We start from the raw sequence: 454263 nt of genomic DNA, 5'->3' as shown, positions 1-454263 counted from the left end.
GGACCTTCTCCATGCCGTCCTTGCTCCAGTCGCTGTCGTAGTACGGGAAGGCGAGCGTCTGGATGATGCCGGCGGGGGTGTTGATGTAGCGGTTGCCGAGGTCGCTCTCGACGTTCTTGAGCTGGGCGGCGGGGACGTCGTCGACGAGGTCGAGGTTGCCGGCCATCAGGTCGGTGTAGGCGGTGTTGTTGTCGGTGTAGACCTTGAGGTCCACGCCGCCGTTCTCGGCAGCGTCGTCGCCCGGGTACTCCGCCCACTTGCGCAGGGACATCTGGGAGCCCTTGGTGTACGAGTCGATCGTGTACGGGCCGTTGCCGATCGGCTTGGCCACCCAGGCGTCGTGGTCGTCGAAGAACGCCTGCGGCAGCGGGGCGAAGGCGGGGTAGCCGAGGGTGTCGGGGAAGGTCGAGAACTTCTGGTTGAGCTTGATGGTGAAGTGCGTGTCGTCGACGACCTTCAGACCGGAGAGGGTGTCGGCCGTCTGCTTGCTGCCGTCCTCCGGGTGCGCCTTGTCGTAGCCGTCGATGTACCCGAAGAAGTACGCGTTCTTCTGGTTGTTCTTCAAACTGGCGCCGTAGTTCCAGGCGTCCACGAAGGACTTGGCGGTGACCTTCTCGCCGTTGCTGAAGGTCCAGCCGTCCTTGACGGTGACGGTGAAGTTCTGCGAGTCCGTCGTCTCGATCTTCTCGGCGAGCATGTCCTTGGCCTCGCCGGTCTTCGGGTCGTACTTCTTCAGACTCCGGAAGATCATGTCGAGGACCTTGCCGCCCTGCACCTCGTTGGTGTTGGCCGGCTCCAGCGGGTTCTGCGGGTCGCCCCACGAGGAGCTGAACACCGCGCCGGTGTCACCGCCGCCGCCGTCGCTGTCCCCACCTCCGCAGGCCGTCGCCGCGAGCGCTACCGCCGCAGCGCATGCGGCCCATTTGGCGTGCGTGGCTCCACGCATGGAGTGCCTCCTCGATCTGTGCGCCGTGCACTGCGCCGTGCCGGCATGTACCGCCGGTGCGGGGACGCTGTCCGTTACGGGCCAATATCATCCGCAAATGGATCATTCGCACGCCGGATCCACCCGTCCGGGTGCGCGCAGGGCCCCAACAGGCCGTCAGCCCCTCACCAGGGGCGCTTCACAGGTCTGGACCTCTGAGGGTGTCGGTCATATCAACTTGTTATTTCCGCAGGCCACCGGGGGTGAAGGCGCCATTGACGGGCCCGGAGCGGCGCTGATAGACACCGGGAAACCGTTCGTGTGCGATGGATGACGCGAGGTCAGGTTCTATGAAGCGACATGATCAGCACGGTTCCCCCCACAGAGTTCGCGCCCGCGCCCTCGCCGCCCTCCTCACGCTGACGGCCGCCCTCGTGGCACCGCTCGGCCCGGCGCCCCGGCAGGCCGCCGCGGCGGAGGGCGAGAAGGTCCTCACCGTCGCGGTCGCCCAGAGCGTCGACTCGCTCAGCCCGTTCCTGGCGTCCCGGCTGGTGAGCACCAGCATCCACCGGCTGATGTACGAGTACCTGACCAACTACGACCCGGGCGACGCCCACACGATCCCGGGGCTCGCCACCAAGTGGACGCCGTCCGCCGACAAGCTCACCTGGACCTACACGATCCGCTCCGACTCCAAGTGGTCGGACGGACAGCAGGCCACCGCCGAGGACGCGGCCTGGACCTTCAACAAGATGATGACCGACGAGGGCGCCGCCACCGCGAACGGCAGCTTCGTCGGCAACTTCGAGACGGTGACCGCTCCCAGCCCCACCCAGCTGGTCATAAAGCTGAAGAAGCCACAGGCCACGATGGCCGCCCTCGACGTCCCGATCGTGCCCAAGCACGTGTGGGAGAAGGTCGACGACTTCTCGAAGTTCAACAACGACAAGAGCTTCCCCATCGTCGGCAACGGCCCGTTCGTCCTCACCGACTACAAGGCCGACAGCTACGTCCGCCTCAAGGCCAACAAGAACTTCTGGCGCGGGGCCCCCAAGTTCGACGAGCTGGTCTTCCGCTACTACAAGGACCAGGACGCCGCCGTCGCCGCCCTGCGCAAGGGCGAGGTCTCCTTCGTCGCCGGCTCGCCCTCCCTGACACCCGCTCAGGCCGCGTCCCTCAAGGGCGTGAAGAACATCCACGTCAACGACGCCCCCGGCCGCCGCTTCTACGCCCTCGCCACCAACCCGGGCGCTCAGGCCGCCAACGGCGACAAGTTCGGCGACGGAGACCCCTCGCTCCTCGACGAGCAGGTGCGGCACGCCCTGTTCATGGCCGTCGACCGTACAACCCTCATCGACAAGGTCTTCCAGGGCCACGCGGTCGAGGGCGAGGGCTACATCCCGCCGCGCTTCTCGTCGTACTTCTGGAAACCGTCGGCGAGCCAGGAACTCGCCTACGACCCCACGAAGGCCGCCGGGCTCCTCGACCAGGCCGGCTACAAGAAGAACGGCGACGGCAAACGGGTCGGCAAGGACGGCAAGCCGATCACCTACCGCATCTTGTGCCACGCCACCGACCCCAACGACAAGGCCGTCGGCCAGTACCTCCAGGAGTGGTGGGGCGACCTCGGCATCGGCGTGACGCTCGACTGCCTGGACAACGTCAGTGACCCGTGGCTGGCCGGCACCTACGACCTCGCCTTCGACGGCTGGTCCGTCAACCCCGACCCCGACTTCGTCCTGTCGATCCACACCTGCGGATCCCTGCCGGCCACGCCCAAGGACGTGGGCGCGACCGACAACTTCATCTGCGACAAGACGTACGACGACCTGTACGCGCGCCAGCTCGCCGAGTACGACCCGGCCAAACGGGCGGACATCGTCAAGCAGATGGAGTCGCGCCTGTACGACCTCGGGTACATGAACGTCATGGCGTACCCGAACGCGGTCGAGGCCTACCGCACGGACCAGATCAAGTCGATCACCACCATGCCCAAGAAGGCGGGCAACATCTACGGCCAGGACGGCTACTGGAGTTGGTGGTCGGCGGTGCCGGCCGCTGACAACAGCTCGTCCGACGACTCCAGTTCGACGGGGGTCATCGCGGGCACGGTCGGAGGGATCGTGGTCGTCGCGGGTGCCGCCGTCTTCTTCGTGATGCGCCGCCGGGCCAGTGCAGAGGACCGCGAATAACCGATGACCGCTGACGCACCATCCGCGTCGGTCGCGGAGCCCGACGGGGCGGCCCTCGCCGCCCCGTCGGACCGCGGCCCGCGCCATCACCGGACCGCCTATCTGCGGTACGGGGCAGGCAAGTTGGGCGGCGCCGCCGTCTCCCTGCTCGCCGTCCTCGTCACCAGCTTCTTCCTCTTCCGGCTCATCCCCGGCGACCCGGTCAAGACCATGACGGGCGGCCGCCAGGTGTCCGCCGAGCAACTGGCCGCCTATCGCAGGGAGTTCGGGCTCGACCTGCCGCTGTGGCAGCAGTTCACGGACTATTGCGGCAAGGCGCTCACCGGCGACCTCGGCACCTCGTACCAGTTCCGGGCGCCCGTCATCGACAAGATCACCGAGGCGCTGCCGAACACCCTGCTGCTCACCGGCACCGCCTTCGTCCTGTACACCGTGCTCGGCGTCTACCTCGGCACCCGCTCCGCCTGGCGGCACGGCGGGCTCGGCGATCGCCTCAACACCGGTCTGGCGCTGACCCTTTACTCGATCCCGTCGTTCTGGCTGGGCCTGCTGCTCATCATCGTGTTCGGGGTGGGCATCGGTCCGATCCCCGGGATGTTCCCCACCGGTGGCATGGAGTCGGGGGGTGAGACCGGCTTCGCGTACGTCCTCGATGTCGCCCACCATCTCGTCCTGCCGGTGGTGACCCTGGTCGCGGTGGAGTACGGCCAGACGCTCCTCGTCACCCGCTCGGCGCTGCTCGACGAGATGGGCGGCGACTATCTGACGACCGCCCGCGCCAAGGGCCTCAGGGACGACCTGGTCCGGCGCCGGCACGCCGTGCCGAACGCGATGCTGCCGACGATGACGCTGATCTTCGTCAACCTGGGCCGGACCGTCGCCGGGGTGATCCTCGTCGAGACCGTCTTCTCCTGGCCGGGGCTCGGCGGGCTCTTCTACCAGGCGCTGAGCGTGCCCGATCTCCCGCTGGTCCAGGGGCTGTTCTTCGTCTTCGCGGCGGCGGTGATCGTGATGAACACGCTGGCCGATCTGCTCTATCCGTTCCTCGATCCAAGGGTGGGCCGATGACTGCCGAGGCCACTCCTCCCCCGGCCGTGCAAGCGCCGGCCAGTCCACGGCAGCTCGCCCGGCAGCGGCGTCGCGACTCCGTCGTCCGGTTCTGGAAGCGGTACCGCACCCACCGCGCCGGCCTCCTGGGCCTGACCCTGCTCGCCCTCTTCGCGCTGGTCGCGCTGACCGCGCCGCTGACGGTCGGCTCGGACGTCGCGAGCGTGACGGACGCGCCGGGCCGGCCGATGGAGAGCCCGAGCGGTGAATTCCCGCTGGGCACCGACCGGTTCGGGCGCGATCTGCTGGGCCTGCTCATCTGGGGCGCGCGGGTCTCGCTGCTCGTCGGGCTGCTCGCGGCCCTGATCTCCGTGGGGATCGGCGCCGTGGTCGGCGTCACCGCCGGGCACTTCCGTGGGGCGTACGCGACCGTGATGATGCGGGTCACCGACTGGTTCCTGGTGATGCCGACGCTGGTGCTGGCCATCGCCCTGGCCACCGTGATGTCCCGCTCTCTTGGCACGGTCGTGCTGGCGATCGGCGTGACGTCCTGGCCGACCACGGCCCGGCTGGTGCGGGCGCAGACACTGGCGGTGGAGTCACGGCCGTACATCGAGCGTGCGAAGGCGCTCGGGGGCGGGCACTGGCACGTCATGTCGCGGCATGTGCTGCCCAACGTGATGCCGTTGGTGCTCGCGCAGGCCACCCTGATCATCTCCTCCTCCATCCTCGCCGAGGCGACCCTCGCCTTCCTCGGGCTCGGCGATCCGACGGTCGTGTCCTGGGGCGGGCTGCTCCAGGAGGCGCGCGAGGCGGGCGCGGTCAGCTCCGGCGACTGGTGGTATCTGGTGCCGCCGGGCATCGCGATCGCCCTGGTCGCGCTGGCGTTCACGCTGTGCGGGCGTGCGGTGGAGTCCGTTCTCAACCCCAGGCTGGGGGTGGCCCGTTGACGCTCCTTGAGGTCCGGGACCTCAATGTGACCTACGCGGGCGGGGCGGCCGCCGTACGCGGTGTCGACCTGTCGCTGGCGGCCGGCCAGAAGCTCGGTATCGCGGGCGAGTCGGGCTGCGGCAAGTCGACGCTGGCGCTGGCGCTGCTGCGGCTGCTACCGGCCGGGACCCGTGTCAGCGGGCAGATCCTGCTGGACGGCGAAGACGTCCTGACCATGAAATGGGGCCAGGTGCGGGCGGTCCGCTGGGCGGGCGCCTCGATCGTCTTCCAGGGCGCGATGCACTCCCTCAACGCCGTCCACCGCATCGGCGACCAGATCGCCGAGCCGATCCTGTTGCATCGCCGGGCGACGGCGGCCGGGGCCCGCAAGCGCACCGGCGAGCTTCTGGAGCAGGTCGGGCTGCCGGCGGCGCGGGCTGCGGCGTACCCGCATGAACTGTCCGGCGGGCAGCGGCAGCGCGCGATGATCGCCATGGCGCTGGCCTGCGACCCCCGGCTGATCATCGCCGACGAACCGACCACCGCGCTCGACGTGATGATCCAGGCGCAGATCCTCCGGCTCATCGAACAGCTCGTCAGCGAGCAGGACTTGAGCCTCATCATGATCAGCCACGACTTGGCTGTGCTGGCCGACACGTGTGATCGGCTCGCGGTGATGTACGCGGGGCGGGTGGTGGAGGAGGGTCCCGCACGACAGGTCTACGAGGATGCGCTGCACCCGTATGCGAAGGCTCTGTCGTCGGCGTTCCCGAGTATCGGCGACCCGGCGTCTCGGTTCGCCCCGCAGGGGCTTGCGGGGGATCCGCCTGATCCGTCTGCGCTGCCTTCGGGGTGCGCGTTTCATCCTCGTTGTGGGGTGGCGTTGACGGAGTGCGAGATGGAGGACCAGGCGTTGCGAGACGCTGATGCTGGGGCTGAGCGGCGGGCGGCCTGTGTGCATGTGACGGCGGTTCCGGTGGATCGTTCGCTGCGGGCCGGTGGGGGCTGATCGCGCCCCGCGGCGGAGCCGCAAATGTACACAGCCCCGCGCCCCTTGACCCTGTATTCGCCAGGCCCGCTTAGGAGCACCGCATGACTACAGCACCTACTGCCGTGCAGGCCCCCCTCCTCAGCGCCCAGGGCCTGCACGTCACCTTTCCCGGACGGCACGGGGACGCTCCCGCCCGGGCCGTCGACGGGGTCGAACTCGACATCCGGGCCGGGGAGATCGTGGCGCTCGTCGGCGAATCAGGTTGCGGGAAGACGACGTTGGCCCGTTCGCTGCTCGGGCTGGTGGCGCCGACCGCCGGGCGCGTCAGCTTCGGGGGGAAGCCGCTGGAGTACTCCTCGCGGGCTCTGAAGGCCTATCGCAGGCGCGTGCAGCTGGTGCTGCAGGATCCGTCCGGGTCCCTCAATCCCCGGCACACGGTGTACGACGCGGTGGCCGAGGGGCTGCGTATCCACGGGGCCGGCGGGGACGAGCGGGCGGCGGTCGCCGAGGCGCTCTCGCGGGCCGGGCTGCGGCCGCCCGAGCGCTTCTTCCTGCGGTATCCGCACGAGTTGTCCGGGGGCCAGCGGCAGCGTGTCGTCATCGCGGGTGCGCTCGTCCTGGGGCCCGAACTCATCGTCGCCGACGAGCCGGTGGCCTCGCTGGACGCGTCGGTGCGCGGCGAGATCCTCGCCCTCCTGCTGCGGCTGCGCGCCGAACTGGGGCTGTCCGCCCTCGTGGTGACCCACGATCTCGGCCTGGCGTGGAACATCGCCGACCGGGTCGCGGTGATGTACCTGGGCCGGATCGTGGAGACCGGCGCCGTCGAGCAGGTACTGACGGCGCCCCGACACCCGTACACCCAGGCCCTGTTGTCCGTCCTGCCGGAAGCACCGGGCGACCCGGTGGTCCTGGCCGGCGAGCCCCCGGATCCGTCCCGCATCCCCTCCGGCTGCCGCTTCCGGGTCCGGTGTCAGGTCCTGGCGGGTGGGGAGGCGGAGCGGGCGGGTGTCGCGGACGCCTGCCGGACCCAGGACCCGGGGGTGCTGGACGGGAGCGGCGAGGCACAGGTGGCGTGCCACTGGGCTCGGGCTACCGGGTAGTTCCCTCGTCCTCCGCCACCAACTCCACCTCGAATCCGTCCGAGTTGGCGAGATAGGCCGCGTAGTGCTCGGGGCCGCCCGCGTGCGGGTACCGCTCCGCGAAGAGCGGCGCCCAGCCGTTGCCGGGGGCCTCGTCCGCGAGGGCGTCCAGCTCGCTGCGGCTTCCGGCGTGGAACGCCAGGTGGTTGAGGCCCGGGCGCATCCGGTCGTGAGGGCCGCCTGTCATCGCCGGGGACTGCTCCACGACGAGGTACGTCGTCCCCTGCCGCCAACTGCGACCGTGCTCCCAGTCCTGGTACGGGTCGTAGCCGAGCCGGCCGAGCAGCCAGCCCCATTCGCGGACCGCTCGGGGCAAATCGGGGACCCACAGCTCGATGTGGTGCAGCATCTCGATCTCCTACGTGTGAACGAGCTGTGGCCCTCCGCTGTCAGGGTTTTCTTTTGGCCGCAGTCTGCGAGTTCAGGCCAATAGGCCACCATCGACAATATTGTCATGCACAGTTCACTATCTGGCAATCTTGATTCACCAACCTCGCACGAAGTGTGTCGATCACCAAGGGTGCATCCTTCGAGAATATGGGGGCCGGAGATGCGAAGACGTCACGAGTACCGGGGATTGATCGCGGCGGCGATCGGCGGAGTGCTCACGCTAACCACCACAACCGCCGCCCACGCGGCGCCGCCACCGCTTACCGACCCAGCCAAGGCAGCAGCGATTGCTGGTCAGTTAGGCAACGAGCGTGCGGCCGGTGTCTACTAACCGGTACGGACGACTCGTGGTGGCGGTCACCGATCGGGCTGCGGCAGAAACCGTGCGAGGTGCCGGCGCGATAGCAGAGGTCGTCACCTACGGCACGGCCGACCTCGGCTCCGCCAAAGCCAAGCTGGATCAACTGCCAGGGATTCCCAACACCGCCTGGAGCATAGACCAGAGCAGCAACCGGGTGAACGTACAGATCTACGACGGGGTTTCCACCGCCGACAGGTCCCGCATTGAAAATGCCGTCTCTGGATACGGAGATGCGGTCGACATAACGGAACGCTCCGGCAAGATCGAATCGACCGCCTACGCCATGCGCGGCGGTCTGGGCATAACGTCGGAATACACCTCCGGTGGAACGACCTGGGTACGCACCTGCAGCGCCGGGTTCAACGTGCAGGACGACAACGGCAAGAAGTACATGCTCACTGCCGGACATTGCATGAGAGATGGCGCTGTCAACTGGTCCCGAAGGAACGGAAGCGTTCCCCTCGGACCGGCCATCGACTGGCGCTACGGAACCGATACATACCAGTCCGACTACGGAGTGGTGGAGTACACCAACCCTGACGTCACTCCGTACGGGACGATCCAGTACAGGGACGGCTCGGAAGGGCAGATTTCGCGTTCCGCCTCTGCGTTCGAGGACGAGAAGGTGAAGCGCGTGGGAACCATGAGCCAGGACTTGGTGGGCAAGGTGCTCTCAACGGACGCAACGGTCACCTACACCGACGGCATCAAGCTCAACCACATGATCGAGGCGAGCAACTGCGACGTGGAAGGTGACAGCGGAGGGGTCCTCTTCAGCGGTGAAACGGCCGTGGGCATCACGTCGGGCGGCAACTACCTCGAAGAGCCATGTGGAGATTCCGACGCCCAATCAGATCGTTCCAGTTGGTACGAGCCGGTCTACCTCGTGCTCTCCTGGCAGGACCTGAAGGTCTATTAGGCCGCGCACTACCGCTCCCCGCCCGCGGTCTTGACGGGAATGCCGCAGGCGGCGCGAGAGTCCGTGAGTGAACCCGGATGCCCCCCTCCGCGTCGAAGGTGCAGACCCGGGGCTGGCGCCAGGAGTTGACCAGTCTCAGCGCCATGCTTTCAGCAGGGAATCCGTCGTCGGCGACGTCCAAGGGAACTCCATGAACACGCAAGCGAAGCGTCCCCTCAACCTGCTACTCGCGCCTCTCCTGGGTGCCTGCCTCCTTGCCGGTTGCGGCGATGATCAGGGCGCCGACGATGGCCATGTGAACAGTCAGTCGCTGCAGAAGCAGGAGAAGCGCGCCCGGCAAGTGGCTGACGCCTGGCGGGAATCCGCGTCCGCCGCTGCTTGGAGCGAGGGCTATTACCCGATGGCCGACGCGGTACAGATACCAGAATCCGGTTGGCGCAGCCAGGCGGACGAACAGGCCTACGAGACCAAGAACTTCGTCCTGCACGGCAATCTGCCGACCACTACCACCCGGCAAGGGAAGGTGGACTGGAGAAGCGGTGACACTCTGAACCGCCCGCTGTGGGGGGCCAAGAAGGCGTACCAGTCGTTCGACCTCAACAGCAGTGAGGGACCCCGGCTGACCGTGACGGGAGCGAGGCTCGGCGAAACGACGATCACCACGAGCCGAGGCACGGCCACCGTTCCCGCCTGGCTGTTCACGCTCGACGGCTACGACACCCCACTCAAGCGTGTCGCCGTCACCCCGTCAAAGCTTCCCAAAACACCGATCCAACAAGCTCAGCAAGGGTCTGCGGGCGGTCTCAGGCGGGTCGCCCGACTGGCTGGGACGGCGCTGGACGGCCGGTCCATCACAGTGAGGGCCACTCACGGATCCTGCGACGACGGCCCCGTCGTGAAGGTGCTGGAAACCGACGAGAACGTTGTGCTGTATGCCTCCATCGCCGGGGCACAGACCGGCCCTTGCAGCGCTGACCTGACCGAACAGAGCGTGAAGGTGGAGCTGCGGAAGCCGCTCGGTGACCGCATTCTCCTGGACGCCCTCACCGGCCGGCCGGTGCCGTACGGCGAACCCAACGGGCTGTCGCCGAGCTGGACCTAGAAAACTGCGGTCTCGAGCGCCGATCCACGGCCGCTGGCGCTCCCCCGCGCACCACCCGCACCGCCCAGGAACGTCGCCGCCACTCACCTTCTGCGTCCGCTCGTTCGCGTACAGCAGGGAGCCGTCGAATGGCGTCCCACCAGGTGGTGTAGCCGATCAACTACGCGGAATGCACAGGTCACCGCCACACCGTGGCGGATCGGGGCCACCCGAGGTACTGACGGCAGGTCAGCCAGGCGCGGAGCGGGAGCCGTGCCCCACATGGGAGGCGGACGCGCGGCTCACCGGAAGGTGTCGAGCAGGTCGCATACCATCACGCGGGATGCCATCCCAAGCTGGGCCTGGTACCTCCAGCCCTTCGGCAGGGGGCACGTATGGGGACTTCTCGATGCGGGGATACGCCGGTACGGTCAACGGCCCGTCATCGAACCGCTCTTGACCCGGTCGAGCAAGGCGAACAGGGCCGAGGAGCTGATGGCGATGACTGTGGCGGGGGTGTCGCTCTCACGGAGGTGGGGGGTGCTGGTTCGATCCAGTGCCACCTCGACGCAGGTGTCGGCTCCCCCCTCGCTGAAGCTGGACTTCTGCCACCTGAGCTGGGCCATGCACGCCTTCCTAGAGCAACGGGTACAGGACCCGCTGGATCAATCCCAACGAGTCCTTGGCAGCGTGCCCCTCGGGCGGGACTCCCGCGTCCACCGGAGGCAGTGCCACCGACCGAAGGCTAGCGAACAGCTCTTCGTATCTGGCAAGGGCCTCGGCATCGCCCAAGTAGAGCGACTTCTCAATGTGCGACACGATCACCGTGCTGAGCCGTCGCGCGGAGGGAGCGACGAGTGTGAACGACGTGCCGAAGGGGACTGGCCCGTCGAACGGCAGCACCTGGACCGTCACATGGGGCAACCGGGACACTTCGATCAACCGCTGCAGCTGCTCCCGCATGATCCCTGGGTCGCCCAGCGATGGGTGCAGGGCGGCCTCGTGCACGATCGCGTGGAGACGTGCCGGACATTCGCCGGTCAGAACACGTTGGCGTTGCATGCGGAACTCGACGGCAAGTTCGTGGTCCTGATGCGTGGCACGCGCGTATCCGCGTCGATGAATGGCAGCGGCGTACGCCCGGGTCTGCAGCAGCCCCGGAACGAACAGCGGCTCATAGTTGATGAGTTCGGCTGCGGCGTCCTCCAACTCCGCCAGATCGAGCAGCGAAGGACGTACCCGATCTCGATACTCCGTCCACCAGCCCTTGCCGTCCGCCTGCCCCAGCTCAGCCAGGGCTTCCAGATAAGTGGAGTCTTCGCAACTAGCAGTGGAGGCGAGCCGACGAAGTCGATCCACCGACAGCCCCGTGCGGCCTGATTCCACGGTACTGATGTGCGAGGCATTCATACTCATCGCCTCAGCAGCCCGCGCAGCAGTGAGCCCAGCCTCTTCCCGGAGAGCCCGGATCTCGGAACCGTATCGCCGCTGCCGATACGTGGGATTGCCCCTCAGCCCCATCAGTCCTCCTCATCACCACGCCTGCACGTAATCATCCACGCACCAATTCCACAAGGAGGTTGAGAGTTCGCAACCAATGCCGCTACCTTCAGTGTGGCACCAATCACGCAAGGCACTCGTTCTGGAGACCAGCCACATGCGCACGCCCGAAACCCCCCAGCCCCTCTGGACGTACGGCCTCACCGTCCCCCACGACCCGCGCGCCGTCCGCGTCGTCCGCGCGACGATCCGCAGCATCCTCGCCGCCGCCAGACTCAACTGCATCGTCGACACCGTGGAGTTGCTGGTCTCGGAGGTCGTCACCAACGCTTACCGCTGCTCGACCTAGGAGACCTACGTCAGCATGGAACGCACTCCGGAGGACTTCCGCGTCACGGTGTGGGACCACGGTTCGGGCGCACCCGCGCTCCGCGCACCCTCGGAAGAGGACGAGAGCGGACGCGGACTGGGCATCGTCGAGGCGTGCGCCGATCACTGGGGTGTGCGGGACTACCTGCACGGCAAGGCGGTGTGGTTCAGCGTCGTACCGAAGAAGAGTGAGGGCGAAGCATGAGTTGTCCACAGGCCCAGCCCGCACCGCAGCCTCGCAGGTACGCTGACGTTCAACGGGCAGACCGCCGCATCGCCCTGAGGAGACCGCACATGAGCACCGCCGCACACCCAGGCTCCGGCAACTCTGTCACACCCCAGCCAGCCAGCACCCCGGAAGAGCTACGGGCCGCCCTGGCACAGTTGGCGCCCGGCGCCCTGCCCACGTTCGACGCCGAACGCTCCACGGCGCTCCAACAGGCACGCGAACAGGTCAGCGCGGCTCCGATGCGCCGCTTCGTGGGCCAGTGGGCGGTGTACGTAGCTTTGGAGCGGCACCCCGAGCGGGCCGCCAGGCTGCGCGTCCTGGAAGCACGTGCCGCTACCACCGAGAGCGTCGAAGAAGCGCGGGCCATCGCGGCCGAGATCGGCCGGATCCTGGACGTGGCATGCGTAGAGGCCGGTGTCGAGCGCACCAAGGGGGTCTGAGGCATGGGGGACGAGGAGGCCTGGCGCTGGGAGTACGACCCGGACGCCGAGCACGTCGCAGCCGGGTTCCCACAGTCCATCGTCGACGAAGTCGAGCGCCTGGCGGCTGAGCTGGTCGCGCTGGCCGAGGTCGGCGTCGACGTGACGGACATCGGCGAGGGACCCCGGCACGGAGTTCCAGGCGGCGTACGCCGCATCCCGCTGCTGTCCGACGGCTGGTTCTACGCGCTGCCGGTGCCCCGGCTGCGCCTCATTGCGATCACGCGAATCATCCCGCCGTTCGACTTCCTCTGAGCCGGGGCGGTTCAGCCGGTTCCCGGCACCTGGGTCAACAGGTACCGGGAACCGAGAGCTTGCCAATCGGACGTCAGGCCGCGTGGACGACGTCCTTCTCCTCGGCGAAGTGGCACGCCGACTCGTGTGCGGCCGGGGTGTCCTGGCCCTGGAAGCGCTCGGGGACCGCGAGGAGGGGGACCTCCTCGGCGCACTTGTCCTGGGCCTTCCAGCAGCGGGTGCGGAAGCGGCAGCCGGACGGCGGGTTCGCCGGGGACGGCACGTCGCCGGTCAGGATGATCCGCTCGCGGTGCTCACGGGCGTCCGGGTCCGGGACGGGCACGGCGGAGAGCAGTGCCTGGGTGTACGGGTGCGTCGGGTGGTCGTAGATCTGCTCGTCGGAGCCGATCTCCGCCATCTTGCCGAGGTACATGACGCCCACGCGGTCCGAGATGTGCCGGACGATCGACAGGTCGTGCGCGATGAAGAGGTAGGAGAGGTTGAACTCGTCCTGGAGTCGCTCCATCAGGTTGATGACCTGCGCCTGGACGGACACGTCCAGGGCGGAGACCGGCTCGTCGCAGATGATGATCTCGGGGTTGAGGGCCAGGCCGCGGGCGATGCCGATGCGCTGACGCTGGCCGCCCGAGAACTGGTGCGGGTAGCGGTTGATGTACTCCGGGTTGAGGCCCACCACGTCCAGGAGTTCCTGGACCTTGCGGCGCCGGTCGCCCTTCGGGGCCACCTCGGGGTGGATGTCGAAGGGCTCGCCGATGATGTCGCCCACCGTCATACGGGGGTTGAGCGAGGTGTACGGGTCCTGGAACACCATCTGGATGTTGCGGCGTACGGCCTTCAGGGCGCGGCCGGACAGCTTGGTGATGTCCTGGCCCTTGTAGAAGACCTCGCCGGCGGTCGCCCGCTCCAGGTTCATCAGCACCTTGGCGACGGTGGACTTGCCGCAGCCGGACTCGCCCACGATGCCCAGGGTCTCGCCCTGGTACAGGTCGAAGGAGATGCCGTCGACGGCCTTGACCGCGCCGATGTGCCGTTTGAACAGGATGCCCTGGGTGAGCGGGAAGTGCTTCACCAGGTTGCGCACCTGGAGGATCGGCTCGCCGCGCTCGACCGGGGCCTCGACGGCGGCGACCGCCTCCTCCTCGGTGCGGGCGTCGACGACGTCCACCTCGGAGACGTTCGGCGTGGCGTCCTGCGGCTCGTCGTTCTTGCTGAGCTCAGCCATGGAGCGTCTCCTTCCAGAAGTGGCACGCCGAACCGCGGCCCACCAGCTCGGTGCCGTCCTGCTCGGTGACGGGCAGCAGGTCCGGGATCTGCTCCCGGCACACGTCCTGGGCCTTGGGGCAGCGCGGGTTGAAGGCGCAACCGGTCGGCACATGGAGCAGGTTGGGCGGCAGACCCTTGATCGCGTACAGCTCCTGGCCCTTCTGGTCCAGGCGCGGGATCGAGTCCAGCAGACCCCTGGTGTACGGGTGCGCCGGGCGCTTGTACAGCTCGTGGACCGGGGCGCGCTCCACGATGCGGCCCGCGTACATCACGGCGATCTTGTCCGCGACGTCGGCGACGACACCGAGGTCGTGGGTGATCAGGATGAGGCCCATGTGGTACTCGCGCTGCAACTCCGCGAGCAGGTCCATGACCTGGGCCTGGACGGTGACGTCGAGGGCCGTGGTCGGCTCGTCGGCGATGATCAGGTCCGGCTCCAGGGCCAGCGCCATGGCGATCATGATGCGCTGGCGCATTCCGCCGGAGAACTGGTGCGGGTAGTCGTTCACCCGCGCCGAGGCCGCCGGGATCTTCACCCGGTCCATCAGCTCGATCGCCTTGGCCTTGGCCTCCTTCTTGGAGAGGCCCTGGTGGACGCGGAACATCTCGCCGAGCTGGTAGCCGACGCTGAGCACCGGGTTCAGCGACGACAGCGCGTCCTGGAAGATCATGGCGATACGGCGGCCGCGGATCCGGCGGCGCTCCTCGCCGGACATCTTCAGCATGTCCTGGCCGCGGAAGAGGATCTCGCCCTGCGGGATGCTCGCCGGCGGCATGTCGAGGATGCCCATGATCGCCTGCGCGGTCACGGACTTGCCGGAGCCGGACTCGCCGAGCACGGCGAGCGTCTCACCGGCGCTCACGCTGTAGTTGACGCCGTTGACGGCCCTGACCAGGCCCTCGCGGGTCTTGAACTCGACGTGCAGGTCACGCACTTCGAGCAGCGGGCCGCCGTAGGTCTCGCCGTCGCGCGGCGAGGGCACGGAAACTTCTTCGATGATGGTCACGTACGCCTCCCTCAGCGCATCTTCGGGTCGAGGGCGTTGCGGACGGCCTCACCTAGCATGATGAACGCCAGCACTGTGATGGTGAGCATGATCGACGGATAGAGCATGATCCACTGAGCCACCCGGATCTGGTTGCCGCCGTCGGAGATGTCGTTGCCCCAGGAGACGCCGTTGAGGCCGAGGCCCAGGAAGGACAGCGTGGCCTCGGCGCCGATGTAGACGCCGAGCGAGATGGTGGCGACGACGATCACCGGGGCCAGGGTGTTCGGCAGGATGTGGCGGAACAGAATGCGCGTGGTGCTCGCACCGAGGGCCTTGGCCGCCTGGACGTAGTCGGCCTGCTTGGTGGTGATCACCGCGCCGCGCATCACACGCGCGAGCTGGGTCCAGCCGAAGAACCCCAGGGCGCCGATGACGACCCAGGTGGTGCGCTCCGGGAAGGAGTTGAGGGTGACCATGGTGCCCAGCAGGAACGGAATGCCGAAGAACACGTCGACGAGCCGGGACAGGATCGAGTCGACGACCCCGCCGAAGTAGCCGGCGATCATGCCGACCAGGCCGCCCACGATGGTCACCAGGACGGTGGTGCCGAAGCCGACGGCTATGGAGGCGCGGGCGCCGTAGATGAGCCGGGCGTAGACGCTGCGGCCCTGCTGGTCGTAGCCCAGCCACTCCGGCGAGAAGACCTTTCCGAGCTGCGGCTTCTGCAGGTAGTGCTTGGACAGGTCGCCGTAGGTCGGGTCGGCGCTGGTGAACCAGCCGGGGAAGAAGGTGATCGTCATCAACAGCAGGATCAGCACCGCCGAGATGATGAAGACCCTGTTGCGGCGCAGGTCCTGCCAGGCGTCGCCCCACAGGCTGCGGGCCTTCTCGGCCTTGACCGGCGCGCTGGGCGGGGTGGCGGTGGCCACGGCGTCCTGTGTGGCGGTGGCGGTGTCGGATTTGGTCATGTCAGGCATAGCGAATCCTCGGGTCAAGGACCGCGTAGAGCAGGTCGACAAGGAGGCTGGCGACGAGGTAGACGAGAACGAGGATGGTCACCAGACCCACGAGGGTGGTGCCTTCCCGGCGGACGATCGACTGGTAGATCGTGCCGCCGACGCCCTGGATGTTGAAGATGCCCTCGGTGACGACGGCACCGCCGAGCAGGGCGCCGATGTCGGTACCGAGGTAGGTGACGACCGGGATCATCGAGTTGCGCATCAGGTGGACCGTCACCACCCGGCGCCGGGGCAGGCCCTTGGCGATGGCCGTGCGGACGTAGTCGGCCCGCATGTTCTCCGCGATCGACGTACGGGTGAGCCGGGACACATAGGCGAGTGACGCCGTGGCCAGCACGACCGCGGGCATCAGCAACTGACCGTAGTTCGACGGGTCGCTGACGTTCGGTTCGAGCCAGTTCAGCTCGTCGGCGAAGATCCACTTGAGGATGAAGCCGAGGACGAACACCGGGACCGAGATCAGCAGCAGCGTGATGAGCAGGACCGTGGTGTCGGCGGCTCGACCAGCACGCAGGCCGGCGAAGACGCCGAGGCTGATGCCGACGACGAGCTCGATGACGAAGGCGAAGCCGCCCAGCCGCAGGGTCACCGGGAACGCGTCGCCCAGCACATCGGTGACGGGACGGCCGCTGCCGATCTGCGTGCCGAAGTCCCCGTGCAGGATGATGCCCCTCATGTAGTCCCAGTACTGCACGAGGATCGGCTGGTCGAGCCCGTACTGGTGTCTCAGGGAGGCGATCACGGCGGGGCTGCCGGCCTTGTCGCCGAACAGGCCTCGCACGGGGTCGCCGGGCAGGGCGTAGACCATGAGGAAGATAAGCAGGGTGGTGCCGATGAACACCGGGATCATCTGGAGCAGTCGTCGTGCGACATAGCGCCCCATCATGCCTCCATATAAGTCACAGCAGCAGTCGGGCCCTTCCCAAGTGCACCGCGTCGCGATGCGCATGGAAAGGGCCCCCCAGCCGCTGCCGTTGCCCGGAGCGCGACGGGCGCGCCCCGGGCAACCGGTTGTCTGCGGTTACTTTTTGACCTCGACGCCGGTCAGGATCGGGTCACCGTCCTGGCCGAACTTGACGCCCGAGACCTTCTCCGAGTAGCCCGCGTTGACCTTGTAGTACCAGAGCGGAATGCTCGGCATGAAGTTGACGAGCTGCGCCTCGACTTCCTGGTACTTCGCCTCCGACTCCTCCAGCGTGCCGGCGCTGTCGGCCTCGGTGATCAGCTTGTCGATCGTCGCGTTGGAGAAACCGCTCTGGTTACCCGACGACTTGGAGCCGTACAGGTCGCGGATGAAGTTCGCGATGAACGGGTAGTCCAGCACCCAGCCGGAGCGGTAGATGGACTTGACCTCCTCCGCGTCACGAGCGTCCAGGTCCGCCTGGAAGTCCGCCTTCGCGTCGGTGGCGCACTTCACGCCGGTGGCGTTGGTGATGGAGTTGCAGACCGCCTCCACCCACTCCTTGTGACCACCGTCGGTGTTGTACTGGATGGTGATCGCGTTGCCGGGAACGCCGCCACCCTCCTTGATGAGCGCCTTGGCCTTGGCCGGGTCGTACGTGGTGACGTCACCCGCGACGTTCGGCTTGTAGCCGAGGACACCCTTGGCGACCCAGCCGGTGGCCGGCTCACGGGTGCCCTGGAGCACGGTCTTGGTGATGGTGTCGCGGTCGATCGCCATCGACAGGCCCTGGATGACCTTCGGGTCGATGTCCTTCCACTGCTTGGTGTAGAAGGCCGGGACGATCGTCTGGATCGCGGAGTAGGCCTGGTCGATGGCACGGTCGCCGAGGTCCGTCTTGTAGACGGGCAGGTCCTTCGGGGCGATCTGGGTGATGACGTCCAGGTTGCCGGACTTGAGGTCCTCGTAGGCCGTCTCGGGGGTGGAGTAGTTCTTGAAGACCACGCCGCCGTTCTTCGCCGCGTTCGAGCCCTTGTAGTCGGCGTACTTCTTGACCGTGATGGCCTTCTTGTGGTCCCAGCTGACGAACTCGTAGGGACCGTTGCCGACCGGCTTCTCACCGGCGGCCGCCGGGTCCTTGAAGAAGGACTCGGGCAGCGGCGAGAAGACCTGGTAGCCGAGCTTGTAGACGAAGTACGGGATCGCCGAGGTCAGCTCGATGGTGAAGGTGCTGTCGTCGACGACCTTCAGACCGGACATCTCGGTCGCGGTCGGCTTGCCCTCGTCGGGCGCGACCTCGGAGTAGCCCTTGATGTCCGAGAACCAGAAGCTGTTGGTCTGCTTGTTGTCCGGGTTCGCGGCCCAGTTCCAGGCCTTGACGTAGGACTCAGCGGTGACCGGGGTGCCGTCGTGGAACTTCCAGCCGGACTTCAGCTTGACCGTGAAGGTCTTGTTGTCCGTGGAGTCGACGGACTCGGCGTTCATGTACACGATCTTGCCGCTGGCGTCGTAGTCAACAAGCCCCGTGAAGAGCGAGTTGATCACGATGCTGCCGTAGGACTCCATGGTGTTGGCCGGCTGCAGCGGGTTCTGCGGCTCACCGGACTCGACCGTGAATGTGCCATTCGCATTGATCGCGGCATCGCTGTCGCCGGCACTGTCATCGCTGCCACCACAGGCGGTCGCGGCCAGCGCCACCACAGCGGCTATCGCGACCCACTTGGCGCTCTTGGCACCACGCATGGGTTCCTCCTCATGAGTCCATTGGTTCACCGCAAGGGGGAGCACACGACACGCCACCGTCACCGGTGCCGGAGATAGTCAGGTGCCCCCACGCTCGTGAGTCGGCGCCGCCTGCAGCGCATGACCCGAGCTCTACGCGCCTAACTATCTGCCATCGGCCATCGCCCGAACCACACTCATTTGGTCTCGGTTCGATCACACCTGGTCCGTACATCTTCCAAAATCTGGACAAAGGGTTTGCCGAAAGATCCCTGCGAAACGGACTTGTTACACACCTATCGGTCACAGGGGTCCGGATTCCGGACGGGGAAGAGTGGAAACCCTGTTGCGATGACGGCGATCGCCGTGCAAGGGAGCATGTGACGCTCCGGCGTGGCCCGAAATGTTCTTACATGGCGCGGATGCGCGGGCTGACGCAGGCAGCAGCGTAGTGCGATTCCAGCCGCCTGTGAGCTGTCTGAGCCAAGAGGGAGGGTTTTCCCTACGATTTCCCGCGCACCCTCGTGATCCAGCCCACTCCCCCGCACTCACCCCGACACGCGACAGGCCGGGCAACACCGCCGTGTGCGGTGTTGCCCGGCCCTGAGGCCCAACTGGCGGAGCGTCAGCCGTTCTTGGCGCGGCTCGCGGCGCGGGCGCGCTCACGGCCGTCCAGGTTCACCTTGCGGATGCGAACGGCCTCCGGGGTGACCTCGACGCACTCGTCGTCGCGGCAGAACTCCAGGGACTGCTCCAGGGAGAGCTTGCGCGGCGGCACGATCGCCTCGAACGAGTCGGCCGAGGACGACCGCATGTTGGTGAGCTTCTTCTCCTTCGTGATGTTCACGTCCATGTCGTCGGAGCGCGAGTTCTCGCCGACGATCATGCCCTCGTACACCTCGGTGCCGGGGTCGGTGAACAGCACGCCGCGCTCCTGAAGGTTCGTCATCGCGAACGCGGTGACGGCACCGGCGCGGTCGGCGACCAGGGAGCCGTTGTTACGGGTCGCCAGCACGCCGAACCAGGGCTCGTGGCCCTCGTGGATGGAGTGGGCGATTCCGGTGCCGCGCGTGCCGGTGAGGAACTCGGTACGGAAGCCGATGAGACCGCGGGAGGGCACCACGAACTCCATACGGACCCAACCCGAGCCGTGGTTGGACATGTTGTCCATCCGGCCCTTGCGGACACCCATGAGCTGCGTGACCGCGCCCATGTGCTCCTCGGGCACGTCGATCGTCATGCGCTCGACGGGCTCGTACGTCTTGCCGTCGACCTGCTGGGTGACGACCTGCGGCTTGCCGATGGTCAGCTCGAAGCCCTCGCGGCGCATCTGCTCGACCAGGATGGCGAGCGCGAGCTCACCACGGCCCTGGACCTCCCAGGCGTCGGGACGCTCGGTGTCCAGGACGCGCAGCGAGACGTTACCGACCAGCTCGCGGTCGAGGCGGTCCTTGACCTGACGGGCGGTGACCTTGCGGTCCTTGACGGCCGCCTTGTTCTCCGCGCCCTTGCCGGTGCCGCCCCGGCCGACCAGCGGCGAGGTGTTGGTGCCGATGGTCATCGAGATCGCCGGCTCGTCGACCGTGATCAGCGGGAGCGGGATGGGGTTCTCGGGGTCCGCGAGGGTCTCGCCGATCATGATGTCCGGGATACCGGCGACGGCACAGATGTCACCGGGGCCCGCCATCTCGGCCGGCTTGCGGGTGAGCGCCTCGGTCATCAGCAGCTCGGTGATGCGCACGTTGGACATCGTGCCGTCGCGCTTGATCCACGTGACGGTCTGGCCCTTGCGCAGCTCGCCCTGCTCGACGCGGAGCAGCGCGATACGGCCGAGGAAGTTGTCGGCGTCCAGGTTGGTGACGTGCGCCTGGAGCGGGGCCTCGGTGTCGAACTCCGGAGCCGGGACGTGCGAGAGGATCGTGGAGAAGAACGGCTCCAGGCTGTCACTGTCGGCCGGGACGGTGCCGTCCGCCGGCTTGGTCAGCGAGGCGACGCCGTCACGCGCACACGCGTAGACGATCGGGAACTCGATCTGCTCCTCGTCGGCGTCGAGATCGAGGAAGAGGTCGTACGCCTCGTTCACGACCTCGTCGATGCGCGAGTCGGGGCGGTCCGTCTTGTTGATACAGAGGATGACGGGCAGCCGGGCCTGCAGCGCCTTGCGCAGCACGAACCGGGTCTGCGGCAGCGGCCCCTCGGAGGCGTCGACCAGCAGCACGACGGCGTCGACCATCGACAGACCGCGCTCGACCTCGCCGCCGAAGTCGGCGTGGCCCGGGGTGTCGATGATGTTGATGGTGATGACGTCGCCGCCATCCTTGGGGTGGTACTTCACGGCCGTGTTCTTGGCCAGGATCGTGATGCCCTTCTCACGCTCCAGGTCGTTCGAGTCCATCATGCGGTCGTCGAGCGACTCGGCGGCGTGCGCGGCGAAGGCACCGGCCTGCTTGAGCATGGCGTCGACCAGAGTGGTCTTGCCGTGGTCGACGTGGGCGACGATGGCGACGTTGCGGATGTCGTGGCGCGTGGCCATAGTGAGGCGCTTCTCCCGGAGTGTGAGGACGGCCTGCGCGTACATCAGTGTTACGCGGGCCCTGCCGGGCTGGACATGCCACGGCCTTACCCCATGGTACGGGGCGCTGCGGGAGTCGGCCTCCGCAGGGCCCTGCCGGGCGGCTGGAGGGGCGGGGTCAGGCGGTCTTCGCGGCGGCTGAGTCCGCACCGCAGGAGAGGCGGGCGGCCTCTTGTGCCGTGGCGCTGTCGTTCTCCGTGTCGCACTCGAGGAGGCCGTCTGTCGCAGCGGTCCAGCTCTCCGCGCGCCCGGTAATGGCCTTGTCCCCCGGGCAGGAGTAGCGGAAGTCCGCCTCGACGACGCGTACCGCGACGTACTGCACGAACCGCCCCGACCCGCTCGGTGCCACGCTGCCGTCGTTCAGTTCTGGTCCCGTGTCGCCGGCCTTTGTGAACCGCCACGAATCGCCGTCGGTGTCCTTCACGGAAGCGGCGTCGGAGTCGATCTCGCCGATCTTCTTGCCCAGGGAGAAGAGGATCTCCTCCGCAGCCGGCGCACCGCTCCCGGCCTGCACCGAGGTCCTGACGCCGGCCAGCCGCTTCACCTTGTTCTTCAGCTCGCCGCCGCCCTTGCCCAGCGTCTCCACCTCGGAGACCCCGAGCAGCCTCGTCGGCTTCTCGATGTTGAACCAGGTGTACGTGCCGTTCGCGCACGCCTTGTCGGCGACGGCCTGCGCCCCCTTGACGCCGTCATCCGTGCCGCCCGAGTCACCGGTGCACCCGGCCGAGCCTCCGGCCACAAGCGCCACGACCCACGCCGCCGCCAAGCTCCGGCCTGCCGAACCGCGCATCGCCCGGTCCCCTTCCCCCCGTACGACGACCGCCGCCCCGCGTGATGCGGGACGGCGGCCGTGCTGATCATCTGGGCGGAATCGTACGCCCTACCCCTCCGACGGACTCGCCGAAGGCTTCGCGCCCTTCTTCAGGAACCCCATGTCCTCGTAGACCGGGGTCTGGAAGCCGAAGGCGCCGGCGTTGGCGATGTTCTTCTTCACCGCCGTGAGCTGGGGGCGCTGGTAGAGGGGGATCGAGCCGGCGGCAGCCCAGATGCGGGCGTCCGCCTTGCGGACCAGCGCGCGGGACTCGTCCTCGTCGAGCGTGGCGATGGCCTGGTCGAAGAGCTGGTCGACCTGGTCGGTGCCGACCCGGGTGTAGTTCTGCTCGACGTTCAGGGAGCCGTCGGCGGCAGGCACCGGCTTGGCGTAGATGGGCCGCGCGTCGGTGGCGGGGAAGGCCGAGGCGGGCCAGGAGTAGAGGGCGAGGTCGTACTGGCCGGACGCGATGTGGTCCTTGAAGTAGCTCTCGTCGGAGACCTTCTTGATGTCGGTGCGGATACCGACCTTGGCCAGCATCGCCGAGATGCGGTCGGCGACGGACCGCAGGGGTTCCGAGCCGGACCCGGACGGCAGCACGAAGCGCAGGCTCAGCGACTTGCCGTTCTTGGCGAGCGCCCCACGCTCGGCGCCGACCGGGGCGGCGGTGCCCTTGGGGGCGTACGCGCCGGGCGCACCCCCCTGCTTCAGCTGCTTGCCGGTGAACTGCTTGCCGTCCTGGGCAAGATGCTTGGCACCGTCCTCGCTCTTGTGAGCCTGGGACGTGCCCGACTTCTGGTGCCCCCGCGGATCCTTCCGCTTCTCCCGCTCGGCCTCGCGCAGCGCCTTGTCGTCCTCGCCGACGATGTACGTACCGTCGTCGCCGCCCTCGGACGACTTCTCGTCGGCCTTCTTCCCCTTGGCGCCGGCCGCCTTCTCGCCCTTCTTCGGCTGCGTCTTGACCGGCCCGCCGGGCACCCACCCGGCGTCCGCGAGCAGCGCCTGCGCCTCCTCGGTGTCCTGGCCGCCGAGCGCGCCGCTGTTGTCGGCGTAGGCGGCCTGGCCGGAGAGCGCGAGGTGGCTGCCGACCGGGACGGCGGGCAGGCCCAGCGGCTTGAGTACGACGTTCGCCAGCTCGGTGCGGTCCAGGGCACGGGCCACGGCTCTGCGGACCCGCTCGTCGGCGAGGGGGCCGCCGACGCCGTTGAGGGCGAGCTGTGTGTAGGTGGGCTCCAGGGACTTGCGGACCTCGAAACCGCGCAGGGCGTCCTGCTGACGCTCGTACTTGGTGGCCGCCTTGCGCTGCTTCGGCTGGGCGCCGGCGCCCTGGAGCGGGGTGCTCGTGCCCTTGGCGCGGCCGGCGAGGGCGATGCGCTGTGCCGCGGAGGCGTCGATCTCGGCGACGTCGATCCGACCGGCGGCGAGGGCGGCGGCGCGCTTCTCGCGGGGTACGGCGGTCAGCACGAGGGAGGAGAGCTTGGGGGCCCGGCCCCACCAGCGGGGATTGCGGGTGAGGGTGACCTCGTCGTTCTTGCGGTCGACCTTCTTCAGGGCGAAGGGACCGGCGGTGACCTTGAGCTTTCTGCGCGCCCCGTCGTTGAAGGAGTCCGGGGTGCCCATGACGTCCTTCGGGTACAGCGGGGAGAACAGCGACTTCCAGTCGGCGTAGGAGCGGCTGAAGGTGACCTTGACTTCGAGGTCGTCGGCGCCGCGCTGGATCTTCTCGATGCGGTCGTAGCCGACGTTGCGCGCGGTCCAGTAGGCGCTGTCCTTGCCGGACAGGGCCCGCCACTGGGCGGCGAAGTCGGCGGCGCCGATCTCTCGGCCGTCGCTCCACACCGCGGCTTGGTTGAGCTTGTAGAGGACGACCTGCTTGGGCTCGGTCTCGACGACCTTGGCGGACTCCAGGTAGTCGGGGTTGCGCTCCGGCCGCCCGTTCGCGTCGAGCCGGTACATCGAGGGCAGGACGGCCTGGGCGACCCGGGTGGTGGCCGTGCCGGCGTCCGCCTGGAAGGTGTTGAGCGTCTCCGGCACGGCGTCCACCGCCCAGTGCAGGGTGCCGCCGTCGAGGACCAGGGCGCGGGCGGCGGGAGCGATGTCCTGCCTGGCGAGCGGCTTGCCCGCCTCGTCCTCGGAGCTGCACCCGGCGAGCACGGACACCGCGAGCGCGCCCGCGGTGAGGAAGGCGGCCGAGCGCATGACTGCGCGCAGTCTGACGCCGTCGTGGGACATCTCTGCTTACCTCCGGGAGCCGCGGGCGTTATGATCACTTATGGCGGTATATGGAGCTGATCACATGTATGCGGCCACTGAAGAGGAAAGGATTCGGCAACACGGGGCGACACGGCGACAACGGCCGGGAAACCCACCCGTGCGGCGCAACGCACAGCGGTATGCACCCACACGCCTCGGCCAATCGGTGCACGTCCCTTCCCACCGGGAGGTGTGACGCGCAACACTCGCAGGCGCATGAACGTTGCCACCCAGGGCCGCCCGGCCTACGGAAGTGAGGTCACGTCATGTCCGTGCACGACGAACTGACGTCCATCCAGCGCCACCTCGACGACCTGTCCAGGTCCGTGAGCCGTCTGGAACAGCAGCTGGGCAGCGGCGGGCTCGACATCCGCCGCGTCCGCACCGACTGCGATCACCTGCGCGAGAGCGCCGCGCTGCTGCGCCAGACGGCCTCCGGTTCCACCTCGTCCCGGCGGCCCGATCTCGTCACCATCTCCGACACCCCCTACGACAACAGCCTGTGGATCGACACGGACGACGAAGGTCTCGGCGCCCGCGACCGCCACGCACCCTGAGCACCCGAACCGACCGGAGTCATGAGTTGGCCACTGGTACGGAACCTCATCCCACCGGCGGCGGCGTACGCACCGCTACGCGCGCCGCGATCGACGCCCCGCACCTGCGGACCGACCGCTGGTGGCTGGCACCGGCCGCCACCGCGGCCGGTCTGCTGGCGTTCATCGTCTACTCGACCTGGCGGGCGTTCGCCGACACCGACTACTACTCCGCGCCCTACGTCTCGCCGTTCTACTCCCCCTGCCTGGCGGAGCGGTGCGAGACCATGCGCGCCGGGCCGAACGCCGACCTCTTCGGGAGCTGGTGGGGGATCTCCCCCGCGATCATCATCCTGATCTTCCCGCTCGGCTTCCGCCTGACCTGCTACTACTACCGCAAGGCCTACTACCGCGGCTTCTGGGCCTCCCCGCCCGCCTGCGCGGTGGCCGAGCCGCACAAGAAGTACTCGGGCGAGACCCGCTTCCCGCTGATCCTGCAGAACGTCCACCGGTACTTCTTCTACGCCGCGATCCTGGTCGCCGGGATCCTGACGTACGACACCGTGCTGTCCTTCCGCGACGAGCACTACGACTGGGGCCACATGGGCCTCGGCACGCTCGTCTTCCTGGTCAACATCACGCTGATCTGGGCGTACACGCTGTCCTGCCACTCCTGCCGGCACATCGTCGGCGGCAAGCTGAAGCACTTCTCCAAGCATCCCGTGCGCTACAAGGCCTGGCAGTGGGTCGGGAAACTGAATGCCCGTCACATGCTGCTCGCCTGGGCGTCGTTGGTGAGCGTGGCGCTCGCCGACTTCTACGTCTACCTGGTCGCCTCCGGCGCCTTCGACGATCCGAGGTTGTTCTGATGTCCGTGGTCGACCGCCAGGAGTGGGACGTTGTCGTGGTCGGCGCCGGCGGCGCCGGGCTGCGTGCCGCGATCGAGGCGCGGGAGCGCGGCGCCCGTACGGCCGTGATCTGCAAGTCGCTGTTCGGCAAGGCGCACACGGTGATGGCCGAGGGCGGCATCGCGGCGGCGATGGGCAACGTCAACTCCGACGACAACTGGCAGGTCCACTTCCGCGACACCATGCGCGGCGGCAAGTTCCTCAACCAGTGGCGGATGGCCGAGCTGCACGCACGCGAAGCCCCGGACCGGGTATGGGAGTTGGAGACCTGGGGCGCCTTGTTCGACCGCACGAAGGACGGCCGCATCTCCCAGCGCAACTTCGGCGGCCACGAGTTCCCGCGCCTCGCCCACGTCGGCGACCGCACCGGCCTCGAACTGATCCGGACCCTCCAGCAGAAGATCGTCTCGCTCCAGCAGCAGGACATGAAGGAGACCGGCGACTACGAGTCCCGCCTGAAGGTCTATCAGGAATGCACGGTAACCCGGGTGTTGAAGACTGAGCCCAATAGCGGCTCCGCCGCGGGCAGCCGGGTTTCGGGCGTATTCGGCTACGACCGTGAGTCCGGACGTTTCTTCGTCCTGGAAGCGCCCGCCGTCGTGATCGCGACCGGTGGCATCGGCAAGTCCTTCAAGGTGACGTCGAACTCGTGGGAGTACACGGGCGACGGACACGCGCTGGCCCTGCTCGCCGGGGCGCCGCTGCTGAACATGGAGTTCGTGCAGTTCCACCCGACCGGCATGGTCTGGCCGCCGTCGGTCAAGGGCATCCTCGTCACGGAGTCCGTGCGCGGGGACGGCGGTGTGCTGCGCAACTCCGAGGGCAAGCGGTTCATGTTCGACTACGTCCCGGACGTCTTCAAGGAGAAGTACGCCGAGTCGGAGGAGGAGGGCGACCGCTGGTACGAGGACCAGGCCAACAACCGGCGCCCACCCGAGCTGCTCCCCCGTGACGAGGTGGCCCGCGCGATCAACTCCGAGGTGAAGGCGGGCCGCGGCTCCCCGCACGGCGGCGTCTTCCTCGACGTGTCCACCCGTATGCCGGCCGAGGTGATCCGGCGCCGACTGCCGTCCATGTACCACCAGTTCAAGGAGCTGGCGGACGTCGACATCACGGCGGAGGCGATGGAGGTCGGGCCGACCTGCCACTACGTGATGGGCGGCATCGCGGTCGACTCCGACACGGCCGCCGCGCGCGGCGTACAGGGCCTGTACGCGGCCGGCGAGGTCGCGGGCGGTATGCACGGCTCCAACCGGCTCGGCGGCAACTCCCTGTCCGACCTGCTGGTGTTCGGGCGGCGGGCGGGCCTGCACGCGGCCGAGTACGCGGCGGGGCTGGCCTTCGAACGCCCCGAAATCAGCGACACCGAGGTCGACTTGGCGTCGGCAGAGGCGCTGCGCCCCTTCTCGGCGGAGGGCCCCGAGCCGGGCGAGGAGAACGGACGCCCGCCGGAGAACCCGTACACCTTGCACCAGGAACTCCAGCAGACCATGAACGACCTCGTCGGCATCATCCGCCGCGAGAAGGAGATGGAGCAGGCGCTGGAGAAGCTCGCGGAGCTGCGCGTACGGGCGCGGCGGGCCGGTGTCGAGGGGCACCGCCAGTTCAACCCGGGCTGGCATCTCGCCCTGGACCTGCGGAACATGCTGCTGGTCAGCGAATGCGTGGCGCGGGCGGCGCTGGAGCGCACGGAGTCGCGCGGCGGCCACACCCGCGAGGACCACCCCGGGATGGACCGCAAATGGCGCAACATCAACCTCCTCTGCGCCCTCACCGACCCCACCGGCGGCCTGGCGGCGACGGACCCCGTCCGCGGCCAGATCACCCTCACCCGCGAGAGCACCGACCCCATCCGCCCGGACCTGCTCGCTCTCTTCGAGAAGGAAGAGCTGGTCAAGTACCTCGCCGAAGAGGAGCTGTACGAGTGAGCAGCTACGAGGCCCGTTTCAAGGTGTGGCGGGGCGATGTGAAGGGCGGGGACCTGAAGGACTTCCAGGTCGAAGTCAACGACGGCGAGGTGGTCCTGGACATCATCCACCGCCTCCAGGCGACCCAGGCGCCCGACCTCGCCGTGCGCTGGAACTGCAAGGCGGGCAAGTGCGGTTCGTGTTCGGCGGAGATCAACGGGCGGCCCCGGCTGATGTGCATGACGCGCATGTCGGTGTTCGACCGGGCCGAGACGATCACGGTCACTCCCCTGCGCGCCTTCCCGGTCGTCCGGGACCTGGTGACGGACGTGGGCTTCAACTACACCAAGGCGAGGGAGGTCCCGTCCTTCGTGCCTCCGGCCGAACTGGCACCTGGCGAGTACCGGATGATGCAGGAGGACGTGGACCGGCCGCAGGAGTTCCGCAAGTGCATCGAGTGCTTCCTGTGCCAGGACACCTGCCATGTGGTCCGCGACCACGAGGAGAACAAGCCGGCGTTCGCGGGGCCCCGATTCCTCATGCGGGTCGCCGAGTTGGACATGCATCCGCTGGACGCGGCGGCCGAGACCGGCCTGGACCGCAAACGCACGGCCCAGGACGAACACGGTCTCGGCTACTGCAACATCACCAAGTGCTGCACGGAGGTGTGCCCCGAGGGCATCAAGATCACGGACAACGCGCTGATCCCGCTGAAGGAACGGGCGGTGGACCGGAAGTACGACCCGCTGGTGTGGCTGGGTTCGAAGATCCGCCGCCGCCCGGCGACCCCCTGAGGATCCGTCAGGCAGCTGCCCCCGCCCGCAGATACCCCGAGTGCGCCACCTGCCCGAGATAGGTGAACCGGGTGTCGGCAGCGGCCATGTGCTTCTCGAAGGCCTCTTTGATTCCGGGCCACTTGGGGTGCCCGAAGTCATCGAGTACGACGATGCCGCCGGGCGCGACGATCTGCTCGGCCCATTCCAGGTCGGCGGCGACTCCGGCCGCGGAGTGGTCACCGTCGACGATGACCACCCCGTAGGAACGGTCGGCGACCAGGGCACGCACCTCGGGGTCCTCGGAGAAGCCCTGCTGGATACGGGTTGCCGCACCGGCCGCCCCGACCAGCGCGAGGTTGGTGCGTACGGCGGCCTCCCGCACGGGGGTGCCGGTCACGTCGCCCTTCATGCTGGTGCCGGGCTGAAGCTGGGTCCCCGCGAGCGGGTCGACGATGGTGAGCTGCGGGTCACGCCCCGCACGCTCCATCATCCGAATGATCCCTGCGCCGAACATCCCGTACAGCGTGCCGATTTCGAGGATCTCGTCGTTCGGCGGATCGAGCAGCGGTACGGCGGAGAGCTTGCCGACGATGTTCATCGTGCCGCCCGCGATCCGGCCGACGCCGAGCGCCTCCATCGCGATGAGCAGCCGGAACGCCTGAGCCACATTGCGCTCGGCGGCATCCCTGTCCGCGCCGGTCACCTCCGCCAACTCCGTGATGGTGCGGTTGAGATGAGGCGCGGACGGCAGCCGTGACGCACCGCGCCCGGTCCCGTCGAAGAACAGCTCCAGAGGCCGCTGACGGTTACGCAGCTTCTTCAACTCCTGCTGCGTCACGTCGGCACGGGCCGTCTCCCCGATGACACGGCGGACCTCGCGCTCTACGCGCTGGTCGATGAGTTCGACAATCGGGCGCAGGGTGCGCCGGGCGGCCTTGCTTTTCAGGAACGCTCGCATGAATCCGTGACCCTCACAGCGATAGGAGATGTGGACCCTAGGCGGCACACAGCACCTTCACAACAAACGAGAGCACGCGCAAGGGGAAAGCCCACATGACGTCTGGGCGACAAGATGGTTAATCCGCCGGTGTCGCGCCCCGGTCCGCAGCCAACTCCAGCGCCCTGCGCAGGTTGTTCTCCGCGATCGCCCGCATCGGCCCCGGTTCCGGGAAGTCGCCGTCGAGGAGACGCAGCGGGCCTGCGACGAGGTCCAGGTGCATGGCGAGGCGGTACAGGCGCAGGCGTCGCTCGTCGAGACCGGGGGCGCGCAGGGTGTCGTAGGCGGGGCCGAAGCGAAGGCGGAGGAAGACGTGCTCCCACTCCGCGTCGAAGTACATGAGACCTTCGATGTCGATCAGGGCTGGGTGACCGTCGGTGGTCAACAGGACGTGATCCGGGCCGAGTTCGCCGTGGATAAGGGTGTGGTGGGTGCGGGGGCGGACATCGGCGGCCAGGGCTAGCACCGCGTCCGCGAACGCCTCGCGCGCCGCGGCGGCCCGTGGGTCCCGTACGGCGATCTCCTCGATGTCGCTCAGCGCGCGGTCGACGACGAGCTGCTCGCACGAACTGCCGTGTGAGGCTTGGCCGTTGTCCACGACGGCCACCTTGCCGAAGCCGGGCCCCGTGCAGGCGCGCATGACTTCCAGCGCCTCGGCCAGCCTCCCGAGCCCGAGGCTCCCGGGGTCCTTCCGCAGCGCCTCCTCCAGGCTGCCACCCGCGAGATCCTCGACGACGGCCGCGTCCGCGGGGAGGTGGGTGCGGGTGGGGTCGGCGAGCAGGAGGCGCGGGGTACGGACGCCGAGGGAGGAGAGGCGGTCGTGCGCCGCCGTGAAGAGGTCGAGGCCCGAGGCGTGGGAGAAGGGGTGGCGAGGGTCGGCGGGCGGCTGGTCACCGCTGTCCCCGGTGGCCCAGTAATCCTCGTCCGGGGACCAGACGTAGGCCACGGCCGTCGAGGCGTCGTCGTAGATGAGCCGGTAGACGCCCTTCTTGCTGCCGCCGCGTAGACGGGTCACGCCGGAAAGGGTGCGGCGGGGGCCTGCGGCGGCCTGGGCGAGGGGGGTCAGGTCGGTGCGGTTCAGGGGCTTGCGGGCGGAGGGGGCGCGCATCAGGCGGCTTTGCGACGAGGTCGGCCAGCGTAGTGGTCGAAGACGCTGCCGAGGATGCCGAGCACCATGGCGGCGAAGACGCCGTACAGGAATCCGTCAGCACCAAACCGCCAGGAGGCCACGACCGCGAGGAACGACATGGTGTGGCACAGCGCCCCGTAGCCCCACAGGTCGGGTCGGAGCGTGCGGGAACGCAGCCAGCGGGGCAGCCGGCCGGTCGCTATTGCCCTCGCGGCGAGGGCGACGTTGCTCAGCGCGAGCAGAGCTGCCGCTCCCAGCGCGTACCAGTACCAGTGCATTCCCCGATCATGACACCCAGCCCTGCTGGTACGCGGTCCAGTCCTCCTCCTCGGCCGCGAAGTCCACGTACAGGGCGACGCCGAAGTTGGCGCGGTCCGGGTCCGTGCGGGAGAGGCCGAGGCGGACACCGCGGACGGCGGCGGGGACCGTTTCGGCGGACTCGCGGTGGCCGAAGCGGTTGTCGTGGAAGAAGGGCAGGCCCATCAGGAGGTCGGTCGAGGACGGGGTGACCTCCAGGGCCAGGGAGGTCTGCTGGGCGACGTAGCCGCCGTACAGGCTCTGCAGGGGCTGCATGGTGTCGTACGACATGACGGCGATCTGGTCGACCCGGCGTGCCACCTCGCCGAAGAACTTCTGCGACCACCACTTGGGGTGCCCGGTGGTCACGTCCCAGAAGGAGTGGAAGCCGGGGAGCGGGTCGATCTGGTGGGCGGCGACCGAGAGTTGGGCGTCTCGGGCGCCGGTGAGGTCGTGCAGGGTGTCGAGGAGGGACAGGTAGTTCTCGTCGTCCGAGTGGAGGGGCTCCAGGTCGAAGTGGGCGCCCTCGAAGCCCGCGTCCAGGATCTGGCGGGTGGAGTCGGCCACGGCAGCGCGGGTCGTGGCGCGTTCCAAGCGCATGCCGTCGGGGCTCTCGGTGGCGAGTACGTCGCCCAGCCAGGCCTGGACGCGGATGCCGGGCGCTTCTCGGTGTATCGCCGCTATCAGCCAACCTGCCTTGGGGTACGCCGACTTGGGGAGCGTGCCGTCGTGTTCCAGGGGGCCCGCGTGGACGTACAGGTCGCGGATGCCGGACTTCTTCAGGCGGCGGGCGAGTGCGGAGACCTCCGCGTCGGTCTTACGGCCGTCCACCCAGGCGTGGCCCAGCCAGATCGCGTCGCGGTTTCTGGTGTGGGTGCCGGGGGCCGGGTCGCCTGTGTAGTTCACGCGCAGGGCTGTTTCGGCGCCGAGGATGGAGAGGAGGAGGGTGAGGACTGCGGCCAGGGCTATGCGTCCGGTCCAGCGGAGCCAGCGGCTCCGCCGGGGTGGGGCGGGGGGTACGGCCTCGGCTTCGCCTTCGGCGTTTTCGTTCCCACCCGCACCACCCGTAACTACTTTCGTCGTCGGGTGCGGGTGGCCCCTGTGGGGTGTCCTCACCATCGGCGGCTTGCGGTCGCTCGTCCGTCTTCCTCGGCTGCTGCTCGTCCGTCTCCCGCTCCGCGTCCATCCCCGTACCCCCCATGCGTTCCATCCCCGTCTCCCCCTGCCTCCCCACCACGGACGCACACCGGTCGCGCGCCCGCATACACGGCCATACGCTCCGAAATGTGACGTCATCCTTGATCCGGGGCCGGCCTCGGCGCGCCCACTCCCACATATCCGTGCGGGTGGCGCATGCCGTGCTGGGTGGTGTGGCCGGGGTCGTGTGGCTGGTGTTGCCGGTGATGACGATCAATGGCGGGGATACGGTTCCGGCGTCACGGGCGGGGCCCGTGCCAAGCCTCGCCGCTCAGGAGGCTCAGGAGGCTCAGGAAGAAGAGGACGAGGCGTCCGCCTCCGACCTCGTCCTGCCGCTGCTCGTGGCGGCCGCGGCGGTCGCGGTCGCGGGATACGGGTACATACGGCGCACCCGGCGGGCGCGCACCCGAACGACCCCGGGTGTGGTGCCACCGCAGCCCTACGTCCCGACATCGGCCGAACTCGACCGGCAGGCGCAGGCCGCCCTGGTCGAAGCCGACGACTGCGTACGCACCAGCGGCGAGGAACTCTCCTACGCCCAGGCGCTGTCGGGCGCGGAGCAGGCGGAGCCCTTCGCCCGGGCACTCCGGGAGGCCGAGGCCGAGCTGTCGGCGGCGTTCAGGATGCGGCAGCGGTACGACGACGGCGTACCGGAGGAGGAGTCGGCCCGGCGGCACGCCCTCGCGGGGATCGTCGGCCGATGCGCGGAGGCGGGCCGGCGCCTGGACAGCGCGGCGGCCGGCTTCGACCAACTGCGAGGCCTGGAACAGGGGGTGGGCGCGGCGCTGGACATCGCGGAGGCACGTTTCCGGGACCTGCCCGCCCGCACGGCGACGGCCGAGGCCAGGTTCACCGCCCTCGCCGAGCGGTACGCCCCCACCGCAAGCGCCACCGTCACCGGTCACATCGAACAGGCCAAGGATCGCCTTTTCTTCGCCACCGCCCGCCTCAACCAGTCCCGCCAGGCAGCCGACCTGGCCGACATCCCCCGCGCGATCGCCCACCTGCGCGCCGCCGAGGGCGCCACAGCCCAGGCGGGCGTCTTCGTCGACGGCGTCGAACGCCTGGCGAGGCAGCTGGCGGCCGCCGCGGATATGGTCGCCGCCGCACTCACGGGGGTGGAGGCGGAGTTGGCGGAGGTGCGGGCGGTGACCTCGGGCGCGACGGCCGGCTCAGACGCGGGGAGGCCGAGCGCTCCAGACGCCCTGCCGAACGTCCCCATGGGCGAGCTGCACTCACGACTCCTGCACGCCGACGCCGTACTGAGCTCCGTACGGCAGGAGCTGACCGGCGGACAGCCCTACGACCCGCTGGGCGTCCTCCGCCGGACCCTACGGGCGGTCCTACCGCTCGCCACCAGCCGGGCCGGTGTCCTCGCGGCTGCCGCCCACCTCACCGCGCACAGCTCCACAGCCGCCGCGGCCGACTTCGTCACCACACACCGGGGCGCGGTGGGCGCCGCGGCCCGAACCCGCCTGGCGGCGGCCCAGAGCCTGCTCGACACCTCGATCCCCGGCGACCTGATACGCGCCGACGATCTGGCGAACGAGGCCCGGGAACTCGCCGAGCAGGACGTACGCCTCCACGGCACCCCGACTGCCGAGCACGCGAGCGGGGGCGCCGGGGCCGGAGGGGCGATCCTCGGCGGGATCCTGCTGAGCGGCAGCCCGGACGGTGGCCGGCCCGCAAGCTTCGGCGGGCGGCAGACCCGGGCGCGCCGTAACTTCCCTAAGACTGTCCCGTAATTCGTGGTGGGATTCGGCGTTGGGTTGGTCGTGCCGGGGGGATCCAATGATCGCCTTGAGCTCATCTAGCTCTCTACGGGCTGCGCGGTGGCGGTTCCGCCCCTGGGAGGTGGTTGCGGTGGAAGGGCGCTTGACGCGGTCCGGGCTGGTCGAGGCTCTGGCCGAGTTCATCATGTCGAGGCGGCCGGAGCATGTGCTCCGCGTTGCAGTGGACGGTCCGGACGCGGCCGGCAAGACCACCTTGGCCGATGAACTGGCCGAGAGTCTTGTCGGGAAACGTGCGGTGATCCGGGTCTGCATCGACGGATTCCACCAGCCCAGGAGCATTCGGCTCCGGCGGGGGAGCCTATCGCCCGAGGGCTTTTATCATGACTCGTTCGACTACGACGCTGTCCGCAGGGAAGTCCTGGATCCGTTGGGCCCGCATGGTGACCGCCGGTATCGCACTGCTGTGTTCGACTACCGGATCGACGAGGCCATAGAGGAGCCGGTCCGGCTGGCACCGGAGGGCGCGGCGCTGCTGTTCGACGGCGTATTCCTGCTTCGCCCGGAACTCCGCGGCTGCTGGGATGTGAGCATCTTCGTCGATGTCAGTGCTGAAGAGGCGCAGCGACGGGCGTTGGTACGTGACGCCGTCCCGATGGCTGGGCCCGATGCGGTACGCGAGCGATACCAGCGGCGTTACATGCCTGGGCAGCGGCTCTACCGCGTAACGGCAGCACCTGAGCTCGCCGCCAACGTGGTGATTGACAACAACGATCCGGTCGAGCCTCAGGTAGTGAAATGGGACGTTGTGCCGTAAGGCACGGACTTCCTTGAGTGGTCGCAGCCCAACCAGTCAGTCGGGCTCCGTTCCCAGCTCGCACCAGACGAACTTGCCCGCCTTGTTGCCCGATCCTCCGTTGATCTGGAACCAGCCCCAGTCGTCCGCGTACGCGTGGACGAGGTGGAGGCCGCGGCCTGTGTCGTCCGAGACAACGGGGCGGTGTATGGGGGGTGTTGGTGGTGTGGGGTCCGTGTCCCAGGCTCCGAGGCGGAGGGAATCGCCCGACTGCCTGAGTTTCAGGGCGGCCGGGCCCTCGGTGTGCCGGACGGCATTGGTGAGCAACTCGGTGGCCAGCAACTGCGCCGGGTCGACGAGGGCGGGAAGGTGATGGGCGGTGAGGATGTCTCGGAGGGTCCGGCGGCAGATTCCCACCGCTCTGGGGTCGTTGGGGATGTAGAGGGTGTACTGCCAGTTCTGCATGCGGTGACTCCTGTGGGGAGAACGGGGTGGATGAGACCGGCGCGGTGGCTCCGTCGCGGGTGCCGCGGCAGGGCAGGGCGATGCACTTCCGCTCCGGGGAGTGGTCTTCACGTCACCGACGGTAGGGGTCGAGCTTGACCCGGGTCAAGCTCGACCCGGAATATGGTGTTCTCAACTTCCGGGAAAGGTGGGGTAGATGGTCGCCAGGAGCGTCATCACCGTGCGGCAGGAGCGCTTGGGCAAGGAACTGCGCAAGCTCCGCGAACGGGCGGGCCTGGGGCTTCGGGAGGCCGCCCGCGCAACGGGGATCAACGAGGGCAAGCTTTCCAACGTAGAGGCGGGGCGTGTTGGGGTGAGCGCGGAGCGCGTGCGGTTCCTGGCCGACTTCTACAGGGCTGGCGAAACCCCGCTCGTTGACGCACTTGCCGCCATGGCGATCGAGCGTGTGCACGGCTGGTGGGAGGAATACCGGGGACTGCTCCCGCGAGGATTTCTCGACCTGGCCGAACTGGAGCACCACACACGGCACGTGAGGTCGTTGGAGATCGTGAACATCCCTGGGTTGCTGCAGTCCGAGGAGCAGGTACGAGCTCTCTACGTGGGCTCCTCCTTGGAGATGAGCGAGAACCAGAAGGAACTCCGCGTGGCGTTCCGGATGAGGCGACAGCAGATCCTGGACAGGGAGGACTACCTCTACGAGGTCGTTATCCACGAGGCGGCACTGAGGATCAGGAAGTCTGATCGCGAGGTTGCCCGGCGGCAGTTGCTGCACATTCTGGAGCAGTCCGAGCGTCCTCAGGTCACCGTTCGAGTCGTTCCGTTCGACAGGGATCGCTTCACCAGCAGCAGTCCGATTCTGCTGCTGGACGGTCCCGTTCCACAGCTGGACACCGTTCTACGAGACGCTCCCCACGGGGGTAGTTTCCTGGATGCGGAGGCCCAGCTCGCTTGGTATCGGCGAGACATCGTCGAGGCGGAGAAGGCTGCGCTCGGAGTCGTAGAGTCGAGGGAACTCATTCACGACCTGGCTCGACAGACCTGAAAGGAACGACATGGCAGACGTTCTCGTGTGGCAGAGATCCTCCTTCTCCGAGGGCGGGGACGCCCCCAACTGCCTTGAGATCGCCGCCCCTCAAGCACCCAGCGCTCTCCTCCTCCGCGAAAGCGACGAGCCCGGCACGGTAATGCACACCACCGCCACCGGGCTCACCGCCCTCATATGCCACCTGCGAGCCCAGCAGCCAACCGGCTAGAACAGGCTCAGCAACGCCTCCGCCGGATCCATAAGCCCCGTCTCCCCGTCCGGGAGCGGGAGTTCGAACCAGACCGTCTTACCGCGCGGTGTCCGACGCGAGCCCCAGCCTGCCGACAGGAGGCCGACCAGTTGCAGGCCTCGGCCGCCCTCGTCCGTGTCGCGGGCGCGGCGGCGGCGGGGCTGGACCAGGCCCGAGTCCCAGACCTCGCAGACCAGGGTGCTGTCCAGCAACAGCCTCAGTCTGATCTCTCCCTCGCCGTACCGCAGGGCGTTGGTGACCAGCTCGCTGACCAGGAGTTCCGTCGTGTCGACCAGGGGCTCCAGGTCCCAGCTCAGCAGCTGGTTGCGGGCCTGCTCGCGGGCTCGGCCCACGCTGCGGGGCTCGCGTGGGAAGGTCCAGTCGCCGACCGAGTCGGCCGGCAGGCCCTGGACGCGGGCCATCAGCAGGGCGATGTCGTCCTCGCCATGGTGGCTGTCGAGGGTGTTGAGGACGTGGTCGCAGACGTCCTCAAGGGGTTCGGTGGGGTCCGTGAGGGCTCCTACGAACGCGTTGAGGCCCTCGTCCAGGGGATGGTCGCGGGATTCGACCAGTCCATCCGTGTAGAGCGCCAACAGGGCGCCTTCGGGTAGTTCGACCTCCACCTCCTCGAAGGGCTCCCCGCCGACGCCGAGCGGCATGCCGGGCGGCACGTCGAGCATGAGGGCGGCCTCGCCGGGTTCGACCAGCACCGGGGGCAGGTGGCCCGCGTTGGCGAAGGTGCAGCGCCTGGTCACCGAGTCGTATACCGCGTACACGCAGGTCGCGAGGTACACCTCCGACAGGTCCGCCTCGCGGGGGCGGCGAGCCGCGCGGGTCGCCTGCTGGACGCCTCCCGGCGCCCCGAGGCCGCGTGCGATCTCGTCCAACGCCGAGAGGACTTCCGCCGGTTCGAGGTCCAGGAGCGCCAACGTACGGACCGCCGACCGGAGTTCACCCATTGCCACCGCCGCGCGCAGCCCTCTGCCCATCACGTCGCCCACCACCAACGCCGTACGGTGACCGGGGAGTTCGATGACGTCGAACCAGTCGCCGCCGACCTCGCTCGGGCGGTCGGAGGAGGAGTTGCCGGGCAGATAGCGGCAGGCGATGTCCAGGCCGGAGGCCACCGGGTCGCCCGGGGGCAGCAGCGACCGCTGCAGTATCAACGCCCGCTCGTGCTCACGCCGGTACAGCCGCGCGTTGTCGATACAGACCGCCGCCCGCGCCGCCAACTCCACCGCCAGATCACGGTCCCGCTCCCCGAACGGCTCGCTGCCCTTCGTACGCGCGAACTGCGCGAGCCCTACGACCGTGTCGTGGGCGACCATCGGAACGGCCAGCGTGGACTGGACGAGGCCGCCCTCCTCGCCGGGGATGTTCTGGGGGCGGGCCGTGCGCAGGGCGTCCGCGCAGGGCGAGTTGAAGGGGTAGTGGTGGACGGCGCCGACCGCGACGGGGTCGCCGCCGCCGACGACGAAGGGCATGTCGGAGACGGCGCTGGCGAAGGCGACCCGGCGCAGTTCCGCGCTGCCGTCGGCGAGGCCCGGCGGGGTCTCGTCGCCGGCCAGGAGGCCCTGGTAGAGGTCGACGGTCGCCAGGTCGCAGAAGCCGGGGACCACCACGTCCAGGAGTTCTCGGGCCGTGGTCTCCAGGTCGAGGGAGTTGCCGATACGGGCGCCGGCCTCGTTCAGAAGGGCGAGATTGCGCCGCGCGGCGGCCGCTTCCCGGGCGGCGGCGCGGCGGGCGGTGATGTCGATTCCGAGCCAGGCGATGCCGATGGGGCGGCCGCTGCCGCTGTGCACGCGGTAGAGGTTGATCGACCAGTGGCGGCGCTCCTCGGAACCCGGCACGAAGCCCGTGACGTGCATGTCCGTGATGGAGTCGCCGGTTTCCAGGACCCGGCGCAGTATCGCCGACACCCGCTCGGCCTCCGGCCTGGACAAATAGTCCGGGACGCCGCGGCCCCGGTGGTCGTCGGGGGTACCGCCGAAGATCGAGGCGAACCGCTGGTTGGCGCGCCGGATCCGCAGATCGGGGTCGATCAGCAGGAAGCCGAACGGAGATTGGCCGAAAATCGACTGCGAGGCGGCGAGGTCCGTCTCGATGCTGCGCAGCGTACGGACGTCGACGACGATGCAGACCGCGGCCTTCTCGCCCTCCTCGGTCCGGGTCGGCATCACATAGACCTCGGCGAGCCCCTCACGGCTCCCGCCGTCCTCCGCACCCTTGGCCCGGAAGGGGACGACTCCGGTCCACTCCCGGCCGTCCAGGATCTCGGCCATCTTGCGCTGGCCCCGCTCGCGCAGGTCGGCGTCGATGAAGGCCTCGATGGGGTCCATGCCGACTGCGCGCTCGACGGGGATGCCGAAGAGCTGCTCCGCCCGCAGGCTCCACTGGTCCACGAGCCCGTCGGGGCCGATAGAGAAGGACGCGACCTTGATGTAGTCGTAGATCGAGCCGGGCGGGCTGCTCTGCCACATGGCGTCGCCCGGCGGCAGCTCGGCAGCGGGCAGCCCTGTCCGACCCGTCACGACGCCCGGCCTGTCGGCCACGGCATCAGCCGTGGCCCTTGCCCTCGCGCCGTCCGACGGGTCCTCGGACTCCGTGGCCTTCGCTGGTATCTCGCTCACGCGAACCGTCCCCTCCAGCTCACCGCGTCCGGCACCGGTCACCGGAGGCGGCTGCCCGCAGTATCCAGCACTACGGCGCCGCACAACACGGTGTTCACGATCACAGCACGGTCCCGACGGTTTTCGGTCCTGGCTGCGACAACACCTACAGTCTTCTAACCAGGGGACACGCAGTCGAATCACACCACTCGACAACCGCCACTGGCCTGAACCAGTCACCCGACACCGCGACACTCCGTGTACACCCCCGACGGGCGCCGCTCAGCCCGGTACGGCCAGCTCGAACCACACCGTCTTGCCGGCCTCCCCGGGTCTGGTGCCCCAGCGCCGCGAGGCCCCGGCGACCAGGGCCAGGCCGCGTCCGCTCTCGTCCTCGGGGCGGGCGACGCGCTCGCGGGGCGGGTCGGGGAGCGGGTCGGAGACCTCCACCAGCAGTACGCCGCTGAGGCGCGCGGGGCGGACCAGCCGTACGCCGATGGGGCCGGTGGCGTGCCGCAGCGCGTTGGTCACCAGCTCGCTGACGAGCAGGGCCGTGAGGTCACCGAGGCTGTCCAGCTCCCAGGTGGTCAGTTGCCGGCGGACGACCGAGCGGGCGGTGCGCACGGCGCCGGGGTCCGCGGGGAAGGTCCACTCGGCGCAGTCGCCTTCGGTGTCGATCACGCCGAATCACTTCCCGGGCCAAGAAGCTCACCCATGTCCGGTTTCATGGGGTTAATGGGCACATACCCGATATCCAGGAGGGAGTACCGGGCCGCTGCGCTGAAAGTGGGCGGGGCGCCTATTCGATCGGGGGGTGCGGTTGGCTTGCGGCTGCGGGTTCGTTGTGGCTTGTCGCGCAGTTCCCCGCGCCCCTAGGCATGCCCCAGCAGGGCGGCGATTTTCTGGACCGCCTCTACATCCTGGTCCAGCCAAGGCACATCCCAGAGCTCGCCCGGAGCCAGCCAGCGGAGTTCGTCGTGGTCCTGCAACGGCTTCGGATCCGGGGAGCCTGGGAGTAGATGAGCCGTCCAGACCTGAAGGACGTACGGCGGCCTCAGGGGCCACTCCCCCTGGACCCGGTCGAGCACTTCCGCCTCGACGCCCAGCTCTTCTTTCAGCTCGCGTACCAGGGCCGCCTCGGGTGTCTCGCCCTTTTCGACCTTGCCGCCGGGCAGCTCCCAGCGGCCTGCCAGGTCCGGGGGTGCGCTGCGGCGCGCGGCGAGCAGGCGGGCGCCGTCGAGCAGGGCGGCGCCCACGACCACGGTCCGTTGTTCTGTCATGGGGCGGAGACTAGGGCGTCCCGTGGGTCAGTTGCGCGAGCCGTCTCCGTTCGGGCTGATGCGCTCCACCCAATACAGCTGCTTGTGGCCGCGGTTGTCGAGGCTGTCGGCGATCTTCTGGGCCTCGGCCCGCGTCGCGTACCGGCCCACGCGGTAGCGATTGCCGTTGTCGTCCTGCCGTATGACGAGCCAGGGAAGAGTGATCGTGCCGTCGTTCATCGCGCCCCTCCACTTCCCGCCCGCGGCTGTCGCCTTGCCCCGCCCGCTAAGGAAACCGCAATCCGCATATGCCCGAGCCTACGCCTAACCTTTACGCAGCGAAGCCGTCTTTTCACAAAGAGGTACGCAACCGGCCAGGACGGGACCCCCCAACCCCGGGGCACACGACGCCGGATGCGCCGTGTATGCGCCTCCACGCTTCGGGTCAGGGGGCCGCTACGCGCGTCCGGGGCCACCTGCGAGAACGACCGGAATCCAACGGCGTGCGGGTAGCGGGTGATTGAAGGGGCGACCAGGGCAACTGCCGGAAGTCTGTGCGCTACTTCACCGGAAGGTGGTAGGCGACCCGGTAGCGGTCGGCCGGAATCACTACGTCCGCCGTCTCGACCGGGCGTCCCGAGGCGTAGTACGTCCGCTGGATGACCAGGACGACATGACCGGGAACCCCGCCCAGCGCGAGGAGTTCCTCCGCGAGACCGGGACGGGCTCCGACCTCCTCGGTGACGTTGTCCACGATCACGTCGATGGCGGCCATGCGCTCGACGACGCCCATGCCGCCGAGCGGGCCCTCCTCGGGAAGCATCACCGGGGTGCGCCCGGTGACCGCGAGGGGCTCCCAGGAGGTGGAGAGCATCATCGCGTCGCCGGCGTCCCGGAACACGTACTTCGTGCACATCACGCGCTCGCCGGGCTGGATGCCGAGCCGCTCGGCGACCAGGACGCTCGCCTCGGCCTGCGCGCTGCTGGACTCCCAGGTGCCGCGCGCCTCCCCCTCGGCCTGCTCCTGCCGGAAGGGCGTGGCACCGGTCGGCGGGCGGTATCCGGAGCGGGAGATACGGCGGGGCACGGGCTGTTCGCGCACATAGGTGCCCGAGCCGGAGCGGCCCTCGACCAGGCCCTCGGCCATCAGCACCTTGCGCGCCTCCAGGGCGACGGTGTCCGAGACGCCGTACTCCTCGCGGATCCTGGCCTGGGACGGGAGGCGGGTGTGCGGTGGCAGCGAGCCGTCGGTGATCTTCTTACGGAGATCACCCGCGACGCGCAGATACGCAGGCTGCTCACCGAATGTCACAGGCCGCTCCCATCAGGTTGTACAGACAGCTACAGCCTGGCAACCGTGGGTTGAGCCTTGCAAGCAAAGGCCAGAGAATCACTCGATGTGATGACATCTGCCGGGTGAGGCCTTTACGCAGGCACTTTCTCCCCGCTATGGCCGCGTTCACACATCGACGCCGGCGTCACCCGCGCCGTCGTCCGCGCCGCCCTCGTCCCCGTCCTCCCAGGGCGGGGTCGTGCCGAGGCCCAGAGCCTTGCGCGCGGTGACCGTGGTCGAGCCGTCGATGAGCTCGTACCCCTTGTCGTAGTGCTCGTAGTAGGCGTCCGCGTCGGTGGCGGCGGCCGCCTTTGCCCACTCCTTGCGGGCGGCCTCCAGGTCCTTCACCACGTCCGCCACGGGCTTGCTGACGTCGGACCGCCAGGGGTGGCTGCCCAGCGCCGCCGCCTGCTCGCCGAGCACGTCCTCGACCTTGCCCGCCCAGGTCCGGGCTCCCGGCAGGTTGTCCTCGGCGTACACCCCGGGCTCCGCCTCCAGGACCTCGTCCACGGCGTTCGACGCTTTCAGGAAGGCCACCTGGTCCGTGTCGAGCGTCGTCTCGTCGGCGCGCAGCGAGCCGGTCAGCGTGCCCTTGGAGTCCGTGTTGCCGAACACGCAGGTGATCTCGCGGTCGCCGTAGCGCCAGCTCTCCGAGGTCGGGGTCAGGTGGTACACGTCCACGTCGCCGGGCAGGGCCCAGCTGTCCATGGCGTAGTCCGGCTGCAGCGCGTAGCACTTGTCGTCGGCGACGCCCGCGAGGTGGTCCTCGCCGGGGTAACTCCCGCCCGGCAGCGTGACGGTGGCGAAAACCTCGCCGTCGTGCCTGCCCGCGCAGGGCACCTCGTCGACGTCGTAGGTCAGGCCCTCCAGCGAGCCGCTCGACGAGTCGAAGCACTCGCCCTTGGCTACGGAGAGGCTCGCGCTGTCGTTGGCGGCCTCCTGGAAGCCGTCCCAGAAGTCGGACGCGGCGCTGGTCGTGAGGATCAGCACCCAGAACGCGAGCCCGATGGAGGAGAGCACGGTCCCGGCGATGGCCATGGCCTTGCCCCGCTCGCCCCGCTTGTTGATCTGCGCCAGCGCGATCAGCCCCAGCACGAGGCCGACGGCGGGGAGGAAGCAGAGGAGGCCGAGCACCAGGGCGGAGATGGCGAGGCCGTTGACGGGCGCCGGTGGGTTGGGCGGGGTGTAGTAGGCGTGGCCCCAGGTCTGGTACGGCGGCATCTGGGCGTGGGGAGGCTGCGGGTACTGGTCTTGGGGCCCAGGGGGCGGAGGTATGGACACGAGTACCGTGCTCCTGGTTCGGGCGGTTCAGAAGGGCGATGCAGAACTGGCGTACGACGGGGGGTGTACGCGCATGGTAAGCGCGGTACGGGTGGGGACGGAACGCCGGTTGCGAACGTGATGATTCGGGCGCCCCTCCGGTCTCCTCGCCGCCCGCGAGGAGACATGCCACGTCCTCGCGGCGGACCCGGTCACCTACCCCAGGCCCTGCCGCGAGGACGTGTTTCAGATCAGAAGTGACTCTGCGTCAGAACTGCAGCGCCCAGGCATCGATGCGCCCGGTGTCTATCGCCGCGTTGTCGCTGACCCGTAGTTTCCATGTGCCGTTGGCGACCTCGGAGGAGGCGTTCACGGAGTACGTGGTGTCGATGTTGTCCGAACTCCCGCCGGTGCTGTACGCCTTGAGGGTGTAGGCACTGCCGTCGGGGGCGATCAGCTGGACCTGGAGGTCGCCGATGTACGTGTGGACGATGTGGACCTCGACGGCCAGCGCGGCGGGCGCGTTGCCCGTGACGCCGGAGACCGTGATCGGGGACTCGACCGTGGCGTTGTCGCTGATCGCGTAGTCCCCGGTGTTCTCGAAGCGTGAGCCGGTGGGCGGCGGGGTGGTGGTGCCGCCGGTCACGTTGAGGAGCCGGTTGGGCGAGCCGGTGCCCGGGCTGGTCACGACGCCCGTGCTGGACGCGTTCACCAGGCCCGTCGCCACCTGGGCGGGCGTGGCGGTGGGGTTGGCGCCCAGGTAGACGGCCGCTGCGCCGGTGACGTGCGGGGTCGCCATCGACGTACCGGAGATGGTGTTCGTGGCCGAGTCGCTGGTGTTCCAGGAGGAAGTGATGGACGAGCCCGGGGCGAAGATGTCCAGCACCGAGCCGTAGTTGGAGAAGCTGGAGCGGGCGTCGGTGCTCGTGGTCGAGCCGACGGTGATCGCCTCGGTCACCCGGGCCGGCGAGTAACTCGACGCGTTGGCGCTGTCGTTGCCGGCCGCGACGGCGAAGGTGACGCCTGCGGCGATGGCGCCGCGCACGGCCGCGTCGAGGGTCGAGTCCGCGCCGCCGCCGAGCGACATGTTGGCGACGGCCGGCTTGACGGCGTTGTCGGCGACCCAGTCGATTCCGGCGACGACCCCTGCGGTCGTTCCGGAGCCGGCGTTGTCGAGGACGCGCACGCCGACGATCTTCGCCGCCTTGGCTACACCGTAGGTGGCGCCGGCCACCGTGCCGGCGACGTGGGTGCCGTGGCCGTTGCCGTCCTGGGCGGTGTTGTCGTTGTCGACGGCGTCGTAGCCGTAGGAGGCGCGGCCGCCGAAGGTGCTGTGGGTGATGCGGACACCGGTGTCGATGATGTACGCCGTCACGCCGGACCCGGCCGAATCCGGGTAGGTGTACGTGCTGTTGAGCGGGAGGGCCTTCTGGTCGATGCGGTCCAGGCCCCAGGAGGGCGGGTTGGTCTGGGTCGCGGCGATATGGAAGGTGCGGTTCTGGACGACGGAGGCGACGGCCGGGTCGGCGGCGAGACGTTTCGCCTCGGTCGCGGTGGCCTCGATCGCGTAGCCGTTCAGGGCCTTCTTGTACGTGCGCTCGATGGTGGCGCCGTACTCCTTGGCCAGGGCGCGACCCGCGGCGGAGCCCGCGCGGGCCGCGCCCGTCTTGAGGGTCACGATGTAGCTGTCCGCGACCGCGTTCGCGGCGCCCGCGTACTGAACGCGGCCTTCGGGAGCGGTCGTTGCCGCTCCGGCGGGGAGGGCGGAGACGAGGCTCGCGGCGAGTGCCGCGGTGGCCGCGGCGCTGAGCGCGGCCAGTCTTCGCCGGGTGTGTCGCATCACTGCCATCTGAGGGATCCTCCTCAATCGGTGGTGCGCTGGTGGGGGGTGGTGCACGCGCGTAGAGACACCGGCAGACATGATCATGCCAATTTCCTGTGCCTATTCTGTGCGTCAGCCGAAAGATTGGGGCTTCCACAGGGAATCCACAAGGGCCCCCGCGTGGACGTAACAAACGCGCCATGCACCGGTCATGACACAACACCACCAAACACCCCATCTAACCTGCCCACCATGAGCTCACTGCCGGATCGCTTCTGCCCGATGGACGGCACCCGCGTCCCCACCGCCGCGCCCGCCTGGTGCTGCCCGGTCTGCCGCGGCCCGCTGGACCTGGACTTCTCCCCCACCCCGGCGACCCTCAAGTCCCTTGCCGGACGCGTCAATTCACTGTGGCGGTACGCCGAGACACTCCCGCTCGCCGCGCCGACGGTGTCGCTCGGCGAAGGCCGCACCCCGCTGGTCCCGCTGACGGACACCGTCTTGGCCAAGCTGGACTTCCTGATGCCGACGCTGTCCTTCAAGGACCGGGGCGCGGTGCTGCTCGCCGAGCTGGCGCTACGGCTGGAACCGCGCCGCGTCCTGGCCGACAGCAGCGGGAACGCGGGCACGGCGATCGCCGCGTACTGCGCACGCGCGCGTCTGCCCTGCACGGTATACGTCCCCGAGGGCACGTCGGCCAAGAAGCTGGAGCAGATCGGGGCGCACGGGGCGCGGGTGCGGGTGATCGACGGGGACCGGGAGGCGACCGCGACGGCGGCCCGCGAGGCGGCGGACGAGCCGGGCACCTTCTACGCCTCGCACGTCTACAACCCGTACTTCCTGCACGGCACCAAGACCTACGTCCACGAACTGTGGGAGGACCTCGGCGGCCGCCTCCCCGACGTCCTCGTCCTCCCCGTCGGCAACGGAACGCTGCTGCTGGGCGCGGCCCTGGCGGTCGCCGAACTGCACGGCGCGGGCCTCCTGGACCGGCGCCCCGCCCTCTACGCGGTCCAGTCGGCGGCGGTCGCCCCACTGGCGCACGCCTGGGCGGAAGGCGCGACCGACCTGAGCGCCACGACTCCCTGGGCCCCCACCCTCGCCGAGGGCATCGCCGTCCCCCACCCGCCCCGGGCCCGCCAGATCCTGCGGGCGGTACGGGAGTCGGGCGGGTCCGTCCTGACGGTGACGGAGGATCAACTCCGGCACGCGCAGCGGGATCTGGCGTCGATGGGGCTGTACGTGGAGTCGACGGGGGTGGCGTGCTGGGCGGCGGTGCGGGAGGGGGTGCTGGGGAGGCGGTCGGGGGTGGTGCCGTTGTGCGGGGCGGGGGTGAAGACGGGGCTGGCGGGAGGGTGACGGTTCAGTTCACGCGAAACGCGGCCGCGCGGAGACCATCACGCGGAGGGGCGGGGGTGGTTCTGGTCGCGCCAGGCCCGAGGCGAGATTCCGTATGCCTGTTTGAACACCTTGCTGAAGTGGGTCGCGTCCACGAAGCCCCATCTCCGTCCTATCGCCGCGGTGGTCCGCAGTCGGCCGTCAGGGCCGGCCAGCTCTCGCCTGCATTCGGCCAGGCGGTGTGTACGGATCCAGTCTCCGAGGCTGATGCCCGACCGGGACAGCACAACGTAGAGGTGACGTACGGAGATGTCGTGTGCGGCGGCTATCCGTGCCGCCGACAGATCGGGATCAGCCAGGTGCGCCCGGATCCATCTGCATCCCGCGGAACACAGCCGTCAACCTCGGCGACTACGCCCATCCCAACGGCACCACCTGGGCGAACGATGTCGACGCCGTCAAGATCTGGAGCGACAACGGGAAGTGCAGCGGCGCCTACTTGGTGCAGCAGGGCCGCGTCAGCTGACGGCCCTGACACACGAGGTCGTCCCCGGGCACCTCAAGCCCGGGGACGACCTCGCTCCGCAGTCGCTGACGCCGCGAAGGCGGTCATGCAGAGCCTCACTCGGGCTCGGTGAGCCTCTCGTCCGCCATGCCCAGGCGTGCCTGTTCCTCCTCGACGATGCGGCGGGCGATCTCGGTGTCCGACACATCGACCGCGTCCGGGGTGGCTTCGGCGACGGCGCTGCGGCGGGCGTAGGCGTCGAACAGGCGGGTCTTGTTCTCCAGCATCCTCACCATGCGCTCGTCCACCCCGCCGGTGGCGAGGAGACGGTACACGCGGACCGGCCTGACCTGGCCCATGCGGTGGGCCCGGGCGACCGCCTGGTGTTCGAGGGTCGGCTTGATCTGGGGTTCGCAGATGACGACGACGGAGGCGGCCTGCATGTTGAGGCCGACGCCCCCTGCCTGGATCTGCGCCAGCAGTACGGCAGGACCCGGGGCGTCCGTGAAGTCGTCGACGACCTGCTGCCGCCGGGCGGGCTGAACGCCGCCGGTGAGCGGGCCGAACAACGGGATGCCGTCGGCGAGTTCGGCACCGACCGCTTCCCGCACCACACCCAGCACGTCCTTGAAGTTGGAGAAGACCACAGTCTTCTGCCCGTTCTCGCCGGCCTCCTGGACGATCTCCCGCAGCCGGCCCAGTTTCGCCGACTTCTCGGGTCTCATGTACGCGGCCCTGCGCATCGCCATGAAGTTGCCGGCCCGCACGGCCTCGCGGTAGCACTCCTCGTCCGAGGCGCTCAACTCCTCCCACTCGTCCGTCTGTTGGAGACTGGGCAGTTCCGTCAGTACGTCCACCTGGTTGCGCCGCAGATAGACCGGGGCGACGGCCTTGCGGAAGGCGACCGACCCGGCGGGCGCGTCCCCCTCTTCGAGGGATTCCGCGAGCCGCGGATCGAGCATCCGGACCAGGTTGCGGAACTCGGAGACCCGGTTCTCCATCGGCGTGCCGGACATGAACAGGCTGCGATCGCAGTGCTCCGCCCATTGGGCGACCGCCTGGGACCGCTGCGCCTTCGGGTTCTTCACGGTGTGCGCCTCGTCGACGACGAGCATGCCGACCTCTCCGCCGCCCGGTGCGGGGAAACCGCGCAACGCGTCGAAGGTGGTCACACCGACCCCGCCGCGCCCCTTCCAGTCGGCGAACGCGTCACGCCGGTCGGGACCGTGCAGAAGCGCGGCCCGCAGCGTGCTCCGCGCCTCGATCTCGCGCACCCAGTTCACCAGGACGCTCGCCGGGCATACGACCATGAAGTGGCTCTGGCCCTCGGCGGCCAGGTGCGTCAGAGCGGCGATCGCCTGGATGGTCTTGCCGAGCCCCATCTCGTCGCCGAGTATCACCTTGCGCTGGGCCAGGGCGAACCGTGCGCCGAACGCCTGGTAGCCACGCAGGGAGACCCGCCGCAGGGAGTCGTCGAGATCCTGCCCCCGGACCCGCTCGGCGATCTCGTCGGGCAGGAAGCCCTCGGCGGCGGCAGCGTCGGGCGCCCGCCCGGAGATCTCCGCGAGCAGGCTGTAGTACTCGGCGGAGCGCAGCTCGAAGTCGACCCAGGCCGCGATGTCGGTAGAGGGCCCGCGCAGCAAATCCACCGACGCCTGGGCGAGCAACCCGGGTACGCCGGCCTGCTCCGCCTCACTCACCAGCGCCCGGATCTCCGCGACCGCGGCCAGCGCACGTGCCCGCTTGTCCTGTCCGGCGAGCAGCATCCGCACCCACCCGGCGGCGGGCCTGGCATCGGCCAGCAGCGGACCGAGCCGTCGCGCCAGACCGGCGGCGGTATCGACCGCACGCCGGGCGTCCGGACCGGCCTCCACGAGCACATGCAGGGCCATGACGAGCGCGGTCGTCCGCGGTTCCGGCCGGTCCACGTCGATATGAACGGCGACGGTCTCCTGCACGGCCTCGGCCAACCGCCCGACGGCGCCGAGGACATGATCGACGGTGCGCTTCCCGACGCCGGGAATCTGCCGCAGCCGGTAGGGCCCCGCGTCGAGCACCTGCCCGACGGTACGCAGCCCGGTCGCCTCTATCGCCCCCAGCCGCAGCCGCCCCTCAGTGACCTCCTGCAGTCGGGCAACGGGAATGGCACCGAGCTCCCGTTCCACCGCCGCGTCATGAATCGGCTTGAGAGCGACGGCAACGGCTTCGACAGCCCTACGGTGATCACCGACGACGGCCTGAGCCGCCTCGTACAGTCCAGTCCCCCTCGCCACCACATCCCGCTCAACCCGCCCCACGCGCCCCACCCCTCTCCCACGGCCCTCCACTCAGGCCGGCCACCCGCCCAGCGCCTTCGAGGACTGCACCTCCGGAGGCTGCACCTCCAGGATCACTGCCGTCCCGCCGGCCACAGCACACTCGTACAGCGTGATCCGATCACCTGGCGCAAGGTGCCTCCACCGGGCCGGGGTCATCGGCAGGAGGAGCGATATCCAGCCTGCTGAGAGGCAGGTACGCGTTCAAGCCCGCCGTCGCCGATGAGCGCGTCGACCGTCGACCGCCCTTGGTTCCAGCGCGTCATTGCGCCTCCAGGTCAAGGTTCAGCTGTACCAGGGGACGTTCGCGAACGCTGGTGAGAAACGGATCGTCCGTGCGGGACTCCCAAGCCTCGACGGAGACCCGATGGACGTTGACCTCACGACGCAGCCGTCGGGATGCCTCCTCGGCTAGGTCGAAGAGCGCGTCGGCGTCGGGATCACCCACAACGAGGACATCCACATCGGCAGGCGGCGGCCCGGGCTCGCCGTTGTACCGAGCGGCCCAAGAGCCGTAGATATAGGCCCGCCGCACGCCTTCGAGTCCCGCCAGGGCATCGGTGAGCAGGGGCACGGGGCCAAAGGAGACGGACATGAGATCGCTCAGCGGACGGTACAGCGGAGTATCCGTACGGGCCTTGACGAGGCGGCTGCGCCCCACTCGGCGATCAGTCAGGATGCCACCGCCGGCCAACCGGTCAACCTCACGCAGGACAGCCGTGGGCGTCACTCCTACGTCAGTAACAGTCCGCATCGGGATACTCACCGGAGCCTGCCCCCTCCCGACCTGCACGTTTACCGATCAGTTAACGCACAGTACGCACGAAACTACACATTGAACCTGAACTCCACGACATCCCCGTCCTGCATGACATAGTCCTTGCCCTCCATACGCGCCTTGCCCTTGGCGCGGGCCTCGGCGACCGAGCCGGTTTCCACCAGGTCGGCGAAGGAGATGACCTCGGCCTTGATGAAGCCCTTCTGGAAGTCGGTGTGGATCACACCGGCCGCCTCGGGGGCCGTGGCGCCCTTCTTGATGGTCCAGGCTCGGGATTCCTTGGGGCCGGCCGTCAGGTAGGTCTGGAGGCCGAGGGTGTCGAAGCCGACGCGGGCCAGGGTCGCCATGCCGGGCTCCTCGACGCCGACCGACTCCAGGAGCTCCATCGCCTCCTCCTCGTCCAGCTCGGCGAGGTCCGCCTCCAGCTTGGCGTTGAGGAAGATCGCCTCGGCGGGGGCGACCAGGGTGCGCTGCGCGGCCTTGAAGTCGTCGTCGACCAGCTCGTCCTCGTCGACGTTGAAGACGTACAGGAACGGCTTGACGGTGAGCAGGTGCAGGTCGTGCAGCAGCTCCTCCTTGCCGGAGCCCTGGACGATACCGGCGCTGAAGAGGGTCTCGCCCTTCTCCAGGATCGCCTGGGCCGCCTCGACCGCCGCGACCTTCGGGCCGATGTCCTTCTTGATGCGCGACTCCCGCTGGAGGCGCGGCAGGACCTTCTCGATCGTCTGGAGGTCCGCGAGGATCAGCTCGGTGTTGATCGTCTCGATGTCGTCCTTGGGTGAGACCTTGCCGTCGACGTGCACGACGTTCTCGTCCTGGAAGGCGCGGATGACCTGGCAGATCGCGTCGGACTCGCGGATGTTCGCGAGGAACTTGTTGCCCAGGCCCTCACCCTCGCTGGCGCCGCGCACGATGCCCGCGATGTCGACGAAGTCGACGGTCGCCGGAAGGATCTTCTGCGAACCGAAGATCTCGGCCAGCTTGGTGAGGCGCGCGTCGGGGACGCCCACGACACCGACGTTGGGCTCGATCGTGGCGAACGGGTAGTTGGCCGCGAGCACGTCGTTCTTGGTGAGGGCGTTGAACATGGTCGACTTGCCGACATTGGGCAGACCGACGATTCCGATCGTGAGCGACACGTTACGACTTCCCGTACGAGAGGAGGGTGAGGAGGGTTCAGACGATCCCTCAGTCTACGGGCTGCCGTGTGCCCCTCCCGGCCGCGTATCGAACGCATGGCCAAGCTCCGTCCTACGGCGTGTCTGAGGGGCCATTGGGCACATAAACCGACCTAAGTTGGTCCAGTGGAGCAACACAGGACGCGACCCCGGCAGAACGGAACGCGAGGCGGCGCACCGCGGCTGCCCCCGCAGGCGGGGCGGGCCGCTCCGCCTCAGCGCCGTCCGGCAGTGGTACGACGACCCGCCCCGCCCGTGGTCCAGGCCGTACGCCGGATGCCGAACCCTCGGCTCACCGGGCTGGGCGGCGGTCTGTTCTGCGGGGCGCTGATGTTCGCGCTGGGCTGCCTGGACCAGCTGTTGTTCGGGGCGTCGCTCACGGTGTACGGCGTGCTGTTCCTGCCGGTGTGCGTACTGACCGCGGTGTGGGTGCGCCGGGCCGACCTGCTGACCGCGCCGGTCATCGTGCCGATCGCCTTCGCCGCAGGGCTCCTGCCCGTGGCCGACGACAGCGGCGGCACCGGCGGACGCCTGATGGGCCTCCTCACGGCACTCGCCACGCAGGCGGGGTGGCTGTACGGGGGGACGCTCATCACGGGGTTGATCGTGACCGTACGGAGGGTTCGCCTGATGAACCGGCGACGCCGGGCGTAGCCCCCCTCGTACGTGCCCTCTACCCGTCCTTCGCCGCTCGCATCGCCGCCCCCACGATCCCCGCGTTGTTCTGCAGCTGCGCCGGGACGATCTCCGCCTTGATGTCCTCGATGAAGTGCAGGAACTTCTCGGACTTGCGGCTGACGCCCCCGCCGATGATGAACAGCTCGGGCGAGAGGAGCATCTCGACGTGGGCGAGGTACTTCTGGACGCGGTGGGCCCAGTGCTCCCACGTCAGCTCGCCGTCCTCCTTGGCCTTGCTGGAGGCGCGCTTCTCCGCGTCGTGGCCGCTCAGCTCCAGGTGGCCCAGCTCGGTGTTGGGGACAAGAACGCCCTCGACGAAGAGCGCGCTGCCGATGCCGGTGCCGAAGGTGAGGACGACGACGGTGCCCCGCCGGTCACGGCCGGCGCCGAACGCCATCTCGGCGACGCCCGCCGCGTCCGCGTCGTTGACCACCGTCACCGGGAGCCCGTCGAGCCGCTCGCTGAACAACGCGCGCGCGTCCATGTCGATCCAGCTCTTGTCGACGTTGGCCGCCGTACGGATCGTGGCTCCGCCATTGACCACGCCCGGGAAGGTGAGCCCGACCGGTCCCGTCCACCCGTAGTGGTCGATGACCTGCTTCACACCGTCCGCCACCCCGTCGGGCGTGGCCGGGTGCGGAGTGAGCACTTTGAAGCGCTCCTCCGCGAGGTCGCCCCTGTCCAGGTCCACAGGGGCGCCCTTGATACCGGATCCGCCGATGTCCACGCCGAAGATCTGCATGGCCTTACGTTACGACGTTGGGCTGACAGTCACTCAGCCGAGGACCCGGAGCCGGTGCGCTCCGCGACCAGGGCCGCCGCCTGTTCCCGCAGGTCGCGGCGGAGTTCCTTGGGCAGCGAGAAGGTGATGGACTCCTCGGCCGTCTTCACCGTCTCCACGTCCCCGTAGCCACGCTCGCCCAGCCACTCCAGCACCTCGTCCACCAGCACGTCCGGGACCGAGGCGCCGGAGGTCAGACCGACCGTGGTGACGCCCTCCAACCACGCCTCGTCGATCTCGGAGGCGAAGTCCACCAGGTGTGCGGCGGGGACGCCCGCGTCCAGCGCGACCTCGACCATCCGGATCGAGTTCGAGGAGTTCTTCGAGCCCACCACGATCACCAGCTGAGCGTCCTCGGCGAGCTTCTTCACCGCGAGCTGACGGTTCTGCGTGGCATAGCAGATGTCGTCGCTGGGGGGCGAGATGAGCTGCGGGAACTTCTCCTTCAGGGCATCGACGGTCTCCATGGTCTCGTCCACGCTCAGCGTGGTCTGGGAGAGCCAGACGACCTTGGACTCATCGCGGACCTCGACCTTGGCGACATCGGCCGGGCCGTCGACGAGGGTGATGTGGTCGGGGGCCTCGCCGGAGGTGCCGATGACCTCCTCGTGGCCCTCGTGGCCGATCAGGAGGATGTCGTAGTCCTCGTTCGCGAAGCGGACGGCTTCCTTGTGGACCTTGGTGACCAGCGGGCAGGTCGCGTCGATGGTGGCGAGCTTGCCGCGCGCGGCCTCCTCGTGGACCACGGGTGCGACACCGTGGGCGGAGAACATGACGATGTTGCCCTCGGGGACCTCCTCCGTCCGTTCGACGAAGATGGCGCCCTTGTTCTCCAGGGTCTGCACGACGTACTTGTTGTGCACGATCTCGTGCCGGACATAGATCGGGGCCCCGTACTGCTCCAGGGCTTTCTCGACGGCGATCACGGCGCGGTCCACACCCGCGCAGTAGCCCCGGGGGGCGGCGAGCAGGACACGGCGGCCAGGCGAAGCAGTCATGCCTCCCATCGTAAGGCCGCGCTCGGCGGGTCAAAGATCGCGTCCTTGGGGGGACTGGCCCTGAGCTGGAAGGGGTGGGGCAGGACGCGACTCGCGGAGGCACTGATGTCCGACACCGGCACGGCGGCACGCACGGCCGAGGAGGAGCACGAGGGCCATGACCTGCGGCGCAGCCTCGGATTCCGGGATCTGGTCGTCTACGGTCTGCTTTTCGTCGCCTCCATGGCTCCCGTCGGCGTGTTCGGCACCCTGGACGCCAAGTCGCACGGAGCGGTCGCGCTCGTCTACGTCGGGGCTCGGTGTTCGCCTACGCGCGCGTGGCGCTCGGCAAGGAGTCCGGTTTCATCGCGGGCTGGATGGCGATCCTTGACTACCTGCTGATCCCCGCGGTCGCCTACCTGTTCTCCGGAATCGCCGGCGCCTGCTCTTCGCGATGGCCCGCGACCGACGGTTGCCACGCGCGCTGTCGAAGACGGACTCCGGTGTGCCGCGGGTAGCCCTCCTCTGGGCGGCGATCATCACGCTCATCGCCGCGGTATGGGCAGCCCGCCGGGACGACGGCATGGACCACCTGGTCTCGGTGGTCGACGTCGGCGCCCTCACCGCCTTCACGTTGCTGCACGCGAGCGTGGTGGGCTGGTTCGCGGTACGGAAGCGGGGGTGGTGTGGTTCGGGATCGGACTGGCGGTTTTGATGACGCAGGCTGGCACCAATGGCCCGTCCGGCGTTTGAGGACGAGGCCGTTCAGGCCGAAGCGGGGGTCTGGGGGCGGCAGCCCCCAGAGGCGAGGCGATGTCGGACCCGGCCGTTACGCTCGGCGCATGGCTGCGAACACGTCCGCGGAAGCACCCCTCCCCGTCGGAGAGGTCTCGCGGCTCATCGGGGGTTGGATCGACCGACTCGGCGCGGTATGGGTCGAGGGTCAGATCACCCAGCTGTCACGACGCCCGGGTGCCGGCGTCGTGTTCCTGACGCTGCGCGACCCGTCGTACGACATCTCCGTAGGCGTCACCTGCTATCGGCAGGTGTTCGACGCGGTCGCCGACGTCGTCACGGAGGGCGCCCGGGTCGTCGTACACGCGAAACCGGAGTGGTATGCGCCGCGTGGGCAGCTGTCGTTGCGGGCCGCGGAGATCAGGCCCGTGGGGGTGGGTGAACTGCTCGCGCGGCTTGAGCAGTTGAAGAAGTCGCTGGCCGCGGAGGGGCTGTTCGCGGCCGAACGGAAGAAGCCGCTGCCCTTCCTGCCGCAGTTGGTCGGGCTGGTGTGCGGGCGGGCTTCGGCCGCCGAGCGGGACGTGCTGGAGAACGCACGGCACCGCTGGCCGGCCGTCCGTTTCGAGGTGCGCAACGTGCCCGTGCAGGGGGTGCACGCGGTGCCGCAGGTCGTGCAGGCGGTGAAGGAGTTGGACGCGCTCGACGACGTGGACGTGATCATCGTGGCGCGGGGCGGCGGCAGCGTGGAGGACCTGCTGCCGTTCTCCGACGAGCAGCTCGTACGGGCGGTGGCGGCCTGTCGTACGCCCGTCGTGTCGGCCATCGGGCACGAGCCGGACACTCCGCTCCTTGACTATGTGGCCGACCTGCGCGCCTCCACGCCCACGGACGCGGCGAAGAAGGTCGTACCGGACGTGGGCGAGGAGTACGAGCGGGTGCAGTTGCTGCGGAACCGGGCGCGGCGGTGCGTGGAGGCGCTCATCGAGCGGGAGGAGCGCGGACTCGCCCATGCGCTCGCGCGGCCCTCGATAGAGGATCCGCACCGGATGATCGACGAGCGGGCGGATCACGTCGCTACTCTCCTCGACCGGAGCCGGCGCACCCTCGGACACCTCCTGGACCGCGCCGACTCCGAGCTGACCCACACGCGCGCGCGCGTGGTGGCCCTCTCCCCCGCCGCGACCTTGAAACGGGGGTACGCGGTGCTGCAGAAGTCCGACGGGCATGTCGTCCGGGACCCGGAAGAGGTAACCGCTGACGAGACGCTGCGCGCACGGGTCGCCGAGGGCGAGTTCACAGTTCGAGTCGATGCAGTCGATGCATAGGGTGAGCGAATGACCAGCAAGGTGACGGAAGAGGCGCTCGGGTACGAGCAGGCGCGGGACGAGCTCATCGAGGTCGTGCGGCGGCTGGAGGCGGGCGGTACGACGCTGGAGGAGTCGCTCGCGCTCTGGGAGCGGGGCGAGGAGCTGGCCAAGGTGTGCCGGCGGTGGCTGGACGGGGCGCGGGCGCGGCTGGACGCGGCGCTCGCGGAGGAAGAAGAGGCCGCGGAAGACGCGGACGGCGAGTAGGAGATCGGTGGTCTGCTGTGAAGCAGATCACCTCATTCCGTTTTTTGTTGAACCTTGAAGCTTCCCTGGCGTACCGTCGTGCCGTCAGTCGATCCGGACCGCGGTCCGGTTCACCGGTTCACCGGTTCAGACCACCCCCCGAGGAAGTTCACGCATGTCTCTCGTTCTCGACGCCGCCGCCCAGGACCTGCTGTTCCGCGAGGCCCGCACCGCGAACACGTTCACCGACGAGCCGGTGACGGACGAGCAGGTGCAGGCGATCTACGACCTGGTCAAGTTCGGCCCGACCTCCATGAACCAGTCGCCCCTGCGCGTCACCCTGGTCCGCTCCGCCGAGGCCCGCGAGCGCCTGGTGAAGCACATGGCCGAGGGCAACCAGCCGAAGACGGCCGGCGCCCCGCTGGTCGCCATCCTCTCCGCGGACAACGAGTTCCACGAGGAGCTGCCCGCCCTGTTCCCGCACTTCCCGCAGGCCAAGGACGCCGTCTTCGGCGACCGCGCGGTCCGTGAGACCAACGCCGCGCTGAACGCCGCCCTCCAGGCCGCCTACTTCATCATCGGCGTCCGCGCCGCCGGCCTCGCCGCCGGTCCGATGACCGGTCTCGACTTCGCCGGCGTCCAGAAGGAGTTCCTGGACGACGACCACTCCCCGCTGATGGTCGTCAACATCGGCAAGCCGGGCGACGACGCCTGGTTCCCGCGCTCCCCGCGCCTGGCGTACGACGACGTCGTCACCACCGTCTGACTCGGACACGCAGGACATGACCGAGGCCCCCGGCACCGCCGGGGGCCTCGGTCGTACGTCGTGCTTGCTGTCACGCCAGCTTCAGCGCCGCCGCCATCTTCGTCAGCTGCGCGAACGACGCCGTGCCGGTCACCACCGTCGTCGAGCCGTCGGTGCCCTGGAGCACGAGGGCGTCGTACTGGTCGCCGTCGTAGCGCGTCCACGTCCGGTCACCGATCTTCTCGGTGGCCTTCGTCTCCTTCGCGCCCTGACTCGCCTCGTCGACGAACGTGGACCGCTTCTGAGTGGACTGCTCGATCGCGACGTATTCACCGTCGGGGTCATGGAAGCCCAGGTGCCACGCCTCGAAGGCATCGCCCTGGTAGCGGACCGAGGTCGCCTTCCAGCTCTGCGGCAGGCCCTCGGGCGCGGCCACCGGGTACGACGCCGCGCGGCGCGCCGTGAGCAGCTCGACGCGGTAGTCGACCCGTTTGAGATCGGGAGCGGAGTCGTCGTGCGGGATGAAGACGTAGATGACTCCCGCCATGAGCCCGATCAGGCCCAGGGAAAGGATCATGTCCCGGACCGTTTTCTGCTTGCCGTTCGAACCTGCCACGTCCCTATCGTCGCAGGTGCCCTGGTCCGCTCATCCGTGGGGCCCCCTGCTCATTTTGTCAGCCTAACGATAGAGTCGACGGCAACACCCTCATCCGGCCGTCGTCGTATCAGAAAGGTGCGCTCCGATGACCGAGCATCACTTGCCGTCCGAACTCGAAGTCCCCTCCGAAGCCCCCGACCGCAACCTCGCCCTAGAACTCGTCCGGGTGACCGAAGCCGCGGCGATGGCCGCGGGCCGCTGGGTAGGTCGCGGCGACAAGAACGGCGCCGACGGGGCCGCGGTCCGGGCCATGCGGACCCTCGTATCCACCGTCTCGATGAACGGCGTCGTCGTCATCGGTGAGGGCGAGAAGGACGAGGCCCCGATGCTCTTCAACGGAGAGCGCGTCGGGGATGGCACTGGGCCCGAGTGCGACATCGCCGTCGATCCGATCGACGGGACCACGCTCAACGCCAAGGGCATGCCGAACGCGATCGCGGTGCTGGCCGCCGCCGACCGCGGTTCGATGTTCGACCCGTCCGCGGTCTTCTACATGGACAAGCTGGTCACCGGGCCCGAGGCCGCCGAGTTCGTCGACATCGAGGCCCCGATCTCGGTGAACATCCGCCGGATCGCCAAGGCCAAGAGGGTCACGCCCGAGGACGTCACCGTCGTCGTCCTGGACCGGCCGCGACACGACGGGATCATCAAGGAGATCCGGGAGACCGGTGCGCGCATCAAGCTGATCTCCGACGGCGATGTCGCCGGCTCGATCCTGGCGCTGCGCGAGGGCACCGGCGTCGATCTGCTGCTCGGCGTCGGCGGTACGCCCGAGGGCATCATCTCGGCCTGTGCCGTCAAGTGTCTGGGCGGCACGATTCAGGGCAAGTTGTGGCCCAAGGACGACGAGGAGCGGCAGAGGGCGATCGACGCGGGGCATGATCTTGACCGGGTGCTGACCACAGATGACCTCGTCTCCGGCGAGAACGTCTTCTTCGTGGCCACCGGGATCACCGACGGGGAGTTGTTGCGTGGTGTGCGGTATCGCGCGCAGACGGCTACGACCGACTCGATCGTGATGCGGTCGAAGTCGGGGACGGTGCGGCGGATCGACTCTGAGCATCGGCTCAGCAAGCTGCGGGCTTACAGCGCGATTGACTTCGATCGGGCCAAGTAGATCCGCTGGATCCGCCTAAGCGGTGGGGTGCTGCGGACCGTCGGCGAGTGCGGGTGCGTCGTGGCTGGTCGCGCAGTTCCCCGCGCCCCTTAAGGCCAATCAGCTTGACCGGCGTCAACAAGCAGGGCGCCCTCTGGTGCGGAGAGGGCGCCCTTCTTGCCGTACTAGCCCGCTATGCGGCCCCCCGTTGCTCGGGCCGCCTTCTTGAGTTCCAGGTCGCGGCGGCGGCGCCTGGCCAGGACTACTCGGCGTTCTGCGGCGGTGAGGCCGCCCCAGACGCCGTAGGGCTCTGGTTGCAGCAGTGCGTGTTCCCGGCACTCGACCATGACCGGGCAGCGCGCACAGACGCGCTTGGCCGCCTCCTCGCGGGAGAGCCGGGCGGCGGTGGGTTCCTTGGAGGGTGCGAAGAACAGGCCGGCCTCGTCGCGCCGGCACACCGCCTCGGTGTGCCAAGGCGCGTCTTGATCCCTGTCTCGCACTGGCACCCGCTGGGCCGGAACGGCAGCTACCTGCAGGGACGAATGCGGCGGTTGCAGCACGGTCTACTCCTGACGACGGCTTCGCGAGCGAGAGACGATGCAGCAAGGCCTACCCGCTGTGCGCGCGCCTATGCACTGTGTTCGCAACCGCTGGATTCAGTGGGCTTGTGCGCGCCGCCAGCCCCCTTCGCCCACGCCCGAATTCACAACCGTCAACGATCCAAGTGCTTGCGCAAAGCCTTGTCGACCTTGTGCTGGACACGATCGAGGATGTCCACAACGAGCTTGCCCCGCTTGGGCTTCGCCTCGATATTGCCCAGTACGGCCCACCCGTCGACGTACACGACGGGCGCCTCGGGGTCTTCCGCGTCCACGGTGGTCACCTCGAAGTTGCCGAGGACGCCGCCGCCGGTGCCGCGCAGCGACACGTTCTCCGGGACACGGACCTCGACGTTGCCGAAGACCGATATCGCCTTGATCACGACGTGCTGGTACTCGAAGATCGCCTCGCTGAGGTCGATCTCGACGCTGCCGAAGACCGCGTACGCGTGCAGCCTGCGTCCCGCGCGCCAGCGTCCCTTGCGCACGGCGCTGCTGAAGACCGCCACCACGTTGTCGTCGGCGTCGTGCGGTATCGCGTCCGTGGGGCGGCCCGGCGCGTGGGTGTAGGAGGGCGTGGCCGGGTGGCGGTGCGCGGCGGGGAGGTCGTGTATGAAGACGTCCAGTTCGCCGACCGTCTTGGTGGCCAGCACGCCCTCGACGCGCTCGGCGTGCTCCTCGGCGGTGAGCCGTCCCTCCGCGAGGGCGTCGCGCAGGATGTCGGCGACGCGGTCGCGGTCGGCGTCCGAGGCGCGGAGTTCGGAGACGCGCGGCGCCTCGCCCCTTGGCTGGGCGTGCTTCTGAAGGTCCACGGCAGAAGCGTACCCAAACACGATAGATCGCGACACCCCTGTCGGAGATCGTCCGGGCATCGGTCGGACATCGGGTCGGGCGTCGAACTGAGTCCTACCTAACAAGACCGTTGTCATCGGCAGGTTCTACGCTGGTGGAGCCCGCCGATGGAGGCTGGGCCGCGCTGTCTTTCAAGTGAGGAATGGGCGCTCATGCCTGAGTTCGTGTACACCGATCTGCTCCCCATGGGAGAGGACACCACCCCCTATCGGCTGGTGACCTCCGAGGGTGTCTCCACCTTCGAGGCCGACGGGCGCACCTTCCTCAAGGTCGAGCCGGAGGCGCTGCGCAAGCTGGCCGCCGAGGCCATCCACGACATCCAGCACTATCTGCGGCCCGCGCACCTCGCCCAGCTGCGGCGGATCATCGACGACCCCGAGGCTTCGAACAACGACAAGTTCGTCGCCCTCGACCTGCTGAAGAACGCGAACATCGCGGCGGCGGGCGTCCTCCCCATGTGCCAGGACACCGGTACGGCGATCGTGATGGGCAAGCGCGGGCAGAACGTGCTGACCGAGGGTGGCGACGAGGCCGCCCTGTCGCGCGGCATCTACGACGCCTATCTGAACCTGAACCTGCGCTACTCCCAGATGGCTCCGCTCACCATGTGGGAGGAGAAGAACACCGGGTCCAACCTCCCGGCCCAGATCGAGCTGTACGCGACGGACGGGGGCGCGTACAAGTTCCTGTTCATGGCCAAGGGCGGCGGGTCCGCGAACAAGAGCTTCCTCTACCAGGAGACGAAGGCCGTTCTGAACGAGGCCTCCATGATGAAGTTCCTGGAGGAGAAGATCCGTTCGCTGGGTACGGCCGCCTGTCCGCCGTACCACCTGGCGATCGTCGTCGGTGGCACGAGCGCGGAGTACGCGCTGAAGACGGCGAAGTACGCCTCCGCGCACTACCTGGACGAGGTTCCGGCGGAGGGCTCGGAGCTCGGGCACGGGTTCCGGGACAAGGATCTTGAGCAGAAGGTCTTCGAGCTGACGCAGAGGATCGGTATCGGTGCGCAGTTCGGCGGCAAGTACTTCTGCCATGACGTACGGGTGGTGCGGTTGCCGCGGCATGGTGCGTCCTGCCCGGTCGCGATCGCCGTCTCCTGCTCGGCCGACCGGCAGGCCCTCGCGAAGATCACGGCCGAGGGTGTCTTCCTTGAGCAGTTGGAGACCGACCCGGCGCGGTTCCTGCCGGAGACGACGGACGAGCACCTCGACGAGGCGTCGGACGTGGTCGAGATCGATCTGAACCAGCCGATGGACGACATCCTCGCCGAGCTGACCAAGTACTCGGTCAAGACGCGGTTGTCCCTGTCCGGGCCGCTGGTCGTCGCCCGTGACATCGCTCACGCCAAGATCAAGGAGCGGCTGGACGCGGGTGAGGAGATGCCGCAGTACCTGAAGGACCACCCGGTGTACTACGCCGGTCCCGCGAAGACGCCCGAGGGGTACGCGTCGGGGTCCTTCGGGCCTACGACCGCCGGGCGCATGGACTCCTACGTCGAGCAGTTCCAGGCGGCGGGCGGCTCCAAGGTGATGCTGGCCAAGGGGAATCGGTCCGCGCAGGTCACCAACGCGTGCGACGCCCACGGCGGCTTCTACCTCGGCTCCATCGGCGGCCCGGCCGCGCGGCTCGCCCAGGACTGCATCAAGAAGGTCGAGGTCGTCGAGTACGAGGAGCTCGGCATGGAGGCCGTGTGGAAGATCGAGGTCGAGGACTTCCCGGCGTTCATCGTGGTCGATGACAAGGGGAACGACTTCTTCCAAGATCCCGCGCCCGCGCCGACGTTCACCTCCATCCCTGTGCGGGGCCCCGGGCTCGCGTAGTCCTCGGGTGCGGCGGGGACACTTCTCGCCCCCGCCGCCCCTACCCGTCCCATCTCCAGGGGCTCCGCCCCTTCGACCCCGCTGGGGCTCCGCCCCGGACCCCATCGGCCCGAAGGGCCTCGTCCTCAAACGCCGGACGGGCTGAGTGGTGCCGTAAGCCGAACAAGTCGAACGACTTCTTCCAGAATCGGGCGCCGCAGCCGACGTTCACGAGCATTCCGGTGCGGGGGTCGGGTCTGGTGTGATGCGTGTGATCCTGTGACGGACGCCCGCCCCTGATTGACGCAGGGGCGGGCGTCGTTGTCAGGTCAGGGCCCGGTCAGCCGGCGCAGATGGTGAAGTCGACCGTGTCGCCCGGCTTGATGGTCTTCGGGGCGTGCGGGGTCACTTCGAGCACCGAGTTCGGCTTGCAGCCCTTGAGGGCCTTCTTGGTGACGGTGCCGAGTTTCGTCTGCGTCTTTTCGAGAACCGGCTTGGCCATGTCCAGGCTGAGGCCCGCGAGGGGGAGCCGCGTGGTCGTACCGTCACTGAAGACGTAGAGCAGGGTGGTGGCGTCGTCGCTCTTGGTGGCCGTGCTGGTCGCCGCCGGGGTCGAGCTGTTGTTGCTCGCGACCGAGGTGGCCAGGGCCGTCCCGCCGCCCACCGCGATGAGGGCGGCGGCGACGGCGGCGACGCCGATGGTCCGACGGCGACGGGTGCGGCGCAGGATCTGCGGCGCATCGAAGTCGGGGGTCTTGGCGGAGTTCGCGAATCGGTTCATGGCGTGCGTCAGTTCCTCTTCGAAAGGTGTGCGGCTGGAAGGCCGTGCATCGCCGTACGAGGTCATCGGATTCCTTCCGTGTGCCGCCGCGGTGAAGGGCCGGAGAGTGCGGGGAACTGACTTCTGAGCTTCTCGATCCCCCGGGCCAGCTGGGAGCGGACCGTGCTCGGCGTGATGCCGAGGTCGGCCGCTATCTCGCTGTCCGAGAGATCGTCGAAGTATCGCAGCACCACCACTGTCCGCATCCGCATGGGCAGTTGCTGCAACGCGCGCACCAACTGGTCCCTGCTGTCGACCTGCCCGAACTCGTCCCCCGGGGCGACGGTGTCGCCGCCTTCGGGGTGGTGAGTCGTGGTCAGTCGGCGGAATCTCCGCCGGCGGTCATTGGCCAGGTTCACCATGATCCGCCGGACGTAGGCGTCCGGAGCGTCCTTCGCTGCGATGACGCGCCACTTGCGGCATGCCTTCTCCAGGGTCTCCTGGACCAGGTCCTCCGCCGCCTCTCGGTTTCCCGTGAGGACCAGCGCGCCCCGGAACAGCGCGGTCGATCGAGCGGCCACGAATTCCTGGAAGTCCCTCTCCACACGCTCCTCCCTTCCTGTCACCCCTCCTCGACGTGGACACGCCCGCTTCTGCTGCACGGCCGCGATGAGACCTGGGTCACAGAGCGTCACCCGTGTGGCTGACCCCGCCCGGATCCCGGAACATTCCGGCCGTCCCGATCGCTGGACAGGACATGAGCGAATACCGGATCGAGCACGACTCCATGGGCGAGGTACGCGTCCCCACGGAGGCCAAGTGGCGGGCCCAGACGCAGCGGGCCGTGGAGAACTTCCCCATCTCCGGACAGCGCATCGAACGGGCCCACATCGAGGCCCTCGCCCGGATCAAGGGAGCCGCGGCGAAGGTCAACGCCGGGCTCGGGGTGCTCGACAAGGACATCGCCGACGCGATCGAGGAGGCGGCCGGGGAGGTGGCCGAGGGGAAGTGGGACGAGCACTTTCCGGTCGACGTGTTCCAGACCGGTTCCGGTACCTCGTCCAACATGAACACCAACGAGGTCATCGCCACGCTGGCCACCGAGCGGCTCGGCAGGGACGTGCATCCCAACGATCACGTCAACGCCTCCCAGTCCTCCAACGACGTCTTCCCCTCCTCGATCCACATCGCCGCCACCGCCGCCGTCACCCGCGATCTCATCCCCGCGCTCGGCCATCTCGCCGACTCCCTCGACCGCAAGGCCGTGGAGTTCGCCGACGTCGTCAAGTCCGGGCGGACACATCTGATGGACGCCACGCCCGTGACGCTGGGGCAGGAGTTCGGCGGCTATGCCGCCCAGGTGCGGTACGGCGTCGAGCGGCTCCAATCCTCCCTGCCCCGGCTCGCCGAACTGCCCCTGGGCGGCACGGCCGTCGGCACCGGCATCAACACGCCCCCCGGCTTCTCCGCCGCCGTCATCGCCGAGGTCGCCCACGCCACCGGCCTCCCCCTCACGGAGGCCCGCGACCACTTCGAGGCGCAGGGGGCCCGGGACGGCATCGTCGAGACCAGTGGGCAGCTGCGGACCATTGCCGTAGGGCTGACCAAGATCGCCAATGATCTGCGGTGGATGGCTTCCGGGCCTCGCACCGGGCTCGCCGAGATCTCCCTCCCCGACCTTCAGCCCGGGTCCTCGATCATGCCCGGCAAGGTCAATCCCGTCATTCCCGAGGCCGTGCTCATGGTCTCCGCCCAGGTCATCGGCAATGACGCCACCGTCGCCACCGCCGGCGCGGCCGGCAACTTCGAGCTCAATGTGATGCTGCCCGTCATCGCCAGGAATGTCCTCGAATCCATCCGGCTGCTCGCCAACGTCTCCCGGCTGCTCGCCGACCGGACCGTCGACGGGATCGTCGCGCATCGGGAGCGGGCCCGCGAGTACGCCGAGTCCTCGCCCTCCGTCGTCACTCCGCTCAACAAGTACATCGGGTACGAGGAGGCCGCCAAGGTCGCCAAGAAGGCCCTCGCCGAGCGCAGGACCATCCGCCAAGTCGTCCTGGACGGCGGGTATGTGGAGCGTGGCGCCCTCACCCTCCAGCAGCTCGACGAGGCTCTGGATGTCCTGCGTATGACGCATCCGTAAACGATCACGACCGGGGCGTGAACCGTGACGCGCACCGCAGCGTCGTATGCCTATGGCACCTAATATCTGTCCATGGCAGACGGTGGAGCGGTGAGACGACGCGTGAGAACGGGGACGGACACGTCGACCGTGTACTGGGCGCCCGGGAGTCAGATCCTGTGGCGATACCGGGAGAACGGCGGCGCGGGTTTCCATATCGCGCGCCCCGTCACCGTCGTCCGGGATGACGACGAGCTGCTCGCCGTCTGGATGGCGCCCGGTACCGAGTGCGTGAAGCCGGTGCTCGCCGACGGTACGCCCGTGCATGGGGAGCCGCTGGAGTCGCGGTACACCAAGCCGCGGACCGTGCAGCTGGACCGGTGGTTCGGGACCGGGGTGCTGAAGCTCGCGCGCCCCGGTGAGCCGTGGTCGGTGTGGCTGTTCTGGGGACCCGGCTGGGAGTTCAAGAACTGGTATGTGAATCTTGAGGAACCGCTGGCCCGTTGGGGCGGCGGGGTCGATTCCGAGGATCACTTCCTGGACATCTCCGTCCACCCGGACGGGAGTTGGTCCTGGCTCGACGAGGACGAGTTCGCGCAGGCCCAGCGGGACGGGCTGATGGACCCCGAACTCGCGGAAAAGGTACGGGCGGCGGGGCTGTCGGCGGTGGAGGTGATCCGCGCCTGGGGGCCGCCGTTCTCGGACGGCTGGCAGTATTGGCGCCCGGATCCGTCCTGGGCTGTACCTTCACTTCCGGAGGACTGGGACCGCACGCCCGCGCACTTGTCCACATGAGACCCTTGATGCGCCCCCGGTCCACAACCGTAGGATCGTCCTCCGCAAGCGCACACAGCAGTAACTCCCGGAACATGCACCGGGCTTGACCGTACGTCACCGAGGGGCGGCAGGACGTGAGCGAGGGGTACGAGGGCAACACCGGTACGAACAGCAGACGGTTCGCCGGTGACACAGGAACAGCCTCTGACCACGCTGGAATTCTGTTCCTGGGGCAAGTATTCCGGGTATCGGGATTTCGGCGGGACGAACTGCGTGCACGGTGCGCAGCCCCGGACGGACGGATTCGACACGCGTGACGGAGCACCCCATCTCCTACGAGCGCCCCCAGCCGGGCGCCGACCCCACGGACCCCCGCGGGGCGCTCCTGCGTACCCCGGAGTCCTCGCGACCGGGCGGCGGCTCCGGTGGCGTCGGTTTACCCGATCAGGGCGACAAGGAGAAAGAGCGACAAGACGTCCCGGACCCGTCCTTGAGCGGTAACGGCTCCGAGCATTCCCAGCCGTCCGCCCCCGTCGAGCCGGACACTCTCCGTCCGCGGCCCGCGCCGGCCGCCGAGGGCATTCCGGTCCAGGCGGGCGGTGGCGGCGAGCCGGCGCGGGCGTCGAAGGCCGCTTCCGGCCAGGAGCGCCGTAAGGGGCAGGGACTGCAGCCCGGCCGTCCCGTGCCCATGCGGCGGGACGGGGACCGGCTGCGGTTCGTCGGCGCCGCGACCCGGCGGATCGCGCGGGGCATCGACCTCGACGAGATCGTGATGGGGCTGTGCCGGGCGACCGTACCGACCTTCTCGGACGCGATCCTCGTCTATCTGCGCGACCCGCTGCCGGTCGGCGACGAACGGCCCACCGGGCCCGTCGTGCTGCGCCTGCGCCGCACCGACCGGATTCCGGAGGACCGGGACACCGAGGGTGGCTTCATGCCCATCTCGGGGCCGGAGCCGGAGCCGTCGGAGCTCGCCGACCTGTCCGCGGTCACCGCCGAACTGTGCGAGGTGCGGCCCGGCGGCGCGCTCAACGAGGTGCTGCGGGGTGTACGGCCGGTGTTCGCCGACTCCCCCGCCGCCCGCGCCGCACTGCCCGAACTCCTCGGTGAGGGCGGCGAGTCGATCGTGCCGGACGGACAGCGCGCCATCCTCGCGCCGCTGCGCGGCCGCCGCCGGGTCATCGGAGCCGCGCTCTTCCTGCGCCGCCCCGAGCGCATGGCCTTCGAGGCCGACGACCTCCTGGTCGCCGCCCAGCTGGCCACGCACAGCGCCCTCGGCATCGACAAGGCCGTGCTGTACGGCCGCGAGGCCTACATCGCGGACGAGCTGCAGCGCACCATGCTGCCGGAGACGCTCCCGAGGCCGACCGGCGTACGCCTCGCGTCCCGCTACCTGCCCGCCGCCGAGACCGCGCGCGTCGGCGGCGACTGGTACGACGCCATCCCGCTGCCCGGCAGCCGGGTCGCCCTGGTCGTCGGCGACGTCATGGGCCACTCCATGACCTCCGCCGCGATCATGGGCCAGCTGCGCACCACCGCGCAGACCCTCGCCGGCCTCGACCTGCCCCCGCAGGAGGTCCTGCACCACCTCGACGAGCAGGCCCAGCGCCTGGGCACCGACCGCATGGCGACCTGCCTCTACGCGGTCTACGACCCGGTATCGCATCGGATCACCATCGCCAACGCCGGCCATCCCCCGCCCGTGCTGCTGCACCTGGGCGGCAGGGCGGAGGTGCTGCGGGTGCCGCCAGGCGCGCCGATCGGTGTCGGAGGCGTCGACTTCGAGGCCGTAGAACTCGACGCGCCCGCAGGAGCGACCCTGTTCCTCTACACCGACGGGCTTGTCGAGTCGCGTCTGCGGGACGTGTGGACCGGGATAGAGCAGCTGCGCGAGAAGCTCGCCGCTACCGCGCAGCTGACCGGGCCCGACCATCCGCCGCCCCTTGAGGCGCTGTGCGACGAGGTGCTCGACATGCTCGGCCCGGGCGACCGGGACGACGACATCGCGCTGCTCGCCGCCCGCTTCGACGGGATCGCGCCGAGCGATGTGGCGTACTGGTTCCTGGAGCCGGAGGAGATGGCGCCCGGCAAGGCCCGCCGGCTGGCCCGGCGCGCGCTGGAGCGGTGGGGCATGGAGGATCTCACCGACTCCGTCGAGCTGCTGGTCAGCGAGGTCGTGACCAATGCCGTGCGGTACGCCTCCCGGCCCATCACGCTCCGCCTGCTGCGCACCGACGTACTGCGCTGCGAGGTCGGCGACGACGTGCCACAACTGCCGCGCCTGCGGCAGGCGCGCGCCACGGACGAGGGCGGGCGCGGCCTCTACCTGGTGAACCGGCTGGCCAGGCGGTGGGGTGCGACGCGGCTGAGTACGGGGAAGGTCGTCTGGTTCGAGCTGAACCACAGCTGAGCCGACCAGGAAAGCGCGAAACGGGGGCGCCCGGTGTCTTTCGGACACCGGGCGCCCCCGTTTCCTGCGGTCACTGGCTGCCGAAGTCCTCCAGCGGATCCTCCGGCGCCGTCGTCGCCCCGTCCGTGGGCTCCACGGTCGTCGGCGTCTCGGACGGTTCCTCCGTCGTCGGTTCCTCGGTGGGGGTCTCCGGCGCCGACGTCGTGGGTGCCGCGGTCGTCGGCTCCTCGGTGGTCGGCGTCTCGGACGGGGTCGACCTGGTCGGCGTCGGTGTGGACGACGGCGTGTAGGTCGGCTGTACGGCCGCGCCCTGGTCGGTGTCCAGGTCGAACTTGGCCTTCTTCGTCACGCCGAAGGTGTACGCCGCCCAGATCTGCGCCGGGAATCCACCACCGTTGATCCGCTCGAAGCCGCCCGCCTTGTACATCGACACCTGGGAGCCGGTCTTCGCGTCCTCGCCGAACAGGCCCACCGAGGTGACCAGGTCGGGCGTGTAGCCGGTGAACCAGGCCGACTTGTTCTCGTCGGAGGTACCCGTCTTGCCGGCGACCTGCTGGCCGTTGCGGGCCGAGTTGTCCCGCACGGACGTCTTGGCCGTACCGTCGTCGACCACGCCGGTCAGTACCGAGGTGACCGAGTCGGCGGCCTCGCGGCTGATGACCTGGTCGCCGATCGGGTCCGGGAGCTCGACCGTCTTGGAGTTGTGCTCGACCGACTTGATGATCGCCGGGGTGACCTTCTTGCCGTGGTTGTCGAGCGTGGCGTACACGCCGGCCATCTGGAGAGGGCTCGCGCCCATGGTGCCGAGGGTCTGCGCGGGCACCGCCTGCAGATCCTTGGTGTCCATGCCGAGCTTGCCGGCGGTCTCCAGGACCTTGTCCATGCCGACGTCGACGCCCATCTGCGCGTAGACGGAGTTGATCGACTTGTTCATGCCGGTCTGCACGGTGACGTTGCCGTAGTTCTGGTCGTCCTCGTTCTCCGGGGCGAAGCCGACCTTGTCGCCGTCACTGTCGAGGACCTGGCGCTTGCTCGTGCCGTCGTAGATCGTGTTCGCCGTGATCGCCTTCCCGCTGCGCGTCTCGGCGCCCTCGTCGAAGGCGGCCGCCAGGATCACCGGCTTGAAGGTGGAGGCGGGCTGGTAGTCGGTGCGGGTCGCGTTGTTCCGGAAGTGCTGGAGGTAGTCAACGCCGCCGTACATCGCGACGACCGCGCCCGTCTTCGGGTCGACGGACACCGCGCCGGCCTGGATGTCCGCGTCGACGTCGCGCTTCTTCTTGTCGAGCTTGCTGGTCAGCTGCGCCTTGACGGACTTCTCCAGCTGGGCCTGCTTCTTCTTGTCGATGTTGAGCGTGATGGTCCAGCCGCCGGCGTCGACCAGCGCCTGCGCCTCGTCGCTGTCGGCTGCCGTGCCCTGGGCCACGAGCTGCTTCTCCAGCGCCGCGTCGGCCGCCTCCACCAGGTAGCCGGTCTGCCCCTCCATACCGGCCGAGCCCTTGGGCTCCTTGGGCACCGGGAACGTCATGTCCGCGCGCTCGGAGGAGTCCAGCCAGCCTTCCTCGACCATGTTGTCGAGTACGTAGTTCCAGCGGGCCTTCACCAGCGCCCTGCCGTCCTTGGACGCGACCGCCCAGTCGTACTGGCTCGGCGCCTGGAGCAGCGCGGCGAGGTACGCGCCCTGCGCGACCGTGAGCTTCTCGGCGTCGACCCGGTAGTAGGCCTGCGCCGCGGCCTGGATGCCGTAGCAGCCGCGGCCGTAGTAGCTGGTGTTGATGTAGCCGGCGAGGATGTAGTCCTTGGACTTCTCGCGGTCCAGCTTCAGCGAGATGACCAGTTCCTTCAGCTTGCGCGTGACGGTCTGGTCCTGGGTCAGGTAGTAGTTCTTGACGTACTGCTGGGTGATCGTCGAACCGCCCTGCGCGCCCTTGCCGGAGAGCGTGTTGTACAGACCTCGGGCGGTGCCCTTGAGGTCGACGCCGGCGTCCTTGTAGAAGGTCTTGTTCTCGGCGGCGACGAAGGTCTTCTGGACGGCCGCGGGGACCTTGTCGAGGCCCACGATCTCGCGGTTGACCTTGCCGTCGCGGGTCAGGACCGCGCCGTCGCTGTACTTGTAGACGTTGCTCTGCAGCTTCGCGTCGGCGTTGCCCTCCGGGATGTCGATCATCATGTACAGCACGATGAAGGCACCCATGCCGAGCACACACAGCCCGAGGAAGGTGCCGAGCATCTTCTTCCAGGTGAACAGCCTGCGTATCCGGCCCTTCCCGGTCGCCCCGGCCTTCCCGTCCGAGGAGCGGCCTTTGGGCGCCGCGCGGTGGCCACCACGCTGTCGCGCTCGTCTCTCATCCGCTCGCCCCATGGGTCCGTCTGCTCCGCTCCGTTATCGGGTGTCACACAGGTTCGTGGCTCAGGTCAGCTCAGCAAACTAACACCGCTCTATATGACAAACGTGCCGTGATCCGGTCTTTTACGGACGTGACAATCAGCACCCGTCCCAGTGGAACCGACCCATGAGAGGGGTTGAGGGTTGCCAGGGACGCGCAAAGTGTTACGACCGCCGCAGTAGCAGAACCGTGACAATCGGCCCCCACCTGCACCGTCGTAGCTCCACCAGCGGTCTACACACTCGGCGTATACACACGAGGTATACGCCCTGTGTACAGTCCTCTCCATGTCCATCGGTCACACACTCCTGGGACTCCTGGAGTCCGGGCCCCGTCACGGTTACGACCTGAAGCGGGCCTTCGACGAGAAGTTCGGTCATGACCGGCCGCTGCACTACGGCCAGGTCTACTCGACGATGTCGCGCCTGTTGAAGAACGGGCTCGTCGAAGTCGACGGCATCGAGGCGGGCGACGGGCCCGACCGGAAGCGGTACGCGATCACCGAGGCGGGGGTCACCGACGTACAGCGGTGGCTCGCGACGCCGGAGAAGCCCGAGCCGTATCTCCAGTCGACCCTGTACACCAAGGTCGTCCTCGCCCTGCTCACCCACCGCGACGCCGGCGAGATACTCGACACCCAGCGCGCCGAGCACCTGCGGATGATGCGGATCCTCACCGACCGCAAGCGCAAGGGCGATCTCGCGGACCAGTTGATCTGCGACCACGCCCTGTTCCATCTCGAAGCCGATCTGCGCTGGCTGGAACTGACAGCCGCGCGGCTCGGCAAACTCGCCGAGGCGGTGGCCCGATGACTCCTCCCCCTGGTTCCCTGCTCGCGGCCGAGGAGCTGCGCAAGGCCTACGGGCCCACGACCGCGCTCGACGGCGCCGAGTTCTCCATCCATCCCGGTGAGGTCGTCGCCGTGATGGGGCCCTCCGGGTCGGGCAAGTCGACCCTGCTGCACTGTCTCGCCGGGATCGTGACGCCCGACTCGGGGTCGATCACGTACAACGGGCGGGAGATGGCGACCATGAGCGACGCTCAGCGCAGTGCGCTGCGGCGGAGCGACTTCGGGTTCGTCTTCCAGTTCGGCCAGTTGGTGCCCGAGCTGACCTGCGTCGAGAACGTGGCCCTGCCGCTGCGGCTCAACGGGACCTCCCGCAAGGAGGCCGAGCGGGCCGCGCTGTCCTGGATGGAGCGGCTTGAGGTCGACGACCTCAAGGGCAAGCGGCCCGGTGAGGTGTCCGGCGGTCAGGGGCAGCGGGTGGCCGTGGCCCGGTCGCTGGTCACCGGCCCGCGGGTGCTGTTCGCGGACGAGCCGACGGGCGCGCTCGACTCCCTCAACGGCGAGCGGGTGATGGAGCTGCTGACGGAGGCCGCCCGGTCGACGAACGCCGCGGTCGTCCTCGTCACGCACGAGGCCCGGGTCGCCGCGTACTCCGACCGCGAGATCGTCGTACGGGACGGCAAGTCCCGGGACATGGAGCGGATCGCGTGAACACACGGCAGTGGTCCAGAGATCTGGCCATGGGGGTCCGGTTCGCCTTCACCGGCGGGCGCGAGGGGTGGGTCCGGGCCCTGCTGACGGCCGTCGGTGTCGGCCTCGGGGTGGCGCTGCTGCTGCTCACGACGGCGATACCGAGCGCGTTGGACGCCCGGCGCGAGCGGGAGAGCGCACGCACCGACTTCACCATGAGCCAGACCGTGGTCCCGAAGGCGGACGACACCCTGGTGGTCGCGAGCGTCGGTACGACGTTCCGCAACAAGGACGTCCGAGGGCGGGCGCTGGAGCCCGAGGGGCCGAAGGCGCCGCTGCCGCCGGGGGTGGAGAAGTTCCCGGCGGTGGGCGAGATGGTCGTCTCCCCCGCGCTGAAGGAGCTGCTGGAGTCGGACTCCGGGAAGCTGCTGCGGGAGCGGCTGCCGGAGCGGATCGTCGGCACCATCGCCGAGAGCGGTCTGATCGGCTCGGCCGAACTCGCCTTCTACGAGGGCGGGGAGGGACTCGCGGCGCAGATAAACGGCGCCCGGGTGACCCGTATCGACCGGTTCGGGGACCAGGGCACGACGTCCGAGGAGGAGATGGACCCCGTCCTGCTCCTGCTGGTCCTGGTCGTCTTCGTGGTGCTGCTGATGCCGGTCGGCGTCTTCATCGCGACGGCCGTGCGGTTCGGCGGCGAGCGGCGCGACCGACGGCTCGCGGCACTGCGGCTGGTGGGTTCCGACAGCCGGATGACGAAGCGGATCGCGGCCGGGGAGGCGCTCGCGGGCGCGGTCCTCGGTCTGGTCTTCGGTACGGCCTTCTTCCTGATCGGCCGTCAGATCGCGGGCTCCATGGAGGTCTTCGACGTCAGTGTGTTCCCGAGCTATCTCAACCCCTCCCCCGCACTTGCCCTGTTGGTCGGCCTCGCGGTGCCGGCCGCGGCGGTGCTGGTCACGCTGTTCGCGCTGCGCGGGGTGGTGATCGAGCCGCTCGGCGTGGTCCGTACGGCGAAGCCCCCGCGGCGCCGGCTGTGGTGGCGGCTGCTGGTGCCGCTGGCCGGGCTCGCGATGCTCTACCCGATGATCGGCAAGGGCGCCACCAACGGGGACTTCAACCAGTACCTGGTCATCGGCGGCGTCATGCTGCTGCTGGTCGGCGTGACCGCGCTGCTGCCGTGGATCGTCGAGGCGGTCGTCGTCCGGCTCGGCGCCGGCGGAGTCGCCTGGCAACTCGCCGTGCGCAGGCTCCAGTTGAGCAGCGGTACGGCGGCCCGCATGGTCAACGGGATCGCGGTGGCGGTGGCCGGCGCGATCGCGCTCCAGATGCTGTTCGCCGGCGTCCAGAGCGACTACACGAAGTCCACGGGGTACGACACCACCCGGGCGCAGATGCAGGTGTCCGTGCCGAGCCAGGTGCCGCTCGCCACCGCCACCGGCGAGTTCCGGCAGACCAAGGGCGTGCGCGAGGTCTACGCGTACTCCGAGGGCTACCTCGGCGAGAAGCGCAAGGACCCCGAGACCACCGCCTCGTTCACCGTCGGCGACTGCGCGTCCCTGCGCACCCTGGCGGACCTGCCCTCGTGCCGCGACGGCGACATCTTCGCCATCCGGGGCGACGAATTCGAGGACGACACGGCCAAGCTGGCGAAGGCCGGCCGGACCCTGTATCTGGACCCGAGCTACGAGGACTCCCCCAAGAACCAGGAGGTCTCCTGGACCGTGCCGCAGGGTGTGCTGGAGGCCAAGTCCCGTCCGGACATGACGGATTACGAGCGCGGCGGCTTCCTGCTCACCCCGGGCGCGCTGCCCGCCGCTGTCGCGCCGGCCCTGGACGGACAGGTCTACCTCGACCTGGACAGGTCCGTACCCGACGTGCTGGAGCACGTCCGGAACACGGCGGCGGCCGTCGATCCGCTCGCCGACGCCATGCTGTGGTCGAACAGCGACGAGTCCGATCAGTACGCCTCCATCCGCACCGGCCTGTTCGTCGGCGCGGCCTGTGTACTGGCGCTGATCGGCGCGAGCCTGCTGGTCTCGCAGCTGGAGCAGTTGCGCGAGCGCCGGAAGCTGCTGTCGGCGCTGGTCGCCTTCGGCACCCGGCGGCGCACGCTGAGCCTGTCGGTGCTGTGGCAGACGGCGATCCCGATCGCGCTGGGTCTGCTGCTGGCGTCCGTGGTGGGCCTGACGCTGGGCGCGGTCCTGCTGAAGATGACCGACACCGCGGTGAGCGTCGACTGGGCGAGCGTCCTGTCGATGACCGGGATCGGCGCGGCGGTCGTCCTCGTCGTGACGCTGTTCAGCCTGCCGCCGCTGCTGCGGCTGATGCGCCCGGACGGCCTTCGCACGGAATAGGCGGTAGACGGCAGTCGGTCGCACGGGTGGGCCCTTCCCGACCGGGAGGGGCCCACTGCCGTGTTGCCTGTCAGTCCCTCGGTTCCGTCAGAGGCCGTACTCCCGTACCACCCTTCGCACTTGGGCGAAGAGCATCCCCACATTCACCGACTTGCGGCAGACGACCACGGCGACCACGTCCTGCTGCTCGGTCATGCGGACGAACAGATGGGTGAGGTTCTCGCTGTTGACCAGGATCTCCTGGAAGAAATGGTGCTCACTGGTGATCCCCCGGCGTTCCTTGAAGACGTCCTCGATCATCACGACCGTACGGCCCTGGAACAGGTCGAGGGTCGCGCCCGCCAGCAGGTCCAGGACCTCCGGCGGGTGGTTGTCGACGGTCTCGTACGAGAGCAGCATGCCGGTCGACATGTCGACCACACCCGAGGCCACACAGTCCGGGGCGTCGGTACGGAGGGACTTGACCAGGCCCATCACCTGGTCGGAGAAGCCTGGAGTCATGCGTTTCGTCGCCATCCCTTCACACTCCCTGGAGAATCGAGCCGATGCGGTCGAGCGTCGGTTGTGTCGCGTGGTGCAACCGGTCGAGGTCGATGCCCTCGTCTCCGAGTACGACCATCAGCGCGGTGTCGCCGACGGCGTAGAAGGCGGCACAGCCGTGGCTGCCGTAGGTGACTGTTCGGCGCAAGGTGCCGCGTGCGGTCGCGGCGGCGGTGCGCTGGGCGAGGCCGAGACCGGCCGCCGCGAGAGCGGCGAGGCCCTCCGGGTCGATCGTGTCGGCGGTATCCGCCGCGATGAGCAGCCCGTCGGCCGCCGCGAGGGCGGTGTCGGTGATTCCGGATACCTGCTCACGCAGCCCGCGCATTTCCAGCGCCAGGGCTTGGTGATCCATGTAATCAACTCCCCTATGACTGATTTCTTTTGTTCGTCTTCTTCTTGTTCGTCTTCTTCATTTCGCGGTTCCGTTCCGCAGACGGAAGAACCCTTTCCAACTCGGTCCGCCCTTTCCTGAAGTGAGGGATTCGGTGATGCCGCTGGCGCCCGGTTTCCGGTGCGGGAGGGCGGCGGGAGGGCCGGGCCGCTCCGCCGGCACGGGAGGCGGCGGCTCGCGGTGGCGCACGGCGCGCGGTACGTGGACGGCGACCGGGATCGGCGCGGGCACCCCGGCGCACTCCACGAGCCCCTCGCCGAGCATCCGCGCGAGTTCGACGGTGACGGTGTAGACGCCGCGGCCGGTGAGGAAGGCGAGGTCGCGGGCGGTGCGGCGGCCGTCGGCGTGGGTGATCAACTCCCGTTGCAGGGCGGTGAGCCGGTCGTCCGCGATGGAGGCGACGGAGGCGGGCCGCTCCCGTTCGGGGCGTACGGGGTGCGGCAGGGCGGCGACGGCGGCCAGTTTGCGGGCCGCGTCCTGCAACAGCCGGGCAGGCGTCTCACCTACGGCGACCGGGGCGAACGGCTCACCGCCGGCGGCGTGTTCACAGTCGTCGACCCGGCCCGCGACGACGGCGAAGGCCGCGTCCTGGAGCGCCATCACACACACGACCCGGAGCTGGGCGGCTCCGGCGTATCCACGGGCGATCAGACCGGCGGACGGCCAGCGCGCGCCCCCGCACTCCCGCACCAGCTCGGCCCACTGCTCCCCGCCGACCCGGCCGGAGCGCAGCAGCAGCGCCTCCGGCCCGGGAGACCCTGGGCTCTCGACCGCTACGACGAGCCCGTCCCGCAGATGAAAGCTGCCGCCGGGTGACCCGGACACCCGCAGTTCCCCCGTGAACTCCTCGCGCCCACAGGCGGTCAGGGCGCGCGCCAGCCGGTCGTAACCGACCCGCCCCAGGGAATCCCGAACGCCCGACATCACTCCCCCTGGGCATTTCGCACACACGCCTTATGCGTAGCACTGAGGGGGTATGTGTATCAGTCCGAGCGCATATTCCGGCCGGGATATCGCTAGCTGCCGCCAGCTGACGGAAGTTGAAAAGGCGAGCGATTAAAATAGATGTGTTCGGCGCTCATTTGACCGATTGAGAACCCCTGGAGTGAGCTGAGATGTCGTTGGATTCCCTGAAGTCCGCCGTGCCGGACTACGCCAAGGAGCTGAAGCGCAACCTGGGTTCGGTCATCGGCGACTCCCAGCTCCCGGCGCAGCAGCTGTGGGGCACGGTGCTGGCCACCGCGATCGCGTCACGGTCGCCGATCGTGCTGCGCGAGCTGGCGCCCGAGGCGAGGGTGAACCTGTCGCCGGAGGCGTACACGGCGGCGAAGGCCGCGGCGGCCGCGATGGCGCTGAGCAACGTCTTCTTCCGGACGCGGCACCTGTTGTCGGACCACGAGTACGGCACCCTGCGGGCGGGCCTGCGGATGAACGTCATCGGCGACCCTGGGGTCGACAAGGTCGACTACGAGCTGTGGGCGTTCGCCGTGTCCGCCATCAACGCCTGCGGCGCGTGTCTCGACTCGCACGAGCAGGTGCTGCGCAAGGCGGGCGTGAGCCGCGAGGTGATCCAGGAGGCCTTCAAGATCGCGTCGGTGGTACAGGCGGTGGGGGTGACGTTGGAGGCGGAAACGGTGTTGCTGGATTTGCCGCATACGACTTCAGATAGCTGACCACCGTGTTCGTCACCGCCACCAACGGCACCGCGACGATCGCACCCCCGATCCCCGCCACCATCCCCCCGGCCGCCACCGAAAGCACCACCGCCAGTGGATGGACCCGCACCGCACGCCCAAGAATGAAGGGCTGAAGGATGTGGCCCTCGATCTGCTGCACCGCGAGCACGACCGCCAGCGCCAGCACCGCCGTGAACACGCCTTGCGTGACCAGCGCGACCACCACCGCCAACGCCCCGGAGGCCACCGCACCCACCAGCGGGATGAAGGCGAACAGGAAGATGAAGACGGCCAGCGGTACGGCCATCGGGACGTCGAGGAAGTAGATGCCGAGGCCGATGAAGACCGCGTCGATGAGGGCGACGACCACCGTGCCGCGGACGTAGGCCGTGAGCGTGCGCCACGCGCGCGGGCCGGCACCGGCCACCCCCGGCCGAGCCGCCGCGGGCACCAGCTTCAGCGTCCACTCCCAGATCCGCTTGCCGTCGTACAGCAGGAAGAGCGTCGAGAAGACGGCGAGCAGGATCCCGGTCAGCGCCTCGACGACGACCGTCACGCCCTCCAGACCCGCGGAGGTGATCTGGTCGGTGTTGGCGCCGATCGCGTCGCGGAGGTTCTCGGCGATCTCGTTGATCTGCTTGTCGGTGACGTGGAACGGCGAGTTGAGCAGCCAGTTGCGCAACTCGTCGATGCCGTCCTGGACCTGGTCGGAGAGGTTGTCGATGTTCTCCATGACCTGCCAGGTCACGAACCAGCCGATCAGGCCCATGATGACGAAGCCGAGGATCGCGGTGAGCGCGGTGGCCAGGCCGCGCGGGACGCCGTGGCGGGTGAGGCGGGCGACCGCGGGCTGGAGCAGGGCGGTGATGAGCAGGGCGGAGACGAAGGCGAGTACCACCAGCTGTACGGCGCTGATGACCCGCATGAGCACCCAGAGCGTGCCCGCCAGTACGAGCAGCCGCCAGCCGGCCTCGGCGGCGACGCGGACGCCCCACGGGACGGCCTGCACGGGGTCGGGGCGGGGGCGGGCGGGGACGACGGGGGCGTAGGCCGGCAGTGGTGGGGATGGGACGTGGTCGTGGGTGTCGCTCGCGCTCGGTGCGCTCGGTGGGTCCGGCGGCCGCTGCGGCGGTTCGGGCTCCGTCTGCTCCCGGTCGACCTCGGCGCGGCGCTCGTCCAGCCGCTCACCCATTTCCGTCAGTCCGGCGCCGAGCCGACCGAGCCACCCTAGCACTCGCGACATGATCCGTCCCTTTCCCCCGTCCTTCCCCACCACTCCCCCCGGAGTCGTCCCGTCCGACCGTACATGGCGAAAGCCCCTCCCCCTATGACGGGGAGGGGCTTCGCAAGGTTGAGCGGCCGCGTGGAAAAACGCGGCTCAGCGTCGGCCTAATACCAGTGGTTCGCCTGCCAGAACGACCAGGCCTCGCACGGGCTGCCGTAGCGGCTGTCCATGTAGTTGAGGCCCCACTTGATCTGGGTGGCGGGGTTGGTCTGCCAGTCGGAACCGGCGGACGACATCTTGGAGCCCGGCAGGGCCTGGAAGAGACCGTAGGCGCCGGAGGAGGCGTTGACGGCCGTGTAGTTCCAGCTGGACTCGTGGTCCACGATGTTGCTGAAGCACTGGAACTGGTCGCTGGCCACCATCGAGCGGGCCATCGCCTGGATCTCGGCGACGGAGTACGAGCTCTGGACAGCGAAGTCGGAGGCGCTCTTGGTCGCGGAACGGCTGGCGGCTTCCGCCTCCGCACGCTCCTTGGCGGCCTGCTCCGCGGCTTCCTTCTTGGCGACCGCGTCCTTGGCGGCCTTCTTGCGCGCCGACTCCTCCGCGTCCTTCTTGGCGGTGGCGTCGGCCGCGATGGCCTGTACTTCGGCCTGCTGCGTCAGGGACGCGGTCTGGACCTGGGCCTGCTGGCCCGCGGGTATGTCCGCGAGCAGCGTCAGGTCGGTTGCCGCCGCCTCGGCGTCGTTGTTCTGCGCGACGCTGCCCGAGGCAACGCCGACGACGCTTCCGACTGCGGTGACCGCGGTGGCCGAGGCCACTGCGAATCCCCGGACCGAAATCCGGCTCACACGGTTTCCTTCCAGCATCGCCCGCTTCGGTGACCCTGGCGGACGCAATCGTGCCCCTGAACGCTGGCCTCCCAACTGCGGGGTCACGGGAGGCACGGGCCCGGTGGGCAACTCCCGCGAGGGGAGCGCCGCGTGGTGCGCGGGCGGCATACGACGTCGGTATGGAGTTGGCTGTGATGTTGCTGTGGTGCTGCACCGCTGGGGGTGCAGATGTGTCGTATGCGGGGCCTGACAGGAGTGAGACTCTGCCGCACCCAGACGTCGCAAGGCAATTCTGAGTTGCGTGTGAAAGCTCACATCCCGTTTACCCCCGGGGATTTTGAGAAACCGCGACACGCGAAGGCGCCGCCCGGATAGGCTTACTGCCTTTCCGAACGGCGCCAACTAATGAGTAGCTACCTCAAGTTGAGCACTTGGGGCAGGGGAACTCAGATCTGCACATCCTCCAGCATTTCGGTCACAAGGGCCGCGATCTGGGACCTCTCGGACCGGGTCAGCGTGACGTGCGCGAAGAGCGGATGCCCCTTCAGCTTCTCGACGACGGCGACGACACCGTCGTACCGCCCGACCCTCAGGTTGTCCCGCTGGGCCACGTCATGGGTGAGAACCACCCGCGAATTGGCGCCGATTCGGGACAGAACGGTCAGAAGTACGTTCCTCTCCAGTGACTGCGCCTCGTCCACGATCACGAACGCGTCGTGCAGTGAACGGCCGCGGATGTGGGTGAGCGGGAGGACTTCCAGCATCCCGCGCGCGGTGATCTCCTCGATGACCTCGCGGCTGGTGACCGCGGACAGCGTGTCGAAGACCGCCTGTGCCCAGGGGCCCATCTTCTCGGCCTCGGAACCGGGCAGATAGCCGAGTTCCTGCCCGCCCACCGCGTACAGCGGACGGAAGACCATCACCTTCTGGTGCTGGCGGCGCTCCAGGACCGCCTCCAGGCCCGCGCACAGCGCGAGCGCCGACTTGCCGGTGCCTGCCCGGCCACCCATCGACACGATCCCGACGTCCGGGTCGAGCAGCAGATCCAGCGCGATGCGCTGCTCGGCGCTGCGGCCCTTGATGCCGAAGACCTCCCGGTCGCCGCGCACGAGGCGGACGTTGCCCTCGGGTGTGACCCGGCCGAGCGCCTTGCCGCGCTCGGACTGGATCATCAGCCCGGTGTGCACGGGCAGCTCGGCGGCCTCGGGCACATAGGCGTGCCCTTCCTCGAAGAGGATGTCCACCTGTTCGCCGGCCAGCGTCAGTTCGGACATTCCGGTCCAGCCGGAGGAGTCCGTGATGGCGAGTTCGGCGCGGTACTCCTCGGCGAGGAGACCGACGGACGAGGCCTTGATCCGCAGCGGGAGGTCCTTCGACACGACGGTGACGTCGAATCCCTCCGCCTGCAGATTGCGGGCGACCGCGAGGATGCGGGAGTCGTTGTCCCCCAGGCGGTAGCCGCTGGGCAGCACGCTGGGGTCCGAGTGGTTGAGCTCGACACGGACGGTCCCGCCCAGCTCCCCGACGGGGATGGGGGCGTCGAGGCGACCGTGCCGGACCCGGAAGTCGTCCAGCAGGCGCAGAGCCTGCCGGGCGAAGTATCCGAGTTCGGGATGGTGCCTTTTGGCCTCCAACTCCGTGACCACAACGATCGGGAGCACGACCTCGTGCTCTTCGAAGCGGCTCAGAGCGTTCGGGTCGGCCAGCAGGACGCTGGTGTCGAGAACATAAGTGCGCCGGTCTGGCTTGTGGCGCTTTGTGCTGGTCACCACGGAAGGACGTACCCCCTCGGAAGAGGTCGGGGAGCGACGGAGAGGAGCTGGACCGGTTGACGGCCGCGATGCACGGGCCGAGAACCGGCCCTCCGCTGCTTCGTCCGTGCTGTGACCGCACGATCGTGCTGGTGCAAAGGGCCTCCCGGGCGGACGGCCCCGAGCCGCCCGCTGAGATCCGACACCCGTGGTTCGGGCATCGACCTGCTTGGCTTATGCCCTCGAACATGCGCCGCCATGCCACGCCATACGACGGCGCGCTGGTGAACTCTTTGTTACTTCCGCACCAAAGTGGGTGACCTTCGCCTCATATCGGCGCTGCCGGTCAGCCGCCGTAACGGCGGTGACGCGCCGCGTAATCACGCAGGGCGCGCAGGAAGTCGACCTTGCGGAAGGCCGGCCAGAAGACCTCGCAGAAGTAGTACTCGGAGTGCGCCGTCTGCCACAGCATGAATCCGGACAGCCGCTGTTCGCCGCTGGTGCGGATCACGAGGTCGGGGTCGGGCTGGTCTCCGGTGTAGAGGTGGCTGCCGATGAGGTCCACGTCCACGTTGTCGGCGAGGTCCTCAAGGGAGGTGCCCTTGTCGGCGGCGTCGAGGATCATCGAGCGGACCGCGTCGGCGATCTCCTGGCGGCCGCCGTAGCCGATGGCGACGTTGACGAGTATCCCGTCGACGTGCGCGGTCGACTCCTCGGCTTCCTTGAGGGTGGTCTGCATCCCGGACGGCAGCAGGTCGGACGTACCGACGTGGTGCACGCGCCAGCGGCCGTCCGCGGCGAGGGACTTCACGACGTTCTCGATGATGTCGAGGAGCGGGCCGAGCTCGTCCTGGGGGCGGTCGAAGTTGTCCGTCGACAGCAGCCAGAGGGTGACGACCTCCACGTCCGTCTCGGAGCACCAGCCGAGGAACTCCTCGATCTTGTCCGCACCGGCCCGGTGACCGTGGACGGTGGTGGAGCCGGCCGCCTTCGCCCAGCGACGGTTGCCGTCCATGATGACGCCGATGTGCTTGGGCACCTGGGCGTGGTCGAGGTGGCCTTCCACCCTGCGTGTGTAGAACCGCACCAGCAGGCGGCGCAGGGTGTCGCGCGGGTTCACGTGTTGTCAGCCCCTCCGTGCGGGTTCGGTCCCCGGGTTGGGCAGCTTACCCCTGTGGGGCTTGGGCGGGGTTATGGGGTGGGGGTCGGTTTGGGGGCCCTCGGTTGGGGGTGGATCCGGTGCGTTCGGGAGTACCGGTGCGTGGGGGCTGGTCGCGCCCGCGCGGCGGAGCCGCATATCGACACAGCCCCGCGCCCCTTAGGGGCGCTGCTGCCGACGCCCGATGACGCGTCCCCTTGCGCATATATCTGGGCACAAAAAATCGGGCCGGTCCATGGGGGGGAGATGGACCGGCCCGAGGGGGGGTTTCCACCATAACCCTTTGTAAGTGATGCCGTGTGCATTGGCGCCGGATAACTACTCTCCGGAGTCGGACGGCGACGCGTCAGGGGGCTCGAAAGGGCCGATTCGGGGCCTGATCATGGCTGATTCACAGCAGAATCCCGAGAAATCGGGGTGAGCGTGGAGGGGTCCGGACTGTATTGAGCCAACCGGGGACCGCCCGGCGAGTCGGCCCCGGTGTCCCCCGCAAGGACTACCCCGACCGCGAACGCCCGCTTGACGCGGGCGCCGGTTTCGCGGCACCGCGCAGCCCCCTCCACTGCGCGGTACCGCCCGCGCAGCTTTGCTTACGCGAATTACCTTGGTCTGAACTTACTTCAGCCTCGCGGGCGATGCGAGCCGCTCGGGGTAACGATGTGGACAACTCGTGGAGATTCAGGGGTGATCCGTTCGCGAATGCACTGATCGTCCGATTTGCCAGCAAAGTGCGCTCGGAGGCCGCAGCAAACGTCCCTGTGCGGTAGGTCACAAACGGACCTCGTGCGGGCTTGGCGTCGCCCCCTGCCCCCGCGCACCACATGGAACGAGGCAAGCGCACGCCGCCCGGAACGACAGTTCCTGGACAATCCCACGGGGCCTCACGCCTGAGGCGGCTGCTTCGGCTTGCGGGCCTCGAAGAGGTGGCGGGTGCTGTGGGCGATGAAGGGGCCCTCGGACTCGATCTGCTGGTGCAGGGAGCGGAGTTGGGGGTCGTACTTCTCGACGGTGAAGTCCGGGACCATCCACACCACCTTGCGCAGGAAGTGGACGACGGCGGCGATGTCGAGGAACTCGATACACAGCCGTTCGGCGCGCAGGTCCACGATGTCGAGGCCGGCGGCTTCGGCACCGGCGCGGTCGCGGTCGGGGTGGCGGGCGTTGCGCAGGGCCTCGGGTTGCGGGCCGAGGAAGTACTCGACGAGTTCGTAGACGCTGTTGGGGCCCACGTGCTGGGCGAAGTACGTGCCGCCGGGCTGGAGGACGCGGGCGATCTCCCGCCAGTGCGGGGTGACGGGGTGCCGGCTCGTGACGAGGTCGAAGGCCTCGTCCGCGAAGGGCAGCGGCGCGTCCTCGGTCGAGGCGACGACTGCGACGCCGCGCGGGCGGAGGAGGGCGGTGGCCTTGGCGACGTTGGGCGGCCAGCCCTCGGTGGCGACGGTGAGGGCGGGTGCCTTCGTCGCCCGGCCGAGGGCGAAGTCGAGAACCTCGCCTCCCCCGGTCTGGATGTCGAGCGCGGCGGTGGCGCCGGCCAGCCGCTCGGCCTTGGCCGTGGCGTACCCCCAGGAGGGCCGCGCCTCGGTGGCCCGCCCCTCGAACCAGGAGAAGTCCCAGCCGGCGGTGGGGACGGAGGCCCCTTCGGCGACGAGGTCTTCGAAGGGGCGGGGGTGGTTCGGCAGCATAGGGGGATCTTGGCAGGGGGTTGTGAGGGGCCTCCACCGGTTTTCGAGGGCTGGGCGGCTGTGTTGCACGTCTGCTTCTCGGGGCCGTTTCTCGGGGCCGTTTCTCAGGGCCACTTCTCAGCGCCGGTCCAGGTAACTTCAGCCCGTCTGGGGTCCCCCCTCTGGGGGAGTTTGAGGACGAGGCCCTTTCGGGGCCGAAAGAGGGGTCTGGGGGCGCAGCCCCCAGGGATGGGACGGGTAGGGGCGGCGGGGGCGATACAAACGCCGGGACGTTCACCCCACCAGCGGCCGCACGGCTGACGCCGCGAACCGCACGAACCCCTCAGGATCAGGTTCGTCCCCCGTCGGCTGAAGGATCACCGTGTCGGCCCCGGCATCCACGAGCCGCTGAACCGCGTCGGCAACGGCGGCCGCGTCTCCCGCGACCCCGAGATCGGGCACCGCTCCGAGCCCCTCGGCGACAAGCTCCGCGTGGAGCCGCTCGGCGGCGTCGTCCCCGGTGGCGGTGAGGAGGTAGACGACCACCTCGTGCGGATCGAGACGATCGGCCGACTTCCGTCCCTCGTCGATGAGTTGACGGGCCCGCCGGACAAGCTCGGGCGGGGTGCTCGCGGTCAGAACGGTCCCGTCGGCCGCCTCACCGGCAAGCCGCAGCGAACGCGGCCCGGTGGCCCCGGCAAGCACCTTGACCTCACCCTCCGGCGGCCAGTCGAGGGCAACGTCGTCGAGCGTGACGTACCGCCCGGACGTGGTGACCCGCTCCCCACGGAGCAAGGCACGCAACGCGTCGAGATGCTCCCGCAGCAACGTCACCGGCGACTCGACCCGCGCCCCGACCTGCCCCATCCAGTCCTGCACACCGTGCCCGACGCCGATGATCGCGCGCCCTGGGAACATGCGATGAAGCGTGGCCGCTTCCATCGCGGTGATGGCGACATTCCGCAGCGGCACGGGCAGCAGCCCGATGCCGACACGAACATGTTCGGTCCAGGCGAGGGCAGCGGCGGCCGCCGAGATACCGCCCTCACGGAAGCAGTCCTCCCACAGCCAGAGTTCGTCGAGCCCCGTGTCGTCCGCGAGGCGGGCCACCGCACGCAGTCGCTCGGGGGGCAGTTGGGGCCGGAAGACAGCGCCGAGTCCAGTCATGTCCCCTTTCCTACCCAGCGCGCCCGCACCGAACAACGGGTTATCGACTACGCGTCGCCGGTGTCGTCACGCTCGTAGCGCAGGAGTACGACGCCATTCCCGAAGGTCCGCGACTCGATGAGCCGGAGGGAGGTCAGCGTGCCGCCCGCCGGGAACAGGGGTTTGCCGCTGCCGACGAGGACGGGATGGACGTAGATCCGGAACTCGTCGACGAGGTCCTGCCGTAGGAACGCGGCGGCGATATCGGCCCCGCCGAGCCCCATGTCACCACCCGGCTGCTCCTTCAGCGCTCTGACCTCCTCGGGGACGACGTCCCGGACGACGGTGGAGTTCCAGTCGGCGTGATCCAGGGTCCGCGAGTACACGATCTTCGGCATCTCCCGCCAGATACGGGCGAACTCCACGGTGATCGCGTCGGCATCCGGATCGGCGTCGGCCGTGGGCCAGAAGTCGGCCATGAGCTCGTAGACGACCCGGCCGTGCAGCAGGGCGCCCATCTGTCCGATGGTGTCGTTCATGTGCTGGTGCAGCTCGGCGTCGACCCGGTGCCACCCGATGTCGCGACCGGGGCCCTCGATATAGCCGTCGAGGGACACGGACATCATCAGGACGATCTTTCGCATGGTCGATCACCTCTCGGAGGGCGCGGGGTCCGCTGCCTTGCGGATACGGTCTCGCACATTGGACGTCGGGGCAGGGAGGTGGCCTGGGTATGGCGCGCTGGCGGGACGGGCGGGGGAAGCTGGTCGTTCACGGGGGCGGCGGTGGCGACGGCGGCGGCGCGGCGCCGGTGACCGTGCCGCTGGAGATCGCGGCCTCGTACCGCGCCCGTACGAAGGGGCTGCTCGGCCGGGACTCCGTCGACGGGGCGCTCCTGCTCTCCCCGGCCAACAGCGTGCACACCTTCCGGATGCGCATCCCCATCGACGTCGCCTATCTCGATCGCCACCTGGTCGTCATCGCCGTACGGACCATGAAGCCGGGGCGGTTGGGGCTGCCTCGGCTTCGGGCTCGGCATGTGTTGGAGGCGGAGGCGGGGGCTGTGGAGGGGTGGGGGTTGCGGGTCGGGGTTCGGGTGATCGTCGAGACGGAGTAGACCGTAGACCGTAATGGGGGGCAGCCGTCACGGCCTCGTCACTCGTGTTCTTCCGGTTCTTCCGGTTCTTCCGGTTCTTCCAGCTCGTCGATAGGGCTGTCGCTCACGACAGCCGTCAGGATCATCGGGGCGTCACCGTCGGACTGGTTGAGGGAGACGGCGAGCCATCTGGGGGCAGGGGCCGAGTCCGTGGTCACCGGGCCCCATAGCGCCAGGTCGCCGTAGCAGTCGTTGTCGCTCAGTGCCTGGAACGGCTCGGGGAGGGGTTCGCCCGCCTGCTTTCGGAACAGGGGCACGCGCATGCCGACCTCGCGATGGGCGCCCCAGCGACCGTCCAACTTCCCTACCAGAGCGGCCAGATGACCCCGGGCCGCATCCTCGGCCGCGCTCCACTCATCGCCGTATACGCCGGTCAGGGCATCGCCCTCCCAGAGGGGAGTGAGCAGGAAGCCCTCTCCCCTCGTCACGGTCCACTCGCCCGTCTCCGGCTCGCCCTCGTCGACCGTCGGCCCCGTTGCCGGGAGGGGCTCGGTCAGAAGGGCCTCGATGTCGGCCATGGCTCGGGCCGTGTCCCAGGTCTGCCCGTGGCGGGCGGTCACAGGGTCGGCCTGTCCATCGGGCGGGGCAGTGGCTCCAGGGCTCCGGCGGCCTTCAGCGCCTGGTAGGTGTGCACCACCGTGGCGGTGTCGGCGGGGGGTGCGATGTCCAGGAGCACCCCGGCGCCCGGGATCTCCTTGCGGGAGGTCGCCAGTTCGTCCGGGATACGGGCCGCGCGCCCCGGGGACAGGTAACCGGCCCAACCGACCGATGGCGTACCGACCTTGAAGCCGGCCTCTTTCTTCAGGGCGGCCGTGACGGCCCGGTCGCTCACGTCGCCGAAGTCCGGCTGCCACTCCTCGGCCACGGCGGTGAGGAGTCCGGTGTCGGGCACGTCCGCGTCGTCCGGGGACACAAGGGTGGCCACCAGCGACTGAAGCAGGAACTCCGGGGTGCCGCCCGCGAGTCCGGCGATCTCCACCTTCCAGTCCGGAGCGCTCTCGGCCAGCAGCCGCAGCGACGTACCGTTCGCCGCCGACCAGCCGTCGGCCGCCTGAGCCGCACGCAGCGCGCCGACGAGGGACGCCTCGTCCGGCCCGACCTCCACGGACGGCCCGGAGGCGGGAACGGTCCGCCACTTCCACTCCGCGCTCGCCCCGGCTTCTTGGAGAAGTCGGGCGAACTGGGCCAGCGTCGCGCTCCAGCGGCCGGCGAGCGCCTCCACCGACTCCTGCCGAGGGCCCCAGAAGCCCCGCACCACTCGTCGCATGTCCCTACTCCCCTGCCTCTTGCCTGGGCTCTCGTCGCGCATACGGCTGCTGCCACCACCTTAGGGACACCGGGACGCCGTCGACTCCGTCAGTTGAACGCCTCGGGCTTCCTGTCGCCCGCGACCGGCTCGGGCGAGGTGTGGACCACCTCGATGTCCAGGCCCGCGTCCTCGAACGCGTCCCTGGCCGCGTCGGCGACCTCCTCGTTGGAGAAGTGCCACTCGACGCCCTTGCCCCGCGCGGCCTCGGTCTGGCGGCGGGCCTCGGCGAGCAGTCGCTCCCTGCCGGACGGGGTGAGTTCGGTCCGGTCGGCGCTCAGGAAGCTGTCGTAGCCGTTCTTGGCTTCCAGGTATGTCTGCCGGGAGGCGTCCCAGCCGTCGAACTCGACATCCGGTACGTCCGGGTCGGGGTGCGGGACGACGTACTCGTATCCGCGCTGCGTGCCGGTGACCTGCTCCTGGTAGCGCAGCCAGGACTCGTTGCGCCAGTTGGGCTCGGGGTTGCGGTCACGGCCGGCCCAGAACCCGTCGCCGGCGTCGGCGTCGCCGTAGGTACGGGTGTTCAGGTCGTCGGCCCAGTCCGGCGGGTCGTAGTTGCGCGGGTCGCCCGTGTCGCCGTGCTCGGGGTCGGGCCACTGCTTCCGGTTCTCCAGGGCCTGCCTCGCGCGGTCCGGCTCCTCCGCTCGCTTGCGCTCCAGGTAGGCCTCGCGCTCGTGCTCACGGGCCTGCCGAGCCTCCTCCCTGGCCTCCTCGTCGCAGCCGCCTTCCGCGAGGACGACGTAGGGGGTCCGGGCCTGGGAGGCGGCTGCGGCGAGGACGGTGGTGCCCGTTCCGGTGCCGCCGCTGAGACCGGGGGCCGGGCCGTCCTCCTGCGGGACCTGTGTGTCGTACGGGATCTCGCGGGCCGGAGCGGAGATGGTGCAGCCCGTCTTGCGGGCCGCGTCCTCCGCTTCGTCCGCCGCGTCGTCGGCCCGCTTCGCCGCGTCCTCCAGCGCGTCGAGATCGCCCGCCTTGGCCGCCCGCCGGGCGTCCTGCACCGCTTCCGCCGCGTTGTCGACGAGCTTGCTCAGCCTGCCGAGGGCGCCGATCTTCTCGGCGATCTTGGCTTCGCCGTAGCCGGGGATGAACAGCGAGCCGACGTTCCAGATGACGGTGGTGACGGCCCGGGTCTGGTTGCCGCTGTTCCACTGGTCCACGACGTCGTCGCCGATGAACATGTCGAACAGGACCGTGCCGCCGGTCTGCAGCGAGGCGCCGCCCCAGTCCAGAATCGCGCCGAGATAGTCGCCGTCGCCCCACTTGTCACGGGCGCCCGCACTGTTGTCCCACCACTCATCGCCCAGCGAACGGCCGTAGTCCATCAGGCCGTTCCAGGTGTCGGCGGGGTGGATGACCGTGTTCCACAGCCCTGTCACATCCCCCCAGATGCCGTCGACGAAGAGTCCCTCGCCGACCTGCTTGACCTGGTCACCGGCACACCCGAAGAACGCCCCGAAGCCGGAGAAACAGCCCTCGCCATCGTCGTCGCCACCGTCCCCACCGTCGTCGGCGGTCGGGTCCTCGTAAGGCGGCTCGTCGATCTCGTCCGCGTCGGCGACCGGGTCTACGGGATTAACAGGGTCTACGGGGTCTACGGGGTCTACGACGGAGGGGTCGTCCGTGCCGGGGTTCGTACCGCCGGAGTCGCCGCCGCCGGTGGATCCACCGCCAGTGGTGTCGCCACCCCCAGTCGAAGTCCCCCCGCTGGCAGTGCCACCGGCCGAAGTGCCCCCGGTGTCACCGCCGTTGGCGCCCTCATCCTCGCCGTCGTCGCCGTTGCCGTCGCCGGCCGTGACCCCGTCGCTGCCCGCAGGGGCGGGGCATGCCATGCCGGTGACGCGGCAGATCTGGGACTGGATGCCGGTGAGGACCTGTGTGCCCAGGCCGCTCACAAGGAGGGCCGCGATGATCGCCGCGACGACCGCGACCATCCCCGCGTACTCCACGGACGTCTGGCCTTCGTCCCGGCGCCAGCGGATCATCCGGGACAGGGAGAACGGGCGGCGTTCCTGTCTGTCCGGCTCGGAGAGGCGGTACCAGTCGCGGCTGTCGGGGCGGGTGAGGAAGTACAGGATCAGGATGGGGAGGAGGAGTTGGGTGAAGCCGCGTGGTGAACCCTGGACGATGTTCGCGATCGAGCCGAGGATCAGCCACGCCTGTACGGCGACGAGTCCCCGCCAGATCCGGACCCCGCCCTCCCAACTCCGCCGGGCGAGCCACCAGCCGAGGGTGCCGGGCGCGGCCGCGTAGGCGATGAGGGCGAGGACCTCGCCGTCGAGGGCGTCGTACTGCGCCGCGGTGAGCAGGAGACCGAGCCCGCCTACGACCGTGACGGCGAACAGCGTGTGGACGAGCACGAGCGCGTACGTGAGCGGGCCGGGCATGTCCCGACGCCCACCACGTCCCGCCGGCCACCCCGCCCCGAACTCTCCCCCGATCGATGCCATGCCCTCCCCCTCGTCAACTCACCTCGGTCTCCCCGGCGTTGACCCACAGGGCGGGATGAGGTTCAAGAGGCTAGGGACCGGTCGTCGGGCGGACATGGGCCCGTGGGCCCAATTCCGCACCCAAACCCTTTGCCCCCGAGGCGACATGATGGAGGGATGGCGCGCCTTCGTGACATCGTCTTCGACTGTGCCCACCCCGCCGCTACCGCCCGTTTCTGGGCCGCGGCCCTGACGGGCTATGCCGTGGCTCCATACGACGATGCGGAGTTGGCCCGCTTGCGCGCCCTGGGCATCACCAGCACCGAGGACGACCCGACCGTGCTCGTCGAGCCGGTGGGCGGCGGGCCTCGGCTGTTCTTCCAGCTTGTGCCGGAGGCGAAGGTCGTGAAGAACCGGGTGCATCTGGATCTGGTCGCCGATGACACGGAGGCAGAGATACGGCGCTTGAGCGGACTTGGGGCGACCGTTCGGGCCCGGTACGCGGATCACGTCCTTCTGGGTGATCCCGAGGGCAATGAGTTCTGTCTGATCCGGGCGGGCTGAGGGCGGGCAGGTCCACGAGCGGCCGACGCGAGGACGATCACCGTACGGCAACGGGGTTGGGCGTCTCCGGCTCCCCGGCGAGAATCTGCACGGCGGGGCGCACACCCGCCCTCCGCCTGCCGGTACCGGGCACGCGCACGTCCAGGATCCAGCGCAGCAGCGCGTGGATAACGCTCACTGTCATCAGCGCGAGGTACCCGACTTCAACCCGCAGGGTTCCCAGCTCATCTACGTCGCCGTAGCCGACCACATCGAGGCGAGGGTCCGCGCCGGGGAGCTCCAGCCCAGTGCACGCCTGCCCGCAGAGCGGGATATCGCGCAGAAGTACGGCGTCGCCTACCTCACCGTCCGGCGAGCCGCCCAGGTCCTGCGCGACCGGGGGCTCATCGAGACCGTTCACGGCCGCGGAACCTTCGTCACCGACCCGCTGGCCCGAGTGATTGGCCCCTTCGGGCCAGGCGGTGGGAGGAAAGTCGCAGGTCGGCTGTCCCGGCCGTGGCCCGAAGGCTCCAATCACTCCCTCTGCCATCGAGCGACGGTCAGCGGTTCAAGTCCATGACACCGACGCCGAGTCTGTCGTACGTCTCCGGCTCGACGGTGGCCACCAGGGCCCCTTCGGGGAGCGTCGTGTTCGGTCGGGCCGCGTGTACGGCCGCCGCGACGCCGAAGGGGACGTCGTCTCGGTGCAACTCGGCAACGGTCGCGGCCATGGCGTAGTCGTCGTCGATCACACGGACGACGTCAAGCACCACGCCGACGTGCGCGACGATCCCGGGACGCTCGCGCTCTGCCTCCAGGAGACACAGTACGGGCGCCCACAAACGGACGTCATCGCTGGCCGCCGCGGCGTGGATCAGGCCTGAGACCTGCTTGTTGCCGCCCATGGCGAGGATCGTGGGCGTGTCGAGTACGTAGTGTTCGGCCAGGTTCAACGGGACGGCTTCGCCTCCGTGAGCGCGGCCCGGTGAGCTGCGGTGGCCTCGCGCATCTTGCGGCGCATGTCCGCCGACTCCTCGTCCGTCACGTAGTGCCCGAACCGCTCGGCGAGCAGTGCGCGGGTGCGATCGGCACGTTCCTTGATCTGCTCGGGAGTCAGAGTCTGAGCGGCGATTTCCCCCATCAGGGCCCGGAGGCTGGTCCCCCTCGCCTCCGCCACGGCGGCAAGCTGGTCACGGACTTCGGCGGGCACTCGGATCATGACGTCGGACATGCCACGAGTATACGTGACGTATACGTCGGCTGCCTCCCGCGTCGTGCTTGCGTGCTCGACTGCGCCGACCGGGGAAACCGCCGGCGTGGCGGATGTCGCGGATCCCTGAAGGGATGGAAAAAGCCACACGCCGCGTACGCCGGACCCCCACGGCTACCCTGGGACCATGACGACACGGGAAGAGCTGCATGCGCTCATCGACCGCGTGCCAGAGGACGTCATCGACGCCGTGGCGCAGAGCCTGCGGCCATTCATAGGGCCCGCTACCCGTCCGGCGCGCCCCTCGTTCATCGGCATGGGCCGGTCCGGGCACTCCGACACGTCCGCGCGCGCGGATGAGATTCTGCGGGAGACAGGGTTCGGCGAGTGATCGTGGTCGACCCGGGTCCGCTCGTGGCCCTGGCGGACGCCGACGACGGCCACCACGCGGCGTGCGCACGCTGGTACGACAGCGTCCACCCCCGCAACCTCGTGATCCCCGCGCCGCTCATCGCGGAAGCCTGCCACCTCATCGGTACGCGCTGCGGCGCCCAGGTGGAGGCCGCGTTCCTGGACGCGCTCGCGGCGGGGCAGCTCGGCACCGTCACGGGCGTCGTGCCCGACGACATCGAGCGCATGGCCCACCTCGTGCGGCAGTACGCCAGCCTGCCACTCGGGGGCACGGACGCGTGCGTTGTCGCCATCGCGGAACGCTGGCAGGCGAAGCAGGTGGCCACCGTCGACCGGCGGCACTTCAGCGTCGTACGGCCCAACCACGTCCCCTCGTTTGAGCTGCTGCCGTACGACCTGTAGCTCCGCGTGGCGGGCCGTCTTCGGCCGCGCCCGACACGCCTCCTCCGACGCACTCTGTGTCGCAGCGGATACCCCGGCGCACTTCGCCGCAGTTCAGAGAGTCCACCCTCGGGTCGACCGCCCGGCCCTGGAATGGATCCTCTAGGCACGGGTCAGCTCTCCGTGCGTGGGAAGGAGACCTCGACCCTTCGGTTCTTCTTGCGGCCCGACTCCGTCGCGTTGGAGGAGATCGGGTACTGCTCGCCGTAGCCGCGGACCTCGAAGGTGATGTTCGAGTCGTTCAACTCCTGTTCCAGGACGCCCTGTACGGCGTCGGCGCGCTGCTTGGAGAGGACGTCGCCGTGGGCCGAGGAGCCGAGGTTGTCCGTGAAGCCGAAGACTCGGATGTTCGTGGCGTTCTGCGTCTTGATCTCGGCCGCGATCGCCGCGATACGGGACTTGGCCTCGCTGCTCAGTTTCGCGCTGTCCTTGCTGAACAGGACCTCGGCCTGGAGCGCGAACTTCACGTCCGAGTTGGTGTCCTCGCGGCGTTCGTCGCCGGACTGGTCCTCTACGACCGACTTGATGTCCAACACCTTGGCATTGGCCAGGGTGGCGCCCTCGGGGAGCTTCAAGTCCGGGTCGTTCGCGTCCACTTGAACCGGGGCCGAGGCCGAGGGTTCGGTGCCCGGGGGGACGCTCGGGCTTTCGTCGGCTCGGGCGGTCGTGGCGCCGAGGATGTTGGTGGCGACCATGACCGAGGCGGCGGTGAGGGTGAGGGCGAGGCGTGGGACGCCCGCTCGGGTCGGGGTTCGGGTGGCGGTCATGATCGGCCTCACCCGGTGATCTGGATGGTGGCGGCAGGGAACTGCGGCAGCTGGAAGGTCACTTCGGCCGTGCTGGTGGGTGGCGACGGGAACTGCATGAAGACGCCGATCGATTCACCCGGCTTGATGGGCGGGAAGCCAGTAGTGGTCAACGGGCGACCGTCAGTGTCACGCAGTACGTAGTAACGCTTCTTACCCTCGGAATCCACAAGGGTGGCGCCGCCGAGCGAAACGCCATGCCGGACGATCTCGGTCTCGTCGCCACTCAACTGGGCAGGTACGCCGACCGTCTTGGCCCCGTCGTTCTTCAGACTGCCGTTCACGGTGACGAAGCCGCCCGAGTCCCGCTTGGCCTCGGTCAGTTGAAGGAGAAGTCCGTCCGGTCCCTTGAGTTCGGCAAGAGGCTGGGCCTCTTCCCCTTCCTGAGCACTCGGGTTGGATCCGCCGTCCTTGGAATTGGAAGCGGACGCGGACGTGTCCGGCTTCTCGCCATCGTCGCCACTGCCACAGCCGGCCACCCCGAGGGCCAGTCCGGCCGCAACGGTCAGTGCGACCATCCCCCTGCGGGCCTTCGTAGTGCACCGAATGCTCATGACTCCGCCTCCTTCTTCCCTCATCGTTCGCTTGTCAGTCGGCCAGATGGACGTCGAAGAGGTCCTCGGGTCCCGGTAGATCGGTGAGGTCGTCCGGGTCCAGATCCCAGGTCACACCATCGCAGGTGAGCTGCGGCAGTACGTCGTCCCCGGCGTCCTCACCGGGGGGTTGGCAGAGCGGATCGATCACGGCAGTGGCGGATGCCTTCGCGTGCACGTCCTCTGTGTTGGGGACGATGGAATCTCCGACGGTCTTGATCGTCGTGGCTTCCACCGTGTAGCCCAGGATCTCAGGCCTCTGATTACAATCCGCCTGCGCGTCGTTCTGCGCTGCCAGCTGATATGCGCGCTGGCATCCGCCGAACACCGCCGCGTCACCGTCGAGAATGTCCTGCCACTTCGTCGGGTCGAGTACGACGTCCAGCCACTCGCCCGCGAGTTGGTCCCGGGTGTCCTGCGCCGCGGCGAGCGCTGCCGCGTCAGCCGCCGTCTGGGCCCCGTTCCGAGTCACTGCGGCCTGGCCGACCGCGAGATAAGCGAACGCGAGAAAGAGCAGGCCCGCCACCACCGTGATGTAGATGGGGAAGGCCTGCCCTGCGTCGCCGTACCTACGGGACCGAATCAAACGCCGACTACCTGGATGATCTTGTTGCTGATGGCGTTGAAGATCGACTGCCCGATGGACGTACCCGTGATCGCCAGCACGATCGCCACGACCACCGCGATGATGCCCAGGTACTCGACCGCCGTCTGCCCCTTGTCGCTCTTCGCGACGCGGGTCTGAAGGTACGCAACGGTGGTGTTGATCCAGTTGTTCATGGTGTTCCCCTCCGGTACGAGTCTCTGTGGGAGAACCGTACGGGGGAACACCCCGCGCAACAGAGGGTCCCAGGACCCAATCCTGGGCCCAATCCGACGCCCAACCACGTGTCCGGGGCATGGCCGCTCACCCCAGCCCTCGGCCCGAACCGGGGGCCGTGCCTAGCCACTTGGCTGCTGCTTCGGAGCGGTTGGTGCTGTGGAGTTTGGCGAAGATGCGGTTGATGTGGTTCTTGACGGTCTTCTCGCTGATGAACAAGGCGGCGGCGATCTGCTGGTTGCTCATGCCCGATGCGATGAGATCCATGATCTCCACCTCCCTCGCGCTCAGTTGGAACCGCGACCTGTCCGACTGTCTCACAGATGATTGCACTCGCGAAAGGTTTTGTGAAGAAATAGGTAGGGCGTGGGGCGAGGATGCCTGCAACTGCGGCGTTGCACCCAAGCCCTCCGGGAGTACCGCGGCCCCCGGGGCCTGCCCTTCTCGTAGTTGCGACAGCAACGCTCCCGCCGCCGTCGGAGTGAAGTGGGCCCTGCCCTCCTTGATGTCCCGCACCGCCGCGACCAGTTGGTCCGCCGTGAACTCGCCATGGACCAGGTAGCCGCCCGCTCCCCGGCGCAGGGCCTCGTGGACTATCTCCGACTCCCTGCTGTACGTCAGCATCACCACCGGGGCGATCGGCACCAGGTGCGGGAGGGCCGCGATGCCGTCCACTCCGGGCATGCGGACGTCCAACAGGACTACGTCGGGGCGGTGGTGGGCCGCCGCCTCGTATGCCTGACGGCCGTCCGCCGCCTCCGCTACGACCGTGATGTCCTCGCGGCCCGAGAGCAGCGCCGTGAGGCCCGCGCGGACCACGGGGTTGTCGTCGGCCACGACCACCCGTAGGGGGGTGGGCTGTGCGGTCGCCGGGAAATCGTCGAACGGGCTGTGCGGTGGTGACGGTGGTGGTGGCGATTGTGGTGGTGGCTGCGCCATCGGGCGGCCTCCCTTCCGGTCATTCGTTCGAGGTCATTCGTTCAAGGTCATGAGTTCTAGGTGGTCAGGTCAGGGTTTCCAGCGCTCCCAGCGGGAGTTCCAGGCGGACTTCCGTGCCCTTCGCGTGGTTGCCGCGGCCTATGCGGATGCGGGCGCCGACCGAGGCCGAGCGTTCGACCATGCCCACCAGGCCGAAGTGGCCTGCCCTGCGGAGTTGTTCGAGGGTCGTGCCGGGGGGTAGGCCTCGGCCGTCGTCGTAGACGCTGATGCGGAGCAGGTCGCCGTGGACACCTGCCTGTACGTCGACCCGGGCCGGGGAGGCGTGGCGGTGGGCGTTCTCCATCGCTTCCGTGGCGATCGTGAGGAGTTGGCGGGCCACCGCGGGCGGGACGGGTGGTACCGCGTGTTCTCCTGTCGGGCGGTATATCGCCGGGAGGCCTGTTCGGGTACTGAAGTCCCTTGTGCGGGCGGCCAGTTCTACCAGGACGTCCGTGGTCTGGGTCGGGTCCGATTCTCGGCGCAGGTCTGTGAGGAGTTCTCGCGACTCGGCTGCGGCCCTACGGGCTGAACGGGCCACCAGTTCCGCCTGTTGTTTCACCAACGCCGCGTCCAGGCGGGGGGCGCCTGCCGAGCCCGCCAGGCCGTCTGCCGCCAAAGCCACGCCGTGGAGCGTCTTCGCCACCGAGTCGTGCATCTCCCTTGCCAGGCGGGCGCGTTCGGCTCCTACCGCCTCCGTCACCGCCAGGCGGGCCTGGACCGTGGTCAGGGCCTGGGTCGCCGCGCCGAAGCGCAGCATCAGGTTGCGCAGGGCCGAGCCCACCGCGCCGACGATTACGCAGAGGCCGGGGAGGAGGGTTGCCTCCGCGATGCTCGCGTGCAGGTCTTCTCTGGCCGCGTAGACCATGACGAGGATCAGGGACTGGAGGGATGCGAAGCAGGCGGCGCCTCGCCAGCCGTAGACGATGCCGGCGAGGAGGGGGGTGCAGACGCTGACGTAGGCGAGTGTTGTATCCGGGCCTGCGGAGACCAGGAGTAGGGAGCCGAAGAGGGTGTCCACTGCCAGGAGGGTGGGGTGGCGGAGTAGTAGGGGGCCGAAGCGTTCCCAGTCTCTGAAGAGGACGTAGGAGCCCATGAAGGTGACTACTACCGCTGCGCCTACGAGGGTTGCGCCTGTTCCTGGTTTGGCGTTGAGGAGGGCTGCGGGGGCTGCCAGGGCGATCATTGCCAGGCGGAAGCCGAATACCTGGCGGCACATGGCTTGGAGGGCGTTCACCTGGATCGGGATTGTCGGTGCGCGTTCGTTGTGGGGCTCCCGGCCTTCGGCCGGGATTGATTTCCCACCCGCACCACCCGTACTACTTTCGTTGTCGGGTGCGGGTGGCCCCTGTGGGGGCTGCGCGCCATCGGCGGCCGACCGTGGCGCCGGCGGCTCCGTGCGGCCCTGCGTCGTCGGCTCCGTACTTTCCCCTGCCGTCAGCTCCAGCCGCCCCCGTAACGGCCGCGACGCCGCCACCCACCCCGGCGGCAGCGCCGGCGTCACCGTCGTCACCGGGACGTCCGATGCGCCCGTGCGCGAATGAGCCGGGAGGACCGTCCCCGCCGGCGGAGTCGTGATCTCCGGGGTTTTCGGGCGTCGTCGTAGCCGTCGCGTGGGTTCGCCGGTTGCCGTCATTCCCCTCGCCGCCTCTCCCCTACTTGCCCGTGATCGTGCCGAAGTCCGTGCCGGAGCCGAGGAGTAGGCCCGCGCCCAGGAGCAGCATCGTGGCCGGGACCATGAACGTCGTGATCATGAGCGTGGCCTTGGGTACCGCGCGGGCGGCCTTGCGGCGGGCGTTCTGGGCGTCCGTACGGCGCATGTCCTTGGCGATGGCGACGAGGGTGTCGACGATCGGCGCGCCCAGCTCCTCGCCCTGCTGCAACGCCGTGACGAACATGGCCACTTGCTCGGAGTCGTTCCTCCGCCGTAGTTCCGCGAAGGCCTGGCGGCGGCTCATGCCGAGGTCCATCTGGCGGAGGGTGATGCGGAGTTCGTCCGCCCACGGGCCCTCGTACCTCGACGCCACCCTGTCCAGCGCCTGGCGGAAGCCCAGGCCCGCGCTCACCACCACCGCCAACACGTCCAGGAAGTCCGGCAGCGTCCGTTCGATGACGTCCCTGCGGATGCGGATCGCCGACCAGATGCCGACCTCCGTCCAGAACGCGCCGAAGGCGAAGAGGACGAGGGCCAGCAGGATGTTGCCCTGCATGAGGAAGAGCAGGCCGCCTATGCCGCCCAGGGCTCCGTACACCGCTCGGCGTGCCGCGTAGCGGTCGATCGTCAGGCCGCCAGGGTTGCCCGCCAGGTCGATCTTTCGGCGGTACTTGGCCACCTGTTTGGGGCCCATCAGGCGGAGTACGGAGGGGGCGTACCTCATGCCCATGCGGTCCACCAGCGAGTCCACCCGGCCCGTGCGCGTGGCGCCGACCTCCAGGGCCAGGGCCAGGTCGGTGGGCAGCTTGGTGTCCGCGCGGTACATGCGGATGCCGGCGAAGACGCCCCAGACGCTGAGGCCCATCACGAGTGCCAGAAGCAGTGGCAGTGCCATACCCATATCCGTATCCATGACTGCGACCCCTTCCCTTTCCCTGCCTCAGACGTCGATTCGCGACATGCGGCGGATGAGGAAGAAGCCGACGGCGTACAGCGAGAACGCGATGACCACGCAGGCCTGGCCGATCGGCGAGCCTGTCATACGGTCCAGGGCGCCGTCCTTCACACCGTTCATCAGGAACAGGGCGCCTACGCCCATGACCGGGACCGCGTACGAGGTCATGCTGACCTGGGAGAGCTGGGTGCGGACCTCGCGGCGCGTCTCCTTTCGCTCCTCCAGGGTCTCCGTGAGGTTGCGCAGCGCGCCCACCACCTGGCCGCCCGCCCGGTTTGAGAGCACAAGTGTCGTGACCAGGACGACCAGTTCGCGTGACGGGAGGCGTTCCGCCAGCTCCCCCAGCGCGTCGTCCATCGACTGGCCGACCGCCAACTGGTTGGCCACCTTGGCCAGTTCCTCGCCGGCCGGGGCTTCCAGTTCCTCCGCCGCCATGCCGATCGCGGTGCGCAGGGCAAGGCCGGCCTGGGTGGCGTTGGCCAGGATGCGGGCCAGTTCGGGGAGTTGGTTGATGAACTTCTCGATGCGTTTCTGCCGCTGCCAGTTGAGGAACTGCCACGCCGCCCAGATGCCCAACAGGCCCGCGATCGGGCCGAAGAAGGGGGCCAGGGTCGCCTGGCCGACCAGCCACAGTCCCGCGACCCCCGCCATCATGTACGCGAAGAACTCGCCGGGGGTCACGTCCAACCCCGTTGCCACCAGCCTCAGTTCCAGCTTCCTGCCCAGCTTCGTACCGCGCAGCCGGCGGTCCAGGTTGCGGAAGCGGCGTCGGCGGCCCATCGGCATGTGGCCCGTCGACGACAGGCGCTCCACCAGTGCCGCGCGCTGGGCCCTGCCCTGGGCGTAGGAGTGCAGGCCCATCACGGCGAGCACGCAGGTCAGCAGGGTGACGCCGGTGGTCAGCTGGACGACTGTTTGCAGTGGCATGGGGACGGTACCTACCTACCTGGCTTCTCGGATGGCCAGCTGACCGGCGGTCTGGGCGACGCCGTAGGCCTGGGGGATGGGCTGGTTCGCCATGTAGAGGCGGTCGGCGGTGCGGCGCGGGAGCGGGTAGTACTGGAAGGTGCCGTAGATCCGGCCGTCCGCCGCCATCGGCTGGGCGTCGTAGCGGGCGACGGTCGCCAGCCGGTACTGCTCACCGCCGTGGCTGTCGAGGATCGCGATCTCGGTGATGCGACGGGCGCCGTCGGCGAAACGGGTGAGCTGGACGATGACGTCGACGGCACTGTTGATCTGGTCGTGCAGCGCTACGAACGGGACCTCGACCTCCGACATGGAGGCCAGGGTCTGCAGCCGCATCAGCGCGTCCTCCGCGCTGTTGGCGTGGACGGTGGCGAGCGAGCCGTCGTGGCCCGTCGACATCGCCTGGAGCATGTCGAGGGACTCGCCGCCTCGGACCTCACCGACGACGATGCGGTCGGGGCGCATCCGGAGCGAGTTGCGGACCAGGTCGCGGATCGTGATCTGGCCCTTGCCCTCGACGTTCGGGGGGCGGGCCTCCAGGCGGATCACATGGGACTGCTGGAGCTGGAGTTCCGCCGAGTCCTCGATCGTGATGATGCGCTCGGAGGAGGGGATCAGACCGGAGAGGGCGTTGAGGAGGGTCGTTTTCCCGGTGCCCGTGGCGCCCGAGACGATGATGTTGAACTTCGCCTGCACCAGGCCGGCCAGCAGAAGCAGCATGTGCTCGTCGAGCGAGCCGAGGCCGATCATCTCCTGGAGCGTGAAGGAACGCGGGAAGCGGCGGATCGTGAGGGTGGCGCCGGTGAGGGACAGGGGCGGGATGATCACGTTCACGCGCTCGCCGGAGGGGAGGCGGGCGTCGACCATCGGGTTCGACTCGTCGACGCGACGGTTGACCGTCGAGACGATGCGTTCGATGGTCTGCATCAGCTGGTCGTGGGAGGGGAAGCGGAGCGGCAACTGCTCGACACGGCCGCCTCGTTCGACGAAGATCGCATCCGGGCCGTTCACCATGATCTCCGTGATCGACGCGTCTTCGAGCAGCGGCTCCAGGATGCCGAGGCCCAGCGCCTCGTCCACCACCCGGCGGATCAACTGCGCCCGCTCACCCGTCGACAGGACCGGACCCTCACGGCTGATGATGTGCCCGAGCACGCGCTCCAGCCGGGCCCGGCGTTCGGCCGCGGCCAGTGCGGACATCTCCGCGAGGTCGATCTCCTCCAGGAGTTTGGCCCGGTAGGAGGCGACCATGTGGCCGTCCTCGCCCCGACTGCCGTTCTCCTCGGGGGAGTTGATGCGTGCCCGAAGGCTCATGGGTTCCGTGCTCCTCGGTCGTTCATTCCTCAGTGGTCGATCGGCATGGTGGCCTTCTTCTGGGCCTGCCCGAAGTCCCAGATGGGGAAGACCTGCGGGATGTCGACGGTGGCGGTGACGGTGACCTCGTCGCCCGCGAACGCCGGGGCGCAGGTGGTCCCGCCGGACAGCCAGTCGCTGACCGCCTGCTGGCAGGCCTGTTGGGCGTTCCCGTCGAGCGAGGCACTGCGCGCTCCGGCCCGGGCCGCCGTGCCCGCCTGCTGCCCGACGTACGCGATCATCCCGATCTGTACGCCCGCCATGGCGACGAGCATCAGGATCGGGATGAACCCGAGGTACTCGATGGCGACTTGGCCGAGGTCGCGGCGGGCGCCGCCTTTACGGTCGTAGAAGAGTCGGTACGACATCTCAGTGCTTCTCCTCTTCTACGGCCCCGGCGTGGCCCTCGACCGTGAACGGGAAGCCGATCGAGCCCGGGAAGAGGACGGGCACCTGAAGCCTGACGGTGGCCGTAACGAAACCCTCTCCGCCGCAGTCCACTTCTCCCCCCCATGCGTCCGGCAGCTTGTCCAGGCCCGCCTGGCTACACGCGGCCTTCCGCTCGCCCCGTGTCGCCGCCGTCCCCGCCCGCACCGCCTCATCCGCAGCGTTCCCCGCGAGGGTGAACGTGTACCCCACAAGGACGAACTGCCACAGCAGTACCAGCGTCAGAATGATCAGCGGTGTCATGCCGAGGAACTCGATGGTGACCTGGCCGCGGTCGTCCCGGTGTCTCATGGCTACCCCCCTATCTCCCTGCGCCGCCGCATGCTCACCGAGCCGCGGTCCGCGCCCCGCACCCTGCTGCCGCTCTTCTGGGCGCCCTCGGGGACGTTCATCAGCCCGAGTTCGCTCGCGAGGCCCCACAGGGCCTGTTTGACCGTGCTGCGGTTGTCCAGGAGGTGGATGCGGCCCGCGTCCACCGCGCCTTGGAGTTCCTTGAAGTTGGCGGGGATGGCGGTGGCGGCGACCGCTGTGCCGGTGATGCGCTGGATCAGGGCGGGCTGGATCTCCGTACCGCGCGTGTGGCGGTTGACGACGACCGTCGTCTCCTCGGCCTTGCGGATCTGCAGCCGGTCCCACATCCGTACCGTGCGCTTGGCGGCCCGGACCGCCACCACGTCCGGGGTCGTGAGGAGCAGGGCGGTGTCGGCCATCTCCACGGCCGTCGCGCTCGCGCCGCTCATCTGGGCGCCGCAGTCGATGACGACGACCTCGTAGCGGGAGCGCAGGGCGCTGACGATCTGGCGGGCGGCGCGGTCGGTGACCTCCTCGCCGCGTTCGCCCTCGCCGGGGGCGAGGAGCAGGGCGATGCCCGTGTCGTGGCGGAAGACGGCGTCGGCGAGGACGCGGGGCGAGATGTCGGTGATGGCGGCGAGGTCGACGACCGAGCGGCGGAACTGGATGTCCAGGTAGGAGGCGATGTCGCCGGTCTGGAGGTCCATGTCGACGAGGGCGGTGGAGCGGCCCGACGCCTGGGCGGCGAGGGCGAGTTGGATGGCGGTGAGGGTGGCCCCCACTCCCCCCTTCGCGCCGCTGACCGTGGCGACCGTTCCGCCGACGCCGGTGAACACGTCGGCGCCGTGGCCCAGATGGCGCCGTACGCCCACCGACCACTGGGCGACCGCGTGGACGCGGGTGGCGAGTTCCTCGTAGGAGAGCGGGAGGGCGACCAGGCCGCGGGCGCCGGAGTCCATGGCGGCCTGGAAGAGGAGGGGGCCGGCGTCTGTCGTGACGAGGATGACGCCGACGGCGGGGAAGCGCAGGGCCACTTCGCGGATCAGTTCCAGTGCGGGGACCGGGCCGATGCGCTCGTGCACGACCACGACCTCGGGCAGTTCGTCGACGGACTCGGCGGCGAGGTGCGCGAGGGTGTCGATGAGCTGGGTCGAGTCGGCGACGGGGGCGACCGGCTCGGCGTCCGGGAGCTGGCTGAGCAGGGTCGTGATGGACCGGACCGCGTCCGGGTCGCCGACCGCCGGGAGGATCCTCGTGGGCATGCGGGCCTCTCACTTGTCCTTCGCGAGTTCGTACGTGCGGTCCGACTCGGGGACCGTGGTGTCGCTGCCCGGTGCCACCAGCGCGAGGCGGACCCGCTGGGCGAACGACTCGGCGTACGTGATGCGTTGGGCGTCGATGGTGGACAGTGCGAAGGTGATCGGGACGGCGTCCGTGGGCTGCTGGTTCCGGTTGTTCTGGTCGGGTTCGAGGGCGGTGAGCTGACCGACGTCGAGGACTCGGGCGTTCGTCACGATGATCTTCGACTGATCGGGGGCGCCGTCAGTCGCGCCCTCGAAGGTGGCGTACACGTTGACCGTGGAACCCGGCGTGATCTTGCCGGCCACGCCGGTCGCCGCGTCGATCATGATGGCGACCTCCTGCTCCCCTGCCTGCAGGGCCGGCTGGTCGACGATCATGTCGCTCTGCAGCAGAGAGCCCTTCTTGAGGGTCGTCACCGCGATCTTGCCCTCGATCTGACGCAGACTGGTGATCGCGTTCGCCGACAGCCAGCGCTTCGGCATCTCGATCTTCTCGAACTGGCCCGCGGTGAGTGTCCGGTACGGCTCCACGTCGGCCTTGAGCCGGTAGGCGGTGACCTCGGGGCCGACCTTGGACTTCACGTCACTGATGACGGAGAGGACGCCGGCGAACGCGCCGAGGGCGCAGACGACCGACAGGAGCAGGAGTATCACGCCGCGGCGCTGACGGGAGTTCATGAACCGTGCAACCTCATTGGGGATATCGGTCGAGCGGACAGGAAATTCGCGTACGGGGTTTCTGTGGTTCAGGACTCACCCGGTGGGGGCTTGGTTCTCGTAGACGGGCGGGGTGGCCGAACAGAAGACGCAGCGGTCGCCGATGACGTCGATGCCACACCAGTGGCAGATGTTCTGCCGCACCGACGTGACCAGTTGGTAGAGGACGGACAGGTCCGGCAGGTAACTGCAGAACTCGATCAGCTTGTTCGTACCCCACCAGTTCGCGGATTCGGCCGGAAGTGGCGCCTCTCTCAGCCCTTGGACACTCCAGGCGGGGGCGAGCGCGCTTCCCACCCAGTCGGACTGGAGCTGCCCCTTCGCCACGAGCATCCAGGTGCCGAACTCCGGCCCGGCGAGGGCGGCTCCGGGCGCGATCTTCACCAATTGCGGCTCGGGATGGGCGAGTACGGCGAACTGGCTGCCGGGGACCCAGGACTTGGCGTGCTGTTTGAGGCCGACGGGGACGCGGTCCAGCTTGGCCACGGAGTTGAGTACGGCCCCGGCGTGGATGTAGTGGGTGAGCAGCCGGCCCGCCGAGGCGAGGACGCCCGGACTGAGGTCGCAGGACGCGAGCTGCCTCAACTGGCGGGCCAGGACGGCGAGTCCGAGTGGGGGCAGTTCGGGACGGAACAGGGCGATACGGTCGCTCTCCAGGATGGAGCGGACGGTATGCAGCCTCCGCTCCACGCCGGCCGGGGCGGCCCGCGAGGACACGACGATCACATGCCCGTGCTGGTCGATCAGCGTCTGGATGGCCGCCAGCGACCGGTCCAGCGGCTCCCTGTCCAGGTCCGGCAGGACGACTGCGGGCACGGTTCGTTCGTCCTGCGGCGGCAGCGCCATGTCGGCACTGGTCACGGCAACGGCTGTTGGCACGCGCAGCTCCCCGTCTCCCGCCCGTCGGCACCCGCCGGCGTTACTCCGGCCTACCGAGTCGACTTCACAGCGTGACTACCTCAGCACTGTATCCACGCCTCTGTGACCGGAGAACAGCAAATCTGTAGCTGTGGAGCAACCGACATCTCACAAGCCACGTCAAAACGGGGCAGGTTGCGCATCGCGTCCGGTCCGAATGCGTCGCCCGGCGCCAGTGGGACCGGCCTGGGTCTCCACCTGGGCCTCCGACTGGGTCCCTGTTTGGGTCCCCGGGCCCAGGCATCCGGGCCCGGTCCGCACATACGCTCGCTTTCGCCGTTCACGTAGATCTTCGGAGGCGATGGATTCGATGCCGGCGCTCGCGCGGTCCTGGGCGGTGGGCCTCGTCATCCTCCTGTTCACCGAGTACGTCCAGATGAAGCTGATCCACGACACCATGGTCGCCCCGGACGGCACCGACTCCTTCGGCGCGACCCTCGCCCTGATCCACCTGCCCCACCTGGCCTGCGTCGCCCTGGCCACGTGGGCGGCGGCGCGGGCGTACCCCGAGCCGTGGCGGGAGATTCCGGCCCGGCAGGTGGCGGCGGCGTGCGCGGTGCCGGTGGCGGCCCAACTCCTGGCGCTGCCCCTGGGGTGGGAGGGGACGGGGTTCGCGGAATCCGCGTCCTGGATGTCGGCGGCGGTACTGCTGGCGGGATGCACGGCGGGGCTGTTGCTGGACAAGCTGGTCTGGACCTCTTGACGGACCCATTGGCCCAGACCTCTTGACAGATGGATTGGTCTGGACCAGCTTATTGTCATGTCCAGATACAGAAGATCGGCACGGCTCTGGGCAGGAGCCGTCACAGCAGCCCTCGCCCTCACCTTCGCGGGCACCGGCCAGGCATCCGCCGCGGACGTCAACAACGCCAAGAACGCCGGCTTCGAGTCGGGCCTGACCAACTGGACCTGCACCGCGAGCAGCGGTACGACGGTCTCCTCACCGGTGCACGGCGGCTCGGCCGCGCTGAAGGGGACGCCGGCCGGCCAGGACAACGCCAAGTGCACCCAGTCGGTCGCGGTCCAGCCGAACTCGACGTACACACTGAGCAGTTGGGTGCAGGGCGGCTACGCCTACCTGGGCGTGACCGGCACCGGCACCACGGACGTGTCGACGTGGACGCCGGACTCGACGGCCTGGAAGCAGCTGTCGACGACCTTCACCACGGGCGCGTCGACGACCTCGGTGACGGTGTACACACACGGCTGGTACGGACAGCCGGCGTACTACGCCGACGACGTCTCCGTGTACGGCCCCGACGGGGGCGGCGGCACCGACCCGCTCCCGACGATCCCGTCGGCACCGGCCGGCCTGTCGGTCTCGGGCACGACGTCCTCGTCCGTGTCGCTGGCCTGGAACACCGTCTCGGGCGCGACCGGCTACAACATCTACCGCGACGGTACGAAGGTGACGGCGGTGACCGGCACTTCGGCGACCGTGACCGGGCTCGCGGCGTCGACGTCGTACTCCTTCCAGGTCACCGCGACCAACTCGGCGGGCGAGTCGACGAAGTCGGCGGCGGTGACGGGCACGACGACGGCGAGCGGAGGGGGCGGGGGCAGCGCGCTGCCGAAGCACGCCGTGACCGGCTACTGGCAGAACTTCAACAACGGCGCGACCGTCCAGAAGATCTCCGACGTCCAGTCCGCCTACGACATCATCGCGGTCGCCTTCGCCGACGCGACGACGACACCGGGCGCGGTGAGCTTCACCCTCGACTCGGCCGGTCTCGGCGGCTACACGGTGGCCCAGTTCAAGACGGACATCGCGGCGAAGAAGGCGGCCGGCAAGAAGGTCGTCATCTCGATCGGCGGCCAGAACGGCACGGTGTCGGTGAGCGACTCGGCGTCGGCGACGAACTTCGCCAACTCGGTGTACTCGCTGATGCAGACGTACGGCTTCGACGGCGTCGACATCGACCTGGAGAACGGTCTCAACGCCACCTACATGACCCAGGCGTTGCGCTCACTGTCCTCGCTGGCGGGCTCGTCGCTGGTCATCACGATGGCTCCGCAGACGATCGACATGCAGTCCACGTCCAACGCGTACTTCCAGACGGCCCTCAACGTGAAGGACATCCTCACGGTCGTCAACATGCAGTACTACAACAGCGGTTCGATGCTGGGCTGCGACGGCAAGGTGTACTCGCAGGGTTCGGTGGACTTCCTGACGGCCCTCGCCTGCATCCAACTGGAGGGCGGACTGTCCCCGTCCCAGGTGGGGTTGGGGCTGCCGGCCTCGACGAGCGGGGCGGGGAGCGGGTATGTGTCACCTTCGGTGGTGAACAACGCCCTCGACTGCCTTACGGCGGGGACGAGTTGCGGCTCCTTCAAGCCGTCGAGGACGTATCCCGACCTGCGGGGCGCGATGACGTGGTCGACGAACTGGGATGCGGCGGCTGGGAATGCGTGGTCGAACTCGGTGGGGGCGCATGTGCATGCACTGCCGTAGCAGTTAATCGGGCTCACCTGGTGTGGCCGGACCCGCCGCGCACGCGACCCACGAGGTCGGCGGCGGCGTCCGGCCACTGGGCGTGGTCGAAGGTGAAGCCCGCTTCGAGGAGGCGGCCGGGGACGACTCGGCGGCTCTTCAGGAGGAGTTCGGTGTCCGAGCGGAGCGCGAAGGCACCGAGTTCCGCCATCCACTTCGTCGCGGGCAGGCCCACCGGGACGCCCCAGGCGGAGCGGAGCCCACGCATGAACTCGCGCTGCGGCAGGGGAACGGGAGCGGCGAGATTCACTGCCCCGGTGAGGTCGTCCCGGTCGACGAGAAACTCGACGGCGCGGACGAAATCGCGGTCGTGGATCCAGGACACGTACTGCGCACCGCCCGCGACGGGACCGCCGAGCCCCAGCCGGGCGAGCCGCAGCAGGACGTCGAGGACGCCGCCGCGATCGGGGCTCATCACCATGGCGGCGCGGAGGGCGACCTTGCGGGTGAAGGGGGTCTCGGCCTTCTCCTGCGCCTGCTCCCAGGCCTTGGCGATCTCGACGCTGTAGGACCAGTAGTCGGGGACGTCGGGTTCGGTGCCTCCGATCACGCCGGTGGCCTCGTCGTTGGGGGCGTCGAAGCGGTGGGCGTAGACGGTGGCGGTGCTCATCTGCAGCCACAGCCGTGGCGGCCGGGCGGCGGCGGAGATCGCCTCGCCGACGACTCGGGCGGAGTGGACGCGCGAGTCCATCATTTCCCGCAGGTTGGCATCGGTGTAGCGACAACTGACGCTGCGACCGGCCAGGTTGACGACGACATCGCTGCCGTCGATCGCCTCGACCCAGGGGCCGAGGGTCTCGCCGTCCCAGGAGATCTCATGGTCGCGTGTCGGGTGTCGGGTCAGGACCACGACTTCATGGCCGGCGGCGGTCAGCTCGAGGGTCAGGATCGTGCCGACCTGCCCGGTTCCACCGGGTATGACGTACTTCATCGGGCTCCCCTTGGTTGACAGGGAGGAGCCTAGCGCAGATTTGAACACGTTCAAAAGGGCGACACGGAGAAAGGATGTCCTAGTCTCGGAACCCCGAAGCAGGAGCCGGCCAGATGACACGCCCCGTGCAGGTCCCCACGGACACGTGCGCCTTCGATCACCCCGAGACTCGGCGGAACTGGCAGCTCGCGCGACTGCGCGCGGGGGCGGTTCTGCCGCCGGTCGTGATGTTGCTGCTCGCGACCCTGGTGGTGATGGGGATGCTCGGGGACCGGCCCGGGACGCAGCCGTTGTGGATGCGCGTCGCGGGCCTCGTGTGTGTCGTCGCGGCCCCGTTCGTCTTCGCCTTCGCGCTGTACTCGGTGGGGCCCATCCTCCGGCTACGGAGGATCCGGAGGGTTCTTCGGGAGTACCCCTGGGAGTACCGCGCATCCATACGTCCCACCCCCGGCGTCAGGGACACGATGGCACTCCCCGTGCGCGTGCGGACCGACGCGGACGGCGACTGGTCCAAGACCATGCGGGCGGTCAACCCGCTCCAGAGGAAGCGCTGGACGGGCGAGCTGGAGCACGGCGCCTGGTTCGCAGGCGACCCCGAGTTCGGCGGGGTGATCGCGGCGCCGGGGGCCACGGACTTCATGACACTGGAGCGGGGTGCGCGGACGCCACCGGAACTGTACGGGGAGATCGCCCGCGACAAGGAGCGCATGGCTCGGGCCAGGCGGGCGGGGATCGCGCCGCTTGGCGGGGGCCTTCGCGGCTAGCCGGTTTCCGGTGGGGGTCAGTCCCGGCGATCGGCTCCTTTGGGCCAAGCGGCGAGGGGAAAACCGCAGGTCGGCTGCCGCCAGCGTGGGCCAAACGCTCCGATCACCCCCTCCCACGCGCTAGCGCCCGACCCCGGCTCAGGGGCGGTTTCGGGGGCGGACGGTCATCCGTAGGGTGCGTGGCCGTACGGTGAGCCGGGCGACCTGGCGGATGACCTGGCCCTCGGAGAGTTCCAGCCGTACCGAACGCAGCATCGTCGCGAGCGCCGTGACCATCTCGGTGAGGGCGAGACGGTCCCCCATGCACTTGTGCTTGCCGTCCCCGAAGGGCAGGAACGCGCCCGGCGGAGGCTGCTGCGCGGGGTCGGTCCACCGGTCCGGGTCGAAGGTGTGCGGGTCGGGGAAGCGCTCGGGGTCGCGGTGCAGGGCGTGCTGGCAGTAGGCCAGTTCGGTGCCGGCGGGCATCGTCCACTCGCCGAGCCGGGTCTCCTCGGTGGTGCGGCGGGTGACCAGCCAGCCGGGGTGGTGCAGCCGCAGGGTCTCGGTGATCACCCGGTTCAGGTACGGCAGCCGGGTCACGTCGTCGAGGGCGACCGGCCGCTCACCGACGACCTCGTCCAGCTCGGCGAGGATGCGGGCCTCGATCTCCGGGTGGCGGGCGAGTTCGTACAGGGTCCAGGACAGCACCGACGCGGTGGTCTCGGTGCCCGCCACGGCCAGGGTGAGGATCTCGGAGCAGATCTGATGCCCGGTCAGCGGCTCGCCGGTCTCCTCGTCGACGGCGCGCAGCAGCATGGAGAGCATGTCCCCGGTGTCGTGCCCGGAGGCCTGCAGTTCGTCGACGGCGGTGTTGATGGTGGCGCGTACGCCGGCCCGGGCCCGGTCGAAGCGGCGGTTGAAGGGCAGCGGCAGGCGCTCGGCCCAGTCGGGCAGCATGATGCGCACACCGACGTCGTTCAACACCACCGACAGGTCGCTGCGCAGCCGGCGGAAGACGGCGTCGTCGAGGCTGCCGGCGAACACCGTCTTGGCCAGCATGTCGAGGCTGAGCCCGACCATCGCCTCGCGTACGTCGAGGGTTCGCCCGGGTTCCCAGCCGGCGACCGTGGCCGTCACCTCGGCGCGCATGATGTCGACGTACCGGCTGATCTCGGTGTGGGCGAACGCCGGTTGCAGCTGGCGGCGTTTGCGTACGTGGTTCCGGCCGACGGCGGTGACGACACTGTCGCCCAGCAGCTGCCCCAACTTGTCGTAGAGCCGACCCTTGTCGAGGCTGGGCCCCAGGGCTTTGAGCATCTGGTGGATCAGGGCGGGGTCCTGGACCACGACGGTGCGCGTCCCGGGTTGCAGGGTGATCTCGACGAGTGGTTCCCGTGTGTCGCGCAGCGAGTCGATGAAGCCGAGGTTGTCGCGCATTTTCAGAGCGTGGCCGATGAGCGGAAACGATCCTGCAGCTCGGGGTATGGGGCGAGGCGCGGTGGACGTCACGGTCATCCCTTCACGGCAATCATGGGCGCCCCTATGACTTCCCTGAACTTTCCCCAACGCAATCCTGTAATCAGCGTGTCCTACGCCACGCAGGACGAGCTGGTACCGAGGCCGGCCAGGGGTTGGCGCCAGGCGAAGCTCTTGCGGTAGGCCAGGAGTTGCCGGTCAGCAACCGTTCGACGCGGCTACCCCATCGGCCGGAAATACCCCAGCACCGGCGCCAGTTGAGCGAACCACTGCGCCACCAGGTCTCGACTCTTCGCGTCGACGACGCACTCGTAGAACCTGCCGTTGATGTGGATGACGGCCATCATGAGGGTCTTGCCGCGGGCTGCGGGTACGCGTACTGCGGTGGCGGTGGGCCGAAACCCGGTGGAGCCGGTGGGGGCGCGCTCGGCAGAGGCGGAAGCTGCGGCTGAGGCGGCGGCTGGTTGGTCATCGGTGTCGGTCCCCCGTGCCTCGGTCTGGTCCTTGGCGAAAGATAATCGCCCCGCATCAGCCCGCTGCCGTCACCAGGGCGTGAGCCATCCTCCGCACCCGCCGACGCCCTCCCCGCGTCGCCACCGGCACCAGCCCGATCGCCGCCGCCCCCAACACCGCCGTCACCGCGAATGTCGTGAAGCCGAGCGACGCATTACCGGATGCGAGGACCGTGCCGCCCAGGGTCGGGCCGACCACCCCGCCCAGCCGCCCCATGCCGGTGACCCAGCCGAGGCCAGTGGCGCGTTCGGGGGCCGCGTGTACGCGAGCCGTGGCTGCGTAGACCATCGCCTGGGCGCTGTAGAGCCAGATGCCCGTCACGAAGACGACCGCATACGCGGCTGTCAGCGGCAGTTGGGCCCTCAGGGCGTACGTGCCGCATGCCGTCAGCAGGAACCACAGCGCCGACACCCGTACCGGGCCGAAACGGTCCGCCGTGCGGCCCGCGATCAGCATGCCTACGATTCCGCCCGCATTGATCACCATCAGGAACGTGACCGAGGAGGAGAGCGAGTAGCCCGAGCTCCGCATCAGCTCCGGCAGCCACATCGAGACGCCGAAGACCAGCAGCAGGCCGGCGAAGGACGCGATCCAGAGGAGTGGGGTCGCCAGGCGGGTCTCCCGGGCGAAAAGACCCGTGATCGCCGCAATCCGACGCGGTGCCTCAGTCCTGCCGCCCGGGCGGGGCAGGCCGTAGCGGTCCGATATCTCGTACGACTGCTGCTGGCGGCCCTTCGCCAGTAGTACGGCCGGGGACTCCGGCAGCCATCTCAGTGCCGCCGGTACCGCGATCAGCGCCGGCAGCGCGCCGATCCAGAAGGCCCAGCGCCAGCCCTGGCCGGGGCCGATGGCCAGGCCCACGCCCGTCGCCGCCATGCCGCCCGCGTGGTACGACGTCATCATCAGGCCCATGGCCAGGGCCGCCCGGCGAGGAGGGGCGAACTCCGCGACGATCGCCAGAGCCAGCGGCATCAGGCCGCCCAGACCCAGGCCCGACACGAAGCGGCCCGCGGCGAACATCCCGGTGTCCGGGGCCAGTGCGCACACCGCCGAGCCCAGCGAGAACAGCACCACGCTCGCCGTGACCAGCGGCTTCCGGCCCAGCCAGTCCGTCAGGGAACCCGTCGCCAACGCTCCGATCAGCATGCCGAAAGTCGTCCAGCTGCCGATCGTTCCGGCGGGGGCGTGGGTGAAGCCGAGGGACGGGTCGGCCAGCAGGTGCGGCATCGTCGCGCCGTAGAGCATCGCGTCCATGCCGTCGAAGAACAGGGCCAGCCAGCACAGGGCGATGACCGGGGCGACGGCCCTGAAGGTGTGGTCGGTCGGGGCCACAGCAAGTTCTCGCTTTCCGCCACGGCGTTGTGGCAAGACACCCCCTGATATCCCCTGACACCGCCCTGGGATACCGAACGCCCTGGTCAGGGGCTGTGTGAGTCTCTCCCCGGGCCCCATCTGTGTCAATGCCTTCACCCTGCCCTGCGATTCGTGTGAAACATTTCCCGGGGTCCACCGCATCAGTGAAGTGAGGACGGTGCGAGCAGCGCCCAGAAGCAGGGGGATCACATGAGACAGGTCCTTGCGGACCAGTACGCGGAGTTCGCGGCGGCACGCGCGGGGCATCTCTACCGCTCCGCGTGTCTGCTCACCGCCGGCGACACGCACCTCGCCGAGGACTTGGTGCAGGAGACCCTGGGCCGGCTGTACATCAGCTGGCAACGGGTGAGCCGGGTGGGGAACCCGGCCGGGTACGCGCAGACGGTGCTCACCCGCACCTTCCTCGCCCACCATCGGCGCCGCAGCAGCAAGGAACGCGCCACCGACGTACTGCCGGACCAGGCCTACGCCGACCACGGCGACGTACCGCTGCGGCTGACCCTGTTGCAGGCGCTCGCCCGGCTGCCCGCCAAGGACCGGGCCGTGGTCGTCCTGCGTTACTGGGAGGACCGGTCGATCGAGGAGACCGCCGACGCGATGAACGCCAGTTCGTCGGCGGTACGGACCCGATGCACCCGGGCCCTGGGCCGGCTGCGGGAGCTGCTGGGCGAGGACCTCGGCGAGTACGCGCGCTTCTGACCACATCCCCACCTCCAGTCACATCTCCATCTCCGGTCACATCCCCACGACCCCACCCCCACGACTTCCCATCACTACAGACCTCGCGGAAACGGTGGTTTGCCATGCCCGTTCAACAGCACAGCGATCCCTTCGAGGACCGCGTCGCCGCCGAGCTGCGCGATGCCGGCTCCGCCTTCCACCCCGACGGGACCGCGCTCGCCGCGGCCGGTCTGGCCCGTGGGCGGCGGTTGCGGCTGCGGCGTCGGGCCGCCGTCGTGGGCGGCACTGCCTCCCTCGCGCTTGTCGCGGTGGGCGGGACGCTGCTCGTCCTGCCCGGGGACGACAGCGCGCGGGAGTCCTCGGTGGCGGCGAAGCCGAGCGCGTCCGCGTCGGCGAAGCCGGTGTCCGACCAGGAGCTGATCCAGACGCTCGAAGAGCTGCTCGGGAACGGGAAGTTCACCGAGGAGGCCGGCCGGGGCACGGCGGACGAGTTGGGGCCGTACGCACAGCTCGTGTGGGACGACGGGAACGGAGATGCCCTCGTCTCCGTGAACCTGGGCCGGATCGAGCCGGGCAGTTCACAGGCCCGTGAGTGGACCACGTGCCCGTCGAAGACGCAGACGCCTTACGACAGTTGCAAGACCAGCAGGCTGCCCAACGGCTCGCTGCTCAAGGTCTTCCAGGGGTACGAGTACCCCGACAAGCGCGAGGAAACGAAGTGGTGGACCGCCGACCTGGTCACCGCCACGGGGCAGCACGTGTCGGTGAGCGAGTGGAACTCCATGGCCGAGAAGGGGGCGCCGGTCAGCCGACCCAACCCGCCCCTGAACGGAGAGCAGTTGAAGGAGCTGGTGACCGCACCGGCGTGGCTGACCGCGGTCGACTCCATCCCCCAGGACACCGGGGACGCCGGGGCGCCTGCCCCGGAGGAGAGCGGCATGACCGGCGTCGACATCCGCAAGGCGCTCGTCAACCTCCTCCCCGACACTGTCGACGTGGTCTCAGCGGGCAACAACGACGATGGCGGCTGGGGCTATGTCGTCGTGAACGACGGCAAGGGCAAGAGCCTCGTCGAGATCAACGTGCAGCCCGGCTTCGGGGACCTCGCCGACGACGCCATCTTCAGCGGCGCCGAGACCCTCGACGACGGCACCCTCGTCACCACCCGTGTGACAGGCGGCGACAAGGGCGTGGAGGGCGTCGTCATGTGGACCGTCGACACCCTGCGGACCGACGGCCTGCGTGTCGTGATCAGCGCCTTCAACGCGGGCGACCAGCACGGCGCGCCCTCCCGCGAGAAGCCGGCCCTGACGATGAAGCAGTTGAGGGAGATCGCGCTCAGCCCTCAGTGGCGGTAGCTCTCGGTGGCAGTAGCCCCTCGGTCGCAGTAGCTCGGCGGCAGGTCAGAAGAACTCCGACCACGGCTGATCCCACACCTGCTTCACGCACAGCACCAGGAACAGCAGTCCGGCGATCGCGAGCATCGCGTTGCTCAGCGGACCGTTGCGCCATTCCCTGAGCGTGCGTGAGGAGTTGAGGAGCCACATCAGCGTCCCCGCGAGGAAGGGGAGGAACGCCGCGCCGAGGACGCCGTACAGGATGATCAGCCGGAAGGGCTGGCCCTGGAAGAGCAGGACGATGGGCGGGAAGGTCAGCCACAGCAGGTACGCGCGGAACGGCCAGGACCGTTCGCGGGCGCCTGAGGCGACCTCCTCGCCCGTCGCCGTGTCCGTTCCCGCCCGGAAGCGGGCCACGAAGTCCGCGAACATCAGGCTCACGCCGTGCCAGACGCCGATCAGGGAGGTGAAGGAGGTGGCGAAGAAGCCGATCAGGAAGAACTTCGCGGTCGCCGTGCCGTACTCCGCCTCCAGGATGTCGCTCAGCTGGATGAGGCCCTTGTCGCCGCTGGCGATGGCCACGTTCGCGGAGTGGAGAAGTTCCGCGCCGACGAAGAGCATGGCGACGACGAAGATGCCGGTCGTGGCGTACGCGACGCGGTTGTCGAAGCGCATCACCTTCATCCAGCCGGTGTTCGTCCAGCCCTTGGCGTTGACCCAATAGCCGTACGCGGCAAGGGTGATGGTGCCGCCGACGCCGCCGATAAGGCCGAGGGTGTTGAGGATCGAGTCCTTCTCGTCGGGGAGGACGGGGAGCAGGCCCGCGAACGCGTCGCCGAGGTTCGGGGTGACGCGGATCGCCAGATAGACCGTCACCACGAACATGACGCCGACCAGGACGGTCATGACCTTCTCGAAGACCGCGTACTTGTTGAACCAGACGAAGACCAGACCCACCAGGCCGCAGGCGATCGCCCACGCCTTGAGGTCCATCACGTCCGGGAAGAGGGCCTGCAGCGGCAGGGCGCTCGACGACATCGCCGCCGCGCCGTATACGAAGCCCCAGATCACGGCGTAGACGACGAAGAACCACGACGTCCAGCGGCCGAGGCTCGCCCAGCCGTCGAACAGGGTGCGGCCGGTGGACAGATGCCAGCGGCCGGCCGCCTCGGCGAGGGAGATCTTCACCAGGCAGCCGATGACCGCGGCCCACAGCAGGGTGTAGCCGAAGTTGCTGCCCGCGATGAGGGTGGCGACCAGGTCACCGGCACCGACGCCGGTCGCGGCCACGACGATGCCGGGGCAGATGTACTTCCAACTGGACTTGCGGGGGGAGGAGTCGGGATGGCCTGGGGCCTGAGTTTCCGTGGGGTTTCCCGTGGTGTCGGACATGCGGGTCAACAAAGCGCAAAGCGCGGTGTCTTACAAGAGGGCGTGTGGCTGCCCCGTTACCCGCAGTCGAGTTCGAACCAGACCGTCTTGCCCGCCCCGTCCTGCTCACAGCCCCAGCGCTTCGCGAGCGCGTCCACCAGGAACATTCCGTGCCCCCCGCTCCCCGAGGTGTCCACGCCCAGTACCCGCGGCGAACGGTGGTCCAGGTCGGCGACTTCGCAGCGCAGGATGGCGTCGGCGACGGTCAGGGTGAGCCGGAAGGGACCGGCGGAGTGCAGCAGGGCGTTGGTGGCCAGCTCGCTGACCAGGAGTTCCGCCGTGTCCACCAGCTCCGCCAACTCGTCCGGCTCCGCCGGGCCCCAGCCCTCCAGATGCCTGCGCACCTCCTGACGGGCCTCGCGGACCGCGGAGGGGCGGGGGTCGTACTCGACAGTCAGGGGACCGGGATCCGGGAACCGCACCCCGGAATGTCGCAGCATGATCCCAGGATGACCTCCCCGGGTGTACGGCACACGGGGAGGACTACCTGTTTCCATACCCGCGTACGGGGACGCCGGCTACGCGTACTGGACGCGTACCGTCGTGCCCCCTCCGTCGGGGCGGACGTCGACGTACGCGCAGACCTGCCGGGTGAACCACAGGCCCTGGCCGGGCTCCAGTTCGTCGACGGGCGGCGGGACGAAGCCGGCCAGGGGGTCGTCGACGCGGGCGGCGAGGCGCAGTTCACAGACGCAGGCGGGGGCCTCGCCCCACAGCAGGGCGCCGGTGACCGGGCCGAGGGCCGTCGCCGCGGTGACGGCCTCGGCGAACAACTCCGCGTCCGCGGCGCCGAGTCCATGGACGGCGGCCCAGGCGCAGACGGCGTCGTGGCTGACGTCCGCGAGCGGGATGGCGTCGAACGGGGGCCGTGGCAGCGGCACGGAGTCGAGTTCGGCGGCCAGCCGGGCCGGATCCTCGTACACGCCGCTGCCGGGGTGGGCACGACGGGCCGCGTCGACGAGGACGGGGCCCGCGGTACGGGTGTCGTAGGCGCACAGGGCCGTGGCCACCGTCGGCGCGAAGAGGAGGTTGGCGAGAGCCTCGTAGCGGATCCACTCGGCGGCCTCGCGCGGGGACCGGCCCGCGCGGCCGCTCCACACCGGTTCCATGAGGAGGTGGATACGGCCGCCGGGTCCGGCGTGCGCGGCGAGGTAACCGGCGCTCTGGGCAACGGCGTTGGCGGCGGACCCGGAGTACCACTCGGTGTGCGGGACGAAGCCGACGCCCTTCGCGTCACCGCCGAGCGCGTCGCGCAGGAGGTCGAGTTTGCCGGGCTCCGCGATGGCCACGGGTGGCGGTTCGCCGTCGGCCGCGAGTCCTTCGGCGAGGAAGGGCAGTGCGGCGGCGACGAACTCGTCTTCCGAGCCGAACACGGCCATACGGTGGTCGAACGCGCCCTGCGTGGAGGTGGGTTGGTCGGTCATGCGGCCCCCTTCTGTCGTACGCCTTCGTACGTCCGTCTTGGTGAGGGTGGGGATCGGGTCAGCGCTGTGCCGTCACCCAGGTGGCGATCTGGCTGCGGTTGCTGAAGCCGAGCTTGCTGAGGATGCGTTCCACATGGCCTTCGGCGGTGCGTCGGGCGATCACCAGGCGGTCGGCGATCTGCTGGTTCGCGAGTCCCTCGGCGACGAGTGCGGCGACCTGGGTCTCGCGGGTGGTGAGCCGGACGCCGTTCGCGGGAGGTGGGGCGGGTACGGATGGCCCGGATGCCGCGGATTCCCTCAACGGGCTCTCTTCTACGGCTTGTTCGGCCTGTTCGGGCCGGCGCTCGCTCAGTGCGTAGCCGACGATCTCCGCGAGGCCGAGTCGGCCGCCATGTCCGTAGAGCCGCTCGAAGACGTGTGGGCCGAGGGCCTCGCGTGCTCGTGCCTCGCTGTCGCGCCGCCGGGCGTTGAGGAAGTCCGAGCCCCAGCGGTTGTGGTCGACGTCGGCCCAGACCCGGTCGGCTCCGCCGAGCAGGACGGCGGCGCGTTCGTGGGCGTCACCCAGGAGCACGATCTGGGCGAGCAGGTCGAGGGTGAGTCCGATGCCGGTGACGTCGTTCATCGCGAGCTTGAGCCGCAGGGCGTGTCGGGCGTGGTGTTCGGCCTCCGCCCGGTTGCCCTTCACGGTGTGGGCGAGGGCGAGCATCCGCAGGACGTAGGAGAGCACCCACTCCTCGCCGTGCTCCTCGCACAGCCGGCGGGTGTCCTCGCAGACGGCGATGGCCTGGTCGGCCTCGCCCAACAGGCCGAGCGCGCAGGCGAGTTCGACGCGGTCAAGGCCGACGAGGCTGAGGTGCTGACCGGGGACGCGGCCACGCGCGACGGTGGCCCGGAAGTGCTCCAGGGCGGCGAGAAGGTCGTCGCTGAACAGGCGGATGACCCCGATGACGTACTCGGCGTGGGCGGCCTCGGCCGCGTCCCCGAGCCGGAGGGCCAGGGCACGAGCATCCTCGGCGCGGCGCAGGCCCCGGGTGAGGTCCTCGGGGGAACCGGCGAGGAGGCCGGCGATCCACAGGGCGCGGGCCCGCTCGGGAGTCTCCTCCGGGTTGGCGTCGAGGGCCCGGTCGAGCCAGTAACGGCCCTCGCGGGGTGCGCCGCAGGCATGCCAGTAGAACCAGAGGGTCCCGGCGAGCCGCAGCGCGGAGAGCGCCTCGCCGGGTGCGGTGAGGCCGAATTCGAGGGCGCCGCGCAGGTTGTCCTGGTCGACACGCAGCCGCGCGACGATCTCCCGCTGCCCGGGCCCGAACCAGGCCCGCTCACAGTCGGCGGCCCGCGCCTGCGTCCACGCCAACTGCCGCCGCCGGGCCGCGTCCTCCTCCCCCGGCATCTCCCGCAGCCGGTCGACGCCGTAGTGCCGAAGGGTGTCGAGCAGCCGGTAACGCACTCCGCCCCCGGGCCCCGTCTCCCTGCACAGCACCGACTTGTCGACAAGCCCGGCGACGGCTTCGAGGACCTCGTACGACTGGACACGGGGCGGTGGGCTTACGCCGGGCGTGCCGACGACAGCCGGGGGCGCGCCGACCATGCCGACCGCGGTCGGAGGCGCGGGCCGCACGACGCAGTCGCGGGGCGGCACGTCGCCGTGCGGCGGTACGGCGTCGCCGCCCTGCCGGAGTTCGCCGCCCTGCCAGGGTCCGGCGCCCTCGCGACCCTGGTGAGATTCGGAGCGCCTGCCGCCCTGGCGGAATCGGGTGCCCTCGCCGCCCGTTCGGGGAACGCCGCCGCACTCGCAGTCCTCGCGGGTCGCACCGAGACTGCCGACCCCGTCGCTTTCACGCCCCCCGCCACCTTCGCCGCCTTCACGGACTCCACGGCTCCCACCGGCCCCGCCTGCCCGATCGGCCGTCCCATCCACTCCCTCCGCCCCCTCCACCCCGTCCGCGCACACCGCCTCCGCCGTCTCCAGGTCGAAGCTCCCCGCCAGTACCGACAGCCGGGCCCACACCAACTGCTCCTGTTCGGTGCAGAGTTCGTGGCTCCAGTCGACGGTCGCGCGGAGCGTCTGGTGGCGGGGTGGGACCGCGGGGCTGCCGGCGGTGAGGAGGCGGTAGCGGTCGTCGACGCGTTCCAGGAGTTGTTCGACGCCGAGGACGCGCATGCGGACGGCGGCGAGTTCGATGGCGAGGGGGAGGCCGTCGAGGCGGCGGCAAAGGCGGGCCACCGCCTGCTTGTTGGCGGCGGTGAGCCGGAAGCCGGGGACGACGGCCGCGGCGCGGTCGGCGAAGAGGGCGAGGGCCGGGTTGGCGGCGGCGGAGAGGTCGCCGTCCGGATCGGGGACGGGCAGGGGTCGTACGTCCATGAGGTGCTCCTCGGTGAGGCCGAGGCGGTGGCGGCTGGTGGCGAGGACGCGGACGCCGGTCGTGCCGCGCAACAGCGCCGCCGCCAGATCGGCGCAGGCCCGCAGCAGGTGTTCGCAGTTGTCGACGACCAGGAGCAGTCGCCGGTCACGGACCTGGGCCACCAGCGCGTCCAGCGGCGGGCCGATCGAGTGATCGTGCAGCCCGAGCGCGTCGGCGACGGCGAGCGGGACGAGCGCCGGGTCGTGCAGTCCGGAGAGGTGCACGAAGCGCACGCCGTCCGGGAAGGCAGGTTCGACCCGGGCCGCGATACGTGCGGCGAGGCGCGTCTTGCCGACGCCGCCGGGCCCGGTCAGCGTGACCAGTCGGGCCCTGGCCAACAGCTCGCGGCCCTCGGCCTGTTCGTCCCGCCGGTCGACGAAACTGGTCGTCTCCACCGGTAGCCGGGTGTCCCGTCGTGGCGCTGATCCGCCCATGATCAGCCAGTCCTCTGGGGTGTCGTCCGAGAAGCCGGAGGGTGTGGCTCCTCTTGCGCGAACCCTCACCCTCTCCCGTGCGCCACATATATGCACGCGACGCTCACACCCGCGGGTGCACTTTGCCGGGGAGCGCCTCAGCGAGTACCGGCACGCGTACACTGCGCAACCGAAAATTCGGCCGGTTTCGGCCAGCGTCTCTTTATCCACTCTTGACCTGACCATGTCACGCCCGCACGATGAGCGCCACACGCGCACGCACCACGTGCGCGTAACACCCGCACACGTACGTCGCAATGAACCACCCCCCAGCTCCAACCAAGGAGATTTCATGCGACTTCGCATACGCGGCTCAGGCGTCCGCAGCGGCAGACGAACCGCCGCTCTCGCCGCCCTGATGGCCATCGCCCTCGCGGCCCCCATCTCCGCGACGGCCGACAGCGCCCCGAAGGCGGCACCCTCGGCCGACGACATCCGCCAGTACGAGATCCACGTCGACCACAGCACCCCGGTCACCCGCACCGCCATCGCCACGTCCGGCGTGTCCGTGGACGAGGCCGACGAGGAGACGGTGGTCGTCTCCGGCCGCGCCGACCAGATCAAGAAGCTCAAGCAACAGGGCTACGAGGTCTCGCTGTTGGGCTCGGCACCGGACCGCTCGTCCGCCGCGGACGACATCCGGCTCTACGACTTCCCGTCGGCCGACTCGCAGTACCACAACTACGCGGAGATGACGAGCCAGATCAACGCCGCCGTCGCGGCCTACCCGAGCATCGTCAGCCAGCGCGTCATCGGCACCTCGTACTCCGGCCGGAACATCGTCGCCATCAAGATCAGCGACAACGTCGGCACGGACGAGGCCGAGCCCGAGGTGCTGTTCACCCACCACCAGCACGCCCGTGAGCACCTCACCGTCGAGATGGCTCTGTATCTGCTGGCCGAGCTGACGTCCGACTACGGCACCGACTCCCGCGTCACCAGCATGGTGAACAACCGCGAGATCTGGATCGTCCCGGACCTCAACCCGGACGGCGGCGAGTACGACATCGCGAGCGGCGCGTACCGCTCGTGGCGCAAGAACCGTCAGCCCAACAGCGGTTCGTCGTACGTCGGCACGGACCTCAACCGGAACTGGGACTACAGGTGGGGCTGCTGCGGCGGTTCCTCCGGGTCGACGTCCTCGGAGACCTACCGGGGTACGGCGGCCGAGTCCGCACCCGAGGTCAAGGTGGTCGCCAACTTCGTACGCAGCCGGGTCGTCGGCGGCGTCCAGCAGATCAAGGCGGGCATCGACTTCCACACGTACAGCGAGCTCGTGCTGTGGCCCTTCGGGTACACGACGGCCAACACCACGACCGGCATGACGACCGACGACCGCAACGCCTTCGCGGCCGTCGGCACGAGCATGGCCGACAGCAACGGGTACACGCCGGAGCAGTCCAGCGACCTGTACATCACCGACGGGTCGATCGACGACTATCTCTGGGGTTCGCAGAAGATCTTCGCGTACACCTTCGAGATGTACCCGACGTCGAGTTCCGGGGGCGGCTTCTACCCGCCCGACGAGGTCATCTCCCGGGAGACGGCCCGGAACCGGGACGCGGTGCTGCAGTTGCTGGAGAACGCGGACTGCATGTATCGGTCGATCGGCAAGGAATCGACGTACTGCTAGTAGGTCCGGGGTGATCCGGTAGATCCGGTAGTCGGGGAACTGCGGGCCGGTTGTGGCTGGTCGCGCAGTTCCCCGCGCCCCTACTCGGCGTCTCCGTCGCCGTCTGTTTCTTCCTCGAAGTAGGCGTCCAGGACCTCGTCGAGCTGCGTTTCCCACTCGCCGAAGCGGCTTCTGGACGTCGCCTCGATCTCGATCGGGTACCAGCGGCGGTCCGGCGTGTGCACCGTGATGGTGAAACGCTTGCCGAAGCGGGGGGACTCCGTCTCTACGGCGCCGATCTCGTCCCAGCGGAACTCGCAGGCCTGGTCGTCCAGGGCGAGACGTACGCCCTTGTGGTCGGCGACGATCTTCGCGCGGCGGTCGGAGGCCTCGAAGACGGGCCCGTCGGGGGCTTCGTCCTCCTCGTCCTCCTCGTCCTCCTCGTCCTCCTCGGCCTCCTCAGTCGCCGCGGTCTCCGCTCCCCCCTCGGCCTTGTCGGCCTTGTCGAGAGAGGGGCCCTCGGACACCTCGGCCTTGGCCTCCGCCTCGACGGAGTCGTCCGCCAACTCGGCTTCCGCCGGCTCGCCGGACGCGGGTGAGGTGAGCCCGGGGATGAAGGCCGGGTCGAATCCGGCGCCCTCCAGGGGCTGGCTGCTCGAACCTATGCGCTGCTCCACAGCCGGAAGTATGGCGGACGAAGCTGTGCCGTGGGGCGCCGGGGGCGAGGCTTCTCAGGGGACGGACGGGGCGAGGGGTACTCGTCTCACTACGCGCGGAATGTGCCCCGAATAGGGTCAGCGGCATGACCATGGTGAAGGGCATTGATGTCCGCGGTATGCAGCACTGCGAGACGACCGCGCTGGGCGTGCTGCTGCGGCATGAGGGACTCGACCTGTCCGAGCCCATGCTGTTCGGGCTCGGCGCCGGGCTGTCCTTCATCTACTGGGACAGCAAGGCCATGGGCTTTCCCTTCCTGGGAGGTCGGCTCAAGCCGTTCCAACTCACCAGGAACCTGACCGACGTACTCGGGCTTGAGCTGCTGGTCGGGGAGACCACCTCCCCGCGCAAGGCATGGCAGAACGTGGCGGAACCGATCGACGCCGGCCGGCCGGTCGGCCTTCAGCTCGACAGCTACCACCTGGACTACTTCAGCACCAAGGTGCACTTCGGCGGACACGTCGTGGCGATGTACGGCTACGACGACCAGGACGCCTACCTGGTGGACACTGCCCCGCAAGGCGGAGCCGTCACCACCAGCCTCGCCGCCCTGGCCAGAGCCCGAGCCGAACGCGGCCCCATGACCGCCAAGCACCGCTCCTTCACCATCACCGCGCCCAGCGGCCTGCCTTCACCGCAGGACCGGATCATCCCCGCGATCAAGGCCTGCGCCGACGCCTTCCTCAACCCACCCATCGCGAACCTGGGCCACCGGGGCATCGAGAAGACCGCGAAGCAAGTGCCGAAGTGGCTGCAGCGCACCGAGAATCCGCGGGAGGACTTGTCACAGGCCGCCCTCCTCATGGAGAAGGCCGGCACCGGCGGAGCCCTGTTCCGCAACCTCTACCGGGACTTCCTCGCCGAGTGCGCCCAGCTGATCGACAACAGCCACCTGCGGACTGGCCACAGCCTGTACACGGAGGCCGCCAACCTCTGGACCCAGGTGGCCGCGCAAGTCGCTGCAGCGGGCGAATCCGGTGACGCGAAGGAACTCACGCAGGCGGGCGCCATCCTCCACGAGCTCGCGCGCATCGAACGCGATGCGATGCAGGCACTCAGCAAGCTCTAGGTGGCTAGGGGACCTCGGAGGCGTACGCCACGAACTCCGTCCAGGATTCCGGGAGTAGGGCGAGCTGGGGGCCGGCGGTGTTCTTGGAGTCGCGGATGTGGACACTGCCGGAAGTGGTGGCGATCTCGACGCAGGACTCGCCGTCGGTGCCGCCGCTGTAGCTGCTCTTGAACCACTTCAGCTCGGTCATGTTTCTCCCAGCAGTTGCTCGATGAAGGCCAGCGACTCCCGTGGCGGGAAGGCCTGCGCCCGGATGGTGCCATATCGCAGCTCAATGATGCGCAGCTGCTTCGGGTCGGTGATCGGCCGCCCGTTGAACGCACCGTCGGAGCGCCCCACCGCCGTCCCGTCCGAGAACTTCAGCAGCTCGATCCTGCCGTCCAGCCCCGGATGGGCCTCGGTGTTCGTCGGCATGACCTGAAGTGTGACGTTGTGCAAGCGCCCCACCTCCAGCAGATGTTCGAGCTGCCGTCGCCACACCATTGTGCCCCCAACCTGTCGGCGCAGTGGTGCCTCCTCCAGCACGAAGTGGATCGACGGAGCCGGGTCGCGTTCGAAGACCGACTGCCGGGCCAGACGGGCGGCCACCATACGTTCCACGTCGTCCGGTGAGTACGGCGGCTGCGCCGCTGAGATCACGGCCCGTGCGTGCTCCGGCGTCTGCAACAGCCCGGCGATGATGTTGCACTCGTACACGCCGATCTCGACCGCCTGCGCCTCCAACTTCCCAAGCTCCCGCACCTTCTTCGGGTACCGGACCTTCTTCACGTCCTCCCAGGTCGCGGCGATGAGCCCACCCGCCTTCAACACCTTGTCGGCCTTGTACAGGTACTCCTGTCGAGGAATCCGCGTCCCGCCCTCGATCTTGTAGACCAGGTCCTCCCCATAACCGACCGCCAGCCCGAAGTCGGCGGCCCGCATCCCCACAGCCTCCCGCCGCAACTTCAACTGCCGCCCCACCGTGGCGATCACCGCGACTCCCCACTCATCGTCGGGATCAACCTCCCAACCCGGCTCGTCCGCCTCGGTCTTGAGCCGCCCCGCGTCACCCTCAGCCGACATCCCGCACCCCTCCGTCGTACGACCGTGCCGCACCGCCCCTACCCGTACGACCGCCCCCGACAGCCCGGACACCACCGGACAAGCTCTGGACAGTCACCGTACGCAACGGCGATGTCACTGTTAACGGTAAGCACGCACGGCCACGCTGAGTGACGTGATCCAAGAAACCGGCATCCGAAACTTCAGCGTGCTCCTGTCCCCCACACCGCGCGGAGCCCGCCTAGCCCGACTGCTCGCGACGGAGCAACTCCGCACCTGGGACGTCCCGTTGGACCCGGCGGAGCACATCGTGGCCGAGCTCGCGGCCAACGCGGCGACCCACGGCCGCGTACCGGGACGCGACTTCCGCCTGACGCTCTATGTCGTCGCCGACACCCTGCGCATCGAGGTCACGGACACGCGCGACGACCGCGTACCGCACCCCCAACACCCCGCCGACGATGCCGAGTCGGGTCGCGGACTACTCCTCGTGGACGCGCTGGCCGACCGCTGGGGCGTGGCGCCGGGACTGCGACCTCGTAAGACGGTGTGGGCCGAGGTGACCATCCCGCCGCACCGTCACCCTCACGGGTGAACATCACCAACTCAGCTGGATTTCGGCCCGGTTGCTTGCCTTACGCTCGCCGCAACACAACCGCAAACATGCAACGGCCCTCGCCGGGACGGCAATCCCAGTGCGAGGGCCTCACCACCAAGGAAGAGATCAGCTTCCCGATGGATACGCAAAACCTTAGCGCGCCCTCGCGCGCCCAGTCCCGTATCGCGGGCAAAGACCACCCCCACTCCGGCGGCCTCGAACACGACCACACCCGGGCACGACCCGCATCACCGCCGCACTGCGTGCGCTGGAGGGTCTACAGCATCCAACCGCCCTCCTCCCCCGGCACCACACCCCTTGAGCACGAAGGAACCGCATGGTCAGCCCGCCCCATGAGGCGATGCACCGCATCTTCCAGGAGTACCCCCGCCTGTTCTCCGGCGTCGCCCAAGCCCTCGACCTCGAATTCGCTCAGCCCAGCTCCGTCACGATCCTGCCGACCGACCTCACCGAGACCCGGCCCGTCGAACGCCGCGTGGACACGCTGCTGCGCTTCGAGTCCGACGGCGAGGACTCGTTTCTGCTGGCCATCGAGTCCCAGCGCGCGAAGGATCCCGACAAGCCCTCCAGCTGGGCCTACTACCTGTCCTTCCTCAGCACCAAGTACAAACTCCCGGTCCTGTTGCTGGTCGTCTCCCAGGACCGGGCCACGGCCGAGTGGGCCGCTCGGCCGGTGTCCCTCGGTCCCCGGCAGTGGCCCGGACTCACCCTGCGCCCGCTCGTGGCGGGGCCGCACAACATGCCGGTGATCACCGACCCGGCCGAGGCGCACGCCGACCCGGCGCTTGCCGCACTGTCCGCCATCACTCACGCGAAGGAACCGGTCATCGATGGGATACTGAAGGCATTGTCCGCCGCTCTGCGGGACGAACCGGAAGCCGTCGTAGACCCCATCGTCGAATTCATCGCGCAAGGTATCGGCGGCAACCGCCGGGCCGCAGAACTCTGGAGGAACCTGGTGGCTGTGGATCTTTCCTTCTACAAGTCATACCTCGCGGAAGAGATCCGCGAAGAAGGCCGCGAGAAAGGGCGCGCCGAAGGCATGGCCCAAGGCCACGCCCACGCGATACTGCGCGTCCTGGAGCAGCGCGGCATCGCCGTACCCGACGAAGCTCGCGAGCGGATCACCAGCTGTACCGACGCCGAGCTTCTTGACACCTGGCTCACCCGCGCCCTGACCGCCACCTCCGTCACAGAACTCTTCACGGAAGACGACGCCTGAGCCTCCGGGCCGGTGAGGGGCCATCGCCTCCTCACCGGCCCCGTCGGCCGCCGTACCGCCTACACGACCAAACTCAGCACCGCCGCCACCGCAAACCCAGCCACGGACAGCACCGTCTCCAGCACGGTCCACGTCTTCAGCGTGTCCCGTTCGCTGATGCCGAAGTACTTCGCGACCATCCAGAAGCCGCCGTCATTGACGTGCGAGGCGAAGATCGAGCCTGCCGAGATGGCCATGATGACCAGGGCGACGAAGGCCTGGGAGTGGTCGCCCTCCGAGAGCAGCGGCGCCACGATGCCCGCCGTCGTCACGATCGCGACCGTCGCCGAGCCCTGGGCGACCCGCAGGACCACCGAGATCAGGTACGACAGGACGATCACCGGGAGGCCCACGTCGTTGAAGGTGTCCGACAGGGCCTGGGCCACGCCGCCCGCCTTGAGGATCGCGCCGAAGATACCGCCCGCGCCGACGACCAGCAGGATGTTGCCGACGGGCTTGAGGGACGAGGTCGAGACCGTTTCCAGGGACCTGCGGGACCAGTCACGCCGGATGCCCAGCAAGTAGTACGCCAGGAGCAGCGCGATCGTCAGGGCGACGAAGGGGCTGCCGAAGAACTCGATCACCGAGCGGCCGGTGGACGGGTCCAGGGCGATCGACGAGAACGTGGACGCGAGGATCAGCACCAGCGGCGTACCGATGATGCCGAGGACCGTGCCCAGCGGCACCGGTGTCTCGCGCGGCTCCACGCCCTGCTCGCGCTGCTCGTTGATCACGGCGAGCTTGGCTTCCGCCGCCGCCTCGACCATGTCCTGCGGTACGGCGACGAAGATCCGCTTGCCGATCCACGCGGAGTAGACCCAGGCGGCGGCCACGGCGGGCAGGCCGCAGACCACGCCCATGAGGATGACCCAGCCGAGGTCGACGTGGAGGAGTCCGGCGGCGGCCACCGGGCCGGGGTGCGGCGGCAGGAACGCGTGCGTCACCGACAGGCCCGCCAGCAGGGGCAGGCAGTAGAGCAGGATCGACTTGCCGCTTCTCTTCGCCGCCGCGTACACGATCGGGGCGAGGACGAAGATGCCCACGTCGAAGAAGACCGGGATGCCGAAGATGAGGCCGGTCAACCCCATCGCCAACGGCGACCGCTTCTCGCCGAACAAGTTCAGCAGCCTGGACGCCAACACCTCGGCCCCGCCGCTGACTTCGAGGATCGCGCCCAGCATCGTACCGAGGCCGATGATGATCGCGACATGGCCGAGGATGCCGCCCATGCCCGACTCGATGGTCGACACCGCGTCCGAACGCTGGACCGTGCCGAAGAGTTCGGTCACCGAGAGGCCGGCCATCAGGCCGACGGCTATCGAGACGGCGAGCAGCGCCACGAACGGCTGGAGTCTCGCCTTGATGATCAGGAAGAGGAGGAGGGCGATTCCGATGGCGGCGACCGTCAGGAGGCCTGCGGTGCCGTCGATGAGGAGGAGCAGGCCTCCGGTGTGGGGTGGGGTTTCGGTGGGGGCGGTTGCGGCGAGCGGATAGGACATTTGGGGGTCCTCTGCGTAAGTACATGGAGCTTTCGGGCAGGGGGGATCGCGGCATGGCACCCCGAGGGGCGCCATGCCGTTTACGGCGTGCGGGAGTTGAGGGACCGTCAGGCGGGCTCAGCCCAGGACGGCCAGGGCGTCGATCTCGATGAGGAGCCCGGCGGGAAGGCCGACGTAGACCGTCGTACGGGCGGCCGGAGGAGCCGTGAGGGCCTGCTCCTCGAAGTAGGTGTTGTAGATGGCGTTCATCTCGGCGAAGTGGTCCACGTCCGTCAGATAGACGCGGATCATCATCACGTCGTCCCAGCTCGCGCCGCCCTCCTCCAGGATCGCCTTGACGTTGGCGAGGGTCTGGAGGGTCTGCTCGCGCAGGGTGGGACCGGCGGGCGTGGGCGGCTTGCCCTCCTCGGCCGGGAGGAAGCCGACCTGGCCGGCGACCTGAAGGATGTTCCCCTTCCGGACGCCGTGCGAGAACTTCGCGGGCGGGGCGGTGTGGGTCTTCGGAGTGATCGCGATCTTGTCTGTCATACGGAGTCCTTCATCCGAGGTCCTTCATGCGGGTCCGTTACTGGGGTCCTGGTGTCCTGCCGGAGTACTCGCCGCTGATGGCGTCCGCCGTACGGCGCACCAGCGGGAGGAGGGTGAGGAGTTCGTCGGCGGTGACGACGACGTTGGGCGCGGAGACCGACATCGCGGCGACGACCCGGCCGTCGGTGCCCCGGATCGGCGCGGCGACGCAGTTGATGGACTCCTCGTGGCCGCCGAGGTCGGTGGCCCAGCCCTGTTCGCGCACCTTCTCCAACTCCCGTAGGAACGCGGGGGCGTTGGGGGTGGAACGGGCCGTGTACATGGGGTAGTCGAGCTTGTCGGCGAGCACCCGCCGCTCCGTCTCCGGCAGGTCGGCGAGGAGGAGTTTCGCGACGGCCGCGACGGTGATGGCGACCGGCTTCCCGATCCGCGAGTACATCCGCACCGGGTACCGGCTCTCCACCTTGTCGATGTAGAGGACCTCGTTCTCCTCGTACACGGCGAGGTGGACGGTGTGCCCGCACTGCTCGTTGAGCCCTACGAGGTGAGGATGGGCGATCTCCCGGATGTCCAGGTTCTCGACGGCCTCCTGGGCGAGGGCGAAGAGCCGGGCGCCGAGGCGGTAGCGCTGGTCGGACTGGCGGTAGACGAGCCCGTGTTCATGGAGGGTCCGCAGGAGACGCAGGGCCGTGGACTTGTGGACGCCGAGCCGCTCGGCGACCTGCCCGAGGTCGGCGGGGCCCTCCGCGAGCAACGGCAGAATGCTCAGCGCACGGTCGACGGTCTGGCTCATGGCGTACGTACCTCCTCCTCGGCCCGCTGGTTCGTCCAGCCGGGGCCGAGTCGAAGTGTCCCCCACGTGTCGTCTGCCACGGCGGCCAGGCGGTCGGTGGTGTCGCGGCTGGGGGGTGTCGCCACGTCGCCGGGGGCGGTGAGGGCGGCGGCGGCCCAGAGGTGGCCGTGGCGAAGGCGGGCCTTCAGGGGAAGGTCACGGAGGGTCGCGGAGAGGAAGCCAGCGGCGAAGGCGTCGCCGGCTCCGGTGGTGGCTACGACGTCGACGTGCAGGGCGGGTACGCAGGTGCGGTGGGTGGGAGCTGGGCGGGAGTGGGTGTCGCTCACCCGGGCCGCAGCTTGCGACCCAGGGCCGCTGCCCAACCTGAGGGGCGCGGGGAACTGCGCGACCAGCCCCCACCGGCCCGCAGCCGACACGAATGCTGTAGCCCCCACCCCTCCTTGCTTGACCACCAACAAGCCCGGCTCGGGAAGCAGTTCCCGGACCGCCTCCGGCCCGCCCACGCACCCCCACGCCTCCTCCGCCTCGTCCTCCCCCACAAACACGATGTCGGCACCCCGCGCCAACTCCAGCAGCACGCGCGGACCGTCGACGTCGGCCCACAACCCGGGCCGGTGATTGACGTCGAAGGAGACAAGCGGGCGCCCCCGCCGGGGAGCGGTCAGCTCCCGCAGCAGCCCCAGACAGTCGTCGGACAGTGCCGCCGTGATCCCGGACAGATGAAGCACCCGCCCCGCGCGCACCGCGCCGAGGTCCACGTTGTCCACCGACATCGCCGAGGCCGCCGACCCCGCCCGGTAGTACGCCACCTCGTGAGCGTCGGTGGACCGGTCACCCGCCGTACGGAAGTAGATGCCCGTCGGCCGGTCAGGGTCCCGGTGCACGGCGCTCACATCGACCCCGTACCCGGCGATCCGCTCCACCAGATGCTGCCCGAACCCGTCGGCCCCCACCCGGCTCACCCACTTCACGGCATGACCGGCGGCAGCCAACCCGCACGCGACGTTCGACTCCGCGCCCCCGATGCTCCGGTCGAACGAGGGAACGTCGGCGAGGCGGCCGGGGACAGTGGGAAGGAACGTGACCATGGACTCGCCGAGCGCGACGACGTCCAAGACGTCGGGGGCATTCACGATGGTCGTAGCTCCTCGTCGTCTCGGGTCGCGGCGGCTCCATTGACCCGGCATTGGCCTGGATGTTAGACAGCATTAAGCGATATACGCAATGGCCGTTGCAAGCAATGCAACAACACACCTGACCAGGGAGGTCCCGTGTCCCCCGACACCGGCACCGAAGCGCTCGCCCGCCTCGCAGAGGACCGCGTCGACCACCGCTTCAAGGGCCTCCCCCCGGACGCCGACGGCCTGACCGTCGCCGAGCTGGCCGCCCAGCGCCGCAACCTCTTCACAGACGGCTTCACAACCCCCGTCCTCGCCCTCTCCGCCGAGCGCCTGGAACACAACCTCCGCCTGATGGAGACGTACGCGACCCGCCACGGCCTCGCCTTCGCCCCGCACGGCAAGACCTCCATGGCCCCCCAGCTCTTTCACCGCCAGATCGAGCACGGCGCCTGGGGCATCACCCTCGCGGTCCCCCACCAGGTGCGGGTGGCACGGGCGTTCGGCATCGAGCGGGTCTTCCTCGCCAACGAACTCGTCGACCCGGCGGCCCTGCGCTGGATCTCCTCCCAGCTGGGAGACGGCTTCCAGCTCATCTGTTACGTCGACTCCGTGCGCGGAGTCGAGCTGATGGACGCGGCTCTGCGTGGCGCCGCCCGCCCCCTGGACGTAGTCGTCGAACTCGCCGCCGGCGAGGGCGCCCGCACCGGCGTCCGTACGGAGGCGGAGTGCGCGGCGGTCGCGGATGCCGTTGCCGCCACCCAGACCCTGCGACTCGTCGGCGTCGCGGGCTACGAGGGCGAGGTCCCGCAGGCGACCCCGGAGCGGGTGCACACCTGGCTGCGCCGGCTGGTGTCCCTGGCCACGGAGTTCGACAAGGCCGGACGTTTTGCCGACACGGACGAGATTGTCATCAGCGCGGGTGGCAGCGCCTGGTTCGACGCGGTGGCCGACGTGTTCGCGGAGATCCCGGAACTCTCGCTCCCCGTACTGAAGTTGCTGCGCTCGGGCGCCTACGTCTCGCACGACGACGGCCACTACCGCAAGCTGACGCCCTTCAACCGGGTCCCGGAAGAGGGCGCCCTGGAGCCCGCCTTCCGCCTGTGGACACAGGTCGTCTCCCGCCCCTCCCCCGAGCAGGCCTTCACGAACGCGGGCAAGCGCGACGCGGCCTACGACCTGGACCTCCCCCTCCCCCAAGTGGTCCGCCGGGACGGCACCGAGCGCCCGGCCACCGGCATCGAGGTGACCGGCCTCTCCGACCAGCACGCCTGGGTGCGGACGACTCCGGAGGCGGACCTGGAGGTGGGCGACTGGCTCGGCCTGGGCCTGTCCCACCCGTGCACGTCCTTCGACAAGTGGCAGCTGATCCCGGTGGCCGAGGCGGACGGCACGGTCGTCGACTACATCCGTACGTTCTTCTAGGGGGCCTCGCATGGAAGAGCTAGTCATCCGCGACGCGGACGTAGTCGACGGCACCGGCACTCCCGCCTACCGCGCGGATGTCGTCGTGGACGGCGGCCGGATCGTCTCGATCGTCCAGGAGGCCGCGGCGTCCGGCTGCCAACGCCCAACCGCCCGCCGTGAGTTGGACGCAGACGGCCTCGTCCTCTCCCCCGGCTTCATCGACATGCACGCCCACAGCGACCTGGCCCTCCTCCGCGACCCGGACCACAGCGCCAAGGCCGCACAGGGGGTCACGCTCGAAGTCCTCGGCCAGGACGGGCTGTCGTACGCCCCGGTCGACGACCGCACCCTGGCAGAGGTCCGCCGTGCCATCACGGGCTGGAACGGCCACGGCGACGACATCGACTTCGACTGGCGTTCGGTGGGCGAGTACCTGGACCGGCTGGACCGCGGGATCGCCGTCAACGCCGCGTACCTGATCCCCCAGGGCACGGTCCGCATGCTGGCCGTCGGCTGGGACGACCGCGAGGCCACGCCCCAGGAGCTGGACCGTATGCGGCAGTTGGTCGCGGAGGGCATGGAGCAGGGCGCGCTAGGCATGTCGTCCGGCCTGACCTACACCCCCGGCATGTACGCCAAGGACGCCGAACTGACCGAACTGTGCCGGGTGGTGGCCCGCTACGGCGGCTACTACTGCCCGCACCACCGCTCCTACGGGGCGGGCGCGCTGCAGGCGTACGAGGAAATGATGACCCTGACCCGCGAGGCAGGCTGCTCTCTCCACCTCGCCCACGCCACCATGAACTTCGGCGTGAACAAGGGCCGGGCACCCGAACTGCTGGCACTCCTGGACGAGGCACTGGCATCCGGCGCGGACATCAGCCTCGACACGTACCCCTACACCCCCGGCTGCACAACTCTCGTGGCAATGCTGCCGAGTTGGGCGAGCGAGGGCGGCCCGGAGCAGATCCTCAAGCGCCTGGCCGACGACGAGACGGCCGAACGCATCCGCCACCACCTGGAGGTCATCGGCGCGGACGGCTGCCACGGCGTGCCGATCGAGTGGAACACGATCGAGATCTCGGGCGTAAGCGACCCGGCCTTCGCGGACTTCGTCGGCCATACGGTCCAGGAGTCGGCGAATGCACGCGGCCAGGCCCCCTGGACAACCGCCCGCCGCCTGCTCCTCGACGACCGACTCGGCTCGACGATCCTCCAGCACGTGGGCCACGAGGAGAACGTCCAGCAGATCATGCGCCACCGCGTCCACACGGGCGGCTCCGACGGCGTACTCCAGGGCAGCAAGCCGCACCCACGGGCGTACGGCACCTTCCCCCACTATCTCGGCCGGTACGTAAGGGAGTTGGGCGTCCTGTCCCTGGAGGAATGCGTCGCCCACCTGACCGGCCGCCCGGCCTCCCGCCTACGTCTCCCGGACCGTGGCCTGGTCCGCGAGGGCTACCGCGCCGACCTGGTCCTGTTCGACCCGGAGACGGTGGCAGCGGGCTCCACCTTCGACAATCCCCGAGTCCTCCCGACAGGCATCCCGCACGTCCTGATCGACGGGAGGTTCGTGATCGAGGAAGGCCGGCGCACGGACGTGTTGGCGGGGCGGGCGGTCCGTCGCAGTCCCATGTGACGGAACGCCGCCCTCACAACCGTAGAACTGCTGCTGCTACTGCTGCTGCTACGGCTTCGGCAGGGTGCAAGCGCTGGCGCTGAGGTTGAGCTGGTTGCCGGTCGTGAAGCAGGCCGGGATGTTGTAGATCTCCTGGGCGTAGTTGATGCCCTCGCGGACGGTGACGTTGCCGCTCTCGTCGACCTCGCACGGGTTGTTCTCCGTGCAGGTCCCGCCGTCCTCGTTGCCGGTGTTGTTGACGGCGACGACCTTCCCTGTCGCCACGTCGATCACCGGCGAGCCCGAGGTGCCGCCGATGGTCTGGCAGGCGGAGGTGTAGCGGACCGAGTCCTTCCAGGTCCAGTCGCCCTCCTTGAGGCGGTAGGCGAACCCGTCGATGCTGCAGTTGTAGAGCGTCTTCCAGTAGCCGGAGGCCACGGTGATGGCGGTTCCGGCGGTCGGGTGCGTGTCCTGCACGGTCAGCGGGGAGATGCCCGTCGCGCTCTTGATCGTCGCGTACGTGCTGGTGAGCTGGTAGATCGAGACGTCCGTGTCGGTCATCGTCGCGTAGGCGAGCTTGCTGGCGCGCAGGGTCGCGACCCGGGTGCCGGCGGAGTTGAGCAGGCCGAAGGTCCGGCTGGAGGCGGTGTTGGTGAGGACCTCGCCCGGCTCCGGGAAGCCGGTCGTCAGGCAGTGGCCGTTGCTGAGCACGAGCGCCGGGTCGGTGTCCAGGGAGTTCGGGAAGCGGATGACCGATCCGGAGCAGTTGCTGAGCGCCACGGTCCCGGCCAGGGTGACGGCCTGGAGCGTGGGCGCCGCCGCCTCCTTGGTGGTGGCGACAGCGGGTGCCGCGCCCGCCCCGGTGATCACCAGGGCTGCGAGCGTGGCAAGGAGAGGCTTGTTCATGTGGGGGTCCCCTCTGGGATGCTGCGACGTGGGTGACCGGAGATCTTCCGGCCGCCCGCCGCGTTGTCATGTGCATTGTGATCGCAGAGGGGTTCCTGGACAAGGACTTGTTTCCGGGCGGGAGTTGGCGTATTCGCGAGGCGCGGTCGGCAGGGCGCAATTCATGCCATCCCCAACGATCGATTAGGTTCGCCGTACGACGATGTCCGAAGGAAGGGAAGGGCCCCATGATCAGCGAGCGCCCGGGGCTGTACGAGACGCTGAAGGCGGAAGCCCGATGAACATCCGCTCCATCTACCAGCACGGCTTCGCACGCATCGCCGCGTGCACCGGCCACGTCTCCCTCGCCGACCCGCCCGCCAACGCCGAGTCGGTGCTGCGCCAGGCCCGCCGCTGCGCCGACGACGGGGTAGCAGTGGCCGTATTCCCCGAGCTCACCCTGACCGGTTACTCGATCGAGGACCTCCTCCTCCAGGACGTCGTGCTCGACGAGGTCGAGACCGCGCTGGAAACGGTCGTGGCCGGCTCGGCCGACCTCCTGACGGTGCTCGTCGTCGGCGCCCCGCTGCGGTACCGCAACCGCGTCCACAACTGCGCGGTGATCGTGCACCGCGGGCGGATCCTGGGCGTCGTACCCAAGTCGTACGTGCCCAACTACCGCGAACTGTACGAGCGCCGGCAGATCGCGGCGGGCGACGGCGAGCGCGGCGGCACGATCCGGATCGGCGGCGCGAGCGTGCCCTTCGGCGTCGATCTGCTCTTCGCGGCGGACGACGTACCCGGTCTGGTGCTGCACGCGGAGATCTGCGAGGACATGTGGGTGCCGGTGCCACCGAGCGCGGAGGCGGCGCTGGCAGGCGCGACCGTACTGGTCAACCTCTCGGGCAGCCCGATCACCGTAGGCCGGGCCGAGGACCGCAAGCTGCTGTGCCGCTCGGCGTCGGCGCGCTGTCTGGCGGCCTACGTCTACGCGGCGGCCGGCCCGGGCGAGTCAACGACCGACCTGTCCTGGGACGGCCAGACCCTGATCTACGAGAACGGGACCCTGCTCGCAGAAACCGAGCGCTTCCCCCTGGACGACCAGAGCGCGGTGGCCGACATCGACCTGGACCTGCTGATGCAGGAGCGCCTGCGGATGGGCACGTTCGACGACAACCGCCGCGCCCACGCCGCCCGCACCGACGGTTTCAGGCAGGTGCCGTTCCACCTGGCACCACCGACCACCGACCTCGGCCTGCGCCGCCGGGTCGAGCGGTTCCCGTTCGTACCGGCCGACCCCGACCGACTCGCCCAGGACTGCTACGAGGCGTACAACATCCAGGTCGCGGGCCTGCAGCAGCGCCTGGCGGAGATCGGCGGCCCGAAGGTAGTCATCGGAGTCTCCGGCGGCCTGGACTCCACGCACGCGCTGATCGTCGCCGCCCGCGCCATGGACCGCGCGGGCCGCCCGCGCAGCGACATCCTGGCCTACACCCTCCCCGGATTCGCCACCAGCGACCACACGAAGGGCAACGCCCACCGCCTGATGCGCGCACTCGGCGTCACGGCGGCCGAGCTGGACATCAAGCCGACCGCACGCCTGATGCTCCAGGAGATGGGCCACCCCTTCTCTTCCGGCGAGCCGGTCTACGACGTCACCTTCGAGAACGTCCAGGCCGGCCTCCGCACCGATTACCTCTTCCGCCTCGCCAACCAGCACGGCGGCATCGTCCTCGGCACAGGCGACCTGTCCGAACTCGCCCTCGGCTGGTGCACCTACGGCGTCGGCGACCAGATGAGCCACTACAACGTCAACACAGGCGCCCCGAAAACCCTCATCCAGCACCTGATCCGCTGGGTCGTCAGCAGCGGCCAGTTCGACGAGGAGACCGGCCGGACCCTCACCGCGATCCTCGACACGGAGATCAGCCCGGAGCTGGTACCGGGCGAGGAACTGCAGTCGACGGAGTCCAGGATCGGCCCGTACGCACTGCACGACTTCACCCTCTACTACGTACTGCGCCACGGCTTCCGCCCGTCAAAGATCGGCTTCCTGGCCTGGCACGCCTGGCGTGACCAGGACACGGGCGCGTGGCCCCCGGACTTCCCCGGCTCCAAGCAGGTCTCCTACGACCTCCCGGAGATCTGGCACTGGCTGGAGGTCTTCTGCCGCCGCTTCTTCGCCTTCGCCCAGTTCAAACGCTCCGCCATGCCCAACGGTCCCAAGGTCTCCGCCGGCGGTTCCCTCTCGCCGCGCGGCGACTGGCGAGCACCGTCGGACGGCAACGCGCGGGCTTGGCTGCGGGAGTTGGGGCGGTGGGACGTGTCGTGATTGGCCTCTTCGGCCCAGACGGCAAGAGGAAAACCGCAGGTCGGCACCCCCTGCCCTGGGCCGAACGCTCCAATCACCCACCTCACCCCGCCCCACCCCACCGGCCGTTCGCCGCTGAGCCGACCCGGCGTGCAGGCGAGGCGCGACCGCGACCGTCAACTCCGGCCAGGCGCACGGCCGACGGCTGCCGCCAACCTACCCGGGACCCCCGCTTTCCGGGCCGCGGAAGCACGACACTGACAAGGAAGCGGGCGGCCCCGACGACCACGCCTCCAACGGGCGGGCGAACCCGCGGCCCCCTTACGACTGTCCCGGCCGACGGTTGAACCGCTTCCTCTCGGTGCCCGTTGTGTCGGCATGAGTCTGGGTAAAGAGGCTGACGGGCGGGGCACGTCGGATAAGGGACGCATTCCCGTGGTCATCGCGGCCGACGGAGCTGCCGTAATCGATGGTGTGCCCGTGCCGATGGCGGCGGGAAAGGCAGTCGATGCCGCGATCCTCGACGCGCTGCACGGTCACGCGCGCAAGCGCAACACCCCTGTCACGGCAGCCATTTCAGATCCGTCCGCCGAGTACGTGGCGATCGTCGAGGTCTCCCCGGACGGTTCCAGCAGGCTGGTGGAACAGCAGCCCACCCCTCCCCCTGCCATGCCCTCCGCCCCCACCAAGCCCCGCCGTCAGTCGGATTACGAGTACCAGCCCCCCGGCCTACTCAAGAGGCCGCTGATCGTCGGGACAGCAGGCGTCGTCATGGCTCTACTGATCGTCATCCCGCTGATCGTGAGCGGCACCGGCTCGGACGGCGACGACACGCGGGACCAAGCCGCCGGCTCGGTCAGAAGCACGGACGAGGCCCCGGAGGTCCCGGTGCCGTTGCCCAGGGACGTAACCACCTCCCCCTCGCCGACGGCCGAGCCCACCCCCACGGCCAGCGGCGCCAGCGGCTCGCCCAGCCCGACGAAGACCCCTTCCGCCAAGCCTTCCCCCAAGCCCTCGGCCACGAAGAAAGACGGCGAAGGGGTACCCGAGCCGACGAAGACGCCCAAGCCCCACAAGGAAACCGCCGCCGAAGCCGTCTCGAAGCTGGCGGCCAGCTCTCCCGGGCGGCACATCTGCTACCGCGTGTACTTCGCGAAGGACGGCTGGCAGAAGCCGGCGTGCGACGGCGTCACCGCCGGACGCGTGAACGCGACCCAGAAGATCAAGTCCCTCAACATCGCGGTGTCCGGTACCAAGGGCACCGCCGCCAACGCCTACGTCCACAACGACCACTGGAAGACGCCGTGGAACAGCGCGGTCGACGGCGTCGACAACTACATCGGCAGCACCAAGGCGGGCTACCCGTACATGCTCGGCTTCGTCATCAACGTCGGTGACGGCGCCGTCTGCGAGAACGCGGCCGTCAGCGGCCACGGCTGGGTCGGTCTGGCCTGCGACAAACCCGAGGGCCAGGCTGAGGGCAACTACGTCACCGGCGGCACGATGGACGACACGCTCTGGCTGACAGCCGTCAGGTTCACGGTCTGAACGACATGAACAAGCCGTCACTCATCCGTGATCTCCCGCAAGCGATCATGAAGCCGATTTCTCTCTATCCTTGACAGCGCTTACCCCTGTCAAAAGGGTCGCCCCGGTCTCCCCACGCCACCTGACCCGCGTCCGTGAGGAGTCCCTGCTCGATGTCGATCCTGTCGATCCTGCGAAGACGTCCCAAGCGGGCCGCCGCCTCCACTGCCGCCTCCACCCCGTCGCAGCCCTCGCCGGCCTTCGAGATCACCCCCGACGAGCTCGCGGCGATCGAGCGCGTCACCTTCCACGCCCGCACGCAGCTGCGCCGGCTGAGCGACAGCTCCGCGGCGACCATCGCCGACGCCAGTGGATCCGCGCTCGTCCCCGTGCTGCACGAACGCGCCGGCGCCGCGCACGCACTTGGCCACCCCGGCATTCCGATGCTGGTCAGCGAGATCGTTCAGGTGGAGGCAGCCGTGCTCAACCTGGAGTCGTACGACGGCCACGAGACCGTACTGTGCGAGGGGTACAGCCTGCTGAACCGGCTCGCGTTCCTCAAAGGGCACGCCCGCGTCACCCAGGAGATCGCCGGTGTCGTCACCCTGCCCGGCGAGGCGCCGAACACCCGGAAGACAACCCAGAGCTGACCTTCCTCAGACCTACTTGGGCCGCTTCGTGCTGCCCTGGCCGTGCCCCGGGTTGCCGTTCGCGTTGCCGGGGGCCGTGGTGGTCTGGGTCGGCGTGGGGGTGGGCGCGGTGCCGGTGGTGGACGCCGACGGCTTCTCAGACTCCTCGCCGGACGTGGATCCGCTCTTCGACGCGCCCGGACTCGCCGACGCGGCTCCGGACGACGGTCCCCCGGTGTCCGACGCCCCAGGGGTCGCCGTATCGGCGAAGGTGCCCGCGTCGCCCGACTCACCGCTCTCCCCCGCCGTGGCCCCGGTGCGCACCCCCTTGCCGTCCTGGCCGTCCCCGGAACCCCCGGAGTCCCCGGAGAAGGAGAACGCCCCGATCAGCGCGGCGACGGTCACGGCTCCCAGCGCGCCGGCGGCGACCACGACGCGGCGCGAGCGCCAGGGGCCCCAGCCCGGCTTGGGGCGGGCGCGTCGGCCGTGGCCGGCCCGGTGATCGGCGGCCTCCCGCACCGGAGGCAGCTGGGTCGTGTCGTCGTAGGCGTTGTTCTCCCAGCCGTGGGCGGCCGCCGGGTCCGCGTACGCGTCGTACGCCGGGGTCGTGTCGGCGTGCGGGTGGTACACGTTCGGCGGCTCGCCGGTTTCCGGGTGCGCCCCGTGGACGTCGTACGGACCGCTTTCGTACTGCGGATGGCTGGACATGGCCGCGCATTGTAGAGACGGGAGGGGCCGCCGAGACAGCTACCGGCGATAACCGTCCAAACCGCCGCGTCTCACGTGGTGGAAAACACGGCCCGGAGGGCGTTACCGGGCCGTAAGCTCGCCGACATGCAGCTGATCCAGTCGACCAAGCTCGCCAATGTCTGTTACGAGATCCGGGGGCCGGTTCTCGAAGAGGCGATGCGGCTTGAGGCGGCAGGGCATCGGATCCTCAAGCTGAACACCGGCAACCCGGCCGCGTTCGGCTTCGAGTGCCCGCCCGAGATTCTGGAGGACATCCTCCGCAACGTGTCGTCGGCCCATGGTTACGGCGACGCGAAGGGCCTGCTGGCCGCGCGGCGGGCCGTCGTCATGCACAACCAGACCCTCGGCATCGAGACGGACGTCGAGCACGTCTTCATCGGCAACGGCGCCTCCGAGCTCATCGTGATGGCAATGCAGGGCCTGCTGGACGACGGCGACGAGGTGCTCATCCCCGCGCCCGACTACCCGCTGTGGACCGCCGCCGTCTCACTCTCCGGCGGTACGGCCGTCCACTACCGCTGCGACGAGCAGTCCGACTGGATGCCCGACCTCGCGGACGTGGAGCGGAAGGTCACCGACCGCACCAAGGCGATCGTCATCATCAACCCGAACAACCCGACGGGCGCGGTGTACGACGAGGCGATGCTCAAGGGGCTCACCGACATCGCCCGGCGCCACAACCTGCTGGTCTGCTCGGACGAGATCTACGACAAGATCCTGTACGACGGTGCCACGCACACGGCGACGGCGAAGATCGCGCCCGACCTGCTGACGCTGACCTTCAACGGCATGTCGAAGGCGTACCGGGTGGCCGGTTACCGGGTCGGGTGGATGTCGATCTCCGGTCCGCGTGCGCACGCCGATTCCTATATCGAGGGTCTGACGATCCTGGCGAACATGCGGCTGTGCGCGAACATGCCGGGGCAGCACGGGGTGGTCGCCGCGTTGAGCGGGCGCCAGACCATCAACGACCTGGTGTTGCCGGGCGGGCGGCTGAAGGAACAGATGGACGTCGCCTATGAACTGCTGACGCAGATTCCGGGTGTGACGTGCGTACGGCCGAAGGGGGCGCTGTATCTCTTCCCGCGCCTGGATCCCAAGGTCTTCAAGATCAAGGACGATCGGCGGATGGTCCTGGACCTGCTGCGCCGCGAGAAGATCATGGTCGTGCAGGGCACCGGCTTCAACTGGCCGGAGTCGGACCACTTCCGGGTCGTGACGCTGCCTTCGGTCGGGGATCTACGGGACGCGGTGGGCCGGATCGGGAACTTCCTGGACGGTTACAGCCAGCCGTAGGACCCGTGGGGCTCACGCACGGTGTACAGGCCGTCCGGTTCTGTGACCCGCTCAACTTTAGACGAAATCTAAGCTAGGATGTCTTCTGTCGAAGCACAGGAGGCCATCCCCATGTACGAGCCGATCCGCAGGCAGTCGGTCCACAGCACGATGGCCGGCACCACCTCCGACTTTCCGCACCGGTCCCGTGAGGAGGAGCTGGACATTCAGCTCGCGGGGCATCTCGCTGCGCTGCTCGCCGTGACGGATGAGTTGCGCGCGTTGGCTTCTAGCGCCGACCTGGACGCTGCGGCGGAGCGGTTGGTTGAGCAGGTGACGCGGCTGCGCGGCGGAGTGTCGCGCGCCGAAGCCCTGCCTACGACCGCCGAGGTCGCGATCCTGCATCAGCGTGCCCACACCCTCGCTGGGCGGGCCCTCGTTGTCGCCGCCTCCAACGCCGATACGGCGGCCGCAATTCTGGCCGCCGAGCGTATGGACGCCCACGCGGCGGCCCTGGATCCCCGCGAACTCGCCGCCCACTGAGCCCCGTCGGGCTCCCCCCGACGGCCCCGGTCCGCGTGCACCCGCAGCGTCGCGCGGACCGGGTGCCATGTTCCTGTCGTCTTGCGGCTGCTGGTTCGTTGTGGCTGGTCGCGCAGTTCCCCGCGCCCCTACCGGCGTTGCAGTCGCCCGTGTTGTTCCGGGACGGGTGCTTCACCCCCCGTTCATCGCCCCCGCCGGGGAATGTTGGGTTCCGCGAGCACTCTCCCCGCGTGAGACGAATAGCGGGAATCTTCCTCGCGGTTCTGCTGATCGGCGGAGTGGTGGCAGCCGTCGTAGCGGGCCGGGACAACGGGGACCAGGGCACGGCAACGAAGACCGTGCGTGGAGTGATCGGGTCGGAGAAGGCCGAGTTCTTCGCCGATCCCGACGTGGTGAAGGCCCTTGCCGCCAAGGGCTACACCGTGGAGACGGAGACCTCGGGGTCGTGGGCCATGGAGGGGCTGGACCTGGAGGGGTTCGACTTCGCCTTTCCTTCCAGTCAGGCCCCGGCCGACGAGCTCGCCGCCAAGTACAAGTCACGGCAGCCCCTGCCGCGGCCCTTCTACTCGCCCCTCGTCGTCGTGGCCCACCGCAACGCCGCCGAGGTGCTGGCGGGCAACGGGCTCGCCACGCTCGACAAGAACCGCGGCACCCTCAAGATGGCCCCCTTCCTCGACGCCGCCGGCGAGGACCGCACCTGGCAGCAGCTCAAGGGCGCTGACAAATATGGGGAGTTGACCGGCACCCTCTACGTCGCCACCACCGACCCGGAGACCTCCAACTCCGGCGCCCTCTACCTCGCCGCCGCCAGCTATGTGGCGAACGGCGGCCGGGTGGCGGCGAGCGACGCCGACGTCGACCGCACCGCGCCGCTGATGCGCAAGCTGGTCAGTGTCCAGGGCGCCCAGCAGTCCAGCACGGACGCGACGTTCCGGGACTTCATCAGCGGGGCGGGCAACCCGCTCGTCCTCGTCTACGAGTCCCAGGTGGCCTCGCTGCTGCGCGAGCAGAAGGGCGACGCCGGTGACCTCACCGTCCTCTACCCGGACACCACGGCCAACAGCGACCACACCGTCGTACCGCTGACCGATGACGGGCGCGCGCTCGGTGAACTCCTCAGCGACGACCCGGTGTTGCGGAAGCTCGCCGTCCGGCACGGATTCCGGCCACAGGGCGACACCGCCGAGTTCATCGCGGCCACCGCCGACCGCGCCGCCTATCTCAACCAGAAGCTGACCGGCGTCCGGCAGGCGCCCGTGCCCACCTCCACGGTGCTGCACGAGATGGCGCGCCGGACCCGGAGTTAGACACATCCCAGGGGGGACCCACATGACTTTCGAGAACACCAGCCAGAACAGCAGCCAGCAGCGCACTCTCAGCGGTGACGACATCTTCACGCTCACCCCGCCCGAGCCCGTCTCGGCCGTTCCGCGCGAGAAGGCAGGCGGGCTCGTTCCCGTCGACGACAGCGTCCGTACGGACATGGCGCGCAAGGCCGCCGAGTACGTCGGGCAGCTCGCCGCCCTCGACGCCCGGTCGCCCGAGTTCGCCGGCCGGGTCGGTGAGATCACCGGCCTCGGCGCCGGTGAGATGCGCACGGCCGCCGCCCAGTCCAACCGCATGCTGGAGAGGACCGTGCGCAGTCTGCCCAGCAAGGGCGGGGACGCCTCGTCGCAGGTCGCCGGCTCCCTCGTCGAACTCCGGCGCGTGGTCGAGGACTTGGACCCGCGTGACCTGCCCGCCTCCAAGGGGCGGAAGTTCCTGTCCAAGCTGCCCGGCGGCAACAAGCTGCGCGACCACGTCGCCAAGTACGCCTCCGCACAAGGGACTCTCAACAAGATCGTGGGCTCGCTGCGCGGCGGCCAGGACGAACTGCGCCGGGACAACGCCGCGTTGCAGACCGAGCGGGTCCGCCTGTGGGAGACCATGGGCAAGCTCCAGGAGTACGTCGTCCTGACGGAGGCCCTCGACTCCGCCGTCGAGCAGCACATCACCGGCGTCGAGGCCACTGATCCGGTGGACGCCGACAGCCTGCGCGCCGACGTCCTCTTCCCCGTCCGGCAGAAGCACCAGGACCTGCTCACCCAACTCGCGGTGTGCGCACAGGGATACCTGGCCATGGATGTCGTGCGGCGCAACAACGAGGAGCTGATCAAGGGCGTCGACCGCGCGGCCACGACGACCGTGTCCGCGCTGCGTATCTCCGTGATGCTCGCCTCCGCCCTCGACAACCAGCGCAAGGTCGTCGACCAGGTCAACGCCCTGCGCGGGACGACCGAGGAACTCATCCGGGGCAACGCGGAGATGCTGGCCACGCAGAGCGGGGAGATCCAGCGGATCGCCGCCGACCCCGCCGTCGGGGCGGAGACCCTTCGGACCGCCTTCCAGCAGATCTACCGCACCCTCGACGCCATCGACACCTACAAGGTCCAGGCGACCGACGCCATGGCCGCGACCGTGGAGTCGCTGACCTCCGAACTCCAGAACGCCAGCACCTACTTGGAGCGCAGCCGGTCCCAGGGCGCCCTGGAAGGCGGGACCTCCATATGAACGTGAAGCCGAGCGCGATCCTGAGTGCGAGACGTCCGCTCGCCGCCCTCGCCGCCCTCGCCGTGGTCGCCGCCACCCTGCTGAGTGCATGCACGACAACGCAGGAGCCGGAGCCCCTCTTCGATGACGGCTCCCCCCGCCCCGGCACTCTCCGCGTTCTCGCCTCCAGCGAGCTCGCCGACATGAAGCCGCTCCTCGAACAGGTCCGCAAGAAGACCGGTATCGAGGTCCGGCCCACCTACATCGGCACCATCGACGCCGTCGACATGCTGGAGAACGGCACGACCGACGGCAAGTACGACGCCCTGTGGCTCTCCTCCAACGACTATCTGCGGCTGCGCCCGAACGCGGCGAAGAAGGTCGTCTCCGAGACCCCGGTCATGTCGAGCCCGGTCGCCATCGGCGTCAAGAACGCCACCGTGAAGGCGCTGGGGTGGACGCCGGAGCAGGTCACCTGGTCGCAGGTCGAGCAGGCCGTCCGGGCCGGGAAACTGACGTACGGGATGACCGACCCCGCGCGCTCCAACTCCGGCTTCTCCACGCTGGTTTCGGTCGCCTCGGGGCTGTCCGGCGCCCAGTCCGCGCTCACCGACGCGGATGTCGCGAAGGCCACCCCGCAGCTGAAGGAGTTCTTCAAGGGGCAGAAGCTGACCTCGGGTTCGTCCGGCTGGCTGGCCGCCGCCTACGACCGGAGCGGCACCATCGACGCCCTGCTGAACTACGAGTCCGTCCTCAAGGGCATCCCCGGCCTCACGGTGATCCGCCCGCGCGACGGCGTCGTCACCGCCGACTACCCGCTCTCCTCCCTCGCGTCGACGAACGCCACGACCCGCCAAGACGTCGGCCGGCTGGCCGAGGCCCTGCGCACCCCGGCGATCCAGCGCGAGATCACCAGGGTCACCCACCGGCGCCCGGTCATCGCGTCCGTGCCGCCCGCGGTCGGCCTCGACACCAGCCGTCGTCGCGAACTCCCCTTCCCCGGCAGCCGATCCGTCGCCGACGGCCTCCTCGACTCGTACGAGAACGTGCTGCGCCGCCCGTCCCGGACGGTCTACGTCCTCGACACCTCGGGCTCGATGGAGGGCCACCGGCTGGCCGGGCTGAAGTCGGCGCTCGCCGGCCTCACGGGGGACTTCCGGCACCGCGAGGAGGTCACGCTGATGCCGTTCGGGTCGGACGTGAAGAGCGTCCGCACGCATGTCGTGAGCGCCACCGATCCGCAGCGCGGGCTCGACGCGATCCGCCGGGACACCGACGCGCTCACCGCCGAGGGCGACACCGCCATCTACACCTCGCTGGAGAAGGCGTACGAGCGACTCGGCACCGACCGCGACACCTTCACCTCGATCGTGCTGATGACGGACGGCGAGAACACGGCGGGCGCGAAGGCGGCCGAGTTCGACGGCTTCTACCGGCAACTGACCGCGTATCAGCGGGAGATACCCGTCTTCCCCATCTACTTCGGCGACTCCGACCGTTCCGAGCTGGAACACATCGCCGAGCTGACCGGCGGCCGTCTCTTCGACGCCCGGAAGGGCTCGCTGGACGGCGCCTTCAAGGAGATCCGTGGCTACCAGTAAGCGCTTCGTCGGGTATCTGGAGTCCCGCAAGAACATCACCGGGAGTGTCTGCGGGCTCGTGGGGCTGGTGCTGACCTTCGTGGGCGTGGCGGGCTCGTACTGGCCCGTCGTCGTCGCCGGTCTCTACGGCGCTGGCGCGCTGATCGCCCCGCCCGAGCGGCCCCCGCTGCCCGACTTCCCGGACCCGTCCGCCCAACTGGACGAACTGCGGGGCGACTTCGGCAAACTCCGGGAGTACCTGGCGGGCGTCGAGCTGCCGCCCGCCGCGGCCGGCCGGCTCGCCGAGCTGACCGAACTCCTCACCGCCCTGCTGGATCCCGGCTGGGTCGCCGAGGTGCTGGCCCAGGACCCGGAGGGCGTGCACACGCTCTCGCGGACCGTACGGCAGGACATTCCGGAGGCGGTCGACACGTTCGTACGGACGCGGTGGTGGTCCCGGATGGCGCCGGGCACCGAGCCTCCGGAACGGCACCTTGAGCGGCAGCTGGGGCTGCTGCACGAGGAGGCGGGTCGACTGGCGTCGAGCCTGCGCGAGACGGAGGCGCGCCGCCAGGAGACGCACACGCGCTATCTGGAGGACCGCAACACCTGAGGAAAGGGCCCCGCACGCCGTTGTGCGGGGCCCGTTGCGGGTGCCGTGGTCACCGCGGCCGGCCTTGACGACGTCGCAGGTCAGGGCAACTCGGTCGGCCGCGGAGCTTCAGTGGGCCTGCTCAGCCCAGGCGCTGCACCAGTGCGCGGTATTCGTCCCACAGTTCCTTCGGGGTGTGCTCGCCGAAGGTGTTGAGGTGTTCGGGGACCAGGGCGGCCTCCTCGCGCCAGACCTCCTTGTCGACGGTGAGGAGGAAGTCCAGGTCGGACTCGGCGAGTTCGAGGCCCTTGGTGTCCAGTGCCTCCTTGGTCGGCAGGATGCCGATGGGGGTCTCGACGCCCTCGGCCCTGCCGTCCAGGCGGTCCACGATCCACTTCAGGACACGGCTGTTCTCGCCGAAGCCGGGCCAGACGAACTTGCCCTCGTCGTTCTTGCGGAACCAGTTGACGTAGTAGATCTTCGGCAGCTTGGACTGGTCCTTGTCCTTGGCCACGTCGATCCAGTGCCCCATGTAGTCGCCCATGTTGTAGCCGCAGAACGGCAGCATGGCGAAGGGGTCGCGGCGCAGCTCGCCGACCTTGCCCTCGGCGGCGGCGGTCTTCTCGGAGGCCACGTTGGCGCCGAGGAAGACGCCGTGGTTCCAGTCGAATGACTCGGTCACCAGCGGTACGGCGGTGGCGCGACGGCCGCCGAAGAGGATCGCCGAGATCGGCACGCCCTTGGGGTCCTCCCACTCCGGCGCGATGATCGGGCACTGGGATGCCGGGACGGTGAAGCGGGCGTTGGGGTGGGCGGCGGGCGCGTCGGACTTCGGCGTCCAGTCGTTGCCCTTCCAGTCCGTCAGGTGGGCCGGAGTCTCCTCCGTCATGCCCTCCCACCAGATGTCGTTGTCGTCGGTGAGCGCGACGTTGGTGAAGACGGAGTTGCCCCACAGCGTCTTCATCGCGTTGGCGTTGGTGTGCTCACCGGTGCCGGGCGCAACGCCGAAGAAACCGGCCTCGGGGTTGATGGCGTAGAGCCGGCCATCCTCGCCGAAGCGCATCCAGGCGATGTCGTCGCCGATCGTCTCGACGGTCCAGCCGCCGACCGTCGGCTCCAGCATCGCGAGGTTCGTCTTGCCGCAGGCCGACGGGAAGGCCGCGGCCACGTACTTCGACTCGCCCTGCGGGGGCGTGAGTTTGAGGATCAGCATGTGCTCGGCCAGCCAGCCCTCGTCGCGGGCCATGACGGAGGCGATACGCAGGGCGTAGCACTTCTTGCCGAGCAGCGCGTTGCCGCCGTAACCCGAGCCGTAGGACCAGATCTCGCGGGACTCCGGGAAGTGCGAGATGTACTTGGTGGTGTTGCACGGCCAGGGGACGTCGGCCTCGCCCGCCTCCAGCGGCGCCCCGAGCGTGTGCACTGCACGCACGAAGAAGCCGTCGGTGCCGAGCTCGTCCAGGACGGGCTGCCCCATGCGCGTCATCGTGCGCATCGACACGGCGACGTAGGCGGAGTCGGTGATCTCGACGCCGATCGCGGAGAGGTCCGAGCCGAGGGGGCCCATGCAGAACGGGACGACGTACATCGTCCGGCCCTTCATCGAGCCGCGGAAGATGCCGCCCTTGCCGGCCTCGCCCGAGAAGATCTCCCGCATCTCGGCGGGGGCCTTCCAGTGGTTGGTCGGGCCCGCGTCCTCCTCCTTCTCGGAGCAGATGAAGGTGCGGTCCTCGACGCGCGCGACGTCGGTCGGGTCGGAGGCCGCGTAGTAGGAGTTGGGGCGCTTGATCGGGTCGAGCTTCTTGAAGGTGCCCTTGGCTACGAGCTCCTCGCACAGTCGCTCGTACTCGGCCTCTGATCCGTCACACCAGACCACGCTGTCCGGCTGCGTCAGTTCTGCGATCTCGTTCACCCACGAGACCAGTTCCTTGTGGTTGGTGGGGATGACGGGGGGAGCCGCGATGTCGCGCGCCACGATTGCTCCTAAATGAGGGATTTTTTGTTGGGGGCCCCGTGGGGGCTGCGGCCCGGATGCTTCGTGGTGGTGACCTTGGCGCTCATCCGGTGCCGACCGCACTCATTTGATCATCCGACCGTCGCGCCCATATGTCCAGAGGGCCTCACAGACGAGCAGAGTGAGCATCGCCACTCATTCACATGTTTTCCGAGCGTCACCACCGCTTCACCCGGGGTATTCCGCCGACGGGTACACGTGAGACCATGGCCACTTCGGGCCCCTCATCTCGGCGGACTGATACGTAACTTACGGTTCCGTAGGTACGATGCCCTGCATGACTGCGTCCGTCCCCGACGCGCCCACGGAGTCGCCGGCCGCCGGCCATGTCTCTGTCGCGCACGCCTTGTCGAACGAGATCAAGCCCAAGCTCCGGGGCTGGCTGCATCTCGGAATGTTTCCGGCCGTACTCATCTCGGGTCTGGTACTCACCGCTCTAGCCGACTCCTCACGCGGCCGCATCGCCTGCGGGATCTTCACGCTGACGGCATGCCTGCTCTTCGGCGTCAGCGCCCTGTACCACCGGGGCAACTGGAGCCCGCGCATGGACGGCATCCTGCGCAGACTGGATCACGCCAATATCTTCCTGATCATCGCGGGCACCTACACACCGCTGACCATGCTGCTGCTGCCGGAGGCCAAGGGGCAGTTGCTCCTGTGGGGCATCTGGGCGGCCGCCGCCGCGGGCATCGCCTTCCGGGTGTTCTGGGTCGGCGCCCCACGGTGGCTCTACACCCCCTGCTACATCGCGATGGGCTGGGCGGCCGTCTTCTTCCTGCCCGACTTCATGCGCTCGGGCGGCATCGCCGTACTCGTCCTGGTCATCGTCGGCGGACTCCTCTACAGCGCGGGCGGCGTGATCTACGGCATCAAGCGCCCCAACCCCTCACCGCGCTACTTCGGCTTCCACGAGGTGTTCCACTCCCTCACGCTGGCCGCGTTCGTCGTCCACTACGTCGGGATCTCGCTGGTGGCCTACCAGCACGGGTAGTACTCCTCCCCACCTTCAGGGCCATGGCTTTCGAGCCATGGCCCTTTTTCGCATGCCGACAGAGGATCCCTATTGACAGTAACCACCTTTTGAGAGCTACTCTCATTTCATGGAAACTATCACTCCCGATCCCCGCCGCTGGTGGGCTCTCGGCGCCCTCGTCGCGAGCATGCTGACCCTCGGCTTCGACACGACGATCCTCAACGTGGCGCTGCCCACGATGGCCGCCGATCTCGGCGCCTCCACCGGCCAGCAGCAGTGGATGGCGGACGCGTACGTCATCGTCTTCGCGGCCCTGATGCTCCCCGCCGGACTGCTCGGCGACCGCTTCGGACGGCGGCTGATGCTGATCGTCGGACTCGGCGTCTTCGTCGCCGGTTCGCTGGTGGGCGCCCTGGCCGGGGACGTGAACTGGGTCATCGCCGCCCGCGCTCTGATGGGCGTCGGCGCCGCCCTGATCACCCCGCTCGCGCTCTCCGTCCTGCCCACGCTCTTCGCCCGCGACGAGCAGCCCAAGGCAACCGCCATCGTCTCCGCGGCCTCCGCGCTCGGCCTGCCGCTCGGCCCGATCATCGGCGGCTGGCTGCTGAACCACTTCTGGTGGGGCTCGGTCTTCCTGGTCAACGTCCCGATGGCCGCGATCGGCATCGCCGCCTGCGTCTTCCTGCTCCCCGAGACCCGCGACCCCGCGACCCCCAAGGTCGACACCGTCTCCACCGCGTTCACCGCGACCGGCCTCGGCGCCCTCGTCTACGCGATCATCGAGGCGCCCTCCCGAGGCTGGGGCGACCCGCTGGTCCTGGCCATGCTCACGGCGGCCGTCGCACTCATCGCCGCCCTGGTCGTGCGCGAACGCCGGGTCGAGCGCCCCATGCTCGACATGACCCTGCTCGCCCACCGCGGCTTCCTCCTCAACACGATCGCCGCGACCCTGGTGATGTTCGTCCTGTCGGGCCTGCTGTTCGTGCTGCCGCCCTACCTCCAGGCCGTCCTCGGCAACGACGCCTTCGGCACCGGTGTACGGCTGCTGCCGATGATGGGCGGGATCCTGATCGCCTCCCGCACCGCCCCGCAGGCCACCGCCCGCTTCGGCGCCCGCGCCACAGTCAGCGCCGGTCTGGTGATCCTGGCCTTCTCCGCGCTCCTCGCCAGCCGTACGACGGTCGACTCCGGCTACGGCTTCACCGCGCTGTGGCTCTCCGTCACCGGTCTCGGCTTCGGCTTCTCGCTCATGCCCGCCATGGCCGGCGCCCTCGGCGCCCTGCCCCGCGACCGCGCCGGCAGCGGCTCCGGGCTGTTGATGACGATGCGCCAGGTCGGCGGCGCGATCGGTATCGCCCTACTGGGCAGCCTGCTCGCGAGCACCTTCCGGGACCGGCTGGACGTCACCGGACTGCCGGCGCAGGCGGCCGACACCGCCGGGGAGTCCGTGGTCGCGGCCCACATCGTCGCCGAGAGGACCGGCTCGGCCGATCTGCTGGCCTCCGCGAACAGCGCCTACATCCACGGCATGGGCGTCGTCATGCTGGTCTGCGGGATCGCGGCGCTCGTCTCGGCGCTGCTCGCGGCCGCGTTCCTGCCGGGCACGCCCCGCCCGGCCAAGACCTCCACCGCCCCGGACATGGCAGTCGAGCAGGCCGATGCACGACAATGACCCCTATGACACCCGCACGCTCCCTCCCCCTCGGTGACGCCCCTCAGCTGGGACTTCGCGAGCGGAAGAAGATCAAGACCCGGACGGCGATCCGCGACGCGACATACGCGCTGATCAAGGAACAGGGCTACGACGCCACCACGATCGAGCAGATCGCCGAGCGTGCCGAGGTGTCGCCGTCCACGGTCTTCCGCTACTTCCCCACCAAGGAGGACATCGTCCTCACGGACGAGTTCGACCCGATCATCCTGGAGGAACTGCGCAACCGGCCGGAGGACGAGCAGTGGATCGAGTCGGTGCGGTACGTGATGAAGAAGGCCGTCCTCTTCGGGCTCGAACAGGAGCCCGAGATCACCCGGCTGCGGTCCCATCTGCTGGTCCAGGTCCCCGCGGTGCGCGCCCGGATGCGGGAGCACATCGCGGTCACCAGCCGCATGCTCGCCGAGGCCATCGCCGAGCGCTCCGGCTGGCACAAGGACAGCCTGGAGGTACGGGTCTACACGATGTCCCTCATCAGCGGCTTCGGGGAGATCTCCCTGTACTGGGCCGAGAACGACTTCAGGGACGAGCTCTACGAACTCGTCGACCGCACGGTGGACGTCCTGGCCCACGGCCTGCCGGCCCGAAATCCCTGAGGCCACTGGTGGGGCGCGTGAGATCCTGAACCGGTGAACGGTCCCGAGATCCATGTCGAGTTCGCCCCCGACCTGGCCCCGTTCGTCCGCGAGCGGCACCGCACGCTCGTCACCGACGGCGTCTCGTCCCTGGGCCATGTCGTCGAGTCGGCGGGCGTTCCGCTCACCGAGGTCGGGCCGCTGTGGGTCGACGGCCGCGAGGTGCCGACGTCGTACGTCCCCGCCGCGGGCGACCGTGTGGAGGTCCGGCCGGTCGCCCGCCCCCAACAGATCCCGGGCGCGCCTCTCCGCTTCCTCCTCGACGTCCACCTCGGCACCCTCGCCCGCCGCCTGCGCCTGCTCGGTGTGGACACGGCGTACGAGTCGACGGACCTCGGCGACCCGGCGCTCGCCGCGCTCTCGGCGGCCGAGAAGCGGGTCATGCTCAGCCGCGACCGGGGCCTGCTGCGCCGCCGTGAGCTGTGGGCGGGGGCGTTCGTCTACAGCACCAGCCCCGAGGACCAACTCCGGGACGTCCTGGACCGGTTCCGCCCCGAACTGCGGCCCTGGACCCGCTGCACCGCCTGCAACGGCCTGCTGAAGGAGGCCACCAGGGCTGAGGTGGCGGACCAGTTGAAGGGCGGCACGCAGAAGACGTACGACGTCTTCGCGCAATGCCAGGAGTGCGGGCGGGCGTACTGGAAGGGCGCGCACCACGACCAGCTGGTGGCCATCGTGGAGCGCGCCCTCGGTGAGTTCCCCGCGCGGGGCTAACGCCTCGTCAGGTCCGCCTTTCCGCAGGCGATTCCGTCCTTGTTGCGGTCGAGGGACAAGGGGTCGTCCTTGCCGTTGACCTTCAAGCGGCCGTAGTCGTTCTTCTTCAGCCAGGCGCACCTTGCGGTCGTCGTCTTCTTGACCTCCGCCGGGAAGGCGGTCGGTACGCAGACGTTGATCGAGCCGTAGTGGCGGTCGCAGCCGGAGACCGTGACGCTGACCTTCTGCGACGTCCGCTTCTTGCCGGGACCCGTCACCGTCCCCTCCAGGGAGTCGGCGAAGGAGTGGACGTGCGCCGAGGCGTCCGTCGCGCTCAGGGCCGTCGGGCCCTGGAGGTGGACCCACTTGGCCACCGACGGCACACCGTTGGCGTCGACCGCGAAGAGCATGTACCAGCCGGGCGGGGCCAGGTTGGGGTTGCTCGTCACGTTCAGGTCGACGTTGTTGCCGTCCACCGACAGCGGCAGATCCACGAAGCGCTGGTTCGGGTCGGACGAGTGCGTCACCGCCGCCGGGCGGATCAACTCGGCCTTGGCGATGGGCCGGTCGACCGTGATGCGCTGGGTGTCGCCGTACGTCCACTCGGTGTCGATCACCGAAGTGATCGTCGGACGCGTCCCCTTGAGGAGATACGGCGGGGTGTAGATCGACACGTCGGGGTTCCAGGTGCCGTTGCCCGGGTTGTCACTCGTCGACATCACCCGGCCGTCCGGGAGCAGGAACGAGGACGAGTGGTAGCCACGGGCCTCCGGATCGGCGGCCACCGGGTCGAACGTGTTCGTGTCCGGGTCGTAGATCGACGACTCGTACACCGGATCGGCCCGGTTGTGCAGCGCGCCGCCCGTCTCCAGGACCTTGCCGTCGGGCAGGAGTACGGCGGAGACGTACATCTTGCCCTGGTTGCCGGTCTCGGCCACCTGGCCGTTGCCCACGTCGACGGTGCCCTGCGGAAGCGGCGGACCGGCGACGTAGGACGGGTTGGCCGTCTTGAGGTCGATGACGTCGGTGAGGCGGTTGGCATCCGGGTTGGAGTCGATGTTGCCGCCGCCGATCGTGAGGACCTTCTGGTCCTGGGCCGGGGGCAGCAGCACGCTCGCGGACTGGTCGCGCTCGTCCTTGTTCTGCAGGCCGGAGACCGAGGTGACCGTGTTGGCGTTGTAGTCGTAGATCGCCGATCCGGTGCCCGGGGTGCCGTTGCCGAAGACATGGCTGCCCGAGTAGAAGAGGCGGCCGTCCTGCATCAGGATCATCGACGGGTACAGACCCCAGTACGACCAGGTCTGGTTGACCTGCCACAGCGCCAGCCACTTCTGCTCGGCGTCCGACCAGTACTCGGCGGTCACCGAGCCGGTCGAGTCCTCGCGCAGCCCGCCGAAGGAGATGACGTCACCGTTGCCGAGCTCGGTCGCCGACGGGTACCAGTGGCCGTCGTTCATGTCGTTGGTCTTGCTGTACGTCTCGGTGACCGGGTCGAAGATGTACGAGTCCTTGTAGCCCTCGTAGCCGTGCCCGCCCACGACCGGGTACGCCTTGTTGCCGCTCATCACCAGCACGCGCCCGTCCTGCAGTTGCACGTGCCCGGAGCAGAACATGTCCTTCGGCGTGGGGATGACCTTGTAGCTGCCGTTCGCCGGGTCGTACACCGCGCTGGTGAACGTGCCCGCGTTGAACTGCTCCTCGCTGTTGCCGGAGCCCGCGATCAGCAGCACCTTGCCGTTGTTGAGGACGACGGAGTGCATGGAGCGGACCGGGTTCTGCGTGGGCAGGACGTCCCACTTGCCGTTCGCGCACTGCTCGGCCGTGCCCGTGCAGGTCGCGGGCGGGAGGGTGTCGGCGACCTGTTCCATCGTGTAGTCGTCGGTGGTCGCCGAGCCCGTGCCGTACACCGACACACCCCAGGTGATGCGGTCGGTGCCCGCCGGAACCTCCGGGGTGCGGACCGTGGCCTGGGTCCAACTGCCCTGCATGTCCAGGGTCTTGAGGTCGGTCCAGTACTGCCAGCCGGCGGTGGTGTCGTGCCGGAAGACGGTGATGGCCGCGTCCGGTGTCGTCGTCTTGTAGTAGAGCCCGAGGTCGTACTGCTTGCCCGCCGTCACCACGGGCGCGCAGGTCGTGTCCTCGGTGATCAGCGCCTTGCGGTCGCCGCTCACCCGGCGGGTCAGCGAGACCTTCATGGCCTTGCTGCCGCTGTGGGCGTCACTGGTGGTCGCGAACGTGAAGTCGTTGTCGCCCCAGCCGGATTTCTCCCAGCAGTACGGCATGTCGCCCGTGCCGGCCGTCTCGAAGCCGGGGTTGAGGACGAGGTTGGCGGCGGAGGCGGGCTGGGGCGAGGTGAGGAGCAGGCCGGCGGTCAGCGCGCCCACCCCCACAAGTGCGGTCCTTCTTCGGTGCTTGTTCAGCCTGTTCGGTCTGTTCGGCTTGTTCACACGGCTCTCCTTGCTGTGCGGCTCCCGCGCGTCTCACGCCTGCGCGGCAGATAGACCAGCGCTTCGGTCCCGACGAAGCGCAGGACGAACGTCACCGCCAGCGCGAGCGCGGTGGCGGACAGCGCGCCCATCCCGAACCGGTGCACGAAGACCGCGATCAGCGGGATCCGCAGCACCAGGTCGGCGTTGGCGAGCAGCGCGAACCTGCCGACGCGGTCCCACCAGCGCCGGTGCCCGCGCCGGTCGCGGAACAGAAGGTGCTCGATGAGCACGAAGTTCCAGGCGACGCCGAGCTGGTTGGCGAGGATCTCGGCCGGTACGTAGTGCATGCCGAGGACGGTGAGGACGTACAGGCCGAGCAGGTTCGGGAGGAAGCCGGAGGCGCCGATGAGGCCGAAGCCGACCATGCGGGCGACCGGGGAGGCGGTGCGCAGGCCCACCAGGTGGCGCAGGAAGCGGAAGCCCTCCTGCGCACTCGACTTGGACTCGCCGGCGAAGCGGTCCTGGAAGACGAAGGGGACCTCGGTGACCTCGCGGGGGCGGCTGCGGACCGCGAGTTCGAGGAGGATCTTGTAGCCGAGCGGCTGGAGGACGTCGGCGGTGACGGCGCTGCGGCGGATGGCGAAGAAGCCGCTCATCGGGTCGCTGATGCCGTGCAGCTTGCGCGGGAACAGGGACTTGGTGAGCCAGGTCGCGCAACGCGACACCGCCACCCGGTAGTTGTCGGCGAGTCCGGCGCGGCTGCCGCCCTTGATGTAGCGGGAGGCGACGACGAGGCCGGCGTTCGCGCGCTCGCCAGTGGCCACCAACTCCGGCACCAGGGACGGCGGATGCTGGCAGTCGCCGTCCATGACGACGATCCAGTCCGACCCGGCCGCCTTGATGCCCTCGACGACCGCGCCGCCGAGCCCGCCGACCGGTTCCTCGCGGTGCAGCACGGTGACCGGGAAGGGGCAGTCCCTCGCGGCCTCGTGGATGACCTCGGGGGTGTCGTCGGTGGAGTCGTCCACGAAGACGACCTCGCAGGGCAGCCTTGCGGGCACCGACTCGGTGATCAGGTGCAGGAGTTCGCGGATGTTGGCGGACTCGTTGAAGGTCGGTACGACGATGGTGACGGCCCCGGGTTCCGGAACCTCGGAACCGCGTACGGCCGGATCACCAAGCTCGCCGGGGGCTGTGTACTCGTAGCTTGTCATCGGTCGCCTCCCGCGGCGGAGCCGGTTGTCTGGATCTGGCGGATCTCGATGCGGTCCTCACCGGTGCCGAAGACGGCGACCGGCGTCGAGTGCTCGATGGCGGACTTGACGCCGGGCAGGTCGACCGCGTCGCGTCGTACGGTCGGCGAGGCGACGACGTAGTCCAGGTCGCGCCAGCCGTTCGGCATCGTCTTGGTCACCGCGGGGTCGAGGTCGGCCTTGTAGAACCAGATGACGCCGAGCCCGGGCTCGTACCCGGCGTGCACCAGGTCCAGCCAGAGCGCGTCGTCGACCAGGACCCGGGTGTCCTCGGGGTCGGCCACCTCGGTGGTCAGCCACTTCGAGGCGCCCCGGTAGGGGGCGTTGGCGTCGGCGGTGACGGCGGTGCGGTCACCGTCGTACCAGTGCGGTACTACGTAGGCGCCGGCGGCGATGGCCAGTACGGCCGCCAGCGCGTACCGCCCGCCGGTCACCGGACGTTTCTCGTGCTCCCCGCGCCACCTGCGCAGCACGGCGTGGGTGACGGACGCGGTGCCGCCGGCGAGGACGAGGGCGAGGAAGGGCAGGGCCTGGATGACGTACATCGCGGGCAGATAGCCGTTCGGGCGCAGGGCCAGCACGGCGAGGATCGCCACGGTGAGCGCCGGTCCCGCGAGCGCGCGGGCGGTGACCGACCAGCGCCAGGTGGCCAGCAGCAGGACCGCGCCGACTAGGCCGCCCAGGGGCAGGACACGGTCGTAGTAGAGCCACGACTGCAGGACGCCGTACGAGCCGGACCCCTGGTCGAGGATGAAGCCCGAGCCGGGCCTGGTCATCTGGTACTGGATGCCGTCCCAGAGCGAGACATGGCCGCCGCCCGGCAGCAACTCGCCCTTGAGCAGGGCGAAGAGGGGGTAGGCGAAGCCGATCAGGACGCAGGCCGTGATCGCGCCGGTGAGCGCGAACTTCCTGGTGTCGCGGTGGCCATGGCGCCACATGGTGACCAGGAGCGCCGGCAGAACGATGAGCATCGTCTCCTTGGTCAGGACGGCCGTGGCGGCCGCGATGCCCGCGCCGAAGTGGTGCCACAGGTGCCGGCTCGGGGAGGCGGCGAGGCAGAACGCCAGCAGCATCCACATGACGGCGATGTTGTCGAGGAAGATCTCCCGCTGGAGGACGACGGAGAGCGGCGAGAGACCGAAGAGGGCCATGCCGAGGCCGGCCGCCCAGCGCGGGAGGGAGAGACGGCGGCCCAGCACGTAGACGAGGACCGCGCTGATGGCGCTGATCAGCAGCATCATGACCCGCATCGAGCCGACGGTCATCGACTCGGGGCTGAGCAGGGACGGTATCCAGGTGAGTACGGCCAGCTGTATCCAGCCGAGGGGCGGGTGGTCGTACCAGTAGGTGTAGTGGGCCAGGCCCCTGCCCTCCTGGACCGCCCAGGCCTGGGCGAGGTAGGTGCCCTCGTCGTCGCTGAGCGTCGGGTAGTCGGCGATGTTCCAGCCCTGGACGACGAGGATCGCCACCAGGAGGGCGCCGCACAGGAGGAGGTCGGATCGGGAGGACCTGAGCCGGCTCGGCGGAGTTGTTCGACTGGTCGAACCGGTTTCAGGCGCAGGCTGCCGCTGCGCGGGGACCTTGGTGCTGGTCACCGCGGGAAGGGTGGAGGTCACGCAGGAACGTCCTCTCGGATCACTTCGCTGAGATGCGCGCCGGTATGGGTGGTCAACTCCCAGTCGTTGCGGCCGCGTTGCTCACGCCAGACGGCGCGGATCGCGGCCCCGGCGAGGAGCACCTGATAGAAGGGGCCGCCCACGACGAGCTTCGCGTAGTGGACGAGGCGGACGCGAAGCCCGTACTGCTTGCCGAAGTCGTGCAGTCCGACGACCTCGAACACGAAGGTGACCGCCGCGGTGACCAGCGGCAGGAAGGTGAGGAACGCGACCCCGACGGGCACGTCCAGGAAGAGCGCGACCGCCGCGTTCAGCGGGATGATCACGCCGGAGAACGCCTGCAGGAACGGCGTCATCAGGGTGTAGCGGGCGAGCAGCCGCTGACCGAAGCCGGGGAGCTGCTTCCAGTCCTTCTTCCGGTAGACCTGGAGGAAGCCCTGGTTCCAGCGGGTGCGCTGCTTGAGCAGCGACATCAGCGAGCCGGGGGTCTCCTCCCGGGTCACCATGTCGGAGTCGTAGGCGACGACGACCTTCTTGCCGACGCTGGACAGCCGCACACCCAGATCGCAGTCCTCGGCAAGGCAGTTGGGGTCCCAGCCGTCCGCTTCACGCAGCACGTCGGTCCGCACGAAGACCGTGTTGCCGCCGAGCGGGATGAACCCCTTCTGCGCGTGCAGATGGAGCCGCGAGCGGAACCAGAAGAAGTACTCCAGGCAGTTGCGCAGGCTGTACCAGCTGGAGTGGAAGTTGATGAGCTGGACGCCGCCCTGGACGACGTCCGCGCCGGTCGACCGGAAGGCGTGGTCGACGTGCGCGAGCAGCTCGGGATGCACCTGGTCCTCGGCGTCGAAGACCCCGACGACATCGCCGCGGCAGTGCGGGAGCGCCGTGTTCATGGCCTTCGGCTTGTTCTTCTTCTCGTGGGTGTCGACGACGACGCGGACGCGCGGATCGCGCTCCGCGGCGCTGTTGGCGACCGCTGTGGTCTCCGGGTCGTCGTGCCCGACGATGACGATGATCTCGAAATCCGTGTGCGTGGATTCGAGCAGCCGCTGGATCGTGTGATCCAGGACGGCCTGTTCGTGCCGGGCCGGCAACAGCAGCGAGAACGACCGCTGTTCACCGCCGTCCGGTCTGCTGAAACGGGTGGCCGCGAGCACCTCTGGCGTGCGCCAGGCGTGCATCTGCCACCACAAGGTGAAGGCCGCCATCCAGAAAAGGGCAAGCGAAACGGCAGCGATGAAGACAGACGTAAGCAACAGATCCCCCCAGATCCCCAAAACCCCTGTCGCGACAGTGAGTCACTCCTGTCGCGTCACGGTGCAGACACTATGGGGGAACTGTGAAGCCGGGGGGCAGTTCCGATAAATAGCTTGTTTCGGTTTGGTGGGGTGACTACCGGGATGTATCCGAACACAAGACCAATTCGGAGTGGCGGAATGTCCGCCTCCCCTTCCGTTTCAGCCGCTCAGCACCGCACGCAGCCGCTCCGGGTCGGTCGTCGGGGCGTCACAGGTGAAGTTACGGCAGACGTATGCAGTTGGTTCACCGTCGACGAGAGGACGGCCGACGAGCAACGGCAGCTCGTCACTCTCCGGAGTCCCCACGGCGACCACCGCGCCCGGGGCGAGCCCCATAAGTGCCGTACGGTGCAAGGCCTTTGTGCCCTCGTCGTCGAGGGACGGCCCCACGATCGCGACCTCCCTCGGCCCGTCCAGCAGCGCCTCGGCGACGGCGAGCCCCCAGCCGATGAAACGGGGGACGCGCGGCCCGAGCGCCTTCACCACACCCAACGCCCGCTCGGCGGCGGTGCGGTGGGGCTCCGCCCCGGTCTGGGCCGCATAGCCGAGCAGCGCACCCGCGGCGGCGGTCCAGCCGGAGGGGGCGGCGTTGTCGGTCGGGTCCTGGGGCCGCCGGATGAGCTCCTCGGCATCGGAGGCGGTGTCGAAGAGCGCACCCGACTCCGGATCGACGAACCGGGCGAGAACGTGATCGAGAAGGAACCCGGCGAATTCGAGCCACACCCCCTCCCCCGTGACGGAGGCCAGCGCGAGGAAGCCCTCGGCGACATCGGCGTAGTCCTCCAACACCCCGGAGTTGGCGCCGACTTGGCCGTCCTTGCTGGTGCGGGCGAGACGGGCCTGGTCGTCCAGGTGCAGTCGTACGAGGAGATCGGCGGCGGTGACGGCGGCCTCGACCAGGTCGGGGCGGTCGAAGTAGGCGCCGGTCTCGGCCAGCGCGGCGACGGCGAGCCCGTTCCAGGCGGCCACGATCTTGTCGTCGCGGCCGGGGGCGGGACGGCCTGAACGGGCCGCGAGGAGACGGCTCTTGACGGACGCGATCCTCTCGGCGTCGAACACGACCTCCTGCTGCGGGAGCTGGAGAACGGACGAGCCGTGCTCGAAGGTGCCCTCCTCGGTCACACCGAAGTAGTGCGCGGCGAGTTCGGCATCGTCCCCGAGCACCTCGCGGAGCTGCTCGGACGTCCAGACGTAGTAGGCACCCTCGACATGCCTGCCGGTCCCGTCGTCGCTGTCGGCGTCGAGCGCGGAGGCGAAACCGCCCTCGGCGGTGCGGAGTTCGCGGACCATGAAGTCGGCGGTCTCCAGGGCGACGCGCCGGGCCAGCTCGGAGCCGGTGCTGCGCCAGAGGTGGGCGTAGACGCGGCAGAGCAGGGCGTTGTCGTAGAGCATCTTCTCGAAGTGCGGGACGACCCACTCCCGGTCCACGGAGTAACGGGCGAACCCGCCGCCGAGCTGGTCGTAGATGCCACCGCGGGCCATCCGCTCGCAGGTGTCGGCGGCCATCTGCAGAGCGCCCTCGGAACCGGTGCGGGCGCTGTGGCGCAACAAAAACTCCACGACCATGGACGGCGGGAACTTGGGCGCCCCGCCGAATCCGCCGCGCTGCGGGTCGTACTCCCGGGTGAGCCCGAGCAGGGCCTGCGCGAGCTCCTCCTCGCCGGGTGCGTCGGAGCCGCCGTAGGAGATCTCCCGCCCGGCCAGGTCCCGCACGATCTTCCCGGCGACCTCGGCGACCTCGTCCCGCCGGTCGGTCCAGGCGCTGTGGACGCCTTCGAGCACCTGCCGGAAGGAGGGCGAGCCGTGGCGGGGGGCCGGCGGGAAGTAGGTGCCGAAGTAGAAGGGCTCGGCGTCGGGAGTGAGGAACACGGTCATGGGCCAGCCGCCCTGGCCGGTGGCGGCCTGTACGGCTTCCATGTAGACGGCGTCTACGTCGGGGCGCTCCTCGCGGTCGACCTTGACGCTGACGAAGCGCGCGTTGAGGAAGTCGGCGGTCTCCTGGTCCTCGAAGGACTCGTGCGCCATCACATGGCACCAGTGGCAGCTGCTGTATCCGACGCTGAGCAGCACCGGCACGCCCCGTTCGCGGGCCTCCTCGAACGCCGCGGCCGACCAGGGCCACCAGTCGACGGGGTTCTCGGCGTGCTGGAGGAGATAGGGGGACGTCTCATGGGCCAGTCGGTTCGGCATGGGGTCCATCCTGCCGCAGTACCCGGTCCCAAACCCGTCAGGCGTACCGCGATCAAAGACGTCGGCACCCTCGCGCCCATGGACTGCCCGCAGCACACTTGACCAAGAAAGCCGTTGCCGCGGCTGTATCCGACCGAGGGGGACGTGACATGCGTGACAGCCATCGGGCGGAGGCCGAGAGGCTGTTGGCCCGGGCCGTGGAGGAAGAGGTGCGGCGCTCGGGTGGGCGCGGCGACGGGGCCGTGCTGCTGACGCGGGCGCGGGCCGCGCTGGACGCGATCGCGGAGAGTGCCGTCGAGGAGTACGAGGCGTATATGCGGGCGCTGGACGAGGCGGCGGCGGGGCAGCTCAGTTTCGGGCAGCGGTATGCCCGGGAGGGGGCCGGAACTCCGTTGCTGGTGGCGGGCGTTGCGGCGGTCGCGGCCGCGGTGGCCGACCTGGTGCTCGGTACGGGGGCGAGTACGGCCGTCGGTGCGGGTGTGACCGTGGGCGTGGTCGGCGCCGCGGCCACCGTCGTGAAGGTGACCGCCTCCCATGTGCCCGCGGCACACCATCGTGCCGGTGCCGTGGGCCAGCCCGGCGGGCTCGAGCAGCTGCGCCTGCAGTGGCTGACCGCGCTGGAGGTGCGCGGCATCCGCCCGTACCTGGACCAGCAGCGGGTGATCACCGCGTCCACGGGCCCGAAGAAGAAGTCCGCGGGGCCCGCGCTGCGCGGCACCGACAAGAGCGCGGCGGCCCGCAGGCGGACGGTGCTTGAGCAGTCGTTCGGTCAACTCCCCGAGCCGGACGACCCGTTCGCGGGCCGGCGGCAGGAGCTGGCGCGGATCCGGCAGTGGGTGCAGGCGGCGCGCGCGAGCACGCAGACCCGTCCGACGGTCGTCGTGCTGCACGGGGCGCCCGGCAGCGGTCGTACGGCACTCGCGATCCACGCCACCCACGACCTGAAGGACCAGTTCCGGGGCGCGTGCGTCGTTGATCTGCGCGGCGACAGCGCGGAGGAGCCGCCGCTGTCCACCCGCGACGCCCTCCTGCACCTCCTGAACCGGCTCGGCGCGCCCCGCGAACAGCTCCTGTTCCGTGAGCGCTCCTCCCCCGAACAGCATCTGCGGCGGCTGGCCGAGCTGTATCACCAGTATCTGACGGGCCTGCCGGTCACGATCGTCCTCGACGACGCCTCGGACGCCGAACAGGTCCGCACCCTGATCCCCGAGCGCTCCGACAGTCTGGTGATCGTCACCGCCCGCAAGCCCTTGGACCTGCCCGAGGACCTGCCGGCCTGGGTGCACCAGCTGGCCGTCGAGCCCCTGGACGCGGCGGGTGCGGAGGAGCTGCTGAGCGCGGCGGCGCAGCAGGAGCACGGCCCCTACGACGCCGAATCCGCCGACCGGATCAGGGAGTTGTGCGGCGGGCTGCCGTTGGCGCTGCGTATCGCGGGCTCGGCCCTGGGCCCGCGCACCCCGCGCGTCCTGGCGACGGACCTGGCGGCGTACGGCCCGGTGGAACCGGTCGAACGCGCACTGTGGCTGCGCTACACGGACCAGCCGGATACGGGCCGGCGGCTGCTGCGGCGGCTGGCGCTGGCGGGGCGGGCCTCGCTGGGCGCGGCGGCTGCGGCGTCGCTGCTGGCCACGGACGAGGCGGAGGCGACCAAGCAGCTCGGGGCGCTCTCCCGGGCGGGCCTGATCGACCATGTACGCGGCAACCGCTACCGCCTGCACGACCTGGTCCGCGCCTTCGCCCAGGCCCGCCTCCTCGACGAGGAGGAACCGTCGGAGCGTACGGCCGCGCAGGAACGTCTGATCGTGAACTACGCGGATCTGGCGGACTCGGTGCTGCGTCTGGTGGACGGCAACATGTCGACCCGCTCGGACCGTTTCAGCCCGCACGGATTCACGTCCCTGGACGAGGCGTTGCGCTGGCTGGACGACGAGTCCAGCTTCATCACGTCGGCGCTGCGGCAGGCGGAGGGCGTGAACCAGGCGGCGGTCCTGAACCTGCTCGGCGCCCTGTGCGACTACTGCCTGCTGCGCGGCGACCTCTACCGCCTGGGCGAGATCAGCGAACTCGCCCAGTCCGTCGACCAGGGCCTGCTGGTCCGCTCGGTGCAGTGGCGTACGGGTATCGCGGCCCGTCAGCTCGGTGAACTGGACAAGGCGCGCACGACGTTGACGTCCGTGGTGGACCTGTACATGGAGGCCCAGCACGATGCGGGCGCGGCCCGGGCCCTGTGCTCGCTTGGCATCACCCTCCACCACCAGGGCAACCTGACCGAGGCGGCGGCGAAACTGCGGGAGGCGCTGGACCTGCAGGCGCCGGAGCAGCTGGCGACGGACCGCGCCTGGACGATGCACGCGCTGGCGGCGGTGGAGCGGGACCGGGGCCGCGTCTCCGAGGCCCTCGACCTGCTGACCCGCTCCCTGGTCCTGCACCGCGCGGGCGAGTCCGTGCACGGCGAGGCCTGGGCCCACTTCCAGCTCGGCCAACTGAGCCTGCGCATGGGCGACGTACCCAGGGCGGAGTCCGAACTCCGCACGGCCCTCGATCTGTACGCCCGCACCCGCGACGCCCGCGGCGAGGCCTGGGCCCTGACCCAACTGGCCCGCACCCGCCTGGTCGCCGGCGACCCGTCCCCTGCGGTGGACGGCCTACGCCAGGCGGCCGCCCGGCACCGCGAGAACGAGGACGCGCGGGGGGAGGCGTGGACGGTGTACTACCTGGGCCAAGCCCTGGAGGAGACGGGCAACCTGGACCTCGCGGTCCGTGAACTGGAGCGCTCGCGGACGATGTTCTCGCGGATGCGGGACGTGTACGGGCTGGCGTGCGCCCGGCATCACTCGGCCCGGGTGACGCGCGACCAACGGGCGGTCCAGACAGGCTCGTTGCGGAACTCGGGCTTCGCGCGGCAGTTGCTGGTGGACGCCCGCGCGGACTTCCAGCGCATCGGCGTCGCCCATGGCGAGGCGTGGACATGCCTGGAGCTGGCGGTGGTGGAGGCGGGCAACACCCGTACGCAGCAGGCGCTGGCGTTGTGCGACGAGGCGGTGGGCTTGTTCGCGTCGTACGGGGACCGGCGGGGCGAGGACTGGGCGCGGTTCCTGCGCTGCACGTTGCTGCCGTATGCGGCACCGGGCGGTGTCGACGTCGGGACGGCTGTGGCTCAGGAGGAGTTGGCGCAGTTGGAGCGGGGGCGCCATGAGGGGCGGGACGAGAAGCTGGACGAGTTCGTCGAGGCGTACCAGCTGCTCCTGGAACGGGGGGTGAATCTGGAGGCCGGGTGGCAGGCTTGGCGGTTGGGGATGGTGCCGGGGCGGCATGCTCGGGAGGTCATGGGGGTGGCGGTGGCTGCGGTGGGGCGGGGGTGAGGGGGCCGTACTCGTCCGGGTTGTGCGGTTCTGCTGGCGGCGAAGGCCTTCAAGTGGAAACGTGGTGGGGCGTCGACTGGTTCGGGGGGAGGTTCGATGCGGCATGGATTGAGGGGACCGACAGGGCTCCCGGACCTGGGGGAGCCCGATGAGCCGAACCTTCTTGCGGCGCTGAAGGCCACGGAGCGAAAGCCCCCGGTCCGGCTGGTCCTGCACGGGCCGCCGGGCATCGGCAAGTCAGCCCTGGCCGCGGGGATCTCCAGGTATCTCATGGCCAGACGGACGACGTCGTCGGGCTCCTCCCCTCAGGTGCACTGGATCGCCCTCGGTGGCCACGCAGGAGTGGAGCGCACGCTGCTGCGGCTACTCGCCGAGTGCGGGGCGCCGCGACGCCCCATCGTCCGGGCGGCGTTGGCGGGCGGAAGTGCGTTCCAGCGTGAGCTGTTGAGTCAGTGCGAGGTGTTCGTCCGGGGCCGCATCGTGGTCCTGGACGACGTAGGTCCTTCGGTCGGCCGTTCCCTGCTCGCCGTGCTGCGGCAATGCCGCGAGCTGACGGTGATCGTCACCTCGCGTCAGAGGTACGGCTGGACTGGCACCGGGGCCCGGCTGTACGCCGTTCGGCCGTTGCACACCGCGCATGCCGTGGCTCTCGCCGCGAGCTGCTCCACGCGGCTGACTGCTGACGGGTGGGCCGTTCCCCAGCCGCTGGGCGAGCTGCTGACGGCCGCACAGGGGGTGCCCCCGCTCGCACGGCTCGTCGGCTCTCTGGCGGCCGAAGTGCCACCCGGCCTGCTCAGGAACGTGGCAGGGCCGGACGAGCTCGTCGCACTCGCCCTCGATCGGTGCAGCCCCGATGAACTGCGCGTGCTGAGGAACCTCGCGGCACGCTCATCAGGTGCTCCCTTCACCGCCCGTACGGTGGAGTCGCTGTTTCAGCGGGACACCGACCCGGCCGATGTACCGGTCGTCCTCAGCGGGCTGCTCAACCGCGAACTGGTGCAGCAGTGGCGCGGCAACGAGGCTTTCTGCCTTTCGGCGCCGGTGGCCGACTGGGTGCGGCGCCGCACACCACCGCGCGCGTGGCGGAGGCTGGCCCGTCAGGTGGCACGGGACGTGGCCAAGGCCGCCGGGCAGGACCTGCAGGACACGGCGAGCCTCCTGGACGGCAGAGCGCGTCCGCATCGGCCCGACGGATGGCAGCCAGACAGGATCGCTCCCCATGAACTCGCCGCGCGCGTGGACGAGTTCATGGATCTGCTCGCCGACAACCGGCACCCGAAGCAGCAGAAGGAAGAGATCGCGGACGCGCTGGCCCTGCTCCTGGCCACCCGCACGGACGCCCACCGGCTCGTGGCACTGCACCACGGCTCGCCCGGCAGCGCGTCCGTGCGCCGGGCTCTGGGTTCCCTCGTACGGGATCTGGGCATGCCGGCGCGGGCCCAGTCGCTGCTCGACGGTGACACCAGTGCGTACGTCGTCTACGAAACGGCCGCCAACCGTCACCAGTTGGGCCGACTGGGCTCCGCCCTGGCCGGCCTGGGCGAGGAACCCGCCTCTGAGGACGCGCACGCCGCCTGGCAACTGCTGGTACGCGGCGCCGTGTTGTGCGACCAGGGCAAGGCGCTGGAGGCTGACCGGGTACTGCGGAGGGCCGCTGAACTGCACCGGGTGGCCGGGTGCCCCCGCGGCCGGGGCTGGGCTCTGCTGTACCTGGCCCGCGCATGCCTGCTGCGCGGCCTGAACTCCGAGGCAGAGCACTTGCTGCGGCAGGCCGACCAGGCTCTTCTGTCCGTGGGGACGTTCACGGACAGAACTGGGTGGCCACGGAGTGGATCCGATTCACCGCGCCGGGCCGCGCCTCCAAGACGACATACAAGGTCAAGAAATTGGACCCCTTGGCGGGGCACATCGCCGCCGAGAATCGCCGTGGCATCGCCTGGACACATCTGAATCTCGCGCTTGCCGAGATGAAGCCGGGCGAAATCGGAGCGGCGGTCGCTCTTCTGTCCACCGCCGATCGGGACTTCGCAGTCTGTGGGGACGCGCTCGGCGCGGCGTGGACTCATCACCGACACACGTTGCTCTTGCCCCCCGCCAGCCAGTCCGGCGATGCCACGGCGAACAGATGGCTCGCTGTCCACCAGGAGTTCGTCGAGATCGACTGCACATTGGGGCGAGCGTGGACGACCCTGGAACTCGCGGCGCGATTCCGCGACCCGTCCACCACGGAGGCCCTGCTGTCCACGGCGGAGTCCGACTTCCGGATCCTGGACGACGCGCACGGCCTCGCCTGGGTGAAGACCCTCCGCGCCACACGCAGCCTGCCGCCGATCCCTCTCGACTCCAGCGGCGCTCTCGCAGTCGAATTGCCACCGGGAACGCCCGGCAAGGATCAACTGATCCAGGACATGGTGAAGTTCTGCGAGGGCGGCGGCATCCACGGGGGCCGTGTCACCCCCTTCCACGCCCGCGACCTCGTGGTCACCCGCCCGACACCCGAGTTCGTGAGCAGACCCCGCACAGCCGCCCGCCGCTGCCACGTCCGCATCACCCTCCTCGACGAGTCCCCGTCCGCCGGCGCGACCGCCCGCCTCCTGCTGCGCGTCGTACCGGAGCGCGGCCACCCCTGGGCGGACCGGGACAGAGAACCGCCATGGCTGTCCGCCGTCTCCGTGCCGCTGACGCAGGCCTCCGTCGAGCCGGCGACCGCTTTGTTACGGCCTTCCGAACAGGCGGAACGCGGCGCCGAGTTCGACTTCACACCGCACCGCACCGGATTGCACCGCATCCGATTCACCATCGCCCTCGATCACACCGGAACGGTCCTGCAGCAGGTGGAGACAGAGCTCGACATCCTCGACAACGATCAGATCGGCGGCCACGTGGCGCCCCACGCCGTCACGCACCGCGGGCGGTAGCCGCACATGGGCACAGACCTCCCCGTACGCATTGTCCAGGATCCGAGCCGGGAGTTCGAAGCATGGGGTGACGACCTCAAGCCCGACGTCACCGTGTGCCTGGACAGCATGTGGAACGGCCGGATCAGAGCACGACTCTACGGACCTGCCGTGCCCTCACTGCACGGCACCGAGCACAAGGTGGATCTCGCGGTGAGCCCGGCCGAGGTGCGCTCCGCCGCGGCCCGGCTGTGCCGCCTGTGGAAGGAACTCCTCATCGACCACCGGCCGTTGACGGACGACGGCCTCCCCATGACCGGCGAACCCGAGACCCCGTACACCTCCCTGGTGGATCTGCGCGCCCGCCCGGTCCGGGAGTTGTACGACATCGTCGACGAACTCGCGCTAGCTGGCTCGGAGTTGCTCTACGGAACGCTCCTCGCCGGAGCGGACCCGCACGTCAAACGGTTCCGCCTCCATCTGATCGAGACACTCACCCGTCGCGAGGGGCTGAGAGTCCGCTTCGACGCGGACCTGCACGTGCCCTGGTCCATGGTTTGCCTGGGCCCCGATGACCTGCCGCCGGCTCAGCCGCAGCCCTCGACGGACCCTGAGACTCCCCTGCTGTCCTCCTTGTTCGGCCGTTTCCTCGGATATCGCCACCAGATCGAGCAGACGGGCGGCGCCTATACCCGGCTCTTCGATCAGCGCGACGCCCCCGAGACACCGTCAGTCAGCCTCAACCACGACACCCGGCTCGACCGCAAGGGCCATACCCGAGCCGTGGACGTCGCCGCCGTGCTCGCGAAGGGCACCCGGATCGTGGAGCGCACGAAACGGAGTGAACTGGTCAGCGCGCTGGGGAAGGCCGATCTGTGCGAGCACCTGATGTACTTCTGGTGCCACGGCCACTTCGTCCCCAACGGATCCGAGCCACCCGCCCTCGCCGTCCGGCTGACCGACCGACAGACCATCGACGCCCACACGGTGCGCGACCGGCGGCGCCACCTCGGCAACGACACCCCGTTCCAGCCCTTCGTCATGCTCAACGCCTGCCACGCCGGCATACCCGAGGGCGGCGGCGACCCCAAGTTCCTGAGCCGGGCGCTGATCGACGCGGGCGCGCGCGGTGTTCTCGGGCCGCAGATCGAGATGCCGCAGATCTTCGCGGCCGAGTACGCGCTGGAGTTCCTGACCCGCTATCTGGACGGCGTCGAGACGGCGGGCAGCATCGCCCACGCCGTGGCCCGGCACTTCGCCGACGCCCTGCACAACCCCCTGGGCTTCGCCTACGCCCTGCACCACGGCATGGACACCCGGCTGGAACGCGCCGCCGCGCCCGCCTCCGACACCGATCAGGAGATCACCGTATGAGCGGGCCGAGCCCGAGCCCGTCCGTACACACGGTGTCGCTCGGCCCCGACGGCTGGCTGCTGGAGGAGACGGCCCACGGCCTTCGCCCCGTGCCCGCCGACCGGCTGCTCGACCACTTCGCCGAGGAGCTGACCCCGCCCGCCTGGGCGACCGACCTACTCGTCTACGCACACGGCTGGCGGACGGAACCGGAGTCCGCCCGGGCAACGGTCGATGGACTGCTCGCGCTGACGGCCGCTCAATACGAGCGGTACCGGGTGACGTATCCACACCTACCCGCCTGGCGGCCCTGGACGGTGCTGGTCTGCTGGCCGTCGGGCCGGCGGAGGACCATGGGCGAGTACCGGCGTTTCCGTGACCGGGCTCATGCACTGAGCACGCGGGGGCATGCGGCCCGGGTCATCGGGCAGCTGCTGGGGTACCTGGACGGAGAGCGCGGCGACCCGGCCGCGCCACCCGTACTCGTCGGCCGCGACGGGCAGTACCTGCACCTCCTCGGGCACTCCTTCGGCTGCCGTGTGCTGTGCGAGGCGGTGCAGTGGGCGGCCGAGGGGCCGGACACCCTGGGCTGGAGCACGCCGCGGCCGCCGGACCGGCCGTTCACCGTGGATTCCATGCTGCTGTTCCAGATGGCCGCGCCTCGGGACGCCTTCGCGACGCTGTTCACCGCGCTCGACGAGGCCCCGCTGCACGGCCCGGTCGTGGCCACGTACTCGCACCACGACCGTGCCACCGGTTTCCTGCACGAGCGCGCCGAGAAACGGGCGGGCGTCGGCCACGCGGGCATCGGCACCGCGCCCGCGCCCGTTTCCGGCATCAGGATGCTCGGCGTCGGCGAACCGTATCCACGCGCCGTCCTCGACCACCGGTTCGTCAGCGTGGACGCGGGCGAGGTGTTCGTCGACAAACGCGGCTTGTCGGGCGCCCACTCCGACCATGTGCGGCCGGAGTCAGCACATCTGCTGCTGTCGCTGGCCGACCACTCCCGATGACGAGGCCGTGACGGGAGCGGCGCGGGTCAGCTCTTCGCTGTGGGCGCGTTCCCGGACTCGGCGCTCGTGTTGCCGGAGGCGTCCGCCTTCGGATCCGGGGCCTCTTTGAAGTCGATCTTGTTCATGTGCTTGCTCATCGACTTCATCAGGCCCCACACCGCCAGGGCCATCACCGCGAACACGATGAAGCCGAGGACGCCGGGGGTGACCTTGTTCTCGTCGACCTCCTTGGCGAGAGGGACGAGATGCGTCATTGCCAGGCTTGCGCTTGCGCTCATGTCAGGCATTGTCGCGGATGCCCGCAAAGAGGTCGTCCTCGGGGAGGGAGGTATCGACGAGGGTCTTCGCGAGCTCGTACTCCTCGGTGGGCCAGACGTCCTTCTGGAGCTCCAGCGGGACGTGGAACCAACCGCCGTCGGGGTCGATCTGGGTGGCGTGCGCGATCAGTGCCTTGTCGCGGATCTCGAAGAACTCGGCGCACGGGATGTGCGTGGTGAGCGTGCGCTCGGTGCGCTCGAACTCGCTCCAGCGCTTGAGCCAGTCCCCGTACGGCGACTCCATGCCCCGGTCGAGCAACGCCTGGTGCAGCGCCTCGGTGCGGGGGCGGTTGAAGCCCTGGTTGTAGTAGAGCTTGAGCGGCTGGTACGCGGTGCCGAACTCCTCCTCCGGGTACTTCTCGGTGTCCGCCGCGCCCTCGAACGCCACCATGGAGATCTGGTGGGTCATGATGTGGTCGGGGTGCGGGTAGCCGCCGTTCTCGTCGTACGTGGTGATCACCTGCGGACGGAACGAGCGGATCTTCCGCACCAGCTCGCCGGCCGCCTTGTCGACGTCCTCCAGGGCGAAGCAGCCCTCGGGGAGGGGCGGCAGGGGGTCACCCTCGGGCAGCCCCGAGTCGACGAAGCCCAGCCATTCCTGGCTCACGCCGAGGATCTCGCGGGCCTCGTCCATCTCCTTCTTGCGCACCTCGTGGATGTGCTCCTCGATGTACTTGTCGCCCTGGAGCTTGGGGTTGAGGATGGAGCCGCGCTCCCCGCCCGTGCAGGTCACGACAAGCACGTCCACCCCCTCGGACACGTACTTGGCCATGGTGGCCGCGCCCTTGCTCGACTCGTCGTCGGGGTGGGCGTGCACGGCCATCAGTCGCAGCTGGTCAGTCAAGACTCAATCCTCGGGTCAAGTCGGCGCCCTGTGTGAACGGACGCGTTTGGCAGCTTCTATAGTGACCGAATCGGGGGGCGAATAATTCCGGGGCCGGTCATGCCGAGAGGACGATCATGAGTACGGCGAGCACGCGGCTGCCCGAGGGCCGCTACGGGCGCTCCTCGGACGAGCGCGCCGACCGCACGCTCAAGGTCGTCGGAGCCGTCCTCGCGGCGGCAGTGCTCGCCCTGGTCGGCTTCTTCGGCTACCACTATGTCTTCCAGACCAAGATCAGCGCCGAGGTGATCACCTTCGACGCCTCCGCGGACTCGGTCAAGGTGCATCTGGAGGTCCGCAAGGACGCCGGCGCCAGCGGCTACTGCACCGTGCGGTCCCAGGCCGAGAACGGTGCCGAGGTCGGCCGGGCGGACTTCCACTTCGACGGGTCCGCCACCCGTATCGACAAGGTCGTCACGCTCCGGACCACGGCGCAGGGGACCACGGCCGAGCTCCTCGGCTGTCACGCCGACTGACCCCACCCTCGATACGTAGGTGCTGACCAGTGCATACGTATTTCTGACGGCTTATGTCCTCCCCCTTCAGCCGTGGAATTGTTAGGCTCGTGGTTTCGCCCATCCATGGAGGAACATTCTTCTGGGTAGGGCGATGCTTTGTATTCCCAGTACCTACGAGGAGCACCTGTGACCCAGACCAGCGAAGACGTCACCTGGCTCACGCAGGAGGCGTACACCAAGCTCAAGGACGAGCTGGAGTACCTGTCTGGTCCCGCGCGCGCCGAGATCACCGTGAAGATCGCGGCCGCTCGCGAGGAGGGCGACCTGCGCGAGAACGGCGGGTACCACGCGGCCAAGGAGGAGCAGGGCAAGCAGGAGCTCCGCATCCGCCAGCTGACCCAGCTCCTGGAGAAGGCCAAGGTCGGCGAGGCGCCGGCATCGGCGGACGGCGCGGTGGCGCCCGGCATGGTCGTGACGATCGCCTTCGACGGTGACGAGGACGACACGACGACGTTCCTGCTCGCCTCGCGCGAGTACGCGAGCTCCGACATCGAGACCTACTCGCCGCAGTCCCCGCTCGGCTCCGGCGTGATGGGCCACAAGGTCGGCGAGGACGCCGAGTACGAGCTGCCCAACGGCAAGAAGGCCTCGGTGACGATCCTCAAGGCCGTGCCGTACAGCGGCTGATCCCGACCGCCCTTTCGGCCTACTCGTCCTTGGCGGACCCCCGGCGTCTCACCGACGCCGGGGGTTTCGTCATGCCTTCAGGCCCTCACGCCGTCGCCGAGCGGTACTTCCGCACCGCCAGCGTACGGAATATGAGGACGATCAGGACCGAGTAGATCAGCGAGGCCCAGACCGGGTGCTGCATGGGCCAGGCGTCCGACTGCGAGACGCCGGGGTTGCCGAACAGCTCGCGACAGGCCTGCACCGTGGCGCTGAACGGGTTCCAGTCGGCCACGTGCTGCAGCCAGGGGGTCATCCTGCTGGAGTCCACGAACGCGTTCGAGATGAACGTGACCGGGAAGAGCCAGATCAGTCCGCCGGAGGTCGCCGCCTCGGGAGTGCGGACGGACAGGCCGATCAGTGCGCCGATCCAGGTGAACGCGTACCCGGCGAGCAGCAGCAGGCCGAAGGCGCCGAGCACCTCGCCGATGCTGGTGTGGGTGCGCCAGCCGACCAGGAGGGCGACTATCGCGAGGACCAGCAGGGTGAGGGCGGTCTGCACCAGGTCGGCGAGCGTGCGCCCGGTGAGCACCGCCCCGCGTGCCATAGGCAGGGAGCGGAAGCGGTCGATGAGGCCCTTGTGCATGTCGTCCGCGATGCCCGCACCGGCGCCGGCGGTGGCGAAGGTGACGGTCTGCGCGAAGATGCCCGCCATCAGGAACTCGCGATAGACGGAGGACTCCGTGGTCCCGCCGATGTTCATCGAGCCGCCGAACACATAGCTGAACAGCACGACGAACATAATTGGCTGGATCAGCCCGAAAATGATCATCTCGGGGATCCTGGACATGCGAATCAAGTTGCGCTTCGCGACGACCAGTGAGTCCCGGACGGACTGGCTGATCGGGTTCGAGGGCGCCGAGATGGGCGCGGTGTCGGTGATGGCGCTCACTTGGCCTCCTCCTTCTTGGGCTTGCGGCGCTCGGCGTCCGCGTTCGTCGCGCCGTTGCTCTCGTCCCGCACCTCGGCCACATGGCCCGTGAGGGACAGGAAGACGTCGTCGAGGGTGGGGCGGCGCAGGCCGATGTCGTCGATCTCGATGCCGCGGGTGTCCAGCTCCCGGATCACCTCGGCGAGGAGCTTCGCGCCGCCGGTGACGGGCACGGTGAGCTTGCGGGTGTGGTCCTCGACGGTGAGCTCGCCCTTGCCGAAGCCGCGCAGCACCTCCCCGGCGGGCGCCATGTGCTCGCGCTCGTGCACGACGACCTCGACGCGCTCTCCGCCGGTGCGGGCCTTGAGCTGGTCGGAGGTGCCGCGGGCGATGACCCGGCCATGGTCGACGACCGCGATGTCGTGCGCGAGGTGGTCGGCCTCTTCGAGGTACTGGGTGGTCAGCAGCAGCGTCGTGCCGCCGGAGACCAGCTGCTTGATGACCTCCCACAGGAGTTGGCGGTTGCGCGGGTCGAGGCCGGTCGTCGGTTCGTCCATGAACATCACGGGTGGGCGGACGACCAGCGCGGCGGCCAGGTCGAGGCGGCGGCGCATGCCTCCGGAGTAGGTCTTCGCGGTGCGGTCGGCGGCGTCCGTAAGGCCGAACTGGTCGAGCAGCTCCACGGCACGGGCCCTGGCGGCCAGGGCCTTCATCTGGTAGAGCTGGCCGACCATCTGGAGGTTCTCGCGTCCGGTCAGGTACTCGTCGACCGCGGCGAACTGCCCGGACAGGCCTATCGACCGCCGCACCTCGTTGGGGTGCTTGAGCACATCGAGGCCGGCGACGACCAGCCTGCCGCTGTCGGGGCGCAGCAGGGTGGTGAGGCAGCGGACGGTGGTGGTCTTGCCCGCGCCGTTCGGCCCGAGCAGGCCCAGAACCGTGCCCTCCGGGACATCCAGGTCGACGCCGTCCAGAGCCCTTACGTCGCCGAAGGTCTTCACCAGGCCTTCGGCATAGATGGCGCCTGGCATATCAGTCTCCACGTCGTCGGGAATCTTCGAAAAACCTAGGATTGTGCGCATACTCCCGCTGGGCGGGTGACGCGAGACACACCATAACGCGATGTATCGCGTCTCTCAAGAGAATTACTCGAACGGGTGAACCGAACGCCCCCGACCTCAGTCGATGACCGTGTACCCCGCGTCGCGCAGGGCCTGGCCGACCTCGGCGCAGTGCACCGGACCCTTCGTCTCCAGGTGCAGCTCGACCTCCGCCTCCGTGAGTCCGAGCCGGGGATCGGTCCGTACGTGGCTCACATCGAGGACGTTAGCGTCGACCACTGACAACACCCCCAGGAGCGTCGCGAGGGCACCCGGTCGGTCCGTCAGCCTGAGACGTACGGCCAGGTATCGGCCCTGTGCGGCCATGCCGTGCCGCAGGACGCGCTCCATCAGCACCGGGTCGACGTTGCCGCCGGACAGCACCGCCACGACCGGTCCCTCGAAGGCGTCCGGATCGCTCAGCAGCGCCGCGACCGGGCTCGCACCGGCCGGCTCGACGACCAGTTTGGCCCGCTCCAGGCACAGCAGCAGGGCAGCGGACAGCTCGTCCTCCGACACCGTACGCACCTCGTCGACCAGCTTGCCAACGATTTCGAACGGCACATCGCCGGGCCGCCCGACCTTCATGCCGTCGGCCATCGTCGTCGGGTTCTCGATCGCCACCGGGCGCCCGGCCGCCAGCGAGGGCGGGTATGCGGCCGCACCCGCCGCCTGTACGCCCACGATCCGCACGTCCGGCCTGAGCGCCTTCACCGCGACCGCGACCCCGGCCGCGAGACCGCCGCCGCCGATCCCGAGAACGATGGTGCGCACCTCGGGGCACTGCTCCAGGATCTCCAGGCCGACCGTGCCCTGACCGGCGATGACGTCGGGGTGGTCGAAGGGGTGGATGAACACCGCGCCCGTCCGCTCCGCGTACTCCTGCGCCGCGGCCAGCGTCTCGTCGACCACCTGCCCGTACAGGCGCACTTCGGCGCCGTAGTCCTTGGTGGCGCTGATCTTCGGCAGCGGGGCGCCCTTGGGCATGAACACCGTGGAACGCACGCCCAGCAGCGCGGAGGCAAGGGCAACGCCCTGGGCGTGGTTGCCCGCGCTCGCGGCGACGACACCGGCCGCGCGCTCCTCGGGCAGCAGTCCGGCGATACGGATGTACGCGCCGCGCAGCTTGAACGACCCGGTCCGCTGGAGGTTCTCGCACTTGAGGTGCACCGGCGCGCCGACCAGCTGGGACAGGTACCTGCTGCCCTCCATCGCGGTCACGCGCGCGACACCGATGAGCATCTTCTGGGCGCCGCGTACGTCGTCGAGGGTGACGGGTCGCGAGAGGTCAGCCGTGCCATAGCTCATGACTCAAGTCTCGCAGTTCACAAGCGCGGGCTCCCGCTGTGACCAACCTCCGAGACCGGTTTGCGCAGCGCCGGTACGGCCCGCCTCCCGGCCGCGTACCCTGTCCCCCACATCCAGCACCCCTTCATGAAGTGAGCCTCCGGCCATGCCCACAACACCTGAAATGTCGATGGACATGACGATCGTCGGTGACACCGGTCTTCTCGACACGCTGCAGCACGAGGTGGCGGTGTTCGCCCGTCGTGCCGAACAGACCCGGCTCGGCGGAGTCGGACAGGTGCGCAACTCCATGGACCGCGCCGCGTATCTGCTGCTCAACCGCCTCGACAAAGAGGGCCCGATGGGCGTCAAGGCGCTCGCCGCGAGCATGGGAATCGACTCCTCGACGGTCACCCGGCAGGTGGCTCCGCTCGTCGACACCGGGCTCGTCAAGCGCACCTCGCACCCCGAGGACGGGCGGGCGGTGGTACTCCAGTTGTCCCCGCGCGGGCAGTCACGGCTGGAGGAAGTGCGCTCGTCGCGGCGTCAGTTGATGGCCGAGCTGACACACGACTGGGCGCCGGAGGAGCGCGAGGCGTTCTGCACGCTCCTCACGCGCTTCAACAGCGCGCTCTCCTCACGAATGGCCGCCCAGGGGCTGCCGGGCGCGGAGCCCCCGACGTCCTCCTGAGCCAGGTACCGCCCTCGCAAGCGGCCTTCGGCTCGCGTACGTCTACGCGCGCGTGCTGCCTGACTCTTGACCGAAAGGCCGCCCCTGGCCTCCTATGAGACCGGGTCCTCGTCGCAGGCGGCCACGCGCCTGGGCCGGGGCCCCTCATCGCTCACGGTCACTCTCAGGCGGGAGGCGCGGTGCGAGAACGGCATGCGTCCCAAGGCGCCCGCCGGGCCCGGGAGTTCCAGGCGTTCGTCGCGGGCGCGGCTGGCCGGCTGCTGCACACCGCCACGCTGCTCACCGCGGAGGCCCCGGACGACAACCCGCGCGCGCGACGCCTGCTGACACTCGCCCTCGCGCACACGTACGCGTGTTGGGACCGGCTGCGCGGGGAGGACCCCTACGACCTCGCCCGCCAGTACCTGGCCACCCGCTTCGCACACGGGGCCTGGCACCAGTACGGCGGCCTCGGCCGGGCCCGCCCCCACCCCGCCAGCCCGCTGGCCCGGCTCAGCCCGCAGGAGCGACTGATCCTGGTCCTGAGGCTGTACGAGGGTGTCGCCGAGGAACAGACGGCGGCCCTGCTCGGCCTGCCCGCGGAGCGCGTCCAGGCGATCTGCGACCGGGCGACGACCATCCTGTTGCACCCGCCGCGGGGTCCGGCCCCTGCGGTGCCGGTGGCGAAGGTGGCGCCGTCATGAGCCGGCCCGACGCCGAGGCGGCCGTACGGCGGCTGATGGAGCAGACGCCGCCGCCGGTGCCGCCCGAGCTCTACGGGGAGGCCGTACGGCGTGGCAGCCGGATGCTCCGCCGCAGGACGGCGGCCCGCCGTCTGATGTGGCTGGTGCTGTGCGCCGCGGCGCTGGCGTTCACGGTGTGGGCGCTGACGACCCAACCGTGGGTGGAACCGCCGTCGGAGACGACTCCACCCCTGACCGGCTGGTGAGGTAGCCCTAGCTGCCGAGGGCCTGCTGAAGGTCCTCCAGGAGGTCCTCCACGTTCTCGATGCCCACCGAGAGGCGCACGAGGTCGGCCGGGACCTCCAGGGCCGAACCGGCCACGGACGCGTGGGTCATCCGGCCCGGGTGCTCGATCAGCGACTCGACGCCGCCCAGGGACTCGCCGAGCGTGAACACCTTGGCGCGGTTGCAGACCTCGACGGCCGCCTCCTCGCCGCCCTCGACCTGGAAGGAGACCATGCCGCCGAACGCCTTCATCTGCTTGGCGGCGACCTCGTGGCCGGGGTGCTCCGGCAGACCCGGGTACAGCACACGCGTCACGCGCGCGTGCCGGGTCAGCATGTCGGCGACCTTGGTGGCGTTCTCGCTGTGCCGGTCCATGCGCACCGACAGCGTCTTGGCGCCGCGCAGCACCAGCCACGAGTCGAAGGGACCGGCGACGGCGCCCATCGCGTTCTGGTGGTACGCCAGTTCCTCGCCCAGTTCCGGGTCGCCGACGATCAGCGCGCCGCCGACGACGTCCGAGTGGCCGCCCATGTACTTGGTCAGGGAGTGCACCACGACGTCCGCGCCCAGGGACAGCGGCTGCTGGAGGTAGGGCGTGGCGAAGGTGTTGTCGACGACGAGCCGCGCGCCCGCGTCACGGGCGATCTGGGCGACGGCGGCGATGTCGGTGATACCGAGGAGCGGGTTGGAGGGAGTCTCCACCCATACCACCTTGGTCTTGGGGGTGATGGCGGCCCGCACGGCGGCGGGATCGCTGGTGTCGGCGACCGACCACTCCACCCCCCAGCGGGAGACGACCTTCGCGAAGAGGCGGAACGTGCCGCCGTACGCGTCGTTGGGGATGACCACGTGGTCGCCGGGGCTGAGCAGCGTACGCAACAGGCAGTCCTCGGCCGCCAGTCCGGACGCGAACGCGAGGCCGCGGCGGCCGCCCTCCAGGGCGGCGAGGTTCTCTTCGAGGGCGGTCCTGGTGGGGTTGGCGCTGCGGCTGTACTCGTAACCGCCGCGCAGACCGCCGACGCCGTCCTGCTTGTAGGTCGAGACCTGGTAGATCGGCGGGACGACCGCGCCGGTGAGGGGATCCGCGGTGTTGCCCGCGTGGATCGCCAGGGTCTCGAAGTGCTGACTGATGTGCCTGTCGCTCATGGGTACCGAGGGTAGTGCGCGAGAGCGGCAGGTGCCGGACGGGCGGGTTATCCACAGGCCGGGGAGCGGGTTGGCCAATTGTCGGACCCGTCTGGTTCGCTTGAGGCATGGAGATTCTCTGGGTCCTGATGGCGCTGGTCCTGCTCGGCTTCGTGCTGCTTCCGTATCTGCGGCGCAGGCGCGGCATGATCGAGCAGGTGCACCCCGGCCACCCGGACGCCGCGGACCCGGCGGCCTACGGCTTCGTGCGGCAGGAGGAGCTGGACATCCGTATGCCCGGCGCCGACCAGGACCTGCTGGACGTCCTCGACCTGGTGCAGCGCACCCAGGACTACCGGGCGGCCGCGCAGCTCCTGGCCGGCACGGAGGCGGCGGGCGAGCGGCGCTGGCAGCGTGTACAGGCCTTCGCGGGCGCCGCTTCCCTGGAACTGCGGCAGCGGCCGGGCGGGGTCAGCGAGACGCCGGGCAGCCAGTGGCTGCGGGTGTGGCGGGCCGAGGCGCCCAAGGACGCGGGCGGTGCGGCCGTACACGCGGAGTTCTTGGTGCAGCAGGCGTGGCGCACGTCGACGCCCGGGACCGACGAGTTCCGGATCATCATGGAGGAGGCGCGGACGGCGTGCGGGGAGGCGGCGCTGCTCGCTCCCGGTGACCCGATCCCGTACATCGTCGAGTTGTCGGTGGCGCGCGGACTGGCGTACAGCCAACCGGAGTTCGAGCAGCTGTGGCTGAAGATCCTGGACCGTGCCCCGGCGCACATGGGCGCGCACCTCGCGGCGCTCCACTACTGGTGCGAGAAGTGGCACGGTTCGCGCGAGCTGGCGAACTCCTTCGCGGAGGCGGCCGCGGCCCGGGCCCCGCAGGGCTCGCTGCTGGCGGCCATGCCGCTGTTCGCGGTCTTCGAGCACCTGCCCGAGGTCAACCTGGTCAGCGGCTTCTACCAGAGCGCGGTCGTGACCAAGGCGATCCACGGCGCGCTCTTCGCGGTGCACGCGGCCCGCCCCGACGACCCGATGCTGGCGCACGTCCGCCACCTGCTCGTCTTCTTCCTGGTCCGCGCCGAGCGCTGGGCGGAGGCCATGAACCAGCTGATACACGTCGACGGCCATGTGGGCGCCCTGCCCTGGACCCTGTCCGCCGACCCGGCGGCGGAGTTCGCGGTGTACCGGGCGCTGGCGGTGGCGGGGTACGAGGCGAACGGGGGGAACCCGGCGACGCTGCTGCGCTGAAGCAAGCGTTTGCGGGGGTGCGGGAGGGGGCGCCATGAGCATGCCTTGCCTGTCTCGGTTCGGGTAGGCGATACTCCGTTTCCCCCCACGACCACCGGTCACGACCCCGCCTCGCGACCGAGTGCCCCTCAGCTGTTCCCGCTGTCCCCTTCGCAGTCCCCTGTGCTGTTCGCTGTTCCGTTTTGCAGTTCCGTTTCGCTGTTCCGACCGTTCCCGTTTCCCGTGGGGGGATCCCGGCCCGATGGGCTCGACCCTGCGCGCGCTGCGCGCTCTCGTACTGCTCGCCGGCTTCTATCTGCTCGGCGTCCTGCTGCTGGCGGTACTCGCCGGCGCCGACTTCCTGGTCCTGCTGCACGCCCCGGCGAGTATCGCGCTGAAGCTGCTCCTCGTCTCCGTACTGCTGGCGATCCCGCTGGTCCGCGGCCTGTTCATGCTGCGCACGCCGAAGGGCGAGGAGCCCCCTGGGCTGCCCGTCACCGAGGCCGACGAGCCGGAACTGTGGCGCACGGTACGCGAGTTGGCCGACCGGGTCGGCACGCGCGCCCCGTCCCGCATCGTCCTGGCGGCCGACGTCAACGCCGCCGTGGCCGAGGACGCCCGCCTGCTCGGCCTGCTGCCCGGAAAGCGCCGGCTCTACCTCGGCGTACCTCTCATGCAGGGCCTGACCGAGGCCCAGTTGCGCGCGGTCCTCGCCCACGAGCTCGGCCACTACTCCAACTCCGACACCCGCCTCGCCGCCCTCACCGTGCGCGGCCGGGCCCAAGTGCTGCGCACCATAGGGCACTTCGAAGAGCGGGCGGGCCTGAGCGCGGAGCGTGAGCGGGCCCGGCAGGAGAAGAAGAACGCCAGGGCCGAGGCCAAGGGCAAGGAGAGCCAGGAGATCGACACGGGCCGCGCAGGCATCACCTACCGCGCGATGGCCTGGATCTACACGGCTTACGCCAAGCTGTACTTCCGCGCGACGCTCTCCGTCTCCCGCCGCCAGGAGTTCGCCGCCGACGCCGCTGCCGCCCGGATCGCCGGACGCGAGGCGACCGCGTCCGCGCTGCGCGAGATCCCGGTGCTGGACGGCGCGTTCGGGTTCTACCTGAGCAGCTACGCCAACCTGGGCTACGACACCGAGCTCTTGCCCCCGCGCGGCGAGGTGTTCGGCGGCTTCGGCCGGATGCTGACCGCCCGCCAGCTCGAACTGGCGGGACTGCGCAGCGAGTTGCCCACCGAGTCCGTATCGCCGTACAACTCCCATCCGCCGATCGCCGACCGCGTCCGCCGCGTCGAGGCGCTGCCCGCCGACGGGCGCGCGGACGAGGCGCGTGGCGCGGCCATCGCCCTCCTGTCCGACCCGGAGCACACTCTCACGGCCCTGGAGGACGCGGTCCTTTCGGAGGAGATACGACGGTTTCGGCGCAGCTCCGGCTGGCAGGAACTGCTCGACGACGCGATGGCCGAGGCCCTCACCTCGCTCAACACGCCGCTGCACCGGGCGCTGGCCCTGTACACCAAGGACCGCCCGACCCTGCCGGCCCTGCTCACACTCATCGACAACGGCCAGTTGTGGCAGCTGGCGCGGCGGCTGCCACTGTCGGACCAGGCGGCCGAGGCGAAGGGCCGCGCCTTCCGCGAGTTCGTCCGGCCGACCCTGACGCAGTCGCTGCAGAGCATGCTGATGGCGGAGTTCAACACCCGGTCCCTGGTGCGCTGGGAGTTCTCCTGGGAGCAGGCGGCCACCGCCCGCATCCTGCCGGCGCGGGCCGACGCGGCGACCGAGGCCGAGGGAGACATCGACGCCGTGGTCGCCGCCGCCGTGGACGCCGCGCTCGCCGACCACCCCGACACCGCGCCGCTGCGCGCCCTGCTTCCCCCCGCTCCCCGCTCCCCCCGAGAAACGGACGCCCCCCGATGACCGTACTGCTGTGGATCCTGGGCATCCTGGCCGTGCCCACACTGATCATCGTCGTGTGGCTGGGCGGGGTGTTCCTGAAGGAGTTCTTCTCCCCCAGCGGCGACACCGACGACGGCGCCGGTGCGGCCGCCGCCGAGAAGCTCGGGCTGCTGCCCGCCGAACGACAGAACACGGAGTACGCAGGCCCGCTGCCCGCCGGCTGGGAGGCGGCGCTCGGTGCCGTGCGCGGCGGGGACTGGAAGGCGGCCGCCGACCTGATGGCGGGCATCGGCCGGGACTGGGAACGCCGTTCCGCGGCCGCGTATCTGCTCGCCGAGATCGCGGCCAAGGAGGACGGCTGGCTGCTCGCCTGGGAGGGCGACCGGCCCGACGACCCGGACGCCGCCGTGGTCCGCGCCCGCAGCACGGTGATCCTCGCCTGGGACATCCGGGGCGGCAAGCGGGCCAAGTACACGACGAACGAGCAGTTCGCGGGCTTCCACCGGATGCTCCAGCAGTCCCGCGAGGAGATAGCCAAGGCGGCCGCGCTCAACCCCGACGACCCCACCCCGTACATCACGGAGATCTGGGTCGCGCTCGGGCTCGGCTATCCGCACTCCGAGATGGACAAGCTGTGGTCGGAGATCACCAACCGCGCCCCGCACCACTACGAGGCCCACTTCTCTGCGCTGCAGTACTGGTGCAAGAAGTGGCGCGGCTCCGAGCAGCTCGCCACCGAGTTCGCCGAGCGGGCTGCGGCCGCGGCACCGCTGGGCGGCCTGCTCACGGTCCTCCCACTCATCGCCCACTACGAGCACGACGAGTCGGACGACAACACCGCCGACCGCACACCCACGATGGTGGCCCGCGTGGACGCGGGCCTCGCCGACGCGGCGGCGGCCGACCCGGCGCATCCGCGGCTGCCGGAGCTGCGACATCTGCTGGCGTTCTACCTGTCGCTCCAGGACCGGGACGAGGCGGCGCTGGAGCAGTTCAAGCTCGTCGACGGTTATGTGAACGCGCTGCCGTGGCGTTATCACGGGGACGGGATGGCGGCGCGGTACTGCCGCATCCGGAACCTGACGGCACGGGCGGTGGCGTCGGAGGGGGCGGAGGGGGCGGCCTGAGCTGTTCTTCGCGACGGAATGCGGGGCGCCACCGAAGGTGTTGCCCCGGGTGCCGCCCAGCACGGAGAAGCCGACCACCGGACCAAGGACCACCGGACCAAGGGAGAACCCCATGTTCTTCGCCCGCACCCCGCTCCCGCAGCTGCCCACCCCCGAGCAGGCGCTCAAGGGGCGGCCCGCACTCCCGTACGCGGTCCCCGACCGCCACACCGTCCTCGGCAACCCCCTCCTCGGCCCCTACCCCGAGGGCCTGGAGATCGCCGACTTCGGTCTGGGCTGCTTCTGGGGCGCCGAGCGCAAGTTCTGGCAGCTCCCGGCGGGCGTGTGGACGACCCTGGTCGGCTACCAGGGCGGCCACACCGAGCACCCCGTGTACGAGGAGGTCTGCTCGGGCCTGACCGGCCACACGGAGGCGGTCCGCGTGGTCTACGACCCCGAGGTGATCTCGTACGAGAGCCTCCTGAAGACGTTCTGGGAGTCCCACAACCCGACACAGGGCTTCCGCCAGGGCAACGACGTCGGCACCCAGTACCGCTCGGCGATCTACACCCACACCCCGGCCCAGGCGACCACCGCGGACACCTCCCGCGAGGCCTACCAGAAGGTCCTGACGGGGGCGGGCTACGGCACGATCACCACGGAGATCCTTCCGGCAGAGGGACGGACGTTCTATCCGGCGGAGGGGTATCACCAGCAGTATCTTTCGGACAGCAAGAACCCGGGCGGGTATTGCGGGCTGGGTGGGACGGGCGTCAAGCTGGGTGACCCGTTCGAGACGGACCGGGGGGCGTCCTGCCCGACGGGCATCGTGCCGGTCGAGGACTGATCGGCGCGCGATACGCTCTCGCCATGTCGGAGGTAGGGCGAAGACTCGTGCGCGTCTTCTGGGCCGTGGACCGCTTCCTGGGCGGTGAGCGCCCGCCCACACGTGCACAGAAATTCGCGGCCCGGCATCCGGTGCTCCTGACGCTTGTCGTGGGAACGGTTTGGGCCGCCTACTTCCTGCTGCTGCCAGGAGTGCAGCCGTCGGACTTCGTCATCGCGCCGGTCGGGGGCGTCCTGCTCGGCGGGATCGTCGGCCTGACGGCGTTGCACGAGAGAGCCCGGCAGCGCCGCCTACGTCGGCTGGGACTGTGGGACGGCTCATGACGGACTCTGTCGCCCTTGGAGCGGTGGGGTGACATGGCAGCACAGGCCCGCCGGGACGGGCGTCAAGTTGGGTGACCCGTTCGAGACGAACTGGGGGGCGTCCTGCCCGACGGGCATCGCTCCGGCGTCGGAGGCAATGGACGACTGACCGAGCGCGCGACACCCGCCGCCCTCAAGAGACGGGGACACCTCCCACGCAAAGGCGGGAGGGCTTGCCCTGGCGTTGTCCCGACTCAGGACTTGCCGGGCTTCAGGTTGCCGATCACCCCGAGTCGGATGCCCAGCCACGGATAGGTGTGGTTGTAGAACACGTTGTCCTGCGGTTGCAGTCCTACCGCCGAGGGCCACATCTGGTAGGCGGGCGCGTTGGAGATCCCGCCGTGCAACCGCCGCCAGACCCGCCCCGAGCCGAGTCCGGCCGGGGGCGGTGTGATCGTGTCGGTCCACTCGACCGCATTGCCGCCCTGGTCGCGAGTGCCCCACGGCGAGGTGGTCCTCGCCTGGCCGACCGTGCTCAGGCTGCCTTGGTAGAGGGCGGCGTAGGCGAGGGGATCCAAGCCGAACGGGTTGACCGTGGAGCAGGCGGCAGGCTGTACCTCCTTGGGACACCAGCTTGGTGCCGGCAGGCCGTCGGCGTGGTAGGAGGCCAGTGGCTGAGTCGCCGCGTTGGTGACATCGCCGGTGGTGGGGTTGAGGATCGTGGGACGGGGGGCGCTCGCGTCGCCGTCGCCGAAGGTTCCCGGGTTGGTCGGGTACTTCCAGTAGGAGTAGGTGCCGCCGCCGCGCGGGTCGTAGTAGGCCGCCTTGATCCACTCGTCCTGGCTCGGCACGACGAAGCCGGAATGATGTGCTCGGGTCGCGTTCCGCCGGGTGAGGTCGTACATCCCGCGCTCGGTCCGCGCCGACAGTCTGACCCGGTAGGTGACGTAGTTGAAGCTGCCGGAGGTGCCGGACCGCTTGGAGATCAGCCCGCCGTTGTAGAGCGAGTTGACGAAGCGTGCCGCCCTCAGGAAGTTGGCGAAGCCGTACGGCTTGTCCGCCCACTCCGGAGAGGCCACCGAGTAGTGCCTGCCCCTGGCGGCACCGGGGGAACGGTTGATCTGGCCGTACTTCGGCCACGCCGATGAGCTCTCGGTCTCGTGATAGAGGCCGAGGCGGTTGCCTCCCTCGGGATCGACCGTGTTCAGGAACGCCACCCACTGTCCGACGGTGACTTCGAGCTGCCCGATCTCGTAGCGATAGCGCACGCCTCCGGCCATCAGACACTTCCCCGGTGAGGGGGCGTCGGCGCACGAGCGGTACAGGGCGTCCTTGAACGGGACGACGCCCACCGAAGGATTACCGGGGGCGCCGACCTTGGCGGTCGTGAACGTGATGACCGCACCGGCGCGGGACAGACCGTCCTCGGGGGAACCCGGCTCGGCGTCAGCGGCACCGCTGACCGCCACGGAAGCGGCGAGCAACGCCGGAAGCCCGCACACCGCTACGGTCCCGCGGAGGCGAGTGCGGCGGGAAATGAAGTACATAGGCAGCTCTTTTCGGCCATGGCAGCCCGCTCCGTGGCAACGACCAGCACAGACCGGACCAGTGATCACACAACGGTCGGCGCCACGCTAGCCTCAGCCGCCACTCTCCGCAGTCAGCGCATAACGGAAATCACCCAGGTGCGCGCTTCGTGGTCCAACGGCCGGTGATGAGCCGTCGGTGAAGCCGGTTCCTGCACGGGGCCTGTTTCGGGTCCACCGCTTCAAGTCGGTGGCCTCCAGTCGCGAGCTTCCGCCGCGCATGTGAGCCTGAGTCCACTGGACGCTCGAAAGGAGTTGCGCCCCATGGTCCCTGTCACCGTGTCATCTGTGCGTCTTGAGGCATCGCTCGATCCTCGGCTGTCCAGATGGCTGTGGCTGGTGAAATGGCTCCTCGCCATCCCGCACTACATCGTGCTGTGTTTCTTGTGGCTGGCCTTCGTGCTGGTGACCATCGTCGCGTTCTTCGCCATCCTGTCCACCGGCCGGTACCCTCGATCCCTCTTCGACTTCAATGCCGGCGTACTGCGCTGGAACTGGCGTGTCAGCTATTACGCCCACACGGCGCTCGGCACCGACAGGTACCCGCCGTTCACGCTCGCGGACGTGCCCGACTATCCGGCGCATTTCCACATCGCCTATCCCGAGCGTCTCTCCCGCGGCCTGGTCCTGGTGAAGTGGTGGCTGCTGGCGATCCCGCAGTACATCGTCGTGGGGATTTTCGTCGGCGGCTGGGGCTGGGAAGAGGACAGCTGGCGTGGCGGCCTGATTCCCTTCCTCTCCTTGGTGGCCGTGGTCATCCTGGCGGCCACCGCCCGCTACCCGGTCCACCTCTTCGACTTCCTGCTCGGCCTGGCCCGCTGGGTCGCGCGGGTGACTGCCTACGCCGCATTGATGACCGATGAGTACCCGCCGTTCCGGCTCGACATGGGCGGACAGGACTCGCCGATAACGAAGACCTCGGCGGCCGGTTCAGGCGAAGGCCCTCTCGATCGCTGATCTGGTGATGCTTGGACCGGCCCGTCGCACTCGGGTTGGGTTGCATGGCAGCACAGGCCCACCGGGACGGGCGTCTCCTGCTCCTTCGGCGTCGCCACGACCGACGGCTGAGGCGTACGGCTTCAGCAGTGGGGCACTCCAGCCCCGCGAGTGCAGGCACGGCCCGGCTGCGGAGGTCGGCCTGTCGGCCTTCGACCTCCCCGCCGGGCCGCCGCTTGGTCAGCCCTCCGTGCGGGCGGGCAGTCGCCAGCCCGGGCGCGGGAAGTGGCAGGTGTAGCCGTTCGGGTAACGCTGCAGGTAGTCCTGGTGCTCGGGCTCGGCCTCCCAGAAGGGGCCGACCGGCTCCACCTCGGTGACGACCTTGCCGGGCCACAGTCCGGAGGCGTCCACATCCGCGATCGTGTCCTCGGCGATCCGCTTCTGCTCGTCGTCCACGTAGTAGATCGCCGAGCGGTAGCTGAGGCCGATGTCGTTGCCCTGGCGGTTCTTGGTGCTCGGGTCGTGGATCTGGAAGAAGAACTCCAGGAGCGCGCGGAAGTCGGTCTTCTCGGGGTCGAAAAGGATCTCAATGGCCTCCGCGTGCGTGCCGTGGTTACGGTACGTCGCGTTCGGCACGTCACCCCCGGTGTATCCGACCCGGGTCGCCGTCACGCCCGGGAGCCGGCGGATCAGCTCCTCCATGCCCCAGAAGCATCCGCCCGCCAGCACGGCCCTCTGCGTCTGCCCAGCCATTGCGGCCCTCCAATATCTGTCAGCTCGATCACTCGGGCTACTCGGCTCGCACACCACCGGCACCCCATGCCCACTCCCCTCAACGCGCGAGGGTTCCAGCCGATTCCGTGCCTCGTCCAACCGTCCCCACGGTTGCCTACCCCCACGCCGGTGGCCTCATCCGGAGAGCCCTACGCGGACGCCAGGTACCTCGCACCGGAGGACGCCAGCGTGATGCTCTTCACGGAGAGCGGATACCTATGCACGCGGCCCCCCCTGTGGATTGCTCGGTGACCCGCCCTACTCGCCCAAGTAGGCCGGAAGGGGAACTCCACGGTCGGCGGCGACGGCACGCGCCGCTCGCGAGCACGCGGCCCACTTGCACCCGGCACGATCCCGGACGACTACAACGGGGGCTTCCGCACAGGGATTTGCGCGGTCGCCATGCCAAGTACAGCGGCCCTCCCGCCGGGACACACTGTTCGGTGCGAGGTCCTCCGGGTAGCGCAGCCACACATCGTCCGTCTCCATGGCCCCAAGGTAGTGACTGCGCTGCGGTACCGCCCTCGGATGCGCGAAGAGATGCACGGGCCGTGAACGGCGAACCACCCGGGCGCGCTCTTCTCGCCGGCGGTACCTTTCGGCCAAGATGTTCGCCATGAGAATCGCTGAGGTTCGCATCGTCGCCGACACGGGCCCAGGATCCGATGAGAGGGAACTGGCAGACGCCACCCGGCAGTTGCGCGAGATGCTGCTTCGGCAGCGGGTCGAGAAGGTGGTGCCGGCCGCCGGCGGTGGTGCCCCGCCCGGCAGCAAGGCGGGCGACCTCGTCCTGGTGGGCACGCTGCTGGTCACCCTCACTCCGCACGTCATCAACGCCGTGGTCGCCGTCGTCCAGGCCTGGTCCGAACGGGCCTCAGGCCGCAGCGCCAGTCTCGTACTCGGCGAGGACAGCCTGGAGTTGACGGGGCTTTCGGGACAGCAGCAGCAACAGCTGATCGACCGGTTCCTGGAGAGAACGGTCGAGGTGACCGAGGAGGACGCCGACGATGGGGCGGCGTAGGGCCCTCCTCATCGCCACCGCGCACTACGAGGACACGCGGTGGAATCCGCTGGACGCTCCCGTCCGGGACGCCGAGGAGCTGGGCCGAGTGCTGGGGGATCCCGCGATCGGCGGCTACGAGGTGACCCAGGTCGTGGACCATCCGGCCCCCTCGATCCAGCGGGCGCTGCAGAGCTTCTTCAACGAAGCGGAACGTGACGACGACCTGCTCGTCTACTTCTCCTGCCACGGCATCAAGGACTACGACGAACTGCTCTACTTCGCCGGCACGGACACCGTAAGAGAGCCGGGCCTCGTGGAGTCCTACGCCGTGTCGGCGGAGTTCGTCAGCAGGCAGCTCCGGCGCTGCCGGGCCGACCGGAAGATCCTGCTGCTCGACTGCTGCTTCAGCGGCGCCTTCCGACCGGGCGCGAAGGGCGGCCCAGGACCAGGCGCCGGCTCGGGCGCGGGCGCGGGGATCGGCTTCGCCGGTACCTTCGAGGGCAGCGGTACGGTCGTCATCAGCGCCACCGACGAAATGCAACTGGCCTTCGAGATCGTCCCGGGTGGGGACACCGCAGGCAGCGCGGGCAGCCCGATGTCGGTGTTCACCTCCTTGCTGGTCCAGGGGCTCGACACCGGGGCGGCCGACGTGGACGCCGACGGCTACGTGTCGGCAGCCGACCTGTACAAGTACGTGAGCGCCGAGATGCGCGCCGCCCGTACCCGACAAACCCCCAAGCAGTGGGTCCTGGACGGCGTGGGCAACCTCATCGTCGCGCTATGCGGAACCGGCCGACCACGTCTCGACCGGGGATTTGTCAACCTGGCACAGGTCGAGGGGGGACCTGAGTGGGGCGCCCTAGCCCTGTTCGAGGGTGCGACGCTGCCCGAGGACATGCAGGCCCCGACCATCTCGGACATGCGGGAAGGGCAGGTCGCCTACACGCTCCCCTGGGGCATGTGGGCCGACGAGAATCGCCGCCTCTGGCTCCACCCGCGCTACCCGGCCGAGGAACACCCGGCCGGAACCACCCAGATGAAAATCATGCGGGTACGGGACGGCTTCCACGTCTGGCCACCACCGGACCAGTTCTACCAGCCCGGCGGCGGCCACTACGTGGGCGGAACAGAGGGCCGCCTTCCGGTCCTGAAGCTCGTGCGATAGCTCCTGGCTGCCAGGAATTCGGTTGCCCTCGGCGGGCCCGGGGTGACTGGATACCCTGCATGGCTGACATTCAGGGCTCGTACGACGACCTGTTCACCGCGGTGCCCAGTGCGCTGGCCGCGTTGCTGGACGACGGAGACGTGGGCGCCTCGGTGGCGGTCTTCGTGGACGGTGAGCCGGTGGTGGACATCTGGGGCGGTTTCGCCGACGCGGACCATACGGTCCCCTGGCAGCGGGACACCCTCACCAACGTATGGTCCGTCACCAAGACGATGACGGCGCTGTGCGCGCTGGTCCTGGCCGACCGGGGCGAACTCGACCTGACCGCGCCGGTCGCCCGGTACTGGCCGGAGTTCGCCGCGGCGGGCAAGGAGGGCGTACTGGTACGGCATCTGCTCGCGCACACCGCGGGCCTGCCCGACTGGGACGAGCCGATGTCGGCCGAGGATCTCTACGACTGGCCGTCCGCCACGGCACGGCTGGCCGCGCAGGCTCCGCGGTGGGAACCGGGCAGCGCGGCCGGATACCACTCACTCACCCAGGGATTCCTGGTGGGCGAGGTCGTACGCCGTATCACCGGCCGGAGCTTGGGCGAGTTCTTCGCCGAGGAGGTGGCCGGACCGCTGGGCGCGGACTTCCACATCGGGCTGTCCGCCGAGTACGACGACCGGGTGGCGCTCACGGTCCCGCCGCCGTCCCGGGACGAGGACTACGCCGCGAGTGCGCCCGGCCGCGCGGCTCCCACCGCCGCGGCCGGGGCGATCCGGGTCCGCGACGGGAACAGCGTGGCGTGGCGCCGTGCGCAGATCCCCGCAGCGAGCGGATTCGGCAACGCCCGTTCGGTCGCCCTCGTGCAGTCGGTGATGGCCTGCGGAGGAACCGTGCGCGGGGTGCGGCTGCTCTCGAAGGCGGGCTGTGACCGCGCGTGGGAGGAGCAGTTCCACGGCGCGGACCGCACCCTGGGCATGCCGGTGCGCTACGGCCTGGGCTACGGGCTGTTCGGCAGCACCTACGGGTGGGGCGGCTGGGGCGGCTCGATGGTGATGGTCGAGCCCGATGCCCGTATGACGGTCGCGTATGTGACGAATCAGATGCGCGAACCCGCGGACGACATGCGGGGATTGGAGGTCGTGATGTCCGCCTACGACGGGCTCAAGGGCCTGAGGAAATGAGGGCAGCTGTCCAACGCGCCAGACGAGATTTCTTCTTGGTCTTGGCGCGGATCCGCCAGCCGGGGGCGCTGTAGCCCTCGATCGCCGCCAGCATGCCGGGGCGCAGCTCCAGTCTCGGGCGCTGGAAACGGGCCAGCGGGCCGCCCTGGGCGAGGACCCACTCCCGCTCCTCGGGGTTGGGGCCGGCGGTGAAGGTGCGGACGCCAAGCAGGCGCAGCGACATGCTCCACGGACGGGTGATGACCTCTGCCGTGGTGGGCGGGCCCGTGTAGCGGACCACTTCGCCGCTCGTGCCGCCGATCTGACGGTCGAAGGTGCGCACCTCGTCGAGCGGCGTGACGCGCAGCTCCCAGTCACCGTCGCCCGTGACCTGGAGCAGCGTCGGCATCGTGGCGTTCCCGATGATGGCGCCTCCCGTGAGCGGGCGGGCGGGGTAGGAGAGCAGGGTGAGGTCGACGCCCGTCACTCGGACGAAACCCAGGCCGCCCGTATGTCGCAGCGTGAGTGCCCCCGGCGGCCCCGCGTAGGCGAAGACTTCCGTACCGGTACCGGCCGCCACAGTCTCCAGGGGCTCCGCCGCGGACAACGGCAGCACACGCAGCCGCCATTCGTGGTTGTCGGCTTCGCGAACCTCGACATGACTGGTCACCGCACGGGCGGCGTCATCGATGTCCCACCGGTGCAGCCATCGGACGCGGTCGGTGTCACCGGCACCCCACCTCTCCACGCCGTGGCCGTCGGCCAGGACCAGATGAAGGCGCTGACGCGTATAGCCGGAAGGACGGACAACCTTGATGAACTCAACGATCGCCGTGGCCTCCGAGTCGGTCCTGACGATCTCGACCCGCTGGCAGCCGATACCCCGGCGGGAGAAGTAGCCACCGTCCTCGACCTGGTCGTCCCGCTCCAGCGGCGTGACGGACATCGACCACTCCTCGGCACTCTCGATGCACAACCGCTGCGGCCCGGACAGCCCCACCCGGCACTCCCAGATGCGCGGCCGCCCCACACCGGCCTCCCGCGGCCCGACTTCATAGGCCAGCAGGTTGCCGTCGGGCCCGCGCAGGCAGAAGGGCTGCTCCTCGTAGGCACGGTGAACCACCACGGCCCAGCCCTGCGGCCCCCGGTATTCGAGCACTGCGGGCCCGCTACCCTCAACGGCCTCGCTGAACAGACGCGGCTCGACCGTCATCGCATCGCACTCCATCCCATGTCTCGTACGACTGCCCCACGAGCCCCGCCATAGGTCGCGCACCCCGAAAACCAGTGGCTCCTCAGCCCCGTTGACCCCACGCCGGACGCCATGGAACAACCACAGCACGAAATCCGTGCGACCTTTACGCCATCCACAATCACCGTCTACCAGGCGTACTCCCCGGAAATCGGCCTGCCCGCCGCCCGGGACGACCGTTTTCCCTCCGCGTGGAAGCGGGACCGGATGACGTGGGTCACCAAGCCGCGTTCACAGACTCCTACCGTCGCCAGCAACCGCAGACAGGCGAGTACGGCGATCCGTCCGCGCTCGGGATGAAGCCGCCCGCTGCTCGAACAGCGCAGGCTGAGCGCAGATCGAGCCAACCTTCGGGCCTGCGACTTGGCCGGCCAGGCACTTGGGCATACGCGCTTGCACGACGCTCATTCGAACCTCTCCCTACCCGCATCCTCGCCCTGGTCAAAAGAAGCCCCAGCAAACCGATGAGTCTTCGCGCCCGCGCGCGTCTACAGGTGCGACCGTCCCGACCAGGCATGAAAACGAGGAGACGAAGCATGAGCACTGAGCAGACCACCCCGGCCGATGGCTTCTCCTACAAGCTGACCCGAACGCTCGACGCCCCCGCGGTGAAGGTGTGGCGGGCGTGGACCACCCCCGAGCTGTACGCCCGGTGGGCTTACGCCGTTGCCGGCTCCGTCGAGATGGACGTGCGGCCGGGTGGAGCATGGAAGGCCACGATGGCCACGCCCGACGGCGGACAGTTCCCGCTGACCGGCTCCTATCTCGAGGTCGCCGAAAACCGCCTCCTGGTGGTCGGCATGGACGTACCCGGCAAGCCCGCGCCCGCGGCCATGACCATGGAACTCGACGAGCAGAGCGACCACCACACGCAGATCGTGCTCCACCAGACCTGCGATACCGCCGAGGAACGCGACATGGCCGAGCAGGGCAGCACCATGCTCCTCGACAGTCTGATCGCCTTCCTTGCCGATGAGGCGAGGAACTGAACCCCGCTCAGAACCACAACCGTTCGTCGATCACGGGGCAGGCCGGAACACGCCCGGTCCTGCCCCGGCCGACCGCCCGTGCAGTTCAATCCTCGTCACCAGAACGAGTATTGCTGCGGAAGTGGATCCACCGAGCCGAACGGAATCTCTTTGCGAAAAGGTCTGTGAGCGCGGCTTGACGTGGATCATCAAGCCGCGTTCGCAGACAGCATTCATGCTGTTGGTGGTGCAATGCGGAATACTCGCCGGAGTGCTGGTCGGCTCGCTGGGCAAACCAGTTGGGCGCTTGGAGGACAGCGGGTGGCTCACTAGCCGGCGGCAGCACTGTGCGGCCGGTGGTAGTTGTAGTGGATGTTCCACACTGTGATCGCGGCTGACCGGGCGTCCTCGCTGGTGAACTCGCGGGCGTTGAGAGATGCCATCTCAGCGGTGACATGGGCGATGGGACGTGTCTGGCACCGCTTCACGAGCCGCCTACGGACCTCGACGCTCAGGGGCGCATCGCGTGGGGCACTCGTCGTCCTCTCGAAGTCGGACGACGTCAGGCGCGACACCTGTCGTGCGCGCCTGCCTCATTGCGGCCTTTCAGTCCCGCGGTGCGACGCGGATACGGTTCCCGTCAGGATCGGCTGCGAGGAAGGTCAGCCCGAACCCCGCATCATGAGGCTCGCGCAGGATCGTGACCCCCTTGGAATTCCACTGCTCAAAGGTCGCGTTGACCTCGTCGGGTCCACCGTCGATGGCCAGGCAAACCTCACTGGTGCGCGGGACGTCCGGTGACAGATCCTCGAACTGGCCAGACCACACACCGAGGTCAGCGCCTGGCCCGAGGTCGAAGGTGATGTATCCCGGGGTCTCGAACGAGGGGCTCATGTCGAGGAGGTCGCCGTAGAAGCGAGCTGCGGCGGGAGCGTCGTTCACGTAGACGATGGACACGACGGATGTGGTCATGGTTTTTCCTTCTCACAGGTCGTAGGTACGCATCCGCCAGCCTGACCGGGATATGCGCCGCATCGTGTCGCAATTTTTGAAAAAATTGGTGGGTGACCCCAGATCGCTTCTTCACCCTGATGCTGCTCCTCGAATCGAGGGATGCCGTGACCACACAGGAACTTGCCTCAGCGCTCGGGGTGTCCCTTCGAACCATCACCCGGGACCTGAACTGGCTCCGCGACGCCGGCCTGCCGGTGACCGCACACCGGGGCCGCCTCGGAGGCGTGACCATGCTGCCCGGGTCCGGGCTCGACCTCACACGACTCACACCGGTCGAGCGTGATCATCTGTCGCTCATGGGGCTGGATGAGAAGCAACGTGCGGAGCTCAACGCATCGGCCGAAAGCCGGCGCGCGCTCTCCAAAATCGTCGCTACACAGCCACGTCGAGTTCATGAGCCCCTGCCGCTCACCGACGTCGTGCACGTGGACAGCCGTCCCTGGCGTCAGGCACGAGCTTCCGGCACGACTCCGGCTTCGCTGATCGGCCCAGTGCGGCGAGGTCGCCGGCTACGGATCGAGTACGACAGCCCACGCGCGTCAGGCCCACGCGACCTGGTCGTGGATCCCTACGGGCTGTTCGCCAAGGCCGGCATCTGGTACCTCGTCGCCGACTGTGCCCGAGTGCCACGGATGTACCGACTCGAACGGATCACGACGTGGAAAGAAGTCGACCAGCGACGACGGATCCGCGAGAGCCAGACCCTGGCCACCGTCGCTGCAGCGCTCATTGATCAGTGGGAACACAACCACGCGATAGAGGTCAGCGCCACCATCGACCAGACCCAGATCGAGCGAGCGCAACGGATCTTTGGCCTACGACTCGTCCCGGACGACCACGAAGAATCCGCCACCGGCCGCAAGGTAACGATCCGCTTCCTGCATCTGGAGGACGTGCGAGCACTACTGCCGTTCGGGAACGCCATCACTGTGCACGGCCCCACCGAAGCCAGGGCTCACCTCCGCGACCTCGCCACCAATCTTGCCCACCACTATGCGCCGTCACCAACGTCCTGACCCGCAACAACTAGCGGGCTCTGCGCGGTCAGTCGAACGCCACGACCAAGCGAACGCCTTCGTCTCCGAAGCGGCCTGCCAGTGCCTTCATCACGGCGAAGACGTGGGGCCAATGAGTCTCATACCCAAGGACCGCGCCGACCACCAACGGCTCGTATGTGCAAGTCAGTTCGTCGGTAGTCCACTCCACGCGTCCCGTTGCGTCGTACAGGTCGGTTGGCGGCGCACCTACTACGGACAGGACTTCCGGCGACCACGAGTCGGAGACTGGCTGTTGACGCAGGATTGATGGCAGCGACTTCGTGCGCCAGGTCAGTCGGCCGATGAAGCGATCACGCGTTGTCGTGGGGTCGATCGAGGCAAGCTCGGCCCAGCTGACCCAGCTGCGAGCGCATCCCAGTCGACAGATCGATGGGAAGACCACGGTCCGGTGCAAGCGGTTGAAAACCCGCGTAGTTGCGCACGCCGAAGAGGCAGGCAAAGGCTGCGTAGTCGGTCTCGTCATACAGCGGCCAGAGATCCATGGCGGCCACCCACAGCTCGCCGTCGCAAGAGGCAGTCCCTGAGTGCCTGCTGGCGTACCGAATGACTGGCCGTGCTGGTCGAACGGGGCATCGGGGCGACTAACGTATGAACATGGCGGTGTTCGAGGCTGTTCAGGTGAACCTGTGGTGCGACGACGTGGAACGCTGCGCAGCGTTCTTCCGTAGCCTAGGGATGCCGGAGAAATTCCGCTTCCCGTCCGACGGCGAGCCGCACCAGGTCGAGGTGGAGGCTGCAGGCGTCCGGATCGGATTCAGCTCCGCCCGCGTGGGCAGCGAGCTTTTCGGTATCGCGACGACGCACGGGGAAAACAGTGAGGTCGTGTTGTGGTGCAACGACGTTGACGGCCTGCATCAGACGGCGCTCGATGCAGGAGGCGGGCCACTGACGAGTCCGACCGACTCGCCGGACGGACGTCTGCGATATGCCTGGCTACGCGATCCTGAGGGTCACCGCGTGAAGCTCGTACAGGAACGCAGCGGAGTGGCTGTTGTCGGTCCCTGGTAGCTCGGGGTTGCGAAGCCAGCCGAGATCACTGGATCTCAGCGCATCCGTCCGGCCTCTGAGGTCTCCGCCGGTCCCCCGGCCCCGACCCGCCCCCTCCCGCAAGTAGCCAAACTGCACCACCGTCGCCGCCCCCTCTCGTCCAGGAACAGCCAGCCGCAGTCCTCCCCCGGGCAGCTGCGGATGGTGAAGCGGCGTGGGTCCGCGAGGAGTTCTGTCGCGCTGCGGGCCACGGCGAGGACGGGGAGGCGTAGGCCTGTGGACGGGGGCAGGTGCCAGTGGGCCAGGCCGTCTTCGGTGCGGGTGAGGACGGAGGTTCTCGCCGCGTCCTGGGCCAGGGTCGCGACCGCGGTGAAGGCGCGGCCGTCTTCCGGATCGGTGAGGCAGGCGTACAGGTGGGTGCGGAAGGCGCGGGCCTCCGCCAGGGCCGCAGCCGCGGCAGCCGGGTTCTCCGCCGCCTGGCGGAGCAGGCCGGTCACCGCACCGTCGTCCGCCAGGTCCAGGTGGCCGGTCCACACCGCCAGCGTGGAATACGCGCGCAGCCAGTCCGAGCCGGGGAGTTCGGGGCCGCCCCAGCCCGCGTACGTGTTGCAGAACTCCAGCGCCGGATGCCCGCTGGTGCTCCACGGCAGCCACTCCTCGCCGACCCGCACCGCGTACAGGGGCGCGGGGGGCCGTTCCAGTCGGTGATCGCCCTGGAGGATCCGGTCGTGCAGCGTGGTCAGGGCGGTGCCCGGTTCTATGCCCAGTTCCGTCACCAGCGCCTGACGCGTGCGGCGATACACCTCAAGTGCCTCCGCCTGGCGGCCACTTCGGTACAAGGCCGTCATCTGGGCGAGGACCAGCCGTTCCCGGCCGGGATGTTCCCCGGCGAGCGGCGTCAGGTCCGCCACGACCCGTTCGTGCAGGCCCATGGTGAGCTGGACCTCGGCCCGCTGCTCCAGCGCGGACAGGCGCAGTTCGGCCAGCCGGCCGCCGAGCCGTTCGCGCAGTGGGTCGTCGGCCACGTCGGCGAGCAGTGGGCCGTGCCACAGGCCCAGGGCCTGGTCGTAGCGGCGCACCCGTTCGCCGGGATGGGCGGCGCCGGACGCCTGGCGGACGAGGGTGAGGAACTCCCGCGCGTCGATCACATGCGGGCCGGGGTCGATGACGTAACCGTCGTGTCTGGTACCGATGTTCAGCCCGTACGGCGCGAGGCGGGCGCGCAGTCTGCCGACGTACGTGTGGACCGTGCCGCGCGCCGAGGCCGGCCCGGCGCCGTTCCACAGCAGGTCGATGAGGTGGGCGGTCGTCACGACGTGCCCCGCCCGCAGCAGCAGGATCGCCAGCAGGCACCGTTCCTGGCGACGGCTGCCCAGCGGAACGGACCGGCCCTCGTGACGGGCCTCGAACGGGCCGAGCAGCTGGAACTCCATGACGGAGGTGAGCCTAGAGCCTGGTGCGCCTCCCAGCCACAGGGTGGTGGCGTGGTCGTGGTGAGGATGTGGTCAGCGGGCGGGGCGAGGCTGACACCTCAGTTCACTTCAGCAGCTCACTTCAGCAGCTCACTTCAGCAGCTCACTTCAACAACCCACCTCAGCAGCCCACTTCCGCAGGGAGAGACCCCACCATGCGTCGAACCGCCGTCACCCTCACCGCACTTGCTGCCGTGCTCCTCGGCACCGCAGCCACCGTCCCCGCCTCGGCCACCACCAACACCACTACCACCAGCCCAAGTTGGGAACCCGCCCCCTCCTCTCCCTGGGACGTCGCCGCCGGCGTCCGTTGCGACTTCCCCGTCCATGGTGAGCCCGTCGTCGACGAGGTCGTTCAGCGCGTGCTCGACACCTATCCCGACGGTTCGGCGAGACTCGTCGAGTACAAGGGCGCCCTGGTCGTCCGGGTCACGAACACCGATACCGGGGCCTCCTACGACACCGACGTCAGCGGCCGCGCCCTCGTCGAGTACCGCACCGCCGGCTCCCAGTTCTGGTCCGTGCACGGGCCCGTCCTGGTGGGCTTCGGCGAGAACAAGGGCACCCTGGCCCGCGGCCTCTACACCATCGACGGCGTGTACACCCTGGACATCAGCGCCACCGGCTACAAGACCCTGACCATGCTGCACGGCAACAGCGACGACCTCTGCGCCCGCATCGACTGAGCATTAGCGGAACGCCGCGACATTGCGCCGAGCCCACTCCGCGAAGGCACCAGGCGCCCGACCCAGAACGCCCTCAACGTCGGGGCTGACCCGCTGCTCGTCCGGCGTCGGTTCGCCGAGCACCGCCAGCGTGGTGTCGACCACCGGCTCGGGCATGAAGTTCAGCATCTGGGTACGGGCCTCCTCCCGGCTCTGCTCGACGAAGCGGACCGGTTCACCGAGGGCGTCGGCGATCGCTGCCGCCCGTTGCCGGGGTGTGGTCGGGGCAGGGCCGGTCAGGACGTAGGCCCGTCCGGTGTGACCGTCCTCGCGCAGCGCCACGGCGGCCACCTCCGCGATGTCGGCCGGATCGACCGTCGGCAGGCCGACATCCGCGAACGGCGCGGCCACGATCCGGCTGGTGCGGACCGACTCGGCCCAGGCGTACGCGTTGGAGTGGAAGCCGTTGGGCCGCAGGATCGTCCAGTCCAGGCCGGACTGGCGGACGGCGTCCTCGATGGCCCGGAGCGTTCCCCCGTGCGAGGCGGAGTGCGGCCGGGTCGCGACCCCCTGGGAGGAGAGCAGCACGATTCGCCCGACACCGCCGGCCTTCGCCACGTCGAGGATGTCACGCGGGGTGAGGAGGTGTGCGCTGGCCGCGCCGTCGTGGAGGAACAGCGCGTCAGCGCCGTCGAACAGCGGTCGCAGGCTCTCCGCGTCGGTCAGGTCTGCGCGCGCGTGCCGGACACCTTCCGGCACGTCGGCGGCCGAGATACCCCGGGACGCCGCGGTCACCCGCTCGCCGGCCGTCGCGAGGATCTGTACGAGCGTCCGGCCGACGTTCCCGGTCGCCCCCGTCACTACGATCATGAGCAACTCCCCTGATTATTTGGCCCTGTTGGCCATGCGGGGACGCTAACACCGCCGATATAGTGGGTACCTAGAGGAAAGTGACTACCTCGGACGACCCTGAAGGGGTACACATGACGGGCACCCCGAACCGCACCGCCCCCGCCGGCACCGACCCCCAACTCGCCTGCCCCGTAACCCCCGTCGTGGACATGGTCTTCAGCCGCTGGACCACCCCGATCCTCTGGACCCTCCACACCCACGGCCGCCAGCGATTCGTCGAACTCGAACGCCGAATCACCGGCATCACCCCGAAGGTGCTGACCCAGCGGCTACGGCAACTGGAGCGCGACGGTCTGGTGGTGCGCACGTACTACCCGGAGGTCCCGCCCCGCGTCGAGTACGAGATCAGCGAACTCGGCCGCAGCCTCGGCCCCCTCTTCGCGCACCTCGCCGACTGGACGACGGACAACCTCGACAGGGTCGAACAGGCCAGGCAGACGTACGACACGGATCCGGCCCGCTAGCGAGCCCGCCCCGTACCGCCCCCTGCCGCCTCACCCACCACTGCCATACGGCCTGGTCAGGATCTCCAGATTGTGCCCGTTCGGATCGTCGAAGTACGTGCCCCGGCCGCCGTCATTGGTGTTGATCTCGCCGACCAGGCGGTGGAAGGGATCCGCCCAGTACGTCAGCCCGGCCTCCCGGACGCGGGCGAAGATCACGTCGAAGTCGTCCTCGGACACGAGGAACGCGTAGTGCTGCGGGGTGATGGTGCCAGGGGTGTCGATGTAGTCCAGGGTGACCCCGTTGGGGATCTGCACCGGGATGAACGGACCGTAGGGCGGGCTCACTTCGAGCCCCAGGATGTCAGCGAGGAACTGGGCCGACGTCTTCTTGTCGTGTGCGGCGACGATGGTGTGGTTCAGCTCAACGGTCATCGTGTGGGCCTCCTCACGCACCAACATACTCCCGGGCGGTTTAAGGTAAGCCTTGCCTTAGTAAGCGATCCGAGTGATCCGTGCCGGTCGGAGTAATCGTGCGTGCGTTGAAGTGGAAGGCCGTCCTGGCCGCGTCCCTCGTCGGAGGGCTGATGGCGGGCTGCTCCTCGGCCTCCGACAACGATGCCAAGAAGGAGAGCGACAGCGGGCGCAACCCCGTCATGGGCGCCTCCGTCGGGCCGTCCGCGGCCCCCAGCACCCTGGCCGAGGGCATGGGCGCGGACACCGACACGGACGGGACCTTCCCCCGTACGGTCAAGCACTTCGAGGGCAGTACCACCATCAAGGCCGAGCCCACGAAGATCGCCGCGCTCAGCACCGGCCAGCTCGACGACCTGCTGACCCTCGGTGTCGTCCCGACCGCCGCCACCCGCGGCGACAACGCCGGACTCGTCCCGGACTACCTGGCGGACGCCTTCCCCAAGTACAAGAAGCAGCTCGCCGCGATGACCGACGCGGGCACCCGCCAGGCCCCCAACCTGGAGACCCTGGCCGCCGCCAAGCCCGACCTGATCCTCGTCAACGACTCCCTCGCGGACCTCTACCCCAAGCTGTCGAAGATCGCCCCGACCGTCGTCACCGCGGGCAACGGCATCAACTGGAAGCGGGACCTGCTGCTCGTCGGCGAGGCGGTCGGCAAGGGCGAGCAGGCGCAGAAGCTGCTCGACGGCATCGTCGACGAGGCCACCGAGAAGGGCCAGGACCTCGGCGACCCCGCCGTGTCCATGGTCCGCTTCACCCCGGGCCGCACGCGCATGTTCGGCGTCTCCTCCTTCACCGGCTCGATCGCCGTCGACATGGGCCTCTCCCGCCCCAAGTCGCAGCAGTTCAACGACATTTCGGAGGACATCGGCGCGGAGAGCATCGACACCGCCGACGGTGACTGGATCTTCTACTCGGTCCAGGGCGACCCCGACGAGACCGACGCGGCCAGTGTGCTCGCCGGGCCCCTGTGGAAGTCGATGAAGGCCGTCAAGGCGGGCAAGGCGATCAAGGTCGACGACGACCCCTGGTACCTCAACGCCGGTCCCACCGCCGCGCGTCTGGTCGTACGACAGCTCGCCGAGCACATCGGCAAGTGAGCCGGTATCTCGCCGGTCCGGCCGCCGCCCTCCTCGCTGTCCTGGGGGTGGCGGCCGTCGCCGTGCTCAGCCTCGCCGTGGGCACCCGCCCGGTCCCGCCGGCCGCGGTGCTCGACGCCCTGCTGCACGGCGGGAGTTCACCGGACGCCCTCGTCGTACGGTCGCTGCGACTGCCCCGCACCGAGATCGGACTGACCGCCGGCGCGGCCCTCGGCCTCGCCGGGGCGGCACTCCAGGCGGTCACCCGCAATCCGCTCGCCGACCCCGGCATCCTCGGGCTGAGCCAGGGCGCGGCGGCCGGCGTGGTCTTCGCCATCGCCTTCGGCCTTGGATACGGCTTCGGCGGCTACGTCTGGTACGCCTTCGCCGGCGCCGTCGTGGCCGCCCTGCTGGTGTACGGCATCGCGGCGCGCGGCCGGGGTGGCGCCTCCCCGGTGAAGCTGGCGCTGGCCGGGACCGCACTGTCGGCGATGACGGCCGGGGCCACGACCGTCGTCCTCACCTCCAGCTCGGCCACCCTGGACCAGTTCCGTTTCTGGCAGGTGGGCACGCTGAGCGGGCGCGACGCCGACACGGTCGTACGCATGCTGCCGTTCCTGGCGGCCGGGGCGCTGCTGGTGCTGGCCTGTGCGCGGGGGCTCGACGCGCTGGCGCTGGGGGACGAGACGGCGAAGGCGCTGGGACACCGGGTCACCCTGATCCGTTCCTCGGCGGCGCTCGGCGCGACCCTGCTGACGGCGGCCGCGGTCGCCGCGGCGGGCCCGATCGCCTTCGTGGGCCTGGCCGTCCCCCACCTGGCCCGCCGCCTCACCCCGTCCGGCGGCCACCGTCGCCTCCTCCCCCTGTCCGCGCTGCTCGGCGCGGCCCTGCTGACCGCCGCCGATGTGGCGGGGCGGGTGGTGCGGGCCCCGGCGGAGGTGCCGGCCGGGGTGATGACGGCGTTGGTGGGGGTGCCGGTGCTGGTGGTGCTAGTGCGGCGGAAGGGGGCGACGACGTGACAGACACCCGGGGCCTGACCGCCGGGCTCACCGTCCTCCGCCCCTCCCCCTCCGTCTCCCTCCTTCTCCACCGCCGCTCCGCCGCAGTGGCCGTAGCCCTCCTCCTGCTGCTCGCCGGTGTCATGTTCGCTTCCGCCTGTCTCGGGCAGATCTTCGTGTCGCCCGGTGAGGTGTGGCGGACCGTGCGGGGCGAACCGGGCCCCTACGACCTGGTCGTGAACGAGTTGCGGGTGCCGCGGATCGTGCTCGGGGCGTTGGTCGGGGCGGCGCTCGGGCTGTCGGGGGCGCTGGTGCAGACCGTGACGCGGAATCCGCTGGCCAGTCCCGATGTGATCGGCGTGGGACATGGAGCGGCTGCCGCGACCGTGATCGCACTGGCCACCGGGGTCGTGACGTCGCCCGGGGCGATGCCCGTCATCTCCGTCGTGGGCGGGCTCGCTGCCGCCGCCCTCGTGTACGCGCTGGCTTGGCGGCACGGGATGCAGCCAAGTCGCTTTGTTCTCACGGGTGTTGGTATCGGCGTCGCGCTGTCGGCCGTAGTGCAGCTCTATCTCACGGACAGCGAGTTGGAGGCGGCCGAGCAGGTCAAGCTCTGGCTGACCGGCAGCCTCAACGGGCGTGGCTGGGAGCAGGCCGGCCCGCTGGCCGTCGTACTCCTGCTGTCGTTGCCCGCGCTGGTGTGGGCGAGCCGGGCCATGCGTCCGCTGGGCCTGGACGCGGAGACGGCCGCCGCGCTCGGTGTGCGGGTGGACCGTACGCGGCTCGGGCTCACCGTCCTCGGTGTCGTCCTCGCGGCCACGGCGACCGGCGCGGCCGGGCCGATCGGGTTCGTCGCGCTCACCGCGCCGCAGTTGGCCCGGCGGCTCACCCGTACGCCCCAACTTCCTTTGCTGGGAGCCGCGTTGACGGGCTCGGTCGTCATCGTGGCCGCCGACCTCGCCGCCCGTACGCTGCTGTCGCCGCTGGAGGTCCCGGTCGGGGCGTTCACCTCGCTGGTCGGCGGGCCGTATCTGCTGTGGCTGCTGGGCCGGCGTACGGCGGTGCGGTGAGGGCCCCGGAGCAGTGCGGCTCCGGGGCCCTCGGTCTTGTGGTGGACGAGACGATCAGATGGTCGCGGTGTCGATCACGAACCGGTAGCGGACGTCACTCGCCAGCACCCGGTCGTACGCCTCGTTGATCTCGGAGGCGCTGATCAGCTCGATCTCCGCGCCGAGGTTGTGCTCCGCGCAGAAGTCCAGCATTTCCTGGGTCTCCTGGATGCCGCCGATGCCGGAACCCGCGAGGGTCTTGCGGCCGCCGATCACCGAGAAGAGGTTGAGGGAGATGGGCTCCTCGGGGGCGCCCACGTTCACCAGCGCGCCGTCCGTCTTCAGCAGCGACAGGTACGCGCCGAAGTCGAGCGGGGCCGAGACCGTGGAGACGATCAGGTCGAAGGTGCCGGCCAGCTCCTTGAAGGTGTTCTCGTCGCTGGTGGCGTAGTAGTGCTCGGCGCCCAGCTTCAGGCCGTCGTCCTTCTTGCGCAGGGACTGCGAGAGGACCGTGACCTCGGCGCCGAGCGCGGCCGCGATCTTGACGCCCATGTGGCCGAGGCCGCCCATGCCGACGATGGCGACCTTCTTGCCGGGGCCGGCGTTCCAGTGCCTCAGCGGGGAGTACGTGGTGATGCCGGCGCAGAGCAGGGGCGCGGCCACATCGAGAGAGAGGCCGTCGGGGATGCGGACGGTGTAGTTCTCGTCGACGACGATCTTCTCGGAGTAGCCGCCGTAGGTCGGCTCGCCGTTCTTGTCGAGAGCGTTGTACGTGCCGACGTTGCCGGCGGTGCAGTACTGCTCCAGGCCGGCCTTGCAGTTGTCGCACTCGCGGCACGAGTCGACCATGCAGCCGACGCCCACGCGGTCGCCGACGGCGAACTTGGTGACGCCCGAGCCGACCTCGGAGACGATGCCCGCGATCTCGTGGCCGGGCACCATCGGGAAGATGGCCTCGCCCCAGCCCTCCTGGGCCTGGTGGATGTCGGAGTGGCAGATACCGGCGAACTTGATGTCGATCAGGACATCGAACTCACCGACCTCGCGGCGTTCGATCGTGGTGCGCTCCAGCGGCGCCTTGGCGGCGGGGGCGGCGTACGCAGCAACAGTGGTCATGCCGGATTCTCCTAGGGGGTGGCGCGCCCGGCTGCCTTCTGAACTTTCGGCCTGAACTTTCGGCCTCCGACCGGGCACGGTGTCCAGCATGCCGGACAGCCCAGGGTCCACCCAGGTCACGGCTCTGTGTACGTTCACTGGTCCTACTACTGGCGGGGTCAGGCTCGTGGACGTACGACCGTGAATACTTGAGGCATGGACGAACAGCCCGAACCCGCGCAGGCGCCCGGAGCCGGGAGCGGCCCGGCCCTGGACCGGCGTGCCGAGCTCAGCGAGTTCCTGCGCACCCGGCGGGCCCGGCTGAAGCCGGAGGACGTGGGACTGCCCGACTTCGGCCGGCACCGCAGGGTGCCCGGGCTGCGGCGCGAGGAGCTGGCTCAGCTGGCCGGGGTGTCGGTGGCGTACTACACGCGTCTGGAGCAGGGCAACGGGCGGAACGTCTCGGCGGAGGTCCTCGACGCGATCGCCCGCGCGCTGCGGCTGAACGACGCCGAGCACGCGCACCTCACCCACCTGGCGAAGCCGAAGCACAAGAAGAAGCAGACCGCACGGCCCCAGCAGGTGCGGGCGTCGCTGGCCCAGCTGCTGGACACGATGGACGGGATTCCGGCGTACGTCGTGGGGCGGCGTTCGGAGATCCTGGCGTGGAACCGGATGGCGGCGGCGGTCTTCGGCGACTGGTCGGAGCTCGCGCCGCAGGACCGCAACTGGGCGCGGATGGTGTTCCTGCGCCCCGAGTACCGCGACCTGTTCATCGACTGGGAGCAGAAGGCGATCGACATCGTCTGCACCCTGCGCATGGACGCCGGCTGCTACCCCGACGACCCGCGTCTGTCGGCCCTGGTCGGCGAACTCTCCGTCAAGAGCGAGGACTTCCGGCGCCTGTGGGCCACCCACGACGTCAAGGAGAAGAACCACGGCCTCAAGCAGCTGCACCATCCGCTGGTGGGCGCGCTGGCCCTCCAGTTCGAGTCGTTCAGGCTCCCCGACGACAGCGACCAGGCGTTGGTCATCTACCACGCGGAGCCGGGTTCCCCGACGGCGGAGGCGCTGCGGCTGCTGGCGAGCTGGGGGACGGACGCGACCAGGGTGTCCAGGTGAGCCGCGTGGTCTAGGAGGGCTGATACGGCGGTGCCGCACCCCAGTTCCACCGGGGTACCGGCTGCTCGGCCGGCGGCTTGGCGTCCGGCCCGGAGAAGTACACGGCGAGGCGTGTCCCCCACTCCACATAGGCGAGGAACGCCGAGCGGAACTCCGCGTCCGTGGGCAGACCGGCGTCATCCGCCGCGTCCTGGATGAGGTTGACCCAGCGACGCCTCTGCACCTCGGTGATGTTGCGCCCCATGTGCTTGGCGACCATGTGCCCGTGGCCGCCCTGGTGCTCGGAGTAGGCGGCCGGCCCGCCGAACACCTCCCCGAGCCACGCCGCGACGTGCGCGGAGTGTTCCGGGGCCAGTCCGTCGAACACCGGCGCCAGGATCTCGTCCTTGAGGACCTTGCCGTAGAACACCTCGGTGAGCCGAGAGAAGGCTTCGGCGCCGCCCGCCCAGGAGTAGAGCGTCGGCACGGAGGCGCCGCGCCCGTGCACCGAGGTCGGCGTGTAGTGCCGCATCTCCTCGATGCTCCCGACGTACGGCCGGATCTCGGCGAGAAAGGCGGCGAACAGCTCCGACTTCCGGAACCCTTCGAGGTGCGCCTCGGTCGAGGTCCAGGTGATACGCAGGATGAAATGCTCGAAGTCCTCCTCACAGCGCGTCAGTTCGTAGTCCACGCACTGCGGCGCGGCGGCGAGCTGCCTGGCCGCCCTCGTGTAGGCCGCGAGAAACTCGGCGGACTGCTGCTCAGGGATGCGGTAGCGGATGTACTCGACCGTCTGAGTCGTCATGCCGCCCAGACAACCACGAGGTAGCCGGAAATGGGCCTCGACGTCCGCGATGTACTCCGTACCCGAGAACCTGAATCTCCTTTGCGGTCGTACGGCATGATTGCGGGCATGCATAGAGGGGTGGGCGGGGGGCTCCGCCGACTGTGGCCGTGGCGTGGGCGCGACGACTCGGCACTTGTCGAGATCGAGGCCGAGATCACCGCTTTCGGTGAGGCGCTGAACGCCCATTCCTTCAGCCCCGGCCAGCCAGGTGCCACCGAGGAGATGCGGGCCGAGCTGGCGCGGGCCCTGGACGCGTACGAGCAGGCGAAGCGGGACTTCGTCGGCGACCGGACCCGGGCGGACGCGCTCGACGCCCTGCGCTCACTGGACGAGGGCAGGCACGCGCTGGCCTGTCTGGATGCCCTGCTCGCCGGCCGGCCGCGGCCGCAGCACATGCCGCTGTGCTTCTTCGACGCCCGGCACGGGCGAGCCACCCGGCAGGTCGGCTGGGCGCCCCCCGGGGGCGTCGCCCGCAACATCGCCGTGTGCGCGGCGGACGCGGTCCGTCTGACGGAGAGCCCGGGCCGGATCACTCCGCCGCCGGGCCCGCGCAGGACAGTCCCCGCACAGCCGCGCCAGGCCAGACCTCGCACGACAACGCCGGTGAACGCCCCGCAGCCGCAGGTCGGCGGGAAGGGCGGCGACGGTGAGCAGACGCATCAGCTGGCGATGCCGTCGTACCGCCCGGCCGTGTTGGTCTTCTCGACGAACGGACAGGCACGGATCCACCTGCGCTTCGAGGGCAAGAAGGGACGCTCCTCGCGCCTCTACCGGCTGTCCGGCGACGGCACCCCCGTCACCGCCCGGATCCCGCTGCCGGAGGGGAGCAAGACGATCGCCTTCCGAGTGTTCGCCAACGGCGATCGGGAGGCGTGGACGGCGACCGCGGCACCGCTGCGGGAAGTCCCACGCTTCCAGGACTCGATCAGCGGCACCGGATCCGATGTCGTGCACTACCGAGGGGAACCGGGCCCGGGCGTCCTGCAGTACACGGGCCCGAGCCAGATCCAGCTCGAGGCTCTGGACGACCGCCTCGCCTACTGGGTGACGGTGGCCGAGGGCCAGGACGGGGAGCTTGCGTTCCAGTGGCCGGGCCGCGGCTATTACCAGGTGCGCTCGTCCGGGACGTGGAGTCTGTCCGCCACGTGACGCCCATTCCCTGGCGCGGACGGAAGACCGACCGCCCGGGTGACCGGCAAAGCCCGGAACGCCCCACCAAGAGCGCCCCCCAGCATCCACATCAGGCCCACTCGCCATGCTGGAGGCGGCAATTGGAGCGTTTGGGCCACGTCGGCGGCGGTGGCGGGCCGGACTCCGGCCCGGCCGGACCGCGTTGCGATCCAGGGCGAGAACCAGCCACACGGGCGGCCTCGGGCGATCACAGGTGACTAACAATTACGAAGGGTCAGCTCAACGGCGTAGGCAGGGAAGTTGGAGCGACTTCGTCCAGTTTGCATCGTCGTTCACAAAGGGGATTCGCGGCTTACTCACAGGTGGTGCCGGGCTGCGGCTGGTAACCAAACACCTGTCAAGAGCTGTTGACCCCAGCCAAGGTCACCGTATGAAAACGGTAAGAGTTCCGTGCGCTTCCCTTCACAGCTTCCTGCCCTTTGATCACGCCAATCGTGGCGCAGGGGGCGTCACGGTGTGAACACGGGAGTGTTGATGAGACATATGGGGAGAATGCTCTTCCCGGTCTCAGGGGGGCGCGCGAGATCCTCGCGCACTTTTCTGAGGCGTACGGCATTGTCGCTGGCCGCCGTGCTGGCGGCGGAGGCCGCGCTGGTGTCACTGGAGTCGGGGGAGGCGTTCGCCGCCGACTCCGGCACCACCCAGGTGACCGAGTTGTCGGCCGCCGCCACCAAGTCGGCGGCTGCGTCGGCCGATTCGGTCGCGGCGGCGCAGCTGATGGCCCGTGTGCAGGGCCGGAAGATCGAGGTGCTGTCGCAGCGGACGGCGGATTCGACGACGTACGCGCTGCCCAGCGGGGAGTTGCAGACGTCGGCGTACGCGGGTCCGATCCGGGTGAAGCAGGACGGGGTATGGAGGGATATCGACACCTCCCTGTCCGACACGGGATCCGAGCTGACGCCGGCCGCGACGGTCGCCGATATCGCCGTCTCCGACGGCGGTGACCGGCAGTTGGCGTCGGTGAGCAAGGGCAGTGAGTCCTTCGGTCTGGGCTGGGAGGACAAGCTGCCCGCACCCGAGGTGAAGGACGGCACCGCCTCCTACGACCTCGGCGACGGGCAGACGCTGTCGGTGACCGCGCTGGCGCAGGGCTTCTCGCAGTATCTGACGCTCGATCGGCAGCCGGACGGCGCGGCCGTCTACCGGATGCCGTTGAACCTGGACGGGCTGAAGCTGTCCCAGGCCGACTCCGGGCACCTGCTGCTGAAGGACGACGACGGCAAGCTGGTCGCCGAGGCGTCGGCGCCGATGATGTGGGACGCGACCAAGGACAAGCTCTCGGGTGAGTCCGCCCACCAGGAGCAGGTCGCGACCGAGATCGAGACGGCCGCCGACGGTTCGCAGACCCTCGTCCTGACCCCGGACCCCACGTTCCTGGCCACCGCGACCTACCCGGTGACGGTCGACCCGACGACCACCCTCGCGGTCACCACGGACACCTGGATCCAGACCCCGGACTACCCCGACTCCCAGCTCAGTTCGCAGGAGTTGAAGTCGGGCACCTACGACTCGGGGACGGACAAGGCCCGTTCGTACCTGAAGTTCGACGTGTCGAAGTTCGTCGGCAAGCACATCACCGACACCAACTTCGCCCTGTACAACTACTACTCCTCGACCTGCTCCAGCAGCGGATCGGGCACCACGGTCCGCCGGATCACCTCCTCCTGGTCCTCCTCGACGCTGACCTGGGCCACCCGGCCCTCCTCCTCGGGCACCGGCGCCGTCATCAACCTGGTGCCGCACGGCTACTCCTCGTCCTGCCCGGCGGCCTGGTCCAACTGGGACATCGACACCATCGTCCAGGCCTGGGCCGACGGCACCACCAACTACGGCCTGATGGTCTACGGCACCGACGAGACCGACTCGCTGACCTGGCGCCGCTGGCGCTCGGCGAACTACACCACCTCCGGCTACGCGCCGAAGCTGACGGTCACCTACAACTCCTACCCCTCCACGCCGAGTTCGCTGGCGATCTCGCCCTCGCAGGTCAACACCTACAACGGCACCCGCTACGTGACCTCGCTGACCCCGACCCTGTCGGCGAAGGTGACCGACCCGGACGGCTCCAGCACCAAGGGCCAGTTCGAGGTCACCGCGGACCCGGCGTACGCGGACACCACCTACTCCTACACCGGCACGTCCTCGTCCGTCTCCTCCGGCTCCACGGCGAAGCTGACGATCCCGTCGGCCTCCGCGCTCCCGGCCGGTACGCATCTGCGCTACCGGGTGCGGGCCTACGACGGCACGGACTACGGCGCCTGGACCGGCTACACCACGTTCACCATGAACACCGGCCTCCCCGCCGCGCCGACGGTCACCTGTGACACGTACACGGCGAGCAGCTGGACGGCGAAGGCCGATGACGCGGTGTCCTGCACCATCGACACCTCCTCCACGGACGGCGCCGGCTACTACTGGGGCCTGGACAACAGCAGCCTGCCGAACAAGAAGCTGGACACCACCAACGGCACCGGCGGCGACTCCGCGACCGTCTCCATCGACCCGGCGAACGGCTGGCACACGCTGTATGCCCGCACGGTCGACTCCGGCGGCAACCTGTCGACGGCCACCACCCAGTACTCCTTCGGTGTAGGTGCCGACGGCGCGGCGATCCTCTCGCCGCAGGCCGGTGACACCACCGCCCGCCGCCTGACCCTCGCGGCCACCGGCCTGACCTCCTACACGGGAGTGACCTGGCAGTACCGCCGTGGCGAGACCGACTCCTGGCACACCGTCCCGGTCGGTGACGTCACCGCCTCCGGCAACGCGGTCTCCAGCTGGCCGGTCGCCGTCACCTCCGGCACCGCGACCAAGCTGGTGTGGAACACGGTCAGTTCACTGTCCGAGGACGGGGCGATCGAGCTGCGCGCCGCCTTCACCGACGGCACCACCACCGGCCACTCGCAGACCGTCGAGGTCACCCTCGACCGCGACGCCGGCACCGCCCCGAGCGCCGCGGTCGGACCCGGTACGGTGAACCAGCTGACCGGTGACTACACGCTCTCGGCCTCCGACGCCTCGGCGTTCGCGGCGAGCGTGGAGCGCACGTACTCCTCCCGTGCCAACGACACCGACGACGAAGGCCAGGCCGGGATCTTCGGCCCCGGCTGGACCTCGTCCGTCACGGGCGCGACGAGCGACTACACGCAGATCCGCAAGACCTCCGACACCTCCGTCGAACTGCTCTCCGCAGACGGCAGCGCAATCGCGTTCACCGCGACGTCGAGCGGCGGCTGGCAGCCGGAGACGGGTGCCGAGTCCCTCACGCTGACGGGCTCGCTGACCGGCACGACGTTCACGCTCATCGACACGGACGCCAACACCACGGTGTTCGCCAAGGCGGCCACCGCGGCGACGACCTGGACGCTGTCCTCCTCCGCCACGGCGGTCGACGACACCACGGTCACCACCGTCTCGGAGACCGTCACCTCGGGCAGCGAGACCCTGGCCCGCCCGAAGTACGTGATCTCGCCGACCGGCGCGGTCACCGCGGCCACCTGCCAGGCGACGCCCGCCACCAAGGGCTGCCGGGTCATGGAGTTCGTCTACGCCTCCACCACCACCGCCACCAGCTCGGCGCTCGGTGACTACGCGGGCCAGGTCAAGGCGATCAAGCTGTGGGCCACCACTCCGGGTGCCTCCACCGCCACCGCCGAGACCATCACGTCGTACGCCTACGGCTCCACGGGCAAGCTCCGCCAGGTCTGGGACCCGCGGATCAGCCCCGCGCTGAAGACGGAGTACACCTACGACTCCGACGGCCGGGTGGAGACGCTCACCGAACCGGGTGAGCTGCCCTGGACCTTCACCTACGGCGAGGCCGGCTCCGCCCTGACCGCAGGCGCGGGCATGCTGCTGAAGGCCACCCGCGCGGCCCTGGCTGAGGGTTCGGACAGCACCACGTCCGGGACGGCGGTCACCACCGTCGTCTACGACGTCCCGCTCTCCGGCACCACCGCCCCGCACCAGATGGACGCCGACACGGTCGCCACCTGGGCGCAGGACGAGGCACCGACCGACGCCACCGCCGTCTTCCCGGCGGACAGCGTCCCCGCCTCCTCCACCGGCGGTGACCTGACGTCGTCGGCGTACGACCGGGCCACCATCACGTACATCAACGCGAGCGGCGAGGAGACCAACACCGCCAAGCCCAGCGGCTCGATCACCACGACCGAGTACGACGAGTACGGCAACACGGTCGCCGACCTGACCGCGGCCAACCGCGAACTGGCGCTCGGCGGTTCCGCCGACGAGCTGGCCGCACTCGGCCTGACCGACCTGTCCACCGCCGACCGCGCCCAACTGCTGGCCACGGTCTCGGAGTTCTCGACGGACGGCGAACGCCTCACCGACGAGTACGGCCCCCTGCACGCCGTCACCCTCACGGAGGAACTGACCGGCACCACCACCGAGTCCACGCTGGCCGCGGGCACGGTGGTCCCGGCCCGCGCCCACACCGCGTACACCTACGACGAGAACAAGCCCACCGACGCCGCGGTCTCCAACCTGGCCACCTCGACGGTCACCGGCGCGTCCATCGCGGGCTACGCCACCGACGCCGACACCACCACGGTGACCACGACCTACGACTGGTCCACCGGCCAGGCGAAGGCAACCGAGGGCGGTGAGACCACGGGGCTCGTGACGACGTACGACGACGCGGGCCGGGTGGCCACCACCCGCACCGCGGGCTCGTCCGGCTCGGACGCCGGCACACTCGCGTACACGTACTACGACGCGGACGCCACCGGCACCTGCGCCTCGGTCGCGTGGGACGGCCTGCTCTGCAGGACCGCGCCTGCTGCGGCGATCACCGGTGGCGGGTCCAACCCCACCGAGGCGGTCACTACCGTCTACACCTACGACCGCTGGGGCCAGGCCGCGAGCAAGGCGGAGACCGCCAACAGCGTGACCCGCACCACCACCAACACGGTGGACGCGGCCGGCCGTGTGACCAAGACGGCGGTCACCGGAGGCACGGGCACGGACACCCCCGCCACCACCCTCACCTACGACGAGTCCAACGGGCAGATCGCCACCCAGGCGTCCAACGGCCAGACCATCACGCTCGGCTACGACGACCTGGGCCGTCAGACCTCGTACTCCGACGGCGCGGGCAACACCAGCACCACCGCGTACGACGTCCTGGACCGCCCGGTGAAGGCCACCGACTCGGCACCGTCCACGGTGACCTACACCTACGGCACCGCCGGCCACATGAAGACCCTGACCGACTCGGTCGCGGGCACCTTCACCGGCACCTACGACGCCGACGGCACCCTCGTCTCCGAGACCCTGCCCGGCGACTACAGCCTGACCATCACCACCGACCCGACCGGCCAGGAGACCGGCCGCGAATACACCACCTCCGACGGCACCACCGTCGCCTCCGACACCGCCGGATACACGGTCACCGGACACCAGTCCGGCCACACCCAGACCGACGGCTCGACGACGGAAACGGCCTACACCTATGACAGTGCCGGCCGCCTCACTCAGGCCGCCGACACCACCGCCGCCGGCTGCACCACCCGCGCCTACACCTTCGACGCGAACAGCAACCGCACGGCCCTGGCGACGACTTCGGACGACTGCGACAGCAGCACCTCCGACGCGACGTCGACGACCACGTCGTACACCTACGACTCGGCCGACCGCCTGGTGAACTCCGGCTACGCCTATGACGCGTTCGGCCGCACCACCACCAGCGGCGACACAACCCTGGCGTACTACACCAACGACCTGGTCGCCTCCGAGACCCTCGGAACCAGCCGCAACACCTGGACCCTGGACGCCGCCGGACGCCTCGCCGTCCAGAGCGCCCAGACCCAGGCCACCGACGGCACCTGGAGCACCGGCAGCACTACGACCAACCACTACGGCTGCGGCTGCGACAGCCCGACCTGGACGAATACCGGCGGCACGGTCACCCGCAACGCCAAGGACCTCACCGGGGACCTCGCGGCCACCACCGGCGTCGACGGCAACGCCGTCCTGCAACTCGCCAACCTGCACGGCGACATCGCCGTCCAGCTCCCGCTGGACACCACCGTCGCGGCCACCGTCCAGCACTACGACGAGTACGGCAACGTCCTCGACGACACGGCGGCCACCCGCTACGGCTGGATCGGCGCCAAGCAGCGCTCCGGCGACACGCTCAGCGGCTACACGCTGATGGGGGTCCGGCTGTACGACCCGTCCACGGGGCGGTTCCTCCAGGTCGACTCGGTCCCCGAGGGCTCGCCGAACCACTACGGCTACCCTGTCGACCCGGTCATGATGTACGACCTCGCCGGTACGAGCTGGTGGAGCAGCTGGTACTGGAAACGGCGGTGCATCATGCTCGTCGGGATGCTGATCCTCAGCGTCATTCCCTGGACGGCGTGGACCAAGATCGTGACGATCGCGTACCGGATCTCGAAGAACATCAAGCGCGCGAAGCGAATCATCCGCGTCGTCAAGCGGGTGCTTCGCGGCGAAGGGCTCAACTCCAACTCGGTGGTCCAGGGAATCTTCACCCTGTACTTCGGGTGGAACGACATCAAGACCGCTTGCCGTAAGGCCTGGTGACCGGTCCGTTTACTGGAGAAAGGTTCGTTGTCGGCGTGTTGGACATAGCCCTGTTCGCTGTCATGGCGGTCGAGTTGCTTGGCATTGCCGGGCTCTCCCTCGCCAACAAGAAGATGGTCACCGACCTTCCCTTCCGGTACGTCCTGCTGGGCGTTCTGGCGGTGAACTGGGGGATGGAAGACTCCGCGGAGTCTCGTACGCCGTTTCTGGAGGGCGTACTCGCGGGAGTGGTGATCCCGGTGCTCCTTGTCCAGGCTGTCGAGTACTACTTCGAGCAGCGGGAGGAAAGCCGCTTGCGCGGCGTCGTCCTCAAAGGAGCGTGGGTCTTCGTACCACTGCACGCCGTGTGCGTCGGGATCTTCGGGTAGCGCACACCGCATGAAAGGAGGGCCCGCCGGAAGTTTCCCTTCCGGCGGGCCCTTGGCTCATGCCCTGCTTCTACGGAGAACCCAGCAGCGCCTTGATGGCGATGATGACCGGCGTTCCCGCTTCCCCGACGAAGGTCGCGATTCCGGCGATCTTCTTGAGCAGTTTGTTGAAGCGTTCCTCGGAAGGGTTCGAGCTGATCTCTTCCGCGGCCGCGTCCACCTCCGCCCGATCACCGGCGTCCAAGTGCTGCCTCAGCGCCTGTATTTCCCGGAGGAGATCGTCGATCGCCGACTTCTCCGAACCCGAGCCGGTGACGTGCTTGCCTCCGGCCACGATGTCCCCGGAGCCGCTGTGCTGGGCCTTGCCGATGCTGCCGGGCCCGTACTGCTGGATGTGGTCGCCGCCCGTCATGAGGCCACGATGTTGCCGGAGCCGCCGTGCTGCGCCTTGCCGATGCTGCCGGCCCCGTACTGCTGGATGAGGTCGCCCTCCACGGCGTTGATGTTGTAGTTGAGCTGCGCGATATCCGGGTGGCCGATGGCCTTCGTGATCTCGCCGATGAGGTACTGGACTTCGTTTCGTTCCGTCGACCACACGGCATCGTGCTGCGTACCGGCGGTGTTGATGACCAGGCCGTACAGCGGTGGTTTGCCGATGGCCGCGACGAGCCGCCAGATCAGCAGTCCCTCCACGGCGAGCAGCAGGAGCACCCCGACCGTTCCCGCGGAAGCGGCCAGGATTCCGCCGAAGAACAGGCAGAGGAGAGTGCGCAGAATGAATCGCTTCCAGGCCGCCTTCTTGTCGACCTCAAGCACCCTCTGCCCGACATGAGAGATGGTGCGCAACGGGTAGGCCTCACTCGCCACCCACAACACACCTTCCTGCACCCGGACTTGAACCGTTAAGTGATTGGTCGCCACTGTTCGTCCCCCTCGTTGTGGTGTGGATACGGACAGTAGGGGGACCGTCATCGACTTTGTGTTCTTTGACTACCTTTCACCCAGATTGATGAATGCGCCGGGCGGCAGTACCGGAGCCGGCGCGCGGAAGGCACCGGTCGCCGGCCAGGAGAGCGGCGGACAGCCCGGTGTGGGTACCGCCGCGGCCCTCGTGGTGGCTGTCGAACTCTTCGTCTTCCACTAAGACACCCCGCATCAGCTCACGAGCACGATGATGCCCCTGACCACCAGCGCCACCACGGTGGCCCCGAAGGCGAGTGCCAGGAGGAATTCGGTGATTCCCGAGGTCTCGGTGACGCGCACCTCGTCCGCCGCAGGGTCTGTCGCCGCCTGGCGACGGCCCTCTTCCAGGATCGCGATCACCTTCCGGTGGCGGCCGAACGACGGCCACCGGCTGAACGCCTCGACCCGCACCCGCAGGCCGTTCGCCAGGTCGAGGAAGATCGCGCCTTCCCGGGGTTGGAAGTCGATGCCTGACACCACCTGCCAGGGGATCTCGTACCGGGCGTACACATTCCGGATCACCAGGGTGGTGGCGCTCACGGATACGGACGTCACGAAGTGAACGCGTACCAACCAGACGGCCACGAGCCACAGAGCGACGACCACCAAGATCCCCGACACGCTCACTTCGGGCGTCGGCTGGGAGAACCCGACGATCAGCGTCACAGGGAAGGTCGCGACGGGGAAAGCGCCCATCACTCGACGGTCCCACCAGGGGGTGATGCGCTCCAGGTTCTCCGTCATTCCCTCACTCGCCGTCATTCGCCCTCATTCACCGAAACAAGAAAGCGGCCCGCCCAGGACAATCGCCCCGGACAGGCCGCTCACTCACCGCGGACTACCTCTTGCTCACTTGCCGTAGTACGCGTTGTAGATCGAGATCGTCGACTTGTTGTTCTGCTTGTCGGTGATCTTGGCGTGGAAGGAGATGGCCTTCCCCTTCGCCGGGTTCTTCACGGTGATCTTGCCGTTCGTCACGGTGACCTTCTTCCAGGTCTGGCCGTAGTCGTACGACACGTACACCGCGAGGGACTTGAGGTTGCTGCCCTTGGCCGCGCCCTCGACGACCACCGGGAAGGTGGCCGTACGGTCCGCGGTGACCCGGCTGGAGAGGTCCGTGTTCGCCGCGAAGCGAACCGTGGAGGCGGGCAGCTTGGCCGCCGCGTCGCCCGTCGGCTTCTTCGAGTTGAACGTCCAGCTGGCGTCGATCCGGGTGGATGCCGCGGCGACCTTCACGCTGCGCTTGACCGAAGTCGTCAGCTTGTAGGAGGCGTTGGCGGCCGGGACCTTGAACTCCTTCTCACCGAACAGCGGGTCGTCGTTGGAGCCGACCTTGGTGCCGTTGCGGTAGAGGGTCGTGGTGACCGAGGTGAAGAGCGAGGAACCGGCGTGCGTCTTGCCGTCGGCGAACAGCGGGATGTAGCCCGAGATGCTGTTGCCGGAGCGGTACAGGCCGAATTCCTTGTTCAGGTGCGGGCCGAAGACCGCCGTGTTGAAGGTCTTCCCGTAGCTCTGGCCCGCCTTGAAGGTCTGCGGGTTGCCGAGCGTGTAGTACGCCTCGCTGATCGGGAAGCCTTCCGAGTCGACCCCGCCGTACTGCTCGAAGTCGAAGCTCCACTTCACGCCGCCCGCCGTGGACAGGTACAGCGTGCGGGCGCCCGGGAGGGTCTGCGAGATGCCGACGGCGGAGCCGCCGAAGCTGCCCGGCAGATAGCCCCAGGCGGTGATGGCACCCTTCTTGCCGCCGGCCGCGGCACCCAGGTTGGCCTTCACCTTGGCCAGTTCGCTCGCCTTGTAGTGCTTGGTGTAGCCGGTGGCGAGCTGCTCGACGACGGAACCGATGGTGGTGTCGTACTCCGTGTTCTCACCCACGGTCCAGTGCCCGTCCCACTGCTGGGACAGCGAACCGTCGGTGAGCTTCGGACCGAGGTGCGCGCTGTGGAAGTTGTCGTACGTCTCCAGGAACCAGCCGAACCCGTAGCTGCCGTTGCCCACCTCGACCGAGTACATCGGCGACGCGAAGACCGACTTGGCGTTGGTGTCCGGCACGGTGATGTCGACCGGCTTGGCCTTGCGCGCGTCCACCGTGAGCGTCAGGTCCTTGTCGACGATCAGCTTGGGACGGGCGAGCCAGTCGATGCCCTTGGTGGAGTCCTCCGGGTCCGCGAAGACCGAGGCGTCGAGGACGTAACGACCCTTGGGGACACGGACCGTGACGGTGCCGTCCTTGTCGTACGGCGAGAACCACTTGTCCTGGGCGAGGCCGGAGACACCGATCAGGGAGTCGAAGTAGAACTCCGCCGCGTTGCCGTCCCGACCGATGTTCTTGAGGGTGAGGTCGTACGACTCCACCTCGCGCTGCACCGCCGAGGCCGTGCGCACCGTCTGGCCGCCGCCGGTCGCCGTCACGTACGCGGAGTACGCGCCGTCGAGCGTGCCGCCCAGCTTGGTGTTGACGGTGAGGGGGACCGACGCCGTGCCGCCCGCCGGGACCGTCACCTTCGTCGCGCCCAGCGTGAAGAAGCCCGAAGGAGCCGTCTGGCCCTTGGGGTCGGTCGCCGAGACCGTGAGGTCGAGCGTGACGTCGGCCGTACCGAGGTTGCGGTAGACGACGTCCTTGGTGACCGGCGTGTCATCGGTGTGCGGCCACTGCTGCGCACCGAAGCTCACCGACACCGGGTCGGCGATCACGGTCTGCTTGATGGCCTTGTCGACCTGGATGCGGCCCGAACCCTGCTGGAACGGCGTGTACTTGCCGCCCTTGGTGGAGGCGGTCAGCGCGCCCTTGAGCTCGGTGTACGTCCAGTCCGGGTGCTGCTGCTTCAGGATGGCGGCGGCGCCCGCGACATGCGGGGTCGCCATGGACGTACCGGAAATCGTCAGGTAGCCGTCCGGGTTCTGGCCGACCTCCTGCTCGATGACGCTGCCCGGGGCCGCGGCAGCCGTGATGTCCACGCCGGGGGCGGTGACATCGGGCTTGATCTGGCCGTCGAGGCCGGGCCCTGTGCTGGAGAAGGACGCCAGCTTGTCGGCGTCGTCGACGGCGCCGACGGTGAGCGCGGCGGCCGCGCTGCCCGGGGAGCCGATCGTCTGCTCGCCGAAGTCGCCGGAGTTGCCGGCCGCGATCGCGAAGAGGATGCCCTTGTCCGCCGAGAGCTTGTTGACCTCGGCTTCGAGCGGGTCGATCTCCGGGGTGTCGCCGCCGCCCAGGCTCAGGTTCACGATGTCGGCGCCCTGTTCGGCCGCCCACTCCATACCGGCGAGGATGCCGGAGTCGTCGCCGTAGCCCTCGTCGCTGAGCACCTTGCCGCTGATCAGCTCGGCGCCGGGCGCGACGCCCTTGTACTTGCCGCCGGACTTGGCGCCGGTGCCCGCCGCGATGGACGCGACGTGCGTGCCGTGGCCGAAGTGGTCGGTCGCGTCGGCCGAGGTGGAGAAGTTCTTCTCCGCGACCACCTGGTCCTTGAGGTCCGGGTGGGTGGCGTCGACTCCCGTGTCCAGTACGGCGATCTTCACGCCCTTGCCGTCGTAACCGGCCGCCCACGCGGTGGGGGCGCCGATCTGCGGCACGGACTTGTCGAGGCTGGCCTTGCGGACGCCGTCCAGCCAGACGTGCGCGATGCCGGAGGCCGTCGCGTCACCGTTGGTGACCGCGTCCCACAGCTCGGCCGTCTCGCTCTTCGGTGTCTGCACCGCGTCCGCGTTCAGGGACTTCAGGGCCCTGCGGAGCGTGCCCGCGTCCCGGACGTCGGCCTTGGTGGCCGTGGCGGCTCCCTTGTAGCCGACGATGACCTTCAGGCCGGCCTTCTGGGACGTGCGCGTCGCCGACTTGTTGAGCTCGGTGATGTCGAACAGCCGCTGGTCCAGCTTGCCGGTGGCGACCAGTCGGGCCGCGTCGGCGGGTATCAGGAGCGTGTGTCCATCCACCTTGCGGAGCGAGACGGGTATGCCCTCGCGCCCCTTCGCCCGCTCCAGGCCGACTACTTGGCCCTTCGCGTCCACGGCGACCCGGTCACCGGTGATCAGCGTGATGCGGTGCTTGGCCTTCAGCGCCGCGGAACTGGTGGAACTGCCGGCGTCCTGTGCGGCATCGGCCGACGCCGGGCTGGTCAGGCCCGCGGCGAGGACGACAGCGGCCGCGGAGGCAATGGTTGCCGCGCACGCCTTTTTCACTTGTCTGCGCAAAACTCCCCCTAGCTGAGGTACCGGGTGATATTCCCCTTTCACCCGGCCGGGAGGAGTCCCGTACGCAAGCGCGTACACCCCCCGGTACCCGAAGTATGCCGGGGGGTGATCAGTTCGCTCAATAGTCCGGACGCGGGCGTGTCGAACTACCGTGGTTTGGCTGGGAGTTGATGTTTGGTCAGGAGGTCGCGTTCTCCTTCACCGTGATCTTTCCCTTGCGAATGGTGGCCAGTCGCGGCGCCTTCTTCGCGATCGCGGAATCGTGGGTGACCATGATGAAAGTGAGCCCGTGCTCCTTCCACATGGATTCCAGTACGTCCATGATCTCGTCGCGCATCGACTCGTCGAGGTTGCCGGTGGGCTCGTCGGCGAGCAGTACCTTCGGCTGCTTGACCAGCGCGCGGGCGATGGCCACACGCTGCTGCTGGCCGCCGGACATCTCGCCGGGCAGGTGCCCGAGCCGCTCGCCGAGACCGACCGACTCCAGTGCGGCGGCGGCCCGTTCGCGGCGTTCCTTGGTCTTCACACCGAGCGGTACGAGGGCGGTCTCGACGTTCTCCTGCGCGGTGAGCGTCGGGATCAGGTTGAAGGACTGGAAGACGAAGCCGATGTTCTCGCTGCGCACCTTGGTGAGCTTGGCCTCGGACAGCTTGGCCAGATCGATGCCGTCGAGGACGATCTCACCGGAGGTGGGCCGGTCCAGACCGCCGATCATCTGCAGCAGCGTGGACTTGCCGCCGCCGGTGGGGCCCTGGATGACGAGCCGGTCGCCGTCGGCGATGGTCAGGTCGACCCCGGCGAGGGCGTGGACGGTGTCCTTGCCCCGCGAATAGAGCTTGGTGACGCCTCTGAGTTCGTACATGTGTGGTGCAACTCCCGTGGATTTTAAGGCGGCTGGGGTCCTACTCGACGCGGCGCAGGGCGTCCGCCGGGCGGAGCCGCGAGGCGCGCCAGCCGCCGAAGGCGCCGGCGATGAGGCCACCGGCCACGGCCAGGCCCACGGCGAGGACGATGGTGGTGGCGCTGACGGGCGCGGTGAGCGCGACCTCCAGCGCGTTGGAGGAGGCCTGCTGGGCGCCGGGACCGCCGCCGCCCGGGCCACCGCCGCCGAAGCCGCCACCACCGCCGCCGGTGGAGCCGATCTGGGCCTCCAGGCTGGGGCTGATCGCGGTGACGACGTAGGCGCCGGCCAGGCCGAGCGCGATACCGAGGGCGCCGCCGACCAGACCGTTGACGATGGCCTCGCCGACGACCTGCCCGGTCACCCGGCGCGACTTCCAGCCGAGCGCCTTGAGCGTGCCGAATTCACGGACCCGGCGGGACACGGCCGAGGAGGTGAGCAGACCGGCGACCAGGAACGCGGCGATCAGCACCGCGATGGACAGCCACTTGCCGACGCTGGTGGCCAGGTCGGAGGCGGTGGAGAGGGAGCCGGAGACGGTGTCCGCGAGGTCCGCGGAGGTCGTGACGGTCGTACCGGAGATGTTCTTCTGGATGGTCGACTTGACGCTGTTGATCTGCTGCGAGTCGGTCGCCTTGACGTAGATCGTGGTGACCTTGTTCTTCGAGTCGCTGAGCGTCTGCGCCTGGGTGAGCGGGATGTAGAGGTTGGCCGCCGCGTCGCCGCTGTCGGGCGTGGCGATGCCGATCACCTTGAACTTGACGCTCTTGATGGTGACGGTGTCACCGACGGCGTACTTCTTCTCCTTGGCGTAGGACGCGTCGGCGACGACGACCTTGGCGTTGGTCTCGGAGGACTTGAAGGTACGGCCCTTGGTGATCTTCGAGGAGGTCAGCGGGCCGAGGGCCGGCTTGGTGACGTCCGTGCCGTAGACCGAGTAGTTGTTGACGTCGAAGTTGGCGCCGCCGCCCTGGACTTCGCCCTGCGGCGCTCCGGTGGCGCCACCCGGGCCGCCCTGCTGGTTGCCGCCGCTGTTCTGGTCCTGCTGGAACTGGCCGCGGGTGAACTGGCCGCTGACCTTGATGACCTGGAGGCTGAGTCCGCCGACGGCGTCCGAAACGCCGTTCTGGGTACCGACCTTGGTCACCGTGCTGCTGGCCAGGGTCTGGAAGCCCTGGACCATGACGCGGTCGCTGCTCTGCTCTTCGTCGGAGTCGTTGTCCTGCGCGTCGAACTCGAAGCGCGGACGTCCGGAGGCGTCGTCCGTGGGCGCGGCGGCCGCCTTGGTGACGGTCATGTCGGTGCCGAGGCCGTACAGCGACTGGAGAACCTTGTCCTGGGCCTTCCCCATGCCCGAGGACACGGAGTTGACCACGATGACCAGCGCGATGCCGAGCGCGAGCCCGGAGGCGACGACGAGGGCCGCCTTTCTGCGGCGGCGCAGTTCGCGCCTCAGGTAGGTGAAGAACATGGCCGCAACGTAGGTACGGCGCGTGATTACTGGATAAGGCCGAAATAAGAGAAGCATGAGAAGGCTGTGGTGAAGCCCAGAAACACCGATGCCGCCCCTGAGGGCGGCATCGGAAAGCTGTGAACTGGCGGTCGGTCAGACGGCGGAGCCGGCCTTCCAGTCGGCCCAGCTCATGTTCCAGCCGTTGAGGCCGTTGGCCGGGTCGACCGTGGTGTCTCCGGTGTTCTGGACGACCACGACGTCACCGATGATCGAGTTGGTGTAGAACCAGTAGCCCGCCGTGCCGGTGTCCTTCGCGCCCTTGGTGTCCGACAGGCCCACGCAGCCGTGGCTGGTGTTCACGCTGCCGAAGATGGACTTGGCGGCCCAGTAGTTGCCGTGCACGAAGGTGCCGGAGTTGGTCAGACGCATGGCGTGCGGTACGTCCTTGATGTCGTACTCGCCCTTGCCGTCGTCGTCGGTGAAGCCGACCGTCGCGCCGTTCATCCGGGTCTCCGTGAACTTCTCGGAGATCACCATCTGGCCCTCGTACGTCTTGTTCTCGGGCGAACCGGCGGAGATCGGGATGGTCTTGACGGTCTTGCCGTCCTGCGTGACCTTCATCGTCTTGGTCGAGGCGTCGACGTAGGTGACCTGGTTGCGGCCGATGGTGAAGGTGACCGTCTTCTGCTGGACGCCGTAGACGCCCTCGGCGCCCTCGACTCCGTCGAGCGCCAGCTTCAGGGTGACGGTGGAGCCTTCCTGCCAGTACTCGTCCGGCCGGCAGTCCATGCGGTTGGTGCTGAACCAGTGGCAGACGACCTCCTGGCCGCTGCTGGACGAGACCGTGATGCCCTTCTGGACGGCGGCCTTGTTGGTGATCGCCTTGTCGAAGTTGATCGACACGGGCATGCCAACGCCGACGGTGGAGCCGTCGTCCGGCGTGAAGTAGCCGAGGAAGCTGTTGGACGGGGAGACCGTGGTGAACGAGGCGTTCTCATGGGCGACGCGGCCGTCGGAGTCCTTGGCCTCGGCCGTCACCTTGTAGGTGGTGGAGCGCTCCAGCTGGCCACTGGGCTTCCAACTGGTCTTGTCGGTGGATATCGCGCCCTCGACGGCGGTGCCGTCGGCGGTCGTCATCTCCACCTCCGTCAGCGTGCCCTTGCTGACGGTGACGGCGGCCGAGTTGTTGATGGAGGCGTTGTCGGAGCCGTCCGCCGGTGTGATCTTGATCTGGGCCTCGGAGGTCTTCTTGGCCGCCGCCTCGTCGGCCTTGGCCTGCGAGGTGTCGGTGCCCGAGTCGGCGGCGCTTTCGTCACCCCCGGAACACGCAGAGAGCACCAGCACACCGCCGAGCAGTACGGACGCGACCTTCAGGCCCCTGCGCCGCTTACTGTCCGTCATCACACGCTTCTCCATCGTTGCCGAATCCCCAAAGCCCGAGAGTCCCCGTAAATGCTTTCAACGCTACGACCGCTTCGTCCCGTTCCACATTCCCTGAAGGTGTGGGGCACACCACGTCCGCCGGGGCGGCTGGTGCGGATCTCGGTCACTGCGTCCCCTGAGACGAAGAAACCCCGGGCAGCGGTTTCCGCCCGGGGTCACGATTTTCCCAAGCCGCGTCAGGCGACGCCGTCCTTACCGACCAACTCGGCCTCGTCGCCGTCGTCGCGGTCATCATCCTCGTCGAGATCCCAGTCCGGCGAATCGGGGTCGTAGTCGATGGGCTCGCTGCTCCAGGAGGCCTGCGCCAGTTCTACGCCCGGCACCTCCCCCACCAGGTCGAACGGGTCCACGAGATAGGCGAGGGCCTCCGAAGTGTCTTCCGTCACAGCGGCCTCGGCATGCACCCGCTCGTCGGCGGGAATCTCCGGGTCCCGCGCGATACGGCCCAGCGCGGCCTTGGTGACGGCGTCGGCGTCGTCGACTTCGAGGACGAGTTCCACCCGAAGCCGTACAAAACGTGATGTCTCTTCAGTGCTCATGCCTCGGAGCGTACGGCCCACAGCTCCCACGACTTTCCCACGACCCGCGACTTTCATTAGCATCGGTCCACACGGCCAATTCGCCAGCGTCACAAGGGGATCGATATTCCGTGTCATCCGCTCGCCGTCCGTTGCTGACCGCCACCGCCGCGGGGACCCTCCTGGGTGCCCTGTGGTTCGTCCCCTCCGCGAACGCGACGGGGGACGACCCGGCGAGATCGGAACCTTCGGCGACCCCTACGTCGCAGGTCACCCAGCAGGCGAGGGCGACGACCGTCGACAGCTCCGAGTCCGAGGACAGCGTCCAACTCGCCGACACGGGAAGCTTCGACACCACTCCCTACCTCGTCGGCGGCACCCTTTTCCTGGGGCTGGGAGCCGGGTTCGTGGTGTATTCGGTACGTCGTGAACGGCTTGGTTTTTAACCTACTTGACGTTTGCTTGACTCAACCTTCATAGTCCGCCCATGAATAGATCTACGGGGGCGCGCATAGGCGCCACGGCGGCTGTGAGCGCGTTGTCGCTCGCCCTCCTCACGGGCTGCGGCGGGGATTCGGAGTCCACGGACTCCAAGGGGACGGACAAGTCGACGGACGCGGCCACCACCGCGGCCGCGAAGGCGTTCAGCGCCGCGGAGTTGGAGAAGCTGATCATCGCCACGGGCGATGTGAAGGGCTACGAGGCCACTCCGAGCACCGACTCCGACAAGTTCGCGGATTCCAAGGACGCCGTCACGGTCGCCGACGCCAAGTGCGCGCCGATCGCGTACGTGCTGACCGGCTTCGCGCCGGGCGACGAGTCGGCGTACGTCAACCGCCAGGTCCTGCCGGCCGCCGAGACGACGACGGAGAGCCCGGACTCCCTTGAGGACGCCCTGGGCGCCACGATGACGATCGTCTCGCTCTCCTCCTACGAGGGTGAGGCCGCCGCGGAGACCATGAAGTCCTTCACCGACGCCGTCAGCGGCTGCACGGGCGGGTTCACGGTCTCCGCGAAGGGCGAGGACACCCAGAAGTTCACGAAGGTCGCCGCGGAGAAGGGCTCCGGGACCGGTGACGAGTCGGTGGCGTTCGGGGTGACGGCCGAGGCCGAGGGTGAAGCGGTGTTGGTCCACGGCGAGGCGGTGCGCCACGGCAGCACTGTCGCCACGTACTACTCGATCAGCCTGGCCGCCTTCAGCGGCGAGACGAAGGCGTACACCATCCCCGCCGAGATCATCGAGGGCCAGGCCGCCAAGCTCAAGTAGCAGGCAACAGGCACCGGACAGCAGGAGGGCCGCCGTCGCGGGGGAGAGCGACGGCGGCCCCTTGCTGTCTATAGCGGTCAGGCGAGCGGACCCGTCACAGTCTCGACAGCCGCGACGAGCTTCCCGTCCCGCACGAACGCGTCCGCCGCCGCGAGGTCGGGCGCCAGGAAGCGGTCCGGACCGGCACCTTCGACCCCGGCCGCCCGTACGGCGTCGATGACGGCCTGCGACGCCGGAGCCGGGGCCAGGCCCTCGCGCAGCTCGATCGCGCGCGTTGCGGCGTACAGCTCGATCGCGACGATGCGCGTGAGGTTGTCGACGGCCGTGCGCAGCTTGCGCGCCGCCGACCAGCCCATGGAGACGTGGTCCTCCTGCATCGCGGAGGACGGGATCGAGTCCGCGGAGGCCGGTACGGCGAGCCGCTTCATCTCGCTGACCAGCGCGGCCTGCGTGTACTGGGCGATCATCAGCCCGCTGTCCACACCGGGGTCGTCCGCGAGAAAGGGCGGGAGGCCGTGCGAGCGGTTCTTGTCGAGCAGCCGGTCGGTACGGCGCTCGGCGATCGACCCCAGGTCGGCGGCGGCGATGGCGAGGAAGTCGAGGACGTACGCCACCGGAGCGCCATGGAAGTTGCCGTTGGACTCGACGCGCCCGTCGGGCAGCACGACGGGGTTGTCCACGGCCGACGCCAGCTCCCGCTCGGCGACGAGCCGGGCGTGCGCCATGGTGTCCCGTCCGGCGCCGGCGACCTGCGGGGCGCAGCGCACCGAGTAGGCGTCCTGGACGCGCGGCGCGTCGTCCTGGTGGTGCCCGGTGAGGGCCGAACCCTTCAGCACGGCGAGCATGTTGGCGGCGCTGGCGCCCTGTCCCGGGTGCGGGCGGATGGTGTGCAGTTCGGGGGCGAGCACCTTGTCGGTGCCGAGGAGGGCTTCGAGGCTGAGGGCCGCGGTGACGTCGGCGGACTTGTAGAGCCTGTCCAGGTCGGCGAGGGCCATGACCAGCATGCCGAGCATGCCGTCGGTGCCGTTGAGCAGGGCGAGGCCCTCCTTCTCGCGCAGTTCGACGGGCGCGATGCCGGCCTCGGCGAGGAGGTCGGCGGCGGGGCGCACCACCCCGTCCGGGCCCTCGGCGTCGCCCTCGCCCATGAGGGTCAGCGCGCAGTGGGACAGCGGGGCCAGGTCGCCGGAGCAGCCGAGCGAGCCGTACTCGTGCACGACCGGGGTGATCTGGGCGTTGAGGATGTCGGCCATGGTCTGCGCGACCTCGGGCCGGACGCCGGTGTGCCCCGAGCAGACGGTCTTCAGCCGCAGGAACATCAGGGCCCGTACGACCTCCCGCTCGACGCGCGGCCCCATGCCGGCGGCGTGCGAGCGGACGATGTTGCGCTGCAGCTGGGCGCGCAGCTCCGGGCTGATGTGCCGGGAGGCCAGGGCGCCGAAGCCGGTGCTCACGCCGTAGACGGGTTCGGGCTTGGCCGCCAGCGCGTCCACGATCCCGCGGGCCGCGGCGAGGGCCGCGAGTGCCTCCGGCGAGAGCTCGATGCGGGCGCCGGCGCGCGCCACGGCGAGAACGTCGGACGCGGTCACCCCGGACGTCCCCACCACCACAGTGTGCATATCCATATTCAGGAGCGTACGCAGTGAAGACGATGATGTCACTACCGGGTGGCGGTTGTGACCCTTACGTCAGGTGCGGCGGCCCCGGAAGCGGCGGCGCTCGGCGGGCAGCTCGGGGGAGGGTGTGTCCGCGAGCCGTACGACCGGATCGTCGGGGCCCTCGCGACCGGCGACGACCGGCTCGTCCGCGCGCAGGGCCTTGGCCTGGTACTGGGCGGCGTCCGCGAGCCGGAAGAGGCGGCGGCCGGAACGTACGGGCCCGATCGGGTCCTCGGTGGACGCGACCCCGCACGCGACGCCCTCGCCGAGCTCCAACTCGGCGGCGCGGCGGCAGAGTTCACCGGCCGCCCGGACGACCTCGTCGGCGGGCGGGCCGACGGCGAGGAGGCAGAACTCGTCGCCGCCGAGGCGGGCGGCGAGCGCGCCCGGCAGCATGGCCCCGCACAGGGACAGCACCGACCCGAAGCGTTCGAGGAGGCGGTCGCCCACAGCGTGCCCCTGGGTGTCGTTGACGCGCTTGAGCCCGTTGAGATCGCAGACGACGAGGCTGACGACGACCCCGTCCTTCCGGTGCCGCTCGACCGCCTCGTCGAGACGTACGTCCACGGCACGGCGGTTGGCGAGACCCGTGAGCGCGTCCGTGAAGGCGAGCCGCCTGGCCTCCTCCAGACGCTCGGTCTGGGCGATCCCGGCGGCCACGACGGAGGCCAGTACGGTGGCGAAGTCGGCGTCGGCCCGGTCGAAGACGGGGGTGCCGGCCGGGCGGGCTACATACAGCTCGCCCCAGGCGCGGCCGTGCAGCACGATCGGGGCGACGACGCAGCAGCCGCGGCCTCGGCGACGTAGGGCCGCGACGCGCTGATGGACGTATCCGGGCCGGCCGGCCGCCGGGCCCTCGGCGGTCTCGACCCAGGCGTTGGGCCCACCGCCCCTGGCCCAGCGTTCGTGCAGGAACTCGGTGATCTCCGGGAACTGGTGCACGGGGTAGGCCTCGGCGTCGGGGAACTCGTCCTCGTCGGGGGCGCGCTCCCCCACGTTCACGAGGACGCGGAGACGGCCGCGCTCGCGCTCCCAGACGGAGAGCGCGGCGAAGCTTCCGCCGAGCGCGCGGGTCGCTCCGCGGGCTGCGGCGTGCCATGACTCACGTGGCGTGTGTGCGGCGGCCATGTCCTGCGCCAGCTCGACCACGGCCCTGAGCCGTCTGTCCTCACCCATCACTCCAGGTTAGGAAGGTTTAGTGTGATTTGTGCTGTTCATGCGGCGTGCGGGTGGATGGTGATTACTGTCCGTGGGGGCCGCCGCCCCCACACCCCCGCTTCGGCCCGAAGGGCCTCGTCCTCAAACGCCGGACGGGCTGAGGGTGCCCTACTCACCCGGCCAGTTGGGTGGCCGCTTCTCGTTGAATGCCGCCACGCCCTCCGCCCGGTCGCCCGAGAACGCCACCGACCTCCATGCCGCGTCCTCCACCTCCAACCCGGCCCGCAAGTCCAGGCCATGCCCCAACCGCATCGCTCGCTTCGCCGCCCGCAGCCCCACCGGTGAGTTGGCCGCGATGCGGGCCGCCAGTTCCAGTGCCGCTTCCCGGTCCCGGCCCGCCTCCACCAGCTCGTCCACCAACCCCAACTCCCTTGCCTCCGCCGCCTCCACGCGCCTCGCGGTGAAGACCAGTTCGGCCGCGCGGGCGGCGCCCACCCGGCGTGGGAGCAGCTGGGTGCCGCCGCCGCCCGGGATCACGCCTACCGACACCTCCGGCAGCCCCACCACCGCCGTGCGGTCGGCCACGATCAGGTCGCAGGCCAGGGCGATCTCGAAGCCGCCGCCCAGTGCGAAACCGTGGACCGCCGCGATCGTCGGTACGGGCAGCTCCAGCACACCCGTGTAGGCCCCGCGCGTGACCGGGCGCTGGCGCACCAGGTCCGCGTCGCTGAAAGAGTTCCGCTCCTTCAGATCCGCCCCGACACAGAACGCCCGCTCGTGCGTCGACGTCAGTACGACCACCCGTACGTCCCGGTCCGCGCCCAGCGCGGCACACGCCCCGGCGATCGACCGGGCCATCTCGGTGGAGACGGCGTTCATGGCCTTGGGCCGGTCCAGGACGAGCTCCGCGACGTACTCGCGCCGTCGCACCAGCACGAACTCCCCGAACCGTTCCTCGCTCATGACACCCTCCGGTTAACGCGGGTTAACTACCGTCTCCCCGATCATCCCAGCCGGACCCCGCCGAGGAAAGGCCCTTCAGAGCTGGGTCTGGCCGCCGTTGACCTCGTAGACGGAACCTGTGACGAAGGCGGCCTCGTCCGAGAGCAGGAAGCTGGCCACGGCCGCGACCTCGTCGACCTGGCCCACGCGGCCCATCGCGGTTTTCGCTGCGATGGAGGCGCGGACCTCCGGCGGGAGCGCCCGTGCCGACGGGGCGTCGATCGGACCGGGTGCGACGGCGTTGACGCGGATGCCGCGCTGCGCGTATTCGACGGCGGCCGAGCGGGTGAGTCCGACGATGCCGTGCTTGGAGGCCGCGTACGCGGCCCGCCCGGCGTGGGCCATCACTCCGGCGGTGGAGGCCATGTTGAGGATGGCCCCACCGCCGGCTTCGAGCATGTGGGCGATCTCGGCCTTCATGCTGTGGAAGACGCCGGTCAGGTTGACGGCGATGACTTCGTTCCAGTCGTCGAGAGCGATGTCGTGGACCTCGACCAGGCCGGGCGTGATGCCGGCGTTGTTGAAGGCGAGGTCGAGGGCGCCATAGGTCGCGACGGTGAACGCGACGAGCCGCTCGGTGTCGTCGAACGACGTGACATCCGCGGCGAACGCGGACGCGAGGTGTCCGGCGGCGCGGAGTTCCGCGGCGACGCGTTCGGCGGCCCCCGCATCGCGATCGGCTACGACGATGCGCGCGCCGTCCGCCGCGAGTCGTCTGGCGGCCGCCTCGCCGAGGCCGGATCCGGCACCGGTGACGAGCCCGACCCTGCCCGTCTTGTCGCGCCTGTTGTCGGTGCTGGTGGTCATGCGTCGGCCTCCTCGGTGGCGAGTTGGACGAGGGTGAAGACGGCGCCCGCCGGGTCGAGGAAGACCGCGATCGTGCCGATCCCGACCGGTGTCGGCGGCATGAGCAGAGTGCCGCCCTGTTCGGTGGCGACCTTCGCGGCGGCCTCGATGTCGTCGACGGCGAAGTACACGTCCCAGTACGCGGGCATCTCGGCAGGCATCGCCGGCGGCCGTGGCAGGAGCCCGGCGAACGACCTGCCGTACGCCTGCCACTCGCGGCGGCCGAGGGGACCGCTCGGCTCCGTGAGTTCCCATCCGAAGGCCTCGCGGTAGAACGCCTCGGACACGTCGACGTCGTCGGTGATCAGTTCGGCCCATGCGAGGGTGCCGGGTGCCGGCCGTCGCTCGCGGTGCTGTGTGGCGGGGGTGCGGAGCGCGAACCGGGTTCCGTTGGGGTCGGCGACGACGGCGGAGTCGCCGGTGACCGTGCCCGCGGCCTTGGAGACGGCGGTCAGCGCGGTGTCGAGCTCGTCGACGTCGAAGTGGACGAGCCATCCAGGGGGCCCGTCGGCCGTGGCGATGTCGGTGATACCGCTGATGTCGGCAACCGGCGTGCCCGCGGCGGATGCGATCAGGCGGCCGTCGGTCTCCGTGACGGCCCAGCCCAGCAGGGCCCCGTAGAAGGAAGCGACGGTCTGCGGGTCGGCCGAGACGAGGCTCGCCCAGCCGAGCCGGGCGGGGGTGCGAAGCGCGTCAGTCACGGTCGCGGTCATGGTCGAGCTCCGATCGGTGGGTGTTCGGAAAGGTCACTGGAGCGCACCCCCGCTGATCAGCAGGCTCTGTCCGCTGACCCAGGCCGCGAGGCCGGAGGCGAGGTACTCGGCGGCGTCCGCGACGTCGTCGACGGTCCCCATCCGGCGGCCGATACGCCCGGGCTGAGCCACGAACTGCCGTACTGGGTGGTGCGGTTGGTCCGGGTTCGGGTCCGGCTCGGTGAACACGCCGGCGCCCTCGATCGCCGTGGGAAGGATCGTGTTGACGGTGACCCCGCGGTCGGCGAGTTCCTGTGCCAGGACCTGGACGGCGTAGCGCGGTGCCGTCTTGCTCGACCCGTACAGTCCCTCGCCCCGGACCGGCACGGTCGTCGTGCTCGAACCGACGTAGATGATCCGGCCGCCGTCCACGACGTGCCGCGCTGCCGTCTGGAGGGTGAAGAAGGTGCCCTTGGTGTTGATGGCGAAGAGACGGTCGAACTGCTCCTCGGCGATGTCGAGGAAGTCGATGCCGATGAGCTCGACACCCGCGTTGGCGACGGCGATGTCGATCCGCCCGAAATGCCCGGCGGCCTCGGCGAAGAGGCGCTGGATGTCGGGTACGACGGACACGTCGGCCTGTACGGCGATCGCCGCCGCGCCCAGACGCTCGATCTCCGCGACTGTCGCGTCGGCCTCCTTCGCGCTGGAGGCGTAGTTGACCACGATGTTCGCGCCGAGGCGTGCGTAGCGCAGGGCGATCGCCTTGCCGATGCCGCGGGCGGAGCCCGTGACCACGGCCGTCTTCCCGGTCAGGTCGGTCGTGGGATCACTCGTCGGATCAGTCACGGGGATCACGGGCTCTGTCCGCCGGAGATCTCGATGCGCTGTGCGGTGACCCACTGGTTCGCATCCGAGAGGAGTGCCGTCACCGCGCCCGCGATGTCGTCGGGCTCGCCCACGCGTCCCAGCGCGACCTGCGAGGTGAGGTAGCCGCGGACCTGGGGGTCGTGCATCATGCCGCCGCCGAAGTCGGTCGCGGTCGCCCCGGGCGCGACGGTGTTCACGCGGATGCCGCGGCCGCCGAGCTCCTTGGCCTGATAACGGGTGAGGACCTCGACCGCGCCCTTCACGGCGCCGTAGGCGGAATGCCCCGGGACGGCGAAACGGGTCAGACCGCTGGAGACGTTCACGATGGCGCCGCCGTCGGCAAGCACCGGCAGCAGGGTCTGCGTCAGGAAGAAGACGCCCTTGAGGTGTACGTCCACCAGGTCGTCGAAGTCCTTCTCCGTCGTCTCGGCGAACGGGGCGGTCAGGTCGGTGCCGGCGTTGTTGACGAGGAAGTCGAACGTGCTCCTGCCCCAGCGCGCCCGGAGCTCGGCGCCGAGCCGCTCGGCGAAGTCCGCGAAGGTGTTCACGACGCTGGTGTCGAGCCGCAGCGCGACGGAGGAACGCCCCAGGTCGGTGAGGGCGGACACGACCTCCTCGGCCTCGGCCCGGTTGCTTCGGTAAGTCACTACGACGTCCACGCCCGCCCGGGCGAGGTGCAGCGCGTAGGCGCGTCCCAGGCCCCGGTTGGCTCCGGTGATGACGGCGATCTTCGGGATGGTGCTCACGATGACTCCTTGGTGGCTCAACAGGGGTTCGCTCCGAAACAGGGATGCTGTGCCGAACCCGATGACCAGTTGACGCGCGATCCGAGAAGCCATCCAGTGCCTGCTTGTCCACTGTCCGGCGGTCCCAGGCTGGGGGCTCAGCCTGGGATCGGCAGACAGTGGATAGCCGTATCCGGGTGAGGCACAGTGGCGATATGGATCAGAGCGGCCTGGCGACATTTCTCCGTAGGCGTCGGGAGGCGCTGCAACCCGACGACGTCGGCGTTCCTCGGGGGCAGCGCCGACGCACGCCCGGGCTGCGACGCGAGGAAGTGGCCGCGCTGTGCGGCATGTCGACGGACTACTACAGCCGTCTCGAACGCGGCCGCGGACCACAGCCCTCGGAGCAGATGATCACCGCGATCGCCCGTGGGCTCCGGCTCACCCTCGACGAACGCGACCACCTCTTCGTCCTCGCCGGCCACAACGCACCGGCCCGCACCACACGCGACGACCACGTCAACGCCGGCATGATGCGCATCCTCGACCGCCTTGAGGACACCCCCGCACAGGTCGTCACCGGCACCGGCGAGACGATCGTCCAGACCCCGCTCGCAGTGGCCCTGCTCGGCGACCAGACCCGATTCACCGGGCTCGCGCGAAGCGTCATCTACCGCTGGTTCACCGACCCGAGCGAGCGAACGAACTACGTACCGGACGACCACCCGACGCACAGCCGCGTCTACGTGGCCCAGCTCCGCACGATCGCCTCCCGCGAAGGCCGCGACTCACACGCCGCCGCGCTCGCCGACCGACTGTGCGCGGAGAGCCCCGAGTTCGCGGAACTGTGGGCCCGGCACGAAATCGGTATCTCCTACACCAACCGCAAGAGAATCCTGCACCCGCAGGTCGGAATGGTCTCCCTGCACTGCCAGACACTCGTCGACCCGGACCAGGCCCAGTCGCTGCTGGTGTTCACGGCGATCCCCGGCACGGAGGACCACGACAAGCTCCGGCTGCTCTCGGTCATCGGAAGCCAGCGGCTCGACGCGTCCACAACGGCAGCCTCCGACTGAGGAGTTGCGGGCAAACTCGGCCAGACCCGTTCGGGTGACGCCACTCCCAACTCCCGCCGCACCGCCAACGGGAGCGCATAGCGTGCGTCCGCCACGGCGGGGAGGGGATCATCATGACGGACACGGAAGCGGCGGCGGAGGGACAGCAACGCAGGCGTGGCCGTCATCGCCGGCCCCGGCCCCGCAAGATCCTGTTCGCAGCAGGCGGCCTCGCACTGGCCGCCGGTGTGCTCAGTCTCGTACGACTGTCTCCCGATTCCGGCCTCGGCGGCGGCACCGGCACCACCGAGGCCGAACCCCGCCTCGCCCCCGGAGACGCTTTCGCCTCCGCCCGCCCGGACAACGCGGCCGCGACCATCGCCACCACCATGCCCACGGCGACGTCCGTCATGGGCGGCGCGAGCACCACACCGACCCCGGGCCCGAGGGTGAGCCTCGTACCGACGACACCGCCCGCGACCGTCGTTCCCGGCGCGACGACCATTCCCGGGACGACGAACAGCCCCACACCCCCACCGCCGACGACCACGCCCGCGACCGCTATCGCTACCCCTCAACCAACACAGACGCCCACGCCGACACCAACACCAACACCGAGCCAGACAAGCCACTCCCCGGCGCCACAGCCCCATCAGTCCGGCATCTGCGTGCCGATCATCGGCCTCTGTGTGGACCCACTGACAGCACCCAGAAAATAGGGCCTGCCGGACAGCGCCCCTTCAGGGGCGCGGGGAACTGCGCGACAAGCCCCCACCGGGCCCGCGGCCAACGAACCACCTAGACCGGCTGGCCACCCCGCCGGGTAAGCAACCAGGGCTCGACCACCCCAAGCCCACGCACCGGCCGCTGCCACATCGGCTGAAGAGCGAACCGGTACTTGGGCGGCTCCTCCCCCTCCTTCTCCGCAGTGGCTGCCGCCTCGGCCGCCGCTGCCTCCGAGGCGGGAGCCTCTCCGCTCCGGATCAGCTCCTCCGCGAACGCGCTGTCGACGAGGACAGCATCCCGTGGAGCTATCGAGGTCAACCGGGAGGCAAGGTTCACGGTCGTACCGAACACGTCGCCCATACGAGTCGTCACCGTGCCGAAGGCGATCCCGACCCGCAGCTCGGGCATGGTCTCGTCGTTCGACATCGTGTCGATCAGCCGCAGCGCGATCTCCGCGGCGATGGCCGCGTCGTCGGCCGCGTACAGCACCTCGTCGCCGAGGGTCTTGATGAGCCGCCCGCCGTGCGCGGCGACCAGGTCGGCGGCGGTGGTCTCGAAGGCCTCGACGAGTTCGCCGAGTTCCTCCTCCTCCATACGACGGGTCAGCCGCGTGAACCCGACAAGGTCGGCGAAGCCGACGGCGAGGCGGCGGTCCACCATCTCCTCGTCGTCGGCGGCCTGCACGACCCGGCCGGCGGAGGCGGAGAGCTGACGGCGCCAGACGTAGACGAGGAACTCCTCCAGCTCGGGCAGGAGCAGCTCGATGATCGGGTACGTCACCTCGGTGCGGCTCATGCCGGGTTCCGGGGGCTCGGTCAGGCCCTCCAGGAAGGAGTCGATCTGCCACTCGGCGAGGCGGGCCGTGGTCTGCCCCGTGGAGCGCGCCACCTGCACGGCCATGGCCTCGCTCAGCAGCCCCGCCTCGACGAGACCGGCGAGGCGGCGCAGCGCGAGGACGTCGGCCTCCGTGAACGCCTTGGCCTGGCCGACGTCCGCGAAGCCCATGGCCCGCCAGAAACGGGTGGCCAGCTCCATGGAGACACCGGCGGTACGGGCCGCCTGGAAGGGCGTGTAGCGGCGCTCGGCGCCGAGGATGAGCTGTTCGAGACGCACGGCGAGAGGGTGCGGGTTCCCTCCGGGGGCGGCGGCGTTCGTGTCCTCGCCGGAACCCGTGTCGTCGACGGTCACGCCTGCTGCCCTTCCGATCTGCCGTGGTCAGGTATCGACCGGCCTTCACTTTACGGCAGGTGTGCGGTAGCTCACTCCTTTCCGGCGTCGAGAGGGGGGCTTGATGGTTCGTTGCCGGGTGCGGGCCGGTGGGGGCTGGTCGCGCCCCGCGGCGGAGCCGCTAATGTCACAGCCCCGCGCCCCTGGGTATCTCCACTCACGCCGGTCGCAAGTGGATGATGTCTCCCGCTCCCACCGGCTCCTGTACGCCCTCCTGCGTAGCGATCACCAGGCGTCCGTCCCCGTCTACCGCGACCGCCTCACCCGTGATCGAGCTATCCCCCGGCAGTTCCGCCCGCACCGTCCTTCCCAGCGTCGCGCAACCCGCCGCGTACGTCTCCTGGAGGCCGCTGCGTGCCGGGTCGCCGCCTACCTCGCGCCATTTCCCGTACCACTGCTCCAGTGACCGCAGCACTGCCCGCAGCAAGGGGTCACGATCCGTGCTCACCGCACCGGCCAGTGCCAGGGAGCCCGCCGTCGGGACCGGCAGTTCGTCCTCGCGCAGGGTGACGTTGATGCCTACGCCGACCACCACCGCGTCGTCACCGGCCCGCTCCGCCAGGATTCCGCCGGCCTTGCGTTCCTCGCCGCCGACGGTCACCAGCAGGTCGTTGGGCCACTTGAGTGCCGTATCGACGCCCGCCGCCCGCGACAGCCCCGTCGCCACCGCCACACCGGTCAGCAGCGGCAGCCAGCCCCAGCGGGACACCGGGACCCCGGCGGGCCGCAGGAGGACGGAGAAGAAGAGGCCGGAGCGGGCCGGAGCCGTCCACTGGCGGTCCAGGCGGCCCCGGCCGGCCGTCTGCTCCTCGGCGACGAGGACCGCGCCCTCCTCCGCGACGCCCGAGACGGCGAGCGCCACCAGGTCGGAGTTGGTGGAGCCGGTGCGCGGCACCACCTCCACATCGCAGTACAGGCCCCCGTGCCCACCGTCCCGCACCAGCGCCCTGCGCAGGGCCGTAGCGTTGAGGGGCGGTCGGTCCAGGTCGGACCACCGGTTGTCGTTCGCGTCTGAGGCATCTCGCGGCGTCATGCAACCCACATTAGGTGTGGTAAACACCGCACTGCCGATCGGTAGGCGCGCCACTACGCTACGGATGAGTAACCGTCCCCACGTCTGAGCACCCCCAGGGAGCCGCATCCCGATGTCCGAGCCGGAAGAGCCTCAGCAGGCAGACATTCACACGACCGCGGGGAAGCTCGCGGATCTGCAGCGCCGTTTCCAGGAGGCGACGCACGCCGGCTCGGCACGCGCCGTCGAAAAGCAGCACGCCAAGGGCAAGTTGACGGCCCGTGAGCGGATCGAGCTGCTGCTCGACGAGGGGTCCTTCGTCGAGTTCGACGAGTTCGCGCGGCACCGCAGCACCAACTTCGGGCTCGAGAAGAACCGGCCGTACGGCGACGGCGTGGTGAGCGGGTACGGGACGGTCGACGGACGTCCGGTGGCCGTCTTCTCCCAGGACTTCACGGTGTTCGGCGGCGCCCTCGGCGAGGTCTACGGCCAGAAGATCGTCAAGGTCATGGACTTCGCCCTGAAGACCGGCTGCCCGGTCATCGGCATCAACGACTCGGGCGGCGCCCGCATCCAGGAGGGTGTGGCCTCGCTGGGCGCGTACGGCGAGATCTTCCGCCGCAACACCCACGCGTCCGGGGTGATCCCGCAGATCAGCCTGGTCGTCGGCCCGTGCGCGGGCGGCGCGGTCTACTCCCCCGCCATCACCGACTTCACGGTCATGGTCGACCAGACCTCGCACATGTTCATCACCGGCCCGGACGTCATCAAGACGGTCACCGGCGAGGACGTCGGCTTCGAGGAGCTGGGCGGGGCCAGGACCCACAACTCCGTGTCCGGCGTGGCGCATCACATGGCGGGCGACGAGAAGGACGCCATCGAGTACGTCAAGCAGCTGCTGTCGTACCTGCCGTCCAACAACCTCAGCGAGCCCCCGGTGTTCCCGGAGGAGGCGGACCTCGCCGTCACCGACGAGGACCTGGAGCTGGACACGCTGGTCCCCGACAGCGCGAACCAGCCGTACGACATGCACACGGTGATCGAACACATCCTGGACGACGCCGAGTTCTTCGAGACGCAGGCGCTGTTCGCCCCGAACATCCTCACCGGCTTCGGCCGGGTGGAGGGCCGACCGGTGGGCATCGTCGCCAACCAGCCGATGCAGTTCGCGGGTTGCCTGGACATCACGGCGTCCGAGAAGGCCGCGCGCTTCGTCCGCACCTGCGACGCGTTCAACGTCCCCGTCATCACCTTCGTGGACGTGCCGGGCTTCCTCCCCGGCGTCGACCAGGAGCACGACGGCATCATCCGCCGCGGCGCCAAGCTGATCTACGCCTACGCGGAGGCGACGGTCCCGCTCATCACGGTGATCACCCGCAAGGCCTTCGGCGGCGCCTACGACGTCATGGGCTCCAAGCACCTGGGCGCGGACCTCAACCTCGCCTGGCCGACCGCCCAGATCGCCGTCATGGGCGCCCAGGGCGCGGTCAACATCCTGCACCGCCGCACGATCGCGGAGGCGGAGGCGGGCGGGGAGAACGCAGAAAACACTGAGGCGGTCCGCGCCCGGCTGATCCGCGAGTACGAGGACGCCCTCCTCAACCCCTACATCGCGGCCGAGAACGGCTACATCGACGCCGTGATCATGCCCTCCGACACCCGCCGCCACGTCGTACGCGGCCTGCGCCAACTCCGCACCAAGCGGGAGTCCCTGCCCCCGAAGAAGCACGGCAACATCCCCCTCTAGGAGCCCACCATGACGATCAAGGTCGTACGGGGCAACCCGACCCCGGAGGAGCTGGCTGCCGCCCTGGCGGTGGTCAGGGCCCGCGCCGCGACGGCGACAGCCGAGCCGTCCGGCGCGCCAGGAGACAGGGACGCGTGGTCCGACCCGGCGCGCATCGCGACGCGCAGACTGCCCCAGCCGGGCCCGGCGACATGGACCCGCACTTTCTGGCCCGGGTGAGAGCATCTCCTCAGGGGCGCGAGGAACCGCGCACCTAAGTGCAGCACCGGGCACCAATTTGAGTACGCATACTCAGGCACCCTCCCCGGCCAAGCCCCACGCTGGTGGCATGCTGTGGTCCGACCCTGAGAACGAGCCGCCGAAGGAACTCCGCGACATGCAGGAGATGCTCCGGCGACTCGGCGTTCTCATGGCCCTCGGCATGGTGCTGGCGATGCTGGTGATCGGCCTGATCTGAAGTACACCCACGCCGCCGATACCCTGACCGCATGACCGATCAGCCGCGCCGCAGACTCATCCTCGCCTCCCAGTCCCCCGCCCGCCTGGCCCTGCTCAGGCAGGCCGGCCTGACCCCCGAGGTGATCGTCAGCGGCGTGGACGAGGACGCCGTCACCGCACAAACCCCAGCCGAACTGGCCCTTGCACTGGCAGAGGCGAAGGCCTCCGTCGTGGCCGCGAAGCCGGAGGTCAAGGGCGCGTTGGTGATCGGCTGCGACTCGGTGCTCGACCTGGACGGCGAGGCGCTGGGCAAGCCGGCGGACGCCGAGGAGGCCACCGCGCGCTGGAAGGCGATGCGCGGCCGGGCCGGCACGCTCCAGACCGGCCACTGCGTCTGGGACACGGTGAGCGGACGCCACGCCTCCGCCACCGCGTCCACCGTCGTCCGCTTCGGCGAGCCGACCGACGCCGAGATCGCCGCGTACGTCGCCTCGGGCGAACCCCTCTACGTTGCCGGGGCGTTCACCCTCGACGGCCGTTCGGCACCGTTCATCGACGGCATCGACGGCGACCACGGCAACGTGATCGGCATCAGCCTGCCCCTCGTACGGCGCCTGCTGGCCAAACTGGGCGTGGGGATCACGGAGTTGTGGGCGCCGGCGGAGTGATCGGCGCCGGGCCGTTGTTGCCCCCCTTGGGGGCGTCGTCCTCGGGTGCCGGCGTTGTCGACGCGGGCCCCTCCTGACGGTCGTACGTCATCAGGAGCAGCACGATCAGGCCGAGTACCACCACCATGAACAGGAACGCGCCCGGCCCCACCAGGCCCCAGGTGAACGCGCCCAGCAGGCCGTGCACCACGGCGACGCTGATCAGCAGGATGCGGCCGAGGCCGGCCGGGGCGCGGTCGCGCAGGGCGACGAGCAGCGCGACCAGGCCGCAGAACGCGAAGTAGAGGCCGAAGACCACGCCGCCGATCTTCGAGGACGTGGCCATCATGTCCGGGTCGAGGCCGGCCAGGGACATGTCCTGGCGATCGACGACCGTTCCCAGGAACCAGTTGAGCGCCGCGATGCCGACCGCCTCCACGAAGAGCACGACCGCCACGACCCATGCCACCGGTCTGCGCACCACCGGCCCCACCCACTTTCGACTGCCGTCCGAGCCTGTCCGAGCAAGATTGCCGTTACCCCAAGTACGTTCGGTACTTCGGGAACGCTACTAACGGGTAAACCGCGGTACAAGGGTTCTCGCGTGGGCAAAGAATCGTTGGGCCATTCGTAGGGACTCCACAAAGAAACGGAGTGGGCCGCAGCACGCTCTCACAGAGACCTTGACCACATCGGGGGGCTAGGGTTTTCGGGAGGAGTCCTGCGTACCGAGGTGCGACAAGGGATTTCGCCGGGTGAGCGGGCCTCGGATCACGCTGTGTGTGGGCAAGCTCACCAATGGGGACGGGTCGATGCGCCGTGTCGGCAGTCCCTAAACTCGGCTTGTTTGAAGGAGGGAGCCTCAATCGTGCAGAAGGTGCTCATCGCCAACCGTGGCGAAATCGCTGTCCGCGTTGCCCGGGCCTGCCGGGATGCCGGGATCGCGAGCGTGGCCGTGTACGCCGACCCGGACCGGGACGCTCTGCATGTCCGCGCCGCGGATGAGGCGTTCGCCCTGGGCGGTGACACCCCGGCGACGAGCTACCTCGACATCGCCAAGGTGCTCCAGGCCGCCAAGGACTCCGGGGCGGACGCGATCCACCCCGGTTACGGCTTCCTCTCGGAGAACGCCGACTTCGCGCAGGCGGTCCTGGACGCGGGCCTGATCTGGATCGGCCCGCCCCCGCAGGCCATCCGCGACCTCGGTGACAAGGTCGCCGCCCGGCACATCGCCCAGCGCGCCGGTGCCCCGCTGGTGGCCGGCACGCCGGACCCGGTCTCGGGCGCCGACGAGGTCGTCGCCTTCGCCGAGCAGCACGGCCTGCCCATCGCGATCAAGGCAGCGTTCGGTGGCGGTGGCCGCGGTCTGAAGGTCGCCCGCACCCTCGAAGAGGTGCCCGAGCTCTACGAGTCGGCGGTCCGCGAGGCCGTCGCCGCCTTCGGGCGCGGTGAGTGCTTCGTCGAGCGCTACCTGGACAAGCCGCGGCACGTGGAGACACAGTGCCTGGCCGACAGCCACGGCAACGTCGTCGTCGTGTCGACGCGTGACTGCTCCCTCCAGCGCCGCCACCAGAAGCTGGTCGAGGAGGCGCCCGCGCCCTTCCTCTCCGACGCCCAGGTCGAGGAGCTGTACTCCTCCTCCAAGGCGATCCTCAAGGAGGCCGGCTACGTCGGCGCCGGCACCGTCGAGTTCCTCGTCGGCACGGACGGCACGATCTCCTTCCTGGAGGTCAACACCCGCCTCCAGGTGGAGCACCCGGTCACCGAGGAGGTCGCCGGCATCGACCTCGTACGCGAGATGTTCCGCATCGCCGACGGCGAGGAACTCGGCTACGGCGACCCCGAACTGCGCGGCCACTCCTTCGAGTTCCGCATCAACGGCGAGGACCCGGGTCGGGGCTTCCTGCCCGCGCCCGGCACGGTCACCACGTTCGCCCCGCCGTCCGGCCCGGGTGTCCGCCTGGACGCCGGTGTCGAGTCCGGCTCGGTCATCGGCCCGGCCTGGGACTCCCTCCTCGCCAAGCTGATCGTCACCGGCGTCACCCGCGAGCAGGCGCTCCAGCGGGCCGCCCGCGCGCTGGCGGAGTTCCAGGTGGAGGGCATGGCCACGGCCATCCCGTTCCACCGCGCGGTGGTCAAGGACCCGGCGTTCGCGCCCGAACTGACCGGCTCCGACGCCCCGTTCACGGTCCACACCCGCTGGATCGAGACCGAGTTCGTCAACGACATCCCCGCCTTCGCCGCCCCCGCCGACACCGAGGCCGAGGACGACTCGGACCGCGAGACGATCGTCGTCGAGGTCGGCGGCAAGCGCCTGGAGGTCTCCCTCCCGGTCTCGCTCGGCATGTCCCTGGCCCGCACGGGCCTCGCGGCGGGCGCCAAGCCCAAGCGCCGCGCGGCGAAGAAGTCGGGCCCGATGGCCTCCGGCGACACCCTCGCCTCCCCGATGCAGGGCACCATCGTCAAGGTGGCGGTCGAGGAGGGCCAGGAGGTCAAGGAGGGCGACCTCATCGTCGTACTCGAAGCGATGAAGATGGAACAGCCGCTGAACGCGCACCGCTCCGGCACCGTCAAGGGCCTGGCCGCGGAGGTCGGCGCGTCGGTGACCTCCGGTGCCGCGATCTGCGAGATCAAGGACTGAGTTCTACGACGTCCCGAGGCGCCCGGCGGAATGGAGCAGAGTCCGCCGGGCGCCTCGTTTCTTGCCCCGTCCCCCGTGACGGTGGCCTCTATGTGGCGCGGGTCCAGCCGATGCCGTGGCGGGTGACGGCGAGGCCCGCCGCGCCGAAGCCGATGGCCAGCATCACGAAGGACAGCGCGGTGACGGGCATGATGCCGCCCGCGTAGCCGACGACGTTGAGCGGCATGGACAGGATCAGCACCCAGGCGGCCCAGGCCGGGATCACCCGGCCCCTCAGCAGTGCGACGCCGAGCAGGATCGCGCCGACGACGTGGGCGACGACGAAATAGAGGGTCGGAACGGCGACCACGGGCAACGCGAACAGACCGTCCGCGACCTTGATCAGGGTCTCCTGACTCACACCCTCGTCGAACCCGCCGAGGGCGACCGCGTCCATGGAGGGAGTGGCGGTGACCGCCACCACCCCGGTGCCGAACACGAGCAGGCCCCACAGGCCGAGCTTGTAGCGGTACCGCATGGCGAGCAGCCCGACGACCACGGTGCCGGCCACGAGGGCGATCGACCCCAGCATCCAGCCCCAGACAGTGAGTTGGGTGGCCGTCTGATGCGTGGCGATCTTCCTGGCTATCTCCTTGCTGGAGTCGGCGGTCCCGTACGGCTGGATGACGAACGCCACGGCGTACAGGAGCGGGCCGAGCGCCGTGATGACCCCCATGAGAACGCGCCCCAAGCCGGGCGCCGGGCCGGTGTCCTCCGCTGGTGTCTGCGCGCGTGACGGCGTCGTGGTCATGAGAGTCCCCCTTGGCGGCCTGCCCCCGTGCGGGGCGCCTCCCGCCAGTGAAGCGACCGGGCGTGGCCGATGACCATCCGTCAATTCTGACGGGTCGCGACATATCGCCACTCGCCCGTGTTACGCCTGTTCAGTCGGTGAGCAGCCCGAGGTCCCGTCCCCGGCGCAGCAGCGCCGCCGTGTGGCCCGCCTCCAGCTTCCGGTGCAGGGCGGCGATGTAGCCCCGCACGGTGACCGGCGACAGGCCCATCCGCCGGGCCGCCTCCGTCGCCGTACAGCCGCTGTGGAGGTGGACCAGCGTGCGGTGCTCCTGCTCGGTCACCCCGAACAGGCGGGCCACGGCGCGGGGGCGGGCCAGGTCGCGCAGGAGGAGCATCGCGGGCAGTCCGGGCGCGGCCGGAGGGATATGGCGCACCTCGACGTCCCGGGCGGTGAAGGACGTACCGCTGGTCAGACGGGGGTCGTGGCACACGGCGGGGAGGAGGTCGGCGGCGACCGTGTTCAGCGGTTCGGGGCGGCCGTCGGCGCCGATCGCGGCGACGCCCCGGAGGTTGCCGCCGACGAGCTCCAGGGCGATGTCGGACAGGGCCCGCAGCCGCGCCCGCTCCCCCACCAGCCGCTCCACGGTGGCGAGTTGGAACTGGGCGAGGCTCAGCAGGTCACGTTCCCGCTCGGTGAAGTCGCGGCCGGAGCGGACCAGTGCGTACCCCTCGACGGCGGTCAGGTCGGAGCCGGCCGACGCGACGAGGTGCCGGTGCATGCCGAACGGGCGGAAGTCGAGGTTGTAGCAGTGGGTGCGCCGCCACTGGAGGTCGGCGGCCACGTCGCTGACCCGCCAGGCACCGGAGGTCGGCGTCTGGAGCATGATCTCGGTGAGGGGGTGGTCGAGTGGATGGTCGTAGATGACCATCGGGTCGTCGTGGAAGGAGTCCTCGGGGAGTGTGAGGGCGGAGATGCCGGTCCCGTCGACCGAGAGTCGGTAGCACTGCGCGGCGTCGGCCGACAACAGCTCCAGCAGTTCGGCCAGGGCCCGCTCGTGAAACTCCTCGACGGACGCGGAGGCTTCCAGCCCCCGTACGAGTACCTGCACGGACCGCGCGTCCGCGCCGCTGATCTCCATACACACACCCCCGGCGCTGTTCCCGCCTGAGAAGACGCTACGGCCTCCACGCCACCCACGGCCCCCGGTCGGCCAAGCCCGATGGCATCCTGGATGCAGTCGGTGGCAGCGGAGAAAGCAGGTGGCAGCCATGGTGGGCGCGACCACAGGGGAGGCCGCCGGGTATCCGGGTGCGGTCGGGGTGCCGCGCGTCATGCGTGCCGACGCCCGGCGCAACTACGAGCGGCTGCTCGACGAGGCCCGTGCCGCCTTCGCCGAACACGGCACGGACGCGTCCCTGGAGGACGTGGCCCGCCGGGCCGGCGTAGGCATCGGCACCCTCTACCGCCACTTCCCCAACCGCCACGCCCTGATGAGCGCGGTCTTCGAGGACGCGGTGAGCGACCTGCTGTCCCGCTCACGCGAACTCCGCCAAGCCCCGGAACCCTGCACAGCCCTGGTCACCTGGCTACGCGAGATCATCACCCACGCCGGCGAGTACCGCGGCCTGGCCCGAGCCCTGATGTCCGTCTCCTACGACAACACCTCACCCCTGGCCAGCTGCAGCGACCCGATCAGGCAGGCGGGCGGAGCCCTTCTGGCCCGCGCCCAGGAGGCGGGCACGGTCCGCCAAGACGTAGAGATCACCGACCTCCTCCAACTGACCAACGCAATCGCGTTGGCGGCGGAGGAGACCCCGGGGGACCCAGAACTGGCGGACAGACTACTGATGCTGACCCTACGGGGCTTGAAAGCAGGTTAGGGCTACCGGAGTTAAGGGGCGCGGGGAACTGCGCGACCAGCCACAATGAACCCGCACCCGCGAGCCGAAGCGACCCCCGACGGCGAATAGGCGAACCTAACGCCGCCGCAGATCAGCAACCCGCGCCCGCTCAGCCCCCGGTTCCCCCAACACCGTGGAAGCCCGCAACCCCGGCCCCCCACCAGACACCCGCCGAGGCCCCGGCAGGGGCACGTCCCGACGCTGTTGGCGCGCCGGGCCAGGATCACCGCCCCCCGAGTTTCCCGACTGTCCAGCGACAGCGATCTGCACCCCTTGATCGGCAAGGGCCTGCAACTCGGTACCCGCACGATCGTCGTGAGCAGGCGGCTCGTCAGTCACAAGCCGGGTGATCACATCCGTAGGCACGGTCTGGAACATCGTGTCCGTACCGAGCTTGGTGTGATCGGCGAGGACGACGACCTCCGAGGCAGCCTGCACCAACGCCCGGTCGACGGACGCCGACAGCATGTTGGACGTGGACAGCCCGCGCTCGGCGGTGAGCCCGCTCCCGGAGAGGAAGGCCCGCGAGACCCGCAACCCCTGCAGGGACTGCTCCGCACCGCTCCCGACGAGGGCGTAGTTGGAACCGCGCAGGGTGCCGCCGGTCATCACGACCTCGACGCGGTTGGCGTGGGCCAACGCCTGTGCCACCAGCAGGGAGTTGGTGACGACGGTCAGCCCGGGCACCCGCGCGAGCCGGCGTGCCAGCTCCTGCGTGGTGGTTCCCGCCCCGACCACGATGGCCTCGCCCTCTTCGACGAAGCTCGCGGCGAGATCGGCGATGGCCGTCTTCTCGGCGGTCGCGAGATGTGACTTCTGCGGAAAGCCGGACTCCCGCGTGAACCCGCCCGGCAATACCGCACCGCCGTGCCGGCGGTCGAGGAGTCCTTCTGCCTCCAGTGCGCGCACGTCCCGCCGTACGGTCACTTCGGAGGTCTGGACGACGCGGGCGAGCTCACGGAGCGACACGGCCCCATTCGCTCGCACCATTTCGAGGATCAATTGGCGACGTTCTGCAGCGAACACGAAACTGACAGTAACCCCAACGACCGTCTGCTTTCAGCTGTTTGCGCCGAATAACGGAAGTTGTTCGTACAGGAAGGCGAGAAGTGGTATAGGGGTTACGCCCGCCGCCTATGCCGTACGAATGGTCGGCAACTCCCCGTGACCAGCGGGGAGTCGCTTTCGGACGCCGGAGGGCCCTAGTTGCTGCCGCTCGTCTTACGGGTGTGGAGCTGTCGGGCCACCTCTGCGATCGACCCCGAAAGGGACGGGTAGACGGTGAACGCGTTCGCGATCTGTTCGACCGTCAGATTGTTGTCGACGGCGATCGAGATCGGATGGATCAGTTCCGAAGCGCGCGGCGAGACGACCACACCGCCCACGACGATCCCCGTGCCCGGGCGGCAGAAGAGCTTGACGAAGCCGTCCCGGATGCCCTGCATCTTGGCGCGCGGGTTGCGCAGCAGCGGCAGCTTCACCACCACGGCGTCGATCTTGCCGCCGTCGACGTCGGCCTGGGTGTAGCCGACGGTGGCGATCTCGGGGTCGGTGAAGACGTTGGAGGAGACGGTCTTCAGGTTGAGGGGGGCCACCGCGTCGCCGAGGAAGTGGTACATGGCGATACGGCCCTGCATGGCGGCGACGGACGCGAGCGCGAAGACGCCGGTCACGTCACCGGCCGCGTACACGCCGGGGGCGGAGGTGCGGGAGACCTTGTCGGTCCAGATGTGCCCGGACTCGCGGAGCCTGACGCCCGCCTCCTCAAGGCCCATGCCCTCGCTGTTGGGGATGGCGCCGACGGCCATGAGGCAGTGCGAGCCGCTGATGACACGCCCGTCGTCGAGGGTGACCTCGACCCGGTCGCCGACCCGCTTGGCGGAGGCGGCGCGGGAGCGGGCCATGACGTTCATGCCGCGGCGCCGGAAGACGTCCTCCAGGACGGCGGCGGCGTCCGGGTCCTCGCCGGGCAGCACACGGTCGCGGGAGGAGACGAGGGTGACCTTGGAGCCGAGGGCCTGGTAGGCGCCGGCGAACTCGGCACCGGTGACACCGGAACCCACCACGATGAGCTCCTCGGGGAGCTCGTTGAGGTCGTAGACCTGGGTCCAGTTGAGAATTCGCTCCCCGTCGGGCTGCGCGTCGGGCACCTCACGGGGATGACCGCCGGTGGCGATCAGCACGGCGTCCGCGACGAGCGTCTCCTCGTTCCCGTCCGCCGTCCGCACGACGACCTTCCGGGAGCCGTCGATGGCCTGCATGCCGTCGAGTCGCCCGCGCCCGCGCATGACCCGCGCGCCGGCCCGGGTCACGGAGGCGGTGATGTCGTGCGACTGCGCCAGCGCGAGCCGCTTCACACGCCGGTTGACCTTCCCCAGGTCCACGCCCACGACCCGAGCGGCCTGCTCCAGGGGTGGGGTGTCGTCGGCGACGATGATGCCGAGTTCCTCGTACGACGAGTCGAAGGTGGTCATCACCTCGGCCGTAGCGATAAGGGTCTTCGACGGCACGCAGTCGGTGAGCACCGACGCCCCGCCCAGACCGTCGCAGTCGACGACGGTCACCTCCGCGCCGAGCTGCGCGGCAACCAGCGCCGCTTCATAGCCGCCGGGTCCGCCACCGATGATCACGATCCGAGTCACGTACCCCATTGTCCCGCACGCTTCAAGGTGCTACCGCCCCGGGGCCCGGCAGGGCACATCCGGGGCGGGAGATGAGGCGGGAGAGGCGAGTGGTTCACTGCCGTACCCTCGGACCATGTCGCTCTACGCCGCGTACGCGGGCAACCTCGACGCGCGGCTGATGACCCGCCGCGCTCCACACTCACCCCTGCGTGCCACGGGCTGGCTGAACGACTGGCGGCTGACCTTCGGCGGCGAGCACATGGGCTGGGAGGGCGCGCTGGCGACGATCGTCGAAGCGCCGGGCTCCCAGGTCTTCGTCGCGCTGTACGAGATCGCGCCGCCGGACGAGGACTCCATGGACCGCTGGGAGGGCGTGGGCCTCGACATCTACCGTCGTATGCGCGTACGCATCCACACCCTGGAGGGCGAGGAGTCCGCGTGGGTGTACGTACTGAACAGCTACGAGGGCGGTCTGCCCTCCGCCCGCTATCTGGGCGAACTCGCCGACGCGGCGGAATCGGCGGGGGCACCGCACGACTATGTGATGGAGCTGCGGAAACGCCCTTGTTGAGGGCGCGGGCGGGGCTCTGAGGTGGACTACAGCGAGTCCCACAAGCCACGTCCGCCCCAAATCTCGTTGGAAACGACAAGACAACGATCCCGATCTGGTGACCTCCGTCATCTACGCGCGTAGGCCCAGACCAGCTACCCTCAACCGCGTGAACGCATCTCTTCTTCCGGACGACATCCAGGGCGACCCCCACGCCGCCGCCGACGCCGCCGCCTCGCGCCTGCGCGAACTGACCGGCGCCGAGACCCACGACGTCGCCCTCGTGATGGGCTCCGGCTGGGGACCGGCCGTGGACGCGCTCGGCGCCCCCGACGCCGAGTTTCCCGTCACCGAGCTGCCCGGCTTTCCGCCGGCCGCCGTCGAGGGACACGGCGGCAAGATCCGCTCGTACCAGATCGGTGACAAGCGCGCTCTCGTCTTTCTTGGCCGCACGCACTACTACGAGGGGCGCGGGGTGGCCGCCGTCGCGCATGGCGTGCGTACCGCCGTTGCCGCCGGCAGCAAGACCATCGTGCTCACGAACGGCTGCGGCGGCCTGCGTGAGGGCATGCGCCCTGGCCAGCCGGTCCTGATCAGCGACCACATCAACCTCACCGCGACGTCTCCGATCGTCGGGGCGAACTTCGTCGATCTCACGGACCTGTACTCGCCGCGTCTGCGCGCCCTGTGCAAGGACATCGACGCGTCGTTGGAGGAGGGTGTGTACGCGCAGTTCCCCGGGCCGCACTACGAGACGCCGGCCGAGATCCGGATGGCTCGGGTCATCGGGGCGGACCTGGTGGGTATGTCGACGGTGCTGGAGGCGATCGCGGCGCGGGAGGCGGGGGCCGAGGTGCTCGGTATCTCGCTGGTGACGAACCTCGCCGCCGGGATGACGGGCGAGCCGCTGAACCACGAGGAGGTTCTGCAGGCGGGCCGGGATTCCGCTACGCGGATGGGTTCGCTGCTGGCGCAGGTGCTGGACCGACTGTAGTTTTCCTCGCCCCCGCCGCCCCTACCCGTCCCATCACTGGGGGCTGCGCCCCCAGACCCCCCTCCGGCCCTGAAGGGGCCTTGTCCTCAAACGCCGGACAGGCTGGAAAAACTCAGCCCCTCCGGCGTTTGAGGAGCGGGGTCTGGGGCGGAGCCCCAGGGATGGGACGGGTAGGGGCGGCGGGGGCGCTCACCACAACGAGAGGTTGACCCGACGTGCACGACGATCTCATCGCACGGGCCAAGGCGTGGCTGGCCGAGGACCCCGACGCGGAGACCCGTGAGGAACTCGCCAAGCTCCTCGACGCCGAGGACGTCACCGAGCTCGCCGCACGCTTCAGCGGCACCCTCCAGTTCGGCACGGCCGGCCTACGAGGCGAACTCGGTGCCGGTCCCATGCGCATGAACCGCACGGTCGTCATCCGCGCCGCGGCCGGCCTCGCCGCCTACCTCAAGGCGAAGGGCAACACCGACGGCCTGGTCGTCATCGGCTACGACGCCCGCCACAAGTCCGCCGACTTCGCCCGCGACACCGCCGCGGTGATGACCGGCGCCGGTCTCCGCGCGGCCGTCCTTCCCCGCCCCCTCCCCACCCCCGTCCTCGCCTTCGCCATAAGGCATCTCGGCGCCATCGCGGGCGTGGAGGTCACCGCCAGCCACAACCCGCCCCGCGACAACGGCTACAAGGTCTACCTCGGCGACGGTTCCCAGATCGTCCCGCCCGCCGACGCGGAGATCGCCGCCGAGATCGACGCCATCCGGAGTCTCAACGACGTTCCCCGGCCCACCACCGGCTGGCAGACCCTCGACGACACCGTCCTGGACGCCTACCTCGCCCGCACGGACGCCGTCCTCTCCCCCGACTCGCCCCGCACGGCCCGTACCGTCTACACGGCCATGCACGGCGTCGGCAAGGACACCCTCCTGGCCGCCTTCGCCCGGGCCGGTTTCCCGGAGCCCGCGCTCGTCGCCGAACAGGCCGAACCCGACCCCGACTTCCCGACCGTCGCCTTCCCCAACCCGGAAGAGCCCGGCGCGATGGACCTCGCCTTCGCGAAGGCCCGCGAGACGTCCCCGGACCTGATCATCGCGAACGACCCCGACGCCGACCGCTGCGCCGCGGCCGTCCCCGTGCCCGGCGCCGACTGGCGCATGCTCCGGGGCGACGAGGTCGGCGCCCTCCTCGCCACCCACCTCGTGAACCGCGGAGCGCGCGGCACGTTCGCCGAGTCGATCGTCTCCTCCTCCCTCCTCGGCCGTATCGCCGAGAAGGCGAACCTCCCCTACGAGGAGACCCTGACCGGCTTCAAGTGGATCGCCCGCGTCGAGGGCCTGCGCTACGGCTACGAAGAGGCCCTCGGCTACTGCGTCGACCCCGACGGCGTACGCGACAAGGACGGCATCACCGCAGCCCTCCTCATCACCGAACTGGCGTCCGGGCTGAAGGAGGAGGGGCGTTCGCTGCTCGACCTCCTCGACGACATCGCCGTAGAGCACGGTCTGCACGCCACCGACCAGCTCTCCGTGCGCGTCGAGGATCTGTCGGTCATCGCGGACGCCATGCGGCGCCTGCGCGAGCGGCCCCCGTCCGAGCTGGCCGGGCTGCCGATCACGAAGGCCGAGGACCTCACCCTGGGCACGGAGAAGCTGCCGCCCACCGACGGTCTGCGGTACACGCTGGACGGCGCCCGGGTGATCGTCCGGCCCAGCGGGACCGAGCCGAAGCTCAAGTGCTACCTGGAGGTCGTGGTCCCCGTCGGCGCGCACGCCGAGCTGCCCGCGGCCCGCGCGAAGGCGACCGAGCTGCTGACGACGATCAAGCGGGACCTGTCGGCGGCGGCCGGCATCTGACCCGTAGCGCCTTACTCGATGGGGTGTCCCTCAGCCGCAGGCCGCAGGGGCACCCCATCGGGTGAATTCCCCAGGGCAGCTGACGCACGCTCCACGGCGCGCCCCGCCCCACCCGCAACGGTGGACCGGAAGCGCACCACCGAGCCAGCCCTGGAGCCGCCGCCGTGTCCTCGACCGCCCTCCGGACGACCTCCCCGACACCCCGGACGACGACCGCGGCCACCACCGCCCTGCGCCACGCGGCCCCCGCGCTCCTCGCCTACGTCGGGGTACGCCTCACCGGTCTGCTCGTCCTCGCCCTCTGGGCGCACCGCAGGCACCACGGCGTGTGGCCGACGATCGCGGCGCAGTGGGACGCCGAGTGGTATCTCGGGATCGCCGACCACGGGTACACGCACGAGCTGGGCACGGCGTACGACGCGAACAACCTCGCGTTCTTCCCGCTCTACCCGGTCCTGGTCAAGGCCGTCGCCGCCGTCACCCCCGGCACCCGCGCGAGCACCGGCCTCGGCATCGCCGTCCTGGCCTCCTTCTGCGCGGCCTGGGGCGTCTTCGCGGTCGCCGACCGGCTGTACGGCCGCCGTGTGGGCGTCCTGGCGGCCACCCTGTGGGCCGCGCTCCCGGTGGGCCTGGTGCAGTGGATGGGCTACACCGAGTCCCTGTTCACGGCACTGGCGGCCTGGGCGCTGTACGCCGTCCTCACCGGCCGCCGGCTCGGGGCGGCCGCGCTCGCCGTCCTCGCGGGCCTGACCCGCCCGACCGGCATCGCGGTCGCCGCCGCCGTGACCGTCCCCGCACTGCTCGCCCTGCGCCACCGCTTCCGCGCCCGCACTCTCGCGGCCGCCGTCCTGGCCCCGCTCGGCTGGTGCGCGTACGTCGGCTGGGTGGGCGTACGCCTGGGCCGCTGGGACGGCTACTTCGCCGTACAGCGGCTGTGGCACAACGATCTGGACGGCGGCCTGGAGACCTTGCGGCGGCTGCGGGATCTGCTGGTGTACGACTCCACGCCCGAGCTGTTCCTGATCATGGTGACCGGCACGCTGCTGGCGTCCGTCGCGCTGTTCGTGCTGGCGGTGTGGGACCGGCAGCCGTTGCCGCTGCTGGTGTTCACCGGCGTGCTGCTGGCGATCGTGCTCGGCAGCGGCGGGGTCTACTTTCCGCGGGCCCGCTTCCTCCTCCCGGCGTTCCCGCTGCTGCTCCCGGTGGCCCTGCGCCTGGCCCGCGCCTCGCGCCGGCACACCGTGGCGGCGCTGACGGTGGCGGTGCTGGGGTCGGCCTACTGCGGTGCGTACATGCTGCTGGTGTGGCCCAGCGCGCCCTGAGTCCGCGTAGGCGCGTCAGGGCAACAGGATCAGCAGCGCGGTCCACCCGAGCGCGAGCACCACGGCGAGCGGCCACAGCGGCAGCCCCCGTTGCCGACGGCTGCTCACACCGGTCGGCCGCGCGTCCGGATTCCGCCGCAGTGACGCGATTTCGGCGGCCGTGCGCTCGTACGGGTGGATCAGGCCGAAGCGGCGCTCCAGCGACGGCCAGCGGGGTGCGTTCACGAACCACTTGTCGAAGTCCCGCCGCTTGCATGACGCAACCGAGGCCGTACCGAAGGAAGCCGGTGTTGTCGACCAGGTTGCCGCCGACCCACAACACCAACACCGCCAGCACGAGCCGGTCGAGCCACCCCGCGCGCCACTGCCGTACGGCCGCCCCGTCGCCGCCCGCCTCGAAACATGACTTCCCAGACTCTCGGACCACGCAAGAACAACGACGCCGATGATGACCGAGAAATCTGTGAACGGGCTGGTCAGCCGGTAAGGCCCGTCAGCTGATCGCGAGCAGAACCGTGAGCAGCACCGCCCCGGCCAGCGCCGGCCCCAGGATCTCCCAGGCCCAGCGGACCGTCGCCTCGCCCTGTGCGCTCTCCGCCCGTCCCCGCTCCTCCAGCAGCTGGCGCAGATCGTCCATGTGCTGGTCGTTCTCCGCGCGCGTGGGTCCGGTGGACGCGGGCAGCAGACCGCCGAGGCCGCCCATGCCGCCGCCGAGCGACCCGCTCTTGCCCAGGCGGGCCCCCTCACCACGACTCTGCGCGGCCGTCTGCCGGGCCTCCTGTCGCATGGCCTTCTTGCGGGCCCGCAGCGAGACCGGCAGCGCCCACAGCTGGAACTTCCGGTCCGACTTGTCGACGACCTCGTTGGAGTAAGCGGAGCGGAACTCCTTGACCTGGCCCCAGGGCAGCACGACGAGGCGGAACGGGTTGCGGATGCGGAGCCGGTCCGGGCTCACGTGGACGGCCGGGCGGAGGGTGAAAGCGACGACCAGCGGGACGACGAGGATCAGTCCGGCGAGGGCCAGCCAAGGGGTGCGGTCGTGACCGGAGACCAGCGCGTCGATGCCGAGCCAGCCGACGATGGCCAGCAGCAGGATGCCTCCGGCGATGGCGGCGTTCGAGCGGTGGACGCGGTCCTTGGGCTCGGGTACCGGGGGCTGCGCTGGGGGTGGCTGGTGGTCCGGGGTCGTCATAGTCCGATTCTGCCGCACGGCTGTGGGGCTGGGCCGATCGCCTAGGCGCCATGGGAGGCGGCTGCATGTGCGCGAGTGCAGGTCGTGTGTGGCTGGTCGCGCAGTTCCCCGCGCCCCTAGGTGGGTCGAGCCCCCTGCGTCGGCAAGAACCGTCTCCCGGGGTGTACAGCCGCTACGCGCGTAGATATGCTCGGCTTGTGACCATGCCCACCACTGCACCCTCCGCACACGCACTCAGGGACGTGACCGCGTCCGACGGCACGCTGCGCCGCTTCCTTCACGGGCTGCCCGGCGTCGACGCGGTCGGCCTGGAGGCGCGTGCCGCCTCGCTCGGTACGCGTTCCATCAAGACCACCGCGAAGGCGTACGCCATCGACCTGGCCATCTCGATGGTCGACCTGACGACGCTGGAAGGCGCGGACACCCCGGGCAAGGTCCGGGCGCTCGGCGCCAAGGCGGTCCGCCCCGACCCGACCGACCGTACGACCCCCGCGACAGCGGCCGTCTGTGTCTACCCCGACATGGTGGCCGTCGCGAAGGAGGCCGTCGCCGGCTCCACGGTCAAGGTCGCCTCCGTCGCCACCGCCTTCCCGGCGGGCCGCGCCGCGCTCGGTGTGAAGCTGGCCGACGTGCGCGACGCGGTCGCCGCGGGCGCCGACGAGATCGACATGGTCATCGACCGCGGGGCGTTCCTCGCGGGCAACTACATGAAGGTGTACGACGAGATCGTCGCCGTGAAGGAGGCCTGCGGGACGAGCGCCCGCCTCAAGGTCATCTTCGAGACGGGCGAGCTGTCGACGTACGACAACATCCGCCGCGCGAGCTGGCTCGGCATGATCGCCGGGGCCGACTTCATCAAGACGTCGACCGGCAAGGTCGCCGTCAACGCGACGCCCGCGAACACCCTGTTGATGCTGGAGGCGGTGCGTGACTTCCGCGCCCAGACCGGCGTCCAGGTCGGTGTGAAGCCAGCGGGCGGCATCCGCACCACCAAGGACGCCGTGAAGTTCCTGGTCGTGGTCAACGAGACCGTCGGCGAGGACTGGCTGGACAACCACTGGTTCCGCTTCGGCGCCTCCTCGCTCCTGAACGACCTGCTCATGCAGCGTCAGAAGCTGGCCACCGGCCGCTACTCCGGCCCCGACTACGTGACGGTGGACTGATCACCATGGCTGCTGTATTCGAATACGCCCCCGCACCCGAGTCCCGCTCGGTCGTCGACATCGCCCCGTCCTACGGCCTGTTCATCGACGGCGAGTTCACCGAGGCCGCGGACGGCAAGGTCTTCAAGACCGTCTCACCGTCCACCGAAGAGGTGCTGTCCGAGATCGCCCAGGCGGGCGAGGCGGACGTGGACCGTGCCGTGAAGGCGGCTCGCAAGGCCTTCGAGAAGTGGTCGGCGCTGCCCGGCTCCGAGCGCGCCAAGTACCTGTTCCGCATCGCCCGGATCATCCAGGAGCGCAGCCGCGAACTGGCGGTCCTGGAAACGCTGGACAACGGCAAGCCCATCAAGGAGACGAGGGACGCCGACCTCCCCCTCGTGGCCGCGCACTTCTTCTACTACGCGGGCTGGGCCGACAAGCTCGACCACGCCGGCCTCGGCACGAACCCGCGGCCGCTGGGCGTCGCCGGCCAGGTCATCCCCTGGAACTTCCCGCTGCTGATGCTGGCGTGGAAGATCGCCCCGGCACTGGCGACGGGCAACACGGTCGTGCTCAAGCCGGCCGAGACGACCCCCCTCTCCGCACTCTTCTTCGCGGACGTCTGCCGTCAGGCCGGCCTCCCCAAGGGCGTCGTCAACATCCTTCCCGGATACGGCGACACGGGCGCCGCGCTCATCGCGCACCCGGATGTCAACAAGGTCGCGTTCACGGGATCGACGGCCGTCGGCAAGGAGATCGCGCGGACCATCGCGGGGACGAAGAAGAAGGTCACCCTCGAACTGGGCGGCAAGGGCGCCAACATCGTCTTCGACGACGCCCCGATCGACCAGGCCGTCGAGGGCATCGTGAGCGGCATCTTCTTCAACCAGGGCCAAGTGTGCTGCGCGGGCAGCCGGCTCCTGGTCCAGGAGTCGATCCACGAGGAGCTGCTTGACTCGCTCAAGCGCAGGCTCTCCACGCTTCGTCTGGGCGACCCGCTGGACAAGAACACCGACATCGGCGCGATCAACTCCGCCGAGCAGCTCGCCCGGATCACCGCACTGACGGAACAGGGCGAGGCGGAGGGCGCCGAGCGCTGGTCCGCGCCCTGCGAACTCCCCTCCGCCGGCTACTGGTTCGCCCCGACGCTCTTCACGAACGTCACCCAGGCGCACACCATCGCGAGGGACGAGATCTTCGGCCCGGTGCTGTCGGTGCTGACCTTCCGCACTCCGGACGAGGCCGTCGCCAAGGCCAACAACAGCCAGTACGGCCTCTCGGCGGGCATCTGGACCGAGAAGGGCTCGCGCATCCTCGCGGTCGCGGGCAAGCTGCGCGCGGGCGTCATCTGGTCCAACACGTTCAACAAGTTCGACCCGACCTCGCCGTTCGGCGGTTACAAGGAGTCGGGCTTCGGCCGCGAGGGCGGTCGCCACGGCCTGGAGGCGTACCTCGATGTCTGAGAAGAACGAGAAGACCGAGCCGCGCCTGTCGGTCTTCAAGACCTACAAGCTGTACGTCGGCGGGAAGTTCCCGCGTTCTGAGAGCGGCCGGGTGTACGAGGTGACCGACTCCAAGGGCAAGTGGCTGGCGAACGCGCCCCTTTCCTCCCGCAAGGACGCCCGTGACGCCGTAGTGGCGGCCCGCAAGGCGTTCGGCGGCTGGGCGGGCGCGACGGCGTACAACCGGGGCCAGATCCTCTACCGCATCGCCGAGATGCTGGAGGGCCGCAAGGAGCAGTTCGTTCGCGAAGTCGCCGACGCGGAAGGGCTGTCGAAGTCGAAGGCGGCCGCGGTCGTCGACGCGGCGATCGACCGCTGGGTCTGGTACGCGGGCTGGACCGACAAGATCGCCCAGGTGGTGGGCGGCGCCAACCCCGTGGCGGGCCCGTACTTCAACCTGTCGACGCCCGAACCGACCGGCGTGGTCGTGGTCCTGGCCCCGCAGGAGTCGTCCTTCCTGGGCCTGGTCTCGGTCGTCGCCCCGGTGATCGCGACCGGCAACACGGCGATCGTGATCGCGAGCGAGAACTCCCCGCTCCCGGCACTGTCCCTGGGCGAGGTCCTGGCGACCTCCGACCTGCCGGGCGGTGTCGTCAACGTCCTCTCCGGCAAAACGGCGGAGATCGCGACCCCGCTGGCCGCGCACCAGGATGTCAACGCGATCGATCTGGCGGGCGCCGCCGACGACGACGTACTGGCGAAGGAACTGGAGGTCGCGGCGGCGGACAACCTCAAGCGGGTTCTTCGTCCACAGCCTGTGGATTACTCCGAGACGCCGGGCACCGAGCGCCTGACGGCCTTCCTGGAGACGAAGACGGTCTGGCATCCGACGGGTTCACTGGGCGCGTCGGGCTCGTCGTACTAAACGCCTCTGTTTTCTGAGGGCACGGGGAACTGCGCGACCAGCCACAACGGACTCGCAGCCGGCAACGAGACCGCAGTTCCCCGAACCACCCCGCGACTCACCCCCCGAGCACCCCCAACGCCTGCCCCACGACCGGCACACTCCCGATCGACTGCGCCTGCGCGACGGGCCTGGTCAGCATCTGCGAAGTCATCGGCGGGAAGTCGGCGAGCTGTGTACCGACCCCGTTGTCGAGCGGGTCGACGCCCGTGCCGGCGAGCGGGTTGGGCTTGAGGCCCGCGACCGACCCGGTGACATAGCCGACCGCGCCCGTGAGCCCCTGGAGGCCGGTCTGCGGGTCGATCTTGCCGAGCGAGGCGGGCCGCGTACTGACCACGTCCAGCACGGGCTCGCTGTCCGCGGCGGCAGCCGTCGTCGCGCCCGCGCCGAGGGCCACGCCCGCCGTCGCGAGGGCGACCAGGGCGCGCCGGCCGGTGGTGTTCTGGGGGGACGCGTCTCGTGCCATGGTTGGTGTCACCTTCTGGAGCGCAGGGTAATCAGGTCGACACGAAGGGTAGTTGAGGTGTGATGCGCGCTCCAAAGCCGACCCGCGGGGTCGGCAACCGGGCACGTAATAGGTCAGACTGGTGTCCCGTGAGCATCCATCCCCATCAACCGGCCCGCGTCGTGCTGCTCTGCGGCCCCTCGGGCTCGGGCAAGTCCCTCGTCGCCGCCCGCTCGGGCCTGCCCGTGCTGCGCCTCGACGACTTCTACAAAGAGGGCGACGACCCGACGCTGCCGCTGGTCGAGGGAAGCTCCGACATCGACTGGGACCACCCGCTGTCCTGGGACGCGGAGGTCGCGGTCAAGGCGATCGCCTCACTGTGCGCCACGGGCAGTACGACGATTCCGGAGTACGACATCTCGCTGAGCGCCCGTACCGGCGAGGAGGCGCTGCACATAGGCCGTACCCCGCTGTTCATCGCGGAGGGCATCTTCGCGGCGGAGATAGTGGACCGCTGCCGCGAACTGGGCGTACTGGCGGACGCGCTGTGCCTGACCCGCGGCCCGGTGCAGACGTTCCGCCGCCGCTTCCTGCGCGACCTGAAGGAGGGCCGCAAGTCGGTCCCGTTCCTCCTCCGTCGCGGCTGGCGCCTGATGCGCGCGGAGCGGTCGATCATCGCCCGCCAGACCTCCCTGGGCGCCCGCGCCTGCGACCGCGACGAGGCGCTGAGCAGGATGGCCGCGGCGGCGGTGGGCCGGCGCGTGCAGCCGAGGACGGCGGCGTGACGGGCGTAGGCGGTAAGCACGTAGGCATGTAGGCATGTAGGCATGTAGGCACGCACACGAGAAGCGGGACTGGATGGACCCCCCGGCCCTCCAGTCCCGCTTCTTTTGTGCTCCCCCGTGCTTCCCCCGTCGTGCTACCCCCGTGGTCCCCCGTGACCCCGTTGGTCCCCCCGGTACCGCTCCCCCGTACTACCCCCGTGACCTGCAACTTGCTACTTACCACTTACTACTTGCTTCCCCCCACAACCCTCAGGCGACAAGCTCCCCGAAGGCGTCTTCCTCGTCACGGCCGAAGCTGAGGACCTCGTCCTCACGCATCCGGCGGAGCGACCGCCAGATGCTCGACTTCACCGTGCCGACACTGATGTCGAGGATCTCCGCGATCTCCGGGTCGGTGCGGCCCTCGTAGTAACGAAGGACCAGCATCGTGCGCTGGAGTTCGGGCAGCCGGGCCAGCGCCTGCCACAGGACCGCGCGCAGTTCGGTGCCGCGCATCGCGTCCGTGTCGCCGGGCGTCTCCGGCAGTTCCTCGGTCGGGTACTCGTTCAGCTTGCGGCGGCGCCACGCGCTGATGTGGAGATTGGTCATCGTCCGTCGCAGGTAACCCCCGACAGCGGCCTTGTCACTGATCCGGTCCCACGCCTTGTACGTCGAGAACAGCGCGCTCTGGAGCAGGTCCTCGGCCTCGAAGCGGTCACCGGTGAGGTGATAGGCGGTTGCGTACAGGGAGGCGCGGCGCTCCTGGACGTAGGCGGTGAACTCCGCCTCCGTCAGCGAACGACGCTCCCCCGTGGCCTCCCCGTACGCGGTTCCCCCGTGCGTTTCCCCCGTGTGTGCGTCAACCACCGTCATGTACGCGGTGTGCTGACGCCCGGTGCCGCGAGCGCACCCCCGCCCGCTCACGGCACCGGACTTCTCGGAACCCCGGGTGACGTCGTGCAGACGCGTGACAACTGCGCTTGCGCTCGTGCTGTGCAGCGTGTTCATCTCGCGCCCCCCGTCGTGGACTTCCCGGTTTCGTCTTGCTTCCTTGCTTGTGATGAAGAGCTTGCCCGGGCCACTTCATGGCCGTGTCCGCCGACTGTCACCAATCTGTCACAGGGGTCGTCCACACCAGCCGCACAGCCGATACACAGAGGTCGGATGTACGGCCGTACCGCCCGCGGATCGAGAAGCGCGTAAGCCTGCCGGAGCGACCCGCTCCAGGTCTATCGTCGAGACCTCAACAGCCGTTGCCACCAGCCGAGTTCGCACACAGCAACGATTCGCGCGGGTGCCCGAATCAACTCCACCGTCGTCGGGCTGGAGCGCTGGCTGTGTGCGCCGGCCGCCGATGATCCCCCGGCCGGGCGTCGTCCGGTCCGGCTCGCGGACCTCGCCGGGCGCACCCTGCTGATCGCCCGGCGGACCGGCACCACGAGCGCGGACCTGTGGCCGCCCCAGTACCCCAGGCCCGGCTTCGCCTACCCGCCGGTCCGCGGCACCGAACCCGTCGCCGTACGCCTCGCCTGGGTGGCGGGCCGACCCGCACCCCCGCCATCCAGGCGGCGGTCGAACCGCTCACGGCCCTGTACCGCACAGCTGAGCGGCGCTAGTTCGCCGAGGAGTCGTACCACTGGTACATGCCCGCCCGGCCGGCGTCGGGGTCGAGCCTGCGCAGGATGGCCTGGCTGATGTCGGCGAGCTGGGTGATCTGCTCGGGGGTGAGGGCGTCGATGACGTTGTCCCGGACGAAGGTCACGTGCCCCGGGGCGGCCTCCCGCACCTTTTGCCAGCCAGCCTCGGTGAGGCGGGCGTTGGTGGCGCGCCGGTCCGTCGGGCAGGGGACGCGCTCCAGCAGGCCGCGGGTTTCGAGGCGCTGCACCACATGGGAGAGCCGGGCGAGGGTGGCGATGGTGCCTTCGGCGAGCTTCGCCATCCGCATGGTGCGTTCGGGCGCCTCGGAGAGCATCGCGAGCACCTGGTAGTCGAAGTGGGTCAGCTGGGCGTCGCGTCGCAGCTGGCTGTCCAGGGCAGTCGGCAGCAGTTCCAGCACGGCGGCCAGTCGCAGCCATGCCGCCAGTTGCTCCCGGTCGAGCCATCGCGTCTCCACGTCCGCATTATGTCAGCGCAGAAATAGTTGTTGCTACAACCAATCCTGCATGGCATGGTTGTAGCTACAACTAATGGAGGTTGTCATGGCGCACATCAGCATCATCGGCAGCGGGAACATGGGGCAGGCCATCGCCGGCCTTGTCGGCAAGAGCGGCGAGAGCGTGGAGCTCCTCGGCAGCTCCGACGCGGACCGGGAGATCACCGGCGACATCGTGGTGCTCGCAGTGCCGTACCCGGCCCTCGCGCAGGTCGTCGCCCAGCGGGGCGCGCAGTTGGCCGGCAAGGTCGTCGTCGACGTCTCGAACCCGCTGAACTTCGAGACCTTCGACTCGCTGACCGTCCCGGCCGACAGCTCCGCTGCCGCCGAGATCGCCGCCGCGCTGCCCGAGTCGCGGGTGATCAAGGCGTTCAACACCAACTTCGCCGGCACGCTCGCCACCGGCGCGGTGGACGGGCGGCCCGCGACCGTACTGCTCGCCGGTGACGACACGGACGCCAAGACGACGCTCTCCCTCGTGATCAGCGCCGCCGGACTGCGCCCCGTGGACGCGGGCCACCTCAAGCGGGCCCGGGAACTGGAGGCGATCGGCTTCCTCCAACTCACCCTCGCCGTCGGCGAGAAGACCTCCTGGGCCGGCGGCTTCACCCTCACCTACTGACACCGCCACCGCCACCGAGCGGTCACGACAAAGGAGAACTCCGATGGGTATCGGTCCGGTGCGGCTCAACCACGCCGTGCTGTTCGTCGCCGATCCGGCACGATCGGAACGGTTCTACACCGAAGTCTTCGGCATGGACGTCGTCCTGCGCGAACCCCGGGCCAACGCGGTGTTCCTACGGCTGCCACGTTCCGTCCACGATCACGATCTCGGCCTCATGGGCGTCGGCACGTCCGCGCCACCCAAGCGCCACGGTGGGATCGGGCTCTACCACCTGGCCTGGCAGGTCGACACCATCGACGACCTCCAGCAGGTCCGCGCAGTACTGGCCGAGGTTGGCGCGTACACCGGAGAGTCCAGCCACAGCGGCACCACCAAGAGCGTCTACGGCGCCGACCCCGACGGCAATGAATTCGAGGTCATGTGGATGCTCCCGCGCGACCAGTGGGACGCGTACGCAACCACTGTGCCCATCGAACGCCTGGACCTGGCAGCCGAGGTCAGCCGCTGGAGCGGCGTACGCACCGCCGGCGAGATCCGCTGAGACCGTCACAGACCACTCCCGACCCCGGCCCACCACCATGGCCGGCCATCACCGGCAAGCAGCCAGGAGCGACACCATGACCGACCCCGCCCCCGTCACCGTCCTCGAACTCGACCGGGCCCGTCGCGAAGCCATGATCCACGCCGACATCCCCACCCTCACCGCCCTGTTCGCCGACGACCTGGTGTGGATCCACGGCAACGGCAACGCGGACACCAAGCAGGGCCTGCTGAGCAGCATCGGCTCGGGACGGACCAAATACCTCGCCATCGACAGCGCCGACGAGACCATCCGCTTTCACGGCGGTCTCGCCTTCCTCGTCGGAGTCACGGCCGTCAAGGCCGACATCGGCGGGCACCTCCTCGAAACCCGGAGCCGCTTCACCATCGTGTGGGCGCCGGACGGTGACGCCTGGAGGGTCGTCAGCTGGCAGTCGACCGTCCTCCTCTGATCCCCCCTCTGACCGAACGATCCGCGATTCGAAAGGCATGTAATGGAACGGAACGTGCAGATGCCGAACCAGACGACCAGACGTGCGCTGCTGCGTGGTGCGGTACTCGGCGGGACCGGAATCGCCGCGGCCTCCCTGCTCACACCCGGAAGCGCGGCGGCCTCCAACGCCGGCGACGGGCTCGTCTTCCCCGGCGTCGATGTCGTCATCGACACCTCCCACGCCACCCCGGAGGCAGCCGTACTGCTCCAGCGCTACTTCGCCCGCAAGAGCGCGCACGACCTGGACGGCTGGATGTCCTACTTCTCCCGCGATCCACTCACCTACATCGACGCGGTCGTGGACGCGGCCTACTACAGCTGGAACGCACTGCGGGACGGCCTTGCCGGATTCGTGCCCACCTGGCCCGCCGACGGCAAGTCCTACCCCACCCGGATCCTGGGCAACGCGACCAGCGCCCTCGTGTTCTTCACCGACACCGCCGGCCTGTTCGGCCCCTCCGAAATCCGTGCGGCCTGCGTCATCAACTTCCACGACCGCAAGATCACCCGGCAGATCGACTACTGGGACGGCCGCCACTTCGGCATAGCCAACAAGGCCGCCCTCGCCGCATATTCGACCGGGCCCGTGACCGACTACGGAGAGTCCACCGTCGGAGAAACCGCGGCGGCCGCCATGAAGCACGTCGTGAACAAACTCGCGCAGGCCCTGCGGCACGGCGACGGCACCAGCGCCGCCGAACTCTTCGCGCCCGGCGCCGTCTTCGAGGACATGCCGGCCCACATACAGATCGTCGGCCCCCGAAGCATCGGCACCTACCTCACCGACACCGCTTCCCTCCTGCCCTACACCGGCGCCGGTACGGCGGTCAGTCACATCGTCGGCAGCGCCGTGGGAGGCGGCTACGAATGGACGGCGTCCAACAGCGCGGTCCCCCGAGGCATCATCGCCCTCGAACTGGACCGCTGGGGCAAGATCACCCGCCTCACCGCCCTGTGGGACGGCTCGCTCGTGAACGAGACCACGCTGATCTCACTGGCCCGTACCGCAATCGAACAGTAGGAACAGCAGGAGTCGCGGTGCCCGTCGTCGGTCGGCGACAGGCACCACGACAGCGCGGGCCCGGCCGCTTCAGCGCGGCGGCATAAAGCAGGCAGCCCCCGATTGGCCTCGATCGTTCGCGCGCCCAGCAGACTCGCAGACCGTCAGTGGCGATTCCCGATCGACATCAGTACGGAGGATTCATGGTCAACCGACGTTCGGTGCTTCGCAGGATTTGTGCTCTCAAACGGCGAGTCGGCGACGTTCTTGATGTGCACCATGGATGGTCTCATCGTCGGCTGGAACAAGGACTTGCCCGACAACACCGCCCAGATCATCTTCAACCGGACGGACACTTCGATGTACGAACGAGGCCTCCGGCGGCTCCGTGGAAGAGAGTTGCAGGGACGCGCACGCGGCGACGGCCGCCGCGAGACCTGTCTTCTGAGCCGGAATGCGGCATCTACACGCCCCCACCCCCACCCCATCCCGCACGAGACAGACCCACAGGTCGAACCACACCCCCTCCATGGGCCAGAATGAGCCCGTGCCTTCCCTGTTGCTGATCGAGGACGACGACGCCATCCGTACGGCCCTGGAGCTGTCTCTTACGCGCCAGGGTCACCGGGTTGCCACCGCTGCCACCGGTGAGGACGGTCTGAAGCTGCTGCGGGAGCAGCGGCCGGATCTGATCGTGCTGGACGTGATGCTGCCCGGCATCGATGGGTTCGAGGTGTGCCGGCGCATCCGGCGCACGGACCAACTGCCGATCATTCTGCTCACCGCGCGGAGTGACGACATCGATGTGGTGGTGGGCCTGGAGTCCGGCGCCGACGACTATGTCGTCAAGCCGGTGCAGGGGCGGGTGCTCGACGCCCGGATCCGGGCCGTGCTGCGGCGCGGGGAACGGGAGGCCAGCGACGCCGCCACGTTCGGCTCGCTGGTCATCGACCGTGCGGCGATGACCGTGACGAAGAACGGCGAGGATCTGCAGCTCACGCCTACCGAGCTGCGGCTGCTGCTCGAACTGAGCCGGCGTCCGGGTCAGGCCCTGTCGCGGCAGCAACTGCTGCGGCTCGTCTGGGAGCACGACTATCTCGGCGATTCCCGGCTCGTGGACGCGTGTGTGCAGCGGCTGCGTGCCAAGGTCGAGGACGTACCGTCGTCGCCGACGCTGATCCGTACCGTCCGAGGAGTCGGTTACCGGCTGGACAGTCCTCAGTGACCGATGCGCACGGGGGGCTCCGCGGCTGGTTCGCGGCGCGCAAGGGAATGCTGTGGCGGGTGCGGTTCACCAGTCTGCGGCTGCGGCTGGTCGTGGTCTTCGGGCTCGTCGCGCTGACCGCGGCCGTGTCCGCGTCCGCGATCGCCTACTGGCTCAACCGCGAGGCCGTGCTCACCCGCACCCAGGACGCGGTCCTCGGCGACTTCCAGCAGCAGATGCAGAACCGCGCGGGCACGCTGCCCGAGTCTCCCTCGCAGGACGAACTCCAGCGCACCGCCGGGCAGATGGCGAACAGCAGCCAGCGTTTCAGCGTGCTGCTCGTCGCCGAGGACGACAACGGCACGACGCTGTACGGCAACTCCGGTGCCATGGACGGTTTTTCGCTGGAGGACGTACCCAAGTCCCTGCGCGCGGCGGTCAACAAGAAGCACGCGACCTCCGGCGACGAGGACGACGAGTACCACCTCTACTGGCAGCGGATCGTCGACCACGACACCCCGTACCTCGTGGCGGGTACCCGGGTCATCGGTGGCGGGCCGACCGGTTACATGCTCAAGTCCCTTGAGCCGGAGGCCAAGGACCTCAACTCGCTCGCCTGGTCCCTCGGTATCGCCACCGGCCTCGCGCTGATCGGCTCCGCGCTGCTCGCGCAGGCCGCCGCCACGACCGTACTCAAGCCGGTGCACCGGCTCGGGGTCGCCGCCCGGCGGCTCGGTGAGGGCAAGCTGGACACCCGGCTGCGGGTCTCCGGGACCGACGAACTCGCCGAGCTGTCACGGACGTTCAACCGGACGGCCGAGTCGCTGGAGAAGCGGGTCCAGGACATGGCCGCGCGCGACGAGGCGTCCCGGCGGTTCGTCGCCGACATGAGCCATGAACTGCGTACCCCGCTCACGGCCATCACCGCCGTCACCGAGGTGCTGGAGGAGGAGCTGGACCCCGAGGTGGGCAGCATCGATCCGATGATCGAGCCCGCCGTGCGGCTCGTCGTGAGTGAGACGCGACGGCTGAACGACCTCGTCGAGAACCTCATGGAGGTCACCCGCTTCGACGCGGGCACCGCCCGGCTCGTCCTCGACGACGTCGACATCTCCGACCAGATCACCGCCTGCATCGACGCCCGGGCCTGGCTGGACGCGGTGGACCTGGACGCCGAACGCGGTATCCACGTACGCCTCGACCCGCGCCGCCTGGACGTGATCCTGGCCAACCTCATCGGCAACGCCCTCAAGCACGGCGGCTCCCCGGTGCGGGTCGCCGTGCGACTGGCGGACGAGGACCTCCTCATCGAGGTGCGGGACCACGGGCCCGGCATCCCCGAGGACGTACTCCCCCACGTCTTCGACCGCTTCTACAAGGCGAGCGCCTCCCGCCCCCGCTCCGAGGGCAGCGGCCTCGGCCTGTCCATCGCCCTGGAGAACGCCCACATCCACGGCGGCGAGATCACCGCCGCGAACTCGTCCGAGGGTGGCGCGGTCTTCACGCTGCGGCTACCCCGGGACGCGTCGTCACTTACGGAGGATCCCGAGGGGGAGCCTGAGAAGGCCAAGAGCGACGGCTCCAGGGGGGACGCCCGATGACGAACACGTTCGGGACGAACACGTTCGGGACGAACACGTCCGGCGCGAACACGATCGGCGCGAACACGTTCGCCCGCCGCCATCTGCTCGCCCTGCCCCTCCTCGCCGCCCTGCTCACCGGCTGCGGCATCCGCGCCACGGAGGTGCCGACCGACTTCGGGCCCGCCCCCTCCCACGTCCTGTGCTCCCTCGCCGAGCCGGACGTCTCCTCGCAGTCCGCGCGCGGTGGTGTCCCGGTCCAGGTCTTCCTGCTGTGCGGCTCGTCGCTGGTGGCCGTCGACCGGGCCGTGCGCGTGCCGGACGGTACGGCGGATGCCGAGCGGCGGGTGCTGGTGGCACAGGGGCTGCTGGACCAGCTCGCCGAGTCGCCGTCGGCCGGCGAGCAGGAGGCCGGGTACGAGACGGATGTGCGCGGCGGCATGAGCGTGGAGGGTTCGCACGCCGGCGACCCCGACGACACGCTGCGGCTGAGCACCCCGCCCGACGAACTCACGTCGTTCGCGCTCGCCCAGATCGTCTGTACGTTCTCCGACTCGGCGGCGGCCGAGGGCGACGGCTCCGTCATCCTCGGCGGCCCGGACACCACGCCACTGCGCCGCTACGAGTGCACCGACGAGGTGCGATCAAGGCCGGGAACGAATGAGCCGCCGTCCACGGAAGTCACCGGCGAGTGAGCCGAAGGGCTGAGCACGGTCGGGCTCTCGACACAGCCACGCGGCGGTAGCCGCAAATTTGGCACTGCGGCGCCCCGGAGGCGAACCGAGCCCTAAAAAGAGGGGTGTGGTGCAGGCCTCATGCCCGTACCTCTGGGTAACCCGGAACCGATCGTGCCGGAGGCCGCGTCTAGTGGGGCGTGCAGCGTCAAGGCTCCATCGGCGGCAGCGCCGCGATCCGCATCCGTGTGACGGGAGGTGTCCTCCTCGTCGCACACCTTGTGCTCGTCGCCTGGCTCACGCTGCGCCCGCTGGACGTCCCCTGGGTGATGCCCGCCAATTTCCGGCCGTTCGCCGGGATCCGCGCCGATCTGGCCCTGGGCGGGCCGGAGGCGGCCCGCCGGATCGCCGCGGGTCTTGGCCTGCTCGCGCCGCTGGGCGTGCTGCTTCCGATGGTGGGCGGCCGGCTGACCGCCTCACCGCTCGCGTCCCTGATTCGTACGACGGCCGCCGGCGCCCTGATCTCGCTCGGCATCGAACTCCTCCAGACCGGCGTGCCCGGCCAGGTCGTGGACGTCGACTCGCTGCTTCTCAACACGGTGGGGGTGGCGCTCGCCCACGTCGCCGTCGTGCCCGCGGCCCGTTCGTGGCTCCGCAGGTCGGAGCGCCGGCGCCGTGCGGCCCTCCGTCGGGAGGACGCGGCTCAGGGTCGGACCCCGACGATTCCCAGGGTCGGGATCGCTCCGTAGAGCGACGCCTGGTCCGGCGCGGATCCGTAGCGTTGTAGGCAGATGGGGAGGCCGCTGTGGACGCCCCGACCGACGCTCACGAAGGAGCCGCAATGACCGCCCTTGCCCGCCCCACCAACGGCCGCATGATCGGCGGAGTGTGCGCTGCGCTGGCGCGGCGCTTCGGCACCTCCGCGACGACGATGCGCGTGATCTTCCTGCTCTCCTGCCTGCTTCCGGGCCCGCAGTTCCTGCTCTACATAGCGCTGTGGATCTTCCTGCCCTCGGAGGACAAGGCGGCGCGTACGGCTTCCTGGTAACGCTTTCCTGGTAGCCATGCTCACGTCGATGGGGCGCACCCCTTGTCCAAGGAGTGCGCCCCATCGACGCGTTGAGCGGTGGGCCCAGGCCCGCGGTCTCAGCCGATCGGGAGGCCGTTCACCGGCAGGCCGTGCGTGGGCAGACCCTTGCCCACCGGGAGGCCGCCCAGCAGGCCGGCGACCGGCGCGGTCGGGCCGTCGGCGAGGACCTTCTCGGCGACCGGCTGCGCGGCGGCCACGCTCGCGCCGAGCGCGGTCTGCCCCTGGGCGACCACCTCGCCCGCACCCGGCAGCGCCTGGGAGAGGTTCTGCACCGGGAGCGTCTGGGCGACGTTGTCCAGCTGAGTGACACTCCCCAGCGCCGAGCCGGCGTCCGGCAGGGCCGGCGCGGCGGTGGCGGCACCCGTACCGGCCGCGGCGAAGGCGGCACCGAGGGCGGCGACACCGAGGGTCTTGGCAGCAGACTGCTTCATATGGAATGCGTCCTTGAATGCGTTGACGGGGATATGAGCGGTTCACGACCGTAAACATGCCAGACCACCTGCCGCAAACATCGAAATGCGGACGGGTTGTGAATACCCATCCGCATTCCGCTCCCGCCAACTCCCCCGGTCAGCCCTAGGATTCCACAGAACCGCTGGTGGAGGCGGTCTGCTGGAACAGCCATTCGGACTTCAGCTCGGCATATCCGGGCTTGATGACGTCATTGATCATCGCGAGTCGTTCATCGAAAGGAATGAATGCTGACTTCATAGCATTGACCGAGAACCACTGCATGTCGTCGAGCGAATAACCGAACGCCTCGACAAGGTGCTCGAATTCGCGGCTCATGCTCGTCCCGGACATCAGCCGGTTGTCGGTGTTCACGGTGGCCCGGAAGTGCAGCCGCCGCAGCAGTCCGATCGGATGCTCGGCGTACGAGTCGGCGGCACCCGTCTGGAGGTTGGAGCTGGGGCACAGTTCGAGGGGGATGCGCTTGTCCCGTACGTACGAGGCGAGGCGGCCGAGTTTCACGCTGCCGTCCCCCTTGACCTCGATGTCGTCGATGATGCGCACGCCGTGGCCGAGCCGGTCGGCGCCGCACCATTGGAGGGCCTGCCAGATGGACGGGAGCCCGAAGGCCTCGCCGGCGTGGATGGTGAAGTGGTTGTTCTCGCGCTTCAGATACTCGAAGGCGTCGAGGTGCCGGGTGGGCGGGAAGCCGGCCTCGGCGCCCGCGATGTCGAAGCCCACCACGCCCAGGTCCCGGTAGCGGTTGGCGAGTTCGGCGATCTCCAGGGCGCGGGCGGCGTGCCGCATGGCGGTCAGCAGGGCGCCGACGCGGATGCGGTTGCCGTTCGCGCGGGCGAGGTTCTCGCCTTCCCGGAAGCCCTCGTTGACGGCTTCGACGACCTCTTCGAGGCTGAGCCCGCCGTCGAGGTGCTGCTCGGGCGCATAACGCACCTCGGCGTATACGACACCGTCCGCGGCGAGGTCCTCGGCGCACTCGGCGGCGACCCGGACGAGCGCGTCGCGGGTCTGCATGACGCCGACGGTGTGGGAGAAGGTCTCCAAGTACCGTTCCAGCGAGCCGGAGTCGGCGGCCTCGCGGAACCAGAGGCCGAGCTTGTCCGGGTCGGTCTCGGGGAGTTGGGCATACCCGGTGTCCCGGGCCAGCTCGACGATGGTGCCGGGGCGCAGCCCACCGTCGAGGTGATCGTGCAGCAGAACCTTGGGCGCCCGGCGGATCTGGTCCGAGCTCGGGGTGTTCCCCATCCGGTCAGTCTGGCTCGTCATTTCCGCACTCTAACTCCTACGCGCGTAGATCGCCTGTTGTACGTTTCCGTCGATACGTAACGGTGACCGCACGGACGGGTCAGGTACACCCTCGCTTCTGACACTGTTCTGTCATGGCACAGCAAGCGATGCCGGTCCGCGCGGCCCGGCTGGGGAGATCGCTCGGTCCCGAACCGACGGCGGTGAGCGGGGCGGTACTGCTGCTCCCCAGCGGCGACGAGACCTCCGACCGCAGGCCGTCCTCCATGCTGGCGACCGCCTCCGTCCGCACCCTCGGGCGCCGGCTCGCGCGCGCGGGGCGGGACGACGGCCTGGTCGCGCATGTCGTGCACTACCGCTATCGCGGCTGGAACGGCAGCGAGGCCCATCTCGCACGCGACGCGTCCTGGGCGACCTCCGAGGTCGTACGACGCTACGGCGACGTCCCCGTCTGCCTCGCCGGAGTCGACATGGGCGGCCGGGCGGCCCTGCACGCGGGTGGACACGACGCGGTCAACTCCGTACTGGCGCTTGCCCCGTGGCTGCCCGAGGAGGACGTGGCGGCGCCACCCGAACCGGTGAAGCAGCTCGCCGGGCGGCGGGTGATGATCGTGCACGGCACGAACGACGAACGGACCGATCCCGAGTTGTCGTTCCGGCTGGCGGCGCGGGCGAAGAAGTCGAACCGGGACGTGTGCCGGTTCGAGGTGCACTCCGATGGGCATCGGCTGCATCAGCATCGGGATGAAGTCCTGGCCCTTGCCGAGGACTTCGTGATGGGGGCGTTGTTCGGGCGTGCGATGTCCCGGCCTGTCGAGGATGCGTTTGCGGCTCCGCCACCTTTGGGGTTGAGGATGCCGCTTGCCTCCGGCTTCGGGCGGTCGATTCGTAGGGGTTGAGGCATCGTTTCGGGGTGCGGGTGCGATGTGGCTGGTCGCGCAGTTCCCCGCGCCCCTACGTAAGTAGACTCCCGCGTCTTGACAGCAGGAACTTCTTGAAGGCTGCCACCGGCGGAGTATCCGGGTGGCCGTCCAGCCATGCCACGCCGATCTCTCTTGCCGCTCTTGGGGCCGTGACCGTCAGTTCCTCGACTCCCGGGCGGGGGAAGGCCGGTGGGGGCAGGAGGGCCACCCCCAGGCCCGCCGCCACCAAGCCCCTCAGCGTCTCCGCCTCCTCGCCCTCGAAGGCGATGCGGGGTTTGAAGCCGGCCTGCTTGCAGAGGTCGTCGGTGATGCGGCGGAGGCCGTAGCCGGGTTCGAGGGTGACGAAGGTTTCGTCGGCCGCTTCTGCCAGGCGGACTCTTTTGCGTGCGGCGAGGCGGTGGTCGGCGGGGACGACCAGGCGGAGTTTTTGTTCGTCGAGGCGGCGGGCCACCAGGTCGGGGGCGTCCGGGACCGGGGAGGTGAGGCAGAGGTCGAGTTCGCCCGCGCGGAGCTTCTCCAGCATCGCCTCGCCGTAGGTCTGGACGAGGCTGAAGCGGACGCGTGGGTGGTCGGCGCGGAAGGCGTGGATGAGGCCCGGGACAGTTTCCGCGCCCATGGTGTGCAGGAAGCCGAACGCGACCTTGCCGGTGGCCGGGTCGGCGTCGGCGCGGACCTCGTCGGCGGCGCGTTCGATCTCGGCGAGGGCGCGTTCGACGGAGGAGAGGAAGGTGCGGCCGGCGGGGGTGAGGGAGACCGTGCGGCCGATGCGGGCGAACAGGTCGACGCCCAGGTCCTGTTCGAGGCGGACCATCGCCCGGGAGAGCGTCGACTGGGGCACCTGGAGTTCCTGTGCGGCCCGCGTGACGTGCTCGGTGCGGGCCACACCGGCGAAGTAGGCGAGCCGGGGGGCCAGCAACATCACCATGTCTTCTGTGTCACTGGATGGTGACAGGCGCGTCTGTGACCTCTGCTGATGCTCCATGGGAACGATTATGGCGAATCCATGCATTGGACGGATGACCAGGAGCGTACGTAGTTTCGTGGCATGTCTCCCGCCAGTACCGGGGCGTCCACGATCGTGGGCGCCGCCACCACCGTCCCCGCCGCCGACTCCCGACTGACCCCCGGCGGCCCCGGCTACCGCCGGATGAGCTTCGCCCTCTTCCTCGCCGGTGTCGCGACCTTCGCGCTCCTCTACTCCACCCAGGCCCTCCTGCCGCTGATCTCCGGCGACCTCGGGGTCACGGCGAGCGCGGCGAGCTGGACGGTGGCGGCCGCGACCGGCGGGCTCGCGGTGTTCGTCCTCCCGATGAGCGCCCTGTCGGAACGGTTCGGACGGCGTACGGTCATGACGGCGTCCCTCGCGATCGCGGTGACGGTCGGTCTTCTGGTCCCCTTCGCCCCCTCGCTTCCGGTGCTGGTCGCCCTGCGGGCGGTACAGGGCGCGGCACTGGCCGGGCTGCCGGCGTCGGCGACGGCGTATCTGGCGGAGGAGGTCCGGCCGAAGGCCCTGGTCACGGCGATCGGTCTGTTCGTGGCCGGCAACAGCGTCGGCGGGATGAGCGGCCGGGTCATCACCGGCTGGGTCGCGCAGGAATGGGGCTGGCGGGTCGCCGTCGGTGTGATCGGCGCGGTCGCGGTGGCCTGCGCGGTCGCCTTCCGCCTCCTGCTCCCGGCACCGCGGCACTTCAAGCAGGGCTCACTGAAGCCGCGTGTCCTTGCCCGCACGGTCCGCGACCACCTGTCCGACCCGCTGCTGCGGCGCCTGTACGCGATCGGCGCCCTGTTCATGACGGTGTTCGGCGGCGTGTACACGGTGATCGGCTACCGCCTGACGGAGGCGCCGTTCTCGCTCCCCCAGGGCGTGATCGGCTCGATCTTCCTGGTGTACCTGGTCGGCACGGTTTCGGCTTCCACGGCCGGTCGGCTGGTGGGTCGCCTTGGCCGCCGCGGGGCCCTGTACCTGGCGGGCGGCACGACGGCGACGGGCCTGCTGCTGTCGCTCTCGGACTCCTTGGTGCCGGTCCTGCTGGGCCTGGTGCTGATCACGGGCGGCTTCTTCGCGGGGCACGCGGTGGCGTCGTCGGCGGTCAGCAAGACGGCGACGAAGGGGCGGGCGCAGGCTTCGGCGCTGTACCAGTCGGCGTACTACATAGGCTCCAGCGCGGGCAGCACGGTGGGGGCGATCGCCTTCCACGCCGGGGGCTGGGCCGGGACCGTGGGTGTGGGGCTGCTGGCGGTGCTGGGAGTGGTGACGCTCACGGTGTTCGGCTCGGTGGCGGCAGCGCGGGTCGCTGCGCGGCGGGTACCGGTGGCTGCGCACTGAGGGAGGGTTCTTCGCCCCCGCCGCCCCTACCCGTCCCATCCCCAGGGGCTGCCGCCCCTTCGACCCCGCCCCCAGGGGGCTCTGCCCCCTGGACCCCCGCTCCTCAAACGCCGGAGGGGCTGAGTTTTTTCAGCCCGTCCGGCGTTTGAGGACAAGGCCCGTTCAGGGCCGGCAGCGGGGGTCTGGGGGCGCAGCCCCCAGCTGACCTGCACGTTCCTCCACTCCGCACGCCATTGTCAGTGCCCTGCGATAGCTTCGAACGTGCTGGGCGCAAAGGCGCGACACAGAACGGCCACAGGGGTGGGTGGACGATGAGCGACGGCACAGCTACGACTACGGATCTCGATCTACGGCTGGAGAAACACCGGGTCGAACTGACCGGGTACTGCTACCGCATGCTCGGCTCGTCCTTCGAGGCCGAGGACGCGGTGCAGGACACCATGGTCCGCGCCTGGCGGAGTTACGAGAAGTTCGAGGGCCGCTCCAGCCTCCGCTCCTGGCTGTACCGCATCGCGACGAACGTATGCCTGGACATGCTGACCGCGGGCAACAAGCGGGCCAGGCCCATGGACCTGACCGACCCCACACCGCTCGCCCAGGCCGCACTGTCCCCCCGCCCGGACCACACCTGGCTGGAGCCGATGCCGGACGCGCGCGTGCTGCCGACCGTCGAGGACCCGGCGGAGGCGGCCGTCGCCAAGGAGTCCGTGCGGCTCGCCTTCATGGCCACCCTGCAGCAACTGCCGCCCAAGCAGCGGGCGGTGCTGATCCTGCGCGAGGTCCTGGCATGGAAGGCGAGCGAGGTCGCCGAGCTGCTCGGCACCTCGGTCCCGTCGGTCAACAGCGCGCTGCAGCGGGCCCGGGCGACGCTGGCCGAGCGGGAGGAGCCGGGCGCCGGGGCGTCGGTGTCGGATCCGCTGGACGAGGAGCAGCAGAAGCTCCTTGAGCGTTATGTGGCCGCGTTCGAGGGCTACGACATGACGGCGCTGACGGCGTTGCTGCACGAGGACGCCATCATGACGATGCCGCCGTTCGACCTGTGGCTGACCGGCCACGACGACATCACGGGCTTCATGACGACACTCGGGGCAGGGTGTGCGGGTTCGCGCCTGCGGCCGGTCCAGGTCAACGGCCTGCCCGGCTTCGCCCACTACAAGCCGGACGAGGAGGGGGACGGCTTCACGGCGTGGGCGGTGCAGGTCCTGGAGATCTCAGACGGACGGATCACCGGGTTCCACTGCTTCCTCGACACCAAGCGCTGGTTCCCGCTGTTCGGGCTGCCCCTCCAGCTCGAAACGCAGGCCGACGAGATCGAGGAGGGCGTGTAGGGCGGGCACGGGATCGCGCAACCGGATCCGTCCCCCGGCCCGCCGCGCGGCCAGCTCCAGCCGCGCCAGCAGGTCCACGGCGGACAGCCCCGGCGGCCCGAGCCCCGCGACATCGACCACGACGACTCCGTCACCGGCCATGTCAAGCAGCGCCCGCAACTCGTCGCACAGCCCCGTCACCTCTTCCCGGGTGACGGGGCCGTCCAGCACGAGTACGGCAGGTGTCATGGCGTCCACGAGCGGTAGACCGGCGGGGAGGGCGTAACTCATCGGGGGACTCAGCGCCGGACGCAGCGGGGACTCATCGGGCGCGGCCAATGACCACCCTCCGAGATCACATTGACCTGGTGATGGCCTGCCCCCGAGGGTTGGCTGTATGCCCCACGGATCAGCACCGCCCTGGATACCGCACGCACTCCTCACCTCTGAGGAGGCTCCGTGCAGGGAGTGCTGACCGGCTTCGCGGTCATCGCCGTCGTCATCGGCGTCGGCTATCTCATCGGCCTACGCGGTTACCTCGGCGAGCACGGCCGCGAGGTGCTGACCAAGCTCGCCTTCCATGTCGCCTCACCGGCCCTGCTCTTCACGACGCTGGCACAGGCCGACCTGTCGGTGATCTTCTCCAGCCGCCTGCTCGTGACCGCGCTGAGTACGGCCGCGGCGGCCGGCGTCTTCGTCGCGGTGGGCGTCGTACGCGGCTGGGGTGTGGGCCGTACGACGATCGGCGCGCTCTGCTCCAGTTACGTCAACTCGGGCAACCTCGGTATCCCGATCGCCGTGTACGTCCTGGGCGACGCCTCGCTGGTGGCGCCGGTGCTGTTGTTCCAGCTCCTCCTGCTCACCCCGGTCGCGCTGACGATCCTGGATCTGGCAGGCCGGGACGGGAAGCTCCCGCTGTGGCAGCGGCTGCTGACGCCGTTGCGGAACCCGATCGCGGTGGGCTCGCTGGCCGGAGTCGCGGTCTCGGCGACCGGCGTCCACATCCCGTCCGCCGTCATGGACCCGGTGACCCTGATCGGCGGCATGTCCGTCCCGGCGGTCCTGCTGGCCTTCGGTATCTCCCTGTGCGGCAGCACGATGCCGGGCCGGGGCGCGGACCGCCAACTGGTCCTGCTCTCCGTCGCGTTGAAGTCGGTGGGCCAGCCCGCGGCCGCCTGGGCCCTGGCGGCGGGGGTCTTCGGTCTGCACGGAGCCCCACTCCTCGACGTGGTGGTGACGTCGGCGCTCCCGGCCGCGCAGAACCTGTACACATACGCTTCGCGCTACAGCGTGGGCGAACAGTTGGCCCGGGACTCGATCCTGGTGTCTACGGTGTTGGCGGTGCCGGTGCTCGTGGTCGTCGCCGCCCTGCTCGGCTAGCCGCGCCGCGCTCCGCGGGGGGGCACGGTTTTACCTGCGGGCCGGTGGGGGCTGGTCGCGCAGTTCCCCGCGCCCCTGGGTAGGTGCGGCTGCCGTCAGTCCCAAGTCCCCGTAACTGCGCGACCAGCCCCCCCACTCACCCGCAGCCAACCCGAAAGGCCCGCCCCTCCCCCCTCACCCGCCTCAGGCGATCCGCTCCAGCACCACCGGCGACGCCGTGAAGTCCGTCCCCGCCGCACCGATGTCGTACGACCCCTCGACCGCCTGCAGCGCGTACTCGAAGCGCTCCGGGGTGTCCGTGTGCAGGGTCAGCAGGGGCTGGCCCTCCGTCACCGTGTCGCCCGGCTTGGCGTGCATCTCGACTCCCGCGCCCGCCTGGACCGGGTCCTCCTTGCGGGCACGCCCCGCACCCAGGCGCCAGGCGGCGATGCCGATGTCGTAGGCGTCGAGGCGGGTCAGGACGCCCGAGGCTCCCGCCTTCACCACGTGCTGCTCGCGTGCCACCGGCAGTTCGGCGTCCGGGTCCCCGCCCTGGGCGGTGATCATGCGGCGCCACACGTCCATCGCCGAGCCGTCGGCCAGGGCCTTCGCCGGGTCCGCGTCCTTGATGCCCGCCGCGTCCAGCATTTCGCGGGCCAGGGCCAGCGTCAGCTCCACCACGTCCGACGGGCCGCCGCCCGCCAGGACCTCCACCGACTCCCGGACCTCAAGGGCGTTGCCCGCCGTCAGGCCGAGCGGGGTCGACATGTCGGTCAGCAGGGCGACCGTCTTCACGCCGTGGTCGGTGCCGAGGCCCACCATGGTCGACGCCAGTTCCCGCGCGTCGGCCAGAGTCTTCATGAAGGCTCCGGTCCCGACCTTCACGTCCAGGACAAGCGAGCCCGTACCCTCCGCGATCTTCTTCGACATGATCGACGAGGCGATCAGCGGGATCGCCTCCACCGTTCCCGTCACGTCCCGCAGCGCGTACAGCTTCTTGTCCGCCGGGGCCAGGCCGTCGCCCGCCGCGCAGATCACCGCGCCCGTCCCCTCCAGTACGGCGAGCATCTCCTCGTTGGAGAGCAGTGCGCGCCAGCCGGGGATCGACTCCAGCTTGTCCAGGGTGCCGCCGGTGTGGCCGAGGCCGCGGCCCGAGAGCTGGGGGACGGCCGCGCCGCACGCGGCGACGAGCGGGGCCAGCGGGAGCGTTATCTTGTCGCCGACGCCGCCCGTGGAGTGCTTGTCGGCCGTCGGGCGGGACAGCGTGGAGAAGTCCATGCGCTCGCCGGAGGCGATCATCGCGGCGGTCCAGCGGGCGATCTCGCCGCGGTTCATGCCGTTGAGCAGGATCGCCATGTTGAGGGCGGCCATCTGGTAGTCGGCGACCTCCCCACGGGTGTACGCGTCGATGACCCAGTCGATCTGCTCGTCGCTGAGTTCACCGCGGTCGCGCTTGGTGCGGATGACGGAGACGGCGTCCATGCCCATGGCTTTCCTTCCGAACGTTCAAAAAGTGCGCGACCCCTCCGATTCAACTCGAAGGGGCCGCACGGGAGTTACTTGGTGAGATGCCCCGGCCCGAAGGCCTGCGGCAGCATCTCGGACAGCGGCAGGATTCCCGCCGGGGTCTCCAGAAGCAGGTCGGGGCCGCCGAACTCGTACAACAGCTGTCGGCAGCGGCCGCACGGGACGAGGATGTCGCCCTTGCCGTCGACGCAGGTGAAGTGCGTCAGCCGGCCGCCCCCGCTGTTCTGGAGGTCGGAGACCAGGCCGCACTCGGCGCACAGCCCGAGTCCGTACGAGGCGTTCTCGACGTTGCAGCCGGAGACCGTCCGCCCGTCGTCGACCAGGGCGGCGACGCCGACCGGATAGCCGGAGTACGGGGCGTAGGCGCGGGACATGGCGTCCCGTGCCGTCGCCCGCAGCTTGTCCCAGTCGACGTCCACCGCGGAGGTCACTTCCCTTCACCCCTCCGGTACGGCAGGCCGTCCGCCTTCGGCATCCGCAGGTGCTGCGCGGACAGCGACAGCACCAGCAGGGTGACGACGTACGGGGCCGCCGTGACGACCTGGCGCGGGACCTCGTCGGTGCTGAGGTACCAGAAGAACATCACGGCCGAGGTGACGAGGGTGGACAGCGCGGCGGTGTACCGCTTCTTCCACGCCAGGTAGGCCGCGCCGAACACGAGCAGGATCGCGATCAGCAGGATCAGCGCGTGGACGTTGGTCGTGCCGCCGCGCAGGTTGAGGCTGTCGGTGTAGCCGAACAGGCCCGCGCCGAGGGCGAGTCCGCCCGGCATCCAGTTGCCGAAGATCATCGCGGCGAGACCGATGTAGCCGCGGCCTGCGGTCTGGCCGTCCAGGTACACGTTCGACGCGACGATGGAGAGGAAGGCGCCGCCGAGGCCGGCGAAGCCGCCGCTGATGATCACGGCGATGTACTTGTACTTGTAGACGTTCACGCCCAGCGACTCCGCCGCCACCGGGTTCTCACCGCAGGAGCGCAGCCGCAGCCCGAAGGCCGTGCGCCACAGCACCCACCAGGTGATCGGTACGAGGGCCACCGCGATGACGGTGAGCGGCGACAGGTCGGTGATCAGACCGCCGACGAGGCCGGCGATGTCGGAGATCAGGAACCAGTGCTTCTGGTTGAGCGTGTCGAGCCAACTGGACAGCCCTGGAATGTCGAAGGTGCCCAGCGACTCGATCGGTGGGGACTGCTTGGAGGAGCCCCCCTCGGCCTCCTCGAAGGTGAACTTCGACAGGTAGCGGGTGGTGCCCAGAGCCAGGATGTTGATGGCCACACCGGAGACGATGTGGTTGACGTTGAAGGTGACGGTCGCGATCGCGTGGAGGATCGCGCCCAGCGCGCCGCCGATGATGCCGAACACAATGCCGACCCACGGGCCCCACTGGTAGCCGGCCCAGGCGCCGAACCAGGTGCCGAGGATCATCATGCCTTCGAGGCCGATGTTGACGACGCCCGCGCGCTCGGCCCACAGACCGCCGAGACCGGCCAGGCCGATCGGGACGGCCAGGCGCAGCGCGGTGGACATCTGGCCGGTCGAGGTGATGCCGTCGGCACCCGTGATCAGGCGGACGACCGAGGTCAGGACCAGCACGCCCGCGATGACGAGCAGGAGTACCGGGAGCGAGAATCGGCGGCCGCCCTTGCCGGGCTTCGCCTGCGGCTTGGCGATGGTCGCGGTGCTCATCGGGCCGCCACCTCCTTCTTCTCGGAGTTGTTCTGAGCGGCGGCGAGCTCGGCGCCGACCTGCTTCTGCTGGCGGCGCAGACCCCACTGGCGTACGGCCTCGTACGAGATGACGACCGCGAAGACGATCAGGCCCTGCATGATGGTGGCGATCTCCTTCTCGTACGCCACCGGGACCGCGTAGTCGAGGGCCGGGGAGGCCTTGTCGAGGAAGGCGATGAGCAGGGCGGCGAAGGCGACGCCGACCGGGCTGTTGCGGCCGAGCAGGGCGATGGTGATGCCGGTGAAGCCAAGACCCGTCGGGAAGCTCAGGCTGTAGGTGTGGGCGTCGCCGAGCAGCAGCGGGAGGCCGGACATGCCCGCGACTCCGCCGGAGATCAGCATCGCGGTGAGCACCATCTTCTTGGCGTCGACGCCGGAGGCCGCGGCGGCGGTCTCAGAGGCGCCGGTGGCGCGCAGGTCGAAGCCGAAGCGGGTGCGGTTGAGGACGACCCAGTAGACGACGCCCAGCAGGATGGCGAGGAAGACCAGGCCGTAGATCTCGCCGACGTCGCTGCCCAGGTCGATGCCGGGGACCCAGCCGGAGTCCTTCATGATGCCGGTCGTGTTGTTGTTGCCGACCTGCACGCCCCAGATGTTGTCGAGGGTGAGGTAGCCGATGACGCTGGTGGCGATCGCGTTGAGCATGATCGTCGAGACGACCTCGCTCACGCCCCGGGTGACCTTCAGGACGCCCGCGATGCCGGCCCAGAAGGCGCCGGTGAGCAGGCCGACGAGCAGCAGCAGCGGGACCTGGAGGAAGCCGGGCAGGGCGATGTGCGCGCCGACGACGGCGGTCATCATCGCGCCGAGGCGGTACTGGCCGTCGACGCCGATGTTGAACAGGTTCATGCGGAAGCCGACGGCCACCGCGAGCGCCGCCACGTAGTACATGGACGCCTGGTTGATGATCAGGACCTGGACGTCGGAGTACGACGCCTGCTCCAGCATCAGGCTGTACGGCTCGATCGGGCTCTTGCCCGAGGCGATCAGCACGACCGAGGTCAGCAGGATCGCCGCGACGAGCGCGATGACCGGGCCGGCCACCGCGAGGAGCACGCGCTCCTTGTCGAACTTCTTCATCGGGCCTCGTCCTCCGGGGCGGATTCTGCTTCTTCCTCGACGTGCTCCAGGTGCCCGGACGCGGCGCCGGTCATGGCCGAGCCGAGCTCCTCCGGGGTGACCGTGGCGGGGTCGGCGTCGGCGACCAGCCTGCCGTTGTAGATGACCCGCAGGGTGTCCGACAGGCCGATGAGCTCGTCCAGGTCGGCGGAGATCAGCAGGACGGCCAGGCCCTCGCGGCGGGCCTCGCGGATGTGGTCCCAGATCGCGGCCTGCGCGCCGACGTCCACACCGCGGGTGGGGTGGGCGGCGATCAGGAACTTCGGCCTGTGGCTCATCTCGCGGCCGACGATCAGCTTCTGCTGGTTGCCGCCGGACAGGGAGGCGGCCGTCACGTCGATGCCGGGGGTACGGACGTCGTACTCCTCGACGATGCGGCGGGTGTCGGCCTGGGCGCCCTTGATGTCGAGCCAGAAACCCCGACTACCGCGACTGTTGGGCTTCTCGGTGACGTGGCCGAGGATGCGGTTCTCCCAGAGCGGGGCTTCCAGGAGGAGGCCGTGGCGGTGGCGGTCCTCGGGGATGTAGCCGATGCCCGACTCGCGGCGCTTGCGGGTGGCCCAGGGGGTGATGTCGTCGCCCAGGAAGCGGATGGTGCCGGAGTCGGCGCTCTTCAGGCCGATCAGCGCGTCGATGAGCTCGGTCTGGCCGTTGCCCTCGACGCCGGCGATGCCCATGATCTCGCCGGCGTGGATGGTGAAGGTGACGTCGTCGAGGACGCGCTTGACATCGCCGGCGACCGTGTCCGCGAGGGTCACGCCGGTCACACCGCCGGACGCGCCCGGTGCCGCGGGCTCGGAGAGCTCGCCGAGGGAGGCGCCGCCGCTCGCATAGACGGTGAGGTCGGCGACCTCGATGACGGGCTTGTCGGTGACCGTGGACTCGGCGGTCTCGGGGGTGGGCAGCTCGCTGCCGACCATCATCTCGGCGAGCTGACGCGGCGTGGTCTCGGAGGGGACGGCGGTCCCGACGGTCGTACCGCGGCGGATGACGGTGATCTCGTCGGCGACGGACAGCACCTCGCCCAGCTTGTGCGAGATGAAGATGACCGACAGGCCCTCGGACTTGAGCTCGCGCAGGTTGTCGAAGAGTGCGTCGACCTCCTGCGGTACGAGTACGGCGGTCGGCTCGTCGAGGATCAGGATCTGGGCGCCGCGGAAGAGCACCTTGAGGATCTCGACGCGCTGCCGGTCGGCGACACCGAGGTCCTCGACCAGGACGTCGGGGCGTACGCCGAGGCCGTACCGGTCGGAGATCTCCTTGATCTTCTTACGGGCGGCGCCGCCGATGCCGTGGAGCTTCTCGCTGCCCAGGACGACGTTCTCCAGGACGGTGAGGTTGTCGGCGAGCATGAAGTGCTGGTGGACCATGCCGATGCCGCGGGCGATGGCGTCGGCCGGCGAGGAGAAGGTGGCCTGCTCGCCGTCGACCGCGATCGTGCCCTCGTCCGGCTTCTGCATGCCGTAGAGGATCTTCATCAGCGTCGACTTGCCGGCGCCGTTCTCGCCGACGAGGGCGTGCACGGTGCCCTTTCGGACACTGAGGTGGATGTCGTGGTTGGCGACGACACCGGGGAAGCGTTTGGTGATCCCCGCCAGCTCTACCGCGATCGTCGACTGTGCGGTGAGCGGAGGGCTGCTGGACGCGTCGATGGCGCACTCTCCTTGGGAAAGGGGCCGCTCTACGCGCGTAGCGCCCCTGCTTTAAATAGTGCCCGGACCTGATCGCTCAAGTTTCGGCAACGATCCGTTCCGAGCATTCTGCCGCGCGAACGGGGTGCAGACAGGTCATCCAACCCGCACCCCGTTCCGTGGCCGTAACGCTGTCATTACAGCGCCCTTTTGGCCAAGCCCTGTACCAGGGCCCCTGTTTCAGGGGTCAGGTCAGGAGGTCTTGACCTTGATGGTGCCGTCGATGATGCCCTGCTTGGCCTTCTCGATCGCGGCCTGCAGCTCCGCGTTGTCCTTGAAGGTCGGGTTGGAGTCGGCCAGGCCGACGCCACCGTTGGCGAGGCTGCCGCGGACCACGCCGGTCTCGGGCTTGCCGTCGTGGACCGACTTGGCGAGCTCGTAGACCGCGCCCTCGACGTTCTTGAGGGCGGAGGTCAGGATCGAGTCCTTGTACGCCTTCAGCGCGTCCTGGTTGTACTGGTCGGAGTCGACGCCGATCGCCCAGATCTTGTTGGCGCTGGCGGCCTTGATGACACCCTGGCCGGACAGACCTGCGGCGGCGTAGACGACGTCGGCGCCGGCGTCGATCTGGCCCTCGGCGGCGGTCTCACCCTTGTCGGGGCTGGAGAAGCCACCCTCGGCGGCGGTCTCGGTCAGGTACTGCGACTTGACCGTGACGCCCTTCTTGGTGTCCTCGACGCCCTGCTTGTAGCCGGCCTCGAACTTGTGGATCAGCGGGACGTCCACGCCGCCGATGAAGCCGACGGTGTTCGTCTTGGTCGTCAGCGCGGCCGCGACACCGGCGAGGTAGGAGGCCTCCTCCTCATGGAAGACGAGGTCGGCGACGTTGTCCGCCTGGATCTGCTCGTCGTCGACGATGCCGAACGTGGTGTCCGGGTACTTCGCGTGGGCTTCCTTCATGGCGGGGGCGAAGGCGAAGCCGACACCGATCACCGGGTTGTAGCCCTGCTTGGCGAGCGTCTCCAGACGCTGCACCTTGTCGGCGTCGGACTCGCCGTCCTGGGGCTCGACGGCGGTGCTCTTGTAGCCGAACTCGGCGTCGGCCTTGTCCATGCCGGCGGTGGCGGCGTCGTTGAACGACTGGTCGCCCTTGCCGCCGACGTCGTACGCCAGGGCGAGGCCGAGGTCCTTTCCGCTGCTCTCGCTGGAGGCGTCGCTGGAGGATCCGCCACAGGCGGACAGGGCAAGTGCAAGGGAAGCGGTCGCAACGCCCGCAACCGTGATTCGGGACACCCGGCGCATGGAACGAGACTCCTTTGTGCAAGCGCCCAAACCAGGCGCTGGTTCCGCCGCAGCGTAACGCGCGTAGACCAGACGGAAAACCCCAACTGTCCGGTCCGTTATCGAGCTGTGGCCACGAATGGTGGACAGACTACGGACAGCAAAGCGCCCCTTGCGGGAGGCAAGGGGCGCATGGGCTGCGACGATGCGACGCGCTCCGCCGAATGGGCGGTTCGTTCAGCGCGGGCCGGTGGGAATCGAGCGAGCTACTCCGTCTTGACGGTGATCGTGCCGTCGATGATCTCCTGCTTGGCCTTGTCGACGGCCGCGACGACCTCCGTCATGGCCTTGTACTTCGGGTTGGTGTCCGCGAAGCCGACGCCGTCGTTGTCGAGGCCGCCGCGGACGACGCCGGTCAGCGGCTTGCCCTCGTAGACCGACTTGACCAGGTCGTAGACCGCGCCGCCGACGTTCTTCAGGGCCGAGCCGAGGATGTAGTCCTTGTAGGGGGCGAGGGCCTCCTGGGAGTACTGGTCGGAGTCGACGCCGATGGCCCACACCTTCTTGGAGGCGGCCTCGGAGATGACGCCCTGACCGGACAGACCGGCGGCGTGGTAGATGACGTCCGCGCCGGCCTCGATCTGGCCGCTGGCCGCGTCCTTGCCCTTGTCGGGGCTGGAGAAGCCGCCTTCCTGGGCGGTCTCGGTCAGGTACTGCGACTTGACCGTGACACCGCTCTTGGTGTCCTTGACGCCCTGCTCGAAGCCGGCCCCGAACTTGTGGATCAGCGGGATGTCGACGCCGCCGATGAAGCCGACGGTGTTCGTCTTGGTCGTCAGGGCGGCCGCGACACCGGCGAGGTAGGAGGCCTGCTCCTCGTGGAAGACGAGGTCGGCGACGTTGTCCGCCTTGACCTGCTCGTCGTCGATGACACCGAAGGTGATCTTCGGGAACTTGGCGGCAACCTCCTTGACGGCCGGCGCGTAGATGTAGCCGACGCCGATCACCGGGTTGTAGCCGGCCTGGGCGAGCTGGGTCAGGCGCTGCACCTTGTCGGCGTCGGACTCGCCGTCCTGCGGCTCGATGTCCCGGCCGGTGATGTTGAATTCCTTCTCGGCCTTCTGGAAGCCGGCGTACGCGGCGTCGTTGAAGGACTGGTCGCCCTTGCCGCCGATGTCGTACGCGAGGCCGATGCCCTTGCCCGTGTAGGTGCCGGACGAGGACGACGAGGACTCGTCGCTGCCGGCCTTCGTGCTGGACTCGCCGCAGCCGGTGGCCGCGAGGGCGATGACCGCGACGGTCACCGCTGCTTGGGAGAACCTCGTCCTCCGAGATATAAGACGCACAGCGCACCCCTTCGTCCCCACGGCACCGTCACCGGCCCGCTTCCCCAATGTGCCGCCTCAGGTGGCGATTTCAGCGGACAGTAACGCGCGTAGAAGGGGAGGGGAACGGGGTTTCTCGTGGCCGTTATCGAACCGTGCCGACATCGGGTTACGTTTGCGCGCTGTCGGTTACGTCCGAGATACGCAAGGGGACAAAGGGGCGCGAATGGGGGCGCCCCTTCGCAGGGCAGGCCCTGGCGTCCCTCAGCTCACTCCGTCGATCAGCGCGGCCGCGGTGAACATCTCCACGCCGACCGTGATCGCCGACTCGTCGGCGTCGAAGTCGCCCTGGTGCAGATCCCGCACGGTCCGCTCCCCCGGCGTGCGCACGCCGAGCCTGGCCATGGCCCCGGGCACGTGCTCCAGATACCAGGAGAAGTCCTCGCCGCCCAGGCTCTGCTCGGTGTCCTCCACGGAGTGCGCCCCGCGCCGGGCGACCATGGCGTCCCGCAACAGGTCGGTGATCACCGGGTCGTTGACGACGGGCGGGACCCCGCGCACGTAGTTGATCTCGGACTTGGCGCGGTACAGGCCGGCGATCTCGTCGATGGCCGCGTGCACCACGTCGGGCGCCAGCCGCCACGTGTCGAGGTCCAGGCACCGTACGGTTCCGGACAGCTCGGCGTGCTGCGGGATGACGTTGGGCGCGTGGCCGGATTCGATACGGCCCCAGGTCACGGAGAGCCCACTGCGGGCGTCGACGCGCCGGGCCACGAGCGCGGGCACGTCGGTGACGACCCGGGCCACGGCGGTGACGAGGTCGGTCGTCAGGTGCGGTCGCGCGGTGTGCCCGCCAGGCCCGTCCAGCGCGACCTCCAGCCGGTCGCAGGCGGAGGTGATGGCCCCGTACCGCAGTCCGATCCGCCCGGCGTCGACCTTCGGGTCGCAGTGCACGGCGATGATCCGCCCGACCCCGTCCAGCACCCCGCACTCGATGGCGTCGGAAGCGCCCCCGGGGAGCACCTCCTCGGCGGGCTGGAAGATCAGCCGCACCGGCCTCGGCAGCAGCCCCTGCTCGTGCAGCTGCGCGAGCACGAGCCCGGCACCCAGGACGACGGTCGTGTGTACGTCGTGTCCGCAGGCGTGGGCGCGATTGGGCACGGTAGAGCGGTACGAGCACTCACTCTTCGTGTCCGGGATGGGGAGGGCGTCGATGTCGGCGCGCAGGGCGAGCATGGTGGCCCCGCCCTCCCAGCCGTCCTCGACCCCGATGTCACAGATGAGCCCGGTCCCGATGGCGAGCACACGCGGCTTGAGTCCGGCCTTCTCCAGCCGGGCCTTGATGGCCGCGGTGGTGCGGAACTCCTGGTTGCCGAGCTCGGGGTGCATGTGCACGTCGCGCCGGAAGGCCACGAGTTCGGCGCGCAGTGCCTCGGGCAGCGCGCCGGGGAGCACGGTTTCCCCGGGAAGATCGGCCTCGGACTCTGAGGACATCAATTGGTTCACCCTCTGAAGGGTAGGGCGATCGAGTGGCCAACTGCCCCTCGATCAACAAAAGTTCAACCCGTTAGGGGAAGAAAATCCGACCGTCCGACGCATAGCTGATTACCAGGATGGGTAAACTCGTCGGAATTCTCAACCGATACCACACCGCGCACGATCACCGCGGATCCGTTCACTGGTCGGACCGCTTGTCGGACTGAGGCTCCATCGAAGCCCGCCCAGGTCCCGGAATCATCACCACCGCGCGACGTTCCCGCCACACAGCGCAACAACCACCCTCCTCCGGGGCACGCTCCCCTCATGAAGACTCCCATGGAGGCATGCGGCTGCGGTGAGGACCAGATCCCCTGGATGCTGGCGAAATTCGGATTCCTGGGGATGGCTGGGCTGATCCTGGCGACCCTGGTCGTGATGATCCTGGCGGGCTTGCTGCTGACGTCGGTGGTGTCACTGGTCACGTGGTGGAGGCATCCGCCAGTGACGGTCGAGGAACCCGCACAGGGGTCGCTGGACGGGTTCACCTGGACGACGGAGGACCCCCGCTGAGGGTGGGGGTGGGGGTGGGGGTGGGGAGAGATTGGAGCGTTTGGGCCAGCGCGGCCGCCCGTGACATGGGGTGATGGCGTCGGCGGGTGGGCCAAAGGGTCCAATCACCGAACGCCCACCCCTCAAGCCGCGGCCAGCTCACACCACACGTACTTCCCCCGCTTGCCGTCCCTCGACAACGGCTGCCACCCCCACAGATCCGCACAGGCCCGCACCATCGCCAGCCCGCGCCCCTCCTCCGACTCGGCGAGTTGCTCGAACGCCCGCGGCGGTTCCGGGGGCTCGGGATCGGCATCCCACGCCCCGATCCGCAACACGCCCTCCACCCAGCGGACGCGCAGGGCAGCGGGCCCTCTGGTGTGGCGTACGGCGTTGCTCACCAGCTCCGCCGCGAGGAGCTCGGCGACTTCGACGAGGCGGATCAGGCCGTGCATGGTGAGGATTAGGCGGAGGGTGCGGCGGCTTACGGTGACGGCTCGGGGGTCGTTCGGGATGTAGAGGGTGTACTCCCAGGGTTCGGTTTCGGGCATGCGTGAACTCCGTTCAGGTGAAGGGGGGTTGGCTGCAGTGGCGTTGCCGCATCCGCCATGGCAGGACGGAGCGGTGCACTTCCGCAGCGTGTGTGCCGCATCACCGAAGGTAGGTCTAACCGTTTAAGTTCCGCAAGCGGATCGCGTAACCTACCCCCGAACGAGTCGTGCCTACAGGCGTGTTGGGAGGAACTGTCAATGGCGCTGAGGAGCGAGCCAACGGCACGTCAGATGCGTCTGGCGGTCGAGCTCCGAAAACTCCGTGACGCGGCGGGCCTCACAACTCGCGAGGCGGCGGCACTGCTCGGGGTGAGCTCCGCACAGATCAGCCAGATCGAGGCCGGCCTAGCAGGTGTTAGCGAGAAGCGACTGCGCCGCCTTGCGTCCAACTACGCGTGCACGGACGGCGAGTTCATCGACGCCTTGGTCGCGTGGGCAGCCGACCGGACGCGCGGCTGGTGGGAGGCATACCGGGGCCTGCTCCCCACACCCTTCCTTGACATCGCCGAGTTGGAACACCACTCCACCTATCGGCGCGACGTGGAACTCCTCTTCATCCCCGGCCTGCTTCAGACAGACGACTACGCCCGAGCCGCCTTCTCCTCCCGGATCCCCGAACTCCCCCACGAAGAGCTCGAACTGCGCGTCCGGCACCGAATGGCACGCCAGCAGATCGCCACCCCGTACGAGGCGATCATCCACGAGGCTGCACTACGCATCAGGGTCGGCAACCGCACCACCTCACGAGCCCAGCTCGCCCGCGTCCTGGAACTTTCCGAGGCAGATCACATCACCGTGCGGGTCATCCCTTTCGACCTGGACGGCTTCGGCGGCACCTGGAGCCCCGTCATGCTGGCAGACGGCGCCGTGCCCAAGCTGGACACCGCCGTGCGCGACGCCCCCCACGGCACCGCATTCATCGATTCCGAGGCCCAACTCAGCGTCTTTCGAACACTCTTCCGTAGAGTAGAAGCGGTATCACTCGACCCCGCGCGTTCGCGTGACGTCATCTCCAAGCTGGCCAAGGAACTGTGAGGCGCACCGTGACCACCTCCGACAACTGGCGGAAGTCGTCCTACTCCGGCGGCGGCGACGGCAACAACTGCGTGGAGATCACCGCCCGCCCCACCCACATAGCCATCCGCGACTCCAAGACCCCGGCCAGGACCCCCCTCACCTTCCCAACCAAGGCCTTCACCGCCTTCATAGAAGCTCTGAAGGACGCATGACCACAGCCGACAACTGGCGGAAGTCGTCCTACTCGGGCACGGGCGACGGCGACCCTGTGTGGAGATCGCGAACAACCGCACGCGCGTAGCCATACGCGACTCCAAAGGCCGCAGCCGCGGAACCCTCACCGTCCCCACCGGAGCCTTCACCCCCTTCATAGAGGCCCTGAAGTCACCGCACTCCACCGACCTCCGAAGTTGAACTGGGCACCACAGCCGGAGCCGTCGTCTCGACAGGATCCCCCGGCTGCCACTCCCCCGAGCTCCACTCCGGCGTGGGAGAGGGCCGAGCCGGGGCCGGTGGAGGTGTCGAGCCGCGGTTGGGGTTCTGCGGGACGGCGTCGGACCCACCGCCAGACCCACCGGAACCGGTCGATCCCCCAGATCCACTCCCCGAAGACGCCGCCGGTGTCCGCCGCACCACCGGGGACTTCGTGGGCGTCGGCGTCGGGGACACCGCCCCCGGGCCGCTCGGAGAGGGACTCACCGAAGGCTCGTCGCTCGCGGGTTCCGATCCCCGCGTCGCCGAACTCGTCGGCTCGGCGGTGTCACCGTCGTCGCCGGCCGAGCACCCGACCACACACAGGGCGGCCAGAACCACGACCGCCCGCAGCGCCACCGAGCGCAGGCCGCACTGGACTGGCGTCGCCATCATGTGCGGGACGCCGTGCCGCATTCCGCGGAGTCGTCCAACTCCAGGTCACGGTCGTACGGATCGCGCTCCTCCCCCGTCGCCTCGGAGGTGCCGTACAGGTCCTCCTCGAACTGCGGGTGGATGAATCCGTCGCCCTTGTCGCAGAGGTCGTTGGAGATCTCGCCGTTGGAATAAGCCACCCAGATGTACCCCTTGGTTCCCTCGAACTTGGCGAGATCCGAAACGTCCACTTCGACGATCCGGCGGACGATCACGCGGGCCATCTCGCTGTCGCCATCCGCCTTGGCCACGGGATACACGAAGGTGTAGTCGGCCCGGATGAGCGCCCGCCCGGACTGTTCACCCTTCTCGACGGTCATACGCCCGCGAACCCGCACATCGGTGCCCACCAGCTCGACCTCGTCGGGATCGAAGCGGGCGAACTCCCACTTGGGGTCGTTCTTCACGGTGGGCTTGCTCAACGCGGACCGCAGATCGGCCAGATAGTCCTTCTGCAACGGGTCGATGAGCGCAAGGGCCTTCTTCGGCTCGCCCCCGTACAGCACCTCGCGATCGAGGTTGGCGGCAACCAGGAACTCCTTCGTGAGCCGCAGCCCCTCCTCGACGTCGGCGGCCGAAACCCCGCCGACAGCCTTGGCCTTCGGCACCTCGATGGCAGCCGCACCCGTGACCCACTTCTCGGCCGGTGTCCCGGCGAAGGGGCGGGAACCGGTGGGCGTTTCAGAGGCGGAGGGGGTCGTGCCCACCTGCTGCTCGGTGCTCGCACGGACGCCAGCTGCACACCCGGTCACAGACAGAGCGGTCAGCACCGCTGCCAGCCCCAGAACCACCGGCCGCCGACCATGAGCCCGGGAACGATCTTTCATTGCACACCTCGTATTGGCCCGGGCTGCCAATCGGCGTCTTCCCGGGGAGAACAGAAAAGCGGATCAATTACATAGGTAAGACGTCCCGCAGAAGAAGCACTTCACGACGCTCTTGCCCGTCAATATGCAGAACAACTGACCGATGCCGGTTTCATGTTCCATCGCGAAGGCTTCGAGATTAGATCGTCACTCGTCCCGCCAACTTAGATAGTGATGCGATGCCCGCGAGAGAGAACCATCACTGAATGGTTCAAGTGTCCCTGCAAATACAGCCAGCAAGAACTCGGCCATACCGCCATCGAAAACGGTCCAGGGACTCACGCCATGCAGCGCTTGCCTCTTGAATACCGCGACTTTCCACGCGTCCGCGACTCCCTCACACAGCCAGAACACGACGTCACCGCTCGCAGTAGCACCGAAGGGTAGTAGCCGAGGCTCAACACCCCCCAGGAAGTATCTCGCCAGTTCAGCCCGATCCTCCGGGCGGAGTGCCGGATCTGTCCCGTCAAGCAGATCACCGTAGGCAGATTCCGGGACCGGCGGCGTGCTGACAGATAGGCATTCATCGATCTCTCCGCCGCCGTACGCCTCGACAAATGCGCGGTAATCCGACGGCAGCGCCAACGCAGCCTCACGGAACAGCCCCTCCCAGTCAATTGGGTCACCACCGGACGGGGGAGGCGGAAGTAGTTGCTGGAGCCGGGAAATCGCGGGGTGGGGCATCAAGAACTTCCTCAAGTCTCGAACCAATGAGCGGCGGGCCACTCAGGCATCCAATCCGTCGCCAGTCGCCCGGTCAGCACCTCCACCAACCAGTCAGCGACCGGAAGGTCGGATTCATACCAGTCTCCCCAATCGCGACGAAACGCAGACACGGTCCACAGCCCATTTCCTCGATCTTCGAGAAACAATCTGTCACCATCGATGGAGTGACCCCAATGGAGCATGCCACCTGACACGGGAAGAACAGGGCGTGGAATCTTTCGCGAATTTCCGTCACTCACGTAATTGCTCATCCACTCCCCCTTCGGAACCATAGATTTCGATCCGAAGATAAAAAGGAATCCACTGATCAAGACGTCACCATAGAGCAGACCCACCTTCTTGAAATCCGACGGAATGGAAATTCCCCATTCACGCTCGACCTCCACGAAGCTCCGCCCTTCAGTCCACGGAGAGGCTCCAAGGATCCGGTTCAGGTCATGCAGCGCCGACATATCCGTTTCACCCCTTCCAGCAGTTATCTGTGACTGGGCTGTTGGGCGGAGGAGCGTACCTCAGCCTTGACCAGGCGCCGAGCCGGAAGGTGTCGTCTCGACCGGGTCCCCGGGCCGCTACTCCCCCGAGCTCCATTCCGGCACGGGTGACGGTCGATCCGGAGCGAGTGGCGGGCTCGAGCCACGGTTGGGGTTCTGGAGTATGACGTCTGAGCCGCTCGTCCGCGGCGCCGAAGTCGACGTTGACCGCGCGGCTACGGTCTTCGGCGGTGCAGAAACCAGTGAGGCCTGCACGGAGTGGCTCGGGGCGGAAGTCGGTGAAGCAGTATGGCTCGTGGGGCTCACCGTCGCGGAACTCGTATGCGAGCGCCTCACGCCTGCCGGTTCGTCGGCGACCTCGTCGCCACTGGCCGAGCATCCGGCCTCCCACAGGGCAGCGATGGCTGTGGCTGTCCCCAGCAACACCGACCGCATGCTGTGGGCTCTGCGGCTGGCCAGTCGCGTGTCAGCCGGTTCGTTCGCCGGTCGAGTCATCTGTCGAATTCCATCCCCGCAAACGGGTCCGGCTCGCCGGTCCAGGGATCCAGGCCCTCGTCGCGGAGCCTGTCCTCCTGCCGAGAGTTCAGGAAGCGAGCCATTCCCTTGCCCCACAGAGTCGCGACGCTGATTGGGCAGTTTTCGAAGTCGGCCCGTAGGAGGCGCAAGAGAAACTCGACCATGCCGCAGTCGTAGACGGTCCAGCCACCCCACTGGCGCGCCCACACTGCCACGGGCCAGCGGTCCGGGTCCGGGGCCGAGGTGACCCAGCACAGAGTGTCCGCGCCGTTGGTCTGCCCCCACACAAGCATGTCCTCCAAGCGATACTGCGAGCTCTGGCCCGGCAGCCGCCAGTCGTGCATGGAATCCGCTCGCAGGGTGTCCGACGGCAGCCGCCCCACGGTCAGTGGTGCGGTCGGCTCGCCCGGGCGCGGCATCGACACATAGAGGGTGTCCTCGATCGTTCCCGCGCCGAAGGCCATGATGAATTCCCGGTAGTCGCCAGGGAAGGACACCACGCCGAGCCCGGCCGCAGCCGCGGCCCAGTCCACCTCGTCCCCCGCCACGTGCAATGGGGTGACGACCTCGGTCAGCTGTGCGAACGCATTGTTCATGGTTCCCTCCGCCCTATGGCGTGCCGGCCAGCGGCACGGGCTGCCCCTTGAGGGAGACGAGCCCAATGTTGCGCCAACTATCGAACTTATTGCTGTACATCATGTTCGGAACGACATCGTTCAGCATGAGTCCCGGCTTGCCGTTCATGACTCCTTGTGCGCTCATCTCGTATGCGACCGGTACGGTCCTCGCGCCCGCATACACGGGAGTCACCTGGTAGTGCACGGTCTGCCCGCTGCCGATCGCGTCCCTCACCTGCCGCTCGAAGTAGTACATATGCTCGGACACCCCCGGGTCGTCCGCGGCGACTCGGTTGGCGTTGGCCGACCGCGCGCAGGTCGAGAGGTTCTCCGGATTGGTGCCGTCACCGCCCAGGTCAGCGCCGAGCAGATGGCAAGCATTGACCCACTGACCGGGCGGCCGGTTGCCGAGGTACCCGGCATACGCCCGACCCCACTGGTATCCAGGAGGTGTCACCTTGTCCGGCTCCGTCGCTGAGCCCGGATTAGCAGCGAGGTAGGCGCTGTCAAGACACGCCTCGACACCAGTCGCCCGGCCACCATTGGCGCTGTCGACGTTCCCGTAGTCCACCCAACCGGCACCGCCCCTACGGCAGTCAGCCCCATTGCTCCCACTGGTGTCCGAGTCACTGCCGCTCCCGGGATCCGTTTCAGACGCCTCCTGCGGCTCCAGGACGGAGTCAACGTTGATGACAAGGTCGATCATCGCGCCCTTGTCCACCACCACAGCCCGTTCCAGCGCCCGCTGCTGGATGCGAGCCGTATCCGGCCTCGCCTTGGGCGCCGGGCGTGCCGGAGCAGGCCTGGGGTTGGAGCCGCTGTTGGGGTTCTGGCGGGGCGGGTTGGCGGTTGCGGGGCGCGTGGCGCTGGAACCTCGGCCCGTGTTGCCGCCGCGGCCCGTGTTGCCCCCGCGGTAGAGGCCTTTACCGGTTCCGGATGATTTGGTCGGCGTTGCGCGGGGCGACGAGTTCGGGCGAGCGCGGTTGAAACCGCAGCGCGAAGAGCTGCACATGTCGCTGCGAGGATCACGGTACTTGGTCACGCTCTTGGAACGTTTGGTGCTCTTGCCTGACCCTGCCCTCGCTCTACCTCTCACTCCCGTGCTTCCGCGGCCCCCGCCGCTACCCCGCCCCACGCTCAGGCCGCCGCGGCCACCGCCGCCCCCGCCTCGTGGGTCGAAGGCATGTCCTGTGGTGTCGGTTCCGTTGAGGGGCTGGCCGTTGGCATAGAGGTAGCGGTTGGCCTGGCCCGACGGCATCGAGTCGAGTTGCCAGGTGTCGCGTGAGGTGAAGGTGCCGGTGCCGGGCTGGTACCAGCGGGCGGCCGAGTTGACGTCGCCGGTGGCCGGGTCGGTCCAGCCGGACTGGTAACCCACGGCCTGTGTGATGCCGCTGGTGGCGGACTCCTTGCCGAAGGGGTCGTAAGCGGTGGAGCCGGTGACCTGGGTGGCATCCGCGTTCAGTGCGGCCACCAGGTCGGTGTGCTGGTCGGTCACCGCCAGTTGCTTGGTCGTGCCCGTGGACAGGGAGAGCAGATCGCCTCCGGGGGTGCGGTTATAGGTCGTGGAGCCGTCGTTCGCGAGGTTGTTGGAGCCTCCGTCGTAGGTGAAGGTCGTCGTGCCGCGGGTCTGGACGCGGTCGAGGGAGTCGTACGTGTACGCGGTCCCCCCATCCGTGATCTTCCGCTCGAAGGCGTCGAAGGTCAGGGCTCGGACGGTGCCGGTGTCCACTGATGCCATCGTGCCGCGTGCCGTGTAGGTGAACTTCGTCGTGCCGTCGGTGAGTTGGCGGTTGCGGGCGTCGAAGGTGGACGTGGTGGAGCCGGACTTGGTGCGGTTGCCTGAGGCGTCCCACTCGTAGGACACCGTCGTCGCGTCCTTCGTCCAGGACGTGAGGCGGTTCGCGAGGTCGTAGGAGTAGGTGTTCGTGCCGGATCCCGCCGTACCCGTCGTCTTCTTCGACGTCTGGTTGTCGTCGAGGTCGTAGCCGTACGTGATCGAAGCGACCGTCGTCGAGCCGCCGGAGTCGGTGACGCTGTCACCGCTGAGGCGTCCGAGGTCGTCGTAGGTGTAGGTGCGCTTTCCCGTGACCGTGTACGACGTACCGCCGGCGGCCTTCGTCGCGTACTGCTCCAGCCTCGGCCGCCCGGCGGCGTCGAAGTCGTACCAGATGTCCTTGCCGGTGGCGGAGTCCCACGCCCAGTCGATGCGCCCGGCGTTGTCGTAGCCGTAGTTGCTGGAGCCGTCGTCAGTGCGGCGCTCGGTCATGTTGCCGTCGGTGTTGTAGGTGTAGCTCGACGTTCCTCCGGGACCGGCCGCGGTCAGGAGCTGGCCTCGGTCGTTGTAGGTGTACGTGTTCTTGGTGGCCCCGTCGGCCGTGGCGGCCGAGGTGAGGCGGCCGGCCAGGTCGTAGCCGAGGGAGCGGTTCACCGTTGCCGCCTCCGCTCCCGAGCCGGTCTCTCCCACCATGCGGCCCAGCGCGTCGTAGGTGCGTTCGCGCTTGACCCCGCCCGGCAGGAGTTCCGTCACCGCCTGGCCCGCCTGGTCGTAGACCGTGGTCCAGGTGCGGTCGGCCGCGTTCGGGTGCGCGGTGGTGGACGGCTCGATGGTGGACTCGGGCAGGCCCCAACTGTTGAAGGTGTAGACGGACTTGTTGCCGCGTCCGTCGGTCATCCGGGTCTGGTTTCCCGCCGCGTCGTAGCCGAACGACGTGGTGATCGACGCGGTGTCCGAGACCGGCTCGACCTGTGTCGTCATCCGGCCCAGCGCGTCGTACGTGTACGTCGTGCGGGCCTTGGTCTGCGCGGAGACGACCGCGGTGCGGTTGCCGTCGACGTCGAACTCCGCGGACGCGGTACGCAGGGCCGTGGTGCCGGTGCCGTAGTCGGTGCTCGCCGTGGCGTTGCCCAGCGCGTCGTACGTCGTGGTCGTACGGCGATTGGTGGCGTCGGTGGTCTCGGTCTGGCGGCCCAGGCCGTCATAGCCGAACCGGGTCGTGCCGGCCGGGTCGGTGAGCGTGAGTGTCTCGCCCGCCGGGTTGTAGGTGGCACTGGCGGTGAGGCCGCCCGCGGTCACCGACGCGGTCTGGTTGTCCGCGTCGTCCCAGGTGTAGCGGCTGGTGAGGTTGGTGAGGGCGGGGTAGCGCTCGACCGTGGTGGCGGTGAGCTGTCGGCCCAGCTCGTCGTAGGTGGTCTCGGTGCGGGCGCCCGTTGGGTCCGTGGCCGACAGCTGCAAGCCGGTCGGCGTCCACGTGTAAAGGGTCACGCCGCCCGCGCTCGTGCTCTCCAGGGTCTCCGCGGTCAGGTCGGTGTCCGCTTCGAAGGCCGCAGCAATGGCGTCCGGTGCCGGATCGGTCTGGGTGGTGAGCTGGCCGAACTGGTCGTAGCCGTAGCTGGTGACGCGGCCCAGCGGGTCGGTGACCGTCTGCGGCAGGCCCAGCAGGTTGTAGGTGGTGCGGGTGGTCGCCGTCAGCGCGGTGGTGGAGTTCGGCGGGGTGTAGTCGGGCAGGGTCACCGCGGTGGTCCGGCCGAGGCGGTTGACCTCGGTGCGCGTCGCCTTGCCGCGGGCGTCCTTGGCGTCGGTGGCCTCACCGAAGGTGTTGTAGCCGGTCACAGTGGCCGGCTTGGCGCTTGCCGCGCTGCCGCCGTTCTCCTCGGCCTGCACCGACGGGGCGGTCTCCTGCACCAGGCGGCCCAGCGCGTCGTACCGGTAGGTGGTGGTGTACGCGGTTGCGTCGGCTCCGGTGACGTTGCCGCGCGGGCTGACCGTGGTCAGTAGCAGACCACGGTCGTCGTAGGTGCCGGTGGTGATGTGTGTGCTGGTGCCGTCGGTGACCGTCTGCTTGGTGACGTTGCCCGCGGCGTCGTACTCCGACGAGAGGGTCTGCTTCTTGTCACCGGTGATGGACTGCGTCTGCTCCTTCACGCGGTCGTCGGCGTCGTAGCCGAACGTGCTGGTCCGGTTCAGGCCGCTGGGATCGAGGACACTGGTCGCGGTGCGGCCCAGCGCGTCCACCGTGAACGTCTGGGTGGTCTTGCCACCACCGGTGACCTGCTTGGTCAGGTTGCCCGCCGGGTCGTAGGCGTTGGCCTCCTGGACGATGTCGTGCTTCGTGCCGTCGGACTGGGTGACCTGCTTGGCCGTGGTCGTGGCCGCGAGGCCGTCGTCGAAGTAGGTGTACGCGGTCGTCGCGCCCATCGCGTCGGTCGTGGACGCCAGGCGACCGGCCGGGTCGTAGGCGTTGGAGACCACCGTCAGGTCCCGAACCGTGCCCGACGGATCGCCGGTCCAGTCGTCGAGAACCGTCGTGGCGTGCTGGCCCCGGGCGGTGTAGGTGTACGTGAAGTGTGTACCGGCCGGGTCCGTCATGCCGCTGACGCTGCCGAACTCGTCGTGTTCGAGCGAAGTGGTGTTCTGCTCGGCGTCGGTGACGGTGTCGTTCAGTCCGTGCTCGTCGTAGTGGTAGGCCGTCGCACGGGTGGTGTCGCCGCCGGTCGTGTCCGCCGTCGTCTCGGACAGCAGGTTGCCGTCCTCGTCGTAAGCGCGGGTGATCTTCGCGGTGTGGGTGGTGCCGGTGATCTCGTTCTTCACCCCGGCGCCGGCCTCGGCGACGACGTTCGAGGCCTTGTCATAGCCGTAGCTGGTCGTCACCCCGTCCGGGAAGCTGTCGGAGACCTGCTTCTCCGACAGCTTCCGGCCCAGGCCGTCGTACGTCCAGGAGGTGGCAAGTCCGGACGGCGAGGTGACCTTGGCGAGGTCTCCGTTGGCGTAATAGCCGTACGACGTCTTCGCGCCGCCCGGCGTGGTCTCGGTCAGCATCAGGCCCGCCGGGGCGGTGCCGCCGCCGACCGCCGCCTCGGTGCCTGCCGTGTAGGTGGTCGAGGCGGTGCTGTTGTCCGCACGGACCACGGTCAGCGGCAGGCCCAGCGTGTTGTAGCTGTACGCGGTGCGGTAGCGGTCGTCCCGGTAGTCGCTGGAGCGCTGGTCACGGAAGGTCAGCGGCTTGTCGTTGCGCGGGTCTAGCGGGTCGCTCGCGTTCAGGTAGTACGAGGAGAAACTCGTCCAGCACGAGTCCGCGTCCCGGCATGTCGTCGTCGACACCACATTGCCGCGCGCGTCGTGACCGGTCACCGTGGCATGGCCGTTGGGGTCGGTCACCGTGTGCAGGTTGCCGCCGTTGTCGTAGGCGTACGAGGTGACGGCGCCGGTGGCGTCCTTCTGGGCGATGACGCGCTGGCCGCGCAGGGCGTCATAGCTGACAGTGCTGGTGCGCTCCTGCGGGTCGGTGAGCGTCACCGTGGAAGTCAGGCCGGAGTCGACGGCCTCGGCCTGGGCCCGGTAGTGGGCGGAGACCTGGTCGGCGGTCAGCGGGCTGCGGTACAGGGCGACCTCATCCAACTGCCCGTTGAGGTAGTAGGTGTTGGAGGCAAGGCCCATCCAGCCGGAACTGCCGTATCCGCCGCCGATGTAGGCATACGTACGTGACTGGTCGACGATCGTGCCGTCCAGGGATCCGATCTTGACGCCGTCCAGGTAGAGGGTCTGCGTCGTGCCGGAGCCGGACAGGGCGACGTGGTGCCACTCGTTGTCGGTCACCGTCTGGGTGGACACGATGGGTGTGGCCCCGCCGGACGTGTAGAACTGACCGCGCAGCTTGCCGTCGCCGTCGATGTTCAGCACCGGGCGCCAGGACGTCGGGGTCTGCCCGATGGCCGCGTTCTGGAAGCCCAACAGGACGGCCGACGCGGTGGCGGTGCGGAACCACATCTCGGCGGACAGGTCGGTGGTGGTACCGGCGAGGATCGAGCCGGGTATTTCGACGGTTCCGCCGCCGCTGAGCTTCACGGCCCGGTTGTCGCCCGCACCGAACACGCCGGTCTGGTCCACCTGCGATACACCGCTCGCGTCGGGCCGGAAGGTGGCACCCATCGCGGTGCCGCCGACCTCGCTGCCGAGCGCGGTGCCCTCGGCCTCGCCGAGCCGCCAGTACGCGGCAGGCGCGTCGGCGAGCGCGACGCCGTCGTACTGGTCGCCCCGGCCGGAGACGAGGCTGCGGCGCGCCTGGATGTGCTTGTTGATGGCATCGATCTGCCCCGGGGCCACGGGGACGTAGGTCACGCCGGAGCCGGTGTTCACGAAGGTCACCAGCGGCTTGTCGTAGAAGGCGACCTCGTCGATCTGGCCGGTGAAGTTGCGGTACCCGCCGGCCTGGTCGTCCCAGCCGGTGGAGGAGTAGCCGCCACCGACGAACACATGGTTGTAGCGGCTCGCGACGACGCCGGTGTCCGTGCCGCCCTGGTAGTCACCGTCCAGGAACAGCCCTTGCATGCTCGCGTTGCCGGTGAGCAGCACGTGGTGCCACTTGCCGTCGGTGACGGCCTGCTTGGACAGCAGGCTGGGGTTGCTGCCCCAGAACCTGCCGCGCAGCTTGCCGTCAGCGTCGATCAACAGCATCGGCCGCCAACCGGTCGGCGTGTCCGCGAAGTCGGCGTTCTGGTTGGTGACCAGCACGCCCGGATCCTTGGTCTTGAACCAGAGCTCCACCGTCATGGCCGTGTTGGTGCCCAGCGTCTCGACGGGCATCTCGACCGCGCCGTCACCGGTGAAGCTCACGGCAGTGTCGTCGCCGTCGGCGAAGATGCCGGCGCTGCCCAGACGCGCACCGTCCAGGTAGCTCCCCGCGTAGTCGTCCCCGAGTGGGCTGACGGCCTCTGCGCCTCCACGCTCACCCAGACGCCAGTAACCCGTCGGGCCACTTCGTTGGATGGTGTCCGCGTAGGAGGACGAGGACGTCGAGTAAGTGGGCGCGGACACCTTCCAGGTCCCACCGTTCTCATCGGTGTGCTGGGACAGGCGCCCACTCACCGAGTTGTAGACGGCGGTGGCGTGCACCCGGCCCGACGGAAGGGTGGCCTTCGTCATCTGCCCGATCGCAGTCCGCGCGGCATAGTGCTCGGCGATGGTCGCGGGGTCCAGTGTGTGGTCGTAGAAGGCGACCTCGTCCATCTGGCCCTTGAAGCGGTACTCGCCGTTGGCCAGGCCCATCCAGCCGGAGCTGCCGTAACCGGCGCCGAGGTAGGCGTAGTCACGGGACTGTTCGGTCAGGACACCGTCCAGCGAGCCGACCTTCGCACCGTCGAGGTAGAGGGTCTGGGTGTTCGCCGCGGCCGTCAGCACGGCGTGGTGCCAGTTGCCGTCGGTCACCGCCTGCGAGGACACGATGGGCGTGGCACCGCCGGACGTGTAGAACTCGCCACGCAGTTTGCCCGAGCCGTCGACATTCAGCACCGGCCGCCACGACGTGGGCTTCTCGCCCAGTTCGGCGTCCTGGAACCCGACGAGGACACCGGAGGGTGTGCTCGTCTTGAACCACAGCTCGATCGTCGGGGACGCCGCGGTCTTGAGGGTGTCCGTGGGCAGCTCGACGACCGAGTCGGTGCCATCGAAGGCGGCCGACGTGTCGGCGGTGCCGGCGATCGCCGCATCGGCGCCCAACTGGGTATCGCGGTGCACAGCGTCGTTCAGGCCGGTCCGCGAGACCGCCTCGCTCGCGGCCGTGGAGCCCTCGCTCTCGCCGAGGCGCCAGTAAGACGTGGGGGCCGAGTCCAGCACGCCGCTGCGGTAGACCGAGCCGTCGGCGTAGTCGTACACCGTGCACTTGGTGGTCGAGGTCGGCGGGCAGACGGTGGCGAGCCGGTCGCCGGAGTAGGTGTAAGTCCAGGTAAGACCAGCGGTGTTGACGTCCACCGCGCTCGTGGTCACCGTGGCGACGTGACCGCCGGACCAGGTGAAGGACAGGGAGCGGCCCGACATCGCATCGGTGACCTTGCGCAGGTCGCCGCCATCCTCGGACTCGTAGGTGAGCTGCTGGACGCGGCCGGCGCTGTCCGTGGCCGAGGCAACCACGCCGGTCACCATGAACACATACGTGCTGCCGGACCGCTCCCGCAGCGTCCAGCTCTCGGCTTGCTGCGTCAGCGTGTACGTCCCGCCGGGCGGGCCGGAGTAGGTGCCATCGGCGTTCCGGCCGAACCGGATCTGCGAACCGTCGGAGAGGGTCACCAGCACCGTCGACGAGCCGGTCTCCTCACGCAGGTGCATGTCCCAGCGGGTCGACCAGCCGCTGCCGAAGGCGTTGTCACGGCGCGGGTCGAGGGAGTTGTAGGTGCGGGTGACCGCCAGCTCCGGGCCCACGGTGGAGATCGCCGCGTCGGTGGCGGCGGTGACGTAGTTGCCCTCGCGGGTGCCGATCTCCTTGCCGTCGTCCGAGCCGCCGAGGTGGCTGGTCACGTTCGGCTGCGGGACCTGCGTGGTCAGCAGCGCCGCGCCGGGGCGGGTGGACGTGGCGGAGCCGTCGTAGGCATACCCGTACCAGGCGTACGTCTTGTTCCACGACAGCCAGCCGGAGGGCACCGCCCACTGCTGCTCGGCGCTACGGGAACCGGTCTTGCAGTTCTTGCGCAGATTGTTGCCCTCGACCTCGCAGACCTCGAAGGAGTACTGCAGTTGTGCCTTCGGGTAACTGTCGGCGTCGGTGCCCTTGGCCCACAGGGTCGGTGTGAGCGTGTCGACGGTGACGCCGTTGCCCGGGGACTCTGCCGTGAGCTGCGGCGGGATGTTCACCGAGGAGATCTTGACGCCAGAGCCTGGCACGCCTACATCGGTGAAGCGGGCGTGCCCGTAGTGGGTCATCGTCCACACCACGGTGTACGTGGCAGGCGTCAGCGGCGCGATCTTCGCGTCCACGGTCACACTCTCGCCGGGCGACACCGCCTGCGGCATCTCCGTGTACGCGATCTTGTCGCTGCTGGTGATCTCCTTGCCGTCCGCGTCGAACAGGTTGTAACGCAGCTTGTAGTCACCGCCCGCGGGCCAGGTCGACTGCCCCTGGTTGGTGACGGTGACCTTCTCCACGCCCTCGGTGGTCGCGGTCACCGGAGCAGTGAAGTCGCCGAGCTTGTAGGTGGCTCCGTACGCGGTCCAGGTGACGTCCAGACTGGGCTTGCCCTCCGGGTAGTCGTCGGAGCCGAAGTGCTTCCAGCCCTTGGAGTCGGTCGAGGACGCCTTCACCGCCAGGCCGTCGTTCTTCTTCCGGGCGTGCGTCCAGTCGTCGACCAGTTTCCGGCCCGCCGAGCCGAGTTTGATCGTCGACCAGGCCGGACCGCACGACCAGGTATCCGTACCGGCAGGCTTCCAACCGTGCGCGAAGCTCTTCGACGCCAGAGACGAACCCGTGGACGGACCAGGCCACTTCGAGGTCGTGGACTCCGCCCAGTTCGACGTGATCGGGTGCACCGTCACGGGGCGCGCGGTGCACGACTGCGACCAGGAGTTGTACAGCGCGAGGTTGGCGCCCAGCACATAGGCGTTCTTGAGAGTGGTCTCCAGACCGGTGAAGCGCAGGAACGCCGCCGCCTTGTGACTGCCGCCGTCGTACGTGCCGACCTTGAGGAGCTGGTCCGAAGCGAAATTGGCGTTGTACGGGTACTCGACGTAGGTGCCGGAGGTGGCAACGACGGACTTCACCGACGGGTCGACACGCACGGGAAAGACCCGCTCGGGCGCGGACAGCCACTCCTTGTCGAGCTTGACGACCAGGACCTGACGGCCGCCCTCCTCGGTCAGGCTGTAGGCGACGCCGGAGGAGATCACGCCCTCGTTGGAGTCCGGAGCGAGGTTCGAGTCCTGCATCCAGCCGGCCGGCGTCCAGGCACGCACGATGCCGTCGCCATCGCTGAACACGACATTGCCGTAAGCGTCGATCCCCGCCGTAAGCCCCTGCAAGACCAGCGGGAACCGCCACTCAGTCGGCGCGTCCGCGTCCTTGAGGACCAGCGTCTCCTTGACCGAGTCACTGCCCGCGACGAACTCCACATCAGAGCTGGGACGCGCGTCCTCATAGGTCAGGATGCTGCCGTCGGCCTGCCCGGCGGCGGCACTGGCGTCGTCGACGCCGTACCCGACCGAAACACCCTCATCGACGGCCATGCGCACAACCGGATCGGCGTCTGCGGTCCCCCCGAACTCGATCTGCGCCTCGGTCGATTCAGTCTCGAAGCCGTCCTCGCCGACGCTCATCGTGCCCGGACCGGTGCTGTCCTGCGGCACCAGCGAGGTGTCTATGGACTTCCAGGAGCCGTCCTTGGCACGGAAGTTGACCGGCTCGTTGTAGAAGCGGGTGGTGTAGGTGCCGTCCGGGTTGAGGTAGGTACGCTCCCGTTCGGCGCGCTTGCTCTTGATCTCCTTGCTGCGCTTGGAGTCGAAGCCCTGCGGCGTGACCGCGCCCGGTGCCTTGGCCTCACGGACCGGGCCGGCCTTGGGCATCCTGGCCGTACTGGGGAGCCTGGTGACACTGTCCGCCTGCTCCGCGGGCAGCTCCCCACGACCGGTCAGCGCCCCGTCATTGCCGCCCTTCGCAGCAGCGTCGGTCGCGTTCGCGGACGCGGTGTGACCGCGCCCGGCGGCGGAACCCCACGACTGGTCCGGAGCGTCCGCGGAGGAACCCGCGGCCTGCTGACCGAGCGCCAGCGCGGCCTGCTCGGTACCAGCCAGGACGGCCATCGCGAAGGCGACGGCAACAACAAGTGGACGTGCCGGACGCACGGGACCCCCCACATTCGTTAAGCAAGAATGAGGAGATTTTTAAGAGATGTTTGTGAAAGTTCACAAGGGCCCCACACGCCACTCTTAGTGTGAAGTGATAATGATCACGGGAGCAATGTGGTCGAGTACATGCCAATCGGGCGGGGGCATTCCAACGCTCCGCACGCCCCCACTAGGCTCCGCCCCCGTGACCGACCCCAACGCAAACCTCATACCGAGCGCCGACTTCATCCAGGACACCAGGACGTCGTACGACGCCATCGCCGACGCCTACGCCGAGCGCTTCGCCGACGGTTTCGCCGCCAACCCCTTCGATCTGGCCCTGCTCACCGGCTTCGTCGCGCTCGTCCGGGCGGCCACCGCCGCTCCTGTCGCCGATATCGGCAGCGGGCCCGGATATGTCACCGCGCGGCTCGACGCCATGGGTGTGCCGGCATTTGGCATCGACCTCTCGCCGCGCATGGTGGCGCTTGCCGGGCGCGCGCATCCCTCTCTCCGGTTCCAGGTCGGGTCGATGACGGACCTGGATCTGGCGGACGAGTCGGTCGGTGGGGTCGTCGCGTTGTTCTCGATCATTCATGTGCCGGACGAGCACCTGCCCACGGCCTTCGCCGAGTTTCGACGTGTGCTGGTGCCGGGAGGATGCGTGCTGCTTGCGTTCCAGTCGGGCGACGAGAGCGATCACGTACATCTGGCCGAGCGCTTCGGGCAGGACATCTCGCTCGATTACTACTGGCGCACCCCTGACTCGGTGGCCGCCCTCCTCCAGAAGGCCGGCCTCCAGATCTACGCCCGGACCGTGCGTGAAGCCCAGGACGAGGAGAAGCGGCCCCGCGCCTACCTCCTCGCGCGCAAGCCGGTCCAGTGAGCTGGTCCGCCCCGCCCTACGCCAAGGTCACCGCCGCCAGCCGATGCACATCCCGTGCCGTCCCCGTGACCCCCGACAGGAAACCCTGTGCCCGCGGCGACGCGTTCTCCGCCAGCCAGCTCGGGTCGATGTCGCAGACCGAGACGCGGACGTCCGTGCCGACGAGGGCGAGGGGGAGGGTGTGGACCACCGTGGAGGGGAAGCTGAGGATCGTGCGGCCGATGGGGCCGCGGCGGGCGATCAGTTCCAGGGGGAGGTCGGGGCGGACGATCTCCAGGCCCGTTTCGGTCGCCAGCCGGTGGAGCTTGTCCGTGCTCTCCCGGCGGTGGGCGAAGTAGCGGGTCGTGCCATGGGCCTTGGCCAGGCCGCGTACGGCTTCCAGGTAGCGGTCGCCGTCCACCACGCCCGTCTCCACGAGCGACGTGCCGACCATGTCCGCGCCCTTGGTGATGCGGGGCGGGCCGAAGCGGGTGCGGGTCCAGGCGAAGGTGTTCGCCGTGACCGTCACCCCGTCCGGCGCCTCCTCGATCGGCATGGACGAGAAGACCTGCACCCGGCGGTCCCCGTGCGGCGTCAGCCGGCGCCGGGCCGAGGCCGAGACCGGCGCGAAGAGCAGGTCACGGGGGCCCGGTCGGCCGCCCTTGCGGTGCCAGCGGACCAGGCGTTCGCCGCGGGCGAGCTGGGCGACGAACTCCATCGTCGCCGTGCCGTCGTCCACGACGACCAGGTCGCGGGCCCGGGTGATCGTCAGCAGCAGCTGCACATAGCGCGAGAAGGGGTCGCCCATGACCACCTGTCGGGCCCGGCGCAGCAGCGGGGCCAGCCCGCCGATGGTCTGGAAGGGCGCGGCCGTACCGCCTCGCGCCTCCTCCCAGCGGACCTCGTATCCCTCACCGCGGGCCAGCTCGGCCATGCGGCGCAGCTGGCCGCGGGTCATGGGGTCGGTCGGGGACAGAACCACGAGAGTGAGCCCCGCGCCGGACACCGCACTCCGGTCGGCGGACGCGGCACGCCCGTCGGCGGAGTCCCCCGCACCGGGGGCATGCTCGTGCGCCCACTCCAGCACGTTCAACAGCTGTACCGGACTCTCGACGAACGCGAGAGTGTGGGAGCCGGCTCTGCCGGCGCGGAGGCTCATTGTCGTACGACCGTCCCGTCGTAACTTGCTCGTTGACGTGCCCTTGCTCAGACCGAGACCGGCTCGCCCGCCGCGGCGGCGATCTCCGCCTCGGCGACGACACCGGTGACACGGCGGAGCTTCTTCATCGGGCCGAGCTCGGACTCGTACACCTTCTTCACACCATCCCCAAGGGACGCCTCAATGGTACGGATGTCGCGGACGAGGCGGACGAGGCCCTGCGGCTCGACCGAAGCGGCCTGGTCCGAGCCCCACATGGCGCGGTCGAGGGTGATGTGACGCTCGACGAAGGTGGCGCCGAGCGCGACCGCGGCGAGGGTGGTCTGCAGGCCCGTCTCGTGGCCGGAGTAGCCGATCGGGACGTTCGGGTACTCGGCCTGGAGGGTGTTGATGACGCGGAGGTTGAGCTCCTCCGCCTTCGCCGGGTAGGTCGAAGTGGCGTGGCAGAGCAGGATGTTGTCGCTGCCCAGGACCTCGACCGCGTGGCGGATCTGCTTCGGGGTCGACATGCCCGTGGAGAGGATGACGGTGCGGCCCGTCGCGCGCAGCGACTTCAGCAGCTCGTCGTCGGTCAGGGACGCGGAGGCGACCTTGTGGGCGGGCACGTCGAACTTCTCCAGGAAGGCGACGGCCTCGGTGTCCCACGGGGAGGCGAACCAGGCGATGCCCTGCTTCTTGCAGTGCTCGTCGATCTTCGCGTAGTCGTCCTCACCGAACTCCACACGGTGGCGGTAGTCGATGTAGGTCATGCGGCCCCAGGGGGTGTCGCGCTCGATGTCCCACTGGTCGCGCGGGGTGCAGATCTCCGGCGTGCGCTTCTGGAACTTGACCGCGTCGCAGCCGGCTTCCGCGGCCACGTCGATCAGCTTGAAGGCGTTCTCGAGGTCGCCGTTGTGGTTGATGCCGATCTCGCCGCAGATGTAGACGGGGTGACCCGGACCGGCGATGCGGGAGGAACCGAACGAACGGAGGCGGGAGTTGCTCATGACTGCGGGTTTCCTTACTTGGTGAGGGAATCGAGAGAGGGGCCGAGGATCCAGCTGGCGATCTCTCGGATCGCGCCGTCGCCGCCGGGGATGGTGGTGACCGCGCGTGCGGCGCCGCGCACGACGTCGTGGGCGCTCGCGACCGCCACGGGCCAGCCCACGAGGGCGAAGCACGGGAGGTCGTTGACGTCGTTGCCGACGTAGAGCACGCGCTCGGGCGCGATGCCCTGTTCCTCGCACCACTGCTTCAGCGCGAGGTCTTTCCGGTCGATGCCGTGGAGGACCGGAATCTGTAGTTTCCGGGCCCGGGCGGCGACGACCGGGTTCTGCTCCGTGGACAGGATCAGCATCTTCAGGCCGCTCTTGCGCAGGGCGGCGATGCCGAGGCCGTCTCCGCGGTGCACGGAGACGAACTCCTTTCCGTCGGAGTCGATCAGCACCCTGTCGTCGGTCTGGGTGCCGTCGAAGTCGAGGACGACCGCGTCGATGTCGTCGGCGGTCGGCAGGGCGCCCGGCCGGTCCGCGTCGAACAGCGGGGCCAGGGCGCGCGCCCGCGCCAGCTCGTGCGGGTCGTCGATCTCCAGGACGCGCGCCGGGTCGGTGCGGACCAGCTCGGTGCGGCCGAAGAAGCGGTGCTTGTGCTCGCGGAAGCCGGCGGCGTTCATCGCGTAGGCGGCGCCGGTCTCCAGGAGGTCCTGGGGCCGGTCCTGGCGGCGCGGGCGGAAGGACTTGTCGTGGTTGACGCCGTAGCCGCCCGCCGTGACGGTGGCGTTGGCGACGGCCACCGCTCCGCCGACGGCCGCGGTGGTCTGGGTGTCCACGGCGGCCGGGTCGTCGGAGGCGTCCCGCCAGATGAAGCCGTGGAAGGGAGCCACGGTCACCGCGGTGTCCGCGCCGTTCTCCACGACCGCGCCGGCGACGCCGTCGACGTCCTCGCGGAGGATGAAGGGGCTGGTGCACTGCACGAGCAGCACGACGTCCACCGGCGAGCCGTGCAGGGCCTCGTGGGCGTCCATGGCGTGCAGGACGGCGGCCTCGGAGGTGGCGGTGTCACCGGCGATGGCGGCGGGCCGCAGCACGACCTCGGCGCCGGCCTGGCGGGCGGCGGCGGCGATCGCCTGGTCGTCCGTGGAGACGACGACGTCGGTCACCAGCCGGGTCGCGCGGCACTCGCGCACGGCGCGGGCCACCAGCGGTACGCCGCCGACGGGGGCGAGGTTCTTCGCGGGCACGCCCTTGGAGCCGCCGCGCGCGGGAATCACCGCGAGCACGCGGCGCACCGAAGCGCCTCGACCCGCTTCCGGGTTGGACATGGGCTGAACTCCTTGACGTGCTGGGCTTGGAATCAGGCGGCTCACAGCTCTCCCATCCGTCGGATGACGGGCGCCACGCGCTGTACCCCGTGCCGGTAGGCGCCGCGCGCCGCCCGGCGCACGATCTGCCGGACCGGGCCGGGCTCCTTGTCGGCCGCGGGCGCACCGGGCAGCGGGGTCCCGTCCGGACCGAGGTGGTGGCGGGCGAGGATGCCGGGCAGGTAACCGGGCGCGGTGACCGGTGTGTAGTACGGGCTCAGCGGCGGCAGCTCGGCCCCGGCGAGCAACTTGCCGATCCGCTCGCGAGCCGCGTCGAAGGCGGTCTCGTACGAGCCATCGGCGGCCACCCCCTGCCGTGCCACCCACTCCTCGTCGGGCGCCGGCCGGTGACCGGCGTCGAGCTGGTCCCAGGAGGCCAGGCACCCGGAGCCGGTGAAGTGGTGGTTGCCGAGCGCCTCACGGACGCCCAGGTCGGTCAGGACGACCGTGGGAATACGGCGGTGCAGTGCTTCGAGGGCGGCCGTGGAACTGACCGTCACCAGGAGGTCGGTACGGTCCAGGACCTCGCCCATATGCCCATATACCAGACGGAAGTTGGACGGCGGATCGGCCCGCTGCACAAGCTTCTGATAGGGCAGTTCCTCAATATGGGTGGTGTGCTCACCAGGCTTGGAACGCAGCTTCAGCAGCACCTCGCGCTCGGGGTGCAGCCGCGCGTGCTGGATCAGCCGGTTCAGCAGGTACGTACGGTCCTTGCGGCTCTCCGGCACGGAGGGCTGCGCGGCGAACACGACCGTGTACGGGTCGTTCTCCCCGGCGTAGGCGGCTCCCCCGAGGAACGGCAGTGCCACCTCGGTCACCGACGAGGCGTCGGCGCCCACCCCCTCGTAGACCGCCGTGAAACGCTCGGCGTCCTGACGGGAGTTGGCGAGGACGAGGTCCGCGCCATGCCGCAGCAGCAGGCCGTCGGCGAGCTTCTCATAGACGACGCCGACATAGCCGGTGACGACGACGGGACGTTTCTTGCGCCCCGCCCAGACCCGGGCGAGGCCGTGCAGCATCGCCTGGACGCCACCGCCCACGAGGGCGATCACGACTATGTCGTACGACTCCTGCTCCATCGCGCGCAGGAACTCCACGGCCGTGACCTCGCGCAGGGAGTCGGCCTCGACGCCCACTTCGGCGAGCTGGCGTGCCGTGGGCGTGGCCCGGCCGCGCAGCAGAAAGCCGCTGAGGGCAGGACCGACTTGCGCGTCGGCTCGCGCTGCGGCTTCGATGGTCGGGCCCGGCGCGATCCGGCTCGCGGTCAGCGCACCCCATTTCCAGCGGGTGTCGGAGTCCGCGAGTACGGCGATCCGCAGGGGGTTCGTTGTGCTTGTCGGCGTAACTGGTGGCACATCGAAGACGCTAGGAACCATTTCCAAGGCGTAGCCCAACCCCATCTCAACAAAAAGTTAACAGCAGCCCTCGTAGAGCCGAACTGGCCCGTCGAAGCCCAGAAAGTACACGGGATGCACCGATCCGACACACTGAGTTCACCCACCGTATGCTCATCGGAAATTTCGGCTGCTGGGGGGCCGCCTAGCCTTTCGCAGGTGCCAAAGCTCTCCGTGATCGTGCCGTTCTACAACGTCCAGCAATACGCCCCGGACACCCTCAGAAGTCTTCGGATGAACGCCAGACGAGACTTCGAGTTCGTGCTCGTGGACGACCATTCGAAGGATGAGACCCCCGCCATTCTCGAACGGGCGGCCGAGGAGCTTTCGGATGTGGCCGAGGTCACATACATCCGCCACGAGGTCAACGGGGGGCTCGCCACCGCCCGCAACACCGGCCTCGACGCGGCGAAGGGCGACTACCTGACCTTCCTGGACGGCGACGACTGGCTGGCTCCGGGCTATCTTGCCGAACTCCTCTCCTCGATCGAGGAGTTGGGCTGCGACTTCATCCGCACCGACCACGTACAGACCAGCGCCCGCGCCCGCACCGTGCACCGTGTTCCGCACGGCCGGCGCGAAGAAGTGATGAACCCGCGCGACGCGATCCTGCCCGCCGACCGCACGACCTCCGTGGACTACGCCTACGCCTGGGCCGGCGCCTACCACCGCCGGCTGTTCGACAAGGGGCTGCTGCACTTCACCGACGGACTGCGCACCGCCGAGGACCGGCCGTGGATCTGGAAGCTGCACCGCGAGGCGGAATCCTTCGCCGTGGTCAACCTGCTGGGCGTCTTCTACCGTCGCGGCGTCGCCTCCTCCCTCACCCAGATCGGTGACGTCCGTCAACTCGACTTCATCCGAGCCTTCGATCAGGTGATCGAGGAGACCGCGGGCGATGTGGACGCCGACCGCCTCCTGCCCAAGGCGGTGCGCACCTACTGCGCGATCATCGCCCACCACCTCGACGGCATCGAGAAGTTCGAGCCGGAGGTCGCCAAGCAGCTGCTGACGATGAGCGCGGCGGCCATACAGCGTCTGCCGCAGGACGCGCTCGGTGACGTACTCGACACGATGGACCTGAAGCGCTCCTCCAAACTGCGGCGGCTGCGGCGCCGGATCACCACAGCGAAGGCGGCTGCCTGATGTCACACAGCACACAGAGCACACGGAGAACCACTCAGATCTTCTGCGCCTCCACGCTCTACGGCGTCGCCACCCTGGCCGCCGCGATCGAGTCCGACTGCTTCGAGGCGGCGGACCGCCGACTCCTCCTGGTCTTCAACAACTCCGCGACCCCGGAGACCACGCCGTCGGTGGACCAGATGCCCGGCTTCGCCGCCCTGGGCGACCACTTCGACGAGGTGCTGTCGTACAACGAGGCGATCCGCCCCTTCCACCCCGGCGCCTGGATCCCCCGCCCCGACGACCTCCCCCTCTTCGAGCGCTATCTGCGCCTGCTCTGGGACCTCGGGGACGACAAGGTGGAGCTGATCCTGGAATCCATCCAGGTCAGCCCGGCGATGACGGTGGCGCAGGTGTTCACCGGGGCGCCCATCCAGGTCTACGCCGACGGCCTGATGAGCTACGGCCCCACCCGCAGCAAGCTCGACCCCCTGGTCGGCACCCGGGTGCGCAGGCTGCTGCACCTGGACCTCGTGCCGGGCCTCACCCCGATACTCCTGACCGAGTTCGAGGTGCCGGCGCACATCGTCCCGACATCGGCGTTCCTGAAGGTGATGGGCCGCCTGGCGGAGACGGTCCCGGAACTCGCGCCCCTGCCCGAGAACGCCGCACTCCTCCTGGGCCAGTACCTCTCCACCCTCGGCATCATCTCGGCGGAGGAGGAAGAGGACCTGCATGTGCGGATGATGCGCGGGGCGGTGGCCCGGGGCCATCGCGCGATCGTCTTCAAGCCGCACCCGACCGCACCGGCCCGCTACAGCAACGCACTTGAGGCCGAGGCGGAGAAGCTGGGAGTGGACCTCACGGTCCTGGACACACCGGTACTGGCGGAGGTGCTGTTCGAACGAGGCCGACCCGGACTGGTCGTGGGCTGCTTCTCGACGGCACTGTTCACGGCGCGGGCGTTCTACGACCTTCCCGTCGCCCGCATCGGCACGGAACCGCTGCTGGACCGGCTGTCGCCGTACCAGAACAGCAACCGCGTCCCGCTCACGTTGGTGGACGCGCTGCTGCCGGACCTGGAGGGTGCGGGGGGCGAGGGCGACGGGATCCCGGCCGACACTCTGACCGGCTTGGTGACCACGGTCGGCTTCGTGATGCAGCCGCAGCTGTACCCGACGCTCCGCCCGGCGGCGGAGGCGTACCTGACGAAGCACTTCGCCCCGCGCACCCACCGCTACTTCAAGCGCCGCCGCCTGACGTCCCTGGGCCTGCCCGGAGGCATCCCGGAACGCCTCGGCTTCCTCCCGCGCAGCGCCACCGCACGCCGGGTGGTGCGCCGAGCGAAGGCGCTGCGCAAGGCGGTCCGCCGCTAGGCGAATGGAGCGTTAACCCCCGGGAAAGCCAAAGGAAACAAGGGTACGCCTTCGCGTTACTCCTTTGAATCCATGGTGGGGTGGCTGTTGGTGACCCTAGGATCTCGAACAGCCGCCCCCATGGTCTGCGCAAGCATCACCAATCCCATCCCGTGAGGCACTCAATGACGAAGCTCGGCCGGCTCTACCCGCTCATGGACGAAGTCCAGCTGCCCGACAACCTCCCCTACACGCAGGTGAGCAGCTGGGAGCTGAAGTTCCTGTACCTGCTGGGACGTCACCACCTCTCGGGCAAGGACCGACTGGTGGAGCTGGGTTCCGGCGGCGGCGGATCGACGTACGCGCTGGCCATGGGCCTGAGCGAGAGCCCGGTCTTCGACCAGAAGACGGGCCGGCTGCACGCGTACGACTTCTTCCACGTGGGCAAGGGCACCTTCGCCACGGAGAAGTTCTTCGACGGGGGCGCGGCACCGGAGGGCGACAACTCCTTCCTGAACGACTTCAAGAACCGCCTGGACCCCTTCCTCCCCTTCCTGGAGATCCACGCGGGCGACCTCTGGCAGACGTCCGACCCGAACGACCACTCCCCGGTCGAATTCCTGCACATCGACATCGCGAAGACGGCAAGGGTCTTCAAGTGCGTGTCGGAACGCTTCCTGAGCCGCCTCCAGCCCGGTTCGGTAGTCCTCCACCAGGACTTCGCGGGCCCGCGCCTCCCGTGGCTGCATTACAGCACGGGCGCCCTGCTCCCCTACATAGAGATCGCGGGCCCCCCGATCCGCTCCACACTCGCCTTCGAGGTGGTCAAGCCGATCCCGCAGGACGTCCTGACGGCGATCTCGGAGGACAGCTTCTCCTACGACGAGAAGCTCGCCCTGATCTCGGCGGTCCAGGAGCAGATCGACCGCGACCACACCGGCGGCATCCCCTTCAAGTCGGTGCTGGAGCTGGCCAAGGCCTTCGTCGCCCACTATGACGGCAAGCACAAGCAGGCGTGGTCCATCGCCAAGCCGCTGGTCGACGACGAGTACCTGAGCCGCACCCGCAAGGACCACTTCGCGCAGCTGCGCAAGGCGTACGAGGGCGACCGCGGGACGCCCCGAGGCTCGGCGATCAAGCGGCGGCTCAAGCGACTGGTCCGAAAGGCGTGACAGAAACCCTGGCGGACAGAGCCGCGGAGACGGCCGGGCAGCCCCGAAGGCTCCCCGGCCGTCTCGCGGCGCTGCGCCGACACCGGCGGCTGGTGTTCGCGCTCGCCGTCGTGGCACTCCTCGCTCAGATGGCGGTCGCCATGGTCACGGCGGCCGTGCAGCAGACTCCCACCATCGACGAGCCGGTCTACATCGGTACGGCCACGGTCTACCTGAAAGAGCACAGCCTGCGGTACAACCCGGAGCATCCGCCGCTGGGCAAACTCATCATCGCGACCGGTGTGCTCATCGCCGACCCGCACCTCGAACCCGGCTTCCGCGGCGACCAGAGCAGGCTCGGACGCCACCTGCTGTTCGAAACCGGCAACGACCCGGGGCATCTACTGCTGTGGGCCCGCCTGCCGATGATCGTCCTGACGCTGCTGTTCGGGCTGGTGGTCTGCGCGTTCGCCCGCGACCTCACCGGCCGCGTGGGCGCCCTGGTCGCGCTCGCGCTGTACGCCTTCTCGCCCGACGTCATCGCCAACGGGTCACTGGCCACCCTCGACGTGCCCGCGGCGGGCTTCGTGCTGACGTCGGTCTGGCTGACGTGGCGGGCGCGCCGACGCCCAGGGGTGTACCTGCCCCTGGCGGGCGTGGCGCTCGGTGCGGCCCTGGCCACCAAGATGAACACGCTGGCGGCCGTTCCCGTGGTGCTCCTCCTCGCCGTGCTGTCCGTCCTGGCCGCGCGGCAAACCCCCTGGCACGCCCCGCGCCGCATGGCGCGACCGCTCGCACTCGGCGTCGTATGGGCGACCGGGACGGCGCTGATCGCGGTCGCCGTGGTGTGGGCCACCTACCTCGTCGTCGACCCGCGGCTGAACTGGACCATGCCCGCGGACGTGCCGGCGGTGCACGGGCTGCGGGCCATCGCCGCCGACTGGCTGCCGCTCCCCCGCGAGTACCGGGACGGGATGCTGATCCAGTTCGGCAAGGAGGAGATCGAGCGGGCCGGCTTCCTCTACGGCAAGTCCTACTACGGCGCACGCTGGTACTACCTGCCGGCCGCCCTGCTGGTGAAGACGCCGCTCGGCATGCTCGCCCTGTGGGCGGCCGGTGCCGCGGCCCTGTGCGCGATCCGGCAACTGCGGCCCGCGGTGCCGTACGTGCTACTGCCCACGGCCGTTCTACTCGCCGCGGCCATGACCGGCGACCGCGACCTCGGCGTCCGGTACGCGATCTTCATGCCGTTCTTCCTAGCCGTCGCGGCAGTGGCCGTCATCGCCGTCCGGCGGCGATGGGCGTACGCCGTGACGGCGGCGCTGGTCGCGTTCGTCGGCGTCAGCTCGCTCAGCACATACCCGTACTACCTGCCGTACGCGAACGAGGCGTTCGGCGGAACCGCGAAGAGCCACCTGTGGCTGCACGACTCGAACGTCGACTGGGGCCAGGACCTCGGGCGGCTCGCCGACCACCTGCGTCAGCGCTACCCGCACGACACGGTCTGGCTGGCCTACAAGGGCGCCGCCGAGCCCTCCTACTACGGCATCCATGCCTCCGACCCGTTGACGGTCTCCCCGGACAAGGTGCACGGACTGCTCGTCGTATCGGACTCCATGGCCGCCACGGCAGAGGCCCCACTGGCCGCGCTGATCGACAGCAGCAGGGCGGTTGACGAGGTCGGCCACTCGATCACGATCTATCGCCGCCCTTGACACTCCACAGCTGCAGGTCGTGATCTTGCCTGTGGGCGACGGTACAGGGACGGGAGCGACCACCCAGACCGTAGTAACATGTACTACATGGAAGCTACCGCCCGTGACTTCAACCAGAAGTCCTCGCAGATCCTCGCCGCGGCGGCTCGCGGCGAGACGGTCACAGTCACCAAGAATGGCGTGGCCGTCGCACGTGTCGTGCCGATCTCCGAGGACGACATCCCTCCGTACCCCACCGATCCGATGGGCGAGATCGAACTCCCCGACCTCGGGCTTCCCGACCTGACCGACGAGGAGATCGAGGACACGCTCAAGGGGATGGGGTCTTGAGTCTGATCGCCGTAGCCGACACCAATGCCCTCTACCGGCTCCTCGACCCGAAGCTCACCGGCCACGAGGCGCACAAGAAGGCTCTCGCCACGATCAGCCACCTCGTCATCTCCCCACTCGTGTTGGCCGAGTTGGACTACTTGATCACATCGAGAGCCGGAGCCCGCAAGGCTCTGACGGCTGCGCGGTTCATCGAACGCAACGTCGCCACTCGCCGATTCGAGGTGCCGGCAGTCGGCCCCCACCTCAGCTCCGCCATCGCTGTCGCGGAAGGGTATGCGGACGCAGACGGTGGCAAGGGCATCGGAATGGCCGACGCCATGAACGTCGCCCTGGCCGCGGCCTATCGAACTGACGTCGTGTTCACCTCGGACCAGCACTTCCGTATGGTCCGTCCACTGACCGGGCACGACGCGTTCCGGCTGCTGCCTGACGACATGTAGCGGCATGAGAGTGGTCGCGCTCAAAAAACAAAGGCAAGGAGGTCACTCACTCCTTGCCACTCTCAACATATAGCGCACCGGGGGGCTTGCGGCAAGGCCCCGGGGGTGCTGCAGAATCTCCCATCGAAGCCCAGGAGCTGCGGTTATGGGGGAATTTTTAATGATCGACGTGATTGTGGTCGGCGGCGGACCGACCGGGCTGATGCTGGCCTGCGAGTTGCGGCTGCACGGTGTGCACGTGGTCGTGTTGGAGAGGTTGGCCGAACCGACCAAGGAGACCCGGGGGCAGGGGCTGCACGCGCGCAGTGTCGAGGTGATGGATCAGCGCGGCATGCTTGACCGGTTCCTCGCGGTCAGTGAGAAGTTCCAGGTCGGCGGTCTCTTCGGCGGCATCATGAAGCCGTGGCCGGACCGGTTGGACACGGGGCACCCGTACGGCCTCGCCCACCCGCAACCGGTCACCGAGCGGCTGCTCAACGAGCGTGCCCTCGAACTCGGCACCGAGATCCGGCGCGGCTGCGAAGTGGTCGGGTTGAGTCAGGACGAGGCTGAGGTGACCGTCGAGCTGGCGGACGGAACGCAGTTGCGCTCGCGCTACCTCGTCGGGTGCGACGGCGGCCGCAGCACGGTGCGCAAGCTGCTCGGCGTCGGTTTCCCCGGTGTGCCCGCCAAGGTCTGGACGCTGTTGGGTGACATGGAGTTGACGGAGGATCCGGAGACGGTCGCCACCGTAGTCGCGGAGGTCCGCAAGACCCAACTCCGGTTCGGAGCCATCCCCCAGGAGGACGGCTCGTACCGCATCGGCGTGCCCGCCGACGATGTGGCCGAGGACCGTGCGACCTCGCCGACCCTCGACGAGTTCAAGCAGCAGCTGCGAGCCGTCGCCGGCACCGACTTCGGCATCCACTCGCCCCGCTGGCTGTCCCGCTTCGGCGACGCCACCCGCCAGGCCGAGCGCTACCGCGTCGGCCGGGCACTGCTGGCCGGCGACGCGGCCCACGTCCACCCACCGACCGGCGGCCAGGGGCTCAACATCGGCGTGCAGGACGCGTTCAACCTCGGCTGGAAGTTGGCCGCCGCGGTCAACGGCTGGGCCCCCGAGGGCCTCCTCGACACCTACCACGCCGAACGGCACCCAGTGGGCGCCCGCGTACTGGACAACACCCGCGCACAGATCACCCTGCTGGGGACCGACCCGGGTCCGACCGCCCTGCGGGAGCTGTTCTCGAAGCTGATGGAATTCGAGGAGGTGAACCTGTACGTGACCGGGATGATCACCGCGGTCGACGTTCGCTACGACTTCGGCGGCGGAGAGGATGAGGGCCACGAACTAGTCGGCCGGCGACTGCGGGACGTACAGCTGAAGCGCGGACGCCTCTTCGAGCTGATGCACGACGGACGCGGCCTCCTCCTCGACCAGACCGGACAGCTCTCGGTGACCGGCTGGGCAGACCGGGTCGATCACGTCGTCGACGTCAGCGAGGAACTGGACGCGCCCGCAGTGCTGTTGCGGCCGGACGGCCACGTGGCGTGGGTCGGCGACGATCAGCAGGATCTGGTCGGCCACCTGGCCAAGTGGTTTGGGTCTGCCGTCAGTTGAGCGCGAGCGACGACGCTCCCGCGACCAGGAGGCCACGGGAGCGTCGGTAATGCCGTCAGCGGTTAATCAGCCGCCCAGGATGGCGCGGAGATCGGCGGCGTTCGCCTCGGTCACCTTCCACAGTTCCTGCTGGCGGCCGTGCACGTCCGCGACCGTCGCGGCGTGGTCGGCGAGCAGGCCCTGCGCCCGCTCCACCAGCACCGCGCCGAGGTTGCGGTCGTGGACCGAGACGCCCCACTCGGGGCGTTCGATGTCGCGCAGGAAGTACGCCATCTTCGGGTGCGAGATGAGGCTGATGATGGGCGTGCCGCAGCCGAACGGGATCATTCCGGCGTGGCCGCGCATGCCGATGACCAGCTTGGTGCGGGCGTACAGGTCGCGGATCTCGTCGTTCTCGAAGTCGTACATCGGGATGACGGGCATCGAGATGCCGTGCTCGCGTCGCAGGTCGAACGCCATCTTCTCGTCGTCCAGCGAGTGGGCCACGCACTGGACCTCGGCGAGCTTGCTGAGGCCTCGGTAGGCCTCCGCCATCTGCGCGAGGAAGTGGGCGTAGTCGTGGCCGAAGCGCAGGCTCGCGCGGTCGTACGCCGCGTTGAGGAGGATGGTGTCGTCGCGGCCCGCCGGGTCCTGCCAGCCGTCCACCAGTTGGCGCGTCACCGTCGTCGGGCAGGGCTGGAAGCGCACCTTGTCGTGCAGGTGGGCCGGGAGCATGCCACGGACCTTCTCGATCGAGCCGTAGTTGCGCAGGCCGAAGAAGCTCGACTTCTCCACCAGCAGGCGCAGCGACTCGCGGAAGCGGTTGGCGCGGTACGACTGGCCGTCGAAGGCGTTGAAGCCCACCGCGTAGATCGCGATCGGTACGTCGATGCGGCGCATCAGGTCGTCCGGGACGTTCCACTGCCAGGCGCTGTTGCCGTTGGGCATGGTGTCTGGGATGAACAGGCCGCCGCCGCCGATGACCAGACCCTTGCGGGCGTTGACCCGCTCCAGGGCCTCCTCGTCGAAGAGGCGGTGGGCGTGCACGGAGAGCCAGCGGCGGGAGGTGGTGTCGGGGTTGAACGCGAGGCGGACGCTCTCCGGGAGGAGCTTGTCGCCGGCGTTGCCCTGGCGGTCCATGAAGAACGCGACGTGCGCGAGCTGGTCCTCGGGGACGCCCGCCGGCTGGGCCGGCATGCCCATGGTGCGCTGGTTCCAGAGGCGGCTGGCCCGGTGGGTCGGGTCGACGGTGAGACCGGACATCGCGTACTTCTGCGCGACGTCGTCCTTGCCGTGGACCCATTCGATCTGGGCGAGCCGGGCGAAGGCGGTGGCGGCCCGGTTGGGTGCCGAAGTGGCCAGCAGGAGCTGGGCCCTGGCCTCGTCGTAGCGGGAGACGCTCATCAGGGCGTGGCCGTAGACCTCGTGCGGCCAGGCCTCGTCGATGGGTATGTGCACCTGCTCCATGATGTCGACGGCCGATTGGTAGTCGCCCCCGCCTATGTGCGCGAGGGCTATTCGGCGGGCGATGTCGACGTCCCCGGTGCGCTGCACGTACGGCGTGCCGAAGTGCACGAGCAGGTCGCGGTGGGTGGTGCCGCCACGGGTGCAGTACTCGGTCTGCAGTTCGGCGTCGCTGATGTCGAACTCGGCCCAGCGGTCCTGCGCCTGGCCGTACCCGGACTCGCCGCCCTGCCACGGCTTGTGGCGGCCGGTGAAGTGCAGGATCGCCGTGTCCTCGGGCACCGGAAGGTCCCCGGACAGGCGGCGCTTGACGAAGTTGAAGCGCGGGTCGATGCGCACGAAGTCGCCGTCGAGTACGGCGTTCAGGATGCCCTGGTCGTGCTTGTCGAGCTCGTAGGCGCCGGACTGGCCGACCTTGTCGATCTTCGCGCAGAACTCGTCGCTCAGGTATTCCTTCTGGATGACCAGCAGGCCGCTGTTGAGCTTGTGCTGCCCGTAGAAGAACTGCGGCACGGCCGCCAGGCCCTCGCGCAGCTTCAGCAGCTCACCGAGGTGACCGAGGACGACCATGTCGGTGTCCAGGGTGATGACGGTGTCGTAGTCCCGGATGCGGAACACGTCGAGGATGAAGTACGCCTTGCGGACCAGGTAGTTCTCCTGGTCGCCCTTGGCGTACGTGTCGTAGTGGTCGGCGTCGACGCGGCGCAGGGTGATGCGCGGGTGCAGGGCGCGGATCTTGGCGATCGACGAGGGACGCAGGTCGTCGTGGAGGACGATGAAGTCCTCGCACACGTCCGGGTTGGACAGCGCCAGCGAGCGCAGCAGGACGAGGAACCCGGGCAGGTAGTTCTCGTCGACGAAGCTGGCGAAGGCGATACGGCGCTTGCCGGTGAGCGCGCTGGCGGACTCCCCCGCTGCCTGGGCGGGGGCGCTGGATATGCGGGTCGCGGTCATCGCAGGGAGATCCTCATGCCGGAGACGCTCTGGGCCCGTTCCATGACCCACGCCTTCTCGCTGGTGTATTCGTGCACGGACGTGATGGGCATCTTCATCGCGGCGTCGATGCGGTAGGCACCGCTCTCGTAGAAGTCGAAGCCGATGAGGTCGAGCTTGGGGCTGACGTCGAGGAAGTCGAGCAGGAACAGCATGTTGAAGCCGGTGGTCGGGATCGACGACCACACCTCGGAGCTGACCCGGCCGATGTTGCGCAGGGGCCAGCGCAGCGACTCGTCGCCCATGTACTTCTGGGCGCCGGGCACGATCCGGTTGCGCAGGGAGTACTTCCAGTCGCCCGAGATCCCGCCGAAGATGAGCCGGGTGTGCACCGGCTTCTCCCAGTTGAAGCCGTGCTTGTGGATGGAGACGTGGATGTCGGTCCGCTTGCCGGTGTTGGCCGCGTCGATCTTGTACGAGTTGAAGCGCACGACCAGGTCGTAGGCGTCGATCTCGGCGCCCATCGAACTCTCGCCGACCTTGCCGGAGTTGGCGATCAGACAGATCGACTTGCCCGCGATCTGGTTGCGGAACTCGCCCAGGCTCAGCCACTCAAGACCGCCGAAGAGGGGGTCGTTGAGGGGGCCGCGCATCCGGTTGCGGCGCTGCTCGGCGAAGAGGCCGACGAGCTGGAGCAGCTCGGGCGTCGGGCGACTCTGGATGCCGGTCGCGAGGTCCAGGTACTGGCTGAGCGCCTCCTGGAAGTCCTGCTCGGGGCTCTCCGCGCGGTCCATGGCGATGAGCGAACCGACCAGCCGGGCCTGCGCGCCGTCCCAGTCGCCGTCGGCGTTCGCCTGAAGGCCCTCGGCCCATACGTCGGTCGCCGGGCCGGCGCTGAACTGCGCCGCGGCCGGGGTGCCGCGCTCCAGGAGCTTGAGCAGCTCGCCCCGCTTGCTCTGCGCCTCGCGGATACCGGCGACCTTGGCGCGGACGCCGAAGCCGTCCTCCGTGGTCAGTGCCAGGTACTTCTCGAAGGCCTCGACCGAGTCGTCCGGGCGGCCCAGGGCCTCCAGGAGACGGCCGCGGAACCGCCAGCCGGCGCGGGAGTTCTTGCGCGCGGTCAGGACCGTGTCACTGATGAGCAGGGCCAGGTTCAGCTCGTCGTCATAGCCGCTGTCCATCGCCTTGTTGGCGACGGTGAGGAGCTGGTCGAGCAGTTCGTTGCTCAGACCGCCGCCGCCCGCCGCCTTCGTGCCGCGCCGCAGCAGGCTGGCCGCGGAGGGCGCCGCCGACTCGGGCTGCCCCTGCTCGGCCCAGAGGGCGAGCACCTTGCGCAGTTGCTCGGCCAGGGCTATTCGCTTGGTGTCGAGGCTCCCCACGAGCTTGCCGCTGTGCACGGCGCAGGCGCGCAGACAGTCCTCCACATCCGCCGGGGTGACCTGCGCGGTCGGTGGGCCGCCGTCCGAGGGTGCCGACGCGGAACCTCCGGGTCGGGGACGTGACCATCTACTGCGAACCCTCGTCATGGTTCTCCTGCTCTAGCTATTGCGACGACGTCCAGGCCGTGTGAGGCAAGGGGGGAGTCGGAGAACGATAAGAAACCAAGGCGACGGGAAGATGAACCGCCGTGTACTTGCGGGCAAATGGTGGGCTCGTGTTCGAGCCCTGAGTCCCTTTCGCCCCATTCGGCACCCCGTCTCCCACCCGCTTCTCATTCCGTTCGGTACCGCGCCTCGATCCCGGCGATCACGAGTCCAAGACCGTCCTCGAAATGCCTGTCGTAGTCGAGGAAAATCTCCGCGCCGGCCGCGGCCGACAGGGGGAACTCTGCCATCAACCGGGCCCGCTCCTCCACGTCGTATCCCTCACGGCGCTCGCCGGGCAAGGGCTGGACGCCTTGCTCCTCGGTGACGAACCCGAGGGTGTAAAAGTACGTCGTCGAGGCCGCGCGCGCTCCCTGGGCGAGGGTGAAGCCGGCGGCCGCGAAGAGGCGCAGGTTGTCCTCCATCTGCTCCGCGTGCTCGATGCCGGTGAAGCGGGAGCCGCTGAACACCTTGGCTCCGTCGCGGTAGCCGAGCAGCGACGCGCGCAGCCCGCGGTTGGACTTGAGCAGCCGCTCCTGCCAGGTGTCGGCCGGGTCGAGGGAGCCCTGGGCGATCATCCGGCGGTACATCTCCGTGGCCATCTCGTCGAGCAGGGCCTGTTTGTCCTTGAAGTGCCAGTACAGGGCGGGCGCCTTGACGTCCAGCTCCTTGGCGATGGCGCGCAGGCTCAGGCCGTCCAGACCGACGTCGTTCAGCAGCCTGAGGGCGGTGTCCGCGACGCGCTTGCGGTCGAGGGGGGCGCGGGGTGCCCGTCGTTCTTCCGTATTCACCTTGACAACTTAACACCGTTAAGGCCATCCTCCGAAGGGGACGGAACTTAACAACGTTAAGGAGAGTGGATCATGGGTGCACAGTCGTACGTGGATGTACTGATCGTCGGCGCGGGCCCCACCGGACTCGCCCTCGGCGTCGACCTCGCCCGGCGCGGGGTGGACGCGCTGGTCGTGGAGCGGGCCGACGCGCTGTTCCCCGGCTCGCGCGGCAAGGGGATCCAGCCCCGCACGATGGAGGTCTTCGACGACCTCGGCGTCCTGGACGCGATCCGCGCGGCGGGCGGCCCCTATCCGGTCGGGATGATCTGGCAGAACGGCGAGCGGGTCGGCGAGCACCAGATGTTCGACCCGGCCGAGGCGAGCGAGGAGTCGCCGTACGCCGCCGAGCCGTTGATGGTGCCGCAGTGGCGGACCCAGGAGATCCTGTTCGCGCGGCTTGAGGAGCTGGGCGGGCGGGTGGCGTTCAGCCGGGAGGTCGTGGGGTTCGACCAGGACGAGGAGGGCGTGACGGTCGCCTTCGCCGCCGGCGAACCGGTCCGCGCACGGTACGTCGTCGCCGCCGACGGCGGCCGCTCGGTGATCCGCCGGGCGCTGGACATCGGCATGACGGGCGAGACGGTCGACCCGAACCCGATCCTGGTGGCGGACGTCCGGATCACCGGCCTGGACCGGGTCAACTGGCACGTCTTCCCGCCGAGCGGGGACGGCGACGGCTTCATGGCGATCTGCCCGCTCGCGGGGACGGAGGACTTCCAACTGGTGGCCCAGTTCCCGGAGGGCGCCGCCGTCGACCTCTCCCTGGATGCCATACGGAAGACGGTGACCGCCCGCTCGCACCTCGCCGCCGAGGACGTGACCGAGGTGCGCTGGGCCTCGGACTTCCGCCCCAGGGCGGCACTGGCGGACAGCTTCCGCTCGGGCCGGGTGTTCCTCGCCGGGGACGCTGCACACGTCCACTCCCCCGCCGGCGGCCAGGGCCTGAACACGAGCGTCCAGGACGCGTACAACCTGGGCTGGAAGCTGGGGGCGGTGCTGGCGGGCGACGCACCGGAGGCACTCCTGAACACCTACGAGGAGGAGAGGCGCCCCATCGCCGCGCAGATGCTCGGCATCTCCACGGGCGTCCACCGGGGCGAGGTCAGGCGCGGCGAGGCGACCCGGCAGCTCGGCCTCGGCTACCGGGACTCATCACTGGCGGCGGAGACCCGCACGACCCCGGGCCCGGTCCACGCGGGCGACCGCGCACCGGACGGCACGGTGGACGGCGTACGGCTCTTCGACAGGTTCCGCGGCCCGCACTGGACGCTGCTGACGGTGGGCACGGACACCGAACTGCCCCCGCTTCCCGTCCCCACGACGCGAATCCCGGCATACGCGGCATACGGCACGGGCGTCTTCCTCGTCCGGCCCGACGGTTACGTGGGATGGGCGGGCGAGACGGCGGTAGGGCTGACGGAGTACGCGCACCGCGTGGGAGCCGTGGCAAAAGCCCCGGGTTTGGAATCGTCAGCGAGGGCAGACGCGCCCTAGCCCTAGACCGCGCCACAGACAAGGCACAGACTTCTGGGCCTGAACGGCTCCTCGGCTCAGAGTCTGTGCGCCTCGTCCGGACAAAGGAGTGTCCCCTCCTCATGGCCGCCGTACCGAACACCAACCGACCGCCCCGAGGACTGGACGACGTCCCCGGCTGGTTCCCCGCTCTCGACCAAGTGCTCTTCGACTGGCTCCTGGACCGGCAGGAATCCGCGGGAACGCGCGGTGACCTGCTGGAGATCGGCGTCTACATGGGGAAGAGCGCGATCTTCCTCGGGCGGCACCTGCGGGAGGGCGAGCGCTACACCGTGTGCGACCTCTTCGAGGGCGACGCACCGGACCACGCCAACCGCGCCGAGTCGACGAAGTCCTACCACGCGCTCACCCGGGAGCGGTTCGAGGAGAACTACCTCTCCTTCCACGACGAACTCCCGCGTGTCCTCCAGGGCCCCAGCGAGATCGTGCCCACCGAGGTGAAACCCGGCTCCTGCCGGTTCGTCCACATCGACGGCTCGCACCTCTACAAGCATGTGTACGGCGATATCGGCGCCGCCCGTGACGTACTGCTGCCCGGCGGCATCGTCGTCCTGGACGACTTCCGTTCCGAGCACACGCCCGGCGTCTCCATCGCCGCGTGGGAGGCCGTACTCAACGGTGGCCTGCACCCCATCTGCCTGAGCACGCAGAAGCTGTACGGGACGTGGGACGACCCCAAGTCCGTCCAGGAGGAGCTGGTGGCGATGGTGCGGAAGCGGGAGGACTGCCACGTCAGCGTGCAGCAGGCGGCGGGGCACCGGATCGTCCGCTTCAAGTCGAAGGGGATGCGGGCTCCGGACTTCCCGCTCTCACGGCACCACACGGAGACGCCGGAGGCGGAGGAGGAAGCACGCCCGACCCTCCCCCAGGGTCACAGCCCCGGCCGCAGCCGCACCCGCCGAGTCGCCGTCGACCTGATGCCACCGGTCCTCACCCGCGCGATCCGAACCGCGAGGCGCTCGACGACCCGCTCGACGAAGCCCTGACAGCTACGAACTCGCCAGCGACAACTTCACCGCGAACCCGATGAACAACGCCCCCGCCGCCGAGGTCGCCCCCGCCGACAGGCGCCGACGGCGGCGGAAGGCCGCGGCCAGCTTGGTGCCGCCGAATATCAGCGCGGAGAGGTACAGGAAGCTCGCGAGCTGGGCGAAGACGCCGAGGACGACGAAGGAGAGGGCGGGGTAGGCGTACCCCGGGTCGACGAACTGCACGAAGAAGGCGACGAAGAAGAGAATCGCCTTCGGATTGAAGAGACTGACGACAAGAGCACGCCGGAAGGGCCGCTCGTCGGTGGCGGCGGGCGCCTCGTGGACTTCGGCTTCTTCCCGCCGGGTCCGCCACATCCCCCAGGCGGCCCTCAACATCCCTATCGCCAGCCAGGTCAGATAACCGGCACCGGCGTACTTCACGATCCCGAACAACAAGGCGTTCGCCTGGAGCAGCGAAGCGACCCCGGCCGCGGAGAGCGTCATCAATGCGGCGTCCCCACACCAAACACCGGCCGCGGCCGTGTACCCGGTGCGGATCCCTCGGCGGGCGGCGACGGAAAGGACGTAGAGGGAGTTGGGACCGGGCAGCAGGACGATCAGGACGAGTCCTGCCAGATAGGTGGGGAGATCGATGACACCGAACATGAAAAGGAGTGTCGCACGGGGGTACGACACTCAGCCTCCATGTTTTGCCAGACGGAACGACCGCCCTGCTCAGAAGGCATCCGTCGGTACGTAAGTCCCCCAAATCCCCCGGAGGGCATTGCACACCTCCCCCACCGTCGCCCGTGCGCGCAGTGCGTCCTTCATCGGGTACAGGACGTTGTCCGTGCCCTCGGCCGCCTTCGTCAGCGCCGCCAGTGCCGAATCCACCGCACCTTGGTCGCGCCCGGCCCGTAGCTTCGCGAGGCGTTCCGCCTGTTGGGCCTCGATGGCAGGGTCCACGCGGAGGGGCTCGTACGGTTCCTCCTCGTCCAGCTGGAAGCGGTTGACGCCGACGACCACCCGCTCGCCCGAGTCCGTCTCCTGGGCGATCCGGTACGCGTTGCGCTCGATCTCGCCCTTCTGGAAGCCGTGCTCGATGGCCGACACCGCCCCGCCGAGCTCCTCCACCTTCGTCATCAACTCGACCGCCGCCGCCTCCACCTCGTCCGTCATCCTCTCGACGGCGTACGAGCCCGCGAACGGATCCACCGTCGCCGTCACGTCCGTCTCGTACGCCAGGACCTGCTGGGTGCGGAGTGCCAGTCGCGCGCTCTTGTCAGTCGGCAGCGCGATCGCCTCGTCGAAGCTGTTCGTGTGCAATGACTGCGTGCCGCCGAGGACCGCGCCCAGGCCCTGCAGCGCGACCCGGACCAGGTTCACCTCGGGCTGCTGGGCCGTCAGTTGGACGCCCGCCGTCTGGGTGTGGAAGCGGAGCATCAGGGATTTCGGGTTCCTCGCGCCGAACTCCTCCCGCATCACCCTGGCCCAAATCCTGCGTGCGGCGCGGAACTTGGCGACCTCCTCCAGGATCGTCGTACGGGCTACGAAGAAGAAGGAGAGACGCGGGCCGAAGTCGTCGACGTCCATGCCCGCCGCGACCGCCGTGCGGACGTACTCGATGCCGTCCGCCAGCGTGAAGGCGATCTCCTGTGCGGGGGACGCGCCCGCCTCCGCCATGTGGTAGCCGGAGATCGAGATGGTGTTCCACTTCGGGATCTCGGTCTTGCAGTACTTGAAGATGTCCGCGATCAGACGGAGGGAGGGCTTCGGCGGGAAGATGTACGTTCCCCGCGCGATGTACTCCTTCAGTACGTCGTTCTGGATCGTGCCCGTCAGCTGCCCTGCCTGTACGCCCTGCTCCTCCCCCACCAGCTGGTACATCAGCAGGAGGAGAGCCGCGGGGGCGTTGATCGTCATCGACGTGGAGACCTGGTCCAGCGGGATGCCGCCGAACAGCACCCGCATGTCCTCCACCGAGTCGATCGCCACCCCCACCTTGCCGACCTCGCCGTGCGCGATCGGGGCGTCGCTGTCGTGGCCCATCTGGGTGGGCAGGTCGAAGGCGACGGACAGGCCCGTCGTGCCGTGGGCGATCAGCTGCCGATAGCGGGCGTTGGACTCCGTCGCCGTGCCGAAGCCGGCGTACTGGCGCATCGTCCAGGGACGGCCCGTGTACATCGACCCGTAGACGCCGCGCGTGAAGGGGTAGGCGCCGGGCTCACCCAGCTTCTGCGACGGGTCCCAACCCGCCAGGGCCTCCGGTCCGTAGACCGGGTCGATGGGCAGTCCGGATTCCGACTCGCGCGTCATGTCCCCACAATGCCGCGTCGTTCGCAACCAGTCATCCGGGGAACACATCTCAGGTGACGTCAGTGCACATCGGTGAGACGACGGTGAGACGACGGGGGTCCGTAATGCGTACTAAGGGCATGGGGAGATCGTTTGCCGCGGTGGCGGCCCTGACGGCCCTGGCCGCCCTGTGCGGCTGCACCGTCCAGGCCGCCGACGGAGACGGCAAGCACCAGTCGCCCGTGCGCATAGAGCTCCCCAGCAGCGAACCGAGCACCAAGTCCTCCTCCGCCCCCGCCGACGGCAAGCCGTCCGCCACGCCCACGCCCGCCGCCCCCAAGGTGCTCTGGACCCGCGGCGACTCGGGCAAGGGCGTCCGCGAACTCCAGGCCAGGCTGCGCCAGGTCGCCTGGCTCTTCGACGGTCCGACAGGGTCGTACGACGATCTGACCGAGCAGGCGGTCAAGGGCTTCCAGGGAAAGCGCGGGCTGCCGAAGACGGGGAAGACCGACGCCGTCACCTGGCAGCGGCTGCTGCGGATGACGCACGAGCCGGGCCGGTGGGAGCTGTATCTGATGGGCGGGCAGCCGGCCGACGCGCCGGACGCGCGTTGTCTGACCGGGCGGGTGCTGTGCATCAGCAAGTCGAGCCGGACGCTGCGCTGGATGGTGGACGGGCAGACCCTGTCGACGGTGTCGGTGCGGTTCGGCGCGCAGTACACACCCACCCGCGAAGGTGTGTTCCAGATCTACTGGAAGTCACGTCACCATGTGTCGACCCTCTATGACTCGCCCATGCCCTACGCCATGTTCTTCAGCGGGGGCCAGGCCGTCCATTTCTCGTCCGACTTCGCGATGCGCGGTTACGCCGGTGCCTCGCACGGTTGCGTCAACGTTCGGGACGAGGCGGCTATCGCGGACCTGTTCGCGCAGGTGAGGGTCGGCGACAAGGTCGTCGTCCACTGGTGAACGGCGGAAGGGTTTGGGGCGCGGGCGGGACCGGGGGAACGTGTCCCGCCCGCGCCGAGGTGCACGAGCCGTGGGTACGGGGGGAACCCCGGCTCTGTGCGACGGCCGATGACCAGTCGGCTCACTGAGTACTGCGCCCGGGCGCCCGAAAGTGTCACACCCGGCGCGAAAAAAGTTTCACGAGTTACGAAATCGCAGGTCGGAGACGTATGGGACGCCTCGGACGGCTCTCAGAGCGCGCTGTACGTCGGGCTCGGCGTCGGCTGCGCGGAGTCCGAGGACGGTGACGATTCCGGGGACGGCTCCGGCGAGGGCGACTCCTGCCTGGGCAGGAAGGGCGCGTAGGACGACGGGGACGAGGGCGACGGCGAGTCCGATACGCCGTCCCCGTGGTGGTCGTTGCCGCCACCGGGAGCTATGCCCTGTTCGTCGCCGCTGTTGCCGTTCTCCTCGCCCTGCACTTCGTCGTCACTCTGACCGTTGCCGTTGCCGGACTCGTCCTCCGTGGTGTCCTCGACGGACGACAGAACGCCCTTGCAGTACGTCCACACGTGCGAGGAGCCGCCCGCCTCGCTCTCCAGCGTGTGCTTGCGGCTCGCGCCGAGTTCCTTGCCGTCGCGCATGTCACTGCAGGCCGAGGGGGCCCCGCTCCACATGTCGCCGCGCGACGCGGACTTGTCACCGGAGCCGTTGTTGTCCTTGTCGTCGCCCGTGTCCGAGCCGCCCCCGGCCGCCTCGCGCGAGGCGTCGCCGCCGGAACCGCCGCCGGTGCTGCCGGGCGTGGTCGAGCCGGTGCCGGAGGTGCCGCCGGACGGTTCGGTGAGCGGGCGCTCCGGTGTGACCGCGGCCGAGACCGAGGCCGCGGGGCCCGGTTCATCGTCGCCGAACGGAGTCGGCAGGACCCCGATGCCGGCCGCCACCGCGACCCCGCCGACCATGCCGACGGCCAGCGCGGCGGACAGCCCGAACCGCACGGGGCGGCCCCAGCGAGGGCGGCGCGGGGGACTGGCGTGGCGGGCGATACGGACGAGCCCGGCGTCGGAGGACCGCGTGTGGGTGGGGTGCCCGAGGGCGGCCCGCTCGCCGGCCCGGTCCGAACGTGCCGTACGGAACGCGGCCAACGCGGCTGCCTCGCCCGGGAGTTCGGCGCTGACGGAGGAGGGCTCGACGGACAGCGCGCCCAGGGTTTTGGCGAGCCGTTCCGCCTGGTCCCGGGAGGCGGCATCGACAGCTTCCAGTGACTCTCCGCGCAGCAAACTCTCCGCCGTTTCGCGGTCCAGCCATCTGTACTGCTCGTCGGCCATCACATGTCCTTCTGCGTCCGCGAACGCGTATGCGTCACAGTGGCGGACGTCACCGTGCGTTCGCGCGGTTCGCGCGGGGCCGGCAGCGCGTCGAGTACGCCGGCGGATTCCGGATCGCCGCCGAGCAGTTCCGCGAGCCGCTTCAGACCGCGGTGCGCGGCGGTACGTACGGCTCCCGGCCGTTTCCCGAGCGTCTCGGCGGCGGTCTTTGCGTCGAGGCCCACGACCACCCGTAGGACGACGGCCTCGGCCTGGTCCTGCGGCAGCTGGGCGATGAGGGAGAGGGTGCTGTCGGTGACCAGGGCCTCGATGGCCTCGCCGGCCGTGTCGGACTCGGCGGCCCGGCCGGTCAGCTCGGTCTCGTCGCCGCCTATCGCGGGGCGGCGACCGCGCATCCGTATGTGGTCCAGGGCGCGGTTGCGGGCGATCCGGGCGGCCCAGCCGCGGAACCGGTCGGCGTCCCCGCTGAAGCGCTCCAGGTCACGGGCGATCTGCAGCCAGGCCTCGGACGTGACGTCCTCGGCGTCCGGGTCGCCGACCAGCGTCCGGACGTATCCGAGCAGGCGTGGGTGCACGGCGCGGTACACAGTCCGGAACGCGGTCTCGTCCCCGTCCTGTGCCGCAAGCACCGCGGCGGTCAGCTCCGCGTCGTCCCCCAGCACGCCCATCCTTGCGCCTAAACCGGCGCCGCTCTCGCGGACCGGGTGCTCTCCGTTGTGGTTGCTCAATGAATGGTTGCGGTCTCAGGCCTCGGCGGACGTGAACGTCCATGGCCCGTAGCGAAAGGCACGTTACGGCGTCAAAGTGGCCCTCGTCCATGTCCGTACAACGTGCAACCACCTCGTGACGCGGTGGGGTGTGACAGAAAACGCAGTCATGGCGCTGAAGGAAGTACGGGCCGCCGCGCGGCCCGTGCCGCGCGACGGCCGGGGCCTCTCCTGTGGGGGGTGGCGGCCCCGGCCGTTGCCACGGTTTACCCCATCTGACCTGGGACGATGCGCTGAGCCCTCCCGAACACCGGATCGCCGGCCCTTTCAGCTGGGCCCTTGCCGGTGAGTTCGGTGTCGACGATCCGCCGCCAGTCGTCTGCTGAGTCGTCTTCCTGGTCAGTAGAACTCGACGGTGTTCACGCGGTTGAGCAGGCCGTGTCCGTCGAGGAGCCGGCTGGCGTTGGCGGCGAAGAGTTCGGCGATGAGACGGTCCTCCGCGGCGTTGAGAGCGGCGGTGTGGGGGCTCACCAGCACGTGGTCGTGGTCCCAGAGCGGACTGTCGGCGGGCAGCGGTTCCGTCTCGAAGACGTCCAGCGCGGCGAAGCCGACCCGGCCGTGGTCGAGGGCGTCGATCAGGGCGGCTTCGTCTACGACATTCCCACGCCCGACATTGACAAGGGTCGCGCCGGGCCGGAGGGCGTCGAAGAACCGCTTGCCGAGCAAGTGCTCGGTCGCCGCGGTGCCGGGGAGCGTGTTGACAACAGCGTCCACGGTGGGTGCCACCTCGACGAGCCGGTCGGGATGCACAATCTCGGCCACGCCTGGGACATCGATGTCCCGCCTGCTCGTACCGACGACCCTCGCGCCCAGCGCGTGCAGTTTCCCGGCGACGACCCGGCCGATCCCGCCGAGGCCGAGCACGAGCACGGTCTGCTCGCTCACCTGCTTCATCGTCCAGCGGCCGCTCCACTCGTGGTCGCGCTGCCGGCGGATCAGGCGGGGCAGGTCCTTGGCTCCCGCGAGCACGCCGAGGACGGCGAACTCGGCGAGCGGCTGTCCGTGCACCCCGGCCGAGGTGGTGAAGGCGACCCGGTCGAGCTCTGCGGCGCCGAGTCCCGCCGCCTTGACCTGGCTGCCGCCGCCGGCCGCCATGGTGTGGACCCAGCGCAGCCGCTCGTTGGCGCGGACCGCTCGCGCCAGCGCGGACGGGTCCACGTCGGGGATGCCGTACAGCGCGTCGGCGGAGTCGAGAAGCACCTCGTACGCGCGCTGCTGTCGCGGCGTGCGCCGCCAGGCCGGGTCGCCTGCGAAGTCGGCGGGCCAGCGCATGGGCGGGAGGAGCGCATGGTCGACGACGATATCGATCCGCGGCTCCAACTCCCGGATGCGCGCGCGGTTCTCCTCGGACAGCGGTGCGGCGACGGCGACCCGGAGCCGGCCCGCCTTTCCCATCAGGCGACCTGCTTCCGCAGGGCCTCGACCTCGGAGTCCAGGTCGGCCTCGCGGGCGACGATCTCCCTGACCGCCGCGAGCGCCTCCTCGGCGCGGTGCGGGGGAATCACGATCACGCCGTCGGCGTCGGCGGCGACGATGTCGCCGGGGTTCACCACCACCCCGCCGATGGCGACGGGTTCGCCGATCGTGCCCGGCCCGTTCTTGAAGGGTCCGGCGGGCGTCAGCCCGCGCGCGAAGACGGGCACGCCGAGCTTCTCGATGATCGCGCCGTCGCGCACATAGCCGTCGACGACCGCACCGACGGCGCCGTACACGTCGAACCGCTGGGCGAGGTTGTCGCCGACGATGGCGCGGCCCTCGTAGCCGAAGGCGTTGATGACGAGGATGTCGCCGGGGCGGATGTGTTCGAGCGCGGCGATCACGGCCTTGTTGTCGCCCGCGACGGTGAGCACGGGGAGCGCGGTGCCGACGGCCCGGGCCCCGTTCCACACGGGCGCGATGCCCCCGTCGACGATATTCAGCCGGTCGAGGGCGTCGCCGAGGTTGGCCACCGAGTGCTCGCGGAACTGATCGAGCACGTGCCGGTCGACACGTTCCCACCCCGTACCGACGCGCACGTTGTCCTGGGTCATCGAGAGCCCCTTCCAAAAAATGCGAACTCTTTCGCGTTTCGACGCACCAGTCTGCAGCCATCCGCGCCACCAGGCAAGGGGTGACAACTGCCGGACCTGCTGGAACAACCGGGGAAACATGACGGAATCGCAAGGTTGACACGGACGCAACTCCAGCCCTTGACCACCCCGAGAATGCGAACCTATTCTCATTCGCGATTCGAGTCGCAGCTTGGAGCAGTACCTCTCCGCCGGTCCCCAGGACACCGCTTCGGCAGTCCGCGACACCGAAAGTTGAAGCTATGGCAACGTCAGATCGGCTCCACACCACGTCAAACCAGCCAGAGGCGCCGGCCGTCACCGCACAGGACAAGGTTGTCCGCAAGGCCACCGTCGCGGGAGCGATCGGCTCGTTCGTGGAGTGGTACGACTACGGCATCTACGGCCTGCTCGTCACCTATCTCGCGCTCAACATCATGGGCGACGCCGGTGCCGGAGGGCTCTTCCTCACCAACGTCGGTTTCCTGATCAGCTTCCTCGCGCGCCCCTTCGGCAGCGTGATCTGCGGGTACCTCGGGGACAAGCTGGGGCGCAAGACGCTCCTGGCTACTCTGCTGGTGCTCATCTCCGGGGCGACGGCGGCGATCGGCCTCATCCCCTCCCACACCGCGATCGGGGTCGGCGCGCCCGTCCTTCTGGTCCTGCTCCGGGTGCTCCAGGGCTTCTCGGCGGGCGGCGAGGTGGCGGGCGCCATGTCGTTCGTCGGCGAGTACGCACCGGACGCGCGCCGCAACTTCATGATGAGCTTCATCGCCGTCGGCTCGTTCGTGGCCCTCATGTTCGGCAGCACCCTCTCCGCCGTCCTCATCACGGCGCTCGGCGACGACGCGATGACCTCCTGGGCGTGGCGGGTCCCGTTCCTGGTCGCCGTACCACTCGGCTACGTCGGCTTCTACATCCGTAGCAAGCTGGAGGAGACCCCGCACTTCACGGCGCTGCGGGAGCAGAAGACCGTCGCCCGCAACCCGCTCAGAGAGGCGCTGACCTCCAAGCGGCACCTGAAGGCGATCGCGCTCACGATCTTCCTGCCCGCGCTCAACGGCCCCGGCTACTACCTGCTGTTCGCCTACATGCCGACGTATCTGAAGACCTCGCTCGGCGACCACAACTTCTCGATGGTGCGGGCGCTCATGGTCACCGCGTGCAGCCTGATCGCGATCGTGATCAGCATTCCGCTCATGGCGCGGCTGTCGGACCGCATCGGCCGCAAGCCCGTGCTGGCCATCTCCGCCGTCGCCATGGCCGTGGTCTCCTACCCCATGTTCCTGCTCATCACCACCGGCGAGTTCGGCCTCGCCTGTATCGGCACGGTCGTCCTCGCGATCGCCTTCTCCGGCCACGCCGCCGTGGTGCACACCGTGCTCGCCGAGATGTTCCCGACCAGCGTGCGCTACTCCGCGTACAGCATCGGGTTCAGCATCTCGACGATCATCTTCGGCGGCAGCGCCCCGCTCGTGATGACCGAGCTCATCGAGTCGACGGGGTCCAACCTCATACCGGCGTTCGCCGCGATCATCACCGCATCGATCACCCTGGTCACCGTGGCGTTCCTGCGGGAGACCAAGGGGCAGCCGCTCGCGGCCCACTGAACCGAACCGCACTTCGGGAGACACCTCATGACATCCGGAATCAACTCGGTGGCAGTCGTCGCCGACCTCGGCGAGAGCTTCGGCAACTACACGATCGGCGACGACGCCGCCCTGCTCGGCCTCGTCACCGCGTCGAACATCGCGTGCGGCTTCCACGCCGGCGACCCGCGCATCATGGACCGGACCGTCGCCGACTGCGTCGAGCGCGGCATCGAACTGGGCGCCCACCCCGGCTACCCCGACCTTGTCGGGTTCGGCCGCCGGCTCATCGAGGCGACGGAGGAGGAGATCCGCACCGACGTCCTCTACCAGCTCGGCGCGCTCGACGCCTTCGCGCGCGTGCACGGCGGCACGATCAGCCATGTCGCCCCGCACGGCCGTATGGGCTCGATAGCGCAGACCGACGCCAAGCACGCCCGCGCCATCACGGACGCGATCGCCGCGTACAACAGGGAGTACATCGTCATCTGTCAACGCGGCCTGCTCGCCGAGGAGTCGTACAAGCGCGGCCTCGACGTGGGGTACGTCTTCCTCGCCGACCGCGGCTACGGCGACGACGGCATGCCCGTCCCGCGCTCGCACGAACAGGGCCTCATCTACGACCCCGAGCTCATCGGCGAGCGCTGCGTGCAGGTCGCGCGGGAAGGCACCGTGCGCTCGGTGGACGGCAACGTCGTACCGCTCGGCCACGACGTCGACGTACTCCTGCTGCACGGCGACCACCCGTCCGTACTCGCCAACGGCACCGCCCTGCGGGCCGGGTTGGACGCGGCGGGTGTCAACGTCACAGGTCTGAAGGACGTGTTGGCCGAGAAGGCGAAGGCACTGGTCTGAACACCCCATGGCTGCCGCACAGTTCCCCGCCGTCACCGTCGAGCCCTTCGGGGACTCGGCGGTGATGGTGACCGTCCCCCACCCCGACCCGGTGGTCCGCCGGACCGCGATCGTCGCCTTCCGCGAGCGGTTCCTGGCGCACCGCCCGCCCGGCGTGCTGGATGTCGTCTCCGGCCTGGAGTCGCTGCTCGTCGAGTACGACCCGCTGGCCACCGCACCCCAGCACGTCGAGTACGCGATACGGCTGCTCGCGGAGCGGCCGCCGGCCGAGCAGCGGTCCGCACGCGCGCGTACGGCTCGCCGGTTCGCCATTCCGGTCGTGTTCGACGAGGAGACGGGACCCGATCTGCTGTCCGTCGCCGAGGAGGTGGGCCTGGCGCCCGCCGAAGTGGTCGACGCGATCGCGGAGTCCACGTTCACGATCTCTCTCCTGGGCGCGGCGATGGCCCCGATGATGGACGGGCTCCAGGTGCCCCGGCCGGTACGGCGACGGGCCGAGCCGCGTACCGACGTGACCCCGGGGGCGATCATGATCGCGGGCACCAACGCGATCATCCAGCCGTTCCCGGGCCCGACCGGCTGGCGGGTGGTCGGGCGCACTCCGCACACCATCGTCGACATCTCCCGCCCGGACCCCGTGTCGTTCGGCACGGGTGACATCGTGCGGTTCGTGCCGGTCACGCGGGACGAGGCGGCGGCGCTGGGCGCGGGCTTCCTGATGCCGGTGGAGGTGCCCGTATGAGAACCGTGGGCCTCGACATCACCGGCACCGGGTGGGTCACGACGTTCCAGGACCTCGGCCGGCGCGACAGCGAACGCCGTGGAGTTCCCACCGGCGGCGCGGCCGACCAGCACTCGGCGGCCGTGGCGAACGTCCTCGTGGGCAACCCGCGGGGCGCCACGTTGATCGAAAACCTCGGGGGCGAGCCGGCCTTCGTGCCCGACGCCGACGTCCTGGTCGCCGTGACCGGCGCCCCCGGCCTGGTCACCGTCGGCGGCGCGCCCGTCGACAGCTGGTCGCCGGTGGTGGTGCCGGCGGGCCAGGAGATCCGCGTGCGCGGCGACATGGGCCTCGGTGCCCGGACCTACCTGGCAGTGAGCGGAGTGCTCGCGGCGGAGACCCTGCTGGGCAGCGCCGCCCCGGACCCGCGCATGGGGTTCGCGCAGGCCCTCGGGGCGCGGGTCCTGCTGGAGTCCGGGTTCCGGGGATTCGGGCGCAGTCACTTCAGTCCCCCGTTCTTCCGGCTTCCGGTCCCCGTCCCACGCCGCCCGGCGGGGCCCTGGGTCGTCGACGTCGTCGAGAGCTACGGCGCCCGCGCGATCCCCGGGGTCCGTGAGCTGATCGCGGTGTCGTCGTACGTCGTCACCGCCCGCTCGAACCACGTCGGCCTGCGGCTCGACGGACCGGTGCTGCACCCGGACACGGACGCCGAGATCGTGTCGCACGGGGTGCCGATCGGGGCGCTCCAGATCCCGCACGCGGACGAGCTGATCGTGCTCGGCCGCTACCGGAGTCTGACGGCGGGCTACCCGATTGTCGGAGTCGCCTCGCAGGCGTCGCTCCCGCTGCTCGGGCAGGCCGGGCCGGGTCGGGAGCTGCGGTTCCGGTGGGTGGACCGGGAGACCTCGGTGCGCCGGTCCACGGAGCGGGAGAGCGCGCTGCGGGCGCTGGAGCTGGCGACGGCCGAGGCCTTCGGCGCGCTCGGTTTCACGGGGCACTTGATCCACCAATAGATGAGAAACTATTCTCACTTGATACGGATGTCTCGATACGGACATCTCACCTGGAGGAGGAACGGTGACGCGGACCGCGCTCATCACAGGCGCCGGCAGCGGAATGGGCCTGGAGACCGCCCGCCTGCTCGCCCGGGACGGCATCGCCGTCGTCCTCGTCGGCCGCCGGCAGGAGGCGCTCGACAAGGCCGGGGCGGCGATCCACGCCGAGGGAGGGACGGCCCTCGCCCTCGCGGCGGACATCACCCGCGCCGACGACGTGACCCGCGTCATCGACCGGATCCACGCCGAACTCGGCCCGGTCGACATCCTCGTCAACAACGCGGGAAGCTCCTCGTCGGTGCTCAACCCGCGGTGGCTGCCGCACGAGGAATGGCGCCAGGTCCTGGACGTGAACCTCACGGCCGTCTTTCAGCTCACCCAGGCCGTGCTGCCCGACATGCTCGGCCGCGGCGGAACGATCGTCACGGTCTCCTCGCTCGCCGCCGTCAACCCCAACCTGCTCGGCGGAGCGGCCTACGGAGCGGCCAAGGCCGGGGTCCGCAACTTCATGACCTTCCTGCACAACACCTTCCGCAATGTGGGCCTGCGGGCCATCACCGTGCTGCCCGGCGAGGCGGACACCCCCATCCTCGACAACCGCGCCCGGCCGCCGGTGGCGGAGGAACGCGCCCACATGCTCCAGCCGGAGGACGTGGCGGAGGCCATCCGCCTCGCGGTCACGCTGCCCCAGCGGGTCGTCCTCCAGGAGATCGTCGTCGCCCCGACCCGGCAGCGCGACACCTCGGCCGACCTTGAGATCAGCCGCTGGGCGGGCGCTCCCGCCGGCGCCCAGGACTGATCACCCCCACCTTTCAGGAGGAGCGCATGCCGCCCACCGTCACCACCACCGCCCCGCCGCTCGCGTTCGCGCCCGCCGCGGCCGTCGCCCGGATCGCCACCGCCTCCCGCCGGACGCAGCAACCGCAGTCCGGAGGCGACCTCGTCTCCCTCGCCATGGGCGAACCCGACTTCGACACACCACAGCAGGTCACCGAGGCGGCGGAAGCCTCGCTGCGCGCAGGCCGCACCCACTACTCGCCGCTGCTGGGCGAGCCGGCGTTGCGCGAAGCGCTGGCCGAGAAGCTGACGGGCATCGCCGGCGCGCCCGCTTCCCCCGCCGACATCCTGATCACCCAGGGCGGCACCGCCGGTCTCGCCGCGTCGATCCTCGGCATCGTCGACCCCGGCGACAAGGTGGTCATCCCCGACCCCACGTACTCCCTCTACGCCGACCTGGTGAACATGGCCGGCGGAGTCGTCGTCCCCGTCCCGCTCGCCCCCGACCTGCACTGGGACCTCGACCGACTGGCCGACGCCCTCCACGGGGCGAAGCTCTTCGTGTTCTGCAACCCGAGCAACCCGACCGGAATCGTGCACAGCCGGGCCGAGTTGGAGGCGCTCGCCGACCTGCTCGACGGCACACCCACCCTCGTCATCTCCGACGAGGCGTACGCCGACCTCGACTTCACCGGCCGACCGTTCACCTCGACGATCTCGCTCGACGGCCTGCGCGACCGTACGGTCTACTGCCAGACCTTCTCCAAGAGTTACGCGATGACCGGCTGGCGCGTGGGCTACCTCTGGGGCCCCACGCCGCTGATCCAGGCTGCCGCACGCATCCACAACACCTTCAACGGCTCGGTGAACACGTTCATCCAGGACGCCGCGCTCGTCGCCGTGCGGACCTGCGAGGCCGACATCGCGAGGATGCGGGCGGAGTACGAGGCACGCCGCGAGATCATGCGGGCGGAACTCGCCCAGATCCCGGGCCTCACGCTGAGTTCCCCTGAAGGCGCGTTCTACCAGTTCCCCCGCTACGACCTCGATCTGCCGTCGGTCGAGGTCGTAGCGGCACTGCGCACGACGTACGGGGTGGCCGTGCGGCCCGGCGGCGAGTTCGGCGCCTCGGGCGAGGGGCATCTGCGGCTGTCGTACGCTGCCGACGCGGATTCCATCACCGAGGGCGTCCGTCGTCTGGCTCACGGTCTCGCGGCCCTTCGGTGAACGCCGCCGCCACGCAAACGGGGGGTCGACCCATGCGCAGTGACACCCAGCGCAATCGCAGGCAACTCATCAAGGCCGCGGCAGAGTTGTTCGAGAACTCGCCGACCCCGGTCAGCCTCGCCGAGATCGCCAAACGCGCCGAGGTGTCCACCGCCACGGCATACCGGCACTTCTCCTCCGTCGAGGACGTCCTGCACGCCTTCCGGGCTCAAGTCGGCTCCGAACTGCGGGACTTCAGCACGGCGCAGACGACCCGCGGCATGCAGCGGCTGGAGACGGTATCCCGCTACTGGGTGTCGCTCGTCCTCGAACACGGGGGAGCGATGGCGCAGATGCGGTCGCACCGTGGCTATCTGGAGCGGCTGCGGGAGGGCACCGGCTATCTCGCTCCGCAGGCCGAGGCGCTCACCGAGCCCCTGCGGCAGACCACCGAGGACCTCGGCCTCGGCGATCTCGGTGACGAAGCCCTGTACCTGTGGAACGCCCTGTTCGACCCCCGCGACATCCTCGACCTCATCAAGAGCGGACACACCGAGGACGAGGCCGCCTCACGCCTCGTGGCCGCACTGCGCGGCGCCCTCATCGGCTGGTCCACGGCGCCGGACCGGAGGGTTGAGTGAGATCGACACCGCGGTTCAGAACCCCTTGGCGACAGGGTCAGGACGGCAACTCGGGTGTCATGGCCGTACTCGCCGCGACCGGCACCGTGGTGCTCACCAAGGGGTGCCGGCGACGCGGCGGTCGCTCTGGCCTCGCCCAGCAGCGCGATCCTCGCGCGGGGAGCCTGTGGGCGCTCGCCGGCGGCCAGGGCGATGACATCGACCTCGTGCTTCGTCCGGGCGCTCTGGTCGGCGACCTCGGTGGTGCCGACCGGGCCGGGCAGTCCATCAGGCAACAGGGTGTGGGCGTAACGGCGGGTGAAGTCGCGGGCCAGGTCCTCGAACTGCGGCCCGAGGATCTTGGAGTTGAAGGTCGGAGCGGCCTGCTGCCACACCTGCTCGGCGAACCCCTGCTCCACGGCGGCGGCCTGCGGGAGGGTGATGAGCTGGTTGAAGCGGATGACAGGGTCGGCGAGGGTACTTCGACAAAATCGTCGCACTGGATTTACCCCTGAGCTTCGACACCCGACGGTTGGCCGCATGACGAGCTCGATGTGCTGGGCGTCAGGCCTGCACGGTGGGCCGGACGACGATCTCGCTGATGTCGATGCCGGCAGGCTGCTCGATCGCGTAACCGATCGCGGACGCGATGGCGGAGGGCGGGATGGCGATCTCGTCGCGCTGCCGGACGAACGCCGCCGCCACTTCGGGGCTCGCCCCCTTGCCCACGCCCTCGGTGTTGGTGAACCCCGGTGAGACGAGGGTGACACGCAGGTCGGGTCCCGACTCCTGCCGCAGGCCCTCGGTCAGCACCTTCACCGCGGTCTTGGTGGCCGCGTAGACGCCCTGCGGGGACTTCACGACGTAGGCGGCGGTGGAGGCGACGTTGACGAAGTGGCCCGAGCGCTGCCGCCGGAAGACGGGAAGTGCCGCCCCGATACCGTTCAGCAGGCCGGTGACATGGGTGGCGACCATGGCGTCCCAGTCGTCCTGACGCAGCTCGTCGAAGGGTGACACCGCCATCGTGCCGGCGTTGGAGACCAGGACATCGAGCCGGCCGAACCGGTCGACCGCCGTGTCCGTCAGGCGCTTGAGGTCCTCGCGGCGCGTCACGTCGATGACGGTCCCGACGGCCGAGCCGCCCTTCGCCGTGATCTGGTCCACCACCGCGTTCAGTCGGTCCTCCCGTCGGGCCCCGAGCACGAGCCGGGCCCCTTTCTCGGCGAGGTAGGTCGCCGTCGCCGCTCCGATGCCGCTGCTGGCACCGGTGATCGCTATGACCTTGCCCTCGATACCTGACATGATCAACGTCCTTCCAAGGAGGATGTGCGCAGGTCAGCCCATGACCTACAGTGGAACTGGGGAATCCCCCACTTACGTCAGACTAAGTGGGGGCGCCTCCGTTTAGCAAGCGAAGGGAACCGGAGAGGGGAATGGCGACCGCTGATGGCCGACAGGGCACCACGCCCGTTGCGAGCTGACGCACGGCGTAACAGAGAGAAGATCCTCACGGCTGCGGTGCGCGTGTTCGCCGAGGAGGGGCTGGACACGCACCTGGAACGCATCGCCAAAGAGGCGGGCGTGGGCAGCGCGACCCTGTACCGCAACTTCCCCACCCGGGAGGCTCTGATCGAGGCGGTCTACCGCAACGAGCTCGCCCAGCTGTGCGACGCCGTCCCCGGTCTGCTCGCGGCGAAACCACCCTACGAAGCCCTGCACGCCTGGACACGCCTCTTCCTGGACTACGTCACCACCAAGTCCGGCATGATCGACGCCTTGCGTGCCATCGCCGCGGCGGGAAGCAACCCCTACGGCCAGAGCCGGGACATGATCCAGGCCGCCATCACCGCGCTGATGGACGCATGTGCGGCCGCCGGGACGATCCGCACCGACATCAGCCCGAACGACATGGCTGCCGCCCTCGAAGGCATCGCCCTCACCTCGGCCAAACCCGAGCAGCGGGAACGGGCCGAACGCCTGCTCGACCTCACCCTGGACGGCCTGAAGACCCGTTCGTGAGGGCGGTTCGGCTAGTTGTTCTTTCCCTTGGCCTTTTCGGCCGCTGCTTCCGTCGGCGCCTCGGTCGGCTTCTTCGTGCTGCCCGGATTCTCGGTCGCCTTGCCAGGTGTGGTCGGTGTGGGCTGGGCGAGCTGTCCGGCGCAGTACGCGGCGACGTTCCCCTCGCCGCCCGCGGCGGTGACGAGCCGCTTCCAGACCGTGGAGTTCAGGACGTTGCCGCGGTCCTTGACCTGCTCGTAGGCGCGGCAGTGGGCCTCGGTGTCCTTGGCGGTGGAGGGGCGGTCCGAGGGCGCCGAGCCGGCCCGGGAGGGGCCCGCAGTGGAGGACCGCTCGGCCGGTGCGCTCACCGAGGAACGCGAGCGCCCCGAGTCGGCGTCGTCCGTGGAGGAGCCGCTCGATCCGATCGCCGCGACCGCGACGCCGCCCAGCGTGAGGCTGCCCAGGACCACGGCGAACGTGGCCTTCGCCGGGCGCCCGGCCCAGTGCCGCCGCTCCCGGGGCCGCCAGTCGTCACGGCGCCGGGTGCGCGCCTGGTGCTCCCCGGCGTCACGGGCGGCCAGGAACGCGGCCACGGCCCGCCCCTCCGCCTCGGGGTCGACGACGGCACCCTCGACGCGCACGGCGGCGGCGAGCAGCGCCTCCAGACCGCCACTGCCGGACACCGGCCCGGGCACGGCGCCGCCAGGGAGCGCACGCCGATGGCCGGAAGCTCCCTCGCCGCTCTGCCGTTCACCCATGTCCGTATCCGTCCCTGTCCGACGACACACTGCCCTTGCCGCGCCCACTGCTGCGGCTTCCGCTTCCGCTTTCGTTCATTTCGACTCCCCCAGCGTTCGGGGACCCTCATCCGTCACACCTTCGACGCCCAACTGCCGGGCGAGGCGCTTCAGCCCCCGGTGCGCGGCGGTGCGTACCGCGCCCGGGCGCTTACCGAGAACGCGCGCGGCGGCGGGGCCGTCGAGACCGACGACAACACGCAGCAGCACGGCCTCGGCCTGGTCGCGCGGCAGCCCGCGGACCAGGTCCAGGGCCCGCTCGGTGGAGATGGACTCCAGCGCCTGGTCGTACGTGCTGTGCGGGCCCGGCAGATCCAGTACGTCGTCCTGCTCCAGCCCCGACGCCCGGGGCCGTACCCGCAGCCGCCGCAGATGGTCGAGCGCCCGGTGCCGGGCGATGGTCGCCGTCCAGCCGCGGAAGCCCGCCCCGTCGCCCTTGAACCGCCCCAGGTCGCGGGCGATCTCCAGCCAGGCGTCGGAGGCCACGTCCTCGGCGTCGGCGCCGACCAGGCCGCGCAGATAACCGAGCAGTCCGGGCTGCACGATCCGGTACGCGACCGCGAAGGCGGCCTCGTCGCCTTCCTGGGCTCGCGCGACGGCCGCGCCCAGTTCCGCATCGTGCGGCTGCACGCGGCGGGGTTCCCCTCGCTGGCCCAAGAACTGTCCTCGTCCGTACCGAGTTCATGGCGAGTCCGCACCGCGCGGGTGCGACCGCCCTTGTTCACGTCCCCCACGATCATCAGCGCCGGACCGCACCGAAGTGTCACAGCGCGCCAGGTGGCCCGGGCCCTTGCGCGCCCTCCCGTGCAGCATCAGATAGAAGGTCTGGAGCGACTCCCCGGGCCCGCCCGCCTCGAAGCGGTTGTGGACCTTGCCGACGGGGTTCCAGACCCGGCCGTCCGGCATGCGTACGCCGGCCGGCTGGCCGAAGTAGGCCCGCTGATCGGCGTCGAAGTCCACCCAGGCCGCGCCCGCCCGGCGCACCAGCACCTCACCGACGTAGGCGCCGAGCCCGAAGAGCGTGTCCCGGGCCCTCTCCCGGTCGGCGCCGCCCTTGCGCAGCCCGTCGATCAGGAAGTCGACGACCCGCAGGCTGGCCACGGAGTAGTCGAGCGGCAGCCGGCTGCGGGCGGTGACGCGGGCGACGAAGTCGGTCGCACACGCCCGCATTCCGCTCGCACGGGGTGCAGTGTCGGTCACCTTGTTCACAACTTGTTCCATGAATCCGTCCCCTCCCTCCTCACCAAGCGCATTCCGGCTCAGGAACGTCACACAGGAAGGGACAGGAAGGGGACGACTCACTACTTCTTCAGGTCCGGGTGTCCACCGGCTCAGGCGCCGCCTCCGTGCGCCCCGGCGGTGCGGGCGCCCGGTCGGCGTTGATCACCACGCCGGCGATGAGGGCGGCCAGCAGCAGCGAGCCCATCGCCCACCAGGTGGCGACGTTGAAGCCGTGCACGGTGGCCTCGGAGGCGAGTTGCCGTTGGTCGACTCCGGGGCCGGCGTGGGCGGTCAGGTAGCGGGCGGTGACGGTCGCGGCGATCGTGTTCAGCAGGGCCGTACCGATCGAACCGCCCACCTGCTGGGCCGTGTTGAAGGTCGCCGAGGCGGCGCCGGAGTCGCGCGGGGCGACGCTGCCGGTGGCCAGGGAGACGGAGGTCATCATCGCCGTGCCCATGCCGAGGCCGAGCATCAGCATGCCGGGCAGGATGTGGGAGGCGTACGCGGGTTCCACGCCGACCTGGGCGATGAGCGCCAGCGCGCCCGCCGCCACCAGCAGGCCCGGCACCATCAGGACGCGGGGCGGGAACTTGTTCAGCCCCCGCGCCGCGATCTGCGTGGAGCCGACGATCATGCCGACCGTGATGGGGAGATAGGCGAGACCCGTCTTGACCGGCGAGTATCCGAGGACGCCCTGCATGTAGTAGGTCAGGAAGAGGAAGACGCCGAACATGCCGATCGTGACGAGCAGCGTGGTCAGGAACGCCCCCACGCGCTGACGGTCCTTCACCACCGAGACCGGCAGCAGCGGAACGCGGGCCCGGGTCTGCCAGAAGGCGAAGGCGCCGAGGAGTACGACACCGCCGCCGAGCAGCGTCAGCACCAGCCCGTCGCCCCAACTGCGCGACTCCGCCTCGGAGAAGCCGTACACCAGCGAGAGCATCCCGGCCGAGCCGAGCAGCGCGCCGGGCACGTCTAGGTGGGCGTCGGGGTGGCGTTCGCCGGGCGCGAGGAGCGCCCACGCGCCGGCGAACGCGACCAGCGCGATCGGCACGTTGACGTACAGGCACCAGCGCCAGTCCAGGTACTCGGTGAGGAAGCCGCCCGCGAGCAGCCCGATCGCCGCTCCGGCGCCGACGATCGCGCCGAACACGCCGAAGGCCCGGCTGCGGTCCTTCGGGTCGGTGAACGTCGTCGCGAGCAGCGACAGCGCGGAGGGCGCGAGCAGCGCGGCGAAGACGCCCTGGAGGGCGCGGGCCCCGAACAGCATCCCGGAGTTGGCCGCGGCACCGCCGAGCGCGGACGCGGCGGCGAACCCGAGCAACCCGATCATGAAGGTGTTCCGGCGCCCCATGAGGTCGGCGATCCGGCCGCCGAGCAGCAGCAGTCCGCCGAAGGCGAGCGTGTACGCGGTGATGACCCACTGCCGGTTGCCGTCCGACATGTTCAGGTCGGCCTGGGCGGACGGCAGGGCGATGTTCACGATGGTCATGTCGAGCACGACCATCAGCTGGGCGAGCGCGATGACGACGAGCGCCCACCAACGACGGTTGTCGGCCATGAGGAGCCTCCCGAGTCAGGCGACCACTCTCATGTTCCTCCGGAAACCCATCACTTGGGAACGCCAGCGTCTCTTATTACGCCGATTTTGCCCCGCCGCTCGCGCCGCCGTACGTGGCGTCCCGGCACAGCAGCCGCAGCGACCCGTGCCCGCCGAAGCAACGCCGGGCCTCGTCGATGGGATCCCACATCCGCCCGTCGGGGGTACGCACCCAGTGGTCACCGCCCCCCGCCCACCACTCGGCGCCGGTCTGGCGCACGATCACCTCACCGGCGTAGGCCCCGAAGCCGCGCAGGACCGCCTCCACGGCGGCGTACGGCGGGCTCTCCCGGCGTATGTCGTCGATCATCCGGTCGACGCTCCACAGACTCTGCGCCGTGTAGTCGAGCCGCAGCCGCGCACCCTCGCGCATGGTCGCGACCGTGTCCGCCGCCCACCGCAGGGGCTTCGCCGCAGCTGAGGGCCTGGTCTCGTACTGAGTCGTCACACACCCAGAAGCGCAGCGCCGATCCGTTTCGTCACCCGAATTCGGCCCCTTCGCCGAGACCGGCGCAGGACCGCCCCACGTCCGTCACGTCCACCCCGGGACGGTCACACGATTCCCTCAGCGACGAGGGTTGACGCGAGAGTGATACTTCGGCACTCCCGTGCGCTCCACTCACTGATGAACGTGTACTTCCATCTCCGGGCGGTGCCCCCCGCGGCACTGCGCAACAGCGTGACCTGGCTGCGACGGCTGTTCGAGGACGACTGGGACACCGTGCGGCACCGACTGGACCGCCACCGCGAAGAACTCCTCGACAGGCGGTACCTGGACCACGAACTCCTCTACACCGGCACACCCCCGCACAAGGCCGAGGACGGCCCACGCACCCACGTGGTCCTGGGCGGCCGCCACGCCTTCCCCTCCGACCGGGACGAGCCCCCGTTCGTCCTGCTCACGGCGGCCCAGGTGACGAGGGTCGCCACCTTCCTCACGACATCCGACTTCGACGCTCTGTGGCACCCGGCCCGCGAAGACCTACTCCGACGCTACGGCGGCAAGTCCGCGGAGCCCGAGACACGCTGCGTCTTCGAGTCGGCGCACAGAGATTTGACGGCGTTCTACGCAAGAACGGCGGAGTACGGAGACGCGGTGGTGAAGAGACTGGTGCGCTAAAGATCGCGGGACCCTGAAACGTGCCTATGGGCAACGCCGGCAAGGGGCGCGGGGCCGTATCGATATGCGGCTCCGCCGCGTGGGCGCGACCAGCCACAACGCACCCGCAGACAACGAACAACCCATCACGGCCCTACCCGCGGAGCGTCCGCGTCCGTGCCCGACGCGACACCACCGCCCGCAAAACCCGCCGCCCCTCGGTAGTCACGTCCAGCGCGGGCCGCAGCCCACCCGCGCCATGGGCGGCAAGAAGTTCCAGCACGGCGACCTGCCGCCGCAGCTCGGCGGCGACAAGGGGCGACATCCCCTCCGTACGCCCTTCACGGCGAGAGTCGACCGAGGAGGCATCCTCAGCCGGGTCAAGAAGCCGATGTATCCGCAGCGAAGCGACAGAGCAACCGTCGGCCCAAGCCCGCAGCTCGGACCCGGACCCGGACCGCACAGCAGGCGCAGCGTCAAGCATCCGACGGGCAAGCAGCCCAGCCTCGTCCCCGGGCCCGCCGTCCAGCTTCCCCCGCACCTGCTCAAGGCACTCACCCCACGCACCGCTGTCGACGGCGTCCGCGAGGTCGCCCCACAACGGCCGAAGAACCTCGTCGTCCCCGCCCAGCAACGGCACACACCGATCCAAACAAGCCAGCCCACCGGCAGCCAGTCCGCGTTCGTCGGCCTGAGCGATCAGTTCCACCAGGCTCATCGAAGCCTCCCTCGCCGAGGCTCCGACCTTTACGGAGCCCGCACTTCCCCTTACTGCGCGCGACGACGCGGGAGTGTCACAGGGGCAGGACGCCCAGCCGATCGAGGAAGCGGAAGAACAGGTTTTCGGCCAACGGGTCAGGTTCGGAGGTCAGCACGTCCACGAGCGGCTCGGCGGGCACGGTGTGGCCGGCCTCGGCGGCCCACTCGACGGCCCGGTCGGCGGCGTCATGGGGTTCAAGGAAGTAGTCCTCAAGGGTGAGCCCTTCCTTGTCGGCGCCGAGGTACCCGGCCATGGCGGCGCGAGCGAGACACGTGGTCCACCCCCCGCTTTCCGGGCCGGCGGCCTCCAGCACCACGCAGTCACTGTCCATGACGTACCCGAAGAGCGCGGGCGCCCCGGTCTCGGCGGCGAGCGCGTTCATGCTGCCGACGTCACCCTCGCCACCCGGGAACTCCCACACCTGCCACCCGTCGTCACGCCGCTCGCGCTCGGTCAGCCCGTCGCGCGCCCCACCGAGGGCATCGAACTCGGCGAGCGGCCGCTCGCTCCGGCCCACGACGTAATAGCCCCAGTACCCCATGCCGTCCCCCCGGCGTCTCAGCGTTGACTCGGCCCGAATACACCACAGGCACAACGAAGTCCGCCACCGATAGGACACAACTGGCGTGTCGCCGAAGCCACTCGCTCAAGCCGCTCACCCAAGCCGATCGGCAAGCTCCGCGAACTGCACCCAGGAAAGGTCGGGTTTGCCGGGATCCCACAGCTTCTGGACCGTCGCCCGCAGCGGCATCCGAATCCCGGAAGCCACCTGATCCTGCGTCTGCGAGTTCGCGAGATCGCACCACACGGCGAACGACCCGCCCAGGATCTGGTCGTCGTACTTGGCGGACACGGCCTGCGTCCCACGCACCACACGCGGCGTCCACGACTCGTAGATCCGCTCACCGGTGGGATAGACGAAGTTGTTCGGCTGCCCCAGGACGTAGTAGAGGAACTCGTCGTTGTAGTTGATGAGTTGGCGCCCCGCGCTCAGATACTCCACGGGCTGGCGCGCGCCGATCTCCTTGCCCGTCCAGTAGGCGACCTGGAGATCCTTCGCGGGCTGCACGGACGTACCCCGGAAGAAGCCGTCGTTCCACACCCGCATGGTCCGGTCGTGGGCGCGGACGGTGTCGGCGCGGTCGTTGAGCCAGCCCGTGGTGAGGTCGGCGACGGTGGCGCCGGAGCCGTAGGCGTTCTTGGCGGCGGTGGCGAGCTGCGGGTAGGAGGCCTCGGGGTTGGACACGGTCAGGGCCCGGTACTCGTCACCGCCGAGATTCCAGTACGCACCGGGAAAGAGGTCGGCGTACTCGTCGAGCAGATCGTCGACGATGGTGGCGGAGGCGTCCTTCGAGATATCGACGGCCCCGCGCGCGGCCACGCCCTGCGCATTGCGCAGCTGCAGATCGGGATGCGCGGCGATCACGGCCCCCAGATGCCCGGGCGAGTCGATCTCGGGCACGACGGCGATGTGCCGCGAGTCGGCAAGCTGGACGATCGCCTTGACCTCGGCCTTGGTCAGATGCTCCTTGGACACGATCTCCGGATGCGTGTCGGACTCGATACGAAAGCCCTGATCGTCGGAGAAATGGAGCCCGAGCTGGTTGAACTTGAGATCCCCGAGCTCCCGCACCCGGTCCTCGATCCACTTCGCCGTGAAGTGCTTACGCGCGATGTCCAGCATGAGCCCGCGCTGCGGCTTGGCCGGCCCGTCCCGTACGACGCCCTCCGGCGCCGTACCGCCGCCGTGGACCTCCTGCTTGAGGGTGCGGGTGCCGTAGAACACGCCCGAGTCGGCGGGCCCGCTGATGTTCACCCGCCCACCGCGCACGGTCATGGTGTACGACTCCGGGTCCGCGCCTTCGTCATCACTCAGCGCCAGCCGTACGTCCCCGGCCCGCACGTCGCCCTGCTCACCGGCGTACGTCAGCCCGAGCTCACCGGCGATGAGCCGCCCCTCGTCGACGAGTTCCGAGTCGTCGACGACGACACGGTTGCCGGAGGCGGGACGCCAGCCGGGCCCGCGTGCGGGGGTGTGGGCGCGGACGGCGGGGATGGTGCGCGGGGTGGAGGAGAGGGCGTAGGAGCGGGTGGGGCTGGGACTGGCGCTGGGCGAGCGCGAGCCGGCGGAGGAAGAGGAGGAGGAGTCGATGGACCCGCCCTCAGAGGCCTGCGGCGCCGAACCCTCCGTACTACTACTGCCCTCATCCCCCGAGGCGGCCCAGAGCCCAAGGCTCAGCCCGACCGCGACCACGGCGACCGTGGCCCCGATGAGCACCCGCCTCTTCTTCACGTCCTGCGCCGAAACACGACGCCTGTGCTGACTCACGAACCCAACCTAGGGCCCCGGCGGCGACGCCAACTGTCCACCACACGTTCCGAAACTCTCCCGTTCGGGTGAAATTCAGGCATGCGACGGACGCGTGATGACACCTCTCGATAACGTGGTGACACACCCCTCACTGCATCCCCAGCCAAACCACACACACGTAACGCCCACTAGGACCCACGCTGCCAGCGCATCGTCTCCCAGACCTCCCCGGCCGAGTAGCCATACCGGCACTCCCCGAGCAGACCCGCGGTACACCGCCAAACCAACTGGACGGTTTCAACACCGCGCCCACCGACGACGCCCAGCGCACCCTCCTCACCTGCCTACGCAGCCTCCGCTGGGCCCGCCGCATCACCGACCACCGCCCCTACCCCGACCTGGACTCCCTGCTGGCCGCATCCGACGAGGCGGCGTACGACCTGACCGCGGGGGACCTGGCGGAGGCGCTGGCGGGTGAGTCGTTGCCGGTCCTGCCGGACGACACGTACGGCGCGGCCCACATGGCACTGAGCGCGGCGCATGCGGCGTACGAGGCGAGGTTCGGCCACGTGTTCGTCATCTGCGTGGACGACGTCCCCCCGGACGAGATCCTCGACCGGGTACTGGCAGCCATCCGTTCACGCCTGACGAACGACCCGGAGGAGGAACGGGTACTGACGGCGGAAGAATTGCGACGCCTGGCAAGAGGGCGTTTGGTCAACACGGTCAGGGGCGCGGGGAACTGCGCGACAAGCCACAAACAGCCTGAACCCGGCAAACCAGACAAGCCCCCACCTCGGTAGCCGCCCGTTACTAGCCCGTACGTGCACCTTTGAGTGCCATTTTGATCACACAGGTAGGCCCGGCTTAAGCCCAGCGCCAGCGCGTCGCTACGATGCTGGGGGCCGGAGGACCGTACCCGGCCGGGCCCGACCGACACCCAAGCCGGCGCGGCCCCAATCCCCGCTCCCGGAGGGTTTTCCGTGCCGGCTGGAACGCTGTACCGCGGCCGGGAAGGAATGTGGTCCTGGGTGGCTCATCGAGTCACCGGCGTCCTCATCTTCTTCTTCCTGTTCGTACACGTGCTGGACACCGCTCTCGTCCGTGTCTCCCCCGAGGACTACGACAAGGTCGTAGCCACGTACAAGACGCCGATCGTCGCGCTGCTGGAGTACGGCCTCGTCGCCGCAATCCTCTTCCACGCGCTCAACGGCCTGCGTGTCATCGCCGTCGACTTCTGGTCGAAGGGCCCGCGCTACCAGAAGCAGATGCTCTGGTCCGTCGTAGGCCTGTGGCTCGTGCTGATGGTCGGGGCGCTCTACCCCGTCCTCGGGCACGCCGCTCGTGAATTGTTCGGGAGCTGACGCGTATGTCCACCACCGAAACAACCGCTACCGGCATCGGCCCGGTCGAGGGCGAGGGCGTGTCCGCGTACAGCGTGGACAACCCGGCCCCCGTCATCGAGGCCCCGCGCAAGCGGACCAAGAAGACCCCGAAGTCCACCCGGGGCAACTTCGAGATGTACGGCTGGCTCTTCATGCGCCTGTCCGGCGTCGTGCTGGTCGTCCTGGTCCTGGGCCACCTGCTGATCCAGCTCGTGCTGGACGGCGGCGTGTCGAAGATCGGTTTCGCCTTCGTGGCGGGCCGCTGGGCGAGCCCGTTCTGGCAGGTCTGGGACCTCCTCATGCTCTGGCTCGCGATGCTGCACGGCGCCAACGGCCTGCGCACGGTCATCAACGACTACGCGGAGCGCGCGAACACCCGGCTGTGGCTCAAGGGCCTGCTCTACACCGCCACGGTGTTCACCATCCTGCTGGGCACGCTGGTGATCTTCACCTTCGACCCGAACATCCGCTAGGCGCACGGGACTGAGGGACTGAGAGAAACACTCATGAAGATCCACAAGTACGACACAGTCATCGTCGGCGCCGGTGGCGCGGGCATGCGCGCGGCCATCGAGTCCACGAAGCGCAGCCGCACGGCCGTCCTGACGAAGCTCTACCCGACCCGCTCCCACACGGGCGCCGCGCAGGGCGGTATGGCCGCCGCGCTCGCCAACGTGGAGGAGGACAACTGGGAGTGGCACACCTTCGACACGGTCAAGGGCGGTGACTACCTGGTCGACCAGGACGCCGCCGAGATCCTGGCGAAGGAGGCCATCGACTCGGTCCTCGACCTGGAGAAGATGGGCCTGCCGTTCAACCGGACGCCCGACGGGACGATCGACCAGCGGCGATTCGGTGGCCACTCCCGCAACCACGGTGAGGCGCCCGTCCGCCGGTCCTGCTACGCGGCGGACCGCACGGGCCACATGATCCTCCAGACGCTGTACCAGAACTGCGTGAAGGAGGGCGTGGAGTTCTTCAACGAGTTCTACGTCCTCGACCAGCTGATCACCGAGGTCGATGGTGTGAAGCGGTCCGCGGGTGTGGTCGCGTATGAACTGGCCACCGGCGAGATCCACGTCTTCCAGGCGAAGGCCGTGATCTACGCGTCCGGCGGCTGCGGCAAGTTCTTCAAGGTGACGTCCAACGCGCACACCCTGACGGGCGACGGCCAGGCCGCCGTATACCGCCGTGGTCTGCCGCTGGAGGACATGGAGTTCTTCCAGTTCCACCCGACCGGCATCTGGCGCATGGGCATCCTGCTGACGGAGGGCGCCCGTGGTGAGGGCGGCATCCTCCGCAACAAGGACGGCGAGCGCTTCATGGAGAAGTACGCGCCGGTGATGAAGGACCTCGCGTCGCGTGACGTCGTATCGCGGTCCATCTACACGGAGATCCGCGAGGGGCGTGGCTGTGGCCCCGAGGGCGACCACGTGTACCTGGACCTGACCCACCTCCCGCCGGAGCAGCTGGACGCGAAACTGCCCGACATCACGGAGTTCGCGCGCACGTACCTGGGCATCGAGCCGTACACGGACCCGATCCCGATCCAGCCCACCGCGCACTACGCGATGGGCGGCATCCCGACGAACGTCGAGGGTGAGGTGCTGAGCGACAACACCACGGTGGTCCCGGGCCTGTACGCGGCCGGCGAGGTCGCCTGCGTCTCGGTCCACGGTGCGAACCGTCTGGGCACGAACAGCCTCCTGGACATCAACGTGTTCGGGCGTCGTGCGGGTATCGCGGCGGCGGAGTACAGCCAGAAGGCGGACTACGTCGAGCTGCCGGAGAACCCGGCGGAGCAGGTGATCGCCCAGGTCGAGAACCTGCGCGACTCCTCGGGCACGGAGCGGGTGGCGGATCTGCGCCGCGAGCTCCAGGAGACCATGGACGCCAACGTCATGGTGTTCCGCACCGAGCAGACGATCAAGACGGCGGTGGAGAAGATCGCGGAACTCCGCGAGCGCTACCGGAACGTCGGGATCCAGGACAAGGGCCGGCGCTTCAACACCGACCTCCTGGAGGCCATCGAGCTGGGCAACCTGCTCGACCTGGCCGAGGTCATGGCGGTGTCGGCCCTGGCCCGCAAGGAGTCCCGCGGCGGTCACTACCGCGAGGACTACCCCAACCGCGACGACGTCAACTTCATGCGCCACACCATGGCGTACCGCGAGGTGGGCGACGACGGCACCGAGTCCATCCGTCTCGACTACAAGCCGGTCGTCCAGACCCGCTACCAGCCGATGGAGCGTAAGTACTGATGGCAACCCCTGTTCTGGACAAGAAGGACGCGGCCGGCGAGCCCGAGCCCGGCTTCGGCGACTCCCCGTACATCACGGCCACGTTCCGCATCCGCCGCTTCAACTCCGAGGTCTCGGCGGAAGCGACCTGGGAAGACTTCCAGCTGGAGATCGACCCGAAGGAGCGTGTCCTCGACGCCCTCCACAAGATCAAGTGGGACCAGGACGGCACCCTGACCTTCCGCCGCTCCTGCGCGCACGGCATCTGCGGCTCGGACGCCATGCGGATCAACGGCAAGAACCGTCTCGCCTGCAAGACCCTGATCAAGGACCTCAGCCCCGAGAAGCCGATCACGGTCGAGCCCATCAAGGGTCTGACGGTCCTGAAGGACCTGGTCGTCGACATGGACCCGTTCTTCCAGGCGTACCGCGACGTGATGCCGTTCCTGATCACGAAGGACACGAACGAGCCGACCCGGGAACGCCTCCAGTCGGCGGAGGACCGCGAACGCTTCGACGACACGACGAAGTGCATCCTCTGCGCCGCCTGCACGTCCTCGTGCCCGGTCTTCTGGAACGACGGCCAGTACTTCGGCCCGGCGGCGATCGTCAACGCCCACCGCTTCATCTTCGACTCGCGCGACGAGGCCGGGGAGCAGCGCCTGGAGATCCTGAACGACCGTGACGGTGTCTGGCGTTGCCGCACGACGTTCAACTGCACGGACGCGTGCCCGCGCGGCATCGAGGTCACGAAGGCGATCCAGGAAGTGAAGAGGGCACTGATCACTCGACGCATCTGACGTCTTTTGCTGTACGTCGGCGTGGGCCCCGTTCCTGGTGGGAGCGGGGCCCACGTGCGTGTCCGGTCCACGATCGGGTGAAGCTGCCGGTACAGGACATGCCGCGCCCACCCGCCCTACGATGATGTTCTCGACACCAGCCCACAGGAGGCACGCGATGTCCGCAGCATCCGTCGAGCGGCCCCACGGCGACCGTCCGCTGATCGCGGAGGCGAACCGTCTCATGGACCGCAACCCGGGCTACCGCGTCGAGATCATCGGAGGCCAGATCCTCGTGTCCCCGCCCCCGGACGGTGCCCACGCCAGCGCCCTGACCGACCTCATGGTTCCCTTCCTTGCAGCCGGATTGCACGGAGCGGAGTCACGGGTTCTCCAGGGCATCGGGCTCTGGCTGCCCACCGGTACCGAGGACTACGCCGTCCCTGACCTCACGCTGGTGGACGCCGACTTTCAAGAACACCTCGTCGAGAACAACTGCTACGACCCGATCGCCTTCCGCCTCGTCCTGGAAGTCACGTCCAGCAACTACCAGAGCGACCTGCGAACCAAGGTCGCCGCCTACGCCAGTGCGAATGTGCCGGTGTACGTCATCGTCGACCGCAAGCACCAACGCCTCCACGTCCTCACGGACCCGGGCAAGGGCGAATACGGCAACCACCGCGTCCACGCCCCCGGCGAACTCGTCACCCTCCCCGACTCCATCGGCGCCAAGGTCACCCTCGACGTGGCGGAGATCCTCAAGGCCGGGCAGCCGAAGGGCGATTGAGCGGACATCGGCACCTCGTACAACCCTCACGTCCCACCACGAGTCTCCTCTGTACTCCCGTCCCAGGACAGGCGTCCAAGCCCCCTGCGGGCAGCCGATGGCCCCGCGCATGGCAGGAGACGCACGCAGTTGATAAGAATCGCGACGCGCCGGTCGGCGACAGCGGTTCGGTCACGGTGACGTACGGGACCGCGACGGGCCCCGGCACCGTGGTGAAGACGTTCAGCCAGAAGAGCGCGGGGATTCCCGGCACGGCCGGTGACGCCGGAGGGTACTCCGACGGGTTCGGCGACGCCCTCGCGAACGCCGACTTCAACCGCGACGGATACGCCGACCTCGCCGTCGGCGACCACACCGAGAAGGTGAGCGGCAAGGTCGCGGCGGGCGCGGTCACCATCGTGTGGGGATCGTCGTCCGGGCTGGGATCGTCGGCGACCCGTCTCTCCGTCACCCACCACTCGCACTACGGATTCGGCGACTCCCTCGCCGCCGGCGACTTCAACGGCGACGGCAAGGTGGACTTGGCGGTCGCCGACCACGTCGAGACGACGTACATCTACCGCGGCGGCTTCACCAGGTCCGGCACGACGGGCAAGGTGACCAAGCACGTCCCGAGCCCGAGCGTGGCCGACATCCTCGAACCGACCGGACTCGTCGCCGGAAAGGTCAACAAGGACAAGGCCACCGACCTGTACGTCCTCGGCCAGGGCTACAAGAACGACAAGATGACGCGGGCCGCCTGGTTCCTGCGCGGCGGCTCTACGGTCAAGTCCGGCAAGTTCACGACGTACAACGGCTCGTCACCGGACTACAGCCCGGCGGGCGTCATCGCGGACTTCGACAAGAACGGCTACGGCGACCTGGCCGTCAGCGACACCCCGCGCAACAACGGCGCGGGCTCCGTCGTGATCCTCCGTGGCGGTGCGAGCGGCCCCACCACCAGTTACCGACGCAGCCAGTCCACTACAGGCGTCGCCACCGCCGCCACGAAGCACGACGGCTTCGGCCACGCGCTCTCCGCCGGCGACACCAACCGCGACGGCTACCCGGACCTCGCGGTCGGCGTCCCGGAGGAGAAAGTCGGCTCCGTCGACAACGCGGGCGGCGTGCACGTCCTGCGCGGCGGCAAGTCGGGCCTGACCGGCACGAATTCCCAGTGGTTCACCCGCACGACCGCGGGCGTCCCGGGCACCGCTACCGAGTACGCCATGCTCGGCCTTTACGTCCGCCTCCGCGACCTCGACCGGACGGCGACGCGGACCTCCTCGCCTCGGACAACAACACCGCGAGCATCCTGCTCCGGGCCAGCACGACCGGCATCACGACGACCGGAGCCACGGAGCTGTTGCTGCGGGCCAACCTCCCGCAGTAGTACGGGCGTTGCGCCCCGTCGTCAGGGCTGAGCCCCGGAGTCGGTCTCCGGGGCTCGCACGACGAACTCCGGGGTGTCGAACTCGAAGCCGACCGGGGCGCGAGCCGGCCAGCCGTGTGGTTCCGGCCTTCTCCTGGATCGGCGATTGGCCTGTTCGGGCCGGCTTCGACGACCGTGAGCAGGCGTGACTGGGGTTGCCGGTGGTCCAAAGGGGCCATTCGCTTGAGGAACGTCCATTCCCACGCGACCGCGTAGCGGCATACGAGGAACGGATCGCGATCGCGCAGGTCACGGGCCACGGATCACGACTCATGCCTGCCGGGACTACAGTGCCTCAGCCTCGCTCCTCTGGATGGCCGAGGCCGTCGTCGGGATCGTCGTATTCCTCGGCAAGCCGGAGCCCCAGATCGGACTCCCATTCCAGAGCCCACTGCCGCAGCTCGGCGATCTCCTCCGGGCCCAGTCCGTAGGCGCCGAACTCTTCGTCACTCACCCAGACGACGCTCTCCAGTCGGTCGCGCAGCTCGGCGAGTTCGAACTCCGTCCCGTCACGCAGCCCCAACTGCTCAAGTTCGATCACGGAGTAGTAGTGGCATGCCACATGCACGTCGATCACGTCCCGCGGCAGACCACGCTCGCCGAGCGCGTGCACCTTCATGACCACCAGGTCCTCAAGGTCGACGACCAGGTCCTGACTCGGGCGGCTGACCAGTCCATGCGCCTGAACGGCGTATCCACCGGCCGGGGCAAGCTCGTACTCACCGGCCGCGTCCAGCGCATCCGTCAGCAGACGGCGATGGGGTTCGGGCAGCTTCATACCGCGTCGGAGCGGGAGCGACGGAGTTCGGGAAAGGCTCCCTCCCACGTGCCGCGCACACCGCGCCCCAGCATCTTGCGCAGGATGGGCCAGTGGCGGACGAGAAGCCCACCATTGAGGTAGCCCACGAAGTCGTCCCGGGAGCCGTTGTTGAGAACGATCCGATAGAGGCCGAGCAACAGCTTCACGTCGCTGATGTCGAAGACACGCAGCCCCGACCACGCCAGGCGCAACGGCAGCTCGACACACCCGCTCTCGGGTCCGTCGAGCTCGTCCAGCGTCCCCGAAAGGCGCTCCGCGCCATATCCCCACCCAGAGGGGGGACGACTGCTTCCGTGTGTGTACTCGGCCACGACAGCAGTATGCCGGGCGAGCGGTGAGACGGAGCCGGGAGCCCGATCACGCGGCAGCCCTCGCCTCATCGGCGACCGACGGCCCGACCTCAAACCACAGCAGCTTCCCGCCCCGCCCGAAGAGGTCGTCCCCGAGCGGGTAGCCGCCCCATGCGTCCGCATAGTGGCATACCAGGAATAGCCCGCGCCCGCCGTCGGCCTCGACCGGGACCGGGTGGAGGGGGCCTGGCCGCTTGTCGAAAGGTGGAGGGACGTGGGGGTTGGCATCCCAGACGCTCACCCGGAGACGACTGCCGCCGAGGCCGCGCAAGCGGAGAGTCGCGGAGCCAGTGGAGTAGCGATAGGCGTTGGTGACGAGCTCGGAGGCCAACAGGGTGGCAGCGTCCGTGAGTTGCTTCATACCGTGACCGGCAAGGATCGCACGCAGGGTAACGCGGGCGATGCTCGCCGCACGTGGATCGTGGGGCAGTTGGAGGGCGTACGCCCAAGTTGGGGGCGCTTCGCACTGCGACGGCAAGGACGGGGATACGGTGACCATGAACGCCTCCTGCGGTGGGGGGACTTAGTTCGTTCGACTCGCTCGTCGGCCTGGCCAGCGGTGGCAATGCCGCGCGAGTGGTGCGGTGCGCTTCCGACTTACGGGCAGGGCCAGTTGGGCGGTTCGGGACTCACCGTAGCGACGTAAGTAGGATGGATTCTACGAAACCTGCGAATACATCCGACGGTCCACTCGTGTGGGTGACCACGCAGGGCACAAAACAAGGGAGCGGACGGACATGCCGCCACGGCAGACACCCACGGCACGCCAGATCCGCCTGGGCGCCGAACTGCGGAAACTGCGTGAGCACGCGGGCCTCACCGCCCGTGAAGCCGGCGAGATGCTGGCCGCCAACCAGGCGCGCATCAGCAACATCGAGACGGGCCGCTTCGGCCTCAGCGAACAGCGCGTCCGCACCCTCGCCCACAACTACGACTGCACCGACGAGCCGCTCATCGACGCGCTCGTAGCCATGGCGGCGCACCGCGAGCGCGGCTGGTGGGAGGAGTACCGGGACACGCTCCCGCCCCGCTTCCTGGACGTCGCAGAAATGGAGCACCACGCAGTCGCCCTACGCGTGGCCCAGGTCATCAACATCCCCGGCCTGCTCCAGACCCCGGAGCACGCCCGCACCCTCTTCCGCCAGGCGGTCCCGAAACTCCACCCGCACGAGATCGAGTACCGCATCTCCCACCGCATCAAGCGCCAGGCCATCCTCCACCGCGAGCAGCCACCGCAGTACACGGCGATCATCCACGAGGCCGCGCTGTGCATGCGGTTCGGCGGCAGCGAGGTAGCCCGCGCCCAGCTGGACCACCTCACCAAGATGAGCGAACAGCCACACGTCACACTCCGGGTGATCCCCTTCGACGGCACCGCGTTCCCCACCGTCGGCCATGGACTGGACTACGCGTACGGCCTCGTCCCCGCGCTCGACACGGCACAGCTCGACGCCGCACACGGCAGCGAACTCATCGACGCGGTAGCACAGTTGACGAAATACCGACTGATCCTGGACCGCATGGAGGAGGCCACCCTGGAACCCGACGCCTCCCGCGACCTCATCCACCGCATCGCCCAAGACACCTGAAAGCCGAGCCATGACCACCACCGAACCCACCTGGCAGAAGTCCACCTACAGCGAGGAAGCCTCCTCCTGCGTCTACGTCGCCACCACCCCCACCGGAACGATCCTCCTCCGCGAAAGCGACGCCCCGGAAAGCATCGTCGCGACTGGCTCTCGCCAACTCGGCGCACTGATACGCGCCCTCAGACCTGAGGGGATAAGCGGGTCCGCTTTCCGCAGCCGGAAGACCTGATCGGGCATCGCACCAGTTCCGGGTCCCCAGCGCTCTATCCCCGCATGCATCTCCTTGAACCTCAAGAGGCCCGACTACTCCAATTACTCATGAAGAAATACTCAACCCTCACGGTGGAATTTGACCATGGCCCGATATCTTCCGAAATCGACAGGAGAGTGTAAATAGCCGAGACGAACCCTTGAAGATCACCCTCCAGGAGGGCATCTGCATTTCTAATCAGAATGGCAATTGAGCTCCGCCCAAGACGCTCAACGTCTTGAAAATAATCGTTGAACTCATACCAGGAGCGCGCCGGGGGATTCGGAAATCCCAGCACTTCGCTGAGACTTGAGATCATGACCTCAAGATCCGTATCGACGGAAACCTCGATCTCAAGGACTTGAAATCCGAAGTCATCCAACACCTGACGGATCCGGGACTCTTCGCGCCATCCCACAAGGTAAGGACGGTTCCCAACCGCCGCCCGGATCGCCGCTAGCGCTTCGACTTCACGCAAAACTTCCGCCCCACCTCCGACTGAACTCCCGCCGTTCAGTCTGGCAGGACAACCATGCGAGTCGGCGGCAGGCCGGTCAAGGGGGGCTGGCTTACGGAACTCGCCGCTGATCAACACGTCCTGCACCACACGATGGACGTTCGCCACGGCCTCGTCACCGTACTCCCGAAACGTCGGGGTGGCCTGAAGCAGTAGTGCCCCGTTGGGCAGGACGTCAACGGAATGGAAGGCACCCGAGGCGCGAAGGACGTCGGCGCCGCCCAGCACGCGGGCGATCTCGTCGGGCACGACCATGAGCCAGGAGTAGCCACGCAAATGCGAACGCCATCGGGGTGTGTTGGTCGCCGGGTCGCTGTCGTAACCCTTAAGGAAGTACTCCAGTTCCGTCTCCTCGCCGGCGTGCCGGTAGGAGACGTGCCCGAAGACCACGTCATATCGGTCGCAGGCCCACCGGACGGCCCGCAGGAGACCGTCTTGCACCGCTGGCCCGCTCGCCGGGTTGAGCAGTTCTCGCTCGTCCAGACGCACAACCAACTTCACATATTCGGGGAGTTCCTCGTCGAATACGGCCGAGACCGAGACGTCTGAGTTGCCGATGTCCCCATCCTGCGTGAACACCCCGCTCGTCACGGAAACCGACTCGGCCCGGTCGTCGACGACTTGCCTCAGCCACGGCAGGACATCCGGGGTGTAGGGGTTGTAGCGGACCTCGAACGTGCCCTGCTGCGCCACATCGACGCACCCCCACCTGTTGGACCCGCAGCGCGGACTCATGACAGGAAAGCGCGTAGACCCCTTGCCGCGCGCCTTCCGTGAGCCACTGAACCGCACACTCGGACAGCTTGACCTGGGCGGCGTCGAAAACGGTCAGTTCGATCACCAGTCCGTGAGAAATGGTGGCGTCGAGGGAGCGACGGATGTCCACCCATTCACCCTTTCAATGCCGAACTGGCTGGTCACCAGCTCGCGCAACGATTAGACGTGGACCGGGGAGGCTGCAAACGCCTGCGCGGGACTACAACTGACTCAGGATCGTCCGATCCGTGATGCTCATGTCGTCCGCCAGCAGCATCGCCTTGCTCAGGATCACCGCCAGCATCCGGTCCCCCTCGAAGGGCAGGTAACCGGTCTGTGGGCCGGTTGTCGATGACTTCGGGACGATGCACAGGTACTGGTCGTTCGGGGTCATGAGGATGTTGCCTGAGCCCAGGTGGATTTTGTAGGTGTGGCGTTCTCCCTTGACGTGGAGGAAGCGGCCTTCGATGGTGCAGCGGTTGGCTATCGCCAGGCGGGGGATCAGGCGTTCCAGGAGGGCGCGGCGCGTTTCCGCGCTCTGGGTCAGGTCGCCGAAGCCGTACGACGTCCAGTACTCGCGGAAGCGGCCGTCGGGGCCGCCGTCCTGCCAGGTCGGGTCGTTGCCGACGCTCGCGACGCCCACGAACAGGTCTACGTCGCGCAGGACTTCGGAGAGCACGATGGGTGGGATGTCCTCCAGACGCAACGGGGCGACCGGGGGCGCTCCGTCTCGCAGCCACATCCTGTACTCGCCGCCGCAGCAGTGCGCCGAGTTCTCCGGGGCGTCGATCGGGTAGAAGCGGACCTGGTCGGTGCGTAGGCGCAGGTAGCTGCCCGACTCCGAGGTGTCCTCGCCGTATTCCGTTCCGTCGCCCTCTGTCCAGTACTCCGCGCGCAGGCCCCACTGGGGCAGCTCGCGCGTGACCGGCGGGGCCTCGTCGTCGACCATCAGGCGCAGTTTGTTGCGCCAGCCGCGGATCGCGGCCAGGGAGTGGAACTGGTGCTGGCGCACGACGTGGGCCGCGAAGCGGTTGGAGTACGTGGACGTCCTTCGCTCTGCGTCCGTCAGCAGGTACACCTCGCGGTGGGCCTGTTTGAACGGCTGGGTGATCTCGTGCCGTTCCAGCCAGTCGCGCCAGGCGACGACCTCGGCGGGGTCGTGGCCGACCGGGTGCCAGAGCTTGACCTCGGCGCCTTTCTCGACCGGGTCGTCCGTGAGGGTGCGCAGGGTTCCGTTCGCGTATCCGACCGTCGCGCCGTCGACCGTCCACAGGAGGCGTCGGGCCAGGGCACCGACCAGCGGGTGGTCGAGGTAGCGCTCGCGCCAGGCCTCGTACGGCCAGGTCCGCCTCGCCAGGAACTGGCGGTCCAGTCGCTCGCTCTGGGCGGTGAGCATCTTGTCGATGTCCTTGACCGCCGCCTTCAGCTCCTTGAGTTCTTCGGCGTGGTCGCGCTTCACGGCGGCGGGCACGCTCTTGACGGTCTTGCCAGACGTGTTGCGCCAGCCGAGGACGGCCTTGGTGCCCTGGATCTCCAACAGGGCGGTGACATCGCCGAGTTCGTGGCGCGCTCGGCCCACCTCCGTCAAACCGTAGGCGGGCACGGCGAGTTCCTCGATCTCCTCGCGGCTGAGGCCCATCGCCTGGGCCCGGGACTCCAGTGCCGCGTCGAGCAGTTTCAGCGTGCCCTTGAAGGTGACGCGGGTGGCGAGGCGGGCCAGTTCGCCGAGGGCCGCCTCGCCGTCGGTACGGGCGAGGGCGTTGACCGCGGCGTTGGCGACCTTCGGGTTGCGCGGGCCCATTCCGGCGACCTTCCTGAGGGAGGTCTCGACGAGGGCGCCGAGGGCGCGGGCCGTGTCCGGGTGGGGCGGGAGGAGGGAGAGCAGCCAGGTGAGGCCACGGAGAGCGTTCGCGTTGTAGGGGTCGTAGGCGCTGTTGATGTCGGGCTCGTACTCCCCGCGCTCCAGCTCGAAGGTGCGGGGGCGGCCGACGAGGGGGAACCAGCGGAGCACCGCCTCGCGGACGTGCTCGGGGCCGAGCGTCGTGACCAGTTCGGTGGCCCGTTTGTCCCACTTGGGGGATGGCTTGGCAGCGGTGGCGGTCGCCGTGTGGGCGAGCAGATCCTGCCAGACGGGGTCTGCCTCGGCGTCCCGCAGAGCCTGTTCGGCCCACTCCTCACCGACGTTGAGTGCCGGCTCGGTCAGCTTCTTCGCCGTCTTGGGCAGGTCCTCGTTCTGGTAGGCGTGGAGGACGGAGCGGCGAACGGTGGCGACGACGCCGGGCGCGATCGGGCGGCCCGCGGCCAGCTCGGCCTCGATGAGGTTCTCGTAGCGGGCGCCGTACCAGAAGGAGTGCCGGCGGGAGATCTCGTCGAGCAGGGAGATGCGTTCCGCGACGAGGCGGTCGTGGGGCGGCAGGCCGCGGGAGACGATGCCCAGCAGGATCAGCGCGTTCTGCCGGGCGATCGGACCCGCCCTTTCCGAGTGGTACTGGGTCACGAGGCCGTCGGCGACCCGCGACCGCGCGTCCGGCGGCAGTTCGCACAGCCGGTCCAGCACGCCGTCCCACAGGCCGGTCCAGTTGCCGTTGTTGATGGCCGCGGCCTTGAGCAGGTCGGCGGCCAGCTCCTCCAGGTCACCGCCGGCGGCCCGCTGCTTGATCAGGTCCTTGCAGTTCTGTACGTGGCCCATCGTCATCCCCCCACCAGCGGAACAAGCTTCAGAAACGTCACCTCGGTGCCCAGCACCAGCTCGATCTCCTCGTCCAGGTCCGTCAGCTGACGCTCCCCCACCAGCACCAGGAAACCGTTGCCCGCGAAGGCCTTGAGCGCCAGCTCGGTCTGGACCTCCGGGTCTATTCGGCGGGGTGTCCGCAGCGCATACCCGTTCAGCACCCGCTCCGTGTCCTCGGGCTGCACGAGCCCCTGGAACACCCCCGGCGTACGCGCGTTGTACTCGACGACCTCCTGGAACACCCGACGCCGGACCAACTCGCGCAGCGCGAGCCGCTCCTCGGTGATTTCGAGCCCCCAGCCCGCACCCCGGTCCCCCGATGTCGTCTCGTCGACGAACGTCACGATTCCCATGCCGCCGACAGTAGAGGCCGCCACTGACAATCACTCGTTCCGGCCGGTCGGGCACCTATTCTGACGGTATGTCAGAAAACCAGTCGTACGAGCTGCTCGGCTTCGACAACATCCTGCTGCCCGTCGGGGATCTCGGCGAGGCCGTCGGGTTCTACGAGCGGGCCGGGTTCACCGTGGGGTTCCGGCTCGACGAGGCCGGGATCGCGTCACTGAAGGTCGGGGCCGAGACGCCAGGGATTCTGCTGCGGGTCGAGGACGGACTCGGACGTCGGCCGCCGCCCTGGCCCTCCCCGCGCGTGTGGGTGGAGGTGCCGGACGCCCGGGCGGCCGGGCGGGCACTCATCGCGGCCGGTGTCGAACTCCTCGACGCACCCCTCTCCGTCGCGACCGGATGGACCGTCGAGGTCGCCGATCCATGGGGAAACGTCATCGGCTTCACGGACTACTCCAAGCGTCCGGAGCTGGGTCGCCGCACCGCGTGAGCCACGTCACCCCCACCACCTCACCCCCCTCGTTGAACGTGTTCAAAAACAGGGCTACAGTCAGTCCCGACAGAGTTTTGAACGCGTTCAAGAAGCCCCACGATGCTTCGAGTGGCTTCGCGCGGCTTCAAGAAGGGTGGGGGAACAATGGACCTCACGGTCATCGCCTACGTCATCTATCTGCTGGTCAGCATCAGTCTGACCGTCTGGGTGGCGCGCACGCTCAGTCGCAACGGACGGGTCTTCCTGGCCGACGTACTGCGCGGGAACGAGAAGCTCGCCGAGGCCGTCAACCACCTTCTGGTGGTGGGCTTCTACCTCGTCAACCTCGGGTTCGTCGCCCTCTACCTGAGCGGCGACGGGGCCATCGACGACACCCGGGGGATCTTCGAAGCCCTCTCCACCAAGGTCGGCGTCGTGTTGCTCGTGCTCGGTGTCATGCACCTCGGGAACGTCTACGTCCTCAACAAGATCCGGCGCCGGGGCGTCATGGAGCGGGAGCAGCTGCCGCCCGTCGCCCCGCAGGGCTGGGTCGCCCCCACGACCGGGGCGTGAGAACGATGAGCCACATGAACGCGGTGGGGTCGGGGGACACCACTGCCCGCGCGGACCGGGACGCCACGGGGGGCGTTCCGGTCCGCCGGCTCACCGTCCTGTACGACGCCGAGTGTGACCTGTGCACCTTCGTGCGCGGCTGGCTCGAACGGCAGCCGCAGCTGGTGCCGCTGGCGATGGTTCCGGCGGGTTCGGAGCGGGCACGGAGGCTGTTTCCGACCCTCGATCACTCCGCCACCCTCGACGACATCACCGTCGTAGGGGACGCCGGGCAGGTCTATCGCGGAACCGGCGCCTGGGTCGTCGTGCTGTGGGCCTTGCGCGAGCACCGGCCCCTCGCCCATCGGTTCGCCACCCCGGCCGGGGCCCGGCTCGCCAAGGGTGCCGTTCTCGCCGCCGCCAAGTGGCGCGGCGCCCAGTCGGGTGCCGACAAGGGCGGCACGCGCGTGTACCGGCGGAGCGACGGGTGGTCGTACGATCCCAGCCTCGGGTGGACCCACACCCCGCCGGGCTGTGACAGCGGTACCTGCTCCACTGGTTAGGCTCCTTCCCGTGCCAGCACCGAAAGACAGCCCCGGCCCCTCCGACGCTCCCGGACGTACTCCCGCCAAGAGTGAGCAGACCCGTGCGCTGATCCTGGAGACGGCCATGCGGCTGTTCAAGGAGCGCGGGTACGAGAAGACGACCATGCGGGCCATCGCCCAGGAGGCCGGGGTCTCCGTCGGCAACGCGTACTACTACTTCGGCGGCAAGGAACACCTGATCCAGGGCTTCTACGACCAGCTCGCCGGCGAGTACGAGGTGGCCGCGCGGGAGGTCCTGGAACGGGAGACCGACCTGGAGGCCCGGCTCGCGGGGGTGCACCGGGCCTGGCTCGATGTGGCCGCGCCCTACCACGAGTTCGCGGTGCAGTTCTTCAAGACCGCCGCCGATCCGAACAGCCCGCTCAGCCCCTTCTCCGCCGAGTCGGAGCACGCGCGCGTGCAGGCCATCAACGTGCACCGGGAGGTGCTCGCCGGATCGAAGGCGAAGGTCCCGGAGGAACTGCGGGACGTGCTGCCCGAGTTGATGTGGCTGTCCCAGATGGGCCTCGTCATGTACTGGATCTACGACCGTACAGAAGGCCGCGAGCGCACCTACCGGCTCGCCGGACGCGGCGCCCGGCTCACCACGCGCGGTGTCGCGCTGGCCCGTTTCCGCGTCCTGCGCCCGCTCGTCCGCGAGGTCCACGACCTGTTCAGCGACTTCCTGCCGGGCATGACCAACGCCCTTCCCGAGCCGTCCGAGGAGAACGGGACGACCGGGAAGGGCGATCAGGCCGAGCGGAGTTGAGCGACGGCTCAGTTCACCGCGTCCACCTCTCCCTCCACCAACTCCACGTCGTACACCAGCGGTTCGCCGTCGACGACGACGTTCCGCGCGCGTGAGCCGTACGACGGTGACGTGGCCGACAGCAGATAGGCGCCCGGTGCCGGGACCGACAGGATGTACGAGCCGTCCGCCAGGGACGTCACGTGGTCCAGTTGGCGGCCGCCCTTCGTGAGGAGGGTCACCGACGCGCCCTCGACGGGGTCGCCGTCGCCGGTGCGGATGAAGCCGTGGACCACCGACGCGCCGCCCTCCGACGCGGCCGGCGCCTCGGTCTCCGCGTCCTCCTTCGGCTCCACCGCCAGGTGCGGAAGCCGCTTCTCCAGGCCGACGGGCAGCCACCAGTTGGAGTTGCCCAGCAGGTGCATCGCGGCCGGGACCAGGGCCGTACGGAGAATGAAGGCGTCCAGGGCTACCGCTGCCGCCAGGCCGACGCCGGCCATCGCGGCACCCGTGTCACCGCTCAGTACGAAGGCCAGGAAGACGCAGACCATGATCAGGGCGGCGGAGTTGATGACCCGGCTGGTTTCCGCCAGGCCGACGCGGACCGCCCGCGCGTTGTCCTTCGTGTGCACCCATTCCTCGTGCATCCGGCTCACCAGGAACACCTGGTAGTCCATCGAGAGGCCGAAGAGGAGCGAGAGCATGATGACGGGCAGGAAGGAGTTGATCGGGCCTTCCTTGCCGAGGCCCAGTAGGTCCAGGCCCCAGCCGTACTGGAAGACCGCCACGAGTACGCCGAAGGACGCGGCCGCGGCGATCAGGTTCATCACCGCGGCTGTCAGCGGTACGACGATCGAGCGGAAGGCGACCATGAGGAGCAGGAAGCCCAGGCCGATGATGGCCAGGACGAAGTACGGCAGCCGGTCCGCGGTCACGGACGAGAAGTCCTTGGAGACCGCTGTCACGCCGCCGACGTGGGCGGTGACGCCCGCGTCCGGGATCACCTGGTCGCGCAGGGTGTCGATGAGCTCGTCCGTCTCGACGGACTGCGGGGACGTGGTCGGCACGACCTGGATCACCGTGACACCCTGGCCGGGCGGCAGGGCGACCACCTGGGCGACTCCCTCGGTCGCGCGGATGCTCGTGACCAGGCCGGCGGTGTCGGGGCTCTCCGTGACCACCTGCAGGGGGCCGTTGAAGCCGGGACCGAAGCCCTCGGCCAGCAGGTCGTAGGCCTGCCGGGTCGTCGTGGACGCGTCGTCGTTGCCCTGGTCGGTCGTACCGAGCCGGAGCGACAGCAGAGGCAGCGCGAGGACCGCCATGACGACGACGGCAAGCGCGGCGACCTTCCGCGGGTTCCGCTCGACGTTCGCGGACCAGCGCACCGCCAGGCCGCTCGTACGCTCCGGCTGCGGTCCCTCGGCGGCGAGCCTGCGCCGCTGGCGGCGGCTGAGCACCCGGGTGCCGAGCAGGCCGAGCAGCGCGGGCAGCAGGGTGACCGCCGCGAGGACGCTCAGCACGACGGTGACCGCCGTGCCGACGACCACACCGTCCAGGAAGCGCATGTTCATCACCAGCATTCCGGCGAGCGCGATGACCACCGTGCCACCCGCGAACAGCACTGCCCGGCCCGAGGTGTTGAGGGCCTTGACCGCCGCGTCCTCCGGCTTCTCGCCGCGCATGAGGCCGCGCCGGTGCCGGGTGACGATGAACAGCGCGTAGTCGATGCCGACGCCGAGGCCGATCAACGTGGCAAGCAGCGAGGCGAGTTCGGGCACGTTCGTGACATGGCTGAGGAGCTGGGTCGAGAACATGCCGGTTCCCACGCCGAAGATGGCGATGCCGATCGGCAGCAGCATCGCGAGGAACGAGCCGAAGGCCAGGTACAGGACGATCGCGGCCGCCGCGACGCCCACCAGCTCGGCGAGGCCGGTCGGCGGCTCCTGGACGCGCTGGATCGCCTGACCGCCCAACTCCACGTCGAGGCCGGCGCGTTCGGCGTCCTGCGCGGTGTCGACGACGTCCTGGACCAGTTCCTTGGGCACCGCATTCGCCTGCTCGGCGAAGGTGACCTGGGCGTAGGCGATCCGCCCGTCCTCACTGATCTGCGCGGCGCCCCCCGCCGCGTACGGATCGGTGACGTCGCCGACACCCTTCATCTTGCCGATCTCGACGAGCGCGGGTTCGATCCGGGACCGTACGGACTCGTCCCGCACCGATCCGCTGTCAACCTTCCACACCACCGTGTCGGTGTCGCCCGCCCGCTCCGGGAAGGCCTTCTCCATCAGGTCGTACGCACTCTTGGAGTCCGTGTTGGGAAGAGAGAAGGTGTCCGCGTAGTTCGTGCCCGCGGCCGAACCCGCGAAGCCCAGTCCGAACAGCGCCCCCACCCACAGCAACAGGACCACCAGCCGGTGCCGATAGCACCACCGTGCCAATGCCGCCACGCTCAACACTCCTTCATCAGTGACGAGTTGATCGGTTGGTCCCCCAGGTCCTGGGCAACAGCATTGGCGGTGGCACGCGTGCGTGGACATGACCCGGCCATGACTCTCAAGGAACTCCAAAGCACCGAACGGGCCCCACTGTCAGTGGCCCCGCCGATACTGGGGGCATGACGGCTCCAGGCACCGTGCTGGTGGTGGAGGACGAACCGAGCATCGCGGACGTCCTCACCATCGCCCTGCGCTACCACCACTTCGAGGTGATGACCGCGGGCACCGTCCGCGAGGCCCTCGCCCTCGCCGAGCGGACCCGGCCCGACATCGCGCTGCTAGACGTCATGCTCCCGGACGGCGACGGCCGCGCCCTGGGCCGCGAACTGCGCGCCCGCCGCCCCGACCTGGCACTCGTCTTCCTGACCGCGCGGGACGCGCCCGCAGAGATCGTCGGCGCCCTCGGCTTCGGCGACGACTACATCACCAAGCCGTTCAACATCGACGAGGTCGTCGCCCGGATCACGGCCGTCCTGCGGCGCACCCGCCCCGACGACGTCCTCCCGCAGCGCCCGCCCCTGCGCTACGGCGATCTGGAGCTGGACGAGACGACGTACTCGGTGCACCGCGAGGGCCGCTCGGTCGAACTCACCCCCACCGAGTACGCGCTGCTGCGCTTCCTGGTGCGCAACAGCGGCCGGATCGTGCCAAAGGAGCAACTCCTGCGCCATGTCTGGCAGTACGAGCACACGCCGCCGGAGTCGACCGTCGTCGAGACCTACATCAGCTATCTGCGGCGCAAGCTGGACGCGCTCGGAGCGCCCGTGATCACCACGCGGCGGGGCGTCGGATACGGGCTGGCATGAGGCGACCCCATCCGCATCCATATCCGCATCCCGGCGCCCACTGGCTGCGACCCTTCCGTTGCAAGCGCGGGATCCACTCGCTGCGGGTGAAGCTCACGCTGGCGAACGTCGTGCTGCTCGCCCTCGGCATCGTCGTGGCGACCGCCGTGAGCGTGATGGGCATGCGGGTCTATCTGCTCGACAGCGTCGACACGGAGCTGATGAGCACCCGCGACTCGATCGGCGATTCCCGGCTCACGCTGGACCAGATCGACTCGCTGAGCGTCCTGATCGCCATGAAGGACAGGTTCGCGGGCGGCGCCTCCGACTCTGACTCCTCCGGCTCCTCCGCCACGGACGCCGACGATCTGGTGTCCAACGGCATCTTCACGGTCGTGGACAAGCAGGGACACCCCGCCTCCGTCGCCGGTTTCGCGCCGACCGCCAACCAGCGGGCGCTCGCCGACGCGGTGGACGACCCGGCCGCCCTCGCCCGCGACGCCGAACCGCACGACATCAGGGTGAAGGGCGACCCCTACCGGGTCACGGCCACCCGGCTCGCCGACGGTACGACCGTGCTGCTCGCCACCTCGACCAGCACCCTGCACGGGGTCCTCAGCAAGGCGCTCAGGCTCGATCTCGCCGTCGGCACCATGCTGTTGATGCTGCTCGCGGTGCTCACGATGTTCAGCGTCGGCCGCCGGATGCAGCCGCTGGAGGACATGGTGGAGACCTCGTCGGCGATCGCCGAGGGGGACCTCACCCGGCGCGTCCCGTCCAGCCGCGAGGCCTCCCTTGAGGTGGAGCAGCTGCGGCTCGCCCTCAACTCGATGCTCCACCAGGTCGAGTCGGCCTACCGCACGCGCGAGCGCACCGCGGCCCAGCTGCGCCGCTTCGTCGCCGACGCCTCCCACGAGCTGCGCACCCCGCTGTCCGCGATACGCGGCTACCTCCAGCTGTACGACAAGGGGATGCTGACCGAACCGGCCGAGCGCACGCGCGCGTGGGAGCGAGTCATGTCGGAGGCCGACCGGATGGGCCGGCTGGTCGAGGAGCTGCTGTGCCTCGCCCGCCTCGACCAGGAGCCCCAACTGCGCTTCCGGAACGTCGACTTGAGCTGCCTGGTGCGGGACGCGGCCGAGGATCTTCGGGTGCAGCAGCCGCAGCGGCCCGTCACGGTCGGCGCCGACGGCGCGCTCCTTGTCCACGCCGACGAGTCGGGGCTGCGGCAGATACTCGGGAACCTGGTGGGCAACGTGCGCACACACACGCCCGCCGACGTGCCGGTGCGGCTCGGGGTGGAGCGGGAGGACGGGGTCGTACGGCTGTGTGTCGAGGACAAGGGTCCCGGGCTCGGGGAGGATGACGCGGCGCGCATCTTCGACCGGTTCTTCCGGGCCGGCGGCGGCGCGGGCAGCGGGCTCGGCATGGCGATCGTGCAGGGGGTCGTCCTGGCGCACGGCGGTGAGGTGGCGGTACGGACGGCGCCGGGCGAGGGGCTGGCGGTGACGGTCACGCTGCCGGCGCGGGCGCCGATACCGTCGTAGAACCAGTAGAAGTAGTAGAACCAGTAGAGCCACTTGCCGCTGTCACAGCGGTCGGGAGTCGGCCGGTACCAGGGCCCAGACCGTCTTTCCGTGGCGGCCGCGGCTCCAGACGCCCCAGGCCGCGGCGATGTTCTCCACCAGGTGCAGGCCTCGGCCGGCTTCCTCCCAGTCGCCCACCACCCTCAGGCGGGGCTCCAGTTGGCCCTCGTCGGAGACCTCTATGAGACAGGAGCCGTCGGCCAGGGCGGTGACCGCGACCTCGAACTCGCGCTCCAGGAGCGGGCCGTGGCGTACGACGTTGGTGGCCAGTTCGGAGACCAGGAGCACGACGTCCTCGATGGCCGGATCGCCGGGGCCGTGGCCCCAGTCGGTCAGGTGGTCGCGTACCCGGCGCCGGGCGAGACCGACGGAAGCCGGATGCCGGGGCAGCCGGAAGGAGTTGCGTCTCAGCACGTTTGCTCCTCACCCCGCGCACACCTCCGTCACATGGTGCTGCGTCGGGATGCTTCCCGGCGTCACTTGGGCGAATGTTCCGCCCACGAGATCGCGTCAGATCCCGTCGGATTCCGTCAGATCCCGTCACAGCCAGTCGAGGCGCCAGAGCCTGAAGACCCCGGTGCCGTCCGAAAGATACTGGCTGCCGCCGATGTCCTCGCTGCTCACGACGTACTCCTTGCGCTGCCACAGCGGGATGACGGGCACATCGCGTGCCACGTTCGACTGGAGTTCACGGAAGTAGTCCGAAGCCTGGGTGCGGTCGTCGAAGCCCTGACTGACCTGAATCAGCCGGTCGACCTCCTTGCTGCTGTATCCGGTGCTCATCGAGCCGCCGGTGCCGACGAGGGGGCCGCCGTAGGTGTCCGCGTCGGGGAAGTCGGCGACCCAGCCGACCGCGTAGGCGTCGAGTTTTCCGGTGGCCCAGAGCTTCTGGAACGAGGTCCACTCGTAGCCCTCGACCTTCACCTTGAACAGGCCGCCGGCCTCCAACTGCCGCTTGAGTTCGGCGGCTTCCTGGTCGGCGACGCCGCTGCCCTCGCCGTAACCGTAGGTGAAGGTGACCGGGAGGCTCACGCCGGCCTCTTCGAGCAGGGCGCGGGCCTTCTTGACGCTGGGGTTCGGGTAGGCGTCGAAGAAGGATGTGGTGTGGCCGAGGATGCCGGTCGGGATCAGCGAGTACAGGGGGTCGACGGTGCCCTCGTACACGTCCGCGGCGAGCGAGCCGCGGTCGATCAGCCAGGCCATCGCCCGGCGTACGCGGGGGTCGTGCAGGGCCGAGGACGCGCGGACGTTGAGGTACAGGTTGCGGGTCTCGGAGCTGTCGACCTCCGAGACGCGCTGGCCGGGGTCGCTCGGCGAGAGGTCGGCGAGGACGTCGGGGGGCAGTTGGCGGGTGGCGACGTCGAACTGCTTCGCGTTCCAGGCCTTGTTGAGGGTGTCCGCGTCCTTGTAATAGAGGAGTTCGATGGGCCGGCCGGTGCCGTCGACAGCGCCCTGGTAGTTTCCGTTGGGGGCGAGGACGGCCTTCTTGTTCCGCTTGTACGACGTCAGTTCGTACAGTCCGGTGCCGTCGGCGCCGGCGTCGGTGCGGAGGCTGTTCCTCGCGTACTTGGTGTGGTCGACGATCGAGCCGGCGCCGGTGGCCACCTTGAACGGGAAGGTGGCGTCGGCCGACTTGAGGTGGAAGGTGACGACGAGATCGCTCGCGTCGACCGAGGCGAGCGTGGACAGCAATGGGGCGGGGCCGACCGGGGAGTTGATCTTCAGGACCCGGTCGAAGGAGTACTTCACGTCCTCGGCGGTCATCTCGCGGCCGCTCGGGAAGGTGAGGCCCTCGCGCAGCTCACAGCGGTAGGTGCGCAGGGCGCTGTCCGTGAAGGTGCAGCTCTTCGCCGCGTCCGGCACGGGTGAGGCGGCGCCCGGTTCGAAGGTCAGCAGTGACTGGAAGACGTTGCTGAACAGGGCCCAGGAGCCGGCGTCATAGGCGCCGGCCGGGTCGAGCGACGTCACGTTGTCCGACGTGCCGACCCTGATGGTCTTGTTCTTGTCACCCCCCGACGGCATTAACTGCCAGCCGCCCACACCGATCGCCGCCAACACCAGCAGCGTCGCAAGAATCCGCATGCGAACCGATCGCATCGGTGCCCTCCCCAGGCCCCAGCGCATATGCCACCCCCCTGGTGGCGGGCTCACCTAACCACAGCGGTTTCACCTGGGGGAAGAGTTATCTGTTGAGATGGGAAAGAACTTACCGAGGGTCTGTTACCGGCGAGTTTCACAGCAAGCGCACAGGTGCCTCACCTGGCGTTCTCCACGGGCATCTGATGGCCTCCGGCCGAACAGGCCTACACCGGGCCGGAGTTGACGGGCGAGGCCCCCTCACGCCTGCCGCGAGGCCAGTTGGATCAGCGTGATGTCCGATGGGGCGCCCACCCTGGTCGGCGGGCCCCAGGCGCCCGCGCCGCGGCTGACGTAGAGCTGGGTGTCGCCGTAGCGGTCCAGGCCGGACAGGGTTGGGTTGGCCGCTGAGGCGACGAAGTTGCCGGGCCAGAGTTGGCCGCCGTGGGTGTGGCCGGAGAGTTGGAGGTCTACGCCGTGGGTGACGGCATCGTCGATCTGGACGGGCTGGTGGGCCAGGAGGACGCACGCGCGTGTCGTGTCCCGGTCGCCGAGGGCCTTGGTGAAGTCGGGGCCCTGGCCCTCGCTCTCGCCCGCGATGTCGTTGACACCGGCGAGGTCGAACCACGCCAGCTCCTTGCGCTCGTTCTCCAGCGGGAGGATGCCAAGGCGCCGTACCTCCTCGACCCACTGCTCGGCACCGGAGAAGTACTCGTGGTTGCCGGTGACGAAGAACGAGCCGTGGCGGGCCTTGAGTTGGGACAGGGGTGCCGCCGCCGGTCCCAGGTCCTTCACGCTGCCGTCGACCAGGTCGCCTACGACCGCGATCAGATCCGGTTGCGTCGAGTTGATCGTGTCTACGACCTTCTGGGCGAAACCCCGGCCGAGGACCGGGCCCAGGTGGATGTCGCTGACCACCGCGATCCGGTAACCGTGCGCCGCGCGCGGCAGCTTGGTCAGCGGAACCGTCACCCGCTTCACGCGCGGGCCGCGCAGCACGCCGTACGTGCCGTAGCCGACGGTCCCGACAGCGGCCGCCGCCGCGGCACCGCCGACGACACGGGAGACGAACAGGCGGCGGGAAGGGGCCGCGATCAGGCGAGGTGGCGCCTCGGATTCCGGTGCGTGCGGCTGTGCCGCCCCCGCCGGTACCGGCTCCGGCTCCCGCTCCGGTACGGCCGCCTCCACCCGCGCCCGCCGCTCCAGGAACCTCCGCAGCAGTGGTCGTACGACCTCCCCCACCGCGACCGCGAGGAACAGGTACATCAACAGCGCTATCCACAGGAAGCCCGGCCAGGCCAGGGTCTGCTGGAGCCAGAAGGGCGCGCCACCGCGCTCGGCGATCAGGGCCGTGACCATCAGGACGGGTGCGGCGACGAACAGCACGGTGCCGGCCCGGCGGGCAACGCCCGGGCCGCGGGTCGTGTCGCGGACCAGGCGGCGCCAGAGGTACCAGTGCCCGAGGCCGAGCACGGCCACCACGGCAAGCAGCAGGAGAATGACCACTGTTTGTCTTTTCCGTCCCTCGCTATGACGTGCGGCGCAGTGCGCGCACCGAGCGCAACCCGATGCCGCCGACGACCGTCCCCAATACGAAGGAGACGACGGCGAGCGTCAGATGCACCCAGAAGTACGCTGTCGGGTCGCCCGCGTCGTCGAAGGCGAGCCCGCTGCCGTCTTTGACCAGGTTCTTTACGAAAGTGACCCAAATGACCCAGCTCCACACCCCGAAGGCGAGCAGGAACCAGGAGACGGGGCGGCTGAGCTTCATGAGTTCAGTATCGCCGCCGTACGTCCGGCTCCGTGGCCGGGGTGGGGTGGGCGGCGGGACTTCACGGCCCGCTACATGTACGTTCTCGACCGTGTCCGCACCCACAAAGACCGGCAGGCGATCCTTGCTGGTCACTTCCGCCTCGTTGTTGTCCCTCGCGCTGACCGCCGGTCCCGTCCTCGCGGCCCCGAGCCCGAGTTCCTCGGCCAGTCCCTCGACCAGTCCGTCGGCCACTCCCCCGGCGAACATGTCGAGCGTCGGGGGCACCCGCCTCGGCCAGGCCGGTGCGCAGGTCGACCTCGGCACCGGCGCCCCGGTGCTGCCCAAGGATCTGAGCGCCCGCTCGTGGATCGTCGCGGACGCCGAGTCGGGTGAGGTGCTCGCCGCGAACAACGCGCACTGGCGGCTGCCCCCGGCGAGCACCCTGAAGATGCTGTTCGCCGACACGGTGCTGCCGAGGTTCCCGGCGTCGACGAAGCACAAGGTCGTGCCCTCGGACCTGGCGGGCATCGGCTCCGGCTCCAGCATGGTCGGGATAAAGGAAGGCGAGACGTACACGGTCCACGACCTGTGGCTCGGCGTCTTCCTGCGCTCCGGCAACGACGCGGTCCACGTGCTGTCCGCGATGAACGACGGCGTGGCCAACACCGTCAAGGAGATGAACGAGCACGCCGAGGAGCTCCAGGCCCTCGACACGAACGTGGTCAGCCCCGACGGCTACGACTCTCCCCGGCAGGTCTCGTCGGCGTACGACCTCACCCTCATCGCCCGCTCCGGGCTGCAGAAGAAGGACTTCCGCGAGTACTGCTCGACGGTTTCGGCCAAGTTCCCGGGCGAGACGACGAAGAAGAAGGGCAAGACGACCCGCGGGTCCTTCGAGATCCAGAACACCAACCGGCTGCTCAGCGGCGACACGGACATCTCCGTGTACCAGGGCATCGCGGGCGTCAAGAACGGCAACACCACCAACGCGGGCGCCACCTTCACCGGCGTCGCCGAGCGCGACGGCAGGGTGCTCCTTGTCACCGTCATGAACCCGTCGAAGGACGATCACAACGAGGTCTACAAAGAGACCGCGGCTCTTTTCGACTGGGGCTTCAAGGCGGCCGGCAAGGTGACACCGGTGGGCGAGCTGGTCGCGCCGAAGGGCACCGCCCAGGCGAGCGCGAGCGCACAGCCCGGCGCCAACGCCTCCGGCGAGGCGGACGGCACGCAGGACGCCAGCCCGTCGACGAAGCCGGTGGCGAACGCCTCCGCCGAGGACGGCTCCAGCGGCGTCGGGATCGCGCTCGCGATCACGGGCGGTCTGCTGGTGCTGCTCGCGGCGGGCGCCTTCCTGGTCAACCGCCGGTGGCCGCTGCCTGACCTGGTACGTCGCCGTCGCTGACGTCGGGCTCGTCCGGCTGCTCCGACTCCTCGGCTTCCTCCGTCTTCTCCGCGCTGCCCGTCGCCGTCCATGAGGCGCAGAACAGCACCAGTTTCGACGTGAAGTTGATCCAGAGCAGCAGGGCGACGGGGACGCCGAACGCGCCGTACATGCTCTTCGCGGCCACGTCCTGCATATAGCTGCTGAGCAGCAGCTTCAGCAGTTCGAAGCCGATCGCGCCCATCAGGGCGGCGACCAGGAGGCGGCGGCGCGGCGGCTCGACGCCGGGCAGCAGGGTGAGGACGTAGAGGAGCAGCAGGAAGTCGGCCGCTACGGCGACGGCGAACGCGGCGACGCGCAGCAGGAATCCGCCCCAGCCGCCCTTGTCGATGCCGAGTTCGTCGGTGATCCAGCCGATCATCGCGGTGGCGACGGTGGAGACGGCGATCGTGGCCAGCACGGCGCCGCCGAGGCCGACGAGGACGCCCGTGTCCTTCGCCTTGACCAGGATCGGGTTCTCCTCGCTGTCCGGCAGCTCCCACACCGCGCGCAGACAGTCGCGCATCGCGCCGACCCAGCCGATGCCGGTGAACAGGAGCACGGCGCCCGCGATGACGCCGACGGTGCCGGCGTTCGCGACCAGGCCGTCGATGTTCAGCTGGTCGGCGATGCCGGGCACCTGCTCGGCGATCTTGTCCTCCAGCTCGTTCTGCCGTGACTCGCTGAGCGTGGCGGCGGCGATCGCGGCGGCCACGGTGAGCAGCGGGAAGAGCGCGACAAAGCTGATGAACGTCATGGCGGCGGCCAGCCGCGTCCACTTCACGCGGTCAAGGCGCTCGTACGACCGCCACGCGTGCGTGGTCATCAGGCGGCTCACCAACGGCCCGATGACGGGGAGCTTCTTCAGCCAGTCCATGATCCGACTCTGCCCTCGTTGCGGAACACCAATGTGCGAGTACCCCAAAAGCGCAGGACAGTGGCGAGCGCCATGCCGATTCCGGCGCCGGAGACGGTGTCCGCGCGCTGCGAGGTGAGGCCGAGGGCGTAGTGGCTGACGGCCAGGCAGAGGAGTTGTACGAGGGCGCCCGCGACGTTCACCGCGAAGAACACGGCGTAGGGGCGCAGGCCGCGGGGTCTGGCGTCCCGGTAGGTGCCGAGCGCGTTGCCCGCGTAGGCGACCGAGCAGCCCGCCAGGAAGGAGAGCGTCTTGGCGGTGAGCGGGTCGAGGCCGACGGGGCCGCGCAGCCAGGTGAACAGGGCGAGGTCGGCGGCGTAGGCGGCGAGGCCGGCGGCGGCGAAACCGAGCAGCTCACGCGCGCGTGGTGCACGCGCGCGTGGCGCCCGCCCCGCCGCCTGGCTCACCAATTGGCCACCGCCAGGCCGTACATCGCCACCCACGCCAGGCCGATGAGGGCGAGCGCGCGGTCGCGCAGGACGACGTCCTCGGGCTCGCCCGCGGTGCCGCGGTCGGCGAAGACGGCGTATCTGAGGATCGCGAGGATGAAGGCGACCATGGACAGCTGGCGCCAGGGCAGCACGCCGGCCTGCGGGACACCGCCCGCCTCCAGGGCCCACAGGCAGTAGCCGAGGACGGCGACCCCGGCGGCCAGCTGCCAGACGAAGCGCAGGTAGCCCGTGGTGTACTCGGTGAGCAACGCGCGCGTGGCGCCCGCCTTTCCGGCCATCTGGACGGCTTCGGAGTAGCGCTTGGCCGACACCATGAACAGCGCGCCGAACCCGGTGGTGATCAGGAACCAGCGCGAGAGCGGGATGCCGAGCGCGAGTCCGCCGATCACCGCCCGCATCAGGAAGCCGGTCGTGACGACGACGAGGTCGACGACCAGGACGTGCTTGAGGCTGACGCAGTAGGCCAGTTGCATGCCGATGTAGGCGGTCAGCAGGGCCGCGACGGCGGGCGTGGTGAGCCAGGCCGCGGCGGCCGGAGCGAGGACGGCGAGGGTGCCGCCGACGGCGTAGGCGAGCGGTACGGGGACCTGGCCGGCGGCGACCGGGCGGCGCCGCTTGGTGGGGTGCGCGCGGTCGGCCTCGGCGTCGCGGGCGTCGTTGACCAGGTAGACGGCGGCGGCGCAGGCGGTGAACAGGGCGAAGACGAGGGCGAGTTGGGTGGCGGCGTGGGCCGAGAAGAGCCGGCCGGCGGCGGCCGGGGCGGCGACGACCAGGACGTTCTTGACCCACTGCTTGGGGCGCGCGGTGCGCAGCAGGCCGCCCAGGAGGCCGCCTTTGCGGGTGGGTGCGGGTTCGTGGGCGTGGGTGCGCTGTTCCAGGAGAATCGTTTCAGGCATGCGCCCGGCCTCCCGTCATCCAGCGGGCGCCGAGCCGCGCGGTGAGTGCGCCGAGCGCGGCGCCCGCCGCCACGTCGGAGGGGTAGTGCACGCCGACGACCATGCGGGAGAGGCACATGGCGACGGCGAGTGTCGGGATCAGGGGGGCGCCCAGGGCGCCGTACGCGACGGCCGCGGCGGCCGCGGAGGTGGCGTGCGAGCTGGGGAAGGAGTGCCGGCCGGCGGTGCGCACGAGGGGCGCGACGTGCACGGGGCGTGCACGGCGCACGACGCGCTTCACGCCCATGCTGGCGACGTGCGCGCCCGCCGTGAGCGCCGTTCCGCGCAACCACGCGCCGCGTCGCGCGCCGTCCGCGGCGGCTCCGGCGAGGCCCGCCGCGATCCACAGGGCGCCGTGTTCGCCCGCCCGGGACAGGGTGCGCGCGGCGGCGGCCACGCGCGGGTCGGCGCCGTATGCGTGGATTGCCGAAAGGATTCGGTGGTCCATGGTCCGGGGTTCCATGGTGTCGAGGTCGAGCTTGTTTTCGAGGTCGTCGAATTCGTCCACGTGGACCCACTGTTCACGCCGACACCGCCCCGACTCCGGCAATATTGAGCGACATCCCATTAATCACCCATTTCGGTGAGTGTGCTGATGTTTTAGAACCAATCGTTGATATAGGGGCGATACGGTCACCGATATGCCTGCCGACACCGTTTCCGTCACGGGATGGGGCCGCACCGCTCCCACCGCCGCCCGTCTGATTCGCCCACGGACGTACGAGGAGGCCGCGGCCGCCGTCCGGGACTGCGGGGCCCGCGGGGGCATCCCGCGGGGCCTGGGACGGGCGTACGGCGACGCGGCGCAGAACGCCGGCGGGGCCGTGTTCGACATGACGGGCCTGGACCGGATCCACGCGATCGACGCCGACGGCGGCACCGTGCTGTGCGACGCCGGCGTCTCGCTGCACCGCCTGATGGAAGTCCTCCTGCCGCTGGGCTGGTTCGTCCCCGTCACACCCGGCACCCGCTATGTGACGGTCGGCGGCGCGATCGGCGCGGACATCCACGGCAAGAACCACCACGTCTCGGGCTCCTTCGCCCGCCACGTCCTCTCCCTCGAACTCCTCACCGCCGACGGCGAGATCCGCACCGCCGCCCACGGCACGCCCCTGTTCGACGCGACCGCCGGCGGCATGGGCCTGACCGGCGTGATCCTGACCGCGACGATCCGCCTCCAGCCCGTGGAGACGTCGCTGATGTCGGTCGACTCCGAGCGCGCGACCGACCTCGACGACCTGATGGCCCGCCTCACCGCCACCGACCACCGCTACCGCTACTCGGTCGCCTGGATCGACCTGCTGGCACGCGGCACGGCGACCGGACGCGCGGTCCTCACACGCGGCGACCACGCGCCCCTGGACGCGCTCCCCGAAGGCACACGCGCGCGTAGCGCCCCGCTGGCCTTCCGCACCACCCGGCTCCCGGCCGCCCCGACCTTCCTCCCGGAGGGCCTGCTCGGCCGTACGACAGTGGGCCTCTTCAATGAGCTCTGGTACCGCAAGGCCCCACGCGCGCGTACCGGCGAACTCCAGCGGATCTCCACCTTCTTCCACCCCCTGGACGGCGTCCCCCACTGGAACCGCGTCTACGGCCGCAGCGGCTTCGTGCAGTACCAGTTCGCCGTCGGATACGGCCAGGAGGACGCCCTGCGCCGGATCGTGCGGCGCATCTCCGAGCAGCGGTGCCCGTCCTTCCTGGCCGTCCTCAAGCGCTTCGGGGAAGCCGACCCCGGCTGGCTGTCCTTCCCCGTGCCCGGCTGGACGCTGGCCCTGGACATCCCGGCGAGCCTGCCAGGACTCGGCGTCTTCCTCGACGAACTGGACGAAGAGGTGGCCGCCGCGGGCGGACGCGTCTACCTCGCCAAGGACTCCCGCCTGCGCCCCGAACTCCTCGCCGCCATGTACCCGCGCCTCGACGACTTCCGCGCACTGCGCGCGGAGCTGGATCCGCGCGGGCTCTTCGTGTCGGACCTGTCCCGCCGTCTCGCCCTCTAGGAGCTCCTGTCGTGAAGGACGCCTTCGGCATCCCCCAGTCCCTGCTCGTCCTCGGCGGTACGTCCGAGATCGCCCTGGCCACCGCCCGCCGCCTGATCGCCCGCCGCACCCGCACGGTGTGGCTGGCGGGGCGCCCCTCACCCGCGCTGGAGCAGTCCGCGGCCGATCTACGCGCCCTGGGCGCCGACGTCCGCACCGTCGCCTTCGACGCGCTCGACCCCGACTCCCACGAGACGACGCTCGGCAAGGTCTTCGCCGAGGGCGATGTCGACATGGTGCTGCTCGCCTTCGGCGTCCTCGGCGACCAGGCGCACGACGAGCGCGAACCGGCCGCCGCGGTGCGGGTCGCCCAGACCAACTACACGGGCGCGGTCTCGGCCGGCCTGGTCAGCGCACGCGCGCTGCAGACCCAGGGCCACGGCTCCCTGGTCGTCCTCTCCTCGGTCGCCGGCGAGCGCGCCCGCCGCTCCAACTTCATCTACGGCTCCAGCAAGGCCGGCCTGGACGCCTTCGCCCAGGGCCTGGGCGACGCCCTGCACGGCACGGGCGTCCACGTCATGGTCGTACGCCCCGGCTTCGTCCACTCGAAGATGACGGCCGGCCTCCCGGAGGCACCACTCGCGACCACCCCGGAGGCGGTAGCGACGGCGATCGAACTGGGACTGCGGCGCCGCTCGGAGACGGTGTGGGTGCCAGGGGCACTAAGGCTGGTGATGTCGGCGCTGCGGCATGTGCCGCGGGGGGTATTCAGGCGACTGCCGATCTAGACGGTGCTGGTGAACTCCGGCGAGGCACAGCGCCCCTTGCTTTTTGGGGGTGCGGGGAACTGCGTGACAAGCCCCCACCGGCCCGCGCCGAACGAACAACCTGACGCCTGCCGGTGCGGAGCTAAGACGTGGGGATCGAGCCCCGGTCGACATGCGTCGCCTGCGTCGGCACCACCGGTGACCCGAAGGCGAACTCACGCAGTTTGCGCCACACCCCGTCGGCGCCCTGCTCGTAGAGCGCGAAGCCGGCGCAGGGCCACTGGGCCGTGTAGTCGGCGAGTTCCGCGAAGGCGCGGTCCATCAGGTCGTCGTCGATGCCGTGCGCCACCGTGACATGCGGGTGGTACGGAAACTGCAGCTCACGTGCCACGGGGCCGGACGCGTCGCGGACCTGCTTCTGCAGCCAGGTGCAGGCCTCGGCGCCCTCGACGACCCGGACGTACACGACCGGCGACAGCGGGCGGAAGGTGCCGGTGCCGGACAGCCGCATCAGGAAGGGGCGGCCCGTCCCGGCGACCTCCGTGAGGTGTGCCTCGATGGCCGGCAGGGCGCTGTCGTCGACCTCCGTCGGCGGCAGCAGGGTGACATGGGTGGGGATGCCGTGAGCCGCGGCGTCGCCGAAGCCCGCGCGCCGCTCCTGGAGCAGGCTGCCGTGAGGCTCCGGGACCGCGATCGACACGCCGATCGTTACGGTCCCCACGTCGTCTCCTGTCGTCCCTGCCATCCCTGGCGGAGTCATCCCTGTCGGATTCGTTCCCAGCCGTCCGGCTATCGACTGTACGGCCACGGCTGTGCTGTGGGCAGGCGCAGGCGTAGTGATGTGCAGCGCTCTGCCCGGTGGTACGTGTGTGTGCGAGGTGCGTGCCGGTGTCCGGCGGCGTCAGTGCTTGGCGGGCAGGAAGCCCACCCTGTCGTACGTCTGCGAGAGCGTCTCCGCGGCGACCGAGCGGGCCTTCTCCGCGCCCTTGGCCAGGATCGAGTCGAGCGTCTCCGGGTCGTCCAGGTACTGCTGGGTGCGCTCCCTGAACGGCGTCACGAACTCGACCATGACCTCGGCGAGGTCCGTCTTGAGCGCACCGTAGCCCTTCCCCTCGTACCTCTGCTCCAGTTCCGGGACACCGGTGCCGGTGAGGGTCGAGTAGATGGTGAGCAGGTTGCTGACGCCCGGCTTCTCCACGGCGTCGTAGCGGATGACTGTGTCCGTGTCGGTGACCGCGCTCTTGACCTTCTTGGCGGTGGTCTTCGGGTCGTCCAGGAGGTTGATCAGGCCCTTCGGCGTGGACGCCGACTTGCTCATCTTGATCGACGGGTCCTGGAGGTCGTAGATCTTCGCCGTCTCCTTGAGGATGTACGGCTTCGGGATCGTGAAGGTCTGCCCGAACCGGCCGTTGAAACGCTCGGCGAGGTCGCGGGTGAGCTCGATGTGCTGGCGCTGGTCCTCGCCGACCGGCACCTCGTTGGCCTGGTACAGCAGGATGTCGGCGACCTGGAGGATCGGGTACGTGAACAGCCCGACGCTCGCCCGGTCGGCACCCTGCTTGGCGGACTTGTCCTTGAACTGGGTCATGCGGGAGGCCTCGCCGAAGCCGGTGAGGCAGTTCATGACCCAGGCGAGCTGGGCGTGCTCGGGGACGTGGCTCTGGACGAAGAGCGTGCAGCGCTCCGGGTCGAGGCCGGCCGCGAGGAGCTGTGCGGTGGCCAGGCGGGTGTTCGCGCGCAGCTCCGCCGGGTCCTGCGGCACCGTGATCGCGTGCAGGTCGACGACCATGTAGAACGCGTCGTGGGACTCCTGCAGGGCCACCCACTGGCGGACGGCGCCGAGGTAGTTGCCGAGGTGGAACGAGCCTGCGGTGGGCTGGATTCCGGAGAGCACGCGGGGTCGGTCAGAGGCCATGGCCCCATTCTCTCAGGTGTTGGGGCCCGATCCGGAACGGGTCGCGGACTCTTCGGAAACAGGTGGGAACCGATCTGCCTCCGGCGGTGTAACAAGAGTGTGAGGACGCGGGAGGGGGGCCGCATCGTCGATGAGGCCGCGGTGATCGCACGCGTACGCGCCGGAGAGCCGGAGGCGTACGCGGAGCTGGTGCGGGCCCATACGGGCATCGCACTGCGTGCGGCGGCGGCGCTCGGGGCGGGTGCGGACGCGGAGGACGTGGTGCAGCAGGCCTTCGTGAAGGCGTACTGCGCGCTGGGCAGATTTCGGGACGGCTCGGCCTTCAAGCCGTGGCTGCTCTCGATCGTCGCCAATGAGACGAGGAACACAGTGCGGACGGCTGCCCGTCAGCGCACGCTCGCCGGTCGTGAGGCGGCCTTCGTTGAGGCGGAGCCGCTGATACCGGAATCGGCGGACCCGGCGGTCGCCACGCTGGAGACGGAGCGCCGCGCGGCGCTGCTGGCCGCCCTGGAGCAGCTGAGCGAGGAGCACCGCCTGGTCGTCACCTACCGCTATCTCCTGGAGATGGACGAGCCCGAGACCGCCCAGGCCCTGGGCTGGCCCCGCGGCACGGTGAAGTCCCGGCTCAACCGCGCCCTGCGCAGGCTGGGCCGACTGCTGCCGGATTTCCGGCCTCGGGAAGGGCGGGATGGAGAAGGGGGTGATGAGCGTGGGTGACGGACGGGATGTGAGTGGCGGACAGGAGTCCTACGACGGTGAGGGCGGCGAGCGGCGTCGGCGCTCGGAGGCCTCCTGGCTGCCCGAGGAGCTGCGGGCGCTCGGGCGCTCACTGGACGGGCCGGGGGCGGACGGGGCCTCGGGCTCCGAGTCGATGGTCGAGCGGGTGCTGGAGCAGATACTCGCCGAGCGGCTGCCGGTGCCGGTGGCCGAGCCGCGAAGGGCCGGTGCGCGGCTGGGAGCAGTGGGCCAGTGGACTCGGGTGCGGTGGCGCTCACTGACCGCTGTGCTGTGCGGCCTGGTGACGGTCCTCGTGCTCACGCCTCCGGTGCGGGCGGCGGTGGTCGACTGGTTCGGCTTCGGCGGGGTCGAGGTGCGGTACGACCCGACGGCGACGCCCTCGCCGGGGGCGGGGGTGCCCGGCTGTGGGCGGGCGGTCTCGCTCGCGCAGGCGGAGCGGCAGGCCGGGTTCGCGCCTGTGGTGCCGGACGCGCTGGGCACGCCGGACGCGGTGACGGTGACTGGGGAGCCGCGAGGGCGATATCTGGTGAGCCTGTGCTGGCGCGAGCAGGGGAAGACGATACGGCTCGACGAGTATCCGGCAGGCCTGGACGTCAGCTTCGCCAAGAGCGTGCGCGAACAGCCGGAGTGGATCCCGCTGGGCGGGGACTCCTCGGGCATCGGCTCGCCGAACGACATCGCGCTGTGGTTTCCACGGCCTCACCTGCTGAGTTTCTGGCTGGTGGACCGGGACGGGTCTCATTACACGCGCGAGCAGCGGACCGCCGGGCCGACCCTGCTGTGGATGCATGACCCGGGCAGCGGGGACGTGACGCTCCGCCTCGAAGGTGTGGCGTCGAAGGAGCGGGCGGTGGGGATCGCGAAGTCCCTTGATGGGGAGGCCTTCGGCTAAGCGGTTTCTGCTGGTTCTCGGCCGGCTGGGCCGCTGAGCCCGCTGGTGGGGGGTATCCCATCCCGGCGATTGGGCCCCTTGGCCAGGCGGCGAGGGGAAAGCCGCAGGTCGGCTGCCGCCGAGCTGGCCCGAACGCTCCAATCACCCCCTCCAACATGACCAGCGAGCCTGATGTGCCCTCGGTGAGGGGTCGGGGAATCCCCGAAATTGTGCGCGTGGGGTGGGAACCCCGCCGCGTCGGGCGGTGTACCAGAAGTGACACGCGGCTCGCGAGCGGGCCGGACTGGGCTCGACCGGTTGGGGGATGGGATGCGGAGAGGCAGGGTTCGTGAACTGACGGCGGTGATCGGGGCGTTGGCGGTCACGCTCGCTCTGATGGTGTGGGGTGCGTGGTCCGCGGCGGCGGGCGGGCCGACGAGTGTGCTGGTGGCCTCGCCGGTGAGCACGGAGACGGCGTCGCTGTACTACTCCGACGAGGAGTACCTGGAGCTGGAGCAGTTGCTCGGCCCACCCGGCACCGGCATCGGCGACAGGCCGCCGGAGGTCGATGTGATGAACTCCCGGCAGATCAACGTCACGTGGTTGGTGCACGATGTGTCGCCCTGGCGGTTCGACCGCGTATACCCGGCGTCCGACTCCAACGCCGTCTGGATCCATACGGCGACACAGCTCCCCGAGCTCTCGAAGGGTTACTGGCACCGCGCTGAGCGCCCTGGCGAACTGCGCACCCTGTTCAAGGAACTGGGCGTCATGGGCAAGCCCTCGTCCCAGGGGAACTCCGGCATCCGCCCGACCCCCTTGCAGTCGGCGCCGGAGGCGTCAGACGCCGACACGGAGGACGTGACGACCACCGAGACGGCGGCCACCCCACCGGGATCGGGCGGCGGCACCGACTGGTGGTGGGCGATACCAGGCTTGGCGGCCGGAGCCGTACTGGCGTTGGTGCTGCGGCCGTTCGCCTCACAGTTGCCGTTGGACCGGTGGCGGCGGGCTCGGGAGCCGGGCCCCCGGCGGGAGTTGCGGGACGTGTGAGCCCAGCACAGGAGCTGCGGGGCGGGTGAGCCGGCATCGGCGACAGCTGCTGATACGCCACGCGGCGGCCCGGCATGAAGCCGGACCGCCGCGGGTGGAGCTACGACCAGTGGTCTGGAGGTCAGCCGAGGTCGATCTCCGGGTAGAGCGGGAAGGCGGCCACGAGGTCGGTTGCCCGGTGGGAGATCTCGTCCGCGATCTTCGGGTCGAGGACGTGAGCGGCCTTGGAGGGGGCGCCGGACTTGGTGGTGCCCGCCTCGGTGGTGGTGAGGACGCGGTCGATGAGGCCCGCGACCTCGTCCATCTCGGCGGTGCCCAGGCCACGGGTGGTCAGGGCGGGGGTGCCGATGCGGATGCCGGAGGTGTACCAGGCGCCGTTGGGGTCGGCCGGGATGGCGTTGCGGTTGGTGACGATGCCCGAGTCGAGCAGGGCGGCCTCGGCCTGACGGCCGGTGAGGCCGTAGGAGGAGGCGACGTCGATCAGGTTGAGGTGGTTGTCCGTGCCGCCGGTGACGAGGATGGCGCCGCGGCGCATCAGACCCTCTGCCAGGGCGCGGGAGTTGTCGACGATGCGCTGGGCGTAGTCCTGGAAGGAGGGCTGACGGGCCTCGGCGAGGGCGACGGCCTTGGCGGCCATGACATGCGGGAGCGGGCCGCCGAGGACCATCGGGCAGCCGCGGTCGACCTGGTCCTTGAGGGAGTCGTCGCACAGGACCATGCCGCCGCGCGGGCCGCGCAGCGACTTGTGGGTGGTCGTGGTGACGATCTGGGCGTGCGGGACCGGGTCGAAGTCGCCGTTCAGGACCTTGCCGGCGACGAGACCGGCGAAGTGCGCCATGTCGACCATGAGCGTGGCACCGACCTCGTCGGCGATCTCGCGCATGATGCGGAAGTTCACGAGACGGGGGTAGGCGGAGTAGCCGGCGACGATGATCAGCGGCTTGAACTCGCGGGCGGACACCCGCAGCGCCTCGTAGTCGATCAAGCCGGTGGCCTGGTCGGTGCCGTAGGAGCGCTGGTCGAACATCTTGCCGGAGATGTTCGGGCGGAAGCCGTGGGTGAGGTGGCCGCCGGCGTCCAGGGACATGCCGAGCATGCGCTGGTTGCCGAAGGCCTGGCGAAGTTCGGCCCAGTCGGCCTCGGAGAGGTCGTTGACCTGGCGGACGCCGGCCTTCTCCAGGGCGGGGACCTCGACTCGCTGGGCCAGGACGGACCAGAAGGCGACGAGGTTGGCGTCGATGCCGGAGTGCGGCTGGACGTAGGCGTGGCGGGCGCCGAAGAGTTCCTTGGCGTGTTCGGCGGCGAGGGACTCGACGGTGTCGACATTGCGACAGCCGGCGTAGAAGCGGCGGCCGATGGTGCCCTCGGCGTACTTGTCGCTGAACCAGTTGCCCATGGCGAGCAGGGTGGCCGGGGAGGCGTAGTTCTCGGAGGCGATCAGCTTGAGCATCTCGCGCTGGTCGGCGACCTCCTGGCCGATGGCGTCGGCGACGCGCGGCTCGACGGCACGGATCACATCGAGGGCGGCACGGAAGGCGGTGGACTCGTTGGAGAGGGCGGAGAGAGGCACAGAATTGTCGGGCATCGGGGACCTCCGGACGTGGCGTTCGGCGTTCACGGTACGGCCCAGGCGCACGGCACACATTGCAGCTCGGGCCGCTCCCCGATGGTCGGTCCCATCCCAGCGCGCCAGTCACGGCCCGCCGGTCAGCCTACCGGGCGTGCCGAACGGTGCGGCTCCTGCGTCCACCATGCGGGCGACGATAAGAAGGGAGTCACCCTCACACCCGGGAGACGCCGTGACCGCTACGGAAGCACTCATCGCCGCAGCCGACGCGCACAGCGCGCACACCTACCACCCGCTGCCGGTGGTCGTCGCCACCGCCGACGGTGCGTGGATGACCGATGTGGAGGGGCGCCGGTATCTGGATCTGCTGGCCGGTTACTCGGCGCTCAACTTCGGGCACCGCAACCGGCGGCTGATCGAGGCGGCGAAGGCGCAGCTGGATCGGGTGACGCTGACGTCGCGGGCGTTTCATCACGACCGGTTCGCGGCGTTCTGCGAGCAGTTGGCCGAGCTGTGCGGGATGGAGCTGGTGCTGCCGATGAACACCGGTACGGAGGCGGTGGAGACGGCCCTGAAGACGGCCAGGAAGTGGGGGTACCGGGTCAAGGGCGTGCCGCCGGAGCGGGCGAAGATCGTGGTCGCGGGCAACAACTTCCACGGCCGTACGACGACGATCATCAGCTTCTCCACGGACCTGGAGGCGCGGGCGGACTTCGGGCCGTACACGCCGGGGTTCGCGATCGTGCCGTACGGGGATCTGACGGCGATGCGGGAGGCGATGACCGAGAACACGGTGGCGGTGCTGCTTGAGCCGATCCAGGGCGAGTCGGGGGTGATCGTGCCGCCGGCCGGTTATCTGCCGGCGGTACGGGAGCTGACCCGGGAGCGGAACGTGCTGTTCGTCGCCGACGAGATCCAGTCGGGGCTGGGGCGGACGGGACGCACCTTCGCGTGCGAGCACGAGGGGGTCGTACCCGATGTGTATGTCCTCGGGAAGGCGCTCGGTGGCGGGGTCGTGCCCGTGTCGGCCGTGGTGTCGAGTGCGGAGGTGCTGGGGGTGTTCCGGCCGGGCGAGCACGGGTCGACGTTCGGCGGGAATCCGCTGGCCTGTGCGGTGGCGTTGGAGGTGATCGCGATGCTGCGGACCGGCGAGTACCAGGCGCGGGCCGCTGAGCTGGGCGAGCATCTGCACCGGGAGCTTGGCGCGCTGGCCGGCACGGGCCCGGTCACCGCCGTGCGCGGGCGCGGGCTGTGGGCGGGGGTCGACATCGCTGCGGCGTACGGCAGCGGGCGGGAGGTCTCCGAGAAGTTGATGGATCGGGGCGTGCTGGTGAAGGACACACATGGGGCGACGATCCGGATCGCGCCGCCGTTGGTGATCGGGAAGGAGGATCTGGACTGGGGGTTGGACCAATTGCGGGGGGTGCTGTCCGGGGGGTGAGGTCACCACCCGGGGTGCGTTCCGCGAGTCCGGAAGGGACGGTCGCCCCGTCCCCTCCCCTACAGTCGCTTTGTGATCTTCGGGATGGTGTGTGCCCTTGGGGCGGCGGTCTGCTTCGGTACTGCGACGGTGTTGCAGGCGGTCGCCGCGCGGGCCGCGAGTACCGGGGCGGGTGGGGACGTCGCGCTGTTGCTGCGGGCGTTGCGGCAGTGGCGGTATCTCGTCGGGCTGGGGTTGGACGGGGTGGGGTTCGTGTTCCAGATCGCGGCGCTGCGGTCGATCCCCATCTACGCGGTCGCGGCGGCCCTCGCGTCCAGTCTCGCGGTGACGGGGGTGGTCGCGGCGTGGCTGCTGCGGGTGCGGTTGAGCGGGGTGGAGTGGGGTGCGGTGGGGGTGGTGTGCGCCGGGCTCGCGATGTTGGGGCTGGCGTCCGGGGCGGAGGGGGATCGGGCGGGGTCGACTGAGTTGAAGTGGGCGATGTTCGCCGTTGCCGTCGGTGTGTTGTTGCTCGGGCTGGTCGGTGGGCGGTGGTCCGGGCGGGGGCGGGCGTTGGTGCTTGGGCTGGGGGCCGGGTTCGGGTTCGGGGTGGTGGAGGTGTCGGTGCGGTTGATCGACTCGCTCGAGGTGCCGGAGCTGCTCGCCAATCCGGCGACGTATGCCCTGCTGGTCGGTGGGGGTGCGGCCTTTTTGTTGCTGACCTCGGCCCTTCAGCGGGGCTCGGTCACCACGGCTACCGCCGGGATGGTGATCGGCGAGACGATCGGGCCGGCGGCGGTGGGCGTGGTGTGGCTCGGGGACCGTACGCGGGACGGGCTGACGTGGCTGGCGGTGGTGGGGTTCTGCGTCGCTGTTGGGGGCGCGTTGGCTCTGGCGCGGTTCGGGGAAGCGCCGGCCTCCGGCGGTGGGGCCGAGGATCGTGCGGGTGCCTCCGGCGGTCGGGGTGGGGGGCGTGCGGGTGTCTCGGGGTGACCGTCCTGGGGGCTGCGCCCCCAGACCCCCCCTTCGGCCCGAAGGGCCTCGTCCTCAAACTCCCCCAGAGGGGGGACCCCCAGACGGGCTGAATTTGCCTGGACCGGCGCTGAGAAGTGCGGCCTCTTCGGGGTGGGTGGGGGTTCGGGGTGGCGGTCGTCGTCCTCGCACGCGATCAGCCCCTCACCCACATCAGCTCCCTCACATCATCCAGCCCACCTTCCCCACCGACCCCTCAACCGCCTCCCGCCAACACCCCCCTCACGTCATCGCCTCCGCGATCCCGTCCCACAGTCGCGACCGCGCCTCCAAGGCCAGGATCGCCGTCTCCACCGCCTGTTCCCAGCGCACGTCGTCCGTGCCGCACAGGTCGGCCACCATCTGCATGGCCATAGGGGTGTGTTCCTCGCCGTCGACCTCGATGTGGCGGGCGAGGTAGTCGCGGAAGAGGGGGAAGTGTTCCGTGCCCTCCTTCTTGATGACCTGGTCGAACATGTCGGGGATCAGGTCCTCGCGGGAGAAGGCGAAGGCGGCGGCGCGGCAGTGCAGGGGGCGGTCCTCGATGATGGCGAAGGTTGTGCGGACGAACTCGTTGGCGGGGGCGGGGACTTGGGCGGCGCGTAGGGCCGCCGGGATGCCGTGGCCCTCCACCAGGAGGTCGAGGAAGGTGTCGATGCGGGTGGTGTCGGCCGACGCCTCGTCCATGGCGGCGCGGTAGAGCTCGAAGTGGCTGGTGAAGCCGCCGTTCAGCTCGTCGCTCTCCTCCACCAGGACTATGTCGTTGATGAGTCGCCGGCTCACCTCCGAACCGCGCGGCACCCAGGGGACCTCGACGCAGGTCAGGTCGCGCTGGAGCGACTTGAGGAGGGACATGAAGTCCCATACCGCGAAGACGTGGTGGGCCATGAAGGTGGCCATGTCCTCGCGGCTGTTTATGCGCTGGTAAATGGGGTGGGCGGTTACTTCTTTTCGCGCCGATTCGATCACGGAGCGGGCCCTGTCAATTCCCTCGTGGCCCTTGTTGTTCATATCCCAGTCGTACCTGGACATGAGTCTCCTTCGGTCGGGGAAATCGATCGTGCAGCCCTTTCGGTCCGTCCGGCAAGCGCTTCACCGAATTTCGGGAAAGTTACCTCCAGTACGGTCCGATAGAGTGCGTCAAGAGCGATGAAAGGCTGATAAAGAGTCATCATCCGGACACCTGAAACAACTTCACAGAACTTCGTTCAAAATTTGAACGTGCTGTGGAGGTTTCGCGTACTCGACGGCGTGACCAGTAATCCCGTCACCGTCACCGTTGCCTTTCAGGTGACGCCGGGCCGTGAGGCCGACTTCCACTCGTGGGGGTGGGCGATGCTGGGCGCGAGCGCGCAGCAGCCGGGCTTTCTGGGGGGTGGCGTCCTTGTCGACCGAGAGGCGGAGTGGCATGTGGTCTATCGCTTCGCCAGCGAGGGAACGGCCCGGGCCTGGGAGGACTCGGCCGCGCGGGCTCAGTGGGACGCCCGGGCGGTGGGCGTCGCCCGGCAGACCGAGCGCAGGAGCGTGCGCGGCTCCAAGATGTGGTTCGACTCACAGACGACCACGCCCAAGGCGCCCGCCCCGCCGGCGAAATGGAAACTCTGGTTTGTGAACATGAGCGCGGTTTTTCCGCCCGTGCTGCTGTTCAATCTGATCGTTCTGCCTTATCTCGGGGGACTCAATCCGCTCATCCGCACGCTGCTGTTGTGCCTGTGTGTCACGGCCCTCGTCACCTGGATTCTCATGCCCCGGCTCCAGCGTTTCTTCAAGAAATGGCTGTATCCGTCGCTCCAGGCGCTCCGGGGCCGGCATAAAAGACGGACCGCGTAGGACGACTTCGGTCTGTTTGGGCCCGGAACGAACCTAGGGAGGTGGGCGGGTGAAGACCCTGCTCATCGACAATTACGACTCCTACACGTACAACCTGTTCCAGCTGATCGCCGAGGTCAACGGCCAGGAACCGGTTGTGGTGTTGAATGATGTCGCCGCCGGCATTCCTGATCTCTCGGAATTCGACAATGTCGTCGTGTCTCCCGGGCCCGGACACCCGGCCGAGCCGCGCGATTTCGGCCTCAGTGCCTCCGTGCTCGCGGAGTCCACGATCCCCGTGCTCGGCGTCTGCCTGGGGCATCAGGGCATCGCGCTCGGGGAGTCGGGGTGGGTGACGTTCGCGCCGGAGCCTCGGCACGGGCATCTGTCCACGGTCCGGCACGACGGACAGGACCTGTTCCTGGGGCTGCCGCAGGACTTCACGGCCGTCCGCTACCACTCGCTCGCCGTGTCCGAGCCGCTGCCGGAGAGTCTTGAGGCCGTTGCCTGGGCCGAGGACGGTGTCCTGATGGGGTTGCGGCACCGCAGCCGACCGCTGTGGGGCGTGCAGTTCCATCCGGAGTCGGTCCTCACCGAGTACGGCCATCGGATGCTCGTCAACTTCCGCAATCTCACGGCGGAACGGGCTCGTAGGACCCGTACGAAGAACACTGCCGTCACCCCGGCCGCCGCGGCGATCCCCGGCCCCCTGCCGGCCGTCCCCCGGCCCCGGCGGGCCGCCGGACCCGGCTACCGGCTGCATACCCGGCGTATCGCCGGGGCGGTCGACACGGAGGCCGCGTTCACGCGGATGTACGGGGCGTCCGAGCGGGCGTTCTGGCTGGACAGTTCGCTGGTCGACGAGGGGCTGTCGCGGTTCTCGTTCTTCGGTGACGACAGCGGTCCGCTCGCTGAGTTCGTGCGGTACGACGTCGAGAGCGGGCGGTGCGAGATCGAGCGGCCGGGGCGGCCCACGCGCAAGGTCGCCGCGAGTGTCTTCGACTATCTGAAGCGGCAGTTGGCGAGCCGGCGGGTGGATGCCTCCGGGCTGCCCTTCGACTTCACCGGGGGGTATGTCGGCTACTTCGGCTACGAGTTGAAGGCCGACTGCGACTCGACGAGCACGCCCAACCGGCATTCCTCCGAAGTGCCCGACGCCTGCTGGCTGTTCGCGGACCGGATCGTCGCCGTGGATCATCTGCGGGGGTTCACCTACGCGGTCTGTCTGGCCGAGGACTCCGCGCAGGCCGCCCGGGAGGCCGAGGACTGGCTGGAGAGCACGCTGGCCCAGCTGACCTGCGTCTCCGCGGCCCCGGAGCCGCCGCCGTCGCCCGCCACCTCCGAGCCCGACCTCGATGCCGCCGAGCCCTGGCTGACGCGGGACCGGGCGACGTATCTCACCGATATCGACGCCTGTCGGCGGGAGTTGCGAGCTGGCACCAGTTACGAGATCTGTCTGACGAACGCCGCCCGCTTACCCGCCCCGCCCGACCCCTACGAGTTCTACCGGGTCCTGCGCCGGGTCAACCCGGCCCCGTACGCGGCCTTCCTGCGCTTCGGGGACGTCGACGTGGCCGGTTCTTCGCCCGAGCGGTTCCTGCGGATCACCCCGGACGGGGTCGCCGAGGCCCGGCCCATCAAGGGGACCGCGCCGCGCGGGGACGGGCCCGAGGAGGATGCCCGGCTGCGGGACGCGCTGGCGGCGGACGCCAAGACGCGGGCCGAGAACCTGATGATCGTCGATCTGCTCCGCAACGACCTGGGGCGCGTGAGCCGGACCGGTTCGGTGCGGGTGACCCGGCTGATGGCCACCGAGACGTACGCGACCGTGCACCAGCTCGTCTCCACCGTCGAGGGACGGCTGCGGGACGGCACGGACGCGGTGGACTGTGTGCGGGCCTGTTTTCCCGGCGGTTCGATGACCGGGGCGCCGAAGCTGCGCACGATGGAGATCATCGACGAGCTGGAGACCGAGGCGCGTGGTGTGTACTCCGGCGCGCTCGGCTATCTGGGGTGCGGTGGCGGTGCGGATCTCAACATCGTCATCCGTACGGCGGTGTTCGCCGACGGGCTGATGCAACTGGGCGCCGGTGGCGCGATCGTCCTCGACTCCGATCCGGTCGCCGAGTACGACGAGATGCTGCTGAAGACCGCCGCCCAGATGCGGGCCCTGCGGGAGCACACCGTGGAGCGGATCCGGGAGGAGCGCGAGCACACGGCGGCCCGCACCGACGTCCGCCGGCAGCACACGGGCAGTGAGGAGCCGGTGCGATGACCACTCAGCAGACGACGCAGGCGACGGAGACCCCTCTGACTCCGGCCGACGTCGACGCCCCCGGCAATCTCGCCGCCCAGCTCGCCGATCTGGCCGAGCGGCGCGGGTGGACCGACCTGGCCGCCTTCCGGCAGGGCCACCGGGCCTGGACCCACGGCGAGGTGCACGAGCTCTCGGCCCGCGCGGCCACCGTGCTCGCCGGTCGTGGGGTGCGCCCCGGCGACCGGGTGGTGCTGGCGCTGCCCGACGGGATCGCCTGGGTGACGGCCTTCCTCGCCACCGCCCGGCTGGGAGCGGTGGCCGTCCTGGTCAATCCCGAACTACCGCCCGCCGACCACGCGTTCATGGCCGAGGACACCGAGGCGGTGCTGTGCGTGACCGGCCCGGGCCTGGAGGATCGTTTCACCGACCGGGCCGCCGGACTCGGTGCCGATCATCTGCTCGCCCTCACCGCCGCCGCCGAGCCCGCCCCCGCCCACCCGGTCGACGCGCACAGCCCGCTCTACGTCCAGTACACCTCCGGCACCACCGGCCGCCCCAAGGGTGTCGTGCACACGCACGGCGACCCGAAGACGTATCACGACCTGATCGGGCGACGGCTGCTGCGGATCACCCGTGACGACGTCACCCTCTCCGTGTCGAAGCTGTACTTCGCCTACGGCTTCGGCAACGCCTTCGTCTTCCCGCTGTTCTCCGGCTCCTCCGCCGTGCTCGTGGACCGGCGTCCGACCCCGGCCGCCGTCGACGAGCTCGTCGCCCGGCACCGGGTGACGCTGCTCTACTCCGTGCCGTCCGCGTACGCCGCGCTGGTCGCCGACCGGGGCAGCGGTCACGAGGCCTGTTTCACCTCCGTACGGGCCGCGGTGTCGGCCGGCGAGGGCATGCCGGCGGGGCTCGGGAGGCAGGTCACCGAGTTGCTGGGTGCGCCGGTACTGGAGCAGATCGGCTCCACCGAGGCCGGTCACGCGTTCTGCGCCAACAGCTTCGACCACAACCATCCGGGCACCGTCGGCCGCCCCGTCCCCGGCTTCGAGGTGGAGCTGCGCGATCGTGCCGGCCTCCCCGTGCCGGACGGCAAGGAAGGCGAACTGTGGGTGCGCGGGCCGACGGTGACCCCCGGCTATCTGAACCGGCACGAGGAGACGGAACGCACCCTCGTCGGCGGCTGGCTCGCCACGCACGACCGGGCGGTCCGCCAACCGGACGGCACCTTCCGGCACTTGGGCCGCGCCGACGACATGGAGCTGGTCGGCGGCATCACCGTCTCCCCGCTGGAGGTGGAGGCCGTACTGCGGACCCACCCTGCGGTGAAGGAGGTCGTGGTCGCCGCCGTCACCGACGAGAGCGGGGCGAGCCGACTGCGCGCCTTCGTCGTAGCCCTTCCGCCTGTCCACGACGGCCTCCAGGACGAGCTACTGAGGCTGGCCCGCGAGCAGTTGGCCGCGTTCAAGGTCCCGCGGAGCGTGAGCTTCGTCCCGTCCCTCCCCCGCACTCCGACCGGCAAGCTCCGCCGCCACCTGGTCCGACAGGGCGCCTGGTGACCTCCCCACAGGACATTTACCGACCGTCACGGAACATCACAGAAGGGAACGGGCACATGCGAGAGCAGCAACGCCCCCTCGCCGACCGGGGGTTCTATCTGGGCCCGGTGTTCCGGCGGGCAGCCGACCGTCACGGGGCCGTCTTCGTCACCCTGGACCGGCCGCTGGACACCCACCCCTCCCTCGGCGTCGACCTCACCTACGCGTCCCTCGCGGACGTCGTGGAGGACCTGTCCGGCAGGCTGTGGGACGCGGGCGTACGGCCCTCCGAACAGGTCGTCGTCCACAAGTCGGACAACGTCGACATCGTGCTGCTGACCTGCGCGGTCTCCCTCATCGGCGCCGTGCCCGTGCTGCTCTCCCCCGCACTGGCCGGACCCGTGGTCGGTCAATTGGTCGGACGGCTGCGGCAGCCGTGGCTGGTGACCGACCGGGCCAAGCTGGAGGGGCCGCTGAAGGGGGTCGAGCTTCCCGTGCGGCGCGTCCTGTCCGTGGGCGACGCCCCCGGCGCCGAACCCCTGGAGAAGTACGCCGGTGCCCAACACCCCGCCCCCGTCAGGCTTCACCCCCGTGAACCCGCCCTGATCACCCACAGTTCGGGCACCACCGGCGTCCCCAAACTCGCCGTGCACTGCGCGAACACCATGTGGAACAGGCTCGTACCGCAGAAGGCGATGGGCTGGCCCACGCGCGGCGAGACCGCGGCGCTGCACATGTCGTTCGTGCACTCGCGCTTCTACCATCTGCTCGGCGTCCTGCTGCACTTCGGCAGCCCGCTCGTGCTGATCACCGACCCGGACCCGGCCAAGGTGGGACCGCTGCTGGTCCGGCACCGGCCCGGCATCGTAGAGACCCACCCCAACACCTTCGTGCTGTGGGAGGAGTTGGCCGACGCGCCCGGCGCGCCGCTGTCCCAAGTCCGGTCCTACGGCTCGACGTTCGACGCGATCCACCCGCGTACGGTACGGCGGCTGCTGGACGCCTCGAAGCGCCGTACGCCCTGGCTGATCCAGCTGTACGGGCAGAGCGAGACCGGGCCGGTCGCCTTCCAGTGGTTCACGCGGCGCAGTGCGGCCCGAGCGGACGGACGGCGGGTGGGCACCGGCATTCCCGGCTTCACGCGGGTGCGCGTCACGGGCCCCGACGGGGAACGGCTGCCGTCCGGTGCGGCCGGGCGGATCGAGGCCCGCACCAGGGGCCGCATCCTCACCTACCTCGGCGCGCGGGAGCAGTACGAGCGTCAACTCGACGGCGAGTGGTGGCAGATGGGCGACATGGGGTACCGGAGCCGGCTGGGCGCGCTGTATCTGATCGACCGTGAGATCGACCAGATCGACTCCGTGCACAGCAATCTGGAGGTCGAGGACACGCTGATGGACCGGCTGGAAGAGTTGCGCGAGGTCGTCATCGTGCCGGGTGCGGACCGGGAGCCGGTGCCGGTGGTGTGCGTGCGCGGTGAGCGGCCGCTGGATCCGGAGCGCTGGCGGGAGGCGACGGCCGATCTGCCCGCGATGGCCGAGCCCCGGCAATGGCGGTTCGAGGAACTGCCGATGACCGCGACCTGGAAGGTGAAGCGGGTGGAGATCACCCGGATGCTGGCCCAGGGTGCCCGCGCGTGAACCCTGCCGTGGTCGTCGGCGCCGGACCCGCCGGACTGTCCTCCGCGCTCGCTCTGCGCGCGCACGGGCTGCCGGTGGTGTTGCTGGAGGCGGAGCCCAAGGACCGTGTGCGGCCGGGCAGTCGGGCCCTGTTCGTACACCGCGAGACGCTCGCGCTGCTCGACGGGATGCGGCCGGGGCTGGCCGGCGAGATCACGCGGTTCGGCCGGACCTGGCAGACGAACCGGACCCTCTTCCGGGGCCGCGAGGTGTACTCCCGCACCTTCCCGCCCCCGTCCGGCCCGCCGCCCTTCACCAGCCTGCGCCAGACGGACACCGAACGCTTCCTGCGGGCCGCCGCCGAGCGGGCCGGGGTGGAGTTCGTGTGGGACGCGCGGGTGACCGGCGTCCGCACGACGCCGGCGGGTGTCTCGCTGGTCTGCGCGGACGGGCGGGAGTGGAACTGCGCCTACGCCGTGGCCGCCGACGGCGCCCGCTCCGCCGTCCGGCGCGCGCTGGGCATCGCCATGGAGGGCGAGCGGGGCGAGGGGTTCCATGTGGTCGTCGATGTGGCCGAACTCCCGGATACCGAGCTGCCGTTGGAGCGGGTCTTCCACTACGGGCATCCGGGCGTCGGCGGCCGCAGTGTGATGCGGGTGCCGTTCACCGGGGGCTTCCAGGTCGACCTGCAGTGCCGGGACGACGACGCGCAGGAGGACTTCGGCACTCGGGAGGCCGTACGGCGGTGGCTGCCGGCGGTCGTGGGGGACGCGTACGTCGAGCGGCTCCTGTGGGTGTCGACGTACCGTTTTCTGCGCATGGTGGCGGCCTCGTTCGCGGATCCGCACCGGCGCGTGCTGCTGGTCGGGGAGGCCGCTCATCTCTTCCCGCCGTTCGGAGCGCGTGGCATGAACAGCGGGATCGCGGACGCGGCTGCCGCTGCGAAGGCGATCGCGGCGGGGACGGCGGAGGCGGTGGCCGAGTTCGCCGAAGTGCGGCGCCAGGCAGGCCTGTTCAACAGCGCCGCCGCCGGGACCGCGCTCGACCATCTGCGGCCACGGCGCCGGATCGTCCGGGCCAGACAGCGTGCGGCGGCGCTGCTCGCGCCCGTGCTGCCGTGGTGCGGGGCGTGGCTGGAGCGCGCGCCGTACGGGCCGCGGAACGGTGCCCCGGTGATCGCCGGCGGCAAATACTGAGGAGGAACGGCTGTGTCACAACCTGCCATCGCAGAAGGGCTGTTGGCCTGGACACCGGCCAACGGGCTGACCCCGGCCCAGTCGTCCGAGGGGCGGCTGCTCGTCGCGGACTCCTGGCTGGTGCGGGACGGCAGGGTGCGCGGCCTCGAACGGCACCGGGAGCGCTTCCTGCGGTCCTGCGGCGAGTGCGGCGGACCGCCGTTGCGCCGGCTGCTGGAGTTCTGGCGGGACGTGACGGCCGCGCTGCCGCGGACGGGCGAGTGGTTTCCCCGGGTCGAACTCGTCGCCGGTTCCCTGGAGTTGCGGCTGCTGCTGCGGCACGCGCCGCCGCTCGGGACGGGCATACGGGTCTGGGCGGAGGGCCAGTCCGATCCGCGTACCGTCCCTCGCCGCAAGGGCCCGGACCTGGAGACCCTGGCCCGGGTCCGCAGGCGGGCCTCCGGCGAGGGTGCCCAGGAGGCGGTGCTCGTCGCGCCCTCGGGTGTGGTCCTTGAGTCGGCCACCGCGAGCGTGCTGTGGTGGGAGGACGACATCCTGTGCCTGCCTCCCCCGCTGCTGCCCCTCCTGCCCGGAGTGACGGTCGCCCTCATCCAGGAACGCGCCCGCCGCGACGGCATCCGCGTCGCCCACCGCCAGCGGACCGTGACCGGCCTTGACGGCCATGAGGTGTGGCTGGTCAACGCGCTGCACGGAATCCGTCCGGTGACGGGCTGGACGGGAGGAACGATCGCGGCCGAGCCTCCGGTGGTGCGGGCGGAGGAATGGCGGAAATGGCTGGACTCGCTCATGGAGCCGCTGCCGGAGAATTAGGGAAGCGAAACAGGGGAGCAGGTAACGCGAATTACGGGCACCGATAATTGATACCGATGCCCGCATTCTGCGCTACTTCTTTGGCTGATAAGCCCCCGGCACCATTCGCGTCGCGATGGCGATGCGGTTGTACGCGTTGATGACGGTGGCCGCCCAGATCAGTGCCGCGATCTGCGCCTCGTCGAAGACCTCGGCGGCCTCGGCGTAGACCGCGTCCGGGACGTGTCCGTCGTGGACCAGGGTCACGGCCTCGGTCAACGCAAGTGCCGCGCGCTCGCGTTCGGTGAAGAAGGGCGTCTCCCGCCAGGCGTTCAGGGCGTAGATCCGCTGCTCGGTCTCGTCCGCCGCGCGGGCGTCCTTGGTGTGCATGTCGAGGCAGAACGCGCAGCCGTTGATCTGCGAGGCGCGGATCCTGATCAGTTCCAGGAGTTCCGGTTCGACCTTGGCGTCCTGGGCCGCGGAAACGGCGGCGGCATGCAGGGAGCCCATCGCCGCGGACACGTCCGGGGTTACCTTCTTCAGGGCCACACGGGATATGGAAGAGGAATCGCTATTGGTCATGGGGCGACTCTATCCGTGCGGTTCTGTCCTTGCGGCCGTATTAGGGAATGGGAAATGGGAAACAGCGGGAAAGGGCGTCCAGCGCACCCGTCCACGCATGGTCCGGCGGTGTCCCGTAGCCGACGACGAGCGCGTCCTGCCGCTCGACCGTCGCTTCCGGGTGCCGGTATCGGTGCAGCCCGTGCACGGCGAGGCCCTGCCAGGCCGCCGCCCGCAGCGCCGCCTGCTCGGTGCCCGGCGGGAGGCGCAGCACGACGTGCAGGCCGGCCGCGATGCCGGTGGCGTGGACCTGCGGGGCCCGGCGTGCGAGTTCGGCGATCAGCGCGTCGCGTCGGCGCCGGTAGCGCAGCCGGGCGGCGCGCACATGGCGGTCGTAGGCGCCGGAGACGATGAACTCGGCGAGCGTCAGCTGGTCGAGGACCCCGCAGCTGTCCACCCCTCCCTTGGCCTTCGTCGCCTCCTCGGCGAGGTCCGGCGGCAGTGCCAGCCAGGCCAGCCGGAGGCCGGGGGCGAGGGACTTGCTGGCGGTGCCCGCGTAGACGACGCGGTCGGGGTCGAGGCCCTGGAGGGCGCCGACGGGCTGGCGGTCGTAGCGAAACTCGCCGTCGTAGTCGTCCTCGACGACCAGGCCGCCGGTGCGCCGCGCCCAGTCGACGACGGCCGCCCGGCGGTCACGGTGCAGGGTGCCGCCCATCGGGAACTGGTGGGCGGGGGTGAGCAGGACCGCGGCCTCGCCGGTCAACTCCCCCGGATTCGTGCCCCGTTCGTCGAACGGCAGCGGGACCGTGCGCAGTCCGGCGCCCGCCAGCAGGTTCCACTGCTCGTAGAGGCCGTACGACTCCACCGCGACCGTGCTCCCTCCGCGCGCCCGCAGCACCGAGGCGAGGATGCGCAGTCCGTGCGAGATGCCGGCGCAGACCAGCACGCGTTCGGGTTCGACGCGCACGCCCCGGGCCCGGGCGAGGTAGCCGGCGAGGGCGATGCGCAGTTCGATGCGGCCGCGGGGATCGCCGTAGTCGAGGGCCTGGTACGGGGCCGCGGTGAGGGCGCGGCGGGCCGCCTTGAGCCACTCGGTGCGGGGGAAGGAGGCGAGGTCGGGGGTGCCGGGGGCCAGGTTGTAGGTGGGGCCGGGCTGAGCGCGGCGGCGTGGCGCGGGGGGTGTGGGTTGCGGAACCGGATTCTCGGCCACCCGTGTGCCCGAGCCCTGGCGGGCGGTGAGCCAGCCCTCGGCGACCAGGTCGGCGTAGGCCTCGGCGACCGTATTGCGGGCGATCGCGAGGTCGACGGCTAGGGAGCGGGAGGAGGGGAGGCGGGTTCCGGGGGCCAGGCGGCCGGTGCGGACGGCTTCGCGCAGGGCGTCGGTGAGGCCGCGGCGGACGCCCGCACCCGTCCGCTCCAGGTACAGGTCCACACCCAGAGTGGCCCAGGAATTCAACATGGAAATGGACCATACTCCTGGGCCGCCTCGCTCATAGGGTCCGGAGTATGAGCACAGACGAGACCATTCCATACGCCCCTGAACACGCCCCCCGCCTCAGCTGGGCCGAGCATGCCCCCGAGGTCTACAAGGCCATGGTCCGGCTGGACGCGGCCTCCCGGCGGGGGCTCGACCCGAAGCTGCTCGAACTGGTCAAGATCCGTGCCTCGCAGCTCAACCACTGCGCGTTCTGCCTCGACATGCACAGCAAGGACGCGCTGGCGGCCGGCGAGAGCGTCGAGCGGATCGTCCAGCTCGCCGCCTGGGAGGAGTCCCGGCACTTCTACACCGAGAAGGAGCTCGCGGCGATCGAGCTGACGGAGGCCGTGACCGTCCTGACCGACGGGTTCGTGCCCGACGAGGTGTACGACACCGCCGCCAAGCACTTCGAGGAGGCCGAGCTGGCGCAGCTGATCGCCGCGATCACGGTGATCAACGCGTGGAACCGGTTCGGGGTGACCTGTCGTATGGTCCCGGGGCACTACACCGCCGGGGACCACAAGTGACGGTCGGCGCCCTGCCGGTCCGCGAGGTGGACGCCTTCCGGGCCCTGCACCGGCGCCGGTCCCCGGGTGATCCGCTCGTGCTGCCCGGCCCCTGGGACGCCGCCAGCGCCCGGGCGTTCGCCGAGGCCGGTTTCCCGGCGCTCGCCACGCCCAGTGCAGGGGTCGCCGCCTCGCTCGGGTACGCGGACGGGGCGACTCCGGCCGACGAGATGTTCGCGGCGGTCGCGCGGATCGTACGGGCCGTGGATGTGCCGGTGTCGGCGGACGTCGAGGGTGGATACGGCCTCGCGCCCAAGGAGTTGGTGGAGCGGATCCTTCAGACGGGGGCCGTGGGCTGCAATCTGGAGGACTCCGAGGGCGGGGTGCTCAAGGACCCGCGGGCGCATGCCGATTGGCTCGCCGAGGTGCGGGCCGAAGCCGGGGACCTGCTGTTCGTGAACGCTCGTATCGACGTCTTCGAGTACGGCGACAGCGATCCCGAACGGGCCATCGAGCGGGCCGCGTTGTACGTCGCCGCCGGTGCCGACTGCGTCTATCCGATCGGCGCCCCCGTCGACGTACTGCCGCTGCTGCGGTCCGGTATCCAGGGGCCGGTCAATATGTTCGCCCGGCCGGGTGCGGGCCCCTCGCCCGCCGAGCTCGGGGAGCGAGGGGCCGACCGGGTCACCTTCGGGGCGGGGCTCCAGAGGCGGGCCGATGCCGCGGTGCGGGAGATCGCGGCAGGCCTCGTAGCAGGCCTCCAGCCGACTGCACATGCGGGCAAATGGGGCGAACCGTAGCCTGAGGAGTGATGCGCACCACGGAGGTGACGCCATGGCCAGTCGAACGCTGACCTGCGTGGCGGCAAGCGTGGTCCTCGCCCTGTCCCCTGCTCTGGCCGCAGCGGACGACGGGGCCGACCTGACCGCCCAGGAACTCTCCGAGCAGGCGAAGGACAACCTCGTCGACGCGAAGTCCGTCCACCTGAAGCTGACGGACCGCGGCGCGGACACGAGCACCAGCACCACCCAGCCGACGTCGATGGAGCTCTCGCTCGACCGGGACGGCAACTGCGTCGGCTCGATGGACATGGGCGCGGACGGCGGCAGCGTCGAGATCATCAAGCAGGGCGACGAGGTGTGGATGAAGCCGGACGCCGCGTTCTGGAAGACCCAGATACCGGGCGGCGGGGGCGACACGGTGGCCAAGCTCTTCAAGAACCGCTACATCCACGGCTCCACCAGCGACGCCATGCTCAAGGGCATGGCCGACACCTGCGACCTGGACGCCTTCCAGCAGGACCTCGACACCGGGTCCTCCGGCGGCAAGTCCCTGACGAAGGGCGAGGAGACGACCCTCGACGACACCAAGGTGATCCCCCTGAACAGCACGGAGGACGGCAACAAGGCGACCCTGTACGTCACTTCGGACTCCCCGCACCGCCTGGTCGAGGCCACGATGAAGGGCGACGGCACGGACATGACCCTGGCGTTCTCGGAGTACGACGAGCCGGTCCCGTCGGAGACACCGTCGCCGGACGAGACGGTGGACGTGGGGAAGCTCCTGGAGGAGTTGCAGACCTTGTAGACCCGAGATTCTTTGACTAGGGTCAAAGAATTATGGAGCCAGTATCGGAACCCGTATCGGCGGACCACGTCGCGGCCTTCCGTCGCTTCAACCGCTACTTCACGCGCCGCATCGGTGCGCTGGACGACCACTACCTCGGCCAGGACCGCCCGCTCGGCGAGGCCCGTCTGCTGTTCGAGATCGGCGACGGGGTGTCCCTGCGCGAGCTGAGGAGCCGACTCGGCCTGGACGCGGGCTACTTGAGCCGGATGACGAAGTCGCTGGAGACCCAGGGCATGGTCCGCGTCACCGTGCACCCGGCCGACAACCGCCTGCGGATCATCGAACCGACCCCGGCCGGACAGGTCGAACTGAAGGAACAGCAACGCCGGGCCAACGCCCTCACGGCAGGCCTGCTGGGCGGGCTGAGCGCGGACGAACGCAAGCAGCTGACCGAGGCGATGGCCGTCACGGAACGCCTCCTACGCCTGGCCGGCATCACCGTAGAACTCGTCGCCGGCGCCTCGGACGACGCCCGTGCCTGCCTGGACGCCTACGCCGCCGACATCGACGCCCGCTTCCCCGAGGGCTTCGACAAGTCCGACCTGGTCCGCCCGGAGGAGGTGTCGGGAACCGCCGGGGCGTTCTTCGTGGCGTACGAGGAGGGCCGGGCGGTGGCCTGCGGGGCGCTACGGCGCCTGGAACCCGGCGTCGGCGAGATCCGCCACGTGTGGGTACACCCGGAGGCCCGCCGCCTCGGGCTGGCAAGGCGGATCCTCGGCGAACTGGAACGGGAGGCCGCTGCCCGGGAGTTGAACGTGGTACGCCTCGACACACACGCCACGCTCACCGAGGCGCAGGCGATGTACCGGGCGAGCGGCTACCGGGAGATCCCGGCGTACGTCGACCATGTCTACGCCCACCACTGGTTCGAGAAGCGGCTGACAGGTCCCCGTTAGGACTGCGGGGTGAGCTCGGCGAGTTGGGCCTGGACCAGGGCGGCGGGGAGGGTGAAGGCGTCCCCGGTGGCCTGGGAAGCCAGATTCGTGGCGGGGAAGTAGCCGATAGTCCCGCCTTCCCGAACCACGACCACCTGCACGGGCCCGTTCGTCCCGTCGACGGCGACGGTCAGAGTTGCCGCGATCACGTCGTCCGCGCCGTCGGTGCCGGCCGGCGCTGCCGTCTTCTCGGCCTTGACGGTCTTCACCGGGTTTCCGCCCGCCACCGTGTACACGAACCCGCCCGCACACTCCCGCACCGCCCGGCCGATCCCGGTCATCACGGCCTTCGCCGCCGCCTCCTGCTCGTACGAGGCCAGCGAAACGAAGGAAGTCGTCGCATCCAGGTCCGCCCCGGACGTCTCCTGCGGCCCGATCCACATCCGCCGCACCACCGACACCGGCGCCCCCAGCACCGACCCGGCCTGCACTGCGGCCAGCGGCGTACACACCGCCTTCTTCGCGACCACCGTCCCGGCATTGGGGAAGTCCAGGTCCGACACCTGCGCCGTCACCGTCCCCCCGGCGACCACGTCCCCATCCGCCAGCGCGACAGCCTCCAGCCCCTCCGGCGACAGAGCCACCACCCCCGCACTCGCGTCCCCGCCCGCCGCGGCCGACACCGACGCCTCCACGGAAACAGCGGCCGCCACGTCGTCACCGTCCGTGTTGCTCTCGGACTCCGAACAACCCGTCACCAAGGCCAGCGCCAGCACTCCGGCCACCGCAACTCCGCCCCGCCGCACAGCACTTCTTCGCATCTTCCCTCTCCTCGCTCCCGAACCGTGAGCCGGTCAGGCCAGCTTGTCGGCCTGGGCGGTCACGAGGTCGGTGGGGAAGGTGAAGTCCTCGCCGGAGGTCATGGCGGCCACGTTGGCCACCGTGAAGTGGGCGAGGGTGGCGCCGTCGCGGAAGACGACCACCTTCCATGGGGCGTCGACGCCGTCGACCGGGGTGACCGCGGTGAACGCGACCGCGTCTTCACCGGCCTTCGGCGCGGTGCCCTTGGTGACCTTGCTCGCGTCCAACTGCTCGCCACCGGCAGTCCATTGGAAGCCGCCCGAGCACGCGGTGACCGCGTCGGCGACGGCCTTCAACGCGGCGGTGGCCTCGTCGGCGCTCGCGTAGGAGGCGAGGGTCACCATGCCGGTGTTGATGTCCAATGACGCTGCTTCGGAGGCGGCACTGGTCACCCGCCGGTGAACGGTCGCCGCGGGCTCCCCCACGGCGGTCCCGGCCACCGCACGCCCCAACGGCGCACACTCCTCCCCGCTCACCTTCACCCCATCCGCGGCCGTGATCTCGGCCTTGGTGGGAGTGGCCACCTCATACCCCGTCAGATCCGCCTTCACCAGCGCCGCCGTCTCCAACTCCGCGGCGGTCAGCGGCTTGACGGCGGAGGCGGCAGCGGAGATCTCGGCAGCGGACGCCGACGGGGAGACATCGGTGGCAGCGGAGCTGCCGGAGTCACCGCTGTCGGAACCGCCACAGCCGGTGAGCACCGCGAGGGACACCAGGGCGGAAGCGGCCAGGGCACTCGTACGGGCGCGGGCGGTGGAGCGAGGGTGGCGTATGCCGGAGTTGTTCACGATGTGCTTTGTTCGCTTTCCCTGTCGTACTGCCCATGGCTGACACGCCGCCAGCCAAACCTGTTCTCACGCCACGCCCTTGTTGCCGTCGGCGTTGCCGCGCGACGCTACTTCCGCATCCTTGAATTCACCACAAGCAGCCGCTCGCGACTGGCAGCGCGATCGCTGTCTCGGAGCTGGATGAGCGAACCATCGATATCGACATCAACGAGCATCGCTCGACGCTGATATTCGCGTTCACCTTCAAAGAAGGTCCCTTGCGGAATATTCCTGTCCAGCTGCCCCAGTGCAGTGAGGCTGGCATGGGCACAACGCACCGCGTCCTCGGCATCACCATTGGCGCGACAAAGGGCCGCATAGCGCATACAAAGAACCCCGTAGAAGGAGTAGATATCATCTACGTTCACGAGCCCCTCTTCAGAGGGCTGAAGTTCTGCAAACCTCTGCAGTGCTTCCACGCGAGGGGAGAATTCACTGTCCGGCTGGTCGAGGGTCCAAATTTCTTCCAGGACTTCCAGATAGAGATCGACATCCTCGGCACGGCTGGGATCTGTACCCCGAAGTCCCGTGAAGAGCTGCGCCATCCGCTCGGTACAGCTCGCAACGAACACAGCAAGCCTGACACGCTCGCTACCTCTCAGGGATTCTGCAACCGCCGCGTCCACTACCATTCGAAACTCCTCTGGCGCGTCGTGGTCTTGAAGCTACCCGGGAAGATGTTACCCATCATCTTGCCGCCTTCCCCTCGGATGAACGCAGCACAAATCCTGAGACACACATTTCTCGACGTCCCTCCGGCGATCGGCGTGTATCCAAACGCCTTTGCGTACAACAAGGCATTCTGCTCAGCATGCGTTCCCGGAATGTTGGGCACGTGCATCTCGCCTGGACGGAGAGGAACGGACATCTGGGCAGGTGTCAAACCATCTCCACTGCCAGCAATCAGGTCTACTCGACCGTGAGGAGTTTGCACCCGCACCACAGCCACAGTGCTGACGTTATCCCGGACGAACTCATCTGGCTCCGCGGAATGGATTTCGCTTGCACGATCAGACAGATCGCAGTTGTGGACGAGTACCGGTGCGGCGCCCGCCAGCACATAGTACGTGTGGACGTTGCTGACAGTCAGGTCGTGCGTGACCTGGGTCTTGGTATACCGAGCGATCGCGGTGATCTGGACGTGGGTGCCGGTGCTGGTCTGGAGCCACTGGCCCGACTTCAGGTCCTCGCCCTCCACCCAGGTGCCGTCGGTGGGATCGGCGGCGGGGTCGGTGACCCAGAAGGGGTGGGTGTCGGTGGTCGTCAGCTTCGACGTCGTGCCGTCGGCCGTCTTGACGGTCAGGACGGTGAAGTCCTTGTCGTCGTAGGTGGTGATGGTGGCCGTGGCGGTCTCGGTGCCCGAGGTCGTCGAGGTCTCGGGGTCGTTGGAGGCCACCTGGTCGCCGTTCTTGACCTCCTCGATCGGCTTCGTCGTGCCGTCGGCCATCAACACCTTGGTGCCGGGCAGGAAGCTGTGCTTCCTTTCGCAGGACCCGCCCGATCCGCTGTCGTCGACGTCCGTGCTGTCCCCGCCGTCGGCGTGGTTGTCCTTCGCCTTCTTCGCGCCATTGGACTTGGCGCCGGCGGATGCCTTGGTCTGTTCGGCCTTGCCGGCCGTGCCCTTGGAGCCGGTGCCGGTTTTCTTCTTCGCGGCGGCCTTGGCCGCCAGGGCTTTCTCCTTGGCCTTCTTCAAGGCCTCGGCGGCCTTGCGTTTTGCTTCGGCCTTGGCTCGTTTGATGGCGGCCTTCGCGGCCTTGAGGCTGGCGATGGTCTTGCGGGCTACGTCCTTCGCCTTGTTCAGGGCCTTGATGCCGCTGATGATGCGGTCGACGACCTTGGCGACCTTGTAGGCGAGCTTGAAGACCTTCGCCCAGGGGATGGCGTCGATCAGGAGGGAGCCGCAGGCCCACAGGTCGCCCTGGGTGAAGCAGCTGACGACGTCGTTCCAGCCGATGAACTCCTTGAACAGGGCCCATCCGTAGGTCCGCACGATGTCCGTGACGGACCCGGACAGGATCTTCTCCTGGGCGGCGATCTGGGCGTCCAGCGCCGCCTCGGCCGCGTCGAAGGTGGAGGCGGTAGAGGTCAGGCCGGTGGGGTCCGCGTGGGTGACGGGGTTGTTGTTGGAGTAGTTGTAGCCGTTGGCCTGGAGGGGATCCGTGAGGTCCAGGACCGGGTCGGCGGAGAGGAAGCGGCCCGTCGTTGGGTCGTACTCGCGCGCCCCCAGGTGGGTCAGGCCCGTCGTGTTGTCGTCGGTGCCGCCGACATAGCCCGTGTTGGTGTGGAAGTTGGCGCTCTCCGTGCGTTCGTTGCCGTACGGGTCGAGCCTTGAGAATTGGGTCTGGTTGCCGGTGGTGAGCTTGATCTCGGCCATCGGCGTGCCGTGATGGTCGGTGACCAGGGCGTACAGGTTCGACTCACCCGTACCCCGGCGGATCACCGTGGGCGCGCCCGGCTGGGCGTAGGACCGCTCGACGTAATTCACCGCACCCGTGGAGCGCAGCGAGAGGGTGGTGTCGTCCAGGTACAGGGTCCGGTCGTTGGCGGTGGTGGAGATGATCCGGTTGCCGAACGCGTCGTACAGGTAGGACGTCTCGTCGGCCGGGTTCCAGGCCTGGGCGGTGCTGCTGTCGCAGGCGCCCAGGACGAGGTCGACGCCGGTGGTGGTGGAGTTGGACGGGGAGACGAGGCACATCGAGGTGGCCGCGTACTTCAGGGCCCCGGTGGAGGTGACCGTCCACTGCTGGGCGGCGGTGTCGTCGCAGGCCGCGACGACGACCGCGGTACCGGCCGCGGTGGCCTTGCCCGCGGGCTGGACGCACACCCCGACCACCTGCAGCGCGCCCGTGGTGGCGGTGTCGGTGGTGACCGCGTCCTCGATGCGGAACTGCTCGGCCTTGGTGCCGTTGCACGGCCACATCTGGATCGCGGTGCCGGTCGTGGTGGACCCCGAGGAGAGGTCCATGCACATGCCCGCGTTCAGCCCCGAGGTGTAGGCGCCCTTGCCGGCGGCCCCGAAGCCCGTGACCGTCTGCGCCTTGCCGTCCCAGGTCCAGGTGATGCCCTGCTCGTCGCCGCCGATCGTGCGGGAGGTGGTCTGCCCCAGGTCGTCGTACTCCAGGGCGGATGCCGCGGTCACCTTCGAACCGGCCGCGTTGGTGTACGTGGACTGCATCGAGGTCAGGGTGTGCGGCTGGGCCACTCCCGAGCCCGACGTGGCGTCCTCGGTGCCGTAGACGTAGGAGGTGGTGGAGTCGGCGGCGGTGTTCACCGACCCGTCCAGCAGGAACGACACCTTGGCGTTGTGGGTGTTGAGGGTCTTGCGGTTGCCCAGTTCGTCGTAGGTGTACGACTGCCAGTACCCGGCGTTGGCGGCGGTCACATTCACCGTGCCGTCGGTGGCGACCGGCACCGTGCACTCGGTGCGCTGGGTGGTCCAGGCCTCGGTGAGCTGGCCGATCCCGTCGTAGGTGAAGCACTGGCGGTCCACGACGGCCGCGTAGGTGTCGGTGGTGGAGGTGATGTTGCCCGACAGGTCGTAGGCGTAGGTACGGGCGTTGACCCGGTGCCCGGTCAGGCCCGAGGTCGCGTCCGAGGTCGACTCGCGGTCCACCAGGGTCGTCTCGGCCTGTCCGGTCGCCTCGTCGAACAGGTTGGTCGTCCACACCCGCGAGCCCTGCTCGCCGGAGGTGGTGCGCAGGACCTCTCCGTACACGCTGTAGGAGGTCTGGGAGGTGTACCAGTCGGTGCCGGAGGTGGAGACGGGCAGCCCGTCGGCGTTGTAGCGGACGATCACCTTCTCCTCGGGCAGGCCGCCCATCGCGGGGGTGGTGTAGGAGGCCAGCTGCCCGGAGTCGGTGTACGCGTAGGTGGTGGTGTAGGTGGTGGCGAAGCCCTCCGCGGTCGAGGTCAGGCCCGACGCCACCGCGGGCATGGTCAGGGTCTTGGCCGTCGGGTTGCCGTCCAGGGTGTACCCGCCGACCGAGGTGGTGTACGCCTTGCCGTCGGTGTAGCGGGTCGCCTTGGCCAGCTGGCCCACCCCGTTGGCGACCGTCGTGTCGTCGTAGGTGTACGACAGCAGGTCGGTGCCGGTGGTGTCGTCCTCGACCAGAAGGGGGCGGTCCAGGACGTCGTAGCTGGTCCTGGTGGTGAACCCCGTCTGGTTCTTCGAGGTCTCGACCCGGCCCAGGGTGTCGTAGGTGAGGGTGGTGGTGCCGGTGTCGGGGTCGGTGGAGGTGAGCGGCTGGCCGATCGCGTTGTAGGTGGTCTTCCAGACGTTTCCGGCACTGTCGGTGACGGTGGTCTGGTCGCCGCGCGCGTCGTAGGCGTAGCGGGTGGAGTTGAAGTCGGCGGCGGTGAAGGAGTTGGCCGCGGCGGCGGACTTCGAGGAGAAGGTGTCCATCCGCGTGGTGCGGCCCAGGCCGTCCACCCAGGTGCGCGAGGAGGCCGAGCCGGTCGGCTGGACGACGGTGGTGTAGTCCAGGCCGTAGAGGTAGGTGGTGGTGCGGTTCTCGGTCTTCGTGCCGTCGGTGTCGGTGGTGCCGTCCTGGACGTACGAGTTGTAGACGGGGGTGATGGTGGTGGTGCGTCCCAGGCCGTCGTACGTGTACTGGGTGGCGTTGGGGATGGTCGCGGTGGAGAGGGCGGCGAAGACCGAGGTGTCGGGGGTGCCGTCGGTGTAGTAGGCGTTGTTGGTCGAGCTGATCTGGCCGTTGCCGTTGTAGAGGGTGTCGGTGATCAGGCGGCCCTTGCCGCCGACCGCGCCGGTCTGCTCCTGGCGTACCCGGCCGAGGCCGTCGTAGATGACGGTGGTGTCGGTGTAGGTGCCGTCGTCCTTCAGGCCCGAAGTGACCACCGAGACGGGCTTGTTGGGGTCGGTGTTGTAGACGAAGGTCGCGTTCGGCTTGCCGGTGGTCTGCTCGTCCCAGGTCCTGGGGGTCTCGTCCTCGTCGGCGAGGGGCGGCAGGTCCTCCTCGCACACCGGCCCGTAGGTGGTGTTCGGGGTGGTGCCGGCCTCCCAGCCCGCGCACACCCGGCCCAGCGGGTCGTAGGCGACGTAGGAGATGTTGTTGTTGGCGTCCTTCTCGGTCAGCCCCACCCCGCGGCCCGGGTCCAGGGTGGAGGTCGAGGACTGGGTCTTGGCGTTGGTCGAGGTGACCGAGTACACCTGCCCCTCGTCCGGGGTGAAGGTGATGGTGTCCTTGTTGTCCTGGTAGTCCTTGGAGGAGATCACCCGCCCGTAGGGGTCATAGCCCGTGGTGGAGGACGGGATGGTGTTCCAGGAGGTGCCGGCCGCGACGGGGTCCCACACCTTGGTGACCTGGCCCTTGGTCAGGGTCTGGCTGGTCGAGGCCGCGGTCGCCCCGTCGTACGCCATTTTCGAGGCCGACAGCAGGGTCGACGCGGTCGACGAGGACAGGCTGGTCGCGCAGGTCGTCCCGCTCACCGAGATCGTAGAGGAGACCAGGCCGATCAGGTTCAGCGAGGTGTCGTTGACGTAGGACGTGTAGGTGCAGGACTCGTCGCCGGTCACCCCGAGGTCGCCGTTGGAGACGACCTTGGTGGGCAGGCCGTAGGAGTCGTAGTCGGTCTGGGTGGAGACCGTGCGCAGGGGGGAGTCGTCGTCGCCCAGGCCCGAGGACCTGGTGACCGTCTTGGTGGTGTCGAGGGTGACCCGCCAGGCGTACAGGTCGGGGTCGTCGGTGATCACACGGGTGGTGTCGGTGTCGGCGACCCCTCGGACACGGGTGGCGAGGACCGTCGGGTCGTCGGGGATGTTGACCGTCCGCGACACCCAGTCCGCGGCGGAGGACCCGTCCGCGTAGACGAGCGCCTCGGCGGCCATGCCCGCGTACGCCTCTTTGTCCGCCTTGATGGTCGATCCGGCGGCGTCCACCATGGTGATGTCACGCGTCTTCCACACCGCGCTGGTCCCGCTGCCGGAGACGTACAGGTCGTCGTCCATCCCGCGGAAGTAGCGGGTGGCGGTCTTGGTGGCCTTGGAGGAACCGTCGGCGATGTCCGAGCCAACGGTGACGGTGACCCGGACATAGCCGCGCCACTGGTCCCAGGTGCGGGTCTTCTTCCGGGTGCCCTCGGCCCGGTTGTAGGCCCACAGCGCCCCGTCGACCGCGTCACCGAAGGTGGCGTAGACGTAGGTGGTGGTCTTGTCTGCGACGCCGGTCATGTTCGGCATCTCGACGACCTTGTCGACCACGTACTTCTGGAACCAGGAGATCTTCTCGTCGGACAGTTCGGGGTCGGCGTGCCAGTACACCGGGAAGCACAGCAGCTGGTTCTCGTCGTAGTCGGGGAAGCCGGTGCCCGTGGCGCAGGCCCCCTTGGGCGTGGAGTAGGTGACCTGGGTTTCGCCGCCGTACTCCGAGACCACCGTGTCGATCCGCAGCCGGTCGAAGGTCGGGCCGTCGTCGGTGGAGCTGGTGGGTATCCGGTTGGGCAGAAGCTTGCTGTGGAAGGACACCGGGTTCAGGGTCGCGGTGGACCCGTCGATCCCGTATCCCGTCCTGGTGATCGACTCCAGCCACAGGGCGGTGTAGTGCCCGGTCTTGTCCCAAGGGAAGGACTGCTTCAGCGACCACTTGTCCACCTTGGCCAGCGGGGTGCTGGTCTCCCCCGACAGGGCGCAGGCGTGCCGGTCGCCGGTCTCGGTCGTCGAGTTCCACGGGGTCAGGGAGGCGCCCTGGACCCGCTGGGTGCAGGAGGTCACCTGGGTGATCAGCTTGCGGGACCAGAAGGTCGGCGAGGGGGTCATGCACTCGCCTGAGGAGCCGCAGTACAGGTCGGCGGGGGTGTCGTACCAGACGTAGTTCTCCGACCAGTTGCCGGAGGTGAAGTGGTCCGAGGTGCACTCGGCCTCGGTCTCCAGGCACCGCTCGTCCGCGGTGAAGGTCATCCGGGCCAGCGGCTCGGCGGAGTACATCGTGTCGGAGCGCTGTCCGTAGTCGATGCGCTTGAGGTAGCCGCCGCGCTCGTAGGCGACGGGGCTGTCGAAGTCGAAGGCCTGGGCGTAGTGGTTGGTCTCCGACGCCCACCACAGGGACATGGCGTTGCCGTTGAGGTCGACGACGTAGTCCAGGTTCCACTTCCAGGCCTGGTCCTGGAAGGAGTTCTTGAAGGTGGCGTTGTAGCCGGGCTCACCGTCGTGGTTGGAGGCGACCGGCACGGTGAACACCGAGTCGGTGGTCTCGTCGCCGGATGCCCAGTTGGGGAGGTGGTTCAGCCCGTAGTAGTACTGGGTGCCCGCCGTGTCGGTGATGCGCCAGTACTCGCCGTCGTCGTCCCCGTTGGCCTTCGAGGTGTCTGTCAGCAGCTCGATCTTGGTGTTGTCGCCGTTGGCGGTCTTCCACACCCCGGACTGGTAGACCAGCTCGGTGGTCGTCCCGTTGAGGGTGAGCGTCGCGTTCTTGGTGCCGTAGCACAGGTCGGCGGACGTCTTGCCCTTGTTGTTCGCTCCCGTGGTCGCGTCCAGCATGCAGTTGGTGTACGTCCGGGTGATGCTGCCCGGGTCCCAGGACCAGCCCTCGCCGATCCCGGACGCCTGATTGTTCGTCGAGGACGTCTTGCCGTCCACCGACTGCGAGTTGTACGAGAAGGCCACGTTCGGCGTCGGGCCGTTCGGCACCGCGGGACCGGCCAACGGATAGGAGTAGGTGAAGGCGCCCGAGGAGGACCCCGCCGACCACGAACCGGAGGCGGGCAACGGGGTCGCGGCGAAGTCACCGCCCGCGCCGGATCCCGAGGAGGTACCCACCAGCGTGCCCGAACCCGACGAGCCGCTCGCGATGGTGCGGATGCCGGAGTCGGAGTCGGAGTCGTCCGTGGGGGTGTAGAGGGCGTTGGACACCGACCCCGTACCGGTCGCGGCGGCCGTCGTCGCCGTGGACGTGGTGGCGGTCGGGTCGGCCACCAGTGCCGCCACGTCCACCGTGACGCGGACGGTCGGCGCGAGGTCGGTGCTCGCCTTCTGGGTGGTGGTGCTCTGCCCGGTGTCCTCGTCGACGGTCGTGTCGGTGATGGTGGTGGCGACCTCGTCGTACACCACCTCGGTGGGCACCGCGGTCGGCTGCGAACAGCCCTCCACATCGGGGGTGGTGAGGAAGCAGGACGGGTACATCCAGAAGTCCAGGCGGTCCATCCACTCCGCGCCGTAGTTCTGCGAGAAGTCCGCCGCGTCCAGCGCGATGACCGCGTCGCCCGTCGCCGTGGTGGGCGGTGCGACCTCCAGGACCACGCCCTCCACACCGGCGGCGTCCGCCTCCGCGTCCGAGGCCATCCCCACCGACCAGCTGCCCTCAAGGGCTGTGGCCTCCGCGGCGGTCGCGTCCTCCGGCGCGCCGATCTCGACCGGGACCGTACCGTCCGTGGCGGTGACCTTCACCAGCTCCCCGGCCTCAAGACCGGTCAGACTGGCCGCGGCCGAACCGCCCTCGATGGGGTCGGTGTTCAGGGCCTGGAAGTCGTCGACTTCGGTAGAGGTCACCGTCTCCAGAGACTCAAGTGAAGTCGCCGTGGCGCTGTCCTCGGCCAGTGCGTCGGCCTCGGGCAGCTCCTCCAGGTCCACCCCGGTACGGGCGTCGTCCGTGGCGGGCACGGCATAGGCCACCGGCGAGGCCCCCAGCATCAGCGCCAGGAACAGGCCGGCCACCACCGCAAGTCGGGCCCGCGTGCGCCGCACCCGCCGCGCCCGCGTCGTTCTCAACGTCCCGCGCCCACACCAGGAAGCACTGCGCACCGCCGACCCCGCCCTCTTCAACCCACGCAATCCCGGAATCCCGAAACACCCTCGACAGCACGGTGTTTGGGCAGGCGGCGTCACAACACGATTGATACGAGCGCGATTTGTACATGCCGTGAGGATCTTCGGTCAATACCGGCCAGCCTTTATAACGGATAGATCACTGCACAATTAGCATGCGAGGAGAAAAAGGGCTCAACCGTGCGCAGGAATGGGCTATTTCCTCGCAACAGCACAACCCAAGAGGAACTATTCATTTGGCATGGAACAGGCAAAATACGGGTAACTTGACCTGCACATTCACCCAATTCGTCACCTCATGTCCGATCTCCCCGCCGCACGGCGAGAGTTGACGCGCCCCTTCAGGCATTTCCCCCACGCCGTCGCGCACCCACAGGTTCTCCACAGCATTTGATGCGTCTTCAAACTCTGTTCACAGGAGGGGTGATACTTCCCCAGCGATCCTCTTGCCCGTGGTGTGTCCGAAAACGGCCGGAGAGGAATTCGGGGCGGAGTTCAGAGACATGCGTGAGGGGACGGGAAACACCGTGGACGAGCAACCCACCAAGAGAGCCGGCCACCGGCGGACCAAGCCACTTGTGGCGCTGGTCGCCGCAGTCACGGCGACCGCTCTGGGCCTGGCCCTGTTGGAGTCCGACCTCGGCTTCGGCACTTCCGACGCAGGAGCGGAGAAGCCCGCCGCCAAGGTCAAGTTGGTGAGCGAGGACACCGCCCAGGACAAGGCCCGCGCCACCGGCAAGAAGGTCGAGGTGACCGCGCTGCGCGACGAGTCGTCCACGACCTACGCCAACCCCGACGGAACCTTCACCCTCACCACCCACGCCCAGCCGATCCGCGCGAAGAACGCCGACGGGCAGTGGCAGGACATCGACACCAGCCTGGTCGCCACCGAAGAGGGATGGGCCACCACGGCCTCTCCGACCCCGGTCACCTTCTCCGCCGGCGACTCCGGCAAGAGCAACGGCGACGACAACGGCGGCGTGGTCAAGTCGGGCCTGCGGCAGGCCAGTTACACCGGTCCACAGCACGCCGCCTACACCAGTGCACGGCAGGCCGCGTACGCCGCCGACGACGAGACGGGCACCGGGTCCACCGAGGAGGACCCGGCGACCCCCACCATCCCGACCACCTGGTCGGACCTGGTCACCCTCACCACCGGCGGACACGAACTGACCGTGTCCTGGCCGGGCGCCCTGCCCGAGCCCGTCATCACCGACTCCCAGGCCCTCTACCAGGACGTCCTTCCCGACGTGGACCTCCTGCTGACCGCCCGTGACAGCGGCTTCTCCCACGTGCTGATCGTCCACACCCCCGAGGCGGCGGCCGACGAGGCCCTGACCGAGCTGACCTACCGGCTGACCTCTCCCGACCTCAGCTTCCAGATCGACCCGGCCACCGACACGGTCACCGCTCACACCTCCGACGGCACCGAGGTCGCCGTCTCCCCCACCCCTCTGATGTGGGATTCCGCGGGCACCCCCGACACCACGATCGGCGACGACCCCGAACCCGCCGACGAGGCCACCGAGGCCGAGCCCAGCGCGTCGGCCTCGGAGGAGTCGGACGAGGAGACCATCACCGAGGGCGAGAACGACGAGGCCGTCATCCCGGAGGAGGCCACCCCGGACAGCGGATCAACGTCCGCGACCGCTTCCCCCGAAGCCGGTACGGGCGACGACACCGAGACCGCCGGCGCCGAGCCCGCGAGCTTCACCCGCGCGGTCCCGGCCGGCCTGTCCACAGCCGACACCCTGGCCCTGCAGGGTCTGGCCGGCCCCGTCCCCGGCACGCACGCCGCCACCGCCGAGGCCCTCCTGACCGACGGCGCCTACCTCACCGTGCAGGCAGACACCAAGCTCCTCACCTCGCCCGACACCACGTACCCGGTCTTCATCGACCCCTCGGTCTCCGGTGTCACCGACGCCTGGACCACCGCCTACAAGAAGTACCCGTCCTCCAGCTTCTTCGACGGCGCGAACTACAACACCGGCACCACCGAGGCCCGTGTCGGCTACGAGTCCGACACCTGGGGCACCGCCCGCTCCTTCTTCAGGCTCAAGCTCAAGAAAGCGATCAAGGGCGCCACCGTCCAGTCCGCCACCGTGAAGGTCCTGGAGACCCATTCCTGGTCGTGCTCGGCCCGCCAGGTCGAGTTGTGGCACACGGGCGGCATCTCCTCGTCCACCACCTGGAACAATCAGCCGTCCTGGAAGACGCTCATCACCGAGCAGTCCTTCGCACACGGCTACAAGTCCAGCAGCTGCCCGGACGCCTACGTCAACTTCAGCATCAAGTCCCTGGCCCAGTCCGCCGCCAACGGCGGCTGGACCTCCTTCACCATCGGGCTGCGCGCCAACTCCGCCTCCGGCTCAACCGCCGAGACCGACGCCTACACCTGGAAGAAGTTCAAGGCCGAGGGATCCAGTGCCCCCGCCCTGTCCATCAACTACCTCCGCGCCCCGAACACCCCCACCAACCTGGCCATCACCGCCGGCACCTGCGACACCTCGACCAGCCCCTACATCAACATCGGCAAGCAGAGCACCATCACCCTGTCCGCCAAGGCCACCGACCCCGACGGTGACCTCGCCTCCCTCTACTTCGAGTACTGGCGCACCGGTTACAGCACCACCACCAAGGTCACCAAGACCGTGACGGCCGCCACCACCACCGGCGCCGCATCCTGGGCGATCACCGCCTCCAACTTCCACACCGGCTACGACTACTCCTGGCGGGTAAGGGCCGAGGACGACGACGGCACCGACTCCGGCTGGGCCCCCACCTCCGGTGACAGCGTCTGCCGCTTCCACTACGACACCTCCCTGCCCACCACCCCCGGGGTCGTCTCCACCGTCTTCCCCGAGGACGTCGATGCCAAGGGCAACAGCGCGAACGGCAGCATCTGGTCGACGGTCACCTTCGGCACCTCCGGCGCCTTCACCTTCTCCACCACCGACACCGACGTGGTGAAGTTCGCGTACTCCTTCAACACCACCACGTACGCCAACTGGGTCTGCGCCTCCACCTCCGGCACCACCGGCGGCCCCACCGCCTCCTGCTCCACCGCCGTCACCTCGAAGACCGTCACCGGCAGTCCCACCCTGGCCGGCCCCAACGTCCTCTACGTGATGGCGTACGACGCCGCCGGCAACCCCTCCAACGCCCGCAAGTACGTCTTCTACGTCACCCCCAAGGCCGTACCGGACGGCGCCGCCGACTACACCGGCGACCAGATCCCCGACTTCGCCACCATCCGCACCGACGGCCGGCTCTACATCGAGAACATCACCAACACCGGCACCCACGTCGCCTCCGCCCAGACCACCCACGACGAGGGCACCCTCCTCACCGCCTCCACCTCCATCGGCCACTGGTGGAACGGCAGCAGCACCTACGCCCTCATCACCCACAACGGCGACTTCGCCCCCGGCGACGGCATCACCGACTTCATCGTCCGCACCCCGGACGGCGACCTCTACCTCTACCCCGGCGACGGATACGGCGGCACCGACGTCTCCCAGCGCCAGAAGATCCAGCTCCCCTCGAACGCCCCCGACCCCGCCACCCTCACCGAGATCAAGTCGATGGGCGACGCCAACGCCGACGAACAACCCGAACTCCTCGCCGTCTCCGGCGACGCCCTGTGGATCTTCTCCGGTTACAGCGGCGGCAGCTTCGCCACCGCCACCCGGCTCTCCGCCAGCGCCTGGGTGGACCGCGACATCGTCACCCTCGCCGACTTCAACGCCGACGGCACCACCGACATGATCTTCCGTACCGCCGCGGGCAACCTCTGGCTCCGCCACTCCGCAGCCACCTCCACCGGCACCACCGACTGGGCCACCCTGGCCAGCTCCGCCGTCAGCCTCGACGGCGACGACCTCTACGCCGAGGGCGGCTTCACCACCGCCACCTACCCCTACCTCTACGGCAGCCCCGGCATGACCAGCACCGACCTCCCCGACATCTGGGCCCTCACCCCCGCCGGCCTCCTCTACCGCCTCGACGGCACGGCCACCGGCATCAGCGCCACCACCTCCACCGGTAAGACCCTCACCGTCGGAGCCATCGGCTAGAGGATCACTGAAGGTGTTGTGACGGGGCTGTCCGGCCGTGGGCCGGGTAGCCCCGTTGCCATGCGGGGGTGGGATCGGCGTCATGCCACGGATGCCAGGCCAACCCCAGTTCGAGCGGCCGCGATCGTAAGCAGGCGACGACTCCGGTGCGTTTCAAGCAGGGCAGTCGGGACTCATCGTGAGGGTCCCCGAGGCAGAACCTGCTGTTCGAGCGTGGCGTGACCGACTGGACCCCTCAGCCCGTGCGGGCGTTCCGGCTCATGTCGCCGTCCTCTTCCCGTTTCTCCCCCACGACCCTGCGGACGTACTCCGTGTGGCGCTACGACCCCTCGGGCGCCGTCGAGTTGTGCGTGCTGGACCATGCGGAGGCGGGGCCCGGGGCACGGTGGGGGCGGAGCGTGAAGGTCGGCGACGAGCTCCATCTCGGCAAGCCCGAGGGGTCGTTCGTCCTGCGGCCGGACGCCACGCACCACGTCTTCGTCGGCGAGGAAACCGCGTCGGTCGCCTTCGGCGCGATGCTCGCGGCACTGCCGGACGGAGCCCACGTCTCCGGATGCGTGGAGACGGAAACAGTGTCCGACCGACTGCCGCTCCAGCACGCCGAGCGGCTTAACTGGGCGGTACGAGGAGGCACTTCACTGCCGGACGCCGTACGGCAGCTGGCTCCCGCGTCCGGCGGGGTGGCCTATGTCGCCGGGGAGGCACGGACCGTGCAGTCCGTACGGCAGTTGCTCGTACGGGAGTTGGGCTGGGACCGGCGATCCGTACTCACCAAGCCGTTCTGGGCGCCGGGCAAGCGGGGGTTGGACTGAGAAGCGGATGCCTGGGGCCGCTTCAGTCAGCTCGGTGTGAACGCCGCTCTGGCGTTCTGGAGTACCTCCTGCGTCGCGGGCCAGTCGGCTGTGGTGCCTCGGACGACCATCGCGTAGAGGCGGCCGTCGTCCGTCTGGAAGACCCGGTCGACGGCCCTCACCCGCTCGCCGATCTCCTCGCTGTCGTACTCGTAGACGAGTTCGCTCGCGTACGTCTCCTCGGGGACGGAACCCCGGCTGATCTCCGCGAAGCCCGGCTGCGCGGAGAGGCTGTCGACGGCGACGTCGAGGGCGGCGTCGGGGGTGTAGCCCGCTTCGACCACCTCGAAGATCTGCAGCAGGCTGCTCTCGTCGGGCGAGGTGTAGAAGACGACGGCTCCGCCGTCCCGCTCGCTGCGGGTCCAGGTCTCGGGGACGACGGTGGAGAAACCCGAGGGGTCGTCGACCGCCAGGTATCCGGCGGGTACGTCCGGCGACTCGGACGCGTCGGTGAACGGGGTCTCGGAGGGCGAGTCGCCGTCCGTCGGGGTGTCCGTCGGCGTCTGGATCTGGGACACGCCGGGCGGGCTCGACGAGGCGGCGCCCGCCGTGTCGTCACCGTCGTCCCCCGCCAGATCGACCGCGAGCCAGGACGCCAGCGCGGTGACCACGACCGCCGCGGCGACCGCGGCGGCGATGACCCTGCCCCGGCGTCCGCGCGGATCACCGGGCGGTACGGGGGGCGGCTGCGGCCAGTCGGTCGGGACCGCGCCGCCCGCCGTGTCCCCGGCCCACCATTGTCCCGGCGCCCCGCCACCGGAGTCGGGCGTCGTCCCCCCGGCCGTCGGTGGCCAGGCGGGTCTCACCGGCGGTGGAGGCGGGGCGGGGTGACCGCCCGCGCCCGCCACCCGCTCCCACGACTGCGTGTCCTTGTTCCACCGAACCTCGCCGGCGCCCCCGCCGCCCATCGCTCAGCCCCCGATGATTCCGGCCACGGCCGTGCCGAGGGCCGTGGCGGAGGTGATCGCACCGAGGACACCGCTCGCCGCGTCGAGGGCGCTGCGGAGCCGGTCGAGTACGCCGGGCTGGGCGGTGCCGGTGGTGGTCACCTGCCGCTCGGTCTCCGCCAGGCGCGCGGAGAGGTCCTGCGTCTCGGACGTGACCGGGTATCTCGTCAGGTCCTCGCTGAGGTCGCGGACGGCCTGGAGCAGCGCCTGGTACGACGCGTCGGCCGGGCCCGGTGTCGACGTGTAGCTCGCACTGGCGCCGGCACCGACCGCGATGCCGTTGCCGGTGACGGAACCCCCGACGTACGTACCGGAGTTGTGTCCGTCGCCCGCTGGCGATTGGTTCATGTCATCCTCCGTTGTGCCGGCTCCTGGTACTTCGACTGCTGCTTCGACTGCTACTTCGACGCGCCACCGGCGCCTGTGGACGGCGCCTTGGGTGTCCCGCCGCCCGACGAAGTGGCCTTGCTGTTGTCGCCGATGGCGATCCCGTTGCCCACGACGGAGCCTCCGACGGCGTTCCCGAAGTTGTTGAACACGTTGGTGACCTTCTGCTCGAACTCGGCGATGTCGTAGCCCGCGTGCCACAGCGCCTGGCGCACCCCGCCCGCGATCCGGTCCTGGATGGACTTCAGATAGCGGAAGATGTCCATTTCCTGGAAGAGGGTCGCCTGGTCGTCCGCGCCCAACTCCCGTACGGAGACGCCGGGTCCGTCCGGCAGCGTGTCCGCGTGAACGTCGGTGAGCTGCCGCCACTGCTGGGCGACGGCGCGGACCAGGACGCGCAGGGCGTCGCCGGTGGCGGCCGGGACACGCAGCAGCGCGAAGACGTAGCGGCCGAAACCGCCGCGGTGCAGATGCTCGTGGGCCAGCCGGTCGGCGGCCCCGAACAGCGGGTTGACCGGCGGCAGTACGTGTGGCGCGACCTCCAGCATCAGCATCCCGCCCTGTGTGTGGACGCGGACGAAGACGGTGACGACGACCTCCTCGTCCCAGCCACCGACGCGAACGCGCAGGAAGTGCCGTCGCTGCTCGCCGCCTTCCTCCACGGCCTCGGCGCGATGCATCGCATACGTGTCCACCGTGTACGGGAAGGCCATCCGGCCCGGCAGCCCTTCTGCGGGCAGGAACACGCACTCGTCCACGACCAGTTCGCGCAGCCGGTCGATCACGGCGTCGGCCGCCCGCGGGGAACTGCGCGGCGACGGCTCCCGCAGTTGTTCCAGCAGCGGTGCGATCTTGAGCAGGACCGCCTGGTTGTCGAGCGGTTCGGGAGGCGTCGGCACAGACGGCTGTGCGGACGGCCGTACGGACTTGGCCAGGACGTCGAGAGGAGAGTCGCCCTCGCTCGTCGCGCGGGGGCGCAGCTCGATCGAGAGGGACCATGGTTCGAAGGGCAGCCCCGCACCGCGGAACGGATCGGGCTTCGCGTACAGGATCAGCGGCGCGTGCTGCTCCTGGCGGATACGTCGGCTCAGTTCGTGGAACCGAAATCCGGTCGCCGCCTCCGCCGGGTCGTCGGCGATGTTCCCGAAGCGCTTTTTGGACAGCTCGCCCGCGATCGTCCGCGCGAACTGACCGCGCTGCCCCACGCTGAGCAGCGCGAGCAGCAGCGGCAGTACGAGCAGGCACCCGGCGGAGAAGCGGTTGACGGCGCCCGTGAGGTTCACGCCCAACAGGTCCAGGGGGCCACCGAGGATGCTGTCGCCGGAACCACTGAAGGGGTCGGATCCGTACTCGTCGCGGCCCTCGAAGAGCAGCCAGAGCAGGAAGAGGTACGTGGAGAACAGGAAGAGGCGCCCGTACCAGCGCGCGACGAAGGCGACGAAGCGCCGCAGCGCACCGACCTGCGGGAGTTGCGCGTCGGTGTCGCGGCTGCCGGCCAGCCGACGGCCCAGCGCGATCAGGAGGATGGGCCAGATCACCAGCCCGACCAGCCCCTTGGTGAGCATCGCCACGACCACCCACAGGCCGATCATGCCGGCGGCCCATGCCACCTCCTGCCGGCGGGCACGCAGGGCATGGGCGAGGACGCGGGCCGCGTCGAAGCCGTAGGAGGGTGCGGCGAACCGCTCACGGTGCACGTACAGTTCGTCGATCACCGCGTCCCGGTAGCCGGCGTGCAGATACGTGCCCGCGCACAGTAGCCGGGAGGCCTCGCTCCGCGACGGGTCGACCGGATGACGCGCTCCGGGTCTGGGCGCTTCCGCACGCTGGGGCGGTAGTTGCGGCTGGGTCATGGATCGTCCCCCGATGCAGAACCAGTCATGGCTGTTGCCGAAATTCCCCGCCAGGGACAACTGCCCCTTCACGCAAGGGGGTTGACCTGGGCAGGATCAACCAGCATAGGGCACATGTGTGACTTGGGTCACTTCGTATCGTCGTCCCCTCCCTTCCCCGCACGTTTCCCGCGCAGCTTCTGCACCCTTTCCTGCTCCGCCTCCCACAGCCGCCTGAACTCCTCCTGGCGTTCGTCGGGTTCGGCGGCCTCGTCCGCCGAGTCGTCCTCGTCTTCCTTCCACAGGCCCTGTTCCTTGAGTTGGCGAACCTGGACGTCGACGGGTGGGTCCGGGTCGTAGTCGGAGGGGCGTGGCCCCTCGGGTCCGTCGGGGCCGATGCGGACCAGGCGTTCGACGCGGGTGACGCGGTAGCGGATGCCGGCGACCGTGGTGACGTTGGAGCGGGTCTCGTCGAGTCGGTCGGCCGCTCGGGCGTACACCGCGCGTTCCTCCTCACTCAGGCGCAGGGTGAAGGGAGCCATCACGCGCAGCCAGGAGGCCAGGGAGTCGCGGGCGCCCTGGGGTGTGGAGTGATTGGCTCCCGGGTTGAAGGACTTCCACTCGCCGTCCTCCCGCTCCGAGACCGCGAAGACAGCCGGGAGGAGCACCCCGCCCGGGTACTCCCTGCGGGCTCGCCGCGCCTGCTCAAGGACGTCCGGCGGGGCGTCCGACGAGACGCCGACGAAGTCCGTCAGTTCCAGTTTCAGGATGCCGTTGGACATGCCCGTACCGATGAACGGGTCGACCACGAAGCCCCGCGCGCTCGGGCCGAGCTTGTAGGCCTCGCCCACCTCGGCCGGGTCGGGGTCGGACGGGCGGGGCGGTTCGGGGCCGCTCTGCCCCATGCGAATGAAGCGGCTTGCCCGGACGATCCGGAAGCGTTCGCCCCGCACCCGGACCTCGTTGACCACCTCCCGGTCCATCCTCCGCGCGGCCGCCATCCACTTGCCCTGGACCGTCTCGTCACCGGCGTCGCCGGCCTCCTTCGCGCGCATCCGGAAGTGCGAGCCGAGCGAGTCCCTGGATCCCTGCGGAGTGTCGCTGCCGTATCCCAGCAGCTCCCAGCCGCCCGTCTCGCACTCCCTGGCGTGGAAGAACTCCCCGAGCCCGATCCCCATCAGCTGCGGATACCGCTTCGTCGCCTCCCACGCCTCCTGCTCGGCGAAGGCGGCGATCGGACCCTCCTGTTGGGTGACACGGATCGTCAGGTAGGCCGGGACCCGGTCCTGGTAATCACTCATGCACCCAGCGTGCCCATCGCCTCCGGCGCGGGACACATGATTCGGTGAATTCGGCTCCGTCAAAGCAGGCGTCAGCCGCAGTTCCCGTCCGCCGGGCAGAACGAAGTCACCGCCGTGGTGAGGGGCTCGCGGACCTGCTCCGGGGACAGGTCCTCGGGGCCGTTGAGGCGGATCGCGTAGAGCTTGCCGTCCGTCGCGCGGAAGCGGTGGTCGATGACGTGGCGCGGGCCCTTGTCCTCGTCGTCGTAGCGGTAGACGAGCTCGGACCAGTCGGCGCCGGCGCCGCGGTCGAGGACCTGGTAGCCGGGCTGGAGGGCGAAGCCGTAGCCGGGGTCGTTCTCCGCCAGGTCCAGGGAGAGGGCCGGGGAGTTCTCGGCGAGTTGGAAGATCTGGAGTTGTCGGCCGTCGCCGGCCGGGGCGTCGTAGTAGACCACCGGGGCCAGTTGGCCCTGCTTCTGCCGGCGGGTCCAGTCCTCGGGGACGGTGACCGTGTAGCCGATGGGGTCCTGGGCGGTGCGGTAACCGGCGGACGGGGACGCGATGCCGGCCGGGGATCCCCCGGCCCCGTCCGTGCGGTCCCGGGTGAGTACCCACACCCCCACTCCCACGCTCGCGCCGATCACGACCGCGAGGAGGAGTACGGCGAGGAGGCGGTGGGGACGGGGAGCGGGAGGAGGCGCGGGACCGAAAACCGGTACCGGGGCCGGCACGAACGGGGAGGCGGAGAACGTCTGCGTCTCCGCCGACGCCCACGGCGGCGCGGAACCCTGCTCCCCCGCGCCCGCCGCCCAGACGGCCTGGCCTCTCTCCTCGCTCGGCTCTCGCTCGTTCCATCCGCCGCTCATAGCGAACCCCCCGAATCGCCCTGTACGGCACCGATCACGGCACCGGTTTCGAAGGTAGCGGCGACAACGGCCACAGGCCCCGCTCCGGTCGCAACCGGAACAGGGCCTGTGCAGGCTCGTGACAGAACCGTGGAGAAGATTCGGGAGAGCTCAGATGAAGTGGCTCAGATGAGGCCGAGGGCGCGGACCGCCTCGCGCTCCTCCTCCAGCTCCTTCACCGACGCGTCGATACGGGCGCGGGAGAAGTCGTTGATCTCCAGGCCCTGGACGATCTCGTAGACGCCGTCCTTCGTGGTGACCGGGAAGGAGGAGATGAGGCCCTCGGGGACGCCGTAGGAGCCGTCCGACGGGATGCCCATGGAGGTCCAGTCGCCGTCCGCCGTGCCGTTGACCCAGGTGTGGACGTGGTCGATGGCGGCGTTGGCGGCGGACGCGGCCGACGACGCGCCACGGGCCTCGATGATCGCGGCGCCGCGCTTGGCGACGGTCGGGATGAAGTCCTCGGCCAGCCACTTCTCGTCGTTCACGGTCTCGGCGGCGTTCTTGCCGGCGACCGTGGCGTGGAAGATGTCGGGGTACTGGGTGGCGGAGTGGTTGCCCCAGATGGTCAGGCGCTTGATGTCGGCGACCGTGGTGCCCGTCTTCTTCGCGAGCTGGGTCAGCGCGCGGTTGTGGTCCAGGCGGGTCATCGCGGTGAAGCGCTCGGCCGGTACGTCCGGGGCGGCGGCCTGCGCGATGAGCGCGTTGGTGTTGGCCGGGTTGCCGACGACGAGGACCTTGATGTCGTCCGCGGCGTTGTCGTTGATGGCCTTGCCCTGCGGCTTGAAGATGCCGCCGTTGGCGGAGAGCAGGTCGCCGCGCTCCATGCCCTTGGTGCGCGGGCGGGCGCCCACGAGGAGGGCGACGTTGGCGCCGTCGAAGGCGACGTTCGGGTCGTCCGAGATGTCGATGCCCTGGAGCAGCGGGAACGCGCAGTCGTCCAGCTCCATGGCCGTGCCCTCGGCGGCCTTGAGCGCCGGGGTGATCTCCAGGAGGCGCAGCTTGACCGGCACGTCCGCGCCGAGCAGCTGGCCGGAGGCGATGCGGAAGAGGAGGGCGTAACCGATCTGGCCGGCCGCGCCGGTGACGGTGACGTTCACGGGAGTGCGGGTCATGGCGTTCTCCGTATGACAGCTGGCGGTGGGGCTTCGCTGCCCCGGGGGTTCAGATGATCGATCTCTTGGCGTCAAGAGAGATCCAGCGGTCAGGCTATCGCGCATCCGGGATCCCGGATGCGCGGGTCCGTGTGGCCCGCCCCACAGAGTCCAGGAAGAGTCCCGTAACAGCCCTGGAAGAGTCCCGCAAAGGGGGCGGCCGCCCAGGCCTCGGGAGAGGAATGGCCTGGGCGGCCGCCTTGTGGGGGTACCGACTCAGCCGGACTCCCGTGGGGGTACCGTCCGCCTGCCCCGGATCGGGGCAGGCATTCCCCCGTACGGCGATTCGCCACCGATTACCGCTTGTTACCGATTACCGCTCGTTACCGATTACTGCGTGCACCCGTTCTCCCCGGACGCCAGCGTCGCGCAGGCAATGGCCTCGCCCGCGTCCTTCACGGCCACCATCGGCGTGTACGCGATGGTGTCGCCGGCCGCCGTGATCGTCCCGACCTGCTCGGTCGTCCCGACGGTCACCTTGACCTCGTCACCGTCGACGGCCTGGGTGATGCGCCCCCACGCGGCACCGCAGGTCTCGCTGTAGCGGACCTCGACGACGGTGGCGCCGACGGTCGCGGTCTTGGCGGTGGTGACCAGGTCACCGCTGCACCCCATGGTCTCGGCGTCCTTGCCGGTGCAGTCGGCGCCGCTGCACTTGACCCCGGCCGGCAGGTCGGGGTTGGTGGTGGCCGACGGCGAGGGCGACTTGACGGCGCCACCGCCCTCGTTCTCCTTCTCCCCGCCCTTGTTGGTGAGGAAGTAGGCGGCGGCTATGACGACGAGCACGCCGACGACGCCCGCGAGGAACATCGTCAGCCGCCGCTTGCCACCGGCCCCGCCCCGCCCGCCGGACGAACCGTCGACCGGACCGACCGGACCCGCGGGGCCGAAGCCCTGCGGTGCTTGGCCGTACGGGCTCGGGGTCCCCGGCGGCCGGCCGGGACCGTCGGACGCCGGGGCGTTGGTCCCGGAGGCGTGGGCGCCGGGCTGCGCCGGTCCCGCGTATCCGGCGAGGCCCCAGCTGTTGCCGGCCGGGGCGGCGGCGGAACGGGCGGCACTCTCCCGTGCCTCCGCGTCCGGCGCCGTCGGCTGCGGCGGCACCGTGGGTGCCACGCCGGCCGGTCCCGCGATCCCCGGGGTGGCGGTCGCGCTGCCGCCCTTGCGGGCGGTCTTGCTGCCCCCCTTGGCGTTCGCCGGAGGCGCCCCGAACTCCCCCAGCGCGGCGCGCGCTTGGGAGATCCGGATCGCCTCCATGGTCATGTCGTGGCGCATCTCCGAACGGCTCCAGGCGCGTTCGGCGAGCTCCCACATGGTCGTCAGATGGATGGGATTGGTGCCGGTGACCTCGGCCAGGGCGACGATCGCGCCCTTGGGTGCGAGGAGCCGGCCGTTGAGGTAACGCTCCCAGGACGTCTTGCTGTAGCCCGTGCGGTCGGCCACCGCCGCGACGCTCAGGCCGCTGCGGTCCACGAGCCGACGCAGCTGGCTCGCGAACTCCCTGACCTGCGGATCGAGTTCATCCGGCAAGGCCCTCCAACGAGGCATTGCTTCCCCCCTCTTTCCCCCCGGTACGTGCTGGCTGTGCGTGCTGGCTGTTACCCGCGCATGGTGCCCTCTGCCGAGTCCCCGTTCTGGCTACCCACAGGGATGCGCCCAGCTGGGATCTCAGTTCCCGGGGAGGGGGCGCACGGGAGCGTTTCGGGTGCGGGCATGCACCGTTGCACGCCTTTTGGTCTGTGGTCCAGTCTTCCACCGGCGGCACCCTCTGCCGAAATCCGGTCGGCCACACAGACGTTCGGGACGCCCCGGACCGTCCCGATTGACCACGTTAGCTCCGATGTGGAGCGCATTCGTGTCACATCCGCGAACTTGTCAAGACATCGACACACCGGACACACGTACTCAACCTCGTACGTCACAGGGCAATTCAGACCACCCAGCCGCCACGTACCGGAACTGTCACTTCCATGCCACAGCGCACTGACAGCCGTTGAACAGCCAGTTCTCAGTACAGGAGGGTGGTTCTCGGCGGCGGCCCGTCCTTACTCGGGGGAGGGGATGGACCGCCGTCCTGCTGACCGGACCGCCAGGCCCTGACTGCTGACCCTTAGCTGCTGACCGAGAAGTGCAGCGTGTTCTTCAGGAACGGGATGACCAGCCACGGGTCCGGCTGGATCATCAGCGCCAGCAGGACGATCGCGACGCCGAGCACCCCGTACGTGGCGATGTCCGTGAAACGGGAGCGGACGGCGAGCATGCCGACGCGGGGCAGGAACCAACGCAGGATGCCGCCGAGCAGCAGCGCGACGCCGATCAGCAGGGTCCCGACGCGGAACTGGTCCAGCGCGGTGAGCAGCAGCCCGACCCCGACCATGCCCAGCACGGTGAGGATCGGCCACTGCCGGGCGGGCGCCGGTGCGTCGCCGGGCGCGGCACGGCCGCCGCCCTCGGGCCGCGCGGTGTCCTCCGTGCGTTCCGGAAAGCGGCGGGTGGTGCGCCGGGGGTGGCCCTCGGCGTCGGGCGCGCTGACGGCGTCCCGTACGTCGAGGTCGTCGCCGGCGTCGACGGACGCGACCTTCTCGGTGTTGATGCCGTTGCCGTCAGCCGACACTGCGCTCGGCCGCCTCGACCACGTTGACGAGCAGTTGCGCGCGGGTCATCGGGCCGACCCCGCCGGGGTTCGGGGAGATGAAGCCGGCGACCTCGGCGACGTCCGGGTGGACGTCGCCCACGATCTTGCCCTCGGCGCTGCGGGAGACCCCGACGTCGAGGACGGCGGCGCCCGGCTTCACGTCCTCGGCGCGGATCAGGTGGGCCGATCCGGCGGCGGCGACGATGATGTCGGCCCGCTTGAGGTGGGACGAGAGGTCACGGGTGCCGGTGTGGCACTGGGTCACCGTGGCGTTCTCACTGCGCCGCGTCATCAGCAGCGGCATCGGCCGCCCGATGGTCACGCCACGGCCGACGACCACGACCTCGGCACCCTTGGTCTCGACGCCGTAGCGCCGCAGCAGGGTCAGGACGCCGTTGGGGGTGCAGGGCAGCGGCGCGGGCTCGTTGAGGACGAGGCGGCCGAGGTTCATGGGGTGCAGCCCGTCGGCGTCCTTGTCCGGGTCCATCAGCTCCAGGATCCGGTTCTCGTCGATGCCCTTGGGCAACGGCAGCTGGACGATGTAGCCGGTGCACTCCGGGTCCTCGTTGAGTTCCCGTACGACCGCCTCGATCTCGTCCTGCGTCGCCGTGGCGGGCAGTTCGCGCTGGATCGACGCGATACCGACCTGGGCGCAGTCGCGATGCTTGCCGGCGACGTACTTCTGGCTGCCGGGGTCGTCCCCGACCAGGATCGTGCCGAGGCCGGGCGTGACGCCCTTCTCCTTCAGCGCCGCCACGCGGGCGGTCAGGTCGGACTTGATCGCGGCTGCGGTGGCCTTGCCATCGAGAATCTGGGCGGTCATGCCCCCATCCTCGCGGATGACCGGGCCCTGGTTCCAATCCGGTACCTGCCTGGCGCATGATGAGGGCGCAGTGCCGCGCGTCGTCCGCTCACTCCTCAAGGCAGACGGGGGAAAGCCGCCATGAGTTACGGCGACCCGAACAACCCCTACGGGCAACCTCCCCAGCAGCCCCCGGCCCCGCCCGGATACCCGCAACAGGGTTACGGCTACCCCTACCCCCAGCAGTCCGCGTACCCCGGCTACCCGGGGTACCCCATGACGGCCCCGCAGCCGCGGTCGATGCCGGGCCTGCTCGTGACGGCCCGCGTCTTCCTGTTCGTCATCTCGGCGGTGCAGATCCTGGTCGGTATGGCGTGGCTGTACGTCGCGGCCTTCGTCGACGACATCGCGGACACGGCGGACGACTCCAACTCCGCCACCTCCGACAACCCCTTCGAGTCGCTCGGCGACGGCAGTGACGCGGCGTTCGGTGTGCTGGTGTTCATCGCGCTCGTCGCCCTCGGTCTCGCCGCGCTGTCCATCACGCTGGGCGTGCGGCTCGGCAGGGGCGGCCAGGGCATCCGTATCACCACGGTGGTCTACGGCGCGCTCGGCACGATCGTCGGCCTGTTCGGCCTGTTCGTGGGCCTCGACTCCGGGATGGCCTCTGCGGTCGTCTTCCCGCTCCTGTGGGTCGTGTTCGGCGCCGTCATCACGGCGGCCCCGGTGGTCCCCAGCGGCACGGCGTGGTTCGCGCGTCCAGTACGGAACAGTTCTGTCACTCAGTGAGCATGATGTTGCACTTGCACAACGCACAGGGAATCGGACTGGACAAAAACTGGCCACCCGAACGAGCATGAACGGCGCAGTACTCGCGGTTCATGTTCGGGGGGCAAACCGCTTCAGCCAGGACGTTCCTCCGCGCACCCGCATCGTCCCCATATGTGACAGTGCAACGGAGGAAACCTCGCCATGAGTTTCGGCGACCCCAACAACCCTTACGGGCAGCCCAAGAACCCGCCGCAGCCCCCGAACTCCCCGCAGGGACAGCCGGGTTACGGCTACCCCCAGCAGGGCGCACCGCAGGGCCCGCCGCAGGGCCAGCCCGGATACGGCTACCCGCAGGCCCCGCAGGGCGTCCCGCCCCAGCAGGGTTACCCGGGCTACCCGCAGGGCGGCCAGCCGGGCTACGGCTATCCCCAGCAGCCGGGTTATCCCGGTTACCCGGGGGGCTACCCGGGCGGTCCCGGAATGCCCGGTATGCCCCGCGTCGCCTCGATGGGCCGCCGCTTCGGCGCCCGCATGATCGACGGGGTGATCCTCACGGTCGTCTACCTCGTCCTCTCCTTCGCGGGCATCGCCGGCTCGGCCACCAGCATCAGCGACTGCGACCCGAACTCCGCCGACTACGACAGCTGCGTCAACGACGCGGCCGGCGGCGTCGCGGCCGCGGCCTTCGCGGTCGTCGGCGCCCTGATGATCTGCGGTCTGCTCTACGAGTGGCTGATGGTCGGTCTGGTCGGCGCGACCCTGGGCAAGATGGCCGTCGGCCTGCGCGTGGTGAAGGTCGAAACGGGCCAGAAGCCGGGCCTGGGCGCGTCGTTCATCCGCTGGATCATCCCGGTCGTCGGCGGCTTCGCCTGCGGTATAGGCCAGCTCGTCGTCTACCTGTCCCCGTTCTGGGACAAGTCGGGCCGCCAGCAGGGCTGGCACGACAAGGCGGCGAGCACGATGGTGATCCAGCCCTGAGCCTGCGGATCCCGCTCCTCCACACCAAGGGCCGTGTCCACCCGACGAACGGGGGGACACGGCCCTGGTGTTGTTTTGGGCATGCTCAGGTACGGGTGACGGTCCCGCAGCCCTCGGTACGGTTCGGGTCCGGGGTGTCGCTGCGGTCGTAGGGGTCGACGCCGGGCCCGCTGGGCTGGGTGCCCGTCGGAGCCTCCGAGTCGAACTGCGGGTGCAGGAAGCCGTCGTAGACATCGCAGGCCGAGTTGCCGATCTCCTGGTCGTAGAGCACGACGGCGATCTTCCCCGCGGTGACCCGGTACTTGGCCGGATCGGAGAGTTCGATGTCCAGGATGCGCCGCACGATGGTGCGGGCCACCTCGGTCGCCCCATCCTCTGTACGCACCAGCGGGTAGACGAAGGTGTAGTCGGCGTGCACGACGACGGAGGCCTGCTCCCCCGCCTTGAACGTCATACGCCCACGCGTCTTGACCACGTCACCGACAAGTCGCAGCTCATCGGGGTCGAAACGGCTGAACATCGACAAGGGATCGTGCTTCTTGTCCGGCTTGCGCAGGGAGGTGTTCAGGAAGTCGATCAGCTCGGTCTGCTGCGGCTCGATGACTCCGAGGGCGGTGGCCGGGCGCTCGCCGCGCAGGGTGCCCGGGTCGAGGTTCGCGTCGACCAGCAGCGTCCTGGTCCGCCGCAACACCGCGTCCACCTGCCCCTTCGAAAACGACCCGACCGCCTTCGCCTCCGGCACCACGATCCCGGCCGCACCGTCGGCCCACCGCAATGCCGGCGACCCCGCGAACGGCCGCTCCAGCGTGGGCACTTCGGGGTCCGCCGACGCGGGCGGCGCGGTCGGCGCGGCGGTCTCCGCCGGTAGCGTCGACTCCGCTACGGCGTCCTGCTCCCCGGTGCCGAAGGGATCGCCGGGCAGCAGCGACGGCCGTACGGCCACGACGGCCACGGCGATCGCGACGACCACCCCGAGGACCCCCCACACCCGCCGACGCCGCCCCGCACGCCCGTCCGTCTCCCGCGAGACCGGCCCGGTACGCCACCCCTCGGGCTGCACACCCCGCGCCTCCTCCCGCCGCAGCCGCTCGGTCACCATGCGGGCGCGGGCGGAGGGCTCCTTCGGCGCGTCCGAGGCATGAGCCTCGTGCTCGGCGTCCCTGAGGAACTTCTCCCACTCCGCGTCGGATATCGGGGATCCGTCTCCGCGGTCCCCCGTCGGTCTGTCGGCCACGACGCCAATTGCCTTTCTGTGACTGGGCTGTTGGGCGGCCAGAGCGTACCTCAGCCGTGATGAGGAACCGAGACCGGAGCGGTTGCCTCGCCCGGGTCCCCAGGTCGCCACTCCCCCGAGCTCCACTCCGGCGTGGGGGACGGCCGAGCCGGAGCGGGCGGCGGGGTCGAGCCGCGGATGGGGTTCTGGGGTACGGCGTCTGAGTCGCTCGTCCCCTCCACCACCGTGCCGGCACCGGTTGACGTACCGGAGGACGAAGTCGCCTTCGGACGCGCGGACACGGTCTTCGACGGTGTGGACGCCGGAGAGGACCGCACGGTGCGACTCGGGGCGGAGGACGGCGAGGGAGTGCCGCTCCTTGTGGGGCTCACAGTCGCGGAACCCGTCTGCGAGCGCCTCACGCCTGTCGGCTCGTCGGCCCCCTCGTCGCCACTGGCCGAGCACCCGGCCATGCACAGGGCGACCATGGCCGTGGCTGTACAGAGCGACACCGACCACGGGTTTTGCCCTTCGTTACCGCCCCGGCCTCCTATCCCGCTCAAGATCACTTCCGTCACATTCCACGGGGCGGCCCGTACCGAGTCTCCGGTCGCTCGCCCGGAGACATGGGCAGGTCCTGAAGGGCCACGGGGCCCGGGTAGAAGGCGGAACCGCCCGGCCCCGTCACTTCCTCGCCGACGAGCCAGAGGTAGAGCCACTCGGCGAACGAGAACGAGTACTCGAAGAACTCGCCCTCGTTTTCAACGAAAAGCGCCCCCGCCCCCAACGCTCCCCGAGGGGCATAGAAGATTGTCTCCCCGCGGTCTGTCGAAGCGATCGGAATCAGACCATCCGGAGTGCCGAAGACCAACTCGGGAATGCCGAGGGAGAGGCGCGGGTCACCCTCGGGTTCGGCCCAGTCCCAGTCAATCTGCGACCAGGCCTCGGACGTCCTGCGGATCCCCTCGCCCAGGTTCCAGCGTTCGGTCGCTGGGTGCTTCAAGGACAGGTGACCGTTGATGTGGACGGGGGCATAGGCATCGACGATTTCCCTATAGTCCGCCGGGAAGCTCACCCCCAGTTCACTCTCGAGTTTGCGCCACGCCTCGGGATCCCGGTACCGCCATGACGGCTCACCGAGCATCTCCAGCACGCGTGCGAGGTGGTTCTCCTTCATCGCCGTCACCTCTTCGGGCAGTCAGCGCTGCCTCGGGTGGTCCCACCCGTAGGCGATTGCGTGATCACACAGTGCTTCATGTTGCCGTCTTCCACGGTCCCGTGGCGCCACCAGGTTCCGCAGGTCGATTCCGGAACCCGACGCCGCAGCGGGAATCAGGTGCCCGTTGGCAGGGTCGTAGCCCTGGGACCGGATCTCGTCCATCCCCGGAGGCTGCGTAGAGCCATTGGTGTTCGTACCCGGCGCCTTACGCCCCTTGTTGTAGTCGCTCTTGTCGAGCAGACCGTACACACCTACGCACGCCGCCCGCGCCCCGCACACCGCGCAGGCCCTGCTCCGCCGGGTCGAGACCGCGGCCGGGGCCGCCCGTTCCCCACGGCTTCCCCGCCTCACACCGAGGCGGGGTCCCCATCCGGCCCTGCTCGGCGGCCTGGCCCTGGTCGCGGTCGCGTCACTGGCCACGGCCGGCCTCTTCGCACTGCGCGAACCTGCCCCGCAGGGGTACGCGGGCTGCGACCGGGGAGACGTCTGCTTCTTCACGAAGGCGGACGGCCAGGGCGAGATGTGCGCCTGGTACGACCGACGCCGACTGGCTCAGCGGGATCATCACGTGCGACTGGAGGAAGACCACCACCCCCAAGTCGGCCTTCGACAACGGCTACGACGGCGACCCGCTCAACGACGTGCAGCTCTTCCAGTCGGTCGGCATGGACCGTCCCATCGACTGCATCCAGGCCAACGCCAAGGTCAACGCCCCGGGCGGTTGGAACCTCCGCTCCCACGAATGGGTGACGGACTGCTGAACCGGCAGTCGCGCTTCCCTCCATCTCCGAGTCCCTCTCCCGCCCGGACGGTAGCCTCTCGTCAACCGGCGAGACGCACGGGCAAGTTGAGCAGGAAGAGCCTTCGGGGGAAACCCATGACCGACCAGCGGCCCAGTTCGCCGAACACTCCGGCGTCCGGCGACGCCGCGCTGCGGCAGGCGGGGGCGACGCCGTTACAGCCCGGTGATCCGGGGCTCATCGGACCCTACATACCGCTCGGGCTGCTCGGCAGGGGCGGCATGGGGCGGGTTTATCTGGCGCGCCCCGCCGACGGTGGCGCGGGGCTCGCCGCGGTGAAGGTGATACGGCCCGAGTACGCCGAGGACCCGCAGTTCCGGAAGCGGTTCGAGCGGGAAGCGGCCGTGCACGCCCGGATCCTCATGCCGTACGCGCCGCAGCTGCTGGGCACCGGGTTCGAGGACTCGGTGCTGTGGATGGCCACGCAGTTCCTGCCCGGGCTCAACCTCGCCGACGCCGTCCGTGACTGCGGCAGCCTGGACGCGGCCGGGATGTGGCGGCTGGTGGCGGAACTCGGCAAGGCCCTGGAGGCGCTGGCCGCGGCCGGGATCGTACACCGCGATCTCAAGCCGTCCAACGTGATCGTGTCCCTGCGGGGCGCGCACGTCATCGACTTCGGCATCTCGCAGGCCGCGGACAGCAGTGCGATCACCATGACCGGGGCCCGGGTCGGCACCCCGGCCTTCATGTCGCCCGAGTACCTGCGCGAGGGCAGCTGCGACACCGCCTCCGACGTGTTCTCGCTGGCCTGCACGCTCGTCTACGCCGCGACCGGGAACGCCCCGTTCGGCGACGGAACCGGCGTGGACGTCATGCACCGCGTCGCGTTCGAGGAGCCCAAGCCGGACGTCATGGCCGAAGTCGCCGAAGTCGACCCGGCGTTGGCCAGGCTGCTGTCCGCCTGCCTTGCCAAGGACCCCGCCGGACGCCCCACCCCGCGACAGCTCACGGACGCGGCCGCCACCTCAGGACACGACCGCGCACCCTCCTGGCAGGAGCCCCTGGGCGCCCATCTGCTCGCCCGACGACAGGGATACGAGGAGGTGGAGCGCACCTCGGCCGAACAGGGCGGCCACTTCCGCTCACCCCCGGTCGCCTACCCCACCCCCGCGCCGCCCGAGCGGTCGGGCTCGGTCGCCCAGCACGACACCGTGGCGGGCGGCGACCGGCACAAGCGCTGGAAGCCGTATGCCGCCTTCACCGCGGGGCTCGCCGTGTGCGCCGTGGTCGTCAGCGCGTTCCTGCTCACCCGCCCCGCCCCCGCCGACACCGCGGCAACGACTCCCGCGGCCGCGACCACGGCCCCGGGGGACCAGGGCCCGGCATTCCCGCCCGCCCCCTCGGGCCCGCCTTCCCCCTCCGCATCCGCCACCAAATCCGCGAAGGACAAAGACAAGGACAACGACGAGGCGGCGGGCAACGGGCAAGGGACCAACGGCGGTTCCGCCGGTTCCGGTGCCGGCTCGGGCGGCGGCGCACAGGCCACACCCGACGACCCGGAGACCCCGGCGGCGGGCGGCGGCGGTGGCGGCACCGCCACGAGCGCGGCCCCGACCAAGACGGTGACGGCCGCTCCGGCCACCCCCGCGTGGATCTCCCAGTGCACGTACTACTCCGGCACCGAGCTGACGGACTACGGCGACACCGGCCAGCGCGTCGTACAGGTGCAGTGCATGCTCACCAAGCGCGGCTACAGCGTGGGCAGTTCCGGCGTGGACGGGGACTTCGGCAAGGACACCGACGCGGCGGTCAGGAACTTCCAGAGCGACAAGGGGCTGGAGGTCGACGGCCAGGTCGGCCCCAACACCTGGGCGGCGCTGCGCAGTTCGACGTGATCGGGGTGGTTGTTGTTCGGACATCCGTCCCTTTGCCCGCGCTCAGAGGTCGTCCACGTCGACCAGCCTGTCCTGGATGGCGCGGGCGACCAGGCTTGCCTTGGTCCGCGCGGGGCGGCCGACGTTCGCGTATTTGATCCTGACCCGGTCCAGATACGAGTTGACCGTCCGTACGGAGATGCCGAGGCGCTGCGCGACCAACTCCTTCGACTCCGACTGGAACCACTCGATGAGTACGTTCTCCTCGCGCGCGGAGAGCTGGGGGCGGTCGGCGCGGGTGTTCGTTCCCAGCGCGCCGGCCAGTGCGGGCGGCATATAGGGCCGCTCATCGGCGGCTGCCAGCGTCGCCTCGACCAGGTGGTCTCGGCCCTCGCTCTTGGTCAGGAAGGTCGCGGCTCCCAGGTCCAGGCAGCTGAGCGCTGTCTTCTCGTCGTCCCGCATCGAGTAGACGACGACCTGCCGTCCGGCGTCGACAAGTCTTCGAAGGCTACCGAAGGCGGGGCCGTCCTCGCCCAGTTGCAGGTCCAGGATGACGACGTCGGCGGTGCTGCCCGGTGCGGTCCAGGCTTCGCGTACGGAGCCGCCGGCCGCGACCACCGTGATGGGCCGGCGGGATGCGGCGTACCACGCCTCTACGCCCGAGAGGATGGCGGGATGGTCGTCGACGACGACCACGCTGACCGGTGCGTTGTCACTCATGTCAGGTCAACTCCCGGAGCCGCCGATCGTCTCCAGCCTGCCTCAACCCACACACTTCCGCCGCGCGTTGTTCTGGCCACGGTCACCTTCGCGTCCGTGGCACGGCCGGGTGCCTGAGCGGCCTCTCCCGTGCCGCGGCCGCCGGCGCAGTCCTCGCTGACCACGCTCACACGTACCGCGCGGGGCGTCCATACGACGGTCACCCGCGCGATCGAGCGGGTACGGCCCAGTACCACCGCCACCGGGTCGATCAGCTCCCTGCGTACCTCCACAGGCACCTCACCCCCCTGGCCTCGTACGGCCAGGTTCACCGTCACCCCCTGGTGCTCGGCCACCTCAACGCACGCCCGCAACTCGTTCAGCAGCGGGTCCAAGACGCCATCGCTCTCCGCGAACAGGCGGCGCATACGGGCGGCCTCCACCCCGCACCGCAGCCTGACCTCCTCGTCGTGCGGGCTCAGCACACCGTGGCCAAGGCCCACGAGCAGCGGCACCGTAGTCGCCGTCAGGGCGCGGTAGCGCTCCTTGTGATCACGCTGCATGTCCTCGTGGATGCGTTCCCGGGTACGCAATTCTTCCTCCCGTGCGGCCGCGGTCCCCGCTGCCGGCGCCGTACCGTGGAGCAGGCGCGTCAGCAGTACACCGACGGAGAGCTGGAAGCCGCAGTTGGATATCGCGGCGATCCCTATGACGGCCGACTCCGCGGCGGTCGGCGCCCCCGACAGGAACACAGCGATCGCGTTGAGCCCGATATGCGCCCCGAGGAATGCCGCGAACGCTCCGACCCGCAGGTCTGCCAGCAGGAACAGCGCATGCCAGCCGACCAGTCCGAACGCCCAGTCCTCCGCACCGGTCAACCGCTCCGGCGGGAGCGTGAACGCGCCTACCGCCGAAACGGCCAGCACCGCGCCCAGGCTCCACCAGCGCACCCTCGGCGGGATCTGTCTGCCACGCAGCAGACAGGCGCCCCCGGTCGCCGCGACGGCGGCGAGGCAGACGAAGGCCGCCGTCTGTGCCCACGCGGGGCGGTACACGCCCTGGTAGGCGGTGAGTTGGTGCAGCGAGAGGGTGAACTGCGACAGCAGGCTGATCAGCAGTGCGGCCAGTTGGGCCCCGTGCAGCAGCTGCCTGCGGATGAGCCTGACGACGGCCGTGTGTGCCCGGGCGCGGGGCGGGCGCGGTATGCCCGCCGCCTGCGGTCCGTCCCCTGCCTGTGACTCCCGGGCCCTGCCGTGCCAGCGCCACTGCACGCGGGTCCCGGCGCCCGGTTGCGAGGTGACCGTGGCGGAGCCTCCGACCGCGTGCATCCTGCCGATGATGGAACCGGAGATGCCCCGGCGCCGCGCGGGGACGGACTCCGGGTCGAAGCCCCGTCCCGCGTCGGACAGTTCGACGACGGCGCCGCCCTCCTCCGTCCACGCCCTGAGCTCCGCTTCCCGCACCCCGGCATGGCGTGCCACGTTGGTGACGGCCTCCCGGACCCCGTTGAATATCGCGAGCCCAGGGCCGGACGGAATCACGAGCGGGCCCTCAATGATGGTCTTGAGCCGCACCCTGGCCTGTCCCTCGCCCTCGGGCACGCAGCCGAGAAGTGCCCGGAGGTCGACGCTCCCCGTCTCGAATCCGGGCACGGCGGACAGTGCCTCCAGATCCTGTCTGGCACGTGGAGCCAGCCACGACCAGTCCCGCCCGTCGCCCTGGGAGACCATCAACAGCGTCGCGCTCGCCGTGTCGTGCAGGGTCGCCAGGTACTCGCGCTCGGCTCCTCTCCGTGCGGCGGCGACCTCGGCCTCCCGGCGCGCCGCCGCCCTCAGCGCGGCCGACCGGTCAGCGACCCTGGCCCGCGCTCGGACGATGAGGTAAGCGGCCCTCGACAGACCCGCCAGGAAAAGCATCCGCACCAGGGGTATCAACTCCGGGCTGTGCCCGGGCGAGGAGAGGGCGTCGCCGAGCGCACAGGCGACGGCCCCCAGCGCGGCCAGGGCAGCCCCGGCCAGGGGTCGCGTCGCCCACTCGTGCTGGAAAGTGATGGCGCAGATGCCGACCATCGCCTCCACCATCACATCCGCACCGTCGCCGCCGAGCACCGGCTGAGACAGCCCCGTCAGCATCACCACGGCAGCGTCCAACGTCCACAGCAGGGCGACCGGGAGCGGGCGGCGCAGCGCGTAGAGGCGCACACCGCAGGCGAGGAGAGCGGGCGCCAGCAGGGACATCGCCAGGGGAATCTCCGCCACGTCCGCCGAAACGACGCCCAGCGCACCGCACAGACAGACCACTGTGGACCGCAGCCACACCCCGAACCGCTCGAGGGCCAGGATCACCAAGCGCTCGCTGGATCTGGGCCCGTCTGCCGACTCAGCGGCTCCGTCCTCGTTCTCCTTGCGTCCCCCGTGCCGCATGGAAACAAGGGTAGTTGACCCACGATCAAGGTAGAACGCCCATTCACCTCCGGCCTCGGTGCGATGAAGGCATCGGCCTTGCGCGTATTCCAGTGTGTGAGGCGGCCGTTCCTTGTGGGGCAAACGACCGGCACACTCAGCGACCGGGCCGGGCTACTGTGCCCGTCGTACGGAGCTGAGACCGGCCGTGGCCGCCTGCGCCTGACCCGGCAACGGCAGCGGGTTCAACGGCTCCGGCGTCATCGGCGGCAGCTTCCACCTGGCGGACGACGAGTCGGGGCGGGGTCTTCTGCCGGCCCCCTCGCACCCTGAAACGTTCGAGGTTCCGCGCACACCTCGCATGTCCCGCCGTCACACCTGCAACACCTGCGCACCTATCCAACGGGGAAGGAACACCATGAACTTCCGTACCACTCGGGCCCGTCTGGCCACCGCCACCATCGGCACCGCCATGGCGGGCATACTCGCCCTCGGTACCTCGCCGGCCTCCGCCGCAGCCTCGAACGGGTACATCAGCGGCAGCGGTCTCACCTACGACGACTGGGACGACGAGGGCACCCTGTCCAGCTCCTCGCACTACAAGTCCAACGCCTCCTGCCTCTGGCAGTACGTCCTGTACGCGGAGGGTGCCACCGAGCAGAACGGCACCCAGTACGACTACGCCGACATCGACGGCATCTTCGGTGCCAACACCACCTACGCCACCAAGAAGCTGCAGTCTCGCTGGGGCCTGAGCGCCGACGGGCTGGTGGGCAAGAAGACCTTCACGAAGGCGGGTGACAAGCTGACGGACTCCAAGTTCGTCAACTACGACAGCCAGCGGAAGTACCGGCTGACGTACGACGGTTCACGGGCCAACTTCTACGTGTACCGCAGCAGCACCGGAAAATACAGCATCTACATGGACGGCGCCTACCGATACCTCTCGTACACCAGCCGCACCTGCAACTAACGCCCACTGGCAGCACGACTGCCACGAGGAGGGCACGGCATGCTGGTGCTCGGAGCGTCGGGCATGAGGAGGGCCCGCCGGTCACCGACCGGCGGGCCCTCACCCGTTCACGTCATCGCACCGCGCGTCAGTGGAAGAAGTGCCGCGTCCCCGTGAAGTACATGGTGACGCCCGCCTTCTTCGCGGCCTCGACGACGAGCTCGTCCCGCACCGAACCACCGGGCTGGACCACGGCCTTGACGCCGGCGGCGGTCAGGATCTCCAGCCCGTCAGGGAAGGGGAAGAAGGCGTCCGACGCGGCATACGACCCCTGCGCGCGCTCGGCACCGGCACGCTCGACGGCCAGCTTCGCGGAGTCGACGCGGTTGACCTGCCCCATGCCGACGCCGACCGAGGCGCCGCCCTTGGCCAGCAGGATCGCGTTGGACTTGACGGCCCGGCAGGCCTTCCAGGCGAAGGAGAGCTCGGCCAGTTCGGCGGGGCTCAGCGCCTCGCCCGTCGCGAGGGTCCAGTTGGCGGGGTCGTCGCCGTCGGCCTGGAGGCGGTCGGTGACCTGGAGCAGGACGCCGCCGTCGACGGGCTTGACCTCGACGGGGTTGGCGGGGGCGCCGGCCGCCTTGAGCACGCGGATGTTCTTCTTCTTGGCGAGGGCCTCAAGTGCCCCCTCCTCGTAATCCGGCGCGACGATGACCTCGGTGAAGATCTCGGCGACCTGCTCCGCCATCTCCTTGCTGACCGGCCGGTTGACCGCGATCACGCCGCCGAAGGCCGACAGCGGGTCACAGGCGTGCGCCTTGCGATGCGCCTCGGCGACATCCGAACCGACCGCGATCCCACAGGGGTTGGCGTGCTTGATGATCGCGACACACGGCTCGTCGTGGTCGTACGCGGCACGGCGGGCGGCGTCCGTGTCCGTGTAGTTGTTGTACGACATCTCCTTGCCGTGCAGCTGCTCGGCCTCGGCGAGGCCGCCACCGCTGCCGTCGACGTAGAGCGCGGCGGGCTGGTGCGGGTTCTCGCCGTAGCGCAGGGTGTGCGCGCGCTCCCAGGTGGCGCCGAGGAAGTCCGGGAACCGCGACTCGTCCACGGGGGCGTAGGAGGAGGCGAACCAGGAGGCGACCGCCACGTCGTACGCGGCCGTGTGCTGGAAGGCCTCGGCGGCGAGCCGCTTGCGGGTGGAGAGGTCGAAGCCGCCGGAGGCTACGGCCGCGAGGACATCGCCGTAGCGGGCCGGGCTGGTGACGACGGCCACCGACGGGTGGTTCTTGGCGGCGGCGCGGACCATCGACGGACCGCCGATGTCGATCTGCTCGACGCACTCGTCAGGGGAGGCCCCGGAGGCCACGGTCTCGCGGAAGGGGTAGAGGTTGACGACGACGAGGTCGAACGGCTCCACACCCAGCTCGGCCAGCTGCCGCTGGTGGTCGGGGAGGCGCAGGTCGGCGAGGATGCCCGCGTGGACCTTGGGGTGCAGCGTCTTGACGCGGCCGTCCAGGCACTCGGGGAACCCGGTCAGCTCCTCGACCTTGGTGACGGGCACGCCGGCGGCGGCGATACGCGACGCGGTGGACCCGGTGGAGACGAGCTCGACACCGGCCTCGTGCAGTCCGCGGGCGAGCTCTTCGAGCCCGGTCTTGTCATAGACGCTGACAAGCGCGCGACGGATGGCCCGCTTGCCGCTCTCGTTGCCGCTCTCGGCCGTGACAGTGCTGTCGGCGGTCACTGGATAACTACCTTTCGTCCCTCAATGCGATAGCCGTTGCGGGCGAGCCGCCCCACGACATCGACGAGCAGCCTTCGCTCGACTTCCTTGATGCGCTCGTGCAGAGCGCTCTCGTCGTCCTCGTCCCGGATCTCGACCACGCCCTGAGCGATGATCGGCCCGGTGTCGACGCCGTCGTCGACGAAGTGGACGGTGCAGCCGGTGACCCTGGCGCCGTACGCGAGCGCGTCGCGGACGCCGTGGGCCCCGGGAAAACTGGGGAGAAGGGCGGGATGCGTGTTGACGAACCGCCCGCCGAACCGAGCGAGGAACTCCTTGCCCACGATCTTCATGAACCCGGCGGACACGACGAGGTCGGGCTCGTACGCGGAGACGGCGTCGGCGAGGGCGGCGTCCCACTCCTCGCGGGTCTCGAAGTCCCTCACCTTCGTCACGAAGGTCGGCAGCCCGGCACGCTCCGCACGCGCGAGCCCCTCGATGCCGTCGCGGTCGGCGCCGACAGCCACGATCTGGGCCCCGTAGGCCTCGGCCCCATCCTCGGCGATGGCATCGAGGAGTGCCTGCAGATTGGTGCCGGATCCGGAGACCAGCACGACGAGGCGCTTGGCCACGGGCTTGGCGGCCACGACGGGGCCCTTTCTCGGGGGAGCGTTTGTATGGTCGTACGAATGCTTCGCGCCCCGGGATACGGGGAAGTCTACGAAGCGGCCGACCGTCAGCAACGATACCGGCACACCGGACGGCCCCCCACGGGACGGGGGCGTGGCCGGAAGGTAGCGTCTGGGAGGAGCCGGGACGGGAACGCGGTTGCCGTGCGGTGCGTTCAGTAATCAGCAGGTCGTAACCACCAGGTCGTATCACCAAGGGGAAGACGCTCATTTGATGCCGGACCGCAGTCTGCGACTCCTCACCCTCCCTCCGCAGTCGGCGCGGGGAGGGGAGCGCGGCACCGTGCTGCTGCGGGAGCGCCCCGCCTCGCCGCCGGACGCGCCCTCGGGCAAGAAGAGCGGCGACGAGGACAACCCCTTCGCGCCCCCGCCGGAGGGCACCCCGGACCGACCCTGGCAACCCCGGCGACCGGCGTCCGGCGAGGGTTCCGACGACTCGCAGGGCTCCCAGGACGGCGACTCCCCTTCCCCGTGGGGCAGCCAGTGGAGCGACCGCCAGCCCGGCCGCTCCCCCGGCGGCTTCGGCGACCGCCCCGCCGGCCAGAACTCCCCCGAGGGCCCATCAGGCGGCAACGGCCCCAACACGGGTATGCGCTGGGACCCCACAGACCCCTCCCAACGCCGCGCCCGCTACGCCCTCCTCTGCGGCATGTGGGCCTTCTTCTTCGCCCTCTTCAGCTGGCCCTACGTAGCCCTGCTCCTGGGCGCCCTCGCCCTGTACTGGGGAATCAGCGCCCTACGCGCCAAGCCGTCCACCCCCAACCCGGACACCCCGCCCGACCCTGGCAACCGCCCCCAGACGACGGCAGCGATCAGCGGCCTGGTCACGGCCTCCCTGGCCATCGCCCTGGTCGCGGCCACCTTCACGGCCCAGATGGTCTACAGCGACTACTACACATGCACGAGCGACGCGCTGACCAACGAGGCGAAGCAGTCGTGCAATGAGCTTCTGCCGGAGGAGTTGCGGGGGGTTCTGGGGACGAACGGGTAGCTTCAGCGCCGGTCCAGGTAACTTCAGCCGATCCTCCACCCACCCGCTGGGGCCGCACCTGTCAACGCCGGCCCGGTAATTCCAGCCCGTCTGGGGGTCCCCCCTCTAGGGGAGTTTGAGGACGAGGCCCGTTCAGGGCCGAAAGGGGGGTCTGGGGGCGCAGCCCCCAGGGATGGGACGGGTAGGGGCGACGGGGGCGAAGAAACACCCGGGTCAGTCGCCGTCTGGGGTCTCCGTCGGCGTGGCCGCCTCCTTCTGTGCCGCCCAGCGGGTCTCCGGGGAGTCGTCGTCGTTCCAGGGCGGGGATTCCGGCAGGAAGTCGTACGGCTCGAACTCCGGGTCGTCGTCGCCGAGGGAGTCGTAGGGGCTGTACGGCCCGACCGCGGGCACAGGCATCGAGGGCCCAGTTTCCCTCCGCCGACCGAACCATCCGCGCGGCGACGACAGCACTTCCCGGAGTCGGCGCCCCGTAGCCTCCGGCACCTCAACCCGCGGCTTGCCAATCTTCGGCACGCTCCCCCGAACCCGGCGTTCCCGACACCGCCACGCCCGCAGCGCCAACGCCGTAGGGATCGCCACCCCCGCCACCCACACCAGCGCCGCCGCACCCGTCTGCCACCACACCGGCCCGAACGAGGCGAGGGCGCCAACGCCGAGGGCTCCGCCGGACAGCGCGGTGAGCGCCGCGAGTGTGACCGCGCAGAGTCCGGCCGCCGCGGCGGCTGTGGTTGCGGTGCCTCCTGGGGGCTGCGCCCCCAGACCCCCCTTCGGCCCTGAAGGGGCCTCGTCCTCAAACTCCCCCAGAGGGGGGACCCGCAGACGGGCTGGGGTTACCTGGACCGGCGTTGACAAGCGCTCGCCCCCCTGTTCTGAAAGCCGCTCACCCCCCGACTCCTCCCGCCCCACCACAAACCACCCCACCACCGCCCCAGCCACCACCGGCACCACCCCCGCCCCCCAATTGACCAGTCCCCCAACCCCCGCCTCCGGCACCGCCGCCAGCAGCGGAAACGGTGGCAGCAACGGGGCCGGTGCCGAGGACAGCGGCCCCACCACATGCCCCGCGCCCAACACGAAGCCCGGCCCCAGCCCATACGCCGCCCCCCACACCGCCGCGTTCGGCACAAGCGCCACGCACAGCAGCAGGACCGCGAACCGCCCCGACCACCCCTCCGTCAGTTGAAGAAAGGCCCCCCACGCCTCCCCGCCGTGCCACACCAACGAAGCCGCCAGCAACAGAGCCCCACCCCCGACGAACACGGCGACCCCCGCAGCTGCGGCCCGGACGGCGGTGCCGAGCCTCACCCGCGCGCCAGGCCCGAGGACAAGCCGCCGCACCCCCGCCGGCAACAGCACGAGCACGCTCAACACGACCGCGCGCGGACGGCCGTACCCGATCCACACCCCCACCCCCGCCGCACCCGCCACAACAACCGGTACGCACACCCCCGTCCACGCCCACGAGGGCCGAAGGTCTCCACTCGACGCGTACAGCGCGGCCGCCGCACCGACGGCGAGGTAGCCGAGGACGACGCCCGCCCATGCGGTCCAGGCGGACACCCGGGGCCGTTCGTCGGGGGATTCGCCCGCGTCCACCGCGTCCCGCGCGGCCCGCCGCACCAGCCACACCGGCAGCGCGAGCAGCAGCAAGGGGGTGACACCGACGGGCGCGGGGACGCCGGAGAGCGTGTCGGTGCGGACCAGTTCGACCCCGTGCGCCAGCAGCCACAGCGCCGCGGCGACATGCAGCGCGCCCCCGGGCCCGCTGTCGGGATACGGCGAACTGATCCACAGCACCATCACGAGCACGGCGAACGAACCGAGCCCCAGCCCCGCCGCGAGCGCACCACCCGACAGGCTCGCGGCCAACCCAGGCGATCGGTCGCGCATCCGGGTGAGCAGGGGCGACAACGACGGTCGGCGAGCGGTCATCTGGATCACGCCCGCCATGCTCCCAACGACACGCGCTTTCTCGTCGTAACAGGCGAACCCCCGAAGTGTCGCTCAATATATGATTATGTACTTTTTCGTACGAAGGGGTGCCCTGTAATGGCGCAGAGCGCTGCAACCCCCCTCCCCCCGCCCAAGGAACGCCGACGCCTGCGCGAGGCAGGCTCGTTGACGCAGGCTCAGATCGCCGAACGGGTGGGTGTCACCAGCGCGACGGTGCGCTCGTGGGAGTCCGGCCGCACGAGCCCGCGCGGCCGGAAACGGGAGGCGTACGCGAAGCTGCTGGACACCCTGTCGGAGCAGGACGACCGGGAGGCCGAGGTGACGGCGCCTCAAAAAGAGCCCACGCCCGAACCCAAACCCGAACCCGAACCCGAACCCGACGAGGCACCGGCCGCCGCCCCCCTGACACCCGCTCAGGCCTTCGACGCGCTGTACGCGTTCTGTGCCCCCGCCCTCGTCCGGCAGACGTATCTGCTCACCGGGCGGCGCGAGCTCGCGCGCGAATCCGTCGAGCGGGCCTTCCAACTGGCTTGGCAGCGCTGGCCCGAGGTGGCCCGGGACCGGGATCCGGCGGGCTGGGTGCGGGCGGCGGCGTACGAGTACGCCCTCTCTCCCTGGCACCGCCTCCGCCCCCGCTACCGCCACCCGGAACCCCCGCCCGCCAACGTGTCCGACCGCGCGCTGATGGCCGTACTCCTGAAACTGCCGCCACCGCGACGCCGCACCCTCCTCCTCTACGACGGTGTCGGCCTCGGTCTGCCGGAGACGGCGGCGGAGACGGAGGCGAGCACTCCGGTGGCGGCGAACCGGCTGCTGCACGCGAGGGATGCGGTGACCGCGCGCCTGCCCGAACTGGCCGAACCCGCCGAGCTCAACCGGCGGCTGGCCGAACTGGCCGCCACGGAGCGGTTGCGTGCCGCGAGGCCGGTGACTGTGCGGGTCGGCAGTGAGCGAAGGGCGCGGTTCTGGACGCGGGCCGCCATCGCCTTCACGGTCGCCCTCATCGGTGCGACGACACTCACCGTGCGGACGGCTCCCACGCATTACGAGCCGCCCGTGGCCCCGGGAGCGACGGTGCAGGGGGTGCCGCCGAGAGCGGCGCAAGGGCCGTTGTCGGATGCGGAACTGGAGCTTCGGGCCAAGCTGCGGGAGGAGACGGTGAGCGGGCCTGAGAGGTTGGTACCGCTGAGTCGTTGACTGCAGGCCGGTGGGGGCTGGTCGCGCAGTTCCCCGCGCCCCTAAAAGAACAGGGCGGGCCCGAGTTTTCAGGGGCGCGGGGAACTGCGCGACCAGCCACGACGCACCCGCAGCCGCCGAACAACCCGACCCGGCACCCCGTAACGCGCGATGGGCCCGCCCCAACCCACGGAGCGAGCCCACCAACGTTCAGCTGGGTACCGTTCAGCCGGCGAGGATCTCCCGCGCAAGCTTCGCCGTCTCGGTCGGGGTCTTGCCGACCTTGACGCCCGCGGCCTCCAGGGCCTCCTTCTTCGCGGCGGCCGTGCCGGAGGAGCCGGAGACGATGGCGCCGGCGTGGCCCATGGTCTTGCCCTCGGGCGCGGTGAAGCCGGCGACGTAGCCGACGACCGGCTTCGTCACGTTCTTCGCGATGAAGTCCGCCGCACGCTCCTCGGCGTCGCCGCCGATCTCGCCGATCATCACGATCAGGTCGGTGTCGGGGTCGGCCTCGAACGCGGCGAGCGCGTCGATGTGCGTGGTGCCGATGACCGGGTCGCCACCGATGCCGACGGCCGACGAGAAGCCGATGTCACGGAGCTCGTACATCATCTGGTACGTCAGCGTGCCGGACTTCGAGACCAGACCGATGCGGCCCGGCTTCGTGATGTCGCCCGGGATGATGCCGGCGTTCGACTGACCCGGGGTGATGAGACCGGGGCAGTTCGGGCCGATGATGCGGGTCTTGTTGCCCTTCGCCTTCGCGTACGCCCAGAAGGCGGCGGAGTCGTGGACCGCGATGCCCTCGGTGATGACGACCGCGAGGGGGATCTCGGCGTCGATCGCCTCGACCACGGCGGCCTTGGAGAAGGCCGGCGGGACGAAGAGGACGGATACGTTGGCGCCCGTCTTCTCGATCGCCTCGGCGACCGTGCCGAAGACCGGGATCTCGGTGCCGTCGACGTCGACCGTCGTGCCCGCCTTGCGCGGGTTGACGCCGCCGACGATGTTGGTGCCGTCGGCGAGCATGAGCTTGGTGTGCTTCATGCCCGTGGAGCCGGTCATGCCCTGGACGATGACCTTGCTGTCCTTGTTGAGGAAGATAGCCATGGCTGTGTCTGTCCCTCTTCCCTTACTTCGCAGCCGCGAGCTCGGCGGCCTTGTCGGCCGCGCCGTCCATGGTGTCCACGCGCTGGACCAGCGGGTGGTTGGCGTCGGAGAGGATCTTGCGACCCAGCTCGGCGTTGTTGCCGTCGAGGCGGACGACGAGGGGCTTGGTGACTTCCTCGCCCCGGTCCGCGAGCAGCTGCAGCGCCTGCACGATGCCGTTGGCGACCTCGTCGCAGGCGGTGATGCCGCCGAAGACGTTGACGAACACCGACTTGACGTCCGGGTCGCCGAGGATGATCTCCAGGCCGTTCGCCATCACGGCCGCGGACGCGCCGCCGCCGATGTCGAGGAAGTTGGCCGGCTTCACGCCACCGTGGGCCTCACCGGCGTACGCGACGACGTCCAGGGTGCTCATGACGAGACCCGCGCCGTTGCCGATGATGCCGACCTCGCCGTCGAGCTTGACGTAGTTGAGGTTCTTGGCCTTGGCGGCGGCCTCAAGCGGGTTGGCGGAGTCGTGGTCGATCAGCGCCTCGTGGTCCGGCTGGCGGAACTCGGCGTTCTCGTCCAGCGAGACCTTGCCGTCGAGGGCGATGACCTTGCCGGAGGCGACCTTCGCGAGGGGGTTGACCTCGACGAGGAGGGCGTCCTCCTTGATGAAGGTGTCCCACAGCGTCACGAGGATCTCGGCGACCTGCTCGGCGACGTCGGCCGGGAACTTCGCCTGGGCGACGATCTCGCGGGCCTTCTCGATCGAGACGCCCTCGTTGGCGTCGACCGGGACCTTCGCGAGGGCGTCGGGGTTCTCCTCCGCGACGACCTCGATCTCCACGCCGCCCTGGACGGACGCCATGGCGAGGAAGGTGCGGTTGGTGCGGTCGAGGAGGTACGAGACGTAGTACTCCTCGACGATCTCGGGCGCGGTCTCGGCGATCATCACCTTGTGGACCGTGTGGCCCTTGATGTCCATGCCGAGGATGTCCGTCGCACGCGCGACGGCCTCGTCCGGGGTGGCGGCGAGCTTCACGCCACCGGCCTTGCCACGGCCGCCGACCTTCACCTGGGCCTTGACGACGGACTTGCCACCGAGACGCTCAGTGGCTGCGCGGGCCGCCTCAGGCGTGTCGATGACTTCACCGGCCAGCACCGGTACATCGTGCTTGGCGAAGAGGTCCCTCGCCTGATACTCGAACAGGTCCACGCGCTTCCGTCCTCAGTGATCTCGCGGTTCGTTGGATGCGTGGGCGTGCCGCGAAGGGCAACGTGACGTCCGCTGTCACAAGGGAGGCGCACACGGTGTCCGAGCACGCGGCATGTCCGTCTCGCAGGTTATCGCTGCTTTCAGGGGGCCCCTAAATCGAGGGTCACACCTGAGCGGTGATACCTGTCACATGATGCCGCTCTCACTGGCACGGCGTGCCGTCCGAGCAGGGTCTCACCGGGCTGGGGTTGGCCCGGTGAGACCCCTTGAACAGCCCCTAGGGGGCCCGAAGTGGCTGGTCCCCACCCCAATGGGGATCACCCACCCCACCCGCGGGATTTCGGTCGGACAATCCGATGGCTTTCGGCTGTCCGGGGCCTTGGCCCCGCGGAGTCGGTCCTGTGCGCCGCGGCGCCGCACTCATTGCTTGCGTGCGGCTTCCTGTGCGGCGTGAGCGCGGGATCAGACGCTGTACGGGCTGCCGTAGTGCGCGTTCGGCAGGTGGCCCGGGGTGACCGAGTCGACGACGCCCTCGACGCCGGTGACCGCGTGGTCGGCGAGCGGGCCCGCGGTGGCCTGGACGGTGCCGGTCAGGTCCTGCGCGAAGGGCGCGACCTGGCCGACGATGCCCTGGGCGAAGGGGGCCACCTGTCCGGTGACGCCGTACGCGAAGGGAGCGACGTCGCCCACCACGCCGTACGCCAGAGTCGTGACGCTGTCGCCGACGCCCTGGACGACCGGCTGGACGGTCTCGGTGACGAGGTCGACGACGGGCTGCACAGCGCCGGTGACGCCGTACGCGAACTGCGGCACCTCGTCCACGACACCCTGCGCGAGGGGACCCACCTGCCCGGTGACTCCGTACGCCAGCGGCGGTACGGCGCCGACGACACCGCCCGCGAAGGGAGCGACGTCGCCGACGACGCCGTACGCCAGCCCGCCCGCGTCCGCGACGGCCTGCCCGGCGACGGGGACCACGCCGTGCACGACGGTGCCGGCGACGGGCGGCAGTACGGAGTCCACGGCGTCGTCGGCGACCTGGCCGACGAGCCCGGTGGCATAAGGGGGCAGGTCCGCGACGAGCCCCGTGGCGTACGCGGGCACATCCGCGACCACTCCACCGACGACGGGCTGAACGCCCTCGACGACCCCGCCCACGACCGGCTGGACGTCCCCGACCACACCGGCGGCGACCGGCTGCACGCCCTGCACGACGCCGCCCACGACGGGCTGGACATCGGCGACGACCCCGTACGCCAACTCGGTCGCGGCACCGACGGCATGCCCGACGACCGGCACGACACCGCTCACGGCACCCTGGGCCACGGGAACCACCCCGCCGACGACGTGACCGGCGACCGGGCTCACCCCGTCCACGGCGTACGACACCACGGGCACGACTCCGTCGACGACGTTCCCGGCGACGGGCGCCACGCCCGCGACGGCCTGACCGGCGACCGGCACGACACCGTTCACGGCGGAGGTCACCAGGGGCGGGACGACGGCGTCGGCGGTCTCGTCGACGACCTGGGCGACGGTGCCGGGGACGGCGGCCACGGTGCCGAGGGCCTGCTGCTCGACGCCGTTGACGGTGTGGGTGAGGTGGTGGTGGATCCCGGCGACCGTGCCGGTGACGGTGCCGACGACGTGCTGCTGAACGCCGTCCACCGTGCCGGTGATGTGGCTCGGGACGCCTGAGACGGTGGCCTGGGCCGCGGTGGTGACGGTCGTTGCCTGGCCCTGGGCCGTGGTGACCGCGCCCGCGGTACGGGTGTCGATGCCGGCGACCGTGTACTGGGCCGCGCCGGTCACGCCCGCCGCGGTGCGGCCCGCGCCGGCGACCGTGCGCTGAACCTTGGTGCGCACCACGCCGTCGACGCCCTGCGCCTGGGTGCGGGTGGCCGTCTGGACGCCCTGGAGCTTGGTCTGCGCGGCCGCCAGTGCCTGCTCCAGCTCGGGCGCGAACACCGCCAGCGGGCCGAAGAGGTAGTCGATCCCGCCCTGCGGGTCGGTCGTGTCGGAGGTGGTGGCCTCGGCGACGGTCGCGACCGTACCCGTGACGGCATCGGCCTTGGCCTTCGCGGCGCGGGCGGCCTGGGCGCCCCGGATCGCCTGGGCGCCCTTGACCTTGGTCTTGACCGCTGCCGGGACGGTGACGTCGGCATCGACATACCGGCGGGCCTGGTCCGTGGCGTCGACGGAGGCCGCCTTCTTGGCGGAGGCGGCGGTGTCTGTGGCCGTGGAGGTCGCCTTGCCGGCGGTGTCCGCGACGGTCGCCGTCGCACCGTCGGTCACGCTGCCGTCGGTCACACCGGAGACGGTGTCCTGGACGCCGGAGACAACGCCGTCGACCGTGTCGGTGAGCGCGCCGGTGACCGAGTCGAGGGTGTCGGTGACGTCGGCGGTGGCGTCGGTGGTCGTGTCCGAGGCGGAGAGCGACGAGGCGGGCAGTTCGTCGGCGCTGGCGACGGTGGAACCGAGCGCCCATGCGCCGGTGACGCCGGCGGCTATGACTATGGAGCGGCGGATGTTCTTGTTCATGCGTGCGTCAAATCCTTAGGGATTCCGGGACTCGGGAGGGCCGAGCCCCGGGAAGGCTTGGAGACGTTCCGGCGACGGTTCCGTTCGCGGTCCGGAAGCTCGGCAGCCGGGGAGCCGAAAGGGCTCAGGGCCGGCAAGCTGCGGACCAGCGGAATCGGAACGGCCCCGGCGACTTCCGTCCGGGAGGTGAGGGGCGTCCGGACGGGCGGGCAGACCTGTTCCGCCCCCGCGCGGCAGGTCTACGGCGGGGGAAAGGCCGGCTCTAGCCGGGGAAAACGGGAATGTCCCGGAACCTGTCCCGGGTCTCGGCCGCGTCGACGCGCGCGGCACTGCCGGGCACGAGCCTGAGCGGCGCCCGGTCGTTCTGGGTCACGGCGTGTGCGTCGCCGTGCCGCGAGGTACCACTGTCGGCGGCCGGCCTGGTGCCCAGCGAACCGTTCGGGTCACCGCCGGGTGCCTGGTGCACGGGCGCGTACGACGAGGACACGGCACGGTGCCCGGCGCCGTCGGCGCCAGCGGTCCACCCGGCGGCATCACCGGTGAAGCGCGGCCCGTACGTCACGCCCGCCGCCCCGCCGGCCTGTCCGACGGAGTCCTGTCCATCGTCCGACGAGGTCCCCGGCTGCTGGGGCACGGAGGTGACCGGCGCCGGCAACGTCTGCCCCGGCAACACGGGCAGACCCGGAAGCGTGGGCAGGCTGGGGATGGTCGGGAGGGTGGGGAGCGCGGGTATCTCGGGAACGGTCGGAAGCTCGGGAAGCGCGGGCAGAATCGGCAGCGCGGGCAGCGACACGAGCGGCGGCAAGGCCGCCTGCACCTCTGCCAGCCCGGCGTTCACCGTCTCCACGAGGTCCCCGACCGGGTCGACGACATCGCCGTTGACCGGCTTCACGACGCCGTCGTTGATGGGTTCCACGACGTTGTCGTTGATGGGTTCTACGGCGCCGTCATTGACCGGCGCTACGGCGCCCTCGTTGACCGGTTCTACGACGCCGTCGTCGACCGGCTTCACGACACGTTCGTTGACCGTCTCGATGACGTGATCGGCCACCGGGCGCAGGACCTGGTCGGGGGACGGCTTCGGGAGCGGGGGCTTGGCGTCGGCGTCGGCCTCGGAGCCCGCGTCGAGATCCGGGCTCACCACCTGCTCGACGACGCCCCTCAGCAACGACCCGACGCCGTCCGCGGAATCCGACGGCACGACCCCGGACGCCGACGTGGGCGCCGAGGCAGTGGATATGGAGGTGGTCGTGGTCGCCGTACCGTCCGCCGCCTGCGCCTGCCCTCCGCAGAGGAACCCGAGCGCGAACAACCCGCCCACCAACAGCACCACTTGCAGCGCACGCCGCCCAACCGCCGTACGCGTCACGCGTACAGCGGCACCGGGCAGTGCGGCTGACCAGGTCAAGAGGGGGAGCATCTTCCCGTGCGACGGAACGAGTCACGTGTCGGAGCGACGCGGTTCGGGCGAGTTCGGGTGAGCGGGGCGCGTGCGCTCCGCTGACGAGGTCTCGATCCTTGCATGCCACTCCCGAGGTTGCGCAAGCCCCCCGTTACCGATGGGTAGTCATGTCCCCTTTGCTGCCACAGTCATCGGGTAGCCCCTTGTTCGTCATGTGGTGTCCGGTATCGGCAACGGGCGCTTCTCGATCGCCGCCGCCATCACCTCCGGGAAGAGATCGGGTGTGCAGGCGAACGCCGGTGCGTCCAGCGCCGCGAGCGCGGCCGCGTGCTCCCTGTCGTATGCGGGCGCCCCTTCGTCCGACAGCGCGAGCAGCGTCACGAACTGCACCCCCGACGCCTTCATCGCCGCGACCCGCTTGAGCATCTCGTTGCGTATACCCCCCTCATAGAGGTCGCTGATCAGCACGACCACCGTCTCGGCGGGCCGGGTGATCTGCGACTGGCAGTACGCGAGCGCCCGGTTGATGTCCGTACCGCCCCCGAGCTGCGTCCCGAAGAGCACGTCGACGGGGTCGTCGAGCTGGTCGGTGAGATCGACGACCGCCGTGTCGAAGACGACGAGCCGCGTGTTGATCGACCGCATGGACGCCAGCACCGCGCCGAACACGGAGGCGTAGACGACGGATGCCGCCATCGACCCGGACTGGTCGATGCAGAGGATGACCTCCTTCTTGACGGACTGGGAAGCACGCCCATACCCGATGAGCCGCTCCGGCACGATCGTCCGGTACTCCGGCAGGTAGTGCTTGAGGTTGGCCGCGATCGTGCGGTTCCAGTCGATGTCGTGGTGGCGCGGCCGGTTGATACGGGCGCTGCGGTCGAGGGCGCCGGTGAGGGTGGCCCGGGTGCGGGTGGCGAGCCGCTTCTCCAGATCCTCGACGACCTTGCGTACGACGGCCCGTGCCGTCTCCTTCGTCGTCTCCGGCATCGCCTTGTTGAGGGAGAGCAGCGTGCCGACGAGGTGCACGTCGGCCTCCACCGCCTCCAGCATCTCCGGTTCGAGGAGCAGCGCGGAGAGCCCGAGCCGGTCAATGGCGTCCCGCTGCATGACCTGGACGACGGAGGAGGGGAAGTACGTCCGTATGTCCCCGAGCCAGCGCGCGACGGACGGCGCCGACGCCCCGAGCCCCGCCGAACGGTCCTGCCCCGACCGCGGTTTGTCCCCCTTCCCATAGAGCGAGGTCAGCGCCCCGTCCATCGCGGCATCCCGCCCCGACAGCACACACCCGGTACCGTCCGCCGCATGACCCCCGAGCACCAACCGCCACCGCCGGAGCCGCTCTTGTGCCGGGTCGGTCGGCTCCCTAATCACCCGCTCCATCGTCCGCTCCGTCGTCATCCGCGGGCCTCCGTACGCTTCCGGTCCCAGAGCGGGATCACCGGTACGGTCGTCGTTGGCCTGCATTCCACTCGGCGCCCGCGTCCGTCCTTGGCGTCAGCCGCCGTTTCGGCCGCCCTCTCCCCTGGCTTCCTCAGTGCGTCGGTCGTCATCCAGCCACCCCCACAAGGCCGTTGTCGTCAACGTTTTCCTGGCCGTCGCCGTCCAGGCCGAGCAGCAGCCGCACCACCGGCAGTACGGCGTCCGCGCGGTCTCTGTCCAGGTCGGGCGCGAAGCCCGGTATGCCGGAGCCGGCGCCCGCCGTACTCCCCCGCTCCCCCGGCCCGCGCCGCACCAGTTCGCCGAGGGTCCTCCGCACTCCGGGCTCATACGCCGAGAACGTTCGCCGCAGCAACGGCAGTACGTCCGTGAACGCCTCCGTCGGCACCCCGGTCAGCCACGCGTCCACCAGCCCGAGCAGCCGCTCGTCATGCACGAGCAGCATCCCGCCGCCAGAGCCTCCGCCGACGAAGCCCTCGATCCACGCGGCCGCATCAGCGGGCGGCGTCCCCGGCGACAGCACGAGCCCCATGAGCAGGGCCGCCTCGTCCTGCCCCAACTCCCCGTCGTCCAGCAGCAGTCGCACGGCCCGGCCCCGTACGACACCGGGCACGGTGTCCCGCGTGGACAGCACCCGGAGCACGGAATGCCAGCGGGCACGCAGGTCGCCGTGGGCGGGGTGGCCGGTGGGGGCGGTATGGCCGGTGGCGGCCGCCGACTCGGGCGCGGGGCCCGCGTCTCCGTCGTTGCTGTCTGGCGCGGGGATGCCGCCCACGCCAACGGCACCGGCACCGGCACCGGCCGCCAGCAACCCCACCGCGCCGTGCACCGCGTCCACATGCCGGCGCATCTCTTCGGCCGCGTCCGTGTCGAGCGCGGCGCAGGCCGGGGGCAGGCCGACGAAGACGCGTTCGGCCAGGCCCGCGGCGACCTCGGCCAGGGCCGCGGTGTCCGTGCCGCGCACATCGCCGTAGCGCAGGGAACGGACCAGGGCCGGGAGGGCCTGGGCGAGATGGCCGACGTCCGCGTCGAGCGCCGCGCGGTCGGCGAGGATCCGCATCACCACGGGGAGCGCGTCCGGCAGTTCCGCCAGCAGGCACTGCTCGGCGAGCCCGGTGACGTCGGCGAGGTGCCGCGCGGCAACGGCGTCGGCCTCCGCCTTGGCGGTCGCGGCGGCGACGACGGTCGTCCCCCACACACCGGCCTCGGCGACCCGCACCGCCAACTCGGGCTCCCAGCGCAGCCGCCAGGTCTCCCGAAATGTCCCCGTGCTCCCACGCGACGCGGCCACCTCACCCCATCCGACGCCCAGCAGCCGCAGCCGGTGCAGCAACCTGCTGCGTCCGGCGTCGGTCTCTTTGCGCAGATCGAGCTCCAACTCCCGCTCCAGCGCCTCCGGTTTGAGCCGCAGCCGCCGCTGGGCCCGGTCGATGTCCCGCTGCAACGGCACGGCCGGCGCCGCCGCCGGCACCTCCCCCAGCACGTCCCCGACGACCAGCCGGTCCCGCACCAGCGCCAACGGCACGTCCGAGCCCTCGCACATCACGGCCCGCACGGCGTCGGTCGTCTCGCCGAGACCCGGCAGCGGGCGGCCCCGCATCGCGGCGAGCGTCTGCGCCAGCCGCACCGCTTCGATGACATGCGCCGAGGAGACGAGCCGGTCCTCGGCCCGCAACAGCCCCGCCACCTTGGTCATCCACCGCTCGACCGGCCGGTCCGGCGCACCGAACAGATGCCCGTACCACCCCGGCGAATCGATGCCCGCGCCATACCCGCTGACCCGCGACAGTCTGCGATACGTCCACGGCACCCACGTCATGTCCGCCTTGACCTTGGGCAGCCCCTTCAGCAACGCCCGGTCGGCGGCGACGGCGACCTTCTGCCGCAGCGCGGGCACGTGCCAGGCCCCGCACACCACGGCCACCGCGTCCCCGAACTCCCGCTGCGCCGCCCGCATCTGGAGCCGCATGTACGCCTCGCGCACGAGATCCCGGTCGTGCCCGCAGGCCCCGTACGTCTCGCGCAGCGCCCCCATGGCCTCCTCCAGCGCGGTGAACGGCGCGAACGCGTCCCCCTCCCCCACACCCCGGTGCTCGACGACGTCCTCCCACCAGCGCTCGGCATCGTCGTAACCCGCGGCCTCGGCGAGCACGCCGAGCGGATCGACGCGCACGTCGGCGTCGAGGGTCGGCGGGTCCGCCGTATCGCCGTCGGTCGCCCGCCCCTCCTCCTGCCTCTCCCCCTTCTCCCCTTCGGCCTCCTCCTGGCCGTCCCTCCCCCACGCCAGCGTGTGCGTGGCCGGCAGGTCGATGAAGCGGGCCGGGACGTCGTGCTCCAGGGCCCAGCGGATGGCGACCCACTCCGGGGAGAACTCGGCGAGCGGCCAGAACGCCGAGCGGCCGGGCTCGTCCACGGCGTGGGCCAGCAGGGCCACCGGCGGCCGCATGTCCTCGTCGGCGGCCAGCGGAATCAACGCGTCGGCCTCGGGCGGACCCTCGATCAGCACGACCCCCGGCCGGGCCGCCGCGAGCGCCGCCCGCACAGCTCGCGCCGACCCGGGCCCGTGATGACGCACACCGAGCAACAGCGGCGCCGCACCGAAGGCACCGCTCCCGTCCCTGTCAGTACCTGTCACACCGTCCCCCTAGTCCCGCGCATCCCACTCGCCCCCGTCGCAACCGGCCCCAAGTCGAGTCGTCGCCACCCACGCCCCGCTCACGGCGACGCGCGGCAAGCACAGCCCCGCCGACCGCCGGATCCCCGTACCAGGTCCCCCGAAGCCCCCACCCGGTGCCGGTCACGCGCTCACCTCCCGGCAGGCCCGGTAGAAGTCCTTCCAGCCGTCGCGCTCGCGGACGACCGCCTCCAGGTACTCCTGCCAGATGACCCGGTCGGCCGCGGGGTCGCGGACGACGGCGCCGAGGATGCCCGCGGCGACGTCGCTCGGCCGCAGCACGCCGTCGCCGAAGTGGGCGGCCAGCGCCAGCCCGTTGGTGACGACGGAGATGGCCTCGGCGGTGGACAGCGTGCCGCTGGGCGACTTCAGCTTCGTACGGCCGTCGGAGGTGACCCCGTCGCGCAGCTCGCGGAAGACGGTGACGACGCGGCGGATCTCGTCGATGCCGTCGGGCGCGGCCGGCAGGTCCAGGGAGCGGCCGATCTGGTCGACGCGGCGCGAGACGATGTCGACCTCGGCGTCGGCGCTCTCCGGCAGCGGCAGCACCACGGTGTTGAAACGGCGGCGCAGGGCGCTGGAGAGGTCGTTGACCCCGCGGTCGCGGTCGTTGGCCGTGGCGATGAGGTTGAAGCCGCGGACGGCCTGCACCTCCTGCCCCAACTCCGGTATGGGCAGCGTCTTCTCCGACAGGATCGTGATCAGGGTGTCCTGTACGTCGGCCGGGATGCGGGTCAGCTCCTCGACTCGCGCGGTCATCCCCTCCGCCATGGCCCGCATCACCGGGCTGGGCACCAACGCGTCCCTGCTCGGGCCGTGCGCGAGCAGCCGCGCGTAGTTCCACCCGTACCGGATCGCCTCCTCCGGCGTGCCGGCCGTGCCCTGCACGAGCAGGGTCGAGTCGCCGCTCACCGCCGCGGCGAGGTGCTCGGACACCCAGGTCTTGGCGGTGCCGGGCACGCCGAGCAGGAGCAGGGCGCGGTCGGTCGCCAGCGTCGTGACGGCGACCTCGACGATGCGACGCGGTCCCACGTATTTCGGTGTGATCACCGTGCCGTCGGGCAGCGTGCCGCCGAGCAGGTAGGTGGCGACCGCCCACGGCGACAGCTTCCAGCGTGCCGGGCGCGGTCGGTCGTCCTGCGCCGCCAGCGCCGCGAGTTCATCGGCGAAGGCCTGTTCGGCGTGCGGCCGCAGCTCCTCCGCTTCGGGCGCGGACGTGTTCTCGCTCAGGTCGACGGATGTCGGTTCAACGGACACAGGCATGGCTCGGTCCCCCTCCGGTTCGGCCGGTTCGGATCTGGTGTCCACCGTGCACCACGCCACTGACAATCGCTCTGACCTGCACAAATGGTTCGTCCGGACCGATTGTCAGTGGTGGGATCTACCTTCGATGTCATGACTCAGCAGGGGGTGCGCTGGACGGCTGATCAGGTGCTGGCACTGGCGCCTGACGCAGCGTCACGCAAGGCGGGAAGCAAACTCGGGGCGGCCGGGCCGTGGTCCGAGGCGGGCAGTTCTGACGAGGGGACGGTGTGGGGGCTGTGCAAGGGCAGTGGCAGCAAGCCGTATCAGACGGTCATCGACATTGCGGACGCATCCGGTCCGGCGTACAAGTGCAGTTGCCCGAGCCGGAAGTTCCCGTGCAAACACGCACTCGGGCTGCTGCTGCTCTGGGCCGGCGGGGACGGCGCGGTGCCGCGGGGGCAGGCGCCGGACTGGGCGGAGCAGTGGACGGCGGACAGGCGAAAGCGGTCGGAGGAGAAACGGGCGGCGGGGACGCCGGGTTCCCCGTCCGCGTCCGGTGATCCCGAGGCGGCGCGGCGCAGGGCGGAGCGCCGGGCCGAACGGATCACGGCGGGGGCCGTGGAGCTGGAGCAGCGCCTGACGGACCTGCTGCGTGGCGGCCTGGCCACGGCGGAGCAGGCGGGGTACGCACTGTGGGAGGAGACGGCGGCCCGCATGGTCGACGCCCAGGCTCCTGGACTGGCCGCCTGGGTAAGGGAGTTGGGTGCCATCCCGTCCTCGGGCCCGGGCTGGCCGGTGCGTCTGCTGGAGGAGTGCGCGTTGCTCCACCTCCTCGACCAGGGCTGGCTGCGTCGCGAGCTGGTGCCGGACAGCCTGGCGGCGACGGTCCGTTCACGCATCGGCCTGCCCGGCTCGGCGGACGGCCCGCCGATCCGCGATCGCTGGCTAGTCCTCGCCCAGTACGACACGACGGACCCGAAACTGACGACGCGCAGAATCTGGCTGCACGGCGCCGACTCGCACCGCACCGCCCTCCTCCTCTCCTACGGCGCCGCCGGCCGCGCCCCCAAGCTCGCACTGCCGGTCGGCCTGACCCTGGAGGCGGAGGTGTCCGCCTACCCCGGCGGGGGCCAGCTGCGGGCGGCCCTGGGCGAACAGTTCGCCCCACCGACCGCCACACCCGTACGACCGCCAGGAGTCACGACGTCCCAGGCGGCCACCCGCTACGGCGAGGCCCTCCGGGACGACCCCTGGCTGGACTCAGTCCCAGTGACCCTGGACCGCGTCATACCGACCCCCGACGGCGACTCCTGGCAACTGGCGGACGCCGACGAGGATTCGGCACTCCCCCTCACCCCGACGGCACGCGCCCGCCCGGGCCTGTGGCGCCTGGCGGCCCTCTCGGGCGGCGCCCCCGTCAAGGTCTTCGGCGAGTGCGGCCACCGCGGTTTCACCCCACTGACGGCCTGGCCGGAGGGCCCGGGCGAGGCGGTGCCTCTGTGCTGAGGGCCTGGGCCGCCACCCCCATTCATCCACTCATCCACTCATCCACTCATCCAGAGACCGACGGAAAGGACCTTCATGAACAGGCCCTCCGCTCCAGTCGATTCGCCCCTGGCGGGCGACTGGGAGGCACTGGTCACCGCGGCCCTGCTCGGCACGGACAGGCGGACACCTCCGGGTGCCGCGCCGGGCAGGGAAGCACCGGTGGCGCTGCTGGACGCCGCGGCGGTGGCGACCGTACGCCGCCGGGCGGGACTGCGTCCGGCGCAGGCGGCGCCACGCCCGGAGCCCGCCCCCGAGGACCCGCGCCCCGCGCTGCCCGCGGCGGCGGCCCACAGGCTCGCGATGCTGCTGGCCGACCGCCCCGGCACGGGCAGCGGCGGCCGTAGGGGCACGGCACCGGACCTCATGGAGCTGCTGCCCCAGTGGCTCGCGGCGGCGAACGGCCGTGGCTTCGCGGCGCCTACGCAGTCGCTGCCCGCGCTGCTGGACGCGGCTCGGGGGCGTACGGATCTGCGGGCGGCGGTGCTGGCGTTCGCGGGGCCGCGTGCCCTGTGGCTGGCCCGGCTGAACCCGGACTGGCGGTTCGCTCTGCGCGCGACA

412 protein-coding genes, 7 pseudogenes and 1 riboswitch (2 of these 420 running past the window's edge) are annotated in these 454263 nt (G+C 69.5%); of the genes and pseudogenes, 197 read left to right on the top strand and 222 right to left on the bottom strand.

Annotation, left to right across the window (positions count from 1 at the left end; all coding sequences use genetic code 11):
• On the bottom strand, window positions 1-946 hold the 5' portion of the coding sequence (locus tag AC5DRG_RS34675) for a peptide ABC transporter substrate-binding protein (protein ID WP_491803505.1). The gene continues 689 nt to the left of window position 1, outside the view; 946 of the gene's 1635 nt are visible here — the first part of the coding sequence; its start codon is at window positions 944-946; its stop codon lies beyond the left edge, outside the window.
• Window positions 947-1275: 329 nt separating this feature from the next.
• On the opposite strand from AC5DRG_RS34675, the gene AC5DRG_RS34670 reads away from it, so the two are divergent.
• The 5 genes from AC5DRG_RS34670 (at window position 1276) to AC5DRG_RS34650 (ending at window position 7185) form a co-directional block, all read left to right on the top strand.
• Window positions 1276-3117, top strand: coding sequence for an ABC transporter substrate-binding protein (locus AC5DRG_RS34670; RefSeq protein ID WP_491803504.1), 1842 nt, complete (start codon window positions 1276-1278; stop codon window positions 3115-3117).
• A 3-nt stretch (window positions 3118-3120) separates the two neighbouring features.
• On the top strand, window positions 3121-4185 hold the full coding sequence (locus AC5DRG_RS34665; RefSeq protein WP_491803503.1) for an ABC transporter permease: 1065 nt from the start codon (window positions 3121-3123) through the stop codon (window positions 4183-4185).
• On the top strand, window positions 4182-5114 hold the full coding sequence (locus tag AC5DRG_RS34660) for an ABC transporter permease (RefSeq protein ID WP_491803502.1): 933 nt from the start codon (window positions 4182-4184) through the stop codon (window positions 5112-5114). Before AC5DRG_RS34665 ends, AC5DRG_RS34660 begins: the two co-directional genes overlap by 4 nt.
• Window positions 5111-6103 carry an ABC transporter ATP-binding protein gene (locus tag AC5DRG_RS34655; RefSeq protein WP_491803501.1) on the top strand — a complete coding sequence of 331 codons (993 nt, stop codon included), beginning with the start codon at window positions 5111-5113 and terminating at the stop codon, window positions 6101-6103. Before AC5DRG_RS34660 ends, AC5DRG_RS34655 begins: the two co-directional genes overlap by 4 nt.
• Before the next feature lie 83 nt (window positions 6104-6186).
• Window positions 6187-7185, top strand: coding sequence for an ABC transporter ATP-binding protein (locus AC5DRG_RS34650; protein WP_491803499.1), 999 nt, complete (start codon window positions 6187-6189; stop codon window positions 7183-7185).
• Here the strand turns inward: AC5DRG_RS34650 and AC5DRG_RS34645 are convergent.
• Window positions 7175-7573, bottom strand: coding sequence for a VOC family protein (locus AC5DRG_RS34645; RefSeq protein ID WP_491803498.1), 399 nt, complete (start codon window positions 7571-7573; stop codon window positions 7175-7177). The genes AC5DRG_RS34650 and AC5DRG_RS34645 overlap by 11 nt on opposite strands.
• A 388-nt stretch (window positions 7574-7961) precedes the next feature.
• Here AC5DRG_RS34645 and AC5DRG_RS34640 point away from each other — a divergent pair, with 388 nt between their 5' ends.
• Together AC5DRG_RS34640 and AC5DRG_RS34635 are read left to right on the top strand one after the other, a co-directional pair.
• A complete protein-coding gene (locus tag AC5DRG_RS34640) occupies window positions 7962-8894 on the top strand; it encodes a S1 family peptidase (RefSeq protein WP_491803496.1) in 933 nt (310 codons plus the stop codon).
• Between the two features lie 190 nt (window positions 8895-9084).
• On the top strand, window positions 9085-9996 hold the full coding sequence (locus tag AC5DRG_RS34635; protein WP_491803495.1) for a hypothetical protein: 912 nt from the start codon (window positions 9085-9087) through the stop codon (window positions 9994-9996).
• Window positions 9997-10406: 410 nt separating this feature from the next.
• On the opposite strand, the gene AC5DRG_RS34630 is transcribed toward AC5DRG_RS34635, so the two are convergent.
• Both AC5DRG_RS34630 and AC5DRG_RS34625 read right to left on the bottom strand, forming a co-directional pair.
• Entirely contained in the window at window positions 10407-10601 is a 195-nt protein-coding gene (locus AC5DRG_RS34630) for a DUF397 domain-containing protein (RefSeq protein ID WP_491803494.1), read from the bottom strand.
• A gap of 10 nt (window positions 10602-10611) precedes the next feature.
• Window positions 10612-11496, bottom strand: coding sequence for a helix-turn-helix domain-containing protein (locus tag AC5DRG_RS34625; RefSeq protein WP_491803493.1), 885 nt, complete (start codon window positions 11494-11496; stop codon window positions 10612-10614).
• Between the two features lie 136 nt (window positions 11497-11632).
• Between AC5DRG_RS34625 and AC5DRG_RS34620 the strand changes: the two genes are divergently transcribed.
• The 4 genes from AC5DRG_RS34620 (at window position 11633) to AC5DRG_RS34605 (ending at window position 12807) form a co-directional block, all read left to right on the top strand.
• Window positions 11633-11824 (top strand): hypothetical protein, encoded by a 192-nt coding sequence (locus AC5DRG_RS34620; protein WP_491803492.1) that lies wholly within the window; start codon window positions 11633-11635, stop codon window positions 11822-11824.
• A gap of 15 nt (window positions 11825-11839) precedes the next feature.
• Window positions 11840-12049, top strand: a complete 210-nt coding sequence (locus tag AC5DRG_RS34615) for an ATP-binding protein (protein ID WP_491803491.1) — start codon at window positions 11840-11842, stop codon at window positions 12047-12049.
• An 89-nt stretch (window positions 12050-12138) separates the two neighbouring features.
• The gene (locus tag AC5DRG_RS34610; RefSeq protein ID WP_491803490.1) at window positions 12139-12513 is read left to right on the top strand and encodes a DUF6247 family protein; all 375 of its coding nucleotides are present in this window, start codon (window positions 12139-12141) and stop codon (window positions 12511-12513) included.
• A 3-nt stretch (window positions 12514-12516) separates the two neighbouring features.
• Window positions 12517-12807: a hypothetical protein gene (locus AC5DRG_RS34605; RefSeq protein ID WP_491803489.1), complete on the top strand. Its 291-nt coding sequence runs from the start codon at window positions 12517-12519 to the stop codon at window positions 12805-12807.
• Between the two features lie 73 nt (window positions 12808-12880).
• Here the strand turns inward: AC5DRG_RS34605 and AC5DRG_RS34600 are convergent, their stop codons facing one another.
• From AC5DRG_RS34600 to AC5DRG_RS34565, 8 genes are all read right to left on the bottom strand, one after another.
• The gene (locus AC5DRG_RS34600) at window positions 12881-14029 is read right to left on the bottom strand and encodes an ABC transporter ATP-binding protein (protein ID WP_491803488.1); all 1149 of its coding nucleotides are present in this window, start codon (window positions 14027-14029) and stop codon (window positions 12881-12883) included.
• Window positions 14022-15077, bottom strand: coding sequence for an ABC transporter ATP-binding protein (locus AC5DRG_RS34595; protein WP_491803487.1), 1056 nt, complete (start codon window positions 15075-15077; stop codon window positions 14022-14024). Before AC5DRG_RS34595 ends, AC5DRG_RS34600 begins: the two co-directional genes overlap by 8 nt.
• Window positions 15078-15088: 11 nt before the next feature.
• A complete protein-coding gene (locus AC5DRG_RS34590) occupies window positions 15089-16036 on the bottom strand; it encodes an ABC transporter permease (RefSeq protein ID WP_491803486.1) in 948 nt (315 codons plus the stop codon).
• Window positions 16029-16961, bottom strand: coding sequence for an ABC transporter permease (locus AC5DRG_RS34585; RefSeq protein ID WP_491803485.1), 933 nt, complete (start codon window positions 16959-16961; stop codon window positions 16029-16031). Before AC5DRG_RS34585 ends, AC5DRG_RS34590 begins: the two co-directional genes overlap by 8 nt.
• 138 nt (window positions 16962-17099) lie before the next feature.
• Entirely contained in the window at window positions 17100-18722 is a 1623-nt protein-coding gene (locus AC5DRG_RS34580) for a peptide ABC transporter substrate-binding protein (protein WP_491803483.1), read from the bottom strand.
• Between the two features lie 604 nt (window positions 18723-19326).
• Window positions 19327-21234 (bottom strand): translational GTPase TypA, encoded by a 1908-nt coding sequence (typA, locus tag AC5DRG_RS34575; protein ID WP_491803481.1) that lies wholly within the window; start codon window positions 21232-21234, stop codon window positions 19327-19329.
• A 157-nt stretch (window positions 21235-21391) separates the two neighbouring features.
• Window positions 21392-22063 carry a hypothetical protein gene (locus tag AC5DRG_RS34570; protein WP_491803480.1) on the bottom strand — a complete coding sequence of 224 codons (672 nt, stop codon included), beginning with the start codon at window positions 22061-22063 and terminating at the stop codon, window positions 21392-21394.
• A 90-nt stretch (window positions 22064-22153) separates the two neighbouring features.
• Window positions 22154-24316, bottom strand: coding sequence for an ABC transporter family substrate-binding protein (locus tag AC5DRG_RS34565; RefSeq protein WP_491803479.1), 2163 nt, complete (start codon window positions 24314-24316; stop codon window positions 22154-22156).
• 287 nt (window positions 24317-24603) lie between these two features.
• On the opposite strand from AC5DRG_RS34565, the gene AC5DRG_RS34560 reads away from it, so the two are divergent.
• The 4 genes from AC5DRG_RS34560 to AC5DRG_RS34545 are packed head-to-tail and all read left to right on the top strand — an operon-like array spanning window position 24604 to window position 28482.
• Entirely contained in the window at window positions 24604-24894 is a 291-nt protein-coding gene (locus tag AC5DRG_RS34560) for an Rv0250c family protein (protein ID WP_491803478.1), read from the top strand.
• A gap of 26 nt (window positions 24895-24920) precedes the next feature.
• On the top strand, window positions 24921-25742 hold the full coding sequence (gene sdhC, locus AC5DRG_RS34555; RefSeq protein WP_491803477.1) for a succinate dehydrogenase subunit SdhC: 822 nt from the start codon (window positions 24921-24923) through the stop codon (window positions 25740-25742).
• Window positions 25742-27709 carry a fumarate reductase/succinate dehydrogenase flavoprotein subunit gene (locus tag AC5DRG_RS34550; protein WP_491803476.1) on the top strand — a complete coding sequence of 656 codons (1968 nt, stop codon included), beginning with the start codon at window positions 25742-25744 and terminating at the stop codon, window positions 27707-27709. The genes sdhC (AC5DRG_RS34555) and AC5DRG_RS34550 overlap by 1 nt, the downstream gene beginning before the upstream one ends.
• Window positions 27706-28482, top strand: coding sequence for a succinate dehydrogenase/fumarate reductase iron-sulfur subunit (locus AC5DRG_RS34545; RefSeq protein WP_491803475.1), 777 nt, complete (start codon window positions 27706-27708; stop codon window positions 28480-28482). Before AC5DRG_RS34550 ends, AC5DRG_RS34545 begins: the two co-directional genes overlap by 4 nt.
• A gap of 7 nt (window positions 28483-28489) precedes the next feature.
• Here the strand turns inward: AC5DRG_RS34545 and AC5DRG_RS34540 are convergent, their stop codons facing one another.
• The 4 genes from AC5DRG_RS34540 to AC5DRG_RS34525 all read right to left on the bottom strand — a co-directional run bounded on the left by AC5DRG_RS34540 (window position 28490) and on the right by AC5DRG_RS34525 (window position 32006).
• Window positions 28490-29422 carry a class I SAM-dependent methyltransferase gene (locus AC5DRG_RS34540; protein ID WP_491803474.1) on the bottom strand — a complete coding sequence of 311 codons (933 nt, stop codon included), beginning with the start codon at window positions 29420-29422 and terminating at the stop codon, window positions 28490-28492.
• Between the two features lie 118 nt (window positions 29423-29540).
• Window positions 29541-30569 (bottom strand): phosphotransferase, encoded by a 1029-nt coding sequence (locus AC5DRG_RS34535; RefSeq protein WP_491803473.1) that lies wholly within the window; start codon window positions 30567-30569, stop codon window positions 29541-29543.
• Entirely contained in the window at window positions 30569-30868 is a 300-nt protein-coding gene (locus AC5DRG_RS34530; RefSeq protein WP_491803471.1) for a hypothetical protein, read from the bottom strand. Before AC5DRG_RS34530 ends, AC5DRG_RS34535 begins: the two co-directional genes overlap by 1 nt.
• Before the next feature lie 7 nt (window positions 30869-30875).
• Window positions 30876-32006 carry a glycoside hydrolase family 18 protein gene (locus AC5DRG_RS34525; RefSeq protein ID WP_491803470.1) on the bottom strand — a complete coding sequence of 377 codons (1131 nt, stop codon included), beginning with the start codon at window positions 32004-32006 and terminating at the stop codon, window positions 30876-30878.
• A gap of 167 nt (window positions 32007-32173) precedes the next feature.
• Between AC5DRG_RS34525 and AC5DRG_RS34520 the strand changes: the two genes are divergently transcribed.
• Window positions 32174-33829: a hypothetical protein gene (locus AC5DRG_RS34520; protein WP_491803468.1), complete on the top strand. Its 1656-nt coding sequence runs from the start codon at window positions 32174-32176 to the stop codon at window positions 33827-33829.
• A gap of 118 nt (window positions 33830-33947) precedes the next feature.
• Complete coding sequence (locus tag AC5DRG_RS34515; RefSeq protein WP_491803467.1) at window positions 33948-34631, top strand: uridine kinase; 684 nt, start codon at window positions 33948-33950, stop codon at window positions 34629-34631.
• Window positions 34632-34667: 36 nt separating this feature from the next.
• Here AC5DRG_RS34515 and AC5DRG_RS34510 read toward each other — a convergent pair whose 3' ends face one another.
• Window positions 34668-35075, bottom strand: coding sequence for an ATP-binding protein (locus tag AC5DRG_RS34510; protein ID WP_491803466.1), 408 nt, complete (start codon window positions 35073-35075; stop codon window positions 34668-34670).
• Window positions 35076-35271: 196 nt separating this feature from the next.
• Here AC5DRG_RS34510 and AC5DRG_RS34505 point away from each other — a divergent pair, with 196 nt between their 5' ends.
• Together AC5DRG_RS34505 and AC5DRG_RS34500 are read left to right on the top strand one after the other, a co-directional pair.
• Window positions 35272-36117 (top strand): helix-turn-helix domain-containing protein, encoded by an 846-nt coding sequence (locus AC5DRG_RS34505; RefSeq protein ID WP_491803465.1) that lies wholly within the window; start codon window positions 35272-35274, stop codon window positions 36115-36117.
• A gap of 10 nt (window positions 36118-36127) precedes the next feature.
• Entirely contained in the window at window positions 36128-36328 is a 201-nt protein-coding gene (locus tag AC5DRG_RS34500; protein ID WP_491803464.1) for a DUF397 domain-containing protein, read from the top strand.
• On the opposite strand, the gene AC5DRG_RS34495 is transcribed toward AC5DRG_RS34500, so the two are convergent.
• The 7 genes from AC5DRG_RS34495 to AC5DRG_RS34465 form a co-directional block, all read right to left on the bottom strand.
• A complete protein-coding gene (locus AC5DRG_RS34495) occupies window positions 36325-38979 on the bottom strand; it encodes a SpoIIE family protein phosphatase (protein ID WP_491803463.1) in 2655 nt (884 codons plus the stop codon). The genes AC5DRG_RS34500 and AC5DRG_RS34495 overlap by 4 nt on opposite strands.
• Window positions 38980-39240: 261 nt before the next feature.
• Window positions 39241-39639: an ATP-binding protein gene (locus AC5DRG_RS34490; protein ID WP_491803462.1), complete on the bottom strand. Its 399-nt coding sequence runs from the start codon at window positions 39637-39639 to the stop codon at window positions 39241-39243.
• A gap of 191 nt (window positions 39640-39830) precedes the next feature.
• On the bottom strand, window positions 39831-40238 hold the full coding sequence (locus tag AC5DRG_RS34485) for a (deoxy)nucleoside triphosphate pyrophosphohydrolase (protein WP_491803461.1): 408 nt from the start codon (window positions 40236-40238) through the stop codon (window positions 39831-39833).
• 27 nt (window positions 40239-40265) lie between these two features.
• The gene (locus AC5DRG_RS34480; protein WP_491803459.1) at window positions 40266-40457 is read right to left on the bottom strand and encodes an SPOR domain-containing protein; all 192 of its coding nucleotides are present in this window, start codon (window positions 40455-40457) and stop codon (window positions 40266-40268) included.
• Window positions 40458-40776: 319 nt separating this feature from the next.
• Complete coding sequence (locus tag AC5DRG_RS34475) at window positions 40777-41529, bottom strand: GntR family transcriptional regulator (RefSeq protein ID WP_491803457.1); 753 nt, start codon at window positions 41527-41529, stop codon at window positions 40777-40779.
• Between the two features lie 147 nt (window positions 41530-41676).
• Entirely contained in the window at window positions 41677-42831 is a 1155-nt protein-coding gene (locus AC5DRG_RS34470) for a DUF4190 domain-containing protein (protein WP_491803456.1), read from the bottom strand.
• Window positions 42832-43078: 247 nt separating this feature from the next.
• Window positions 43079-44659 (bottom strand): S8 family peptidase, encoded by a 1581-nt coding sequence (locus tag AC5DRG_RS34465; RefSeq protein ID WP_491803455.1) that lies wholly within the window; start codon window positions 44657-44659, stop codon window positions 43079-43081.
• A 225-nt stretch (window positions 44660-44884) separates the two neighbouring features.
• Between AC5DRG_RS34465 and AC5DRG_RS34460 the strand changes: the two genes are divergently transcribed.
• A complete protein-coding gene (locus tag AC5DRG_RS34460) occupies window positions 44885-45991 on the top strand; it encodes a threonine synthase (RefSeq protein ID WP_491803454.1) in 1107 nt (368 codons plus the stop codon).
• 38 nt (window positions 45992-46029) lie between these two features.
• On the opposite strand, the pseudogene AC5DRG_RS34455 reads toward AC5DRG_RS34460, so the two are convergent.
• Window positions 46030-46347: pseudogene (locus AC5DRG_RS34455) on the bottom strand (helix-turn-helix domain-containing protein); the annotation flags it as partial.
• Between AC5DRG_RS34455 and AC5DRG_RS34450 the strand changes: the two are divergent.
• Complete coding sequence (locus AC5DRG_RS34450) at window positions 46287-46496, top strand: hypothetical protein (RefSeq protein WP_491803453.1); 210 nt, start codon at window positions 46287-46289, stop codon at window positions 46494-46496. The pseudogene AC5DRG_RS34455 and the gene AC5DRG_RS34450 sit on opposite strands and share 61 nt — an antisense overlap.
• Before the next feature lie 95 nt (window positions 46497-46591).
• Here AC5DRG_RS34450 and AC5DRG_RS34445 read toward each other — a convergent pair whose 3' ends face one another.
• From AC5DRG_RS34445 to ychF, 3 genes are all read right to left on the bottom strand, one after another.
• Window positions 46592-48772: a DEAD/DEAH box helicase gene (locus tag AC5DRG_RS34445; protein ID WP_491803452.1), complete on the bottom strand. Its 2181-nt coding sequence runs from the start codon at window positions 48770-48772 to the stop codon at window positions 46592-46594.
• A 280-nt stretch (window positions 48773-49052) separates the two neighbouring features.
• Window positions 49053-49520 carry an ArsR family transcriptional regulator gene (locus tag AC5DRG_RS34440; RefSeq protein ID WP_491803451.1) on the bottom strand — a complete coding sequence of 156 codons (468 nt, stop codon included), beginning with the start codon at window positions 49518-49520 and terminating at the stop codon, window positions 49053-49055.
• Between the two features lie 98 nt (window positions 49521-49618).
• On the bottom strand, window positions 49619-50707 hold the full coding sequence (ychF, locus tag AC5DRG_RS34435) for a redox-regulated ATPase YchF (RefSeq protein WP_491803450.1): 1089 nt from the start codon (window positions 50705-50707) through the stop codon (window positions 49619-49621).
• A gap of 165 nt (window positions 50708-50872) precedes the next feature.
• Here ychF and AC5DRG_RS34430 point away from each other — a divergent pair, with 165 nt between their 5' ends.
• Complete coding sequence (locus AC5DRG_RS34430) at window positions 50873-51400, top strand: DUF6542 domain-containing protein (protein WP_491803449.1); 528 nt, start codon at window positions 50873-50875, stop codon at window positions 51398-51400.
• 19 nt (window positions 51401-51419) lie between these two features.
• Here AC5DRG_RS34430 and ppgK read toward each other — a convergent pair whose 3' ends face one another.
• Together ppgK and AC5DRG_RS34420 are read right to left on the bottom strand one after the other, a co-directional pair.
• Complete coding sequence (gene ppgK / locus AC5DRG_RS34425; protein WP_491803448.1) at window positions 51420-52166, bottom strand: polyphosphate--glucose phosphotransferase; 747 nt, start codon at window positions 52164-52166, stop codon at window positions 51420-51422.
• Between the two features lie 29 nt (window positions 52167-52195).
• Window positions 52196-53212: a 4-hydroxy-3-methylbut-2-enyl diphosphate reductase gene (locus AC5DRG_RS34420; protein WP_491803447.1), complete on the bottom strand. Its 1017-nt coding sequence runs from the start codon at window positions 53210-53212 to the stop codon at window positions 52196-52198.
• A 96-nt stretch (window positions 53213-53308) separates the two neighbouring features.
• Here AC5DRG_RS34420 and AC5DRG_RS34415 point away from each other — a divergent pair.
• The 4 genes and pseudogenes from AC5DRG_RS34415 to AC5DRG_RS34400 form a co-directional block, all read left to right on the top strand.
• Window positions 53309-53864, top strand: a pseudogene (locus AC5DRG_RS34415) (hypothetical protein); the annotation flags it as partial.
• Between the two features lie 160 nt (window positions 53865-54024).
• Window positions 54025-55242 carry an exodeoxyribonuclease VII large subunit gene (gene xseA / locus AC5DRG_RS34410; RefSeq protein WP_491803446.1) on the top strand — a complete coding sequence of 406 codons (1218 nt, stop codon included), beginning with the start codon at window positions 54025-54027 and terminating at the stop codon, window positions 55240-55242.
• A 9-nt stretch (window positions 55243-55251) separates the two neighbouring features.
• Window positions 55252-55488 (top strand): exodeoxyribonuclease VII small subunit, encoded by a 237-nt coding sequence (locus tag AC5DRG_RS34405; RefSeq protein WP_491803445.1) that lies wholly within the window; start codon window positions 55252-55254, stop codon window positions 55486-55488.
• 154 nt (window positions 55489-55642) lie between these two features.
• The gene (locus AC5DRG_RS34400; protein WP_491803444.1) at window positions 55643-56233 is read left to right on the top strand and encodes a malonic semialdehyde reductase; all 591 of its coding nucleotides are present in this window, start codon (window positions 55643-55645) and stop codon (window positions 56231-56233) included.
• Between the two features lie 70 nt (window positions 56234-56303).
• Here AC5DRG_RS34400 and AC5DRG_RS34395 read toward each other — a convergent pair whose 3' ends face one another.
• Window positions 56304-56828, bottom strand: coding sequence for a DUF4245 domain-containing protein (locus AC5DRG_RS34395; protein ID WP_491803442.1), 525 nt, complete (start codon window positions 56826-56828; stop codon window positions 56304-56306).
• Window positions 56829-56955: 127 nt separating this feature from the next.
• Here AC5DRG_RS34395 and glpX point away from each other — a divergent pair, with 127 nt between their 5' ends.
• Entirely contained in the window at window positions 56956-57987 is a 1032-nt protein-coding gene (gene glpX, locus AC5DRG_RS34390) for a class II fructose-bisphosphatase (RefSeq protein WP_491803441.1), read from the top strand.
• Window positions 57988-58151: 164 nt separating this feature from the next.
• On the opposite strand, the gene AC5DRG_RS34385 is transcribed toward glpX, so the two are convergent.
• Window positions 58152-58526: a WhiB family transcriptional regulator gene (locus AC5DRG_RS34385; RefSeq protein ID WP_491803439.1), complete on the bottom strand. Its 375-nt coding sequence runs from the start codon at window positions 58524-58526 to the stop codon at window positions 58152-58154.
• A gap of 152 nt (window positions 58527-58678) precedes the next feature.
• Window positions 58679-59377 (bottom strand): DUF1707 SHOCT-like domain-containing protein, encoded by a 699-nt coding sequence (locus tag AC5DRG_RS34380; protein WP_491803438.1) that lies wholly within the window; start codon window positions 59375-59377, stop codon window positions 58679-58681.
• Between the two features lie 192 nt (window positions 59378-59569).
• On the opposite strand from AC5DRG_RS34380, the gene AC5DRG_RS34375 reads away from it, so the two are divergent.
• Window positions 59570-61237, top strand: a complete 1668-nt coding sequence (locus AC5DRG_RS34375; RefSeq protein ID WP_491803437.1) for a fumarate hydratase — start codon at window positions 59570-59572, stop codon at window positions 61235-61237.
• Window positions 61238-61556: 319 nt separating this feature from the next.
• Here the strand turns inward: AC5DRG_RS34375 and AC5DRG_RS34370 are convergent, their stop codons facing one another.
• Window positions 61557-61997 (bottom strand): hypothetical protein, encoded by a 441-nt coding sequence (locus AC5DRG_RS34370; protein ID WP_491803436.1) that lies wholly within the window; start codon window positions 61995-61997, stop codon window positions 61557-61559.
• A gap of 62 nt (window positions 61998-62059) precedes the next feature.
• Entirely contained in the window at window positions 62060-62581 is a 522-nt protein-coding gene (locus AC5DRG_RS34365; protein ID WP_491803435.1) for a SigE family RNA polymerase sigma factor, read from the bottom strand.
• A 152-nt stretch (window positions 62582-62733) separates the two neighbouring features.
• Here AC5DRG_RS34365 and AC5DRG_RS34360 point away from each other — a divergent pair, with 152 nt between their 5' ends.
• From AC5DRG_RS34360 to AC5DRG_RS34350, 3 genes are all read left to right on the top strand, one after another.
• A complete protein-coding gene (locus AC5DRG_RS34360) occupies window positions 62734-64119 on the top strand; it encodes a class II fumarate hydratase (RefSeq protein WP_491803434.1) in 1386 nt (461 codons plus the stop codon).
• A 72-nt stretch (window positions 64120-64191) separates the two neighbouring features.
• Window positions 64192-64893, top strand: a complete 702-nt coding sequence (fomD, locus tag AC5DRG_RS34355; protein WP_491803433.1) for a cytidylyl-2-hydroxypropylphosphonate hydrolase — start codon at window positions 64192-64194, stop codon at window positions 64891-64893.
• A gap of 295 nt (window positions 64894-65188) precedes the next feature.
• Window positions 65189-67285, top strand: a complete 2097-nt coding sequence (locus AC5DRG_RS34350) for a SpoIIE family protein phosphatase (protein WP_491803432.1) — start codon at window positions 65189-65191, stop codon at window positions 67283-67285.
• Window positions 67286-67355: 70 nt separating this feature from the next.
• On the opposite strand, the gene AC5DRG_RS34345 is transcribed toward AC5DRG_RS34350, so the two are convergent.
• Complete coding sequence (locus tag AC5DRG_RS34345; protein ID WP_491803430.1) at window positions 67356-69644, bottom strand: transglycosylase domain-containing protein; 2289 nt, start codon at window positions 69642-69644, stop codon at window positions 67356-67358.
• Window positions 69645-69956: 312 nt separating this feature from the next.
• Here AC5DRG_RS34345 and AC5DRG_RS34340 point away from each other — a divergent pair, with 312 nt between their 5' ends.
• Genes AC5DRG_RS34340 through AC5DRG_RS34330 form a run of 3 tightly spaced genes read left to right on the top strand, consistent with a single transcriptional unit; the run spans window position 69957 to window position 73500 of the window.
• A complete protein-coding gene (locus AC5DRG_RS34340) occupies window positions 69957-70481 on the top strand; it encodes a PadR family transcriptional regulator (RefSeq protein WP_491803429.1) in 525 nt (174 codons plus the stop codon).
• Window positions 70478-71167, top strand: a complete 690-nt coding sequence (locus AC5DRG_RS34335; protein ID WP_491803427.1) for an ABC transporter ATP-binding protein — start codon at window positions 70478-70480, stop codon at window positions 71165-71167. Before AC5DRG_RS34340 ends, AC5DRG_RS34335 begins: the two co-directional genes overlap by 4 nt.
• The gene (locus AC5DRG_RS34330) at window positions 71164-73500 is read left to right on the top strand and encodes an ABC transporter permease (protein WP_491803426.1); all 2337 of its coding nucleotides are present in this window, start codon (window positions 71164-71166) and stop codon (window positions 73498-73500) included. The genes AC5DRG_RS34335 and AC5DRG_RS34330 overlap by 4 nt, the downstream gene beginning before the upstream one ends.
• Before the next feature lie 87 nt (window positions 73501-73587).
• Here AC5DRG_RS34330 and AC5DRG_RS34325 read toward each other — a convergent pair whose 3' ends face one another.
• The 3 genes from AC5DRG_RS34325 to AC5DRG_RS34315 are packed head-to-tail and all read right to left on the bottom strand — an operon-like array spanning window position 73588 to window position 75355.
• A complete protein-coding gene (locus AC5DRG_RS34325) occupies window positions 73588-74016 on the bottom strand; it encodes a hypothetical protein (RefSeq protein WP_491803425.1) in 429 nt (142 codons plus the stop codon).
• Window positions 74017-74020: 4 nt separating this feature from the next.
• Window positions 74021-74392 carry a roadblock/LC7 domain-containing protein gene (locus AC5DRG_RS34320; RefSeq protein WP_491803424.1) on the bottom strand — a complete coding sequence of 124 codons (372 nt, stop codon included), beginning with the start codon at window positions 74390-74392 and terminating at the stop codon, window positions 74021-74023.
• A 57-nt stretch (window positions 74393-74449) separates the two neighbouring features.
• Entirely contained in the window at window positions 74450-75355 is a 906-nt protein-coding gene (locus AC5DRG_RS34315) for a MarR family transcriptional regulator (RefSeq protein WP_491803423.1), read from the bottom strand.
• A gap of 191 nt (window positions 75356-75546) precedes the next feature.
• Between AC5DRG_RS34315 and AC5DRG_RS34310 the strand changes: the two genes are divergently transcribed.
• Complete coding sequence (locus tag AC5DRG_RS34310) at window positions 75547-76104, top strand: alkyl hydroperoxide reductase (protein WP_491803422.1); 558 nt, start codon at window positions 75547-75549, stop codon at window positions 76102-76104.
• Here the strand turns inward: AC5DRG_RS34310 and AC5DRG_RS34305 are convergent.
• From AC5DRG_RS34305 to AC5DRG_RS34275, 7 genes are all read right to left on the bottom strand, one after another.
• The gene (locus tag AC5DRG_RS34305) at window positions 76013-77350 is read right to left on the bottom strand and encodes an AI-2E family transporter (protein ID WP_491803421.1); all 1338 of its coding nucleotides are present in this window, start codon (window positions 77348-77350) and stop codon (window positions 76013-76015) included. The genes AC5DRG_RS34310 and AC5DRG_RS34305 overlap by 92 nt on opposite strands.
• A 146-nt stretch (window positions 77351-77496) precedes the next feature.
• Window positions 77497-78198: an aggregation-promoting factor C-terminal-like domain-containing protein gene (locus AC5DRG_RS34300; protein WP_491803419.1), complete on the bottom strand. Its 702-nt coding sequence runs from the start codon at window positions 78196-78198 to the stop codon at window positions 77497-77499.
• Window positions 78199-78608: 410 nt separating this feature from the next.
• Window positions 78609-79934, bottom strand: a complete 1326-nt coding sequence (gene phoH2, locus AC5DRG_RS34295) for an RNA 5'-3' helicase PhoH2 (RefSeq protein ID WP_491803418.1) — start codon at window positions 79932-79934, stop codon at window positions 78609-78611.
• Between the two features lie 325 nt (window positions 79935-80259).
• Window positions 80260-81033: an isoprenyl transferase gene (locus AC5DRG_RS34290; RefSeq protein WP_491803417.1), complete on the bottom strand. Its 774-nt coding sequence runs from the start codon at window positions 81031-81033 to the stop codon at window positions 80260-80262.
• Window positions 81034-81953: 920 nt separating this feature from the next.
• The gene (locus tag AC5DRG_RS34285) at window positions 81954-82754 is read right to left on the bottom strand and encodes a class I SAM-dependent methyltransferase (protein ID WP_491803416.1); all 801 of its coding nucleotides are present in this window, start codon (window positions 82752-82754) and stop codon (window positions 81954-81956) included.
• 273 nt (window positions 82755-83027) lie between these two features.
• Window positions 83028-83900 carry an LLM class flavin-dependent oxidoreductase gene (locus tag AC5DRG_RS34280; RefSeq protein ID WP_491803415.1) on the bottom strand — a complete coding sequence of 291 codons (873 nt, stop codon included), beginning with the start codon at window positions 83898-83900 and terminating at the stop codon, window positions 83028-83030.
• A gap of 47 nt (window positions 83901-83947) precedes the next feature.
• On the bottom strand, window positions 83948-84523 hold the full coding sequence (locus AC5DRG_RS34275; RefSeq protein WP_491803413.1) for a dihydrofolate reductase family protein: 576 nt from the start codon (window positions 84521-84523) through the stop codon (window positions 83948-83950).
• Window positions 84524-84612: 89 nt separating this feature from the next.
• Here AC5DRG_RS34275 and AC5DRG_RS34270 point away from each other — a divergent pair, with 89 nt between their 5' ends.
• Window positions 84613-84996 (top strand): DUF192 domain-containing protein, encoded by a 384-nt coding sequence (locus AC5DRG_RS34270; protein WP_491803412.1) that lies wholly within the window; start codon window positions 84613-84615, stop codon window positions 84994-84996.
• Window positions 84997-85034: 38 nt separating this feature from the next.
• Here the strand turns inward: AC5DRG_RS34270 and AC5DRG_RS34265 are convergent, their stop codons facing one another.
• The 3 genes from AC5DRG_RS34265 to AC5DRG_RS34255 all read right to left on the bottom strand — a co-directional run bounded on the left by AC5DRG_RS34265 (window position 85035) and on the right by AC5DRG_RS34255 (window position 88725).
• A complete protein-coding gene (locus AC5DRG_RS34265) occupies window positions 85035-85595 on the bottom strand; it encodes a hypothetical protein (RefSeq protein WP_491803410.1) in 561 nt (186 codons plus the stop codon).
• Entirely contained in the window at window positions 85592-86302 is a 711-nt protein-coding gene (locus AC5DRG_RS34260) for a hypothetical protein (RefSeq protein WP_491803409.1), read from the bottom strand. The genes AC5DRG_RS34265 and AC5DRG_RS34260 overlap by 4 nt, the downstream gene beginning before the upstream one ends.
• An 89-nt stretch (window positions 86303-86391) precedes the next feature.
• A complete protein-coding gene (locus AC5DRG_RS34255) occupies window positions 86392-88725 on the bottom strand; it encodes a Tox-REase-5 domain-containing protein (RefSeq protein WP_491803408.1) in 2334 nt (777 codons plus the stop codon).
• Window positions 88726-88944: 219 nt separating this feature from the next.
• On the opposite strand from AC5DRG_RS34255, the gene AC5DRG_RS34250 reads away from it, so the two are divergent.
• Window positions 88945-89331 carry a VOC family protein gene (locus AC5DRG_RS34250; RefSeq protein WP_491803407.1) on the top strand — a complete coding sequence of 129 codons (387 nt, stop codon included), beginning with the start codon at window positions 88945-88947 and terminating at the stop codon, window positions 89329-89331.
• Between the two features lie 37 nt (window positions 89332-89368).
• Here the strand turns inward: AC5DRG_RS34250 and AC5DRG_RS34245 are convergent, their stop codons facing one another.
• Window positions 89369-89515: a hypothetical protein gene (locus AC5DRG_RS34245; protein WP_491803406.1), complete on the bottom strand. Its 147-nt coding sequence runs from the start codon at window positions 89513-89515 to the stop codon at window positions 89369-89371.
• Here AC5DRG_RS34245 and AC5DRG_RS34240 point away from each other — a divergent pair.
• The gene (locus tag AC5DRG_RS34240) at window positions 89495-89890 is read left to right on the top strand and encodes a winged helix-turn-helix domain-containing protein (RefSeq protein WP_491803405.1); all 396 of its coding nucleotides are present in this window, start codon (window positions 89495-89497) and stop codon (window positions 89888-89890) included. The two genes, AC5DRG_RS34245 and AC5DRG_RS34240, sit on opposite strands and share 21 nt — an antisense overlap.
• On the opposite strand, the gene AC5DRG_RS34235 is transcribed toward AC5DRG_RS34240, so the two are convergent.
• Window positions 89871-90263 carry a PIN domain-containing protein gene (locus AC5DRG_RS34235; RefSeq protein ID WP_491803403.1) on the bottom strand — a complete coding sequence of 131 codons (393 nt, stop codon included), beginning with the start codon at window positions 90261-90263 and terminating at the stop codon, window positions 89871-89873. The two genes, AC5DRG_RS34240 and AC5DRG_RS34235, sit on opposite strands and share 20 nt — an antisense overlap.
• On the bottom strand, window positions 90260-90541 hold the full coding sequence (locus AC5DRG_RS34230; protein WP_491803401.1) for an Arc family DNA-binding protein: 282 nt from the start codon (window positions 90539-90541) through the stop codon (window positions 90260-90262). The genes AC5DRG_RS34235 and AC5DRG_RS34230 overlap by 4 nt, the downstream gene beginning before the upstream one ends.
• 166 nt (window positions 90542-90707) lie before the next feature.
• On the opposite strand from AC5DRG_RS34230, the gene AC5DRG_RS34225 reads away from it, so the two are divergent.
• Complete coding sequence (locus AC5DRG_RS34225) at window positions 90708-90911, top strand: hypothetical protein (protein ID WP_491803400.1); 204 nt, start codon at window positions 90708-90710, stop codon at window positions 90909-90911.
• Complete coding sequence (locus AC5DRG_RS34220; RefSeq protein ID WP_491803399.1) at window positions 90908-91333, top strand: type II toxin-antitoxin system VapC family toxin; 426 nt, start codon at window positions 90908-90910, stop codon at window positions 91331-91333. The genes AC5DRG_RS34225 and AC5DRG_RS34220 overlap by 4 nt, the downstream gene beginning before the upstream one ends.
• A 152-nt stretch (window positions 91334-91485) precedes the next feature.
• Here AC5DRG_RS34220 and AC5DRG_RS34215 read toward each other — a convergent pair whose 3' ends face one another.
• The 14 genes from AC5DRG_RS34215 to AC5DRG_RS34150 form a co-directional block, all read right to left on the bottom strand.
• Window positions 91486-92139, bottom strand: coding sequence for an OmpA family protein (locus AC5DRG_RS34215; RefSeq protein ID WP_491803398.1), 654 nt, complete (start codon window positions 92137-92139; stop codon window positions 91486-91488).
• 8 nt (window positions 92140-92147) lie between these two features.
• Window positions 92148-92732: a hypothetical protein gene (locus AC5DRG_RS34210; protein ID WP_491803397.1), complete on the bottom strand. Its 585-nt coding sequence runs from the start codon at window positions 92730-92732 to the stop codon at window positions 92148-92150.
• Window positions 92733-92766: 34 nt separating this feature from the next.
• Complete coding sequence (locus AC5DRG_RS34205) at window positions 92767-93357, bottom strand: pilus assembly protein TadG-related protein (RefSeq protein ID WP_491803396.1); 591 nt, start codon at window positions 93355-93357, stop codon at window positions 92767-92769.
• The gene (locus AC5DRG_RS34200; protein ID WP_491803394.1) at window positions 93354-93551 is read right to left on the bottom strand and encodes a Flp family type IVb pilin; all 198 of its coding nucleotides are present in this window, start codon (window positions 93549-93551) and stop codon (window positions 93354-93356) included. The genes AC5DRG_RS34205 and AC5DRG_RS34200 overlap by 4 nt, the downstream gene beginning before the upstream one ends.
• A 127-nt stretch (window positions 93552-93678) precedes the next feature.
• The gene (locus tag AC5DRG_RS34195) at window positions 93679-94530 is read right to left on the bottom strand and encodes a response regulator (RefSeq protein WP_491803393.1); all 852 of its coding nucleotides are present in this window, start codon (window positions 94528-94530) and stop codon (window positions 93679-93681) included.
• 64 nt (window positions 94531-94594) lie between these two features.
• A complete protein-coding gene (locus AC5DRG_RS34190) occupies window positions 94595-96202 on the bottom strand; it encodes a sensor histidine kinase (RefSeq protein ID WP_491803392.1) in 1608 nt (535 codons plus the stop codon).
• A gap of 19 nt (window positions 96203-96221) precedes the next feature.
• On the bottom strand, window positions 96222-97109 hold the full coding sequence (locus AC5DRG_RS34185) for a DUF5936 domain-containing protein (RefSeq protein ID WP_491813241.1): 888 nt from the start codon (window positions 97107-97109) through the stop codon (window positions 96222-96224).
• Between the two features lie 51 nt (window positions 97110-97160).
• Window positions 97161-98102 carry a type II secretion system F family protein gene (locus AC5DRG_RS34180; protein ID WP_491803391.1) on the bottom strand — a complete coding sequence of 314 codons (942 nt, stop codon included), beginning with the start codon at window positions 98100-98102 and terminating at the stop codon, window positions 97161-97163.
• 15 nt (window positions 98103-98117) lie between these two features.
• Window positions 98118-99455 (bottom strand): TadA family conjugal transfer-associated ATPase, encoded by a 1338-nt coding sequence (locus tag AC5DRG_RS34175; protein ID WP_491803390.1) that lies wholly within the window; start codon window positions 99453-99455, stop codon window positions 98118-98120.
• A gap of 29 nt (window positions 99456-99484) precedes the next feature.
• Entirely contained in the window at window positions 99485-99862 is a 378-nt protein-coding gene (locus tag AC5DRG_RS34170; protein ID WP_491803389.1) for a TadE/TadG family type IV pilus assembly protein, read from the bottom strand.
• A 1-nt stretch (window position 99863) separates the two neighbouring features.
• The gene (locus tag AC5DRG_RS34165; RefSeq protein ID WP_491803388.1) at window positions 99864-100232 is read right to left on the bottom strand and encodes a TadE/TadG family type IV pilus assembly protein; all 369 of its coding nucleotides are present in this window, start codon (window positions 100230-100232) and stop codon (window positions 99864-99866) included.
• Between the two features lie 2 nt (window positions 100233-100234).
• Entirely contained in the window at window positions 100235-101494 is a 1260-nt protein-coding gene (locus AC5DRG_RS34160) for a CpaE/TadZ family protein (RefSeq protein WP_491803387.1), read from the bottom strand.
• A gap of 9 nt (window positions 101495-101503) precedes the next feature.
• Window positions 101504-102211, bottom strand: a complete 708-nt coding sequence (gene cpaB / locus AC5DRG_RS34155; protein ID WP_491803386.1) for a Flp pilus assembly protein CpaB — start codon at window positions 102209-102211, stop codon at window positions 101504-101506.
• Between the two features lie 75 nt (window positions 102212-102286).
• Window positions 102287-103096: a hypothetical protein gene (locus AC5DRG_RS34150; RefSeq protein WP_491813240.1), complete on the bottom strand. Its 810-nt coding sequence runs from the start codon at window positions 103094-103096 to the stop codon at window positions 102287-102289.
• Window positions 103097-103469: 373 nt separating this feature from the next.
• On the opposite strand from AC5DRG_RS34150, the gene AC5DRG_RS34145 reads away from it, so the two are divergent.
• Both AC5DRG_RS34145 and AC5DRG_RS34140 read left to right on the top strand, forming a co-directional pair.
• Window positions 103470-103871: a hypothetical protein gene (locus AC5DRG_RS34145; protein ID WP_491803385.1), complete on the top strand. Its 402-nt coding sequence runs from the start codon at window positions 103470-103472 to the stop codon at window positions 103869-103871.
• A 57-nt stretch (window positions 103872-103928) separates the two neighbouring features.
• Window positions 103929-105620: a chitinase gene (locus AC5DRG_RS34140; RefSeq protein ID WP_491803383.1), complete on the top strand. Its 1692-nt coding sequence runs from the start codon at window positions 103929-103931 to the stop codon at window positions 105618-105620.
• Window positions 105621-105633: 13 nt separating this feature from the next.
• Here AC5DRG_RS34140 and AC5DRG_RS34135 read toward each other — a convergent pair whose 3' ends face one another.
• Complete coding sequence (locus AC5DRG_RS34135) at window positions 105634-106590, bottom strand: TIGR01777 family oxidoreductase (protein ID WP_491803382.1); 957 nt, start codon at window positions 106588-106590, stop codon at window positions 105634-105636.
• A gap of 113 nt (window positions 106591-106703) precedes the next feature.
• Between AC5DRG_RS34135 and AC5DRG_RS34130 the strand changes: the two genes are divergently transcribed.
• Window positions 106704-107354: a hypothetical protein gene (locus AC5DRG_RS34130; RefSeq protein WP_491803381.1), complete on the top strand. Its 651-nt coding sequence runs from the start codon at window positions 106704-106706 to the stop codon at window positions 107352-107354.
• A gap of 138 nt (window positions 107355-107492) precedes the next feature.
• On the opposite strand, the gene AC5DRG_RS34125 is transcribed toward AC5DRG_RS34130, so the two are convergent.
• From AC5DRG_RS34125 to AC5DRG_RS34115, 3 genes are all read right to left on the bottom strand, one after another.
• Window positions 107493-108848: a cytochrome P450 gene (locus AC5DRG_RS34125; protein WP_491803380.1), complete on the bottom strand. Its 1356-nt coding sequence runs from the start codon at window positions 108846-108848 to the stop codon at window positions 107493-107495.
• Between the two features lie 179 nt (window positions 108849-109027).
• On the bottom strand, window positions 109028-109153 hold the full coding sequence (locus AC5DRG_RS34120; RefSeq protein WP_491803379.1) for a hypothetical protein: 126 nt from the start codon (window positions 109151-109153) through the stop codon (window positions 109028-109030).
• A 184-nt stretch (window positions 109154-109337) separates the two neighbouring features.
• The gene (locus AC5DRG_RS34115) at window positions 109338-110654 is read right to left on the bottom strand and encodes an MFS transporter (RefSeq protein ID WP_491803377.1); all 1317 of its coding nucleotides are present in this window, start codon (window positions 110652-110654) and stop codon (window positions 109338-109340) included.
• A gap of 231 nt (window positions 110655-110885) precedes the next feature.
• On the opposite strand from AC5DRG_RS34115, the gene AC5DRG_RS34110 reads away from it, so the two are divergent.
• Entirely contained in the window at window positions 110886-111395 is a 510-nt protein-coding gene (locus AC5DRG_RS34110) for a SigE family RNA polymerase sigma factor (protein WP_491803376.1), read from the top strand.
• Window positions 111396-111499: 104 nt separating this feature from the next.
• Complete coding sequence (locus tag AC5DRG_RS34105; RefSeq protein ID WP_491803375.1) at window positions 111500-112735, top strand: hypothetical protein; 1236 nt, start codon at window positions 111500-111502, stop codon at window positions 112733-112735.
• 45 nt (window positions 112736-112780) lie between these two features.
• Here AC5DRG_RS34105 and AC5DRG_RS34100 read toward each other — a convergent pair whose 3' ends face one another.
• The 4 genes from AC5DRG_RS34100 to AC5DRG_RS34085 form a co-directional block, all read right to left on the bottom strand.
• Window positions 112781-114106 (bottom strand): Nramp family divalent metal transporter, encoded by a 1326-nt coding sequence (locus tag AC5DRG_RS34100; RefSeq protein ID WP_491803374.1) that lies wholly within the window; start codon window positions 114104-114106, stop codon window positions 112781-112783.
• Window positions 114107-114162: 56 nt separating this feature from the next.
• Complete coding sequence (locus tag AC5DRG_RS34095; RefSeq protein ID WP_491803373.1) at window positions 114163-114585, bottom strand: ATP-binding protein; 423 nt, start codon at window positions 114583-114585, stop codon at window positions 114163-114165.
• Between the two features lie 78 nt (window positions 114586-114663).
• A complete protein-coding gene (locus tag AC5DRG_RS34090) occupies window positions 114664-115569 on the bottom strand; it encodes an anti-sigma factor RsbA family regulatory protein (RefSeq protein ID WP_491803372.1) in 906 nt (301 codons plus the stop codon).
• Window positions 115570-115627: 58 nt separating this feature from the next.
• The gene (locus tag AC5DRG_RS34085) at window positions 115628-118402 is read right to left on the bottom strand and encodes an ATP-binding protein (RefSeq protein WP_491803371.1); all 2775 of its coding nucleotides are present in this window, start codon (window positions 118400-118402) and stop codon (window positions 115628-115630) included.
• Between the two features lie 331 nt (window positions 118403-118733).
• Between AC5DRG_RS34085 and AC5DRG_RS34080 the strand changes: the two genes are divergently transcribed.
• Window positions 118734-120074, top strand: coding sequence for a M14 family metallopeptidase (locus AC5DRG_RS34080; RefSeq protein WP_491803370.1), 1341 nt, complete (start codon window positions 118734-118736; stop codon window positions 120072-120074).
• Between the two features lie 80 nt (window positions 120075-120154).
• Here the strand turns inward: AC5DRG_RS34080 and AC5DRG_RS34075 are convergent, their stop codons facing one another.
• The gene (locus tag AC5DRG_RS34075; protein WP_491803369.1) at window positions 120155-120730 is read right to left on the bottom strand and encodes a hypothetical protein; all 576 of its coding nucleotides are present in this window, start codon (window positions 120728-120730) and stop codon (window positions 120155-120157) included.
• A gap of 125 nt (window positions 120731-120855) precedes the next feature.
• On the opposite strand from AC5DRG_RS34075, the gene AC5DRG_RS34070 reads away from it, so the two are divergent.
• Window positions 120856-121839 carry a BtrH N-terminal domain-containing protein gene (locus AC5DRG_RS34070; protein WP_491803367.1) on the top strand — a complete coding sequence of 328 codons (984 nt, stop codon included), beginning with the start codon at window positions 120856-120858 and terminating at the stop codon, window positions 121837-121839.
• Between the two features lie 4 nt (window positions 121840-121843).
• Here AC5DRG_RS34070 and AC5DRG_RS34065 read toward each other — a convergent pair whose 3' ends face one another.
• On the bottom strand, window positions 121844-122029 hold the full coding sequence (locus AC5DRG_RS34065; protein WP_491803366.1) for a DUF397 domain-containing protein: 186 nt from the start codon (window positions 122027-122029) through the stop codon (window positions 121844-121846).
• Complete coding sequence (locus AC5DRG_RS34060; protein ID WP_491803365.1) at window positions 122026-122901, bottom strand: helix-turn-helix domain-containing protein; 876 nt, start codon at window positions 122899-122901, stop codon at window positions 122026-122028. Before AC5DRG_RS34060 ends, AC5DRG_RS34065 begins: the two co-directional genes overlap by 4 nt.
• A 154-nt stretch (window positions 122902-123055) precedes the next feature.
• On the opposite strand from AC5DRG_RS34060, the gene AC5DRG_RS34055 reads away from it, so the two are divergent.
• A complete protein-coding gene (locus AC5DRG_RS34055; RefSeq protein ID WP_491803364.1) occupies window positions 123056-123475 on the top strand; it encodes an ATP-binding protein in 420 nt (139 codons plus the stop codon).
• Window positions 123476-123815: 340 nt separating this feature from the next.
• Entirely contained in the window at window positions 123816-124721 is a 906-nt protein-coding gene (locus AC5DRG_RS34050; protein WP_491803363.1) for an RpnC/YadD family protein, read from the top strand.
• 59 nt (window positions 124722-124780) lie between these two features.
• Here AC5DRG_RS34050 and AC5DRG_RS34045 read toward each other — a convergent pair whose 3' ends face one another.
• From AC5DRG_RS34045 to AC5DRG_RS34030, 4 genes are all read right to left on the bottom strand, one after another.
• On the bottom strand, window positions 124781-126259 hold the full coding sequence (locus AC5DRG_RS34045; protein WP_491803362.1) for a GntP family permease: 1479 nt from the start codon (window positions 126257-126259) through the stop codon (window positions 124781-124783).
• A 117-nt stretch (window positions 126260-126376) separates the two neighbouring features.
• Window positions 126377-126787, bottom strand: a complete 411-nt coding sequence (locus AC5DRG_RS34040; RefSeq protein WP_491803360.1) for a RidA family protein — start codon at window positions 126785-126787, stop codon at window positions 126377-126379.
• 37 nt (window positions 126788-126824) lie between these two features.
• Window positions 126825-127580 (bottom strand): IclR family transcriptional regulator, encoded by a 756-nt coding sequence (locus tag AC5DRG_RS34035; RefSeq protein ID WP_491803359.1) that lies wholly within the window; start codon window positions 127578-127580, stop codon window positions 126825-126827.
• Window positions 127577-128668, bottom strand: a complete 1092-nt coding sequence (locus AC5DRG_RS34030; protein WP_491813239.1) for a sugar kinase — start codon at window positions 128666-128668, stop codon at window positions 127577-127579. Before AC5DRG_RS34030 ends, AC5DRG_RS34035 begins: the two co-directional genes overlap by 4 nt.
• A 183-nt stretch (window positions 128669-128851) precedes the next feature.
• Between AC5DRG_RS34030 and AC5DRG_RS34025 the strand changes: the two genes are divergently transcribed.
• Complete coding sequence (locus AC5DRG_RS34025; RefSeq protein ID WP_491803357.1) at window positions 128852-130123, top strand: amino acid deaminase; 1272 nt, start codon at window positions 128852-128854, stop codon at window positions 130121-130123.
• Window positions 130124-130133: 10 nt separating this feature from the next.
• Window positions 130134-131744: an N-acyl-D-amino-acid deacylase family protein gene (locus AC5DRG_RS34020; RefSeq protein WP_491803356.1), complete on the top strand. Its 1611-nt coding sequence runs from the start codon at window positions 130134-130136 to the stop codon at window positions 131742-131744.
• A gap of 48 nt (window positions 131745-131792) precedes the next feature.
• Here AC5DRG_RS34020 and AC5DRG_RS34015 read toward each other — a convergent pair whose 3' ends face one another.
• Window positions 131793-132629 (bottom strand): S1 family peptidase, encoded by an 837-nt coding sequence (locus AC5DRG_RS34015; RefSeq protein ID WP_491803355.1) that lies wholly within the window; start codon window positions 132627-132629, stop codon window positions 131793-131795.
• Between the two features lie 277 nt (window positions 132630-132906).
• On the opposite strand from AC5DRG_RS34015, the gene AC5DRG_RS34010 reads away from it, so the two are divergent.
• From AC5DRG_RS34010 to AC5DRG_RS34000, 3 genes are all read left to right on the top strand, one after another.
• Window positions 132907-134940 carry an NAD(+) synthase gene (locus AC5DRG_RS34010; RefSeq protein WP_491803354.1) on the top strand — a complete coding sequence of 678 codons (2034 nt, stop codon included), beginning with the start codon at window positions 132907-132909 and terminating at the stop codon, window positions 134938-134940.
• A gap of 465 nt (window positions 134941-135405) precedes the next feature.
• Entirely contained in the window at window positions 135406-136467 is a 1062-nt protein-coding gene (locus tag AC5DRG_RS34005) for a hypothetical protein (RefSeq protein ID WP_491803353.1), read from the top strand.
• A 152-nt stretch (window positions 136468-136619) separates the two neighbouring features.
• Entirely contained in the window at window positions 136620-137096 is a 477-nt protein-coding gene (locus tag AC5DRG_RS34000; protein ID WP_491803352.1) for a hypothetical protein, read from the top strand.
• Window positions 137097-137108: 12 nt separating this feature from the next.
• Here AC5DRG_RS34000 and AC5DRG_RS33995 read toward each other — a convergent pair whose 3' ends face one another.
• Window positions 137109-137783 (bottom strand): hypothetical protein, encoded by a 675-nt coding sequence (locus AC5DRG_RS33995; protein ID WP_491803350.1) that lies wholly within the window; start codon window positions 137781-137783, stop codon window positions 137109-137111.
• A 126-nt stretch (window positions 137784-137909) separates the two neighbouring features.
• Between AC5DRG_RS33995 and AC5DRG_RS33990 the strand changes: the two genes are divergently transcribed.
• The 6 genes from AC5DRG_RS33990 (at window position 137910) to AC5DRG_RS33965 (ending at window position 144365) form a co-directional block, all read left to right on the top strand.
• Window positions 137910-139121: a pyridoxal phosphate-dependent aminotransferase gene (locus AC5DRG_RS33990; protein WP_491803348.1), complete on the top strand. Its 1212-nt coding sequence runs from the start codon at window positions 137910-137912 to the stop codon at window positions 139119-139121.
• Window positions 139122-139232: 111 nt separating this feature from the next.
• Complete coding sequence (locus tag AC5DRG_RS33985; protein WP_491803347.1) at window positions 139233-139643, top strand: SCO4983 family protein; 411 nt, start codon at window positions 139233-139235, stop codon at window positions 139641-139643.
• Window positions 139644-139873: 230 nt separating this feature from the next.
• Window positions 139874-140950, top strand: a complete 1077-nt coding sequence (locus tag AC5DRG_RS33980; protein WP_491803346.1) for a substrate-binding domain-containing protein — start codon at window positions 139874-139876, stop codon at window positions 140948-140950.
• A 22-nt stretch (window positions 140951-140972) separates the two neighbouring features.
• Window positions 140973-142193, top strand: coding sequence for a toxic anion resistance protein (locus AC5DRG_RS33975; RefSeq protein WP_491803345.1), 1221 nt, complete (start codon window positions 140973-140975; stop codon window positions 142191-142193).
• Complete coding sequence (locus tag AC5DRG_RS33970) at window positions 142190-143773, top strand: substrate-binding and vWA domain-containing protein (RefSeq protein WP_491803344.1); 1584 nt, start codon at window positions 142190-142192, stop codon at window positions 143771-143773. The genes AC5DRG_RS33975 and AC5DRG_RS33970 overlap by 4 nt, the downstream gene beginning before the upstream one ends.
• Window positions 143760-144365, top strand: a complete 606-nt coding sequence (locus AC5DRG_RS33965) for a hypothetical protein (RefSeq protein WP_491803343.1) — start codon at window positions 143760-143762, stop codon at window positions 144363-144365. The genes AC5DRG_RS33970 and AC5DRG_RS33965 overlap by 14 nt, the downstream gene beginning before the upstream one ends.
• Window positions 144366-144486: 121 nt before the next feature.
• Here the strand turns inward: AC5DRG_RS33965 and AC5DRG_RS33960 are convergent, their stop codons facing one another.
• Window positions 144487-146319: a phosphoenolpyruvate carboxykinase (GTP) gene (locus tag AC5DRG_RS33960; RefSeq protein WP_491803342.1), complete on the bottom strand. Its 1833-nt coding sequence runs from the start codon at window positions 146317-146319 to the stop codon at window positions 144487-144489.
• Between the two features lie 316 nt (window positions 146320-146635).
• On the opposite strand from AC5DRG_RS33960, the gene trhA reads away from it, so the two are divergent.
• From trhA to AC5DRG_RS33940, 4 genes are all read left to right on the top strand, one after another.
• Entirely contained in the window at window positions 146636-147349 is a 714-nt protein-coding gene (trhA, locus tag AC5DRG_RS33955) for a PAQR family membrane homeostasis protein TrhA (protein WP_491803341.1), read from the top strand.
• A 109-nt stretch (window positions 147350-147458) separates the two neighbouring features.
• Window positions 147459-149003 (top strand): MFS transporter, encoded by a 1545-nt coding sequence (locus tag AC5DRG_RS33950; RefSeq protein ID WP_491803339.1) that lies wholly within the window; start codon window positions 147459-147461, stop codon window positions 149001-149003.
• Between the two features lie 5 nt (window positions 149004-149008).
• Window positions 149009-149638, top strand: a complete 630-nt coding sequence (locus AC5DRG_RS33945) for a TetR/AcrR family transcriptional regulator (RefSeq protein WP_491803338.1) — start codon at window positions 149009-149011, stop codon at window positions 149636-149638.
• 33 nt (window positions 149639-149671) lie between these two features.
• Window positions 149672-150391 carry a Mut7-C RNAse domain-containing protein gene (locus tag AC5DRG_RS33940; protein WP_491803337.1) on the top strand — a complete coding sequence of 240 codons (720 nt, stop codon included), beginning with the start codon at window positions 149672-149674 and terminating at the stop codon, window positions 150389-150391.
• Here AC5DRG_RS33940 and AC5DRG_RS33935 read toward each other — a convergent pair.
• The 5 genes from AC5DRG_RS33935 to AC5DRG_RS33915 form a co-directional block, all read right to left on the bottom strand.
• Complete coding sequence (locus tag AC5DRG_RS33935; protein ID WP_491813238.1) at window positions 150388-152790, bottom strand: galactose oxidase early set domain-containing protein; 2403 nt, start codon at window positions 152788-152790, stop codon at window positions 150388-150390. The genes AC5DRG_RS33940 and AC5DRG_RS33935 overlap by 4 nt on opposite strands.
• Before the next feature lie 23 nt (window positions 152791-152813).
• Window positions 152814-154013, bottom strand: coding sequence for a glycosyltransferase (locus AC5DRG_RS33930; protein ID WP_491803336.1), 1200 nt, complete (start codon window positions 154011-154013; stop codon window positions 152814-152816).
• A complete protein-coding gene (locus AC5DRG_RS33925; RefSeq protein WP_491803335.1) occupies window positions 154010-155668 on the bottom strand; it encodes an ArnT family glycosyltransferase in 1659 nt (552 codons plus the stop codon). Before AC5DRG_RS33925 ends, AC5DRG_RS33930 begins: the two co-directional genes overlap by 4 nt.
• Entirely contained in the window at window positions 155665-156927 is a 1263-nt protein-coding gene (locus AC5DRG_RS33920) for a glycosyltransferase (protein ID WP_491803334.1), read from the bottom strand. The genes AC5DRG_RS33925 and AC5DRG_RS33920 overlap by 4 nt, the downstream gene beginning before the upstream one ends.
• Window positions 156928-157128: 201 nt before the next feature.
• Entirely contained in the window at window positions 157129-159159 is a 2031-nt protein-coding gene (locus tag AC5DRG_RS33915) for a thioredoxin domain-containing protein (RefSeq protein WP_491803332.1), read from the bottom strand.
• A 149-nt stretch (window positions 159160-159308) separates the two neighbouring features.
• Between AC5DRG_RS33915 and AC5DRG_RS33910 the strand changes: the two genes are divergently transcribed.
• The 5 genes from AC5DRG_RS33910 to AC5DRG_RS33890 all read left to right on the top strand — a co-directional run bounded on the left by AC5DRG_RS33910 (window position 159309) and on the right by AC5DRG_RS33890 (window position 167784).
• The gene (locus AC5DRG_RS33910) at window positions 159309-162521 is read left to right on the top strand and encodes a tetratricopeptide repeat protein (RefSeq protein ID WP_491803330.1); all 3213 of its coding nucleotides are present in this window, start codon (window positions 159309-159311) and stop codon (window positions 162519-162521) included.
• Window positions 162522-162617: 96 nt separating this feature from the next.
• On the top strand, window positions 162618-164471 hold the full coding sequence (locus AC5DRG_RS33905; RefSeq protein ID WP_491803328.1) for a hypothetical protein: 1854 nt from the start codon (window positions 162618-162620) through the stop codon (window positions 164469-164471).
• A complete protein-coding gene (locus AC5DRG_RS33900) occupies window positions 164417-165439 on the top strand; it encodes a hypothetical protein (RefSeq protein WP_491803327.1) in 1023 nt (340 codons plus the stop codon). Before AC5DRG_RS33905 ends, AC5DRG_RS33900 begins: the two co-directional genes overlap by 55 nt.
• 6 nt (window positions 165440-165445) lie before the next feature.
• Window positions 165446-166792: a CHAT domain-containing protein gene (locus tag AC5DRG_RS33895; RefSeq protein ID WP_491803326.1), complete on the top strand. Its 1347-nt coding sequence runs from the start codon at window positions 165446-165448 to the stop codon at window positions 166790-166792.
• Complete coding sequence (locus tag AC5DRG_RS33890) at window positions 166789-167784, top strand: hypothetical protein (protein ID WP_491803325.1); 996 nt, start codon at window positions 166789-166791, stop codon at window positions 167782-167784. The genes AC5DRG_RS33895 and AC5DRG_RS33890 overlap by 4 nt, the downstream gene beginning before the upstream one ends.
• Before the next feature lie 26 nt (window positions 167785-167810).
• Here AC5DRG_RS33890 and AC5DRG_RS33885 read toward each other — a convergent pair whose 3' ends face one another.
• The gene (locus AC5DRG_RS33885; protein WP_491803323.1) at window positions 167811-168071 is read right to left on the bottom strand and encodes a hypothetical protein; all 261 of its coding nucleotides are present in this window, start codon (window positions 168069-168071) and stop codon (window positions 167811-167813) included.
• Window positions 168064-168924 (bottom strand): mycothiol conjugate amidase Mca, encoded by an 861-nt coding sequence (mca, locus tag AC5DRG_RS33880; protein ID WP_491813237.1) that lies wholly within the window; start codon window positions 168922-168924, stop codon window positions 168064-168066. The genes AC5DRG_RS33885 and mca overlap by 8 nt, the downstream gene beginning before the upstream one ends.
• A 137-nt stretch (window positions 168925-169061) precedes the next feature.
• Between mca and AC5DRG_RS33875 the strand changes: the two genes are divergently transcribed.
• Together AC5DRG_RS33875 and greA are read left to right on the top strand one after the other, a co-directional pair.
• Entirely contained in the window at window positions 169062-169460 is a 399-nt protein-coding gene (locus AC5DRG_RS33875; protein ID WP_491803322.1) for a DUF4307 domain-containing protein, read from the top strand.
• Between the two features lie 168 nt (window positions 169461-169628).
• Window positions 169629-170129, top strand: a complete 501-nt coding sequence (greA, locus tag AC5DRG_RS33870) for a transcription elongation factor GreA (protein WP_491803321.1) — start codon at window positions 169629-169631, stop codon at window positions 170127-170129.
• Between the two features lie 85 nt (window positions 170130-170214).
• Here greA and AC5DRG_RS33865 read toward each other — a convergent pair whose 3' ends face one another.
• The 3 genes from AC5DRG_RS33865 to ilvA form a co-directional block, all read right to left on the bottom strand.
• Window positions 170215-171060 (bottom strand): ABC transporter permease, encoded by an 846-nt coding sequence (locus AC5DRG_RS33865; RefSeq protein ID WP_491803320.1) that lies wholly within the window; start codon window positions 171058-171060, stop codon window positions 170215-170217.
• On the bottom strand, window positions 171057-172070 hold the full coding sequence (locus AC5DRG_RS33860; protein ID WP_491803319.1) for an ATP-binding cassette domain-containing protein: 1014 nt from the start codon (window positions 172068-172070) through the stop codon (window positions 171057-171059). The genes AC5DRG_RS33865 and AC5DRG_RS33860 overlap by 4 nt, the downstream gene beginning before the upstream one ends.
• 147 nt (window positions 172071-172217) lie before the next feature.
• Window positions 172218-173447, bottom strand: a complete 1230-nt coding sequence (ilvA, locus tag AC5DRG_RS33855; RefSeq protein ID WP_491803318.1) for a threonine ammonia-lyase — start codon at window positions 173445-173447, stop codon at window positions 172218-172220.
• A gap of 163 nt (window positions 173448-173610) precedes the next feature.
• Between ilvA and AC5DRG_RS33850 the strand changes: the two genes are divergently transcribed.
• The 3 genes from AC5DRG_RS33850 (at window position 173611) to AC5DRG_RS33840 (ending at window position 175045) form a co-directional block, all read left to right on the top strand.
• Window positions 173611-174117 carry a MarR family winged helix-turn-helix transcriptional regulator gene (locus AC5DRG_RS33850; RefSeq protein WP_491813236.1) on the top strand — a complete coding sequence of 169 codons (507 nt, stop codon included), beginning with the start codon at window positions 173611-173613 and terminating at the stop codon, window positions 174115-174117.
• A gap of 179 nt (window positions 174118-174296) precedes the next feature.
• Window positions 174297-174800: a sigma factor-like helix-turn-helix DNA-binding protein gene (locus AC5DRG_RS33845; protein ID WP_491803317.1), complete on the top strand. Its 504-nt coding sequence runs from the start codon at window positions 174297-174299 to the stop codon at window positions 174798-174800.
• The gene (locus AC5DRG_RS33840; protein WP_491803316.1) at window positions 174797-175045 is read left to right on the top strand and encodes a hypothetical protein; all 249 of its coding nucleotides are present in this window, start codon (window positions 174797-174799) and stop codon (window positions 175043-175045) included. Before AC5DRG_RS33845 ends, AC5DRG_RS33840 begins: the two co-directional genes overlap by 4 nt.
• Window positions 175046-175052: 7 nt before the next feature.
• Here AC5DRG_RS33840 and AC5DRG_RS33835 read toward each other — a convergent pair whose 3' ends face one another.
• Window positions 175053-176210: a cystathionine gamma-synthase gene (locus AC5DRG_RS33835; protein WP_491803315.1), complete on the bottom strand. Its 1158-nt coding sequence runs from the start codon at window positions 176208-176210 to the stop codon at window positions 175053-175055.
• Window positions 176211-176317: 107 nt separating this feature from the next.
• Here AC5DRG_RS33835 and AC5DRG_RS33830 point away from each other — a divergent pair, with 107 nt between their 5' ends.
• The 5 genes from AC5DRG_RS33830 to AC5DRG_RS33810 all read left to right on the top strand — a co-directional run bounded on the left by AC5DRG_RS33830 (window position 176318) and on the right by AC5DRG_RS33810 (window position 181594).
• Window positions 176318-177436: a hypothetical protein gene (locus AC5DRG_RS33830; RefSeq protein WP_491803314.1), complete on the top strand. Its 1119-nt coding sequence runs from the start codon at window positions 176318-176320 to the stop codon at window positions 177434-177436.
• 241 nt (window positions 177437-177677) lie between these two features.
• On the top strand, window positions 177678-179339 hold the full coding sequence (locus tag AC5DRG_RS33825; protein WP_491803313.1) for a M48 family metalloprotease: 1662 nt from the start codon (window positions 177678-177680) through the stop codon (window positions 179337-179339).
• Window positions 179336-180445: a hypothetical protein gene (locus AC5DRG_RS33820; protein WP_491803312.1), complete on the top strand. Its 1110-nt coding sequence runs from the start codon at window positions 179336-179338 to the stop codon at window positions 180443-180445. Before AC5DRG_RS33825 ends, AC5DRG_RS33820 begins: the two co-directional genes overlap by 4 nt.
• 112 nt (window positions 180446-180557) lie before the next feature.
• On the top strand, window positions 180558-181271 hold the full coding sequence (gene msrA / locus AC5DRG_RS33815; protein ID WP_491803310.1) for a peptide-methionine (S)-S-oxide reductase MsrA: 714 nt from the start codon (window positions 180558-180560) through the stop codon (window positions 181269-181271).
• Between the two features lie 23 nt (window positions 181272-181294).
• Window positions 181295-181594: a hypothetical protein gene (locus tag AC5DRG_RS33810; RefSeq protein WP_491803309.1), complete on the top strand. Its 300-nt coding sequence runs from the start codon at window positions 181295-181297 to the stop codon at window positions 181592-181594.
• 233 nt (window positions 181595-181827) lie between these two features.
• Here AC5DRG_RS33810 and AC5DRG_RS33805 read toward each other — a convergent pair whose 3' ends face one another.
• Window positions 181828-183120, bottom strand: coding sequence for a hypothetical protein (locus AC5DRG_RS33805; RefSeq protein ID WP_491803308.1), 1293 nt, complete (start codon window positions 183118-183120; stop codon window positions 181828-181830).
• A gap of 303 nt (window positions 183121-183423) precedes the next feature.
• Between AC5DRG_RS33805 and AC5DRG_RS33800 the strand changes: the two genes are divergently transcribed.
• A complete protein-coding gene (locus tag AC5DRG_RS33800; RefSeq protein ID WP_491803307.1) occupies window positions 183424-184116 on the top strand; it encodes a DUF4389 domain-containing protein in 693 nt (230 codons plus the stop codon).
• Window positions 184117-184335: 219 nt separating this feature from the next.
• Here the strand turns inward: AC5DRG_RS33800 and msrA (AC5DRG_RS33795) are convergent, their stop codons facing one another.
• Window positions 184336-184848 (bottom strand): peptide-methionine (S)-S-oxide reductase MsrA, encoded by a 513-nt coding sequence (gene msrA, locus AC5DRG_RS33795; protein ID WP_491803306.1) that lies wholly within the window; start codon window positions 184846-184848, stop codon window positions 184336-184338.
• Between the two features lie 637 nt (window positions 184849-185485).
• Here msrA (AC5DRG_RS33795) and AC5DRG_RS33790 point away from each other — a divergent pair.
• From AC5DRG_RS33790 to AC5DRG_RS33780, 3 genes are read left to right on the top strand one after another with little or no spacing between them, the layout of a single operon-like run.
• On the top strand, window positions 185486-185890 hold the full coding sequence (locus AC5DRG_RS33790) for a hypothetical protein (protein ID WP_491803305.1): 405 nt from the start codon (window positions 185486-185488) through the stop codon (window positions 185888-185890).
• Window positions 185877-187037: a caspase family protein gene (locus AC5DRG_RS33785; protein WP_491803304.1), complete on the top strand. Its 1161-nt coding sequence runs from the start codon at window positions 185877-185879 to the stop codon at window positions 187035-187037. Before AC5DRG_RS33790 ends, AC5DRG_RS33785 begins: the two co-directional genes overlap by 14 nt.
• A gap of 59 nt (window positions 187038-187096) precedes the next feature.
• On the top strand, window positions 187097-188209 hold the full coding sequence (locus AC5DRG_RS33780) for a serine hydrolase domain-containing protein (RefSeq protein WP_491803303.1): 1113 nt from the start codon (window positions 187097-187099) through the stop codon (window positions 188207-188209).
• Here AC5DRG_RS33780 and AC5DRG_RS33775 read toward each other — a convergent pair.
• Window positions 188190-189401: a hypothetical protein gene (locus tag AC5DRG_RS33775; RefSeq protein WP_491803302.1), complete on the bottom strand. Its 1212-nt coding sequence runs from the start codon at window positions 189399-189401 to the stop codon at window positions 188190-188192. The genes AC5DRG_RS33780 and AC5DRG_RS33775 overlap by 20 nt on opposite strands.
• A 111-nt stretch (window positions 189402-189512) precedes the next feature.
• On the opposite strand from AC5DRG_RS33775, the pseudogene AC5DRG_RS33770 reads away from it, so the two are divergent.
• Window positions 189513-189659 (top strand): annotated as a pseudogene (locus AC5DRG_RS33770) (DUF4291 family protein); the annotation flags it as partial.
• Window positions 189660-189976: 317 nt separating this feature from the next.
• Entirely contained in the window at window positions 189977-190429 is a 453-nt protein-coding gene (locus AC5DRG_RS33765) for an SRPBCC family protein (protein ID WP_491803300.1), read from the top strand.
• Between the two features lie 308 nt (window positions 190430-190737).
• Here the strand turns inward: AC5DRG_RS33765 and AC5DRG_RS33760 are convergent, their stop codons facing one another.
• A complete protein-coding gene (locus AC5DRG_RS33760) occupies window positions 190738-190851 on the bottom strand; it encodes an integrase core domain-containing protein (RefSeq protein WP_491813398.1) in 114 nt (37 codons plus the stop codon).
• A 163-nt stretch (window positions 190852-191014) separates the two neighbouring features.
• Window positions 191015-191380 (bottom strand): VOC family protein, encoded by a 366-nt coding sequence (locus tag AC5DRG_RS33755; protein WP_491803299.1) that lies wholly within the window; start codon window positions 191378-191380, stop codon window positions 191015-191017.
• A 92-nt stretch (window positions 191381-191472) separates the two neighbouring features.
• Between AC5DRG_RS33755 and AC5DRG_RS33750 the strand changes: the two genes are divergently transcribed.
• Window positions 191473-192438: a helix-turn-helix transcriptional regulator gene (locus AC5DRG_RS33750; RefSeq protein ID WP_491803298.1), complete on the top strand. Its 966-nt coding sequence runs from the start codon at window positions 191473-191475 to the stop codon at window positions 192436-192438.
• Window positions 192439-192770: 332 nt separating this feature from the next.
• On the opposite strand, the gene AC5DRG_RS33745 is transcribed toward AC5DRG_RS33750, so the two are convergent.
• Entirely contained in the window at window positions 192771-192962 is a 192-nt protein-coding gene (locus AC5DRG_RS33745) for a hypothetical protein (RefSeq protein WP_491803297.1), read from the bottom strand.
• Window positions 192963-193074: 112 nt separating this feature from the next.
• On the opposite strand from AC5DRG_RS33745, the gene AC5DRG_RS33740 reads away from it, so the two are divergent.
• The gene (locus tag AC5DRG_RS33740; RefSeq protein WP_491803296.1) at window positions 193075-193488 is read left to right on the top strand and encodes a VOC family protein; all 414 of its coding nucleotides are present in this window, start codon (window positions 193075-193077) and stop codon (window positions 193486-193488) included.
• A gap of 35 nt (window positions 193489-193523) precedes the next feature.
• On the opposite strand, the gene AC5DRG_RS33735 is transcribed toward AC5DRG_RS33740, so the two are convergent.
• Window positions 193524-194900 carry an AfsR/SARP family transcriptional regulator gene (locus tag AC5DRG_RS33735; RefSeq protein WP_491803295.1) on the bottom strand — a complete coding sequence of 459 codons (1377 nt, stop codon included), beginning with the start codon at window positions 194898-194900 and terminating at the stop codon, window positions 193524-193526.
• A 194-nt stretch (window positions 194901-195094) separates the two neighbouring features.
• Between AC5DRG_RS33735 and AC5DRG_RS33730 the strand changes: the two genes are divergently transcribed.
• A complete protein-coding gene (locus tag AC5DRG_RS33730; RefSeq protein ID WP_491803294.1) occupies window positions 195095-195625 on the top strand; it encodes a hypothetical protein in 531 nt (176 codons plus the stop codon).
• Window positions 195626-195628: 3 nt separating this feature from the next.
• Here the strand turns inward: AC5DRG_RS33730 and AC5DRG_RS33725 are convergent, their stop codons facing one another.
• Window positions 195629-196474 (bottom strand): SDR family oxidoreductase, encoded by an 846-nt coding sequence (locus AC5DRG_RS33725; protein WP_491803293.1) that lies wholly within the window; start codon window positions 196472-196474, stop codon window positions 195629-195631.
• A 113-nt stretch (window positions 196475-196587) separates the two neighbouring features.
• On the opposite strand from AC5DRG_RS33725, the gene AC5DRG_RS33720 reads away from it, so the two are divergent.
• Window positions 196588-196980, top strand: coding sequence for a winged helix-turn-helix transcriptional regulator (locus tag AC5DRG_RS33720; RefSeq protein WP_491803291.1), 393 nt, complete (start codon window positions 196588-196590; stop codon window positions 196978-196980).
• Between the two features lie 30 nt (window positions 196981-197010).
• On the opposite strand, the gene AC5DRG_RS33715 is transcribed toward AC5DRG_RS33720, so the two are convergent.
• Window positions 197011-197394 carry a VOC family protein gene (locus AC5DRG_RS33715; RefSeq protein WP_491803290.1) on the bottom strand — a complete coding sequence of 128 codons (384 nt, stop codon included), beginning with the start codon at window positions 197392-197394 and terminating at the stop codon, window positions 197011-197013.
• 98 nt (window positions 197395-197492) lie between these two features.
• On the opposite strand from AC5DRG_RS33715, the gene AC5DRG_RS33710 reads away from it, so the two are divergent.
• Genes AC5DRG_RS33710 through AC5DRG_RS33700 form a run of 3 tightly spaced genes read left to right on the top strand, consistent with a single transcriptional unit; the run spans window position 197493 to window position 200583 of the window.
• Entirely contained in the window at window positions 197493-198536 is a 1044-nt protein-coding gene (locus tag AC5DRG_RS33710; protein ID WP_491803289.1) for an ABC transporter substrate-binding protein, read from the top strand.
• Window positions 198533-199534, top strand: a complete 1002-nt coding sequence (locus AC5DRG_RS33705) for a FecCD family ABC transporter permease (protein ID WP_491803288.1) — start codon at window positions 198533-198535, stop codon at window positions 199532-199534. The genes AC5DRG_RS33710 and AC5DRG_RS33705 overlap by 4 nt, the downstream gene beginning before the upstream one ends.
• Window positions 199531-200583, top strand: coding sequence for a FecCD family ABC transporter permease (locus tag AC5DRG_RS33700; RefSeq protein WP_491803287.1), 1053 nt, complete (start codon window positions 199531-199533; stop codon window positions 200581-200583). The genes AC5DRG_RS33705 and AC5DRG_RS33700 overlap by 4 nt, the downstream gene beginning before the upstream one ends.
• Before the next feature lie 54 nt (window positions 200584-200637).
• Here the strand turns inward: AC5DRG_RS33700 and AC5DRG_RS33695 are convergent, their stop codons facing one another.
• Window positions 200638-201678: an NAD(P)-dependent alcohol dehydrogenase gene (locus AC5DRG_RS33695; protein WP_491803286.1), complete on the bottom strand. Its 1041-nt coding sequence runs from the start codon at window positions 201676-201678 to the stop codon at window positions 200638-200640.
• A gap of 195 nt (window positions 201679-201873) precedes the next feature.
• Between AC5DRG_RS33695 and AC5DRG_RS33690 the strand changes: the two genes are divergently transcribed.
• Entirely contained in the window at window positions 201874-202779 is a 906-nt protein-coding gene (locus tag AC5DRG_RS33690; protein WP_491803284.1) for a helix-turn-helix domain-containing protein, read from the top strand.
• A 10-nt stretch (window positions 202780-202789) separates the two neighbouring features.
• Here the strand turns inward: AC5DRG_RS33690 and AC5DRG_RS33685 are convergent, their stop codons facing one another.
• The gene (locus AC5DRG_RS33685) at window positions 202790-203563 is read right to left on the bottom strand and encodes a group II truncated hemoglobin (protein WP_491803283.1); all 774 of its coding nucleotides are present in this window, start codon (window positions 203561-203563) and stop codon (window positions 202790-202792) included.
• 108 nt (window positions 203564-203671) lie between these two features.
• On the opposite strand from AC5DRG_RS33685, the gene AC5DRG_RS33680 reads away from it, so the two are divergent.
• The 3 genes from AC5DRG_RS33680 to AC5DRG_RS33670 all read left to right on the top strand — a co-directional run bounded on the left by AC5DRG_RS33680 (window position 203672) and on the right by AC5DRG_RS33670 (window position 211734).
• Window positions 203672-204754, top strand: coding sequence for a hypothetical protein (locus tag AC5DRG_RS33680; RefSeq protein ID WP_491803282.1), 1083 nt, complete (start codon window positions 203672-203674; stop codon window positions 204752-204754).
• Between the two features lie 597 nt (window positions 204755-205351).
• Window positions 205352-211366 (top strand): DNRLRE domain-containing protein, encoded by a 6015-nt coding sequence (locus AC5DRG_RS33675; RefSeq protein WP_491803281.1) that lies wholly within the window; start codon window positions 205352-205354, stop codon window positions 211364-211366.
• A gap of 35 nt (window positions 211367-211401) precedes the next feature.
• Window positions 211402-211734 carry a hypothetical protein gene (locus AC5DRG_RS33670; RefSeq protein WP_491803280.1) on the top strand — a complete coding sequence of 111 codons (333 nt, stop codon included), beginning with the start codon at window positions 211402-211404 and terminating at the stop codon, window positions 211732-211734.
• A gap of 70 nt (window positions 211735-211804) precedes the next feature.
• On the opposite strand, the gene AC5DRG_RS33665 is transcribed toward AC5DRG_RS33670, so the two are convergent.
• Together AC5DRG_RS33665 and AC5DRG_RS33660 are read right to left on the bottom strand one after the other, a co-directional pair.
• Complete coding sequence (locus AC5DRG_RS33665) at window positions 211805-212146, bottom strand: hypothetical protein (RefSeq protein WP_491803279.1); 342 nt, start codon at window positions 212144-212146, stop codon at window positions 211805-211807.
• Window positions 212143-212622, bottom strand: coding sequence for a DUF6232 family protein (locus AC5DRG_RS33660; protein ID WP_491813235.1), 480 nt, complete (start codon window positions 212620-212622; stop codon window positions 212143-212145). The genes AC5DRG_RS33665 and AC5DRG_RS33660 overlap by 4 nt, the downstream gene beginning before the upstream one ends.
• Before the next feature lie 121 nt (window positions 212623-212743).
• On the opposite strand from AC5DRG_RS33660, the gene AC5DRG_RS33655 reads away from it, so the two are divergent.
• Window positions 212744-212878, top strand: a complete 135-nt coding sequence (locus AC5DRG_RS33655; RefSeq protein ID WP_491803278.1) for a hypothetical protein — start codon at window positions 212744-212746, stop codon at window positions 212876-212878.
• A gap of 11 nt (window positions 212879-212889) precedes the next feature.
• Here the strand turns inward: AC5DRG_RS33655 and AC5DRG_RS33650 are convergent, their stop codons facing one another.
• From AC5DRG_RS33650 to AC5DRG_RS33625, 6 genes are all read right to left on the bottom strand, one after another.
• The gene (locus AC5DRG_RS33650; protein WP_491803277.1) at window positions 212890-213459 is read right to left on the bottom strand and encodes a PH domain-containing protein; all 570 of its coding nucleotides are present in this window, start codon (window positions 213457-213459) and stop codon (window positions 212890-212892) included.
• Window positions 213460-213546: 87 nt separating this feature from the next.
• Window positions 213547-216870: a S8 family peptidase gene (locus AC5DRG_RS33645; protein ID WP_491803275.1), complete on the bottom strand. Its 3324-nt coding sequence runs from the start codon at window positions 216868-216870 to the stop codon at window positions 213547-213549.
• A gap of 190 nt (window positions 216871-217060) precedes the next feature.
• A complete protein-coding gene (locus AC5DRG_RS33640) occupies window positions 217061-217744 on the bottom strand; it encodes an ABC transporter ATP-binding protein (protein ID WP_491803274.1) in 684 nt (227 codons plus the stop codon).
• 40 nt (window positions 217745-217784) lie between these two features.
• Window positions 217785-219254: an ABC transporter permease gene (locus AC5DRG_RS33635; RefSeq protein WP_491803273.1), complete on the bottom strand. Its 1470-nt coding sequence runs from the start codon at window positions 219252-219254 to the stop codon at window positions 217785-217787.
• A 135-nt stretch (window positions 219255-219389) separates the two neighbouring features.
• Window positions 219390-220637: a L,D-transpeptidase gene (locus AC5DRG_RS33630; protein ID WP_491803272.1), complete on the bottom strand. Its 1248-nt coding sequence runs from the start codon at window positions 220635-220637 to the stop codon at window positions 219390-219392.
• 218 nt (window positions 220638-220855) lie between these two features.
• A complete protein-coding gene (locus AC5DRG_RS33625) occupies window positions 220856-221218 on the bottom strand; it encodes a hypothetical protein (RefSeq protein WP_491803271.1) in 363 nt (120 codons plus the stop codon).
• Between the two features lie 110 nt (window positions 221219-221328).
• Here AC5DRG_RS33625 and AC5DRG_RS33620 point away from each other — a divergent pair, with 110 nt between their 5' ends.
• Both AC5DRG_RS33620 and AC5DRG_RS33615 read left to right on the top strand, forming a co-directional pair.
• On the top strand, window positions 221329-221643 hold the full coding sequence (locus tag AC5DRG_RS33620; RefSeq protein WP_491803270.1) for an LPXTG cell wall anchor domain-containing protein: 315 nt from the start codon (window positions 221329-221331) through the stop codon (window positions 221641-221643).
• Window positions 221644-221684: 41 nt separating this feature from the next.
• Window positions 221685-222464: a sensor domain-containing protein gene (locus tag AC5DRG_RS33615; protein ID WP_491803269.1), complete on the top strand. Its 780-nt coding sequence runs from the start codon at window positions 221685-221687 to the stop codon at window positions 222462-222464.
• Window positions 222465-222541: 77 nt separating this feature from the next.
• Here the strand turns inward: AC5DRG_RS33615 and hutH are convergent, their stop codons facing one another.
• From hutH to AC5DRG_RS33580, 7 genes are all read right to left on the bottom strand, one after another.
• A complete protein-coding gene (hutH, locus tag AC5DRG_RS33610) occupies window positions 222542-224080 on the bottom strand; it encodes a histidine ammonia-lyase (protein WP_491813234.1) in 1539 nt (512 codons plus the stop codon).
• 69 nt (window positions 224081-224149) lie between these two features.
• Window positions 224150-225295, bottom strand: coding sequence for a GGDEF domain-containing protein (locus AC5DRG_RS33605; RefSeq protein WP_491803267.1), 1146 nt, complete (start codon window positions 225293-225295; stop codon window positions 224150-224152).
• A 150-nt stretch (window positions 225296-225445) separates the two neighbouring features.
• Window positions 225446-226240: an enoyl-CoA hydratase/isomerase family protein gene (locus AC5DRG_RS33600; protein WP_491803266.1), complete on the bottom strand. Its 795-nt coding sequence runs from the start codon at window positions 226238-226240 to the stop codon at window positions 225446-225448.
• 75 nt (window positions 226241-226315) lie between these two features.
• On the bottom strand, window positions 226316-227086 hold the full coding sequence (locus AC5DRG_RS33595) for an SDR family NAD(P)-dependent oxidoreductase (protein ID WP_491803265.1): 771 nt from the start codon (window positions 227084-227086) through the stop codon (window positions 226316-226318).
• On the bottom strand, window positions 227083-227838 hold the full coding sequence (locus AC5DRG_RS33590; RefSeq protein WP_491803264.1) for a VOC family protein: 756 nt from the start codon (window positions 227836-227838) through the stop codon (window positions 227083-227085). The genes AC5DRG_RS33595 and AC5DRG_RS33590 overlap by 4 nt, the downstream gene beginning before the upstream one ends.
• Before the next feature lie 33 nt (window positions 227839-227871).
• Complete coding sequence (locus AC5DRG_RS33585) at window positions 227872-228666, bottom strand: SDR family oxidoreductase (protein WP_491803263.1); 795 nt, start codon at window positions 228664-228666, stop codon at window positions 227872-227874.
• 5 nt (window positions 228667-228671) lie between these two features.
• A complete protein-coding gene (locus tag AC5DRG_RS33580; RefSeq protein ID WP_491813233.1) occupies window positions 228672-229424 on the bottom strand; it encodes an SDR family NAD(P)-dependent oxidoreductase in 753 nt (250 codons plus the stop codon).
• Between the two features lie 203 nt (window positions 229425-229627).
• On the opposite strand from AC5DRG_RS33580, the gene AC5DRG_RS33575 reads away from it, so the two are divergent.
• The gene (locus tag AC5DRG_RS33575) at window positions 229628-230488 is read left to right on the top strand and encodes a helix-turn-helix transcriptional regulator (RefSeq protein WP_491803262.1); all 861 of its coding nucleotides are present in this window, start codon (window positions 229628-229630) and stop codon (window positions 230486-230488) included.
• Window positions 230489-230601: 113 nt separating this feature from the next.
• A complete protein-coding gene (locus AC5DRG_RS33570; protein WP_491803261.1) occupies window positions 230602-231186 on the top strand; it encodes a hypothetical protein in 585 nt (194 codons plus the stop codon).
• 79 nt (window positions 231187-231265) lie between these two features.
• On the opposite strand, the gene AC5DRG_RS33565 is transcribed toward AC5DRG_RS33570, so the two are convergent.
• Both AC5DRG_RS33565 and AC5DRG_RS33560 read right to left on the bottom strand, forming a co-directional pair.
• A complete protein-coding gene (locus tag AC5DRG_RS33565) occupies window positions 231266-232381 on the bottom strand; it encodes an adenylate/guanylate cyclase domain-containing protein (RefSeq protein ID WP_491803260.1) in 1116 nt (371 codons plus the stop codon).
• Between the two features lie 196 nt (window positions 232382-232577).
• Complete coding sequence (locus AC5DRG_RS33560) at window positions 232578-233453, bottom strand: biotin--[acetyl-CoA-carboxylase] ligase (RefSeq protein WP_491803259.1); 876 nt, start codon at window positions 233451-233453, stop codon at window positions 232578-232580.
• 112 nt (window positions 233454-233565) lie between these two features.
• Between AC5DRG_RS33560 and AC5DRG_RS33555 the strand changes: the two genes are divergently transcribed.
• The 4 genes from AC5DRG_RS33555 to AC5DRG_RS33540 all read left to right on the top strand — a co-directional run bounded on the left by AC5DRG_RS33555 (window position 233566) and on the right by AC5DRG_RS33540 (window position 236285).
• The gene (locus tag AC5DRG_RS33555; protein WP_491803258.1) at window positions 233566-235179 is read left to right on the top strand and encodes an acyl-CoA carboxylase subunit beta; all 1614 of its coding nucleotides are present in this window, start codon (window positions 233566-233568) and stop codon (window positions 235177-235179) included.
• 9 nt (window positions 235180-235188) lie between these two features.
• The gene (locus AC5DRG_RS33550) at window positions 235189-235398 is read left to right on the top strand and encodes an acyl-CoA carboxylase epsilon subunit (RefSeq protein ID WP_491803256.1); all 210 of its coding nucleotides are present in this window, start codon (window positions 235189-235191) and stop codon (window positions 235396-235398) included.
• 109 nt (window positions 235399-235507) lie between these two features.
• Complete coding sequence (gene mmpB, locus AC5DRG_RS33545; RefSeq protein ID WP_491803255.1) at window positions 235508-235636, top strand: morphogenic membrane protein MmpB; 129 nt, start codon at window positions 235508-235510, stop codon at window positions 235634-235636.
• A gap of 31 nt (window positions 235637-235667) precedes the next feature.
• Window positions 235668-236285 (top strand): Maf family protein, encoded by a 618-nt coding sequence (locus tag AC5DRG_RS33540; RefSeq protein ID WP_491803254.1) that lies wholly within the window; start codon window positions 235668-235670, stop codon window positions 236283-236285.
• On the opposite strand, the gene AC5DRG_RS33535 is transcribed toward AC5DRG_RS33540, so the two are convergent.
• Window positions 236257-236757 (bottom strand): hypothetical protein, encoded by a 501-nt coding sequence (locus tag AC5DRG_RS33535; protein ID WP_491803253.1) that lies wholly within the window; start codon window positions 236755-236757, stop codon window positions 236257-236259. The two genes, AC5DRG_RS33540 and AC5DRG_RS33535, sit on opposite strands and share 29 nt — an antisense overlap.
• A 375-nt stretch (window positions 236758-237132) precedes the next feature.
• Here AC5DRG_RS33535 and AC5DRG_RS33530 point away from each other — a divergent pair, with 375 nt between their 5' ends.
• Window positions 237133-238905: an acetyl/propionyl/methylcrotonyl-CoA carboxylase subunit alpha gene (locus AC5DRG_RS33530; RefSeq protein WP_491803252.1), complete on the top strand. Its 1773-nt coding sequence runs from the start codon at window positions 237133-237135 to the stop codon at window positions 238903-238905.
• Window positions 238906-238993: 88 nt separating this feature from the next.
• Here AC5DRG_RS33530 and AC5DRG_RS33525 read toward each other — a convergent pair whose 3' ends face one another.
• Together AC5DRG_RS33525 and AC5DRG_RS33520 are read right to left on the bottom strand one after the other, a co-directional pair.
• The gene (locus AC5DRG_RS33525; protein WP_491803251.1) at window positions 238994-239695 is read right to left on the bottom strand and encodes a hypothetical protein; all 702 of its coding nucleotides are present in this window, start codon (window positions 239693-239695) and stop codon (window positions 238994-238996) included.
• Window positions 239696-239825: 130 nt separating this feature from the next.
• Window positions 239826-240815 carry a helix-turn-helix transcriptional regulator gene (locus AC5DRG_RS33520; RefSeq protein WP_491803249.1) on the bottom strand — a complete coding sequence of 330 codons (990 nt, stop codon included), beginning with the start codon at window positions 240813-240815 and terminating at the stop codon, window positions 239826-239828.
• A 193-nt stretch (window positions 240816-241008) separates the two neighbouring features.
• Between AC5DRG_RS33520 and AC5DRG_RS33515 the strand changes: the two genes are divergently transcribed.
• The gene (locus tag AC5DRG_RS33515; protein WP_491813232.1) at window positions 241009-241557 is read left to right on the top strand and encodes a TetR/AcrR family transcriptional regulator; all 549 of its coding nucleotides are present in this window, start codon (window positions 241009-241011) and stop codon (window positions 241555-241557) included.
• A gap of 96 nt (window positions 241558-241653) precedes the next feature.
• Here AC5DRG_RS33515 and AC5DRG_RS33510 read toward each other — a convergent pair whose 3' ends face one another.
• Window positions 241654-242604: a DeoR/GlpR family DNA-binding transcription regulator gene (locus AC5DRG_RS33510; protein ID WP_491803247.1), complete on the bottom strand. Its 951-nt coding sequence runs from the start codon at window positions 242602-242604 to the stop codon at window positions 241654-241656.
• 176 nt (window positions 242605-242780) lie between these two features.
• Window positions 242781-244229 carry an NAD(P)H-quinone dehydrogenase gene (locus AC5DRG_RS33505; protein ID WP_491803246.1) on the bottom strand — a complete coding sequence of 483 codons (1449 nt, stop codon included), beginning with the start codon at window positions 244227-244229 and terminating at the stop codon, window positions 242781-242783.
• A gap of 106 nt (window positions 244230-244335) precedes the next feature.
• On the opposite strand from AC5DRG_RS33505, the gene AC5DRG_RS33500 reads away from it, so the two are divergent.
• From AC5DRG_RS33500 to AC5DRG_RS33485, 4 genes are all read left to right on the top strand, one after another.
• On the top strand, window positions 244336-244773 hold the full coding sequence (locus tag AC5DRG_RS33500) for a gamma-glutamylcyclotransferase family protein (protein ID WP_491803245.1): 438 nt from the start codon (window positions 244336-244338) through the stop codon (window positions 244771-244773).
• A 148-nt stretch (window positions 244774-244921) separates the two neighbouring features.
• A complete protein-coding gene (locus AC5DRG_RS33495) occupies window positions 244922-245746 on the top strand; it encodes a purine-nucleoside phosphorylase (protein ID WP_491803244.1) in 825 nt (274 codons plus the stop codon).
• A 215-nt stretch (window positions 245747-245961) separates the two neighbouring features.
• Complete coding sequence (locus AC5DRG_RS33490; RefSeq protein ID WP_491803243.1) at window positions 245962-247596, top strand: phospho-sugar mutase; 1635 nt, start codon at window positions 245962-245964, stop codon at window positions 247594-247596.
• Between the two features lie 164 nt (window positions 247597-247760).
• On the top strand, window positions 247761-248918 hold the full coding sequence (locus AC5DRG_RS33485; RefSeq protein ID WP_491803242.1) for a hypothetical protein: 1158 nt from the start codon (window positions 247761-247763) through the stop codon (window positions 248916-248918).
• A gap of 15 nt (window positions 248919-248933) precedes the next feature.
• Here AC5DRG_RS33485 and AC5DRG_RS33480 read toward each other — a convergent pair whose 3' ends face one another.
• The gene (locus AC5DRG_RS33480) at window positions 248934-249143 is read right to left on the bottom strand and encodes a hypothetical protein (RefSeq protein WP_491803241.1); all 210 of its coding nucleotides are present in this window, start codon (window positions 249141-249143) and stop codon (window positions 248934-248936) included.
• Window positions 249144-249411: 268 nt separating this feature from the next.
• Window positions 249412-250110 (bottom strand): PH domain-containing protein, encoded by a 699-nt coding sequence (locus tag AC5DRG_RS33475; RefSeq protein ID WP_491803240.1) that lies wholly within the window; start codon window positions 250108-250110, stop codon window positions 249412-249414.
• 203 nt (window positions 250111-250313) lie between these two features.
• On the opposite strand from AC5DRG_RS33475, the gene deoC reads away from it, so the two are divergent.
• The 3 genes from deoC to AC5DRG_RS33460 are packed head-to-tail and all read left to right on the top strand — an operon-like array spanning window position 250314 to window position 253619.
• Window positions 250314-251273 carry a deoxyribose-phosphate aldolase gene (deoC, locus tag AC5DRG_RS33470; RefSeq protein WP_491803239.1) on the top strand — a complete coding sequence of 320 codons (960 nt, stop codon included), beginning with the start codon at window positions 250314-250316 and terminating at the stop codon, window positions 251271-251273.
• A 5-nt stretch (window positions 251274-251278) separates the two neighbouring features.
• On the top strand, window positions 251279-252715 hold the full coding sequence (locus AC5DRG_RS33465) for an aldehyde dehydrogenase family protein (RefSeq protein ID WP_491803238.1): 1437 nt from the start codon (window positions 251279-251281) through the stop codon (window positions 252713-252715).
• Complete coding sequence (locus AC5DRG_RS33460; RefSeq protein ID WP_491803236.1) at window positions 252708-253619, top strand: aldehyde dehydrogenase family protein; 912 nt, start codon at window positions 252708-252710, stop codon at window positions 253617-253619. The genes AC5DRG_RS33465 and AC5DRG_RS33460 overlap by 8 nt, the downstream gene beginning before the upstream one ends.
• 97 nt (window positions 253620-253716) lie before the next feature.
• Here AC5DRG_RS33460 and AC5DRG_RS33455 read toward each other — a convergent pair whose 3' ends face one another.
• Window positions 253717-254124 (bottom strand): hypothetical protein, encoded by a 408-nt coding sequence (locus AC5DRG_RS33455; RefSeq protein WP_491803235.1) that lies wholly within the window; start codon window positions 254122-254124, stop codon window positions 253717-253719.
• A gap of 161 nt (window positions 254125-254285) precedes the next feature.
• On the opposite strand from AC5DRG_RS33455, the gene AC5DRG_RS33450 reads away from it, so the two are divergent.
• Window positions 254286-254888: a uridine kinase family protein gene (locus tag AC5DRG_RS33450; RefSeq protein ID WP_491813231.1), complete on the top strand. Its 603-nt coding sequence runs from the start codon at window positions 254286-254288 to the stop codon at window positions 254886-254888.
• Between the two features lie 249 nt (window positions 254889-255137).
• On the opposite strand, the gene AC5DRG_RS33445 is transcribed toward AC5DRG_RS33450, so the two are convergent.
• Window positions 255138-255875, bottom strand: coding sequence for a SigE family RNA polymerase sigma factor (locus AC5DRG_RS33445; protein ID WP_491803234.1), 738 nt, complete (start codon window positions 255873-255875; stop codon window positions 255138-255140).
• Window positions 255876-256166: 291 nt separating this feature from the next.
• Here AC5DRG_RS33445 and AC5DRG_RS33440 point away from each other — a divergent pair.
• A pseudogene (locus AC5DRG_RS33440) lies at window positions 256167-256483 on the top strand (LysR family transcriptional regulator); the annotation flags it as partial.
• Here the strand turns inward: AC5DRG_RS33440 and AC5DRG_RS33435 are convergent.
• Window positions 256480-256980 (bottom strand): MarR family winged helix-turn-helix transcriptional regulator, encoded by a 501-nt coding sequence (locus AC5DRG_RS33435; RefSeq protein ID WP_491803233.1) that lies wholly within the window; start codon window positions 256978-256980, stop codon window positions 256480-256482. The pseudogene AC5DRG_RS33440 and the gene AC5DRG_RS33435 sit on opposite strands and share 4 nt — an antisense overlap.
• Window positions 256981-257065: 85 nt before the next feature.
• Between AC5DRG_RS33435 and AC5DRG_RS33430 the strand changes: the two genes are divergently transcribed.
• From AC5DRG_RS33430 to AC5DRG_RS33390, 9 genes are all read left to right on the top strand, one after another.
• Complete coding sequence (locus AC5DRG_RS33430) at window positions 257066-257641, top strand: NADPH-dependent F420 reductase (RefSeq protein WP_491803232.1); 576 nt, start codon at window positions 257066-257068, stop codon at window positions 257639-257641.
• A gap of 43 nt (window positions 257642-257684) precedes the next feature.
• Window positions 257685-258185 carry a VOC family protein gene (locus AC5DRG_RS33425; protein WP_491803231.1) on the top strand — a complete coding sequence of 167 codons (501 nt, stop codon included), beginning with the start codon at window positions 257685-257687 and terminating at the stop codon, window positions 258183-258185.
• 76 nt (window positions 258186-258261) lie between these two features.
• A complete protein-coding gene (locus AC5DRG_RS33420; RefSeq protein ID WP_491803230.1) occupies window positions 258262-258636 on the top strand; it encodes a nuclear transport factor 2 family protein in 375 nt (124 codons plus the stop codon).
• A gap of 60 nt (window positions 258637-258696) precedes the next feature.
• Window positions 258697-259698: a nuclear transport factor 2-like protein gene (locus tag AC5DRG_RS33415; RefSeq protein ID WP_491803228.1), complete on the top strand. Its 1002-nt coding sequence runs from the start codon at window positions 258697-258699 to the stop codon at window positions 259696-259698.
• Between the two features lie 526 nt (window positions 259699-260224).
• Window positions 260225-260902, top strand: a complete 678-nt coding sequence (afsQ1, locus tag AC5DRG_RS33410; RefSeq protein ID WP_491803227.1) for a two-component system response regulator AfsQ1 — start codon at window positions 260225-260227, stop codon at window positions 260900-260902.
• The gene (locus AC5DRG_RS33405; RefSeq protein WP_491803226.1) at window positions 260899-262482 is read left to right on the top strand and encodes an ATP-binding protein; all 1584 of its coding nucleotides are present in this window, start codon (window positions 260899-260901) and stop codon (window positions 262480-262482) included. The genes afsQ1 and AC5DRG_RS33405 overlap by 4 nt, the downstream gene beginning before the upstream one ends.
• Window positions 262479-263156 carry a hypothetical protein gene (locus AC5DRG_RS33400; protein WP_491803225.1) on the top strand — a complete coding sequence of 226 codons (678 nt, stop codon included), beginning with the start codon at window positions 262479-262481 and terminating at the stop codon, window positions 263154-263156. The genes AC5DRG_RS33405 and AC5DRG_RS33400 overlap by 4 nt, the downstream gene beginning before the upstream one ends.
• A gap of 179 nt (window positions 263157-263335) precedes the next feature.
• Complete coding sequence (locus tag AC5DRG_RS33395) at window positions 263336-263884, top strand: VanZ family protein (protein ID WP_491803224.1); 549 nt, start codon at window positions 263336-263338, stop codon at window positions 263882-263884.
• 92 nt (window positions 263885-263976) lie between these two features.
• A complete protein-coding gene (locus tag AC5DRG_RS33390; RefSeq protein ID WP_491803223.1) occupies window positions 263977-264183 on the top strand; it encodes a PspC domain-containing protein in 207 nt (68 codons plus the stop codon).
• A gap of 98 nt (window positions 264184-264281) precedes the next feature.
• Here AC5DRG_RS33390 and AC5DRG_RS33385 read toward each other — a convergent pair whose 3' ends face one another.
• Window positions 264282-264656, bottom strand: coding sequence for an ATP-binding protein (locus tag AC5DRG_RS33385; RefSeq protein ID WP_491803222.1), 375 nt, complete (start codon window positions 264654-264656; stop codon window positions 264282-264284).
• 145 nt (window positions 264657-264801) lie between these two features.
• Window positions 264802-265959, bottom strand: a complete 1158-nt coding sequence (locus AC5DRG_RS33380) for an adenosine deaminase (RefSeq protein WP_491803220.1) — start codon at window positions 265957-265959, stop codon at window positions 264802-264804.
• Window positions 265960-266072: 113 nt separating this feature from the next.
• Between AC5DRG_RS33380 and AC5DRG_RS33375 the strand changes: the two genes are divergently transcribed.
• On the top strand, window positions 266073-266837 hold the full coding sequence (locus tag AC5DRG_RS33375; protein WP_491803219.1) for an alpha/beta hydrolase: 765 nt from the start codon (window positions 266073-266075) through the stop codon (window positions 266835-266837).
• 55 nt (window positions 266838-266892) lie between these two features.
• On the opposite strand, the gene AC5DRG_RS33370 is transcribed toward AC5DRG_RS33375, so the two are convergent.
• Window positions 266893-267843, bottom strand: coding sequence for a LysR family transcriptional regulator (locus AC5DRG_RS33370; RefSeq protein WP_491803217.1), 951 nt, complete (start codon window positions 267841-267843; stop codon window positions 266893-266895).
• Window positions 267844-267906: 63 nt separating this feature from the next.
• Between AC5DRG_RS33370 and AC5DRG_RS33365 the strand changes: the two genes are divergently transcribed.
• Entirely contained in the window at window positions 267907-269187 is a 1281-nt protein-coding gene (locus AC5DRG_RS33365) for an MFS transporter (RefSeq protein WP_491803216.1), read from the top strand.
• A gap of 311 nt (window positions 269188-269498) precedes the next feature.
• The gene (locus AC5DRG_RS33360; RefSeq protein WP_491803215.1) at window positions 269499-270515 is read left to right on the top strand and encodes a sigma-70 family RNA polymerase sigma factor; all 1017 of its coding nucleotides are present in this window, start codon (window positions 269499-269501) and stop codon (window positions 270513-270515) included.
• Here AC5DRG_RS33360 and AC5DRG_RS33355 read toward each other — a convergent pair.
• Window positions 270399-270785, bottom strand: a complete 387-nt coding sequence (locus AC5DRG_RS33355) for an STAS domain-containing protein (RefSeq protein ID WP_491803214.1) — start codon at window positions 270783-270785, stop codon at window positions 270399-270401. The genes AC5DRG_RS33360 and AC5DRG_RS33355 overlap by 117 nt on opposite strands.
• A gap of 168 nt (window positions 270786-270953) precedes the next feature.
• Here AC5DRG_RS33355 and AC5DRG_RS33350 point away from each other — a divergent pair, with 168 nt between their 5' ends.
• On the top strand, window positions 270954-271874 hold the full coding sequence (locus tag AC5DRG_RS33350) for an AEC family transporter (protein ID WP_491803213.1): 921 nt from the start codon (window positions 270954-270956) through the stop codon (window positions 271872-271874).
• Window positions 271875-272057: 183 nt separating this feature from the next.
• Here the strand turns inward: AC5DRG_RS33350 and AC5DRG_RS33345 are convergent, their stop codons facing one another.
• The 8 genes from AC5DRG_RS33345 to AC5DRG_RS33310 all read right to left on the bottom strand — a co-directional run bounded on the left by AC5DRG_RS33345 (window position 272058) and on the right by AC5DRG_RS33310 (window position 281958).
• Entirely contained in the window at window positions 272058-273341 is a 1284-nt protein-coding gene (locus tag AC5DRG_RS33345) for a thymidine phosphorylase (protein ID WP_491803212.1), read from the bottom strand.
• A 68-nt stretch (window positions 273342-273409) separates the two neighbouring features.
• A complete protein-coding gene (locus AC5DRG_RS33340) occupies window positions 273410-273811 on the bottom strand; it encodes a cytidine deaminase (protein WP_491803211.1) in 402 nt (133 codons plus the stop codon).
• On the bottom strand, window positions 273808-275067 hold the full coding sequence (locus AC5DRG_RS33335; RefSeq protein WP_491803209.1) for an ABC transporter permease: 1260 nt from the start codon (window positions 275065-275067) through the stop codon (window positions 273808-273810). The genes AC5DRG_RS33340 and AC5DRG_RS33335 overlap by 4 nt, the downstream gene beginning before the upstream one ends.
• The gene (locus tag AC5DRG_RS33330) at window positions 275064-276188 is read right to left on the bottom strand and encodes an ABC transporter permease (protein WP_491803207.1); all 1125 of its coding nucleotides are present in this window, start codon (window positions 276186-276188) and stop codon (window positions 275064-275066) included. The genes AC5DRG_RS33335 and AC5DRG_RS33330 overlap by 4 nt, the downstream gene beginning before the upstream one ends.
• Entirely contained in the window at window positions 276185-277879 is a 1695-nt protein-coding gene (locus tag AC5DRG_RS33325; protein ID WP_491813230.1) for an ABC transporter ATP-binding protein, read from the bottom strand. The genes AC5DRG_RS33330 and AC5DRG_RS33325 overlap by 4 nt, the downstream gene beginning before the upstream one ends.
• Before the next feature lie 231 nt (window positions 277880-278110).
• Window positions 278111-279160 (bottom strand): BMP family lipoprotein, encoded by a 1050-nt coding sequence (locus tag AC5DRG_RS33320; protein ID WP_491803206.1) that lies wholly within the window; start codon window positions 279158-279160, stop codon window positions 278111-278113.
• A 245-nt stretch (window positions 279161-279405) separates the two neighbouring features.
• Window positions 279406-280443: a BMP family lipoprotein gene (locus tag AC5DRG_RS33315; RefSeq protein ID WP_491803205.1), complete on the bottom strand. Its 1038-nt coding sequence runs from the start codon at window positions 280441-280443 to the stop codon at window positions 279406-279408.
• A 285-nt stretch (window positions 280444-280728) separates the two neighbouring features.
• Window positions 280729-281958: a M20 family metallopeptidase gene (locus AC5DRG_RS33310; protein ID WP_491803204.1), complete on the bottom strand. Its 1230-nt coding sequence runs from the start codon at window positions 281956-281958 to the stop codon at window positions 280729-280731.
• Between the two features lie 309 nt (window positions 281959-282267).
• Between AC5DRG_RS33310 and AC5DRG_RS33305 the strand changes: the two genes are divergently transcribed.
• Complete coding sequence (locus AC5DRG_RS33305) at window positions 282268-282513, top strand: hypothetical protein (protein WP_491803203.1); 246 nt, start codon at window positions 282268-282270, stop codon at window positions 282511-282513.
• A gap of 122 nt (window positions 282514-282635) precedes the next feature.
• Here AC5DRG_RS33305 and AC5DRG_RS33300 read toward each other — a convergent pair whose 3' ends face one another.
• On the bottom strand, window positions 282636-283043 hold the full coding sequence (locus tag AC5DRG_RS33300; RefSeq protein WP_491803202.1) for an ATP-binding protein: 408 nt from the start codon (window positions 283041-283043) through the stop codon (window positions 282636-282638).
• Between the two features lie 198 nt (window positions 283044-283241).
• On the opposite strand from AC5DRG_RS33300, the gene AC5DRG_RS33295 reads away from it, so the two are divergent.
• From AC5DRG_RS33295 to AC5DRG_RS33285, 3 genes and pseudogenes are all read left to right on the top strand, one after another.
• A complete protein-coding gene (locus AC5DRG_RS33295) occupies window positions 283242-284078 on the top strand; it encodes a helix-turn-helix domain-containing protein (protein WP_491803201.1) in 837 nt (278 codons plus the stop codon).
• A gap of 8 nt (window positions 284079-284086) precedes the next feature.
• Window positions 284087-284272, top strand: coding sequence for a DUF397 domain-containing protein (locus tag AC5DRG_RS33290; RefSeq protein ID WP_491803200.1), 186 nt, complete (start codon window positions 284087-284089; stop codon window positions 284270-284272).
• A pseudogene (locus AC5DRG_RS33285) lies at window positions 284269-284474 on the top strand (DUF397 domain-containing protein). The gene AC5DRG_RS33290 and the pseudogene AC5DRG_RS33285 overlap by 4 nt, the downstream one beginning before the upstream one ends.
• A gap of 449 nt (window positions 284475-284923) precedes the next feature.
• On the opposite strand, the gene AC5DRG_RS33280 reads toward AC5DRG_RS33285, so the two are convergent.
• The 5 genes from AC5DRG_RS33280 to AC5DRG_RS33260 form a co-directional block, all read right to left on the bottom strand.
• The gene (locus AC5DRG_RS33280) at window positions 284924-285673 is read right to left on the bottom strand and encodes a hypothetical protein (protein WP_491803198.1); all 750 of its coding nucleotides are present in this window, start codon (window positions 285671-285673) and stop codon (window positions 284924-284926) included.
• 306 nt (window positions 285674-285979) lie between these two features.
• Complete coding sequence (locus tag AC5DRG_RS33275) at window positions 285980-286516, bottom strand: SMI1/KNR4 family protein (RefSeq protein ID WP_491803197.1); 537 nt, start codon at window positions 286514-286516, stop codon at window positions 285980-285982.
• Between the two features lie 11 nt (window positions 286517-286527).
• Window positions 286528-287010 (bottom strand): hypothetical protein, encoded by a 483-nt coding sequence (locus AC5DRG_RS33270; RefSeq protein WP_491803195.1) that lies wholly within the window; start codon window positions 287008-287010, stop codon window positions 286528-286530.
• A 530-nt stretch (window positions 287011-287540) separates the two neighbouring features.
• Window positions 287541-288161 carry an SMI1/KNR4 family protein gene (locus AC5DRG_RS33265; protein ID WP_491803194.1) on the bottom strand — a complete coding sequence of 207 codons (621 nt, stop codon included), beginning with the start codon at window positions 288159-288161 and terminating at the stop codon, window positions 287541-287543.
• A 13-nt stretch (window positions 288162-288174) separates the two neighbouring features.
• Complete coding sequence (locus tag AC5DRG_RS33260) at window positions 288175-298740, bottom strand: LamG-like jellyroll fold domain-containing protein (protein ID WP_491813229.1); 10566 nt, start codon at window positions 298738-298740, stop codon at window positions 288175-288177.
• Window positions 298741-298969: 229 nt separating this feature from the next.
• On the opposite strand from AC5DRG_RS33260, the gene AC5DRG_RS33255 reads away from it, so the two are divergent.
• Window positions 298970-299650 (top strand): class I SAM-dependent DNA methyltransferase, encoded by a 681-nt coding sequence (locus AC5DRG_RS33255; RefSeq protein ID WP_491803193.1) that lies wholly within the window; start codon window positions 298970-298972, stop codon window positions 299648-299650.
• 16 nt (window positions 299651-299666) lie between these two features.
• Here AC5DRG_RS33255 and AC5DRG_RS33250 read toward each other — a convergent pair whose 3' ends face one another.
• The 4 genes from AC5DRG_RS33250 to AC5DRG_RS33235 are packed head-to-tail and all read right to left on the bottom strand — an operon-like array spanning window position 299667 to window position 304505.
• On the bottom strand, window positions 299667-300788 hold the full coding sequence (locus AC5DRG_RS33250; RefSeq protein ID WP_491803192.1) for a hypothetical protein: 1122 nt from the start codon (window positions 300786-300788) through the stop codon (window positions 299667-299669).
• Window positions 300789-300835: 47 nt separating this feature from the next.
• Window positions 300836-301774, bottom strand: coding sequence for an N-acetylneuraminate synthase family protein (locus AC5DRG_RS33245; protein ID WP_491803191.1), 939 nt, complete (start codon window positions 301772-301774; stop codon window positions 300836-300838).
• A 14-nt stretch (window positions 301775-301788) separates the two neighbouring features.
• On the bottom strand, window positions 301789-303087 hold the full coding sequence (locus AC5DRG_RS33240) for a cytidylyltransferase domain-containing protein (protein ID WP_491803190.1): 1299 nt from the start codon (window positions 303085-303087) through the stop codon (window positions 301789-301791).
• Between the two features lie 41 nt (window positions 303088-303128).
• Entirely contained in the window at window positions 303129-304505 is a 1377-nt protein-coding gene (locus AC5DRG_RS33235) for a DUF6716 putative glycosyltransferase (RefSeq protein WP_491803189.1), read from the bottom strand.
• Between the two features lie 177 nt (window positions 304506-304682).
• On the opposite strand from AC5DRG_RS33235, the gene AC5DRG_RS33230 reads away from it, so the two are divergent.
• The 7 genes from AC5DRG_RS33230 to rox all read left to right on the top strand — a co-directional run bounded on the left by AC5DRG_RS33230 (window position 304683) and on the right by rox (window position 312242).
• Window positions 304683-305669 (top strand): glycosyltransferase family 2 protein, encoded by a 987-nt coding sequence (locus AC5DRG_RS33230; RefSeq protein WP_491803188.1) that lies wholly within the window; start codon window positions 304683-304685, stop codon window positions 305667-305669.
• Window positions 305669-307024 carry an alpha-2,8-polysialyltransferase family protein gene (locus tag AC5DRG_RS33225; protein ID WP_491803187.1) on the top strand — a complete coding sequence of 452 codons (1356 nt, stop codon included), beginning with the start codon at window positions 305669-305671 and terminating at the stop codon, window positions 307022-307024. The genes AC5DRG_RS33230 and AC5DRG_RS33225 overlap by 1 nt, the downstream gene beginning before the upstream one ends.
• A gap of 164 nt (window positions 307025-307188) precedes the next feature.
• On the top strand, window positions 307189-308175 hold the full coding sequence (locus AC5DRG_RS33220; RefSeq protein WP_491803185.1) for a hypothetical protein: 987 nt from the start codon (window positions 307189-307191) through the stop codon (window positions 308173-308175).
• Window positions 308172-309869, top strand: a complete 1698-nt coding sequence (locus AC5DRG_RS33215; protein WP_491803183.1) for an ArnT family glycosyltransferase — start codon at window positions 308172-308174, stop codon at window positions 309867-309869. Before AC5DRG_RS33220 ends, AC5DRG_RS33215 begins: the two co-directional genes overlap by 4 nt.
• Window positions 309870-309956: 87 nt before the next feature.
• Entirely contained in the window at window positions 309957-310199 is a 243-nt protein-coding gene (locus AC5DRG_RS33210) for a type II toxin-antitoxin system Phd/YefM family antitoxin (protein ID WP_328501853.1), read from the top strand.
• A complete protein-coding gene (locus AC5DRG_RS33205) occupies window positions 310196-310642 on the top strand; it encodes a PIN domain-containing protein (RefSeq protein WP_491803182.1) in 447 nt (148 codons plus the stop codon). Before AC5DRG_RS33210 ends, AC5DRG_RS33205 begins: the two co-directional genes overlap by 4 nt.
• Before the next feature lie 160 nt (window positions 310643-310802).
• Entirely contained in the window at window positions 310803-312242 is a 1440-nt protein-coding gene (gene rox / locus AC5DRG_RS33200) for a rifampin monooxygenase (protein ID WP_491803181.1), read from the top strand.
• A 66-nt stretch (window positions 312243-312308) separates the two neighbouring features.
• Here the strand turns inward: rox and AC5DRG_RS33195 are convergent, their stop codons facing one another.
• The 3 genes from AC5DRG_RS33195 to AC5DRG_RS33185 form a co-directional block, all read right to left on the bottom strand.
• Window positions 312309-314639, bottom strand: a complete 2331-nt coding sequence (locus AC5DRG_RS33195) for a glycosyltransferase (protein WP_491803180.1) — start codon at window positions 314637-314639, stop codon at window positions 312309-312311.
• Window positions 314636-316042 (bottom strand): glycosyltransferase family 29 protein, encoded by a 1407-nt coding sequence (locus AC5DRG_RS33190; protein WP_491803179.1) that lies wholly within the window; start codon window positions 316040-316042, stop codon window positions 314636-314638. The genes AC5DRG_RS33195 and AC5DRG_RS33190 overlap by 4 nt, the downstream gene beginning before the upstream one ends.
• Window positions 316043-316329: 287 nt before the next feature.
• A complete protein-coding gene (locus AC5DRG_RS33185) occupies window positions 316330-316992 on the bottom strand; it encodes a TetR/AcrR family transcriptional regulator (RefSeq protein WP_491803178.1) in 663 nt (220 codons plus the stop codon).
• 72 nt (window positions 316993-317064) lie between these two features.
• On the opposite strand from AC5DRG_RS33185, the gene AC5DRG_RS33180 reads away from it, so the two are divergent.
• Together AC5DRG_RS33180 and AC5DRG_RS33175 are read left to right on the top strand one after the other, a co-directional pair.
• Complete coding sequence (locus AC5DRG_RS33180) at window positions 317065-318525, top strand: FAD-dependent oxidoreductase (RefSeq protein WP_491803177.1); 1461 nt, start codon at window positions 317065-317067, stop codon at window positions 318523-318525.
• A 101-nt stretch (window positions 318526-318626) separates the two neighbouring features.
• Window positions 318627-319550, top strand: a complete 924-nt coding sequence (locus AC5DRG_RS33175) for a class I SAM-dependent methyltransferase (RefSeq protein WP_491803175.1) — start codon at window positions 318627-318629, stop codon at window positions 319548-319550.
• 3 nt (window positions 319551-319553) lie between these two features.
• Here AC5DRG_RS33175 and leuE read toward each other — a convergent pair whose 3' ends face one another.
• A complete protein-coding gene (leuE, locus tag AC5DRG_RS33170) occupies window positions 319554-320201 on the bottom strand; it encodes a leucine efflux protein LeuE (RefSeq protein WP_491803174.1) in 648 nt (215 codons plus the stop codon).
• Between the two features lie 69 nt (window positions 320202-320270).
• Window positions 320271-321851: an acyl-CoA mutase large subunit family protein gene (locus AC5DRG_RS33165; RefSeq protein WP_491803173.1), complete on the bottom strand. Its 1581-nt coding sequence runs from the start codon at window positions 321849-321851 to the stop codon at window positions 320271-320273.
• 119 nt (window positions 321852-321970) lie between these two features.
• Here AC5DRG_RS33165 and AC5DRG_RS33160 point away from each other — a divergent pair, with 119 nt between their 5' ends.
• A complete protein-coding gene (locus AC5DRG_RS33160; RefSeq protein WP_491803172.1) occupies window positions 321971-322798 on the top strand; it encodes a L,D-transpeptidase family protein in 828 nt (275 codons plus the stop codon).
• A 230-nt stretch (window positions 322799-323028) separates the two neighbouring features.
• Here AC5DRG_RS33160 and AC5DRG_RS33155 read toward each other — a convergent pair whose 3' ends face one another.
• The 4 genes from AC5DRG_RS33155 to AC5DRG_RS33140 form a co-directional block, all read right to left on the bottom strand.
• Complete coding sequence (locus AC5DRG_RS33155; RefSeq protein ID WP_491803171.1) at window positions 323029-324102, bottom strand: hypothetical protein; 1074 nt, start codon at window positions 324100-324102, stop codon at window positions 323029-323031.
• Complete coding sequence (locus tag AC5DRG_RS33150; protein ID WP_491803170.1) at window positions 324102-324764, bottom strand: RNA polymerase sigma factor; 663 nt, start codon at window positions 324762-324764, stop codon at window positions 324102-324104. Before AC5DRG_RS33150 ends, AC5DRG_RS33155 begins: the two co-directional genes overlap by 1 nt.
• 444 nt (window positions 324765-325208) lie before the next feature.
• Window positions 325209-326264 carry a D-2-hydroxyacid dehydrogenase gene (locus AC5DRG_RS33145; RefSeq protein WP_491803169.1) on the bottom strand — a complete coding sequence of 352 codons (1056 nt, stop codon included), beginning with the start codon at window positions 326262-326264 and terminating at the stop codon, window positions 325209-325211.
• A complete protein-coding gene (locus AC5DRG_RS33140; protein WP_491803168.1) occupies window positions 326264-326899 on the bottom strand; it encodes an RraA family protein in 636 nt (211 codons plus the stop codon). The genes AC5DRG_RS33145 and AC5DRG_RS33140 overlap by 1 nt, the downstream gene beginning before the upstream one ends.
• 281 nt (window positions 326900-327180) lie before the next feature.
• Here AC5DRG_RS33140 and AC5DRG_RS33135 point away from each other — a divergent pair, with 281 nt between their 5' ends.
• The 7 genes from AC5DRG_RS33135 to AC5DRG_RS33105 all read left to right on the top strand — a co-directional run bounded on the left by AC5DRG_RS33135 (window position 327181) and on the right by AC5DRG_RS33105 (window position 333761).
• A complete protein-coding gene (locus AC5DRG_RS33135) occupies window positions 327181-328527 on the top strand; it encodes an MFS transporter (RefSeq protein ID WP_491803167.1) in 1347 nt (448 codons plus the stop codon).
• 27 nt (window positions 328528-328554) lie between these two features.
• Window positions 328555-329361, top strand: coding sequence for a LamB/YcsF family protein (locus AC5DRG_RS33130; protein WP_491803166.1), 807 nt, complete (start codon window positions 328555-328557; stop codon window positions 329359-329361).
• 7 nt (window positions 329362-329368) lie between these two features.
• Entirely contained in the window at window positions 329369-330103 is a 735-nt protein-coding gene (locus AC5DRG_RS33125) for a 5-oxoprolinase subunit B family protein (RefSeq protein WP_491803165.1), read from the top strand.
• Complete coding sequence (locus AC5DRG_RS33120) at window positions 330100-331095, top strand: 5-oxoprolinase subunit C family protein (RefSeq protein WP_491803163.1); 996 nt, start codon at window positions 330100-330102, stop codon at window positions 331093-331095. The genes AC5DRG_RS33125 and AC5DRG_RS33120 overlap by 4 nt, the downstream gene beginning before the upstream one ends.
• Before the next feature lie 64 nt (window positions 331096-331159).
• Complete coding sequence (locus AC5DRG_RS33115) at window positions 331160-331936, top strand: SDR family oxidoreductase (RefSeq protein ID WP_491803162.1); 777 nt, start codon at window positions 331160-331162, stop codon at window positions 331934-331936.
• Window positions 331937-331962: 26 nt separating this feature from the next.
• The gene (locus AC5DRG_RS33110; RefSeq protein ID WP_491803161.1) at window positions 331963-333141 is read left to right on the top strand and encodes a pyridoxal phosphate-dependent aminotransferase; all 1179 of its coding nucleotides are present in this window, start codon (window positions 331963-331965) and stop codon (window positions 333139-333141) included.
• A 32-nt stretch (window positions 333142-333173) separates the two neighbouring features.
• Window positions 333174-333761, top strand: a complete 588-nt coding sequence (locus AC5DRG_RS33105; RefSeq protein WP_491803160.1) for a TetR/AcrR family transcriptional regulator — start codon at window positions 333174-333176, stop codon at window positions 333759-333761.
• 113 nt (window positions 333762-333874) lie between these two features.
• Here AC5DRG_RS33105 and AC5DRG_RS33100 read toward each other — a convergent pair.
• Both AC5DRG_RS33100 and AC5DRG_RS33095 read right to left on the bottom strand, forming a co-directional pair.
• Window positions 333875-334219: pseudogene (locus AC5DRG_RS33100) on the bottom strand (ATP-binding protein); the annotation flags it as partial.
• 85 nt (window positions 334220-334304) lie between these two features.
• A complete protein-coding gene (locus tag AC5DRG_RS33095; RefSeq protein ID WP_491803159.1) occupies window positions 334305-335042 on the bottom strand; it encodes an SDR family oxidoreductase in 738 nt (245 codons plus the stop codon).
• A 144-nt stretch (window positions 335043-335186) separates the two neighbouring features.
• Here AC5DRG_RS33095 and AC5DRG_RS33090 point away from each other — a divergent pair, with 144 nt between their 5' ends.
• Entirely contained in the window at window positions 335187-335759 is a 573-nt protein-coding gene (locus AC5DRG_RS33090) for a TetR/AcrR family transcriptional regulator (protein ID WP_491803158.1), read from the top strand.
• Between the two features lie 11 nt (window positions 335760-335770).
• Here the strand turns inward: AC5DRG_RS33090 and AC5DRG_RS33085 are convergent, their stop codons facing one another.
• The 5 genes from AC5DRG_RS33085 to AC5DRG_RS33065 form a co-directional block, all read right to left on the bottom strand.
• Window positions 335771-336496, bottom strand: coding sequence for a hypothetical protein (locus tag AC5DRG_RS33085; protein WP_491803157.1), 726 nt, complete (start codon window positions 336494-336496; stop codon window positions 335771-335773).
• A gap of 75 nt (window positions 336497-336571) precedes the next feature.
• The gene (locus AC5DRG_RS33080; RefSeq protein ID WP_491803156.1) at window positions 336572-337192 is read right to left on the bottom strand and encodes an RNA polymerase sigma factor; all 621 of its coding nucleotides are present in this window, start codon (window positions 337190-337192) and stop codon (window positions 336572-336574) included.
• A gap of 24 nt (window positions 337193-337216) precedes the next feature.
• Complete coding sequence (locus AC5DRG_RS33075) at window positions 337217-337756, bottom strand: hypothetical protein (protein ID WP_491803155.1); 540 nt, start codon at window positions 337754-337756, stop codon at window positions 337217-337219.
• 88 nt (window positions 337757-337844) lie between these two features.
• Entirely contained in the window at window positions 337845-339317 is a 1473-nt protein-coding gene (locus AC5DRG_RS33070; RefSeq protein ID WP_491803153.1) for an MFS transporter, read from the bottom strand.
• A gap of 76 nt (window positions 339318-339393) precedes the next feature.
• Window positions 339394-339804 carry a hypothetical protein gene (locus tag AC5DRG_RS33065; protein WP_491803151.1) on the bottom strand — a complete coding sequence of 137 codons (411 nt, stop codon included), beginning with the start codon at window positions 339802-339804 and terminating at the stop codon, window positions 339394-339396.
• 177 nt (window positions 339805-339981) lie between these two features.
• Here AC5DRG_RS33065 and AC5DRG_RS33060 point away from each other — a divergent pair, with 177 nt between their 5' ends.
• A complete protein-coding gene (locus AC5DRG_RS33060) occupies window positions 339982-340476 on the top strand; it encodes a DUF1877 family protein (protein ID WP_491803150.1) in 495 nt (164 codons plus the stop codon).
• 133 nt (window positions 340477-340609) lie between these two features.
• On the opposite strand, the gene AC5DRG_RS33055 is transcribed toward AC5DRG_RS33060, so the two are convergent.
• The 3 genes from AC5DRG_RS33055 to AC5DRG_RS33045 form a co-directional block, all read right to left on the bottom strand.
• Window positions 340610-341173 carry a hypothetical protein gene (locus tag AC5DRG_RS33055; protein ID WP_491803149.1) on the bottom strand — a complete coding sequence of 188 codons (564 nt, stop codon included), beginning with the start codon at window positions 341171-341173 and terminating at the stop codon, window positions 340610-340612.
• A gap of 76 nt (window positions 341174-341249) precedes the next feature.
• Complete coding sequence (locus AC5DRG_RS33050; protein WP_491803148.1) at window positions 341250-341756, bottom strand: hypothetical protein; 507 nt, start codon at window positions 341754-341756, stop codon at window positions 341250-341252.
• A gap of 114 nt (window positions 341757-341870) precedes the next feature.
• Complete coding sequence (locus AC5DRG_RS33045) at window positions 341871-343544, bottom strand: beta-N-acetylhexosaminidase (protein ID WP_491803147.1); 1674 nt, start codon at window positions 343542-343544, stop codon at window positions 341871-341873.
• Between the two features lie 224 nt (window positions 343545-343768).
• Here AC5DRG_RS33045 and AC5DRG_RS33040 point away from each other — a divergent pair, with 224 nt between their 5' ends.
• From AC5DRG_RS33040 to AC5DRG_RS33010, 7 genes are all read left to right on the top strand, one after another.
• The gene (locus AC5DRG_RS33040) at window positions 343769-344329 is read left to right on the top strand and encodes a 2-oxo-4-hydroxy-4-carboxy-5-ureidoimidazoline decarboxylase (protein WP_491813228.1); all 561 of its coding nucleotides are present in this window, start codon (window positions 343769-343771) and stop codon (window positions 344327-344329) included.
• A 180-nt stretch (window positions 344330-344509) separates the two neighbouring features.
• The gene (sdhC, locus tag AC5DRG_RS33035; protein ID WP_491803146.1) at window positions 344510-344890 is read left to right on the top strand and encodes a succinate dehydrogenase, cytochrome b556 subunit; all 381 of its coding nucleotides are present in this window, start codon (window positions 344510-344512) and stop codon (window positions 344888-344890) included.
• A 5-nt stretch (window positions 344891-344895) separates the two neighbouring features.
• Window positions 344896-345384, top strand: coding sequence for a succinate dehydrogenase hydrophobic membrane anchor subunit (locus AC5DRG_RS33030; protein WP_491803145.1), 489 nt, complete (start codon window positions 344896-344898; stop codon window positions 345382-345384).
• 33 nt (window positions 345385-345417) lie between these two features.
• Window positions 345418-347172 carry a succinate dehydrogenase flavoprotein subunit gene (gene sdhA, locus AC5DRG_RS33025; protein WP_491803143.1) on the top strand — a complete coding sequence of 585 codons (1755 nt, stop codon included), beginning with the start codon at window positions 345418-345420 and terminating at the stop codon, window positions 347170-347172.
• Window positions 347172-347951: a succinate dehydrogenase iron-sulfur subunit gene (locus AC5DRG_RS33020; protein ID WP_491803142.1), complete on the top strand. Its 780-nt coding sequence runs from the start codon at window positions 347172-347174 to the stop codon at window positions 347949-347951. The genes sdhA and AC5DRG_RS33020 overlap by 1 nt, the downstream gene beginning before the upstream one ends.
• 157 nt (window positions 347952-348108) lie before the next feature.
• Complete coding sequence (locus AC5DRG_RS33015; protein WP_491803141.1) at window positions 348109-348717, top strand: Uma2 family endonuclease; 609 nt, start codon at window positions 348109-348111, stop codon at window positions 348715-348717.
• A 176-nt stretch (window positions 348718-348893) separates the two neighbouring features.
• Window positions 348894-350120: an FG-GAP and VCBS repeat-containing protein gene (locus AC5DRG_RS33010; RefSeq protein WP_491803140.1), complete on the top strand. Its 1227-nt coding sequence runs from the start codon at window positions 348894-348896 to the stop codon at window positions 350118-350120.
• A 303-nt stretch (window positions 350121-350423) separates the two neighbouring features.
• On the opposite strand, the gene AC5DRG_RS33005 is transcribed toward AC5DRG_RS33010, so the two are convergent.
• Genes AC5DRG_RS33005 through AC5DRG_RS32995 form a run of 3 tightly spaced genes read right to left on the bottom strand, consistent with a single transcriptional unit; the run spans window position 350424 to window position 351797 of the window.
• Window positions 350424-350906 carry a hypothetical protein gene (locus AC5DRG_RS33005; RefSeq protein WP_491803139.1) on the bottom strand — a complete coding sequence of 161 codons (483 nt, stop codon included), beginning with the start codon at window positions 350904-350906 and terminating at the stop codon, window positions 350424-350426.
• On the bottom strand, window positions 350903-351259 hold the full coding sequence (locus AC5DRG_RS33000; protein WP_491803138.1) for a hypothetical protein: 357 nt from the start codon (window positions 351257-351259) through the stop codon (window positions 350903-350905). The genes AC5DRG_RS33005 and AC5DRG_RS33000 overlap by 4 nt, the downstream gene beginning before the upstream one ends.
• 46 nt (window positions 351260-351305) lie before the next feature.
• On the bottom strand, window positions 351306-351797 hold the full coding sequence (locus tag AC5DRG_RS32995) for an ATP-binding protein (protein WP_491803137.1): 492 nt from the start codon (window positions 351795-351797) through the stop codon (window positions 351306-351308).
• Window positions 351798-352035: 238 nt separating this feature from the next.
• Between AC5DRG_RS32995 and AC5DRG_RS32990 the strand changes: the two genes are divergently transcribed.
• Together AC5DRG_RS32990 and AC5DRG_RS32985 are read left to right on the top strand one after the other, a co-directional pair.
• Complete coding sequence (locus AC5DRG_RS32990) at window positions 352036-352887, top strand: helix-turn-helix domain-containing protein (RefSeq protein WP_491803136.1); 852 nt, start codon at window positions 352036-352038, stop codon at window positions 352885-352887.
• A gap of 10 nt (window positions 352888-352897) precedes the next feature.
• Complete coding sequence (locus AC5DRG_RS32985) at window positions 352898-353116, top strand: DUF397 domain-containing protein (RefSeq protein WP_491803135.1); 219 nt, start codon at window positions 352898-352900, stop codon at window positions 353114-353116.
• 61 nt (window positions 353117-353177) lie between these two features.
• On the opposite strand, the gene AC5DRG_RS32980 is transcribed toward AC5DRG_RS32985, so the two are convergent.
• The 3 genes from AC5DRG_RS32980 to AC5DRG_RS32970 all read right to left on the bottom strand — a co-directional run bounded on the left by AC5DRG_RS32980 (window position 353178) and on the right by AC5DRG_RS32970 (window position 357494).
• On the bottom strand, window positions 353178-354347 hold the full coding sequence (locus AC5DRG_RS32980) for a hypothetical protein (RefSeq protein WP_491803133.1): 1170 nt from the start codon (window positions 354345-354347) through the stop codon (window positions 353178-353180).
• A 283-nt stretch (window positions 354348-354630) separates the two neighbouring features.
• Complete coding sequence (locus tag AC5DRG_RS32975) at window positions 354631-357105, bottom strand: DUF4132 domain-containing protein (protein ID WP_491803132.1); 2475 nt, start codon at window positions 357103-357105, stop codon at window positions 354631-354633.
• Window positions 357102-357494, bottom strand: coding sequence for a hypothetical protein (locus AC5DRG_RS32970; protein ID WP_491803131.1), 393 nt, complete (start codon window positions 357492-357494; stop codon window positions 357102-357104). The genes AC5DRG_RS32975 and AC5DRG_RS32970 overlap by 4 nt, the downstream gene beginning before the upstream one ends.
• Window positions 357495-357562: 68 nt before the next feature.
• Between AC5DRG_RS32970 and AC5DRG_RS32965 the strand changes: the two genes are divergently transcribed.
• From AC5DRG_RS32965 to AC5DRG_RS32950, 4 genes are all read left to right on the top strand, one after another.
• Window positions 357563-357976 carry a VOC family protein gene (locus AC5DRG_RS32965; protein ID WP_491803130.1) on the top strand — a complete coding sequence of 138 codons (414 nt, stop codon included), beginning with the start codon at window positions 357563-357565 and terminating at the stop codon, window positions 357974-357976.
• Window positions 357977-358123: 147 nt separating this feature from the next.
• Complete coding sequence (locus tag AC5DRG_RS32960; protein ID WP_491813227.1) at window positions 358124-358531, top strand: hypothetical protein; 408 nt, start codon at window positions 358124-358126, stop codon at window positions 358529-358531.
• 14 nt (window positions 358532-358545) lie between these two features.
• A complete protein-coding gene (locus tag AC5DRG_RS32955; RefSeq protein WP_491803129.1) occupies window positions 358546-359073 on the top strand; it encodes a thiol-disulfide oxidoreductase DCC family protein in 528 nt (175 codons plus the stop codon).
• Between the two features lie 10 nt (window positions 359074-359083).
• Window positions 359084-359863, top strand: a complete 780-nt coding sequence (locus tag AC5DRG_RS32950; protein WP_491803128.1) for a TetR/AcrR family transcriptional regulator — start codon at window positions 359084-359086, stop codon at window positions 359861-359863.
• Between the two features lie 8 nt (window positions 359864-359871).
• Here the strand turns inward: AC5DRG_RS32950 and AC5DRG_RS32945 are convergent, their stop codons facing one another.
• On the bottom strand, window positions 359872-362280 hold the full coding sequence (locus tag AC5DRG_RS32945; protein WP_491813226.1) for an MMPL family transporter: 2409 nt from the start codon (window positions 362278-362280) through the stop codon (window positions 359872-359874).
• Window positions 362281-362456: 176 nt separating this feature from the next.
• Between AC5DRG_RS32945 and AC5DRG_RS32940 the strand changes: the two genes are divergently transcribed.
• Both AC5DRG_RS32940 and AC5DRG_RS32935 read left to right on the top strand, forming a co-directional pair.
• The gene (locus AC5DRG_RS32940) at window positions 362457-363143 is read left to right on the top strand and encodes a response regulator transcription factor (protein ID WP_491803127.1); all 687 of its coding nucleotides are present in this window, start codon (window positions 362457-362459) and stop codon (window positions 363141-363143) included.
• Complete coding sequence (locus AC5DRG_RS32935) at window positions 363140-364669, top strand: sensor histidine kinase (protein WP_491803126.1); 1530 nt, start codon at window positions 363140-363142, stop codon at window positions 364667-364669. Before AC5DRG_RS32940 ends, AC5DRG_RS32935 begins: the two co-directional genes overlap by 4 nt.
• Before the next feature lie 42 nt (window positions 364670-364711).
• On the opposite strand, the gene AC5DRG_RS32930 is transcribed toward AC5DRG_RS32935, so the two are convergent.
• The 4 genes from AC5DRG_RS32930 to AC5DRG_RS32915 all read right to left on the bottom strand — a co-directional run bounded on the left by AC5DRG_RS32930 (window position 364712) and on the right by AC5DRG_RS32915 (window position 368555).
• Complete coding sequence (locus AC5DRG_RS32930; RefSeq protein ID WP_491803125.1) at window positions 364712-365122, bottom strand: ATP-binding protein; 411 nt, start codon at window positions 365120-365122, stop codon at window positions 364712-364714.
• Between the two features lie 126 nt (window positions 365123-365248).
• Window positions 365249-366805, bottom strand: coding sequence for an ABC transporter substrate-binding protein (locus tag AC5DRG_RS32925; RefSeq protein WP_491803124.1), 1557 nt, complete (start codon window positions 366803-366805; stop codon window positions 365249-365251).
• Between the two features lie 240 nt (window positions 366806-367045).
• Window positions 367046-368290, bottom strand: a complete 1245-nt coding sequence (locus tag AC5DRG_RS32920; RefSeq protein WP_491803123.1) for a metallophosphoesterase — start codon at window positions 368288-368290, stop codon at window positions 367046-367048.
• A 22-nt stretch (window positions 368291-368312) separates the two neighbouring features.
• Complete coding sequence (locus tag AC5DRG_RS32915) at window positions 368313-368555, bottom strand: SCO4848 family membrane protein (protein ID WP_491803122.1); 243 nt, start codon at window positions 368553-368555, stop codon at window positions 368313-368315.
• Between the two features lie 91 nt (window positions 368556-368646).
• Between AC5DRG_RS32915 and AC5DRG_RS32910 the strand changes: the two genes are divergently transcribed.
• A complete protein-coding gene (locus AC5DRG_RS32910) occupies window positions 368647-369942 on the top strand; it encodes a D-alanyl-D-alanine carboxypeptidase family protein (protein WP_491803121.1) in 1296 nt (431 codons plus the stop codon).
• Here AC5DRG_RS32910 and AC5DRG_RS32905 read toward each other — a convergent pair.
• From AC5DRG_RS32905 to AC5DRG_RS32890, 4 genes are read right to left on the bottom strand one after another with little or no spacing between them, the layout of a single operon-like run.
• Window positions 369896-370837, bottom strand: a complete 942-nt coding sequence (locus tag AC5DRG_RS32905) for a YihY/virulence factor BrkB family protein (RefSeq protein ID WP_491803120.1) — start codon at window positions 370835-370837, stop codon at window positions 369896-369898. The genes AC5DRG_RS32910 and AC5DRG_RS32905 overlap by 47 nt on opposite strands.
• Entirely contained in the window at window positions 370825-371283 is a 459-nt protein-coding gene (locus tag AC5DRG_RS32900; RefSeq protein WP_491803119.1) for a GtrA family protein, read from the bottom strand. Before AC5DRG_RS32900 ends, AC5DRG_RS32905 begins: the two co-directional genes overlap by 13 nt.
• On the bottom strand, window positions 371280-372224 hold the full coding sequence (locus AC5DRG_RS32895) for a decaprenyl-phosphate phosphoribosyltransferase (RefSeq protein WP_491803118.1): 945 nt from the start codon (window positions 372222-372224) through the stop codon (window positions 371280-371282). The genes AC5DRG_RS32900 and AC5DRG_RS32895 overlap by 4 nt, the downstream gene beginning before the upstream one ends.
• The gene (locus tag AC5DRG_RS32890; RefSeq protein ID WP_491813225.1) at window positions 372217-372726 is read right to left on the bottom strand and encodes a phosphatase PAP2 family protein; all 510 of its coding nucleotides are present in this window, start codon (window positions 372724-372726) and stop codon (window positions 372217-372219) included. The genes AC5DRG_RS32895 and AC5DRG_RS32890 overlap by 8 nt, the downstream gene beginning before the upstream one ends.
• A gap of 178 nt (window positions 372727-372904) precedes the next feature.
• Between AC5DRG_RS32890 and dprE1 the strand changes: the two genes are divergently transcribed.
• Both dprE1 and dprE2 read left to right on the top strand, forming a co-directional pair.
• Window positions 372905-374260, top strand: a complete 1356-nt coding sequence (gene dprE1, locus AC5DRG_RS32885) for a decaprenylphosphoryl-beta-D-ribose oxidase (protein ID WP_491803117.1) — start codon at window positions 372905-372907, stop codon at window positions 374258-374260.
• An 11-nt stretch (window positions 374261-374271) separates the two neighbouring features.
• Window positions 374272-375027: a decaprenylphospho-beta-D-erythro-pentofuranosid-2-ulose 2-reductase gene (gene dprE2, locus AC5DRG_RS32880; protein ID WP_491803116.1), complete on the top strand. Its 756-nt coding sequence runs from the start codon at window positions 374272-374274 to the stop codon at window positions 375025-375027.
• A gap of 121 nt (window positions 375028-375148) precedes the next feature.
• On the opposite strand, the gene AC5DRG_RS32875 is transcribed toward dprE2, so the two are convergent.
• Both AC5DRG_RS32875 and trpS read right to left on the bottom strand, forming a co-directional pair.
• On the bottom strand, window positions 375149-375727 hold the full coding sequence (locus tag AC5DRG_RS32875; RefSeq protein ID WP_491803115.1) for a 2'-5' RNA ligase family protein: 579 nt from the start codon (window positions 375725-375727) through the stop codon (window positions 375149-375151).
• A 180-nt stretch (window positions 375728-375907) separates the two neighbouring features.
• The gene (gene trpS, locus AC5DRG_RS32870; RefSeq protein ID WP_491803114.1) at window positions 375908-376921 is read right to left on the bottom strand and encodes a tryptophan--tRNA ligase; all 1014 of its coding nucleotides are present in this window, start codon (window positions 376919-376921) and stop codon (window positions 375908-375910) included.
• A 99-nt stretch (window positions 376922-377020) separates the two neighbouring features.
• Here trpS and AC5DRG_RS32865 point away from each other — a divergent pair, with 99 nt between their 5' ends.
• The 3 genes from AC5DRG_RS32865 (at window position 377021) to AC5DRG_RS32855 (ending at window position 379583) form a co-directional block, all read left to right on the top strand.
• The gene (locus AC5DRG_RS32865) at window positions 377021-377638 is read left to right on the top strand and encodes an RNA polymerase sigma factor (protein ID WP_491803112.1); all 618 of its coding nucleotides are present in this window, start codon (window positions 377021-377023) and stop codon (window positions 377636-377638) included.
• Complete coding sequence (locus AC5DRG_RS32860) at window positions 377625-378551, top strand: hypothetical protein (RefSeq protein ID WP_491803111.1); 927 nt, start codon at window positions 377625-377627, stop codon at window positions 378549-378551. Before AC5DRG_RS32865 ends, AC5DRG_RS32860 begins: the two co-directional genes overlap by 14 nt.
• A 309-nt stretch (window positions 378552-378860) precedes the next feature.
• Window positions 378861-379583: a hypothetical protein gene (locus AC5DRG_RS32855; RefSeq protein WP_491803110.1), complete on the top strand. Its 723-nt coding sequence runs from the start codon at window positions 378861-378863 to the stop codon at window positions 379581-379583.
• Window positions 379584-379704: 121 nt separating this feature from the next.
• Here the strand turns inward: AC5DRG_RS32855 and AC5DRG_RS32850 are convergent, their stop codons facing one another.
• Window positions 379705-381168: a glycine hydroxymethyltransferase gene (locus AC5DRG_RS32850; RefSeq protein WP_491803109.1), complete on the bottom strand. Its 1464-nt coding sequence runs from the start codon at window positions 381166-381168 to the stop codon at window positions 379705-379707.
• A 32-nt stretch (window positions 381169-381200) separates the two neighbouring features.
• Window positions 381201-381290: riboswitch (ZMP/ZTP riboswitch) on the bottom strand.
• Window positions 381291-381334: 44 nt separating this feature from the next.
• On the opposite strand from AC5DRG_RS32850, the gene rocD reads away from it, so the two are divergent.
• Together rocD and AC5DRG_RS32840 are read left to right on the top strand one after the other, a co-directional pair.
• Entirely contained in the window at window positions 381335-382591 is a 1257-nt protein-coding gene (rocD, locus tag AC5DRG_RS32845; protein WP_491803108.1) for an ornithine--oxo-acid transaminase, read from the top strand.
• 84 nt (window positions 382592-382675) lie between these two features.
• Window positions 382676-383560: a DMT family transporter gene (locus AC5DRG_RS32840; RefSeq protein ID WP_491813224.1), complete on the top strand. Its 885-nt coding sequence runs from the start codon at window positions 382676-382678 to the stop codon at window positions 383558-383560.
• Window positions 383561-383821: 261 nt separating this feature from the next.
• Here AC5DRG_RS32840 and AC5DRG_RS32835 read toward each other — a convergent pair whose 3' ends face one another.
• A complete protein-coding gene (locus AC5DRG_RS32835) occupies window positions 383822-384610 on the bottom strand; it encodes a DUF3050 domain-containing protein (protein ID WP_491803107.1) in 789 nt (262 codons plus the stop codon).
• A 183-nt stretch (window positions 384611-384793) separates the two neighbouring features.
• Between AC5DRG_RS32835 and AC5DRG_RS32830 the strand changes: the two genes are divergently transcribed.
• The 6 genes from AC5DRG_RS32830 to AC5DRG_RS32805 are packed head-to-tail and all read left to right on the top strand — an operon-like array spanning window position 384794 to window position 392807.
• Window positions 384794-385408, top strand: coding sequence for an antibiotic biosynthesis monooxygenase (locus tag AC5DRG_RS32830; protein ID WP_491803106.1), 615 nt, complete (start codon window positions 384794-384796; stop codon window positions 385406-385408).
• Between the two features lie 49 nt (window positions 385409-385457).
• Complete coding sequence (pabB, locus tag AC5DRG_RS32825) at window positions 385458-387662, top strand: aminodeoxychorismate synthase component I (protein WP_491803105.1); 2205 nt, start codon at window positions 385458-385460, stop codon at window positions 387660-387662.
• Window positions 387659-389203 (top strand): AMP-binding protein, encoded by a 1545-nt coding sequence (locus tag AC5DRG_RS32820; RefSeq protein WP_491803103.1) that lies wholly within the window; start codon window positions 387659-387661, stop codon window positions 389201-389203. The genes pabB and AC5DRG_RS32820 overlap by 4 nt, the downstream gene beginning before the upstream one ends.
• Window positions 389204-389259: 56 nt before the next feature.
• The gene (locus tag AC5DRG_RS32815; protein ID WP_491803101.1) at window positions 389260-390822 is read left to right on the top strand and encodes a class I adenylate-forming enzyme family protein; all 1563 of its coding nucleotides are present in this window, start codon (window positions 389260-389262) and stop codon (window positions 390820-390822) included.
• Window positions 390819-391997, top strand: a complete 1179-nt coding sequence (locus tag AC5DRG_RS32810; protein ID WP_491803100.1) for an FAD-dependent monooxygenase — start codon at window positions 390819-390821, stop codon at window positions 391995-391997. Before AC5DRG_RS32815 ends, AC5DRG_RS32810 begins: the two co-directional genes overlap by 4 nt.
• A gap of 12 nt (window positions 391998-392009) precedes the next feature.
• The gene (locus tag AC5DRG_RS32805) at window positions 392010-392807 is read left to right on the top strand and encodes an aminotransferase class IV (protein WP_491803099.1); all 798 of its coding nucleotides are present in this window, start codon (window positions 392010-392012) and stop codon (window positions 392805-392807) included.
• A 72-nt stretch (window positions 392808-392879) separates the two neighbouring features.
• Here AC5DRG_RS32805 and AC5DRG_RS32800 read toward each other — a convergent pair whose 3' ends face one another.
• Entirely contained in the window at window positions 392880-393368 is a 489-nt protein-coding gene (locus AC5DRG_RS32800) for a carboxymuconolactone decarboxylase family protein (RefSeq protein ID WP_491803098.1), read from the bottom strand.
• A 40-nt stretch (window positions 393369-393408) separates the two neighbouring features.
• Window positions 393409-394806: a MocR-like pyridoxine biosynthesis transcription factor PdxR gene (pdxR, locus tag AC5DRG_RS32795; protein ID WP_491803097.1), complete on the bottom strand. Its 1398-nt coding sequence runs from the start codon at window positions 394804-394806 to the stop codon at window positions 393409-393411.
• Window positions 394807-394853: 47 nt separating this feature from the next.
• Here pdxR and AC5DRG_RS32790 point away from each other — a divergent pair, with 47 nt between their 5' ends.
• Genes AC5DRG_RS32790 through AC5DRG_RS32775 form a run of 4 tightly spaced genes read left to right on the top strand, consistent with a single transcriptional unit; the run spans window position 394854 to window position 397855 of the window.
• Window positions 394854-395351 carry a carboxymuconolactone decarboxylase family protein gene (locus AC5DRG_RS32790; RefSeq protein ID WP_491803096.1) on the top strand — a complete coding sequence of 166 codons (498 nt, stop codon included), beginning with the start codon at window positions 394854-394856 and terminating at the stop codon, window positions 395349-395351.
• Window positions 395348-396130 (top strand): isocitrate lyase/PEP mutase family protein, encoded by a 783-nt coding sequence (locus tag AC5DRG_RS32785; protein WP_491803095.1) that lies wholly within the window; start codon window positions 395348-395350, stop codon window positions 396128-396130. Before AC5DRG_RS32790 ends, AC5DRG_RS32785 begins: the two co-directional genes overlap by 4 nt.
• Before the next feature lie 34 nt (window positions 396131-396164).
• On the top strand, window positions 396165-396917 hold the full coding sequence (locus tag AC5DRG_RS32780) for a LolA-like protein (protein ID WP_491803094.1): 753 nt from the start codon (window positions 396165-396167) through the stop codon (window positions 396915-396917).
• Window positions 396918-396949: 32 nt separating this feature from the next.
• Entirely contained in the window at window positions 396950-397855 is a 906-nt protein-coding gene (locus AC5DRG_RS32775) for a GNAT family N-acetyltransferase (RefSeq protein WP_491803093.1), read from the top strand.
• On the opposite strand, the gene AC5DRG_RS32770 is transcribed toward AC5DRG_RS32775, so the two are convergent.
• From AC5DRG_RS32770 to AC5DRG_RS32755, 4 genes are all read right to left on the bottom strand, one after another.
• Window positions 397852-398655 carry a hypothetical protein gene (locus AC5DRG_RS32770; RefSeq protein WP_491803092.1) on the bottom strand — a complete coding sequence of 268 codons (804 nt, stop codon included), beginning with the start codon at window positions 398653-398655 and terminating at the stop codon, window positions 397852-397854. The genes AC5DRG_RS32775 and AC5DRG_RS32770 overlap by 4 nt on opposite strands.
• A 33-nt stretch (window positions 398656-398688) precedes the next feature.
• Window positions 398689-399483: a hypothetical protein gene (locus tag AC5DRG_RS32765; RefSeq protein ID WP_491803091.1), complete on the bottom strand. Its 795-nt coding sequence runs from the start codon at window positions 399481-399483 to the stop codon at window positions 398689-398691.
• A 107-nt stretch (window positions 399484-399590) separates the two neighbouring features.
• The gene (locus AC5DRG_RS32760; protein WP_491803090.1) at window positions 399591-400154 is read right to left on the bottom strand and encodes a hypothetical protein; all 564 of its coding nucleotides are present in this window, start codon (window positions 400152-400154) and stop codon (window positions 399591-399593) included.
• Window positions 400148-408187, bottom strand: coding sequence for a ricin-type beta-trefoil lectin domain protein (locus AC5DRG_RS32755; RefSeq protein ID WP_491803089.1), 8040 nt, complete (start codon window positions 408185-408187; stop codon window positions 400148-400150). The genes AC5DRG_RS32760 and AC5DRG_RS32755 overlap by 7 nt, the downstream gene beginning before the upstream one ends.
• Window positions 408188-408801: 614 nt before the next feature.
• Between AC5DRG_RS32755 and AC5DRG_RS32750 the strand changes: the two genes are divergently transcribed.
• The gene (locus tag AC5DRG_RS32750; protein WP_491803088.1) at window positions 408802-412374 is read left to right on the top strand and encodes a DNRLRE domain-containing protein; all 3573 of its coding nucleotides are present in this window, start codon (window positions 408802-408804) and stop codon (window positions 412372-412374) included.
• 260 nt (window positions 412375-412634) lie between these two features.
• Window positions 412635-413186 (top strand): siderophore-interacting protein, encoded by a 552-nt coding sequence (locus tag AC5DRG_RS32745; protein WP_491813223.1) that lies wholly within the window; start codon window positions 412635-412637, stop codon window positions 413184-413186.
• A gap of 26 nt (window positions 413187-413212) precedes the next feature.
• Here the strand turns inward: AC5DRG_RS32745 and AC5DRG_RS32740 are convergent, their stop codons facing one another.
• From AC5DRG_RS32740 to AC5DRG_RS32700, 9 genes are all read right to left on the bottom strand, one after another.
• The gene (locus AC5DRG_RS32740; protein WP_491803086.1) at window positions 413213-414133 is read right to left on the bottom strand and encodes a serine/threonine kinase C-terminal domain-containing protein; all 921 of its coding nucleotides are present in this window, start codon (window positions 414131-414133) and stop codon (window positions 413213-413215) included.
• Window positions 414134-414136: 3 nt separating this feature from the next.
• The gene (locus AC5DRG_RS32735) at window positions 414137-414520 is read right to left on the bottom strand and encodes a hypothetical protein (RefSeq protein WP_491803085.1); all 384 of its coding nucleotides are present in this window, start codon (window positions 414518-414520) and stop codon (window positions 414137-414139) included.
• A gap of 50 nt (window positions 414521-414570) precedes the next feature.
• Window positions 414571-416412 carry an AbeC-like domain-containing protein gene (locus tag AC5DRG_RS32730; protein WP_491803083.1) on the bottom strand — a complete coding sequence of 614 codons (1842 nt, stop codon included), beginning with the start codon at window positions 416410-416412 and terminating at the stop codon, window positions 414571-414573.
• 128 nt (window positions 416413-416540) lie between these two features.
• Window positions 416541-417692, bottom strand: coding sequence for a DUF5954 family protein (locus AC5DRG_RS32725; protein WP_491803082.1), 1152 nt, complete (start codon window positions 417690-417692; stop codon window positions 416541-416543).
• Between the two features lie 71 nt (window positions 417693-417763).
• Window positions 417764-418537, bottom strand: a complete 774-nt coding sequence (locus tag AC5DRG_RS32720; RefSeq protein WP_491803080.1) for a serine/threonine kinase C-terminal domain-containing protein — start codon at window positions 418535-418537, stop codon at window positions 417764-417766.
• Between the two features lie 164 nt (window positions 418538-418701).
• Window positions 418702-419691 (bottom strand): malate dehydrogenase, encoded by a 990-nt coding sequence (locus AC5DRG_RS32715; RefSeq protein WP_491803079.1) that lies wholly within the window; start codon window positions 419689-419691, stop codon window positions 418702-418704.
• Between the two features lie 369 nt (window positions 419692-420060).
• Window positions 420061-421257, bottom strand: coding sequence for a helix-turn-helix domain-containing protein (locus AC5DRG_RS32710; RefSeq protein WP_491803078.1), 1197 nt, complete (start codon window positions 421255-421257; stop codon window positions 420061-420063).
• A 580-nt stretch (window positions 421258-421837) separates the two neighbouring features.
• The gene (locus tag AC5DRG_RS32705; RefSeq protein ID WP_491813222.1) at window positions 421838-422320 is read right to left on the bottom strand and encodes a DUF3017 domain-containing protein; all 483 of its coding nucleotides are present in this window, start codon (window positions 422318-422320) and stop codon (window positions 421838-421840) included.
• 10 nt (window positions 422321-422330) lie between these two features.
• The gene (locus AC5DRG_RS32700; RefSeq protein WP_491803077.1) at window positions 422331-423185 is read right to left on the bottom strand and encodes a bifunctional methylenetetrahydrofolate dehydrogenase/methenyltetrahydrofolate cyclohydrolase; all 855 of its coding nucleotides are present in this window, start codon (window positions 423183-423185) and stop codon (window positions 422331-422333) included.
• A 120-nt stretch (window positions 423186-423305) separates the two neighbouring features.
• Between AC5DRG_RS32700 and AC5DRG_RS32695 the strand changes: the two genes are divergently transcribed.
• Window positions 423306-423953, top strand: a complete 648-nt coding sequence (locus AC5DRG_RS32695) for a hypothetical protein (RefSeq protein WP_491803076.1) — start codon at window positions 423306-423308, stop codon at window positions 423951-423953.
• Between the two features lie 183 nt (window positions 423954-424136).
• Complete coding sequence (locus tag AC5DRG_RS32690) at window positions 424137-424913, top strand: RDD family protein (RefSeq protein ID WP_491803075.1); 777 nt, start codon at window positions 424137-424139, stop codon at window positions 424911-424913.
• Window positions 424914-424998: 85 nt separating this feature from the next.
• Here the strand turns inward: AC5DRG_RS32690 and AC5DRG_RS32685 are convergent, their stop codons facing one another.
• Together AC5DRG_RS32685 and AC5DRG_RS32680 are read right to left on the bottom strand one after the other, a co-directional pair.
• Complete coding sequence (locus AC5DRG_RS32685) at window positions 424999-426147, bottom strand: hypothetical protein (protein ID WP_491803074.1); 1149 nt, start codon at window positions 426145-426147, stop codon at window positions 424999-425001.
• 553 nt (window positions 426148-426700) lie between these two features.
• Window positions 426701-427303, bottom strand: a complete 603-nt coding sequence (locus AC5DRG_RS32680; RefSeq protein WP_491803073.1) for an SMI1/KNR4 family protein — start codon at window positions 427301-427303, stop codon at window positions 426701-426703.
• Between the two features lie 271 nt (window positions 427304-427574).
• On the opposite strand from AC5DRG_RS32680, the pseudogene AC5DRG_RS32675 reads away from it, so the two are divergent.
• Together AC5DRG_RS32675 and AC5DRG_RS32670 are read left to right on the top strand one after the other, a co-directional pair.
• A pseudogene (locus AC5DRG_RS32675) lies at window positions 427575-427844 on the top strand (serine/threonine protein kinase); the annotation flags it as partial.
• A 378-nt stretch (window positions 427845-428222) separates the two neighbouring features.
• Window positions 428223-429980 carry a protein kinase domain-containing protein gene (locus AC5DRG_RS32670; RefSeq protein WP_491813221.1) on the top strand — a complete coding sequence of 586 codons (1758 nt, stop codon included), beginning with the start codon at window positions 428223-428225 and terminating at the stop codon, window positions 429978-429980.
• A gap of 42 nt (window positions 429981-430022) precedes the next feature.
• Here AC5DRG_RS32670 and AC5DRG_RS32665 read toward each other — a convergent pair whose 3' ends face one another.
• Both AC5DRG_RS32665 and AC5DRG_RS32660 read right to left on the bottom strand, forming a co-directional pair.
• Complete coding sequence (locus tag AC5DRG_RS32665; RefSeq protein WP_491803072.1) at window positions 430023-430679, bottom strand: response regulator transcription factor; 657 nt, start codon at window positions 430677-430679, stop codon at window positions 430023-430025.
• On the bottom strand, window positions 430676-433081 hold the full coding sequence (locus AC5DRG_RS32660; protein WP_491803071.1) for a sensor histidine kinase: 2406 nt from the start codon (window positions 433079-433081) through the stop codon (window positions 430676-430678). Before AC5DRG_RS32660 ends, AC5DRG_RS32665 begins: the two co-directional genes overlap by 4 nt.
• A 397-nt stretch (window positions 433082-433478) precedes the next feature.
• Between AC5DRG_RS32660 and AC5DRG_RS32655 the strand changes: the two genes are divergently transcribed.
• Window positions 433479-434033, top strand: coding sequence for a peptidoglycan-binding domain-containing protein (locus AC5DRG_RS32655; protein ID WP_491803070.1), 555 nt, complete (start codon window positions 433479-433481; stop codon window positions 434031-434033).
• Window positions 434034-434160: 127 nt separating this feature from the next.
• Here the strand turns inward: AC5DRG_RS32655 and purH are convergent, their stop codons facing one another.
• Window positions 434161-435756, bottom strand: a complete 1596-nt coding sequence (purH, locus tag AC5DRG_RS32650; RefSeq protein WP_491803068.1) for a bifunctional phosphoribosylaminoimidazolecarboxamide formyltransferase/IMP cyclohydrolase — start codon at window positions 435754-435756, stop codon at window positions 434161-434163.
• A complete protein-coding gene (purN, locus tag AC5DRG_RS32645; RefSeq protein ID WP_491803067.1) occupies window positions 435753-436382 on the bottom strand; it encodes a phosphoribosylglycinamide formyltransferase in 630 nt (209 codons plus the stop codon). The genes purH and purN overlap by 4 nt, the downstream gene beginning before the upstream one ends.
• A 256-nt stretch (window positions 436383-436638) precedes the next feature.
• Here purN and AC5DRG_RS32640 point away from each other — a divergent pair, with 256 nt between their 5' ends.
• Window positions 436639-437415, top strand: a complete 777-nt coding sequence (locus tag AC5DRG_RS32640; protein ID WP_491803065.1) for a hypothetical protein — start codon at window positions 436639-436641, stop codon at window positions 437413-437415.
• Window positions 437416-437628: 213 nt separating this feature from the next.
• Here AC5DRG_RS32640 and AC5DRG_RS32635 read toward each other — a convergent pair whose 3' ends face one another.
• Complete coding sequence (locus AC5DRG_RS32635; protein WP_491803064.1) at window positions 437629-439365, bottom strand: cell division protein PerM; 1737 nt, start codon at window positions 439363-439365, stop codon at window positions 437629-437631.
• A gap of 99 nt (window positions 439366-439464) precedes the next feature.
• Between AC5DRG_RS32635 and AC5DRG_RS32630 the strand changes: the two genes are divergently transcribed.
• A complete protein-coding gene (locus AC5DRG_RS32630) occupies window positions 439465-440565 on the top strand; it encodes a helix-turn-helix domain-containing protein (RefSeq protein ID WP_491803063.1) in 1101 nt (366 codons plus the stop codon).
• A gap of 204 nt (window positions 440566-440769) precedes the next feature.
• On the opposite strand, the gene sucD is transcribed toward AC5DRG_RS32630, so the two are convergent.
• The 7 genes from sucD to AC5DRG_RS32595 all read right to left on the bottom strand — a co-directional run bounded on the left by sucD (window position 440770) and on the right by AC5DRG_RS32595 (window position 452175).
• Entirely contained in the window at window positions 440770-441654 is an 885-nt protein-coding gene (gene sucD / locus AC5DRG_RS32625) for a succinate--CoA ligase subunit alpha (RefSeq protein ID WP_491803062.1), read from the bottom strand.
• A 22-nt stretch (window positions 441655-441676) separates the two neighbouring features.
• Window positions 441677-442855, bottom strand: coding sequence for an ADP-forming succinate--CoA ligase subunit beta (gene sucC / locus AC5DRG_RS32620; RefSeq protein WP_491803061.1), 1179 nt, complete (start codon window positions 442853-442855; stop codon window positions 441677-441679).
• Between the two features lie 462 nt (window positions 442856-443317).
• On the bottom strand, window positions 443318-445396 hold the full coding sequence (locus tag AC5DRG_RS32615) for a hypothetical protein (RefSeq protein ID WP_491803060.1): 2079 nt from the start codon (window positions 445394-445396) through the stop codon (window positions 443318-443320).
• Window positions 445397-445658: 262 nt separating this feature from the next.
• A complete protein-coding gene (locus AC5DRG_RS32610; RefSeq protein ID WP_491803059.1) occupies window positions 445659-446804 on the bottom strand; it encodes a hypothetical protein in 1146 nt (381 codons plus the stop codon).
• 204 nt (window positions 446805-447008) lie between these two features.
• Window positions 447009-448199, bottom strand: a complete 1191-nt coding sequence (locus AC5DRG_RS32605; protein WP_491803057.1) for a VWA domain-containing protein — start codon at window positions 448197-448199, stop codon at window positions 447009-447011.
• A 148-nt stretch (window positions 448200-448347) separates the two neighbouring features.
• Window positions 448348-450873: a DUF5682 family protein gene (locus tag AC5DRG_RS32600; RefSeq protein ID WP_491803056.1), complete on the bottom strand. Its 2526-nt coding sequence runs from the start codon at window positions 450871-450873 to the stop codon at window positions 448348-448350.
• Between the two features lie 162 nt (window positions 450874-451035).
• The gene (locus AC5DRG_RS32595) at window positions 451036-452175 is read right to left on the bottom strand and encodes an ATP-binding protein (protein ID WP_491803054.1); all 1140 of its coding nucleotides are present in this window, start codon (window positions 452173-452175) and stop codon (window positions 451036-451038) included.
• Window positions 452176-452307: 132 nt separating this feature from the next.
• On the opposite strand from AC5DRG_RS32595, the gene AC5DRG_RS32590 reads away from it, so the two are divergent.
• A complete protein-coding gene (locus AC5DRG_RS32590; RefSeq protein WP_491803052.1) occupies window positions 452308-453663 on the top strand; it encodes an SWIM zinc finger family protein in 1356 nt (451 codons plus the stop codon).
• 75 nt (window positions 453664-453738) lie between these two features.
• A protein-coding gene (locus AC5DRG_RS32585; protein WP_491803051.1) for a DUF5691 domain-containing protein crosses the window boundary here: on the top strand, window positions 453739-454263 show its 5' end (the start). It continues 1122 nt past the right edge of the window; 525 of the gene's 1647 nt are visible here — the first part of the coding sequence; its start codon is at window positions 453739-453741; its stop codon lies beyond the right edge, outside the window.

The sequence above is a fragment of the Streptomyces sp. JLBG701 genome (assembly GCF_058544905.1).
The sequence above is the reverse complement of the archived record's forward strand: the minus strand, read 5'-3'. Positions and strand labels throughout refer to the sequence as shown.

Bases quoted from the DNA above. Each gene is read 5' to 3' on its own strand.
- AC5DRG_RS32905 (WP_491803120.1), bottom strand. From the start codon at position 370,837: ATGGACTGGCTGAAGAAGCTCCCCGTCATCGGGCCGTTGGTGAGCCGC.
- AC5DRG_RS33640 (WP_491803274.1), bottom strand. From the start codon at position 217,744: ATGTACGAACTCAGAGGCGTCACCAAGCTCTATTCGCGGGGCAAGGAC.
- AC5DRG_RS32695 (WP_491803076.1), top strand. From the start codon at position 423,306: ATGAGTTACGGCGACCCGAACAACCCCTACGGGCAACCTCCCCAGCAG.
- AC5DRG_RS33650 (WP_491803277.1), bottom strand. From the start codon at position 213,459: ATGACGGCGAGTGAGGGAATGACGGAGAACCTGGAGCGCATCACCCCC.
- dprE1 (WP_491803117.1), top strand. From the start codon at position 372,905: ATGCCTGCCGACACCGTTTCCGTCACGGGATGGGGCCGCACCGCTCCC.
- AC5DRG_RS34270 (WP_491803412.1), top strand. From the start codon at position 84,613: ATGGCGCGCTGGCGGGACGGGCGGGGGAAGCTGGTCGTTCACGGGGGC.
- AC5DRG_RS33240 (WP_491803190.1), bottom strand. From the start codon at position 303,087: ATGTCCAACCCGGAAGCGGGTCGAGGCGCTTCGGTGCGCCGCGTGCTC.
- AC5DRG_RS33735 (WP_491803295.1), bottom strand. From the start codon at position 194,900: ATGGAGTTCCAGCTGCTCGGCCCGTTCGAGGCCCGTCACGAGGGCCGG.
- AC5DRG_RS32820 (WP_491803103.1), top strand. From the start codon at position 387,659: ATGACCACTCAGCAGACGACGCAGGCGACGGAGACCCCTCTGACTCCG.
- AC5DRG_RS33295 (WP_491803201.1), top strand. From the start codon at position 283,242: ATGGCGCTGAGGAGCGAGCCAACGGCACGTCAGATGCGTCTGGCGGTC.
- AC5DRG_RS33365 (WP_491803216.1), top strand. From the start codon at position 267,907: ATGTCTCCCGCCAGTACCGGGGCGTCCACGATCGTGGGCGCCGCCACC.
- AC5DRG_RS33225 (WP_491803187.1), top strand. From the start codon at position 305,669: ATGTCACACAGCACACAGAGCACACGGAGAACCACTCAGATCTTCTGC.
- AC5DRG_RS33680 (WP_491803282.1), top strand. From the start codon at position 203,672: ATGCATAGAGGGGTGGGCGGGGGGCTCCGCCGACTGTGGCCGTGGCGT.
- AC5DRG_RS33310 (WP_491803204.1), bottom strand. From the start codon at position 281,958: ATGTCCTCAGAGTCCGAGGCCGATCTTCCCGGGGAAACCGTGCTCCCC.
- AC5DRG_RS33800 (WP_491803307.1), top strand. From the start codon at position 183,424: ATGGTCCCTGTCACCGTGTCATCTGTGCGTCTTGAGGCATCGCTCGAT.
- AC5DRG_RS34065 (WP_491803366.1), bottom strand. From the start codon at position 122,029: ATGACCGAGCTGAAGTGGTTCAAGAGCAGCTACAGCGGCGGCACCGAC.
- AC5DRG_RS34125 (WP_491803380.1), bottom strand. From the start codon at position 108,848: ATGACCGTGACGTCCACCGCGCCTCGCCCCATACCCCGAGCTGCAGGA.
- AC5DRG_RS32760 (WP_491803090.1), bottom strand. From the start codon at position 400,154: ATGGTAGTGGACGCGGCGGTTGCAGAATCCCTGAGAGGTAGCGAGCGT.
- typA (WP_491803481.1), bottom strand. From the start codon at position 21,234: ATGGCCACGCGCCACGACATCCGCAACGTCGCCATCGTCGCCCACGTC.
- AC5DRG_RS34510 (WP_491803466.1), bottom strand. From the start codon at position 35,075: ATGCAGAACTGGCAGTACACCCTCTACATCCCCAACGACCCCAGAGCG.
- AC5DRG_RS33630 (WP_491803272.1), bottom strand. From the start codon at position 220,637: ATGACGGACAGTAAGCGGCGCAGGGGCCTGAAGGTCGCGTCCGTACTG.
- AC5DRG_RS32960 (WP_491813227.1), top strand. From the start codon at position 358,124: ATGGACCTCACGGTCATCGCCTACGTCATCTATCTGCTGGTCAGCATC.
- AC5DRG_RS33345 (WP_491803212.1), bottom strand. From the start codon at position 273,341: ATGGGCATGGACGCCGTCTCCGTCATCCGCACCAAGCGCGACCGCGGT.
- AC5DRG_RS34040 (WP_491803360.1), bottom strand. From the start codon at position 126,787: ATGACAGACAAGATCGCGATCACTCCGAAGACCCACACCGCCCCGCCC.
- AC5DRG_RS34045 (WP_491803362.1), bottom strand. From the start codon at position 126,259: ATGTCCTATCCGCTCGCCGCAACCGCCCCCACCGAAACCCCACCCCAC.
- AC5DRG_RS33375 (WP_491803219.1), top strand. From the start codon at position 266,073: ATGGCACAGCAAGCGATGCCGGTCCGCGCGGCCCGGCTGGGGAGATCG.
- AC5DRG_RS32925 (WP_491803124.1), bottom strand. From the start codon at position 366,805: ATGCGATCGGTTCGCATGCGGATTCTTGCGACGCTGCTGGTGTTGGCG.
- AC5DRG_RS34165 (WP_491803388.1), bottom strand. From the start codon at position 100,232: ATGAGACACCGGGACGACCGCGGCCAGGTCACCATCGAGTTCCTCGGC.
- AC5DRG_RS33050 (WP_491803148.1), bottom strand. From the start codon at position 341,756: ATGGGGTACTGGGGCTATTACGTCGTGGGCCGGAGCGAGCGGCCGCTC.
- AC5DRG_RS33525 (WP_491803251.1), bottom strand. From the start codon at position 239,695: ATGACCACGACGCCGTCACGCGCGCAGACACCAGCGGAGGACACCGGC.
- AC5DRG_RS33860 (WP_491803319.1), bottom strand. From the start codon at position 172,070: ATGCCAGGCGCCATCTATGCCGAAGGCCTGGTGAAGACCTTCGGCGAC.
- AC5DRG_RS34010 (WP_491803354.1), top strand. From the start codon at position 132,907: ATGAACATCCGCTCCATCTACCAGCACGGCTTCGCACGCATCGCCGCG.
- AC5DRG_RS34320 (WP_491803424.1), bottom strand. From the start codon at position 74,392: ATGGATCACCAAGCCCTGGCGCTGGAAATGCGCGGGCTGCGTGAGCAG.
- AC5DRG_RS33095 (WP_491803159.1), bottom strand. From the start codon at position 335,042: ATGTCAGGTATCGAGGGCAAGGTCATAGCGATCACCGGTGCCAGCAGC.
- AC5DRG_RS34015 (WP_491803355.1), bottom strand. From the start codon at position 132,629: ATGAACAAGCCTCTCCTTGCCACGCTCGCAGCCCTGGTGATCACCGGG.
- AC5DRG_RS33695 (WP_491803286.1), bottom strand. From the start codon at position 201,678: ATGACCACTGTTGCTGCGTACGCCGCCCCCGCCGCCAAGGCGCCGCTG.
- AC5DRG_RS33245 (WP_491803191.1), bottom strand. From the start codon at position 301,774: ATGAGCAACTCCCGCCTCCGTTCGTTCGGTTCCTCCCGCATCGCCGGT.
- AC5DRG_RS34670 (WP_491803504.1), top strand. From the start codon at position 1,276: ATGAAGCGACATGATCAGCACGGTTCCCCCCACAGAGTTCGCGCCCGC.
- AC5DRG_RS32660 (WP_491803071.1), bottom strand. From the start codon at position 433,081: ATGCGGCACGGGGGACGCAAGGAGAACGAGGACGGAGCCGCTGAGTCG.
- AC5DRG_RS33015 (WP_491803141.1), top strand. From the start codon at position 348,109: ATGTCCGCAGCATCCGTCGAGCGGCCCCACGGCGACCGTCCGCTGATC.
- AC5DRG_RS33540 (WP_491803254.1), top strand. From the start codon at position 235,668: ATGACCGATCAGCCGCGCCGCAGACTCATCCTCGCCTCCCAGTCCCCC.
- AC5DRG_RS34090 (WP_491803372.1), bottom strand. From the start codon at position 115,569: ATGACCGACCAACCCACCTCCACGCAGGGCGCGTTCGACCACCGTATG.
- AC5DRG_RS34225 (WP_491803400.1), top strand. From the start codon at position 90,708: ATGACGACACGGGAAGAGCTGCATGCGCTCATCGACCGCGTGCCAGAG.
- AC5DRG_RS34190 (WP_491803392.1), bottom strand. From the start codon at position 96,202: ATGACGGCAACCGGCGAACCCACGCGACGGCTACGACGACGCCCGAAA.
- AC5DRG_RS34180 (WP_491803391.1), bottom strand. From the start codon at position 98,102: ATGCCACTGCAAACAGTCGTCCAGCTGACCACCGGCGTCACCCTGCTG.
- AC5DRG_RS34605 (WP_491803489.1), top strand. From the start codon at position 12,517: ATGGGGGACGAGGAGGCCTGGCGCTGGGAGTACGACCCGGACGCCGAG.
- AC5DRG_RS32780 (WP_491803094.1), top strand. From the start codon at position 396,165: ATGGCCAGTCGAACGCTGACCTGCGTGGCGGCAAGCGTGGTCCTCGCC.
- AC5DRG_RS34110 (WP_491803376.1), top strand. From the start codon at position 110,886: ATGAGACAGGTCCTTGCGGACCAGTACGCGGAGTTCGCGGCGGCACGC.
- AC5DRG_RS33655 (WP_491803278.1), top strand. From the start codon at position 212,744: ATGAATGCGCCGGGCGGCAGTACCGGAGCCGGCGCGCGGAAGGCACCG.
- AC5DRG_RS32855 (WP_491803110.1), top strand. From the start codon at position 378,861: ATGCGGAGAGGCAGGGTTCGTGAACTGACGGCGGTGATCGGGGCGTTG.
- AC5DRG_RS32615 (WP_491803060.1), bottom strand. From the start codon at position 445,396: ATGAACAAGAACATCCGCCGCTCCATAGTCATAGCCGCCGGCGTCACC.
- AC5DRG_RS33690 (WP_491803284.1), top strand. From the start codon at position 201,874: ATGGACGAACAGCCCGAACCCGCGCAGGCGCCCGGAGCCGGGAGCGGC.
- AC5DRG_RS33030 (WP_491803145.1), top strand. From the start codon at position 344,896: ATGTCCACCACCGAAACAACCGCTACCGGCATCGGCCCGGTCGAGGGC.
- AC5DRG_RS34000 (WP_491803352.1), top strand. From the start codon at position 136,620: ATGTCGATCCTGTCGATCCTGCGAAGACGTCCCAAGCGGGCCGCCGCC.
- AC5DRG_RS33550 (WP_491803256.1), top strand. From the start codon at position 235,189: ATGACGATCAAGGTCGTACGGGGCAACCCGACCCCGGAGGAGCTGGCT.
- AC5DRG_RS34480 (WP_491803459.1), bottom strand. From the start codon at position 40,457: ATGAACGACGGCACGATCACTCTTCCCTGGCTCGTCATACGGCAGGAC.
- AC5DRG_RS33740 (WP_491803296.1), top strand. From the start codon at position 193,075: ATGGCGGTGTTCGAGGCTGTTCAGGTGAACCTGTGGTGCGACGACGTG.
- AC5DRG_RS34250 (WP_491803407.1), top strand. From the start codon at position 88,945: ATGGCGCGCCTTCGTGACATCGTCTTCGACTGTGCCCACCCCGCCGCT.
- AC5DRG_RS33075 (WP_491803155.1), bottom strand. From the start codon at position 337,756: ATGGAACAAGTTGTGAACAAGGTGACCGACACTGCACCCCGTGCGAGC.
- AC5DRG_RS34585 (WP_491803485.1), bottom strand. From the start codon at position 16,961: ATGGGGCGCTATGTCGCACGACGACTGCTCCAGATGATCCCGGTGTTC.
- AC5DRG_RS34335 (WP_491803427.1), top strand. From the start codon at position 70,478: ATGACTCCTCCCCCTGGTTCCCTGCTCGCGGCCGAGGAGCTGCGCAAG.
- AC5DRG_RS34560 (WP_491803478.1), top strand. From the start codon at position 24,604: ATGTCCGTGCACGACGAACTGACGTCCATCCAGCGCCACCTCGACGAC.
- AC5DRG_RS33600 (WP_491803266.1), bottom strand. From the start codon at position 226,240: ATGAGCGAGGAACGGTTCGGGGAGTTCGTGCTGGTGCGACGGCGCGAG.
- deoC (WP_491803239.1), top strand. From the start codon at position 250,314: ATGCCCACCACTGCACCCTCCGCACACGCACTCAGGGACGTGACCGCG.
- AC5DRG_RS33570 (WP_491803261.1), top strand. From the start codon at position 230,602: ATGACGGACACGGAAGCGGCGGCGGAGGGACAGCAACGCAGGCGTGGC.
- AC5DRG_RS33145 (WP_491803169.1), bottom strand. From the start codon at position 326,264: ATGGGAAAGGCGGGCCGGCTCCGGGTCGCCGTCGCCGCACCGCTGTCC.
- AC5DRG_RS33195 (WP_491803180.1), bottom strand. From the start codon at position 314,639: ATGACCGCGACCCGCATATCCAGCGCCCCCGCCCAGGCAGCGGGGGAG.
- AC5DRG_RS33715 (WP_491803290.1), bottom strand. From the start codon at position 197,394: ATGACCGTTGAGCTGAACCACACCATCGTCGCCGCACACGACAAGAAG.
- AC5DRG_RS34615 (WP_491803491.1), top strand. From the start codon at position 11,840: ATGGAACGCACTCCGGAGGACTTCCGCGTCACGGTGTGGGACCACGGT.
- AC5DRG_RS34160 (WP_491803387.1), bottom strand. From the start codon at position 101,494: ATGCCCACGAGGATCCTCCCGGCGGTCGGCGACCCGGACGCGGTCCGG.
- AC5DRG_RS34550 (WP_491803476.1), top strand. From the start codon at position 25,742: ATGTCCGTGGTCGACCGCCAGGAGTGGGACGTTGTCGTGGTCGGCGCC.
- AC5DRG_RS32700 (WP_491803077.1), bottom strand. From the start codon at position 423,185: ATGACCGCCCAGATTCTCGATGGCAAGGCCACCGCAGCCGCGATCAAG.
- AC5DRG_RS33875 (WP_491803322.1), top strand. From the start codon at position 169,062: ATGAGTACGGCGAGCACGCGGCTGCCCGAGGGCCGCTACGGGCGCTCC.
- AC5DRG_RS33725 (WP_491803293.1), bottom strand. From the start codon at position 196,474: ATGATCGTAGTGACGGGGGCGACCGGGAACGTCGGCCGGACGCTCGTA.
- trpS (WP_491803114.1), bottom strand. From the start codon at position 376,921: ATGGCCTCTGACCGACCCCGCGTGCTCTCCGGAATCCAGCCCACCGCA.
- AC5DRG_RS34465 (WP_491803455.1), bottom strand. From the start codon at position 44,659: ATGGCAGTGATGCGACACACCCGGCGAAGACTGGCCGCGCTCAGCGCC.
- AC5DRG_RS32680 (WP_491803073.1), bottom strand. From the start codon at position 427,303: ATGAAGGAGAACCACCTCGCACGCGTGCTGGAGATGCTCGGTGAGCCG.
- AC5DRG_RS34600 (WP_491803488.1), bottom strand. From the start codon at position 14,029: ATGGCTGAGCTCAGCAAGAACGACGAGCCGCAGGACGCCACGCCGAAC.
- AC5DRG_RS34460 (WP_491803454.1), top strand. From the start codon at position 44,885: ATGAGCTCACTGCCGGATCGCTTCTGCCCGATGGACGGCACCCGCGTC.
- AC5DRG_RS33915 (WP_491803332.1), bottom strand. From the start codon at position 159,159: ATGCCGAACCGACTGGCCCATGAGACGTCCCCCTATCTCCTCCAGCAC.
- AC5DRG_RS32955 (WP_491803129.1), top strand. From the start codon at position 358,546: ATGAACGCGGTGGGGTCGGGGGACACCACTGCCCGCGCGGACCGGGAC.
- AC5DRG_RS33945 (WP_491803338.1), top strand. From the start codon at position 149,009: ATGACACCCGCACGCTCCCTCCCCCTCGGTGACGCCCCTCAGCTGGGA.
- mmpB (WP_491803255.1), top strand. From the start codon at position 235,508: ATGCTGTGGTCCGACCCTGAGAACGAGCCGCCGAAGGAACTCCGCGAC.
- AC5DRG_RS33820 (WP_491803312.1), top strand. From the start codon at position 179,336: ATGACCGTACTGCTGTGGATCCTGGGCATCCTGGCCGTGCCCACACTG.
- AC5DRG_RS34060 (WP_491803365.1), bottom strand. From the start codon at position 122,901: ATGTCGGCTGAGGGTGACGCGGGGCGGCTCAAGACCGAGGCGGACGAG.
- AC5DRG_RS34570 (WP_491803480.1), bottom strand. From the start codon at position 22,063: ATGCGCGGTTCGGCAGGCCGGAGCTTGGCGGCGGCGTGGGTCGTGGCG.
- AC5DRG_RS34375 (WP_491803437.1), top strand. From the start codon at position 59,570: ATGCCTGAGTTCGTGTACACCGATCTGCTCCCCATGGGAGAGGACACC.
- AC5DRG_RS33380 (WP_491803220.1), bottom strand. From the start codon at position 265,959: ATGACGAGCCAGACTGACCGGATGGGGAACACCCCGAGCTCGGACCAG.
- AC5DRG_RS34405 (WP_491803445.1), top strand. From the start codon at position 55,252: ATGACCAGCAAGGTGACGGAAGAGGCGCTCGGGTACGAGCAGGCGCGG.
- AC5DRG_RS32725 (WP_491803082.1), bottom strand. From the start codon at position 417,692: ATGAGTGATTACCAGGACCGGGTCCCGGCCTACCTGACGATCCGTGTC.
- AC5DRG_RS33555 (WP_491803258.1), top strand. From the start codon at position 233,566: ATGTCCGAGCCGGAAGAGCCTCAGCAGGCAGACATTCACACGACCGCG.
- AC5DRG_RS33475 (WP_491803240.1), bottom strand. From the start codon at position 250,110: ATGACGACCCCGGACCACCAGCCACCCCCAGCGCAGCCCCCGGTACCC.
- AC5DRG_RS34505 (WP_491803465.1), top strand. From the start codon at position 35,272: ATGGTCGCCAGGAGCGTCATCACCGTGCGGCAGGAGCGCTTGGGCAAG.
- rox (WP_491803181.1), top strand. From the start codon at position 310,803: ATGATCGACGTGATTGTGGTCGGCGGCGGACCGACCGGGCTGATGCTG.
- AC5DRG_RS34140 (WP_491803383.1), top strand. From the start codon at position 103,929: ATGTCCAGATACAGAAGATCGGCACGGCTCTGGGCAGGAGCCGTCACA.
- AC5DRG_RS32895 (WP_491803118.1), bottom strand. From the start codon at position 372,224: ATGCCTGAAACGATTCTCCTGGAACAGCGCACCCACGCCCACGAACCC.
- AC5DRG_RS32640 (WP_491803065.1), top strand. From the start codon at position 436,639: ATGCCGGACCGCAGTCTGCGACTCCTCACCCTCCCTCCGCAGTCGGCG.
- AC5DRG_RS33830 (WP_491803314.1), top strand. From the start codon at position 176,318: ATGGAGATTCTCTGGGTCCTGATGGCGCTGGTCCTGCTCGGCTTCGTG.
- AC5DRG_RS33400 (WP_491803225.1), top strand. From the start codon at position 262,479: ATGACGAACACGTTCGGGACGAACACGTTCGGGACGAACACGTCCGGC.
- AC5DRG_RS33235 (WP_491803189.1), bottom strand. From the start codon at position 304,505: ATGGTTCCTAGCGTCTTCGATGTGCCACCAGTTACGCCGACAAGCACA.
- AC5DRG_RS34035 (WP_491803359.1), bottom strand. From the start codon at position 127,580: ATGAGCCAGACCGTCGACCGTGCGCTGAGCATTCTGCCGTTGCTCGCG.
- AC5DRG_RS33125 (WP_491803165.1), top strand. From the start codon at position 329,369: ATGGCTGCCGCACAGTTCCCCGCCGTCACCGTCGAGCCCTTCGGGGAC.
- AC5DRG_RS33445 (WP_491803234.1), bottom strand. From the start codon at position 255,875: ATGAACACGCTGCACAGCACGAGCGCAAGCGCAGTTGTCACGCGTCTG.
- leuE (WP_491803174.1), bottom strand. From the start codon at position 320,201: ATGTTCGGTGTCATCGATCTCCCCACCTATCTGGCAGGACTCGTCCTG.
- AC5DRG_RS34340 (WP_491803429.1), top strand. From the start codon at position 69,957: ATGTCCATCGGTCACACACTCCTGGGACTCCTGGAGTCCGGGCCCCGT.
- AC5DRG_RS33790 (WP_491803305.1), top strand. From the start codon at position 185,486: ATGAGAATCGCTGAGGTTCGCATCGTCGCCGACACGGGCCCAGGATCC.
- AC5DRG_RS33135 (WP_491803167.1), top strand. From the start codon at position 327,181: ATGGCAACGTCAGATCGGCTCCACACCACGTCAAACCAGCCAGAGGCG.
- AC5DRG_RS33995 (WP_491803350.1), bottom strand. From the start codon at position 137,783: ATGTCCAGCCATCCGCAGTACGAAAGCGGTCCGTACGACGTCCACGGG.
- AC5DRG_RS33625 (WP_491803271.1), bottom strand. From the start codon at position 221,218: ATGAGCACTGAAGAGACATCACGTTTTGTACGGCTTCGGGTGGAACTC.
- AC5DRG_RS33720 (WP_491803291.1), top strand. From the start codon at position 196,588: ATGACGGGCACCCCGAACCGCACCGCCCCCGCCGGCACCGACCCCCAA.
- AC5DRG_RS34275 (WP_491803413.1), bottom strand. From the start codon at position 84,523: ATGCGAAAGATCGTCCTGATGATGTCCGTGTCCCTCGACGGCTATATC.
- AC5DRG_RS32965 (WP_491803130.1), top strand. From the start codon at position 357,563: ATGTCAGAAAACCAGTCGTACGAGCTGCTCGGCTTCGACAACATCCTG.
- AC5DRG_RS33005 (WP_491803139.1), bottom strand. From the start codon at position 350,906: ATGAAGCTGCCCGAACCCCATCGCCGTCTGCTGACGGATGCGCTGGAC.
- msrA (WP_491803310.1), top strand. From the start codon at position 180,558: ATGTTCTTCGCCCGCACCCCGCTCCCGCAGCTGCCCACCCCCGAGCAG.
- AC5DRG_RS34215 (WP_491803398.1), bottom strand. From the start codon at position 92,139: ATGACCGCCACCCGAACCCCGACCCGAGCGGGCGTCCCACGCCTCGCC.
- AC5DRG_RS33335 (WP_491803209.1), bottom strand. From the start codon at position 275,067: ATGAGCACCGCGACCATCGCCAAGCCGCAGGCGAAGCCCGGCAAGGGC.
- AC5DRG_RS32995 (WP_491803137.1), bottom strand. From the start codon at position 351,797: ATGGTCACCGTATCCCCGTCCTTGCCGTCGCAGTGCGAAGCGCCCCCA.
- AC5DRG_RS32655 (WP_491803070.1), top strand. From the start codon at position 433,479: ATGAACTTCCGTACCACTCGGGCCCGTCTGGCCACCGCCACCATCGGC.
- AC5DRG_RS34310 (WP_491803422.1), top strand. From the start codon at position 75,547: ATGTCGTTGGATTCCCTGAAGTCCGCCGTGCCGGACTACGCCAAGGAG.
- AC5DRG_RS33905 (WP_491803328.1), top strand. From the start codon at position 162,618: ATGCGGCATGGATTGAGGGGACCGACAGGGCTCCCGGACCTGGGGGAG.
- AC5DRG_RS34170 (WP_491803389.1), bottom strand. From the start codon at position 99,862: ATGTCGTACCGACTCTTCTACGACCGTAAAGGCGGCGCCCGCCGCGAC.
- AC5DRG_RS33890 (WP_491803325.1), top strand. From the start codon at position 166,789: ATGAGCGGGCCGAGCCCGAGCCCGTCCGTACACACGGTGTCGCTCGGC.
- AC5DRG_RS33070 (WP_491803153.1), bottom strand. From the start codon at position 339,317: ATGGCCGACAACCGTCGTTGGTGGGCGCTCGTCGTCATCGCGCTCGCC.
- AC5DRG_RS34360 (WP_491803434.1), top strand. From the start codon at position 62,734: ATGAGCGAATACCGGATCGAGCACGACTCCATGGGCGAGGTACGCGTC.
- AC5DRG_RS33120 (WP_491803163.1), top strand. From the start codon at position 330,100: ATGAGAACCGTGGGCCTCGACATCACCGGCACCGGGTGGGTCACGACG.
- AC5DRG_RS33755 (WP_491803299.1), bottom strand. From the start codon at position 191,380: ATGACCACATCCGTCGTGTCCATCGTCTACGTGAACGACGCTCCCGCC.
- AC5DRG_RS33320 (WP_491803206.1), bottom strand. From the start codon at position 279,160: ATGCGCCGGGTGTCCCGAATCACGGTTGCGGGCGTTGCGACCGCTTCC.
- AC5DRG_RS32690 (WP_491803075.1), top strand. From the start codon at position 424,137: ATGAGTTTCGGCGACCCCAACAACCCTTACGGGCAGCCCAAGAACCCG.
- AC5DRG_RS32915 (WP_491803122.1), bottom strand. From the start codon at position 368,555: ATGAAGCTCAGCCGCCCCGTCTCCTGGTTCCTGCTCGCCTTCGGGGTG.
- AC5DRG_RS33520 (WP_491803249.1), bottom strand. From the start codon at position 240,815: ATGGAGATCAGCGGCGCGGACGCGCGGTCCGTGCAGGTACTCGTACGG.
- AC5DRG_RS34230 (WP_491803401.1), bottom strand. From the start codon at position 90,541: ATGTCCGACGTCATGATCCGAGTGCCCGCCGAAGTCCGTGACCAGCTT.
- AC5DRG_RS33805 (WP_491803308.1), bottom strand. From the start codon at position 183,120: ATGTACTTCATTTCCCGCCGCACTCGCCTCCGCGGGACCGTAGCGGTG.
- AC5DRG_RS33020 (WP_491803142.1), top strand. From the start codon at position 347,172: ATGGCAACCCCTGTTCTGGACAAGAAGGACGCGGCCGGCGAGCCCGAG.
- AC5DRG_RS32940 (WP_491803127.1), top strand. From the start codon at position 362,457: ATGACGGCTCCAGGCACCGTGCTGGTGGTGGAGGACGAACCGAGCATC.
- AC5DRG_RS33665 (WP_491803279.1), bottom strand. From the start codon at position 212,146: ATGACGGGCGGCGACCACATCCAGCAGTACGGGCCCGGCAGCATCGGC.
- AC5DRG_RS32800 (WP_491803098.1), bottom strand. From the start codon at position 393,368: ATGACCAATAGCGATTCCTCTTCCATATCCCGTGTGGCCCTGAAGAAG.
- AC5DRG_RS33595 (WP_491803265.1), bottom strand. From the start codon at position 227,086: ATGACCACCAGCACCGACAACAGGCGCGACAAGACGGGCAGGGTCGGG.
- AC5DRG_RS34100 (WP_491803374.1), bottom strand. From the start codon at position 114,106: ATGTCCGACACCACGGGAAACCCCACGGAAACTCAGGCCCCAGGCCAT.
- AC5DRG_RS33785 (WP_491803304.1), top strand. From the start codon at position 185,877: ATGGGGCGGCGTAGGGCCCTCCTCATCGCCACCGCGCACTACGAGGAC.
- AC5DRG_RS34080 (WP_491803370.1), top strand. From the start codon at position 118,734: ATGCGACTTCGCATACGCGGCTCAGGCGTCCGCAGCGGCAGACGAACC.
- AC5DRG_RS33220 (WP_491803185.1), top strand. From the start codon at position 307,189: ATGACGAAGCTCGGCCGGCTCTACCCGCTCATGGACGAAGTCCAGCTG.
- AC5DRG_RS33300 (WP_491803202.1), bottom strand. From the start codon at position 283,043: ATGCCCGAAACCGAACCCTGGGAGTACACCCTCTACATCCCGAACGAC.
- AC5DRG_RS33385 (WP_491803222.1), bottom strand. From the start codon at position 264,656: ATGAAGCAGTCTGCTGCCAAGACCCTCGGTGTCGCCGCCCTCGGTGCC.
- AC5DRG_RS33500 (WP_491803245.1), top strand. From the start codon at position 244,336: ATGTCGCTCTACGCCGCGTACGCGGGCAACCTCGACGCGCGGCTGATG.
- AC5DRG_RS34525 (WP_491803470.1), bottom strand. From the start codon at position 32,006: ATGGTGAGGACACCCCACAGGGGCCACCCGCACCCGACGACGAAAGTA.
- AC5DRG_RS32605 (WP_491803057.1), bottom strand. From the start codon at position 448,199: ATGACGACGGAGCGGACGATGGAGCGGGTGATTAGGGAGCCGACCGAC.
- AC5DRG_RS33270 (WP_491803195.1), bottom strand. From the start codon at position 287,010: ATGTCGGCGCTGCATGACCTGAACCGGATCCTTGGAGCCTCTCCGTGG.
- AC5DRG_RS33810 (WP_491803309.1), top strand. From the start codon at position 181,295: ATGTCGGAGGTAGGGCGAAGACTCGTGCGCGTCTTCTGGGCCGTGGAC.
- rocD (WP_491803108.1), top strand. From the start codon at position 381,335: ATGCGGGCGACGATAAGAAGGGAGTCACCCTCACACCCGGGAGACGCC.
- AC5DRG_RS34195 (WP_491803393.1), bottom strand. From the start codon at position 94,530: ATGGCGCAGCCACCACCACAATCGCCACCACCACCGTCACCACCGCAC.
- AC5DRG_RS33265 (WP_491803194.1), bottom strand. From the start codon at position 288,161: ATGAACAATGCGTTCGCACAGCTGACCGAGGTCGTCACCCCATTGCAC.
- AC5DRG_RS33685 (WP_491803283.1), bottom strand. From the start codon at position 203,563: ATGACGACTCAGACGGTCGAGTACATCCGCTACCGCATCCCTGAGCAG.
- mca (WP_491813237.1), bottom strand. From the start codon at position 168,924: ATGGCCGTGCACGCCCACCCCGACGACGAGTCGAGCAAGGGCGCGGCC.
- AC5DRG_RS33885 (WP_491803323.1), bottom strand. From the start codon at position 168,071: ATGCCTGACATGAGCGCAAGCGCAAGCCTGGCAATGACGCATCTCGTC.
- AC5DRG_RS34400 (WP_491803444.1), top strand. From the start codon at position 55,643: ATGTCTCTCGTTCTCGACGCCGCCGCCCAGGACCTGCTGTTCCGCGAG.
- AC5DRG_RS34145 (WP_491803385.1), top strand. From the start codon at position 103,470: ATGGATTCGATGCCGGCGCTCGCGCGGTCCTGGGCGGTGGGCCTCGTC.
- AC5DRG_RS33455 (WP_491803235.1), bottom strand. From the start codon at position 254,124: ATGGCACGAGACGCGTCCCCCCAGAACACCACCGGCCGGCGCGCCCTG.
- glpX (WP_491803441.1), top strand. From the start codon at position 56,956: ATGACCGAGCATCACTTGCCGTCCGAACTCGAAGTCCCCTCCGAAGCC.
- AC5DRG_RS33780 (WP_491803303.1), top strand. From the start codon at position 187,097: ATGGCTGACATTCAGGGCTCGTACGACGACCTGTTCACCGCGGTGCCC.
- sucD (WP_491803062.1), bottom strand. From the start codon at position 441,654: ATGGCTATCTTCCTCAACAAGGACAGCAAGGTCATCGTCCAGGGCATG.
- AC5DRG_RS34305 (WP_491803421.1), bottom strand. From the start codon at position 77,350: ATGTCGCGAGTGCTAGGGTGGCTCGGTCGGCTCGGCGCCGGACTGACG.
- AC5DRG_RS32790 (WP_491803096.1), top strand. From the start codon at position 394,854: ATGAGCACAGACGAGACCATTCCATACGCCCCTGAACACGCCCCCCGC.
- AC5DRG_RS33140 (WP_491803168.1), bottom strand. From the start codon at position 326,899: ATGACCCAGGACAACGTGCGCGTCGGTACGGGGTGGGAACGTGTCGAC.
- AC5DRG_RS33835 (WP_491803315.1), bottom strand. From the start codon at position 176,210: ATGAGCGACAGGCACATCAGTCAGCACTTCGAGACCCTGGCGATCCAC.
- AC5DRG_RS33465 (WP_491803238.1), top strand. From the start codon at position 251,279: ATGGCTGCTGTATTCGAATACGCCCCCGCACCCGAGTCCCGCTCGGTC.
- AC5DRG_RS33180 (WP_491803177.1), top strand. From the start codon at position 317,065: ATGGGTGCACAGTCGTACGTGGATGTACTGATCGTCGGCGCGGGCCCC.
- AC5DRG_RS32985 (WP_491803135.1), top strand. From the start codon at position 352,898: ATGACCACCACCGAACCCACCTGGCAGAAGTCCACCTACAGCGAGGAA.
- hutH (WP_491813234.1), bottom strand. From the start codon at position 224,080: ATGCACACTGTGGTGGTGGGGACGTCCGGGGTGACCGCGTCCGACGTT.
- AC5DRG_RS34070 (WP_491803367.1), top strand. From the start codon at position 120,856: ATGACCATGGTGAAGGGCATTGATGTCCGCGGTATGCAGCACTGCGAG.
- AC5DRG_RS34245 (WP_491803406.1), bottom strand. From the start codon at position 89,515: ATGACAGTGAGCGTTATCCACGCGCTGCTGCGCTGGATCCTGGACGTG.
- AC5DRG_RS34370 (WP_491803436.1), bottom strand. From the start codon at position 61,997: ATGAACCGATTCGCGAACTCCGCCAAGACCCCCGACTTCGATGCGCCG.
- AC5DRG_RS34630 (WP_491803494.1), bottom strand. From the start codon at position 10,601: ATGGCCCAGCTCAGGTGGCAGAAGTCCAGCTTCAGCGAGGGGGGAGCC.
- AC5DRG_RS34500 (WP_491803464.1), top strand. From the start codon at position 36,128: ATGGCAGACGTTCTCGTGTGGCAGAGATCCTCCTTCTCCGAGGGCGGG.
- AC5DRG_RS34150 (WP_491813240.1), bottom strand. From the start codon at position 103,096: ATGGCGCTGCCGCCGCAGGACGAACGAACCGTGCCCGCAGTCGTCCTG.
- AC5DRG_RS32665 (WP_491803072.1), bottom strand. From the start codon at position 430,679: ATGAGTGACAACGCACCGGTCAGCGTGGTCGTCGTCGACGACCATCCC.
- AC5DRG_RS34345 (WP_491803430.1), bottom strand. From the start codon at position 69,644: ATGGGGCGAGCGGATGAGAGACGAGCGCGACAGCGTGGTGGCCACCGC.
- AC5DRG_RS34260 (WP_491803409.1), bottom strand. From the start codon at position 86,302: ATGCGACGAGTGGTGCGGGGCTTCTGGGGCCCTCGGCAGGAGTCGGTG.
- xseA (WP_491803446.1), top strand. From the start codon at position 54,025: ATGGCTGCGAACACGTCCGCGGAAGCACCCCTCCCCGTCGGAGAGGTC.
- AC5DRG_RS33930 (WP_491803336.1), bottom strand. From the start codon at position 154,013: ATGACAAGCTACGAGTACACAGCCCCCGGCGAGCTTGGTGATCCGGCC.
- AC5DRG_RS32815 (WP_491803101.1), top strand. From the start codon at position 389,260: ATGCGAGAGCAGCAACGCCCCCTCGCCGACCGGGGGTTCTATCTGGGC.
- AC5DRG_RS34135 (WP_491803382.1), bottom strand. From the start codon at position 106,590: ATGAAGTACGTCATACCCGGTGGAACCGGGCAGGTCGGCACGATCCTG.
- AC5DRG_RS33840 (WP_491803316.1), top strand. From the start codon at position 174,797: ATGAGCCGGCCCGACGCCGAGGCGGCCGTACGGCGGCTGATGGAGCAG.
- AC5DRG_RS32975 (WP_491803132.1), bottom strand. From the start codon at position 357,105: ATGACGATGGGCCACGTACAGAACTGCAAGGACCTGATCAAGCAGCGG.
- AC5DRG_RS33575 (WP_491803262.1), top strand. From the start codon at position 229,628: ATGGATCAGAGCGGCCTGGCGACATTTCTCCGTAGGCGTCGGGAGGCG.
- AC5DRG_RS33055 (WP_491803149.1), bottom strand. From the start codon at position 341,173: ATGAGCCTGGTGGAACTGATCGCTCAGGCCGACGAACGCGGACTGGCT.
- AC5DRG_RS32890 (WP_491813225.1), bottom strand. From the start codon at position 372,726: ATGGAACCCCGGACCATGGACCACCGAATCCTTTCGGCAATCCACGCA.
- AC5DRG_RS34085 (WP_491803371.1), bottom strand. From the start codon at position 118,402: ATGGGCGGATCAGCGCCACGACGGGACACCCGGCTACCGGTGGAGACG.
- AC5DRG_RS33390 (WP_491803223.1), top strand. From the start codon at position 263,977: ATGACCGCCCTTGCCCGCCCCACCAACGGCCGCATGATCGGCGGAGTG.
- AC5DRG_RS34420 (WP_491803447.1), bottom strand. From the start codon at position 53,212: ATGGGAGGCATGACTGCTTCGCCTGGCCGCCGTGTCCTGCTCGCCGCC.
- AC5DRG_RS32630 (WP_491803063.1), top strand. From the start codon at position 439,465: ATGGCGCAGAGCGCTGCAACCCCCCTCCCCCCGCCCAAGGAACGCCGA.
- AC5DRG_RS33775 (WP_491803302.1), bottom strand. From the start codon at position 189,401: ATGACGGTCGAGCCGCGTCTGTTCAGCGAGGCCGTTGAGGGTAGCGGG.
- AC5DRG_RS33730 (WP_491803294.1), top strand. From the start codon at position 195,095: ATGCGTCGAACCGCCGTCACCCTCACCGCACTTGCTGCCGTGCTCCTC.
- AC5DRG_RS33360 (WP_491803215.1), top strand. From the start codon at position 269,499: ATGAGCGACGGCACAGCTACGACTACGGATCTCGATCTACGGCTGGAG.
- AC5DRG_RS33160 (WP_491803172.1), top strand. From the start codon at position 321,971: ATGGGGAGATCGTTTGCCGCGGTGGCGGCCCTGACGGCCCTGGCCGCC.
- AC5DRG_RS33175 (WP_491803175.1), top strand. From the start codon at position 318,627: ATGGCCGCCGTACCGAACACCAACCGACCGCCCCGAGGACTGGACGAC.
- AC5DRG_RS34625 (WP_491803493.1), bottom strand. From the start codon at position 11,496: ATGGGGCTGAGGGGCAATCCCACGTATCGGCAGCGGCGATACGGTTCC.
- AC5DRG_RS33105 (WP_491803160.1), top strand. From the start codon at position 333,174: ATGCGCAGTGACACCCAGCGCAATCGCAGGCAACTCATCAAGGCCGCG.
- AC5DRG_RS34530 (WP_491803471.1), bottom strand. From the start codon at position 30,868: ATGCACTGGTACTGGTACGCGCTGGGAGCGGCAGCTCTGCTCGCGCTG.
- AC5DRG_RS32970 (WP_491803131.1), bottom strand. From the start codon at position 357,494: ATGGGAATCGTGACGTTCGTCGACGAGACGACATCGGGGGACCGGGGT.
- AC5DRG_RS34650 (WP_491803499.1), top strand. From the start codon at position 6,187: ATGACTACAGCACCTACTGCCGTGCAGGCCCCCCTCCTCAGCGCCCAG.
- AC5DRG_RS33370 (WP_491803217.1), bottom strand. From the start codon at position 267,843: ATGGAGCATCAGCAGAGGTCACAGACGCGCCTGTCACCATCCAGTGAC.
- AC5DRG_RS34120 (WP_491803379.1), bottom strand. From the start codon at position 109,153: ATGGCCGTCATCCACATCAACGGCAGGTTCTACGAGTGCGTCGTCGAC.
- ilvA (WP_491803318.1), bottom strand. From the start codon at position 173,447: ATGAGCTATGGCACGGCTGACCTCTCGCGACCCGTCACCCTCGACGAC.
- AC5DRG_RS34635 (WP_491803495.1), top strand. From the start codon at position 9,085: ATGAACACGCAAGCGAAGCGTCCCCTCAACCTGCTACTCGCGCCTCTC.
- sdhA (WP_491803143.1), top strand. From the start codon at position 345,418: ATGAAGATCCACAAGTACGACACAGTCATCGTCGGCGCCGGTGGCGCG.
- pdxR (WP_491803097.1), bottom strand. From the start codon at position 394,806: ATGTTGAATTCCTGGGCCACTCTGGGTGTGGACCTGTACCTGGAGCGG.
- AC5DRG_RS34095 (WP_491803373.1), bottom strand. From the start codon at position 114,585: ATGCTGCGACATTCCGGGGTGCGGTTCCCGGATCCCGGTCCCCTGACT.
- AC5DRG_RS33250 (WP_491803192.1), bottom strand. From the start codon at position 300,788: ATGAGCCTCCGCGCCGGCAGAGCCGGCTCCCACACTCTCGCGTTCGTC.
- AC5DRG_RS33260 (WP_491813229.1), bottom strand. From the start codon at position 298,740: ATGGCCGTCCTGGCTGGTACCGAGCAGGCCGCGCTGGCGCTCGGTCAG.
- AC5DRG_RS32770 (WP_491803092.1), bottom strand. From the start codon at position 398,655: ATGCGAAGAAGTGCTGTGCGGCGGGGCGGAGTTGCGGTGGCCGGAGTG.
- AC5DRG_RS33505 (WP_491803246.1), bottom strand. From the start codon at position 244,229: ATGGGGTACGTGACTCGGATCGTGATCATCGGTGGCGGACCCGGCGGC.
- AC5DRG_RS33460 (WP_491803236.1), top strand. From the start codon at position 252,708: ATGTCTGAGAAGAACGAGAAGACCGAGCCGCGCCTGTCGGTCTTCAAG.
- AC5DRG_RS33355 (WP_491803214.1), bottom strand. From the start codon at position 270,785: ATGAGTTACGCCCTCCCCGCCGGTCTACCGCTCGTGGACGCCATGACA.
- AC5DRG_RS33990 (WP_491803348.1), top strand. From the start codon at position 137,910: ATGCAGCTGATCCAGTCGACCAAGCTCGCCAATGTCTGTTACGAGATC.
- AC5DRG_RS32715 (WP_491803079.1), bottom strand. From the start codon at position 419,691: ATGACCCGCACTCCCGTGAACGTCACCGTCACCGGCGCGGCCGGCCAG.
- AC5DRG_RS33590 (WP_491803264.1), bottom strand. From the start codon at position 227,838: ATGACCGCGACCGTGACTGACGCGCTTCGCACCCCCGCCCGGCTCGGC.
- fomD (WP_491803433.1), top strand. From the start codon at position 64,192: ATGGCAGACGGTGGAGCGGTGAGACGACGCGTGAGAACGGGGACGGAC.
- AC5DRG_RS32750 (WP_491803088.1), top strand. From the start codon at position 408,802: ATGCGTGAGGGGACGGGAAACACCGTGGACGAGCAACCCACCAAGAGA.
- AC5DRG_RS34610 (WP_491803490.1), top strand. From the start codon at position 12,139: ATGAGCACCGCCGCACACCCAGGCTCCGGCAACTCTGTCACACCCCAG.
- AC5DRG_RS33605 (WP_491803267.1), bottom strand. From the start codon at position 225,295: ATGGGTGAGGACAGACGGCTCAGGGCCGTGGTCGAGCTGGCGCAGGAC.
- AC5DRG_RS33515 (WP_491813232.1), top strand. From the start codon at position 241,009: ATGCGTGCCGACGCCCGGCGCAACTACGAGCGGCTGCTCGACGAGGCC.
- AC5DRG_RS32860 (WP_491803111.1), top strand. From the start codon at position 377,625: ATGAGCGTGGGTGACGGACGGGATGTGAGTGGCGGACAGGAGTCCTAC.
- AC5DRG_RS33155 (WP_491803171.1), bottom strand. From the start codon at position 324,102: ATGGCCGACGAGCAGTACAGATGGCTGGACCGCGAAACGGCGGAGAGT.
- AC5DRG_RS34645 (WP_491803498.1), bottom strand. From the start codon at position 7,573: ATGCTGCACCACATCGAGCTGTGGGTCCCCGATTTGCCCCGAGCGGTC.
- AC5DRG_RS33085 (WP_491803157.1), bottom strand. From the start codon at position 336,496: ATGGGTGAACGGCAGAGCGGCGAGGGAGCTTCCGGCCATCGGCGTGCG.
- AC5DRG_RS34280 (WP_491803415.1), bottom strand. From the start codon at position 83,900: ATGACTGGACTCGGCGCTGTCTTCCGGCCCCAACTGCCCCCCGAGCGA.
- AC5DRG_RS34210 (WP_491803397.1), bottom strand. From the start codon at position 92,732: ATGAGCATTCGGTGCACTACGAAGGCCCGCAGGGGGATGGTCGCACTG.
- cpaB (WP_491803386.1), bottom strand. From the start codon at position 102,211: ATGAACTCCCGTCAGCGCCGCGGCGTGATACTCCTGCTCCTGTCGGTC.
- AC5DRG_RS33760 (WP_491813398.1), bottom strand. From the start codon at position 190,851: ATGGCATCTCTCAACGCCCGCGAGTTCACCAGCGAGGACGCCCGGTCA.
- AC5DRG_RS33635 (WP_491803273.1), bottom strand. From the start codon at position 219,254: ATGTTCTTCACCTACCTGAGGCGCGAACTGCGCCGCCGCAGAAAGGCG.
- AC5DRG_RS33745 (WP_491803297.1), bottom strand. From the start codon at position 192,962: ATGGATCTCTGGCCGCTGTATGACGAGACCGACTACGCAGCCTTTGCC.
- AC5DRG_RS34030 (WP_491813239.1), bottom strand. From the start codon at position 128,668: ATGGTCACGTTCCTTCCCACTGTCCCCGGCCGCCTCGCCGACGTTCCC.
- ppgK (WP_491803448.1), bottom strand. From the start codon at position 52,166: ATGCAGATCTTCGGCGTGGACATCGGCGGATCCGGTATCAAGGGCGCC.
- AC5DRG_RS34590 (WP_491803486.1), bottom strand. From the start codon at position 16,036: ATGCCTGACATGACCAAATCCGACACCGCCACCGCCACACAGGACGCC.
- AC5DRG_RS33825 (WP_491803313.1), top strand. From the start codon at position 177,678: ATGGGCTCGACCCTGCGCGCGCTGCGCGCTCTCGTACTGCTCGCCGGC.
- AC5DRG_RS34580 (WP_491803483.1), bottom strand. From the start codon at position 18,722: ATGCGTGGTGCCAAGAGCGCCAAGTGGGTCGCGATAGCCGCTGTGGTG.
- AC5DRG_RS34175 (WP_491803390.1), bottom strand. From the start codon at position 99,455: ATGAGCCTTCGGGCACGCATCAACTCCCCCGAGGAGAACGGCAGTCGG.
- AC5DRG_RS33110 (WP_491803161.1), top strand. From the start codon at position 331,963: ATGCCGCCCACCGTCACCACCACCGCCCCGCCGCTCGCGTTCGCGCCC.
- AC5DRG_RS34285 (WP_491803416.1), bottom strand. From the start codon at position 82,754: ATGCTGCCGAACCACCCCCGCCCCTTCGAAGACCTCGTCGCCGAAGGG.
- AC5DRG_RS33970 (WP_491803344.1), top strand. From the start codon at position 142,190: ATGAACGTGAAGCCGAGCGCGATCCTGAGTGCGAGACGTCCGCTCGCC.
- AC5DRG_RS34665 (WP_491803503.1), top strand. From the start codon at position 3,121: ATGACCGCTGACGCACCATCCGCGTCGGTCGCGGAGCCCGACGGGGCG.
- AC5DRG_RS32735 (WP_491803085.1), bottom strand. From the start codon at position 414,520: ATGAACCAATCGCCAGCGGGCGACGGACACAACTCCGGTACGTACGTC.
- AC5DRG_RS33420 (WP_491803230.1), top strand. From the start codon at position 258,262: ATGACCGACCCCGCCCCCGTCACCGTCCTCGAACTCGACCGGGCCCGT.
- AC5DRG_RS32590 (WP_491803052.1), top strand. From the start codon at position 452,308: ATGACTCAGCAGGGGGTGCGCTGGACGGCTGATCAGGTGCTGGCACTG.
- AC5DRG_RS33130 (WP_491803166.1), top strand. From the start codon at position 328,555: ATGACATCCGGAATCAACTCGGTGGCAGTCGTCGCCGACCTCGGCGAG.
- AC5DRG_RS33765 (WP_491803300.1), top strand. From the start codon at position 189,977: ATGAGCACTGAGCAGACCACCCCGGCCGATGGCTTCTCCTACAAGCTG.
- msrA (WP_491803306.1), bottom strand. From the start codon at position 184,848: ATGGCTGGGCAGACGCAGAGGGCCGTGCTGGCGGGCGGATGCTTCTGG.
- AC5DRG_RS33430 (WP_491803232.1), top strand. From the start codon at position 257,066: ATGGCGCACATCAGCATCATCGGCAGCGGGAACATGGGGCAGGCCATC.
- AC5DRG_RS33305 (WP_491803203.1), top strand. From the start codon at position 282,268: ATGAAGACTCCCATGGAGGCATGCGGCTGCGGTGAGGACCAGATCCCC.
- AC5DRG_RS33975 (WP_491803345.1), top strand. From the start codon at position 140,973: ATGACTTTCGAGAACACCAGCCAGAACAGCAGCCAGCAGCGCACTCTC.
- AC5DRG_RS32850 (WP_491803109.1), bottom strand. From the start codon at position 381,168: ATGCCCGACAATTCTGTGCCTCTCTCCGCCCTCTCCAACGAGTCCACC.
- AC5DRG_RS34200 (WP_491803394.1), bottom strand. From the start codon at position 93,551: ATGAACAACTGGATCAACACCACCGTTGCGTACCTTCAGACCCGCGTC.
- trhA (WP_491803341.1), top strand. From the start codon at position 146,636: ATGACTGCGTCCGTCCCCGACGCGCCCACGGAGTCGCCGGCCGCCGGC.
- AC5DRG_RS34050 (WP_491803363.1), top strand. From the start codon at position 123,816: ATGGTCAGCCCGCCCCATGAGGCGATGCACCGCATCTTCCAGGAGTAC.
- AC5DRG_RS34540 (WP_491803474.1), bottom strand. From the start codon at position 29,422: ATGCGAGCGTTCCTGAAAAGCAAGGCCGCCCGGCGCACCCTGCGCCCG.
- AC5DRG_RS33165 (WP_491803173.1), bottom strand. From the start codon at position 321,851: ATGACGCGCGAGTCGGAATCCGGACTGCCCATCGACCCGGTCTACGGA.
- AC5DRG_RS34325 (WP_491803425.1), bottom strand. From the start codon at position 74,016: ATGGCGACGAAACGCATGACTCCAGGCTTCTCCGACCAGGTGATGGGC.
- AC5DRG_RS32745 (WP_491813223.1), top strand. From the start codon at position 412,635: ATGTCGCCGTCCTCTTCCCGTTTCTCCCCCACGACCCTGCGGACGTAC.
- AC5DRG_RS32990 (WP_491803136.1), top strand. From the start codon at position 352,036: ATGCCGCCACGGCAGACACCCACGGCACGCCAGATCCGCCTGGGCGCC.
- AC5DRG_RS33615 (WP_491803269.1), top strand. From the start codon at position 221,685: ATGAATAGATCTACGGGGGCGCGCATAGGCGCCACGGCGGCTGTGAGC.
- AC5DRG_RS32840 (WP_491813224.1), top strand. From the start codon at position 382,676: ATGGTGTGTGCCCTTGGGGCGGCGGTCTGCTTCGGTACTGCGACGGTG.
- AC5DRG_RS32595 (WP_491803054.1), bottom strand. From the start codon at position 452,175: ATGCCTGTGTCCGTTGAACCGACATCCGTCGACCTGAGCGAGAACACG.
- AC5DRG_RS33560 (WP_491803259.1), bottom strand. From the start codon at position 233,453: ATGACGCCGCGAGATGCCTCAGACGCGAACGACAACCGGTGGTCCGAC.
- AC5DRG_RS32935 (WP_491803126.1), top strand. From the start codon at position 363,140: ATGAGGCGACCCCATCCGCATCCATATCCGCATCCCGGCGCCCACTGG.
- AC5DRG_RS34255 (WP_491803408.1), bottom strand. From the start codon at position 88,725: ATGCCCGGCCCGCTCACGTACGCGCTCGTGCTCGTCCACACGCTGTTC.
- AC5DRG_RS34020 (WP_491803356.1), top strand. From the start codon at position 130,134: ATGGAAGAGCTAGTCATCCGCGACGCGGACGTAGTCGACGGCACCGGC.
- AC5DRG_RS34005 (WP_491803353.1), top strand. From the start codon at position 135,406: ATGGCGGCGGGAAAGGCAGTCGATGCCGCGATCCTCGACGCGCTGCAC.
- AC5DRG_RS33950 (WP_491803339.1), top strand. From the start codon at position 147,459: ATGGAAACTATCACTCCCGATCCCCGCCGCTGGTGGGCTCTCGGCGCC.
- AC5DRG_RS33425 (WP_491803231.1), top strand. From the start codon at position 257,685: ATGGGTATCGGTCCGGTGCGGCTCAACCACGCCGTGCTGTTCGTCGCC.
- AC5DRG_RS33985 (WP_491803347.1), top strand. From the start codon at position 139,233: ATGTACGAGCCGATCCGCAGGCAGTCGGTCCACAGCACGATGGCCGGC.
- AC5DRG_RS33090 (WP_491803158.1), top strand. From the start codon at position 335,187: ATGGCCGACAGGGCACCACGCCCGTTGCGAGCTGACGCACGGCGTAAC.
- AC5DRG_RS33850 (WP_491813236.1), top strand. From the start codon at position 173,611: ATGTCGATGGACATGACGATCGTCGGTGACACCGGTCTTCTCGACACG.
- AC5DRG_RS34565 (WP_491803479.1), bottom strand. From the start codon at position 24,316: ATGTCCCACGACGGCGTCAGACTGCGCGCAGTCATGCGCTCGGCCGCC.
- AC5DRG_RS32835 (WP_491803107.1), bottom strand. From the start codon at position 384,610: ATGTCCAGGTACGACTGGGATATGAACAACAAGGGCCACGAGGGAATT.
- AC5DRG_RS34300 (WP_491803419.1), bottom strand. From the start codon at position 78,198: ATGCTGGAAGGAAACCGTGTGAGCCGGATTTCGGTCCGGGGATTCGCA.
- AC5DRG_RS34660 (WP_491803502.1), top strand. From the start codon at position 4,182: ATGACTGCCGAGGCCACTCCTCCCCCGGCCGTGCAAGCGCCGGCCAGT.
- AC5DRG_RS34620 (WP_491803492.1), top strand. From the start codon at position 11,633: ATGCGCACGCCCGAAACCCCCCAGCCCCTCTGGACGTACGGCCTCACC.
- AC5DRG_RS32775 (WP_491803093.1), top strand. From the start codon at position 396,950: ATGGAGCCAGTATCGGAACCCGTATCGGCGGACCACGTCGCGGCCTTC.
- AC5DRG_RS34105 (WP_491803375.1), top strand. From the start codon at position 111,500: ATGCCCGTTCAACAGCACAGCGATCCCTTCGAGGACCGCGTCGCCGCC.
- AC5DRG_RS33330 (WP_491803207.1), bottom strand. From the start codon at position 276,188: ATGAAGAAGTTCGACAAGGAGCGCGTGCTCCTCGCGGTGGCCGGCCCG.
- AC5DRG_RS34485 (WP_491803461.1), bottom strand. From the start codon at position 40,238: ATGACAGAACAACGGACCGTGGTCGTGGGCGCCGCCCTGCTCGACGGC.
- AC5DRG_RS32635 (WP_491803064.1), bottom strand. From the start codon at position 439,365: ATGGCGGGCGTGATCCAGATGACCGCTCGCCGACCGTCGTTGTCGCCC.
- AC5DRG_RS34130 (WP_491803381.1), top strand. From the start codon at position 106,704: ATGACACGCCCCGTGCAGGTCCCCACGGACACGTGCGCCTTCGATCAC.
- AC5DRG_RS34315 (WP_491803423.1), bottom strand. From the start codon at position 75,355: ATGTCGGGCGTTCGGGATTCCCTGGGGCGGGTCGGTTACGACCGGCTG.
- AC5DRG_RS33910 (WP_491803330.1), top strand. From the start codon at position 159,309: ATGCGTGACAGCCATCGGGCGGAGGCCGAGAGGCTGTTGGCCCGGGCC.
- AC5DRG_RS32740 (WP_491803086.1), bottom strand. From the start codon at position 414,133: ATGGGCGGCGGGGGCGCCGGCGAGGTTCGGTGGAACAAGGACACGCAG.
- AC5DRG_RS33895 (WP_491803326.1), top strand. From the start codon at position 165,446: ATGGGCACAGACCTCCCCGTACGCATTGTCCAGGATCCGAGCCGGGAG.
- AC5DRG_RS32670 (WP_491813221.1), top strand. From the start codon at position 428,223: ATGACCGACCAGCGGCCCAGTTCGCCGAACACTCCGGCGTCCGGCGAC.
- AC5DRG_RS33275 (WP_491803197.1), bottom strand. From the start codon at position 286,516: ATGCCCCACCCCGCGATTTCCCGGCTCCAGCAACTACTTCCGCCTCCC.
- AC5DRG_RS34535 (WP_491803473.1), bottom strand. From the start codon at position 30,569: ATGCGCGCCCCCTCCGCCCGCAAGCCCCTGAACCGCACCGACCTGACC.
- AC5DRG_RS32720 (WP_491803080.1), bottom strand. From the start codon at position 418,537: ATGAGCGGCGGATGGAACGAGCGAGAGCCGAGCGAGGAGAGAGGCCAG.
- AC5DRG_RS32730 (WP_491803083.1), bottom strand. From the start codon at position 416,412: ATGACCCAGCCGCAACTACCGCCCCAGCGTGCGGAAGCGCCCAGACCC.
- AC5DRG_RS33415 (WP_491803228.1), top strand. From the start codon at position 258,697: ATGCCGAACCAGACGACCAGACGTGCGCTGCTGCGTGGTGCGGTACTC.
- AC5DRG_RS33210 (WP_328501853.1), top strand. From the start codon at position 309,957: ATGGAAGCTACCGCCCGTGACTTCAACCAGAAGTCCTCGCAGATCCTC.
- AC5DRG_RS33060 (WP_491803150.1), top strand. From the start codon at position 339,982: ATGAACGTGTACTTCCATCTCCGGGCGGTGCCCCCCGCGGCACTGCGC.